Annotated in this window: 384 protein-coding genes and 2 pseudogenes (2 of these 386 running past the window's edge); 165 read left to right on the top strand and 221 right to left on the bottom strand. The window is 63.8% G+C overall.

Annotated elements, in window-relative coordinates; translation table 11 throughout:
• From K6G35_RS08525 to K6G35_RS08495, 7 genes are all read right to left on the bottom strand, one after another.
• Nucleotides 1–1,216 carry the 5' portion of a bifunctional ADP-dependent NAD(P)H-hydrate dehydratase/NAD(P)H-hydrate epimerase gene (locus K6G35_RS08525; protein WP_008651674.1) on the bottom strand. The gene continues 392 nt to the left of window position 1, outside the view, so the window shows 1,216 of its 1,608 coding nt (coding positions 1–1,216); its start codon is at nt 1,214–1,216; the stop codon falls past the left edge of the window.
• Between the two features lie 7 nt (nt 1,217–1,223).
• Nucleotides 1,224–2,513 (bottom strand): D-amino acid dehydrogenase, encoded by a 1,290-nt coding sequence (locus tag K6G35_RS08520; protein WP_008651677.1) that lies wholly within the window; start codon nt 2,511–2,513, stop codon nt 1,224–1,226.
• A gap of 34 nt (nt 2,514–2,547) precedes the next feature.
• Complete coding sequence (locus K6G35_RS08515; protein WP_008651678.1) at nt 2,548–3,858, bottom strand: TRAP transporter large permease; 1,311 nt, start codon at nt 3,856–3,858, stop codon at nt 2,548–2,550.
• The gene (locus K6G35_RS08510; protein ID WP_008651680.1) at nt 3,858–4,409 is read right to left on the bottom strand and encodes a TRAP transporter small permease subunit; all 552 of its coding nucleotides are present in this window, start codon (nt 4,407–4,409) and stop codon (nt 3,858–3,860) included. The genes K6G35_RS08515 and K6G35_RS08510 overlap by 1 nt, the downstream gene beginning before the upstream one ends.
• A gap of 144 nt (nt 4,410–4,553) precedes the next feature.
• Nucleotides 4,554–5,537 (bottom strand): TRAP transporter substrate-binding protein DctP, encoded by a 984-nt coding sequence (gene dctP / locus K6G35_RS08505; protein WP_008651683.1) that lies wholly within the window; start codon nt 5,535–5,537, stop codon nt 4,554–4,556.
• Between the two features lie 143 nt (nt 5,538–5,680).
• The gene (locus K6G35_RS08500) at nt 5,681–7,033 is read right to left on the bottom strand and encodes an amidase (RefSeq protein WP_495675555.1); all 1,353 of its coding nucleotides are present in this window, start codon (nt 7,031–7,033) and stop codon (nt 5,681–5,683) included.
• Between the two features lie 212 nt (nt 7,034–7,245).
• The gene (locus K6G35_RS08495; protein WP_495675554.1) at nt 7,246–9,144 is read right to left on the bottom strand and encodes a cellulose biosynthesis regulator YedQ; all 1,899 of its coding nucleotides are present in this window, start codon (nt 9,142–9,144) and stop codon (nt 7,246–7,248) included.
• 140 nt (nt 9,145–9,284) lie between these two features.
• Here K6G35_RS08495 and K6G35_RS08490 point away from each other — a divergent pair, with 140 nt between their 5' ends.
• The gene (locus tag K6G35_RS08490; RefSeq protein ID WP_008650259.1) at nt 9,285–9,872 is read left to right on the top strand and encodes a winged helix DNA-binding protein; all 588 of its coding nucleotides are present in this window, start codon (nt 9,285–9,287) and stop codon (nt 9,870–9,872) included.
• A 227-nt stretch (nt 9,873–10,099) separates the two neighbouring features.
• Nucleotides 10,100–14,146: a phosphoribosylformylglycinamidine synthase gene (purL, locus tag K6G35_RS08485; protein ID WP_495675553.1), complete on the top strand. Its 4,047-nt coding sequence runs from the start codon at nt 10,100–10,102 to the stop codon at nt 14,144–14,146.
• Between the two features lie 112 nt (nt 14,147–14,258).
• Here purL and K6G35_RS08480 read toward each other — a convergent pair whose 3' ends face one another.
• The 6 genes from K6G35_RS08480 to K6G35_RS08455 all read right to left on the bottom strand — a co-directional run bounded on the left by K6G35_RS08480 (nt 14,259) and on the right by K6G35_RS08455 (nt 18,601).
• Nucleotides 14,259–14,606 carry a hypothetical protein gene (locus K6G35_RS08480; protein WP_008650255.1) on the bottom strand — a complete coding sequence of 116 codons (348 nt, stop codon included), beginning with the start codon at nt 14,604–14,606 and terminating at the stop codon, nt 14,259–14,261.
• Nucleotides 14,607–14,794: 188 nt separating this feature from the next.
• Nucleotides 14,795–15,589, bottom strand: coding sequence for a peptidylprolyl isomerase (locus K6G35_RS08475; RefSeq protein ID WP_008650253.1), 795 nt, complete (start codon nt 15,587–15,589; stop codon nt 14,795–14,797).
• Nucleotides 15,590–15,593: 4 nt separating this feature from the next.
• Nucleotides 15,594–15,908: a BolA family protein gene (locus K6G35_RS08470; RefSeq protein WP_008650250.1), complete on the bottom strand. Its 315-nt coding sequence runs from the start codon at nt 15,906–15,908 to the stop codon at nt 15,594–15,596.
• 51 nt (nt 15,909–15,959) lie between these two features.
• Complete coding sequence (locus tag K6G35_RS08465; RefSeq protein ID WP_008650249.1) at nt 15,960–16,499, bottom strand: septation protein A; 540 nt, start codon at nt 16,497–16,499, stop codon at nt 15,960–15,962.
• Nucleotides 16,500–16,594: 95 nt separating this feature from the next.
• Nucleotides 16,595–17,002 (bottom strand): peptide-methionine (R)-S-oxide reductase MsrB, encoded by a 408-nt coding sequence (msrB, locus tag K6G35_RS08460; RefSeq protein WP_008650248.1) that lies wholly within the window; start codon nt 17,000–17,002, stop codon nt 16,595–16,597.
• Between the two features lie 48 nt (nt 17,003–17,050).
• Nucleotides 17,051–18,601, bottom strand: coding sequence for a protein adenylyltransferase SelO (locus tag K6G35_RS08455; protein WP_495675552.1), 1,551 nt, complete (start codon nt 18,599–18,601; stop codon nt 17,051–17,053).
• Nucleotides 18,602–19,002: 401 nt separating this feature from the next.
• Here K6G35_RS08455 and K6G35_RS08450 point away from each other — a divergent pair, with 401 nt between their 5' ends.
• From K6G35_RS08450 to K6G35_RS08415, 8 genes are all read left to right on the top strand, one after another.
• Nucleotides 19,003–20,628 (top strand): 3-(methylthio)propionyl-CoA ligase, encoded by a 1,626-nt coding sequence (locus K6G35_RS08450; RefSeq protein ID WP_495675551.1) that lies wholly within the window; start codon nt 19,003–19,005, stop codon nt 20,626–20,628.
• Between the two features lie 159 nt (nt 20,629–20,787).
• On the top strand, nt 20,788–22,038 hold the full coding sequence (locus K6G35_RS08445) for a branched-chain amino acid ABC transporter substrate-binding protein (RefSeq protein WP_008650245.1): 1,251 nt from the start codon (nt 20,788–20,790) through the stop codon (nt 22,036–22,038).
• 106 nt (nt 22,039–22,144) lie between these two features.
• Nucleotides 22,145–23,092, top strand: a complete 948-nt coding sequence (locus K6G35_RS08440; protein WP_029307826.1) for a branched-chain amino acid ABC transporter permease — start codon at nt 22,145–22,147, stop codon at nt 23,090–23,092.
• A 3-nt stretch (nt 23,093–23,095) separates the two neighbouring features.
• The gene (locus K6G35_RS08435) at nt 23,096–24,409 is read left to right on the top strand and encodes a branched-chain amino acid ABC transporter permease (protein WP_008650243.1); all 1,314 of its coding nucleotides are present in this window, start codon (nt 23,096–23,098) and stop codon (nt 24,407–24,409) included.
• Entirely contained in the window at nt 24,409–25,185 is a 777-nt protein-coding gene (locus K6G35_RS08430) for an ABC transporter ATP-binding protein (protein WP_008650242.1), read from the top strand. The genes K6G35_RS08435 and K6G35_RS08430 overlap by 1 nt, the downstream gene beginning before the upstream one ends.
• Nucleotides 25,182–25,895, top strand: a complete 714-nt coding sequence (locus tag K6G35_RS08425; protein WP_495675550.1) for an ABC transporter ATP-binding protein — start codon at nt 25,182–25,184, stop codon at nt 25,893–25,895. Before K6G35_RS08430 ends, K6G35_RS08425 begins: the two co-directional genes overlap by 4 nt.
• Nucleotides 25,896–26,243: 348 nt before the next feature.
• Nucleotides 26,244–26,702, top strand: a complete 459-nt coding sequence (locus tag K6G35_RS08420) for a hypothetical protein (RefSeq protein ID WP_040011217.1) — start codon at nt 26,244–26,246, stop codon at nt 26,700–26,702.
• Between the two features lie 23 nt (nt 26,703–26,725).
• Nucleotides 26,726–26,866, top strand: a complete 141-nt coding sequence (locus K6G35_RS08415) for a hypothetical protein (RefSeq protein WP_008650237.1) — start codon at nt 26,726–26,728, stop codon at nt 26,864–26,866.
• 81 nt (nt 26,867–26,947) lie between these two features.
• On the opposite strand, the gene K6G35_RS08410 is transcribed toward K6G35_RS08415, so the two are convergent.
• On the bottom strand, nt 26,948–28,429 hold the full coding sequence (locus tag K6G35_RS08410) for an amino acid permease (RefSeq protein ID WP_008650236.1): 1,482 nt from the start codon (nt 28,427–28,429) through the stop codon (nt 26,948–26,950).
• 466 nt (nt 28,430–28,895) lie between these two features.
• On the opposite strand from K6G35_RS08410, the gene K6G35_RS08405 reads away from it, so the two are divergent.
• From K6G35_RS08405 to K6G35_RS08355, 11 genes are all read left to right on the top strand, one after another.
• Entirely contained in the window at nt 28,896–30,977 is a 2,082-nt protein-coding gene (locus K6G35_RS08405; RefSeq protein ID WP_008650235.1) for a 3-hydroxyacyl-CoA dehydrogenase NAD-binding domain-containing protein, read from the top strand.
• A 36-nt stretch (nt 30,978–31,013) separates the two neighbouring features.
• A complete protein-coding gene (gene pncA / locus K6G35_RS08400; protein ID WP_495675549.1) occupies nt 31,014–31,679 on the top strand; it encodes a bifunctional nicotinamidase/pyrazinamidase in 666 nt (221 codons plus the stop codon).
• 80 nt (nt 31,680–31,759) lie between these two features.
• A complete protein-coding gene (locus K6G35_RS08395) occupies nt 31,760–32,938 on the top strand; it encodes an acetyl-CoA C-acyltransferase (protein WP_008650233.1) in 1,179 nt (392 codons plus the stop codon).
• A 214-nt stretch (nt 32,939–33,152) separates the two neighbouring features.
• Nucleotides 33,153–35,012, top strand: coding sequence for an acyl-CoA dehydrogenase (locus tag K6G35_RS08390; protein WP_495675548.1), 1,860 nt, complete (start codon nt 33,153–33,155; stop codon nt 35,010–35,012).
• Nucleotides 35,013–35,103: 91 nt separating this feature from the next.
• Entirely contained in the window at nt 35,104–35,886 is a 783-nt protein-coding gene (locus K6G35_RS08385; protein ID WP_008650231.1) for an SDR family oxidoreductase, read from the top strand.
• A 92-nt stretch (nt 35,887–35,978) separates the two neighbouring features.
• Nucleotides 35,979–36,410 carry a PaaI family thioesterase gene (locus tag K6G35_RS08380; protein ID WP_024569840.1) on the top strand — a complete coding sequence of 144 codons (432 nt, stop codon included), beginning with the start codon at nt 35,979–35,981 and terminating at the stop codon, nt 36,408–36,410.
• Nucleotides 36,411–36,465: 55 nt separating this feature from the next.
• On the top strand, nt 36,466–37,479 hold the full coding sequence (locus tag K6G35_RS08375) for an NADP-dependent oxidoreductase (protein WP_008650229.1): 1,014 nt from the start codon (nt 36,466–36,468) through the stop codon (nt 37,477–37,479).
• A 66-nt stretch (nt 37,480–37,545) separates the two neighbouring features.
• Nucleotides 37,546–38,379, top strand: coding sequence for a class II aldolase/adducin family protein (locus K6G35_RS08370; protein WP_008650227.1), 834 nt, complete (start codon nt 37,546–37,548; stop codon nt 38,377–38,379).
• An 18-nt stretch (nt 38,380–38,397) separates the two neighbouring features.
• On the top strand, nt 38,398–39,330 hold the full coding sequence (locus tag K6G35_RS08365; RefSeq protein ID WP_495675547.1) for a glutathione S-transferase family protein: 933 nt from the start codon (nt 38,398–38,400) through the stop codon (nt 39,328–39,330).
• Between the two features lie 55 nt (nt 39,331–39,385).
• Entirely contained in the window at nt 39,386–40,288 is a 903-nt protein-coding gene (locus tag K6G35_RS08360) for an SDR family oxidoreductase (RefSeq protein ID WP_008650224.1), read from the top strand.
• A gap of 81 nt (nt 40,289–40,369) precedes the next feature.
• Nucleotides 40,370–41,290 carry an alpha/beta fold hydrolase gene (locus K6G35_RS08355; RefSeq protein WP_495676337.1) on the top strand — a complete coding sequence of 307 codons (921 nt, stop codon included), beginning with the start codon at nt 40,370–40,372 and terminating at the stop codon, nt 41,288–41,290.
• A gap of 30 nt (nt 41,291–41,320) precedes the next feature.
• Here K6G35_RS08355 and K6G35_RS08350 read toward each other — a convergent pair whose 3' ends face one another.
• Nucleotides 41,321–41,842: an O-acetyl-ADP-ribose deacetylase gene (locus K6G35_RS08350; RefSeq protein ID WP_008650222.1), complete on the bottom strand. Its 522-nt coding sequence runs from the start codon at nt 41,840–41,842 to the stop codon at nt 41,321–41,323.
• A gap of 208 nt (nt 41,843–42,050) precedes the next feature.
• On the opposite strand from K6G35_RS08350, the gene K6G35_RS08345 reads away from it, so the two are divergent.
• The 3 genes from K6G35_RS08345 to K6G35_RS08335 all read left to right on the top strand — a co-directional run bounded on the left by K6G35_RS08345 (nt 42,051) and on the right by K6G35_RS08335 (nt 44,630).
• Nucleotides 42,051–43,016: an alpha/beta hydrolase gene (locus tag K6G35_RS08345; protein WP_414646345.1), complete on the top strand. Its 966-nt coding sequence runs from the start codon at nt 42,051–42,053 to the stop codon at nt 43,014–43,016.
• A gap of 131 nt (nt 43,017–43,147) precedes the next feature.
• On the top strand, nt 43,148–44,131 hold the full coding sequence (locus tag K6G35_RS08340; protein ID WP_008650211.1) for a tripartite tricarboxylate transporter substrate binding protein: 984 nt from the start codon (nt 43,148–43,150) through the stop codon (nt 44,129–44,131).
• A 61-nt stretch (nt 44,132–44,192) separates the two neighbouring features.
• Complete coding sequence (locus K6G35_RS08335; protein WP_008650210.1) at nt 44,193–44,630, top strand: YbgC/FadM family acyl-CoA thioesterase; 438 nt, start codon at nt 44,193–44,195, stop codon at nt 44,628–44,630.
• An 86-nt stretch (nt 44,631–44,716) separates the two neighbouring features.
• On the opposite strand, the gene denD is transcribed toward K6G35_RS08335, so the two are convergent.
• From denD to K6G35_RS08300, 7 genes are all read right to left on the bottom strand, one after another.
• The gene (gene denD, locus K6G35_RS08330; RefSeq protein ID WP_008650209.1) at nt 44,717–45,688 is read right to left on the bottom strand and encodes a D-erythronate dehydrogenase; all 972 of its coding nucleotides are present in this window, start codon (nt 45,686–45,688) and stop codon (nt 44,717–44,719) included.
• Between the two features lie 64 nt (nt 45,689–45,752).
• A complete protein-coding gene (otnI, locus tag K6G35_RS08325) occupies nt 45,753–46,535 on the bottom strand; it encodes a 2-oxo-tetronate isomerase (RefSeq protein ID WP_008650208.1) in 783 nt (260 codons plus the stop codon).
• Between the two features lie 30 nt (nt 46,536–46,565).
• Nucleotides 46,566–47,924: an MFS transporter gene (locus tag K6G35_RS08320; RefSeq protein ID WP_008650207.1), complete on the bottom strand. Its 1,359-nt coding sequence runs from the start codon at nt 47,922–47,924 to the stop codon at nt 46,566–46,568.
• Between the two features lie 177 nt (nt 47,925–48,101).
• Entirely contained in the window at nt 48,102–48,740 is a 639-nt protein-coding gene (otnC, locus tag K6G35_RS08315) for a 3-oxo-tetronate 4-phosphate decarboxylase (RefSeq protein ID WP_035882678.1), read from the bottom strand.
• Nucleotides 48,737–50,005 (bottom strand): 3-oxo-tetronate kinase, encoded by a 1,269-nt coding sequence (gene otnK, locus K6G35_RS08310; RefSeq protein WP_286880576.1) that lies wholly within the window; start codon nt 50,003–50,005, stop codon nt 48,737–48,739. Before otnK ends, otnC begins: the two co-directional genes overlap by 4 nt.
• A gap of 22 nt (nt 50,006–50,027) precedes the next feature.
• Nucleotides 50,028–51,017 (bottom strand): L-threonate dehydrogenase, encoded by a 990-nt coding sequence (gene ltnD / locus K6G35_RS08305; protein ID WP_495675546.1) that lies wholly within the window; start codon nt 51,015–51,017, stop codon nt 50,028–50,030.
• Nucleotides 50,974–51,717 (bottom strand): FadR/GntR family transcriptional regulator, encoded by a 744-nt coding sequence (locus K6G35_RS08300; protein WP_040011216.1) that lies wholly within the window; start codon nt 51,715–51,717, stop codon nt 50,974–50,976. The genes ltnD and K6G35_RS08300 overlap by 44 nt, the downstream gene beginning before the upstream one ends.
• Before the next feature lie 177 nt (nt 51,718–51,894).
• Here K6G35_RS08300 and K6G35_RS08295 point away from each other — a divergent pair, with 177 nt between their 5' ends.
• Nucleotides 51,895–52,338, top strand: a complete 444-nt coding sequence (locus K6G35_RS08295; RefSeq protein WP_008650199.1) for a GNAT family N-acetyltransferase — start codon at nt 51,895–51,897, stop codon at nt 52,336–52,338.
• Between the two features lie 23 nt (nt 52,339–52,361).
• On the opposite strand, the gene K6G35_RS08290 is transcribed toward K6G35_RS08295, so the two are convergent.
• The 3 genes from K6G35_RS08290 to ygfZ form a co-directional block, all read right to left on the bottom strand.
• Nucleotides 52,362–53,216, bottom strand: a complete 855-nt coding sequence (locus tag K6G35_RS08290) for an NRDE family protein (protein WP_017515097.1) — start codon at nt 53,214–53,216, stop codon at nt 52,362–52,364.
• 78 nt (nt 53,217–53,294) lie between these two features.
• Nucleotides 53,295–53,585 (bottom strand): DUF4936 family protein, encoded by a 291-nt coding sequence (locus K6G35_RS08285; protein ID WP_008650194.1) that lies wholly within the window; start codon nt 53,583–53,585, stop codon nt 53,295–53,297.
• A gap of 19 nt (nt 53,586–53,604) precedes the next feature.
• On the bottom strand, nt 53,605–54,615 hold the full coding sequence (gene ygfZ, locus K6G35_RS08280) for a CAF17-like 4Fe-4S cluster assembly/insertion protein YgfZ (protein ID WP_008650192.1): 1,011 nt from the start codon (nt 54,613–54,615) through the stop codon (nt 53,605–53,607).
• Between the two features lie 186 nt (nt 54,616–54,801).
• On the opposite strand from ygfZ, the gene mltG reads away from it, so the two are divergent.
• The 6 genes from mltG to K6G35_RS08250 all read left to right on the top strand — a co-directional run bounded on the left by mltG (nt 54,802) and on the right by K6G35_RS08250 (nt 59,694).
• Nucleotides 54,802–55,800: an endolytic transglycosylase MltG gene (mltG, locus tag K6G35_RS08275; RefSeq protein ID WP_495675545.1), complete on the top strand. Its 999-nt coding sequence runs from the start codon at nt 54,802–54,804 to the stop codon at nt 55,798–55,800.
• A gap of 4 nt (nt 55,801–55,804) precedes the next feature.
• Nucleotides 55,805–56,407 (top strand): dTMP kinase, encoded by a 603-nt coding sequence (gene tmk, locus K6G35_RS08270; RefSeq protein WP_035882691.1) that lies wholly within the window; start codon nt 55,805–55,807, stop codon nt 56,405–56,407.
• Nucleotides 56,408–56,493: 86 nt separating this feature from the next.
• Nucleotides 56,494–57,507: a DNA polymerase III subunit delta' gene (locus tag K6G35_RS08265; RefSeq protein ID WP_035882693.1), complete on the top strand. Its 1,014-nt coding sequence runs from the start codon at nt 56,494–56,496 to the stop codon at nt 57,505–57,507.
• A gap of 105 nt (nt 57,508–57,612) precedes the next feature.
• Nucleotides 57,613–58,023 (top strand): PilZ domain-containing protein, encoded by a 411-nt coding sequence (locus K6G35_RS08260; RefSeq protein WP_011516555.1) that lies wholly within the window; start codon nt 57,613–57,615, stop codon nt 58,021–58,023.
• A gap of 164 nt (nt 58,024–58,187) precedes the next feature.
• Entirely contained in the window at nt 58,188–58,985 is a 798-nt protein-coding gene (locus tag K6G35_RS08255) for a TatD family hydrolase (protein ID WP_495675544.1), read from the top strand.
• Nucleotides 58,978–59,694 (top strand): ankyrin repeat domain-containing protein, encoded by a 717-nt coding sequence (locus tag K6G35_RS08250; protein WP_035882698.1) that lies wholly within the window; start codon nt 58,978–58,980, stop codon nt 59,692–59,694. The genes K6G35_RS08255 and K6G35_RS08250 overlap by 8 nt, the downstream gene beginning before the upstream one ends.
• 57 nt (nt 59,695–59,751) lie before the next feature.
• On the opposite strand, the gene K6G35_RS08245 is transcribed toward K6G35_RS08250, so the two are convergent.
• A complete protein-coding gene (locus tag K6G35_RS08245; protein WP_495675543.1) occupies nt 59,752–60,789 on the bottom strand; it encodes a J domain-containing protein in 1,038 nt (345 codons plus the stop codon).
• Nucleotides 60,790–61,097: 308 nt separating this feature from the next.
• On the opposite strand from K6G35_RS08245, the gene K6G35_RS08240 reads away from it, so the two are divergent.
• Nucleotides 61,098–62,285: an HD-GYP domain-containing protein gene (locus tag K6G35_RS08240; RefSeq protein ID WP_035882727.1), complete on the top strand. Its 1,188-nt coding sequence runs from the start codon at nt 61,098–61,100 to the stop codon at nt 62,283–62,285.
• Between the two features lie 130 nt (nt 62,286–62,415).
• On the top strand, nt 62,416–63,759 hold the full coding sequence (locus K6G35_RS08235) for a mechanosensitive ion channel family protein (protein WP_035882701.1): 1,344 nt from the start codon (nt 62,416–62,418) through the stop codon (nt 63,757–63,759).
• Nucleotides 63,760–63,835: 76 nt separating this feature from the next.
• On the opposite strand, the gene purT is transcribed toward K6G35_RS08235, so the two are convergent.
• From purT to K6G35_RS08215, 4 genes are all read right to left on the bottom strand, one after another.
• Nucleotides 63,836–65,038 carry a formate-dependent phosphoribosylglycinamide formyltransferase gene (purT, locus tag K6G35_RS08230; protein WP_008651697.1) on the bottom strand — a complete coding sequence of 401 codons (1,203 nt, stop codon included), beginning with the start codon at nt 65,036–65,038 and terminating at the stop codon, nt 63,836–63,838.
• A gap of 91 nt (nt 65,039–65,129) precedes the next feature.
• A complete protein-coding gene (locus K6G35_RS08225) occupies nt 65,130–67,313 on the bottom strand; it encodes a TonB-dependent siderophore receptor (protein ID WP_495675542.1) in 2,184 nt (727 codons plus the stop codon).
• A 199-nt stretch (nt 67,314–67,512) separates the two neighbouring features.
• The gene (locus K6G35_RS08220) at nt 67,513–68,307 is read right to left on the bottom strand and encodes an IclR family transcriptional regulator (RefSeq protein WP_495675541.1); all 795 of its coding nucleotides are present in this window, start codon (nt 68,305–68,307) and stop codon (nt 67,513–67,515) included.
• A gap of 2 nt (nt 68,308–68,309) precedes the next feature.
• A complete protein-coding gene (locus tag K6G35_RS08215) occupies nt 68,310–69,092 on the bottom strand; it encodes an IclR family transcriptional regulator (protein WP_035882707.1) in 783 nt (260 codons plus the stop codon).
• A 141-nt stretch (nt 69,093–69,233) separates the two neighbouring features.
• On the opposite strand from K6G35_RS08215, the gene K6G35_RS08210 reads away from it, so the two are divergent.
• The 6 genes from K6G35_RS08210 to K6G35_RS08185 all read left to right on the top strand — a co-directional run bounded on the left by K6G35_RS08210 (nt 69,234) and on the right by K6G35_RS08185 (nt 76,815).
• Nucleotides 69,234–70,394 (top strand): acyl-CoA dehydrogenase family protein, encoded by a 1,161-nt coding sequence (locus K6G35_RS08210; protein WP_495675540.1) that lies wholly within the window; start codon nt 69,234–69,236, stop codon nt 70,392–70,394.
• 49 nt (nt 70,395–70,443) lie between these two features.
• Nucleotides 70,444–71,433 carry a Bug family tripartite tricarboxylate transporter substrate binding protein gene (locus tag K6G35_RS08205; protein WP_495675539.1) on the top strand — a complete coding sequence of 330 codons (990 nt, stop codon included), beginning with the start codon at nt 70,444–70,446 and terminating at the stop codon, nt 71,431–71,433.
• Nucleotides 71,430–72,605 (top strand): acyl-CoA dehydrogenase family protein, encoded by a 1,176-nt coding sequence (locus tag K6G35_RS08200; RefSeq protein ID WP_286880586.1) that lies wholly within the window; start codon nt 71,430–71,432, stop codon nt 72,603–72,605. Before K6G35_RS08205 ends, K6G35_RS08200 begins: the two co-directional genes overlap by 4 nt.
• A gap of 26 nt (nt 72,606–72,631) precedes the next feature.
• A complete protein-coding gene (locus K6G35_RS08195) occupies nt 72,632–73,852 on the top strand; it encodes a CaiB/BaiF CoA transferase family protein (RefSeq protein ID WP_495675538.1) in 1,221 nt (406 codons plus the stop codon).
• 151 nt (nt 73,853–74,003) lie between these two features.
• Nucleotides 74,004–75,146 (top strand): Rieske 2Fe-2S domain-containing protein, encoded by a 1,143-nt coding sequence (locus K6G35_RS08190; protein ID WP_008651707.1) that lies wholly within the window; start codon nt 74,004–74,006, stop codon nt 75,144–75,146.
• 70 nt (nt 75,147–75,216) lie between these two features.
• On the top strand, nt 75,217–76,815 hold the full coding sequence (locus K6G35_RS08185; protein ID WP_495675537.1) for a phospholipase D family protein: 1,599 nt from the start codon (nt 75,217–75,219) through the stop codon (nt 76,813–76,815).
• Between the two features lie 70 nt (nt 76,816–76,885).
• Here K6G35_RS08185 and K6G35_RS08180 read toward each other — a convergent pair whose 3' ends face one another.
• From K6G35_RS08180 to K6G35_RS08140, 9 genes are all read right to left on the bottom strand, one after another.
• Nucleotides 76,886–77,953, bottom strand: coding sequence for a 2-aminoethylphosphonate aminotransferase (locus K6G35_RS08180; RefSeq protein WP_186426522.1), 1,068 nt, complete (start codon nt 77,951–77,953; stop codon nt 76,886–76,888).
• Complete coding sequence (gene aepY / locus K6G35_RS08175) at nt 77,940–79,139, bottom strand: phosphonopyruvate decarboxylase (RefSeq protein WP_008651713.1); 1,200 nt, start codon at nt 79,137–79,139, stop codon at nt 77,940–77,942. The genes K6G35_RS08180 and aepY overlap by 14 nt, the downstream gene beginning before the upstream one ends.
• A complete protein-coding gene (gene aepX, locus K6G35_RS08170; protein WP_008651714.1) occupies nt 79,136–80,830 on the bottom strand; it encodes a phosphoenolpyruvate mutase in 1,695 nt (564 codons plus the stop codon). Before aepX ends, aepY begins: the two co-directional genes overlap by 4 nt.
• Entirely contained in the window at nt 80,827–81,582 is a 756-nt protein-coding gene (locus tag K6G35_RS08165; RefSeq protein WP_008651716.1) for a phosphocholine cytidylyltransferase family protein, read from the bottom strand. The genes aepX and K6G35_RS08165 overlap by 4 nt, the downstream gene beginning before the upstream one ends.
• Nucleotides 81,583–81,733: 151 nt before the next feature.
• On the bottom strand, nt 81,734–82,732 hold the full coding sequence (locus K6G35_RS08160) for a flippase-like domain-containing protein (protein WP_495675536.1): 999 nt from the start codon (nt 82,730–82,732) through the stop codon (nt 81,734–81,736).
• Between the two features lie 5 nt (nt 82,733–82,737).
• Nucleotides 82,738–83,541: a HalD/BesD family halogenase gene (locus K6G35_RS08155; protein ID WP_495675535.1), complete on the bottom strand. Its 804-nt coding sequence runs from the start codon at nt 83,539–83,541 to the stop codon at nt 82,738–82,740.
• Nucleotides 83,542–83,552: 11 nt separating this feature from the next.
• A complete protein-coding gene (locus K6G35_RS08150; protein ID WP_008651720.1) occupies nt 83,553–84,218 on the bottom strand; it encodes a CDP-alcohol phosphatidyltransferase family protein in 666 nt (221 codons plus the stop codon).
• Nucleotides 84,219–84,377: 159 nt separating this feature from the next.
• A complete protein-coding gene (locus K6G35_RS08145) occupies nt 84,378–85,934 on the bottom strand; it encodes a sulfatase-like hydrolase/transferase (RefSeq protein WP_035882722.1) in 1,557 nt (518 codons plus the stop codon).
• Nucleotides 85,935–85,979: 45 nt separating this feature from the next.
• Nucleotides 85,980–86,993, bottom strand: coding sequence for a Bug family tripartite tricarboxylate transporter substrate binding protein (locus K6G35_RS08140; protein WP_035882723.1), 1,014 nt, complete (start codon nt 86,991–86,993; stop codon nt 85,980–85,982).
• A gap of 105 nt (nt 86,994–87,098) precedes the next feature.
• Here K6G35_RS08140 and K6G35_RS08135 point away from each other — a divergent pair, with 105 nt between their 5' ends.
• The 3 genes from K6G35_RS08135 to K6G35_RS08125 all read left to right on the top strand — a co-directional run bounded on the left by K6G35_RS08135 (nt 87,099) and on the right by K6G35_RS08125 (nt 89,169).
• Complete coding sequence (locus K6G35_RS08135) at nt 87,099–87,650, top strand: MarR family winged helix-turn-helix transcriptional regulator (protein WP_008651723.1); 552 nt, start codon at nt 87,099–87,101, stop codon at nt 87,648–87,650.
• Nucleotides 87,651–87,830: 180 nt separating this feature from the next.
• Complete coding sequence (locus K6G35_RS08130) at nt 87,831–88,196, top strand: ArsR/SmtB family transcription factor (RefSeq protein WP_286880594.1); 366 nt, start codon at nt 87,831–87,833, stop codon at nt 88,194–88,196.
• On the top strand, nt 88,180–89,169 hold the full coding sequence (locus tag K6G35_RS08125) for an SRPBCC family protein (protein WP_495675534.1): 990 nt from the start codon (nt 88,180–88,182) through the stop codon (nt 89,167–89,169). Before K6G35_RS08130 ends, K6G35_RS08125 begins: the two co-directional genes overlap by 17 nt.
• A gap of 201 nt (nt 89,170–89,370) precedes the next feature.
• On the opposite strand, the gene K6G35_RS08120 is transcribed toward K6G35_RS08125, so the two are convergent.
• Together K6G35_RS08120 and K6G35_RS08115 are read right to left on the bottom strand one after the other, a co-directional pair.
• Nucleotides 89,371–89,688, bottom strand: a complete 318-nt coding sequence (locus K6G35_RS08120; protein WP_008651726.1) for a hypothetical protein — start codon at nt 89,686–89,688, stop codon at nt 89,371–89,373.
• Nucleotides 89,689–89,870: 182 nt separating this feature from the next.
• Nucleotides 89,871–91,748 (bottom strand): FUSC family protein, encoded by a 1,878-nt coding sequence (locus K6G35_RS08115; protein WP_008651727.1) that lies wholly within the window; start codon nt 91,746–91,748, stop codon nt 89,871–89,873.
• 128 nt (nt 91,749–91,876) lie between these two features.
• Here K6G35_RS08115 and K6G35_RS08110 point away from each other — a divergent pair, with 128 nt between their 5' ends.
• Entirely contained in the window at nt 91,877–92,767 is an 891-nt protein-coding gene (locus K6G35_RS08110; protein ID WP_008651729.1) for a LysR family transcriptional regulator, read from the top strand.
• Between the two features lie 23 nt (nt 92,768–92,790).
• Here K6G35_RS08110 and K6G35_RS08105 read toward each other — a convergent pair whose 3' ends face one another.
• The 7 genes from K6G35_RS08105 to K6G35_RS08075 all read right to left on the bottom strand — a co-directional run bounded on the left by K6G35_RS08105 (nt 92,791) and on the right by K6G35_RS08075 (nt 101,082).
• On the bottom strand, nt 92,791–93,957 hold the full coding sequence (locus tag K6G35_RS08105; protein WP_008651730.1) for an ABC transporter permease: 1,167 nt from the start codon (nt 93,955–93,957) through the stop codon (nt 92,791–92,793).
• Nucleotides 93,958–93,962: 5 nt separating this feature from the next.
• Nucleotides 93,963–95,117 (bottom strand): ABC transporter permease, encoded by a 1,155-nt coding sequence (locus K6G35_RS08100; RefSeq protein ID WP_008651732.1) that lies wholly within the window; start codon nt 95,115–95,117, stop codon nt 93,963–93,965.
• A gap of 2 nt (nt 95,118–95,119) precedes the next feature.
• On the bottom strand, nt 95,120–95,824 hold the full coding sequence (locus tag K6G35_RS08095) for an ABC transporter ATP-binding protein (protein WP_040011308.1): 705 nt from the start codon (nt 95,822–95,824) through the stop codon (nt 95,120–95,122).
• 22 nt (nt 95,825–95,846) lie between these two features.
• Nucleotides 95,847–97,055: an efflux RND transporter periplasmic adaptor subunit gene (locus tag K6G35_RS08090; protein ID WP_495676325.1), complete on the bottom strand. Its 1,209-nt coding sequence runs from the start codon at nt 97,053–97,055 to the stop codon at nt 95,847–95,849.
• 118 nt (nt 97,056–97,173) lie between these two features.
• Complete coding sequence (locus K6G35_RS08085; RefSeq protein ID WP_008651742.1) at nt 97,174–98,586, bottom strand: FAD-binding oxidoreductase; 1,413 nt, start codon at nt 98,584–98,586, stop codon at nt 97,174–97,176.
• Nucleotides 98,587–98,660: 74 nt separating this feature from the next.
• Nucleotides 98,661–99,359, bottom strand: a complete 699-nt coding sequence (locus K6G35_RS08080) for a FadR/GntR family transcriptional regulator (protein WP_495676324.1) — start codon at nt 99,357–99,359, stop codon at nt 98,661–98,663.
• Between the two features lie 94 nt (nt 99,360–99,453).
• Entirely contained in the window at nt 99,454–101,082 is a 1,629-nt protein-coding gene (locus K6G35_RS08075) for a sigma-54-dependent Fis family transcriptional regulator (RefSeq protein WP_008643956.1), read from the bottom strand.
• Between the two features lie 327 nt (nt 101,083–101,409).
• On the opposite strand from K6G35_RS08075, the gene K6G35_RS08070 reads away from it, so the two are divergent.
• Genes K6G35_RS08070 through catA form a run of 7 tightly spaced genes read left to right on the top strand, consistent with a single transcriptional unit; the run spans nt 101,410 to nt 106,921 of the window.
• The gene (locus K6G35_RS08070; protein WP_008643955.1) at nt 101,410–101,607 is read left to right on the top strand and encodes a phenol hydroxylase subunit; all 198 of its coding nucleotides are present in this window, start codon (nt 101,410–101,412) and stop codon (nt 101,605–101,607) included.
• A 43-nt stretch (nt 101,608–101,650) separates the two neighbouring features.
• Nucleotides 101,651–102,646 carry an aromatic/alkene monooxygenase hydroxylase subunit beta gene (locus K6G35_RS08065; RefSeq protein WP_008643954.1) on the top strand — a complete coding sequence of 332 codons (996 nt, stop codon included), beginning with the start codon at nt 101,651–101,653 and terminating at the stop codon, nt 102,644–102,646.
• A gap of 11 nt (nt 102,647–102,657) precedes the next feature.
• Complete coding sequence (locus tag K6G35_RS08060; RefSeq protein WP_008643953.1) at nt 102,658–102,930, top strand: MmoB/DmpM family protein; 273 nt, start codon at nt 102,658–102,660, stop codon at nt 102,928–102,930.
• Between the two features lie 28 nt (nt 102,931–102,958).
• The gene (locus K6G35_RS08055) at nt 102,959–104,506 is read left to right on the top strand and encodes an aromatic/alkene/methane monooxygenase hydroxylase/oxygenase subunit alpha (protein ID WP_495676323.1); all 1,548 of its coding nucleotides are present in this window, start codon (nt 102,959–102,961) and stop codon (nt 104,504–104,506) included.
• Between the two features lie 16 nt (nt 104,507–104,522).
• Nucleotides 104,523–104,885: a phenol hydroxylase subunit P4 gene (locus tag K6G35_RS08050; RefSeq protein WP_495676322.1), complete on the top strand. Its 363-nt coding sequence runs from the start codon at nt 104,523–104,525 to the stop codon at nt 104,883–104,885.
• 20 nt (nt 104,886–104,905) lie between these two features.
• Nucleotides 104,906–105,976 (top strand): NADH:ubiquinone reductase (Na(+)-transporting) subunit F, encoded by a 1,071-nt coding sequence (locus tag K6G35_RS08045; protein WP_495676321.1) that lies wholly within the window; start codon nt 104,906–104,908, stop codon nt 105,974–105,976.
• 27 nt (nt 105,977–106,003) lie between these two features.
• Nucleotides 106,004–106,921: a catechol 1,2-dioxygenase gene (catA, locus tag K6G35_RS08040; RefSeq protein ID WP_495676320.1), complete on the top strand. Its 918-nt coding sequence runs from the start codon at nt 106,004–106,006 to the stop codon at nt 106,919–106,921.
• Nucleotides 106,922–106,989: 68 nt separating this feature from the next.
• Here catA and K6G35_RS08035 read toward each other — a convergent pair whose 3' ends face one another.
• Nucleotides 106,990–107,586, bottom strand: a complete 597-nt coding sequence (locus K6G35_RS08035; protein WP_286880604.1) for a class I SAM-dependent methyltransferase — start codon at nt 107,584–107,586, stop codon at nt 106,990–106,992.
• Between the two features lie 2 nt (nt 107,587–107,588).
• Nucleotides 107,589–108,752, bottom strand: a complete 1,164-nt coding sequence (locus tag K6G35_RS08030; RefSeq protein ID WP_495676319.1) for an AAA family ATPase — start codon at nt 108,750–108,752, stop codon at nt 107,589–107,591.
• 161 nt (nt 108,753–108,913) lie between these two features.
• Here K6G35_RS08030 and K6G35_RS08025 point away from each other — a divergent pair, with 161 nt between their 5' ends.
• Nucleotides 108,914–109,279: a glyoxalase superfamily protein gene (locus tag K6G35_RS08025; protein ID WP_495676318.1), complete on the top strand. Its 366-nt coding sequence runs from the start codon at nt 108,914–108,916 to the stop codon at nt 109,277–109,279.
• 32 nt (nt 109,280–109,311) lie between these two features.
• Here the strand turns inward: K6G35_RS08025 and K6G35_RS08020 are convergent, their stop codons facing one another.
• Nucleotides 109,312–111,042, bottom strand: a complete 1,731-nt coding sequence (locus tag K6G35_RS08020; RefSeq protein WP_035882384.1) for a Na/Pi cotransporter family protein — start codon at nt 111,040–111,042, stop codon at nt 109,312–109,314.
• A gap of 95 nt (nt 111,043–111,137) precedes the next feature.
• Between K6G35_RS08020 and ampC the strand changes: the two genes are divergently transcribed.
• On the top strand, nt 111,138–112,310 hold the full coding sequence (gene ampC, locus K6G35_RS08015) for a class C beta-lactamase (protein WP_495676317.1): 1,173 nt from the start codon (nt 111,138–111,140) through the stop codon (nt 112,308–112,310).
• A gap of 26 nt (nt 112,311–112,336) precedes the next feature.
• Here ampC and K6G35_RS08010 read toward each other — a convergent pair whose 3' ends face one another.
• Nucleotides 112,337–113,617 carry an FAD-binding oxidoreductase gene (locus K6G35_RS08010; RefSeq protein WP_495676316.1) on the bottom strand — a complete coding sequence of 427 codons (1,281 nt, stop codon included), beginning with the start codon at nt 113,615–113,617 and terminating at the stop codon, nt 112,337–112,339.
• Nucleotides 113,618–113,845: 228 nt separating this feature from the next.
• Between K6G35_RS08010 and K6G35_RS08005 the strand changes: the two genes are divergently transcribed.
• Nucleotides 113,846–114,790 (top strand): LysR substrate-binding domain-containing protein, encoded by a 945-nt coding sequence (locus K6G35_RS08005; RefSeq protein WP_035882388.1) that lies wholly within the window; start codon nt 113,846–113,848, stop codon nt 114,788–114,790.
• On the opposite strand, the gene K6G35_RS08000 is transcribed toward K6G35_RS08005, so the two are convergent.
• A complete protein-coding gene (locus tag K6G35_RS08000) occupies nt 114,787–115,242 on the bottom strand; it encodes a VOC family protein (protein ID WP_035882389.1) in 456 nt (151 codons plus the stop codon). The genes K6G35_RS08005 and K6G35_RS08000 overlap by 4 nt on opposite strands.
• A gap of 34 nt (nt 115,243–115,276) precedes the next feature.
• Entirely contained in the window at nt 115,277–115,822 is a 546-nt protein-coding gene (locus tag K6G35_RS07995; protein ID WP_495676315.1) for a GNAT family N-acetyltransferase, read from the bottom strand.
• Between the two features lie 245 nt (nt 115,823–116,067).
• Here K6G35_RS07995 and K6G35_RS07990 point away from each other — a divergent pair, with 245 nt between their 5' ends.
• The 3 genes from K6G35_RS07990 to K6G35_RS07980 all read left to right on the top strand — a co-directional run bounded on the left by K6G35_RS07990 (nt 116,068) and on the right by K6G35_RS07980 (nt 119,143).
• Nucleotides 116,068–116,511, top strand: coding sequence for a hypothetical protein (locus K6G35_RS07990; protein ID WP_035882391.1), 444 nt, complete (start codon nt 116,068–116,070; stop codon nt 116,509–116,511).
• Between the two features lie 95 nt (nt 116,512–116,606).
• Nucleotides 116,607–118,034, top strand: coding sequence for an amidase (locus K6G35_RS07985; protein ID WP_495676314.1), 1,428 nt, complete (start codon nt 116,607–116,609; stop codon nt 118,032–118,034).
• Between the two features lie 116 nt (nt 118,035–118,150).
• Nucleotides 118,151–119,143: a Bug family tripartite tricarboxylate transporter substrate binding protein gene (locus K6G35_RS07980; protein ID WP_035882393.1), complete on the top strand. Its 993-nt coding sequence runs from the start codon at nt 118,151–118,153 to the stop codon at nt 119,141–119,143.
• Between the two features lie 141 nt (nt 119,144–119,284).
• Here the strand turns inward: K6G35_RS07980 and argC are convergent, their stop codons facing one another.
• Nucleotides 119,285–120,214: an N-acetyl-gamma-glutamyl-phosphate reductase gene (gene argC / locus K6G35_RS07975; protein WP_008643923.1), complete on the bottom strand. Its 930-nt coding sequence runs from the start codon at nt 120,212–120,214 to the stop codon at nt 119,285–119,287.
• Between the two features lie 136 nt (nt 120,215–120,350).
• On the opposite strand from argC, the gene K6G35_RS07970 reads away from it, so the two are divergent.
• Entirely contained in the window at nt 120,351–121,235 is an 885-nt protein-coding gene (locus K6G35_RS07970; RefSeq protein ID WP_011516499.1) for a LysR family transcriptional regulator, read from the top strand.
• A gap of 67 nt (nt 121,236–121,302) precedes the next feature.
• Here K6G35_RS07970 and gad read toward each other — a convergent pair whose 3' ends face one another.
• Nucleotides 121,303–122,685 carry a glutamate decarboxylase gene (gad, locus tag K6G35_RS07965; protein ID WP_008643921.1) on the bottom strand — a complete coding sequence of 461 codons (1,383 nt, stop codon included), beginning with the start codon at nt 122,683–122,685 and terminating at the stop codon, nt 121,303–121,305.
• A 375-nt stretch (nt 122,686–123,060) separates the two neighbouring features.
• On the opposite strand from gad, the gene K6G35_RS07960 reads away from it, so the two are divergent.
• Complete coding sequence (locus K6G35_RS07960) at nt 123,061–123,459, top strand: DUF1801 domain-containing protein (RefSeq protein WP_008643919.1); 399 nt, start codon at nt 123,061–123,063, stop codon at nt 123,457–123,459.
• A gap of 8 nt (nt 123,460–123,467) precedes the next feature.
• On the opposite strand, the gene K6G35_RS07955 is transcribed toward K6G35_RS07960, so the two are convergent.
• Both K6G35_RS07955 and K6G35_RS07950 read right to left on the bottom strand, forming a co-directional pair.
• Entirely contained in the window at nt 123,468–124,490 is a 1,023-nt protein-coding gene (locus K6G35_RS07955) for an alpha/beta hydrolase family protein (protein WP_008643918.1), read from the bottom strand.
• A gap of 123 nt (nt 124,491–124,613) precedes the next feature.
• Nucleotides 124,614–125,048 carry a nuclear transport factor 2 family protein gene (locus K6G35_RS07950; protein ID WP_008643917.1) on the bottom strand — a complete coding sequence of 145 codons (435 nt, stop codon included), beginning with the start codon at nt 125,046–125,048 and terminating at the stop codon, nt 124,614–124,616.
• Between the two features lie 231 nt (nt 125,049–125,279).
• On the opposite strand from K6G35_RS07950, the gene K6G35_RS07945 reads away from it, so the two are divergent.
• Nucleotides 125,280–126,872 (top strand): TerC family protein, encoded by a 1,593-nt coding sequence (locus K6G35_RS07945; RefSeq protein ID WP_008643916.1) that lies wholly within the window; start codon nt 125,280–125,282, stop codon nt 126,870–126,872.
• 45 nt (nt 126,873–126,917) lie between these two features.
• Here the strand turns inward: K6G35_RS07945 and K6G35_RS07940 are convergent, their stop codons facing one another.
• Entirely contained in the window at nt 126,918–127,460 is a 543-nt protein-coding gene (locus tag K6G35_RS07940) for a hypothetical protein (RefSeq protein ID WP_241227842.1), read from the bottom strand.
• 395 nt (nt 127,461–127,855) lie between these two features.
• Between K6G35_RS07940 and K6G35_RS07935 the strand changes: the two genes are divergently transcribed.
• Nucleotides 127,856–128,764, top strand: a complete 909-nt coding sequence (locus K6G35_RS07935; RefSeq protein WP_186426541.1) for an alpha/beta fold hydrolase — start codon at nt 127,856–127,858, stop codon at nt 128,762–128,764.
• 380 nt (nt 128,765–129,144) lie between these two features.
• Here K6G35_RS07935 and K6G35_RS07930 read toward each other — a convergent pair whose 3' ends face one another.
• From K6G35_RS07930 to K6G35_RS07915, 4 genes are all read right to left on the bottom strand, one after another.
• Nucleotides 129,145–130,890 (bottom strand): ShlB/FhaC/HecB family hemolysin secretion/activation protein, encoded by a 1,746-nt coding sequence (locus K6G35_RS07930; RefSeq protein WP_495676313.1) that lies wholly within the window; start codon nt 130,888–130,890, stop codon nt 129,145–129,147.
• 5 nt (nt 130,891–130,895) lie between these two features.
• Nucleotides 130,896–145,892, bottom strand: a complete 14,997-nt coding sequence (locus K6G35_RS07925) for a leukotoxin LktA family filamentous adhesin (RefSeq protein ID WP_495676312.1) — start codon at nt 145,890–145,892, stop codon at nt 130,896–130,898.
• 156 nt (nt 145,893–146,048) lie between these two features.
• Entirely contained in the window at nt 146,049–146,870 is an 822-nt protein-coding gene (locus K6G35_RS07920) for a SapC family protein (protein WP_051705358.1), read from the bottom strand.
• A 220-nt stretch (nt 146,871–147,090) separates the two neighbouring features.
• Complete coding sequence (locus K6G35_RS07915; RefSeq protein ID WP_035882399.1) at nt 147,091–147,759, bottom strand: response regulator; 669 nt, start codon at nt 147,757–147,759, stop codon at nt 147,091–147,093.
• A gap of 143 nt (nt 147,760–147,902) precedes the next feature.
• Between K6G35_RS07915 and K6G35_RS07910 the strand changes: the two genes are divergently transcribed.
• Nucleotides 147,903–149,729: a sensor histidine kinase gene (locus tag K6G35_RS07910; RefSeq protein ID WP_495676311.1), complete on the top strand. Its 1,827-nt coding sequence runs from the start codon at nt 147,903–147,905 to the stop codon at nt 149,727–149,729.
• Between the two features lie 309 nt (nt 149,730–150,038).
• Here K6G35_RS07910 and K6G35_RS07905 read toward each other — a convergent pair whose 3' ends face one another.
• From K6G35_RS07905 to K6G35_RS07895, 3 genes are all read right to left on the bottom strand, one after another.
• On the bottom strand, nt 150,039–151,703 hold the full coding sequence (locus K6G35_RS07905) for an ABC-F family ATP-binding cassette domain-containing protein (RefSeq protein WP_008651337.1): 1,665 nt from the start codon (nt 151,701–151,703) through the stop codon (nt 150,039–150,041).
• 274 nt (nt 151,704–151,977) lie between these two features.
• A complete protein-coding gene (locus K6G35_RS07900; protein WP_234819104.1) occupies nt 151,978–152,862 on the bottom strand; it encodes a transporter in 885 nt (294 codons plus the stop codon).
• 538 nt (nt 152,863–153,400) lie between these two features.
• The gene (locus tag K6G35_RS07895) at nt 153,401–154,312 is read right to left on the bottom strand and encodes a LysR family transcriptional regulator (RefSeq protein ID WP_495676336.1); all 912 of its coding nucleotides are present in this window, start codon (nt 154,310–154,312) and stop codon (nt 153,401–153,403) included.
• A gap of 136 nt (nt 154,313–154,448) precedes the next feature.
• Between K6G35_RS07895 and K6G35_RS07890 the strand changes: the two genes are divergently transcribed.
• The 3 genes from K6G35_RS07890 to K6G35_RS07880 all read left to right on the top strand — a co-directional run bounded on the left by K6G35_RS07890 (nt 154,449) and on the right by K6G35_RS07880 (nt 157,448).
• Nucleotides 154,449–155,660: a CaiB/BaiF CoA transferase family protein gene (locus K6G35_RS07890; protein WP_495676310.1), complete on the top strand. Its 1,212-nt coding sequence runs from the start codon at nt 154,449–154,451 to the stop codon at nt 155,658–155,660.
• 34 nt (nt 155,661–155,694) lie between these two features.
• Nucleotides 155,695–156,693: a tripartite tricarboxylate transporter substrate binding protein gene (locus tag K6G35_RS07885; protein ID WP_035882403.1), complete on the top strand. Its 999-nt coding sequence runs from the start codon at nt 155,695–155,697 to the stop codon at nt 156,691–156,693.
• Nucleotides 156,694–156,920: 227 nt separating this feature from the next.
• Complete coding sequence (locus K6G35_RS07880; RefSeq protein ID WP_008651345.1) at nt 156,921–157,448, top strand: transporter suffix domain-containing protein; 528 nt, start codon at nt 156,921–156,923, stop codon at nt 157,446–157,448.
• A gap of 380 nt (nt 157,449–157,828) precedes the next feature.
• Here the strand turns inward: K6G35_RS07880 and K6G35_RS07875 are convergent, their stop codons facing one another.
• Together K6G35_RS07875 and K6G35_RS07870 are read right to left on the bottom strand one after the other, a co-directional pair.
• Nucleotides 157,829–159,238 (bottom strand): heavy metal sensor histidine kinase, encoded by a 1,410-nt coding sequence (locus K6G35_RS07875; protein ID WP_495676309.1) that lies wholly within the window; start codon nt 159,236–159,238, stop codon nt 157,829–157,831.
• Complete coding sequence (locus K6G35_RS07870) at nt 159,238–159,912, bottom strand: heavy metal response regulator transcription factor (protein WP_008651349.1); 675 nt, start codon at nt 159,910–159,912, stop codon at nt 159,238–159,240. The genes K6G35_RS07875 and K6G35_RS07870 overlap by 1 nt, the downstream gene beginning before the upstream one ends.
• 178 nt (nt 159,913–160,090) lie before the next feature.
• Between K6G35_RS07870 and K6G35_RS07865 the strand changes: the two genes are divergently transcribed.
• From K6G35_RS07865 to K6G35_RS07855, 3 genes are read left to right on the top strand one after another with little or no spacing between them, the layout of a single operon-like run.
• Nucleotides 160,091–163,288 (top strand): efflux RND transporter permease subunit, encoded by a 3,198-nt coding sequence (locus K6G35_RS07865; RefSeq protein ID WP_495676308.1) that lies wholly within the window; start codon nt 160,091–160,093, stop codon nt 163,286–163,288.
• Nucleotides 163,285–164,481 (top strand): efflux RND transporter periplasmic adaptor subunit, encoded by a 1,197-nt coding sequence (locus K6G35_RS07860; RefSeq protein ID WP_186426547.1) that lies wholly within the window; start codon nt 163,285–163,287, stop codon nt 164,479–164,481. The genes K6G35_RS07865 and K6G35_RS07860 overlap by 4 nt, the downstream gene beginning before the upstream one ends.
• Nucleotides 164,478–165,899, top strand: coding sequence for an efflux transporter outer membrane subunit (locus tag K6G35_RS07855; protein WP_035882406.1), 1,422 nt, complete (start codon nt 164,478–164,480; stop codon nt 165,897–165,899). Before K6G35_RS07860 ends, K6G35_RS07855 begins: the two co-directional genes overlap by 4 nt.
• Before the next feature lie 59 nt (nt 165,900–165,958).
• Here K6G35_RS07855 and K6G35_RS07850 read toward each other — a convergent pair whose 3' ends face one another.
• Nucleotides 165,959–166,180, bottom strand: coding sequence for a hypothetical protein (locus tag K6G35_RS07850; RefSeq protein ID WP_008651357.1), 222 nt, complete (start codon nt 166,178–166,180; stop codon nt 165,959–165,961).
• A 193-nt stretch (nt 166,181–166,373) separates the two neighbouring features.
• Nucleotides 166,374–166,925 (bottom strand): TetR/AcrR family transcriptional regulator, encoded by a 552-nt coding sequence (locus K6G35_RS07845; RefSeq protein WP_008651358.1) that lies wholly within the window; start codon nt 166,923–166,925, stop codon nt 166,374–166,376.
• Nucleotides 166,926–167,035: 110 nt separating this feature from the next.
• Here K6G35_RS07845 and K6G35_RS07840 point away from each other — a divergent pair, with 110 nt between their 5' ends.
• The 3 genes from K6G35_RS07840 to K6G35_RS07830 all read left to right on the top strand — a co-directional run bounded on the left by K6G35_RS07840 (nt 167,036) and on the right by K6G35_RS07830 (nt 168,707).
• The gene (locus K6G35_RS07840) at nt 167,036–167,653 is read left to right on the top strand and encodes a DJ-1/PfpI family protein (RefSeq protein ID WP_495676307.1); all 618 of its coding nucleotides are present in this window, start codon (nt 167,036–167,038) and stop codon (nt 167,651–167,653) included.
• Between the two features lie 77 nt (nt 167,654–167,730).
• Entirely contained in the window at nt 167,731–168,150 is a 420-nt protein-coding gene (locus tag K6G35_RS07835; protein ID WP_187192362.1) for a lipocalin-like domain-containing protein, read from the top strand.
• A gap of 41 nt (nt 168,151–168,191) precedes the next feature.
• A complete protein-coding gene (locus K6G35_RS07830; protein ID WP_286880620.1) occupies nt 168,192–168,707 on the top strand; it encodes a DUF2867 domain-containing protein in 516 nt (171 codons plus the stop codon).
• Nucleotides 168,708–169,728: 1,021 nt separating this feature from the next.
• On the opposite strand, the gene K6G35_RS07825 is transcribed toward K6G35_RS07830, so the two are convergent.
• A complete protein-coding gene (locus K6G35_RS07825; RefSeq protein WP_495676306.1) occupies nt 169,729–171,339 on the bottom strand; it encodes an NHL repeat-containing protein in 1,611 nt (536 codons plus the stop codon).
• A 636-nt stretch (nt 171,340–171,975) separates the two neighbouring features.
• Entirely contained in the window at nt 171,976–173,505 is a 1,530-nt protein-coding gene (locus tag K6G35_RS07820) for an IS3 family transposase (RefSeq protein ID WP_058698951.1), read from the bottom strand.
• Between the two features lie 224 nt (nt 173,506–173,729).
• Here K6G35_RS07820 and K6G35_RS07815 point away from each other — a divergent pair, with 224 nt between their 5' ends.
• Nucleotides 173,730–175,595, top strand: a complete 1,866-nt coding sequence (locus K6G35_RS07815; RefSeq protein ID WP_286962681.1) for an AMP-binding protein — start codon at nt 173,730–173,732, stop codon at nt 175,593–175,595.
• 32 nt (nt 175,596–175,627) lie between these two features.
• Here K6G35_RS07815 and K6G35_RS07810 read toward each other — a convergent pair whose 3' ends face one another.
• The 3 genes from K6G35_RS07810 to K6G35_RS07800 all read right to left on the bottom strand — a co-directional run bounded on the left by K6G35_RS07810 (nt 175,628) and on the right by K6G35_RS07800 (nt 177,993).
• On the bottom strand, nt 175,628–176,485 hold the full coding sequence (locus K6G35_RS07810; RefSeq protein ID WP_008644764.1) for a helix-turn-helix domain-containing protein: 858 nt from the start codon (nt 176,483–176,485) through the stop codon (nt 175,628–175,630).
• Nucleotides 176,485–177,324 (bottom strand): class II glutamine amidotransferase, encoded by an 840-nt coding sequence (locus tag K6G35_RS07805; protein WP_008644763.1) that lies wholly within the window; start codon nt 177,322–177,324, stop codon nt 176,485–176,487. The genes K6G35_RS07810 and K6G35_RS07805 overlap by 1 nt, the downstream gene beginning before the upstream one ends.
• Before the next feature lie 237 nt (nt 177,325–177,561).
• A complete protein-coding gene (locus K6G35_RS07800) occupies nt 177,562–177,993 on the bottom strand; it encodes a universal stress protein (protein ID WP_186425398.1) in 432 nt (143 codons plus the stop codon).
• Between the two features lie 461 nt (nt 177,994–178,454).
• Between K6G35_RS07800 and K6G35_RS07795 the strand changes: the two genes are divergently transcribed.
• From K6G35_RS07795 to K6G35_RS07780, 4 genes are all read left to right on the top strand, one after another.
• The gene (locus K6G35_RS07795; protein WP_035882219.1) at nt 178,455–179,792 is read left to right on the top strand and encodes an HlyD family secretion protein; all 1,338 of its coding nucleotides are present in this window, start codon (nt 178,455–178,457) and stop codon (nt 179,790–179,792) included.
• Nucleotides 179,793–179,934: 142 nt separating this feature from the next.
• Nucleotides 179,935–181,218, top strand: a complete 1,284-nt coding sequence (locus K6G35_RS07790) for a hypothetical protein (protein WP_495676335.1) — start codon at nt 179,935–179,937, stop codon at nt 181,216–181,218.
• 14 nt (nt 181,219–181,232) lie between these two features.
• Nucleotides 181,233–183,209: a glycosyltransferase gene (locus tag K6G35_RS07785; RefSeq protein ID WP_495676305.1), complete on the top strand. Its 1,977-nt coding sequence runs from the start codon at nt 181,233–181,235 to the stop codon at nt 183,207–183,209.
• Nucleotides 183,210–183,212: 3 nt separating this feature from the next.
• Entirely contained in the window at nt 183,213–184,706 is a 1,494-nt protein-coding gene (locus K6G35_RS07780; protein WP_495676304.1) for an efflux transporter outer membrane subunit, read from the top strand.
• Here K6G35_RS07780 and K6G35_RS07775 read toward each other — a convergent pair.
• Complete coding sequence (locus K6G35_RS07775; RefSeq protein ID WP_008644753.1) at nt 184,686–185,183, bottom strand: cytochrome b; 498 nt, start codon at nt 185,181–185,183, stop codon at nt 184,686–184,688. The genes K6G35_RS07780 and K6G35_RS07775 overlap by 21 nt on opposite strands.
• A 347-nt stretch (nt 185,184–185,530) precedes the next feature.
• On the opposite strand from K6G35_RS07775, the gene K6G35_RS07770 reads away from it, so the two are divergent.
• From K6G35_RS07770 to K6G35_RS07760, 3 genes are all read left to right on the top strand, one after another.
• Complete coding sequence (locus K6G35_RS07770; protein ID WP_040010979.1) at nt 185,531–186,862, top strand: MFS transporter; 1,332 nt, start codon at nt 185,531–185,533, stop codon at nt 186,860–186,862.
• Between the two features lie 27 nt (nt 186,863–186,889).
• The gene (locus K6G35_RS07765) at nt 186,890–187,459 is read left to right on the top strand and encodes an RBBP9/YdeN family alpha/beta hydrolase (protein ID WP_008644746.1); all 570 of its coding nucleotides are present in this window, start codon (nt 186,890–186,892) and stop codon (nt 187,457–187,459) included.
• A gap of 111 nt (nt 187,460–187,570) precedes the next feature.
• The gene (locus K6G35_RS07760) at nt 187,571–188,767 is read left to right on the top strand and encodes a porin (protein ID WP_008644745.1); all 1,197 of its coding nucleotides are present in this window, start codon (nt 187,571–187,573) and stop codon (nt 188,765–188,767) included.
• A 131-nt stretch (nt 188,768–188,898) separates the two neighbouring features.
• Here K6G35_RS07760 and K6G35_RS07755 read toward each other — a convergent pair whose 3' ends face one another.
• Complete coding sequence (locus K6G35_RS07755) at nt 188,899–189,921, bottom strand: AraC family transcriptional regulator (RefSeq protein ID WP_008644744.1); 1,023 nt, start codon at nt 189,919–189,921, stop codon at nt 188,899–188,901.
• Between the two features lie 119 nt (nt 189,922–190,040).
• Here K6G35_RS07755 and K6G35_RS07750 point away from each other — a divergent pair.
• Together K6G35_RS07750 and K6G35_RS07745 are read left to right on the top strand one after the other, a co-directional pair.
• Nucleotides 190,041–190,304, top strand: a pseudogene (locus K6G35_RS07750) (3-keto-5-aminohexanoate cleavage protein); the annotation flags it as partial.
• A gap of 26 nt (nt 190,305–190,330) precedes the next feature.
• The gene (locus K6G35_RS07745; protein ID WP_008644741.1) at nt 190,331–190,531 is read left to right on the top strand and encodes a DUF1289 domain-containing protein; all 201 of its coding nucleotides are present in this window, start codon (nt 190,331–190,333) and stop codon (nt 190,529–190,531) included.
• A gap of 194 nt (nt 190,532–190,725) precedes the next feature.
• On the opposite strand, the gene K6G35_RS07740 is transcribed toward K6G35_RS07745, so the two are convergent.
• From K6G35_RS07740 to K6G35_RS07730, 3 genes are all read right to left on the bottom strand, one after another.
• A complete protein-coding gene (locus tag K6G35_RS07740) occupies nt 190,726–192,084 on the bottom strand; it encodes an MFS transporter (protein ID WP_008644739.1) in 1,359 nt (452 codons plus the stop codon).
• Between the two features lie 249 nt (nt 192,085–192,333).
• Entirely contained in the window at nt 192,334–193,164 is an 831-nt protein-coding gene (locus K6G35_RS07735; RefSeq protein WP_495676303.1) for an alpha/beta fold hydrolase, read from the bottom strand.
• A 51-nt stretch (nt 193,165–193,215) separates the two neighbouring features.
• Nucleotides 193,216–194,199 (bottom strand): Bug family tripartite tricarboxylate transporter substrate binding protein, encoded by a 984-nt coding sequence (locus K6G35_RS07730; RefSeq protein WP_008644734.1) that lies wholly within the window; start codon nt 194,197–194,199, stop codon nt 193,216–193,218.
• Between the two features lie 58 nt (nt 194,200–194,257).
• Between K6G35_RS07730 and K6G35_RS07725 the strand changes: the two are divergent.
• Nucleotides 194,258–194,431 (top strand): annotated as a pseudogene (locus K6G35_RS07725) (IS6 family transposase); the annotation flags it as partial.
• Between the two features lie 119 nt (nt 194,432–194,550).
• Here the strand turns inward: K6G35_RS07725 and K6G35_RS07720 are convergent.
• From K6G35_RS07720 to K6G35_RS07710, 3 genes are all read right to left on the bottom strand, one after another.
• Nucleotides 194,551–195,012, bottom strand: a complete 462-nt coding sequence (locus K6G35_RS07720; RefSeq protein WP_008644732.1) for a hypothetical protein — start codon at nt 195,010–195,012, stop codon at nt 194,551–194,553.
• Nucleotides 195,013–195,334: 322 nt separating this feature from the next.
• On the bottom strand, nt 195,335–195,772 hold the full coding sequence (locus K6G35_RS07715; protein ID WP_035882209.1) for a hypothetical protein: 438 nt from the start codon (nt 195,770–195,772) through the stop codon (nt 195,335–195,337).
• A 166-nt stretch (nt 195,773–195,938) separates the two neighbouring features.
• Nucleotides 195,939–196,475, bottom strand: coding sequence for a hypothetical protein (locus K6G35_RS07710; RefSeq protein WP_008644723.1), 537 nt, complete (start codon nt 196,473–196,475; stop codon nt 195,939–195,941).
• 411 nt (nt 196,476–196,886) lie between these two features.
• Between K6G35_RS07710 and K6G35_RS07705 the strand changes: the two genes are divergently transcribed.
• Both K6G35_RS07705 and K6G35_RS07700 read left to right on the top strand, forming a co-directional pair.
• A complete protein-coding gene (locus K6G35_RS07705; protein ID WP_152414962.1) occupies nt 196,887–197,072 on the top strand; it encodes a hypothetical protein in 186 nt (61 codons plus the stop codon).
• 54 nt (nt 197,073–197,126) lie between these two features.
• Nucleotides 197,127–198,344 carry a CaiB/BaiF CoA transferase family protein gene (locus tag K6G35_RS07700; RefSeq protein ID WP_008644717.1) on the top strand — a complete coding sequence of 406 codons (1,218 nt, stop codon included), beginning with the start codon at nt 197,127–197,129 and terminating at the stop codon, nt 198,342–198,344.
• A gap of 99 nt (nt 198,345–198,443) precedes the next feature.
• On the opposite strand, the gene K6G35_RS07695 is transcribed toward K6G35_RS07700, so the two are convergent.
• From K6G35_RS07695 to K6G35_RS07670, 6 genes are read right to left on the bottom strand one after another with little or no spacing between them, the layout of a single operon-like run.
• Complete coding sequence (locus tag K6G35_RS07695) at nt 198,444–199,457, bottom strand: tripartite tricarboxylate transporter substrate binding protein (protein WP_495676302.1); 1,014 nt, start codon at nt 199,455–199,457, stop codon at nt 198,444–198,446.
• 33 nt (nt 199,458–199,490) lie between these two features.
• A complete protein-coding gene (locus K6G35_RS07690; protein WP_495676301.1) occupies nt 199,491–201,374 on the bottom strand; it encodes an acyclic terpene utilization AtuA family protein in 1,884 nt (627 codons plus the stop codon).
• The gene (locus K6G35_RS07685) at nt 201,371–203,368 is read right to left on the bottom strand and encodes an acetyl/propionyl/methylcrotonyl-CoA carboxylase subunit alpha (protein WP_035882203.1); all 1,998 of its coding nucleotides are present in this window, start codon (nt 203,366–203,368) and stop codon (nt 201,371–201,373) included. The genes K6G35_RS07690 and K6G35_RS07685 overlap by 4 nt, the downstream gene beginning before the upstream one ends.
• A gap of 29 nt (nt 203,369–203,397) precedes the next feature.
• Nucleotides 203,398–204,231: an enoyl-CoA hydratase/isomerase family protein gene (locus tag K6G35_RS07680; protein WP_008644712.1), complete on the bottom strand. Its 834-nt coding sequence runs from the start codon at nt 204,229–204,231 to the stop codon at nt 203,398–203,400.
• Nucleotides 204,232–204,239: 8 nt separating this feature from the next.
• Nucleotides 204,240–205,406 (bottom strand): acyl-CoA dehydrogenase family protein, encoded by a 1,167-nt coding sequence (locus tag K6G35_RS07675; RefSeq protein WP_008644711.1) that lies wholly within the window; start codon nt 205,404–205,406, stop codon nt 204,240–204,242.
• A gap of 60 nt (nt 205,407–205,466) precedes the next feature.
• Nucleotides 205,467–207,086 carry an acyl-CoA carboxylase subunit beta gene (locus tag K6G35_RS07670; protein WP_495676300.1) on the bottom strand — a complete coding sequence of 540 codons (1,620 nt, stop codon included), beginning with the start codon at nt 207,084–207,086 and terminating at the stop codon, nt 205,467–205,469.
• Nucleotides 207,087–207,313: 227 nt separating this feature from the next.
• On the opposite strand from K6G35_RS07670, the gene K6G35_RS07665 reads away from it, so the two are divergent.
• On the top strand, nt 207,314–208,027 hold the full coding sequence (locus K6G35_RS07665) for an IclR family transcriptional regulator (RefSeq protein WP_008644709.1): 714 nt from the start codon (nt 207,314–207,316) through the stop codon (nt 208,025–208,027).
• Nucleotides 208,028–208,052: 25 nt separating this feature from the next.
• On the opposite strand, the gene K6G35_RS07660 is transcribed toward K6G35_RS07665, so the two are convergent.
• The 4 genes from K6G35_RS07660 to K6G35_RS07645 form a co-directional block, all read right to left on the bottom strand.
• Nucleotides 208,053–209,036, bottom strand: coding sequence for a tripartite tricarboxylate transporter substrate binding protein (locus tag K6G35_RS07660; RefSeq protein ID WP_495676299.1), 984 nt, complete (start codon nt 209,034–209,036; stop codon nt 208,053–208,055).
• Between the two features lie 214 nt (nt 209,037–209,250).
• Nucleotides 209,251–210,897, bottom strand: a complete 1,647-nt coding sequence (locus K6G35_RS07655) for a fatty acid--CoA ligase (protein WP_495676298.1) — start codon at nt 210,895–210,897, stop codon at nt 209,251–209,253.
• Between the two features lie 17 nt (nt 210,898–210,914).
• Nucleotides 210,915–211,763: a TauD/TfdA dioxygenase family protein gene (locus tag K6G35_RS07650; RefSeq protein WP_008644704.1), complete on the bottom strand. Its 849-nt coding sequence runs from the start codon at nt 211,761–211,763 to the stop codon at nt 210,915–210,917.
• A 10-nt stretch (nt 211,764–211,773) separates the two neighbouring features.
• Nucleotides 211,774–212,754 carry a quinone oxidoreductase family protein gene (locus K6G35_RS07645; RefSeq protein ID WP_035882198.1) on the bottom strand — a complete coding sequence of 327 codons (981 nt, stop codon included), beginning with the start codon at nt 212,752–212,754 and terminating at the stop codon, nt 211,774–211,776.
• Between the two features lie 206 nt (nt 212,755–212,960).
• Here K6G35_RS07645 and K6G35_RS07640 point away from each other — a divergent pair, with 206 nt between their 5' ends.
• Together K6G35_RS07640 and K6G35_RS07635 are read left to right on the top strand one after the other, a co-directional pair.
• A complete protein-coding gene (locus K6G35_RS07640) occupies nt 212,961–213,962 on the top strand; it encodes an AraC family transcriptional regulator (protein WP_035882197.1) in 1,002 nt (333 codons plus the stop codon).
• Nucleotides 213,963–214,021: 59 nt separating this feature from the next.
• Nucleotides 214,022–214,381, top strand: coding sequence for a hypothetical protein (locus tag K6G35_RS07635; protein WP_051705349.1), 360 nt, complete (start codon nt 214,022–214,024; stop codon nt 214,379–214,381).
• A gap of 4 nt (nt 214,382–214,385) precedes the next feature.
• Here K6G35_RS07635 and K6G35_RS07630 read toward each other — a convergent pair whose 3' ends face one another.
• From K6G35_RS07630 to K6G35_RS07605, 6 genes are read right to left on the bottom strand one after another with little or no spacing between them, the layout of a single operon-like run.
• On the bottom strand, nt 214,386–214,835 hold the full coding sequence (locus tag K6G35_RS07630) for a potassium channel family protein (protein ID WP_008644696.1): 450 nt from the start codon (nt 214,833–214,835) through the stop codon (nt 214,386–214,388).
• 17 nt (nt 214,836–214,852) lie between these two features.
• Complete coding sequence (locus K6G35_RS07625; RefSeq protein WP_495676297.1) at nt 214,853–215,917, bottom strand: DUF2955 domain-containing protein; 1,065 nt, start codon at nt 215,915–215,917, stop codon at nt 214,853–214,855.
• Nucleotides 215,907–217,043, bottom strand: a complete 1,137-nt coding sequence (locus tag K6G35_RS07620) for an HlyD family secretion protein (RefSeq protein WP_495676296.1) — start codon at nt 217,041–217,043, stop codon at nt 215,907–215,909. Before K6G35_RS07620 ends, K6G35_RS07625 begins: the two co-directional genes overlap by 11 nt.
• Nucleotides 217,040–218,599, bottom strand: a complete 1,560-nt coding sequence (locus K6G35_RS07615) for an efflux transporter outer membrane subunit (RefSeq protein WP_495676295.1) — start codon at nt 218,597–218,599, stop codon at nt 217,040–217,042. Before K6G35_RS07615 ends, K6G35_RS07620 begins: the two co-directional genes overlap by 4 nt.
• A 2-nt stretch (nt 218,600–218,601) precedes the next feature.
• Nucleotides 218,602–219,768: an AI-2E family transporter gene (locus tag K6G35_RS07610; protein ID WP_008644686.1), complete on the bottom strand. Its 1,167-nt coding sequence runs from the start codon at nt 219,766–219,768 to the stop codon at nt 218,602–218,604.
• A 49-nt stretch (nt 219,769–219,817) separates the two neighbouring features.
• Entirely contained in the window at nt 219,818–220,102 is a 285-nt protein-coding gene (locus K6G35_RS07605; protein WP_495676294.1) for a hypothetical protein, read from the bottom strand.
• 177 nt (nt 220,103–220,279) lie between these two features.
• Here K6G35_RS07605 and ppk2 point away from each other — a divergent pair, with 177 nt between their 5' ends.
• Nucleotides 220,280–221,098 carry a polyphosphate kinase 2 gene (gene ppk2 / locus K6G35_RS07600; RefSeq protein WP_008644684.1) on the top strand — a complete coding sequence of 273 codons (819 nt, stop codon included), beginning with the start codon at nt 220,280–220,282 and terminating at the stop codon, nt 221,096–221,098.
• A gap of 102 nt (nt 221,099–221,200) precedes the next feature.
• On the opposite strand, the gene K6G35_RS07595 is transcribed toward ppk2, so the two are convergent.
• The 12 genes from K6G35_RS07595 to K6G35_RS07540 form a co-directional block, all read right to left on the bottom strand.
• Nucleotides 221,201–221,587 (bottom strand): hypothetical protein, encoded by a 387-nt coding sequence (locus tag K6G35_RS07595; protein WP_008644682.1) that lies wholly within the window; start codon nt 221,585–221,587, stop codon nt 221,201–221,203.
• A 36-nt stretch (nt 221,588–221,623) separates the two neighbouring features.
• Nucleotides 221,624–222,211: a hypothetical protein gene (locus tag K6G35_RS07590; protein WP_008644680.1), complete on the bottom strand. Its 588-nt coding sequence runs from the start codon at nt 222,209–222,211 to the stop codon at nt 221,624–221,626.
• A 40-nt stretch (nt 222,212–222,251) separates the two neighbouring features.
• Nucleotides 222,252–222,725, bottom strand: a complete 474-nt coding sequence (locus tag K6G35_RS07585; protein ID WP_011516437.1) for a glycine zipper family protein — start codon at nt 222,723–222,725, stop codon at nt 222,252–222,254.
• A 4-nt stretch (nt 222,726–222,729) separates the two neighbouring features.
• Nucleotides 222,730–224,190, bottom strand: coding sequence for an efflux transporter outer membrane subunit (locus K6G35_RS07580; RefSeq protein ID WP_495676293.1), 1,461 nt, complete (start codon nt 224,188–224,190; stop codon nt 222,730–222,732).
• Entirely contained in the window at nt 224,187–227,378 is a 3,192-nt protein-coding gene (locus K6G35_RS07575; protein WP_186425384.1) for an efflux RND transporter permease subunit, read from the bottom strand. The genes K6G35_RS07580 and K6G35_RS07575 overlap by 4 nt, the downstream gene beginning before the upstream one ends.
• A complete protein-coding gene (locus K6G35_RS07570; RefSeq protein ID WP_035882190.1) occupies nt 227,375–228,613 on the bottom strand; it encodes an efflux RND transporter periplasmic adaptor subunit in 1,239 nt (412 codons plus the stop codon). The genes K6G35_RS07575 and K6G35_RS07570 overlap by 4 nt, the downstream gene beginning before the upstream one ends.
• Before the next feature lie 79 nt (nt 228,614–228,692).
• Nucleotides 228,693–228,947, bottom strand: a complete 255-nt coding sequence (locus K6G35_RS07565) for an RNA-binding protein (protein ID WP_035882188.1) — start codon at nt 228,945–228,947, stop codon at nt 228,693–228,695.
• A gap of 129 nt (nt 228,948–229,076) precedes the next feature.
• The gene (locus K6G35_RS07560) at nt 229,077–229,451 is read right to left on the bottom strand and encodes a response regulator transcription factor (RefSeq protein WP_035882186.1); all 375 of its coding nucleotides are present in this window, start codon (nt 229,449–229,451) and stop codon (nt 229,077–229,079) included.
• A gap of 122 nt (nt 229,452–229,573) precedes the next feature.
• Entirely contained in the window at nt 229,574–230,197 is a 624-nt protein-coding gene (locus K6G35_RS07555) for a response regulator transcription factor (protein WP_017513303.1), read from the bottom strand.
• On the bottom strand, nt 230,160–231,071 hold the full coding sequence (locus tag K6G35_RS07550; RefSeq protein ID WP_495676292.1) for a sensor histidine kinase: 912 nt from the start codon (nt 231,069–231,071) through the stop codon (nt 230,160–230,162). Before K6G35_RS07550 ends, K6G35_RS07555 begins: the two co-directional genes overlap by 38 nt.
• A 599-nt stretch (nt 231,072–231,670) precedes the next feature.
• Nucleotides 231,671–232,585, bottom strand: coding sequence for a DUF2950 domain-containing protein (locus K6G35_RS07545; protein WP_035882229.1), 915 nt, complete (start codon nt 232,583–232,585; stop codon nt 231,671–231,673).
• Between the two features lie 36 nt (nt 232,586–232,621).
• Nucleotides 232,622–234,079, bottom strand: coding sequence for a DUF3300 domain-containing protein (locus K6G35_RS07540; protein WP_035882185.1), 1,458 nt, complete (start codon nt 234,077–234,079; stop codon nt 232,622–232,624).
• Nucleotides 234,080–234,338: 259 nt separating this feature from the next.
• Here K6G35_RS07540 and K6G35_RS07535 point away from each other — a divergent pair, with 259 nt between their 5' ends.
• The 4 genes from K6G35_RS07535 to K6G35_RS07520 all read left to right on the top strand — a co-directional run bounded on the left by K6G35_RS07535 (nt 234,339) and on the right by K6G35_RS07520 (nt 237,919).
• Nucleotides 234,339–235,235: a hypothetical protein gene (locus tag K6G35_RS07535; protein ID WP_008650814.1), complete on the top strand. Its 897-nt coding sequence runs from the start codon at nt 234,339–234,341 to the stop codon at nt 235,233–235,235.
• Nucleotides 235,236–235,681: 446 nt separating this feature from the next.
• Entirely contained in the window at nt 235,682–236,533 is an 852-nt protein-coding gene (locus tag K6G35_RS07530) for an MCP four helix bundle domain-containing protein (protein WP_495676291.1), read from the top strand.
• Nucleotides 236,530–237,009 (top strand): hypothetical protein, encoded by a 480-nt coding sequence (locus tag K6G35_RS07525; RefSeq protein ID WP_495676290.1) that lies wholly within the window; start codon nt 236,530–236,532, stop codon nt 237,007–237,009. The genes K6G35_RS07530 and K6G35_RS07525 overlap by 4 nt, the downstream gene beginning before the upstream one ends.
• A 175-nt stretch (nt 237,010–237,184) precedes the next feature.
• Complete coding sequence (locus K6G35_RS07520; protein ID WP_035882182.1) at nt 237,185–237,919, top strand: helix-turn-helix domain-containing protein; 735 nt, start codon at nt 237,185–237,187, stop codon at nt 237,917–237,919.
• 312 nt (nt 237,920–238,231) lie between these two features.
• Here K6G35_RS07520 and flhC read toward each other — a convergent pair whose 3' ends face one another.
• The 3 genes from flhC to K6G35_RS07505 form a co-directional block, all read right to left on the bottom strand.
• Nucleotides 238,232–238,864, bottom strand: a complete 633-nt coding sequence (gene flhC, locus K6G35_RS07515) for a flagellar transcriptional regulator FlhC (protein ID WP_008650810.1) — start codon at nt 238,862–238,864, stop codon at nt 238,232–238,234.
• 15 nt (nt 238,865–238,879) lie between these two features.
• Nucleotides 238,880–239,197, bottom strand: a complete 318-nt coding sequence (flhD, locus tag K6G35_RS07510; RefSeq protein ID WP_008650808.1) for a flagellar transcriptional regulator FlhD — start codon at nt 239,195–239,197, stop codon at nt 238,880–238,882.
• A gap of 301 nt (nt 239,198–239,498) precedes the next feature.
• Nucleotides 239,499–241,175 (bottom strand): diguanylate cyclase domain-containing protein, encoded by a 1,677-nt coding sequence (locus tag K6G35_RS07505; RefSeq protein WP_234706972.1) that lies wholly within the window; start codon nt 241,173–241,175, stop codon nt 239,499–239,501.
• A 324-nt stretch (nt 241,176–241,499) separates the two neighbouring features.
• On the opposite strand from K6G35_RS07505, the gene K6G35_RS07500 reads away from it, so the two are divergent.
• From K6G35_RS07500 to K6G35_RS07480, 5 genes are all read left to right on the top strand, one after another.
• Nucleotides 241,500–241,880 carry a hypothetical protein gene (locus tag K6G35_RS07500; protein WP_152415064.1) on the top strand — a complete coding sequence of 127 codons (381 nt, stop codon included), beginning with the start codon at nt 241,500–241,502 and terminating at the stop codon, nt 241,878–241,880.
• A 229-nt stretch (nt 241,881–242,109) separates the two neighbouring features.
• Complete coding sequence (locus K6G35_RS07495) at nt 242,110–243,642, top strand: efflux transporter outer membrane subunit (RefSeq protein ID WP_052018162.1); 1,533 nt, start codon at nt 242,110–242,112, stop codon at nt 243,640–243,642.
• Nucleotides 243,643–243,654: 12 nt separating this feature from the next.
• Nucleotides 243,655–244,722: an HlyD family secretion protein gene (locus K6G35_RS07490; protein WP_008650804.1), complete on the top strand. Its 1,068-nt coding sequence runs from the start codon at nt 243,655–243,657 to the stop codon at nt 244,720–244,722.
• A 10-nt stretch (nt 244,723–244,732) separates the two neighbouring features.
• Nucleotides 244,733–247,492 (top strand): ribosome-associated ATPase/putative transporter RbbA, encoded by a 2,760-nt coding sequence (gene rbbA / locus K6G35_RS07485; protein WP_008650801.1) that lies wholly within the window; start codon nt 244,733–244,735, stop codon nt 247,490–247,492.
• A 77-nt stretch (nt 247,493–247,569) separates the two neighbouring features.
• Entirely contained in the window at nt 247,570–248,694 is a 1,125-nt protein-coding gene (locus K6G35_RS07480; protein WP_035882224.1) for an ABC transporter permease, read from the top strand.
• Between the two features lie 86 nt (nt 248,695–248,780).
• On the opposite strand, the gene K6G35_RS07475 is transcribed toward K6G35_RS07480, so the two are convergent.
• Nucleotides 248,781–250,016: an MFS transporter gene (locus tag K6G35_RS07475; RefSeq protein WP_495676289.1), complete on the bottom strand. Its 1,236-nt coding sequence runs from the start codon at nt 250,014–250,016 to the stop codon at nt 248,781–248,783.
• A 290-nt stretch (nt 250,017–250,306) separates the two neighbouring features.
• On the opposite strand from K6G35_RS07475, the gene K6G35_RS07470 reads away from it, so the two are divergent.
• On the top strand, nt 250,307–251,449 hold the full coding sequence (locus K6G35_RS07470) for a 3-deoxy-7-phosphoheptulonate synthase (RefSeq protein ID WP_495676288.1): 1,143 nt from the start codon (nt 250,307–250,309) through the stop codon (nt 251,447–251,449).
• Nucleotides 251,450–251,545: 96 nt separating this feature from the next.
• Here the strand turns inward: K6G35_RS07470 and K6G35_RS07465 are convergent, their stop codons facing one another.
• The 3 genes from K6G35_RS07465 to K6G35_RS07455 form a co-directional block, all read right to left on the bottom strand.
• The gene (locus K6G35_RS07465) at nt 251,546–252,361 is read right to left on the bottom strand and encodes a DUF2145 domain-containing protein (RefSeq protein ID WP_495676287.1); all 816 of its coding nucleotides are present in this window, start codon (nt 252,359–252,361) and stop codon (nt 251,546–251,548) included.
• A complete protein-coding gene (locus K6G35_RS07460; protein ID WP_495676286.1) occupies nt 252,358–252,858 on the bottom strand; it encodes a hypothetical protein in 501 nt (166 codons plus the stop codon). Before K6G35_RS07460 ends, K6G35_RS07465 begins: the two co-directional genes overlap by 4 nt.
• 289 nt (nt 252,859–253,147) lie before the next feature.
• Entirely contained in the window at nt 253,148–253,543 is a 396-nt protein-coding gene (locus K6G35_RS07455; RefSeq protein ID WP_495676285.1) for a hypothetical protein, read from the bottom strand.
• A gap of 485 nt (nt 253,544–254,028) precedes the next feature.
• On the opposite strand from K6G35_RS07455, the gene K6G35_RS07450 reads away from it, so the two are divergent.
• The gene (locus K6G35_RS07450) at nt 254,029–254,193 is read left to right on the top strand and encodes a hypothetical protein (RefSeq protein ID WP_495676284.1); all 165 of its coding nucleotides are present in this window, start codon (nt 254,029–254,031) and stop codon (nt 254,191–254,193) included.
• 18 nt (nt 254,194–254,211) lie between these two features.
• Here the strand turns inward: K6G35_RS07450 and K6G35_RS07445 are convergent, their stop codons facing one another.
• The 4 genes from K6G35_RS07445 to K6G35_RS07430 all read right to left on the bottom strand — a co-directional run bounded on the left by K6G35_RS07445 (nt 254,212) and on the right by K6G35_RS07430 (nt 260,053).
• Nucleotides 254,212–254,652, bottom strand: coding sequence for a universal stress protein (locus K6G35_RS07445; RefSeq protein ID WP_035882145.1), 441 nt, complete (start codon nt 254,650–254,652; stop codon nt 254,212–254,214).
• 47 nt (nt 254,653–254,699) lie between these two features.
• Nucleotides 254,700–255,131 (bottom strand): universal stress protein, encoded by a 432-nt coding sequence (locus K6G35_RS07440; protein ID WP_008650786.1) that lies wholly within the window; start codon nt 255,129–255,131, stop codon nt 254,700–254,702.
• A gap of 303 nt (nt 255,132–255,434) precedes the next feature.
• The gene (locus K6G35_RS07435; protein WP_495676283.1) at nt 255,435–256,781 is read right to left on the bottom strand and encodes a DUF3999 domain-containing protein; all 1,347 of its coding nucleotides are present in this window, start codon (nt 256,779–256,781) and stop codon (nt 255,435–255,437) included.
• Nucleotides 256,778–260,053, bottom strand: coding sequence for a DUF2339 domain-containing protein (locus K6G35_RS07430; protein WP_495676282.1), 3,276 nt, complete (start codon nt 260,051–260,053; stop codon nt 256,778–256,780). Before K6G35_RS07430 ends, K6G35_RS07435 begins: the two co-directional genes overlap by 4 nt.
• A 604-nt stretch (nt 260,054–260,657) precedes the next feature.
• Between K6G35_RS07430 and K6G35_RS07425 the strand changes: the two genes are divergently transcribed.
• Nucleotides 260,658–261,098, top strand: coding sequence for a MaoC family dehydratase (locus K6G35_RS07425; RefSeq protein ID WP_035882144.1), 441 nt, complete (start codon nt 260,658–260,660; stop codon nt 261,096–261,098).
• A 47-nt stretch (nt 261,099–261,145) separates the two neighbouring features.
• Nucleotides 261,146–262,813: a PHA/PHB synthase family protein gene (locus tag K6G35_RS07420; protein WP_495676281.1), complete on the top strand. Its 1,668-nt coding sequence runs from the start codon at nt 261,146–261,148 to the stop codon at nt 262,811–262,813.
• A gap of 57 nt (nt 262,814–262,870) precedes the next feature.
• On the opposite strand, the gene K6G35_RS07415 is transcribed toward K6G35_RS07420, so the two are convergent.
• Nucleotides 262,871–263,050, bottom strand: coding sequence for a transport permease of gamma-aminobutyrate (locus K6G35_RS07415; protein WP_286962671.1), 180 nt, complete (start codon nt 263,048–263,050; stop codon nt 262,871–262,873).
• Nucleotides 263,051–264,534: 1,484 nt separating this feature from the next.
• On the opposite strand from K6G35_RS07415, the gene K6G35_RS07410 reads away from it, so the two are divergent.
• Both K6G35_RS07410 and K6G35_RS07405 read left to right on the top strand, forming a co-directional pair.
• The gene (locus K6G35_RS07410) at nt 264,535–265,020 is read left to right on the top strand and encodes a hypothetical protein (RefSeq protein WP_008650780.1); all 486 of its coding nucleotides are present in this window, start codon (nt 264,535–264,537) and stop codon (nt 265,018–265,020) included.
• A 9-nt stretch (nt 265,021–265,029) separates the two neighbouring features.
• Nucleotides 265,030–265,266 carry a hypothetical protein gene (locus K6G35_RS07405; RefSeq protein ID WP_186425370.1) on the top strand — a complete coding sequence of 79 codons (237 nt, stop codon included), beginning with the start codon at nt 265,030–265,032 and terminating at the stop codon, nt 265,264–265,266.
• Between the two features lie 100 nt (nt 265,267–265,366).
• Here the strand turns inward: K6G35_RS07405 and K6G35_RS07400 are convergent, their stop codons facing one another.
• The 4 genes from K6G35_RS07400 to K6G35_RS07385 form a co-directional block, all read right to left on the bottom strand.
• The gene (locus tag K6G35_RS07400; protein WP_495676280.1) at nt 265,367–268,864 is read right to left on the bottom strand and encodes an ATP-binding protein; all 3,498 of its coding nucleotides are present in this window, start codon (nt 268,862–268,864) and stop codon (nt 265,367–265,369) included.
• A gap of 462 nt (nt 268,865–269,326) precedes the next feature.
• Entirely contained in the window at nt 269,327–269,983 is a 657-nt protein-coding gene (locus K6G35_RS07395) for a response regulator (RefSeq protein WP_008650776.1), read from the bottom strand.
• Nucleotides 269,984–271,259: 1,276 nt separating this feature from the next.
• Nucleotides 271,260–273,422, bottom strand: coding sequence for a M14 family zinc carboxypeptidase (locus tag K6G35_RS07390; RefSeq protein WP_495676279.1), 2,163 nt, complete (start codon nt 273,420–273,422; stop codon nt 271,260–271,262).
• Nucleotides 273,423–274,877: 1,455 nt separating this feature from the next.
• Nucleotides 274,878–275,864, bottom strand: coding sequence for a glutathione S-transferase family protein (locus K6G35_RS07385; RefSeq protein ID WP_495676278.1), 987 nt, complete (start codon nt 275,862–275,864; stop codon nt 274,878–274,880).
• A 332-nt stretch (nt 275,865–276,196) separates the two neighbouring features.
• Between K6G35_RS07385 and K6G35_RS07380 the strand changes: the two genes are divergently transcribed.
• The 4 genes from K6G35_RS07380 (at nt 276,197) to creD (ending at nt 281,031) form a co-directional block, all read left to right on the top strand.
• The gene (locus tag K6G35_RS07380) at nt 276,197–277,309 is read left to right on the top strand and encodes an NAD(P)/FAD-dependent oxidoreductase (protein ID WP_495676277.1); all 1,113 of its coding nucleotides are present in this window, start codon (nt 276,197–276,199) and stop codon (nt 277,307–277,309) included.
• 22 nt (nt 277,310–277,331) lie between these two features.
• Nucleotides 277,332–278,030 (top strand): two-component system response regulator CreB, encoded by a 699-nt coding sequence (gene creB, locus K6G35_RS07375; protein ID WP_495676276.1) that lies wholly within the window; start codon nt 277,332–277,334, stop codon nt 278,028–278,030.
• Between the two features lie 18 nt (nt 278,031–278,048).
• Nucleotides 278,049–279,494 carry a two-component system sensor histidine kinase CreC gene (gene creC, locus K6G35_RS07370; protein ID WP_495676275.1) on the top strand — a complete coding sequence of 482 codons (1,446 nt, stop codon included), beginning with the start codon at nt 278,049–278,051 and terminating at the stop codon, nt 279,492–279,494.
• A gap of 121 nt (nt 279,495–279,615) precedes the next feature.
• Nucleotides 279,616–281,031 (top strand): cell envelope integrity protein CreD, encoded by a 1,416-nt coding sequence (gene creD / locus K6G35_RS07365; protein ID WP_495676274.1) that lies wholly within the window; start codon nt 279,616–279,618, stop codon nt 281,029–281,031.
• Between the two features lie 155 nt (nt 281,032–281,186).
• Here the strand turns inward: creD and K6G35_RS07360 are convergent, their stop codons facing one another.
• A complete protein-coding gene (locus tag K6G35_RS07360) occupies nt 281,187–281,816 on the bottom strand; it encodes a ferritin-like domain-containing protein (protein ID WP_495676273.1) in 630 nt (209 codons plus the stop codon).
• A 151-nt stretch (nt 281,817–281,967) separates the two neighbouring features.
• Between K6G35_RS07360 and K6G35_RS07355 the strand changes: the two genes are divergently transcribed.
• Together K6G35_RS07355 and K6G35_RS07350 are read left to right on the top strand one after the other, a co-directional pair.
• Nucleotides 281,968–282,567, top strand: a complete 600-nt coding sequence (locus K6G35_RS07355; protein ID WP_495676272.1) for an RNA polymerase sigma factor — start codon at nt 281,968–281,970, stop codon at nt 282,565–282,567.
• A complete protein-coding gene (locus K6G35_RS07350; RefSeq protein WP_495676271.1) occupies nt 282,564–283,292 on the top strand; it encodes an anti-sigma factor in 729 nt (242 codons plus the stop codon). The genes K6G35_RS07355 and K6G35_RS07350 overlap by 4 nt, the downstream gene beginning before the upstream one ends.
• 18 nt (nt 283,293–283,310) lie before the next feature.
• On the opposite strand, the gene K6G35_RS07345 is transcribed toward K6G35_RS07350, so the two are convergent.
• On the bottom strand, nt 283,311–284,918 hold the full coding sequence (locus K6G35_RS07345; RefSeq protein ID WP_495676270.1) for a mechanosensitive ion channel family protein: 1,608 nt from the start codon (nt 284,916–284,918) through the stop codon (nt 283,311–283,313).
• Between the two features lie 204 nt (nt 284,919–285,122).
• Here K6G35_RS07345 and K6G35_RS07340 point away from each other — a divergent pair, with 204 nt between their 5' ends.
• From K6G35_RS07340 to K6G35_RS07315, 6 genes are all read left to right on the top strand, one after another.
• The gene (locus tag K6G35_RS07340) at nt 285,123–287,492 is read left to right on the top strand and encodes a DNA polymerase II (protein WP_495676269.1); all 2,370 of its coding nucleotides are present in this window, start codon (nt 285,123–285,125) and stop codon (nt 287,490–287,492) included.
• A 91-nt stretch (nt 287,493–287,583) separates the two neighbouring features.
• On the top strand, nt 287,584–289,284 hold the full coding sequence (locus K6G35_RS07335) for an MBL fold metallo-hydrolase (protein WP_495676268.1): 1,701 nt from the start codon (nt 287,584–287,586) through the stop codon (nt 289,282–289,284).
• A gap of 136 nt (nt 289,285–289,420) precedes the next feature.
• Complete coding sequence (locus tag K6G35_RS07330) at nt 289,421–289,870, top strand: hypothetical protein (RefSeq protein ID WP_035882128.1); 450 nt, start codon at nt 289,421–289,423, stop codon at nt 289,868–289,870.
• A 245-nt stretch (nt 289,871–290,115) separates the two neighbouring features.
• Nucleotides 290,116–290,271: a hypothetical protein gene (locus K6G35_RS07325; protein WP_223277318.1), complete on the top strand. Its 156-nt coding sequence runs from the start codon at nt 290,116–290,118 to the stop codon at nt 290,269–290,271.
• A 230-nt stretch (nt 290,272–290,501) separates the two neighbouring features.
• Nucleotides 290,502–291,560 (top strand): cyclase family protein, encoded by a 1,059-nt coding sequence (locus K6G35_RS07320; protein ID WP_008650752.1) that lies wholly within the window; start codon nt 290,502–290,504, stop codon nt 291,558–291,560.
• Between the two features lie 80 nt (nt 291,561–291,640).
• Nucleotides 291,641–292,879 carry an ABC transporter substrate-binding protein gene (locus K6G35_RS07315; protein WP_017512276.1) on the top strand — a complete coding sequence of 413 codons (1,239 nt, stop codon included), beginning with the start codon at nt 291,641–291,643 and terminating at the stop codon, nt 292,877–292,879.
• Nucleotides 292,880–292,979: 100 nt separating this feature from the next.
• On the opposite strand, the gene K6G35_RS07310 is transcribed toward K6G35_RS07315, so the two are convergent.
• Genes K6G35_RS07310 through K6G35_RS07295 form a run of 4 tightly spaced genes read right to left on the bottom strand, consistent with a single transcriptional unit; the run spans nt 292,980 to nt 295,054 of the window.
• Complete coding sequence (locus tag K6G35_RS07310) at nt 292,980–293,684, bottom strand: hypothetical protein (protein WP_495676267.1); 705 nt, start codon at nt 293,682–293,684, stop codon at nt 292,980–292,982.
• Between the two features lie 11 nt (nt 293,685–293,695).
• Nucleotides 293,696–294,310 carry a hypothetical protein gene (locus K6G35_RS07305; RefSeq protein WP_495676266.1) on the bottom strand — a complete coding sequence of 205 codons (615 nt, stop codon included), beginning with the start codon at nt 294,308–294,310 and terminating at the stop codon, nt 293,696–293,698.
• A complete protein-coding gene (locus K6G35_RS07300) occupies nt 294,307–294,876 on the bottom strand; it encodes a PAAR domain-containing protein (RefSeq protein ID WP_495676265.1) in 570 nt (189 codons plus the stop codon). Before K6G35_RS07300 ends, K6G35_RS07305 begins: the two co-directional genes overlap by 4 nt.
• A gap of 13 nt (nt 294,877–294,889) precedes the next feature.
• Complete coding sequence (locus K6G35_RS07295; RefSeq protein WP_155714378.1) at nt 294,890–295,054, bottom strand: hypothetical protein; 165 nt, start codon at nt 295,052–295,054, stop codon at nt 294,890–294,892.
• A 397-nt stretch (nt 295,055–295,451) separates the two neighbouring features.
• Between K6G35_RS07295 and K6G35_RS07290 the strand changes: the two genes are divergently transcribed.
• Nucleotides 295,452–296,555 carry a porin gene (locus tag K6G35_RS07290; protein ID WP_495676264.1) on the top strand — a complete coding sequence of 368 codons (1,104 nt, stop codon included), beginning with the start codon at nt 295,452–295,454 and terminating at the stop codon, nt 296,553–296,555.
• 123 nt (nt 296,556–296,678) lie between these two features.
• On the opposite strand, the gene K6G35_RS07285 is transcribed toward K6G35_RS07290, so the two are convergent.
• On the bottom strand, nt 296,679–300,182 hold the full coding sequence (locus tag K6G35_RS07285; protein WP_495676263.1) for a pyruvate carboxylase: 3,504 nt from the start codon (nt 300,180–300,182) through the stop codon (nt 296,679–296,681).
• Between the two features lie 542 nt (nt 300,183–300,724).
• Between K6G35_RS07285 and K6G35_RS07280 the strand changes: the two genes are divergently transcribed.
• Nucleotides 300,725–301,042, top strand: coding sequence for a CppA family protein (locus K6G35_RS07280; RefSeq protein ID WP_008650745.1), 318 nt, complete (start codon nt 300,725–300,727; stop codon nt 301,040–301,042).
• A 58-nt stretch (nt 301,043–301,100) separates the two neighbouring features.
• On the opposite strand, the gene K6G35_RS07275 is transcribed toward K6G35_RS07280, so the two are convergent.
• Nucleotides 301,101–302,780 carry a thiamine pyrophosphate-binding protein gene (locus K6G35_RS07275; protein ID WP_035882125.1) on the bottom strand — a complete coding sequence of 560 codons (1,680 nt, stop codon included), beginning with the start codon at nt 302,778–302,780 and terminating at the stop codon, nt 301,101–301,103.
• A 249-nt stretch (nt 302,781–303,029) separates the two neighbouring features.
• On the opposite strand from K6G35_RS07275, the gene K6G35_RS07270 reads away from it, so the two are divergent.
• From K6G35_RS07270 to K6G35_RS07250, 5 genes are read left to right on the top strand one after another with little or no spacing between them, the layout of a single operon-like run.
• The gene (locus tag K6G35_RS07270; RefSeq protein ID WP_008650742.1) at nt 303,030–304,031 is read left to right on the top strand and encodes a Bug family tripartite tricarboxylate transporter substrate binding protein; all 1,002 of its coding nucleotides are present in this window, start codon (nt 303,030–303,032) and stop codon (nt 304,029–304,031) included.
• 2 nt (nt 304,032–304,033) lie between these two features.
• Nucleotides 304,034–305,128, top strand: coding sequence for a malate/lactate/ureidoglycolate dehydrogenase (locus K6G35_RS07265; protein WP_427370932.1), 1,095 nt, complete (start codon nt 304,034–304,036; stop codon nt 305,126–305,128).
• Between the two features lie 15 nt (nt 305,129–305,143).
• Nucleotides 305,144–305,929 carry a 2-dehydro-3-deoxyglucarate aldolase gene (gene garL, locus K6G35_RS07260; RefSeq protein ID WP_011516361.1) on the top strand — a complete coding sequence of 262 codons (786 nt, stop codon included), beginning with the start codon at nt 305,144–305,146 and terminating at the stop codon, nt 305,927–305,929.
• A 23-nt stretch (nt 305,930–305,952) separates the two neighbouring features.
• A complete protein-coding gene (locus tag K6G35_RS07255) occupies nt 305,953–306,864 on the top strand; it encodes a 2-hydroxy-3-oxopropionate reductase (RefSeq protein WP_186425361.1) in 912 nt (303 codons plus the stop codon).
• Complete coding sequence (locus K6G35_RS07250) at nt 306,864–307,799, top strand: LysR family transcriptional regulator (RefSeq protein ID WP_011516359.1); 936 nt, start codon at nt 306,864–306,866, stop codon at nt 307,797–307,799. Before K6G35_RS07255 ends, K6G35_RS07250 begins: the two co-directional genes overlap by 1 nt.
• A gap of 57 nt (nt 307,800–307,856) precedes the next feature.
• On the opposite strand, the gene K6G35_RS07245 is transcribed toward K6G35_RS07250, so the two are convergent.
• The gene (locus K6G35_RS07245; RefSeq protein ID WP_286880751.1) at nt 307,857–309,071 is read right to left on the bottom strand and encodes a monovalent cation:proton antiporter-2 (CPA2) family protein; all 1,215 of its coding nucleotides are present in this window, start codon (nt 309,069–309,071) and stop codon (nt 307,857–307,859) included.
• A 272-nt stretch (nt 309,072–309,343) separates the two neighbouring features.
• Here K6G35_RS07245 and K6G35_RS07240 point away from each other — a divergent pair, with 272 nt between their 5' ends.
• Nucleotides 309,344–309,829 carry a GFA family protein gene (locus tag K6G35_RS07240; RefSeq protein WP_011516357.1) on the top strand — a complete coding sequence of 162 codons (486 nt, stop codon included), beginning with the start codon at nt 309,344–309,346 and terminating at the stop codon, nt 309,827–309,829.
• Between the two features lie 128 nt (nt 309,830–309,957).
• On the opposite strand, the gene K6G35_RS07235 is transcribed toward K6G35_RS07240, so the two are convergent.
• Nucleotides 309,958–311,022, bottom strand: a complete 1,065-nt coding sequence (locus K6G35_RS07235; RefSeq protein ID WP_035882118.1) for a porin — start codon at nt 311,020–311,022, stop codon at nt 309,958–309,960.
• A gap of 219 nt (nt 311,023–311,241) precedes the next feature.
• Between K6G35_RS07235 and K6G35_RS07230 the strand changes: the two genes are divergently transcribed.
• The gene (locus tag K6G35_RS07230; RefSeq protein WP_495676262.1) at nt 311,242–311,934 is read left to right on the top strand and encodes a response regulator; all 693 of its coding nucleotides are present in this window, start codon (nt 311,242–311,244) and stop codon (nt 311,932–311,934) included.
• The gene (locus K6G35_RS07225; RefSeq protein WP_495676261.1) at nt 311,931–313,367 is read left to right on the top strand and encodes a sensor histidine kinase; all 1,437 of its coding nucleotides are present in this window, start codon (nt 311,931–311,933) and stop codon (nt 313,365–313,367) included. Before K6G35_RS07230 ends, K6G35_RS07225 begins: the two co-directional genes overlap by 4 nt.
• Here K6G35_RS07225 and K6G35_RS07220 read toward each other — a convergent pair.
• Nucleotides 313,285–313,755 (bottom strand): MarR family winged helix-turn-helix transcriptional regulator, encoded by a 471-nt coding sequence (locus tag K6G35_RS07220; protein ID WP_008649600.1) that lies wholly within the window; start codon nt 313,753–313,755, stop codon nt 313,285–313,287. The two genes, K6G35_RS07225 and K6G35_RS07220, sit on opposite strands and share 83 nt — an antisense overlap.
• A gap of 137 nt (nt 313,756–313,892) precedes the next feature.
• Between K6G35_RS07220 and K6G35_RS07215 the strand changes: the two genes are divergently transcribed.
• Nucleotides 313,893–315,437, top strand: a complete 1,545-nt coding sequence (locus tag K6G35_RS07215; RefSeq protein ID WP_495676260.1) for a DHA2 family efflux MFS transporter permease subunit — start codon at nt 313,893–313,895, stop codon at nt 315,435–315,437.
• A 33-nt stretch (nt 315,438–315,470) separates the two neighbouring features.
• Here the strand turns inward: K6G35_RS07215 and K6G35_RS07210 are convergent, their stop codons facing one another.
• From K6G35_RS07210 to K6G35_RS07160, 11 genes are all read right to left on the bottom strand, one after another.
• On the bottom strand, nt 315,471–316,970 hold the full coding sequence (locus tag K6G35_RS07210) for an aldehyde dehydrogenase (protein ID WP_495676259.1): 1,500 nt from the start codon (nt 316,968–316,970) through the stop codon (nt 315,471–315,473).
• The gene (locus K6G35_RS07205; RefSeq protein WP_495676258.1) at nt 316,967–318,223 is read right to left on the bottom strand and encodes a Zn-dependent hydrolase; all 1,257 of its coding nucleotides are present in this window, start codon (nt 318,221–318,223) and stop codon (nt 316,967–316,969) included. The genes K6G35_RS07210 and K6G35_RS07205 overlap by 4 nt, the downstream gene beginning before the upstream one ends.
• A 13-nt stretch (nt 318,224–318,236) precedes the next feature.
• Complete coding sequence (locus tag K6G35_RS07200; RefSeq protein ID WP_035882111.1) at nt 318,237–319,310, bottom strand: histone deacetylase family protein; 1,074 nt, start codon at nt 319,308–319,310, stop codon at nt 318,237–318,239.
• Nucleotides 319,311–319,357: 47 nt separating this feature from the next.
• Nucleotides 319,358–321,061, bottom strand: a complete 1,704-nt coding sequence (locus tag K6G35_RS07195; RefSeq protein WP_495676257.1) for a thiamine pyrophosphate-binding protein — start codon at nt 321,059–321,061, stop codon at nt 319,358–319,360.
• A complete protein-coding gene (locus tag K6G35_RS07190; RefSeq protein ID WP_008649608.1) occupies nt 321,058–321,357 on the bottom strand; it encodes a cupin domain-containing protein in 300 nt (99 codons plus the stop codon). Before K6G35_RS07190 ends, K6G35_RS07195 begins: the two co-directional genes overlap by 4 nt.
• A 22-nt stretch (nt 321,358–321,379) precedes the next feature.
• Complete coding sequence (gene gabT / locus K6G35_RS07185; RefSeq protein WP_017513026.1) at nt 321,380–322,642, bottom strand: 4-aminobutyrate--2-oxoglutarate transaminase; 1,263 nt, start codon at nt 322,640–322,642, stop codon at nt 321,380–321,382.
• 42 nt (nt 322,643–322,684) lie between these two features.
• A complete protein-coding gene (locus tag K6G35_RS07180; RefSeq protein WP_017513025.1) occupies nt 322,685–324,328 on the bottom strand; it encodes an ABC transporter ATP-binding protein in 1,644 nt (547 codons plus the stop codon).
• A gap of 11 nt (nt 324,329–324,339) precedes the next feature.
• On the bottom strand, nt 324,340–325,179 hold the full coding sequence (locus K6G35_RS07175; RefSeq protein ID WP_008649614.1) for an ABC transporter permease: 840 nt from the start codon (nt 325,177–325,179) through the stop codon (nt 324,340–324,342).
• Nucleotides 325,176–326,180 (bottom strand): ABC transporter permease, encoded by a 1,005-nt coding sequence (locus K6G35_RS07170; RefSeq protein WP_495676256.1) that lies wholly within the window; start codon nt 326,178–326,180, stop codon nt 325,176–325,178. The genes K6G35_RS07175 and K6G35_RS07170 overlap by 4 nt, the downstream gene beginning before the upstream one ends.
• Nucleotides 326,181–326,247: 67 nt before the next feature.
• Nucleotides 326,248–327,846, bottom strand: coding sequence for an ABC transporter substrate-binding protein (locus K6G35_RS07165; RefSeq protein ID WP_029307966.1), 1,599 nt, complete (start codon nt 327,844–327,846; stop codon nt 326,248–326,250).
• 102 nt (nt 327,847–327,948) lie between these two features.
• Nucleotides 327,949–329,292, bottom strand: coding sequence for an ArgE/DapE family deacylase (locus K6G35_RS07160; RefSeq protein ID WP_495676255.1), 1,344 nt, complete (start codon nt 329,290–329,292; stop codon nt 327,949–327,951).
• 112 nt (nt 329,293–329,404) lie between these two features.
• On the opposite strand from K6G35_RS07160, the gene pdxR reads away from it, so the two are divergent.
• Together pdxR and K6G35_RS07150 are read left to right on the top strand one after the other, a co-directional pair.
• Nucleotides 329,405–331,000 carry a MocR-like pyridoxine biosynthesis transcription factor PdxR gene (gene pdxR, locus K6G35_RS07155; RefSeq protein WP_008649629.1) on the top strand — a complete coding sequence of 532 codons (1,596 nt, stop codon included), beginning with the start codon at nt 329,405–329,407 and terminating at the stop codon, nt 330,998–331,000.
• Nucleotides 331,001–331,111: 111 nt separating this feature from the next.
• Nucleotides 331,112–332,518 (top strand): FAD-binding oxidoreductase, encoded by a 1,407-nt coding sequence (locus K6G35_RS07150; protein WP_495676254.1) that lies wholly within the window; start codon nt 331,112–331,114, stop codon nt 332,516–332,518.
• Between the two features lie 47 nt (nt 332,519–332,565).
• Here the strand turns inward: K6G35_RS07150 and K6G35_RS07145 are convergent, their stop codons facing one another.
• Both K6G35_RS07145 and K6G35_RS07140 read right to left on the bottom strand, forming a co-directional pair.
• A complete protein-coding gene (locus K6G35_RS07145; RefSeq protein WP_495676253.1) occupies nt 332,566–333,291 on the bottom strand; it encodes an LrgB family protein in 726 nt (241 codons plus the stop codon).
• Nucleotide 333,292: 1 nt separating this feature from the next.
• Nucleotides 333,293–333,703, bottom strand: a complete 411-nt coding sequence (locus K6G35_RS07140) for a CidA/LrgA family protein (protein ID WP_008649634.1) — start codon at nt 333,701–333,703, stop codon at nt 333,293–333,295.
• Here K6G35_RS07140 and K6G35_RS07135 point away from each other — a divergent pair.
• Nucleotides 333,702–333,887 carry a hypothetical protein gene (locus tag K6G35_RS07135; protein ID WP_495676252.1) on the top strand — a complete coding sequence of 62 codons (186 nt, stop codon included), beginning with the start codon at nt 333,702–333,704 and terminating at the stop codon, nt 333,885–333,887. The two genes, K6G35_RS07140 and K6G35_RS07135, sit on opposite strands and share 2 nt — an antisense overlap.
• 4 nt (nt 333,888–333,891) lie before the next feature.
• On the opposite strand, the gene K6G35_RS07130 is transcribed toward K6G35_RS07135, so the two are convergent.
• Together K6G35_RS07130 and K6G35_RS07125 are read right to left on the bottom strand one after the other, a co-directional pair.
• Entirely contained in the window at nt 333,892–334,809 is a 918-nt protein-coding gene (locus tag K6G35_RS07130; RefSeq protein ID WP_008649637.1) for a LysR family transcriptional regulator, read from the bottom strand.
• On the bottom strand, nt 334,784–335,797 hold the full coding sequence (locus K6G35_RS07125) for a cupin domain-containing protein (RefSeq protein WP_008649638.1): 1,014 nt from the start codon (nt 335,795–335,797) through the stop codon (nt 334,784–334,786). The genes K6G35_RS07130 and K6G35_RS07125 overlap by 26 nt, the downstream gene beginning before the upstream one ends.
• Before the next feature lie 152 nt (nt 335,798–335,949).
• On the opposite strand from K6G35_RS07125, the gene K6G35_RS07120 reads away from it, so the two are divergent.
• Nucleotides 335,950–336,489 (top strand): carboxymuconolactone decarboxylase family protein, encoded by a 540-nt coding sequence (locus tag K6G35_RS07120; protein ID WP_495676251.1) that lies wholly within the window; start codon nt 335,950–335,952, stop codon nt 336,487–336,489.
• Between the two features lie 54 nt (nt 336,490–336,543).
• On the opposite strand, the gene K6G35_RS07115 is transcribed toward K6G35_RS07120, so the two are convergent.
• Complete coding sequence (locus tag K6G35_RS07115; RefSeq protein ID WP_035882099.1) at nt 336,544–337,800, bottom strand: BamA/TamA family outer membrane protein; 1,257 nt, start codon at nt 337,798–337,800, stop codon at nt 336,544–336,546.
• Between the two features lie 405 nt (nt 337,801–338,205).
• Here K6G35_RS07115 and K6G35_RS07110 point away from each other — a divergent pair, with 405 nt between their 5' ends.
• Nucleotides 338,206–338,643 (top strand): MarR family winged helix-turn-helix transcriptional regulator, encoded by a 438-nt coding sequence (locus tag K6G35_RS07110; protein ID WP_008649643.1) that lies wholly within the window; start codon nt 338,206–338,208, stop codon nt 338,641–338,643.
• Between the two features lie 109 nt (nt 338,644–338,752).
• Here K6G35_RS07110 and K6G35_RS07105 read toward each other — a convergent pair whose 3' ends face one another.
• The 8 genes from K6G35_RS07105 to K6G35_RS07070 all read right to left on the bottom strand — a co-directional run bounded on the left by K6G35_RS07105 (nt 338,753) and on the right by K6G35_RS07070 (nt 349,634).
• Nucleotides 338,753–340,585: an NAD(P)-binding protein gene (locus tag K6G35_RS07105; protein WP_495676250.1), complete on the bottom strand. Its 1,833-nt coding sequence runs from the start codon at nt 340,583–340,585 to the stop codon at nt 338,753–338,755.
• Nucleotides 340,582–341,898 (bottom strand): cytochrome c, encoded by a 1,317-nt coding sequence (locus K6G35_RS07100; RefSeq protein ID WP_495676249.1) that lies wholly within the window; start codon nt 341,896–341,898, stop codon nt 340,582–340,584. The genes K6G35_RS07105 and K6G35_RS07100 overlap by 4 nt, the downstream gene beginning before the upstream one ends.
• An 18-nt stretch (nt 341,899–341,916) precedes the next feature.
• Nucleotides 341,917–343,467, bottom strand: a complete 1,551-nt coding sequence (locus tag K6G35_RS07095) for a glycine betaine ABC transporter substrate-binding protein (protein WP_008649646.1) — start codon at nt 343,465–343,467, stop codon at nt 341,917–341,919.
• Between the two features lie 81 nt (nt 343,468–343,548).
• On the bottom strand, nt 343,549–343,896 hold the full coding sequence (locus K6G35_RS07090; protein ID WP_008649647.1) for a cupin domain-containing protein: 348 nt from the start codon (nt 343,894–343,896) through the stop codon (nt 343,549–343,551).
• Between the two features lie 10 nt (nt 343,897–343,906).
• Nucleotides 343,907–347,269: an FtsK/SpoIIIE family DNA translocase gene (locus K6G35_RS07085; protein ID WP_495676248.1), complete on the bottom strand. Its 3,363-nt coding sequence runs from the start codon at nt 347,267–347,269 to the stop codon at nt 343,907–343,909.
• Nucleotides 347,270–347,428: 159 nt separating this feature from the next.
• Nucleotides 347,429–348,013, bottom strand: coding sequence for a DUF4136 domain-containing protein (locus K6G35_RS07080; protein ID WP_008649649.1), 585 nt, complete (start codon nt 348,011–348,013; stop codon nt 347,429–347,431).
• A gap of 13 nt (nt 348,014–348,026) precedes the next feature.
• Nucleotides 348,027–348,440 carry a DoxX family protein gene (locus K6G35_RS07075; RefSeq protein WP_035882094.1) on the bottom strand — a complete coding sequence of 138 codons (414 nt, stop codon included), beginning with the start codon at nt 348,438–348,440 and terminating at the stop codon, nt 348,027–348,029.
• Nucleotides 348,441–348,632: 192 nt separating this feature from the next.
• On the bottom strand, nt 348,633–349,634 hold the full coding sequence (locus tag K6G35_RS07070; protein ID WP_035882156.1) for a LysR substrate-binding domain-containing protein: 1,002 nt from the start codon (nt 349,632–349,634) through the stop codon (nt 348,633–348,635).
• Nucleotides 349,635–349,789: 155 nt separating this feature from the next.
• On the opposite strand from K6G35_RS07070, the gene K6G35_RS07065 reads away from it, so the two are divergent.
• Together K6G35_RS07065 and egtB are read left to right on the top strand one after the other, a co-directional pair.
• Nucleotides 349,790–350,413 carry an FMN-dependent NADH-azoreductase gene (locus K6G35_RS07065; protein ID WP_008649655.1) on the top strand — a complete coding sequence of 208 codons (624 nt, stop codon included), beginning with the start codon at nt 349,790–349,792 and terminating at the stop codon, nt 350,411–350,413.
• A 207-nt stretch (nt 350,414–350,620) separates the two neighbouring features.
• The gene (egtB, locus tag K6G35_RS07060) at nt 350,621–351,910 is read left to right on the top strand and encodes an ergothioneine biosynthesis protein EgtB (RefSeq protein ID WP_495676247.1); all 1,290 of its coding nucleotides are present in this window, start codon (nt 350,621–350,623) and stop codon (nt 351,908–351,910) included.
• Between the two features lie 144 nt (nt 351,911–352,054).
• Here the strand turns inward: egtB and prpR are convergent, their stop codons facing one another.
• Nucleotides 352,055–353,956 (bottom strand): propionate catabolism operon regulatory protein PrpR, encoded by a 1,902-nt coding sequence (gene prpR, locus K6G35_RS07055; RefSeq protein WP_008649660.1) that lies wholly within the window; start codon nt 353,954–353,956, stop codon nt 352,055–352,057.
• Nucleotides 353,957–354,348: 392 nt separating this feature from the next.
• Between prpR and prpB the strand changes: the two genes are divergently transcribed.
• The 5 genes from prpB to K6G35_RS07030 all read left to right on the top strand — a co-directional run bounded on the left by prpB (nt 354,349) and on the right by K6G35_RS07030 (nt 361,777).
• Nucleotides 354,349–355,257 carry a methylisocitrate lyase gene (gene prpB / locus K6G35_RS07050; RefSeq protein WP_008649667.1) on the top strand — a complete coding sequence of 303 codons (909 nt, stop codon included), beginning with the start codon at nt 354,349–354,351 and terminating at the stop codon, nt 355,255–355,257.
• Between the two features lie 58 nt (nt 355,258–355,315).
• Nucleotides 355,316–356,473: a bifunctional 2-methylcitrate synthase/citrate synthase gene (prpC, locus tag K6G35_RS07045; RefSeq protein WP_186425344.1), complete on the top strand. Its 1,158-nt coding sequence runs from the start codon at nt 355,316–355,318 to the stop codon at nt 356,471–356,473.
• A gap of 96 nt (nt 356,474–356,569) precedes the next feature.
• The gene (acnD, locus tag K6G35_RS07040; protein ID WP_495676246.1) at nt 356,570–359,167 is read left to right on the top strand and encodes a Fe/S-dependent 2-methylisocitrate dehydratase AcnD; all 2,598 of its coding nucleotides are present in this window, start codon (nt 356,570–356,572) and stop codon (nt 359,165–359,167) included.
• A 14-nt stretch (nt 359,168–359,181) separates the two neighbouring features.
• The gene (gene prpF, locus K6G35_RS07035; protein ID WP_495676245.1) at nt 359,182–360,375 is read left to right on the top strand and encodes a 2-methylaconitate cis-trans isomerase PrpF; all 1,194 of its coding nucleotides are present in this window, start codon (nt 359,182–359,184) and stop codon (nt 360,373–360,375) included.
• 274 nt (nt 360,376–360,649) lie between these two features.
• Nucleotides 360,650–361,777 (top strand): asparaginase, encoded by a 1,128-nt coding sequence (locus K6G35_RS07030; RefSeq protein ID WP_495676244.1) that lies wholly within the window; start codon nt 360,650–360,652, stop codon nt 361,775–361,777.
• 21 nt (nt 361,778–361,798) lie between these two features.
• On the opposite strand, the gene K6G35_RS07025 is transcribed toward K6G35_RS07030, so the two are convergent.
• Nucleotides 361,799–362,239 carry a PaaI family thioesterase gene (locus K6G35_RS07025; protein ID WP_008649687.1) on the bottom strand — a complete coding sequence of 147 codons (441 nt, stop codon included), beginning with the start codon at nt 362,237–362,239 and terminating at the stop codon, nt 361,799–361,801.
• A gap of 153 nt (nt 362,240–362,392) precedes the next feature.
• Here K6G35_RS07025 and K6G35_RS07020 point away from each other — a divergent pair, with 153 nt between their 5' ends.
• Nucleotides 362,393–362,644, top strand: a complete 252-nt coding sequence (locus K6G35_RS07020) for a DUF1289 domain-containing protein (RefSeq protein WP_286880774.1) — start codon at nt 362,393–362,395, stop codon at nt 362,642–362,644.
• Between the two features lie 27 nt (nt 362,645–362,671).
• On the opposite strand, the gene K6G35_RS07015 is transcribed toward K6G35_RS07020, so the two are convergent.
• The 4 genes from K6G35_RS07015 to K6G35_RS07000 form a co-directional block, all read right to left on the bottom strand.
• Entirely contained in the window at nt 362,672–363,430 is a 759-nt protein-coding gene (locus tag K6G35_RS07015) for an MOSC domain-containing protein (protein ID WP_495676243.1), read from the bottom strand.
• The gene (locus tag K6G35_RS07010; protein ID WP_008649692.1) at nt 363,430–364,158 is read right to left on the bottom strand and encodes a glutamine amidotransferase; all 729 of its coding nucleotides are present in this window, start codon (nt 364,156–364,158) and stop codon (nt 363,430–363,432) included. Before K6G35_RS07010 ends, K6G35_RS07015 begins: the two co-directional genes overlap by 1 nt.
• Before the next feature lie 121 nt (nt 364,159–364,279).
• Complete coding sequence (locus K6G35_RS07005) at nt 364,280–366,745, bottom strand: penicillin acylase family protein (RefSeq protein WP_035882088.1); 2,466 nt, start codon at nt 366,743–366,745, stop codon at nt 364,280–364,282.
• A 91-nt stretch (nt 366,746–366,836) separates the two neighbouring features.
• Nucleotides 366,837–368,267 (bottom strand): aldehyde dehydrogenase family protein, encoded by a 1,431-nt coding sequence (locus K6G35_RS07000; RefSeq protein WP_035882087.1) that lies wholly within the window; start codon nt 368,265–368,267, stop codon nt 366,837–366,839.
• Between the two features lie 222 nt (nt 368,268–368,489).
• Here K6G35_RS07000 and K6G35_RS06995 point away from each other — a divergent pair, with 222 nt between their 5' ends.
• Nucleotides 368,490–369,173: a hypothetical protein gene (locus K6G35_RS06995; protein WP_495676242.1), complete on the top strand. Its 684-nt coding sequence runs from the start codon at nt 368,490–368,492 to the stop codon at nt 369,171–369,173.
• Nucleotides 369,174–369,247: 74 nt separating this feature from the next.
• On the opposite strand, the gene K6G35_RS06990 is transcribed toward K6G35_RS06995, so the two are convergent.
• The 6 genes from K6G35_RS06990 to K6G35_RS06965 all read right to left on the bottom strand — a co-directional run bounded on the left by K6G35_RS06990 (nt 369,248) and on the right by K6G35_RS06965 (nt 374,370).
• Complete coding sequence (locus K6G35_RS06990; RefSeq protein ID WP_008649697.1) at nt 369,248–370,870, bottom strand: ABC-F family ATPase; 1,623 nt, start codon at nt 370,868–370,870, stop codon at nt 369,248–369,250.
• 185 nt (nt 370,871–371,055) lie between these two features.
• Entirely contained in the window at nt 371,056–371,976 is a 921-nt protein-coding gene (gene ldcA, locus K6G35_RS06985; RefSeq protein ID WP_008649698.1) for a muramoyltetrapeptide carboxypeptidase, read from the bottom strand.
• Nucleotides 371,973–372,542: a tRNA adenosine(34) deaminase TadA gene (gene tadA / locus K6G35_RS06980; protein ID WP_008649700.1), complete on the bottom strand. Its 570-nt coding sequence runs from the start codon at nt 372,540–372,542 to the stop codon at nt 371,973–371,975. The genes ldcA and tadA overlap by 4 nt, the downstream gene beginning before the upstream one ends.
• A 21-nt stretch (nt 372,543–372,563) precedes the next feature.
• Nucleotides 372,564–373,040, bottom strand: coding sequence for a 6-pyruvoyl trahydropterin synthase family protein (locus K6G35_RS06975; protein WP_008649701.1), 477 nt, complete (start codon nt 373,038–373,040; stop codon nt 372,564–372,566).
• A gap of 3 nt (nt 373,041–373,043) precedes the next feature.
• Nucleotides 373,044–373,679, bottom strand: coding sequence for a 7-carboxy-7-deazaguanine synthase (gene queE / locus K6G35_RS06970; protein ID WP_008649702.1), 636 nt, complete (start codon nt 373,677–373,679; stop codon nt 373,044–373,046).
• A 178-nt stretch (nt 373,680–373,857) separates the two neighbouring features.
• Complete coding sequence (locus K6G35_RS06965) at nt 373,858–374,370, bottom strand: DUF1993 domain-containing protein (protein WP_008649704.1); 513 nt, start codon at nt 374,368–374,370, stop codon at nt 373,858–373,860.
• Nucleotides 374,371–374,763: 393 nt separating this feature from the next.
• On the opposite strand from K6G35_RS06965, the gene K6G35_RS06960 reads away from it, so the two are divergent.
• The 6 genes from K6G35_RS06960 (at nt 374,764) to K6G35_RS06935 (ending at nt 380,944) form a co-directional block, all read left to right on the top strand.
• A complete protein-coding gene (locus K6G35_RS06960) occupies nt 374,764–375,360 on the top strand; it encodes a DUF2239 family protein (protein WP_495676334.1) in 597 nt (198 codons plus the stop codon).
• Between the two features lie 120 nt (nt 375,361–375,480).
• Nucleotides 375,481–375,900: a PAS domain S-box protein gene (locus K6G35_RS06955; protein WP_035882083.1), complete on the top strand. Its 420-nt coding sequence runs from the start codon at nt 375,481–375,483 to the stop codon at nt 375,898–375,900.
• 235 nt (nt 375,901–376,135) lie between these two features.
• Nucleotides 376,136–376,921, top strand: coding sequence for a TetR/AcrR family transcriptional regulator (locus K6G35_RS06950; protein WP_495676241.1), 786 nt, complete (start codon nt 376,136–376,138; stop codon nt 376,919–376,921).
• A gap of 100 nt (nt 376,922–377,021) precedes the next feature.
• Nucleotides 377,022–377,855, top strand: coding sequence for an alpha/beta fold hydrolase (locus tag K6G35_RS06945; RefSeq protein ID WP_495676240.1), 834 nt, complete (start codon nt 377,022–377,024; stop codon nt 377,853–377,855).
• A 62-nt stretch (nt 377,856–377,917) separates the two neighbouring features.
• The gene (locus K6G35_RS06940; RefSeq protein ID WP_495676239.1) at nt 377,918–379,468 is read left to right on the top strand and encodes a flavin-containing monooxygenase; all 1,551 of its coding nucleotides are present in this window, start codon (nt 377,918–377,920) and stop codon (nt 379,466–379,468) included.
• Nucleotides 379,469–379,577: 109 nt separating this feature from the next.
• Nucleotides 379,578–380,944, top strand: a protein-coding gene (locus K6G35_RS06935; protein ID WP_495676048.1) for an IS3 family transposase whose coding sequence is annotated in 2 segments (ribosomal slippage) — nt 379,578–380,055 and nt 380,055–380,944 — 1,368 coding nt in all. Because the reading frame shifts where the segments join, the coding sequence is not laid out codon by codon here.
• Nucleotides 380,945–381,040: 96 nt separating this feature from the next.
• Here K6G35_RS06935 and guaA read toward each other — a convergent pair.
• From guaA to guaB, 3 genes are all read right to left on the bottom strand, one after another.
• Nucleotides 381,041–382,660 (bottom strand): glutamine-hydrolyzing GMP synthase, encoded by a 1,620-nt coding sequence (gene guaA, locus K6G35_RS06930; RefSeq protein ID WP_011516212.1) that lies wholly within the window; start codon nt 382,658–382,660, stop codon nt 381,041–381,043.
• On the bottom strand, nt 382,635–383,276 hold the full coding sequence (locus K6G35_RS06925; RefSeq protein ID WP_008652222.1) for a hypothetical protein: 642 nt from the start codon (nt 383,274–383,276) through the stop codon (nt 382,635–382,637). The genes guaA and K6G35_RS06925 overlap by 26 nt, the downstream gene beginning before the upstream one ends.
• 87 nt (nt 383,277–383,363) lie before the next feature.
• Nucleotides 383,364–384,827 (bottom strand): IMP dehydrogenase, encoded by a 1,464-nt coding sequence (guaB, locus tag K6G35_RS06920; protein ID WP_008652223.1) that lies wholly within the window; start codon nt 384,825–384,827, stop codon nt 383,364–383,366.
• A 125-nt stretch (nt 384,828–384,952) separates the two neighbouring features.
• Here guaB and K6G35_RS06915 point away from each other — a divergent pair, with 125 nt between their 5' ends.
• Together K6G35_RS06915 and K6G35_RS06910 are read left to right on the top strand one after the other, a co-directional pair.
• Complete coding sequence (locus K6G35_RS06915; RefSeq protein ID WP_008652224.1) at nt 384,953–385,912, top strand: DMT family transporter; 960 nt, start codon at nt 384,953–384,955, stop codon at nt 385,910–385,912.
• Nucleotides 385,913–386,006: 94 nt separating this feature from the next.
• A complete protein-coding gene (locus tag K6G35_RS06910) occupies nt 386,007–386,546 on the top strand; it encodes a DUF4124 domain-containing protein (protein WP_008652225.1) in 540 nt (179 codons plus the stop codon).
• 209 nt (nt 386,547–386,755) lie between these two features.
• Here K6G35_RS06910 and K6G35_RS06905 read toward each other — a convergent pair whose 3' ends face one another.
• Both K6G35_RS06905 and K6G35_RS06900 read right to left on the bottom strand, forming a co-directional pair.
• Nucleotides 386,756–387,121 (bottom strand): RnfH family protein, encoded by a 366-nt coding sequence (locus K6G35_RS06905; protein WP_008652067.1) that lies wholly within the window; start codon nt 387,119–387,121, stop codon nt 386,756–386,758.
• Nucleotides 387,096–387,545, bottom strand: a complete 450-nt coding sequence (locus tag K6G35_RS06900) for a type II toxin-antitoxin system RatA family toxin (RefSeq protein ID WP_008652066.1) — start codon at nt 387,543–387,545, stop codon at nt 387,096–387,098. Before K6G35_RS06900 ends, K6G35_RS06905 begins: the two co-directional genes overlap by 26 nt.
• 175 nt (nt 387,546–387,720) lie before the next feature.
• On the opposite strand from K6G35_RS06900, the gene smpB reads away from it, so the two are divergent.
• Nucleotides 387,721–388,173, top strand: coding sequence for an SsrA-binding protein SmpB (smpB, locus tag K6G35_RS06895; RefSeq protein ID WP_495676333.1), 453 nt, complete (start codon nt 387,721–387,723; stop codon nt 388,171–388,173).
• A gap of 92 nt (nt 388,174–388,265) precedes the next feature.
• Here smpB and K6G35_RS06890 read toward each other — a convergent pair whose 3' ends face one another.
• The 3 genes from K6G35_RS06890 to ppsA all read right to left on the bottom strand — a co-directional run bounded on the left by K6G35_RS06890 (nt 388,266) and on the right by ppsA (nt 392,254).
• The gene (locus K6G35_RS06890) at nt 388,266–389,204 is read right to left on the bottom strand and encodes an SPFH domain-containing protein (protein ID WP_035882034.1); all 939 of its coding nucleotides are present in this window, start codon (nt 389,202–389,204) and stop codon (nt 388,266–388,268) included.
• Nucleotides 389,205–389,253: 49 nt separating this feature from the next.
• Nucleotides 389,254–389,688 carry an NfeD family protein gene (locus K6G35_RS06885; protein WP_035882033.1) on the bottom strand — a complete coding sequence of 145 codons (435 nt, stop codon included), beginning with the start codon at nt 389,686–389,688 and terminating at the stop codon, nt 389,254–389,256.
• A 181-nt stretch (nt 389,689–389,869) separates the two neighbouring features.
• Nucleotides 389,870–392,254: a phosphoenolpyruvate synthase gene (gene ppsA, locus K6G35_RS06880; RefSeq protein WP_008652062.1), complete on the bottom strand. Its 2,385-nt coding sequence runs from the start codon at nt 392,252–392,254 to the stop codon at nt 389,870–389,872.
• 256 nt (nt 392,255–392,510) lie between these two features.
• Here ppsA and ppsR point away from each other — a divergent pair, with 256 nt between their 5' ends.
• Nucleotides 392,511–393,440 (top strand): posphoenolpyruvate synthetase regulatory kinase/phosphorylase PpsR, encoded by a 930-nt coding sequence (gene ppsR, locus K6G35_RS06875; protein WP_008652060.1) that lies wholly within the window; start codon nt 392,511–392,513, stop codon nt 393,438–393,440.
• Between the two features lie 98 nt (nt 393,441–393,538).
• Nucleotides 393,539–394,069, top strand: coding sequence for a hypothetical protein (locus K6G35_RS06870; RefSeq protein ID WP_495676238.1), 531 nt, complete (start codon nt 393,539–393,541; stop codon nt 394,067–394,069).
• A 33-nt stretch (nt 394,070–394,102) separates the two neighbouring features.
• On the opposite strand, the gene K6G35_RS06865 is transcribed toward K6G35_RS06870, so the two are convergent.
• The 16 genes from K6G35_RS06865 to rpsB all read right to left on the bottom strand — a co-directional run bounded on the left by K6G35_RS06865 (nt 394,103) and on the right by rpsB (nt 410,123).
• The gene (locus K6G35_RS06865; RefSeq protein WP_495676237.1) at nt 394,103–394,891 is read right to left on the bottom strand and encodes a TrmH family RNA methyltransferase; all 789 of its coding nucleotides are present in this window, start codon (nt 394,889–394,891) and stop codon (nt 394,103–394,105) included.
• 9 nt (nt 394,892–394,900) lie between these two features.
• The gene (gene rnhB, locus K6G35_RS06860; protein ID WP_008652057.1) at nt 394,901–395,581 is read right to left on the bottom strand and encodes a ribonuclease HII; all 681 of its coding nucleotides are present in this window, start codon (nt 395,579–395,581) and stop codon (nt 394,901–394,903) included.
• The gene (gene lpxB / locus K6G35_RS06855) at nt 395,581–396,786 is read right to left on the bottom strand and encodes a lipid-A-disaccharide synthase (protein ID WP_008652055.1); all 1,206 of its coding nucleotides are present in this window, start codon (nt 396,784–396,786) and stop codon (nt 395,581–395,583) included. The genes rnhB and lpxB overlap by 1 nt, the downstream gene beginning before the upstream one ends.
• Nucleotides 396,787–396,798: 12 nt before the next feature.
• A complete protein-coding gene (gene lpxA, locus K6G35_RS06850; protein ID WP_008652054.1) occupies nt 396,799–397,602 on the bottom strand; it encodes an acyl-ACP--UDP-N-acetylglucosamine O-acyltransferase in 804 nt (267 codons plus the stop codon).
• A gap of 39 nt (nt 397,603–397,641) precedes the next feature.
• Nucleotides 397,642–398,094: a 3-hydroxyacyl-ACP dehydratase FabZ gene (gene fabZ / locus K6G35_RS06845; protein WP_008652053.1), complete on the bottom strand. Its 453-nt coding sequence runs from the start codon at nt 398,092–398,094 to the stop codon at nt 397,642–397,644.
• On the bottom strand, nt 398,091–399,200 hold the full coding sequence (gene lpxD, locus K6G35_RS06840) for a UDP-3-O-(3-hydroxymyristoyl)glucosamine N-acyltransferase (RefSeq protein ID WP_008652052.1): 1,110 nt from the start codon (nt 399,198–399,200) through the stop codon (nt 398,091–398,093). The genes fabZ and lpxD overlap by 4 nt, the downstream gene beginning before the upstream one ends.
• 52 nt (nt 399,201–399,252) lie before the next feature.
• Nucleotides 399,253–399,786 (bottom strand): OmpH/Skp family outer membrane protein, encoded by a 534-nt coding sequence (locus K6G35_RS06835; RefSeq protein WP_008652051.1) that lies wholly within the window; start codon nt 399,784–399,786, stop codon nt 399,253–399,255.
• Between the two features lie 21 nt (nt 399,787–399,807).
• Complete coding sequence (gene bamA / locus K6G35_RS06830) at nt 399,808–402,117, bottom strand: outer membrane protein assembly factor BamA (RefSeq protein ID WP_008652050.1); 2,310 nt, start codon at nt 402,115–402,117, stop codon at nt 399,808–399,810.
• A 142-nt stretch (nt 402,118–402,259) separates the two neighbouring features.
• Nucleotides 402,260–403,651 (bottom strand): RIP metalloprotease RseP, encoded by a 1,392-nt coding sequence (rseP, locus tag K6G35_RS06825; protein ID WP_035882024.1) that lies wholly within the window; start codon nt 403,649–403,651, stop codon nt 402,260–402,262.
• A 41-nt stretch (nt 403,652–403,692) separates the two neighbouring features.
• On the bottom strand, nt 403,693–404,871 hold the full coding sequence (gene ispC / locus K6G35_RS06820) for a 1-deoxy-D-xylulose-5-phosphate reductoisomerase (RefSeq protein ID WP_035882023.1): 1,179 nt from the start codon (nt 404,869–404,871) through the stop codon (nt 403,693–403,695).
• Nucleotides 404,872–404,902: 31 nt separating this feature from the next.
• Entirely contained in the window at nt 404,903–405,724 is an 822-nt protein-coding gene (locus tag K6G35_RS06815; RefSeq protein ID WP_035882022.1) for a phosphatidate cytidylyltransferase, read from the bottom strand.
• A 42-nt stretch (nt 405,725–405,766) separates the two neighbouring features.
• Nucleotides 405,767–406,537, bottom strand: coding sequence for an undecaprenyl pyrophosphate synthase (uppS, locus tag K6G35_RS06810; RefSeq protein ID WP_008652272.1), 771 nt, complete (start codon nt 406,535–406,537; stop codon nt 405,767–405,769).
• Nucleotides 406,538–406,589: 52 nt separating this feature from the next.
• Nucleotides 406,590–407,150 (bottom strand): ribosome recycling factor, encoded by a 561-nt coding sequence (frr, locus tag K6G35_RS06805; RefSeq protein WP_008652270.1) that lies wholly within the window; start codon nt 407,148–407,150, stop codon nt 406,590–406,592.
• A gap of 108 nt (nt 407,151–407,258) precedes the next feature.
• Nucleotides 407,259–407,969, bottom strand: coding sequence for a UMP kinase (gene pyrH / locus K6G35_RS06800; protein ID WP_008652269.1), 711 nt, complete (start codon nt 407,967–407,969; stop codon nt 407,259–407,261).
• Nucleotides 407,970–408,273: 304 nt separating this feature from the next.
• Nucleotides 408,274–409,152: a translation elongation factor Ts gene (gene tsf / locus K6G35_RS06795; protein ID WP_008652267.1), complete on the bottom strand. Its 879-nt coding sequence runs from the start codon at nt 409,150–409,152 to the stop codon at nt 408,274–408,276.
• A gap of 227 nt (nt 409,153–409,379) precedes the next feature.
• Nucleotides 409,380–410,123, bottom strand: a complete 744-nt coding sequence (rpsB, locus tag K6G35_RS06790) for a 30S ribosomal protein S2 (protein WP_008652266.1) — start codon at nt 410,121–410,123, stop codon at nt 409,380–409,382.
• 348 nt (nt 410,124–410,471) lie between these two features.
• Here rpsB and map point away from each other — a divergent pair, with 348 nt between their 5' ends.
• From map to K6G35_RS06775, 3 genes are all read left to right on the top strand, one after another.
• Nucleotides 410,472–411,290: a type I methionyl aminopeptidase gene (gene map / locus K6G35_RS06785; RefSeq protein WP_008652265.1), complete on the top strand. Its 819-nt coding sequence runs from the start codon at nt 410,472–410,474 to the stop codon at nt 411,288–411,290.
• A gap of 79 nt (nt 411,291–411,369) precedes the next feature.
• Nucleotides 411,370–413,943, top strand: coding sequence for a [protein-PII] uridylyltransferase (locus tag K6G35_RS06780; RefSeq protein WP_008652264.1), 2,574 nt, complete (start codon nt 411,370–411,372; stop codon nt 413,941–413,943).
• Nucleotides 413,944–413,970: 27 nt separating this feature from the next.
• On the top strand, nt 413,971–416,019 hold the full coding sequence (locus K6G35_RS06775; RefSeq protein ID WP_495676236.1) for a pseudouridine synthase: 2,049 nt from the start codon (nt 413,971–413,973) through the stop codon (nt 416,017–416,019).
• A gap of 63 nt (nt 416,020–416,082) precedes the next feature.
• On the opposite strand, the gene K6G35_RS06770 is transcribed toward K6G35_RS06775, so the two are convergent.
• Nucleotides 416,083–416,994, bottom strand: a complete 912-nt coding sequence (locus K6G35_RS06770; RefSeq protein ID WP_495676235.1) for a helix-turn-helix transcriptional regulator — start codon at nt 416,992–416,994, stop codon at nt 416,083–416,085.
• 119 nt (nt 416,995–417,113) lie between these two features.
• Between K6G35_RS06770 and K6G35_RS06765 the strand changes: the two genes are divergently transcribed.
• Nucleotides 417,114–418,556: an MFS transporter gene (locus tag K6G35_RS06765; protein WP_008648932.1), complete on the top strand. Its 1,443-nt coding sequence runs from the start codon at nt 417,114–417,116 to the stop codon at nt 418,554–418,556.
• Here the strand turns inward: K6G35_RS06765 and def are convergent.
• The 4 genes from def to smc are packed head-to-tail and all read right to left on the bottom strand — an operon-like array spanning nt 418,544 to nt 426,132.
• Nucleotides 418,544–419,077: a peptide deformylase gene (gene def, locus K6G35_RS06760; RefSeq protein WP_008648931.1), complete on the bottom strand. Its 534-nt coding sequence runs from the start codon at nt 419,075–419,077 to the stop codon at nt 418,544–418,546. The genes K6G35_RS06765 and def overlap by 13 nt on opposite strands.
• Before the next feature lie 23 nt (nt 419,078–419,100).
• Nucleotides 419,101–421,284 (bottom strand): NAD-dependent DNA ligase LigA, encoded by a 2,184-nt coding sequence (gene ligA / locus K6G35_RS06755; protein ID WP_495676234.1) that lies wholly within the window; start codon nt 421,282–421,284, stop codon nt 419,101–419,103.
• Nucleotides 421,285–421,295: 11 nt separating this feature from the next.
• A complete protein-coding gene (locus tag K6G35_RS06750; RefSeq protein ID WP_495676233.1) occupies nt 421,296–422,615 on the bottom strand; it encodes a cell division protein ZipA C-terminal FtsZ-binding domain-containing protein in 1,320 nt (439 codons plus the stop codon).
• A gap of 1 nt (nt 422,616) precedes the next feature.
• Nucleotides 422,617–426,132, bottom strand: a complete 3,516-nt coding sequence (gene smc / locus K6G35_RS06745) for a chromosome segregation protein SMC (protein ID WP_035882015.1) — start codon at nt 426,130–426,132, stop codon at nt 422,617–422,619.
• A gap of 454 nt (nt 426,133–426,586) precedes the next feature.
• Here smc and K6G35_RS06740 point away from each other — a divergent pair, with 454 nt between their 5' ends.
• The 8 genes from K6G35_RS06740 to K6G35_RS06705 all read left to right on the top strand — a co-directional run bounded on the left by K6G35_RS06740 (nt 426,587) and on the right by K6G35_RS06705 (nt 434,276).
• Complete coding sequence (locus K6G35_RS06740; protein ID WP_286880798.1) at nt 426,587–427,426, top strand: ferritin-like domain-containing protein; 840 nt, start codon at nt 426,587–426,589, stop codon at nt 427,424–427,426.
• Between the two features lie 100 nt (nt 427,427–427,526).
• Nucleotides 427,527–428,726 (top strand): succinyldiaminopimelate transaminase, encoded by a 1,200-nt coding sequence (gene dapC / locus K6G35_RS06735; protein WP_035882151.1) that lies wholly within the window; start codon nt 427,527–427,529, stop codon nt 428,724–428,726.
• Between the two features lie 100 nt (nt 428,727–428,826).
• A complete protein-coding gene (gene dapD, locus K6G35_RS06730; protein ID WP_008649080.1) occupies nt 428,827–429,651 on the top strand; it encodes a 2,3,4,5-tetrahydropyridine-2,6-dicarboxylate N-succinyltransferase in 825 nt (274 codons plus the stop codon).
• Between the two features lie 59 nt (nt 429,652–429,710).
• Nucleotides 429,711–430,097, top strand: a complete 387-nt coding sequence (locus K6G35_RS06725; protein ID WP_029308066.1) for a hypothetical protein — start codon at nt 429,711–429,713, stop codon at nt 430,095–430,097.
• A 16-nt stretch (nt 430,098–430,113) separates the two neighbouring features.
• The gene (locus tag K6G35_RS06720) at nt 430,114–430,461 is read left to right on the top strand and encodes an arsenate reductase (RefSeq protein WP_008649082.1); all 348 of its coding nucleotides are present in this window, start codon (nt 430,114–430,116) and stop codon (nt 430,459–430,461) included.
• An 18-nt stretch (nt 430,462–430,479) separates the two neighbouring features.
• A complete protein-coding gene (gene dapE, locus K6G35_RS06715; RefSeq protein WP_495676232.1) occupies nt 430,480–431,631 on the top strand; it encodes a succinyl-diaminopimelate desuccinylase in 1,152 nt (383 codons plus the stop codon).
• A 5-nt stretch (nt 431,632–431,636) separates the two neighbouring features.
• Nucleotides 431,637–432,530: a 50S ribosomal protein L3 N(5)-glutamine methyltransferase gene (gene prmB / locus K6G35_RS06710; RefSeq protein WP_008649084.1), complete on the top strand. Its 894-nt coding sequence runs from the start codon at nt 431,637–431,639 to the stop codon at nt 432,528–432,530.
• 249 nt (nt 432,531–432,779) lie between these two features.
• Nucleotides 432,780–434,276, top strand: coding sequence for a Fic family protein (locus tag K6G35_RS06705; protein WP_035882011.1), 1,497 nt, complete (start codon nt 432,780–432,782; stop codon nt 434,274–434,276).
• A 115-nt stretch (nt 434,277–434,391) separates the two neighbouring features.
• On the opposite strand, the gene K6G35_RS06700 is transcribed toward K6G35_RS06705, so the two are convergent.
• From K6G35_RS06700 to K6G35_RS06635, 14 genes are all read right to left on the bottom strand, one after another.
• Complete coding sequence (locus K6G35_RS06700) at nt 434,392–434,655, bottom strand: RcnB family protein (protein ID WP_411431790.1); 264 nt, start codon at nt 434,653–434,655, stop codon at nt 434,392–434,394.
• Nucleotides 434,656–434,969: 314 nt separating this feature from the next.
• Nucleotides 434,970–436,235, bottom strand: coding sequence for a c-type cytochrome (locus K6G35_RS06695; RefSeq protein ID WP_495676231.1), 1,266 nt, complete (start codon nt 436,233–436,235; stop codon nt 434,970–434,972).
• The gene (locus K6G35_RS06690; protein ID WP_008649088.1) at nt 436,232–436,786 is read right to left on the bottom strand and encodes a (2Fe-2S)-binding protein; all 555 of its coding nucleotides are present in this window, start codon (nt 436,784–436,786) and stop codon (nt 436,232–436,234) included. The genes K6G35_RS06695 and K6G35_RS06690 overlap by 4 nt, the downstream gene beginning before the upstream one ends.
• Nucleotides 436,783–439,608, bottom strand: a complete 2,826-nt coding sequence (locus tag K6G35_RS06685; protein WP_495676230.1) for a xanthine dehydrogenase family protein molybdopterin-binding subunit — start codon at nt 439,606–439,608, stop codon at nt 436,783–436,785. Before K6G35_RS06685 ends, K6G35_RS06690 begins: the two co-directional genes overlap by 4 nt.
• A 332-nt stretch (nt 439,609–439,940) precedes the next feature.
• Nucleotides 439,941–441,026 carry a M14 family metallopeptidase gene (locus tag K6G35_RS06680; RefSeq protein ID WP_495676229.1) on the bottom strand — a complete coding sequence of 362 codons (1,086 nt, stop codon included), beginning with the start codon at nt 441,024–441,026 and terminating at the stop codon, nt 439,941–439,943.
• 72 nt (nt 441,027–441,098) lie between these two features.
• Complete coding sequence (locus tag K6G35_RS06675; protein WP_495676228.1) at nt 441,099–441,836, bottom strand: hypothetical protein; 738 nt, start codon at nt 441,834–441,836, stop codon at nt 441,099–441,101.
• Between the two features lie 87 nt (nt 441,837–441,923).
• Nucleotides 441,924–442,751 (bottom strand): M55 family metallopeptidase, encoded by an 828-nt coding sequence (locus tag K6G35_RS06670; protein ID WP_495676227.1) that lies wholly within the window; start codon nt 442,749–442,751, stop codon nt 441,924–441,926.
• The gene (locus K6G35_RS06665; protein ID WP_286880812.1) at nt 442,748–443,806 is read right to left on the bottom strand and encodes a DmpA family aminopeptidase; all 1,059 of its coding nucleotides are present in this window, start codon (nt 443,804–443,806) and stop codon (nt 442,748–442,750) included. The genes K6G35_RS06670 and K6G35_RS06665 overlap by 4 nt, the downstream gene beginning before the upstream one ends.
• Nucleotides 443,806–444,708, bottom strand: a complete 903-nt coding sequence (gene gsiD / locus K6G35_RS06660; RefSeq protein WP_186425325.1) for a glutathione ABC transporter permease GsiD — start codon at nt 444,706–444,708, stop codon at nt 443,806–443,808. Before gsiD ends, K6G35_RS06665 begins: the two co-directional genes overlap by 1 nt.
• 10 nt (nt 444,709–444,718) lie before the next feature.
• Nucleotides 444,719–445,639 (bottom strand): glutathione ABC transporter permease GsiC, encoded by a 921-nt coding sequence (gsiC, locus tag K6G35_RS06655; protein WP_008649095.1) that lies wholly within the window; start codon nt 445,637–445,639, stop codon nt 444,719–444,721.
• A gap of 237 nt (nt 445,640–445,876) precedes the next feature.
• A complete protein-coding gene (gene gsiB, locus K6G35_RS06650) occupies nt 445,877–447,433 on the bottom strand; it encodes a glutathione ABC transporter substrate-binding protein GsiB (protein ID WP_008649096.1) in 1,557 nt (518 codons plus the stop codon).
• A gap of 28 nt (nt 447,434–447,461) precedes the next feature.
• A complete protein-coding gene (locus K6G35_RS06645; protein ID WP_008649097.1) occupies nt 447,462–449,354 on the bottom strand; it encodes a dipeptide ABC transporter ATP-binding protein in 1,893 nt (630 codons plus the stop codon).
• A gap of 1 nt (nt 449,355) precedes the next feature.
• On the bottom strand, nt 449,356–450,324 hold the full coding sequence (locus K6G35_RS06640) for an isoaspartyl peptidase/L-asparaginase family protein (RefSeq protein ID WP_035882000.1): 969 nt from the start codon (nt 450,322–450,324) through the stop codon (nt 449,356–449,358).
• Between the two features lie 25 nt (nt 450,325–450,349).
• Complete coding sequence (locus K6G35_RS06635) at nt 450,350–451,252, bottom strand: MurR/RpiR family transcriptional regulator (protein ID WP_035881998.1); 903 nt, start codon at nt 451,250–451,252, stop codon at nt 450,350–450,352.
• 289 nt (nt 451,253–451,541) lie between these two features.
• On the opposite strand from K6G35_RS06635, the gene K6G35_RS06630 reads away from it, so the two are divergent.
• Complete coding sequence (locus tag K6G35_RS06630) at nt 451,542–453,464, top strand: ATP-binding cassette domain-containing protein (RefSeq protein ID WP_286880819.1); 1,923 nt, start codon at nt 451,542–451,544, stop codon at nt 453,462–453,464.
• Between the two features lie 97 nt (nt 453,465–453,561).
• Here K6G35_RS06630 and K6G35_RS06625 read toward each other — a convergent pair whose 3' ends face one another.
• Nucleotides 453,562–454,047, bottom strand: coding sequence for a disulfide bond formation protein B (locus K6G35_RS06625; protein ID WP_008649101.1), 486 nt, complete (start codon nt 454,045–454,047; stop codon nt 453,562–453,564).
• A gap of 306 nt (nt 454,048–454,353) precedes the next feature.
• Here K6G35_RS06625 and K6G35_RS06620 point away from each other — a divergent pair, with 306 nt between their 5' ends.
• Complete coding sequence (locus tag K6G35_RS06620) at nt 454,354–456,450, top strand: hypothetical protein (RefSeq protein ID WP_495676226.1); 2,097 nt, start codon at nt 454,354–454,356, stop codon at nt 456,448–456,450.
• Nucleotides 456,451–456,523: 73 nt separating this feature from the next.
• Here the strand turns inward: K6G35_RS06620 and radA are convergent, their stop codons facing one another.
• Nucleotides 456,524–457,891, bottom strand: coding sequence for a DNA repair protein RadA (radA, locus tag K6G35_RS06615; protein WP_008649103.1), 1,368 nt, complete (start codon nt 457,889–457,891; stop codon nt 456,524–456,526).
• A complete protein-coding gene (alr, locus tag K6G35_RS06610) occupies nt 457,892–458,998 on the bottom strand; it encodes an alanine racemase (RefSeq protein ID WP_008649104.1) in 1,107 nt (368 codons plus the stop codon).
• Between the two features lie 459 nt (nt 458,999–459,457).
• Between alr and lplT the strand changes: the two genes are divergently transcribed.
• The gene (gene lplT, locus K6G35_RS06605; RefSeq protein WP_024570878.1) at nt 459,458–460,777 is read left to right on the top strand and encodes a lysophospholipid transporter LplT; all 1,320 of its coding nucleotides are present in this window, start codon (nt 459,458–459,460) and stop codon (nt 460,775–460,777) included.
• A 50-nt stretch (nt 460,778–460,827) separates the two neighbouring features.
• Here the strand turns inward: lplT and K6G35_RS06600 are convergent, their stop codons facing one another.
• A protein-coding gene (locus K6G35_RS06600; RefSeq protein WP_495676225.1) for a DUF1853 family protein crosses the window boundary here: on the bottom strand, nt 460,828–461,373 show its final stretch. It continues 564 nt past the right edge of the window; only the last 546 of its 1,110 coding nucleotides appear in the window; its start codon lies off the right edge, out of view; its stop codon occupies nt 460,828–460,830.

Below are 461,373 nucleotides of genomic sequence, written 5' to 3'. Positions count from 1 at the left end.
CGGCCTCAAGCGGGTGGGGCGTCATCACGTGTGCCACACCGCTTTCGATAAGCTGCTGGGCCAGCGTGCCATCGGTAGCCAGCAGGTTGAGCGCATCCGCATCGAGCACCAGCGGCGCGGCTGTCGCCGCATTGGCGCAGATATCGATCAGTTGCGCCAGTTGCTTGCGCGCGGAGGCGCCCGTACCCATCCCAGGGCCGACCACGTAGGCCGACATCGCGCCGGGCGAAAGCTCCGTCACGGTGTGCAGCATCAACTCTGGATGAACCGGATCGATGGCGGGCGCCGGTTGCGCGAGGAATCCCACATGGACACGCCCGGCGCCCAGATACAGGGCGGCGCGCGCGCCAAGCAAAGGGGCCCCGGTCATCCCATGGCTGCCACCGATCACAGCCAGGCTGCCGAAGCTGCCCTTGTTATCCGCGTGCTCGCGTCGCGGCAGCGAATGGGAAAAACCCGGCGGCTGATTGACCACCGCCACGGGATGTTCGGCTGGCGGATAGTCGAGCCCGAGTGGTGCGATATCGACCTCGCCGGCGCAATCGCGGCCATCCAGTGTCAGCAGGCCCGGCTTGGCAGCCAGGAACGTCAGCGTGCGTTGTGCCCGGACCGCCGGGTTGCCGGCGCCGGTGTCGGCGAACAATCCGCTCGGGATATCGAGCGAGAACACCGGCAGGCGCGAGGTATTCAGATGGTCGATCCAACGCGCCATATTGCCGTCGGCCGCACGGTTGAGTCCGATCCCCAGCAATCCATCGACGATTGCCGCGCATCCATTCGGCCAGGGAGGAATCCCGGTATCGGCATCGTTGGGCAGCGCCAGTAGCGGCACGCCGGCGGCGCGGGCCTCGAGCCAGGCGCGGGCCGCATCGGCGGGCAGCAGGTCGGCTTCGCCGATCAGCCATGCTTCCACGAGCCGTCCGCGCTGATGCAGGCGCATGGCGGCAACCAGCGCGTCGCCGCCGTTGTTGCCAGGGCCAGCCAGGCAGAGGATGCGGCCATTCGGCACCCATGCGTGCAGCCAGTCCGCTGCCGCAGCGCCCGCGCGGGACATCAACGTGAAAGGCGGGGTCGCGGCCAGCCCGGCGTGCTCCACGCGGCGGATCGTCGTCAGGTCGTAAAGCGGCGTAACGTCCGTGCCGGCGGGATCCAGCGCGATGCGGTCCGGCGTCGCGTCGGGGTCCGGGGATGTCGAAGGCGAGACAGTCGTGCTCATATTGGTATCAGGCGGGGCCCAGCCGGTAACGTTCGGGTGTCAGCCCATCCATGTCGATGGCTGGCCCGTCGCCTTGGCCGGCGCTGGCGGCAATCTGGTCCGCGGCAATTTTGCCCGATCCGCAGCTCATCGCCCAGCCCGTCGAGCCATGGCCGAGGTTCAGAAACAGGCCCGGCACGCGGGTGGCGCCGATCAGGGGCGGGCCGTCAGGCAGCATCGGTCGCGCCCCAGCCCAAAGCGTGGCGGCGTTGTAGTGGCCGGCTACCGGAAACCAGTCGCGCGCGACCTTGATCAGGGTTTGCAGCGCGGCAGGCCGCAGATCGAGCTTGCGCGATCCAAGCTCCGCGGTGCCCGCCACGCGCAGTCGATTGCCCATGCGCGTGATGGCCACCTTGTACGATTCATCCATCAGGGCGCCTAGCGGTGCCTGTAGTTCGTCCGTCACCATGACCGTGGCCGAGTAGCCCTTGACCGGGTAGAGCGGCAGGCGCAGCCCCAGCGGGCGCAGCAGCGTCTCGCTGCCGACGCCGGCTGCAAGCAGCACGCGGTCCGCATCGAGCACTTCCCGGGCACGGCCACCGAGCGCGGCGAGTTCGACTGTCAGGCGGCCGTCCGTCCTGCGCAACCGGGCGACTTCGGTCTGGAAACGAAACTGCACCCCCGCGGCTTCCGCGTGCTGGTGCAGTCTGCGCACAAAGATCGGGCAATTGCCGGATTCATCCTCTGGAAGATGCAGGCCGCCCGCCAGTGGCGTGTCGTCGGTCAGGCCGGGTTCGATGCGCCGGCAACCGGCGGCGTCGATGAGCTGATGCGGGACGTTGTTCTCGCGCAGCAAGGCCAATGCGGGCGATGCGAGATCAAGGTCGCGCTGTGTGCGAAACAGTTGCAGGTAGCCACGTGATTGCTCGTACTCGATCTCGAGTGCCGAGCGAAGCTCGTGCAGACAGGTGCGGCTGTAGAAGGCCACACGCTGCATCCGCAGCTTGTTGGTGCGATAGCTTTCGGGGTTGCATTCGCGCAGCCAGCGCACGATCCAGCGCCACATCGCGGGATCGGCGCTTGGGCGGAACACGACCGGCGAGGCGTGCTGGAACAGTGAGCGCACGATCTTGCCGGGCATCCCGGGCGCCGCCCAGGGCGCGACGTAGCCGGGGGCGATCACGCCCGCGTTGCCAAAGCTGGCTTCCTGCGCGGGGGCGCCGCGTCGCTCCAGTACAGTGACTTCGAAGCCGGCCTGGCGCAGGTACCAGGCCGAGCAGACGCCGATTGCGCCGGCGCCGATGATGATCACGTGCATCCGCTAGCTTTGCCCCCTTCAGGATGAAGTGCCGCTATTTGAGCTCCTTCGCCATGACTACGTCAGGCAGCCATGTCACCACGCTGGGCCACACGGTGATGATGCCGATGGCCAGCACCATCATCATGAAGAACGGCAGCGACACTCTGGCGATGTAGTTGCTGTCCTTGCCGGTCATGCTCTGGAGCACGAACAGGTTGAATCCGACAGGTGGCGTGACCTCGGCGATTTCCACCAGCAACACGATGAAGATGCCAAACCATACCAGATCAAAGCCGGCGGCTTGTACCATCGGCAGGACGGTGGCCGTGGTCAGCGCGATCATCGAGATGCCGTCGAGCGCCGTGCCAAGCAGGATATAGATGATGGTCAGGACCGCGATCAGCGCCCACGGCGACAGTTGCAGCGCCGCCACCCATTCGGCCAGCGCGCGCGGAATGCCGGTGAAACTCATCGTGACCGACAGGAATGACGTCGCCCCGAGCACGAACATGATCATCGCGGTCAGCCGGGTGGCCGACATCAGGCTTTCCCAGAATGCCTTGCGCGTCAGCGAACCGCCCGCCCAGGCCAGCGCGAGCGACGCCACCACGCCATACGCGGCAGCCTCGGTAGCCGTGGAGTACCCGGCCATCATGATCCACGTGATGAACGCGATCAGGATGATGCAGGGCATGAGCTGCCGGATCGACGCTAGCCGGGCCGACCAGCCAAACGTCTCGGCCGCAGGGGTCTTCTCGGGATTCATCAGCGCCCAGACCACGATGTAGCCCGAAAACAGGATCATCAGCAACAGGCCCGGCAGGAACCCGGCGAGGAATACGCGGATGATGGAGACGTCGGCGGACACCGCATACACGACCATCGTGATCGACGGCGGGATCAGAATGCCCAACGTGCCCGCCGTCGACAGCGAGCCGAGTGTGATGCGCTCGTCGTAGCCGCGGCGGGTCAGTTCGGGCAGTGCCGACTTGGCGATCGTGGCGCAGGTAGCGGCCGACGACCCCGACACCGAACCGAAGATGCCGCAGCCGAGAATGTTGACGTGCATGAGACGGCCCGGCAGCCAGTTGAGCCACGGGGAGAGGCCATTGAACATCTGCTCGGAGAGCTTGGTGCGGAACAGGATTTCTCCCATCCACACGAACAGGGGCAGCGATGCCAGCGTGTAGGAGGCACTGGACGACCACCAGGAGTTGGCAAGGTTCACCAGCGCGTCGTGGTCGGAGAAGATCACCAGGCCAACCCACGAGGTCACGGCGATCGCCACGGGAATCCACGCGCCGATCGCCAGGAAGACGATCATCACCAGCAGCAGGATCAGGGCAACGAGAACGGTGCTCATCAGACGGTCTCCCCGAAGTCGCCAGCGGCCAGCTTGGCTTCCTGCGCGAGCTGGTAGCGCGGCTTCTGCCGGCGTACCACGCGCAGCCATTCGTCACCGACGGCCAGCAGAAAGCCGAGCGCGCCGATGACTGCAAAACTCTGCGGAATCCAGAGTGGAATCACGATCTGCCCCTGGGACACATCGCCGATATCCCAGCTTTGCCAGGCAAACGAGCCGAGCGCCCACGCCGCATAGCCGGCGAAGATCAGGCAGATGGTGAGCGAGATGACTTCCAGTAGCCAGCGGCGTTTGGTGCCGACGGCTTCCAGCAGCATCTCCACGCGCACGATGCCGCCGTGCTGAAATGTCTGACCGAGGATGAGGAAGGCGGAAGCGGCGCACAGCCACGCGACGATGTCGTCGCCGCCCTTGAGCGTGATCGAGGTCTCGCGCGAGATCGACATCGCGATCATCACGATGCAGACAGCGAGGATGCACAGCGCGCCGAGCGCGGCGCAGACGTCAAGCAGATGGTCGAGCCAACGCTTGCGGAGGATGGGGGCTTCCATGGTGATGACGGGCTACCTGTGACGCGGGAACGGCGATGGGAGGGCGCGCGCGATCAGCGGCGCGGGCCTGCTGCAATGCATGCACGAAAGCAGGCGGGCGCCACGATGGATTGTCGCGGGCCTGCTTTCGCGGATGGCGCGGATCTACTTCTTGTAGGCGTCGAGAATGGCCTTGCCATCGTCGCCGGCGCTCTTCGCCCAGTCGGCAACCATGGCTTCGCCTACCTTCTGCATGTCGGATTTGAGCTGCGGCGAAGGCGGCGCCACAGTCATGCCGTTCTTGGAGAGCGTGGCCAGATACTCGCGCGTCTTCTGTTCGGAGACCTGCCAGCCGCGCTTCTCGGCATCGGCCACGGCCTTGAGCAGAGCGTCCTGGGTGGGCTTGTCGAGCCCGTTGAAGGCCTTTTTGCTGACGACGAGCATGTTCTTGGGCAGCCACGCATCGACGGTATAGAAGTACTTCACCGACTCCCATACCTTGGTATCGACGCCCGTTGCGCCAGACGACATGAACGAGTTGACCGTGCCCGTGGCAAGCGCCTGCGCCAGGTCAGCGGCCTGGATCGTCACCGGCTGGGCGCTGACCAGCTCGGCGATCTTCGACGTTGCCGGGTTGTAGGCGCGCCATTTCAGGCCCTTCATGTCCGCCGCACTGTTCAGGGGCTTGTTCGCGTAGATGCCCTGCGGCGGCCAGGCCACCGCGTAGAGCAGTTTCATGCCCTGGCGGTCGAGTATCTTGTCAGTGACGGTTCGCGAGGCTTGCCAGAGCTTGTAGGAATCGCCATAGCTCGTGGCCAGGAAAGGCACCGCGTCGACGCCGAAGACCGGGTTTTCGTTGGCCAGCGTCGACATCAGGATTTCACCCATCTGCACCTGGCCGGTCTGCACGCCACGCTTGATCTCATTGGCCTTGAGCAGCGAGCCATTGGGATGCAGCACGATCTTGAGCTTGCCGCCGGTGGCCTTGTCGACGTCGTTGGCCATCTGCTGCAGGTTTTCCGTGTGCAGGTTGGTGGCCGGATAGCCCGTGGGCAGGTCCCACTTCGTATCCGCCCGTGCCGCCGTGGCGGTCAGCAGAATGCCTGTCACCGCCGTCGTCACCGCAACTGCCAATACCTTGACTCGCATTTCCATCTCTCCCTGATGTTGCGCGCGGGCGCCTGCCCGACTACGCGGGTTTGACTATCCTCCTGGAACTACCTGCGCCGATTCCCAGGTTGTTGGTGATCTCGGCGGTAATGCGGTAATGCGTGTCGCGGTGCGGCGGCGGCTCAGCCTCCGCGCCGTGAAGGGTGCACGAGCGATTCCAATGCAAGCGCCGTGCCCAGCAGCTGCGCATCGCGCATCGGTCCATGGGACAGCATCAGGCCGACGGGCAGTTCATCGGGCGCATGGCAGGGCAGCGACACCGAACAGCCGTCGAGAAAATTGAACGCGGACGTATTGCGCAAGAGCAGCCCATTGGTGCGGAAGAACAGGGTGTCATCTTCCACAAGCGGGGCGATCGGCGGCGCCACCATTGGCAACGTGGGGCAGACCACCGCATCGAACGGCGACATGCGAGCTTCCATGCGGGCAATCCAGTCGAGGCGGGCGCGGTGCAGCGCGATGTAGTCCGCCGCGCTCATCGCCGCGCCCCGCTCGATACGGGTTACCACGCGCCGGTCGTACAGATCGCGGTGGGTGGCGAGCAGCGCGCGATGGTGCGCGTAGGACTCGGGCGCTGAAAACCCGCCAGCGGCATTCAGGCTGGCCAGTTCGGTCAGCTCGGGCATGTCCACGTGTTCGATGCGCACGCCTGCGGCGGAAAGCCGGCCGATGGCACGGTCGAAGGCTTTCGAGACCGGTTCGTCCAGATCGTCGAGAACCAGCTGGCGCGGAATCGCCAGGCGGATCGCGGTGGCGGCCTTCATTTGCGGAATGACCGGGGCGTCGGCGATGACACTATCCACGGCGATGCAATCGGTCAGCGTGCGCGCCATCGCACATGCGGTATCGAGCGTGTAGGACAGCGGGAACGCGCCCGTCAGCGGCACGCGGCGCGACGTGGGTTTGAAGCCGACGATGCCGCATAGCGCGGCGGGAATGCGGATCGAGCCGCCCGTGTCGCTGCCGAGGCCCGCCACCGCCGTGCCAATCGCGACCGAGACCGCCGCCCCGGATGACGATCCGCCCGGAATCCGTGCAACCGAGCTGTCGCATGGGTTGACCGGCGTGCCGAAATGGGGATTGATGCCGACGCCAGAGAAGGCGAACTCGGTCATGTTGGTGCGGCCGACCAGCGCGGCGCCGGCCGCGCGGAGCCGGGCCACCACGGCGGCATCGGCCGTCGCGGGTACGGCGTCCTGGCGGGCGGCAGACGCGGCGCGCGTGACCTCGCCCGCGATGTCGTAGAGATCCTTGACGGATACCGGCAGGCCAGCCAGTGGGTGGAGCGGCTTGCCAGCGCGGTCAGCGGCATCGGCCGCGCGGGCCACCTCGCTGGCGGCATCGAACGTGGTGTGGAGATAGACGGCGTGGCCGGCGGCGCTGGCGGCCCTGGTGGCGGCTTCGGCAAGCAGGTCGGCGCGGCTGGTGGTGCCGGCGCGGACGGCGGCGTTCAGGGAGGCGATGTCAGGCAGCATGACGGTTTGCGTGGGCGAGACGAAGGTGACAGGCGCCGCGGAGCAAAATCACATTCACGCATTGCCTGTGTGAATCAAGAGGCTCAAGAATCCGACAAGGGTAGCAAGAAGCGCATCGGCGGGACATAGGGAAGGACGCTATATCCCGAGGCGCGGCAAGAAATACCGTTCGATGCCAGGATCGCATCGCCCGGGCGATCAGGCAGACGAGATCAGGCCCCCTTGACGGGCTTCTCGTTCTCCATCTCCTCCGGCTGCGGATCATCCCAGACGACCTTGTTTCGGCCGCTGGCCTTCGCGGCATAGAGGCGTTGGTCCGCCGCCATCAGCAGCGAGTCGAGGTTGCCCGGTTCGCCTGGCGCGATCTGCGCCACGCCGAAGGACGCGGTGAAACGGATGGATGCCGTGTCAGCGCTGTCGACCGGTTCGCAGACCAATGCTTGCAGGGCCAGGCGAAGCTTTTCGGCCAGGTTGGCTGCATCCGCGATACCCGTGCGTGGCAACAGGACGGCAAATTCCTCGCCGCCCAGTCGCGCCGGCAGATCGACATTCCGGACATTCGCGCGCAACGCGTCCGCCAGGGTACGCAGCACCACGTCTCCGCTGCCATGTCCCCAGCGGTCGTTGATCTTTTTGAAACGGTCGATGTCGAGCATGATCAGCGAGACCGGAACGGCGTCCCGCTTGCACCATGCGTAGGCGTCTGCGAATCGGGATGCGAACACGCGACGGTTCGCCAACCCGGTCAGGGCATCGGTCTCGGCGAGGGTCCGGAGGGCTTCGCCCCGGTCAATGTAGTGCCCGAACAATGTATGGACAACTGCCAGCGTGAAGCAAAGCAGAAGGCCCAGGGCGACAGCGCCGGCGCCAATGGTGCCGCTCAGGCGGGCGACGCTCGCCTGTAGCAGTTCCCGCGTGGAGACCTCGTCGACCATTATCAGGCCGCTGTTTCCGAGCTTGCGATAGATGAGGCGGCTGCCATGCTCGTTGCTCAGAATGCCGGCATCGCCCCTGAACGCCACCGCGAGCTTGTCCGCCGGCCATTTGTCGATGAGCACGGACGCGAGCGTTTCGCCCCGATGCACGTTTCGCATACCGGCGCCCACGAGTATGCCGTTGTGGTCCACCAGGTAGTTGTTGACGTCGTGATGGGGGGCAAGGTTGAGGGACTCGTCAAGACTGGGCCGCGGAATCTCCAGAATCAGAACGGCCTTGAATGCGTTGCCGGCGTAGACAGGAGCACTCAGGAATAGCGACGATTCGCCAGCGTCGTCCATGGACCGCGCGATGCTCCATTGCTGCTTTCGCGTCGGATTGGCCAAGGGGAGGCTATTACGAAAGTACCCGGCGGAAGCGAAGGTCCGCAGGGTCGGATCAACGTCCTGCTCGCTAATGGCCGGGTAAGCCACGATGATGCCGCTGGCGGACACATAGGCAATGCGTTCCCGGAGCCCGGGTTCGTTGTGTCCCGCACTGAACATATGGCTGAGCGCGATTGCAACCGCCATGCCCGGGATCAGCTTGGCATCGTCGCGCGAGAAGCCATCCAGCCCAGTGAGCCGCGCCGCGCTGACGCCATAGACGGGCGCCGCCTCACGTGTCCGCAGCGCCCAGACATCGTCATTGCGGTGCTCAAAGGCAGTCTGGATGTCGTGGGCGAAGAGGGCTGGCAGTTCATCCTGGATCTGCATCAGGTGCTCGGCGTAGTTCCGGATGTTCGCCAGGCGCTCCGCCTCCAGTTGAAGCAGCGCGTTGATGCTCACGGCACGAACCGCCTGCATCTGTCTGACCGACTCGATCTCCGTGTCGCGCGACAACATCATGCCCCGGAGGATGAGCAGCAATATCAGGAGAATGGCGGCGCTGAACGCAATCAGAATGAAGCGGCGAGGGCGCTTGATGAGCGCGAGCCATAACCGGCTCAGGAACCTGTCGGACGGGAGCAGTCGTCCGGTATCGGAGGCGGAGTGCATGTGATTGTTCTTCAATACGTGACCATGGCCAGTACCCGATCTGGAACGTGATGGCTCTTGCGCGACGGGAAGTCGTATCGTGCCGGATTCAGATCCGTCAGAGACTGTCCGTCGAAAAATTTTAGATCGGTTCTGCAAATCTTCGCGTCGAGGGGGTGACAGCCCGGCAGCACACGATGGCGGCGGATTTCTCATCGATTTGCCGATAAACTGTCGCGTAAATCGCCTAAATCCGGGCGCCCAATGATTCAAAATCGCATCCCAGGAGACTGCTTTTCATGGCACGCAAGCCCGTTTCGGACAGCCCCGCCACCGCTGCGCCAGTGGCGAGCCCCTCACCGGCCGCGCCACTGGCGCGCGCTGCCGGCGTCAACATTGTGTCGTCGTCGCATCTGGTTTCGGTGCGTAGCCCGGAATTGTCGGAGTTCGAGTTCGGGCTGAATACCGCTTACAACGCCTATAGCCGATGGGTGGTGCGCTGCATGGGTGCCGCTGGCGTGCGCGACCTGACGTTCCTGGACGTGCTGGTACTGCACCACGTCAATCATCGCGGACGCGCCAAGCGGCTGGCGGACATCTGCTTTGTGCTGAACGTCGAAGATACCCATCTGGTCACATACGCGCTCAAGAAGCTCGTGGGGCTGGGACTGGTGGCCGGGGAGCGGGTTGGCAAGGAGGCCACTTACGCCACCACGCAGGCTGGTACCGACGCCTGCGCCCGGTACCGCGAGATCCGCGAGCAGTGCCTGACGAGCAATTTCACGGAGGGTAGCGAGGAAAACCTGGAGATCGGCGAACTGGCACGCCTGCTGCGTGTGTTGACCGGTCTCTACGAGCAGGCGGCGCGCTCCGCCACTTCCCTTTGATAATGTGACGTATTATGCTCTATAGCACAGCTTGGCCTGCCGATAATGACGTCGGTCAGGCTGTCCTTGCCAGCTTTCTCGCGGAATGTCTGTCGGCCCCCGATTGCGCAATGCAAAAAGCGGTCGCCGACAAGGTACAATAGCGGTTTCCCGCCAGCCGGCATTCCATTCAGCAGTGTCGGCGGCCGCCTGCCCCGACCCTCCTACGCCTCCCGACCGCAACGATCATGGCGCATTTCTCGTGCTTCCCCGGCGCTTTGGCGCTTTCCGCCTTCCGTCAGCAACGCCTGCTTGCCGCTCTCCAACAGATCGACGCCGATATTGAATCGGTGCACGGCCAGTTCGTGCACTTCGTCGATTCGGACACGCCGCTGTCCGCCGAGGATCAGACCCGCATCGGCGCGATGCTGACCTACGGCGCGCCGTTCACCGCTCAGACCGAGGGCGACCGCTTCGTGGTGATCCCGCGCTTCGGCACGATCTCGCCGTGGGCCAGCAAGGCCACCGATATCGCCCACAACTGCGGCCTGACCCACGTTCACCGTATCGAGCGCGGCATCGAAATCACGGTCATCTGCAAGAAGGGGCTGCTGCGCGGCCGCAAGACGCTGGATGCCGGCACGCGCGCCGCTGTCGCCGCACATCTGTTCGACCGCATGACCGAAACGGTGATCGGCAGCCGTGAAGAGGCCGCCGCGCTGTTCCAGGAACTGCCGGCCAAGCCGCTGCAGTTCATCGACATCTCGGCGGGTCGCAGCGCGCTGGTGGACGCCAACACGGCAATGGGCCTGGCGCTGTCCGAGGACGAGATCGATTACCTGCTGGACGCCTACGGCAAGCTCGAACGCAACCCGACCGACGTCGAGTTGATGATGTTCGCGCAGGCCAACAGCGAGCACTGCCGCCACAAGATCTTCAACGCCACGTGGACCATCGACGGCGTGTCCCAGGACAAGTCGCTGTTCGCGATGATCCGCAATACGCACCAGTTGAACCCGCAGGGGTCGATCGTGGCGTACTCGGACAACTCGGCCGTCATGGAAGGCGACGTGGCCGAGCGCTGGTTCCCGCGTGGCGCGGACCAGAAGTACGGGCGCCACGAGGCGCTGACCCACACGCTGATGAAGGTGGAAACGCACAACCACCCGACCGCGATCTCGCCGTTCCCTGGCGCGTCGACCGGTGCGGGCGGTGAAATCCGCGACGAAGGCGCAACTGGACGTGGCGCCAAGCCCAAGGCCGGCCTGACCGGCTTCACGGTGTCGAACCTGATGCTGCCCGATGCCGTCGAGTCATGGGAAAACGCGCGCGACGCGGCCCAGCCGGTGTCCCACCGCAATCCGGACGACAAGCCGGTTGTGACCGGCAAGCCGGACCGCATCGCATCCCCGCTGCAGATCATGATCGACGGGCCGCTCGGCGGCGCGGCGTTCAACAACGAATTTGGCCGCGCCAACCTGGGTGGCTACTTCCGCGTCTACGAGCAGAACGTTGGCGGCACCGTGCGCGGCTATCACAAGCCGATCATGATCGCCGGCGGCATTGGCAACATCGACGGCTCGCACACGCACAAGGACCCGCTGCCGGCCGGCACGTTGCTGATCCAGCTGGGCGGCCCGGGTATGCGTATCGGCATGGGTGGCGGCGCGGCCAGTTCGATGGCGACCGGCACGAACACCGCCGATCTCGATTTCGATTCGGTGCAGCGTGGCAACCCGGAAATGGAACGCCGCGCGCAGGAAGTCATCAACGCCTGCTGGCAGCTTGGCGATGAGAACCCGATCCTGTCGATCCACGACGTTGGCGCGGGTGGCATTTCGAACGCGTTCCCCGAGCTCGTCGACGGCGCTGACCGTGGCGCGCGTTTCGACCTGCGTCAGGTGCATCTGGAAGAGTCGGGTCTGTCGCCTGCCGAGATCTGGTGCAATGAGTCCCAAGAGCGCTATGTGCTGGCGATCGCGCCGAACAGCCTGCCGCTGTTCCAGGCGATGTGCGAGCGTGAGCGTTCGCCGTTTGCCGTGGTGGGGGTCGCGACTGAGGAGAAACAGCTCCAGCTTGTCGACTCGCATGTGGACGCCGCGCTGAAGGAACACTTCCCGGTCAATATGCCGATGGACGTGCTGCTGGGCAAGCCGCCGCGCATGCATCGCGACGTGACGCGCGTGGAGCGTGAGTTCCCGCCCGTCGACGTGACCGGCATCTCGCTGGAACAAGCCGTGCGTGACGTGCTGCGCCACCCGACCGTGGCCAACAAGTCGTTCCTGATCTCGATCGGTGACCGTACCGTGGGCGGGATGAACGCCCGCGACCAGATGGTGGGCCCGTGGCAGGTGCCGGTGGCCGACGTGGCCGTGACCACGCTCGACTACAAGGGCACGGCTGGCGAGGCGATGACGATGGGCGAGCGCACGCCGCTGGCCGTGATCGACGCGCCGGCCTCGGGCCGCATGGCGATCGGCGAAGCGCTGACCAACCTGGCAGCGGCACCGGTCAAGGACCTGGGCAAGGTGAAGCTCTCGGCCAACTGGATGGCTGCCTGTGGCGTGGCTGGCGAAGACGCCAAGCTTTACGACACGGTGCACGCCGTCGGCATGGAACTGTGCCCGGCACTGGGCATCAGCATCCCGGTCGGCAAGGATTCGCTGTCGATGCGCACCAAATGGTCCGATGCCGATGGCGACAAGGAAGTCGTAGCGCCGGTATCGCTGATCATCTCCGCATTCGCGGCGGTGGACGACGTGAACCGCACGCTGACGCCGCAGCTTCGTACGGACCTGGGCGAGAGCGTGCTGATCGCGATCGATCTCGGGCGCGCCAGGAACCGCATGGGCGGCAGCATTCTGGCCCAGGTGACGCAGCAGGTGGGCGATAGCGCCCCCGACGTCGACAACGCGGAAGACCTCAAGAACTTCTTCAACGTGATCCAGCGCCTGAACCGTGAAGGCAAGCTGCTGGCCTATCACGATCGTTCGGACGGCGGTTTCATGGCTGCCGTGGCGGAGATGGCGTTCGCGGGCCACTGTGGTGTGTCGCTGAACGTCGACATGCTCACGCTCGATCCGAACGGCGAGCAGGATTACGGCGACGCCAAGAACTGGGCGCAGCAGGTCGCGGAACGTCGCAATGACCAGACGCTGCGCGCGCTGTTCTCCGAGGAACTCGGTGCCGTGGTCCAGGTGCGCCTGGAAGAGCGCGACGCTGTGTTCGCGGTGCTGCGCGAGGCAGGCCTGTCGGCATGCAGCCACGTGATCGGCAAGCCGAACACGAACGACCAGGTCGAGATCTATCGCGATGCCAAGAAGGTGTTCGGCGCCGCGCGTTCCGATCTGCAGCGTACGTGGAGCGAGGTGAGTTGGCGTATCGCGCGTCTGCGCGACAACCCCGCCTGTGCCGATAGCGAGTACGAGCGCGTGCTCGATGCCGGCGACCCGGGCATCAGCCCCGTGCTGACGTTCGACCCGGCCGAGAATATCGCCGCGCCGTTCATCGCTTCGGGCGCGCGTCCGCGCGTGGCCATCCTGCGCGAGCAGGGTGTGAACTCGCAGATCGAGATGGCGTACAGCATGGATCTTGCGGGCTTCGACACGCACGATGTCCATATGAGCGACCTGATTGCCGGCCGCGCCAGCCTGGCTGATTTCAAGGGCTTCGTGGCCTGCGGTGGCTTCAGCTACGGTGACGTGCTGGGTGCGGGCGAAGGCTGGGCCAAGACTATCCTGTTCAACGGTCAGATGGCCGAACAGTTCGCGGCGTTCTTCAATCGCCAGGACACGTTCGCGCTGGGCGTGTGCAACGGCTGCCAGATGATGAGCAACCTGGCCCCGATCATTCCGGGTGCGGGCGCCTGGCCGAAGTTCACGCGTAACCAGTCGGAACAGTACGAAGCACGCTTTGTGACCGTCGAAGTGCAGCAGTCGCCGTCGATCTTCTTTGCTGGCATGGAAGGCAGCCGCATTCCGATCGTCGTGGCGCACGGTGAAGGTTTTGCCGACTTCTCGCAGCAAGGCGACATCGCCAAGGCAAACGTGGCCCTGCGTTTCGTCGATAACCGTGGCGCAGCGACGCAGACGTATCCGCTGAACCCGAATGGTTCGCCGGAGGGCATCACGTCGGTTACGACGGTCGATGGCCGCTTTACCGTGCTGATGCCGCACCCGGAGCGGGTGTTCCGTACCGCGACGATGAGCTGGGCGCCGGACGCTTGGAAGCAGATCGCCGATGGTGGCAGCCCGTGGATGCGCATGTTCCGTAACGCACGGAAGTGGGTGGGCTAAGGCGTTATCCCACTCATGCCAAAGGCGCCCGATTGTCGGGCGCCTTTTTCTTTTGGTGCCGCCGTCTGCATTACGGGCAGACGCTCAGACGCTCAGGTGGTGAAATTCGAGTTCAAGCTACAGCCGTATTGGGCTGGTCCGCAGGCGATGGCGGTGAGGCGGATGGCGTAGGCGCGGACTCCCGCGTCTGCAGGCGGGCGCTCCAGGGCAGATACCGGGAATAGAGGAGGCGCAAGCGATCGGACCCGGGGGGGATTTTGACTTCTCCACGGATTTCCATGAAGGCGACCGTGGCCTGAAGCAGTTTCGCTTGCGCATAGCGATCACGCACGGGGAGGTGAGCAAGCAGGCTGCGCCATCGACCGCCGGTGCATTCGATATTGGGCATTCCCAGCGCGCAATAGACCATGCCACTGGAGAAGATGTGCCACATTTGCCAATAGCCGCTGGTCACGCCCATTGCTTGATATCCATGGAAGTCATGAAGCCTGCGCCGAAACGCGTGGCTCTGATCTTACCGGGGCCGGTGCCAAGTGGAAACCCGCCACCTGTATCAAGATCAAACACGTGCCGTGCAAGGCTGCCCAGAGTGCTCCAAATGAAAAAACCGGCGCATTAGCGCCGGTTTTTTAGCGGATTGGCAACAGATTACTGAATCTTCGCCTTGTCCTTGAGGGACTTCATCATCGCCTGGAACTGCTCGCGCTGCCAGCCCTGATCGCCCATCATCATCTGCTGAAGCTGCGGCTTCACTTCTTCGAACGACGGGATCTTGGCGTCGCGCGTGTCCACCAGTTCGATGATGTGCCAGCCAAACTGGGTCTTGACCGGCGTATCGGTCATCTGGCCCTTCTTCAGGTTGGTCATCGCGGCCGAGAACTCGGGCACGTAGCTGCTGCTGTTGGCCCAATCCAGGTCGCCACCGTTCGCGGCGGAACCGGTGTCCTTCGACTGGGCCTTGGCCACGTCCTCGAACTTGGCGCCGGCCTTGATCTTGGCGATCAGTGCTTTGGCGTCGGCTTCCTTCTCCACGAGGATGTGACGGACGTGGTATTCCTTGCCGTTGCCGAACTGCGCCTTGATCTTCTCGTATTGCTTGCGCAGCTCTTCATCGCTGGCACCGTGGGTGCGCACGTAGTCCTCGAATACCGCGCCGGCCAGCACGTTCAGGCGGGCCTGTTCCAGTTGCTCCTGCACGTCGTCACGCTGGGTGATGCCGCGCTTGTTGGCTTCCTGGAGCAGCAGTTCGCGGTCGATCAGCATGTTGCGCGCACGGTCGCGCAGTTCAGGAGTTTCCGGCTGGCCAGTGCTGGCGATCAGCTTGTCCACCTTGGCCGACGAAATCGGCTTGCCATTCACAACGGCAGCGTTCTGGGCGAATGCGGGCAGGCTGCCAGCAGCAAGCACAGCCGCCAGGCTGAACGAGAGGACGGAGGTCTTCATGGGGTCAGGTCTGAGAGTTGCGAGTAGCGTCGCGGGTTGCTTCGCGTGATTGATATTCTTGGTCGGTGTACGCGTTGACGGCCAACGCGTGGATTTGCGAGGGGAACAGTTCGCGCAGCGCATCATACACCATACGGTGCCGGGCTACGCGAGAGTGACCCCCGAACCGCTCGCTGACGATGAGCACGTCATAGTGCCCGCCGCCAGAGGCTGCGCCTGCATGGCCGGCATGGGCGGCGCTGTCGTCGCGCACGGTCAGGCGGGTGGGATCAAGCGCTGCCTGGAGCAGTGCTTCGATGGTGGCGGGATCAGCTGCCATCCGGATTTCCTTCTGTTCTGTTCTGAATCGATGAGTCCGCCGCGCGGTGGCTTATTCGGACGGGGTTTCCTGGATATGGCGCGACAGCCAGATGCTCTGCGCCACGATGAACACCAGCATCAGGCCCATGCTGCCGAACAGCTTGAAGTTGACCCAGGTGTCGGTCGAAAACTGGTACGCCACATACAGGTTGAGCACGCCCATTACCGCGAAAAAGCCCGCCCAGGCGACGTTGAGGCGGCCCCACATCGGTTCGGGCAGCGTCACCTGCTTTTCCATCATGGCGCGGATCAGGTTCTTGCGCCATCCGATGACCGAGCCGATCAGGGTGACCGCGAACAGCCAATAGAGCACCGTCGGCTTCCACTTGATGAAGGTTTCGTTGTGCAGCAGGATCGTGGCGCCACCGAATACGGCGATGATCGCCAGGCTGACCCATTGCATGGGCTCGGCCTTGCCGTGACGGAAGTGAACCCAGGCAATCTGGACCACCGTCGCGCCGATCGCCACGGCCGTCGCGGGATAGATGCCGAACAGCTTGAAGGCGACGAAGAAAAGGATGACCGGGAACAGGTCGAAAAGAAATTTCATGCGGATGCGATAAGGTTGGCGGGTCGGCGATCAGGCTGGCCCGCGGGCGATCCGCCGCCGGGCAGATCGGTCATGCGACCGGAGTGCGGGTGTCGTCACCCACGATCTTCCGGATCGCGATCATCGAATTTTAGCGCAGCCGAGTTGATGCAATACCGAAGTCCGGTGGGAGCGGGGCCGTCTTCGAAGACGTGGCCCAGATGGCTGCCGCATTCCTTGCAGCGGACTTCCACCCGTGTCATGCCGTGGCTGTGGTCGGTGTGCTCGGCGATCACTTCGCCGTTGATCGGGCGGAAATAGCTCGGCCAGCCGCAGCCGGCGTCGAATTTGGTGGCCGACTCGAACAGCGGCGTGCCGCAGCCCACACAATGGTAGATGCCCTGGTTCCAGTGGTCCCAGTACTGGCCGGTGAACGGGCGCTCGGTGGCGGCCTCGCGCGTGACGCGGTACTCGATGTCCGACAGCTGGGAGCGCCATTCGGCGTCGGTCTTGGTCGTGGTCATGATCGTGCTTCCTGGTAGTGCGGCATTCTTGGGGGCGTTTGGTCTGGGTTACGACGAGCAACTGACTTCAAGGCCGGAGGCCCAGTCGGGCGGCAGCTTTGCATAGGGCTCGGCTTCGGGCTGTTCGTCAAATGGCTTCGACAAAACGGCCAGCAGGCGATCCACTTCGGAGAAATCCTTGTCGCGCGCGGCGCGGATTGCCGTCTCGGCCATATGGTTGCGCAGGACGTACTTCGGATTCGTGGCCAGCATGCCGGTCGTGCGTGCCGCATCGTCCGACTGCTCGCTCTGGAGCCTCGCGCGGTACTCAGCTGCCCACGCATCCCAGGCCGCGCGATCGAGGAACAGGTCGCGTACCGGTGCGTCGTGCGAGTTATCCAGCGAAGAAACGCGCGAAAGATTGCGCCAGAACAATGTGTAGTCCACGCGATTTTCGTGAAGTACACGGAACAGATTGGTCATCAGCGTCTCGTCTTGCTCCTGTTCGCTGCGCAGGCCAAGCTTGGCGCGATAGTGACGGAAGAATGCCTCCGCGTAGCGGTCACGGAACGGGTCGAGCGCCTCACGCGCGGCTTCCACCGCGGCTGCCTTCTCGACCTCGGGGTCTACCGCGTTGGTGTCGCGCCAGAGCGGCAGCAGCGCCTGTGCCAGGCAGTGCAGGTTCCAGAAGGCGATCTGTGGTTGCTGGCTGTAGGCGTAGCGGCCCTGCTGGTCTGAGTGGTTGCAGATGTGATTGGCGTCGAATGCGTCGAGGAATCCAAATGGGCCGTAGTCGATCGTCAGGCCCAGGATCGACATGTTGTCGGTGTTCATCACCCCGTGGCAGAAGCCCACTGCTTGCCAGTGGGCGACCATGTCGGCCGTTAGCAGGGACACTTCGCGCAGCAGGGCCTGGTACGGATTCGCGGCGTCCCGGCAGGCTGGGTAGAAGTTGTCGATGACGAAATCGGCCAGTTGACGGAGCGACGCATGGTCTTCACGCGCGGCAAAGTGCTCGAAATGCCCGAAACGGATAAAGCTTGGCGCCAGCCGCGTCACCACAGCAGAGGTCTCGATGGTTTCGCGACGTACCGGCGCGTCGGAGCCGATGATCGACAACGCCCGAGTGGTCGGCACGCCCAGCGCATACATGGCCTCGGAGCACAGGTATTCGCGAATCGAGGAACGCAGGACCGCGCGGCCGTCTGCCATACGAGAGTAGGGAGTGAGTCCACCCCCCTTCAGTTGGATCTCCCACGGGCCGCCCGGCGTTTGCGCTTCGGCCAGCCGGATCGCGCGGCCATCGCCGAGCTGCCCGGCCCAGACGCCAAACTGGTGTCCGGAGTAAACGGTGGCCAGCGGGTCCGCCCAGTCCGGTACCGCGTTGCCGACGAAGCTGTCGATGAAGGCCGGGTCCTTGACCGCATCCCGCAGGTCCGTCTCGTTCCAGCCCAGCAGCGCCGCAGCGGCTGGCGCGACACTGACAAGGTAAGGCGAAGGCAGTGGCGTCGGGGTGAGCCGCGTGAAGAAGCGCTCGCCGAGCGCGGCAATGCCGGGGCGCGTGCCAAAAGGTACGTTGAAGGAGGTCGGGGGCAAGACGTCAGTGGGTTCGTTGGGCATCAGGGGCAGCCAAAAATGGCAGGGCTCCGCATCGATCAGACCGTTCAATGATGGCGCTGCCGAATGCCCAGTATGAGTGCACATGCATCAAGTGCATGGTGCTAGGGGAAAACGACATATTGAGACACATCTGGCCTCGCAGTATTGTACTTGCACCGGTTTCCCCCTGTAGCCCAAGGGTCTCCGCTGTATCGCAGACCACGCAAATAGCGATGCAAATAGCGGACATCAATCCTATGCATGACAGGGGCCGGAGCGCTGCCATCGAGCGCGGCGCTCGCGCGATCCATCACACATAAGTGTCACCGGTTTCTGTTTTCGCGGAGTATGGGAGCAATCGGCCAAAAATTAGCACGATTGTTCGTTTTTCAGACTGATCATTCAAGACTGGAGACAGTTTCATGGCTTTGATGGGACAAATGATGAGCGCACCGTTGCTCATTTCCTCCATCATCCGGCACGCTGCGCGCTACTACGGCAGCACCGAAATCGTCTCGCGACGAACCGAAGGCGACCTGCATCGCTACACCTACCGCGATTGCGAACTGCGCGCGCGCAAGCTGGCACAGGCGCTTGGCGCGCTGGGCGTGCAGCAGGGCGAACGCGTTGGCACGCTGGCCTGGAACGGCTATCGCCACCTCGAGATTTACTACGGCGTGTCCGGCATGGGCGCCGTCTGTCATACGATCAACCCGCGCCTGTTCCCGGAACAGATCGCTTACATCGTCAATCATGCCGACGACAAATACGTGTTCTTTGACAGCACGTTCCTGCCGCTGGTAGAGGGCGTGGCACCACATTGCCCGAACGTGAAGGGCTGGGTGATGATGTCCGACCGCGCCCACATGCCGGCCGAGTCGAAGGTCGACCTGATCTGCTACGAAGACCTGATCGACGCCCAGGACGGCAACTACGAGTGGCCGCAGTTCGACGAAAACCAGGCGTCCAGCCTTTGCTACACGTCCGGTACCACGGGCAACCCGAAGGGCGCGCTGTACTCGCATCGCTCGACGGTGTTGCACTCGTACGCCTCGGCACTGCCCGATGCGCTCGGATGCTCGGCGCGCGACGTGATTTTGCCGGTCGTGCCGATGTTCCACGTCAATGCCTGGGGCCTGCCGTACTCGGTGCCGCTGGTCGGCGCGAAGCTGGTGTTGCCCGGGCCGAAGCTTGACGGTGCTTCGCTGTTCGAACTGTTCGAGCAGGAGGGCGTGACCTTCTCCGCCGGCGTGCCGACGGTCTGGCTGGGCCTGCTGCAATACGTCCAGGCGAACAAGCTGCAGTTCTCGACGTTCCGCCGCACCGTGATTGGCGGATCGGCTGCGCCGCCCGCAATGATCCGCGCGCTCGAGGCGCTGGACGTGGAAGTCATCCACGCATGGGGCATGACCGAGATGTCGCCGCTGGGCACGTCTTGCAAGCTGCTGGCGCGCCATTTGGACCTGCCTGAGGAGGCGCGTCACAAGATCGTGGAGAAGCAGGGCCGCGTGATCTATGGCGTCGACATGAAGATCGTCGACGGTGACGGCAAGGAACTGCCGTGGGACGGCAAGGCCTTCGGCGACCTCTACGTGCGCGGCCCGTGGGTCATCGACCATTACTTCCGCAACGACAACAGCCCGCTCGTGGATGGCTGGTTCCCCACCGGGGACGTGGCCACGATCGACGAAGAGGGCTACATGCAGATCACGGACCGCAGCAAGGACGTGATCAAGTCTGGCGGCGAATGGATCTCGTCGATCGATGTCGAGAACGTCGCTGCCGCGCACCCGGCCGTGCACATGGCCGCCTGCATCTCCGCGTATCACCCGAAATGGGACGAGCGACCGCTGCTGGTGGTGGTCAAGCGCCCGAACATGGAGATCACGCGCGAGGAACTGCTCGGGTTCTTCGAGGGCAAGGTCGCCAAATGGTGGATTCCCGACGATGTGCTGTTCGTCAGCGAGATTCCGCTCACGGCTACCGGCAAGATGCAGAAGCTCAAGCTGCGGGAGCAGCTCAAAGACTACAAGCTGCCCACCGCCTGAGGCCGATCGAGGTCGACCGCAGCGGGATATTCATCTGATCAGGTAGCAGCAGGCATTTGCGCGGGCTCAGGGAAAGGGGTCCGCGCGCCGGTGACCGGCCACGCGAGGAGGGTGTGGCCGGCCACTCATCGCCAATGACAACAAGTGAAGGAGACAGGTATGACCAAGTTGCGTCCGCTGGTAACCGGGGTGGCGGCAGTTGTGGCACTGGGTTCCGCGCTGGTATCGGGAGTGGCTGCAGCCGATACGGTGAAGATCGCGTTTATCGATCCGCTTTCGGGTTTGATGGCCCCCGTGGGCCAGAACCAGCTCAAGAGCTGGCAGTACGTGGCCGACGTGGCCAACCAGAAGAACTGGGCGGGCGCGCACAAGTTCGAGGTGGTGGGGTTTGACAACAAGCTGTCGCCGCAGGAAAGCCTGACCATCCTCAAGCAGGCCGTGGACCAGAACATCCGCTATATCGTCCAGGGCAACGGCTCGGCCGTGGGTCTGGCGCTGGAAGATGCGGTGGCCAAGCACAACGAGCGCAATCCGGGCAAGGAAATCGTCTACCTGAACTACGCCGCGGTGGACCCGGACATGACCAACAGCAAGTGCAATTACTGGCATTTCCGGCTCGACGCGAACTCCGACATGAAGATGGAGGCGCTGACGACGTACCTGGCCAAGGACCCGAACGTCAAGAAGGTCTACCTGATCAACCAGAACTACTCGTTCGGCCACCAGGTGGCGCGCGCGGCAAAGGAATACCTGAAGCGCAAGCGTCCTGACATCCAGATCGTCGGCGAGGATCTGCACCCGCTGGCGCAGGTCAAGGACTTCGCGCCGTATGCGGCCAAGATCAAGGCGTCTGGTGCCGATACAGTGATCACCGGCAACTGGGGTAGCGACCTCGCGCTGCTGATCAAGGCGGGCAAGGATGCCGGCCTGCCGGTCAATTACTACACGTACTACGCGGCCACCACCGGGGTGCCGACGGCGATGGGTGCCTCCGGCGCCGAGCACGTCAAGTACGTCGGCTACTACAACCCGAACAATCCCACCTTCAAGGGTGGCGACATCGTCGAAGGCTTCAAGAAGAAGTACAACGACGACTTCTATGTGATGGCGGCTTACTCGGGCATTGCCTTCCTTGCCAAGGCCATGAAGGACACTGGTTCCACGGACCCGGTCAAGGTGGCCAAGGCGATGGAGGGCGCGAAGGTCGAGAGCATGAATGGGACGGTGGAAATGCGTAACACCGACCATCAGGCCCAGCAGCCGCTGGTGGTGGCCACCTGGACCAAGGTCAACGGCAAGGACATCAAGTTTGACCAGGAAAACACCGGCTATGGCTGGAAGACCAACGCGCAGCTTGACCAGTTCGTGGCCGCGCAGCCGACTTCCTGCCAGATGAAGCGGCCGAACTAAGTCGGGAAGACAAAGAGAAGGAAGGGCAGATCAGGGTTCCCGTTCGCGCGGGAACCCTGGACAATGCGGATTTTGTCGGGCCATGCTCCGGTGCCGAGGAGTTGCCGTGGAATTTTTTGTCATCTCGCTGTTGAACGGTGTCAGCTATGGGCTGTTGCTGTTCATGCTGTCATCGGGGCTGACGCTGATCTTCAGCATGATGGGTGTGCTGAACTTCGCGCATGCCAGTTTCTACATGCTGGGCGCGTACTTTGCCTACACCATTGCCACCAAGGTTGGCTTTTGGCCCGCGCTGATCTTTGCGCCGTTGCTGGTGGCTGGTGCCGGGGCACTGGTGGAGCGCTTCGGCCTGCGTACCGTTCATAAGTTCGGCCATGTCGCCGAACTGCTGTTCACCTTCGGGCTGGCCTATCTGATCGAAGAAGGGGTCAAGCTTGTCTGGGGCCTGGCCGCAGTGCCGTACCGGATTCCCGAGGTACTGGATGGCCCGCTCTTCACCGTCTTCACTTCGTCGTTCCCGAAGTACCGTGCGTTCATGATGCTCGTGTCACTGGGGATGCTGGTAGCGATCTACCTGGTGCTCACACGTACCCGCATCGGTCTGGTGATCCAGGCGGCGCTGACCCATCCCGAGATGGTCGAGGCCCTTGGTCACAACGTGCCGCGTGTCTTCATGATGGTCTTCGGCGGCGGTGCCGCGCTGGCCGGCCTGGCTGGGGTCATCGGCGGCAATGCGTTCGTGACCGAGCCGTCGATGGCGGCGGCGGTCGGGTCGATCGTATTTGTCGTGGCTGTGGTCGGTGGCATGGGGTCGCTCGTGGGGGCGTTCATCGCTTCGATCCTGATCGGGGTGCTGCAGACCTTCGCCGTGACCATCGACGCCTCGATGGCGGGGCTGCTCGGCAGCCTTGGCATGACGGTCACCGATGCCACACCGCTCAGCTCGCTCTGGAAACTCACGGTTGCCCAGGTGGCGCCGGTGCTGCCTTACGTGCTGATGGTGGTAATGCTGATCTTCCGCCCACGCGGGCTAATGGGTACCCGGGAGAGCTGAGCGATGGAGTCGACGACGATGCAACAATCTTCCGATCCGGTGGTCACGGGCCGGACCATGCGCTACCGCCCGATGAACCTGTTGCGCTGGCTGATCTGGGGCGTGACCGTGGTGCTGATGCTGGTGATGCCATTGATCTTCAGCGGCGGCTTCGCGGTGACGCTGCTGTCGCAGATGGGCATCATGATCATCTTCGCGCTCTCGTACAACATGCTGCTTGGGCAGACGGGCATGTTGTCGTTCGGGCACGCCGTATATTCCGGGCTTGGCGCGTTTATCGCGGTGCACGTGCTGAACATGATCGGCGCGGGCAAGGTCTGGCTGCCGGTGTCGATGCTGCCACTGGTGGGTGGGCTGGCCGGGGCGTTCTTCGGCGTGATCTTCGGCTACGTGACGACGAAGAAGTCGGGTACCACGTTCGCCATGATCACGATGGGGATTGGCGAGATGGTCTTTGCCAGTTCGCTGATGTTCCCGGACTTCTTCGGTGGCGAGGGCGGTATCTCGACCAACCGGGTGGTCGGCGAGCCGTTCCTCGGTATCACATATGGCCATGGCCGTCAGGTCTATTACCTGATCGCCGCATGGTGCCTGCTGTCGATGGTGGCGATGTATGCGTGGACCCATACGCCGCTGGGACGTATCGCCAACGCCGTGCGCGATAACCCCGAGCGTGTGGAGTTCATCGGCTACAACACGCAACGGGTGCGCTATCTGGTGCTGATCCTGTCCGCGTTCTTCGCCGGCATCGCAGGCGCGCTGTCAGCGATCAACTTCGAGATTGTCTCGGCGGAGAACGTCAGCGCCGTGCGCTCGGGCGGCGTGCTGCTTGCGGCGTTTATCGGCGGGGCGGGAGTGTTCTTTGGCCCGGTGATTGGCGCCATCGTGTTCACGCTGTTCGCCGTGGCTCTGTCCGATCTGACCAAGGCATGGCTGCTCTACCTTGGCCTGTTCTTCGTGATGATGGTGATGTTCGTGCCAGGCGGCATCGCCAGCCTGCTAATGATGCAGATGCCGCTGGTGGCAAAGAAGCAGTTCGGCCGGATGCTGCCGTACTACGGGCGGGCTGCAGTGGCCGGTGCGGTGCTGCTGGCAGCGCTGATCCTGACGGTCGAGATGGTGTACAAGGTGCAGGTCGATAGCGCCAATGGCACGGAAATGTCGCTGGTGGGCATCAACTTCGATGCCGGCACGTTCGCGCCATGGATTGTTGCTGCGGCGCTGTGGGCGCTGGGGTATGCGGCGTGGCGCTGGGCGGCGGGGCAGGTTCGCGCGCAGCTCGATGCGATTCAGACGCAAACCGGGGGACACGCATGATGACGCCCGCACTTGAGCTTTCCGACGTCCGCAAGCGATTCGGCCAGACCGAGATTATCCGGGGCGTCACCCTTTCCATTGGCAAAGGTGAGCGCCACGCGCTGATCGGGCCGAACGGGGCGGGCAAGTCCACCACGTTCAACCTGATCTCCGGTCGATTCGCGCCGACGTCGGGCAGCGTGAAGCTGAACGGGCAAAGCATCGCCGGACTGCGGCCGTTCGAGATCAACCGGATGGGGCTCTCGCGCAGCTTCCAGATCACGAACATCTTTCATCGGCTGTCCGTGTTCGAGAACCTGCGTTGCGCGGTGCTCTGGTCGCTCGGCTATAAGTATTCGTTCTGGCACCGCCTGTCCGAACTGCGCGACGCGCGCGAGCGGGCCGAGGAAGTGCTCGAACTGATCGGCATGGAGCATCGGCGCAATACGCAGGCCGGCTTGTTGACCTATGCGGAGCAGCGCGCGCTGGAAATCGGCATCACGATCGCCGGCGGGGCCGAGGTCATCCTGCTCGACGAGCCGACGGCTGGCATGAGCCGCTCCGAGTCTGACCATGCCGTGGAACTGATCCGGAAGGTTACCGTCGGCAAGACGCTGGTGATGGTGGAGCACGACATGAGCGTCGTGTTTGGCCTGGCCGACAGGATCTCCGTGCTGGTCTATGGCGAGGTCATCGCCACCGATACACCCGAGGCGATTCGGAGCAATCGCAAGGTCAAGGAGGCTTATCTGGGTACCACGCTGGATGAACCGGCCACCGAGGGAGCGCACGGATGAGCACGCGGATGCTGGAAGTCACCGGGTTGCACGCCTACTACGGCAAGAGCCATATCCTCCACGGCGTGGATGCGCATGTGGACCAGGGCGAAATCGTCGCACTGCTCGGCCGCAACGGTGTGGGGCGATCGACCATGGCCAAGGCGATACTCGGCATGGTGAAGGCGGAGGGCTCGGTCAAGTTCCGGGGCGAGGAAATGCTCGGGCGCCGCACGTTCGAGATCGCGCATGCGGGGATCGGCTACGTGCCGGAGAATCGCGACATCTTCCCGACGCTGACCGTGCGGCAGAACCTGACCCTCGGCGAGAAGCGTAATCCCCGCCAGGCCAAGCCACGCTGGTCCGTCGCGGACATGTATAAGATGTTCCCAAGGCTCAAGGAGCGGGAGAATACGCCGGCCGGCGTGCTGTCGGGCGGCGAACAGCAGATGCTGACGCTATGCCGCACGCTGATGGGCGACCCGGACCTGGTCCTGATCGACGAACCCACCGAGGGCCTCGCGCCAATGATCGTCACGCTGGTGGGAGATTTCCTGAAGACGCTCAAGGAGCGCGGTATCTCGGTGCTGCTGATCGAGCAGAAGCTGGCGATCGCGCTCGACATTTCACAGCGCGTCTATGTGATGGGCCACGGCCATATCGTCTTCGAGGGGACCCCCGTTGAACTGAAGGCGAATGCGCAGATACGGAAGGAGTGGCTGGAGGTGTAGGTGCTGGGCCGGGATTCAGATCCCAGGCCAGAGACATATCGGCGCCGCATCTCGATGGCCGGCCCCCGGCTGTTGTTCAATCCACTGCTGTATATTCAAAGCGCCTTTCTCACACGGGTGAGCAAGGCGCTTTGCCATGCGCGTCAGACTGCGCTGGCGTTCTCGTCCCCCCGAGCTGATCTGACGCCGCGCGATTGACCCTGCGCAATCGCAATCCACCCCGCCATCATTTTGAGACTCTGGCACTTGGCCCTCGTTGCCACGATGCCTAGGATTGCCCGTGTCGTCGACGCGCGTCGGCGTACGGGTTGCGTGCCTGGCACGCCATTCTCACACTTCAAGGTTCATATGGACGGCGTCATCGAGCTATTCGGCTGGTTTGTGTTCAACGTAGCGCTGCCGTTGGGCGCACCGTTAGCACTGCTGCCTTTGGCTCGCGTCCCGAGTTTCTTTCGCGCGCACCGCCGGGGCATCGTCTGGCACGCCATCAAAGGGGGTCAATTGCTTTGGGCCGTGATTCCGATGAGCGCCAGCGCCTGTCACCTGCTGGCCACCGCGCTCGAGGTACCCGGTGTATCGGATGCTCTTCGGCCGTACATCTGGTTCGTTATGGTGATCCACGTGGTGGTGATCGTCGCGGCATCCGTGCTTGTGCTGTTTGCCACCATGGATGCGCATCAGCGTGACGTTCTCGCGCATTCGCAAGCACAAAGGATCCCACGTTCCTGGATCTGGCTCACATGCATGAGCGGGGGTGTCCATTTTGTGGGCTACGTGGCCCTAGTCAGGCCGCACTTGCCCTTGTAGTTTCCAACTCGACAGGAGTAACTATGATTAGATTTCTCAGCAGGATGCATGAAGACAAGGTGTTCTTCACGAAGGTCATGGATCGCTTTCTCACCGTCCTGACACTGGTATCCGTAGGAACCATGGGTGGAGCGATGTATGAGCTGCTGAAGCGAAGCCAGTGAGTGATCTCGTTCCCCAGGCAAAAGCGCCCGCAATGCGGGCGCTAGCGCTTTCGGTGCCGTGACGCCAGCAAGCGTCGGCGATCAGTCCTTCTTTACCAGTTCAAACGGCATGTCTTCGTAGTCGATCATGCGCGTGCCGCGTACGATTCGGTAGCCGAGCCAGAGCGCCAGGAAGACTGGCACACCAATGTAGGTCGAGACGATCTCTTGCCAACGGCCGGGGATGTCAGTGAATGCCTGATAGTTCTGGCCGCCCACGATGACGAGACACAGGACGCCAGCGAAGATCGGGCCGAACGGATAGAGCGGAGAGCGGTAGGCGAGATCGCTGACCTTGTAGCCCTGATACAGCAGACCCTTGCGGAAACGATAGTGGCTGACGGCGATACCGAGCCACGCGAAGAAGCCGGTCATTGCCGAGGTGTTGAGCAGCCACAGGTACACGGCCTTGTCGCCGAACAGCGAACTGAAGAAGCACAGCGCGCCGATGCCCGTGGTCACCAGTAGCGCGTTGAATGGCACGCCGTTCCGGGTGAGCTTGGCCAGTGCCCTCGGGGCGCGCTGGCTGACCGCCAGGCCATAGAGAATCCGAGTCGAAACATACATGCTCGATGTCCCCGCCGAGAGCAGTGCGGTCAGCACCACGGCGTTCATCAGCGCCGCGGCGAAAGCCAGGCCGGCGTGCTGGAAGACAAGTGCAAACGGGCTGACGCCAACGTCGGTCACGTCATTGCGGAGCAAGTTCGGGTCGGTGTACGGAATCAGCACGCCAATGATCAGGATGGCGACGACGTAGAACAGCAGGATGCGCCAGAACGTCTGTCGGATCGCGCGCGGAATCGTGCGTCCGGGGTCAGCGGCTTCGCCGGCCGCCACGCCGACCGTCTCGGTTCCCTGAAATGAGAAGCCGGCGATCATCGCCACCGCGAAGAGCCCGGGGAGGCCACCGACGAATGGGGCTTCGCCGGTCGTGAAGTTGTGCCAGCCCGATTGTGGCCCACCTTTGAGGATGCCGAGGATCATCAGCACGCCCACGCACAGGAAAACGACGACGGTTACAACCTTTATCATGGCGAACCAGTACTCGGCCTCGCCGAAGCCCTTCACCGAGAACGCATTGAGCGCGAACATCAGTGCCAGAAAGCCCGCGCTCCAGTAGATGCCCGGTACCTCCGGGAACCAGTACTGCATGACCAACTGGGCTGCCGTCAGTTCGACGGCAATTGTCACAGCGAGGCTGAACCAGTAGTTCCAGCCAAGTGCGAAGCCAAAGCCCTCGTCGACGTAGAGGGCGCTGTAAGTCACGAATGACCCTGCCACGGGCATGTGCACCGCGAGCTCGCCAAGGCTGGTCATCAGGCAGTACACCATCAGGCCGATCAGGCAGTAGGCCAGCAGGGCGCCGCCGGGGCCGGACTGTGCGATGGACGCGCCCGAGGCGACAAACAATCCGGTGCCGATGGCGCCACCCAGGGCGATCATCGTCAGGTGGCGTGCCTTGAGCTTGCGGTGCAGGTCGTCGTGCTCGACGACCGGGTGTTGATGAGGGTGTGGATGGGACATCAGGGTCGCTGGATCGTCGGAGGGGCCTGGTTGGACTAGGTCTTGTGGACCGGCCGCATCACCCCGGAAAAACGAAAGGCGCGAGTCTACCGTGCCTTTTTCGATGGATTCGAGGCGTGTATCAAATAAAGTAGTGCAGGGTGTCGAATTCGTCTCGGAAGTGGCGTGGCAGGCATAGGGGAGAGATGTCTCTACGGGTTCCCCCTGAGGGATTTGGGCCGCGCGCAGGATCACCATGAACGCCGGACAAATCCGGCATGAAGGCCGCGCATAACGCGGTTTGCGCGGTCGAAAAATGAAATTGAACGACCGTGCTATTTTGTGTATGCTTGATCCGCTTTCGAGCCGGATGGCTTGTGTGGCAAGGGATTGCGGGGCATAACACCATCAACCCGCGGTCCTGGCGGTACCCCTTCATTCGAGAATTCGAATCCCGAGACAAAATCCAGACACCAAAGGAACGCGTATGACAGCGCAGTATCAGGTTCAGGACGGCGTAGCCGTCATCACACTCGACAATCCCCCCGTCAACGGCCTCGGTCATAGCACCCGCCTTGGCATCGTCGAAGGCTTGACCCGTGCGCTGGATGACGCGGCCGTCAAGGCAGTGGTCATTACCGGCGCCGGCAAGGCTTTCTCGGGCGGCGCCGACATCCGCGAATTCAACACGCCCAAGGCCACGCAGGAGCCGACGCTGCACTCGGTGATCCGCGCCCTGGAAGCCTCGACCAAGCCGATCGTGGCGGCAATTCACTCGGTCGCCATGGGTGGCGGCCTGGAACTGGCACTGGGCTGTAACTATCGCGTGGCCGCCAAGGGCGCCCAGATCGCGCTGCCGGAAGTCAAGCTCGGCCTGCTGCCGGGCGCTGGTGGCACGCAACGCCTGCCGCGCCTGATCGGCCTGGAGCACGCGCTGAACATGATCGTGTCCGGCACCGCGATTCCGTCGGAGAAGTTCGCCGGTTCGAAGCTGTTCGACGAGATCGTCGATGGCGACGTGCTGCCTGCCGCGGTCAAGTTCGCCCAGAGCGTGGCTGCCGCGCCGGGACCGTACCCGAAGGTGCGCGACCTGAAGGTGCGCCACGAGAACGCCGAAGGCTTCCTGGCCTTCGCCCGCAATACCGTGGCTGCCGTGGCCAAGAATTTCCCGGCCCCGCTGAAGTGCGTGGATGCCGTGGCGGCTTCGCTGAAGCCGTTCGAGGCTGGCCTGAAGGACGAGCGTGATGGCTTCATGTACCTCGTCGGCACGCCGGAATCGCGCGCGCTTCGTCACGCGTTCTTTGGCGAGCGCGCCGCCAGCAAGATCCCCGATGTGCCCGAAGGTACCCCGGTACGCAAGATCGAGCGCGTTGCCGTGATCGGCGCCGGCACGATGGGTGGCGGCATCACGATGAACTTCCTGAACGCCGGCATCCCCGTGACGATGCTGGAAATGAAGCAGGAAGCGCTGGAGCGCGGCGTGGCCACGATCCGCCGCAACTACGAGAACAGCGCCAAGAAGGGCAAGCTGACGCAGGAGAAGGTCGAGCAGCGCATGGGCCTGCTGACCACCACGATGTCCTATGACGACATCAAGAACGCCGACCTCGTGATCGAGGCCGTGTTCGAAGAAATGGGCGTCAAGGAAACCGTCTTCAAGAAGCTGGACGAAGTGATGAAGGACGGCGCGATCCTGGCCTCCAATACCTCCACGCTGGACGTCAACAAGATTGCCTCGTTCACGCGTCGTCCGCAAGACGTGGTCGGCATGCACTTCTTCAGCCCGGCCAACGTGATGAAGCTGCTGGAAGTGGTGCGCGGCGAGAAGACCGGCAAGGACGTGCTGGCCACCGTCATGCAGATCGGCAAGAAGATCAAGAAGACGGCCGTGGTGTCGGGCGTCTGCGACGGCTTCATCGGCAATCGCATGATCGAGCAGTACAGCCGCCAGGCCGGCTACCTGCTGGACGAAGGCGCGCTGCCCGAGCAAGTGGACAAGGCCATCGAGAAGTTCGGTTTCGCGATGGGTCCGTTCCGCATGGGCGATCTGGCTGGCAACGACATCGGCTGGGCGATCCGCAAGCGCCGCGCCGTGGACAAGCCGGACATCCAGTACTCGAAGACCGCCGACAAGCTCTGCGAGATGGGCCGCTTCGGTCAGAAGACCGGCGCAGGCTGGTACGACTACAAGGCTGGTGATCGCAAGCCGTACCCGAACAAGCAGGTCAACGACATGATCGTCGAGCACTCGAAGGAGCTCGGCATCACGCGCCGCAAGATCTCGGACGAGGAAATCGTTGAACGTCTGGTGTTTGCACTGGTGAACGAAGGCGCCAAGATCCTGGAGGAAGGCATTGCCTCGAAGGCGTCGGACATCGACATGGTCTACCTGACCGGCTACGGCTTCCCGCTGTTCCGTGGTGGCCCGATGCTGTACGCGGACCAGGTCGGCCTGTACAACGTGGCCCAGTCCATGAAGCGCTATGCCAAGGGTTACCACGGCGAAGCGTGGGTGGTGGCACCGCTGCTGCAGAAGCTGGCAGACGAGGGCAAGGGCTTCAACGGCTGATCGCGACCGCGTGAACGCAAAGGGATAACGCGAATCATGGCCTACGGCGCGCAGGATTGCCTGCTGGTGATCGATGTGCAGAACGACTTCATGCCGGGGGGCGCGCTGGCCGTGCCGCGCGGCGATGAAGTCGTGCCGGTCATCACCGGGTTGGCGCCGGCATTCGAGCACGTGGTGCTGACGCAGGACTGGCATCCCGCCGGTCATGTGTCCTTCGCCACGAGCCATGTCGGTACCGCGCCGTTCCAGACCATGATGTTGCCGTATGGCGAGCAAGTGCTGTGGCCCGATCACTGCGTGCAGGGCACGCCTGGCGCCGCGCTACATGCGGACCTGCGCATCCCGCACGCGCGGATGGTGATCCGCAAGGGTCACCACGCCAACGTGGACAGCTACAGCGCGTTCATGGAGGCGGACCGCACGACGAAGACCGGACTGGCTGGCTATCTGCGCGAGCAGGGCGTTCGCCGGGTGGTCTGCGTCGGGTTGGCAACGGATTACTGCGTGGCCTGGACCGCGCTCGACGCGCGTGCAGCGGGCTTCGAGGCGGTGGTCGTGGAAGATGCCTGCCGCGCGATCGATCTGAACGGATCGCTCGACCAGGCATGGCGAGAACTGGCTGCGGCCGGTGTTCGTCGCACGACTACCGACGCACTGCGGTCTGGTGCCGGTATGCACAATCCCTGGCTCCCTGAGTCCTGAAGCGTCACGCAACGAAAGCCGAATACACCGAATATTTCTCGCAAGTTTGCAAGAGACACCAAGATACCGAGGAGCAACACATGAACGAGGCAGTCATCGTATCCACCGCCCGCACCGGGCTGGCCAAGAGCTGGAAGGGCGCTTTCAACATGACCCACGGCGCGACCCTGGGCGGTCATGCCGTTCAGCACGCCATCGCCCGCGCGAAGATCGAAGCCGGTGAAGTGGAAGACGTGCTGATGGGTTGTGCCAACCCCGAGGGCGCCACCGGCGCCAACATCGCGCGCCAGATCGCCCTGCGCGCTGGTTGCCCGGTGACCGTGCCGGGTGCCACCGTGAACCGTTTCTGCTCGTCCGGCCTGCAGACCATCGCCATGGCCGCGCAGCGTGTGATCGCCGATGAGGGCGACATCTTCGTCGCTGGCGGCGTGGAGTCGATCTCGTGCGTTCAGCAGGACATGAACCGCCACATGATTCAGGAAAGCTGGCTGAACAAGAACAAGCCGGAAATCTACTGGAGCATGCTGCAGACCGCCGAGAACGTGGCCAAGCGCTACAACATCGGCAAGGATCGCCAGGACGAGTACGGCGTGCAGAGCCAACTGCGTGCCGCCGCTGCCCTGGAAGCCGGCAAGTTCAAGGACGAAATCGTGCCGATGACGGTGCTGGCAGGCGTGGCCGACAAGGCCACCGGCCAGCTGATGACGAAGGAAGTCACGATCGACGCCGACGAAGGTATCCGTGCCGACACCACGCTGGAAGCCGTGTCGAAGATCCGCACGGCCATGCCGGGTGGCGTGATCACCGCCGGCAATGCCTCGCAGTTCTCGGATGGCGCCTCGGCAGCCGTCGTGATGAACGCACGCGTGGCCGCCGCCAAGGGTCTGCAGCCGCTGGGCGTCTTCCGCGGTTTTGCCGTGGCGGGTTGCGAGCCTGACGAGATGGGTATCGGCCCGGTGTTCGCGGTGCCGAAGCTGCTGAAGAAGGCTGGCCTGAAGGTTGACGACATCGGTCTGTGGGAACTGAACGAAGCGTTCGCCGTGCAGGTGCTGTACTGCGCCGACAAGCTGGGCATCCCGATGGATCGCCTGAACGTCAACGGCGGCGCGATCGCCGTGGGTCACCCGTACGGTGTGTCGGGCGCGCGTCTGGTCGGCCATGCGCTGATCGAAGGCAAGCGCCGTGGCGTCAAGTACGTCGTGGTGACGATGTGCATCGGCGGCGGTCAGGGTGCCGCCGGCCTGTTCGAAGTGCTGTAAGGCATCTCGGGCACACACTGTGTTCCCCCTCTCTCATGCAATGGGAGAGGGGCGGGGGAGCGAGCTTTCCGGTTCAGGCGGCAATCTGTCGCAAGCCGCGCCGCAGCGCCTGCTCCCCCAACCCCTCTGCCGCTTGGCGGGAGAGGGGAGCTTTTCCCTCACCGCATACTGAAGGCCAAGCCGCCTTTCGTTTCAGCCCGGAGCTTCCTATTCCATGTCGCTGATTCTTTCCCGTCGTGACCTCAACTTCGTTCTGTACGAATGGCTCAAGGCCGAGGAACTGACACAGATTCCCCGATTTTCCGATCACTCGCGTGAGACGTTCGACGCCGCGCTGGATACGTGCGAGAAAATCGCCACCGATCTGTTCGCCCCGCACAACAAGAAAAGCGATGCCCAGGAGCCGCATTTCGATGGCGAGACGGTCACGATCATCCCCGAAGTCAAGACCGCGCTGAAGGCCTTCTGCGAAGCGGGCCTGATGGCCGCCGGCCAGGACTATGAGTACGGCGGCATGCAGTTGCCCGTCACGCTGGAGAAAGCCGCGTTCGCCTACTTCAAGGCCGCCAACGTTGGCACGAGTTCGTACCCGTTCCTGACGATCGGTAACTCGAACCTGCTGCTCACGCACGGCACGCCGGCACAGATCGATACGTTCGTGCGTCCCGAACTGGAAGGTCGCTTCTTTGGCACGATGTGCCTGTCGGAACCGCAGGCGGGCTCGTCGCTCTCGGACATCACCACCCGCGCCGACTACGAAGGCGAGTCGCCATTGGGCCAGCAGTATCGGCTGCGCGGCAACAAGATGTGGATCTCGGCGGGCGAGCATGAGCTCTCGGACAATATCGTCCACCTCGTGCTGGCCAAGATCCCCGGCCCGGATGGCAAGCTGATCCCCGGTGTGAAGGGCATCTCGCTGTTCATCGTGCCGAAGTACCTCGTCAACGAGGATGGCTCGCTGGGCGAGCACAACGACGTCGTGCTGGCTGGCCTGAACCACAAGATGGGCTACCGTGGCACCACCAACTGTCTGCTGAACTTCGGCGAGGGCATGAAGTACCGCCCGAATGGCAAGGCGGGTGCGATCGGTTATCTGGTCGGCGAAGCGCACAAGGGCCTGGCCTGCATGTTCCACATGATGAACGAGGCGCGCATTGGCGTCGGCCTCGGCGCGGTGGCACTTGGCTATACCGGTTACCTCCACGCGCTGGACTACGCGCGCAATCGTCCGCAGGGCCGCCCGGTGGGCCCGCAGGGCAAGGATCCGGCGAGCCCGCAGGTCAAGCTGGTCGAACATGCCGACGTCCGTCGGATGTTGCTGGCGCAAAAGAGCTACGTCGAAGGCGGTCTGGCGCTGAACCTGTACTGCGCGCGGCTGGTCGACGACGAGCACGCGGCCAAGGCGGCCGGCGAGGCCGAGCGGCAACGCGAGCTGTCGCTGCTGCTGGATATCCTCACGCCGATCGCCAAGAGCTGGCCGTCGCAGTGGTGCCTGGAAGCCAATAGCCTGGCCATCCAGGTGCATGGTGGCTACGGCTACACACGTGAGTACAACGTCGAGCAGTTCTATCGCGACAACCGCCTCAATCCGATTCACGAAGGCACGCACGGTATCCAGGGTCTGGACCTGCTGGGCCGCAAGGTGGTGATGCAGGACGGCGCCGCGTTCCAGTTGCTCGGCAAGCGCGTGCAGGACACTTGCCAGCGGGCGCAGGCCACGGGTGACAAGACGCTGGGCGAGCAGGCCCGCGCGCTTGGCGCTGCCACCGCGCGCCTGGCCGAGGTCACGCGCACGCTGTGGGCGGCCGGAGATTCGAATGTCACGCTGGCCAACGCGTCGGTATATCTGGAGGCATTCGGCCATGTAGTCATGGCGTGGATCTGGCTTGAGCAGGTGCTGGTAGCGCAGGCCGCGCTGTCGAACGCCAAGGGCGAGGATGCCGATTTCTATCGTGGCAAGCTGGCAGCGGCGGCGTTCTTCTTCAACTTCGAGTTGCCGAAGGTGTACCCGCAACTCGACCTGCTTGCATCGCTCGATCGTACGACGCTCGACATGCAGGACGCCTGGTTCTGAACGCAAGCCACTAAAAGACGATTCTGGCGTCTAGCCAGAGCCGCTTCGCTTCATTTGTGTAGCGGCGAAGAAGGATAAAACGGGAGACAACATGAGGACCATCCAGCAATTGTTCGACCTCAAGGGCCGTACAGCGCTGATTACTGGCGGATCGCGCGGCCTGGGGCTGCAGATTGCCGAAGCACTAGGTGAACAGGGCGCCCGCGTGGTGCTGTCGGCCCGCAAGGCCGATGAACTGCAGGCCGCGCAGGAACACCTGAAGTCGCGTGGCATTGCGGCGGAATGGATCGCCGCGGATGGCTCGCGCGATGCCGAAATTGCCCGGCTGGCCGACGAGGCGCTGGCGAAGCTCGGACACGTCGATATCCTCGTCAACAACGCCGGGGCCACCTGGGGCGCGCCGGCCGAGGATCATCCGGTCGAGGCCTGGGACAAGGTGATGAACCTGAACATCCGCGGCCTGTTCCTGCTGACGCAGCGGATTGGCAAGCTGTCGATGATTCCGCGTCGCAGTGGCAGGATCATCAACGTCGCGTCGATCGCGGGCCTGGCCGGGAACCCGCCGGGTTCGATGGAGACCATTGCCTACAACACGTCGAAGGGCGCCGTGGTCAACTTCACGCGCACGCTGGCGGGCGAGTGGGGCGAGCACAACATCACCGTCAACGCGCTGGCTCCGGGCTTCTTCCCGTCGAAGATGACGCAGGGGTCGCTGGACCGCATGGGCGTGGACAAAATGTGCGAAGGCGTTCCGCTGCATCGTCTGGGCGATGACGACGATCTGAAGGGCGCGGCACTGCTGTTTGCCTCGGATGCCGGCAAGCACATCACCGGCCAGATCCTGGCGGTAGATGGGGGCGTCAGCGCAGTCTGATCACGCGCGGCAGCTTCCCTTTCTAGCACGCGGGAAAGGGAAGCAGACAAAGAGCATAATTGCGCAATCTGTTTTTCACTGCCCCCAAGGATATGACGCAACGCCAACTCACCATCCCATTCCTCGCTGATCTCGGCGTGCTCTGCAATTTCATGGAGAACGGCCGCAGCGAGATCGAACTCGACCTGCAGAAGCGCCACCAGAACAGCTGGGACATGGCCCACGGTGGTGTGACCATGACCCTGCTCGACGTGGCCATGGCCATCGCCGGACGTTCGTTGGATGCCGAAGGCCGTGGCGTGGTCACGATCGAAATGAAGACGAGCTTCATGGCCCCCGGGCGCGGCAAGGTGTTCGCGCGCGGCCTGGCCGTGCATCGCACCTCGACCATGGTGTTCTGCGAGGGCGAGATTGTCGACGCGGAAGGCAAGATCGTCGCCAAGGCATCCGGGACGTTCAAGTACATCAAGCGCGTGCCACCCAAGCGGGAATCCGGCGCGGCCGATTCGGGCGCGGACGGCTGATCCCGTCGCGCCAGCGCAATACCTCTCTAACCTCAAACGAGCGAAGGAACCGATCATGTCGAAGCAAACGTACAAGCGCATCGTCCTGGCTTCGCGCCCGGAAGCAGCGGTCACCCCCGACAATTTCCGCATCGAGGAATTGCCGGTCCCCGAACTGGCCGACGGCCAGGTGCTGGTGCGCAATCATTTCCTGTCGCTCGATCCGTACATGCGCGGGCGCATGAGCGATAGCAAGTCGTATGCCGATCCGCAGCCGCTCAATGAAGTGATGATTGGCGGTACCGTCGGCGAAGTCATCGCCAGCAAGAATCCCAAGTGGAACGTCGGTGACAAGGTCATCGGCATGTTCGGCTGGCAGGAGCTTGGCGTGAGCGACGGCAGCATGATGCAGAAGGTCGACACCACGCACATTCCGCTGTCCGCCTATCTGGGTTCGGTGGGGATGCCGGGCGTGACGGCCTGGTATGGCCTGAACAAGATCATCGCGCCGAAGGCCGGCGAGACGGTTGTCGTCAGCGCGGCGTCCGGCGCGGTGGGTAGCGTGGTGGGGCAGCTTGCCAAGCTGGCCGGCTGCTACGTGGTAGGCGTGGCCGGCGGCAAGGAAAAGTGCGACTACGTGGTCAATGAGCTTGGCTTCGATGCCTGCGTGGACTACAAGGCTGCCAAGGACGCGAAGGAACTGTACGCGATGGTCAAGGCGGTCACGCCGAAGGGCATCGACGGCTACTTCGAGAACGTCGGTGGAGACATCCTCGACGTCGTGCTTGCCCGTCTGAACCCGTTCGCGCGCATCGCGGTTTGCGGTCTGATCGCTGGCTATGACGGCCAGGACATGCCGATTCGCAATCCGCGCGCGATTCTGGTGGCGCGCGCGAAGATCGAGGGCTTTATCGTGTCCGAGCATATGGAACTCTGGCCGCAGGCACTGCGGGAACTGGGTACCCACGTCGCGCAGGGCAAGATCAAGTTCCGCGAGAGCATTGCCGAAGGTCTGGCCAGCGCACCCGAGGCATTCATCGGGCTGCTCAAGGGCAAGAACTTCGGCAAGCAGCTCGTGAAGCTGGCATAAGGCCGCCTTCGACGCAGTACACCCCCGCAAATAGACAAATAGACAAAGAAAGTACAGGAGACAACCATGAATGCCCCGCAAGCCAAGGATGAGATCGGCGCCGGTCTCTCGGAAGAGGTCAAGGCCCGCTATCGCAACCTGCCGCGCCCGCCCCAGTTCGCCACGCCGGCCGAGGAGCGGCTGCATCGCAAGCAGCGGCTGGCGGCGGCATTCCGGTTGTTCTCCAAGTTCGGCTTCGACGAAGGTGTGGCCGGACATATCACCGCGCGCGACCCCGAGTTCGGCGATACCTTCTGGGTCAATCCGTTCGGCGTGCATTTCAGCCAGGTCAAGGTGTCGAACCTGATCCGCTGCGACCACCACGGTAACGTGGTGGAGGGCGACTATCCGGTCAACGCCGCCGCATTCGCGATCCACTCGCGCGTGCACCAGACCCGCTCGGATGCCGTGGCCGCCGCGCACTCGCACAGTACCTTTGGCCGTGCGTGGTCGACGCTCGGGCGCAAGCTCGATCCGCTGACTCAGGACGTCTGCGCCTTCTACAACGACCATGCGCTGTATGACGATTTCGGTGGTGTGGTGGTGGAACTCGACGAAGGTCAGCGTATTGCCAACGCGCTGGGCGACAACAAGGCAGCGATCCTCCAGAACCACGGCCTTTTGACCGTTGGCAAGACCGTCGACGAAGCCGCGTGGTGGTTCATCACGATGGAGCGGTCGTGCCAGGTGCAGTTGCTGGCGGAGGCCGCGGCTGCGCGTACCGGTGACGTGCCGAAGGCGATCAGCGACGCCGCCGCCCGTCAGGCGTACTCGATCGTGGGTACGTCGCAGGCTGGGTGGTTCCAGTTCCAGCCGCTCTACGCGCGCATCGTGAAGGAGCAGCCGGACCTGCTCGACTGATTCCAACGGGAGGCGCGGATGCCCGACATCATTCTTCATCAGTACGCCACGTCGCCTTTCTCGGAAAAGATCCGCCTGCTGCTCGGCGCGAAGGATCTGTCCTGGTGCGCAGTGGAGATTCCGCCGATCCTGCCAAAGCCAGATCTGGTCGCGCTGACCGGCGGGTACCGGCGCACACCGGTCATGCAGATCGGCGCCGACATCTATTGCGATACGGCGCTGATCTGCGAGGTACTGGACCGGATGGCGCCGATGCCGCCGCTGTATCCGTCCGACCAGGCGGCGGCGTCCCGCGTCATGGCTGCCTGGTTCGACAGCGCGTTGTTCACGGCATCGGTCACCTACACCATGCAGCCTGCTGGCGTGCAGGCCATGCTCGCGCATCTGACGCAGGACCAGTTCCAGGCGTTCGTTGCTGATCGCAAGGCCATGCGTGGCGATACCAATGCGCTACGGATGCCCCTGCCTGAAGCCGGCGCGATGCTGCACGAGACCTTCGGACGCCTGCAGGAACAGTTCGCGGCCGGCGTGCTCCATGTGGCTGGCCCGACGCTGTCAGTGGCAGATTTCTCGCTGTACCACAACATCTGGTTCATCCGCCGCGCCACGGCGCTGGCCGCGATCCTCGATGCCTATCCGCTGGTCAAGGAGTGGTATGCGCGCATGCAGGCCCACGGACACGGCAAGGTGCGCGTGATACCGGCCGAGGATGCGCTGGCCGATGCACTTCACCATGATCCGTTGGCGCATGACACGACGATCCAGCCAGACAGCGGATTCGCCGCCGGTGATGCGGTGACCGTCACGCCAACCGACTACGCGAAGGACCCGGTGGCCGGGGTGCTCATGACGCTTACCGCCGATGTGGTCACGCTCCGCAGGCAAGACCCGCGCGCGGGCGCTGTCAACGTGCACTTCCCGCGGCAGCATTACCAGGTACAAGCGGCATAGCCCATCCAGACTAGAACTACGAACACTACGAACGACAAGTAGAGGGAGACGTTTCATGAAGCAGTTCGAGAGCAAGGTGGCAGTGATTACCGGCGGTGCTTCAGGATTCGGCAAGGAATTCGCGCGAATCGGTGCGTCGCTGGGCATGAAGCTGGTACTGGCGGACGTCCAGGAGGACTCGCTGGACAGCACAGTGGCCGAATTCAAGTCACAGGGCGCCCAGGTGATCGGGTTGCGCACGGACGTGTCGAAGGCCGAGGAAGTCCAGGCGCTGGCCGATGCCGCGATGACGGCGTTCGGCGAGGTCAACCTGCTGTTCAACAACGCCGGTGTGGGCGCGGGCGGCCTGATCTGGGAAAACACGCAGAAAGACTGGGACTGGGTGCTCGGCGTGAACCTCTACGGTGTGGTCAATGGCGTGCGGATCTTCACGCCGCTGATGCTGGAGGCGGCCCGCAAGGACCCGGGGTATCAGGGGCATATCGTCAATACCGCGTCGATGGCGGGTCTGCTGAATCCGCCGGCCATGGGCGTGTACAACGTCTCCAAGCATGCGGTGGTCGCGTTGTCCGAAACGCTCTACCAGGATCTGAGCCTGGTCACTGACCAGGTGCATTGCTCGGTGCTGTGCCCGTTCTACGTGCCCACCGGCATCAGCCAGTCGCAGCGTAACCGGCCAGCCAATATGGCCAACGATCAGCCACCCACGCGCTCGCAGCTGGTGTCGCAGGCGCTGTCCGACAAGGCGGTCAGCTCGGGCAAGGTCAGCGCGGCCGACGTGGCGCAGATGACGTTCGATGCGATCCGCGAGGACGGCTTCTATATCTACTCCCACCCGCAATCGCTGGATTCCGTCCAGCGGCGCATGGAGGAGATCGTCAACCAGCGCAATCCGGGCGATCCGTTCGGTGACAAGAGCGAAGTGCGGGCGGGCCTGATCGCCGCGCTGCGCGGCTGAGCTGGCCAGGAACTTGCGAACGCGAACACGAACAGGACGAACCGGACAAACGATATGGCCGAGACCGCCAGGGAGACCATGATGACTGCACCCGCCGTGATCCACCACCGGCAGTTTGCGAACCTGCCCAACGGCACGCGCTTGCATTACGCGAGTGCGGGCGAGCAGGGCAGGCCGCTGATCCTGTTCGTGCACGGTTTTCCGGAGTTCTGGTACGAGTGGGAAAACCAGCTCGCAGAGTTCGGCCAGACGCATTTTGCGGTGGCGCCGGACCTGCGCGGGTTCAATCTGTCCAGCAAGCCGGCCGATGTGGCAGCGTACAAGCCCAAGCATCTGGTCGAGGATCTGGTGCAGTTCATCCGCGTGCTGGGCTATGAGCGATGCGTCATCGTCGCGCATGACTGGGGCGGCGCGCTCTGCTGGAACCTGGCGGCGCAGTTCCCGGAAGTGGTCGAGCGGCTCGTGATCATCAACTCGCCGCATCCCTACGTGTTCGCGCGGGCGTTGGCGAGTGACCCGGCACAGCAGCAGGCCTCGGCCTATATGAACTGGCTGCGCAAGCCAGGATCGGAACAGGCCATGGCCGCCAATGACTTCGCATTGCTGGAAAAGATGCTGACTGGCGATGCTTCCACTGTGCCGGCCTGGTTCGTGGGCGAGACTCGCGCGAAATATCACGCGGCATGGTCGCAACCGGGCGATGGCGGCTCGCATGCGCTGACGGGCGGTGTCAATTACTACCGGGCATCGCCGATGCACCCGCCCTTGCCGGGAGAACCGGCGCCCGACATTTCACGCCTCGATCCATCCGCGTACAGCGTGCGGGTGCCCACGCTGGTTATCTGGGGCGAGAGCGACCGGGCGCTGCCGAAATCGCTGGTCGACGGGCTGGAGGAATTCGTGCCGGATATGCGGCTCGAGCGCATTCCGGAGGGCACGCACTGGATCATCCACGAACAGCCGGAGCGCGTGAATCTGCTGATTCGCAGTGCGTTGCCCTAGTCCCGTAGCCTCCCGGTCTTGTCGCCGGGCTTAGCTCAAGCGCTCCCGATAGAGCCGATAGTTCTCGTCATCGAAGCAGACGAAGGTGACCTGCTCGATGGACGGGGACTTCGGCAGTGCCTCGCGCACTGCGGCAATGGCGATGTCCACGGCCCGCTCACGCGGGAAGCCATAAATGCCGGTGCTGATGTTCGGAAATGCCACCGTGCGCAGATTGTGCTCGCCCGCCAGACGGATGCTGTTGCGGTAGGCGCTCGCCAGCTGCGTCTCCTCTTCCTTGCTGCCACCATGCCAGACCGGCCCCACGGCGTGGATGACATAGGGTGCAGGCAGCAGGCCTCCGGTAGTGATCACGGCTTCCCCGGTCGGGCAGCCGCCTTGCGCATCCCGGATCGCGCGGCACGCGTCCATGATGGCCGGGCCGCCCGCGCCATGAATCGCGCCATCGACGCCACCACCGCCCAGCAGGCCGCTATTGGCCGCGTTGACGATGGCATCCACTTCCATCCGGGTAATATCGCCGTGCACGACCTGCAAGTGTTCCCCTGTCATGGTGTCTCCTGGTCTCCGGGTTGGGGCGGCCATGACATGGCGCCCATTCTCAAGCATACGCCGCGAAATGGCGTTTCGCTGTGTGGCCGATCATCGCGCAAAAGGTGTGTCTGTGCGAGGATAAACGCATGGAATCGTAATGCTGCTCTACGGAATCACTGGCATGATATGGAAATCGAACGACCGTTCAGAAATAGAACACCAGTACATGCCCGCGCAGCCGTTGGATCCTCAGGTCGCCCAGTTGCTCGACCTGATCGCGCGAGCAAAGCGGCCGGCCATCCATACGATGGACCCGGTTGACGCCAAGATCGCGTACGAGAAGAGCGCGCCGATTCTGGACCTGTCGCCCGCGCCAGTGCACGGCGTGGAGGATCTTCAGGTGACCGCGCGCGACGGCCATGCCATTCCGGTGCGGCTTTACGCACCGCGCGAGGCAAGCTGGGCCGATCCGCTGCCGCTTCTGGTGTATTTCCATGGCGGTGGCTTCACGGTGGGCAGCGTCAACTCCCATGATTCGCTGTGCCGGATGTTCTGCAATGGTGCGGAGTGCCTGGTGCTGTCGGTCGATTACCGGCTGGGCCCGGAGTGGAAATTTCCGGTGGCGGCCAACGATGCCTTCGATGTTCTGCACTGGGTGTTCGAGGAAGCCGCGCGCATTGGCGCTGACGCCACGCGCATCGCGCTGGGTGGCGACAGTGCTGGCGGAACGCTGGCGGCGGCTTGCGCAGTGGAAGCCAGGGACCACGGATTGGCGCCGGTGCTGCAGATGCTGATCTACCCGGGCACCTGCGCGCGGCAGGATACGCCATCGCACCGAGCGCTGGCCGAAGGTTATCTGCTGACCGCAGAGATGATCCAGTGGTTCTTTTCGCAGTATCTGGACGTCGACGCCAGCCGTGACGACTGGCGGTTTGCTCCGCTGGACGGGGGCGGCGAAGGTGCCGACGTGAGGGACTGCTGCCCGGCCTGGATTGCGGTGGCCGGCTACGATCCGCTCCATGACGAGGGCGTGGCCTATGCAGCGAAGCTGGAAGCAGCGGGGGTGGTGGCCAGCCTGACCGACTACCCCACCATGATTCACGATTTTTTCAAGCTCGGACGTTTTATCGGCGCGGTGGCAGGCGCCCATGCGGATGCCACGGCCGCCCTGCGAAGGACGTTCGGGATATAGGGCCCCGGCCTCGCGCCATCGGGCTCTTTCGAGTATCTGACCCGTTCATAGAAAAACGGGCGGGAAGCCCCGATTCACGATTCAAACCAAGTCGCAATCGCGCATTCTTGTAGCAGAAGGAGACTCAACACATGCAACGCCGCCAATTTATCGCTCGCGCCAGCCTGCTCGCCGCCACGGTCGCGGCCAGTTTTGCCGCCATGCCGGCACACGCCCAGGCGGACAAGTTCCCGCAACGTCCGATCCGCCTGGTCGTTGGCTATACCGCTGGCGGCTCGACGGACATCCCGTTCCGTGTGCTGGCCGAGAATGCATCGAAGATCCTGGGCCAGCCCGTGATCGTCGAGAACAAGCCCGGTGCCGGTGGCGTGCTGCCCGCGCAGATGATGCAGTCGACCCAGCCTGATGGCTACACGCTGGCCCAGGTGTCCATGCCGGTGTTCCGTCTGCCGTACACCACCAAGATCAACTGGGATCCGGTCAAGGACCTGACCTATGTGATCAACCTGGCGGGCTACTCGTTCGGCCTGGTCGTGCCGGCCGATTCGCCGATCAAGACGATGCAGGACTACATCGCCTACGCCAAGGCCAATCCGGGGAAGCTGACCTATGGCTCGCCGGGCACGATGACCACGCTGCATCTGACGATGGAAGACCTGGCCATGCGCCAGGGTGTGCAGTTCTCGCATATTCCGTACAAGGGCAACTCGGAATCGATGCAGGCGCTGCTGGGCGGCCACGTGATGTCGGTGGCGGATACCCCGGCCTGGGCCCAGTACGTGGAATCCGGCAAGCTGCGCCTGCTGTCCACCTGGGGCGAGAAGCGCTCGCCGCGCTTCCCGAACGTGCCGACGCTGAAGGAACTGGGCATGGGCATCGTCCAGGCTTCGCCGTTCGGTCTGGTCGTCCCCAAGGGCACGGACCCGGCGATCGTGAAGAAGCTGCATGACGCGTTCAAGAAGGCCATGGAGATGCCGAACTACCGCGAATCGCTGGCCAAGTTCGACATGGAGCCGAACTACATGAGCAGCAGCCAGTATCAGGCGTTTGCCGCCGATACGGTCAAGCGCGAACGCGCGATCATCGAGAAACTGGGCCTGGGCAAGGGTCAGTAAGGTACGTAGAACACGGGCGTCCCACGGGGCGCCCGTTTTTTCATCTGGAGCTTCGCCCCCCATGGCCAAAGAGGATTTTCATCTCAGCATGCCACTGCGCGTGCGCTGGGCCGAGGTCGATCCGCAATCGATCGTCTTCAATGCCCACTATCTGACTTACTGCGATATCTGTTCGACCGAGTACTGGCGCGCGATTGGCGTGCGCTATCCGGAGGACTTGCTGCGCGCCCACGGCGTGGACATCTTTGTGGTCAAGTCCACGCTGGAGTACCACGCATCGGCACGGTTTGACGAGATGCTCGATATTCGCGGCCGCATGGCGCGGCTGGGCCGGTCGAGCATGGTGTTCCGCGTGGAAATGTATCGCGGCGACGAGCACCTGATCACCGGAGAGGTGGTCTACGTCTGCGCCGATCCGCAGACGCAGAAATCGGCGCCGATCCCGGCATCGGTGCGGGAGCGGATCGAAGCGTGGGAGATTGTGAAGCCTGCTGCGTGAGGTGGGATGATGTTTGATGTGCTTGCGCTCTCCCGCGCGCGGCAGAGCGCAAGCCTGTCAATCCTGTCAACCGCGACCTCACCGGATCAGAGCTTGACCGCCGCATCCTCCGCATAAGCCCGAATCACGTCGTCAAAGCTCGCGTCGCTCTCGAATCCCAGTTCGCGCGCGCGCGCCACATCCCACGCCGCCGGCCATGTGCCGACGATCTTCTCGATGCGCTCTTCGCGTTCCCACGTCACGCGATCGGCCACCGCGTCACCGGCCACGCGCTGCAGCGCTTCCACCATCTGCGCCGCCGTGACCGACAGCCCCGGCAGATTCACCACCCGGCGATTGCCGAAGCGCGCGCCATCGAGTTCGATGCCGTTGACCAGCGCCTGGATCGCGCCGCGTGGCGAGAGCAGCCACAGCGGCGTTTCCGGTGCCACAGGGCAATTTGCCGCCACGCCTGACAATGGTTCGCGGATGATGCCGCTGGCGAACGACGACGCCGCGGCATTCGGCTTGCCGGGCCGCACGCTGATCGTCGGCAGCCGCAGCACGCGGCCATCGACAAAGCCGCGTCGGCTGTAGTCGGACAGCAGCAATTCGCCGATAGCCTTCTGCATGCCGTACGACGATTGCGGATTCAGCGCGGTGTCGTCCTGCACCACCGGAGGCAACTTGCCGCCATAGACGGCGACCGAGCTGGTGAACACCACGCGCGGTACATGCGCCAACTGGCGGCACGTTTCCAGCAGCGCGCGCGAGGCGTCAAGGTTCACGCGCATTCCCAGGTCGAAATCGGCCTCGGCCTGACCGCTGACTACCGCGGCCAGATGGAAGATTGCGCCGGTATCACGGTCGATGGCTTGCGCCAGCACGGCGGGATCGGACAGGTCGCCCGTCACCACACGCACGCGGGCATCGTCGATCTGCGGCGCCACCACGTCGAGCAGTGTGAGCCGGTCGATCGTGACGGCCTTGCCATCCAGGTTCAGCGTGCCGCGTTTGAGCAGCAGACGGGCCAGTTGCAGGCCCAGGAAGCCGGCGCCGCCGGTAATCAGTACGTTCATGGTTGCGGAGTGTTCGTCATTGGCGTGGTCGGTACGGAGCGGAAACGGCCGTGACAGGCCCGAATCAGCGCTTCAGCCAGGGCTTGATCCAGCCCAGACCTTCCGAAGTGCCGCCACGCGGGCGGTATTCGCAGCCGATCCAGCCCGTGTATCCGAGCCGGTCGATGACGTCGAAGAGGTACGGGTAGTTCAGTTCGCCGATATCGGGTTCGTGGCGTTCGGGCACGCCGGCGATCTGGATATGGCCAATCCCCGCGAAGTCGCGTTCGAGCTTCTTCGCGATATCGCCCTCGACGATCTGGCAGTGATAGCAGTCGAACTGGACCTTGAGATTGGCCGCGCCCACCTGGTGGCAGATGGTCTGGCCATCGTCCTGACGGTTCAGGAAATAGCCCGGCATGTCGCGGGTGTTGATCGGCTCGATCAGCACCGTGATGCCGTGCGACGCGGCCGAGGCAGCGGCATAGGCCAGGTTCTCGAGATAGACGGCGCGGCAGCGGGCGTGGTCGGCGTCGGCCGGCACGATGCCTGCCATCACGTGCACGCGGTCGTTGCCGAGCACGGCAGCGTATTCGAGGGCCTTCGCGAACGCCGTGCGGAACTCGGTCTCGCGGGCGGGCAGGGCGGCGATGCCACGCTCGCCGGCGCCCCAGTCACCGGGCGGCGCGTTGAACAGGGCCTGGATCAGGCCGTGGTCGTCGAGCCGCTTGCGGATCTCGGCGGCCGGATGGTCGTACGGGAACAGGTATTCCACGGCCTGGAACCCGTCCTTTGCCGCAGCGGCAAAGCGGTCCAGAAAGTCGTGCTCCGTGTACATCATCGAAAGGTTCGCGGCGAAGCGCGGCATGTCAGGTCTCCTTGAACTTCAGATTCGATATCAGCGGTTGACGAGCTTCGCCGGGGTCAGCCAGACCAGCAGGGCGCCCACGACCAGGATCGCCGACAGCACGTACATCGGCAATTGCGTGCTTTGCGTCATGTCCTTGAGCGCGCCGACCATATACGGCGATACGAAGCCTGCCAGATTGCCCACAGAGTTCACCACGGCGATACCCGAGGCGGCGGCGATGCCGCTCAGGAACGCGGTCGGCAGCGACCAGAACAGCGGGGCGCATGTCAGCACGCCGGCGGCGGCCAGCGACAGCGCTGCAATGGCCACGGTCGTATTGTGGGTGAACGACGCCGCAATCGCAAAGCCCGTGGCGCCCATCAGTACCGGCACGATCAGGTGCCAGCGGCGCTCACGGCGCGCGTCGGCGCTGTGGCCCAGGATGTTCATGACGACGATGGCGCAGAGGAACGGGATGGCCGACAGCAGGCCGATGTTGAAGTTGCCTGTCACGCCGCTGGCCTTGACCAGCGTCGGCATCCAGAACGTCAGCGCGTACTGGCCGGTCACGAAGCAGAAGTAGATCAGGCACATCCACCACACACGGCTGTCGCTGAACACGGCGCCCAGCGAATGCAAGTTGCGCTGGCCGCCTGTGGCGGCAGCGGCCGACGCGGCGCGCTCGTCGTCCTCGATGTTGCGCTTGAGCACGTGCTTTTCATCGGGGCTGAGCCACGGGGCGCGGTCGATGCCATCGCGCAGCACGAAAATCGTCGCGATGCCGATCGCGAAGGCTGGCAGGGCCTCGATGAAGAACATCCATTGCCAGCCGGTCCAGCCATGGGTGTTGTGGAACGCATCCATGATCCAGCCGGACAGCGGGTTGCCGAACATGCCGGCCACTGGAATGCCCGACATGAACAGCGCGATCATCTTGGCGCGGCGGTGCGACGGATACCAGTACGTCAGGTACAGGATCACGCCCGGATAGAAGCCCGCTTCGGCCAAGCCCAGCAGGAAGCGCATGACGTAGAACTGCGTTGGCGTCTGCACGAACACGAACGCGGCAGAGATGATGCCCCAGGTGATCATGATCCGCGCGATCCAGATGCGCGCGCCGATGCGGTGCATCAGCAGGTTGCTGGGCACCTCGAACAGGAAGTAGCCGATGAAGAACAGGCCGGCGCCAAGGCCGAACACGGTTTCCGAGAACTGCAGGTCCTGCGCCATCTGCAACTTGGCAAAGCCGACGTTGACGCGGTCGAGATACGCGATCACGTAGCAGAGCATCAGGAACGGCATGATGCGCCAGAACACCTTGTTGTAGGCGCGTTTTTCGATGGTGCCGTCGGCGTCCAGCCGGGCGTCGGCAACAGGGGTCCCCACCGCGGGGTTGGAAGCGGTCATTGGAAGTCTCCACGTGTATGGAAAGTGCAGCCGGTTTGCCCCCACTCCCGTATGGCGGGAGAGGGGTTGGGAGAGGGCAGGGGCTTTGTTTTGCGGAGTTGCCCTGGGGATGCGCTGTCCCTCTCCCCGGCCCCTCTCCCACTGTGCGGGAGAGGGGGGAAACAGGTTAGTCGTGTGTCACCACCTCACCTTGAACGCATCGCGCAGTTCCGTCAGCGCGGCCTCGTCCAGCGGGGCAGGTTTTTCGCCGCGCATCATCCAGAGCTTCGCCGTTTCTTCGAGTTCTTCGAGCGCATAGGCCGCGCGTGACACACTGTCTTCCCACACCACTGGCCCCAGCCGTGCCAGCAGGACACCGCGCACCTCATTGGCCAGTCGGGCCACGCGCGCGGCGACGGCAGGGTCGCCAGGGCGGTGATACGGAATCAGGGGGATATGGCCAACCTTCATCACGTAGTACGGCGTGATCGGGGGCAGCACGTCGTCCGGATGCCAGACACCGGCCAGCGTCAGCGCCACCAGATGCGTGGAATGCGTATGCACCACGCCGTGCGCGTTCGGGTTGTTGTCGTAGACGCAACGATGCAGCGTCAACGTCTTCGACGGCTTGTCGCCCGACACCCAGCCGCCATCGGGCGACACCTTGGCGACCCTGGCCGGATCGAGCGTGCCCAGGCAGGCGTCAGTGGGCGTGATCAGCCAGCCATCGTCGAGCCGGGCGCTGATATTGCCTGCCGTGCCCACCGTGTAGCCACGCTGATACAGGCTGGCGCCGACGCGGCAGATCTCTTCGCGCAGTGCGCTTTCGTTGCTCATTGCGGTGCCCCCAGTGCTTGCAACGCTTCGTCGAAGAAGTTCTCGCCGCCGAAGTTGCCGGATTTCAGTGCCAGTCCCAGCGGCGCATCGTCCAGCGTGACCGTAGCCGGCACGCCTGGCGCGATCTGCGAACCGATGCGCAGCGACTGCACGCCCAGCGCCTGCACCACCGCACCGGAGGTTTCGCCGCCGGCCACCACGAAGCGCCGCGTGCCGCGTGCCTTGAGGCTGGCGGCGATGCTCGCCAGCGCGTGCTCGACCAACTCGCCCGCGCGTGCGACGCCGAGTTCGGCCTGCACGGCCTTGACTTCATCGGGTTGGGCGGTGGCATAGATCAGCACCGGTTCGCCGTGATTGCCCGCGAAGGCCAGTGCGTCATCCACGACCGTGTCTCCACGCGCCAGACGCAGCGGATCGATCCGCAGGGCGGGGCGCTTCTGCGCGATCCAGTGCGCCACCTGACCGTTCGTGGCACGCGACGCGCTGCCCGCCAGCACCACACCATGACCATGCACGGGCGGGACTTCCGCGGCGTCGGTGCGCGCAGGCAGCAGTCCGGCGCGACGGAAGTTCTCGGGCAGGCCCAGCGCGATGCCGGAGCCGCCCGTGATCAGCGGCAGCGCGGCGCAGCCTTCGCCCAGCGCGAACAGGTCGGCATCGGAAATGGCATCGGCGATCACCAGCTTCACGCCCTCGCCACGCAGCGCGTCAATGCGCGCGCGCACGGCGTTCGCGCCCTGGGCGACGGTGTCGTAGCGCAACAGACCGACCTTGGCCTGGCTCTGACCCTGCAACACCCGCACGAGGTTGGCGTCGGTCATCGGCGTAAGCGGATGGTGCTCCATGCCCGATTCGTTGAGCAGGGCGTCCGCCACGAACAGATGGCCGCGGAAAATCGTGCGGCCGTTTTCCGGAAAGGCCGGGCAGGCAATCGTGAAGTCGCTGCCCAGCGCGTCGAGCAGGGCTTCGGCCACGGGGCCGATATTGCCGGCGTCGGTGGAGTCGAACGTCGAGCAGTACTTGAACACGAACTGCCGGCAGCCTTGTTCGCGCAGCCAGCGCAGTGCGTCGAGCGATTGCGCCACCGCGTTGCTGGCCGGGATCGTGCGCGATTTCAGTGCCACGACGATGGCATCGGCTTCCACGGCGGATGCCGGCACGCCGATCGTCTGCACGGTCCGCATGCCATTGCGGACGAGCGTGTTGGCCAGATCCGTGGCGCCGGTGAAATCGTCGGCAATACAGCCGAGCAGAGGACGATTCATCGTCTGACTCCTTTGCCTTGGGTTACCTGGCCTTCGGGCCGGGCAGGTCGATGCCCGGGAAGATCTTGATCACGGCCGAATCGTCTTCACCGCCATGCCCGGCGGTGGACGCCATCATGAACATCTGGTGCGCGGCGGCCGAGAGCGGCAGCGGGAATTTGCTGGTGCGCGCGGTATCGAGCACCATGCCCAGGTCCTTGACGAAGATGTCGACAGCGGACAGCGGGGTGTAGTCGCCCGTCAGGATGTGTGGCACGCGGTTCTCAAACATCCACGAGTTACCGGCGCTATGCGTGATCACGTCGTAGAGCGCGTCGGGGTTCACGCCTTCGCGCAGGCCCAGGGCCATGGCTTCGGCTGCTGCGGCGATATGCACGCCCGCCAACAACTGGTTGATGATCTTGACCTTCGATCCCGCGCCATGTGCGTCGCCCAGGCGATAGACCTTGCCGGCCATCGCGGCTAGCACGTCCTCGGCCATGGCGTAGGCTTCGGCGGGACCGGAGGTCATCATCGTCATCTCACCGCTGGCCGCGCGCGCCGCGCCACCCGACACGGGGGCGTCGAGCATCAGCAGGCCACGCTCGCCCAGGCGCTTGCCGAGCGCTTCGGCAAATCCGGGCGGCACGGTGGCGCTGGCAATGACGAGCTTGCCTGCGGCCATTTTCGACACGGCGCCTTGTTCGCCGAACAGCACCGTTTCCGTCTGCGCGGCGTTGACGACGAGCGTGATCACCACGTCGCAACGCTCGCCGAGTTCGGCCGGGCTCCCGCAGGGCGTGCCACCGGCTTCCGCGAAGCGGCGCAGCACCTCGTCACGCAAATCAAAGGCATGAACGTTGAAGCCGGCGCGCAGCAGCGACTGCGCCACGCCGTAGCCCATCGCGCCCAAGCCGATGACGCCAATATTCCTGGACATGGATAACTCCTGAATGCGTGTTTGGTGCGTTTTGGTGCGTATTGCTGCGTTAGTGCGACGGGCCAGCCGGCTGGTGGCCAGCGGCGGAGTCATCCTCGCCCAACTGGGAGAGCCGGCGCGCCGCGTTGTACATGTGGTTCTGGGCCGCGTTGCGCGCGGCATCGGGGTCGCCGGCGCGGATGGCGGCGACGATGGCCTGGTGCTCCTCCCGTACCTGGCGCGAAAAATCCTCGCGCCGCGCTTCGTTGGTTCGCGTGACGCGGGTGGCGGTTTCCAGGTACTGGCTCAGGAATGCCAGTGTCTTGAGGAAATACGGATTGCCGGTGGCTTCGGCGATGGCGCGATGAAAGCCGACGTCGGCATCGACGCCATCGCCGCCAGCGGCCACTTCGGCGTCGATACGTGCCAGCGCGGCGTCGATATTGGCCATGGTCGCATCGGTACGGCGCCGGGCGGCCTGCGCGGCCACTTCGGCTTCGATCGAGCGTCGCAGTTCGACGATCTGCAGCACCGATTCGAGCGTGTCCACGTCGGTGTAGTCGATGCGCAGCGGTCGGATGCCGGCCTGCTCGGTCACGAACACGCCGCTGCCCTGGCGCGATTCCACGAGGCCTTCGTACTTGAGTCGCGCGATGGCCTCGCGGATCACGGTACGGCTCACGCCGAACTCCTCGGACAGCACAGCCTCGGTGGGCAGCTTGGCGCCGCGCGGAAACATGCCGTCCTCGATCTTCTCGAGCAGTTGTTCGGCAACGCTGTCGGTCAGCGCGCGGGCAGGAATCTTTTGGAACATCGTCATCACGTCATCGGGTAGTCAGGTCATCATACAAATTTCACGGAAGGATGGCAGGAGGGTAATCCCTATGGTGGTGCGCCGCATGGCCGGTAATCGCACGGCGTAGCTCGGCGCCTTGATGCCACCGGGCGTATCATTGCGCCTCATTTCAGGCTCTTCGAACCGCTCCTCACCATGTCCGCATCCACGCCAACAGCCGCCCCCGTACTGGTCTGCCTCTGGGAAGAAGCCCGCGAGCGCGCCCGAGCAATCCGCTACGCCGTCTTCGTCGAGGAGCAGGGTGTGCCGGTAGAACTGGAGTGGGATGAGATGGATGCGCCGAGCTGGCACGCGCTGGCATTCGCCGTGGATGGCGTGCCGGTGGCCACGGGCCGCCTGCTGCCGGATGGCCACATTGGCCGCATGGCGGTACTCAAGTCCGCGCGCGGCACCGGCGTGGGCGCGAAGGTGCTCGATGCGCTGATGGCCAAGGCCACCGAACTAGGCTATCCCGAACTGATCCTCAACGCCCAGACCCATGCAGCGCCGTTCTACGCGAGGGTAGGTTTCGAGCAGGTGGGTGACGAGTTCGAGGAAGCCGGCATCCCGCACATCGAGATGCGCAAGCGGATCCGCTGATCTGCTGATCCGCCTGAAGACAGTCAGCGCGGCGCGGGTACTGTGCCGGTGTCGCGTGCCAGATTGAGTCGTCCGCGATAGGAGACCTCACCGGTCTGGCCATCGGCATCGAAGCTGCGCTCGACGAAGTCGAAGCGGCCGTCGTGCATCACGCGCAGCACGGTGCTGGCACGCGTGCCGTAGTTCGGCGAACGGATAAATGCCGACGACAGCAGCTTTTCCCATTCGGGTGCGACGCCCGTGCTCGGCAGTTCCCAGTCGGGCGCCTGCCGATCCTCCGCAAGCAACTGCAGGTACGACTCCACGTTCGATCCGATCTGGCCGCGATCGGCTGCCAGGACTTCGCACATCGCGCCCACGCGGCTGCGCACCTTGGGCCAGGGCGTGTCGAGCAGCGCATTTGACAAGCCATACAGGCCCGGCTTGAGCCGCTGTGGCACGCGGGACTTCGAACGGTTGCTGTACCACCAGAGGTCATGCAGATCGCTGGCCAGCAGGTTGAAGCCGTTGTAGGCGCCGTGGGCTCCGGCCAGGTCGTGCAGATAGTCGGCCGGCGGTTGATCGCCGCGCAGGAAATGCGCCACCAGCTCGCCGCGTGAGCGGGCATCGGTACGTTTTTCCGAGGGCGCGCGATAGTTTGTCAGGGCGGCGAACCTTGCGCCGACCGGGGTGTCCTGCCCGTGCTGGGCACCGGCAATACCCATCCATGTGCCGGCGTCACCGATGACCTCAGCGAGGTCACGGCCGCCCAGCACTCCGGGGGCATCCCGCCACCAGTCCGCGGGCGCGGCGGGGCGGGCATAGAATTCGTCGCGGTTGGCGGCAACCACCAGGGGGTAGTCCGGGTGAGATTGCCAGGCAACCAGAATGAGACACATATTCCTTCCTTTACAGCTCGTTCGGCATCGCGCGAATCTCGTAAGGCGTGTGATTCGTGCGGTGGCGCGGGCGCGAAATCAGAGCACGTCGAGATCGACGAACCGCTCGCTCATCCGCTCGCCGCTGATCCACTGCGTCAGCCCGCTTTGCCGCCAGAGCCCATCGAGCGCGGCGTCGAATGCGGGAGGGACGTCGGCGTAACTCTCCATCCATGTCTGCAGACCGGCGCGAGTTTCCGGCCTGCGCATCAGCGTACCACCAACCCCGGTCGCCTCGGCGACCGTTTCCATCCAGCGATGCCAGTGCGGCAGAGCCTCTGCGGCCCGGTCGTCCGGCACCTTGAAGTAGACGTAGAGATGATCGCTCATGACGATGCTCCCGTGGCGGTCATCCGGCCGCTTCCGCCTCGTTTGGCAGTGGCACTTCGTACGGCAGCGCACCCGTGGACACGGCCGGTCCGCTTGCGGCGCCCAGATGCAGCGCGCCACTGGCGGCGTCGATCTTCAACTCGGCCAGTCCTTCCCAACCACCTTGGGGCGCCGGCGCGGCGTTGACCAGCATACCGCATGGCTGCTCCGGATCCTCGGGGCGGAAAATCTCCGCCGCCGCAGCCGGGACATCGCCCGTGCCACGCACGCGCCACATGCGGCGCTTGAGCGTGCCGCGATACTGGCTACGCGCGACGACCTCCTGGCCCGGATAGCAGCCCTTGCGGAAATTCACGCCGCCAATCAGTTCGAAGTTGATCATCTGCGGCACGAACTGCTCCTGCGTGGCCGCGGCGATGCGGGGGATGCCCGAGGCGACATCGAGCCAGTCCCAGAACGCGGGCGAGGCGACGGCCAGCGTAGCGCCGAGCGATTGCTGAAGGGCTTCGATGCGCGCGGCCGGAGCGACGATCTGCCAGCGCGGCTCGCCGTCAGCATCGGCCAGGCGAATGACGGTCACGTCGCCGTCGGATACCGTGGCCAGCGGTGCTTGGGGAGCAGGCAGGCCAGCCTGTTGTAGCGCGGCTTCCGCGCCAGCCCCGGCGATGCCAAGGATGCCGTGCGTGGCGGACAGGTCCGACAGCTTCGCCTTGGCCCGCAGCACGAACATGGTCAGGCGCTTCTGGATTGGCGGCTGGATGTCGGCGGAGAGTTGCAGCACGATGCCATCGGCGTCGCGCCACATCAGGAAGCTGGCTATCAGCCGGCCCTTGGGCGAGCAGTAGCCGGCCAGGCGGGCTGTGCTCGCAGTCAGGTCTTCAACAGCGTTGGTAAGCTGGCTGTGCAGGAAAGTGGCGGCATCGTCGCCAGCCACGCGGATCAGGCCAAGCCCGGCTGGCGCGGAGACGATACCAGCGGCGCGCAGGGATTTCAGGCTTTGGTCGAGGGACGGAAATTCGGTGGAGGACATGCAGACGGTCCTGAATGGCGTATGAATTAGGGGCGGCGCCGTGCGCGGCGCGTTCTCGTAACTTGCGGTGACACATCGGCCACAAGGCTCCCGGTATTATATGGGCCTGTCGCCATTCCGGCCGGCCGCTGCCATGATCCCGACCCGCCGGCGGGGACATCGCGCCCGGTCTTTGCTTGCTACTACATGAAACGTCTGTTCCTGCGCCTGGTCGGGGTTCTGGTGGTCTTCGCCATGGCCGCCGCCGGTGGCTTTGCCTGGTGGGCTCACCAGCCGCTCGGCCTGACCACATCCCCCATCGAAGTCGTCATCAAGCCGAATTCCGGCGTTCTCAGCGTGGGTCGGCAGATCCAGCGCGGTGGCGTGGGCATGGACCCGCGCCTGTTCCAGATACTGGTCCGCATCACCGGCCACGGCCCGGACCTCAAGGCCGGGGGCTACCAGTTCGAGACTGGCGCCACGCCGCTGGACGTGATCGGCAAACTGGCCCGGGGCGAGGTCACGCACTACGTTGTGACCGTCATCGAGGGTTGGGAATTCCGCAAGATGCGCGCGGTCGTGGATGCCAACCCCGCGCTGAAGCACGATACGCAGGGCATGTCCGACACCGATTTGATGCACGCGATCGGCGCGACCGAAGCCGCGCCGGAAGGGCTGTTCTTTCCCGATACCTATCTGTTCGCGCGCGGCAGCAGCGATATCGAGCTCTACAAGCACGCCTATCGCGCCATGCAGCGGCGCCTGAACGAGGCCTGGAACGCACGCGCGCCCGACCTGCCGTACAAGACGCCGTACGAGGCGCTGGTGATGGCATCCATCATCGAGAAGGAGACGGGGCAGGCGGGGGAGCGCCCGATGATCGCGGCCGTGTTCGTCAACCGTCTGCGCAAGAACATGATGCTGCAGACCGATCCGACTGTGATCTACGGCCTGGGTGAGCAATTCGACGGCAACCTGCGCAAGAGGGATCTGCTGACGGACACCCCGTACAATACGTACACCCGTACCGGTCTGCCGCCGACGCCGATTGCCTTGCCGAGTCTGGCGTCGCTGGCCGCGGCCACGACGCCGGCGCCATCGGACGCCTTGTATTTCGTGGCACGCGGCGACGGCAGCAGCCATTTCTCCAATTCACTACCCGAACACAATCGCGCGGTCGACAAGTACCAGCGCGGCAAACCATAAGGTCATGCGCGGAAAATTCATCACCTTCGAGGGCATCGATGGCGCGGGCAAGAGCACCCATATCGAGTGGGTGGCCGAGCGCCTGCGCGTGCGCGCAAATGTCGTCACTACCCGGGAGCCGGGCGGCACGCCGCTGGGCGAAGACCTGCGCCAGTTGCTGCTGCACCGGAAGATGCATCTCGAAACCGAGGCGCTGCTGATGTTCGCGGCGCGCCGCGAGCACATCGCCGAAGTCATCGAGCCCGCGCTGGCGCGCGGCGACTGGGTCATCTCGGATCGTTTTACCGATGCCACGTTTGCCTATCAGGGCGGTGGGCGTGGGCTGGCGCTCGATCGACTTGCCGCGCTCGAGCAATGGGTGCAGGGCGGTCTTCAGCCCGACCTGACGCTGCTGTTCGACGTTCCGCTGGAAACCGCGAGCGCGCGTCTGGCCGGGGCCCGTGAGCCCGACAAGTTCGAGGCCGAGTCCCGCGCCTTCTTCGAACGGACCCGCACTGAATATCTGCGCCGCGCGGCGGAAGCGCCACAACGCTTTCGGGTCATCGACGCAACGCGCTCGATCGACGAGATTCGTGTGACGCTCGAGGAAATCCTCGCAACGCTTTGATTTCTAGTAGCTATATTCGTATTGTGATGTCGATACCGATGACTCCGACAATACATGAGATGGCTGCGCTAACCGATTGAACCTGAATGCTTTATCCCTGGCAACGAGATGACTGGCATCGGCTGACCGCGCTACGCGACCGGCTGCCGCACGCGCTGCTGCTTCACGGCCAGCAAGGCATCGGCAAGCGCGATCTGGCGTTGCACTTCGCGCAGGGCCTGCTTTGCGAAAGCGCGCTGCCCGATGGCCAGCCCTGCAATACCTGCAGCGCCTGCCACTGGTTTGGTCAGGGCAACCATCCCGATTTCACGGTGGTTCGGCCCGAGGCACTGGAAGCTGGCGCCGGAGAGGCCGAAGGCGATGGCGAGAGCAGCAGCAAGAAGAAGGCGCCGAGCAAGATCATCCGCATGGAGCAGGTGCGGGCGCTGATCGAGGCGGTGGGCGTTGGCACGCACCGCGCGGGTTTGCGCGTGGTGGTGGTCTATCCGCTCGACGCGTTGCAGACCGAAGGCGCCAACGCGCTGCTCAAGACGCTCGAGGAGCCGCCGCCATCCACGGTGTTCCTGCTGGTCACGGACCGTATCGACCGTGTGTTGCCAACGATCCTGTCCCGTTGCCGCCAGTTCTCGATGACGCGGCCGACCAGTGCGGATGCGCTCGACTGGCTGCGCGGGCAGGGGGTGGCCGATGTGGAGGCGCAGCTGGCACTGGCCGGAGGTGCGCCGCTGACCGCGCTGCACGCGGCCGAGGCCGAGGAACAGCCCTTGCAGCGCTGGCTGGTCGGCCAACTCGGTAGCGCGGCTGCGCTCGATGCCCTGGCCGCTGCGGAGCAGTTGCAGAAGTTGCCGATTCCCGCCGTGCTCGGCATCCTGCAACGCTGGACGTACGATCTGCTGGCGCTCTGCCTGGGCACGGGTGCCGTGCGTTACTTTCCGAAGGAGCAGACGGCACTGACCCGCTGCGCCAGCGCAACCGACGCGCATCGGCTGCAGGCGTTCGCCGCTCGGCTGGTCGGACATCGCCGCAACGAGAACCATCCGTTGGCCGCGCGCCTCGTGATGGAGTCGGTGTTGCTCGATTACCGACAATTGTTCCGTTAGCGTGCGTCTCGCGGTAGGAATCGTGCCGCACACGTGGTACAAGTCGAACAAAGCAAATTTCAAATAGCCCGCACAAAGCGGGCAATGCTGCAATAAGGGGTCAAGATGAACACACCAGCCATAGCGGCGCCGACACGACCAGCGGTCGGTCCCGCCACGATTCCTAATCCCGCGACGACCGGCCGCCCGAACGTGTTGTCACTGTCGATCAAGGACCAGGCAGGGCTGTATGCGGCCTATATGCCGTTCCTGGCGCGAGGCGGGATCTTCGTGCCGTCGAACCGGCCGTTCAGGCTTGGGGAGCAGGTATTTCTGGTGCTGTCGCTGCTGGATCGCCCGCAGAAGTACCAGGTGCAAGGTACTGTCGCGTGGATCACGCCGGTCGGCACGCCGATGAAGACGCCAGGCGTGGGGGTACATCTCCCGGACGACGATATTGGCCGTTCGCTGAAGCGCGCGGTGGAAGAGATTCTTGGCAAGACGATTGAATCCGGGCGACCGACCCAGACCCTGTAGTGCATCTGAAGTTGCTGTGTTGCGCGAAATATTAGTTGCAACTTGTTGTTATTTATGAATGTTTTTGGTTTTGCCGCGGGTATCGTCATTCGATGCCGGGCCGGTGACCATGGCGTCGAGCGAGACCTGATGTTCGCCCGGCGTCGGCTCGATTGAGATATCCCATGTTTGTAGATTCCCACTGCCATATCGATTTTCCCGAGCTGGCCGAAAGGCTGCCGCAGTTGCTCGAGAACATGCGGACCAATCAGGTGTCGCACGCCCTCTGCATCTCCGTGACGCTCGAGGACTTTCCGCGCGTGCTGGCGCTGGCCGAACAGCATCCGAACCTGTATGCCTCGGTCGGTGTGCATCCCGACTACCAAGAAGGTGCCGAAGAGCCGACACTCGAGCGGCTGGTCACGCTGTCGGCGCATCCGCGCGTGGTTGGTACTGGTGAGACCGGGCTGGACTACTACCGTCTCAACGGCCGCAGCATCGCGGACATGGAGTGGCAGCGCGAGCGGTTCCGCACCCATATTCGCGCGGCCCGCCAGACTGGCAAGCCGCTGATCATCCATACGCGATCCTCGGCGGACGACACTCTGCGGCTGATGCGCGAGGAAAACGCGGGTGAGGTTGGCGGCGTCATGCACTGCTTCACGGAGACGTGGGACATCGCCCGGCAGGCGCTGGACGAAGGTTTCCATATCTCGTTCTCGGGTATCGTCACGTTCAAGAGCGCGGCCGACCTGCAAGAAACCGCGAAGAAGGTCCCGCTCGACCGCATGCTGATCGAAACCGATTCGCCTTATCTTGCCCCCGTGCCATACCGCGGCAAGACGAACGAGCCGGCCTGGGTGCGTCACGTGGGCGAGTTCATCGCCAAGCTGCGCGATGTTCCCGTGGAGACGATCGCAGAACAAACTACGGATAATTTTTTCCGCTTATTCAAGCACATAGACAGGAATGCTCATGCTTGACTTTAAGATCAGACGTGGGGTCGCCGCAATGGCCCTGATCTGCGCGGCTTGCGCGAGCGTGGCCGCTCCGGCCGACGATATGCGCAAGGCCGTCGAGTTCGATGACGCCAACACCGTGCAGAAGCTGCTGGCGCGTGGCGTGGATCCGAATCTGGTCGACAACCGGGGTGACCCGATGCTGGTGGTGGCGCTGCGCGAGAAATCGACCAAAGCGGCAACGGCGCTGATCAAGGCCAAGAACATCGACTTCGACAAGACCAATCCGGCGGGTGAGACCCCGCTGATGATGGCCAGCCTGCAGGGCGAACTGGACATGGTCAAGCTGATGGTCGACGGCATGGAGGCCGAGGTCAACAAGAAGGGCTGGGCGCCGCTGCACTACGCGGCCACGAATGGGCACAACGATGTCGTCAAGTATCTGGTCGACCATGCGGCCTACATCGATGCGGAAAGCCCGAATGGCACCACGCCGCTGATGATGGCCGCGCGCGGCGGGCATATCGATACCGTCAAGCTGCTGCTCGACGAAGGCGCGGACATGCGCCTGAAGAACCAGCAGAACATGACCGTGATCGACTTTGCCGAGCAGTACAACCAGAAAGAGATCGCCGACGGTCTCAAGTCGCGCTGGCAGAAGCTGTATGGCGCGGTGCCGCCGCCGGCACCGAAGCCGAAGCCCTGGACGCCGCCTGCCAGTCAGGCGAAGTAGTCAGGCTGTCAGGTAAGCAGTCGTTTCCAAACGCCGCTCATCCGGGCGGCGTTTGTATTATGGGAATTCGCGCTCGGTGATCGTGACCGACCGCGATTTCCCGGCTGCCGCATACAGCGTCAACACGTTGCGCCCGGCGCTGGTGCTGCCCGCCTCCCGCGTTTCCTCGAACACGAAGCGCTCCGACCGGTAGATCTCCCCGGTGTCCAGGCTCTGGTAGCGCACGTCATAGCTGCCCTGCGTGATCGCGTCCATCGTGAACGAAGACCCGACAGGAATGAATGTCGTCCGTACCGGCACCGGGGAGCCGCCGTTGACGGCCACGAGCTTGAGCAGCACGTCGGACGGACCGCGCGAGTTGTCGACGGTCAGCGTCGACAGGCCGCTTGTATTCAGCACCGGATATCCGGGCAGGTAGCCCGAATTGGTTGGCCAGGGCAGGCCACGCGGAGTCAGGCTCGGACGCAAATATTGGGCCTCGCGCGGCAGGTCAGCCGGGACGGGGGTGACGATTGACGCCGCCGCGGCCGGCTGGACGAGCGCCGCGCCTGGCTTGTCGACGGCCGGCTGAGTTGGCGTGGCCCAGTCTCCCAGCAGCACGACAATCGCGGCCCCGATGCCCGCATAGAGCAGGAGCGACCATTTCCTGGCCAGCGGCTCGCCCGGGCGCTGGCCATCCTGTCGGGGTTTGCGTCTTTTTCTCTTGAAGGCGGAGTCGGCGGCGGACTGTCCGGGTGCGGCAACTCCGGTGGCCCGTGCCGATGCCTGCGCAGACTGCGCCGGACGCGCGGAGCGCCCCTGTGGCCGTGGGGCCTGCGCGGCGGCGCGGGCTGCTGCCGCCTGTTGGGCCTGGCGCTGCCTGCGTTCGGCCTCCTGCTTTTCCTGCGATGCGATCCACTGGTCGTGCTCGGCACGCTTGGCCGGGTCGCTCAGCACGTCGTACGCGGCGTTCAGCAGCCGCATGATGCGATTGGCCTGTTCGCTATCGGCGTGCCTGTCCGGGTGGTACTTTTGGCTGAGCGATTTATATGCGGCCCGAATGACTTCGGCGGGCGCATCGCGGGAGACCTTGAGGTTGTCGTAATGGGTATGCATCAGACGAAGAAGGACGCAATAACGGTGTTCGACGACAAATAACGGCAGGGCGCCGCGATTCTCAAGTATTCACGCAAATTGGCGGGCAGGTATGCGGGCTAGCCAACAAATACAGACATGTCCGCGATGATCCGTTCCGCATTGTCGCTGTTCTTTGGCGTGGCCACCAGATGGATGCCGCCGATCGCCGGGCTAAAGTTCCGCCGCAATCTGCCGATATAGGCGGCAAATGACGAGGGCCTGACAAGAGCCCAAAGTTCCGGGATGGCGGGGCATCTGCTCCGCCGCAGTTCATGGGGGGCAAGGACATGCTGAGAAGAATCAAGGCGGAACAGCTTCAAGTGGGCATGTTTGTGTCCAGGCTGGGCGGGCCATGGATCAACCATCCATTCTGGCGCTCGCGCTTTCTGGTCAGTAGCGACGAACAGATCGAGCAGATACTGGCGGCCAATGTGCAGGACGTCTGGATCGACATCCTGAAGGGGCGAAACCTGCCGATGCAGGGCGCGCCGGAAGTTGCCGATTCGGAGGCGGATGCACAGCCTGAATCGGATTTCGAGGACGAGCTCGAACACGCCCGCGAGCTGATCAAGTCGGGTCGGGCGGTGATCGGGTCGATTTTCAACGACGTGCGGATGGGGCACGCGCTCGAGACCAACGGCGCGCTGCTGCTGGTGGATTCGGCCTCGACATCGCTTTCGCGCCATTCGCAGGCGCTGCTGGCCATGGCGCGACTCAAGGCCAAGGACGACTACACGTACCTGCATTCGTACTCGGTCTGTGCGCTGATGATCGCCGTGGGCCGCACGCTGAAACTGCCAGACGGCGAGGTGCGCGAGCTTGGCCTGGCCGGGCTGGTCCACGATATTGGCAAATTGACGCTGCCCGAGTCACTGCTGATGAAGGCGGGGGATCTGTCGCCGGCCGAGTACGAGCAGATGCGGCGGCACCCGTCGGCCGGGTACCGCATCCTGAACGAAGCGCGGCTGTATACGAACATCCCGCTCGACGTGTGCGTGCATCACCATGAGCGGGTGGATGGCAAGGGCTATCCCTTCGGTCTGTTCGAGAATGAGATCAGCGTGCACGCCAAGATCGCCGCAATCTGCGATACCTACGACTCGCTGACGTCGCCGAGACCCAACCACCTGGCCTGGTCGCCGGCGCGCGCGATGGAATACATCGCGGTGCGCGTCGACACGCTGTTCGATCGCCGCGTGTTCAAGGCGTTTACACGGACGGTCGGCATCTACCCGCTGGGCACCGTGCTGCGGCTGCGCTCGGGACGGCTGGCGGTGGTCTGCGGGCAGAACGCGAACGAACCGCTTCGGCCGCGCGTGATGACGTTCTACTCGGTGTCACAGTCGGCGCCGTTGCCGCAGGAGGTTCTCGACCTGACGCAGAGCGAGGATTCCGTCATTGCCTTCGAGGATGCCCGGCAGTGGGGCTTCACGGACGAGCAACTGATGGCGATGTACGCGCCACACGTGAAATAGACAGAAAACGCGTGCGCTGAACGCGGCGGACGCGGCGGACGTCGAACGCCAAATGTCGGCGGGGTGGGCAGAAATAGTAGACTTGGCGCTTGTCAGCCCGTATTTATCAGCCCGTACCGCTTCACCACACATGACTTTCGACGCCCTGCTTGAACTGTTCGAGCAACGCATCCCGGCCCACCCGTGGGCTCAGATCACCTTGTACGTCCTGGCGCTGGTCCTGCTGGCCGGCATCGCGCAATGGCTCGTGGCGCGCGTGGTCGGCCGGGTGGTCTATCGCGTATTGAGTCTTTCCGGCCACGGCAACTGGGCCGGGGCGCTGCTGCGCCACCGGACCTATCGCCGGCTGGGCTACGCGGTGTTCCTGGCCGTGGTCACGGTCGGCATCAGCCAGGTGCCGAACCTGGGCAAGTTCTCGGCGGCCATCGAGCGGCTGGCTCATGCGGGCACCTGGATCAGCGTGTTCCTGATGCTGTCTGGCGTACTCGATGCGTGGCAGACCGTGTTTTCCGGCAGCCGCAGCGCGCAGACGCATTCGATCAAGGGCTACATCCAGGTGGCCCAGCTCGCGCTGTGGCTGGTCTGCGGTGTGCTGGTGCTGTCGATCCTGATCGACCGCTCGCCGCTCTGGATGCTGTCCGGCATCGGCGCGCTGTCTGCGGTGCTGCTGCTCGTGTTCAAGGACACGCTGCTGTCGCTGGTGGCCAGCACGCAGCTCACCTCGAACGATATGCTGCGCATCGGCGACTGGATCGAAATGCCCCAGTCCAATGCCGATGGCTTTGTCATGGACGTGGCGCTGCATACGGTCAAGGTCAAGAATTGGGACAACACCGTGACCACGGTGCCGACCTACAAGCTGTTCTCAGAGAGCTACCGCAACTACCGGCACATGTTCGAGTCTGGCGCGCGCCGCATCAAGCGGACGCTCCGGATCGATGCCACCAGCGTGCGGTTCCTGGACGAGGAGGAGGTCAGGGCGCTGATGCGGTTCAAGCTGCTGCATGACTATCTGGAGGTCAAGCAGGAGGAGGTCGATCGGGCCAACCGCGAAATCCTGCGCGCCGACACAGACCCGGTCAATCGCCGTCGGCTGACCAACCTGGGCACGTTCCGCGCCTATGGCATCGCCTTCCTGCGCGCGCATCCGGAAATTCATCACGATCTGCTGCTGAACCTGCGGATGATGGAAGCCGACTCGCAGGGCATTCCGATCGAGGTTTACTGCTTCACCACGCTTACGAACTGGACGGACTACGAACGTATCCAGGGCGATATCTTCGACCACCTGTTCGCGATTCTGCCGGAGCTGGGTTTGCGGGTGTATCAGGCGCCGTCAGGCGCGGACCTGAGCGGGCTGCGCAGCGGTGTGACGATGGCCGACCAGCACGCCGCACTGGCCGTGGCCGCCGCGGACTCGGGGATGCGCCAGCCGCCATCGGCCCCGACGGATCGGGCCGACAGGGTGGCGTAGGGGGGATTTCCCCCTGTCCCTTCTCCCTTTTCCCTTCCCCCGCCGCCGGGAGAGAGGAGTCAACCAGGCGCAGTGCTTACGCCTTCCGCGGCTTGACCTTGCCCGCCGCTTCCTTGGCGCGCTCGCGTGCCGTATCCACGTCTTCGGCGTAGGCCAGCGCCACGCCCATGCGGCGCTTCGTGAACGACTCCGGCTTGCCGAACAGGCGCAGTTCCGTCTGCGGCACGCGCAGCGCCTCGTCCACGCCATCGAAAACAATGCCTTCGGCTTCAACGCCGCCGTAGATCACGGCGCTCGCGCCGGGCGCGCGCAGCGCGGTGCTGACGGGCAGGCCGAGGATGGCGCGGGCGTGGAGTTCGAACTCGTTCTGCCACTGTGTGATCATCGTCACCATGCCGGTGTCGTGTGGACGCGGGCTGACTTCGCTGAACCAGACCTGCTCGCCCTTGACGAACAGTTCCACGCCGAACAGGCCCTGGCCGCCCAGGTCGGCGGTCACGGCACGCGCGATATGCTGCGAAGTTTCCAGTGCCTTCGGGTGCATCGGGTGCGGTTGCCAGCTTTCCACGTAGTCACCGGCGACCTGCACGTGGCCGATCGGCTCGCAGAAATGCGTTTCCACTTCGCCGCTGGCACCCACGGCGCGCACGGTCAGCAGCGTGATCTCGTAGTCGAAGTCGATAAAGCCTTCCACGATCACGCGGCCATGGCTGACACGGCCGCCGGCCATGGCGTAGTCCCACGCGGCCTTGACGTCCGCGGGACCGTCGATCTTGCTCTGGCCCTTGCCGGAGCTGCTCATCACGGGCTTGACCACGCACGGGTAGCCGATGCCGCCGTCAATCGCGGCTTGCAGTTCCTCGAGCGAATCGCAGAACTTGTACGGGCTGGTGGGCAGGCCCAGGGTCTCGGCGGCCAGGCGGCGGATGCCTTCACGGTCCATCGTCAGGCGGGCGGCGCGAGCCGTAGGGATCACGCGAACCACGCCGGCCGCTTCCAGGGCTTCGAGCATTGGCGTGGCGATGGCTTCGATCTCAGGCACCACCAGATTCGGCCGCTCGGCTTCGATCAGTGCCTTAAGCTGTTCGCCGTCGCTCATCGTGATCGTGCGCGCATGGTGGGCCACCTGCTGGCCCGGCGCGTTCTCGTAGCGGTCGACGGCGATCGTCTCCACGCCCAGGCGCTGCAGCGCGATCAGCACTTCCTTGCCCAGCTCGCCTGAGCCTAGCAGCATGACTTTGGTGGCGGACGGGGAGAGGGGCGTTCCAAGGGTGGTCATGGGGCGGCTCGATCAGGTCAGAAAAACCGGGATTGTATACGCGGGCGATGCCCGGCGCGACATCCCGGTTCCCTGACGTCGCGTATGCCCCTCAGTACGAGATCTTCGCGCTGAGGCTGATCGCGCGCGGATCACCCGGCTGGATGTACTCCGCGTACTGGAAGCCCCAGTAGCGCTTGTTGGTCAGGTTGGTCAGCGCTGCCCGCAGCGTCAGTTCCTTGCCCGCCACGCGCGTGCTGTAGGTCGCGCCAAGGTTGAAGATCGTGTAACCACCCAGCGTGAGGTCGCCTGCTGGGCGCAGCTTGGTCGTGCCCGTGTACTTGCCGTCGATGCCCACCTTCAGGCCCGGCACGTACGGAATGCGATACGCCAGCCGGCCGGTCAGGATGAAGCTGGGCGCGCCCGCCACGCGGTTGCCGTTGTAGGTCTGGCCCTTGTCGTAGTAGCTGTCCAGATACATGGCGCTGCCGCCCACTTCCCATTGGGAGCCGATGCGCGCGGCGCCAGCCAGCTCCGCGCCCTGGTAGATCGACAGGCCATCCTGCACCAGCACGTTCTGCGAGTTGGTGTACTCGGCACCGCGCTCGATGCGGAACAGCGCCGCCGTGCCGGTCCAGATGCCCTGATCCGTCTTCGCGCCGATTTCGTATTGCTTGCTCTTGACCGGATTCAGTTGCGCGCCCGCGTTCGCGAACGTCGTGCCGACCGTGGTGCCGCCGTCGAACGCTTCCACGTAGCTGGCGTACAGCGTGGTGCTCGGCATCGGCTTGAACATCAGCGCGACGGTCGGCGTCAGCAGGCCGGACTTGTCATAGTGGGTGGTGCGCGTGCCGTCGGTCCCGTAGCTGTTCTGCTCGTAGTTGGTGAAGCGCAGCCCGCCCAGCACCGACCAGCGCTCGGTCAACTGGATCGTATCGCTCATGAACAGCGCCTTTTGCGTGATGTCGCTGGCACGGTACTTGTTGAACGCAACCTGGCTGTAGTAAATGCCGGTGTACGGCTGCGACAGGTTGCCTGGGTCCAGGCTCAGTGACACCGGGTTGCTGCTGTAGCGGTTGATCTGGTTTTGCCACGTCACGCCGCCGACGAACTGGTGCGAGAACGGGCCGGTACGAAACCGGCCTTCGACCATGGTCGTCCACTGGTTGAACTGGTGTCCCTCGGCGCCGTCGTAGCGCAGGTCGGTGTAGTTGCCGCTGCCATCGATCAGGCTCAGGCTCGACTCGTTGCGGCTGCGCGACTGCTTGCTGAAACTGTAGATCGTGCTGACTGTCCAGTCGGCGTTGAGGTTGTAACGCAGGCCCGTGGAGTAGAACTGCAGATTGGAGTAGAAGTGCTGGTCCGGGCCTGCGAACAGGCCACCCCGGCCGCTGACCACGCCTGGCAACTGGCTTCCGGGGGCAAGGCTGTACGTGGTGAAGGTGGGCGTCTGGCCGAAGGTGCTGCGGTCCTGGTAGATGCCGTCGAAGGTCCAGGTCAGGTCTCGCGTGATGCGGGCGTCCAGGCCCAGCGATACGGCGTTGCGGTTCAGCCCGACGGCGTTCGACGGCTTGCCTTCCTCGTGCGTCAGGTTCAGTCGGTAGCCGAACATGTTGTCCGGGCCGGCCCGGCCACCGACGTCGACATGCTCGCTCCACAGGTGGGACGAGCGATAGCCCAGTTCCGCGCTGGCCGTGAAGACGTCGGTCGGCTTCTTCGTGATGTAGTTGACCGTGCCGCCCGGGTTGCCGAAGCCGTACATGAAGCCCGACGCGCCCTTGAGCAGTTCCACCTGTTCGAGCTGTTCGTAGGGCAGCGTGATGCCGTAGCTCACGAACGGCATGCCGTTGATCTTGAAGCCGTTCTGCCAGTCGAGCTGCAGCCCGCGCACGGTCAGGTAGGACGACCATGCATTGTTCGCGTTGCTGTTGTCGGAGACCGATGCATCGGTGAAGAACACGTCGCCGAGCTTGGTGACCTGGCGTTCGGCCAGGTCGTCGCCGGTGATGACCGTGGTAGAAAACGGTGTGTCGAGTTGTTTCCGGGAACCGAGCGCACCACTGGTCATGGGCTTGTCCAGATGCGGTCCGACGTCGATTTCCTGTGCCGCGCTCACCGTCACGGTCGGCAGCGCCTGTTCCGGGGCGGTGAGTGTGGTCTGGGCGGTCTGGGCGAACGCGCCAAGCGGCAGGCCCGCGATGACGGCCACGCGGGCGATAAAGACTGTGGCGCGCAGGCGCGACGGGACAGGCTGCCGGTGGGCGGGGCGGGCGGCCGGAAACTGGCGGGATGACATTGGAGCTGGCTCGTTCGGTTTTTGTTGATAGTGTAAATACGAACAATTCGTATTTACACTATGGGAGGCCGAATCATGCCCAGTGATCCATTGAGTCGTCAAGCAAGCCCTTGTTACCGAAGCGGCATTTATCGCTTTGGCCGCTCTAGCTGCCTTGTCTGTCGCGTTTTCGCATTCCGGCAAGGTACCGGAACGGGGTTCAGCGTAGCCCCAACTGCACTTCGAGGTTGTGAGCCAGCGTCACCAGCCGGGGGCCGACGAACTGCTCGACCGCATGGAATCTGCCCGGCTGCGCCCGGATGCCGCTGTTGATCACGAACCACTGCGAGTCAACGGGCTTGCACAGAGGCACGGCGAAGCCGAACACGTCATGGCGCCACTCGGCGCGGTTCGTGCAGTAGCCCAGCCGCTCCAGGTCCTTGCGTGCCTGGGACAGTCCCGGCGCTCCCCGTGCGAAGGCCTCGGGGTCCTGTAGACGCAGGCGGTTCAGCACCGGGTCGCGCAGGTCGGCTGGCGCGCGGCAAAGCCAGGCCTTGCCGATGGCCGTCGTCAGCATCGGCAGCGCGGCACCGATATCGGGCGGCACTACGAGGTTGTCCGTCGAACGCGCGGTCTCGACGTAGATCATCTGCGTCCGGTCGCGGATGCCGAGCGAGACCGCGCCGCCCATCTCGTCGGCCAGCGCCTTCATCAACGGCCGTGCAATCTGGCGAATCGGCATGCTGGCCAGCAGTGGGTAGCCCGGCGCTAGCACGGGTGCGCCCAGCCGGTATTTGCCGAGGGCGGTGTCATGGCGCAGATAGCCGAGCGCGCTGAGCGTGTGCGTGAGCCGGGCCACGGTCGATTTCGACAGCCCGGTGCGCTGCACGAAGTCCTTGTTGCCCAGCAGCGATTCGCCTGCCCGATAGGCCAGCAGGATGTCCAGCCCGTTGGCCAGCGTGGTGGCGAACTGGCGGTCGCGGGCGTCGTCCGGAGGGATGTCGGTGGCGCCCATCGTCACTCCCAGGCCACCAGTGTTTCCACCTGCGCCACCAGCTTCAGCAGGCGCGGCCCCATCTCGCGTTCGAGCTTCCGGGGCGTCATGCGCACCGCGGGCACGCCGCAGTTGAAGACCAGAATCTCGCCGTCGATGGGAGTACGCATCGGCACGGCCACGGCGTGAACGTCGCGCTGCCAGTCGCCACGTGACCGGGTAAAGCCGAGCGTCGCCAGTTCCTCGATGGCCGTATCCACGGCACCCCCCAGCCGGTGGTAGTCGTCCGGCTCGGCCTCTCGCAGCGCGTCGAGCAGGCGGTGGCGCACGTCTTCCGGCGCTCGTGCCAGCCATGCCCGGCCCATCGCCGTGGCCAGCATCGGCAGGGATGCGCCGATGTCTGGACGAAACGCGATCGCGTCGTGACCCCGGCTGGTTTCGACGTAGACCATGCGCAGCCGGTCGCGCAGCCCCAACGATACGGAGCCGCCAACCTGATCGGCCAGCGCTTTCATAAGCGGCCGGGCCAGCTGCCGCACGCGCAGGCTGGCCAGCAGTGGATAGCCAAGCGAGAGGGCGGTCGAGCCCAGCCGATAGCGGCGCAAATGGGTGTCGTAGAGCAGCAGTCCGCGTGCCGCCAGCGTGTAGGTCAGCCGGCTGATGGTCGCTTTCGACAGACCGGTGCGCTCGGCCAGTTCCTTGTTGCCGAGCACGGTCTCGCCTACGCGAAAACACTGCAGCAACGCCAGGCCGTGGGCCAGCGTGGTGGCAAAGGCGGGATCGGGGTGATGGGGGCGCGTTGGCATCTGGCGTTTGGTTTGGCGTTCATCTTACCGAAGCAATGTGCCGATTGCGCAATGGTTGTTCAAGATAGCGAAACAACGGTGCCGGCATTCGGGAGGCGCGCGTACGCTCCTCGACATCAAAAATCATGGTGGAGCGAGACGATGATCCGGGACCCCGAAGCTTTCGATGCCTTTCTGCAGACCCTGCGGCGCTTTGTGCGCGAGAAGCTGGTGCCACGCGAGGCCGAGGTGGCCGAACGTGACGAGGTGGCGCAGGATCTGGTCGACGCCATGGCTGCGCAGGGCATGTTCGGCTACTCGATTCCCGAGCAATACGGCGGCGCCGGCATGACCACCGAGGAACTGGTGCTGGCGGCGATGGAGTTGTCGCAGTGCTCGGTGGCGTTTCGGGCGCGGGTCGGCACCAATACCGGCATCGGCTCAGAAGCGCTGGTGGCTGATGGCACGGCCGCCCAGAAACAGCACTATCTGCCGCTGCTGGCCAGCGGGCAGATCACCGGATCGTTTGCGCTGACCGAGCCCGAGGCCGGCTCCGACGCCACCGCGCTGCAGACCACGGCCGTGCACGATGGCGACGCCTACATCCTCAACGGCACCAAGTGCTTCATTACCAATGCGCCGATCGCTGGCCTGTTCACGGTCATGGCGCGTACCGATCCCGCCAATCTGGGCGCAGGCGGTATCTCGGCCTTTATCGTGCCGCGCGAGACACCGGGGCTGAGCACGGGCCGGCCGTACCAGAAGATGGGCCAGGCCGGATCGCCGGTGTCCGAGGTGCATTTCGACAACTGCCGCGTGCCGGCGGCCAACCTGATCGGCGGCGAGGAAGGCAAGGGCTTCCGCACCGCGATGAAGGTGCTCAACAAGCAGCGTATCCATCTGGCCGCGCTGTGCACCGGGCCCGCGATCCGGATGCTCGACGACGCGGTGCGCTTCGTTACCGAACGCAAGCAGTTCGGGCAGGTGCTGGCCGATTTCCAGCTGGTGCAGGCCATGATCGCCGATTGCCAGACCGATATCCACGCGGCGCGGGCGCTGATTCTGGAAACGGCACGCAAGCGAGATCTGGGTGAGGACGTGACGATGCAGGCGTCGATCTGCAAGTACTTTGCGTCCGAGATGTGCGGCCGCGTGGCCGACCGCTGCGTGCAGTTGTTTGGTGGCTACGGCTACATCGCCGATTACGGCATCGAGCGCTTCTATCGCGATGTGCGCCTGTTCCGCCTGTACGAAGGCACCAGCCAGATTCACCAGCTCAACATCGCCAAGCGGACCTTTGCCCAGGCCGGCGGCCAGCGCTGAGCGGGCTATCCAGAACCCAGACCCCAGACCCAGATCCACGGAGAGAATCATGATCAAGCCCCTGATCGCGGCGGCCGGCATGTCGTTCGGCATGTCTTTCGGCCTGCTTGTCGGCATGGCCCCTGCGCACGCCGAGGCCCCTTATCCGAACAAGGTCATCAGGCTGGTGGTGCCGTTCGCGCCGGGCGGGTCCACTGATATCGTCGCCCGGCTGATTTCCGAACCGCTGCGCGACGAACTGGGCCAGACGGTAATCGTCGACAACCGGCCGGGCGCGGGTGGCAATATCGGCGGCGACATCGTTGCCAAGGCGGCGCCGGACGGCTACACGCTGCTGCTGGCCGCCGCCGGGCCGACCGTCATCAATCCGAGCCTCTACCCGAAGATGTCCTACGATCCGGTGCGCGATCTGGCCCCGGTAACGATGATCGAGCGCGAGCACAACGTGATGGCGGTCAATGCGTCGCTGCCAGTCAAGAATGTGCAGGAGTTCATTGCCTACGCCAAATCGCACCCGAACCAGCTTTCGTTCGGATCGCCGGGCAACGGCAGCCCCGCGCAACTGGCCGGGGAACTGTTGAACCAGACCGCGGGCATCAAGCTCCAGCACGTGCCATACAAGGGTAGCGGCCCGGCCGTGGCAGACCTGATCGCCGGCCATATCACACTGCTGATCGACAACATGCCGGCGCTCTGGCCGCACGTTCAGTCGGGCAAGCTGCGCGCGCTGGCCGTGACCAGCGAGAAGCGCGCTACGGCGGCGCCGGGCTTGCCGACGGCACAGGAAGCCGGGCTCAAGGGCTATGTGGTGACGGCGTGGAAGGGCCTGATGGTGCCTGCGCATACCCCGCGTCCGGTCGTCGACAAGCTCAACCAGGCGATAGTGAAGATCCTGGCGCGGCCCGAACTGCGCAAGAAGCTGGTGGAACTGGGCGCGGAGCCGGTGGGCGATACGCCCGAGCAGTTCGGTCAACAGATTCGTGCCGATGCGGCGTGGTGGGCCGCGCTGGTCAAGTCCACTGGTACCACCCTGGAATGATGGCCATGGGAACCAATATTGCAGAACTGCGCGGCAAGGTGCGGCAATTCGTCGAACGGCACGCGATCCCGAGCGAAGACCCTGCACTGGCGCACGACGTGCAGCGCCTTGACGTCGTGGTCCGGCGGCTGCAGGGTCTGGCACGGGAGGCAGGCATCTACGCCCCTCATCTGCCGCCCGGGCACGGCGGGCTCGGGCTCGACTGGCAGGCGCGTGCCGAGATCCTGGAGGAAGCCGGCCGCAGCTTCCTTGGCGCTCCGGCGCTGAACTGCGCGCCGCCCGACCAGCCGAACATGATCAACCTGATGCGCCACGGCAACGCCGCGCAGCAGGCGCGCTATCTGCAGCCGCTGGTGCAGGGGCAGATCCGCTCGTGTTTCGCCATGACCGAACCGGCGCCCGGCGCGGGCTCCGATCCGTCGATGCTACGCACCACCGCCACGCGTCAGGATGGCAAATGGGTCATCAACGGCCACAAGTGGTTCATCAGCGGGGCCGTGGATGCGGCATTCGCAATCGTGCTGGCGCGCACCGATGAGGCGGCCGGTACTGGCGCCACGATGTTCATCGTCGATACCGACAACCCCGGCTACCGCCTCGTGCGGAACATCGCGGGGATGGACGGCTATCAGGTAGGTGGCCACGGCGAGATCGTATTCGAGCAGTGCGTGGTCGATGACGACGCGGTGCTTGGCCAGGTCGGGCAGGGCTTTGCCTATGCCCAGGCGCGGCTGGAGCCCGCCCGGCTGTCGCACTGCATGCGTTTCATCGGCCGCGCGTCGCGTGCGATGGAGATCGCCCAGCAGTACGCCGCGCAGCGCGAGTCGTTCGGGCAACGGCTGGCCGATCTGCAGCAGGTGCAGGCGATGGTGGCCGATTCGCATATCGACCTGCACGCCAGCCGGCTGATGGTGCGCGATTGCGCGCGCAAGATGGACGCCGGGGAATCGGTCAAGCACGACTCCGCGATGACCAAGATCTTCGTGTCCGAAGCGGTCTGGCGCGTGGCTGACCGCGCGGTGCAGATCATGGGCGCGCTCGGTATTTCCGATGACACCCCGGTCTCGATGATCCAGCGCGAACTACGCCCGTTCCGGATCTACGACGGCGCGTCCGAACTGCATCGTGCCACGCTGGCACGTCGCATCTTCCAGCACGGGCTGCGCCCGTGAATCCGCAGTCAACCGCAAGCAATCGCATGAATCCCGAAGCAGATCAACCCGGTGGCCCGCTGGCCGGGGTACGCATCCTCGACATGGCCACGGTCATCGCCGCGCCGTTCTCCAGCACGCTGTGCGCGGATATGGGCGCCGACGTCGTCAAGCTCGAACTGCCCGACGGCAGCGACCCGCTGCGCGGGCTGGCTCCGGTCAAGGGTGATCTGGCGCTGTACTGGAAGGTGACCAATCGCGGCAAGCGCGGCATCACGCTGGACGTACGCAAGCCGGCCGGGCGCGCATTGTTCCTGCGGATGCTGCCGGACTTCGACGTGCTTGTGGAGAACTTCCGGACCGGTACGCTTGATCGCTGGGGGCTCGATATCGACACGCTGCGGCGGGCCAATCCGCGTTTAGTGGTGCTGCGCCTGACCGGCTTCGGACAGACCGGCCCGTACGCGCAGCGCGCCGGGTTTGCGCGCATTTTCGAGGCGATGAGCGGTTTCACGAACCTGACCGGCGAGACGGGCGGGGCGCCGTTGCATATGAACTACCCGATGGGCGACATGGTGGCGGGCCTGTTCGGCGCGTTCGCGATTGCCAGCGCCATCGCCGAACGTCGCCGGCCTGGCAACGAGGCCATGCCGGGCCAGGAAATCGACCTGGCCGCCACCGAGGCGCTGTTCCGGTTGCTGGAGCCGCTGGCGGTCGAGTACGAGCAGCTTGGGCAGGTCCGCCAGCGCGCGGGCAATCGCGCCACGTATACCGCGCCGTCGAACATGTATGCCACTGCCGATGGCCAGTGGGTATCGCTGGTGGCATCGTCGGGTCCGATCTTCCGGCGCCTGTGTCTGGCGATCGGGCGGCCGGGCATGGCCGACGACCCGCGTTTCGCCACCAACCCGTCGCGGGTGCGCCATCTGGACGCGCTCGATGAAGTCGTCGCCGGGTGGTTCGGCAGCCATGCCTATGCGGATGTGGCAAGCACCCTCGAGGCGCACGAAATTCCGTTCAGCAAGATTTTCTCGATCGCCGATATCGTCGACGATCCGCACTTTCAAGAACGGCAGGCCATCGTCAGGCTGCCGGATCCGGACCTGGGGTCGATCCCGGCACCCTGCGTGGTGCCGAGGTTCGCCGGACATACCCCACCGCCGGCCAGGAGCGGGCCGGGGGTCGGCGAGCACAATGCGGAAGTCTACGGCGCGCTGGGACTGACGGCCGCCGACCTGACCGGGCTGCGCGAGGGCGGGGTGATCTAGGCGGGCGGCGGCATGGTTGTTGCGTTGCGGCACCTGGGCGGCTGGTCAGAGAAATGCCGACAGACTGGTGGTGTCGCAATCAGGTAGACTCGGCGAGTCCGATACCCGAATCCCGGTGGCTCGGGTTCCAGGACGCAAGGAGATGCCACGCATGTACGCAGCAGAGTCCGCGCTTGACCACCGTACCGCCGATCCCGCGCCTTCAGGCGCGCCGGCCGCCGCGCCAGCGGAAACCCGGACGGAGGCCGCCACACGGGACCTTCGCCGCGTGCCGATTCACCCCGATCACTGGTATCCACTGGCCTGGTCCCGCGAGGTCAAGGCCGGCCAGGCGCATGGCGTCCAGTTCGCTGGCGACCCGATCGTGCTCGTGCGCACCGCAACCGGAAAGATTTTCGCGCTGGAGGATCGCTGTGCTCATCGGCAGGTGCCGCTCCACGCGGGTGTGGTGGATGGCGAGTCGATTCGTTGCTGCTATCACGGCTGGACATACGATTGTTCGGGGCGCTGCATCGACGTGCCTTACCTGGGCAAGGAGCGCCTGCCGAACGGCGTGCGTGCCTATCCGTGCGAAGAGCGCGCGGGCCTGATTTTTGTCTTCCCGGGCAATCCGGCGCTGGCCGGACAACAGCCGCTGCCGGAATTCGCCTCGGTGGCGGACAAGCACTACAAGACACGACGCTTCGGCCGCGAGGTCAAGTGTCACTATTCCTTCATGCACGAGAACCTGATGGACATGAACCATCAGTTCCTGCATCGGCGGCAGATGGGCATGATGCGCGCGCGGTCGCTAGGCCGCCGCCGTGGCGCCGACTTCGTGGAGGTGGACTACACCTTCTCGCGCGAAGGCGGCAAGCAGCCAATGGGCGAGGCGCTCGTCTTCAGCAAGGAAGGCGGCGAAGGCAACAAGGACGTGATGACCGTCCGCACCGGCTACCCGTACCAGACGCTGAAAATCCGCTCAGGCAGCGGGACGCTCGTGATGGATCTCTGGATCGCCTATGTGCCGCTGGACGCGGCGCAACGCACCAACCGCACGTTCGGGATGCTGTCGATCCGCCGCCCCGGCATTCCTTTCGCGCTGGACCTGGCCTGGCCGCTACTGGTCTGGTTCACCGAGCGGATCTTCAAGGAAGACCGCTGGATCGTCGAGCGCGAGCAGGAAGCCCATGACCGCCAGGGTGAGGACTGGAATCACGAGGTATTCCCGGTCATCCGCGATCTGCGCGACCTGCTGCGCGAGTGCGGCGGCCGCACGGTCATTCCGATCCAGCGGCTGGAGACCCAGGCTTGAGGCGGTCGACAGGCAAGGTACGCGTAACGCGGCGCGACATATTCACAACTTTTACGGGTGAGAGGGGCGAATGGGAGACACGCGTCGATTGGCGGGTCTGTTTGGTCGTTTCCTGGTCGTCATGATCGCGGCGTTCCTGACCGCCTGCGCGGGCTTGCCGCAGCGGCCGGAACTGCAGCCCGAAGTGGCGCTGCGCGATACCAGCGATACGGTGATAGCCAGAGAACTGGCGCCACAACTGGCCGCCCATCCGGGCGAGTCCGTGTTCTATCCGCTGGCCGCAGGCACGGATGCGTTCGCCATGCGTATCGCACTGGCTCGCGTGGCGCAGCGCTCGCTCGATATCCAGTACTACATCTACGAAACGGACGATACCGGCCTGACGCTGCTGGCCGCCATCATGGCCGCGGCAGACCGTGGCGTGCGGGTGCGGCTGCTGCTCGATGACATCCATCTGGCCGGGCAGGACAAGATGCTGCAGGTGATCGACGCGCATCCGAACATCGAGGTGCGGGTGTTTAATCCGTTCGCCAGCCGAAATGTGCGCTTGCTCGAGTACGTCACCGCTTTCAGCCGGATCAATCGGCGGATGCACAACAAGTCGATGACTGCCGACAACCAGCTCACCATCGTCGGCGGGCGCAACGTCGGCGACGAGTACTACGGCGCGGCGCAAACCGATTTCAGCGACCTGGATCTTCTGGCGGCCGGGCCGGTGGTGCCAGAGGTGTCGGCCGTGTTCGACGATTACTGGAACAACGAAGCCGCTTACCCGATCTCGACCCTGGAAAAGCCGCTCACGGGCAAGGAAGCCGCCGAGCAGCAGGAGAAGCTGCGCAACGCCGTCGACGATCGCGCCATCGCCGTGAGTGCGACGCCGTATGGCAAATCCGTGCTGGAGTCCGGGGTCGTGCACGCGATTCACCAGGGCACGCTACCGTCGTTCTGGGGCCGAGCGACGGTTATCGCCGACAAGGCGGCCAAGATCCAGTTGCCGCCCGACGACGATTCCACGCACGCCATCCCGCAGCTAGGCAAGATTCTCGACAGCGCCAAGCATGACCTGACGCTGATATCCCCGTACTTCGTGCCGCCCGACGACGCCATGGACTGGCTGACCGGGATGCAGAAGCGGGGTGTCCAGGTGCGCATCCTGACCAATTCGTATGGTGCGACGGACGTGACGGCGGTGCACGCGGGCTATGCGCCGAGGCGCGAGGCCTTGCTGAGGGCTGGGGTGATCCTGTACGAACTGAAGCCATCGGCCTACGCCGAACTGGCCAAGGAAAGAAAGTCCCATCGCAGCGGCCCGGGCGGTAGCAGCCGCGCCAGCCTGCACGCCAAGACCTACATGGTGGATCGACACCAGCTGTTTATCGGATCCCTGAACCTGGATCCGCGTTCGGCACGGCTCAATACCGAGATGGGTATCGTGGTCGACAGCGCGCCGCTATGCGAGATGTTTGGGAAAGTGATCGACGCCGCGTTGCTCGACGTCGCCTACCAGGTCGTGCTCGAGACTGATCCCGCGACCGGCAAGGAGCAGATGGTGTGGGTGACCCAGGAGGACGGCGTCCTGCGCACGTATCGCAGCGAGCCCGACATGAACGCCTGGGACCATTTCAAGCAGGGCGTGTTGCGGATGCTGCCGGTGGAATCGCAGTTGTAGCGAATGACTCTGCGTGTTGTTCTCCCCCCTCCCGCATGGCGTGAGAAGGGGGAGAAGAACCGCCTCGGGCTCAGCGCTGCACCAGCGCCTTGAAACCCTCGATCAGCCTGTCGATATCGGCTGCCGTGATCGCGCCCATCGTCGAGATGCGGAACAGTTGCGAAGACAGGCCGCCCTGGCCGGCGTAGATCACGAATCCACGGGCCTTCAGGCCGTCGTGAAGCTGCTCGTACGTGACGCCGTTGGGCAAGCGGTAGGCGCGCAGCACCACCGACGACTGCTCGGCGGGCCAGAGTGCCTCGATGCCCAGCGCGGCCAGACCGGCGCGCGCCTGTTCGGCCAGCGCCGCATAGCGCTGGTGACGACCTTTCCAGCCGCCTTCTTCCTGATGCTCGCGCAGCGCTTCCACCAGCGCGTAGTACGCATGGACGGACGGCGTGAACGGCGTGTTGCGCTGGTCCTGCAGCTTTGCCAGGCGAACGAGATCCAGGTAGTACGTACGGGTTGCCGCATGGGTCAGCGCGGCGCGGCGCGCAATCACAAAGGCCGCGCCCGGCACGCCGTGCAGGCACTTGTTCGCCGTGGAGCATACCGCGTCGATATTGCCGCTGAAGTCGATCGCTTCCGCACCGAAGCTGCTCACCGTGTCCACCAGCAGACGCACGCCACGTGCCTGGCACAGGCGGTCGATCGCCGACAGGTCATTCAGGCGACCCGTAGTGGTTTCGTGATGGATCACGGCCACGTGGGTGATGGCGGGATCTTCGGCCAGCGCCGCGTCGATGCGGCCCAGGTCGGGCGCATCCATCCATTCGTGCTTCACCAGCGCATGCGCGATCTGGTACTGCGCGGCGATCTGCGCGATGCGCTCGCCGTACACGCCGTTCTGCACGATCAGCAGCTTACCGTTGGCAGGCACCATCGCCGCGATCATGCTTTCCAGCGCAGCCGTGCCGGAGCCGGTCATCAGTACCGCCGTCCATGCCGCTGGGTCGAGCCCGTAGATGTCGAGCAGCCGATCGCGCGCTTCGTCCTGCAGGTCGAAAAACTCGCTTTCGCGATGGCACAGGTCGGTTTGCAGCAGGCTCCGGCGCACGCGTTCCGAAAGCGTGACGGGGCCCGGGTTAAGCAGCAGCATGCTTCTCTCCGGCATGGCCCTGGTCGGCGCCGATCTGGCGGCCAAGGCGCGTCTTGACTTCCACCGGCGTCACCGACGGACGCGGCAGCCCGTCAGGCGTGCCGGCGCGGGTCTGCAGGCAGACGAAATTCGGGCCAGATGTCGCCGTGGCGGCGCTGGCCAGCACGCGGTCGAGCAAGTCGAGATTGTCGCCCTCGATCGCCGAGGCATAGCCGCACGCCGCGGCAACACCTGCGAACGAGACGTTGTGCGACACCGTGGCCTGGCCGCCGGTCGAATCGTGTGCGTTGTTGTCCAGCAGCACGTGCGTCAGATTGGCCGGGCCATACGCGCCAAGCGTGGCGAACACGCCCATGCGCATCAGCGCCGCGCCGTCACCGTCGACGGCCACGACCTTCAGGTCCGGACGCGCCATGGCCAGCCCCAGCGCGAACGGCGTCAGGCAGCCCATCGAGCCAACCATGTAAAGCTGGTTGGGACGATCGTCTAGCGCGTACAGTTCACGACCGCAGAAGCCGGTGGAGGCGAGCACAACGGTGGAATCCACCGGCGTGTGGGCGATCACGCGTTGCAGCGCCTCCTGGCGGCTTGGCAGCGGCGTGGCGCCGGAACGCGACACTTGCGGCGTTGCCTTCGCGCGCGCCACGGGTGGCGTCTGCGCCTTGAGCGGGTAGGGCGCCACGCTGCCCTTCTGCATGATCAGCGCGTACGGACGGCCGGTGGCATCCATATGGGCGATGGCGCGGTCCAGCGCCGGGCCGACGGCATCGGGCTCGGTCGGGAACAGCTCCCACGGGATCTCCATCGTGTCGAGCATGGCAGGCGTGACCGGGCCCATCAGCGCGTGCTGGGGCTCGTCCGACGCGCCGCCGGGTTGCCCGCGCCACGTGACGATCAGCAACTGCGGCAGGCGGAACGTCCACGTCAGCGATGTGAGCGGGCTCACGGCGTTGCCGAGGCCCGAGTTCTGCATCATCGTGATGCCGCGCACGCCATTGCGCGCGCCCTGCGTCACGCCAGCGATAAAGGCCACGGCATCGCCTTCATTGGCGGCCGACACGTAATGCAGGGAAGGGTCCTGCACCACATAATTGATGAACGGCGTCAGGTACGAGCACGGTACGCCCGCGTACCACTCGAAACCGCGCTCGCGCGCGGCTTCCACGAACTGGACGGCCTCGATCATCGGGCAGTCTCTCCGTCGTTGTTGCCCAGCGCGTACGGCGTCTGCGTGTGCGCGAAGTCTCCGGCCCGGCGGAAGTCCTCCAGGTCGTTCACGCCGCGCCAGTGGCCGTGTACGTAACGCACCTCGACCTTCTCGCCGGCTTCGACCAGCGCGTTGATCAGATCGGGCATGTCGAGCGAGTCGAAGTCGGGCCGTTGGCGCAGCTCGGCCAGCAGCTTCTGCAGGCGCGCGCGGCCTTCGCCCCGCACGTTGAGCAGACCGATCCAGCGGCCATGCGGCTGTCCGTCGGTAGCGGCCGGCGTGTCGGAGATCTTGCGCAGCAGTACCTTCTGGCCGAACAGGTCGCGGTCGTCGGCGGTTGAGCACCATGCGAAATCGCGCACGCTCTGGTTCGACGGGGCGGACTCCGACGAGTCGACCACCACGCTGAATGGCGCATCGGTTTCCAGCAGGTCGCGCAGGATGTAGCTGCGGAACATCAGGTCGCCATAGGCGACAACGGTGTCGGTCTCGAGCGAATCGGCGGCGCACGCCAGCGAAGCGAGCTCGCCGGTGGCGGCATGGCGCTCGTTGCGCACCAGCTTGATGCCGGCCGCGTCGATCGCCTCGGCCTTGTAGCCGCCCACCACGGTGATGTCGTTGATGCCCTGGTTCTTGAAGCCGTCGACCAGCCAGCGCAGCAGCGGCTTGCCGGCTACCGGCAGCATGATCTTGGGCTTGTCTTCGGTCAGGGCCTCCAGGCCCTTGCCGCGTCCGGCCGCAAGCACCACGGCGGAGCTGGGCGCCTGGCCACCGGTCAGGTAGATCTTCTCGGCGGCCGAGTATTCGTCGGCATCCTGCAGGCGGAAGATCTCGTTGACGGTGGCGATGCGGTCTTCCACATTGACCAGCGTCTGGTTGTCGTGGATTTCGCGGGCCACGGCCTGCATCGACGATGCTGCCACGCGGATCAGGTGGTTGGCCCAGATCACGAGGCTGATGCCGGCCTTGCGGAACACGTCGGTCGGCGTGCTGTAGTACTTGGTGGGAACGATCACCAGCGGCGCGCGCCCGGCCCATTCGCGCGCGAAGGTCACGATCTCGTCGGCCTTCGACAGCTTGCTGTGGATCAGGATGGCGTCGGCGCCGGCCTGACGGTACGCCTCGGCGCGGCGCAGGGCTTCTTCCATGCCCCAGCCGGCGATCAGCGCTTCGACACGCGCGACGATCGAGAAGTCGTCGTCGGCCTGCGAATCCTTGCCGGCCTTGATCTTGCCGCAGAACTCGTCGATATCGGCCAGCGGCTGCTGCTCGCCGCCGATGAAGCTGTTGGTCTTCGGGAAGATCTTGTCTTCGATGCAGACCCCGGCGATGCCGCGCTGCTCGAGCTTGCGCACCAGTCGGCGCACGTTGTTGAAGTTGCCGTAGCCGGTGTCGCCATCCAGCAGGATCGGCAGGTCGCTGGCATCGGCCATGAATTCGAGGTTGTCGACCACCTGGGTCCAGCTTGCCTCGTTGTTGTCGCGCACGCCGAACTGGGCGGAGATGGCCAGGCCCGAGGCCCAGATGCCCTTGAAGCCGGCCTCGCGCACGATGCGCGCGGACAGGCCGTTATGGGCTTCCATGATGAATTCGAGTTCGTTCGAGCGCAGCATCTGGCGCAGGCGGGCGCTGCGCGAAGTGGCGAGGAGGTTCGGGTCGTGGGCGTTCATTGGGCGATTCCTACGGGCTGCAGTTGGGGCAGGACTTCTTCGGCGGCACGGGCCACATCGCCCGGGAAATCGATCTCGATCCAGGGCGCGCCGGTGACGTCGGCGGTATCGAATGTGTGGGAGCGTTCCAGCAGCAGGTCGCGCACCGCTTCTTCGTGCGGCATGTTGGCGCGGCCGCCATCGACGTAGCCCTTGACGATCTCGGCCAGACGTTGGGCGCAGTCCTGCTTGAAACGGAAAAAGCCGACCGATTCGCCGATCGTGTCATACGAGAGATCGGCCATGAGCTGCTTGCGCAGTTCCACGGGCACGCCATCCTTCAGACACAGCTTGACGGGCTCGTCGCCGGCCTCGAAATCGCGGTCGATCAGCAGACGGTTGACGGTCTCGCCGGCCACGAGCTTGCTCATGATGCGCTCGTCATAGAGCACGTCGGCGTCCATCAGCAGCACGTCGCCACCGCGCGTCATGGCATCCGCCACGGTGTGCACGGTCAGCACGCTGCCCAGGTCGTAGCGGGGATTGATCACGACTTCGGCCGAGCGGTTCAGGCGGGCCAGTTCGGCCTGCACCTGTTCCGGCTCGAAGCCGAGCGCGAGCACGACTTCGGTCACGCCGGCGGCGTCGAGCATACGCAGATGACGCTCGAGCAGCGTGACGCCGTCAAAACGCAACAGGCACTTCGGGAATTGCTTGCCCGGCTGTTGCTGAAGTCGCAGGCCAAGGCCCGCGGCAAGAATGATTGCTCGCATTGACTTGTTCTCACATGCAAAGAAACTGCTGGGGGCTTAAAAGCCGTTTCAAAAAAATTCTGGCGTCGTTGCGGGGCCCTGCCGTACGACTTGTACTGTCTGCTGCCCCCCGCCTAGCCAGAACCGCTTCGCTTCATTTTGAAACAGCTTCTTAGTCGGTGCCTTGGAGCGCCGCCCTGGCGCGGCGGCGCTGGAACTTGCGTTCGCTGAAATGCAGATAAACCAACCCCGGGATGCCAAGCACCAGCTCGCGCACGCGCTTGGCCAGGGACAGCGCCAGCGCGGCATCGGGCGGCAGGCCCACCAGCGGCGCCAGCAGCAGATAGCCACCTTCCTGTGCGCCGAGCGAGCCGGGGATGGCAAATGCCGCGCCCCGGATTGCCTGGCCCACGCTTTCCAGCAGCAGGGCTTCATGCCAGCCCACTGGGTGTCCCAGGAAGTACAGGATCAGCCAGACCTCGCCGGTACCGACGATCCAGCCCGCCAGGTTCAGCAGGAAACTGACTGCGACCTTGCGACGGTCGCGATACATCTCGCGGATCGCCTGATCCACGGCGTCGGCGCGCAGGGCCAGGCCATCCCAGTTCTGCTTGCCGAAGACCTTGGCCGCCATGCGCAGCACGCGGCCGAACATGCCGCGCCGCTGCAGCACACAGAACACCAGCACGCAGACGGCAAGGACGACGGTGACGACGATGATCGGGGTGCGCTGGTCCGACAGGTTGCCCTGCGCGCCGAACAGCAGAATGCCGAGCAAGGCGAAGACCATCTGGGAAAGTGCCTGGGTGGTGGTGCTGACGGTGATGGCGGCCGCCGCGTCGCGCATCCGCGCACCGCGATGGGACAGGTAGCGCACCATCAGTACCGGCCCGCCGATCTGGCCCGCCGGCAGCAGGCTGTTGACCGACTCGCCGGTCCAGCGGGCGCGCAGCGCGCTGCAGAACGTACCGTGACGGGTCTTGCGGTCCAGCAGCACGGCGATGGCGCCGGCATCGAGCAACAGGGGAAGCAGATGGAACGCGGCCACCACGGCCAGGCCCCACCCAGCAGACATCAACGTGGTCGTGACCGCGTCAAAGCCTTGCCAGGCAAGCAGACCGACGAAGAGTGCCGCGCCGATCGAGAACAGGAGGAATGCTGCACGACTCACGCGAATTACTTTCCACTGGAGTTCGCGCCGCCAAGCAGACGCCGGAAGACCTGCCGGAAGCCGAAGTACGCCACGGCGTCCTTCATGTTCGAGATGAAGCGCAGCCACGGGCGCATGCCGGGATCGGTCACGTATTCAAACGTCAGCGAGACGCGGGTTTCATTCGGGCCGGCCGGCGTGACGCGGTGGCGCAGCTTGTCGCCGTCGAACAGCACGATGCCGCCCGGCGGAATCTGCACCGCGCCGGGCTCGTCGGGAATCTCCGGGGTGCGCGTATGCAGTTCGTACTCGAGCAGGCACGACGAATCGTCCAGCACGCCGATCAGCAGCGTGTAGCGGCGACCGTCGTAATAGGAGGTGTCGTAGTGCCAGCCGATATGGTCGCCCTGGCGCGTGTAGTAATAGAGCGCGTAGGCGTGCGGATCGGTGTCGGGGCAGACCTGGAGCTTGTCGCCGGTAACCTTTTCGAGCCAGCCGATCAGGGCCTTCGAACGATACAGGTCGGCGATGAACGGCGCCTGCTCGTCGATGGTGTGGCGGCTGACGCTGCCGCCCTGCTTGTGGCCGGGCAGGTAGTTGCGATTCAGGCCGGGCTGCATGGCGCGGGTCAGCGCCACGAGCTGGGCGCATTCGTCCGGCGCGAGAAACTTGTCCAGGTACAGGAACGCGCCCTGGCGTTCGAAGTCGGCGCGCAGGGCAGGGGTGTCGAGTTGCTCGATCGCACGCGCGACGGCGGCGTCGGGCTGGCTGGTGGCCGGTCTGGCTGGCGGCGGGGCGAGGGCGATGTCGCTTGAGGCGTGCTCACTCATGGGCGTGCTCGTTATTCCGTGGTTGTCGCGACTGGCTGGGGGCGCCGCATGACTCGCCAGTAATCGATGATGACAAGGACGGCAAACAGTGGAGCGCCAATCGAGGCCGCGGTCAGGAACGGTTCAATGCCGTCCGCGAGTGTGACCAGAGGCAGCAGGTACAGCACATCCTCGGTCTCGAAACCGCCGGCCGATGCCTGCTTCGTTCCACTTTTGCCAACCCGCGATTCTATACGCATCCGCAGGAAGAAGATCAGCGCCACCGCAAGGCCTGCCACGGTACCGCGCCAGACCGAACCGAGCCCATCGCCCGCGCCCTGCGCGGCCACTGCCATGCCGAAGCTGACGAACAGCAGCACGGTGATCAGTGCATCGCTCGCCAGATCGTAAAAGTGTCCGATCTTGCTCGATTTGCCACTAATTCTGGCTAATTCGCCATCGGTATGGTCAACAAAATTCGAGATCACGACCAGCAGCGCGCCGAAGTTGGTCCAGCCGTAGCTGCCCTGGGCGATGCAGGCGATACCAGCCAGGCCGATGATCAGCCGCAGCGTGGTCAGGTGATTCGGGGTAACGCGGGTGTCTTTAAGCGGCCGCACCAGATGGCGGGCAAGGCGCGCGTCCCAGGTGGACGGCAGCGGTGGTTCATCCGGGAATTTATGGGTCTTCTGGTTCATCCGTCAACAATCAGATGGGGCGGGGGCGCCACAATTTGGCGCGCGAGGATGCGCAACACTACGCCTGCCACGCGCGAATGACAAGTTTGCCAGAATACGCCGATTTACAAGCCGATGCACGGCGCGGGGTCATTTCCTGACCTGCGCCGTGTGGCCGATTCACCATACGCCGAAGAACACGCCAGCCTGTTTGTAGACGTTGGTCTTGGCCGCCACTTCCTCGTTGGTGACGGTCACGCGGGGCTTCAGCGTGCAAAACCAGTCGAGCAGGTTGCCGCGCATCTGCGCCCGGACCGATTCGTGCCCGGGGTCCTCGCCGAGGTCGTGAATTTCGTTCGGATCGTTCAGCAGATCGAACAATTGGGGGCGGAATCCCTGCCAGTGGACGTACTTCCAGCGCGTATCGCGCACCATCCAGCCGCGGCACTCGCCGGGATGCCGGCCCAGCGCCACGCGCGCGCCGCGATAGCCGTAGTCGAGTTCGGAAACCACGAAGCCACGCCAGACATCGGTGCGGGCGCGCGTGAGGTCCAGCAGCGATCGGCCTTCCACGCGGTGATCGAAGGCCGGCATGCCAAGGCTGTCGAGCACGGTCGGCACCACGTCCACGGCGGACACCATGCGGGCGTCGGCCGTGCCCCGGGTGGCATCGGCCTGGGCTGACGGGTCGTAGACGATCAGCGGGACGTTCTGCACGGTGTCGTAGAACTGCTCCTTCTCTCCCAACCAGTGATCGCCGAGGAAATCCCCGTGATCGGCGGTGAAGACGATCAGCGTGTCCTGCCAGCGGCCGGTGCGTTCGAGCAGTTCCCATAGCTGCCCAAGGCGGTCGTCAATCTGCTGGATCAGACCCTGGTAGGCCGGCCGAACCGTATCCGACACCTCCTTGCGCATGAAGTTGGCGCATTCCTCCTGGGTCCGGTATGCGTCGAGCACCGGATGAGGATGCTCGAGTTCGACATCGTCCCGGTTGAGCGGGAGGCAGTCGTCGAGCGAGTAGGCGGCGTGGTAAGGGGCCGGGGCGATGTATGGCCAATGCGGCTTGACTAGCGACAGGTGCAGCACCCAGGGGTCATCGCCCCGCGCGCCGATGTAGTCCATCGCGCGATCGACGGTATAGGCCGTTTCTGAATGGGGCTCGGCCACGCGGGCGGGCAACCCGGCGTTGCGCATGTGCCAGCCCGATACCACCTCGCCATCCGGCTTCTGGGCGCTGATGACGTAGTCGGTCCACGGATCGGCGCTGTCGTAGCCTTGCGCGCGCAGCCAGTCCGCGTAGGGACTGCGTGGTTCGGCGTGGTGGCCGTCGTGCCGGTCCACTTCGACGAAGTGCCCGCTGCGCAGCAGCGTCTCCAGCTCCGCGCCGCCGTCCAGATGCAGGCGCTTCAGGTTGGCGCTGTCTGGCATCACGTGGGTCTTTCCCGCCAGGGCCAGCGCCAGACCGCCATCCTTCAGGTACTCGCCCAGTGTGATTTCGCCGATCGAAAGCGGCACGCGGTTCCAGGTGGCCCCGTGGCTGCTGACGTAGCGCCCGGTATAGAAGCTCATGCGGCTGGGGCCGCAGACACCGGACGTGACAAAGGCGTTGTCGAAACGCACGCCGCGCGCGGCCAGTGCGTCGATATTGCGTGTGCGCAGCGTGGGATGACCGTAGCAGCCGAGGTGGTCGCGGCGTAGCTGGTCGCACATGATGAACAGGACGTTACGGACTGACATGTTTGTGGCTCTGATACGGATTGGGTTCGCCGTCGCCGGTCGTCTTCAGTCGCCGACGTAGCCCGATGCCTTGACCACCGGACCCCAGCGACTGGCGTCGCCGGCCAGCACGGCAGCGAAGGCGTCGACGCTGCCGCTCTGCGGTTCGAGCCCGAGCTTGAGGAATTTCTGCTGCAGGTCGGGCGACGCAATGGCGTGCGCGACGGCGGCGTTGAGCCGGTCGATCGCGGCGCGCGAGGTGCCCGCCGGAGCGATGAAGCCGTAGCGGCCCACGCCTTCGATGTCCTTGTAGCCGAGCTCGGTAAACGTCGGCACGTCGGGCAGGGCGGCCGAACGCCGCGTGCCCGAGGTGGCCAGTACGTGGATCTTGCCGGCGCGATGCATTTCGGTCAGATCGGCCAGCGTATCCACCGATGCTGGCACCTGACCGCCGATCAGCGCGGTCATCAGCGGTGCGGAACCGTTGAACGGCACGTGCAGCATCGACACGCCGACCTGCTTGCCGATCATCAGCCCGAAGAAGTGCGGAATGCTGCCAAGCGCGGGCGAAGCGTAGGCCGCATGGGTCGAATCGGCCGAACTGGTCTTGAGCCAGGCCACATAGTCCTTGAGGGACTTGGCCGGCGTGCCCGGTCCGGTTGCCAGCGCAAGCTGGAAATTGGCCACCTGCGCCACCGGCGTGAAATCGCGCGCGATGTCGTAGTTGAGCTTGCGGTAGACGAGCGGCGCGATGGTCATCACCGCCGAGTTGGCCAGTACGATGGTGTTGCCGTCGCCGGCCTGCGATTTCGCATAGTCCATGACCAGCCGGCCACCCGCGCCGGGCTTGTTCTCGATGACCACGGTCTGCTTTAGCTCCTCGCGCAGCTTGTCGCCGACCAGCCGTGCCGCCAGATCGGCCGTGCCGCCCGCCGGGTATCCCACCAGGATGCGGATCGGTTTGTCGCTTTGGGCATGGGCGGCGGGCAGGGTCAAGGCGCAAACGGCAGTCACGGCGCCGATCGTCGCGCACAGGCGGCGCAGCAGGGCTGGCAGATGCAGGGGCTGGGACAGGCTCACTTGTGTCTCCTCAGGGGAAGTGGTGATTGTTCTCGGTATGCCCCGAAAGCTAGCATCGAGGGTATTAGTTAACAAAATCAACTATCTCGGAACTCTCGACAATTCATGGCGCAGGAAACTTCGGGCACCTTGCAGGCGCCGGGCCGGCTGGTCGACTTCATCAATTACCGTCTCTATCACCTGAGCCGCGTGGCGATGGCCGCGAGCGGCTTGCATCTGCGGGCCGGGGCGGGCGTCAGTCGGCGCGAGTGGCGGATGCTGGCATTCCTCGGTGAACAGCCTGGCACCCGGCTGACCGAACTGGCAGCCAGCGCGGGGCTCGACAAGGTGCTGGCCAGCCGCGCGGTGCATGGTCTGATTGACAAGGGATTGGTGCGCCGGGATTCGCGCGAGGGCGACCGGCGCGCGGCAGCCTTCACGCTGACCGAAGCGGGTGAGTCGGTGTACGCGGCGGCCTTCGCGAGGGCGCGCGATTTCAATCGGGAATTGGCGGGCTGCCTGAACGAGGATGAAGCAGAGATGTTCTCGCACTGCCTGGACAAACTCCATGCGAAGGCCATGACGATGCTGCTGGCGGCAAAACCCCTGGCGGACAGGTCCGATGCCGCCGATGCGCCGGCGTTCGAAGATCCGCTGAGCGTGTGGCGGAAGCGCTAAGGCCAGGGCAAGACGGTAATCAACTGGGCCGGACAAATGGGCCGGACAAACGGCCCGGATAAATGGGGCCGGACGTGTTCAGTTGGTCAGTCATCAAGGCGGGATACGGCGCCCCGCCTTTTTTGCCGCTCAATCACTAAAGTCCTTGCTTAACTATCGCGGCTCACTATACTAAAGCTCATGCTTAACTATCCCGATTCCCAAGTCGCCCTGGACGCCACATTCCAGGCCCTGGCCGATACCACGCGGCGGACCATGCTCGCGCAGCTTGCGCGTGGACCGCTTTCGGTGACGGAACTGGCACGGCCCCTGGCGATGTCGCTGCCGGCGGTGATGCAGCACCTGTCCGTGCTGGAGCAGGCCGGTCTGGTCCGGACCGAGAAGGTCGGGCGAGTACGCACCTGCACCATGGCGCCGAAAGCGCTCAGTGAGGCAGAGCAGTGGATCAACGCGCGTCGCGCTGAATGGGAAGGGCATTTCGACCGGTTGGGCGAGTACCTCGAAACCATGAAAAAGGAGGCAGCATCCGATGGCAACGGCAACTGAAACATCCAAGGCGACTGCGAAGACCCAGGCATCTGCCGTGGCGGATCGCGAATCGCTGACCGTCTCGCGGGCGTTCAACGCGCCGCGCGACCTCGTCTTCCAGGCGTGGAGCGCCGCCGAACACCTGAAGCACTGGTTCTGTCCGCAGGGCTTCACGATTCCCGAGTGTGAAGTCGAATTCCGGCCGGGCGGCAAGTTCGATCTCTGGATGCGCTCGCTCGATGGCAATTATTCGCACTGGATTCGCGGCCACTACGTCGAGATCATTCCCCATTCGCGTCTGGTGCTGGACATGACCGTGGTAACCGAAGCGGGCGTGCCGCTGTTCAACGCCAATACCTCGGTCACGTTCGAGACCGTGTGCGGAGGCACGGAGATGTCGGTGACCCAGCGCTACACGGCGCTGGACCCGTCAGCCGGCAATTTCACGCGCGGCGCGGAGGAAGGCTGGGCGCAGACGCTGGACCGGCTGGAAAAGGAGGTGGCGCGGATCGTGGTGGCCACGCCGGCACGGTCGGTGGCGCATGGCGTTTTCACGATCGAGCGCACCTACGACGCAAGTCCCGAGCTGGTATTCCGCGCGCTGAGCGATCCCGTCGCCAAGGCCCAGTGGTTCAACGGTGGCCCGGGCTATACCGAGGTCAAGCGCACGATGGACGTGCGGCCCGGTGGCCGCGAGCATCTGCAGGGGCGCTGGGAGAACGGCCTGGTGTCCACGTTCGACGCGGTGTACTTCGACGTGATCCCCAACGAGCGGCTGGTCTACAGCTACGAGATGCATATGGGTGAACGCAAGATCTCGGTCTCGCTGGCCACCTTCGAACTGAAGCGGGCGGGGCAGGGTACTCGGCTCGTCATGACCGAGCAGGGTGCGTTTCTCGATGGCTATGACGATGCAGGATCGCGCGAGCATGGCTCCGGACTGCTGCTCGATGCGATCGGGGAATGGCTGAAGGCGATGACGAAGCGCTGAGGCTTCGAGAGGAGAGGTTCCGGCGTCGAACGAGGAGGCGCGACGCCGGAAAAGACTGACCACAAGAACTACGTACTGCTACTGCTACTGCTACTGCTACTGCTACTGCTACTGCTACTGCTACTGCTACTGCTACTGCTACTGCTACTGCGTGCTTCTGCTTCTTCTACTGCTCTGCTTCTACTTCTTGCTGCTTCAACTTCAGGCGCTGTGCGCCGGCGGGGCGGATACGCCGGTGCGGTCCAGTCCGGCCAGATTCATGCCGGCCGAGCCATGGGCGCCATCGGTATAGGGGTCGCGTTCACGGATGCCGTGCGCGCCGTCGGTGTACGGGTCGCGCTGACGGATGCCGTGGGCGCCATCGGTGTACGGGTCACGCTTGCCGATGTGCATTTCATAGCCATAACGGTCGGCGGGTACGCCTCGGTCTTGCAGGCCTTGCGGGGGTTGTGCCACGGCCAGCGCGCTGGCGCCGAGAAGAGTCGTTGTGATGGTCGTGGCAATCAGGGCTTTCAACATTTTCTTGTGCTGGTGAACTTCAACTGAAGGTGGACGACGCGTCGGGCAGGATGGATGGGGGTGTTGTCGAGACGCGCCGTCCGGTACGCCTTGTGAGCGGTGCCGTACTTGGGGGGAGGTGCAGCACGGGATGAAGTGTAGTGAGTCAGAAGTATTCCGGTGATGATTTAAAAATCTCTGAATCAGTCGTTTTTTTCATACGTATGCATCGTGAGGCGAAGCACCACGAGCGCGCTCAGTACAGCCGCCATCTGCTGGTTATCGCCACGCGCCGCCATGACTTGTCCGATCGACGTATCGAGCCACTGCCGCAGTGGCATCGGCACGGGTACCACATGCCCGGCGCGAGCGCGCGCCCGGAAGTGGCGTGCCACGATGCTCAACACCCGTCTGATGGGTTTGCGCGCCGCTGGCGGCAATGACGGCAGCGCGCGCTGCAGCGCCAGCGTGCAGTAGCCGATCTGCAACTCCGTAAACCCATCGGATGCCAGCCGCCCCCGGCTGGCGCCCAGGCGTGGCATCAACTGGCCCAGCCGGTCGAGCATCCGGGCGCCAAGCTGCGTATGGATGTCCGCAGCGCGCCACGTGGCGGCGTGCGCCAGGTCCTGCCAGCTCGCGCGCAGCAGCCGGTGCGCGGCCACATGGGCGCCAAAGGGCCGCGCCAGCATCGCCCAGACCGGCGCAAACAGCATGGCCGCCGCATTGGCCAGGCTTGTATTGAAGATGCCGAGGAAATTGGTGTCGTAGATGCTCTGCACGTTGGCGAACGAGGCCGTATTCACCGATAGCAGCATCGCGATCAGATTGAACCCTGGCCGCTGGATCAACATGCCAATGCCAAGGTAGGGCACGGACAACATCCCCACCAGGGTCTCGAACGTCTGCGCGTGCGGAATCACCATGAACAGATAGAACGATGCAATCAGCAGGCACGCGGCGCTCCAGCGCAGGAACATGCGCGCCACCGGACGGGGCTCGTCGATGGTCGCGAAAAAGCAGCTTGCGATCGATGCCACGGCCACGGGGCCGCCGCCATCCTCCCAGCCTGAAAAGATCCAGAGCAGCCCGACGCAGAACACCGCCAGTCCGGCCGACACCGCGCCGAACAGCAACATGGCGTGGTCGTGATACGCGGCCGCCTCGTCCGCGGCCTGCTCGGCGCCTGCCGGTTCCTCGGGAGGCAGGTCGGGCGGGTGGTCGCTGATGCCGTGCTGCAGCCTCTCACAGGTCCGCATCAGTCGGTTGAACTGCGCCTGCAGATGGGTGGCGGTACGGGTCAGCGCTTCGCGCTCGCTGCCTTCGGGCGCCGTGCGCAGCGCATGCAGCACGCTCTCCAGCGCCGACAGGATCGGCATCAACCCCGACATGCGCGCACGCAGTGCGCGGGCATGGTGCAGCGTCTGCTGGCTGTCGGTATCGAACGAAAGCTGCGCGATCAGTTGGTCGAGCGCCAGCATATCGGCGGCCAGGCGGTGACGGCTGGCATCGGCACGGGGGCTGGCATTGACGATATCGTTGGCCCATGCGGCCGCGTCGTGCAGCCAGATGCGGATGCGGTCTCGCAGCGCTGGCGCCACTTTCGCGGGAAAGACGATCGACCCGACCAGCCCCGCGCAGACGATCCCGATCACGATCTCCTCGATCCGGGCCACCGCGATGTCGAAGATGTCGCCCGGGTGCATCACCGCCGGCAGCGCGACGATCGGCAGCGTGTAGGCGGCCAGCAGGAACACGTAGCTGCGCGGTGACCGTTGCAGCAGCGACAGGTAGACCAGCACCATGATCCAGAGGGAGATCGCGCCCATCAGCACGATCGGCATATTGACCAGTTGCGGCACCGTCGCCACGGCCGCAGTGGCGCCCAGCACGGTACCGGCCACGCGATAGGCGGCCTTCGAGCGCGTGGCGCCCGTCAGCGGATGGGAGACAAAATAGACCGTGGCCATGGCCCAGTAGGGGCGCGGCAGGCCGAAATACAGTGCGATGTAGAGCGCCAGCATCGCGGCAGCGAATGCCTTCAGCGAAAACAGCCACTGTCGGGCATTCGGCCAGCTAGCCATGATTTGTGTGGGGCCGGTGCGACCGGACCTCGGTGGGGGCGTAGGAGCGGAAGTGTAACGGCCCTGCGAACATTCCAAACATGATTTAAAATTCCGGTTTGTAGTCGGAATTTTCATGGGAACGGATCATGCCGATCGACATTCGTGCGCTGCGTTACTTCGTGGAGACCGCGCGCCTGAGAAGCTTCACGCAGGCCGCATCTTCGCTCTTCGTCACGCAATCGACCATCAGCAAGATGGTCAAGCAGCTCGAGGACGAAGTGGGGCAGCCACTGCTGATTCGCGAGGGCAAGACCGTGCGGCTGACCGACGTCGGCAAGGTGGTCTACGACCGTGGCCAGGAAGCGCTCGGCGTGGTGCATCGGCTGACGCTCGAGGTGGCGGACCTTTCGTCACTTGGGCGCGGTCAGTTGACGGTAGGCGTACCGCCAATGGTCAATCTGTTCTTTTCCCCGGCCGTCAGCGCGTTTCGACGACGATATCCCAATCTGCAACTGAATCTCTCCGAGCATGGCGGGCAGATCGTGGAGCAGCAGGTGGCGCATGGCGAACTCGAAGTCGGGGCCACGGTGCTGCCCGGAGACAGCGGGCTCAATCTGGAGACGCGCCAGTTCGCCAAGTACCCGATCTGGGCGGTGGGCCCGCATCGCGCGGCCTGGGCAAGTGGCCGCACGGTCACGTTGGCGGCGCTGCGCGACGAACCGCTGGTCATGCTGACCGACGAGTTCTCGCTGACCCGGATGCTGCGGCAGGCATTCGCCGATGCACGCTTCGAGCCCCATGTGGTGGCGCAGAGTGGGCACTGGGACTTCCTGGCATCCATGGCTGCGGCGGGGCTCGGCACGACCTTTCTGCCTGAACCGTTGCTCTCGCGCCTGGAGTCCCGTGACAAGCTTGCCGTCGCCCGGCTGACCGAGCCGACCGTGGACTGGGCACTGGCCCATATCTGGTCCCCGGGGCGCTACCTGTCGCACGCCGCGCGGGCGTGGCTGGAGGTTTGCGAGGAGGTGATGGGGTAAGGGAGAGAAGGCAGCGGGTCCGCTCAACGCGCCCGCAGCGCATCCACGATATTCAGCCGCGACGCCCTGAGCGCCGGCAGGAAGCCGCCGATCAGGCCCATCGTCATCGAGAACAGCAGTGTCTTGATCACGATCCCGGGTGTCAGCACGAAGCGGAACGACAGATCGGCGAAGGTCTGGAAGTTCGTGGTCGAGAACGACGCGAATTGCATCAGCGAGGCGCAGAGCAGACCGGCGACCCCACCAACCAGACCGAGCAGCACGGCCTCGATCAGAAAGGCCGCGAGCACGTTGATGCGCTGGAAGCCCAACGCGCGCAGGGTGCCGATCTCGCCGACGCGGTTGGCCACCGACGCATACATCGTGATCATCGCGCCGATCATCGCGGCGACCGAGAAGATCGTGGTCAGCGTCATCCCCAGGATGTTGATGAACGCCGACAGCGCCTTCGACTGATCGCTGTAGAACTGCTGCTCGCGCTTGGCTTCATTGGCCAGACGCGGGTCGACGTCGATATCGGCGCGAAAACGGTCGAACGCGTCCGAGTCGGCTAACCGGACCGCCATAGATGAATAGCTCGTGCGCCGGAACGACTGCATCAGCTGGTCCACGTCGCCCCAGATCTCCGAATCGAACCCGCTGCCGCCGGCGTCGAAGTGGCCAACCACGGTCCAGTCCCGCTGGGCAAATCGCAGATGGTCGCCGATGCTGACGTTGTCATACCCCTTGGCGATGCTGCTTCCGACAATGATTTCCGACGAACCCGGCTTGAACATGCGTCCCCGGGTCAGCCTGACCTGCGGCCGCATCTCCACCCCCAGCGGGGTAATGCCGCGAATCACCACATTGGAAGGCGTGGTGTAGCCGGTCTTGGTCAGCGAGATCAGCACCACGGCCTCGCGTGACGACATCGGCCTGCCTTCCGGGGTCAACGCCACGGCCGAGTGCATTTCCATGGCCGCCGCCTGATCGCGCGATATCGCGCTCTGGATCTCGGTTTCGGCGCCCTTGCGGATCAGCACGACGTTGTCACGTTCGCCAGTCGTCACCAGCGTCCGCTTGAGGCCGGCGTCGAGCATCAGCATGGTCGCGAATACGAACACGACCAGCGCCAGCCCGCCTGCGGTCAGCGTGGTGGTCAGGCGCCGTGCCCAGACGTTGCGTGCGATGTAGTGGAGCGGGATGACCATCCGAATTACCCGATGGCCCGCAGGCCCTCGACGATGCGCACGCGCGCCGCCTGCACCGCCGGGACGATGGCGGCCGCGAGGCCGACCACCAGTGCGCACGCGGCCTGCATGGCCATGGTGTCGTGTGACACGGTGAAGACCGGAAATACGCCGCCCACGGCCTGCTTGAAGAATCGCGCCGCTGGTGGCGTCAGCAGCATCCCCAGCCCGCCGCCAAAAGCGCTGATGATCAGCGACTCGCCAAATACCAGCATCGACAGAAAGCCGGGCCCAAAGCCGAGTGCCTTCAGAGTGGCGTACTCGGTGATCCGTTCGCGCGCGCTCATCGCCATGGCATTGGCCATCACCGCCATGACGATCACGATCACCACGTAGGACACCACCCGGATCGCGGCGATGATCTGGTTCGACATCGCCACAAAGCCAAGCTGGAAGGCCTGCTCGGTTTCGGTCAACGTCTCCGCCAGGGAGTTCTTGAATACGTTGTCCACGGCGCGCGAGATGGCCGCCGCGTTGTCCGGATTGTCGACGCCAATCACGTAAACACCGACCTGGTCAGCCTGGCGGGCGGTCTTCTTGCGTACGGTCTCGTTCAGGTAGTCCCAGTGGAACACCATCTGGCGCGTGATTGTGCTTTCGTCGCGGCCTTCCATGATGCCGCGCACGACGAAGTCCCAGGTGCCGGGGTAGATCGTGCCCTTGATCGGAATGACGTCGCCGATCTTGAAGCCGTACTGGTCGGCCAACTGCCGGCCGATCAGCGCGCCCCGGCGGTCGCGCTCGTAATCGGCGCGTTGGGTAGGCGGCACGATGAATTCGGGGTAGAGATCGAGGTAGTTGTCGGAAACGGCGAACTGCGCGAAGAAGTTTTTCGGGTCGCGATAGACCCCGCCAAACCAGTTGGACCGCGCCACCATGGTCACGCCGTCCACGCCCTTGATGCGGTTCTCGTAGCTCAGCGGCAGGGTGAAGGTCAGCGAGATCGCATTGCGCGTCACCAGCCGGGCATTCGATGCGGCCGAAGCGCCCGCGTACCACGCATCGACCACGGTTTGCAGCAGCCCGTACGCCAGTACGGCGATCACCAGGCCGAGCACGGTCAGCGCCGTGCGCAGCTTGTGGCGCATGGCATTGCGGGCGATCAGCTTGGCCAGGTACATGATCAGCGCGCTGCCGTGGCGGCGGCGTTGTTGGTCAGCTCGCCTTTTTCCAGATGGACGAGCGATTTGGCTGCCTCGGCGGCATGGGCATCGTGCGTGACCATGATGATGGTTTTGCCGACGTCGGCATTGAGCCGCTGGAGCATCGTCAGGATCTCGGTGGCCGAGGTGCGGTCGAGGTCGCCGGTGGGTTCGTCCGCGACGATCAGCGTCGGGTCGGTGATCAGCGCCCGCGCGATGGCCACGCGTTGCTGCTGGCCGCCTGAGAGCTCGGAGGGGTAGTGATCCATCCGGTCGGCCAGATTGACCATGCGGAGCACCAGTTCCACACGCTCGCGCCGTTCGGCGCGCGACAGCCGGGTCAGCATCAGCGGCAGTTCCACGTTCTCGAACGCTGTCAGCACTGGCATCAGGTTATAGAACTGGAAGATGAAGCCGACATGGGCCGCCCGCCAGTCGGCCAGCGCGGACTCGGGCAGGTCGGAGATATCGACGCCGCCCACGATCAGCTCGCCGCTGTCGGGCCGGTCGATGCCGGCAATCAGGTTCAGCAGCGTGCTCTTGCCGGAACCGGACGGTCCCATCAGCGCGATAAAGTCGCCCTCGGCAATATCGAGCGAGATATCGGACAGCACCGGCACGGTCTGGGCGCCGCGCTGATACGACTTGGCCAGATGGCGGATCGAAACGAGGGGAGCGGCGGACATGATGGCGGTCACTTCCTTCCGGTCACTTCTTCGCCACGGAGACCTTGCTGCCGTCGCCCAGTTTCTCGGACGGCGCCAGCACCACCACATCGCCCGGCTTCACGCCCTGAACGGCCAGCAGTTCGCCGATCTTGCCGCCGCGCGTCACGGGCACCTGTTTTGCCCTGCCGTCCTGCACCAGGAACACCACGGGCTTGCCGTCGCGCTCGACCACAGCCGACGGCTGGATGGCCGTCAGAGGCTTGTTTTCGGCGGGTGCCACCGGTTTGGAGAGGAAGGCGATCTTGGCGCTCATGTCCGGCAGCACGCGCGGGTCGCGATCGACGAAGCGGATCTTGACCAGCACGGTCGCCTTGGACCGATCAACGGTCGGGACAATGCGCGACACGCGGCCCTCCTGGCGCAGGTTCGGCAGGGCATCGAGCAGAACCTCGCAGGGCTGCTCGACCGTGATCTTCGCGATATTGGATTCCGCTACGTCCGCTTCCACTTCAAGCGTCGACATGTCGGCGATGGTCACGATCGCCCCCTTGGTGTCGGCGGCCGCCGAGAACGGGGTAATGTTGTCGCCGACGTTGGCGTGCTTGATCAGCACCACGCCGTCGAACGGCGCGCGAACCACGGTCTGCTCCACCGCCACTTCAGCGGCGCGGGCATTGGCCTTGGCCGAGGTGATCGACGCCTCCGAATTGCTGATCGACGCGCGCGCCTTGTTGTAGCGCGCCAGATCGGAATCGTATTGCTGTTGGGAAATCGCAGCCGGGGCAAGCAGTTCCTTCGAGCGGCGCAGATTGACATCGGCGTCACGCAGTTCGGCCTGCTGCAATGCCAGATTGGCTTCGGCTACCTGGACCTGGGCGCGCGCCTGCGCGGCCGACGCCTCGACGTCGCGGCTTTCGATCCGCGCGATGATCTCGTCCTTCTTGACGCGGGAGCCTTCCAGCACGCCAAGCCACTCCAGCCGGCCCTGCGCCTTCGACGCCACCGCCGCCTTGCGCTGCGGCACCACGTAGCCGGTAGCGTTGAGCAGCGTGAAGTTTTGCGACGGATATGCCGAAGTGACCGTCGCCGTTTCCACGGTCTGGGGCCCGGCCAGCTTCAGGCCGATGCCGGCCAGCACGAGGATCACCACTGCAATGATCGCGTAGCGCAGCCAGGGACGGCGGCGGCGCTGGGCGGGCGCCATGGCGCTACGATCGATTTTCAGCTTGCTCAGGTCTGGATCAGCCAATTTGAAATGCGTCGCGAAAACGGACGAATGCCGAGAAAGGCCCCCAGTATAGCGAGTGGCAGTGGCCGGCAGGCGGCGCGTTACAAGGGTCGCAAAATGGCCGGTAGCCGGCCCGAATTTAGAGCAGCTTGCCCGGATTCATGATCCCGCTCGGATCGAACACCTGCTTGATGGCACGCATCAGGCGCAGTTCGAGCGGGTCCTTGAGCGCCAGGAACGACTCGCGCTTGAGCTGGCCGATGCCATGCTCGGCGCTGATGCTGCCATCGTAGCGGGCCACTTCTTCCAGCACGTCCTCGCTGACGGCCTTGCCCTCATTGAGCGCCCATTTCGGATCGGCGCCAAGCGGACGGGACAGGTTGTAGTGCAGGTTGCCATCGCCGAAGTGGCCGAAGATAAAGGGCCGGACGCCCGGGTGACGCGCGGCCAGACGGGTTTCCATCGATGCCATGAAGTCCGGAATGGCTTCGATCGGCAGGGACACGTCGTGCTTCAGGTGCAGCCCGTCGGCACGCTGGGCCTCGGAGATTTCCTCACGCAGACGCCACAGGCTCTGCAACTGCGCCAGTGAGGCCGAGACGGCGGCATCCAGGCACAGGCCCTGTTCGAGCGCATCGCCGATGACCGATTCGAGCAGGGCGTTAAGCACGTCCTCGGACGCCGTGTCCGCGATCTCGACCAGCACGTAGGCCGGATAGCGTTCTGCAAACGGGGCATGAATGCCTTCGACATGGGTCAGAACCAGATCCAGGCAGGCGCCGGTAAAGAACTCGTAGGCCTGCAGCCGTGCGCCGCAGCGCGCGAACAGCAGCGAGAACAGTTCCAGCGCTTGCTTGGGCGATTCCACCGCGGCCAGCACCACGGCGCGGGAATCGGCGCGCGGCAGCAGGCGCAGCGCGGCGGCGGTGATGATGCCGAGCGTGCCTTCCGAGCCGATCAGCAACTGCTTGAGGTCGTATCCGGTGTTGTCCTTGCGCAGCGTGCGCAGGCCGTGAAAGATCTCGCCGTTCGGCAGCACGGCTTCCACGCCGAGCACCAGTTCGCGCGTCATGCCATAGCGCACCACGTTGACGCCGCCAGCGTTGGTGGCCAGGTTGCCACCGATCTGGCAGGAGTCCTCGGCGGCCAGCGACAGCGGGAACAGGCGGTCGGCTTCCTCGGCGGCACGGCGCAGGTTGCCGAGAATGCAGCCAGCTTCGACCACCATTGTGTTGGCGATCGTGTCGATCGAGCGGATCTTGTCCATGCGATCGAGGCTGAGCACGACGTTGGTCTGGTTGCCGTCCGGAGCGGCGCCGCCACACAGGCCGGTATTGCCACCGCGCGGCACCACGGGCACACCAGCCTGCTGGCACAGCGCCAGCGCCTGCGCCACCTGTTCGGTTGTGCGCGGACGGATTACCGCCTGCGCCTGGCCCTTGTAGAGGCCACGCCAGTCGGAGAGCCAGGGTGCCACATCGTCGGGCGCGGTGGTCACCACGTCGGGGCCCAAGGTTTCGGTCAGGCGTTGCGCGAAGTTCGTATCGGACATGATCTGCGGTCGGGAAAAGGCGGAGATAAGTAGAAGTTAAGCGGTAGAAGTTAAGCGGGCATCGGGCGAAATCGTCAGCGGGGCTGGCGCATGGGCAGGCCAAGCCGGGCGGCGGCGTTGCGCAGATGCGCAGCGGCATGCAGGCGGGCCTGCGCGGCATCGCGGGCGCGAATCGCATCGAAGATCGCCACGTGCTCGGCATGGACCTGCGCGGGCAGGCCCGGCTGCCGGCTGGAATTCAGGCGCGCGGTGCGCACCGCCTGATGCAGTTGAAGTGTCATGTACTGCAGTAGCTGCAGGTAGTACTTGTTGTGCGTGGCCGTGGCGATGGCGATATGGAACTGGATATCGGGTTCCACGCCGTGATCGGCATCATCAAGCTGGGCCGCCAGCGCCTCGAGTAGGGCGCCCATGCGGGCAATGTCCTGCTCCGTCCGGTGCAACGCGGCCATGGCGGCAGCGGCGCTTTCCAGATCAAGGCGCAGCTCGAAGATATCGGCCAGATCGGTGCTATCGGCGCCGCCGCTCAGACGGAAACCGCTGTCACTGACGCGGGAACGCACAGTGCTGCCCAGACCCTGGCGGCTTTCGATCATCCCAAGCGACCGTAGATGCTCGGTCACCTCGCGGATCACGGCAGCGCTGACACCATAACGCTCGGCCAGTTGCTTGCCGGTCGGCAGCCGGGCGCCAACGGGAAACGTGCCTTCGGCAATCTCGCCACGCAATTGCTGGATGACGCGCTCGGTCAGGGTGATGGGTCGGGTCTGCATGGGACGACACCTTACCCTTTTCTGGTTATATGAAAACCTAGTGGAACTACTTAATAACTCAGGTGCCGAGCGGGCTGGACCAACTGTTCCAACCCTACTTCTTCAATCGATACGCCAACTGCGGTCGCGTGATCCCCAGCATCCGCGCCGCCGACGAGAGGTTGCCGCGCGTCGTCGTCATCGCCAGTTGCATCAGCTTGGCTTCGATTTGCGGCAGGGACACCTGCTGGTTGAGCAGCTTTTCGATCAGCGCGTCGGCATCCTGGCTGGGCTCCTCGCTGCCGACCGCCTGCTGGCTGGCAAACAGATGGGCGACGTCGATCATCCCGGTGGCAGGTGCCAGCAAGACGCCACGCTCGATCATGTTTTCGAGTTCGCGGATATTGCCGGGCCACGGGTATTGCACCAGCGCATCGCGCGCCCGCGTGGTCAGGCCGCGCACCTGCTTCTGATACAGCGCGTTGAAGCGCTGGATGAATGACTGGGCGAGTTCGGGGATGTCTTCCCTGCGCTCGCGCAGGGCGGGGATCGAGATCGGATAGGTGCTGATCCGGTAGAACAGGTCAGCACGAAACTGGCCGTGCTTGATCGCCTGCGCCAGATTGACGTTGGTGGCGGCGATCAGGCGGACGTTGACCTTGCGCGCCTCCACGCCACCGAGCCGTTCCACTTCGTTGTTCTGCAGCACGCGCAGCAGCTTGACCTGCGCGGCAGGCGGCAGGTCGCCGATTTCGTCGAGGAACAGGGTGCCGCCATGCGCGCGTTCAAAGCGACCGGGGCGCGACTGCTGGGCGCCCGTGTAGGCGCCTTTTTCCACGCCGAACAGCTCGGATTCGATCAACTCGTGCGGGATCGCCGCGCAGTTGACCGCGACGAACGGCTGCTCGCCGCGCGGGCCGTGATCGTGCAGCCAGCGCGCGAACATTTCCTTGCCCGCACCGGTCTCGCCCGTCAGCAGCACGGTGATATGGCTGTCTGCCGCGGCGGAAAGCAGGTTGAAGGCTTCACGGAACGCCGGGGACTGGCCGATCAGGTTGCCCTGGTTCGCGCCACACAGCGTTTCGCGCAGTGTGCTGACTTCCTGCTGCAGGGTGAGCAGGTCGCTGATGACGGAGTCGGGTTCGAAGTACTTCAGGTACTCGGGGTCGTTCCACGTCTCGGCCGGCTTGCCGACGATGCGGCAGAGGCTGTCGCCGCGCCGCTCGCATTCGGTTTCCTTGTAGATGACCAGCCGGTCCATGAACGTGCTGCTGTAGCCCGATGCGTAGCCAAGCTGCACCCAGCAGCCAGATTCCTCGCGGGGCAGGGACTCCATCACGGGCGCCTCGCCCTCCCATGAGTCCTGCCAGAGAAACTCGCCATAGAAGTGGCCGGTGTCGCGGTCGATCTCCAGGCGAACCGGGTCCACGCGCGTGACGCCTTCGAGCATGTGAAGCTGCGGCCCCCAAAGGAAGGCATCGTTGGGCGAACTGGCCAGTTCTTCACTGCGCTCGCGCTTGACCATCTCGGCATCGCGCATGCCTTGCGCGTAGCCCATGCGGATTAGCAGCCCCTTGCCGCGCTCCACGCCGAGCGTATCGAGGATTTCCTTGCGCAGGTAGCTCAGCGCCTCGGTGTGCATCAGCACCATGCGCGACTGGCCAAGGCGGATTTGCGCGGCCTTGGCGTCGATGGTCAGTAGCGAAGCCAGTTCGAACGGCGGCTGCGCGGGGGGTGTTGTCATCCTCGTCACTCCAGATTCCGGCGGGCTTTCGAGCCTCGTTTTTGCGTAGCCTAGCACGGCATCCGGCGTTGCCGGAGCCCGGAAATCCCGCATCGGGAGCGTGTGCTGCAGCGCAGCGCGAGACGATTTGATCATTTGATCAAATCCGCCTGAATCACCTCATCAAATCATCAAGCGGGTTGGCAGGCCCGAATGCGGCCGATCGGCCGCGAGCCCTTGCGCCACAACGGTCTGCATCGCCTGGCACGCCATTCGCTATAGCTCTCCCACCTGAAATCACGAGACAACGCACACGCCCCGCGATGTGCGGCGCACCAGGAGCGAGACATGCCACACCCCCAACAGGCACTTCAAGGTCACTGGCATCACCATGCCCCGCGCTACGTGCGCGTGACCGGGCGCAGCGAGCGCTGGGTGGAGTTCGAGTTCTCGATCGGCGATCCACAGATCTACGTGGAACTGGTCATGCCGCCCGAGCAGTTCCAGTCGTTCTGCGCCGAGCAGCGGGCCGAACTGCTGCAGTGATACCCAAAAATGCCCCCACTCGACATCCGAGGAGACAACCACCATGCAAATCGATATCCGGACTGACGCCAGCGTCACCCCGATCCGGCAGACCTTCGCGCATATCGCGCGCCGGCTCGGCGCCGACAAGCCAGCCACGCGCTATCAGGAGGCGATGTACGACCTGCAGCCGGTCACGAGCTTCCACTACCGGCCGCTATGGCAGCCGCAGTACGAGCTGTACGACGCCCGGCGCACCCGCGTGGTGATGCAGGACTGGTATGCGCTGAAGGACCCGCGCCAGTACTTCTACGGCGGCTACGTCAATGCGCGCGCCCGTCAGCAGGAGACGATGGAGAAGAACCTTGAGTTCGTGGATAAGCGCGGGCTGCTGAGCCGGTTGCCCGACGATGTGCGCGAGCTGCTCACGCTGGGCGTGGTGCCGCTGCGCCACGTCGAATGGGCGGCCAACATGAACAACGCGTCGATTACCGCCTACGGTTTCGGATCGGCCATCACGCAGGCCGCGATGTATCACACGATGGACCGCCTGGGTATCGCGCAGTACCTGACCCGTATCGGGCTGCTGATCGGCGACAAGGCCGCCGTGGACCAGGCCCGCGCCGCCTGGATGGAAGACATGGCCTGGCAGCCGCTGCGGCACGCGGCGGAGGACCTGCTGGTGCGCGATGACTGGTTCGAGCAGCACGTGGCGCAGAACCTGGTGTTCGATGGCCTGATCTATCCGCTGGTCTACCAGCAGTTCGACGCCCGCATGTCCGCAACCGGGCCCGCGTTTTCGCTCGTGACCGATTTCATGTCCGCCTGGTACGCCGAGACCACGCGCTGGGTCGATGCCACCGTGAAAACGGCCGCACAGGAAAGCCGGGAGAACGCGGCGGTCATCGCTGGGTATGCCTTCGGCTGGCTCGATCGCTTCACGCACGCGCTGCGCCCGCTGGCGCACCGGCTGTTCGGCGAGGATGCCGAGTCCGAACTGGCCAATGCCGTCGAAGCGCTGGGCAAGCGCCTGAGCGGTCTGGGCCTGGCACGTCAATGACGGAGACAACCATGAGCGACGCCATCGTATTCATCGCCCTCCAGACCAACGACGACATGCGCCCGGTGATCGAGGCGATCGAGGCCGACAACCCGCACGCCACCGTCAACCACTACCCGGCGATGGTCAAGATCGACGCGCCGGGGCGGCTGGAGATCCGCCGCGCCAGCGTGGAGGAGCGCATCGGCCGCCCCTGGGACGTGCAGGAGCTGCAGCTTGGCCTGATCTCCCTTGCCGGAAACATCGACGAAACCGAAGACCAGTTCGTACTGGCGTGGCGCTGAGCCAGAACCCCAAGACAGGAGACAAACCATGACAACCGCCACTGCCATCGCCTCCGCCGCCCGCGCGGCGACCCGTCCGAAGCTCTCGCTCAAGGAGAAGTACGCGGTACTGACCCGCGACCTCGGTTGGGAGACCACGTACCAGCCAATGGACAAGGTGTTTCCGCACGACAAGTTCGAAGGCATCGTGATCCATGACTGGGACGGCTGGGAAGACCCGTTCCGCCTAACGATGGATGCGTACTGGAAGTTCCAGTCCGAGAAGGAGCGCAAGCTCTACGCGATCATCGACGCGTTCCAGCAGAACAATGGCCAGCTCAACGTGACCGACGCACGCTACGTCAACGCGCTGAAGCTGTTCCTGACCGGGGTGTCGCCGCTGGAGTACGCGGCGCACCGTGGCTTCGCCATGGCGGGCCGCAATCTGCGCGGCGTGGGCGCGCGCGTGGCGTGCCAGATGCAATCGATCGACGAGCTGCGCCACTGCCAGACCCAGATCCACACGATCAGCCACTACAACAAGTTCTTCAACGGTTTTTCCGACTGGCGCCATCTGCACGACCGGCTCTGGTACCTGTCCGTGCCGAAGTCGTATTTCGAGGATGCGATGACCGCCGGGCCGTTCGAGTTCATCACGGCGATCTCGTTCTCGTTCGAATACGTGCTGACCAACCTGCTGTTCATGCCGTTCATGTCCGGTGCCGCCTACAACGGGGACATGGCCACGGTGACGTTCGGCTTCTCGGCGCAGTCCGACGAGTCGCGCCACATGACGCTGGGCCTGGAAGTGGTCAAGTTCATGCTCGAACAGGACCCCGCCAACCGGCCGATCATCCAGAAGTGGATCGACAAGTGGTTCTGGCGCGGCTACCGGCTGCTGACGCTGGTGGCGATGATGATGGACTACATGTGCCCCAAGCGCGTGATGAGCTGGAAAGAGGCGTGGGAGATCTACTTCGAGCAGAACGGTGGGGCGCTGTTTGCCGATCTGGCGCGCTATGGCATCCGGATGCCCAAGTATCACGAGCAGGCCGCCAAGGAAAAGGATCACCTGTCGCACATCGCATGGTCGATCTTCTACAACTTCAACCACGCCGCGGCCATCCACACGTGGGTGCCCGAGCCGCACGAAATGGACTGGCTGGCGCAGAAGTATCCCGACAGCTTCGACACGCATTACCGGCCGCGCTTCGACTACTGGAAGCAGCAACAGGAGGCCGGCCAGCGCTGGACCAACCCGGGCCTGCCGATGTTGTGCCAGGTGTGCCAGATCCCGATGGCCTTCACCGAACCCGACGACCCGACACAGATTTGCTATCGCCATGCGGAGCACAACGGCGAGCACTACCACTTCTGCTCGGATGGCTGCCGCGACATATTCCAGGGCGAGCCCGAGAAGTACGTGCAGGCATGGCTGCCAGTGCATCAGATCTTCCAGGGCAACTGCGGCGGACCAACGCTGCCCGAGGTGCTCGACTGGTACCACCTGAAGCCCGAGGATCGCGGCGACTACGCCGATTCGCCCGACCGCGCGAACTGGGAGCGCTGGACCGGGCAAGGCAACAACCGTTCGTGAACAAGGAGACCAGATCATGCCAGTCATCGCATTGGAACCGGGCTACACCGGCGAGGTCCGCGACCGGATCGAAAACTTCCACGGCAACCAGCTTGTGTACTTTGGATGGGACCAGCACCGGCTGTTCTGCAGCCCGTTCACGCTGCCGTTGCCGCCCGACATGCCGTTCGGCGCGTTGGTCTCCGACGTCATCGCGCCGCTGCTGGGCGCCCACCCGGAAGGCGCCCGGATCGACTGGGCGCAGGTGCAGTGGTTGCGCGGCGATACGCCATTCACGCCGGATGCGGCCGCAAGCCTGGTCGACAACGGGCTTGGCCACAAGTCGCTGCTGCGCCTGCGTACCCCCGGCCTGCCGGGCATCGCCGGCTCGGCCAACTGAACTTGCTGCAGGAGGTTGCCATGACCTATCAGCTCACCATCGAACCGCTCGGCCAGACCATCGACATCGCCGAAGGACAGACCGTGCTTGACGCCTGCCTGCGCGCCGGCGTGTGGCTGCCCCATGCCTGCGGGCATGGTCTGTGCGGGACCTGCAAGGTGCAGACGGTGGACGGCGAGATCGAACACGGCGAAGCATCGCCGTTCGCGCTGATGGACTTCGAGCGGGAGGAGGCCAAGTGCCTGGCCTGCTGCGCCACGCCGATGTCCGACCTGACGATCGAGGCCGACATCGATCCCGAGCCCGACGCGCAGTTCCTGCCGCTGATGGACTTCACCGCCGAAGTCACGCGCATCGAAGCGTTGACGCCCACCATCAAGGGCGTGTTCCTGCGGGTAGAGGGTGTGGAAGGGGGCGATGCGCTGCGCTTCCAGCCGGGCCAGTACGTCAACGTATGGATCGGCAAGGAAGCCACGCCGCGCGCGTTCTCGATCGCGTCGGCGCCATCGGCGGACGAGATCGAACTGAATATCCGGCTGGTGCCGGGCGGTAGCGCCACGACCTACGTGCACGAGCAACTTGCCGTGGGCGAGCGTCTGCAGCTATCGGGGCCGCTCGGGCGCTTCTTCGTGCGCAGGAGCGATCCGCGCCCGCTGGTGTTCATGGCGGGAGGGTCGGGATTGTCGAGCCCGCGTTCGATGATCCTCGACCTGCTGGAGTCCGGCGACCAGCGCCAGATCGTGCTCGTGCATGGCGCACGGACCGCTGACGAACTGTATTACCGCGAGGCCTTCGAAGCGCTGGCCACCCGGCACGACAACTTCATCTATGTGCCCGTGCTGTCGGCCGAGGCGCAAGGCAGTGCATGGGCCGGCGAGCGCGGTTACGTGCACGAGGCCGCCGGGAGTCATTTCGGCTACGACTTCCGTGGCTGGAGGGCCTATCTGTGCGGGCCACCGCCGATGATCGAGTCGTGCATCGCCGCGCTGATGCAGGGGCGCTTGTTCGAGAAAGACATCTTCACCGAGAAGTTCCTGTCGGCGGCAGACGCCAGCCAGGCCACCCGCAGTCCGCTGTTCCGCTCACTCTGAAGCATTCCCACCACAAAGGAGACAACCATGGACACGATCCAGATCGACACCGTACTGAACCGCATCGAGGAAGCCACCGGCCAGCACGCCAATCCGCGCATCGCGGCCATCGTGCATCGGATGGTGCGCGACCTGTTCCACATGATCGAGGACCTGGATATCCAGCCCGAGGAATTCTGGTCCGGCCTCAATTTTCTGGCAGAAGCCGGTCGCTCGGGCGAGCTGGGCCTGATCGCGCCGGGGCTCGGGTTCGATCACTTTCTGGACCTGCGCATGGACGAGGCCGAAAGCCAGGCAGGCATTGCCGGTGGCACGCCCCGCACGATCGAAGGCCCGCTCTACGTGGCAGGCGCGCCGGTGGCGCAGGGCGAGGCGCGCCTGGACGACGGTACGGGCGAGGGCGAAGTGCTGGTGATGGAAGGACAGGTCAAGGACGGCGCGGGGCAGCCGCTGGCCAATGCCGTGGTCGAGGTCTGGCACGCCAATGCACTCGGCAACTACTCGTACTTCGACCCGACGCAGAGCGCGTTCAATCTGCGTCGCAGTATCGTGACCGATGGCGAGGGCCGCTACCGCTTCCGCAGCATCATGCCGGTGGGCTACAGCGTGCCGCCGAATGGGGCAACGGACCGTCTGCTCAAGCAGCTCGACCGCCACGGCACCCGCCCGGCGCATATCCATTTCTTCGTCTCGGCACCGGGCCATCGCAAGCTGACCACGCAGATCAACATCGATGGCGATCCGTACCTGTGGGATGACTTCGCTTTTGCCACGCGCGAAGGGTTGGTACCGCCGATCACGCGCGTGAGCGATGCGGCGGCAATGGCCGCGCTTGGCGTGGACAAGCCGTTTGCGTCGATCCGCTTCGACTTCACGCTTCACGCGGACCAGGCAGATGCTCCGCAGGCCGAGGTCGCGCGACAGCGGGCATCGGTGGAGGCCTGAGCGTCGTTGTCTGGAGAGGGTCGGCCTGGATACCCGGGTTTCGGGGCGGCCCTCGCCGCGCTCTGGCTTTAGCGTTGCAGGACCAGATTGGTCCAATGCACGTCGGTGCGATCCATCAGGCCGCTGCGCTGGCTGCAATGCGCGCTGCGCAGGCCATATGGCTCCGCCAGTGCGATGGTCTCGGCGGCCGATACGTCGAACATGCGCCGGCCGGCCGGCACCGGGCCGTGTCGCAGGGACAGGAACACCAGGCCGTGGCCGGCCAGCAGCGCGTCGACGGCACCCATTGCCTGGGCGCGTTCGTCGGCATCGAGGTGCATCCACACGGCGGTCAGCATGATCACGTCAAAGCGCGTCGGCCGTTCGCGCAGCCTGGCCAGCGCGGGCAGGGCGTCGTCGAGCCAGTCGATATCCACATCCGCGTGCAGCTTGCGGCCAGCCTCGCGTAGTTCTGCGGTCGGTTCCACCGCCACGACGTGATGGCCGCGCCGTGCCAGGGCGGCGGCATCGCGCCCGGTGCCCGCGCCGACATCGACAATCCGGGCCGGCGGCGCCGGCAACAGGTGGAGCACGTCGCGATGGACATCCTCGAACGTGATGCTTTCGTACTGGACGACGAGGGTGCTGGCCTGCTCGCCATAGCCGGCCGTGCTTGTCTTGGGCATGGTCAGAGTTTTCCTTCAAGCGACTTCCGTTCGCGCCACATCTCCTGCACGAACGGGTCGGTGATGCCGTACAGGCCGTGCCCTTTGCGCATGATCAGGTTGCTTGCCATCAGTTCGTTGACCACCGGCTGTGCTTCCTCGACCTTCACTTCCCGGCCTATGGCCAAGGAGTACGCCGCGGCCGCGTCGGCCGAGAACAAACCCCGTGCGTCGCCTTGCGTGGTGGCAATGCGGTCGAAGATCGCGGTTGCCAGGCCGCCAAGTTGTTCGAGCTTCATCAGTTCCACGTCGGCAGCCGCCGAACGCAGCGTGTTGGCGATGGTCGGCAGGTGCTCGTCGGGGTTGCTGTCCGCTGGCAGGTGGAAATGCAATTGCCGCAACGCCCGGATCATCTCCTCGGGCCGATGGCCAAGCGCCTGGAACGCCTTGATGGCGACATCGCGCGAGGGCAGGGCCGTAAAGCCCTCGGAGGACAGGCGCGCCAGCAGATAGTCGATATATTCCTGGTCGAGCACCGGGTAGGCGACGGACGTGGCGCCGGCGAAAGCCTGGTTGCGCCGCGCGGTCAGTTCGCCCACCAGCGCGCGATGCGAGCCGGTTCCCACGAACAGGAAATGCCCTGTGGTGTCGGGGCGGGGATTGATGGCATCCCGTGCGGCCTTGAGCGCCAGCAGCATTTGATTGCCTTCGTCCGAGGTGATGGCGTGCTGCACTTCGTCGACGATCAGCACGACATCGGCGCCGGCCTGATCGACGACTTCTTTCAGCGCCTGGGCCAGCGTCGCGCCGCCAGCCTCGCCGAGGGTGTCGAGCTTGAAGCTGAACTTGAAGCCGAAGGCGGCGATGTCGGCACTGGCCAGACGCTTGAGCTTGCGAAGGATCGTGGAAGACGGGGACTCCAGCTCGGTCAGTGTTTTCTTGACGGCTTCCAGGATCAGCCGGGCGGGGCTGCGCTGCGTGTCGCTCCACAGGTCCACATAGATCACGATCACGCCAAGGTCTTCGAGCGCGGGAATCAGGTCGTTGATTAAAAACGTGGTCTTGCCCGTGCGGCGCAGGCCGGAAAGGAACAGGCCCGAGCGCAGGCCCTCGTCCAGTACCCCGGGTTGCAGGAGTTGCCTGGCCATCTGTTTGGCGAGTTCCGGCCGTTGGTAGATGTTGCTCATCGGGCGCGTGATGTGAATTAGCGTGAATTATTCAGATGGAATAATTATACGTATTTCATAAACTACAGTAAAAGTCGGCAGGCCGGCGTGCAAAAGCGATGGAAAGTGGCATGATTGCCACTTTCTCTGCTACGCCAATGTATCGGCATGGAGCGCCTCCCATGGTACTTTCGCCAGCCATTCCCATTCTCCGGATCTTCTCGGTCGAGAAAGCCAGGGAGTTCTACCTCGACTTCCTTGGCTTCCAGGTCGACTGGGAGCACCGCTTCGAGCCGGATCTTCCGCTTTACATGCAGGTCAGGCGCTCCGGGCTGACCCTGCACCTCAGCGAGCATCATGGTGATGCAACGCCTGGGTCCGCTGTATTCATTCCGGTAGAGGACATCGACGCGCTCCAGCGCGAACTGATCGCCAAACAGTATGGATACGCCCGGCCCGGCGTGGAGGTAGTGGGCTGGGGCCGCGAAATGCAGGTGGCCGACCCGTTCGGCAACCGCCTGCGGTTCTGCGAGTTCACCAAGGATTAAGACCGGGATCAGGTCACGGATCAGGCCAGGGACTAGGCCACAGCCGCGCCGACGGCAGCCGGCTCGGGAGGTGTGTCGGACATTTTCACTTCGTTCAGTGTCCCGCTCGCCTTGGCGATGGCCCGCGACAGCCGTGCCACTTCATTGAGCTGTTCGATCATGTCGTTGGCAAGCCGGAAGTTGATCGCGTCCACGGCGCTCCGCAACGGCAGGGCGCTCATGATGGCCTGCCGCGCGACGCCGGCCTGCGCTTCGATTTCCGGCTTGGCATTGACGATGCGCGTGGCGACTTCGGTGTCCGGATGCGCGATCGTCTCCACCGCCAGCGCCAGGTATTCGGACACCATCGCCGCAAAGCCTGCCGACTCCGGGTTACGTAGCGATGCCGCATCCGCGCCATGCGAAAGCCGTCGTTGGCTCAGCGCCAGCATGCTGGTGGTGGCAACCTCGCGAATGGCGTCGAGGCACGTGGCGATCCGCGCCAGATCCACAAGCTGATGGCCTTCATCATCGTTGTGAACCGCGTCCGACAGGTGTCCGATATAGGTCAGGATGGCCGTGCTCAGCGAATCGGCAGCTTTGTCCTGGTCAGTCAGCGTGACAAGCTCCTGCGAATCGCCTTCCACGACCAGCGCGGCGCTGTGTTCGACCAGTTCCTGGACCTGCTTGCCCAGCGATACCAGTTCAAGCTGCACACGGGGGATGGCCAGCGCCGGCATCCCGGCCAGCGTGTCGTCCAGGAATCGCGGCAGGCCAGGGTCTTGCCAGCCTTCACGCGCCGGTGGCGCCAGCCGTTGGGCGAGCTTGCCGATGGGTCCGGTGAACCAGATCAGCACGGCGGTGCTTAACACGCTAAATACGGTATGGGCGTTGGCGGCCTGTCGCGGGGTTTCGGCGGCCAGGCGGGCGGCGCCGGTCAACTCCGGCGAGGACGGAGAGATTTCGCGGATGAAGTCCGCGAACTGCGGGATGATAAAGACGAGGAACAGCACGCCGAGCACGTTGAACAGCAGATGGACGATGCCCACCTGGGCCGCCTCGGCCGATTTGCCGATCGACGCGAGCAGCGCCGTGCCGCAAGTGCCCACGTTGGCGCCCAGGATCAGCGCAATGCCCGATTCGAGCGGAATCAGGCCCTGGCTACCCAGCGCGATGACGATGGCCAGCGTGGCCGCCGAGCTTTGCACGACGGCCGTGAAGACCGCGCCGATCAGAATGCCGATCCACGGATTGCGCATTTCCTGCATCGCCGTGATGAACGGCTGGAAATTACGCAGCGGGCGCGTGGCATCGCCCATGAATTCGATACCGAGGAACAGCAGGCCGAGCCCGAGTACCACGCCGCCAAGCTGCTGCAGCAGCTCGCGCTTGGCGAAGCCTTGCAGCAGGAAGCCGCCAGCCAGCATGAATGGCGTGATCGCCGAAATGTTGAAAGCGATGATCTGCGCGGTCAGCGTCGAGCCAATATTGGCACCCATGATCACCGGGATCGATTGCTGAAGCGTCATCAGCCCGGCGGAGACAAAGCCCACCAGCAGTACCGTGGTGATCGTAGAGGAGTTCAGCAGGGCTGTGATGCCCGCGCCGGCCAGCACGCCGCGAAAGCGGTTGGCGGTCAGGGTGCCCAGCAGCGATTGCAGCCGCGCGCCGGCAATCGCCTTGAGACCACGGGTCATCAGATCCAGACCGAACAGGAACAGGGCCAGGCCGCCGACGAGCAGGCCAGTGATCTCGATCAGATTCAGATTCAAACCATTGAGCATGGGCAGCTTTGGGCAATGGGTCGACGCAAGCCAGCGACCGTGCCATTGTACGAGTTTCCGATACCATTTCACGCCATTGTTTTTTTGCCTTCACCATGAAAATTTTCGCGTTCTCCCGCCTTCGAACCGTTACCGCCGCCTTGGCGCTTTGCACGGCCAGCGCCCATGCCGCGGGTGACGGCGTGCCCGTCGCGGAGGATCGTCTGGCACGGCTGGTGGCAGATACCGTCCGACCCGTCATGGCGCAGTACGAGGTACCCGGCATGGCCGTGGCTGTAACAGTCCGCGGCAAGTCCCAGGTCTTCAACTTCGGCCTGGCATCGAAGGCAGACGCCACCCCGGTCACCGAACACACGCTGTTCGAGATCGGGTCGGTCAGCAAGACGTTTACGGCGACGCTGGCTTCGTACGCGGCGCAGCGTGGCGCCATATCGTTCTCGGACAAGGCTAGCCAGTACCTGCCCGGACTGGCGGGTAGCAGCCTCGATGCGATCAGCCTGCTGGAACTCGGGACGTACACGGCAGGCGGGCTGCCGTTGCAGTTCCCCGATGCGGTGACCACCTCCGCCCAGATGCTGGCCTACTTCAAGGATTGGAAGCCGACGTACGCGGCTGGCACGCATCGGCAGTACTCGAACCCGAGCATCGGCCTGTTCGGCTATCTGGCCGCGCGGAGCCTGGGCGAGCCGTTCGATAACCTGATGGAGCACCGCATCTTTCCGGGCCTGGGCCTGAAGCACTCATTCATCCGGGTGCCGCAGTCCCGCATGGGCGACTATGCCTATGGCTACAAGGACGGCAAGCCGATCCGGGTGAACCCCGGCATGTTCGACTCGGAAGCCTATGGCGTGAAGACCACGGCGGCTGACATGATCCGGTTCGTCGAAGCCAATATGGATGGCGCGCGCTTGGAGCAGACGTTGCAGCGGGCGGTTACCGGTACGCACACCGGCTACTTCCGCGTTGGCCCCATGACCCAGGGCCTGGGCTGGGAAATGTACGCCTGGCCAACCTCGCTTGAGGATCTGCTGACGGGCAACGCCGCCGGGATGCTGGAGCCGAAGGAAGTCGCACGGCTGGCGCCGCCGCAGCCGCCCAGGGCCGACGTGCTGATTAATAAGACTGGCTCCACCAACGGCTTCGGCGCCTATGTGGTGTTCGTCCCGGCTCGTCAGATCGGCGTGGTAATGCTGGCGAACAGCAATCTGCCGATCCCGGAGCGCGTGCGGGCGGCGTACCAGATCCTGAAGGCGCTGGACGCGCAGTAGGCCCCGGCACCGGCATCGGGTCGGGATCAAGCCGGGTCGATGTTCTGATTCAGCCTGAAGACGTTGTCAGGATCGTATTGGCGCTTCACGGCAACCAGCCGCGGATGGTTGACGCCATACGCGGCGCGGGTGCGTTGGGCGCCTTCCGCGCCGAGGTTGTTGGCGTACACCCCGCCCGTCGAGTACGGTTGGACCGCTTCCCACAGGTCGCGCGCCCATTCCCGGTGTTTGTCGTCGTCGGCCGGGTCATCCCAGATGGCCAGCGGGAAGCAGTCGAAGTCCGCCGACCGGTTTCCGTATGCGGTGGCCTCGTCAGGTAAGCGGGCGATGGCGCCGCCGACCTGCTGGAACACCACCAGGCAGCCCGGCGAGGGCGCTAGGGCATAGGCAGCGAGGAGAGCGTCGACCGCCTCCGCGCGAATCTGGCGGAGGAACTGGGCCTTCCAGTAATACCGCCGGCCGCGCGGGAACAGCGCATCGCTGGCCGACTGCATTTGTAAATACGGAATGAAGTCGAGTTGGGCGTCGACCGGATTGCCGAACTCGACCAGCGGGCGCAGCGCTGCCTGCCTTGCCTCTTCGGTGCCATCTCGCCCGACATGGCACGCCGAGATGCTGAGACACCGCTCGCCCGAAGGCTGGGTCACAAGCGCGGCGTCGGCCGCAACGTCATCCGGGGCGGCGCGGGCGAAAGCGTCGTAGTGCAGCATCGCCTCCCGAGCCTGATCCCACGGGTAGGCCACGGCGCATACTGGCAATCTGGCGGGAATCGGATGCAGACGGAAATGGAACGCCGTGACGACGCCGAAATTGCCCCCGCCGCCGCGTATCGCCCAGAACAGGTCCGGGTGCTCGGTCGTGCTGGCGTGCAGCCGTTCCCCGTCGGCGGTGACGATTTCCACGGCCTCCAGGTTGTCGCAACTCAGCCCGTACTTGCGGCCCAGCTTGCCGAACCCGCCCCCCAGCGTCAGCCCGGCGATACCCGTATCGCTATTGACCCCCATCGTCGTGGCCAGGCCATGCCGCAGCGTTGCCTGGTCGAACTCACCGAGATTGAGCCCTGCCTCCGCGCGGGCGCGGCGGCGTGCGACATCCACGTCGATGCGCTTCATACGCGACAGATCAATGACGATGCCGTTGTCACACGTGGAAAGTCCGGCGAGATTGTGCCCCCCGCTGCGGACCGCGATGGTCAGGCCGGTGGCCCGGGCGAACCGTATGGCCCCCGCCACGTCGGTGGCGTCGGTGCAGTAGACGACCAACGCGGGGTGTTTGTCGATCGCGCCATTCCAGACTTTGCGCGCCACGTCGTAGTCAGGATCCCCGCGCTGGACGAGTTGGCCACGCAACGTCTGCCGGAACGCCTCGAACCCTGGATTGCCGCCGTCCCCGGATGCCTCTTGCCGATCTGATCGCATCACGCCCCCCCCCAAGTTGGTCACGCCCCCCCGAGACCATGGTGGTGCGCGCGGCTGCCGGGTGCAAAGGCAAAGATCTCAGCTTGTAGATGAGAAAAGCTCACCTAGACTGGACCCATGCAAAAACTGCCGCCCCTGCGCGCATTGCAGGCATTCGAGGCGGTTGCGCGTCACCGCAGCTTCAAGGCCGCAGCGGCGGAGCTGAACGTGACGCCGACCGCCATCAGCCATCAGATCCGGATGCTCGAGCAGATCTGCGGCAAGGCGTTGCTCCAGCGACGCCCGCGTCCGCTCCGGCTGACCGTGGCGGGGGAGGGGCTCTATCCGGCGCTGCGCAGCGGTTTCGCGCTGTTTGCCGAGGCCGTGGCGACCGTTGGGCAGCCCGGTGCGGCACGCCCGCTGCGCGTGACCAGTCCGAACGCTTTCGCGAGCCGCTGGCTGGTTCCGCGCCTTCCGGCCTGGCAGGGGCTGCATCCCGAGTGGCCGCTGGAGATCATCGGCACGGACCGCGTCCTGGACCTGGCTGCGGGCGAGGCTGACGTCGCCATTCGCTACGCGCGTTGCGCGCCCAAGGGGCTGGTCAGCACGGAGTTCGCGCGCGATACCTTCTTCGCCGTGGCCAGCCCGGTGCTGCTGGCGAGGGCGGGGCGGGAAGGGCAGGCGACATTCGATATCGGCGATCTCACGCATATCCCCCTGATCCACTACGAGTGGAGCAGCGGCGACCCGCACGCCCCGACCTGGACGCAGTGGTTCGCGGCTGCGGGTCTCGCCGCAGGCGACTCGTCGGCTCGGCGTGCCCGCCATGACCTGAGTTTTCGCGAGGAACTGCACGCCATCGACGCGGTAGTGGCCGGCCAGGGCGTGGCGCTATGCAGCAACGTGGTGGTGGACGGCCTGCTGCGCAGCGGGGCGTTGCGCAAGGCGCACGCGCTGGGGTTGCCCGGCTTCGGCTTCTACGTGGCCCATGCCGCCGGCCATCCGGATCTGGCAGTAGTGGAATGCTTTGCAGGCTGGCTGCTGTCGACGGCCGGGACGCCGGTGGGTGAACATCCGGCCTAGTTGGGTGGCATCCCGGGCGGCATCCCGGGCGGCATCTCGGGTGGCATCAGGTCCGGGTTCCAGGCGACCTCCCACATATAGCCGTCGGGGTCCTGGAAGTAGCCGGCATAGCCACCCCAGAAGGTATCGACCGGGGGTTTGAGGATGATGGCCCCGGCGCGGCGTGCCTGCTCGATGACGGCGTCGACTTCAGCCCGGGAGCGGACATTGTGACCCAGCGAGATCGACGGGATGCCCAGGGGCGTATCGGTTGCGGCATCCTTGGCCAGGAATTCGCGCGGATAGAGCGCCAGCCGCAGTCCTGACTCCAGATCGAAGAAGACCACGGCGCCATGCTCGAACTCGGTGCCGACGATGCCCTGGGTCGGCCAGCCCAGACCGTCGCGATAGAACGCCAGCGACCGTTCGAGACTGCCGACACCCAGCGTGAGAAGCGTGAGGCGAGGATGCATGGTCGGATGGTTGGATGGTTGGCTGGTTGGTGCTTCAGGGCGCGGGGGATGCGGTGAGATCCAGGGAGACCACGCGCAAGGTGGCGTCGTCGGGGCACATCGTGTCCGTGAAACCCAGCCGATGCGCCAGGCCGCGCATCGCGGTATTGGATGCCAGCACGTAGCCAATCATCGTGTGGTATCCGGCAGCCCGCGCCGTCGCGATCAGGATCCCCATAAGATGGCGCGCCAGGCCAAGACCATGCCAGCCGTCGACGATCGTCACCGCGAATTCGCAGAATCCGGAGTGCGGGTCGATCGTAAAACGGGCGCCGCCAATCAGATCACCCTTGTCCTCCGTCCCCGCCATGGCGACCAGCGCGCATTCGCGGACCGGCGTAGGGTGAACAGCCGTTTCCAGCAACGCGTCCGGCAGATCGTGCATGGACGCCATGAACCGCGTATACCGCGAATCATCGGAGAGGCGATGGAAGGCCGTCAGGATGCCGCCTTTGTCCTGCGGACGGATCGCTCGAATCAGCGCCTGCTTTCCGTTTCGGAGGGTTACGCAGGTTGGCAGCGTTGGGGCCGTGGCTTGCATAGGGTGATGGCTCGGTTCCATTTGGGCTGATTCATGGTAGGCAAGCGGCGTCGGGAATCCAAATCCGGCGGGCCGGCTACAAACATCGACTGGCGTGGAATAAAGTGGTTCTGGGGGTGGTTTACATCATGCGGGGAGCCGTGCTGTCGATGACGTCCCGCCGAGGTCTCGCAGGCAAACCGATGTGCCGCGGGATGCGCAACCGCGTGTCGTGACGTCGGGACACTGAAGTCGGGGTGAGGATCATGGGCAAGAGATTGGCGGCCGTGGCAGCGGCAATCGCCGGACTCGGCCTGGGCGGTGGCGTTGGTGGCGCATGGGCGCAGGACATGTCGACGATGTGCCAGCAGGTGGTTGGGCAGGCCGAGATCGGCGGCGTGATGCAGACCATTGCGGGGGTGGCTTGCCTGCAGCCCGATGGCACGTGGCAGATGGTGGATAGCGGCGATGTGGGCTATGGCGGCGGGGACTATTACTACGACCCGTGGTACTGGACGCCGTATGTGGGGTTTGCCGGCGTGATTTTCATCGACCACCATCATCGTCCGCACGTCATGCACCATGTGTTCTTTCCCAGTCGCGGCGTGATCGTGCGGGGCGGTCACTTCGTGCACGGTGGAGCGCCTGGCGGGTTCCATGGTGGCGCGCCGGGCGGCGGCTTCCATGGCGGGGGTGCCATGCATCACTGAGCCGCGCCAGCGGGGTTACCCGGCTTCTCCAGCCGCATCGCTCATGGCAGACTGTGGAAGTTGCTGCAGTTCTTGACGTTGCCTTACACGAAACAATGAGCGAGTCCCTCTGCTTTCTGTCGGCCACCGAGTTGGCCGACGCCATCCGGCACAAACGTGTCTCCCCGGTAGACATCACCTCGGCAGTCCTGGCGCGCGCGGAGCGCCTTCAACCTGAACTGAACTGCTTTATCACGCTCGACGCCGAGCGGGCGATGGAATCGGCCCGCCAGGCAGAACGAATGGTCATGGCTGGCGAGCCACTCGGCTTGCTCCACGGCGTGCCGTTCACGGTCAAGGACATCGTCAACACGCAAGGCGTGCGCACGACTTTCGGCGCGGCGCCGTTGCGGGACAACGTGCCGCAGCAGGACGCCGTCGCGGTGGCCCGCCTGCGCGAACAGGGCGCCATCCTGATCGGCAAGACCACCACGCCGGAGTTTGGCTCCAAGTGCCTGACCGATTCGCCGCTGTTCGGGCGCACACGTAACGCGTGGAGCGCGCAACGGACCAGTGGCGGCTCCAGCGGCGGTGCGGCCGTGGCGGTGGCCAGCGGCATCGCGCCACTGGCTGTCGCCACCGACGGCGGTGGGTCCACGCGGATTCCGGCTGCCTGTAACGGTGTGGTCGGCATCAAGCAAAGCAACGGTGTGATTCCACATAGCCAGGCGCAGGACCTGTACGGCAACCAGACCTATGTCACCCCTACCACGCGCACCGTGGCCGATACCGGCCTGATGATGGCGGCGATGGCGGGCGAGCACGCCTGCGATCCGTGGTCGATCGGCATGCCGAAGGCCGACTATGTCGATGCCGCGCGCGCCCAGGGCGATCTGCGTGGCAAGCGCATCCTCTATTGCCTGGCGCCGCCGGGCCGCCCAGTGGCCGCGGATGTGGCACGCGCGTTCGAGCAGGGGCTGGCAGCGCTAGCCGGGCTCGGCGCGGAGCTAGAGCCGTTCGATGGCGACGGCTTCAACGATATCGAGCCGCTTTGGCGCGCGATCAACCACACCGTCTGGCGCACGCGCTTTGTCGAAATCGTCGAGCGTCATCGCGACGAACTAAGCGCAACGTTCGTACGTCAAGTGGAGTCGGCCGCGCAAGTCAGTGGCGTGGCGTACCAGCAGGCGATGTTCGACCGTTCGCGGCTGTTCCAGCGCGTGCAGGCGTTGCTCGAGCGCGCCGACCTGCTGGCGATGCCGACCATCATGCGCACCGCGCTGCCGATCGACCAGGATCTGTTTGGCACGATCGAGATCGACGGACACGTACACGAGAACGTGCGCGCGAACTGGTTTCCGTGGACGATGCCGTTCAACATGACCGGCCATCCCGCGATCAGCCTGCCGTGCGGCTTTGGCAGCGACGATCTGCCGATCGGGCTGCAACTGGTTGGACGGTTCCGCCGCGACGCGGAACTTCTGCGTTCCGCCGCGTTGTTCGAATCGGCCCACGGCTTCCTGGACCGGTGGCCGTCGCTGTGACACCACGTGATGCCGCGTGATGCCGATACCGATCTCAATATCGAGATCGACGCCGACATCACCACCCTTTGCTTGCGCCTTCCCAGGCTTCCCGCTTTCACCACAGGACATTCCTCATGACCGTCAAGTTTCATCCCGGCCGCCTGACTTGGCTGCTTGGCACCGCGTTCAGCGGGCTCATGATCGTTGCCGCGCCGGCATCCGCTGCGGACGATGTGCCGATGCACATCATCGTTGGCTACGCGCCGGGCGGTGCCGCCGACAGTCTGGCCCGGATCTACGCCGAGCAACTGCGTCAGGACGGGCAAGGCACAGTGATCGTGGAGAACCGTCCGGGCGCATCTGCCCGGCTGGCGCTCGACTACGTCAAGCGGTCGAAGCCCGATGGCAAGACGATCTTCATCGGCCCGTCGCCGCTGTTCACGATCTTCCCGCTTACGTACAAGAAGCTCAGCTACGACGCCGACAAGGACCTCGTGCCCGTGGCAGTGCTAACCGACGTGCCGACCGCCGTGGCCGCCGGCGTGCAGCAGCCGTACAAGAACATGAAGGAATTCTTGGACTGGGCGAAGCAGCATCCATCCAAGGCCAGTCTCGGCCTGGCTACGATCGGCAGCGCGGGCCACCTTGGCACGGTGGCGCTGGGCAAGGCATCGGGCGTGGCCATCACGCCCACGCCATACCGTGGCGCATCGCCAATGCTGGTGGACGTGATCAGCGGCAACGTGTCGATCGGCTGGGATGCGGTGGCCAGCATGATGTCGCTGTACAAGGGCGGCAAGATCCAGCTTCTTGGCGTGAGTGGCACGCGACGTGCCAAGGCGTTGCCGGAAGTGCCGACGATGAAGGAGCAGGGCATCAACCAGTACGAATTCGCGACCAGCTGGTACGGCGCCTTCGTGCCCGCCGGCACGCCCGCCGCAGAGCAGGCGAAGCTCGAAAAGGCGTTCCTCCACGCATCGACCAATGCGTCGAGCGCGGCCAAACTGGAGACGCTGGGACTTGAGGTGAACGCCCAATCCGGCGAGGCGGCGCGCAAGCGCATCCAGACAGAACGCGCGGCATGGAAGCCGATCGTCGAGTCGACCGGGTTCGTGGCCGAGGATTGATGCCGGCCACTGCCAGGGGGCGATGAACGCTGGGGCGATTCATTGCCTGCTTGTGTCCCGCGCATGACGGCCACGAACAGATCCGCGCAACCATGCGCTGGCATCTGGACGTGGCCGTCTGTCATTTCAGCCCAATGGCAACTATCGCGACGCGAGCATCAGGTTCAGGTTTTGAATCGCAGCGCCGGATGCGCCCTTGCCGAGGTTGTCGAAAACGGCTGACAGGAGAACGTGCCCGTGCTCCGTGCCAGGAAATACGCTCAGGCGCATGTCGTTCGTGCCATTCAGCAATTGCGGGTCCAGGTGCTTCACGGCGGACGATTCTGACAGTGGCAAGACCTGCACGTGGTCTGCCCCGGCATAGTGCCGCGCGAGGCAGGCGTGTAGCGTGGCGCCATCCACGCCGGGTGCCAGCAGCCGCAACGCCAGCGGCACAGTCAGCACGATGCCCTGGCGGAACGCGCCGTATGCGGGGACGAAAATAGGAGACTGCGCGAGCCCGGCGTGCTGCTGGATCTCCGGCGTGTGCTTGTGCGCGAGTTCCAAGCCATATACTTGGTAGGAAGGCGCGCTGGCGGCTCCCGGTCCCTCGTATTCCTCCACGCCGGCGCGTCCCCGTCCGGAGTAGCCGGATACCGCATGAATGCTGATGGGGTAATCGCCCGGGATGAGCCCAGCCTGCACCAACGGACGCAGCAGGCCAATCGCACCGGTCGGATAGCAGCCGGGATTGGTGACCCGGCGCGCGTTCGCAATGTTCTCAGCCTGACCCGGCGCCATCTCAGGAAACCCGTAAGTCCAGTCCGGCTGTGTACGGTGCGCGGAGCTTGCGTCGATGACGCGAACCGCAGGATTGACAATCGTGGCCACAGCCTCGCGCGCGGCGGCATCCGGCAAGCAGAGGATGGCAATGTCGCAGGCGTTGATGGCTTCCGCGCGACGCTGCAGATCCTTGCGCTCCGTGGCAGCAAGCGTGATCAGTCTGATATCGGTCCGGTTACGCAGCCGTTCGTGGATGAGCAACCCGGTGGTGCCTTGGTCGCCGTCGATGAAAACAATGGGAGAGCTCATGGGTGAAATACTCCGCTGACTTTGGGTTGGAGGCAGTAGAACGAAGAGCGAGCCCCTATATTCCGTGTATAGCTACAATAGAGAAAGTTGAATTTCATAACACAGACATTCAATTTTTCTGAATCAGGACGCCGACATGCGAGAGATCAGCCTGGACCGCTTGCGCACTCTGGTTGCCATTGCAGACCGCGGCTCGTTTGCCGATGCGGCGCGAGCGTTGCATCTGGCGCCGCCAACGGTCAGCCTCCATATCGCCGAACTCGAAGCCCGCATTGGCGCTCCACTCCTGTCGCGCAAGCGCGGACAAGTCAGGCCGTCGGCAATAGGGGAGGTGCTGGTGGAGCGCGCACGCCGGCTGCTGGCCGATGCGGAGCGGGCGCTGGACGATATTCAACGCCAGGTGCAGGGGCTGGAAGGGCGGGTGCGGCTCGGTGCGTCGACGGGGGCGATCGCGCACCTGTTGCCGCAAGCGCTCGAAGGGCTGCGCCAGCACCATCCCGCGATCGACATACAGGTGGCGGTGCTGACTTCACATGAAACGTTGTCCCGACTGGCGGATGGGACGCTGGACGTTGGGCTGGTTGCACTGCCGCAGCCGCCGGTAGCCGGGCTCGTGATCAAGCCTTGGCGCCGCGACCCCGTGATGGCTTTCTTGCCGGCGCATTGGGAGTGCCCAGCACGCGTCACGCCTGAATGGCTCGCCGCCCAACCTCTCATTCTCAATGACGCGACCACGCGACTTTCACGTCTGACTACGGAGTGGTTCGCGACTGCGGGGTATCATCCCGCGCCCCGCATTCAGCTCAACTACAACGACGCGATCAAGAGTCTGGTGGCGGCCGGCTACGGCGCCTCGCTACTACCCCTTGAGGAGACGGCGCCATCGCCCGACAAGCGCATCGTCATGCGTCCGCTGCGCCCGGCGTTGTGGCGTCGGCTCGGTATTGCACATCGTGCGGGGTACGTGGAGCGTTCCACGCAGCATGTGCTTGATATGTTGCGGGATCTGCGCTTGGCGTAGACGTTGCCAAAAAAGAAAAAGCCGGCCGGGGGCATTGCGTGCCCTCGGCCGGCCAGTCATCCACCCATCAGCACTTCAACGATGTCGATTGCGCTTCGGCATGTTTGTGCAATGCAGGAGGCTTGGCATTGCCACCGTTGGCCTCGAGGAACTTGCAGGCGTTGATGATATCGGTGGCCAGCAGTTGCGCCACGTTGTGGTTCACATGCGGACGCACCACCACGCGCAGGCTCGTGACCGATTCGGCGTTGGGCGGCATCGTGTACGCGGACAGCACCCAGCCTTTCTCGCGGACCTTGTTGGAGACATCGAACTCGTTGAAGTTCTTGTACTTCTTGTTCAGCGTCACTGCCACCACCGGAATGCGCTGCGTGGTGTTCATGATCTCGAAGTACCCGCTGTCGACGAGCTGCTGGCGCAGGAAGATCGCGTTGTCCAGTGTGTGCTGCATCACGCGTTTGTAGCCGTCGAACCCAAGCCGCAGGAACTGGTAGTACTGCACGGCCACCTGGAATGCGTTGCGGCTGAAGTTGAGGGTGGCCGTGGGCATTTCGCCGCCCAGGTAGTTCACGTAGAACACCAGTTCCTCGTTGAAGATCTTGCGTTCGCGGAACACCACCCAGCCGAGGCCCGGAGGCGTCAGCCCGTACTTGTGGCCCGAGGCGTTGATCGACTGCACGCGCGGCAGGCGGAAGTCCCACTTGTAGTCGGGGTAGAGGAACGGGTTGACGAAGCCGCCGGAGGCGCCGTCGATATGCATGGGGACCGAGATGCCCGTGCGCTTCTCGTAGTCATCGAGCCAGTCATGAATGCCCTGGATGTCGTCATCCTCGCCCGTGAAGGTCTGCCCGGCGATGGCTACGACGCAGATCGTGTTCTCGTCGACGTACTTGTCCAGGTCTTCGGCGGTCAGGCAGTAGTTGCCCGGCTTCAGCGGCACGATGCGCGGCTCGACATCGAAGTAGCGCAGGAACTTCTTCCACACGATCTGCACGTTGCCGCCCGTCACCATGTTCGGGCGGGTGGCATCCTTGCCTTCGGCCTGGCGGCGCTGGCGCCAGTTCCACTTGTGCGCCAGGCCCCCGAGCATGCAGGCCTCGGATGAGCCTACCGTGCAGGTGCCGTACGGCTCCACGCCCTTCGGGCCGTTCCACAACTCATGCAGCCAGCGCACCATGCGGCCTTCCATGGCGAAGAGCCGCGGATACATGTCGTGGTCGATATAGTTCTTGAAGATATTGCGCGCGGCAACTTCCCGGGCTTCCGGTTCCGCGAACGTGGTGACGAACGACGACATGTTGAGCATGGGGTTGGTGTCGGTCCATTCGTCACTGATCACGATCGCGGCCGCTGCATTCGCCGAGATGCCTTCACGCGGGAAGACGTTTTCAGGCACCTCGTAGTTGAACTGGTCGTACGGTGTGACCTTGTGCTCTTGCATGTCGCTCATGGATACCCCTCGTAACGTTGACATGGCGAGAACCGGCGACCCGATACCCGGTCACGGCGCGAAGGCACCGAACAGGAAGACGAACGGGTGCGGAAAGCGCGGGAGGGAAGGGCAGGCGCCGGCTGCGGCGCCGCGTTCCGTGGACGTACCCCGGGCACGCGGCTCGACACGAGTATAGAAGCGAAGCCCCTCAGAAATCATTGTGCTTTAGGCCAATACGGACGCACAAAATCACTCTCGCGTGATGAGGCCCGCGGTGATGGGAAAGCTATACTCGACTCCGCTGTCAGTCAGGTACCCGGTGTGCGTAATTCGACTGCCTGACATGCCCGAATCTGCCGTAGTACCGAGGTGTGTTTTCGAGGAGAAACTGGGATGACAAAGAGCGAACCGCGAGAGAGCGATTCGGCTTCCCGATTGATCGACGGGAGGATCCAGGAGCTGGGTGACTGGCGCGGCGCGATGTTGGCGCGGCTACGCGCGGTGGTGAAGGCCGCCGATCCCGAAGTGATCGAGGAATGGAAATGGCGGGGCGTGCCGGTGTGGTCGCACGCCGGCATTCTCTGCACGGGCGAGACCTACAAGAGCGTCGTGAAAATGACCTTTGCCAAGGGGGCGTCGCTGGAAGACCCGGCGGGGCTTTTCAATGCCAGTCTCGAAGGCAACACGCGGCGTGCGATCGACTTTCATGAAGGCGAGGAGATCGACGAGCCTTCGCTGAAAGCGCTTATCCAGGCTGCCGTTGCGCTCAACCAGTCGAAATCCCGCAAGTAGTCACTGCGTTATGGCAGCAGGTGTCGCCCGAAGAACGCGACGATCTTGCGATGGACTTCAGCAACCTCGGCGCGATCGAAGCCGGGGGGATCGTTGAGCAGTTCGCCCAGGAGTCCGGTCAGACCCGGCGGGTGCGGCGACAGCAATGCGCCGTGTCCGCCCGTGGGCATGTCGGCGACATGCTCGCAGGTCTGGCAGACCGCCAGTACCCGGTCCGCGTGGAAGCGCGGAATCAGCCAGCGGTCCTGTTCGGCCGTGACCAGGCCAAGGGGTACGGCTGGCCGGACCAGTGAATCCATGTCGAAGTCCGCGGCGGCGGGCACGCCGGCCACCACTGCCGCGATGCGTGGATCGAAGGTGGCGCGTGGGGTGTCGTCGTCAAAACGGTGGTGAATCACGCGCAGGGCCACCCATTCCTTCACGCCGTCCAGTGGGCCGCCCGTCAGTCTTGTGGTCAACCCGACGCAGGTCTGGAAATCCTCTGCGATATGGGCATCGCAATGCTGCATGAACCGTGCCGGTGACCAGCGTCCTCCCGCCAGGCTTAGCGCGGTATGGCCGCCTGCGGATATCCCGAACATGCCGACCTTGTCCAGCCGAAGCATCGACGCGAATCGCGCGTCTCGGCCCATCGCGTCGATGGCGCGCGATACTTCTGCGGGCCGGATGGTCCAGCTGTCGGGGCCGGGGTCGCTGCTATCCAGATAGTTGTCCGCCTTGTGCAGCGGCATGGCAACGATGTATCCCGCGTCGACCAGGTTTCGCGCGAGGTCGGCATGGACCCACGGCGCGCCACCCGAACCGTGCGAGATCACAATCAGCCTGCCGTTGCCCGCCACCGGGTGGCCTTCCACCGCGACATCGAGCAGGAATCGCCCACGCTTTACCGGGTGGCTCGCATCGTTCGATGGGTAATAGACGGTCACCGGGCCGTCATCCCCGCTGGCCGGCAATTCGGTCAGCCCCATCGAGGCACGGGCAATCCCGCACAGCAATGCCAGCAGCAGGCCGGCCCAGCGAAACCTATGCATGCGAATCCTCGTCGTTGGCGGGAGGCGCGATCCCGGTGCCGGAAGAATAGCCGCTGGCGTGGCTGGCGTCTTGCCGAAACTGAGGCCACAGGGCCCCTCGCCTCGGCAATCGCCAGCGGCCTGTCAGTCTTGTCCGGCCAGTACGTGCTTCTGGCTAGCCAGCTTGGCGCCCATGGCTGCGCCGAGCGCCTGCAGTCCCGACATCGGGCGCACCATCACTTCGAATTCCTCGATCTTGCCCGCCTGGTCGAAGCGCAGCATGTCAATGCCCTTGAGCGCCTTGCCGTCGACCTCGGCGCTGAATTCGAGCACCACACCCAGCCCGTCCGCCGTGGCGAACGTGCGGTGATAGGTGAAGTTCTTGAATACCGTGTTGACGGTTTTCAGGACCAGCTTGATCGCAGCACGGCCCGGGTAAGGTGTATGCGCGACCGGCGAGCGAAACACAATGCTGTCGGACAGCAGGGGATCGAGTTCCTCCATGGCGTTGCGTGCCAGAAGGTCATGCCAGGTTGCCAGCGTCTTTGCGGCTGCCGGGGAAAGTCCTGCTGCGGTCATGTCGTGTCTCCTCATGGTGGCGCCGTCTCCGGTTGGATACGGTCGTGTACTATGCAACTGGTTGCATAGTACACGACGGCGCAGTGTGGTGCCATGTCCGGTTTCGATGCTTCCATCGGTTATCGAGGGACGGTCAAGTCGCCCGAAAGTCGATGCAGGCTCACGGCTGCCTTGCTGTGGCGGCCCGTCGATTCCGGCTACAGTGCACGTTTCCCCACGTGAAATCCCGCCATGGAATGGTTGACTGACCCCTCGATCTGGATCGGACTGGTCACGCTGGTCGTGCTCGAGATCGTCCTCGGCATCGACAACCTCATCTTCGTGGCGATTCTCGCGGACAAGTTGCCGCCGAGCCAGCGCGACAAGGCGCGGGTGGTTGGCCTGTCGCTGGCGATGTTCATGCGGCTCGGCTTGCTGTCGGTGATGTCGTGGCTCATCACGCTCACCCGGCCGCTGTTCTCCATTGGGCCGCTTTCGATGTCGGCCCGGGACCTGATCCTGGCGGTGGGCGGCTTCTTCCTGTTGCTCAAGGCCACGCTCGAACTTCATGAGCGGCTGGAGGGCATGCCACATATGGAGGGGGGCAAGACCGAGTACGCCGGCTTCTGGGTGGTAGTGACCCAGATCGTGATTCTCGACGCGGTGTTCTCGCTGGACGCGGTGATCACTGCGGTGGGGGTGGCCGACCATCTCGGCGTGATGATGGCCGCCGTCGTGATCGCGGTCGGCGTCATGCTGATTGCCTCCAAGCCGCTGACCCGATTCGTGAACGCGCACCCGACGGTGGTGGTGCTGTGTCTCAGCTTCCTGCTGATGATCGGCATGAGCCTGGTGGCGGAAGGGCTCGGCTTCCATATTCCGAAGGGCTACCTCTATTCGGCGATCGGATTCTCGGTGCTGATCGAGGCATTCAACCAGGTCGCGCAGCGCAACTTTCTACGTCATATGGCGCGGGTGCCGATGCGGCAGAGAACAGCCGATGCCGTATTGCGCCTGCTGGGCGACCGGCGCGCCAATGCGTCGGAGGCGCCAGAAGGCGGGGCCGTGAAGCGGGATGAACCGCTACCGTTCGCGCCGGAAGAGCGCAGCATGGTGAGTGGCGTGATGACACTGGCCGAACGATCCGTCCACTCCCTTATGACGCCGCGCGCCGATATCTCATATTTGAACGTGAACGCCGACGCCGGTACGCTGCGCAAGCAGATTCTTGATGACCCGCACAGCTTCTTGCCGGTATGCCGTGGCGAACTGGACAACGTGATTGGCGTCGTGCGCGGCAAGGATGCGCTCGGAGACCTGTTCGACAAGGGCGCCATCGACGAGGCTAAGAGCCTGCGTGAGCCAATCGTGGTCCACGAGTCGATCAATATCCTGCGTTTGATCGATACCCTGAAGGACTCGCATTCGCGCGGCCGCCTGGTGCTGGTGGCGGACGAGTATGGCGCGATCGTTGGTCTGGTGACACCGATCGACATCCTCGAAGCCATTGCGGGCGAGTTTCCCGACGAGGACGAGACCACCACGATCACAAAGATCGACGAAGGGCACTGGCTCATGGATGGCGCAGCGGATCTGCATGGTGTGGCGCAGGCGCTCGGCCTCGACCCCGCCTGGGTGAGTTCGGCGAAAGGCGCCGCTTCGCTTGGGGGCTTGCTGCTCGAGCACTTCGGCATGGTGCCGAAACCACGGATGACGCTCGATCTGGAGGGCTATCGCTTCACGGTCACGGCGGTGAGCGATCGCCGGATCGAGCGCGTCGACGTTCAGGCCCCGGGAAGGGCTACCGCCGATGCCGAGGGCACCCCGATTGACTCGGGTGCCTGAGCGCACCTGTCGGATACCGCCGCAGGCACGGTTGGCGCCCTGAGTTCAGCGTTGCCCCGCTGCTTTCGGTGGCGCGCAGCAGCGCGCGGCATCAATGACGCGATGCCTGCAGGCAGGCAGCCCCGGCGGGTTCTTGCAAAGCAGCGCGTTAGCCGGAAGCGCATAGATGAACTGTTTGTCGATCATGCAAAGCTCGGCCGCCGCGATATCGTTCAGCAGCATTGTGTCGATGGGCTCGATAACCGTGGAGTAGCCGCACGCCGCCATGGCACGCTTGACGCCTTCAGTATCGGTGCCGGGGCGGCTCCAGTACGTATATGCGGGTGGGCGGGGCGGGCGGCGCTTGAGCAGCGCGGGGTCGAAGTCGGGGTCGGTACCGAAGGTCTTGCCACGCGGCACATTGGCGCAGGCCGGCAGATCTGGATTGTCCGTGCAGACGATGCGCCTGTCTTGATAGACGAACCCATTGTCGATCATGCAGAGCTGCGCGCGCGCATGGTCGTCGCTAGTCATCGTGGTGCCGTCGACATAGCCTGCGTGAACGAATCCGCAGCCGAGCATGGCGCTGCGCACGCCTGCCTCGTTCACCCCCGGCTTGGACCAAAGGGTATACAGGGGTGGCGACGGTTGGAACGGCCGGGTTGTGCAGGCCATCAGGGATAGCAGGGCGGTTGCCAGTGCGGCAGATCGAAGTAGATGCATCTGACAGGAATTGGCGTTGTTCTTTTGGCGTCGTTGACGTGTCGGCGTATTCGGGTCGTCATGGTATCAGCAGTGCTCGGCGGATCTCCAGGGAGCAGGGCGTCAGCAGGCGGGCGTGAAGCCGATCGGTTCAGGCATCGACAGCCAATATGCGGCGCGGCAGCGCCTTGCGTTGTGCGCGACTTGCACTACGCTTCAGGGGGCTCGCGCGAAGCGCAGCCATTCAGGCGATCCAATAACGTGACTTTCCAACACCGGCCACTCCCGCCCCGGAGAACAACATGCGAAGACTCCTTGCCGCCGTCGTGTTCATGCTTGCCATGGTCCAGCCGTTGCAAGCACAGGTGAAGCCATTTCCGCCAGGTTTCCGGCACCAGAATATCCAGACCGAGGGCGCGACGCTGTATGTGCGGGTGGGTGGCAGCGGGCCTGCGGTGGTCCTGCTGCACGGTTTTGGCGATACCGGGGACATGTGGGCGCCACTGGCCGCCGAACTGGCACGCACCCATACGGTGGTGGTGCCGGATCTGCGCGGAATGGGGCTGTCGTCGCATCCTGACGGCGGCTACGACAAGCGCACGCAGGCTGGGGACATCCGGTCGGTGCTGGCGCAACTGAACATCGACCAGGCAGACGTGGTCGGCCACGACATCGGCACGATGGTCGCCTTTGCCTATGCGGCGCGCTATCCGGACAAGACGAAAAGGCTGATCGTCATGGACGCGCCGGTGCCGGGAATCCCGCCGTGGGAACAGATTGTCCGGATGCCAGCGCTGTGGCATTTTTCCTTCGGCGGCCCGGATGCGGAGCGGCTGGTAAAGGGCCGGGAACGCATCTACCTGGACAGGTTCTGGAACGAGTTCGCCGGAGATCCTTCGAAGATCGACGAAGCCACACGGGTTCACTATGCCCGGCTCTACGCCAAGCCGGGCGCGATGCATTCAGCGTTCGCGCAATTCCTCTCGATTCCGCAAGACGCCGAGGATAACCAGAAATCGCTGGCGACCAAGCTGACCATGCCGGTGCTGGCGATTGGTGGCGCGAAGTCTTTTGGCCAGAACGAAGCGATCGTCATGCGCAATGCCGCGACCAACGTGAAAGAACTGGTTATTCCGAATGCCGGGCATTGGCTGATGGAAGAACAACCACAGGCTACAGTCGGCGCGATCGTCGATTTCCTCGCGCAATAGCTTGGAGGGCCCCGGCTTCCTGACGGTCTGACGCCTGCATGCTATGTCTACCCTGCATTCAAAAAAAGTAGCGCGGGCTAGATTGAAATGGCGGTACGGGCGTGTCTTTTTCTGGGCTTCCCGTCGGGTGGTGGTGCCGGCCTGATGCAGCCGAATTGCAATAGAGGTGGGGCAGGTGAACGGCGGCGCGCTCCGCGTTCGAGTCAGGCGGCGGCAACGGCAGCTACCGACCGCGGATTCAACCGAGTAAATCGAACGACCCATCCCGGCCGTTCTCAGTCGACTGCTCCGCCGCCAGGCCCGGTGGTCTGCAACCTCGATACCTTCGAGTTCTGGTTCAACATCGTCACGCATTAACCGTCCGAACATCCAGGTCGTCGTCAGAAGCCCGCGACGACCTGGAAGTGCACGCGCTGGTGTCGTTGCAGGTCGGCGCGGTCATTGAAGCCGTAGCCGTAGGCCAGCCGTGCCGTCAGATACTTGCCGTAGTTCAGATCGAAGCCAAGGCCGGCGCTTGTCAGGCTGGTGAGGCCGCCGTCGGTGCCCGGCGGCGCGTATGCCTTCACCGCGCCATGATCGACGAACACGAACGCGCTGAGGCCCAGCGAGCGGCTGTCCGGCGCGGTGCTGCCATACAGCCGGCGGTGCAGTTCGGCCGTCAGCGTGTAACCGTTGTAGCCGCCCAGCGCGGCGCTGTCATAGCCGCGCACCGATCCGTCGCCGCCGATGAAGAACTGCTCGCTGCTGGGCAGCAACTGGTCGCGCGTCCATTGGAAACTGCCGCCCACCTGCAGCGAGAGTGCCGCCCCGAGGTCGTGCCAGTGGCGGGCATAGCCACGCACCAGCCGGAAATTCTGCCAGTCGGTGCTGGCATTGCGGCCTTCGCCGGTGGCAAAGCTCAGTTGCGCAAAGGTGAAGTTGCCGTCTGCGCCGGCGCGCATGTCGACGCCCACGGCGGTGGTGTTGGTCTGGTTGTGCGATAGCTCGATCGGATCAATGCGGCTGTCCGAATCCTGCCGCTTGTGCGAGACGGTCAGGTCGAGCTGCACCGCCTGCACGAACAGCAGCGGCTGGCGCAGGCCGAACAGGTTGGTGCGCGAGGTGCCCTCGATGCCCAGCGATGCGAACGGGCCATTCCTGATCTTGGTCTCGTCGTGGAAGTAGCCGTACGAAAGGCGCGTGCCCCAGGGCGTTACCGGTACGCTGTAGTTCACGGAGCCACCGCGATAGCCCTCGGCGGCTGCGCCACTCAGCGTGAGTTCGTCGCGCCATCCGAGCAGGCTGCGGTTGGTGTAGATGGCGCCGAAGCGCGTTTCACCGGTGTAGCGGCTGCCGCCGTTATCCGTGTAGGCGCGCACGCTCTGCCGCTCGGGCTCGGCGGCGACCAGCACGATGTCCGTGGCACCGGTGTCCTGACCTGGCTCCAGTTGGGCGCGCAACTGCATTTCATTGGTGCGATTGAAGCGCTGCAGGTCGGCCTCCAGCGTGGGCAGGTCCACCAACGCGCCGGGGGCCTGACCCGCGCGCCAGCGGATATAGCGGTCGGCGGTCGACGCATTGCCTTCAATGCGCACCGTGCCCACGCGGCCTTCTACCAGGCGGATGTGCACCACGCCCGTGGTGACCTCCTGCGGGGGGATCACCGCCATCGCCGTGGCGATGTTGCGCGCCTGATATTGCGCGTTGACGGCGGCCACCAGTTCGCGGAGTTCGGCCAGCGATACCTCACGACCCTCGTACGGGGCGGCCAGTTCGCGCAGCAGCGATTCGGGCAGGATGGCCGACGGCGTGAACACGATCTGCCTGACCTGGAAGCGGATACTGGCGTCCTGGGCCGACACATCGGGCGCCGGCTTCTGGTCGATCAGCTTGTCTGGCGCCGGTACATCGGGCTCGGAGCGTCGGCGAATGCGCTGCTCGTTCTCGATGGCCTGCCGCTGGATCACGGCCGGGTCGGCAGCCGGTGGTATGGCCACGGGTGGCACCTGTGCATTGGCCTGTTGCGAGGGCAGCCCACCGAGTGCGGCGGCCAGCGTCACCGACGCCAGCCTGAAGGTCGGCGCGATGGGGCGCGACAGGGTCCTGTTGAACATGCTTGAAAGGTAAGGGATGCGGGACGTGGGCATGCGCGTCATTCGGCCAGGCATTTGGTGTCATCGGGGGGGCAGGGCGCCAGCAGCATGCGGTCGATCGTCCAGCTTCCGGGTGCCGACACCGGGGCGCCGGGCGATGCCGCGCGGGAGGTCCACGATGCCGAGGACAGGTCGCCCAGGCCAACCGGGATGCCGGTCATGGCGATCAGTTGCCCCGGCTGGGCCGCCGCCGGGCGCGGGCTGCCGTCCGGGTCGGGTCGCGGCACTGCATTGGCGCGCGCGGACATGTCCGCGCCCACGTCGCGCAGGCTGACGTTCTCGCCGGCCGGGGTGCGGGTGCGGAAGGCTGGCTCCCGCAGCACCACGAAGGCATCGGTCGTCACGAGGTTGCCGTTCATATTGAGTGCGAAGCGGGTAGACGGCGCGTACAGTTGTACGTCGTATGGCCGTGGCTGCATGCTGCGGTTGTCCATCAGCACGCGCATGGCCTCGTTGCTGAAGACGAACTGGTCCAGCACACGCCCCCTCGCAACATCGAGTGCGCCGCCACGCATGGTCAACTGACCGCCAGCCGTCCACAGTCTGCCGAAATTGGCACCTGCAGCGCTGTCGATCGTCAGGTCGACCCGATCGGCGAGGGCGCCGCTGCCGGTGTCCACCGCAGTGGCGGCAAGGCCGTTTGTGCCGGTGGCTACCAATGTCAGCGGCGCGGCGGGGTCCGTGGCACGCACGTTGGCGACGATGGTGCGGCCGCCGAACGCGGCACGCTGTTGGGCCCGGGCCTCGTCGACGCGCAGCTGGTTGCCTGCCGACAGCGTCATGGTGTTGGCCTGGATGGCATTGGCGCGCAGGTCGTGCCCGGCGGCGGCCAGTACATCGGACGTGGCGGACAGCCTGCCGACGTTCAGATCGCCACCTGCGGCGAGCTGCGCGCTACCCGCCGTGATCTGCGTGGCCGCCAGCGTACCGGCCGCCTGCAGGACGAGGGCGTCGGCCGATGCGTCACCGATCTGCAGGCTTGCGCCGCTTGCGACGCGAGCAGGGCCGCTGCTCGCCAACTGGCCGATCACCACATCGCCGCCGATGTCGGCGGACAACGCGCTGGCCTGCAGGTTGGCGGCGGTCAGCGCGCCGCCAATACGCATCCCGGCGTTGCCCGCGACCGTCAACTGGTGTAGCGCGGCGTTGCCGGCCACTCTCAGATCGGCGGAGCCGCTGGCGAGACGCCCGCCCGCAAGCGATCCGGCGATGTCGAGCGCGGCATGGCCGGCGGCCGTGACCGACATCGCGTCCAGATTGCCCCGTGAGGCGAGGGCGAGGTTGCCGCCGCTGCGCGCATCGAGTGACGACGTGACGATCTCCAGCGCGTCGCTCGCGCCGATGCTGCCGTCCGCCGCCAGCACGATGCCGGCGCCCGGTGCGCGCGCCGCCAGGTTGATGCCGTCGCCATTGGCGTCGGTGATGCTGCCGCCAGCGGTAAGGCGGATCGCATCCGCCGTGTCGGCGCCGGCTGTCAGCTGGCCGAGGGCCATGTCGCGATTGGTGACCGCCTCGATACGCCCGGCCGCTTCAGCCGTGGCGCCGTCCGCCATCGTCAGGGATTCGCCTTGCAGGAACAGGCCGCCGGCCGCGCGGACGTTGCCGCTCGCCGCAAAGACCAGCCCGCGCGCGCTGCCCAGCGCCACGTCTGTGCCGACGACCGTGCCATACAGCGTCAGGCTGCCGCCCGCCGCCGCGATGCCGACATCGCCGCCTGCGACGATGTCGCCCAGCGCCAGCGCGCGCTGGTCGCTACCGAGGAAGATGCCTTGCAACGCGGTTGCCGTCACCTGGCCGTCGGCGAGCACGGTGAGCGCGAGCGGGTTGACGCTGCTGCCAATCGCACCGGCCGCCTGCAACGCCACTGATCCTGCCTGGATGGCCTGCAACCGGTCCGGTCCTCGCGCGTCGACGATGTTGCCCGCACGGGCCGACAGCGACACCGCGCCGGGCGAGTAGATTTCCGCCACGTTCAGATCGCCGGCAAGCTGCGCAACGTGTACACCGAGTGCGCCACGCGCGGTCAGCGTGCCGCCGTTGGCAATCTGCGTGGTCAGCGGATTGGCGGCGGTGCCCACGCCGCCGTCGCCGGCTTCCAGAACCATGCTGCCGCCTTCGAGGTTCGGACGCGCCGGATCGGTCGCCACGCTATAGATACCGCCCGCGCCCTTGACGCGGATCGTGTCGCCGGCTTTCACCGCGTCGATATTGAGGTCGGTCTCGGACCCAAGGTAGACGTGCGTGGCCGCCGTGATCGAGATGGCACCGGTGCTGGCCACGTCGACGTCGTCGCGCTGGATGATGCGCAACTGCCCGTTGGGCAGCACGGCCACGTCATCGGCCTCGGCCGTGGCCAGCGCCTCGCGCTGCGCCTGGGTCAGCGTGGAGCCAGCCGTGGAGGCATCGATCAGGACTTCGCCTTTCAGCGCGCCGACGCCGCCATTGCGTGCCACCAGCGAGACATTGCGGGCCTCGATATTGGGCTGCTCGATCTGCGTTTCGGTATCGGTGGTGGTCTTGTTGTAGACCGCGCGGCTGATGCCGTACTTGAGTTCGTTGGCCGTCCACGTGCCGCCGGTGGTCACCGACGCCTTGTCCTCGGCGGTGACGTAGCCGGCGTAGGTAAAGCCCGCCTGGTACTGCTGCGTCAGGTCGCTGACCGTGCCGTCGGTAGTGGTCAGATGGCTGAAGCGGGCGTGCAGCGCCTGTAGTTCGGGCGAGGCAGTGGCCGGATCGTAGGCGTCGGCCACCAGCATCGGGTTGCCGTCCGGTCCCACCACCTGACGCAGGTTGCGCAAGTTCCAGTAGGTCTGGTACTCGCGGTCGCGCAGGCCCACCAGGCTGCGCAGCGCCTGGTCAGTGCTGGCCTGGGCGCCGGCGCCGAGCAACTGCATGTCGGTCCACAGCGATTCGAGCTGCGCCAGCGTGCGGGTATCGCGCGTGCTGTTGTCGTTGGCGTCGATGAAGCTGCCGTTGTCGAGCACAATGCTGACGTCGCGCCCGTGCGACACCACGCGGTTCAAGCGCAGGTCGCCGTCGCGCTGGCTCAGGAAGATGTCGTTATTGGCCTCCGCATCGAGCTTGCCGTTGACGCCGTCGGTCTGGATCTCCAGCGCCCGTGCCGCTGTGCCCAGCGTGCCGCCGTGTGCAATCAGGTTCAGCGAGGTACCGCGAATGTCGGGCAGACCGCCAGCAGCGGCCCGGCCTGCCACGATCGACGCGTCGGCTTCGAGCGTGACGGTGCCAGCCCCCGTGCCGATACGGCCGATCACCATGTCGCCGCTGCGCTCGCGCACCGACACGTCACCCATGACGGTGCTCGCGTTCAGCAAGCCGCCGTCCCGCACGTCCACCGAGATGGCATTGCCGTTGTTGCCAATGCCGGTGGCGGCCGACAGGTTCACGTCCTGGCCCACCACGACGGTACGGTCCGCGGCGTTGATGCTGCCGGCGGTGGACGTGATCGAGGCCGTGCCGTTGCCGGCGTTGACCGTGCTGCCGATGACGACGTTGCCCTTGCCGGTCACGTTGACGCTGCCGGTGTCATGGCCGACGAACGAGATGCCGATGGCGTAGTCGGCCTTGACCGAGTGCTTGTGGAAGTCCTGTTTCTCGTACTGGTAGACGAAGATCTCGCTGTCGCACCAGTAGATGCCGCAGCCATATTTGCCGGTGTCGTAGGTCGACACATGCGTGGTGTCCTTGACCGTGCGGGTCTGGAACTCGTAGAGATAAGCGTCGCTCTCGTGCGCAAGATCGCGGGTGACGAAGCCGGTACGGTCATAGATCTGCTTGCCGCTCTCCAGTGCATACCAGCCCGTGCGCCAGGAATCGCTGGGGTCGTCGCTGGCGCAGCCGTCGCCGCCGGCGCCGTAGCAGCCCTTGGTGGTGTAGTTGACCAGCTCGCGCTGGAACGTCTGCTTCTGACCCGAAGTCCAGCCGTACCGCAGGCCGGACAGAGGCGTGTAGGTGGTGGTGCGACCTTCGCCCAGGTTCGTCGTGGCGAACACAGCGCCGTCGCGCACGGTCTCCTGGGTGATCTGGTTGCCGATGCGTCGGTAGATCGTTGAGGAGAGCGGCTGGCCATCGAACAGCATTGCCGACGTGTCGGTGATCTTGATCGTGCCCTCGATGTTGCTGCCGACGTCGAGCGTGTTCAGGCGCACCGTGTAGTTGGTGTCGTTCTGCACGTTGATGCGGCCGTAGCCATCCATCACACGCAGTTCGCCGCCGCCGGTGTTCAGGATCTGGCCGGTCAGTTCCATGTAGCCGCCCTGCACGCGGACGTTGTCCAGCACGATCTCCTGCGAGACCACGTCGTAGACCGCGTGGATCAGGCTGTCCGTGCCGGTCATCCGCACGCCCGAAAGCTCATAGCGGGTCTTGATGTCGCCCGGCTTGACCCCGGCCTTCAGTTGCTGCGCATAGTCGGCGGCCGCCTTGGCGATCTGCGCCGCGATGCTGGTGCCGCCAGCGCGCTCCGCGTCGAGCACAATCGACCAGTCCGGCAGGCCCGCCTGCACCAGCCCGTTGATATTGAGCACGCGCGCGTTCAGGAACACGTTGTTGCCGGCAATGATGCCGACGCCGCTGGCCAGCGGAATGGAACCCGGGGTGGCGGTCTCGATCGCGCCATTCGGGTTGGACCAGTTGGCGGGGTCGGTGCCATAGCGCAGCGAGTAGGCGCGGTACTTCGCTTCGAGCGCCTGCGCCACGGCGTCCCATGTGGCCGACGGATCGCCCGCCACATGGAAATAGCCGTCCGTCGGGGACATCACGAAGTCGCGGCCCGCCGTGATGCTGACGGTCTGGCCCAGGATACGGCTGCCCGCCATCGTGCCGTTGCCCTGCTGGCCGTTCTTGACCAGCACACTGCCTTCCTTGCTCTCGATGGTGATGTTGCCGCCGAGGTTCAGCACGTCGCCGGTGATCAGCAGGTCTGGCGACTGGGCATTCGGATCTCCGGTGTTCAGCGCCTGGTAGCGCTGCGTCACGCTGATGGCCGGCTTGCCGCTGGCCGTGCCGGTAACCAGCGTGCCGCTGCCCGCGCTTTCCTGGCCCCGGTTCCGCTGGGTGATGTCGGCGAGCGTGGTGACCGATGCGTTGTTGAAGGTCACATGACCGCCCTGGTCCTCGGGGATCTCCAGCTTGGAGACCTGGAGGTAGCGGTTGCTCGACGAGTCGATGTTGATCAGCGCATCGCCGGGCGCATTGACTTTGCCGGTTGCCGCCACGGTCAGCACGTCGGCCTTGACATTGACGTCGCCGCCGCTGGCGTAGACCGGATCCACAGCAATCACCTTGACGGTCTTGGACGAGACGCCGCCAAACGCCGCCAGCTCCTGCTGCAGGCGTGAAATCTCGGCGTCGATCTGCGCCACGAAGGCGTCGCCGGCTGCCGCGTACTGCTGGCGCGCCCGCGTGTAGGCATTGATCTCCGACTGCAAGTTCGCCACGAGGTCCATGGTGGTCTCGCGGAAGGTGATGCCTTCCGACTGCTCGAGCACCTTCAGCGAGCCATCGGCGTTGTCTTCCACGCGCAGGATCTGCTTGTTCTGGATGCCGGCCTGCACGTTGCCGGCAATGTTCACCCGGTTTGCGACATCGGTTTTGCTGGAGCCGCCTTCGATGTCCAGCGAGATGTCGCCTCCGCCGAACAGGTTCGAGAAGAAGCTGCCCACTGCGGCCGCCGCCTCGCGCCACAGGTCCTTGCCCACGCCCTTGCCGTCGGCCAGCAGGTTGCCGCGCTCGGCATAGAGGTTGACGTCCTTGACGCTGCGCACGACGGCGGCGTTGGCCACGTCTACGCGGCCCTGGATGTCGATCGCTGCGTCGGCGTTCGGGTCGGTCTGCACCGGCACGATCGACTTGTTGAACAGGTCGGTACGGGCCACGGCGCGTATGGCGTTGGTATTGCCGTCCGCATCGGAACCCACCAGCAGGTTGACGTTGCCGTCGGCGCGAATCGTCGCACCGCCGGCAATATTGACGGCCAGCGTGCCGGTGACGGTGGCGGCCGAATTGCCCTGCGCCGCGCTGGATAGGCCGTAGGTCTTGGCATTGGCGCTGGTCTCGATGTCGCTGGCCACGCGCGCCGCGAAGCTGGCGTCGCCCACGGTGTCGAGGTTGGCGCCCTGAGCGACGACGACAGCCGTGTCGAAGTGGTCATGGACCAGCGATTCGGCGCGTGCAATATCGAGCACGCCGCCCGAGTCCAGGCGGGTCTTGTCGCGCGCCTGGACGTCGCTGTACGCGGTGAAGCGCGTGCGTCCCGGGTCGTCGCGGTCGCCCGTGATGCGCACCGAGGCGTTCTGGCCAATGAGCGTCCGGGTGACGGTATTGATGTCGCTTTCGCTGATCACGGCCGAGCCGTTCAGGAAGCCGCCCGAGCCCGCCTCGGCATTGTATTCGCCGCCGTCGAGCCACGGCTTGCGCACGAGGTTCGCCGCCGTGGCTTCGATGCCGTGGCTGACCAGGTTGGCGCCGTCGCTGATGGCTGCGGTCACGCTGGCGTCGACGTCATGGCGCGTCAGGGCGCCGCTGGCGCCCACCAGCGCGGCGTTGACTGAATCCACCTCGCCATTGAAGCGTGCGGTGTGGAGGGCATCGACGACGATCTTGCCGTCACCGCCCGAGCCGGTCGCCAGCAGCGCCTGGCTGCTGGTGCCACCGCCCAGTGCTGCGGTCGTGCGCGACTGGTTGCGCGTATCGGCCACAGCTGCCGCACCTGAGATCAGCCCACCGCTGCCCGACATGGCCTGCGCGGTGGTCTCGTCAGTGCCAATGGCCTGCACGGTCAGCGTCGCGCCGGCCTGGCCGGTCACCCCGTTTTCGATGGTCGCCGTGGTGTCGGTATTGGCATCGGCCTGCGCGATGTTGGCGCCAACGGCCAGCACCCCACCCACGGTAACGCCGTTGGCATTGGCGTGCGTGCCGGTGTCGGAACTGGCGCTGACAAGGGTGGCGTTGTTCACCAGCAGGACCGTGTTGCCGCCGATCGTCGCGTGGCTGGCGGTCTTGGTCAGGGCATCGGCGTCGGTGGCATTGGCACCCACGAGTCCTGCGCCACCCGTGGCGCGCGCGAAGGCGTCGGCGTTCTGACTGCCTGCAGTGCGCATCGTGGCGGCGCGTACGTCTACGCCATCGGCGACGATACTGCTGCCCATGATCGCGGCGTTCGCGGTGGTGGCGGCGGTCGCCTTGGCCACCGAGGCGCCGATGGCCGCGTATACCGCGCCGTTGTAGCCTTCCGCACGGGCCTGCGTCTGGGGTGCGGCCGTCGCGACCACGCTTGCCGTGCCGCCGGCCTGCACCGTGGCATTGGCGATGCTGGCGGTGACGATGCCGTCGTCGGTGGCCGTGGCACCGGAGCCCGTGGCGGCGCCGGCGCCGCCAGACCCCGCGCGCGCCAGGCTGCCCACACGGCCGCTGCGTTGTGCGCCGAGCATGATGTCGCCTTGCGCGGCCACGTTGGCGCGCAGGCCGCTGTCATCGCCGATGGCGGCGATGGTCTGGCCGGACTTCTCGGCCGTTGCCACGGCGGCGCCTGCCGCCACCAGGCCAACCTGATAGCCCTGGGCTTCGGCGTTGGCATCGGTCGCGTCGTCAGCCGTCACGGCGACGTCGTTGCCAGCTTGTGCGGTGGCGCCACCGGAAACCCGCGCCGATACCTGGTTAGCAATGTCGACCGTGGCAACCGCCGCGCCGAGCGCAACCACGCCGCCTGAACCTTGGTACGCCAGCACCTGCGCGGCCGGCGCGTTTGCGTCGAGCGCGCGGGTGCCTGCGTGCAGGCGGATGGCACCGCCGGCCGTCAGCGTGGAAGCGCCGTCGACCAGCGCATCGACGTTGTGGCGAATCTGCATGACGCCCACCGCCGCGCCGACACCGGCGAAGCCGCCAGCGGCAGCACCAACCAGGATGTCGTTGCGGTCGCTTTCACTGGCGTCCAGGCGCACGTCGCCACCGGCTACAACGGTCGAGCCCGAGATCACGGCCGCCGTGCGCGCGTCGAGGTTTGCAGCGTTGATGCCAGATTTCACGGAGACCCCGGCGCGCTGGTTGAGCGCCGTCCGGGTGCTGTTGTCGAGGGCATTGCCGAATCCGCTGGCGCCGACCTTGTCCTGCTGGCCGAGCGCCTCGACCTTGCTCAGCGTGCCGTTGCCGTCGTGATCGAGCTCCTGCGCGGCGTCGCCGCTCAGGCCCTGGCCGACCAGCGTGACGGCCACCGAACCGGCCAAGCCCGCTCCGGTAAAGCCCACGCCGGCCGATACCGCCTGCGCCGACAGGTCTCGTTCGGCCCGCGCCTGGAGCGTCACGTCGCCCTGGGTCTTCACATCGCTATGGTCGATCCAGGCAGTGACCGTGTTGTCCACGCGTGTGACCACCGCTGCCGCGCCTACGCCCGCACCGCCGCTCAGCCCGGCGCCACCGGCGAGATTGTCGACGGTCGTGCGGTCGGTGGCGCTGACCGTGAGTGAGCCGGCGCCTGCGATGGCCTGCTGCGGAGCCGCGCCAACCAGCGTGGCGATCGCCGTACCGTTGGGGTCGTACAGCACGCCATCGCGCAGTTCGCCTTCAAACGGGGCGAGGGCGCCACTGGCATCGCGCAACGTACCGGTGACCAGGGTGGCCTTGCGGCCTTTCGCGTCGGTTTCGGTCCAGACCTGCGCATCGGACAGCGTCGCGCCGTTCGTGCCTTGCAGCGTGCCGCCCATGGCCTGGCCGCCGGCATCCGTGCCCACCAGCCGGTTGTTGTCGATGGTGGCGGACTGGATGGTGCCGGTCAGCGTCACGTCGTTGCCGATCGTCGAGCCGGCGATGCGGCTGTTGGCCACCCAGGCCTGCGTCGCGCCCTCCGTCAGCACGACGGCGGCCGAGCCCGCCCCGGCACCGAAGCCGCCGCCCGCGCCGGAGACACTCCAGTTGTCGATCTCGGTGCGGCTGTCCGCCGTGACCGATACACCCCGCGTGGCGCGGATCGCGGCGCCATCGATCGTCGCGACGGTCTGGCTCTGGTCCAGCCCCACGCCGAAGCTGCCAGACATTGCTACGCCGCCGCCCGACAGCGCACCGGCACCCAGCGCCATGCGGCTGAGGTGGTCGGCATCGACCGCGAGGGCACCTGCCTCGGTCGTGCCGCCGCTGAGCGCGGCCTGGGTTGTGCTGGTGAATTTGGCCAGCGAACCGGTGCCAGCCACGCCCGCGAGGCCGGCCGCGCCGCCGGCCGCGACCGACGCCGCGCTCTGGCTCGACTGCGCGACGATGCTGGCCGTGCCGCGCGCCCGCACGTTGCTGTCCACGATCTGCGCGCGCGTGGTGCCGTCGAACACATGGGTGTCCGCCGCAGCGGCCACGCCAACCGCGCCGCCGCCCAGCGCGCCGACAAAGCTGTTCGCATAGGCGTGGTCGGCCGCGCGCACGTCCAGCCCCTGCGCCAGACCCGCGCCGTTTAGCAGGTTGACGCTGGCGTCGCGCACCTCGGCCACGGTCTGGCCGCCCATCACATCGACCTGCGTCGTCACGCCCACGCCGGCATAGGTGCCACCGCCCACCGTCGCGGCCAGGCTTTCTACTGAATGCGTGGCTGTGGCGTTGACCGCCACACCGGACACGGACAGCGTTTCACGCATGCCGGCCAGGTCGCTGCGTGCGTAGTGGCCGAGGTCGGTGCCATCGGCCAGGTCGGCCAGACCGTCGAGTCCGCCGCTCTGGACGTTCAGTTTTGCGGCCGGGTCGAGCGCCAGCGCATCGACCTGCGTGCCGTTCCCGACGATGCCCGCGTACGTGGCGGCGTCCATCACATTGACGACGGCGGCTGCGCCGACGCCGGTCACACCGAAGCCGATGCCCACGCCGCCGGCGGCAACCGTCACGCGGTCGTCGCGGCGGGCCAGCACGCCAACGTTCTGCCAGGCGCGCACTGTGGCGCCGTTGTCGATCACCGCCGACGTGCTGCCGCCAAGCAGGCTGGTGGCGAACGAACCGGCCACGGCCACCGAGCCGCTGCCGGCGCCGCTGGCTGCGAGCGTGTCGATGGTCGCATCGGCGGTGCCCGCCACCGTGACGTTGCCGGCCTCGACGTTGCCGCCGTGAATGCCGGCCGACGTCACGCTGTCGATCTGGTTGACCGTGGCGGCGGCGCCGAATGCGGCACTGCCGCTGCCGGCGGCCGAGCCGGACAGCGAACGGATCAGCGCGCTGTCGGTGGCGAGCACGGACAACTGCTGGGTATCGCCCACGGCCGTGGCATTGACCAGTTGCGCCGTCGTGGTGTTGGCGATGGTTGCCGTGGCGGCGGAACCATTGATAGCGAAACTGGGCGCGCCGCCCGCCGAGGCAGCAAGCGTGTCGATCCGGGACGTGTTGTCGGCCCGGATCGTGTTCGCGCCGCCGATGTACAGGGCGGCGTCGGTCACGCTGGCCTCGACCGTATTGCCGATCTCGTTGACGCTGACGGCCGCGCCCACCGCGCCCGTCCCCAGGCTGGCGTTGATCTGTCCGGCCGCCGCGCTGATGTGCGAGGCATCGCTGGCCGCCACGTGCAGGGCGCCGGCGGTGATCGTGGCCTGGTCTCCACCGATGCGTGCGGTGATGGTATTGTCGATGTCGTTGATCACCACGGAGCCGCCGCCGGAGAACTGTCCGGTGCCCACGCCAACGCCGGCCGCATAGCCAAAGATGGTGGCGCCGCTGTGCGCCACAACGTCCACGCTGGCGTCGGCCGTGACGGTCGACTGGTCGATCTCGGCCATGAAGCGGTTGCCGATCGTGTTGAACAGCATCGACGCCCCGACGTTGTTGCCGCCTGCCTGGACGTTGCCGGCCACGGCGACGATGCTGGCGCCATCGGTGTCGGTATTGCCCGCGCCGGCGCCGGAGTAGTCGTAACCCGATGCGCCGCCAGCGCCGTCGTGCTGGTCGATGACGGCGTCCAGCCCATTGATGCGGGCCGTATCGGCGGCCCGTACCGCTACATTGCTCGCGTCGATTCGCGAGCCGTTGCGAATGCTGGCCTGCACAACGTTGCCGATGTCGTTGAAGACGAACGCGCCGCCCAGCGTGACGTTGTTGCCCGAGCCGGTGGCCGCGACCATGGCGCCGCCGGCGCCGATCAGGCTCGCGGTCAGCGCCTGCACCTGCACGTCGCCGGCGCCGGTGATCGCCGTGTTGTCCACGATGGCCGTCGCCGTATTGCCGATATCGCTGTACGTGACGGCGGCGCCCACGCCGCCCCGGCCACCGCCGAGCAGGGCACCCCCCCCGGTGCCAAGCGTTGTGCGGTCGTAGGCCAGCACGTCGACGTCGGTGCGGTGGGCCTGGCCCGTGATCGTGCTGTCATCCACTGTGGCCCGCACGGCATTGCGCGCGGTGCTGACCGAGACCGATCCGGCCGCCGAGGCCGCTTTGCTCTGGTCGGCCGAGGCATTGACGGCCAGCCCCAGTGCCACGGAGAGCTGCTCGCCGCCCGACAGCGCCATCACGTCAACTCGTGTGGCATCGGTCACGCGCGCGTTGTGCAGCGTGGCTTCGGTGGTATTGGCCAGGTCGTTCAGCGCCAGCGCACCGGCAATGGCCGCGCTGCCCCGGCTGCTCTGCGCGTTGGCGCGGGTCAGGGCGGCCGCGCCGCTAAAGGCGCCGATGTCCGTGTTGTTGACCGCCGTGACCGCCAGGCTGCCATCTTCCAGCGTAATGTTCGCGTTGCTGACGGCGGCGCTGGTATTCATCGCCACAAGGTTGATGGCCGAGGAGCCCGATACTCCGAGCCCGAACTTCGGCGCGGTCTGCGGCGCCTGGGCGTCGCCGAGCAAGGTGTATTTCAGCGCGGTGCCCAGCGTGGAGAGCTTGCCGCCGAGCTTGTCGAAGAAGCCCTGGTCGGCAGGGTCCTTCTTGGGCTTCGGTTCCTTGGGCTTTTCGGGGGCCGCCTGCGTGGTGATGGCGCCCGCCACGGCAATGCTCTCCACGCGACCGTCGGTGCGTGCGCCGACATCGACGTTCGATGCCAGGAGGTTGACCGCGTCGGCGCCGGCCTGGTTGCTGCCGATGCGGGCCTGGGTGTCGGTCGCGACCTCGATCAGTGCATTGCCGAGCCCCACGCTGGCGCTTTCGGACTTGTTGATGCCGCCGGACACGGCCCAGATCACGGTGTCGTCCTGAGCGGCCACGCGCAACTGGTTGGCCGTCACCTGCGCGCCGGCATCGATGACCGCCATCGTCTCATGGGCGGTGTTGGCGTACGCGAACGTGCCGTTCAGGCCGAAGCCGCCGCCGCGGCCGGCGCTGGGTGCCAGCACGAACAAGCGCTCCGTGGCGTCCGCCGTGACGGCCACGTCGACGCGCGAGCCGGCCGTGCCATCGGCGTTGACAACGTTCCCGCCGATTACCGCGCCGCGCCCGACGCGGGCCTCCACGCTGTTGTCGAAGTTGATCTGGTTGTAGGCGCCACCGACCGACGCGGCATCGCCGCTGCCGCCGCTGCCGTTGCCGGTCAGACCGAGGTTGCCCGCCGAGAAAGCGCCTTCGGTCTCCATCGTCGCCTTGACGTGGACGGCCGCATCGAAGTCGGCGCGGGTGCCGTTGGCGAGGTCCACGCCCCAGGTGCCGTTGGTGGACGGCCTGACGGTGACCGACGCGCCATCGCCCACCGTGGCGCGGCTGCGGTTGGTGAAGTCGAGGTAGCTGACCGCACCGCCCACGCCGAGGTCGCCATCGTGTGCGCTCGTGGAGGCGTTGGCGTAACCCGTGAGCTGGTCGGAGAACCCCAGCGTTGCCGTGGCCTTGGCGATCAGCGCGTCGAGGTTGTCGAACTTGCCCCAGGTGAACGCGTAGGGTAGCGAGACGTCCGACAGGAGCCCGAACTGGCCGGCCGTGATCGTTGCACCGTCGCCCACGCGGGCGTTGGCGTCGTGACGGTAGAAGCCCAGCGTCACCGCACCGCTGACCGAGGCTTCAGTGGTGCTGTTCTGGTTGCCGCTGGAGGTGTCCTGATCTGCCGAGCTGGCGCTCATGGCGTGGATCTGCGCATCGCGCACGGTGGCGGCCACCACCACATTGCCGGTGGCGTCGATGTGCACGCCATTTGCCACCTCGGCTGTGGCGCCGCTGGAGAAGTCGGTGTACGAGAGCGCACCGGACAGCTTGAACGGCGACCCATCGGAGTCGGCACGGTCATCGGCCTTGGGCGTGCCATTCTTGCTGTTCAGCAAGTACTTCTGGACCATCTCGGCGCCGCGGGTGCCGATGCCGTAGACGCGTTGCAGCAGGTGGATGCCGCCCACCGTGGACGAGGCATTGGTGCGGTTCTTCAGCGTGTCGTCGTGCGCGGCGAGCGTGACGTCGCGCGCGCCGACCAGGCCGGTGCCGAGTCGTACCGTGGCCGCCGTCTGCCCGTCGAAGATTGCGGCCGCGCCGCCGGCCACACCGTCGTCGTTCGCGGTCTGGCTCATCGAGGTGTTGAAGCTGTTGGTATTGCTGGCGGCCAGACGCACATCGCCGGTGACGTTGACACTCGCGCCGGCGGCAACGTCCACGCTGGCGTTGGCGCGCGCACTGGTCAGCGCCACGCCCACGGCGACGTTGTCCTCGGTGGAGATCGAGGTGACCGAGACATCGAGCGTGGCCTTGTTGACGGCCTCGGCCACCAGCGTCTTCGCGCGCAAGGCGGCGCCAGCCTGCACCGATACCGAGGCCGCCGAATCGACATCGGCCTTCAGGAAATCGACGCTGAACGGCACCAGCATGTTCCACAGCGACATCTGGCTGAAAGTGGTCTCGGCGGTGGAATCTGCCTTCATCGCCAGCGTGCCGCTCGCCTGGATATTGGCGCCGGCACCGATACTGACGCTGGCGCGGCTGCGGGTCTGCATGGCGCCCAGCGTGACGTCACCAACAAGGTCCGCCAGCCCGAGCGAGCCACTGGTGGCGATGGGCACATCGGCCAGCGAGACGATGCTCTTGTTGTAGATGGCCTGGCTACGGGCGTCGATCGAGATATCGCCGCCGGTCAGCGTGGCGTCCGCGATGTTGACGGAAGCCTCGGACGTCACGGTCGAGACGAGATCGGTGCCGGCCGTGTTCGCGGACTCCGCCAGCAGCTTGATGCTGCCGTCCTTGACGGCGTCGCCGGTGCCGCCCCCGCTGCGGGTGTTCAGCACGGCGCCGCCATGCACGTCGAGCCGGCCGCCCGAGGTGACGTCGATCTGCCCACCGTTGTCCGGCGTGGCCGCCGCGTCGAGCCGGCCGCTGATGTCGACGTCACCGGTGGCCGCAAGGAAGATGCGCCCCTGTACCGCTACCACCTGGCCTGCCTGTGTGATGCCAGTGGTGTTCACCATCTGGTCGAACTCCGCCTGCGGCACGCCGGCACGTAACTGGGCGGTGTTGCCGACGACGATCTTGCCACTGCGCAGGTCGATACTATCGGCAGCGTTCAGGCGGCCCCGCACTTCGATCAGGCTGTGCGGCTCGATCGGCTGCCGGCCCTGCATCAGCAGGTCGATGGCAATGCCATTCGGCTGATCCTTGCCGAGGAAGAAGCTGTCCATGAAGCCGCGCGACGGCGCCGACAGGTGCAGCGAGCCGGCGTTCATCACGCCCGAACTGGAGATCAGGAAGCCGTCGGGGTTGGCGAAGAACACGTTGCCGCCTATCCGCCCGTCCTTGAGCGCGTTGACGGTGCCGTCGATCTGGCTGCGTCCGCCGCCGATCAGGTTGATCAGCGCGCTGGTGCCAGTTGGCAGGTTCAGGTTGACCGTGTGACCGTTGCCCACGTTGAACGCGGAAAAGTCGTTGAAGGCGGCGGACCCGACCACGCTGGTGGTGTCCACGCGCGTCACGGAGGCACCCGGGGTGACCGTCGTACTGGTCCTGCCCGAGGCGACGACCTGTGCCGCCGCCTCGCCGAGCACGCCAGCCGTCCCAATCAGGGTGGCGATGGCAATGGACAGTTTGCGCGCGACAATGCGTTCGCGGCGCAGCCGCGTGGCGTGGTCCTTCATGGCGATTTCCCCCGGCGCCCGCGCGGCATGGCACGGTGCGACAACCCGTTGATGTGTTGAACTGAAAATCAGGGCCAGCCGGCGATGGCCGGCCAGCTACCGCGCGCCCGCGAGGCTGGCCCCGGGGCGCGTCAAGATGTCATGTCAGCGACGAAGTCAGGCTTCGATGGCGTCGGTGTCTGCGTTGGCGTTGGCGTTGGTGGCGGCAACGGCTTCCGGAGCCGGGTCGCCACTGGCGGACGTCGCCGGCATGCGTTCCCGCAGCCGTAGGGCGAGCTGTGGCAGAAGGTCGAGTGAGAGCCGATGGGCCATCACCGCTTTCATCGTGCCGTCCATGAGCCAGCGCTGCAGCACGTCGGCGGGCAGGGCGGCGAGCCGCGCTTCGTCGACCGCCAGCAGGCCGGACAGCGAGAAGCGGCCGGCCTCGCCCACGTCAGCCACGGCGTGTACCTCGGTCAGCAGGTCGTGCGCGGCCAGTTCGGCGGCGAAGGCCACGGTATGTTCGAACGTACGCTGGAACGCTTCGAGGAAGTCGATGCTGCCACGCAACGCCGGCAGTGGCTCGTTGTCGTCGCCGAACAGCGGCGTGCCCAGATCACTGTCCACGTCGTCGACGAAGCCGGGGTAGGCGCGGTCGATGCACACATTCCATTGCCCGCCGTCTTCGGCCAGCACGAACGGATACCGGCGCACGAAGGCCGGCACATACGCGGCATCCCAGCGTCCGTCCGCATCGACGAACAGGTTCTCGTCGCTGCGCACGCCCAGCAGCACCACCGGCACAGGCTTGCCGGTGGCGTCGCCCGCAAAGAGGATCGGGTAGACGCGGCTGGCGATGCCGAACTCGGCCAGCGTCAGCACGGTGGAATTGGTCTGCCGTGCGAAACCGTACGCGTTCTCCACCGGCTGCATCCGCAGATGGCGGTGGCGGTAGCGGTTCAGCATCTCGGGCTGCCGATAGAAGAGCAGTTGTGCCATGGATGTCCCTTCAACCCTTGGAGGCACGACTGGCGCCGCGCGTCCGAATATTTATTGTGTTTGTGTGGTGCTTCGCCGCGCAACTTGGGAGGCAAGCGGGCGAAATATACCGGGCAGGGCAGGCGGGGAAAATACGGCACCCGTCGTATTTCGGGGGGGTGGCGCGGTGAAAACTGGCGTGGCGGAACGGGCGGAGGGCTGTTGGCGGAGGGGATCGGAGCTATACGGTCCGCAAACCCACCCGGACCGCATGGGCCACCAGTTCTGCCGTGTTGTGCAGCGACAGCTTGCGCATCAGGTTCTCGCGATGCTTGCGGACGGTGAGCGGGCTGATGCCCAGTTCGGCCGCGATCTCGCTGGCCGTGGCGCCACGCGCGATCAGCGCCAGGATCTGGCATTCGCGGCGGGTCAGCACGTCGTCGGCATCTGGCACCGTCGCGGCGGCGTGCCCGCGCGGGCGCTGGTCAACATGCGCGCCGTGGCCGATTCCCGCGCCGATATAGGGCTGGCCCAGGCGTAGCGCCTCGATGGCGGGCAGCAGTTCGCTGACATCGCTGCGCTTGACGAGGAAGCCGTGCGCGCCCGCCGCCATGGCGACGGACATCGCCTCCGCATCGCCATCGCCGGTCAGCACCAACACGCGCATCGCAGGGAAGCGGGTCCGCGCCTCGCCCAGGAACTGCCGCACGTCAAGCGCCGGCATATGCAGGTCCAGCACCAGCAGGTCCACCGGCTGCGTGGCCAGCAGCGTGCGCAGCGCGGCGCCATCCACGGCGGTGCCCACCACCGTCACGCCGTCCACCACCGACAGCAGCAGCTTCAATCCTTCGAGCACGATGGCGTGATCGTCGGCGAGCGCAATGCGGGTGGGCGAGGGCAAAGCGGTCATGGGGTTGGGGCGTGGAGGATTGCGGATGTCGCGGACATTGGCGCGGCCTGAAAAAAGGGCGCTTTGTCTGTTCGCTGGCAAACGGATAATATCAGGCGCCGACTTCACTTACTCCCGCTTTTTTCCCGCCAACTGCCACCCCGATGACGCAAGAAGAACTGCCTGGCGCAACGGGCGCCGATCCGACTGACGTCGAAATGGTGCGTCTGCTATACCGGCAGTCGAACGCGGTGCTGGCGGCAAACTTCGTCATCCCGCTGCCCGTGATCGCGATCCTGCGAGACAGCGTGCCGATGGCCGTCCTGCTGATCTGGACCGGTGCGATCTACGTGCTGACCGCGCTAAGGATCGTGCATTCGATCCATTTCTTCCGCCAGCGGGGCGCGATCGTGCCGGCCCGTTGGGCGCGCAGCTTCATGGTGATGTCGTGGCTGTCTGCACTGTTGTGGGGCCTGGTGGGATCCTCGTGGCTGCTGCCAGAACAGCCGGCGCTGGTGGCGTTTGCCTGTGTCGTGCTGGCCGGCATGTCCGGCGGGGCCGTGCCATCGCTATCGGCACATCGGCCCACGGCCATCGGCACCATCGTGGCCATGCTGGCACCGTTCGCGCTGTACTGCCTCGCTCACGACGGCACGGTCTACAGGATCTACCTGCTGTTCACGCTGTGCCTGCTGGCGGTGAACCTGTACTACAGCCGCAACACGCACCGCACGCTGCGCGAGAGCGTGCGGCTGCGCTTCGAGAACCTGGCCCTGATCGGTGAACTCAAGCATGAGCGCGACCGCGCCACCGAAGCCGATCTGGCGAAGACGCGCTTCCTGGCCGCCGCAAGCCACGACCTGCGGCAACCGGTTTACGCGCTGGGCCTGCTGACCGCCACGCTCGCCGGCCTGGCGCGCCGCAAGGATGTGCCCGCCGCGCAGGCTGCCCACATCGCCGGGCGGCTCGACGGTACGCTCGACAAGATCGGCACCATGCTTGACGGTCTGCTCGACGCGTCGCGGCTCGATGCCGGGCTGATGCCGGTGCGTCGCCAGCCGCTGTGGCTCGGCACCTGGCTGGTCGATATGGGCGATGAGTACGCGCAGTTGGCCCGGGAGCAGGGCGGCCAGCTGCGGGTGCATGGCGCCGATGTCTGGATCGACACAGACCCCGCGCTGCTGCATCGCATCATCGACAACCTGCTGTCGAATGCGTTGCGCTATGCGCCGGGCGCACGTGTGCTGGTGGGTTGCCGGCGTCGGACGGGCGCGGTGGAAATCCAGGTCATCGACCAGGGGCCGGGCATTCCCGAGGCGGAGCAGGCGCGCATTTTCGACGAGTTCACGCAGTTGCCCGATGCGCGCCGTCCCGACGGGCAAGGCCTGGGGCTGGGACTGGCGATCGTGCGCCGGCTGGCCGCGCTGCTGGGTCATCGGGTGACGCTTCGGTCCATTCCGGGCCGGGGCACCGTGTTCGCCGTCACCGTGCCGCTGGCGGCCATGCCGACGCAGCGGCCGGGCGTGGTGGCGGGCGACGACGTCTTCGCCATGTCTGCCGACGCCCAGGCCCAGGCAATCGGCATCGTGCTGATTGATGACGACGCAGGCATTCGCTCGGCACTGGGTGGACTGCTGGCGCTGTGGGGCCATCCGGTCTACGCCGGGGCCACCGTCGACGACGTGCTGGCCGCCCACGCGGCGGCGGCCGCCGATACGCAGGCGCCGATCGGGCTGATCCTCGCCGACTATCGACTGGGTAACGGCGTGACCGGCATCGACGCGGTGGCCGCGTTGCGCCAGACGCTGGGTACCGACACGCCAGCGGTACTGGTGACCGGCGATACGGCACCCGATCGCCTGCGCGCCCTGCACGCCAGCGGCTTGCGCGTGCTGCACAAGCCCATCGCGGCCGAGCGCCTGCGCGAACTGATCGCGGAAGTGGGCGGCACGGGCGACAGGCAACCGTCGACCGAATGCGCGCTCGTCTGAGCGTGTCGCCAGCCGGTTCGACCGGCGGAGCGCCTGTGCCTTGCTTCTGTCCCTTCTGTGCATGGCCGGTCTCGGCTCTCGGCACGGTCGCGCGGAGGACATTTTGGCGGCAGTGGCAACTTCCACGCCCACTGCCGTCGCCCAATCACTGCGCCCCGCAGAAGTTCCCTATTGGATTCGAACAGCGAACCCCCGGGATTGATTTCGACGCCGGAGTTCGAATCAGTCACGTTGCGCTCAACGGTGCCCTTCACGCTGAAACCTGTGAAGGGCACGTGTTCGCATTGACCCGCTTCAGGCGATGTGCCTCTACGCTGCGGCAGCCTGCTCGCGCAAGCGACGGGCTTCGTCGCGCAAAAACTGCTGGTAATCATCCAGATCGCCGTCGAAGGGCTCGACGCCGCCCTTGGTGACCAGCCAGAACTCGTCACAAACGGCGCGCAGCAGAGCGCGGTCGTGACTGACCAGCATCACGGTGCCTTCGAATTCGTTGAGCGCCATGCCTAGCGCTTCGCGTGTGGACAAGTCGAGGTGGTTGGTCGGTTCGTCGAGCAGCAGCAGGTTCGGGCGCTGCCATACGATCATGCACAGCACGAGCCGCGCCTTTTCGCCGCCGCTCATCGTGCTGACCGCCTGATGGACCATGTCGCCACTGAAGTTGAAGGTGCCAAGGAAGGTGCGAAGCGATTGTTCGGTTCCACTCTGGCCGGGCGCGCGCATGTGAGCCGGTGTGTCCTTTGCAAGGCGGATCATGTGTTCCATCGGCGTGTCGAGCGGGCGCAGCACGTCGAGTTCCTGCTGGGCGAAGTAGCCGATATTCAGGCCTTTGCCTTCGCTGATTTCGCCGCCGATCGGCGCCAGCGCATGTGCCACCGTCTTCACCAGCGTGGACTTGCCCTGGCCGTTGGCACCGAGAATGCCGATGCGCTGCCCAGCCAGCACGGAACGGTTGATGCCTCGTACGATGACCGTGGGCGGCGTGCCCGGCAGTGCGCCGGCTGGCGCCGGGTAGCCGAAGCTCGTGTCCAGCATCGACAGCAGCGGGTTCGGGACGTTGAGCGGCTCCTTGAACTCGAAGTTGAACTCTGCGTCGGCAAGCACTGGCGCGATCTTCTCCATGCGTTCGAGCGCCTTGACACGGCTCTGCGCCTGCTTCGCCTTCGAGGCCTTGGCCTTGAAGCGGTCGATGAACTTCTGCAGGTGGGCGATCTTGTCCGCCTGCTTGGCCATCGCGGCCTGCTGCAATACGAGCTGTTCTGCTCGCATGTCTTCAAATTTGCTGTAGTTGCCGCCATAGCGCACGAGTTGGGCGTTGTCGACGTGCACCGTCACCTGCGTCACCGCATCGAGAAACTCGCGGTCGTGGCTGATCACTACGAGGGTTCCTTGATAGCGCTTGAGCCAGGCTTCCAGCCAGACCAGCGCGTCGAGGTCAAGGTGATTCGTTGGCTCGTCGAGCAGCAGCAGGTCGGACGGGCACATGAGCGCGCGCGCCAGTTGCAGTCGCATGCGCCAGCCGCCGGAGAAACTGTTGACCGGCTGACTAAGCTGCGCAGCACTGAAGCCAAGGCCCAGGATCAGCGCTTGGGCGCGGGCAGGCGCATCGTGCGCACCGGCGTCGTGCAGGGCCATGTAGGCGTGCGCCATGCGCATGCCGTCGTCGCTGGCCTCGGCGGCGGCTACTTCGGTCTGCGCAGCCAACAGCGCGGTGTCGCCCTCGACTACGAAGTCGGTCGCGCTTTGCTCGGTCTCCGGCATCTCCTGCGCGACCTGGCCCATCTTCCATGCGGCGGGAATCGAGAACTCGCCGCTGTCTTCATGCAGCGTGCCGTTGAGAAGGCCGAAGAAGGACGATTTGCCGGCGCCATTGCGGCCGACAAGACCGATCTTTTCGCCGGGGTTGAAAGTGACGGATGCGCGGTCAAGTACGACATTGACGCCACGACGCAGCGTGACATTACGGACGGAAATCATAGGGAGCTACTTCGGAGAGGATAGGCATGATAGCCGACCGGGCGTGCAGGGCTGTCGCTTTTCTGGCCGCGCTGGGCGTTCCGGCGGCGGGGCAAGCGCACATTGCGGTAAATTCTCGCAAGCAGAATTCCCATGTTCGAGAAGGGCAAACGCTACCGCACATCAGACGCTCAACGACCTAAAGGCAATGGCTGAGTCTGGCCGGTCTCGGTCGGATGCTCACCGCGAAGCTGTCGCCGTCTCTGACAGACCTGCTTCTCGGCCGTTTGATGCTTCAGTGGTTGATCCACTGGTATTGGAGCGTCAGCGTGATTGCCGTGTAGTCACCGGCCGCCCGGGTGATGAGGCCCTTCGATGCCGCCAGCTTGGCCGACCAACCAGGCACGATCGGGACTGACAGCGTCACGCCATAGCGTGAGTTCTGTTGACGATCTGCATTGGGGATGCCATTTACCGACGTGCGGCCGCCGCTATAGAAGCCGGCGTCTGCCGCGACCCACAGCGCGGGCCGGAACTGATAGCCGGCATGCCACTGCAACACGCCGAGCGGCGACTGTTCGCGCCGCTTGTCGCCCAGATAAGCGTTGTTGTCGCCGAACAGCCAGACCCCGGCAGACAACTCGGTAAACCAGTTGCCGAACGGTTGAGACAGGCCGATTTCCGGCTTGAAGGCCCAGCGGTGGGTCCCAACGTTGACCAGCCGGGAGGCATCGTACTGGCCGGTAGGTGCGACAACTGTGAGGCTCGCCCCGAGCATGGTGTCCGGCGCCCGTTTCATGAACTCGGCCGGCGTCAGAGCAGGGCCGCCAAGGAGATTGATGGCCAAGCGCACGCGGGCATCGCCGATCCCCGCCCGGTGGACCGCGTTCGGCGCGTCGAGCACGTTGCCACTGACGTCGCCACTCGCGAAGGGTGCAAGCAGGCCGATGGAGGCAGTCCGCCCGGCCACGTCAAACACGTGCACATAGCCGGCCCCGAAGATGTTGATTCTGGAGCGTACATCGGTGATGGGCAGCGACGGGTCAGTCAGCACATCCCCCGAGAGCCGGGTATAGGTAGCGGCGAGGAAGTTTGTCCCGACAGGTGCGGCAGAATAGCTGCGTGGCTCGAGCTCTTGCGCATGGGCCGGCATTGTGCAGCACCACAGGGCGAGCCACATCCACAAGGTGACCAGGGTGCGTCCAGGGCAGACCATGCCGACGGCCTCACGGATCAAAGTGCAATGAGACTAGCATGGGGCGCGTTGGATCGGCGAAGCACATGCTTCGTGCGATCCTCATGCGCACAAGGGCCATCGAATGCCCAGCCTGCATGGATACGTTCAATTGGCCCGTCTGATGCTACCGGCCGTATTCGCCCCTTCGCAGCCTTGCAATCGTGGGGAGCGAACGGCCGCATGTTGGGGAATTGCGGTCATCGCACCGCCGGCATGCTGGCGGTGGGTCCGACTTCCTGCTATGGCACTGCCAATTCCGAGGTCTCGTCGATGCTCGGCCAGGGGGGGCGGTGTCATCGTGGTCAGAGAGGAGCAGGCACTGTGGCCCGGCCTGGCGAGTGAGTCAGCAACGATATCTGCCGCCCAATCAACCCACTCGGGCCTTCGACTGCTTGATCACCGCGGACCACTCGCGCGTTTCCGTCTCCGCGAGGGCAGGCAGTTGTGCCGTGCTCAACGTAGTGGGTTCCGCACCTCGCACTCATGTGCGCAATTCGGCTCGTCGGCTTGCAGTCTTGTCGCGCAGGAAGGCGACCAGCGTCGTGAACGCACGCGTCTGGTAGCGGGCCGGCATGTACAGCAGGTACATGGTGGTGCGCAGGAATGCCAGGTCCTGCGGAGGCAGGGGCAACTGCAGCAAGGTGCCGGCCGCCAGGTCGCGGTCCACCATGTAGCGGGGCACCAGGCCAACGCCCAGGCCCTGAAGGATGGCGTCGCGCAGGAAGAAGAAATTGGCCGACATCAGGCGGGGGCGGATATGCGGTGTCCCACCGGCCGCGCCCGCCCGGCCCGCCGCGTGAAGTTTCTGGCCGGTCAGTTCGGACGTGATCAGCGGCAGGTCTCGAAACTCGTCGAGCGTGCGCGGCATGCCGTATTGGCTCACCAACTCCGGCGTGACGCAGGCCACGTACTCGACATCGCCCAGGCTATGGGCCACGACATTGGCGGGCGTTTCCGCCATGACACGGATGGAGAAGTCCACCGCGCCCTTGATTAGGTCCTCGATGTCGTTATCGAAAATCACATTGAGCGTGATGGCCGGGTACATCGTCATGAATTCGATAAACCAGGCCGACATGGTGTGCTGGCCGAATCCGCTTGGCACGCTGAGCCGCACCGTGCCGCTCAGGCGCTTGCCCAGGCTCTGCACCGACTCCTGGGCCGCCATCAGCTCGTGGCGGATGGCGCGGCCATGTTCGTAGAGCTGCCACCCCAGTTCCGTGGGTTCGAGTTGCCGGGTGCTGCGCCTCAGTAGTTCGGCGCCCAACTGCCGCTCGAAATGGTTGAGCCGCTTGCTCACGTTGGCGCGGCTCATGCCGAGCTGGCTTGCCGCTCGGCTCAGGTTTCCGGCGTCGATGATTTCGACCAGCAATGTCAGCGCGTTCAGGTCCATTGTCAACCTTGAGTATTCATATATGTTGAAAATCGGTTGCAATTGTCAAGCATTCGGAACATATGGACAATCACCGCTGGTAAAGAAAACCGGACCTCCCTGCAGGCAAAGATCCGGACGCGGGGAGACGCAATCAATGAAGCAAGAAAACATGGCATCGCTGCCGCTGGCCGGCGTGCGGGTGCTGGACCTGTCGCGTGTGCTGGCAGGGCCGATGTGCGCGATGGCGCTGGCCGACCTGGGCGCGGACGTCATCAAGGTGGAACATCCCGCCCGTGGCGACGACACCCGAGACTGGGGCGTGCGCATCGGCACGCGCAATACCTCCTATTTCAATAGCGCGAACCGCAACAAGCGGTCCGTGACGCTCGATCTGCAAAGCGAAGCCGGTCTGGCGCTGGCACGCCAACTGGCCGCGCAGTGCGACGTGGTCATCCAGAATTTCAAGGTGGGCGGCGCGGAGAAGCTCGGCCTGGGCTACGAACAGCTCAGCGAGATCAATCCGCGCCTGGTCTACTGCTCGATTTCCGGCTATGCGCGCTTTACGCCGGAAGCCGAACGTCCGGGCTACGACCTCGTCGTGCAGGGCGAGTCCGGCGTGATGGCTACCAACGGCGAGGCCGGGCAGGGGCCGCTGAAGTTCGGCGTGGCAGCGGTCGACATGTTCACGGGCATGTATTCGGCCCAGGCGATCCTGGCTGCGCTGTTTGCGCGCCAGTCCACCGGCCGTGGCCGCCACGTGCAAATGGCGCTCTACGACTGCGGCGTGATGATCACGTCCTACTACGGCATGGAAGCCTTGCTCAAGGCCGGCGATCCGCCCAAGTTCGGCAATGCACATCCGTCCATCGTGCCGTACGGCGTGTTCGAGGCCGCCGATGGCCCGCTGGTGATCACGGTCGGCAACAACGGACAGTTCCAGCGCTTCTGCCGCGAGGTCGTCGACTGCCCCGAATGGGCTGATGACGAACGCTTTGCCACCAACACGGCGCGCTCGGCCCATCGCGACGTGCTGCTCGCGGAGGTACGGGAGCGGCTGCAGCGCTTTACGCGTGCCGAACTGCTGCAACGCCTGACGGCCGCGCAGATTCCGTGCGGCGAGGTGCTGGGCATGCTGGATGCCCTGCAATCGGAACGCACCGCGCAGGCTGGCCTGCTGCATCGCTTCGAGGATAGCGAGGCCGGTGCCCAGGCGGTGCTCGCCCCGCCATATGCGCTCGATGGGCAGCGCCTGCCCGTGCGCATGCCGCCGCCGCACATGGGACAGCACACACACGAAGTGTTCAAGGAATTGCTGAAGCTCGACGACAGCGCCATCGCGGATCTGCAATCCAGAGGCGTGATCTGACACCCCGAATTTTCGATCGACAGGAGACAAGACAATGACCAAGCTGCTACTGACCCGCCGCCAGGCACTGAAGGCCGGCGCCGCCGCGTCGATGGCCGCCGTGATGCCTTCGGTGCTGGCCAAGACCGGCTGGCCTGACAAGTTCATCAAGATGGTGGTCGCATTCCCTGCCGGCGGCCCCACCGATACCGCCGCGCGCATCGTGGCGCAGAAGCTGTCGGTACGGCTCGGCCAACAGGTCATTATCGAAAACAAGCCCGGCGCATCGGGCTCGATCGGCACCGCCAGCTTTATCCGCAGCCCCGCCGACGGCTACAACCTGTCCATGTTCGGCATGCCGGCCTTGCTGGCGCCGCTGATGTACAAGACCAATGCCTATGACGTGAAGAAGGACTTTTTGTCCGTGGCCACGGTCTACGTACTGCCGATGGCCATCGTCATCAACCCGGCCGTGGTGCCCCATGTCGAAACGCTGCCCGACCTGATCCGCTTCGCCAAGGCCAGCAAGACGCCGTTGAGCTACACCAGTTCCGGCACCGGCAGCTTCGGCCATCTGGCCATGGAGCAGTTGAAGGACCTCGGCGGCTTCGATGTGCTGCACGTGCCTTACCGGGGTAGCGCGCCCGCCGTGGCAGACCTGCTCGGCGGCCAGGTGGGCATCATGTTCGCCGACGTCGTGGCGGCCCTGCCTCATATCCGCGCCGGCAAGCTCAAGGCCATCGCGCTGAGTTCGCCCAACGCCCGCGTGCTGTTGCCTGGCGTGAAGACCGTGTCGGAGCAAGGCTTCCCGGGCTTTGACTTCGACTCCTGGGGCGGCCTGATCGCGCCACTGGACACGCCGCAAGCCATCGTCGACCGGATTGCCAGCGAAACGCGCGACATCGTCGGCAAGGACAAGGAGTTGCAGCAGAAGCTGGTCAGCGCAGGGGCGATTGCATCGTTCCAGGACGGCAAGCAGATGCAGGCGCGCCTCAACAAGGACTACGACCGCTGGAGCGCCATCGTCAAGGCCAAGGGCATCAGTGCAAGCTGACGCGCGCAGGCGGTGGTGGTTCGCCTCTTTGAACGGTTCCACCAAACCGTTGCATTGACCGGTTGAATCCGCAGCATGAACGGCCATCCGCCGACGCAGCCGAGCCGCCCAACCCTCCTGGCAGTCCGTCGGCTACACTGAGTTTCGTCCGAGTTCGGCGTTATTCATGACCTCGGGGGAAGCATCTCGATTGTCTGATGGCGGACTCCTTATCCAGGGTGATGCGCATGACGATTCCCGACACACCGGCTGAAGCCCACGCTCCGGGCACTTGGCGCTTCCGCGCCGGCATTGGTGTCTTCGTGCTCGCGTACGCGGTTTGGGGCCTCGTCCCAATCGCAGCCTTTGCGGGCGTATCCGCCACCGGTATCGCGACGCTGACGGGCGGGATCGTGGTCGTCAATAAGATCATGCTGCTGGCTAGCATCGCAGTGATGGGCAAGCCGGGATTCGAGCGGCTGAAGGCTCTGCTGTTGCGCCGCCTCAGCGGCCCCGGCGACACCGTGGGGCCGACACGTCACGCCATCGGCCTCGTGATGTTCTGCCTGCCACTGGCCTCGGCCATGTTCGAACCCTACGTGGATGCGATCTGGCCCGGGCTGCGGCCAAAGATGTGGGAGGCACAGTTGGTCGGCGACCTGATGCTGGTCGCAAGCTTCTTCGTGCTCGGTGGCGATTTCTGGAACAAGTTTCGGGCGCTGTTCACCCGTACTGCGAGAGCGATGGATGATGGCGGGTCGGGGTCTCGCGCGTGACCAGAAATGGTCCATTTCCTAACTCGCCAGTCGAGAAACTGAAAGCAACCAGGCGCAAGACACTAAGCTTCGATACACCGACTGAACGATTCCATCAAGCTGTTGCATCGACCGGTTGAATCTGCAGCCGGTCTCGGCCCTTCGGCCATCAAAGAAGAACGCTTGGATATCCTCGGCCATTGTTCTCGCCTCATCAAGCGCGTCTTTCTGCTCTGACCTCAACGAATCACTGCCTTGAGCGACTTGCTATCGATTGTTCTTTGAAATGGGAGCGTGGAGTCATCGATTCAGTCGCCAGATACAGCGGTCTGCCCAGGCAAGCAGGTAGTCGGCCGCCTCCAGTGCGATAGCTGATTTGGGAGTTAGCGAAGAGTTGCCCGTCAGCTATGCGGGATTGTCCTATTGTCAGGAAACTCCAGTTCAAAGGACGTAGTGGCATTCACCACGGAGCGAACAGAAACCGCTCCGTGGTGAAGATCCATGATGGTCTTGACAATTGCAAGCCCAATTCCCGATGACTCACCAGAGTTGGCGCGCGCGGGGTCTGCGCGAAAAAAGCGGTCGAAGAGCAGGGAAAGGTGCTCCGGGGCAATGCCCGGTCCGACGTTCTCCACCTTAACTTGAGCGACACCTCCAGTGTGTCGACCGTGAACGGTTACTCTGGTGCCCTCATTGGCATAGCGGATTGCATTTGACAGCAAGTTACTTAACGCGCGTCGGAATAGCGTTGGGTCTGCGAAAACCTTCCCTTGCGCATTGACTTGGATAGTTATTTGCCGTGCTTCCGCCAACGATTCGAAGTAGTCTGCCTGCCGATGCAGTTCTTCGCGAAGGTCGAGCTCCGTAGCGCGAATGGCAACCCGTGAATTGTCGGCTCTTGCCAGGAAGAGCATGTTCTCAATCATCCGAGAAAGGCGCTCATACTCCTCAACATTCGAGACCAGCAGCGATTGATACTCTTCAATAGATCTGTCGCTGCTCAGTGCAACCTGGGTCTGGCCGAGCAGGTTGGTAATTGGCGTACGGAAGTCGTGGGCTAGGTCCGCTGAAAACTGCGAAAGCCGATCGTACCGTTCACGGAGACGGTCAATCATTCTCTGCAGGGCGCGCGCCAAATCATCAAGTTCTGCAGGCAGCCTGGATGGATCAACGGGTAGCGCTCCGCTTGTGAAGGTCACTGAGGCCGTGCCGGCTGCGATACTTCGCAATGGCGCCATGCCAGCCTGAAGCGCTGCGTATCCCAGTCCGCCTGCGCCAAGTGTACCCAGAAGGACTGCGATAAATAGTTTCCAGCGATAGTCCCGTAGGAGGGAAACACGACTGCTAGCGACCTGAAACAGTTCTACCACTACTGGCGACATCTCACCGCTGACGTTGGCCTTGATAGTGGTCATGCGTACCGGCATGTCACTCGGTGTGCTCCAGGCCTGAATCGGCCCGGCCGCATCCCGCTCTTTGGCGTAAGCGCCGCTAGCAAGCGGCTTTATCCCATAGTTTGCACCGGCCGTCGCCAACTGCACGCCGCGCGCATCTAATATGCGGATGCCGAACTCCTCGTTTCCTTTCACCACGCCAAGTACCTCCTCCCATCGGTTTTCAATGGGGGAGCTTCGAAGCTCAGCCAGTTCCTGTTGGGCTCGCGCGGCTTTGCGGAGAAGTTCAGCGTCGTCGCGATCGATGATCTGGCTTGCGAGGGACCCGTACAGATAGATTCCCACGCCGGAAAACGTTAGTCCGGCAATCAGGGCAAATGCAAGTGCGAGCCGAGCGGTAAGCGACCTTTTACGCATCAAGACTGTCGGTTCTCAAGGACGTAGCCGATGCCGCGAACGCTATGGATAAGTTTGGGAGCGTAGGTGTCATCCATCTTCGCTCGAAGGCGTCGAATCGCCACGTCCACGACGTTCGTGTCGCTGTCGAAGTTCATATCCCAAACGTGTGAGGCGATTTGCGTGCGACTAAGAACTTCGCCGTGTCGTCGCGCGAGGAAGTGGAGCAATGCGAACTCCCTGGGCGACAAGTCGATGCGTATTCCTCCTCGGGAGACTCGGTGACGCAAAAGGTCGATTTCCAAGTCCTCGATTTCGATGCGCTCAGCTTCGCGCGCGGGCCCGCGCCGCAGCAGCGTCCGGGCACGCGCCAGCAATTCGACGAAAGCAAAGGGTTTTGCGAGGTAGTCATCGCCGCCAAGCTCGAGCCCTTTCACTCTGTCCTCGACTTCATCGCGTGCGGTCAGGAAGAGCACGGGCGTATCTTTGTGTTCCCGGAGTTCCTTGAGCACTTCCCATCCGTTCATGCCGGGCAGCATGACATCAAGAATGACCAGATCGTAGTCCCCGTCGATGGCGTGGTGCAGGCCATCCCGTCCAGTCGACGCAAGATCGACGACGAAAGATGACTCGGTGAGGCCCTTCCGGAGGTACTCGCCAGTCTTAGGTTCATCTTCGATTACCAAGATCTTCATGTTCTCATCCTCAGCTGCACGGGGCCGCAGCTCAAACGATGCAGCCGATGATAACGGCGCAGGTTCGCCTATTGGATGACAAGACTGTAATCGTTTCGTCCCCGTTTGAAAGGGTGTTGCGTACATAGAATCGCCGCTAATTCTGGATGATCGGCGCCGACAGCGCCCGGAGTGAACCATGTGGATTGTGCGGCTTGCGCTACGTCGGCCATATACGTTTGTCGTCTTGGCAATACTTTTGCTTTTGGGCGGGCCGTTGGCCATTCTGCGCACGCCGACAGACATTTTTCCTTCTATTGACATCCCAGTTGTTAGCATCGTGTGGAGCTACAACGGCCTTTCTGCGCAAGATATGTCGCAGCGGATCGTGACAGGATATGAGCGCTCCCTTACCAACAGCGTGGATGACATCGAGCATATCGAGTCCCAAACGCTGCCGGGCGTAAGCGTTATCAAGGTGTTCTTTCACCCAGGGGCAGACATAAATCGCGCTATAGCCCAGACGACGTCCGGTGCGCAATCGCTTCTGAAGACGATGCCACCAGGGACGACTGCTCCACTGGTGCTGAGTTACAACGCCTCGACCGTCCCAATCCTCCGGCTAGCGCTAGGCAGCGACACGCTTCCCGAGCAAGAACTCTACGATCTGGGTAACAGCTTTATCCGCACTCAGCTTGCAACCGTGCAAGGGGCATCGATTCCACTGCCATACGGTGGCAAGGTCCGCCAGGTGGCTGTCGACCTCAATACGGAAGCACTGCAGGCGCGAGGTCTGTCGCCTCTCGATGTGGTCAATGCGATCAACGCCCAGAATCTCACCTTGCCGGGCGGAACGGCAAAGATTGGCGCGCTTGAGTATCGGGTGGACCTGAATGGCAGCACCCAAACCATCGCGGCACTCAATGACTTGCCAATTCGCAGTGGGCCGGACGGCACGGTCTACGTGCGTGACGTCGCTCAGGTACGCGACGGCTACGCTCCTCAATTGAATGTCGTTCGGCGTGACGGAAAGCGTTCTGCGCTCCTGGAGATCGAGAAGAGCGGGAACGCTTCGACGCTCTCCATCATCTCGCAGATCAAGGCACTGCTTCCAGACGTGACCGCCGGATTGCCAAAATCTCTGGTGGTGCAACCCATCTCCGATCAGTCAATCTTCGTGACATCTGCTATTGACGGCGTGTTGCATGAAGCATTGATAGCCGCGTGCCTGACTGCGGCGATGATTCTGCTATTCCTTGGAAGCTGGCGGGCCACTCTCATTATTGCTGTCACCATTCCGCTGTCGGTCTTGGCTGCCTTGATGGCTTTGTCGGCATTGGGCCAAACATTGAACATCATGACATTGGGCGGCTTGGCTCTTGCAGTCGGTGTGCTAGTCGACGATGCAACGGTAGCGATCGAGAATATTACGCACCACCGGGAAATGGGCAAGCCGCTGGAAGACGCGATCCTGGACGGGTCCGCGCAAATTGCATTGCCGACGCTCGTATCTACCCTCTGCATTTGCATCGTGTTCTTGCCGATGTTCATGCTGAGCGGAGTCGCTCGTTACCTGTTCGTTCCGCTCGCAGAGGCGGTGGTGTTTGCGATGATGGCGTCATACTTCCTCTCGCGCACCTTGATCCCCACGTTGGCCCACTATCTCTTCAGCCGGGAGCGTAGCGGGCATCATGCGGAAGGCCGCTTTGCCAGCTGGTTCTCTAGCGTGCATTCGAAATTCGAGCAAGGTTTTGAGCGTGTCCGCCAGTCCTACGCAAATGTTCTGGCGCTTGCATTGGGATCCCCGCGGCGCGCTATGGCACTTTTCGCAATGCTCTGCGTGTGCTCAATGACTTTGGTGCCATTTCTGGGCCAGGACTTCTTCCCGGCAGTCGATAGTGGGGAGATTCGTCTTCATATGCGAGCGCGCACAGGTACGCGGATTGAAGAGACTGCGCGCCTGGTTGATCAAGTTGAGGCGAAGATCCGCACAACGGTGGGTCCCACTCACGTTGCGAGTATCGTGGACAACATCGGCCTTCCCGTCAGCGGCATCAACTTGACTTATGACTCCGCGCTGCCCATCGGAACGGGCGATGCCGAGATTCTGATCTCGTTGAATCCCTCTGCTGGAAAGTCATCGGCGCTCATCGAGAAGCTCGATGCCGAACTACCGGTGGCATTCCCAGGCGTGAGCTTTTCATTCTTGCCCGGCGATATGGTCAGCCAAATCCTGAACTTTGGCCTCCCTGCGCCGATTGACGTGCAGGTCGTGGGTAATGATGCTGCGGGAAATCGCACTGTCGCAAATGACTTGTTGCGGAAGCTGTCGGCCGTGCGCGGCCTTAGCGACCTACATCTGCAGCAACCGGATGATCAGCCTGCATTGACGGTAAACGTAGACCGCACTCGTGCGTTGCAGGCAGGGATGCAGCAACGAGACATAGCACAGAACCTTCTTATCGCGTTGTCGGGGAGCAGCCAGACGTCTCCGAACTTCTGGCTGAACCCCAAGAATGGGGTGAGCTACCCGTTGCTGATTTCGGTTCCGCAGTACGCAATGGACTCCCTCCAGACACTGTCGAATATCCCGCTCGGGATTGGTGCAGAGATGCTGAGACAGGGCGGTGCGGCGCAGCTCGGCCAGTTTGGCGCAGTCAGTCGAAGCAGCCAGCCGGGTGTGATTTCCCACTACAACGTACAACCGGTACTCGATTTGTTTGGCTCTGTGCGCGGCCGTGACCTGGGAGCAGTGTCTGCAGACGTGCAGCGTGTTGTCGACAGCGTCCGTCCAAGCCTGCCGGCTGGCTCTCGCATTGTGGTACGCGGTCAGGTCCAAACAATGCACGCTTCGTTTGCTGGACTGCTTACGGGACTGGCTGCGGCCATTGCGCTGGTCTACCTGCTGATGGTCGTGAACTTCCAGTCGTGGCTGGACCCGCTTGCCATTGTCGGCGCGTTGCCGGTCGCGCTGTCCGGGATGGCATGGATGCTATTTGCCACCTACACAACGATTAGCGTGCCTGCGCTGACGGGGGCAATCATGTGCGTTGGCATTGCGACGGCTAACAGCATTCTCGTTGTTAGCCGTGCCCGGGAGCTATTGAATGAAGGGAAGGGAGCCGTGGAGGCAGCGTATGAGGCAGGGTTCGGACGATTCCGGCCCGTCGTGATGACGGCCCTTGCGATGCTGTTCGGCATGGTTCCCATGGCATTGGGAGCGGGAAGCGCGGGCGCGCAAAACGCACCGCTGGGCCGCGTCGTTATTGGCGGTCTGGCTTTTGGAACCGTCGCGACCCTCGTGCTCGTCCCCACATTCTTCGCAGTCTTGCATGGCTGGCTCGAAAAGCGAGCCAACTCGCACCAAAACACAATGAAAGTACAGAGTCCGGTATGACCCAAATCGAACGAAAGAACAATAGTCGCGTGCCGTTGCCCCGCAGGCAGATCAAGATAATAGTCGCGATGGGGATAGTGGCAGCGGCGGCGCTGATTGTGGGAATCGTCCCTCGCGTGCATGGTGAGGCTGCTCTGCACAAGCGCAGTGTCGACGCACAAACTCCGGTTGTCAGCATTGTTTCCCCGAAGCCGGCGGCATCCTCGCAGGAGATCACGCTGCCTGCCGACGTGCGCGCCTATCAGGACGCGGCCATCCACGCGCGGGTGAATGGCTACCTTCGAAAGTGGTATGTGGATATCGGCACCGAGGTAAAGGCCGGTCAACTGCTGGCCGAGATCGACGCTCCGGAAGTTGCGGACCAACTTCGGCAGGCACGCGCAGACGAAGAGACCGCCTCTGCCAACTACGCACTCGCTAAGACTACAGCCGACAGGTGGAAGGATCTTCAGTCCACTAACTCGGTAGCGCAGCAGGAAACCGACCAGAAGGTCGCTGACATGCAGGCCAAAGCGGCATTGCTAGCTTCGGCACGTTCGAATACCGCGCGCGTCGCGCAACTGGCTTCGTACACGCAGATTCGGGCTCCGTTTGATGGTGTGATCACAGCGCGGAACGTAGACGCCGGCGCGCTTATTGATGCGGGGAGTGCGCCTAACCAGGGGCGCGAACTGTTTCACATCTCGGCTGGCAGCCGTCTTCGGGTCTATGTTCAGGTCCCGCAGTCGGTGAGCGCGGCAGTTGCACCTGGCACCAAGGCTTGGTTGACGCTACCGCAATCGCCAGACCACCATTTCCCGGCCGCGATTACGCGGACGGCGGGCGCAATGGACCCGGTGACCCGTAGTCTCCGAGTCGAGCTCGACGTGGACAGTCAAGGTGGAAAGATCCTGCCAGGTGCCTACGCCGAGGCCCATATCGTGCCGGAAGCGGATCGGGCGGGATTGGATCTACCCGCGAGTACGCTTATGTTTCCCGCCAGCGGAGCATCGGTGGCAATCGTCGACCAAAACGGGAAGGTCGCGATTCAGAAGATCCAGTTGGGACGTGACTTTGGTTCGCACGTAGAGGTCTTGGGCGGGCTGGCTGCGAATGCCCAGGTTATCGTGAACCCGGGGGATGGGCTCGTCGGCGGCGCGCGTGTGAGAGTGTCTTCGCCGCAGATGGTCGCGTCGCAAGGAGCGAAATCGTGAAGAGGCTGGCCGTAAGTGCGGTTTGTGTATGGCTAGCGGGATGCTCTTTCGCACCGATTTACCACGTTCCGGAGATCGATCTTCCCGCGAAGTATGCAGAAGCGAGCGATCCAGTCCTGAGTCGGATTCCCGCTGAGTGGTGGACGTCTTACCATGACGGCGACCTTGATGCGTTAATTCGACGCATCGACGTGACAAACCAAACGCTCAAGAAATCGATGGCTGTGCTGCAGGATTCCCGGGCCCAGGCCGATGCTGCACGCGCAGCGTATTTTCCGACAGCCGGCGCGAATGCTAGCGCTACCAGTAGTCATGTGTCGGCAAACGTAGTTGGCCGGTCGCTGGCCGGTAAGACAACGCCGGACCGGCTTATTGGATTCAGTGCGACCTGGGAACCTGACCTATTTGGGCGAATCGGCAATACTGTCGATGCGGCAGCGTCTCGGGTGCAAGCAAGCGCGGACGATGTCGCCGCAGTTCGGCTGACCTTGCAGGCGGAAGTCGCCACGGATTACTTTGCGATCCGCTCGCTTGACCGCGAGGCATCGCTGTTACGGCAGACTGTGGACGCCTATTCTTCGGTGCTCGCGATGGTCACCAACAGATATCAGGGCGGAATTGCGGCTGAGAGCGACGTTGCGCAGGCACAAGCACAGCGCGACAGTACTAAAGCTCAATTGGCTGACCTAACCCTTGCGCGAACCCAACTGCAACATGCGCTCGCAACACTGGTGGGCGAGCCTGCCAGCACGTTTTCGATCGCACCACATGACGCCTATGGAACGCAACTTCCTGAAATACCTGCAGCAGTTCCCAGCGAGTTATTAAAGCGACGTCCGGACATAGCCGCGGTAGAGCGTCGTGTTTCGGCGGCCAATTCCCAAATCGGCGTTGCCAAGGCCGCGTTCTTTCCGAGTCTCATGCTCAATCTAAGCGGGGGTGTCGAGAGCTCAGGCTTGGCCGGACTCCTTACGGCCCCCGGTCGGTTCTGGGCGGTGGGGCCTGCCCTGGCTGCGACAATCTTCGACGGAGGGAAGCGCCAAGCCGGCGTGGACAGTGCCCAGGCGCAATTCGATGCTGCTGCAGCCGACTACCGGCAGACCGTGCTAAGTGCGGTGCAAGATGTGGAGGACAGCTACGCGGCCACGAGACTCCTGAAGGACGCTGCATCGAGTCAGGAGGCCGCCGTCCAGGCGTCACAACGCGCGCTCGCGCAGGCGACGGATCGCTACAAGAAAGGAGCGGCGGCATACCTCGACGTTAATGTGGTGGAGGCAACGACGCTCACTAACGAACGCACTCTCGAGAGTATTCATCGACGTCAGCTGGTCTCTAGCGTCGCGCTCTTTCGCTCGCTTGGGGGAGGCTGGCAGGCTAAGGATGGGGCCGATGCTCAGAGGCCCGTTGGCGAACCTTAGCGGTCCGTCGATTCCATCAAGCCGTTGCATCGACCGGTTGAATCCGCGGTCGGTAGCCGCTACTTCATCGCTCGTTCCAGGCCGAGCCGGTTGATGTGCTGTGCTTGCACCTCGGCCGCGATCGCCAGCGCGTGCCCCAGGCGCTTGTTGTCCGCGATCGCGCGCTGGTCTGACTCCGGGAATCGGTCATAGGTCGTGTAGGGCAGGGGAGCACCGCCCACCCACAATTCGACATGGACTTCGGGATGCTCGGCCACCTTGACCTCCTGCAGGACCACCACTTTGGCGTACTGCGTGCGGCGTCAGGTTCTGCGAGACCTTGCGCCATTCGCGCCAGCTGAAGATCCGCGCCAGATCCTCGTCGCCGCGCGACGAGATAACCAGAATCGTGCGCCTAGACCCCAACTGACCTGTATGTCAATCACAATGTCTGACGACAATGGATGGATCTGCCGTTAAGCCGGCAGCGTGGTCTCAGGCGCGCGGTGGAAGTGTGTCTTTGAAGAGGGTGAACGCATCCTGCATGAGCTTATTGAAGCGACTGGCGTCACGTCGCAGCCCTGCCTGCTGACCACCGATTAAGCACAGGTGAGCCGCCTGGCCGATTAGTTCTGCATGGCTAGGCGAGCGAACCCATCGACGGCACATTCTGACCGCGAAAGCCAGTCGCGTTGCGTCAACGCGTTGCTGAAACTCGGCCACCAACGGATCGTGCAGCGCCCACGCTCGGATGGCAACTTCCCGGCCCGGCTGTTTCTCAGCGGCAATGCTCAAATAGCGCATCAAGGTTTCGCGGGCGGTGCGTCCCTGCGCTGCATAGGCAAGCATCCGCTCTGTGTAGTCCTCTTCCCACTTGGCCAGCAACGTACGCACGAAGTCTTCGCGATTGCGAAAGTGGTGATAGAACGAACCACGGGTTACGTTCAACCGACGAGCCAGGATTTCGGCCGAGACGCCGGCGTGTCCTTCTTGGTCCAGGGACTCAAGGCCAGCCGAGACCCAGTGGTCGCGAGTCAGTTTGCTCATATGTCTGCGCCATACAGGCTGTGTATGGTGCGATCTGGGTTGATACGCTGCGAACATTAGCATAGACCGCCGCTGCATTTTGCACAGCAGCGCTTCGCCGGGAGTTCACCTTGAAAGAAATCGCACTGGTCACGTTCGACCAATTCACCGATATCGACCTCTTCCTAATGTGGGACATCTTGGGCCGCAACACCAAGGACTGGAACGTGCGCATCCTGGCGTCTAGTTCTATCGTGCGATCGGCGAACGGACTGTCGATTTCGGCACATGGCTCTCTCTCTGAGGCCAATCACGCCGATACAGTGTTGTTTACCAGCGGCAAGCAGGGCATACCTGCAGCGCTTGCTCATCCGGATTTCCTACCATCCTTCCAACTCGATCCCACACGACAGTTCATTGGCTCCATCTGTGCAGGCGCCTTCATCCTTGAACGACTTGGACTGCTTCCTGGTGGTCGCGCGACAACGCACCCGGATGCGCGCGGAGGCTTTCAAGCTCTAGGGCTCGATTTAGTGGACCAGCCCCTGGTATGCCAGGGAAGCGTCGCGACGGCTGGAGGCTGCCTTGCTGCGCTCTATCTGGTGGGGTGGCTGGTGGAATCCCTGTTCGATATCGAGAAGCGACGCGCCACACTGCTGCCGGTGCTGCCGGCTGGACAGCAGGAACTTTACGAAGCACTGATTGGGCTCAGTATCCGGCAAGGCGTTGGCCAGATGGCCCAGAGGTGAATTGCGCCTGATGGCGTGAAGCCAATCGCCCGTGTCTGACTTTTAGGTTGGCGAAACCAAGGAGAGATGAGATGGCCATGTCTGACATCGAAGCCCGCCCGTTATTCGGGTGGTGGAAGATTCTATCTTTTCAGGTCGAGCTGGAGGATACAGGTGAGCGCGCGGACACATACGGTGTCGACCCACTCGGCCATATCGTCATCGAGCGCGACAGGATGATGTCGATACTCACATCCAGAGAGCGCCTGAGTAACGATCCGGCGGCCCTTTTCGAGACAATGATTGCTTATTCTGGTTTGTGTCGTGTCGAGGATGAGGACAGACTCATCATCAAGGTCGACACGGCTTGGCATCCAGCCTGGATTGGCACCGAGCAGGTTCGGTTCTTCAAAGTAGATCGCGGCGTCCTGGCAATGACAACTGCGTGGCAGATCCATCCATCGTTCCCGGGGCGATTGGCTCGCGGTGTGCTGATGGCACAGAGAAACAATGTTTAGCGCAGGCTCGCGCTAAACCCAAACCATGAAGAGATTGGTTGATGATCGATGCCCATAAAGCCTATGCGATACCCATGCCACCCGACAGCGTCCTGGCGCCGCTTTATAGGGGCGCGGACCTGCTGGATGCGTATGCGGTCCAGTTGCCGGCGGGGGCCAGCGACGATCTCGAAGTGTTGGCGCGCGCTGGATTCGAGCGGCAGGCGTGGTGGATTCGTGCGCTGACGCGGGTACGGGACACGATAATGGCGACAGTAGGCGTCAAATCGTCTCGTGCGGTCGGTATTGCTGCGGCGGCGCAAGGGCCGGTGATCGGTTTCTTTCCACTGCGGTCGAAGAGTGCGGGGGAACTGGTGATGGGCGAGGACGATCGTCATCTCGACTTCCGGCTCGCGATCCAGCTGCGCGTGGGTGCGGCAGGCGGCAGGGAGCTCGTCCTGGTGACCGTAGTGCATTGCCATAACTTGCTGGGACGGACATATCTCGCGGCAATCACACCGTTCCACCGTGTCATCGCGCGGGCTAGTCTGGAACAGGCCGCAAGCCGTGCTGTCTGAACTGGTCGGCGCTTGCCGACGATCCGGCACCAACAAGGTTAATGGACTACGCTGCATGTCAGTGGGAAAGACTCAATGTGTGGCGATGGGTTGAACTGAACCGTCCCCCCTTGAGTGTGCGAAGCCAAACTGGAATTGGAACCGCTGCCGCTTCACGTGCAGCGGCGGGTTGTGCGGCCGCGGCGGTTCGCCCAGCAGCTTCCGTGAACGGCCGGCCTGGTGACGGTCGTCGCGCAGCGCCCGCACCTGGGTCGCGATGTCCAGCACGTTGCCCAGCCGCCTGTTCTACACGATTGCGCCTTGATTGATCGCCGAGAGCCGGTGGTAGGTGGTGTAGGGCAGGGGGCGCCATCGGCCCACAACTCGACGTGTCCGTCCGGGTAGTCGGCCACCTCAATTTGGCGGTGAATCAGGCGCCGGTGTTCGGGCCGGTCCTCTAGCAGGTACTTCACCTTGTCGTACTGCAGCGTGAGACTCGCCGAAACCTTGCGCCACACGCGCCAGTTGAAGATCTGCTCCAGGTCCTCGTCGCTGCGCAGCGGCCGGTGGCATCGAAGTCACTGCGCTGCTCCTTGGCAAAGCGCGTTGAGGTCCGCAGTGAATAGCGGGCCGCGAATGCGCGACGCCAGGCCGGGAGGCAACTGCCGGTGACCGAGTTGCCCCCATTTGCGAGAAACAAGACCCTACGGGCGGTCCTGCCGGTAGCGCTGCGCCAGTCGCTCAACCTTGCGCCGGTAAGGTTGAGCGAGCCTGAGGGGCGCCAACGGGCGGCCAACCGCTTGCCGGTACTTGGGGGAGGACATGGCGGTGGGCTGAAGCGCATTGGATCGCGCGGTCCGTGCGCGAACCCGCTTCCCAAGGGGTGGGGCGCGCGCGCAATGTGGAGCAAGAGGGGGAGATTCATTCCTATGGCGGGAGGGCCGTCCGCGAAGGCGCCTTGCAATGGCAAGGCAGGCAGTCGCGAGACGATCTTCCCGCATGCCCCTGGTTGTTGCCGGGGCGTGCGTATGCGGACGATGGATTACGGCGCCGGGACCGTGAACATGCGGATCAGGGCGTTATTGGTGTCCGCCACGAAGATGTTCCCGCGGACATCAACCGCCACGCCGAAGGGCTGAGCCAGCAAGGCCGGAACCTTATAGGCCCAATCGTAGAAGGAGGGCTGAACAAGTGTTGTGACGACGCCGGCAGGCGTCACCTTGCGAACCGCGTTGCTGCCGGCATCTACCGCATAGACGTTCCCTGCAGCATCCGTTGCGATGCGAAGCAGGCTGGTGAACGAGGCAGCCGCACCCGTGCCGTCGGCGGAGCCGCGTGTTGTGGAGCCAGCCAGCGTTGTGACAACGTTCGCGGGCGAGATCTTGCGAATCCTGGCGTTGCCCAGATCGGACACGTAGATGTTGCCGGCAGCGTCCACCGCAATACCCGCGGGGCGATTGAATGCGGCAGCCTGGGCCGGACCGTCGGCAAAGCCTGCGGTGCCGGTGCCCGCCAGCGTGGTGACGACGCCGGTGGGTGTAACCATGCGGACCAGGTGATTGTAGGTATCGGCAACAAAGACGTTGCCGGCAACGTCCACGACGATGTCGGACGGATAGTAGAAGGATGCGGCGCTTCCCGTCCCGTCGGCGGAGCCGCTCGATCCCGAGCCTGCCAGCGTCGAGACGACGCCTGCGGAGGTGATCTTGCGAATCAGGTGATTGTAGGTATCGGCCACGTAGACATTGCCGGCGCCGTCGACGGCAACGCCTGAAGGCAGATTGAACGACGCTGCTGTGCCGGTGCCATCTGTCGAACCGGCAACTCCCGATCCGGCCAGCGTCGTGACCGCACCATAGGGCGATATCTTGCGGATGCGATGGTTGCCGTAGTCGGCCACATACACGTTGCCGGTACCATCGACCGCGACGTCAATCGGATGAAAGAACGCGGCGGCTGCGCCGCCAGCCGTGGAGCCCGCGAACGTCCAGCCTTCCAAGCAGAGCACGCTCGCCGTCACGGTGCTGGTGGTGACGGTGCCGCCGCCGTTGTCGACCGAGCAGGAGTTCCAGTGAGGCTGTGCTTTCACCGTCACGGCATAGTTCGCGCCGCTTGCCACCGGTGTCTTGAAGTTGAACGTGCCATCGGCGGCCACCGGCATGTCGTCGGCGCCGTTGTTTTGCAGGACCAGACCGCTGCCGCTCAGGCCGTTCAGGTCCAGCCCTTTCACCGTAGCCCCCATCGGATAGCTGCTGATCGAGCAGAGCACGGTGACGCTGCTGACTGCAGCACTCCCCATGGTGGCACTGCCGTTGTTAACCGTACAGGTCTGAGGCGGTGCGCTCGGCTGGGTTTTCACGGTCACCGCGTAAGCCGCTCCGCTGGCCACCGGCGTTGCGAATGCGAACGCGCCATTGGCCGCCACGGCGATATCGTCGCCCCCGTTGTTCTGCAGGACCAGGCCGGTGCCAGTCAGGCCGTTGGCCGTGCCACCCACCGCATACGTTGCAGGGGATGGCGTGGTGGCTGTGGTTGCAGGCTGGGAAGCATTGCCAGAGTCGCCGCGGTTGCAACCGGCAAGGCCGGCGCTCGCGAGGAAGACGACCACGGCACAAAGGACACTGGCGGGCCGGTGAGAAATAATCGGGAACATGAGATTCCGGGGTTAGGGCGGCCCGGAGAACTCCGGGCGCTGTCTCTGGTCGGAGCGGCCTGAGCGTGGCCGTTCCTGCTCCGCCGGTCGCGCACAGGCGTTCCTGCGACCGGTTACGTCCAGCGGATTCTACGAATCGGAAAGATTCAGGTACATACGACGAATGCCGTATTCTTGGGGCGGCGGAGACGTAGACTGTACTAAATGTGTCACCGTTGCGACAGTAAATCTGTCAACTCGCCGGGGGATTTCGGTCAGTTCTGCGCCAGCCCTTGCTGGACAAGCGTTCTCAGGTTGGGACTTAGATTTGTCACAAGCAGCTCCTGCCGGTGGGCCAGGTTCCTGCCGGGCTCCGGCCAGCATCAGAGACCGGTCATGAGGCGTCGTCCAATCGCTACTTTGCTAGGCCGTTCAGATGTCCGTTGTAATACCGCAGAGCGGCCGTTCGGCGGCCACGCTCTTCAGAGCGCGTCAGATACACTACTTGAAGTAGCGTCAACACCTATCTGGCATCGATAGCCTGAATTCGCACGCGCTCTTGCTCCATGCAAGCCCGAAAGTCACGATCAAATCAGGCTGTGAGGTACGACATTTCAATCTAGCCCAGGGGGGGTGCGGATGAATTCTTGGACTGAGTTAAGTTGCGATTCCAAGGTGGCGCCGGTATTCGACCGGACTCATGCCGCGCAGCGACAATTTGATGCGCCGCTCGTTGTACCACTGGATGTAAGAGTTTAGCTCGTGCATGAATCCTTCTACCGTCGTGCCAGCCCAGTTGCGACAGTAGTACATCTCATTTTTCAGGCGACCGAAGAAGCCTTCGCAGGCTGCGTTGTCAGGTGAGCAGCCCTTTCGCGACATGGAACGGATGAGACCAGCCGCCTTGATGCGCTGCAGCCATCCCGGCCAACGATAGTGCGAGCCCCTATCACTGTGTACTACGGGGCTGTCGCCATCGGTGAGCGTGGTGATGGCGCCGTCGAGCATGCTATTGACCAATTGTGCGTCAGGCCTCGTGCCGATAGACCAACTTACAACCTTGCCGTCAAAGCAATCGATCATGGGCGATAGATACACCTTGCCAGCTGGAAGCTGGAATTCGGTGATGTCTGTCAGCCATTTTTGATTTGGCGCCTGCGAATGGAAATCCCTAGCAATCAGGTTCTCGGGGGCAGCGCCAATCTCCCCGCTGTAGGAACTGTACCGACGACGAGGCCGACGGACAGTAAGCTGCTCCTCCGCCATCAATTTGCGCACGACCTTTTCGGAGATCCGAATATCTCGCTGACGCAGCATCGCGTGGATACGACGGTACCCATAGCAGCGATGGTTGCTGTCAAAGATCTCGACCATGGCCTTACGTACATCGCCGTACTTATCGCGCAGCCTCAAGCCTGTCTTGTGATAGAAGTAGCTACTGCGCGCAAGCCCGACGACGCGAAGAAGCTCAGGCAACGGATACGTAGCTTTCAAGGCATCAACCACCTGTGTCTTCTCCCTGTTTGTCAGGGTCAGGGAGTTGATGCCTTGGTCTTTTTTTATTAGATCGCCCGCCTGCGCCAGGATGTCGCGCTCAAGTTGCAGCTGGCGTACCTGCTGTTCGAGCTGCGCGATTCTTTCCAGCAACGCTGCATGCTCGTCTTCAGGCGAGGCCAATTTACGTTTGCGCATAGATCGATATGCCTCGTCTCCGAGCAGTTGATCTTTCCACTTGTACAGCATCGGTCGGCTTACTCCAACCTTTTTCGCTACTTCCTCCGCTGAGCCCCGGCGGGCGCAAAGGTCAGTGACTGCCTGACGTCTCTGCTCGGACGCAAACGGCGCACTGGTGTTTGTGCTCGTGACCATGCGACGCGAGCCAGGGCGCAGCTCCTCAATCCAGCGGGCCAGCATTTCGGTGCTGGGATACCCGAGGGCTCTGCGGGTACCAACTAGAGAGCAGCCATGACCGAAGTAGTGATCCACCGCCACGCTTTTTTGCTCCAGCGTGTATCGATGCCTTGGACGGCGGTGCTCGGGCAGGTCCCCCAGTGCCTGGTAAAGGTTGACCCACCGCTTCAGGTTCTTACCCGACGGATAGCCCAGCTCACGAACGACCGTTGCCGTCTTTCCTCCATACTTTAAATACAGCTTGACCGCCCTGATGCGATCCTCGTACGAATACATGAACTACCTCCAAGTAGTCCAAGAATTCATCCGCACCCCCAGGTACGACATTACAACTTAGTCCTTACATGAACCATGTCAATAATCTGTCTTATGTTAAATGCTATAGGCGCCTGAAATCACGCTCACGATCGGTCGTCCATAGCTGAAATCTTCAAGACGCCGCCGCTCTGGTCTGTCAGCATCCTGTTGCATAAAGTACAGCAACGATAGCGACCTACAGCATGGAGACGCCAATGGAATTCAGCATACCTCCCGTATCGAGCCTTACGGAAATTGAAGCGCTGGAGCGCTCCAGCGTCGCGGTTCAGGCATGGAACGCGGCGATCGGTGGCACGGTTTACGGCGCGATTCGCGCTAGCGCCCAGCGGCATGGCGATGCGCCGGCGCTGACCTACATCGATTCGGCGGATGGGCCGGCCCGGACAGTGAGCTATCGGGAGCTTTTGGACAACATTACGGCGGCAGCGCGGTTCTTTTCGGAACTGGCTGGCCCGGGCTGTGGCGTGGCCTATATCCTGCCGTCCTTCGTCGAAACGCACTATGTGCTCTGGGGCGCCGAAGCTTGCGGTTTCGCGGTGCCGCTCAACCCCTTCCTTCAGCCTGACGAGATCGTCGATCTTGTCCGTAATTCGGCTGCCGATGTTCTCGTGTTTCCGAAGGGCGAGATCCCTGGCATTGCGGAGCGCGTCGCGGCGATCCGGGCGAATCTTCCGGATGTTCATCTTGTGGCAGTCGGGCCGGGCTCTGCTCCAGACTTTGCCATCGATTTCAATGCGGTCCTGGCGGACAGTGTCGCGCATGGCGGCGCAACGTGGGAGCCCTCGGGCGACAGCGACGCGGTTGTCGCGTATTTCCACACCGGAGGGACGACCGGGCTGCCCAAGCTTGTCGCGCATACCAGCAAGAATCAACTTGCCGCCGCGCTGGGGGCTGCAAGCCTGCTTGGCATACGCAAGGATGACCGGGTGACCAACGGCATGCCACTGTTCCATGTTGGCGGGACGATCGTGAGTACCTTGTCGGTCCTGCTGTCGGGTGGTCATATCATCATGCTCTCGGCCCAAGGATTCCGGAATCCCGCCATGGTAATGGGGATCTGGAAGATCATTGAGCGGTTCGGCATCACGATTTTCGGCGCTGTGCCGACGGCTCTCGGCGCCCTGCTCAACGTCCCGGTCGATGCCAATATTTCATCGATTCGATACGGCCTGACTGGGGCGGCATCGTGTCCATTCAGCGTGACAAAGCGCTTTGCCGAGGTAGTTGGCGTCGAACTTCACGAGCTGCTTGGCATGACGGAAACTGGTGGTGCGACGGCGGCGGATGCGGCAGGCCAGCGCCCGACAGTGGGTTCCGTGGGCTATCGGCTCCCGTTCACGAGGCTGCGTGTGCGACGCCAGGACGCCGAGCAAGGTCTGGGGGACGATTGCGACCCGCATGAGGTTGGTGTCCTGTTTGTCGAGGGGCCGCATGTTTCGCGCGGCTATCGCGATCCGAGCCAGAATGCCGGAGTCTTTATCGAGGGTGGGCTGAACACCGGAGACCTCGCCTACTTCGACGATGCGGGCAAGCTTTTCATCGCCGGACGCGCAAAGGACCTCATCATCCGCAGCGGCCACAACATCGATCCGGGAATGATCGAACAGGCGATGATGACGCACCCTACCGTCGCCCTCGCAGCGGCCGTTTCTCTGCCGGACAAGTACGCGGGCGAATTGCCGGTCGTATTTGTCGTGGCAAAGCCTGGCGTCGACATCAATCTCGAAGAACTCGATGCCTTTGTCAAAGAGCGGATTGCGGAGCGGCCGGCCTGGCCGAAAGCGATCCACGTGCTGGACCAGTTGCCCACTACGGCCGTCGGCAAGCTGTTCAAGCCTGCCTTGCGGGTCAAGGCCGCCGAGCTACTGCTGCGACCGGCGCTGGAGACAATTGCGTCCAGCGCGCTGAGAGCGGTCGAAGTGAGCGCGGGCGGAAAGCGCGGTCTGCATGTCGATGTGCGACTAGTGGCGCCAGATGCCGAGATCGAACAAGCCGTGAAGGTCCATCTGGAGGGCTATACATTCACCTGGGCGCTGCATCGCGAGTGATTCCTGGTATTCCCCCGCCCTGCTGCCCCACCTCAGGCACGGTGTGCTTCGGCCGGCCGATGGATATGGCTCAGGCTTTTTACCGTGATCGGTGAGAAACCCAGGTAGCTGACGAAGGTTCGTGTCATGTGCGCGGCGTCCGAGAAGCCGCAATCCTGCGCCAGCGTGCTCAGGCTGCCAGGAGATTGCAGCCTGGCGCATGCGTGTCGGTACTTCCGCCAGAGGGTATAGGTCCGAAGCGGTACGCCGACCTCCTCCACGAAAAGATGGGACAGGCGGCTCACCGAAAGGTCCATCGCTGTGGCCAGCTTGCTCGCGAGATGCGGCTCAGTCCATAGCGATTCGAATTCCGCGAGCAGGTCCTCGCGGCGCGAAGCCGATTTCTCCCGCAAATGGGGGGAGAAATCCGGTGCCGAAGACAACAGTGCTTCGATGAGCCGGTCGTCCGGCTGGCGAGGCACGGTGCCAAGCAGTTCTTCGCGCAGTGGATCGCGGCAGGCCCGCAGCGGTCCGTCTGGAAGCGCAAGGAACTCCTTGTCTCCCAATGCCTTGCGTGTCGACAGGAAAAGCGGATGCCCAGGATCGAGACTGAGGCTCAGAAGCTGGCAGTTCAAGGCCTGGATGGCGCGCGGCGCAAGCTCTCGCACGATGAAAGCCCGCGCTTTGGGCGCCGGCACATCGTTGATTGAAATGGAGAATGGCGTGTCATCCAGCGAGAGCAGCACGCTGATTGCCGGGCGCCTCACAGCCCCGGACACAAGATCCTGCGTCGTGATCGCGATACTGCGCTCGAACATTGTGATCCGAGCGCTTGGACAGTACGGCGCGGCGGCCGTGTTTCCTGTTCGATCCAAGCCTGAGAATCCATGCTTCATGCCATGGCGATCCATCAAGGCTCCGAATACGTCGGGATGAACGGGTAGTAATCGACCGTCCCCTGTCTGGCTTGCATGAACGTGGCTTCCGGGATTTCCGCCCAGGCGCCAGGCAGATCCACCAGAGGCTCGGACAGGATCAGCACGGCGTCGTCGCCCACTGCGGCAATACGTGGATTCTCCGGATATAGCTCACGTAGGTGTCGAAACGAATTGCTATGGAACAGCGAGCGCGAGTCCCCTTCGCTGGAATACCGCACCGCCACGATCTGATCGCCGTCGGTCGCGCAAATGGTCATGTTCACGGGAAACTCGACGCCATGGCGCCGCCCCACATGTTCCACCAGTCCCACCGTCCTTTCCATTGCTTCGCGTGGGTCCTGCTCCAGCCCGAAAGTCAGCGCCAGATAGAACATGACCTCCGAGTCCGTGGAGCCTTCGATCCAGCGAAACAGTTCGGGCGCGATCGAAAGCATCAGTTCGCGCCGGACCTCCGGGTACTGGCGGATCAGCCCGTTGTGGGCAAATAGCCATTTACCGTAGCGGAACGGATGACAGTTGGTTTCCTGGGCCGGGGTGTCGGTTGCCGCGCGGATGTGCGCGACGAACTTCGCAGCCCGGATGGCGCGCGCCGCCTCGCGCAGGTTGATGTCGTTCCAGGCCGGGTGGATGCAACGGTACCGGAACGGTTCCTCGGAATGCTTGGCATACCACCCCATGCCGAAGCCGTCGCCGTTGGTCGTGGTGTGGCCCAGCCGCGAATGCAGGCTTTGATCGATCAACGAGTGCTGGGCCCGGAACAGCACCGTTTCCAGTTGGATGGGATTGCCTGAGTAAGCCAGCCAGCGGCACATGATGCGTCTCCTTGCAGTCTCATCAGGATAGGCGACGCGCGCCAATCTGTAACAGGCACTATCAAAATGCTTCTGGCGTCGTTGGGCGGCCTTGGTCCGTCCACTCGTACTGTCTGCGTCACCCTGGCCAGAAAGAGCCGCCTCGCCTCATTCCGATAGCGCCACCAGGCCCATGCAGGCCCATGCAGGCCCATGCAGGCCCATGCAGGCACATCTGGCAGGATGGGAGGAACCGCCCTAGCCTTCCTGGTCGGTCGGATTGACGATAAGCGCAGGCACCGTGGACTGCGTCGCGATCTTCGATACCACAGAGCCGATGATCGAGGACCGGAGCGCGCCAATGCCCTTGGCGCCCACAATGATCAGGTCCACGGCGTTCTCGGTGGAGAACCGAAGGATCTCCTCCGATGCGTTGCCGCGCAGCCAGTGCTCGTGCAATTCGCTCACTCGCCCTTCCAGCAGACCTCTGGCCGATTCGAACACCACACGTGCTTCTTCACGATTCTCGGTTTCAAAGTCAACGGCGCTGAATCCGGTGCGTCCGAGTATCGGCGACACGTGCACCACATGCACGATCAGGGGCTGGGCCAGGCATGTCGTCGATGCGAGCCATGTTGCCGCATGTCGGCTGTAGGTGGACCCATCCATCGCCAGTACGATCGCTGTCATTCAAAGCTCCTTATCGTTCTCGAGTGTCGCAGCGCAAGTGTAATGCCAAGCGCTGAACTTGCCGCGTTGTAAGCGACTTGAAATGCAGGCCTTACACATTCTTACAGCACGCAGGGCTCAACTTGTCTAACTTTGAAACGCTCCTGCGCTGCATCGCATCAATCAAGTGATGTTGTGTCCTGAGTTTCTCTGGCGCTTGCGCCTCACTCTATCTACACGTGCCCACAATCATATCGGCAATCTGGGCGCGTGAATTCATCGGGTCGGCAGTATCGATCCAGAAGCCTGTTCCGGCGGCGTTGTGACGGCCCGGGGCAACGGCGCATAACAAACAATCTGGGGGACGAAGCACTGCGCACTGCGCGGGTGGGGATTCGCTCGCGTGGCGGCAGCTTGTTGCCTGTTGCTGACCGCGATAGCTCTGGCTATCTCGGGTGGCCCACCTTTTATCCGGAGGCGGCATGGATAAGAAAGTTGACCAGAAGGACTCGGTACCCGCACGGGTCAAACCGTCTCAACACCCATCGCACCACGACTCGCTGATGCAACGGCGCGCGGGCGTGCCAGGCCTGCCGCTGTGGCGGGTGGTGCCTCGGTTGGCCAGCTATGGGATGGTCGTGTTCATCATCTGGGTGGTCCTGTCGGTGATGTTCCCGTACATCTTCACGCGATCGTCCGAGCGCGCGATCGTAAATAGTCCTGTCACCCTCGTAACCACGCCGGTGGAAGGTGTGGTTACCAAGCAAGTCGTGACGGTAGGCGGCAGCTTCAATGCGGGAGATCCACTGATGGCGTTGCAGAACCCGAATATGGACCGCGCGCTGCTGGTGGAACTGACCGGGAAGCAACTCGATAACCAGAAGCGCCTGGAGGCCGCGAAGGTGAAGCTCGAGGCGGACCAGACGCGCATGGCGTCGACGGGTGGCGATATCAAGCGCTACGCGGCCTCGGCGGATCGCGAGCACGCCTCGCGCGTGCGTGGCATCGAGGCCCGGCTGGCGGTAGCGAAGCAGCAGATCGACGCGCAGGAGGACGTGGTCAATCGCAATCAGGCTATGCAATGGGCGGGCGCGGTCAGCCAGGCCTATACCGATGCGTCCCGGAACCAGCTGACCGTGCTGGCCGGTTCGCGCGATGCCATCCAGGCGGAACTCGACAGCGCGCGCAACAGCAGCGAAGCAGCGCGCAGCAAGGTGTTCAGTTCGAGCGCGGACGGCGCGCTGGGCGCGCTGTCGCAGAAGCAGGATGAGCTGAAGGCCGAGATCACGCAGACGCAGGCCGAGATCACGCAACTGGAACAGTACGGCGCCGAGGTCGACAAGCTCGTGACGGCGGAACAGCAACGCCTCGAACGGGTCTCCAACCTCGATATCAAGGCGTACGCGAGTGGCATCGTCGAGGATGTGCTGACGCCACCGGGCACACGGGTTGCCGCCGGCGCCACGCTGATGCGCACCACCAACTGCAGCCAGCCCAACGTCGTGGCCGTGTTCCCGCGCAGCCTCAGCAAAGATCTGCTGCCAGGCGCGAAGCTGACCGTGCTGGTCGATGGTGTTCCCACGCCGCAGCCGGGCACCGTTGCAGAGATCATGCCGCGTGCCCCGGAAGGCGATCAGGCGCGCTACTTCGTTCCCTTCCCGCCAATCGAGAAAAACGAGATTTACCTGATCGCGAAGCTCAACAAGCCGCTCCCTGATCTGCGCAACCGCGGCAGTGGCAGTGGCAGTACCGATCGGTGCGCGCTTGGCCATTGGGCCAAGGTCAGCCTCGATCGCCCGTGGTTCACCCGCCTGATCTGACCAGAGCCGATCCGGTTTGATCGAGCAGGCGCGAAGCCACTCACTCAACGCCCGCAGGAAGGAGACAACCGTGCAGCGTCATACGTCAAAGGGGTTGGCAGCCGGGGGCATCCGGCTGGCTACTTGCCTCGCCACATCATGCATCTTGGCCACATCGCCCACCTTTGCGGCATCGTCAGCCGACGCCCGCTCGCAACTGCGCGATAGCGGTTGCCAGACGCTGGCGCAGCGCGTGGCGGCCATTCCGGGCTCAGGCCCGATATGGCTGGCCAGCTACGAGCCGGCGCCCGGTGGCGAGCCGTTGCCGGCGCCGCTGCGTCAATCGGCTTTCGTCTATGACAACGCGCTGGCCGGTATCGCACTGATCGCCTGCGGCCAGCGCGATGCGGCACGGCGAATCGCCGATGGCGTGCTGGCGGGGATGAGCCGCGACCGCCACTACCATGACGGCCGCCTGCGCAATGCCTACCGGGCGGGTGCGATACCTAACGGGCCTGTGCCATTGCCAGGCTGGTGGGACGACGCCAGCAAGCGCTGGTTCGAGGACCGCTACCAGGTGGGCACCGCCACCGGCAATGTCGTCTGGGCCGCCCTGCTTCTGCTGGCTACATATGAGGCCACGCGCGCGCCCGCCTATCTCGACGGCGCCAAGGCGCTGATGGGATGGGTCGACAAGGACACTTTCAACGCGGACCGTCCCGCCGCGTACATCGGCGGGTACTTCGGACACGAGCCGAATCCCGAGCGCCAGGGGTGGAAGTCCACCGAGCACAACGTCGATGCCTATGCCGCGTTCCGCTGGCTGGCCAGATACAGCAATGATCCGCGCTGGAACACGGGCGCGGAGCGGGCGCGGCACTTCGTCGAGAGCATGTGGCAGTCGCGCGAGGGGCGTTTCGCGATCGGCACCCGCGATGACGGCCGGACGCTGAACGGTGGGCCCTCGGCGCTCGATGCATCGCTGTGGCCGTTGATTGCCATCCCGGATGCCGCCGGCACCTGGCAGCGCTCGCTGGACTGGGCACGCACCCGGCATGCCGTCAATGGCGGATTCGGCTTCAAGGCCGATCCCGATGGCGTCTGGACGGAAGGCACCGGCCAGGCCGCGCTGGTGCTGCTGGCCACCAACCATGCCGATGTCGCGGGTCCGCTCTGGCCGCTGTTGTTGTCGCAGCGCGCGCCGGACGGAATGCTCTTCGCCACGCCCGAGAAACGGATTCAAACGGGGCTGTCGATCGGCCCCGATTCGAAGACCGAGGACTTTTACTACTTCCACCTGCCCCACCTTGGCGCCACGGCCTGGGCCGTACTGGCCGCCACGGGCTGGAATCCGTTCCAGCCGGGAGGATGCCGGGCGAACTGCGCAGCCACGACGGCGTCCGTCGGTGGCCCGGGCAATGGGCCCGCCAACGCACCCAACGAGTGACGATAGGAGTAACGATGTTTGCCGAGTATCTCGATGGCCGTATGCTCATGCAGATCAATGCCGGCGCATTCCTGATCGCCCTGCTCTGCCTGCGCGGCGACCGGCAACGCACCCTGGATCGCTGGCTTTTCGGCGCCGCGGCCGGCGTGCTGCTGCTGGTCTATTACGTATGGCGGTTCACCGACACCTTGCCGGAATGGCGCATGGACTTCCCGAGCGTGTGGGCGCATGCGTTCTTCGGCTTCGAGAGCCTGACCATCGCGTACACGCTGATCTCGATCGTCATCATGACCCGCACGTCCGATCACAGCGCCGAGGCTGACGCCGGCGAGGCCGCGTTGCGACGCGGGCGGGAAGCGCCGCCGGTGGACATTTTTATCGCCACGTACAACGAAGGCCTCGACGTGCTCGAGAAGACCATCGTTGCCGCGCTGGACATCGACTATCCGAACTTCCGCGTCTGGGTGCTCGATGACACCCGTCGCGACTGGCTGCGCGAGTTTTGCGATCAGGTCGGGGTACGCTACGTGACCCGGCCAGATAACTCCCACGCCAAGGCCGGTAACCTGAACAACGGCCTGCGGCACAGCGCGGAACTCGATGGCGGCGCGCCATTCATCATGGTGCTCGACGCCGATTTCGCACCCAACCGGAACATCCTCCTACGCATCGTCGGGCTGTTCGACGATCCACAGGTCGGCGTGGTGCAGACGCCCCAGTTCTACTACAACGCCGACCCGATCCAATACAATCTTCGCTCCACGGAGTGCTGGGTGGACGAGCAGCGCGCATTCTTCGATGTCATGCAGCCGTCGAAGGACGCCTGGGGTACCGCGTTCTGCATCGGCACATCGTTTGTCGTACGCCGCGAGGCGCTGGACCGGATCGGTGGCTTCCCGATCGGCACCGTGACGGAAGATATTCACCTGACCTACAAGCTGATGCCGCATGGCTATATCACGCGCTGGCTCAATGAGCGCCTGAGCGTGGGCCTGTCGGCGGAGGGCCTGCCTGAATACATCAGCCAGCGCAGTCGCTGGGGACTGGGCACGATCCAGGTGGCGCTCACCGCCGACGGGCCGCTGCGCGGACCCGGCTATACGTTGCGCGAACGCCTGCACTATGTGCACGGGCTGCTGCACTGGTTGAGCCGCCCGTTCACGCTGATGCTGCTGGCCGGGCCGCTGCTGTACTGGTATTTCAATGTGCCGACGCTGTACGGCGAGCCAATGCAGTTCCTCGCGTTCGGCGTGCCGGCGCTACTGCTCTACTGGGCCTACAGCATCTGGATCACAGGCGCGCGGGCGATGCCGATCTTTACCGAGGTCACGCAGATCGTGGCAGCCATGGCGGTTTCCGCAACACTGGTCAGTGCCATCTTCAAGCCGTTCGGCAGGCCGTTCAAGGTCACGAACAAGGGGCTGGACCGGTCAAAGCTGGTCGTCCACGGCAAGTTCGCCGCGTTCTATGGCGCGCTGTTCGTTCTGGCCGCCATGGGCCTTGGGCGCGCCGTGGCCGCCGACGGCACGGCCAGCGGTGTGGTCTTCAACATCGGTTGGACCGTGATCTCGATGATCCTGTACCTGGCCTCGTTGCTGGTCTGTTTCGAACTGCCCCGGCCGCGCAAGGAAGAGCGCTTTCCACACCGCGAGCGTGCCCGCCTTTGCATTTACGGCAGCGACGGCTTGCCACGTGAATTCGATGGCGTCACGCAGGACATGTCGTGCAACGGCATCGGCCTGATCAGCGATGCCGCTGGTCGGGTGGAAGCTGGCGCCACGGGAGCGGTCTGGCTCTCCGAACTGGGCTGGGTGACCTGCCGCGTGGCGCGCACGCAGGGCCATCTGTTAGGCATCGAACTGTTTCCGGACATGGCGGGACGCCATCGGCTGATCCGGATGCTGTTCGGCGAACCGGCTCACAACATCGCGCACCGCGGCCGCCCGCGTGTGGCCATCGTGCAATTGCTGCGTCGCGCATTTACCGGATGAACCATGAAAAGAAAGCCAACCTCCCTGATTCGCCCGCCGCGCTGGACCCCTGCCCTCCTCGTGCCGCTGGCGCTTGCTGCCTGCTCGCTGGAACCCACCTACCAGCGCCCGGAGTCGCCGGTACCGCAGGCCTACCCGACTGGCCCTGCCTATGAAAGCGCCAACACGGGGCCCACGGGCCAGGCGCAGCCGGAACAGGCCACGCCCGCCGCGAGCCTTGGCTGGGAGGACTTCTTTACCGACCCACGCTTGCGCACGCTGATCGGGCTGGCGTTGGCGAACAACCGTGACCTGCGTATCGCGACGCTTTCGATCGATCAGGCGCGCGCGCAGTACCGGATCCAGCGTGCCGCGCAGTTTCCAGCGATCAACGCCAATGCAGGCTTTGCCAGTACCCGGCTGAACAACGATCTGCGCGCGCCCGGACAAGACGCCGTGATCAATTCATGGACCGCGGGCGTAGGCTTCAGTGCATTCGAGCTCGATGTGTTCGGGCGGGTGCGCAGCCTCAAGCACGAGGCGCTGGAGCAATATCTGGCGATCGAAGAGGTGCGGCGCAGCGCGCAGATCAGTCTGGTGGCGGAAGTGGCCAGCGCTTACCTGACATGGCAGGCCGACCAGGAACTGCTCAGGCTGTCGAAAGAAACGCTCAAGGTCCAGCAGGATGCCGCACTGATGATCAGCCGCAGCAAGAGCGCCGGCGGCATGGCGGAGATCGAGATGCATCGCGGGCAGACCCAGGTGCAGACCGCGCAGGTGGATGTGGAGCAGTTCACGCGACAGGTGGCGCAGGACGAGAATGCGCTGGCGCTGTTGATCGGCGGCCAGCTACCGGCGGATCTGCCGCCCCCGCAACCGTTTGCGAATAGTTCGTATGTGGCAGAGTTGCCCGCCGGGGTGCCATCGACACTGATGGAGCAACGGCCGGACATCATGGCGGCCGAGCACCAGCTCAAGGGGGCCAATGCCAACATTGGCGCGGCGCGGGCGGCCTTCTTCCCGCAGATTTCGCTGACGGCCACCGTGGGCGTGGCCAGCACGGCGCTCGCCTCGCTGTTCACGGGCGGCATGGCCTGGGCGTTCGCGCCGCAGATCACCCTGCCGATCTTTAACGCCGGGGCCAACCAGGCACGACTCGATATCGCCACGGTGCAGAAGGACATCAACGTGGCGGCTTACGAGAAAACGATTCAGGGTGCGTTCCGGGAAGTTGCCGACGGCCTGGCCGCGCGCGGCACCTACGACCGGCAGACCGTGGCGCAGGAAGCGCTGACAAAGGAAGTTTCCGAAACCAAGCGGCTGGCGGAAATCCGCTTCAAGAACGGGGTGGATGACTACTTCCCCGTGTTCGATGCGCAGCGGCAACTCTACGACGCGCAGAAGAAGATGGTGACGATCGAACTGGCCAGACTCACCAGCCGCGCAGGCCTTTACAAGGCGCTGGGCGGCGGGTGGTCGCAGCAGACGGTGGCCAGCCTAGATCATCCGGCGAAGTAGCCGGTCCTTCAGGACAAACTGGTGCCACAAGGCGGCTGCGGCGTGCAGGCCGACGAAGATGTACACGAACGTGGCGCCAGTTTCGTGAATTTCCTTCGCGAGCTTTGAGTACGGCTCGTTGATCGCAAGCGGCAGCGCCAGCTGGAGGCCGTAGACCGGAATGGTCTTGCCCTTCCACGCCACCGCCAACATGCCGAGTACCGGCATGGCCAGCATCAGCACATACAGCACGACATGCATGGCGCTTGCCGCGCGGTCCATCCATCGTGGGTCCCCGGCCGGCGGCGGAGGAACCGGTTGGCTCACTCGCACCAGCAGACGCAACAGCATCAACACCAATATCGTGATGCCCGCGGACTCATGAATCGCCATCATCGCGGCCCGCTCGGTGCTGCCCTTCGGGAACACGTCGCGAAATTCCACCGCCGCAACCGCGACCACGGCGCCCAGGAACACCAGCCAGTGCAACGCGCGCATGGCCAATGAGTATTTGGGCTGGAAGGTCAGGGAGAGGGTATGTGGGGATGTCAAATGCATTTTTGTCCTCTTTTGCTCCAACATAACAATTCTGCGCGTCATGTCTGTCCGGAATCAATCCTCAATACCGCTCCCAGCTTGTGACAGGTCAACGGCAAAGCGTTGACTTCTGCAATGAAGCAAGCGTCACAGCACATCTTCCGTGCATCCTCTCGTTTTCCCCGACTGTCCCAAGATGCAAAAACGTTGTCCCGAATGATCAAACCGTGGGCTGCCAATCCTAGATACTTCGCCGGTCACGACCCGATGCTGTCATCACGATGTCACGGGTCATATAGGAGGCAGACATGCACGGATACCGTTCCACCCTTGCGCCAATGGCAGGCGCGCCTGCCAAGGCCAGGCTGTCGCGATACTACCCGTGGCTGGTCTTCGCACTGAGCTTTGGGTTGCTCCTCTCGGACTACATGTCCCGGCAGGTCTTGAATGCGCTGTTCCCGATGCTCAAGCTCGAGTGGGGACTTAGCGACACCGAATTGGGCGCCCTGGGCGGCGTCGTTGCGTTGATGGTGGGGGTGCTGACCTTCCCGCTGTCGATCCTGGCGGACCGTTGGGGCCGCGTGCGCAGCCTGACGCTGATGGCGGCGCTTTGGAGCCTGGCCACGCTCGGTTGCGCGCTGGCCAACTCCTTCGGCGAGATGTTCATCGCACGGCTTTGCGTTGGTATTGGCGAGGCCGCCTACGGCAGCGTCGGCATCGCCGTGGTGGTCTCGGTATTCCCCCGGCACCTGCGTGCCAGCCTCAGCGCGGCCTTCATCGCCGGTGGCGCTTTCGGCTCGGTGTTGGGCATGGGGCTGGGCGGTGTGATTTCCGCCCACTTCGGATGGCGCGTTGCTTTCGCCGGCATGGCGATCTTCGGCCTGATCCTGGTGGCCCTGTACCGCCTGCTGATTACGGAAAAGGGCCTGCTGGCCCGCCGCCAGGAACTTGGCGAGGACGTCTCCGCCAGCCAGAAGCAGGCCAAGCTGGAGCTTCGCCCGCTGGTCTCCGCGCTGTTCTCCACCCGCTCGATTCTCTGCGCCTATGTGGGCAGCGCGCTGCAATTGTTCGTCATGGCTTCGATGCTGGCCTGGCTGCCGAGCTACTTCGGCCGCTACTACGGCATGAGCGGCGCACAAGCCGGCCTGACTGCCGCCGCTTTCGTGCTGATTGGTGGCGCCGGCATGATCATGTGCGGGGCCTTTACCGACTGGATTTCCCGCCATATCCCGACCCGCAAGTGGATCGTGGCCATCGCCTACAGCGTGCTGTGCTGCGTGCTGCTGGGCGCAGCCTTCCAGTTGCCGCCGGGCACGGCCCAGCTCGTGCTGATCGGCGCCGGGATGCTGCTGGCAGGCGGCACGGCCGGCCCCGCCAGCGCCGCGGTGGCCAACCTGACCTCGCCGGCGATTCATGGCTCCGCGTTTGCCACGCTCACGCTGGTCAACAACCTGCTTGGGCTCGCGCCGGGTCCGTTCTTCACCGGCCTGATCGCCGATCACATCGGTCTGCGCGGCGCGCTGCAGTTCCTGCCGCTGGTTGGCTTGCTGGCCGCCGTCTGCTTCGTTATCGGGCGTCGCACCTACAGCGCGGACGTACACCGCCTGGAGCGTATGCGTGCCGCCGCCGGCAATAGCTGACCCCAACACCACTTACCGATTTTCGCAATGGACTTTCTGGCTGACACCACCGTACTGTTCGTTCCCGGCTTGCGCGACCACGTGCCCGAGCATTGGCAGACACTGCTTCAGGCGCAGATTCCCAACTCCCGATCGGTACAGCCGCTCGAGCATGACAAGCTGAGCCGCGCGGCACGTGTGGCCGCGCTGGACGAAGCCCTGGCCGAGATCGATGGCCCCGTGGTCCTCGTCGCGCATAGCGCCGGCGTGATGATCACCGTCCACTGGGCGGCCCAGCATCACCGCAAGATCCGCGCCGCGCTGCTCGCCGCGCCGGCCGACCTCGAGAACCCGATGCCCGCCGGCTACCCCACACACGCCACGCTCGACGAGCACGGCTGGCTGCCGATTCCGCGTCGCCCCCTGCCCTTCCCCAGCATCGTTGGCGCCAGCCGCAACGATCCGCTGGCGCGCTTCGATCGCGTGGAGCAGATGGCACGCGACTGGGGCAGCGAACTGGTTGATCTCGGCGAGGTCGGCCATCTGAATCCCGCCGCGGGCTACGGCGAATGGCCGTACGCGATGACGCTCGTGGAGCGCCTGATGCGTCGCGCCTGACCGTGCCCGAGGCGTACCGTTTTTTGTTTTGTCCAGTGAAGTAACCGCAGTAACCATTTCCGACGGGAACCCCCCAAATAGCAATCGAGAAAAAAGAGAGGAGATTGACCTATGAAGCTCAAGGGCATGGCCTTGGCCGCACTGCTCGCCTGTACCGGCAGCGCTTACGCGCAGTCTGCCGTTACGCTCTACGGCGTGCTCGACACCAGCCTGGAATTCGCTAACCATGTGGCGCCGTACTCGGCTGCGGGCTTTACCGCGAACCCGGGTGCCGGCAACAACGTGTTCCGCGTGAACTCCGGCGGCCTGTCTGGTTCGCGTTGGGGTCTTCGTGGCACCGAGGATCTCGGCGGCGGCCTGAAGAGCATCTTCGTGCTGGAAAGCGGCATTTCCGTCGATAACGGCACGATGCAGCAGAGCAACCGTCTGTTCGGTCGTCAGGCCTTCGTCGGTATTTCGCACAACACCTACGGTCAGATCACGCTGGGTCGCCAGTACACCTCGCTGTTCGTGGCGATGGCCAACTTCATGCCGACGGCGTATGCCACGCAGTATGAACCGGCGGCATTCATGGCCGGCAACAACTTCCGTGAAGACAACACCATTGCCTACACGGGCGTGTTCGGTCCGGTGACCGCGTTGGCCCACTTCTCGTTCGGTGCTGGTGTGCCGAACCTGGCGATCCAGGGTGGTGCAAGCGCCTTCGGTGGCAACGGTGAAGTCCCGGGCGCATTCCGCCGCGACAGCGCCTTCGGCGGCGCATTCACGTACTCGGCTGGCCCGTTCGGCGCAGCGATTGCCTATGACCAGTGGAACCCGTCGGTCAACAACGCCGCCGGCGTCTACCAGGGCACCACTGCCACGCTGAAGAAGGCTTCGGTGGCCGGCAGCTACGCCATCGGCCAGGTCGCCAAGATCATGGCTGGCTACCGTTGGGGCAAGGTCGATAACAACGGTACCGGCGCCCAGCTTCAGCGCGACGACTACTACTGGATCGGCGCGAACTACCAGGTGACGCCTGCTGTGGGCCTGACGCTGGAGTATGACTACGACAACCTCAAGCGCGACTACTTCAACAACACCCACGCGCCGAATCCGTGGCAGATCGCCTTCGTGGCGGACTACAGCTTCTCGAAGCGCACCGACGTGTACCTGAGCGCCGCATACGCCAAGAATGCCGGCTTGACGCTGGACGCCGCGAACACGAACCAGCTGGCCACGACCGGCGCCACCGGCAACAGCTACATTCTCGGCACCGGCCAGAGCAGCATGGTGGGTGTGAGCCTGGGCCTTCGCCACAAGTTCTGACGCGATACCGTTTGGTTGTACTGGCGTGAGTCGGCCAGGCGAGTTTTACCCGTTCCCCTCGCCTGGTCCGATTCGAAATTCGCCCTTGGCCGCACGGGCCTCCGTCCGTGTGGCCGCTTTTTGCTGGGCGATCAGTTTTCCTCGACCTGTTCGCCCATTCGCGTTGTGCGCCACTTCGAAACGCTGCAGCCGAACTGGTTGCCAAACCAGCGCGAGAACGCGCTCAGCGACGAAAAGCCGAGCAGCGTTGCAACTTCGGACAGCGGGCGTGAGCGGTTCTCGATGTAGCTCGTGGCCAGCCCTGCGCGTGCCTCGTTCAGGATCTGCGAATAAGTGGTGCCATCCTGCGCCAGTCGGCGGTGGATGGTGCGCCGGTCCACGCCAAGGTGCTGAGCCACCCGGTCGATCGAACACATGCCGCTTGGCAGCAATGCGTAGACGAGCTTGCGCACCTTGTCCGCCATGGTGGTATTCGATTGCGCCAGCAGCGTGCCCAGGTAGCGTTTGACCTGCTGCGCCATCACCGGGTCATAGGACGGCAGCGGCGCTTCCAGATCGGAGGCCACGCAGACGATTCCGTCGAAATCCTGATTGAACAGCGCGGGCATCCCGAACACGCGCAGGTATGTGGTCTGGCTTTCGGGCGGCGCGTGCGAAAAGCAGATGCTGCGCGGGCGCCACGCGGGCCCGAGAAACATGCTGAGCATCCGGAACATCACCCCGGCGGCCAGTTGAGTGGCCTGCCGCATCGAGCCTGCGGGTTGGTCGCTGAGGATCTGCAGGCGGATCACCACCAGGCCATCCATCTCCTCCACGCGCATTGCCAGGGACTCGTTCTGCAGGCCCATGTAGCGCACCATCGACTCCAGCGCGCGGCGCAGCGTGGGTTCTTCGCGGACCACGAAGGCAAGTGGCCCCAGGTTCGAGAACTGCCTCAGTTCCGCTAGTCGCAGCCCGAAATCCTCCGCGTGCCCGTCGCGCGCCGACGCTTCGAGCAAACGCGCCACCGATGCTGCGGGGATGCGGATATCCGGGTCCAGCAGCACATCCCGGTTGATCTTCGCGGCGCGCAGCATCTGGTGCGGATCGAGCCCTACGGCGCGCGCAACTTCCATGTAATTGGTCAGGCTGGCACTGCGAAGAAAGTAGGACATCGTGTTTTCCCTGAGTGTCCCGAAATGTAAATCGTGTGTCCCTGGTCGTCAAATATTTCAATGCCATTCGCCGATACTTCCGCCACCGAAACACGCATTCGAACAACAGGAGACACAGCATGCAGTTCCTCGATGACTCCCTGCACCCTGAGAACATGGACAAGGTTGTTATCACGGTGGCGCCGTATGGCCCCGAGTGGATGCCGGAAGACTTCCCGGAAGACATCCCGGTGACGATGGAGGAACAGATCCAGAAGGCCGTCGACTGCTACAACGCTGGCGCCACGGTGCTGAACTTGCACGTGCGCGGACTCGACGGCAAGGGCTCCAAGCGCCTGTCGAAGTTCAACGAACGGATCGCCGGTGTCCGCGCCGCCGTGCCGCTGCGCAAGGCCGCCTGAGACGTACCATGCCCGCCGCGAATCCCTGTATCAACATCTGTCGCATGGACCTGGCAGGCAAGTACTGCCAGGGTTGCCGTAGAACCACGGTCGAGATCGGTCTTTGGGAGAGCATGACCGAAGTCCAGCGCATCGAGGTGCTGGCCGACCTTCCCCTGCGCGCTCTGGGCAGGGGTGCATCACAGCAGCCGACATCGGGTCGATCCTGACCCGCGCCGCACTCGCTGCGGCGCACGTTTCACTGTTTCTCGCCGGACCTGCCATACGTTCGACATCTGTTCGACACTTTCCAGTCAGCCCAAAGCAGGCAGGTCCGGTCTTTTTCCCTTCCCTCTTTTCTCGTCTTTCCTCTTCTTTCCTCTTCTCGATTGTCGTTCGGTCCCCCGGTCGGATTACCCGTCCGTCATACCGCGTGCGTGACATGCGCGACATCCGCGTCGTCATACTCCCGAGAAATATCCTTGTTCGTATAGTCGCGCAGCTTCACGGCCGCGAACACGCTGAGCGCTGCGCACACCAGCACATACACCGCAATGGCATACCCGGTGTGATAGTGGGCGAACAGCGCCGTGGCAATCAGTGGGGCCGGGCCGCCCGCGATCACGGAGGCTAGCTGATAGCCCATCGAGGCGCCGCTATAGCGCAGGCGTCCTGTAAACGTCTCCGCGATCAATGCCGCCTGAGGGCCATACATCATCGCGTGCGGGACAAGCGACAGCACGATGGCGATGAACACCCACATCGGGTTGCGAGTGTCGACCATCGCGAAATACAGGAAGCCGAACACGCCGACTGCGATCGCGCCCGCGATGTACATGCGGCGCCGGCCCAGCACGTCGGACAGATGTCCAAAGTACGGAATGGTGAAGAACTCGAGCACCGATGCCGCGAGCACAGCCAGCAGGAGCAGATCCCGCGACATGCCCAGCGTCATCACGCCATAGGTGAACACGAAGGCCGTGAAGATGTAGAACGGCGCCTGTTCGGCCATGCGGACCAGGGCGGACAACAGGATGTCCTTCGGCTGGCGCCGGATGACTTCCAGCATCGGCGTTTTCTCGATCCGATGCTCGGCCAGCAACCGCGCGAAGACCGGTGTCTCCAGAATGTTCAGCCGGATGTAGAGCCCGATGCCGACCAGCACGATGCTCAGGAGGAACGGCACGCGCCAGCCCCAGGTCGCGAACTGATCGCCGGCCAGCCAGCTCATGCCCAATACCGCCAGGTTGGCCAGGAACAGTCCCGCTGGCACCCCGAACTGCGGCCATGACGCGACCAGGCCGCGGTGCGAGTTGGAGCGTGCCCATTCCATCGACATCAACACCGATCCGCCCCACTCCCCACCCACACCAATCCCCTGGATGAAGCGCAGGACCGTCAGCGCCACGGCGCCCCAGATCCCGATTTGCGCATAGGACGGCACGAAGGCCACTGCGAACGTTGCCAGCCCCATCAGCAGCAAGGTGGCCACCAGTGTGGCCTTGCGGCCGATGCGGTCACCGTAGTGCCCGAAGATGGCCGCGCCGATCGGGCGCGCGACAAAGCCGACCGCGTAGATCAAGAACGCCTGCAGCGTGCCAACGAGTGGATCGGATTCCGGAAAGTACAGCTTGGCGAACACCAGGCCGGTTACCGTGCTGTAGAGAAAAAAGTCGTACCACTCGATCGTGGTACCCACGGTGCTTGCGATAACGGCGCGACGCAACTGCCGCCGTGCCTCTGCTTCGGGTAGGGGCGCTGCCCCCGGCTGCATGGGATCCATGACGTGTCCCCTGTCTGCATATACCGGTATAGACAGTAACGAATCTGTTACGGTTCCGACGGGTGAGGCAGCCGCCTCGCAGGGGGTGATGGTGTCGCGCTTCAGTCTCGAATGCGATACGTGAGCGGCGTCAAGAACGTATTGGCGGAAGCCCTGCCTCTGGCAGTGATGTATTGCTAGTGAGTGTTGCGCGACACATCATGCTGGTTCGATCGACTCGCCCTCGGCGCTCGCTAAACGCGTGTGGCGCTACCAACTGTTGCTTCTGACGGCCGCAAAAAAAGCATCGAGTTCCAGATTGAAGCGCATGGGTTCTTCAAGATTCACCGTATGGCCGGTCCTGGGATAGATCGACACACCTGCGTTTCGCATCCTGCGAGCCAGGAAAAAGCTTGGCTCGACACAGGGCGTGTCAACGTCGCCCGCGATGACAAGCGCAGGTACGGCGATGCTGGCAATCTCCCGCTCCAGGCTGTACAGAGAAGGTCGGCGACCCTGTACGCCCATCAATGTGTACGCGGTGCCCTCTGGGGAATGCTCGGCCAACCGATCCCTGAACTCTTGCCAGCCTCTGGGGTCCTTGTGAAGGAATGGTTGGCGGTACGGTCCTGATCTGTAGGATTCGACGAACGACTGGAATCCTCCATCCAGAATCGCTTGGCCCATGGCTTGATACCGCTCCTGATTGCCAGAAAAGCTTGCGGGGTCCGAACCTGATCCGCAGCCGACAATCGTGAGGGACGCCGCACGCTCCGGATAGGTCAATCCAACTTGCAGCGTTGTGAAGCTTCCCATGGACAGGCCGACAAAGTGCGCTCGCTCGATTTCCAGTGCATCGAGCAATCCTACGGCGTCGGCTGCCGCTATCTCCTGCGAGTAGCAGGAGGGGCCGGCCGGGATCGCCGACGGCGGATAGCCTCTCGCGCTGTACACCACACATCGGTAGCTTCTGGAGAAGTGTCGCAATTGGGGTTCCCAACTGCGATGACTTCCTGCCATCTCGTGGATAAACAGGATCGGCTCACCGCGACCTGCTTCTTCATAATAGAGCTCGACGTCACCAACCAACCTATTGGGCATATCTCACCTTAAGAGCGTGCTCGATAGCGATATCTTCTCGTGACTGCCTTGTTAATCATCCAGTTTCTTCATATTGGTCTTGGTGACAATATCGCGCCACATGTCGAATTCTCGTTTCTGGATGTCGTTGAACTCGGCCGGCGACGTCGCGCTGGGCAGGACGCCTAACCGATCGAAAGCATCCTTGATTTCATTTGTTTTCAGGGCGGCGTTCAACGCCGCATTCAGCTTGAAAACGATGGGGTCTGGCGTATTGCGAGGGGTCAGGATCCCATACCAGGTGGGGGTGTTCAGGTCGGCAAGGCCGAGTTCGCCGTATGTCGGTACGTCCGGTAACGGGCTCAGCCGCTGCTTGGCTTGAACCGCGAGAGCGCACAGCTTTCCGCTTTGAATGTGCGGCATTGCCGTGCTGACATTGTCGAAAACGGCGGCGATTTGCCCTCCGTAGAGATCATTCATTGCCGGACCCAGTCCGCGATAAGGGACATGTAGCATGTGAAGCCCGGTGACGGCGAGGAAGCGCTCACCGGAGAGATGCGACAGAGAGCCTTGTCCTGCCGATCCGTAGGTGTATTTTCTCGGGGAGGTCCTGAGCAAGGACAGGAAGGTGGACATCTTGCAATCCGGGACCAAGCCCTTGCTGGCGACCAACACACCCGGCGCAATCACGATCTGCCCCACGGACTTGAAATCCTTCAAGGGGTCATATTCAAGCTTGGCATAGACGTTCGGCGCCACGCCTTGAGTGCTCGCCGTCGCCATGCCAATGGTATAGCCGTCCGGCCTTGCCCTTTTCAGCATGCCGATGCCCGTGCGTCCACCGGCTCCACTCTTGTTGTCGATCACCACCGATTGCCGCAATTGGTCCTGCATGCCCTTCGCGATGACCCGGGCGATGACGTCTGTCGGACCGCCCGCGGCGAAAGGGACGATCAGCGTGATCGGTGCGGATGGGTAGTTTTCCGCTCCTACGGCTCCCGCAGCAGCCAGCGCTATTACGATTAGCGCGTGCTTGATTTTGATCATTTCCAGCATGATGACTCCCGCCCTGAATCAACGGCTTGCGAAAGTTGAAGCTTTTTTCCTTGAAGGCGGCTTTCGTGATCCGAAATGTGCGCGGGCGCTTCTCTCGTGTTTCGGACTGATCCGCCAGCGCCTAGAGTTCAAGCGCCATCTGCTGCGCGCTTCGCTCTACCGCAAACACCTTGCCGCGCGCCTCTCGGCCTGGTGCGGATTCACTGGAACCACTCAGATCTCGTCTACCGCTTCCTGGGCAGACGGCTCATCAGAAGTTGGTTGGTCCCGATTTCGCTACGTGACAATGCCCGCAGGCAGCATGGTGACCAGGGACCGGGGCCCCCGGGCAACTCCAGGGGCCCAATGGAATCAGGGCTTTAGCGGCACCAGACGCACCACGTACAAGCCAGCGGCTGGCACATCCGCTGTGATGCTTGCATTGGTGCCGTTAACGGTGCTGACGTCGTTTCGCGCAACGGTATAGGTAACGCCATTCGCGGTGCTCTGCACGGTTTCGAGAATCGGATTCGCGTACATCGTCGAAGGCAGCGTGAATGCCACCTTGAGCTGCGGATTCAGGAGATGTGCGTAGTCCCCATTGGTTTTAACCTCATAGGCATAGTCGGCCTTGACGCCCGTTGGCAGCGGATTGGGAGTGCCGAGGCAGATCGTGACGTCCTTAAGGCCCGTCTGCGGCGTCTTGACTGTTAGCGTAGCGATATTGTCGTCGGTGACGAGCGACAGGTTCGCATTGGGCACCGAGTTGGCGCCGAGGCTGATCTTCCTGTAGTTATCCGGGCAGGAGAAGGCTGTCGGCTGAGGGTTGGTCACGGGCGTCGAAGCCTCAGGAGTTGTACTGCCATCCCCGTCACCACCACCGCATGCTGCCAAAAACGTCGCACTCGAAACCAGACCTGCAATCTGCACTAACTTTCTCATCCTCCCTTCTCCTTTTGATTATTTATTTCTAGCACTAGATTTCGAAATTTACCTGTGATATTCGCTGGAAAATTGATCTTGGACGAAGTTAATCCTTTGTGAGCCGGCGAGCCACATCCCTATGGATCGCCGGTTTTTCGATAGAAATAAGTTGTAGATTTTCATGGAAACTTACGAAGTGAAAATGGCGCAGATGCATCAAAATTGCCTTGCATCAAGCAAATGGCGTGTTTTGTCTCGGCCTGTCGTGCGGCGGTTGGTTGCCGACTCGCCGCGACCGCTCCCGGCAGCCTGTGTGGTTCAGTGGGGTCACCCTGCGCAGATGGTGCGGCGCTTGACGAGCAACAACCGACGGATCGGATGCCGTGGACTTTGTTGCCGAAGCGTCCGGGATCGGAAGATCCTGCGGCTTGGGCAGTTCCCCATCCCTTGATGCAAGTAGCAGCCCGGCCCAGATGCATCCCAGGGCGACAAGCGCCAGCATAGCCGGCCACCCGTTCGCTTCGCGCACCGGCACTTCATCCCGCTTGGCCGTGCGCCACTCCCACACCGCGTAGCAGCCGAGCAGGAACACACCGAATCCCGCCCACCAGGGTGCGAAATGCATGGCAAGATCCCACTCCGCACCAACCATATGATGGTTGGGCTTCATCGGTTGCGCACCAGTTCGCGTAGCGTCTGGCGATTCCGCAGGGCGGCTGTCATGGCACCGGCCGGTATTCTGAACTGTCTGGCAAGCTTGTTGGCCACGTATCCCTGGCCAAGCCCTCGGTGCATGTGTTGTAGCGGCCGCCCTGCCAAGGTGGCGGTAGAGGTTGTCATCCCACGATCTCCGCGCCAGCCGGCGGCGTCTGCTTGCCCTGACCTGCGCCCGTTGCGGTCGGACTGGCGTCGGATAGCTCGTCCATCAAGAATTTCAGCAGCACCGTGCGCACGATGCTCGCAAGTGCCGCGCTTGATAGCTGTCCCGTGTAGTGGCGCAGTGCCATGACCTCCTGCCGGCACGCCTGAATATCCTCCAACGTCAGCGCTTCACCGCGGTCGACCTTGTCGACAAACCGGTGAACCGCTTGCGTGGACGGACAGTCCGCCGCCCTCATGCGGGCAATGTCAAAGGCTTCGGCGAATCCCCGGATGCTGTCCACCAAGTGATATTGCATGTCGCGGCCTGCGGCGTGGTACATCAGTTCGCCTTCCTCGGACAACTCCAGCGCCACACCGGTCTCGATCTGGTCCAGCACACTCTCAAGCGGCCCAAAGGCCGCATCCAGCCTCCATGGCTGTAACCGAACAGCGCCCTGCGGGCCTGCTGCGCGCGACCGATATGCCTTGCGTGGTTTCTTCGTCTTGCCCATCGTTCATCAACCGCTTCAATTCCCCAACGTCATCCTGCCGGTCCTTCCATCCCTTATCCGCCGAAGACTTCTCCATACTCATAAATTGGAATATCTCAGGGGTAGGAAGAGGACAGACCTCCTGGCAATGAGCGGCAAGCGTGGCAGCAATTCAATCCTCGCGGGTCTTGCCAGAAATGTGTGGACACCATGTATTCGACGCGACCGCTACCGCAAAAATTAACTTGATGACCGGCTTTATGCACGACTGTTCTCAGTAGAGCGGACAGGTCCTTGCCGTAAAGCACCCAACTCGCTGGTATCGAGTGTCTGTCAGCCACACTGATACACCACGTATTACGTCACAACGGCATCGGAGGACGCCATAGAACGATTTCGAAAGTCCTCACAATCCTGCTGGATGTCCAGACCATGTCGCGCAAGCTCAAGGACCTTCAGAGCTATGGCTACCTGATCGACGATTCGGCTCTGTGTGCGCTATCGCCCATACCGGTCTTGCCGTATCAACCGATCCGGGGGCTCAACGCTCGATCCGGAGCGGCTGGCGTCGCGAACGTATTGGCGGAAACCCTGCCTTTGGCATTGACGAATTGCTAGTGAATGCTGCGCGCCACATCATGCTGATTCGATCGACTCGCCTTTCGTCATCGCATGAGCGCAATCCTGCAGGGCATCAAGGTACTGGACCTGACCCGTGTCGTGGCCGGGCCGTGGGCTACCCAGAATCTGGCGGACATGGGTGCCACCGTCTACAAGATCGAGAAACCCGGTGATGGCGATGACACGCGTCGAATGGGTCCATTCCTGACCGACGGCGATGGCAACGTGACAAACGATTCCGCGTTCTTCCTCTGCTGCAACCGCGGCAAGCAATCGGTCACCGTCGACATTTCGCAGCCGGAAGGCGCCGAACTGGTACGCCAACTGGCAGCGCAGTGCGATGTCGTCGTGGAGAACTACAAGGCGGGCAGCCTGAAGAAGTACGGACTCGACTACGAGAGCATCCGTGCGCTGCGTCCCGACATCATCTATTGCTCCGTGACCGGCTTTGGTCCGGACGGCCCTTACGCGCCCCGCCCGGCCTACGACTTCATCCTGCAAGGCATGGCGGGGCTGATGAGCACCTGCGGGCAGCCCGACGGCACCCCTGGCGCGGCGCCGATGCGAACCGCGATTCCACTGACGGATATCCTCACCGGGCTGTACGCATCGGTGGCGCTGATGGGGGCGCTCTATCACCGTCAGGCTACCGGTGAGGGGCAATTCATCGATGCCGCGATGATCGATGCCGCAGTGGCTGCAAACGGCCATCTCGCGCTGGGCTATCACATGACGGGGAAGGTGCCGCAGCGCGCCGGCAACTCCAATCCGGTGGCATCGCCGTCGGAGGTGTTTGCCTGCCTTGACGGCCACGTTATCGTCGCCGCCGGTAACAACGGCCAGTTCGCGGCGCTGTGTCGCGTGATCGGGTGTGCGTCGTTGATCGAAGATCCGCGATTCCTGCAGAACATGGACCGCGTGCGAAATCGCCCCGTTCTGCGCGAAGCATTAGGCGAACGTCTGCTGAACTGGCGTCTTGGCGATCTGATCCAGGCCCTGGAAGGCGCAGGCGTGCCATGTGGCCCGATCAACGGCATCGACGACGTTTTCGATGATCCGCAAGTCCGGCACCGCGAACTGCTGGTACGCCTGCCGCACGGCAGTGGTGTCGAGGCGCCGACCCTGCGCAGCCCACTGCGCTTCTCTGCCACGCCGGTCACGATGACCGCGCCACCGCAACTTGGCCAGCACACCGAAGCGGCGCTGCGGCGCGAATTGGGGATGTCGGCAGCGGACGTGGAGGCCTTCCGGGAAAGAGGCGTGATCTGACGCAACGGACCATGGAATGGACGCGGGCTGCGCAAGGCAGCCCGCTTTTCATTGTGGTCGGGATATGCCGGCGCTACCGGCATATCGCATCAGTCCGCATCAGTCGAGTTTTATCCCCGCCTTTTGCACCACGCCGGCCCATCGCCCCGCTTCTTCCTTGATAAACGCCTGGAACTGATCCGCCTTGCCGCCGACCGGGTCGATGCCATAGTCGATCAGCTTGGCCTGGACGTCCGGTGCGTGCACCACGGCGTCGAGTTCGGCGGACAGTCTGTCAACGATGGCGGTTGGCGTCTTTGCTGGTGCCAACACGCCGATCCAGCTCGAGGGCATGATGTTCGGATAGCCGGCTTCAGCCATGGTGGGCACATCGGGTGCGGCCGGCCAGCGGCGCGGATTGGTGATGGCCAGCGCGCGAACCTTGCCTGCCTTCGCCAGCGGAATCATGGTCTGCACAGAGTCGAAGATCACGGCCACCTGCCCCGAGATAAGGTCTGGCAGCGCAGGCGAGATGCCCTTGTATGGCACGTGCGTCATCGTCATGCCCGTGCTCTGTGAAAACAGCTCGCCAGCCAGATGCGCGCCTGACCCACTGCCGCTCGAGGCAAAAGTCATCTGGTCCGGATGCGCCTTGCCCCACGACACCAGTTCCTTTACTGACTTCGGCGGCAACTGCGCACTCGAAACCATCAGTAGCGGAATACGCCCAATCTCGCTGACACCAGTCAGGTCCCGGATCGGGTCGTAGCTCATCTTCTGGTACAGGCTCGGGTTGATCGCGTGTGCGGCCACCACAACCAGCAGCGAATAGCCGTCCGGCGCGGATTTAGCAACGTTGTCCGAACCGATCATGCCGTTGGCGCCCGGGCGGTTCTCCACGACGACCGGCTGTCCGATACGTTCGGCCAGTTTCTGCATGACGAGGCGGGTTACCGCGTCTGACACGCCACCCGGCGGGTATGGCACCACCACGCGTACCGGCCGCGACGGCCAATTCTGCGTGCCGGCACTCTGCGCCATGGCGGGCACCACGAGCATCCATCCACTGGCGAGTATTGCCGCCTGCACGAGCCGCCGCCTTGCGGCACGGCGGGAGTTCTTCTGCGCTGTCATCACCACTGTCTCCTCCTGGTCTTGTCGCTGTTGTCACATAGCGGCGCCAGCCGCCTTGTTCATGCCGCGTCGTCCGACTTCCTCTGCCCAGGCAATGGGCACCGAGAGCGGAAAATCGAGCAGCATCTGCGCGAAGCTCTTGCCCAATGGGTCGGATCGCAGGCTCGCCACGCCGCCACCGGCAAGCGCGTCATGCATCAGGAAATTCAGCGCATTCAGCCCGGGTACCTCGAAACACTCCACCTCACCCGCCACAAGATGCGCGAAGTACTGACCGACGGCCTTCGGCGTCAGTTGCTGGCGCAGCAACGCCAGATACTCGGGCTTGCGTGCAATCACGCCGATGTTCTCGTCATCGCCCTTGTCACCACTGCGCGCGCACGCCAGCGCCACCAAAGGGCATGTCACGCGTGGGCCGTCAGCGATTGGGGCGGTGGTTAGCGCCACAGGCGCAGCGGCCTGTGGTGCAGCCTGTGGTGCGCCCATTTCGGCGGCGATGCTCAGGGCCACGCGGCGGTTGTCGAGTTCGACCGTCATTGGCACCGCATCCTTCGGCACCAGAAACGAGAAGACCTTGACCACCGGCTGGATATCTACGCGTCCCGAGAACGACGAACGGGTGCCGGCCGCCATCGACGTGCCGGCGGAAGCGCATTCGCGCTGCAGGATGGCCAACGCCTTTGCCCGAGCGTGCCGGGCGCCGATGCGCAATACCACTTCGCGCGTGGGCATCTCCCGTGCATGGGGACCGTAGTGCGATTCGCAACCAAGCAGTTCGACGATGGTCGCACTGTAGTCGCCGAACCCCTGCTCGGCCATCATGCGGCGCGTGCGTGCAAGCAGCGCTTCGGCGGTACGGCGGGCCTTGGCCGGCGCGTCGATGCCGCGAATCGCCATCATCGGACTGATCTGGTAGCCATCCTGCCAGGTGGCATTGGCCTTGTAGTGCGTGCCCGGCGGACGGCCGCGCGCGCCTTGCACGCGAACATGCCCTTCGTCGATGACCTCGACATGCACCTGACGGAAATCGCAGGTCACGTCTGGCATCAGGTAGTTGGCTGGATCACCGACTTCGTACAGGATCTGTTCGGATACGGCCAGCGGATCGATCAGGCCACCGGTGTCGTCGGGCTTCGACAGCACGAAGCTGCCATCCTCCGCGCAATCGATGACGGGGTAGCCAATGCGGTCCCAGTCGGCCACACGTTCCCAGTCGGTGAACAGCCCACCTGTGGCCTGCGCGCCGCACTCGATAACGTGCCCCGCAAGCGTGCCAGCCGCCAGCCTGTTCCAGTCGTCCCAGCCCCAATCGAACTCATGCGCCAGGGCGCCCACCACCACCGCGCTATCCACGCAACGGCCGGCGATCACGATATCGGCGCCCATTTCGAGCGCTCTCGCGATGCCCTGCGCGCCGGTGTACACGTTTGCGGACCATGGCTCGGTGGTTGGCACGGCGCTACCGTCCAGTTGTGTCAATCCCGCGTCGCACCAGCCTGGGAATGCGGTACCCACATCGTCCCCAGTGACCACGGCAATCTTCGGCGACAGACCCTGTTGCGCGGCAACCTTCAGCAACGCGTCGCGACAGCCCTGCGGATTCAGCCCACCAGCATTGGCGATGACGCGCACGCCACGCTCGAGGATGGCGGCCAGATGGGGCGCGATCGCGGCGTGAACAAAGTCGGTGGCGTAACCCAGGGACGGATCCTTGGCGCGGGCACGGGCCAGAATCGACATCGTGGTTTCGGCCAGGTAGTCATACACCAGGTACTGAAGTCCGGGCACCGTCAGTAACTGGGGCGTGGCGGTGGCCGAGTCGCCCCAGAAACCGCTGGCGCCACCGATGCGGACCGTGCGGGGCAGGCTCCGGCTGGTTTCCGTACCCCGGCGGCCGGTGGCGGAGGCGCGTTTCATGCCTTGCCCTCCCCTGCGTCCTCAGCCTCCACGCGCACCAGCAGGGTGCCAGCGCTGGCCTGTCCGCCAGCACGTGCCGACAACTCAGAGACGACGCCGGCGAACGGGGCGACGAGCGTGTGTTCCATTTTCATCGCTTCCAGTACAACCAGCGACTGGCCCGCCTCCACACGATCACCTTCCGCGACGTTCACCGCCACGATCCGGGCGGTCAGCGGCGCGGTGAGCGCGCCCGATGACTCGCCTTCCGTACTTCGACGGCGTGGGTCGTGTCGGATGAAGCGCCAGGCCCGACCGTCGGCAAACAGATGTATCGCCTGATCGTCGTCAGCATGGAGAACAGGCCGAGCCATACCGTCGCACTCGATCCATGCGGCCCCATCGGCGGCATGGTCGCGGAGCATCCGCACATGGACTGGCTGCGCGCTCGGCTCTCCGCGCGCGCTGACGGTAACGCGCCAGCCTTCTTCTGTCGCCTGCACTGTCGAGTCCCACGGCCTCCCTTCTGCGTGCAGTCTCACCGACGTTGTCATGCGCGATAGCGCGGCAGGCTCGTTCCGCGACAACTGGCCAGATGCCGCCAGTGCGGCAATGGCTACCACATGACGAGATGGTTCGGCGGGTTGCAGCGACGCCTGCATATGAGCCTCGACGAAGCCTGTGTGCACGTCATTGCCCGCGAACGCCGCGCTGGCAAGGCACGACGCCAGGAACGGCTGGTTCGACGGCACGCCGAGCAGCACGCAGTCCTGCACCGCACGCAACAGCTTCTGGCGCGCTTCCTCGCGCGTGCGCCCATGGGCCACGAGCTTGGCGATCATCGAGTCATAGTGCGTGGGGATGGTGCCCCCGGTGTCCAGCGCATGGTCGACGCGCACGTCGTGGCCCGCATCCGGGGCGCGCCACCGCAACACCGGGCCGCCCTGCGGAAGAAATCCCGCAGGCACGTCCTCGGCCGTCAGGCGCACTTCGATCGCGTGACCGTCGAACGTCACCTGGTCTTGCGTCGCTGGTAGTGTCTCGCCCGCGGCAACGTGCAGTTGCCATGCCACGAGGTCGAACCCGGTGATGGCCTCAGTCACGGCGTGTTCCACCTGCAACCGGGTGTTCATCTCCATGAAGTAGAAATTGGCGCCGGCATCGAGCAGAAACTCCATCGTGCCGGCTCCCACGTAGCCGATGGCCCGCGCGGCCCGCACGGCCGCCTCGCCCATCCTGGCGCGTAGCGCGGGCGATACCGCCGGCGATGGGGCTTCCTCGATCACCTTCTGGTGGCGGCGCTGCACCGAGCAATCGCGCTCTCCAAGGTGGATCACATTGCCATGCACGTCGGCAAAGACCTGAATCTCGACGTGGCGTGGTTGGATGACCGCGCGTTCCAGGATCAGTTCGTCATTGCCGAACGCCGTCGCGGCTTCCGACCGCGCACTGGCGAGCGCCGCGGGCAACGCAACGGCATCGGGCACCAATCGCATGCCACGCCCGCCGCCGCCTGCCGCAGCCTTGACCATCAGCGGGAAGCCGATGCGCCCGGCTTCTGCCAGCAAAGTCTTGTCGTCCTGCGCCTCGCCTTGATAGCCCGGCACGCACGGCATGTCCGCGGCCAGCATCAGGCGCTTGGCTTCGGCCTTGTTGCCCATGGCACGGATGGCGCTGGCCGGCGGACCGACGAAGACCAGGCCGGCTTCGGTCACGGCGTCGGCGAACTCGGCGTTCTCGGCCAGGAATCCATAGCCCGGATGGACGGCGTCGGCACCAGCGGTTCGCGCGGCAGCGATGATGGCCGCAATATTGAGGTAGGACTCACGCGGTGCGGCAGCACCGATACACACGGCCCGATCCGCGCTGGCCACGTGTGGGCTGTGGCGATCGGCCTCGGAGTAGACGGCAACGGTGCCAAGCCCAAGTCGGCGGGCCGTCCGCATGATGCGGATGGCGATCTCGCCCCGGTTGGCCACGAGCACGGTATGGAAGGGTCGGCAGGAAGCTGACATGAAATGCTCTCTGGAAAGTTTCTTTGCGTTCAGGCGTCTGTCGATTGCGCGGCGCAGACGATGCTGGCATCGAATCGCGTGACCCAGCGCGCATCGCGCTTTTCGCGGAAGGCCGCGATGCCTTCTGCGCCCTCGGTGCGCATGCACTGGGCAAACTGATGTGATGCGTCATCGAGCAGGCTGTCGACCGGCGTCGGGCCGCATCTGGCGACCAATGCCTTGAACTGGCGGTTGGCGTGTGGCCCGCAGCGGCCAATGCGGGTCAGCCACTCGGCGATCAGTTCGTCCAGTCCGGCGGCGTCTTCGGCCAACTGGTCTACGAGCCCGATCGCCTCTGCCGCCACGCCGTCCAGACGCTCGCCGGTCAGGCCTAGCCGGCGCGTCAGCGCGGCGCCGAGTCGATCAACGACGAATGGTGCGATCTGCGCGGGAATGATGCCCAGCGAGGTTTCCGACAAGGCGAACCGCGCCGCGCGCGTTGCGAGCACAACGTCTGCGGCACATGCCAGACCCATGCCGCCGCCCATTGCCGGCCCGTCCACGGCCGCGATCACGGGTATCGGAAGTGCCGCCAGCCGTGTCATGAAATGACCGAACTGGCGGTTGCGCGCGGCAACCGGGTCTTCGTGGCCAACATCGGCGTCAAGCCGCGCCTGGAAATTGCCGACGTTGCCCCCAGCGCTGAAGGTTCCACCCGCACCGCGCAGCACCAGCGCGCGGATGCCGACGTCGGCTTCAGCCTGCGCCACGATGTCCGTCAACACGGCGACCACTTCCGGAGCGAGCGCATTGCGCGTGGCCGGGATGTTGAGCGTGGCGAACAACACGCCCTCCACGCAACGTACGATGACTGGGTTGGTCATGGCTCGTCTCAGCGGTCGTGGCGGGACATCAGCCCCATCTGCTTGGCAATTACCTGCAGCATCACCTCGTCGGCGCCACCACCGATCGATCCGAGCCGGAAATCCCGATAGGCGCGATTGGCGTGGTTGTCCCACGTGTAACCCATGCCGCCCTGGAACTGGATGCACCAGTCGGCAATCTCGCGCGACAGGCGCCCCGCTTTCAGCTTGGCCATCGACGCCAGCTCCACCACATCCTCGCCCTGGATATAGGCTCGCGTTGCCACGTGAACCAGCGCGCGCAGCGATTCGAGTTCGGTCTTCAGTTCGGCGAGCTTGAACTGGATGTACTGGTTGTCGAGCAGCGGCTTGCCGAACGCTACGCGCTGGCGGAGGTAGTCGGCGGTCTCCTCGATCAGCGCGCTGCACGCCAGCCGGCGGGCTGCACCGTTCAGGCGCTCCTCCTGAAACTGCTTCATCTGATAGATGAAGCCCATGCCCTCCTCGCCAATACGGTTGCGCACCGGCACGCGTACGTCATCGAAGAAGATCTGGGCGGTGTCCGAGCACCACATGCCCATCTTGCGGATCTTCTGCACTTCCACGCCACGCACGAGTCTGCCGTTTTCCCTCAACGGCACGATGATCAGCGATTTGTTCTTGTGGACCGGCCCGTCCGACGTGTTGCAAAGCAGGCAGATCCAGTCGGCCTGCGTGCCGTTGGTGATCCACATCTTGGAACCGCTGATCACGTAATCGTCGCCGTCGCGACGTGCGCGTGTTTTCAGCGACGCGACGTCGGAGCCCGCTCCGACTTCCGACACGCCGATGGAGACAACCATCTCGCCGGCGATGGCCGGTGCCAGGAACTCGCGCTTGAGCGCATCGGAGCCGAATGCCGCCAGCGCAGGCGTGGCCATGTCGGTTTGCACGCCGATACCCATCCCGACACCTTGTGCGCGTGCATGGCCCAGGGCTTCGGCGGCAGCGACGGCGTACGAGAAATCCAGACCCAGCCCACCGTACTCCACAGGCTTGGTGATACCAAGAAATCCAAGCTCGCCCATCTTCCGGAATAGCGCGTGGGCGGGAAACGTCTCCGCTGCTTCCCATTCGTCGACGAACGGGTCGATCTCGGCCGCGACGAACCGGCGAATACTGTCCATGATGCTGCGGTGGTCCTGGGTATAAAGCATCTGTGTCTCCGGGGTACCTTGTTTGTTCAGATCTGATGAGGCGCGAAGGCGTCGGAAGCGTCAGAAACGCGCAACGCCGAACTGCATCGCGCGGGGCGTACGGGCGGCGGCTTCTCGCGCGGTGGCCAGCACAAAGGCCAGCATCGCGCGTGTGTCGCGTGGGTCGATCACACCATCGTCCAGCAGCAACCCGCTGGTGACGAACGCGCTGCCCTGGCGTTCGAAGTTGGCGACGATCTCGGCGGTCTGCGTGGCCAGCGCCGCCTCGTCCACTGGCACGCCCTTGCGCGCGGCCTGCTGACGGGCCACGATTTCGAGTGTCATCGCAGCCTGCTCTCCCCCCATGACGGCCGTGCGCGCGTTGGGCCACGAGAAGCAGAAGCGCGGATGGAAGCCACGGCCGCACATGCCGAAGTTGCCGGCGCCGAAGCTCGCGCCGCAGTACAGCGTGACATGTGGGACGGTGGAGTTGGAGAGCGCCTGAATCATCTTCGAGCCGTGCTTGATCATGCCGGCCTCCTCCGATGCCTTGCCGACGATGAAGCCCGTGGTGTTCTGCAGAAACACGATCGGTGTGCCGGACTGGTTGCAGGCCTGAATAAACTGCGCGGCCTTGGTGGCGCCAGCCGGATCGATCGGGCCATTGTTGGCGATAAAACCAACGGCATGGCCTTCGATGCGGGCATGACCGCAGACTGTGCCTGGTCCGTAGTCGGGCTTGAACGGCAGCCAGGCGGAGTCATCCACCAGCCTGGCGATAACCTCGCGCATATCGACCGGACGCTTGTGATCCAGGGTCATGACACCTTCGAGCTCGACGGCGGGGAGCTTCGGCGCCCGTGCCGGCCGTGGCGGCGTCTGATCCACGCGGGGCCAGTCGAGGCTGGCGACGATGTCCCGTGCCGTGGCAATGGCGTGCTCGTCGTCCTCGGCCAGATACTCGGCCAGACCGCTGACGGTGGCGTGTAGATCCGCGCCCCCCAGTTCTTCGTCAGTGGCAATCTCGCCTGTTGCGGCTTTGAGCAGCGGCGGGCCGGCCAGGAAGGCGCGGGCGCGCTTGCGGACCATCACGACGTAATCGGACAGGCCCGGCATGTACGCCCCGCCGGCCGTGGACGAGCCGTGGACCACCGTAATGACCGGTAGCCCGGCTGCCGAGAGCCGCGCCAGGTTGTAGAAGATCGTGCCGCCTCGCACGAATTTGTCGACCCTGTACTTGCGCAGGTTCGCGCCGGCCGACTCCACGAGATGGATCAGCGGCAACCGGTTCTCCAGCGCGATGTCCTGGCAGCGCATCAGCTTCAGGTTGCCGGCCTCGGTCATGGCGCCCGCATCGATGCCTGAATCCGTGGCCAGCACCATGCAGCGCACGCCGCAGACAAAGCCGATTCCGGCAACCAGCGAGCCACCGGGAATCGACGTATCGGGATTCGGATCGTCCAGCCCATATCCCGCAAGCGTGGCCAGCGGCAGGAATGGCGCACCGGGATCGAGCAGACAGGCGACCCGCTCGCGCGGCAGCAGCGCCCCGCGTTTCTGAAAGCTCGAGCGAGCACGCGACGACGCGTCGACGGCTCGCTGTTCCAGCGCGCGCAGCCGGTCTGTCAGCGCCTGCATGCCAGCACGCTGCGTGGCAAAGGTATCCGAGGTGGAATCAATCCGGGTATCGATGGGGATCATGGTGGGAGACCGGCTGGCGTCCTGTGGCGTCCGATAGCGCGTGTTGGCTTGACGGGTTGTATGAAGTGAATCCATTGCAATCCACCCTTCGCCGCCGGACAACCACAACGGGCGTCGTTGTGCATAATGTGCACAACTTAGGTATTAACCCTGCAACCTACTCTCGTCCTGCCGGTTTCCTTATGCCCTCGAGCGCCAAAGCGGATGCCCCCCTCCCCCAACCCGGCGTGCAAAGCCTGACACGCGCCTTTGCGCTGCTGCACCTGTTGGGCACACATCACGACCCGGGATTGACCCTGCCCGAGCTTGCCACGCTGGCGAGTATCGATCGCACTACCGCGCATCGCATGATCCGTTTCCTTGAGGCGGCGGGATACGCCGAGCGCGAACCGGCCGGCAAGCGCTATCACCTGGGCAGCGCGGCCATGGCGTTGGGCCTGCGGGCAATGAACCGGCCGCCTCCCGATAGCCGCATCGTCACGCGGATGAAGGCGGTGGCGCGTCTGACTGGCGATGCGGTGTTCCTGATTGGGCGCCTGGGCGACCACGGACATTGCCTGCACACCGAGGAAGGCGCGCATCGCATCAAGACCTTTGATCTGTTGACTGGCACGTCGCGGCTGCTGGGTCAGGGCACGGCGAGCATGGCGCTGATGGCAAGGCTGGATAACGACGAAATCCGGAAGCACTACAACCGGCATCGGGCGGAGTACGAGCAAGGTGGATTGAGCCTGCTGGCACTGTTGCGTGGCGTGGACCGCAGTCGCAAACTCGGTTATGTGCTGGCCGGCGCCGGCGGGGTGGCCGGCGTGGGCTACCTGTTGCCACTGGCGTTGGAAGGCGACCTGGCAGTCAGCGTCGTGTCCGCCGCGTCACGGATGCCCGTGTCGCGGCGTCACGAAATCGGCGCGTTATTGCAGGCGACATTCGGCGCGGATTGAGCCCCGAAGCCGCTAATGGTGCCGCTTACTGGTTCTTCATCGCCTCGGCCAGTCGCGCGATGATCTCGCCCTCGCTCTTGAATGCCTTCTGCGCATAGGCGGCGTACTGCTCGGGACTCATGTAGTTGCTGACCATGCCGTACTGGCGGGTCACGTTCAGGAACTTCGGGTCCTTGAGCGCATTGCGGAAGGCCTCGTCAAGCCGCTTCACCACTGCGGGCTTCATGTTTGCCGGGCCGACGATGCCGAAGGGCGAGTTCGACCACACTGGATAGCCGATCTCCTTCAGCGTCGGCGCATTGGGGAAGTCCGCGGCGCGTTTCTCCGACAGCGTCGCCAGCACGCGCATTTGCCCACCTTGCACGTAGGGCAGCAGCGTGTTCGACAGCACCGCCACATCGGACGAACCGCTCAGCAGCGCGGTGATCGCCTCGGCGTCGCCCTTGTACGGGACGTGGGTCCAGTTCGATTGCGACACCCGCGCCAGTTCGGAAATGGTCAAGTGCTGGCTGCCGTAGATACCGGTGGTGCCATAGCTGATGCCCTTCTTGTTGGCCTTGGCATCGGCGATCAGCTCCTGCATGGTCTGCCACTTCGCGTCCTTCTTCACGGCTACCGCGAAGTTGTAGTCTGCGATCATGGAGATGTATGTCAGGTCCTTAAGCGGGTCATAGCGCATCTTCTGCACATGCGGCAGGCGGAAGATCACCACGGGCGCCATGCTGAGCGTGTAGCCGTCCGGTTCGGTGGTCGCCATCTGCGTGGCACCGAGCGTGCCACTGACACCGGGCTTGTTTTCCACCACGATCGACTGACCCAGTTCACGGCCGGCCGCGTCGGCAAGCGCGCGTGCCACCTGATCGGTGACGCCGCCCGCGCCGTAAGGCACGATGAGCCGGATCGGACTGGTTGGGAACTCGTCGGCGGCCAGCGCCGGCGTGCCAAGGGAAGCCGTCAGCGCCAGGCCGGTGGTGGCCAGCGCGACACGGAAGAAGCGACGTCGTTGCATGAAGGTGTCTCCTGAGTTGTCTGCCGGATCTGTCATGTCCGGTCTGCGAGGTTGTCCGCACAGTATGACAATGCCGTCACGGAGGGGACCATCAGGAATTGGAGAATACCGGTCGCATATCCACCGATTTCATCGTCTACATGCACGGGTTGCATGTCGCCAAATAAAAAAACGCCCCGCAGTGCGGGGCGCTCCCTAACTCCATACCCTACCCTCAGGCTGCTTTGTTTCCCCGTAGCAGCTTCTTGTCAATCTTGCCAACGCTGGTCTTCGGAATCTCGGCCACGAAGGCGATCCGATCGGCTTCAGGTACCGCGAACTTGCTCAGACGCTGGGCCGAGACATGGTTCATCAACTCCGCGCGGATGTCGTCGGCGCCCACGTCCGAATCCGGTTGCCGCACCACAAAGGCCATCGGCCGCTCGCCCCAACGCGCGTCAGGCACGCCAATCACGGCGCACTCCCGCACGCCCGGCACGCGCGTGACCAGATTCTCGATCTCGATCGAGGAGACCCACTCGCCACCGGTCTTGATCACGTCCTTGAGGCGGTCCACGATCTGCACGAAGCCGTTCTCGTGCACGACCGCGACGTCCTGCGTGTGCAGGTATCCATCGGCCCAGAGTTCTTCCGACGCACTCGGCTTGCGGAAGTAACTGCGGGTCAGGTATGGCGCGCGCAGCACGATCTCGCCCTGGCTTTGGCCATCGCGTGGCAGTTCCCGCATGTCCGTCCCCACGATGCGGAAGTCTGCCAGCGGCACCGGCCGGCCCGTCGAGCAGCGCAGGCGGACCTCTTCCTCGCGGCTGGCCGGCTGGTATCCCGGCGGCAACTGCGCCAGCGCGACGATCGGGCCGGTTTCGGACATGCCGTAGCCGGCGAAGATGTCGATACCTCGCTCCAGCGCGGCCTCGCACAAGGACGGTGGCAGCGCCGAACCGCCGATGATGATCTTCCAGCCGCTCAGGTCCTGCCCGCCTGCCTCTGCGGCGTGCAGCAGCATCTGCAGGATCGTCGGCACGCAGTGCGAGAACGACACCTTCTCCTCGGCACGCAGCTTCAGCAGCATTTCGGGCGCGTAGCGGCCCGGCAGCGCCGTGCGCAGGCCCAGCGTGATCGCAACATACGGGATGCCCCACGCCATCACATGGAACATCGGCGTGATCGGCATGTACACATCCTCGCGATGCATGCGCTGGCCTTCGCGCGGCGAGCACAGGCTGGCCGTCGCGGTCAGCGTATGCAGCACGATGTCGCGATGGCTGTAGCACACACCCTTGGGGTCGCCGGTGGTGCCTGTCGTATAGAACGTGGCGGCCTTCGTGCGCTCGTCGAACTCCGGAAACTCGAAGTCCGGCGAGGCGGCGCCGACCAGTGCTTCGTACTCGCCGGCGAACGGGATAGCCGTGTCGGGCACGGTCTGTCCGTCCGCCATCAGCACGAAGCGTGGCTTGCACGTGAGCTTGTCCCGGATCTGGTCGATCACGGGCACGAAGTCCGGATGCACCAGCACGACGTCTGCGCCCGCGTCATTCAGCGTGTACAGGATCTGCTGCGGCGACAGGCGAACGTTGACCGTGAAGAGCGTGGCGCCCATCATCGGCACGCCGAAATAGCACTCCAGGTAGCGGTGGCTGTCCCAGTCCATCACGGCCACTGTGGAGCCGTGATGTACACCGAGGGCCGAAAGCGAATTGGCCAGCTTTCCCACGCGCTCGCGGAATTCGCGATAGGTGTAGCGCAGTTCTCCGCGGTAGCTGATCTCCTGGTCGCCATACAGACTCATGGCGTTGATCAGGAGCTGCTTGACCAGCAGAGGGTATGCGTAGGCCGAACGCGCGGAAACGATCAGGTTCTCCATATTGACTCCGGTACTGCTCAGAACGGCACGCTGCCGATAATGCCCGCGCGCTCCATCTTGCGATAGCAAGGCGGATAGTCCATCACGGCGTAATGCTGTGTGGCGGTGTTGTCCCAGATCGCCACGCTATTGGGCTGCCAGCGCCAGCGCACCTGGTACTCAGGGATATAGGCCTGCGAGATCAGGTAGCGCAGCAGGTCCGCCGCGCCCGGGTTGCCATCCTGACCGAAGCGCACGCGCGCTGGAGTGTGGTAGTTCGTGAAGTGCGTGGTGAAGCCGTTCACATAGAGGATCTTCTCGCCGGTGTCCGGATGGGTGCGGACCACGGGGTGCTCGGCATCGGGATAGCGCTCCTTGAGCGCCAGCCGCTTCTCGATCGGCATCACGGCACCGAAGCTGGCTTCGATGCTGTGGCGCGCGCGCAGGTCGGCGATCTGGGACTTGATATGGTCGGGCAGGTTCTCGTACGCGAGGGCCATGTTCGCCCACATCGTGTCGCCGCCCACGGGCGGGCATTCCACGCAACGCAGCACGGCGCCGAACTGCGGGGCCTCGCGCCAGGTGGTGTCGGAGTGCCACGCGTTCTCGTAGCGGTCGTTCGGCTGGTCCGGCGACTTGTAGATGCGGACCAGGCCCGGATGCTCCGGATCGCTGCCCGCCACTGGGTGATCCTCGAGTTCGCCGAAGCGGCGCGCGAACGCAACGTGCTCGGCGCGGCTGAAGGTCTGGTCGCGCAGGAACACCACGCGGTGTTTCAGAAGCAGCGCGCGAATTTCGGCGAACAGATCGTCGCTCTTGATCGCGTCAGCCAAGTTGACGCCAACCAGTTCGGCACCGATGGCACAGGTCAGTGGTTTGACTTGCATGGCAGGCTCCTCAGACGACGAAAATCGACGAACCGGTGGTCTTGCGCGATTCCAGGTCGCGGTGAGCCTGCACGGCGTCTTCCAGTGCGTAGCGCTGGTTGATCTCGATACGGATGCGGCCGGCACCCACGTGGTCGAACAGTTCCCCAGCCAGTTCCGCCTTCTCGCCCGGATCAGCGATATAGTCGGCCAAGGCCGGACGCGTCACATAGACCGAGCCCTTCATGGCCAGCAGTACGGGATCGAACGGCGGGATCGGGCCCGATGCGGTGCCCACGCAGACCAGCAGCCCACGGCGCTTCAGCGAATCGAGCGAGGCCATGAACGTGCTCTTGCCGACGCTGTCGAACACCACCGTGGCGCCCCCGCCATCGGTCAGTTCACGCACGCGCTTGGCCACATCCTCGTGGCTGTAGTTGATGATGTGATCGCAACCATGCGCGCGTGCCACCTCGGCCTTGGCCTCGGAAGACACGGTGCCAATCACGTTCAGGCCCTGCAGCTTGGCCCACTGGGACACGATCAGGCCGACGCCGCCTGCCGCGGCGTGCAGCAGAATCGTATCGCCGCGCTTGAACGCGTAGATGCGGCGCATCAGGTAGGCGGAGGTCAGGCCGCGCATCGTCATTGCCGCGGCGGTTTCGAAGCCGATGTTCTCCGGCAGGCGGATCAGCGGCGCGGCCGGCACCAGACGCTCGGTGCTGTAGGCGCCCAGCGTGTTCAGGAAGCCGGTGTATGTCACGCGATCGCCGACGGCGACGTTGGTCACGTCCGGACCGATGGCCTGCACCACGCCGGAGGCTTCCACGCCCATGCCCGCGGGAAGCGGTACCGGATAGGTGCCGTTGCGGAAGTACGTATCGGCGTAGTTCAGGCCAACCGCCACGTGGCGAATGCGCACCTGCCCCGGGCCCGGATCACCCACTTCCATGTCTTCGCAACGAAGGACCTCGGGTCCGCCGGTCTCATACATGCGCACGACTTTTGCCATCGCATCGTCTCCTGTTGTGTGTTGCCGCACGACGTGTGCCGCCATGTCAGCCAATCTAGATGCGCCGACTGCTTGCCGCTTTGCAATCGCTGCATCCAGCTTTGCATTTCATGCCAACACGGCCTATCATCCACGCCGAGTACGACGCGGCATGGTCCAGGGCACTCCGGGCACGTGACGCGCGAAGAACAAGATGGGAGACAAGCTTGAGAACACTGGTGCGCGCTGCGGCACTGACCAATTTCTTCGAGGTGGCGGCGGCGGAAGGCCTGAACCCACAGCCCTTGCTCCGCCAGGCCGGACTGACACGCGCGCTGCTGACCGATCCCGAGCAGCGCGTTCCGGTGGACGCGTGCGCGGTATTGCTGGAGGCCGCGGCGGACGCATCGTCCTGCCTCACCTTCGGGCTGCGCATGGCGGAGTCCCGGCAGTTGTCGGATTTCGGCCTGATGAGCCTGCTGATCAGCCAGCAGCCCACGCTGCGTGACGCGCTCGACACCATCATTCGTTACCGTCATCTGGTCAACGAGTCCGTGGCAATCATGGTGGAGTCGGCCGGCAAGGTGGTCATGATCCGGCAGGAGGTAGTGCTCGGCGCGCCTTCCCGACAAGCCACCGAACTGGCCCTGGGCGTGGTGTTTCGCTTGTGCCGCGCCCTGCTCGGCGCGCATTGGCATCCACTCAGCGTCAACTTTACCCATGCCGCGCCGCCCGACCTGCAGGTGCACCGCCGGTTGTTCGGATGCCCACTGGAGTTCGGCAGCGAGTTCAGCGGCATTGTCTGCCTGGCGGCAGACCTCGACGCGCCGAATCCGACAGGCGACCCGGCCATGGCTCGCCACGCGCAGCGACTGGTGGATACCCTGCCCCGTGTGAACGAGGCGTCGATCGGGCGCGAAGTGCGCAATGCGGTGTACCTGATGCTGCCAATGGGCCGCGCCAGTTGCGAGGCCGTGGCCCAGGGGCTGGGCCTGAGCTTGCGGACCATGCAGCGGCAACTCGACGAAGCCGGCGAATCGTTCACCGACATCCTGAGCGAGGTACGCCGCGATCTGGCGCAGCGGTACGTCAGCAACCCGGACTACTCCCTGTTACGCGTTTCGGAATTGCTCGGCTATGGTTCAGCCAGTTCCTTCACACGCTGGTTTTCCACCCAGTTCGGTGAAGCCCCCTTGGCTTGGCGCCGGCGCCACAGTGTCAACCGGTGACTTGCACAGCACCATCGAATTCGCCTAGTCTGAGCGTGCGTCGCCACATCGGAGCTCCCATGGAAATGCCTAATGCAGTGCTGCTGACCGTTGCCCTCACCCTTGGCGTGCCTGCCGTTGCGCTGGCTCAGTCCACATCGCCCGCCCAGGGCAATGCCGCAGCGGCCATCTCCGATGCCGTACAGGAGGGGGCGAACCCCTATCGTCCGCCTTCGGCGAGCAGCGTCAGCCCCGAGGAAGCCCGCCGGGCGAAATGCGAGGAACTCAAGAACCAGTTCGCCGCTGGCGCGCATGGGCCCAACAGCTACACCTCTCCGGGCATGGCCACGCAGAATGCGCAGGGTCGCGCAGTGCCCAAGATCGAGCGGGACAAGTCGCGAGATGCGCTGGAAGAGACCTATCGCGCGAACTGCACGTAAGGGCTCAGGGCTTCGCCTGATCCATCAGCCTGGCCATGTTGCTTTTGATGACATCGAGCACGGCAGCCGTCATCAGTGACGTCGACATGCCGAACATCAGAATGCCGTTGGCTGCCTCGATTGGCCCCAGCATGCGCCAGCGCTCGGACATGACGATATCGCCATAGCCGAGCGTGGCGAAGTTGACGCTGGAGTGATACAGCGCTGGCACGAAGCTCTGAAACTCGCCCAGCATCAGGAACAGCACGGCCCAGATCGCGATCTGCACGATGTTGCAGGCCAGCGTCAGCAGCATCACCGCCATCAGCAGTGCGATCTCCATCCATAGCGCCTCGCGCCCTTCCCAGCGTTTGCGATAGCGCGCATAGCGACGCAGGCAGATCGCCACCACCACGCCTTGCAGGATCAGGCACAACAGCATCACGGGTGCGGCGACCAGCAGGTGTATGCGCATGGGGCCTCCTCAGGTACTCAGATCGTTGTCGATGCCGTGGACACGGTTCGTTGCCGCCGATGGTCGAGCCATCTCAGCATGAATACGCCATAGAGCGACACCCCGATGAACAGTCCCATGCGGACGGCGAACGCCTGGTAGACATCCTTGCCTGCCGCGCTGTCTTCGACCGACTGCCCAAGCAGGATGATCATCGTCACCAGGCTGTTGAGCCAGAATCCCGGGGTGGCGCGTGTCGGCCGGATCGCGAAGAGCCGGCGGGCAACCACCAGCGCGAACAGGATCGTCCAGAGAAAGAACATCCACAGATTGACGGACAGGCCAAGCGCGAACCAGAACAGGATCGCCAGCAGCCCGCCGAGCAGCGTGGACCCAAGTAGTTCGGTCGCGGCGCTACGCGCCGTCGTGCAGCTTTGCCGGCCCAGGCTGACAGCCTTCATGACGATAGGCAGGTATCCGGCCGGATCGGCCATGGCCAGCAGGAATGCCGGCATGACGACCAGCGTCGCGCGCCACGCCATCCAGTCCGCATCGCTGACAACCGGCGCGGGTGGCTTGGCCGCGGGCGTGGCCGTGCCGGGTTCTGGAATCAGCCAATGGCAGACCGCCAGCATCACCACACCGAGCAGCAGCCCGCGGGCCAGCGCGCCAATCACGCTGAGGGCGAGTCCCATGTCAGCGGTGCCGGCCACCGAGATCAGCGCAATGCCTGCCACAAGGAACGTCGACACGAGCCCGTTGCCGCCGCGCAGGCCGTAACGGAAGGCCAGGAACAGACCGAGCGCGGTCATCAGCACCCCACTCAGCGGCGCGTGCCGCAGGAACGGGATCAGCAGCAGTCCGGTTCCGGTGGTCGCGATGACAAGCAGCGCCAGCGCCAGCCCCGCCTTGGCGGGCAGCGGGCGCCCTACCGTGGCGAACAGGAACACGGCCAGCACGGGCGCAACCATCGGAATCGCCCATTGAAAACCGAAGCTCGTCGCCAGGCAGAGCGCGGTGCCGACAGCCAGGCGCAACGCGCGGCGGGACCGCGCCGCGGTTGCGGCAGCGGCGGCGGCCGATGCGCCCGCGTCAGTAGACATAGGACAGCCAGCTCATCAGGCGGATGTACAAGCGGCCCAATGGATTGAGCGGGTTGCCTGACGTCGGGAACGCCATCACTTCGGCCTGGCCGCCCACGCGCACGCCGCGCATCGAAGAGAGTTGTCCCGGATCGATGTCGACGATCACCGGGAAGCGCTGCGCGGGCCGCAGCCAGTCACGGCTGTTCTGCACCGTTGGCAGGCTGCCTGGCGGTGGGCTCTGGCCGGTGCTCACGCCGTAGCCAATGCTGCGCACCTTGCCTTCGAGCACCTTGCCTGGCAGCGCGTCGAGCACGATGGCCACGGGCGTGCCCGGCTCTACGTGGCCCAGGTTGTTTTCGGTGAGGTCGGCGGAAATCCAGATGTCATGGATCGCGATCAGCGTCATGACCGGGCTGCCGGCGCCGGCAAAACGGCCGACTTCCGTTTGCAGGTCGGTGACCAGCCCGCCGGTACGCGCCCGGATCTTGGCGTTTGACAGATCGAGCTCCGCCTTTTCGACCGCAGCGGCGGCGCTGCGCAGCTTGGCGTTGTTCTCTTCGCTTCCGCCCTGCTGCTCCTTTGCCCGTTCAACCTCGGCGCGGGCCGCGCCGACCTGGCTGACGGCCTGCGTGTGCGTGGCGCGCGCCACCTCCAGCCGCCGCACGGAAACCGTGCCGGGGTCTTCCCGATACAGACGCTCAAGCCGCTCGCTGTCCTGTCGCGCCTTGAGCTCGTTGGCCTGCGCCGCTCGCAGCGATTCGCGCGCGGAATCGATACCCGCTGTGTTCGCGCCGATCTGCCGGCGCGTGGATTCGAAATCGGCGCGGGCGCGGTCCAGTGCAATCCGGTACTGCTGTGGATCGACCTCGAACAGCACCGTGCCGGCCTCCACGCTCTGATTGTTGTGAACCGGCACCTGGGTGACACGCCCAGAGACTTCTGAAGCCACTGGAATCACGAACGCCTGCACGCGCGCCTGCTGGGTATAGGGCGTGAAGCGGTCGGCCAGCAGATACCAGACCAGACTGAGCACGATCGCGATGACAACCCACCGCACCCCTTTTCCCGACGCGTCTCCGGATGCCGCCGGGCCTGGCGAGGCAGGCGGCGTGGCTGGCGCATTCGCATCACTGGCGTCACTCATTGGCGTTGGCTCCCGGTGGCTTTGGCCGTGGTGTTATTGGATGCCGGCGGCGTGCGCGGTGGCTCGTCCAGCAGGTCTCCCCAATCGGTACGCTGCCGCATCTGGTCGCGGGTGGCTGGGTCGACCAACGGCTGCTCGCTGTACCAGCCACCGCCAAGGGCCTTGTAAAGGTCGATCAGATAGCCAACGGCGTTGCTGCGATTGACCAGATAGGCATCCTGCTGGGCGAACAACGCCCGCTGGGCATCGAGCACGCGCTGGAAGTCGGAGTACCCCTCCTTGAACAGGGTGTTGGCCAGCGTCAGCGAGCGTTCCGCCGAATACGCGGCCTCACGCAGGATTTCTTCGCGTTCGAGTGCCTTGAGCAGGCCGCTTGCCGCATCGTCGGCCTCGCGCGCCGCCACGCGCACGTCGTTCTGGTAGGTGAGGATCAGTTGCTGGAGCCGGGCATCCTGCACGCGCACGTTGTTGTGGATCCGGCCATAGTCGAAGATGTTCCAGCGAAGGCTGGGGCCGCCCACCAGCAGCAGGCCGTTCTGCGTCCCGGGCAGCGAAGTCGCGGACCAGCCGATGCTGCCGACGAGCGTCACCGATGGATACAGGTCCGCCTTCGCCACGCCGATCTGGGCCGACTGCGCCGCGATCTGGAACTCGGCGGCGCGAATATCCGGGCGGCGCAGCAACAGATTGGCGGGCACGTCTTGCAGAATCGCCCGATCGATCCGGGGCAACACGCCCTCCTTGCCCGATGCCTCGCCCAACTCGGGAATCGGGCCGGGTGGCCTCCCCAGCAGGATCGCCACGGCGTTGCGCGATAGCGCAATCTGCCGCTCCAGTTCGGGGATGCTACTCAATGTGCCGAAGTACTGCGTCTTGGCCTGTTGCAGGTCCAGTTCATCGCTTTCGCCGGCCTTGAACAGTCGCTCGGTGATTTCGTAGCTGCGCTTCTGCAGTCGGCCGTTCTCCCGCGCAATCCGCACGCGGGCCTCCGCGGTGCGCAATGCGTAATAGGTCTGCGCGAGTTGTGCGTGAAGCAGTACCAGTACGTTCTCGTGATTGGCCTGGGCCGCGAAGTACGCGGCATCGGCGGACTCGATCGCGCGGGCGAATTTCCCCCAGAAGTCGAGCTCCCAGCCGACATCGACACCTGCGCTGTACTCCCAGACGCGAGCGGTTTGGGCGGTTGGCCCGGATTGGCGGCTGTGAACATACATGGCGTCCGCGCCCGCCTGCTGCATCTGGGGATACCGGCCAGCCAGCGCCATGCCGAGTTGCGCGCGGGCTTCCATGACCCGCAGGCCGGCAATCCGAACCCCGGCGTCATTGGCATCGGCCTCGGTGATCAGGCGTTCGAGCACGGGGTCGTTGAAGACCTGCCACCATTGGCGCATATCCGGCTGGGCACCTGCCTCGCTGGCCTGCCCGATCGCCTCGCTGGTCCATTTGCCGCTCCACGTCTCGTGCTGCGGCTGGAAATCCGGGCCAACGCGCGCGCAGCCGGCGAGCATCGTCGCGGCCAGCATCCAGCAACGGAACACGCGGCCCCGGGGCAACATCGCTATCCGGCAGCCGGACCGCTTTCGGTACGTCCCGACGCCTGGCCACTCCCCACGGCCTCACCACTCGCCACGGCCTCGCCGCCCTCGATGGCTTGCTGCTGGGTGTCTTCCACCCACTGCCAGAACAACTGGTATCCGACCGCGAGCACCACGGGGCCGACAAAGAGCCCGATTACGCCTCCGCTGACCATGCCGCCAAGCGCGCCGATCAGCACCACCGGCATCGGCACATCCACGCCACGGCCCAGCAGCATCGGCTTGAGCACGTTATCCGCCAGGCCGGCAATGAACACGTAGACGGCAAAGACGATGTTCATGCCGCTGACGCCCTCGGTCGCGATCACGAAGATGATCACGGGGATGGTGATCAGCGTGGCCGGCAACTGCATGATGCCGAGCAGCAGCACCGCCAGCGCCAGCAGCCCTGCCCCCGGCACACCCTTCATAACGAAGGCGACACCGATCAGCAGCATCTGGATGAATGCAATACCCACCACGCCCTGCGCGACCGCGCGCACGGTGGCCGTGCACAGCACGGTAAGGCGGGGGCCGCGCTCCGGCCCGGAGATGCGGGAGGCAATCTGAATCGCGCTGCGCGTGCCGAGCTCGCCGTAGGCCATGAAGATGCCCGCGATCATGAGCGCCGCCACGAAGATCAGCAGCCCGACGCCCACGCCACGCGCTGTGCCGAGCAGCGCCAGGGCCACCACCTTGATCTGTGGCGCAAGCTTTTCAGCCAGCGAGGCGAAGTCGGTGGAGGCAAGGTGCCAGAAGCCGTAGAGTTGCTTGCCCACAAACGGCCAGGCGGCCACCGATTCGGACGGTGGCGGAATCCGGATGTTGCCGCTGCGCGCGATCTCCAATGCGTGTTCGACCGAGTCGATCAATGCAATCCCGAGCAGGCACGAGGGCACGAGAATGATGCAGATGACCAGGAAAACGATCAGGGTGGCCGTGCGGCCCTCTCCATCGAAGATCTTGCCGCGCAGGTAGGTCTGCAGCGGATAGAGCGTGATCGCCAGGATCACTGACCACGCCATCAGGCTGATGAACGGCTTGAAGATCTCGAAGCAGGATATCGCCAGCAACAAGATCAGGCCGAAGCGGATATAAACGTCGATCAGCGTACGAGAGATCGTAGGGATCGAAAGACGTGTTTGCAGCATCGGCGGCCTCCTTGTGAACCTCGGGCGCGCGCCTCGGCCGCGCCACCTCTCACACGAGCCGGCTCTGGCGCCTGCGCCTCCAGCCAAGGGCAAGCAGGACAGCGCCGACGAACATGATCACGAAGCAGCCGATCAACCAGTCCCTCGCGAGAACCGTGAAGCGATAGTGCTGCGGCGCTTCTGACAGCTTGAACAAGTGAATCTCGAGACCATGCAGGGCGAAACTGAACAAGTTGACATTCTCTGGCAGCCCGCCCACCGGATCGCACAGGAATACCCCGGCGAGAGCCAGCCAGAAACCGATGATGATCAGCCAGTATCCAGTCTTGTACATGGTCGAGTACGCTCCCAATGAAAGAGTCAGCCAAGCCCGTGCGCAAAGCAATTGGTCCTTGGGCCAAGCCATGCTTGAGCCAAGCATTGGACCAAAGTCCCTTGCCAAGGCCATGCCCGTATCCGAGATTGATACTTGAGGCAATGGGGCCTGCTGCAAGCGCCGGGAGAAACACTTATGGTAAAGGACTCGCGCCGTACTGACGAGGATTCCGCAGCGCAGCAGGACCTTGACTCGAAGACGTACGAGAAGTCGCTGCGCTCGCTGCACGTTGAACTGGTGCACCTGCAGGACTGGGTCAAGGCTACTGGTGCCAAGGTATGCGTCATCTTCGAAGGGCGTGACGGCGCTGGCAAAGGCGGCGTCATCAAGGCCATCACCGAGCGGGTCAGCCCCCGCGTCTTTCGCGTGATTGCCCTGCCCGCCCCCACCGATCGCGAAAAGAGCCAGATGTACGTGCAACGGTACATCCCGCATCTGCCCGCAGCCGGCGAGATCGTGATCTTCGACCGTAGCTGGTACAACCGCGCCGGCGTCGAACGCGTGATGAAGTTCTGCGACGAGGAACAGGTGGAGTTGTTCCTGCGCGCGGTGCCGCTGGTGGAGCGCGCTATCGTCGGCTCGAACATCCAGCTCATCAAGTACTGGCTCGAAGTCAGCCCCGAAGAACAGACGCGCCGCCTGGAGCAGCGCATTCTGGACGGCCGCAAGACGTGGAAGTTGACGGACATGGACCTGAAGTCATACAGCCGCTGGTATGACTACTCGCGCGCGCGGGACGCGATGTTCGAGGCCTCGGATACCGACTTCGCGCCGTGGAATGTCGTGCGATCGGACTGCAAGCGGCGCGCCCGGCTCAACATCATCAGCCATCTGCTTGCGTCGATTCCCTACGAGCCCATCCCGCGCAAGAAGGTCACGCTGCCGGACCGGCAGAAGCGCGGCTCCTACAAGCAGCCCGACTACCCCTATCGGTATATCCCGGAGAAGTTCTGAGTTCCGGACGCAAACTGCAACCGTCAGGGGCCGCGTCATCGCGGCCCCTGACGGTTGTGGCATCGGATCTTCAATCCCTCAGTCGTTCAGTCGTTCAGTCGTTCAATCCTTCAATAGCGCCTTTTTCCAGTTGCCATCGGCCTCCTGGCAGTACCACCCTTCCCAGCGTTCCGACCTGCCATTCTGGCGCAGTTCGCTGCGGATCTTGCGGCAGCGCTTGGCGTTCTCGGTGCGCGTGGTCACGGGCGTGAATGTGCCCTCCGTGGCCTTGGACCGCCCCTCGGCAGGCAGACTGAACGGCACGGTGGCGCCATCGTCGGACTCCGACAGCGTCTTGTTGAAGACGCCGCGCAAGGTCGCCATCTGCTGCTTGGCGAGCGTGCCAACGATCGTGCCGCTCAGGTAGTTGTCAAAGTACGCGTGGGCGGGCAGCGCGCTGGCAATCAGCACGGCCGCCCCCAGACAACGCAATGCTGCAATGTGCTTCATGACGACAGTTCCGTTCGGGTGCCCGGCATTCGGTGGTTACTTGCCTGCACCGGGGGTTACCGAAACCGCGACAGCCTCGGTGTAGACAGCCTGCACGCGGTCCCCCTTCTTGATGTTCTTCAACTGGTCCGGGTCCTCGACAACAAGGTCGACGACATGGCCCTTCGGTCCCTTGACCGAGACAGTCTTTGTGTCCTTGTTGACCGCGACAACCTGGGCGACCACCGTCACCTCACGGCCAACCGTGCCGCCAGGCTTGGCGCCGGCCTCGGCGCGTTGCTCGATCGGCTTCTCGTTCATGGAGAGCGGTCCGCTGCCCTTCTTGAGGCTAACGGTCAGTGCCTCGTTGTACTGTACGGTGACCTTGTCGCCGACCCGTAGCTGATCAAAGTTGCGAGCCTCGTCGCCAACGGTCATGTCGGTGACCTTGCCGCCCGCGCCTTTCAGCGTGATTTTGCGATTTGCCGCGTCGATGGCTGTGATCGTCGCAACGGCAGTTGCGGAGCCGGAGGCCGTGACCGAGCCGTCGGCGCGTGTGACATCAGTCTTGACGTCGGTCTGCGCCCAGCCAATGGCCGGCACCGAAAGCAGGATCGCGACGGGAATCAGTACTTTCTTGAGCATATGCACTCCTTTTGGCAAAGCGCTCCGGGACCTACTTCACTCACTTGATCGAATAACCACGGCCTTCCATGCACGCGGAATAAGCACGGTAGTACGTGGACATGGCGCCCTGGGTGTTGGCCTGGGCGTTCGCTTGCGCGTTGCGCTGGTTCTGCCGGGCGCGCGAGCCACCGACCATCGTGCCGGCTGCGGCGCCAACGGCGGCACCCTTGCCGGCATCGCCGGTGATCGCGCCGATTACCGCACCGCCGGCGGCGCCACGCGCGGCACCGCCAACACGCTCACCACCGCCGACTGCCGGGCCACTGGGAGGCGGCGGCGCCGAGGACACGGCCGCCGGGTCTATGCCCGTATTCGATTTGGCCCAGGAATAGCAATAACCGTCGTCCTGTTGCTGCTGGGCGGCGCTCTGTCCCTTGGCGGGATACGCAATCGGCTTGGACTGAGCCATCGCGCCAAGGGCGATGCCCGCCGTGGCCAGCAACAAGACCGGCCTGATGATCGACCTCGACATGAAATCACTCCTTGTTACGGGTTTCCGGTTGACTCAGGCTTGCCTGAGGCGCCTGTGCTGCTTCCGACTCCACGGGCCAGCCACCACCCAACGCCTTGTAGAGCTGGACAAGCTGGCCAAACTCCGAACCAATGAGGGTGGACTGGTCAAGTTGCGCGGCGAACAGCGCGCGCTCGGAATCCAGCACTTCAAGATAGCTCGTATAGCCGCCTTCGTAGCGATCTCGTGCCAGCGAAGCGTAACGGCCCAGCGCATCGACCTGGTCGGTCTTGGCATTGAGCTGATCGCGCGTACGCTGCACGCTGACCAGCGCATCCGCCACTTCCCGGAACGCTGTCTGGATGGATTGCTGGTAGGCCTGCAGCGACTGCGTCTGAATCGCCTCCGCCTGCTTGACGTCGCCGGCGATCGCGCCACCGGTGAAGATCGGCATACTGATGAGCCCGGCAAACGACCAGGCCCGTGCCGGACCGGTCCACAGCCCCGACAGTGCCGTGCTGGCAGCTCCGAACGCGCCGGTCAGCGAAATCGTCGGGAAGTACTCGGCACGCGCGGCGCCGATACGGGCATTGGCCGCCACGAGATTCTGCTCGGCCAGGAGTACGTCCGGCCGCTGCTCCAGTAACGTCGACGGCAGGCCGACCGGCACGCCCGGCAAGGTCAACTCGGAGATCGACTTGCCGCGCGGAATTTCACGCGGGTTCTCGCCCAGCAGACCGGCCAGCAGGTCCTCCTGCAGCGCGACTTGCTGGCGGAACTGCTCGACCGAGGTCAGTGCCGATGCGTATTCTGACCGCGCTTGCGCGAACTCGACCTCGGAGACCACACCGCCCTGGAAGCGCTCCCGGAACAACTCAAGCGCGCCCCGACGGCTTTCCAGGGTGTCTTGCGAGATACGCAGGCGGTTATCGAGATCCCGCAGCGTGATATAGGCACTGGCAGTCGCGGCGACAACCGAGATTTCCGTGCTCCGACGCGCCAGTTCGCTGGCCTGCCAGTCAGCCTTGGCCGCCTCGGTCAGGCGGCGTATCCGGCCAAACAGGTCGATTTCCCAGGATGCGGTGGCGGCGACGTGCGTCTGGTTGAACGGGTTGTTGATCGGCAGCGCCGTGCCATTGGTGGTGCTGATACGCTGGCGCCCACCGCCAGCCTCGATCCCCACCTGAGGGAACAGGCCAGACCGGGTGGTCATGACACGGCCGTAGTACTCCTCGACCCGTGCCGCGGCAATCAGCAAGTCCTTGTTGTTGGCCCGCGCTGTGGCAATCAGCCCGTCCAGCACCGGATCGTTCATCTGCGACCACCAATACGTGGCCGGTGTCTGCGGCACGTTGATACCTTCGTCCGCGAAGCGGTAGGCCTGCGGAACATCGACAGGCGGACGAACGTAGTCCGGCCCGACCGCGCACCCGGCGGCGGCCAGCGTGGCGAGAAGCATCAATCGGGACACCGTGCGGCGCTTCATGACGTGCCTCCCGGAGTAGCCTCGGTGTCACTCGCCGGCCCCGCCCCTGGCCCGGTCCCGGTCCCTGAAGCCGGCTGCTTGCCCTTCCTCTTCTCGCTGCGCTGCTCCAGGCCCCAGAAGAACATCGGGATGAAGAAGATGGCGATAACGGTCGCGCCAAGCATCCCGCCAATCACGCCGGTACCGAGCGACTGACGGCTGGCGGCGGATGCCCCGCTGGCGATGGCCAGCGGCACGCAACCCAGGATGAAGGCCAGCGAGGTCATGATGATCGGGCGCAGACGCATCTTGGCCGCCTTGACCGCGGCATCGAACGGGCTCAGCCCTTCCTTCTCTTGCATTTCCACGGCGAACTCGAAGATCAGGATGGCATTCTTGGCCGCCAGCGCGATCAGCACGGTCAAACCGATCTGGAAATACACGTCGTTTTCCATACCTCGCAGCAAGATGCCCATCAGCGCGCCAAACAACGCGAATGGCACCGCCAGCAGCACGCCCAGCGGCAACGACCATTTTTCGTACTGGGCGGCCAGGATCAGGAACACCATCAGCAATGCGAAGGCGAAGACCAGCGCGGCAGTGGACCCTGCCTTCTTCTCTTCGTACGCCTGTCCGCTCCACGCAAAGCTGTAGCCTTCACCAAGGACTTCGTGGGCTACCTCTTCCATTGCTGCCAGCGCCTGCCCGGAGCTGTACCCCGGTGCGGCGTCGCCAGTAATCTTCGCTGCGGGGAAGTTGTTGAACCGCGTGACCAGATCCGCGCCAGAGACCCAGCGCGAATTCGTCACGGCCTTGATCGGGACCATGTCTCCCTTGGCATTGCGTACGTAGACGTTGTCGAGGTCGTCGGGCCGCGAGCGGTACTTGGGCTCCGCCTGCAGGATCACCTGGAACAGACGGCTGTTCTTCGGGAACTGGCTGACGTAGAGCGAGCCGAACATTGTCTGCAAGGCCGAGTAGACCGACTCCACCGCCACGCCCTGGGTTTCCGCGCGCTCACGGTCGAGGTCCACCAGTAACTGCCTGGAGCGCGTGTTGATCGTGCTGTTCACGCCGCGCAATTCGGGTCGCTGATGGGCCTTGGCGATAAACGCCCTGACGCGTTCCTCGAGTTGCGGATAGGTGCCATCCCCGGTGCTTTGCAGCCAGAACTCGAAGCCGCCGGTCGTACCCAGGCCCGGGATCGATGGCGGATTGACCGGCACCACGACGCCCTCGCGGTAGGTGGAGAACTCCTTGTTGGCCTTCGCGATCAGGTCCGCCGCGCTTTCACCCTTGCCGCGCTCGCTAAAGCCCTTCAGTGTGACAAACAGCGTGCCGGCATTGGACTTGTTCTGCGAGTCGATCAGGCTGTAGCCGTCCGGTACCGCCACCGCCTTGACGCCCGGCTGCTTGGCGAACCAGTCCGCGGCGCGCGAGGACAGCGCGGACGTGCGGTCCAGGCTGGCCGCATCGGGCATGATCACCGCGCCCAGCAGATAACCCTGGTCTTCCACCGGCAGGAACGACGACGGGATGCGCATGAACATCAGCACGCTGACTGCGATCAGCGCGGCCACGATTGCCAGCGATATCACCGAACGCCGGATGATGAGCTGGATCGACCTGCCGTACCCTTCCACGAGCCGATCGAAACTGCGGTTGAACCAGCGGAAGAAGCGATTCTTTTCGTGGGAGCCCGGTTTAAGCAGGATGGCCGCCAGTGCCGGCGACAAGGTCAGCGCGACGACACCGGACAGCAGCACCGACACCGCCAGCGTAATGGCGAACTGCTTGTACAACTGGCCCGTGATGCCGGACAGGAACGCCACCGGGATGAACACGGCCAGCAGCACCAGCACGATCGCGATCACCGGGCCGCCCACCTCGTCCATGGCGTGCTTGGCCGCCTCCTTGGGCGGCATCTTGAACTCGACCATGTTCCGTTCGACGTTCTCGATCACGACGATGGCGTCGTCCACCACAATGCCGATGGCCAGCACCATCCCGAATAACGTCAGCATGTTGACCGAGAAGCCGAACGCCGACATGGCCATGAACGTGCCGATGATCGACACCGGCACGGCCAGAATCGGCACCAGCGTGGCGCGGAAGCTCTGCAGGAACAGGAACACGACCAGGATCACCAGGATCACCGCATCGCGCAACGTATGCACCACCTCGTTGATCGACTCATGCACGAACTCGGTGGTATCCAGCGCGACTTCATACTCCATGCCCGGCGGGAAGCTCTTCTTCACTTCCTCCAGCGTCTTGCGGACCTGCTCGGCCACGGCCAGGGCGTTGGCGCCTGGCTGCTGATAGACCGCCAGCAGCGTGGCGGTCTTGCCCTTGTAGCGGCTGCGCAACGAATAATCTTTCGAGCCCAGTTCGGCACGGCCGACGTCCTTGAGACGCACCAGCGCCGCGTCACCCGAGGCGGCGCGCAGGATGATGTTCTCGAACTCGGCCGGCTCGGTCATCCGCCCCTTCGTCGTCACCGGGAAGGTCAGTGTGACCGGCCCGTCGGTGGGTGACTGTCCTATTCGGCCAGCGGAGAACTGCTCGTTCTGGTTGGCCACCGCGTTCTTGATGTCCTCGACGGTGATGCCTAGCTGGGCCATCCGGTCCGGCTTCAGCCAGATGCGCATGGCGTAGTCGGGTGTGCCGAAGATCGACGCCTGGTTAGCACCTGGAATGCGCTTGAGCGCATCGAGAATGTAGATGTTGGTGAAGTTATCGACGAAGGTCTGCGGATAGCTGTTATCCGGCGAATAGACCGCGATCACCATCATGAAGGCAGACGAACGCTTCTGCACGCTCACGCCCTGTTTGGTCACCGCGTCAGGCAACGTCGGCAGCGCCAGGTTCACGCGGTTCTGCACGTCCACCTGTGCCAGTGACGGGTCCGTGCCGATCTCGAAGTACACGGTCAGCGTCATGTTGCCGGTGGACGAACTGGTGGACGACATGTACAGCATGTTGTCCGCGCCGTTGACCTGCTGCTCGATCGGGGCCGCGACGTTCTGTGCCACCACGTCCGAGCTGGCGCCCGGATAGGTCGTGGTGACGGTGATGGTCGGCGGTGTGATGTCCGGGAACTGCGCGATCGGCAGGTTGACCATGGCAACCAGACCGCCAACGACGATGATGATCGACAGGACCGATGCGAAGATCGGACGGTCGATGAAGAAGTGTGAAAGCTTCATGACGTCGCCCCCTTCTCAGGGGCGGCGGTTGGGGCCGAGGCTGGCGTGGGCGCGGCGCCCGGGGGGCCAGGCGGCCGTTCGGTGGACACGGGCTGCGGAGGCGCGGCCACGGGTTTGAGGGGCGCTCCGGGGGCGAGGCGCACCGTGCCGTCGACCACCACGGTATCGCCTTCGCGCAGGCCGGAACGGATGATCCAGTTGCCCTGCGCCCATTCTCCGACATCCACCACTCTGGATTCAGCCTTGTTGTCCTTGCCGACGGTCCAGACAAACTGTCCACGCTGCCCTTGCACCACAGCCGCCTGTGGCACCGTGATCGCGCGCGTGCGCTCCGCGCCAAGCACGCGGACGCGCACGAATTGCCCCGGACGCAACGCGCCTTCGGTATTCGGGAATTCCGCGCGCAGCAGATAGGTGCCGGTCTCGGAGCTGAAGGATGCATCGGCAAACGTGATGTGACCACGCTTGCCATAGGTCGCGCCATCGGCCAGCACGATCTCCACCTCCATCGAGCCACGCGGCGGCATCTTCAACTGTCCGGATGCCTGCTGGGACTGGTACTGCAGGACCTCGTTCTCTGACAAACTGAAGTTGACCCAGATCGGATCGAGCTTGGCGACGTAAGTCAGCAAGCTGTTGCTCGCGTCGATATACGAACCGACCTGCTTCTTGGCGTAGCTGGATAACCCGGAGACTGGCGCGGTGATCGTCGTGTAGTCCAGATTCAGACGGGCGTTTGTCACGTTGGCCTTGGCCTGCTCCACCGCGGCCGCGGCGCCCTGCTCCTGCCCAACGGAATCGTCGAGATCCTTCTGGCTCAACGCATTCTTGGCGGCCAGCGGGCGAACGCGGGCAAGGTTCTGGCGCGCGGTGGTCAGGCGTGCCTGTTGCTGCGCCAGTTCGGCCATGGCCGCGTCCAGCGCGGCCTTGAATGGCTTCTGGTCCATGCGGAACAGCACCTGCCCCGCCTTGACCATCGTGCCTTCGGTATAGAGCCGTTGCTCCAGGAAACCGTTGACCCGCGCCCGGATTTCAACCTGCTGCGAGCTCTCGGTCTGCCCGACGAACTCGAACACGACCGGCACGTCGTGGAGGTCGACCTTGACGACCCCAACTTCGGTCACCGGCGGCGCGGCGGGCCCCTTCGCCTCCTGCTTTCCGCATCCCGCGACTGCCAGTGCGGTGAGGAACATGAACGCATACTGCCTGCCCTTGGACTCCAGCCCACTCGCCATTGCTTGCTCCTCCGCTACGCGCCCGCCTGCTTGCTGGCGCGTCCTCGCCGTCTGCGTGGTTGATGTTTTGCCTGCGTGGTCAGTTGAAGCGTTCTCTCAACACCAGCGCGTTGATCCGGTGGCCATTCCAGAACACGTCATGGATGCGCGGGACGAAATGCTGCAACGCGATTTCGTCCACGGCATGGAATGTCAGTGTGACCGCCGGGCGCGTACCGTCTCCTTCCTGGAGTTCGTATTCGTCGTACGCCGGAAACCCGTAACGACCGAGGAACTCTTTCACCTGCTCCTCGGTGGTATCCGGGTTGAGGTTGGAAATCATCAGAAGTGCCATGTTCGATCCTTGTCACGGCGCCAATGCCACGCGCGGCGGACGCATGTCGGCCCCGTATTGTTGAGAGTGTGCCGCTTTGAGTCTAAATCGCAATTGGACCAAGGACCAAATTCCGTCACGTCAGATAACTCAAGGCGTCATCACACCCCGCACCAACTCGATGAGCTGGTGCGTATTGAAAGGTTTGCGCAGGTATCCGATCGCGCCGGCGGAGAGCGCCTTGTTGCGAGCCTCGGGCACGTCGTGGGCGGTAATGAAAATGATCGGCAAGGACAATCCGCCGAGACGGCGCTGCACCTCAAGACCGTCGAGGTAGGGCATGCTGACGTCGAGGATCACGCACGCAGGCCGATAAGCCGGCTGCGACAGGATCTGGTCCAGGAATGCCGTGCCGCTTGTGAATGTATCGACAGCGATGCCGGCGGCGCGCAGCAAACGCGAGATGGCGCGCGCAACGGACTCGTCATCGTCGATAACCACCGCAAATTGTCCTGAAGACCCCATATCCGCGCCAGGTTAACGTCGACCGCGTAGGCCGCGGGGAAGAAGTTGCCTTCCCCAAGGCTACGAGACACCGGCGTCCGGCGATATTGGACGATGGTCCAAACGGGGGAGCCAGCGCGGGGTCAGGTGCGCGCGACGATCCCCATACCCATCTTGTCGGCGATGCGAACCAGGGCCGGAAGCGAATCCACTTCGAGCTTTTGCATCACGTGCGCGCGATGCACCTTGATGGTCTTTTCCACGGTCCCGAGTTCGCTGGCCACCTGCTTGTTGCGCAGGCCAGACACGATCCAGCCCAGGACTTCACGCTCTCTGGGCGTCAGCCGCTCGATCTTCTGCCGCAGCACGCGGAGTTCGGCCTTGCGCGCGAACTGTTCCCGCGCGCGTTCACACGCCCGTTCGACCGCGGCCAGAAGCAGCCCGTCCTGCACCGGCTTTTCGAGAAAATCTATCGCGCCCGCCTGCATGGCCTGTACCGCCTTGGACACGTCGGCATGTCCGGTGAGGATGACGACGGGAACCCGCTGGCTCAGCGTCTGCTGCAAGGCGATGCCGTCCATGTCTGGCATCTGCAGGTCGACCACGGCGCAGATCGGCGAATTCTCCAGTTCGACGTTATCCAGAAAGCGTTTCGCGGAATCGAAGCAACTGGTGTGATACCGATGGGCGCCAAGGACGCGTGCCAGGGCACGTCGCACACTGTCGTCGTCATCGACGATACATACCGTTGGCTGCATTGCGTTCATTGTTCTTTCCTCCGTGATGGAGCGGATGGATGCCGCGCGGTGGCAGTGGCAATACCGACCCGCGCAGGTCCTGCGCGGCGTCTTCCGTGCGCAGCGACAGTTCAAAAGTCATACCCGTGCTGCTGTTGCGGATCGCCGACAGGCGTCCGCCATTGCGCTCCACCAGGGCGCGGCTGAAAGACAGCCCCAACCCCATGCCCTTGTGCTTCGACGAATAGAACGGCTGGAAGATACGCTCGAGCTGCCCCGGTTCGACGCCGCAGCCGTTGTCGCGCACCGAAACGACGACCATTCCATTGCGTTCCTGCGCCAGGATCGACGCTGAGCGTTCACCGTGCGGGCGCACGGATTCCACCGCATCGAGGGCGTTGCTCAGCAGATTGAGCAGCACCAGCTGGATTTCCATCGGGTCGCCAACGGCGCGGGGAAGCGAATCGGCAACTTCTCGCGACACCAGAACGCTACGTGCCCGCGCATTGGCATCGACGAGGGCAATCGCCTGATCGACGACTTCGCCGACATTGAAGTGGATCGCCGACGGGGCCTCGCCCAGGATCAATGCCCTTACCCGCCTGACGATCTCGCTCGCGCGAGACGCATCGGCGACGATATCGTCGAGGATCTCGCGTACCTCCGCGGGGTCGCATGGCCCCGATGCCAGATACTCCCTGGCCGCCTGAGCATTGCTGGTGATAGCCGTCAGTGGCTGGTTCAATTCATGCGCGATGGAACCGGCTAGTTCGTTCATGCCGGGCGCGGGCGACAGATGGGCGATCTCCCTTGCATGATTGCTGGATTGCACGGATTCCGTTGGCCCGCCGGAATGCGACCTGCGACGCCCGAAGCCGGGAACGATCGCGGCGGCGAACGCCACGCCGCTGGAGACGCCTACCAACAGGAAGGACAGCCATCGCATTGCTGTTGTCCTTCAGCGGTGGAGTGAATGAGGCTTGCTGCGTTGCCGCAAATGACGGCCACTGCGGGCATTGGCCCGTGCGCGGACATGAGAGAGTTTCGCCACTGCAACCAGGGACGCCAGACCCGACAGCACGACAGGCAGGACAACAAATGACATGACATCCCTCCAAGATGCTGGGGATGTCCCGGGAACGGAATAACGGCGTGTCGCCGCGCGCGAACATAGCAAGCCCGCGCGGCTATCCAGCTCGATACGGCATCCCTGAGCGCTTACCCCAAGCGACTACGACTAAATCCGACTCAACGTCCGGCGCCAGTTCCAGAGGAACCGGCCAGGAATCCGTGCTGGTGGCCCCAGCAGATGTGGGCCACTTCGTTTTCATTGGTTTCTAACTTTGCGTCCTGTCAAAATTAACTCGGGCCTTTAGGGAAAGCAATCGCAACTTCGCGGCGCAAAAAAAAAAGAAGCTCGCATTACTGCGAGCTTTATCTCACTAGTCAGATATCGTGAAGTCCGAAGCGTAGTCTGCGGTACTTCCGCCTGCTAATTTCCCGCTAGGGTGCAGTGGCGGATACCTTGCTCCATCCCGGCACCGGATCGAAGGACTGGATGCCATCGGCGCGCGCACTCGTGTTCTTGCCCAGATCCCGTTCGTAGACCTGCCCTTCGTGATTGACGATGAAGCTCTTGATGCCGGTTTCGCCGTACTTGACGGGCCACGCCAGTACCGCGAACCCGCCGAACAAGCGGCCATTCACGAGGTAGTTGTACTGTCCGCCCGGTGCCGCAGGCCCCTGCGACGTGAGCAACTTGAACCGGTAGCCGTTATAGCCCTCTGCACTGGCATTGCGGCCCACGGCGCGCAGGAAGGCTGACCCCAGCGGGCTCTCGGGCTCGCCGGCCGACGTCGGCCAATACAGGCCGTCACGCTTGCCAGGCGAACTGACCAGATGCGCGGCGTAGACCAGCATTCCGTCGCCCGAATGATCGGTGCTCGCATATTCGCGCTGCGCATCGTAGACCGCCAGCATGGTCTGGATCGTCGACAACTCGTTACGGCCGATCCGGCGCAAGCGGATTTCAGTCAGACCGGCTTGCGTATCGAACTGCCACTGTCCGTTGCGCTTGACCAGCGGAATGGGCATCGTCCAGCCATCATTGCCGACGGCGATGCGGGCCGTGTTGTCGTCCTGCTTCTGGATCGAGTGCGACTGGCTCCAGGCGGACAGGAACTTGTAGCGAATCTCGGCCCCCAGTGGCGGGATCAGCCGACGTGCCTGATTCCCGAAAATGGCGTCGATGGCGGTGTCGTTGCTCGTGGTGACCGCATCGCCAAACGCGTTCATCGCGGCCTCGGGAGTGGCGAACGACTTCTGCGCATGCGCAGCCGGCACCAGGCCGAGCATCAGCACGAGCGGCACCGCGGTGGCCGTGATGGCCATTCGCAAGATACGGGTCAAAGCGAGCATGAATGTCCCCTTCTGCATACGCCGGTGTGTCGCATATCAACGCCTTCCGCCGCCGCCACGGCCACCACCGCCACCGCCGCGTCCGCCGCCGCCGCTGAATCCACCACCGCCGCGTCCTCCCCCTCCGCTAAAGCCACCGCCGCCGCCACCACCACCACGCTGACCACCGCTGAAGCCTGCCTGGCTGGAACTGGCCCGGCCACGATCCAGGTCACGCTGGGCCGTGTTGCCACCGCCCACGCCCTGGAAGGCATTGTCGCGTCCGCCGCCACCGTAGCTGTTTCGATTGCCGCCGCCAGCGCTTCGGTCGGCAACGCCGGCACTCCGGTCGCCGACGCCCGCGCCACGGTTCCCGCCTCCGGCGCTCCGATCACCAACGCCTGCACGATCCGAGCCGCCCATGCGGTCGCCCGTGCTGGCGCGGTTACCGCCACGATCGCCGCCCCTGTCACCACCGCGATCGCCCGCACGATCCCCTGCGCGGTCGCCTTGCCGATTTCCGGCACGGTCACCTGCCCTGTCTCCTGCGCCTTCGCGGCCACGGAAGTCGTTGCGCCTGTCGGCGCCGCCAACGTTGTTGCCGAACTTTTCCCGCGTGGCGTTATCGCGATACGCCACGCCCTTGCGATGGCTGGAATCGTGCTGCCAGCGGTTGCCGTTCTGGACCTTGGTTCGGTCGAAGTTGCGGTCGATGTTCGCCGCCTTGTTGACGTTGATATTGACGTCGCCACCGCCCCAGTTGCAATTGGAGAAGATCGCGCCAGCGGCGGCCAGTCCAACGCCCCAGGCGAAGCCGGTCATCAGCGCGCCGCCCGGATAGTAATAAGGTGACGGCGGCCAGTAATACGGCGGGTAGGACGGATAGCTCCACCCGCCATAGACGACGGTGGGGTTGTACGACGGTACGTAGATCACCTCCGGATTGGCCGGCTCGATCCGCACGATGGTCTGGGTGGTGCCTCCCCCACCAGTCGCGCCGCCGCTGGCCTGCGCTGGCGGTTCGACGATGACCTTCTGCTGCTCGTTGGATTTCAGGTTGCCGGACTGCTGGGCCTTGGCGCGCAGCCGTTGTACCGCCGCCATCACGTCCTTCTCTTGCGCCAGGAACGCGTCGCCGAGCTTCTGGGTCCAGTCGAGCTTGTCGCTCATTGGCTCCAGCACCTGCGGAAACGCGACCAGCGATTTCACGCTGACGTCCCACGGCTGACTCTCGACCGCCTTGATGGCGGCATCCCCTTTGACGTTGGGGTTGGCCTTAACCCATCTTGCTGCCTGTACCACCTCGAGCGGATAGGTCGACGCCATCAGCGCCTGCGCCAGCACGGAGTCAGGATAAAGCGCGATCGGTGCGACCAGCGCTTCGAGCTCCTCGGGCTTGAATGACGCCGGGCCGGCGCTATTCTCCTGCGCCCAGGCGCTACCGATGCTTGCTAGGAAGCAAGCTATGATCCATGCTCCGATCCAGTTGAGTCGTCGCACGCTGCAACGCGTCATGGCAGCCTCCTGACACCACATCGGTTTCGCCCGCACCGATGCCAATATGGTGATCTTATAGATGCCCCGTTTGCTACCCGCAATGGAACCTTGGTCCAATACGCGAGCGAACGGACCAACGGTACGCTTCCGCCAGGAACAAGGTTTGCAGGACATCTCGGACGAACGCATGGACCGTGTCACGAAACGGAAACATCGACCGGGTACGTTCAGCGCCCTCGCGTGCAGTGGGGCGCTGCTTCTGGTAATGGCGACCGCCATGCCGGCCGCGCACGCCCAGGCGCAAATTTTCGGACCCGGTGTGCAACGGCAGGCCAACGCCGTGCTGTCGCTGATGAGCTATTCGGTCGTGCCGGATCTGGCATCGAGTTCGCTGTCGATCAAAAGTGCCCAGACGGACAACCCCGGCATCGTCATGTCGCAGCTTGGCGGTGGCTTCACGATGAGCAAGACGTTTCCGCTCTATCTCGAAGGCTCGATCGCGTACAGCCGCTACGATCCGACCTTTGTATCGACGGACGGTGCGGAATCGCGCCTGCTTCCCACGCGCTGGAACACTTTTGCCGGAACGGTCGGTATTGGCTGGGATTTTCCGCTAACTGACGACAAGGAACTGGTGATCCGCCCGATCCTCAACGCTTCGCTGGGCAATGTGTCGAGTGACCTCAAGCTTGCCACGGCGGTTGTCCAGCACGTGACGGACCGCGACATCAACTTTCTCAACGGTGGCACGTTGAATGCCTACGGCCTGGGTGGCGCGCTGATGCTGGACTGGGAACACTACCGGCCAGAGCACGACATTGATATCGAGCTCCGCTACACCAGTATCCATTTGCAGAGCTTCGGCGGTTCCGCGCCATCGGTGCAAGGATCCGTTACCTCGCAAACTGCGAATCTCTATGCGCGCTGGCGCGCCCCGACCGGTCTGATCGCACTCGATCGCCCGCTCAGATACGTGCTCGAACTCTCCCATTCTCATTACTTTGGCGCGCAGGCGGGAGTATTGGGATTCAATTACCTGACAACGCTGGGAGCGGGACTGGAACTGGATACCACCGCGCACGAGGTGTATGTGACACGTGTGCGGGCCGTCGTCCGATATGTGTTTGGCAATAATGTTTCTGGTGTTTCCCTCGGACTGGCGGCGAGCTTCTGAGGCGGATATCGCAAAACCGATCGGCTGAGAGTTGTTGCGATCGACTTCCTCCGTCTTGCACCAATATGGTTATTATCGATCCATTTTGGTGCAGAAAACAAATCCCATAACTGACATCGGACTTCGGTCTTGCGCTGAATGCCCGCGCTCGCACGCGCCGTGATGTATTCAGATATTTCTCGTTAGCGCCTTCAAAAACCGGCGGCGGCATACCATACCAAGTTTACGTCTGCCCTATGGCTGTGCGCTTTTCGGCCAGTTTCATGCCATTAATGTGCGCTATTTGATGCACGGCGCGCCCAAATGTTGATCATAGTCAATAATCTACAACCATCATCTATCCCATTTATATAGGATTGAGTGTGAAATAAATTCAAATGCATTTTGATCTGAACAAGTATCAGTGTCTCAAGAGGGTTGGCCGCAATCCGTAAGGCTTTAATGAAGTGGCCATCCTGGACCCCGTTGGCGTTTCTGGTCCTATTTCGCATCATGGCGTGTGGTTATATTTCCATACAAATGCAAGCGAAAGAATGTTCGTTTTTCAGAAAATGAAGAATATGCTTATCAGCATCAAATCCAGGCTTATAGCGGGGTTCGCATTGTTTGCATTACTGCTGACCGGCGTTGGCGCATTTGGCTATTATGGACTGTCCACGCTTGGTGAGCGCATCGAGGCACTCTACGCGTCCAATACCACACCACTTATTCGCGTGGCTTCGGTCAGGGCGCATTCCTTGCGTATACGTATGAATCTCTGGCGTGCGCAGGTCGAAGCTTCACCGCAAGCCACTGCACAGGCCGAGAAGGACATTGCCGCGTCGCGCGCCGCCATCGAGGATGCCTGGGCGCGCTACTACCCGAACGGCATCACCTCCCCCCGCGAACGGGAGCTTGCCACGCAGATCAATGCTTCTCTGCAGGAACTGCTCCCGGAGAACGACAAGGTGCTGACCCTGCTTCGCGCGGAAAACTATGCTGCGGCCAAGGAATACCAGGACGCCAACGTCGCCGCGCAAGCTGACCGGCTGAACGAGTTGATCGACAAGGCCATATCCGACAACGCCGCGCAGGCGGAAGCGGCCGTGAAAGAAAGCTCGGGCATGACAAAGACGATCCTGTTGATGGCCGCTTTGCTGATCGCCGCCGGCATCCTGTTGTCGCTGGTAATCGCTACCTTGCTGACGCGTGGGGTGACAAAGCCGCTCGACAAGGCATTGCATATTGCCACCGATGTTTCCAAAGGAAAGCTTGGCCAGCCGTCGTCGTCGATACCCAGGACGAGATTCGCCGCGTGATTGACGCCCTGAAGTTGATGGATGAAAAGCTCTCTGCCACCGTGGAGGAAGGAGCGCGCCAGGCTGGCGAGGTCGGCGCATCCATGCAGGAAGTCATCCGCGTGATCAACAAGATGTCGGACATTATTGGAGAGATCGTCGTCACATCCGATGAGCGAATCCGTGGGGTTGAACAAATACACGTCGCCAACAGCCAGATTGACGCAGCCACGCAGCAGAACGCCGCGTTGGCAGAAGACGCTGCGGCCGCCTCCCAGTCTCTTCAGGAACAGGCGCGGCGAATGAAGGAGGACATGATGTTCTTCCGTCTCGCGAACGATACCAGCGCCATCACCGTGCCTCGCGCCTCCGTGCCAAAAGCCGCTGCGCCCGTCGTCAAGAGGGTTGCGAAAACCAATGTGATGAACCCATCCAGCCAGTTTGCGCTGGCCGCTCTGGAAGGCAAGTCAGGTCACGGCGACTGGCAAACCTTCTGAGCTCACGCACGAGGGAGTTCCCTCTGCGGGTCCAAAGCAATAAAGCCGGGGGTGGCGTCAAGCACACGCCACCACCCAGGTGTCCGCCACCGCCTCTCGCCTTCCGGGTAGCCATCGCTGCCAACGGTCAGCAAGTTACGGAAACTGCGCCCCTCTCGCATCGCCTCACTTGAAAATGCCTCGCTGCTCTGCATGTACCTTCGCCAGCTTTTGCCTCCCGGGTGGATTGAATCGCCGCGACATCGATCGCCTGGACTCCGTCGTACATGGCCGAATCAGCCTGCATAAGGGCGAATCGCTTTATCGGCTGGGTGATCCCGTGAAAGCCATCTATGCAATCCGTGTCGGCACATTGAAGAGCCAGGTTTCCACCCAGGATGGACGCGTACAGATCGTTGGGTTTCATCTTCCCGGCGAACTGGTCGGCCTCGACAGCCTGGTGTCCCCGCAATATATGTCTCACGCGGTGGCCCTCGAGGACGCCCGGCTCTGCCGCATCAATCTGACAGCGTTGCGCGATCTTGCTGTCGCGCTGCCCGGGCTGTACAACAACATCCTGCGGCTCATGGCAAACGAAGTCCGTCACGACCATGGCATGTTGAGAACGCTTGGGGTGCTCAATGCCGAGGAAAGGCTGATCGCGTTCCTTCTCAGTCTTTCCGCGCGGCTGTCCGCCAGGGGATTTGCGGCAAGCGAGTTCCAACTGCGGATGACCCGGGAGGAAATCGGCAGCTATCTGGGCCTGAAGCTAGAGACGATCAGCCGCCTGTTCTCCAGGCTTTCGGAGACGGGACTGATCACCGTCCGACACCGCAGCGTGAAGCTCAACGATCTCAACGGGCTACGCCTGATATATGAAGGCTCGTCAGGCGCTCTGGCATCGTTCCAGAATGGTTGTCTTGCTGACTGAAGTGGTGTCAGGTATTAATTTCAGCGCGATTAATTTTGGCATTTCACACGCGCATAAATTTGCGTCTATGCAATATTTTAGCGTTCATTTCAATTTTTTTATTGAAAATAATCATATAATTGAAAATGTAGTCAAGTTTACTCCCCATTGGACTTGGCTATATCCGCGTTTATGCCCTCCTCTGGATGGCATTTTTTCCCATTGAGGAAGATTGCGTGCAGGCGGATTACTTGGATCTGAATATGAAGAATCGCAGCCCCCTCGTTGATAGAGAAAGCTGCCAATACCGATACTGCCGGGGGGAAGCAGAACTCAGGGCTTCAGATTGCCCATCCGACGGAAGGATGCGTCCTCCGAGCGATTCATCGCCGCGGGTTCGATGGATATCGTTTGCTGCAAGCCTTCTGGCACGACGATGGGCATAGCCAGCTTCTTCCCCTTGGCTGCGCGTGGGGGCGGCGCGCATAATCCACAGACGAAGTTGGTCTGCAGGTCATACTTGTGCCTGACGAACGAACCACCACAGCATTTGCAGGTGGAACTGACCAACGTGCCAGAGTCCAGGAACCTGAGCATGGTCCAGGCTCGCGTAAAGCTCAGGGTGAATTCCTCGCCTATCAGCGAGATGTGCTCCGCGTACAGGCGATAGGCAGACACAATGCAGCGGATGCGCGATTGCTTACCCCGAGCCATCAGAAACCTGTAGGCGGACAGGAACAGCGATGCATGCACATTCGGTCGCCATGTAAGGAACCACTCTGGCGAGGACGGCAATTGCCCTTTCGGCGGCGAGACACCTCGCAACTCCTTGTAGAGCCGGGTAAGACGGTCACGCGATATCGCGACTTCGGACTCCAAAACCTGCAACCGCGCGCCGAGTTCAACCAGTTCCACCGCCAACCGGAACTCCTCTACTTCTCTAAGGACACTCTTCCGAGTCGTCATGTTCTGCCTGCATCGTCAGTTGATCGAGTCCACGGGGTGCGCCGAGAGCAGAATAGCCATGTGCATTTGCTGGAGATCGTGTTGCGGCGACCCATTTGCCAGCGTTGATAGCAGTGAATGGTTATCGAATCTGAAGGCGCAAAGAAGTATGTTGGTTCGCGCCAGCTTGACCAACTGCGTGGGGCTCAACCCTCCAATGATCTCGGCCACTTCCTGACTGACACCTAGCCGGAACATGGCTTCTGCGTCATGCTCAAGAATCATGCGCTGCGCGAGCAAGAGATAAGAAAGATTGAAATCTGAAATGCTGATGACCCTGTCGTCGACTTCCATTTTTAAATTTATTACTACGTTGTTGATGTGCCAATACTAGCCCACCAAAAGACTCCGCTTCGGAATATTGACGGCGAAATTTGTGAATAGTCAAAATGCGATAAATACCTTCATCACAGGACATCGTCATTGTATTTATCGGGATATTTTTCGATATAAATAGATGTAAATTTTGATGAAAATCAAGATACATGTCCTTGTGGAGTTAAATTGACGATCAGACTTCCGTAAATAATGGCCGCCTCACGTGCTCCTCCTTGTCGGTGGGTATTACCGCACGGCAATGGAGCCAGCGTTCCTGTTACAGCGTGGCCTCCGGACTTCCGATTGACGAGGCAAAACAGAACGCATCTTTTCCATTGCGCTTGGCCTGGTACATAGCGACATCCGCCTTTCTCAGCAGTTCTGCGGGTGTCAATGCATCCGTCGGGTACACGCTGATGCCAATGCTGGACGTCACGAAAACCTGGTGTTCGCCGATCTGCCGCGCGGACCGGATCATCCGGAGAAGGCTCCGCGCCAGCGTTGGGAGATGGTCCTGGTCTCCGATGCCTTCCAAAACGATGGCAAACTCATCGCCACCAATCCGTGCAACCGTGTCGGAATCGCGCACCGCGTTCTGGAGATCCCGCCCAATCAGGATGAGCAACTCATCGCCGACGCCATGCCCCAGCGTATCGTTGACGGCCTTGAATCCGTCCAGATCGAGGAACATGAGTGCAACCGGCTGTGGCATGCGCCTGGCACGGGCAAGCGCCTGGCTGAGGCGCTCGTCGAGCAGAAGCCGGTTTGGCAGGCCTGTCAGCATGTCGTGGGTGGCAAGATAGCCAAGCCGCTCTACAGTCTGTTGCCGATGCGTAATGTCAGTGCAGATAGCAGCAAAATGCGTGTACTCGTGGTTTGCCCCGCAAATGCCCGCAATCGACAACGACTCCAGGTACACGCCACCATCCTTGCGCCGATTCCACAGCTCGCCTTTCCACTGGCCCGCCTCTCTCAGCGCTTTCCAGAGTCCGCGATAAAACTCCTTCGTCTGTCGTCCGGAATTGAACATGCGAGGGTTGTTGCCGACCAGTTCGGCCTGGCTGTATCCCGTGAGGCGGCAAAATGCGGGGTTCACCTTTTCTATCGTCCCTTCCGCATTCGTAATCATGACCCCATCCAGGGTCATCTCGATGGCCTGGTCCGCCAGCCAGAGGTGATAGCGCGACTCCTCCATGGCGTCGTCACGCTGGCGAACCAGGTGCGTGAAGATAGCGATCGAAATCGTCGCGCCAGTCGCCAGCAGCACAAATGCGAAGGCGGTGGTGATGACCACGCTCAGCATGGTGGCACTTTCCTGCCGAAGCGCGGCCGCCATGGCGACGTTCAGATCGACCTCGCTCGCGATCAGCGTATCCAGCTGATTCAGCGCCTCGACGTTCTGCTCCAGCCAGTCGCGCGTGTCATCGTGTTCGCCGAAGGAAATCCGCTCCAGCGAAGACCGGACGATTCCGCTGAACAAGGTCAGCCGATGCCCGATCTCGGTGGCGAGCACGTCCTCGTGCTGATTGTCTGGCGCATCCGCGCAATACCGGGCCCAAGCGTTGTCGATGGCCCTCAGATTCACATGTATGGCCGCGATGGCCTGGCGTTCCTCTTCGCGGCCGCGCAAGGCAACAAGCCGCCAGAGCAAGCGGCGGATGTCGGTCGCACGTGTCCTGATTTCTGCTAGCTCTTTGATCGGCGCGGTGTTGTGCTCGTAGATTGCCTTCACGTATCCGTCAAACCTCAGCATGACGAACGCGCTTCCGCCGATCAGTGCTGTCAGGGCGACGACCCCGGCAGCTATGGCTTTGATACCTCGACGCCTTAGCGGTTGGGCATATGATTCCATTCCCAATGACGAATGTGGCCAGCAGGCCTTGGGTGTTTCCACAAAGCCAGCGACGAATTGCAACAAGAACGTTGAAGTGTCGGCAGGATACTGGGACTTCACTGCCTCCCCAATCTTCCATGTTGATTCGCATCAAGGCGAAGCCGGAATATGTATTGCAGGAGCTCGCGCAACATGGACGACGTCGGCGACACGCTGCCTTCGACGTCTCCGGCTAGCAACAACTTGCCGCGAATTGCCCACGGTCAATATCGCAGACCCATATCTGGATCCGCAGGCCGTTATTAGCAACCGAAGCACGGCAGCCCATCGGTTAGACACCAGACACCTCGAGTGTGGCCGTGCGTGGCGCGACGGCAGCGTAGGCTGCTATCGCGAGAGAGAGGCCTATCCGCACTTTCGCCTCCATGCAGGCGAACCTAATCCATGAAGATCAATATGAGTCGAAATCCACAGTCCGCCGCATTCGGCGTAGCAACTCAGGCAAGATCCGAACTGACACCTCCCTGCACCACCTCCGAGAACCCAGGATCAGGCGGCACGCCCGCTGATCCGCTCGGTGCCATGATGAGCGATATCGGCGTACTGGGCGATGCGTCGCTACATTTCGGAGCCAGGCTGCTGGTTATTCGAGAGTTGCTCAGAGCCTTGTGCAGCCATCTGCCGACCGCGCTGCGGGCCGGAATCACCAACGAACTGCGAGCCGGTACGGAGCGAATCCTCGCGCACGCCGACGAACGGCCCCTGCCGGACGCCTTCTACCACGCACTTCTGGACGAGATGAACCACTACCTCGAGTGCCTGTGAGGGATTGAAAGCCGACTGCCATATGCCTGAATTCGGAATCCGGCGCAACCATAGTGAGGAATTTATTTAATTCGCCAAATAAAAGATTCATGTCGTGAATCAAAGTCCCCACGCAGAGCTGCGATATTCTGGGGGGAAACCCTGACGGGGCACTCCACGTGCCCCGTGCCCCCGGATTTTTTCACGGCGCGCCATGCGCGGTGATGCCTGCATGGAATGGCTACCACGCATGTCACTTGCCTTTGCCAGAGAGTTACTCATCAAGCGTCATATCTCACGTCGCGGGCCAGCCGCGGCACTGATAGTCGTCCCGATGCTGCTTGGCGGCTGCATCTCGATGGATCCGACCTACGAACGCCCTGCTGCACCAGTGCGGACCGCATGGTCGCCAGATGCCACGGCGCCGGCCGTCACGCCAGCCGCCACGATAGGCTGGCGCGAGTTCTACGCGGACCCCGAGCTTCAGGCACTGATCGGACAAGCGCTCGACAACAACCGGGACTTGCGCATTGGCGCAGCGCGTGTCGCGCAATCGTTTGCTGCCTACGGCATTCAGCGGGCGGAGCAATACCCGTGGATCGGCGCATCCGCCGATGGAACCCGGGCTCGGGTACCCGGTGATCTGAATCTGACTGGTCGACCTCTAATAAGCAGTCAATATCAAGTTGGCGTTGGACTCAGCACGTGGGAGATCGATTTCTGGGGGCGTATTCGCAGTCTCAAGGACGCCGCCTTGCAGAACTATCTGGCGTCCGATGCTGCGCAACGGGCTGTCACACTGTCGATCATCACACAGGTGGCGCAGACGTATCTGGCCATTCGCGAGCTCGACGAACGGATCGCTCTGGCAAAGCAGACAACGGACACCCGGGCCGAATCGCTGCGTATCTTCACGCGCCGGGAACAAGTCGGTTCCGCATCCAAGCTGGAACTGACCGAAGTCATTACCCTTTATCAGCAGGCCCGGGCACTGGTCACCCAACTCGAGCAGGACCGCGCTACACAGTCTCACGCGCTGGAGGTTCTGGTCGGCGCGCCGGCCGATGTCAAGCCGGCCATCGGCCTGGTCAACGACGCCGAGTTGATGCGTCAGATCGACGCTGGCCTGCCATCCGAGCAACTGGAGAACCGGCCCGACATCGTTTCGGCCGAGCACCAGTTGATGGCCGAGAACGCAAACATCGGCGCTGCACGGGCGGCATTCTTCCCGCGAGTGACGCTGACCGGTTTCGCCGGCACGGCCAGCGCGGACCTGGATGGTCTGTTCCGTGGAGGCAGTGGCGTATGGTCCTTCGCACCAAGTATTTCCATTCCGATCTTCCAGGGCGGACAGTTGCGTAGCAACCTCGACCTCGCGAAAGCGCGGCGCGTGGAGGCGGTAGCCCAATACGAAAAGACCATCCAGAATGCTTTCCGCGATGTGGCCGATGCCCTGAGCGCGCAGCGCTGGCTGGCCGAACAGGTCGATATTCTGCAACTCACACAGGCGGCCCAGGCCGAACGCCGACGACTGGCGAAGCTGCGCTACGACAATGGTGCCGCAACCTTCCTCGAAGTCCTCGATGCCGAGCGTGATCTGCTTGTCATCGAGCAACAGGCCGTCCAATCGCGCCGCGCCCTGCTTGCCAGCCGCGTCAGCCTGTATGCCGCACTGGGCGGTGGCACAGCCGTCGCCTCGCCGTCGGAGGTGGCCGCTCCGGAAGTTGCGCCCGCCAGTGCAGCGCCTGACGCCAAGCCCTCCACACCTTCTACTGCTCGTTAACCAAGTCGGCCCATGAAGCTTCCTACCAACAAGCTCGTTCCCGCCCTGGTCGTGCTCGCTGTCGTCGCCGGCGGCTGGTACGCGTGGGATCGCCTGCGTGACAACGGCCCCGGCGAAGGTTTCGCGCGCGGTAACGGCCGCATCGAGGCCACCGAGGTCGATGTGGCGACCAAGCTCGCTGGCCGCGTCAGCGACATCCTCGTCTTTGAAGGCGATTTCGTGACGGCCGGCCAGCCACTGGCCCAGATGCAGATCACCACGCTCGAGGCCCAGCACGATGAAGCCGTGGCCCAGCATCAACAGGCCATCAACGCAGCCGCGGCGGCTGTGGCGCAGGCCGCGGCGCGCAAGAGCGACAAGGCCACGTCGGAAGCGTTGGTCGGCCAGCGCGAGGCCGAGCTCGACGCGGCGCTCCGCCGGCGCGCACGCTCCGAAACCTTGTCCAAGGAAGGCGCCTCGTCGATCCAGGAACTGGACGATGACCGGGCGCGCGCGCGCAGCGCCCAGGCGGCCGTTACCGCAGCTCGCGCCCAGGTGGCCGCTGCCCAGTCTGCCATCGAGGCTGCCCAGGCACAGGTAGTTGGCGCGCAGTCGACGGTCGCCGCCACGCAGGCCACTATCGCCCGCATCCGAGCCGATATCGACGACAGCGAACTGAAGGCACCGCGCGACGGCCGGATCCAGTACCGCGTGGCGCAGCCGGGCGAGGTGCTCGGCGCTGGCGGCAAGGTACTGAACCTCGTTGACCTGTCGGATGTGTACATGACCTTCTTCCTGCCCGAAGCACAGGCCGGTCGGCTTGCCATCGGCCAGGACGCCCGAATCATTCTGGACGCCGCGCCGGAGTATGTGATTCCGGCCAAGATCTCCTTTGTCTCGAGCACTGCGCAGTTCACGCCAAAGACCGTCGAAACGGAAAGCGAGCGTCAGAAGCTGATGTTCCGGGTTCGCGCCAAGATCGACCCGGATCTGCTGCGCAAGCATCTGAAGGTGGTCAAGACGGGGCTGCCGGGCGTGGCATGGGTCAAGCTCGATGCCAAGGCAGAGTGGCCCGCGTCGCTGACCACCAAACTACCTTGAAGACCGCGTAATGAACGTCTCGACGGGTACGCACGAGCACGTTGCCGAAGTCGCGCACGTCACGCTGCGCTATGGCAAGACGGTTGCTCTCGACGACATTTCGCTGGAGTTTCCCGCGGGCCGCATGATCGGCGTGATCGGTCCCGATGGTGTTGGCAAGTCGAGCCTCCTGTCGCTGGTGGCCGGTGCGCGGGCCGTGCAGGAAGGCACGGTCACCGCGCTCGGCGGTGACATGTCGCGCAAGGACCATCGCGACGCCGTCTGCCCGCGCATCGCCTATATGCCGCAGGGGCTGGGCAAGAACCTCTACCCGACATTGTCGGTCGAGGAAAACCTGCAGTTCTTTGCCAGACTGTTCGGCCACGGTGCGGCCGAGCGGCGTCATCGCATCGACGACCTCACGCGCAGCACCGGTCTGCAGCCGTTCCTGGATCGCCCGGCCGGCAAACTCTCCGGCGGCATGAAGCAGAAACTTGGCCTTTGCTGCGCGCTGATCCACGACCCCGACCTGCTGATTCTGGACGAGCCGACCACCGGCGTGGATCCCCTCGCACGCGCACAGTTCTGGGATCTGATCGCCCGCATTCGCCAGGATCGTCCGGGCATGAGCGTGATCGTCGCCACCGCCTACATGGATGAAGCCCAGCGCTTCGACTGGCTGGTGGCAATGGACAGCGGCAAGATCCTCGATACCGGGACGCCGGCAGAACTGCTGGCCCGCACCGGCGCCGCCGATCTCGAAGGCGCGTTTATCGGGCTGCTGCCCGAGGAGAAGAAGCGTGGCTACGAGCCCGTGGTGATCGCGCCGTTGGCCGTGGACGAAAACACCCCGATCGCCATCGAAGCGAAAGACCTGACCATGCGCTTCGGCGATTTCGTCGCCGTGGACCACGTGCAGTTCAAGATCCGGCGGGGCGAGATCTTCGGATTCCTCGGCTCCAATGGCTGCGGCAAGTCCACGACGATGAAGATGCTGACCGGTCTGCTGCCCGCCAGCGACGGACGCGCGTGGCTGTTCGGCCAAGAGGTGGATCCGCGCGATATCGACACCCGCCGCCGCGTGGGCTACATGTCGCAGGCGTTCTCGCTTTACACCGAACTGACGGTGCGCCAGAACCTGGTGCTTCATGCCCAGCTCTTTCACGTGCCGAGGGAGGACATCGAAGTCCGCGTAGAGGAAATGGCCCAGCGCTTCGGGCTGCAGGACGTGATGGAGAGCCTGCCGGACGGCTTGCCGCTCGGTATGCGCCAGCGGCTTTCGCTGGCCGTGGCAATGGTGCATAAGCCCGAGTTGCTGATCCTCGACGAGCCGACCTCCGGCGTCGATCCCGTGGCGCGTGACAACTTCTGGCGGCTGTTGGTTGCGCTGTCCCGCGAGGATCACGTTACGATCTTCATCTCCACGCACTTCATGAACGAGGCGGCCCGCTGCGACCGCATCTCGCTGATGCACGCGGGCAAGGTGCTGGTCAGCGACCCGCCGGAGAAGATCGTCAGCGATTGCGGCGCGGGTACGCTGGAAGCCGCCTTTATCGACTACCTCGTGGCAGCCGGTGGCGGCACGCAGGCGGCCGCGGAAGACACGGAGGCCCCTGCGTCCCCGGTAGAGGCCCAGGCGGAGACAGAAGCAAGGAGCAAGCATCAGCCATTCTCGCTCGGTCGCATGTACAGCTACCTGTGGCGCGAGTCGCTGGAGCTTCAACGCGACCCGGTGCGCCTGACCCTGGCCATGCTGGGCTCCGTGATCCTGATGCTTGTAATGGGCTTCGGCATCAGCATGGACGTTGAGGATTTGACCTATGCGGTCCTCGACCGCGACCAGACCACATTGAGCGAGAACTACGCGCTCAATATCGCCGGCTCGCGCTACTTCGTCCAGAAGCCGCCACTTGAGAGCTATGCCGACATGGACGCGCGCCTGCGCAGCGGCAAGCTGGCCCTGGCTATCGAAATCCCGCCCGGCTTCGCGCGCGATGTGGCGCGTGGCAAGCAAGTCCAGATCGGCGCCTGGATCGACGGCGCCATGCCGACGCGGGCCGAAACCGTTCAGGGCTATGTCCAGGGTATGCACCAAGCCTGGCTGGCGGATCAGGCGCTACGGCGTTACGGTGTGCGGGCCACATCGAATGTCTCGATCGAAACCCGTTTCCGCTATAACCCAGACGTCAAGAGCCTGCCCGCGATGGTGCCGGCTGTGATTCCGCTGCTACTGATGATGATGCCGGCGATGCTGACCGCCCTGTCGGTCGTGCGCGAGAAGGAACTCGGCTCCATCCTGAATCTGTACGTCACCCCCGTCACGCGAACCGAGTTCCTGCTGGGCAAGCAGATGCCATATGTCGCTCTTGGGATGCTGAACTTCTTCCTGATGTCGTTCCTGGCGGTCACCCTGTTTGGGGTACCAGTGAAAGGCAACTTCCTGGCGCTGGTGCTGGCGGCCCTGATCTTCAACGTCGTGTCCACGGGCGTTGGCCTGTTCGCGTCCACGTTCACCCGAAGCCAGATCGCCGCCCTCTTCTTCACGATGATCGGCACGATGATCCCGACCATACAGTTCTCGGGTCTCCTGACGCCGGTATCGTCGATGGAGGGTGCGGGCAAGGTGATCGGTGGCATCTATCCCGCCACGCACATGCTCATCATCAGCCGTGGCGTGTTCAACAAGGCGCTTGGCTTCTCCGATCTTTACGCTTCGTACTGGCCGATGCTGATCGCCATCCCCGTCATTCTCGGGTTGACGGTGGCACTGCTAGCCAAGCAGGACAAATGATGGACGCCGCGCCCAACGCCTCCACCCCAGCAGCCCCAGCGACCCCACCCGCTCGCACCGATGCGCGACGCGGCACGCTGCGCCATCTGGCGAATATCTACCGGCTCGGCGTCAAGGAGCTCTGGAGCCTGGCGCGTGACCCGATCATGCTGGTGCTGATCATCTACACGTTCACGGCCTCGGTGTACACAGCCGCCACGGCCCAGCCAGATACACTGCACATGGCGCCGATCGCCATCGTTGACGAGGACCATTCGCCGCTGTCGCAACAGATCGCTTCCGCCTTCTTCCCGCCGCAGTTCACCATGCCGCAGATGATCACGTCGTCGGAGGTCAACGCAGGTATGGATGCGGGCAACTACACGTTCGCGCTCAATATCCCGCCGAATTTCCAGCGGGATGTCCTGGGCGGACGCTTCGCCGAGATTCAGCTCAACGTCGACGCCACGCGCATGAGCCAGGCATTTACTGGCAGCGGTTACATCCAGCAGATCGTCTCGGGCGAAATCCAGACGTTCGTGGACCGGTACCGCTCCACCACCCGGCTTCCCGTGGAACTGGCGCTGCGTGTGCGGTTCAACCCAACGCTGACACTGGCATGGTTCGGCGCGCTGAACCAGATCATCAACAACATCACCATGTTGTCGATCATCCTGACCGGCGCCGCGCTGATCCGCGAGCGTGAGCACGGCACGATCGAACACCTGCTGGTCATGCCCGTCACGCCGTCGGAAATCATGCTCAGCAAGGTCTGGTCTATGGGGCTGGTGGTGCTGGTCGCCGCCGCCATGTCACTGATGTTGATCGTGCGTGGCGCCCTGCATGTGCCGATCGCCGGGTCGGAGACGCTCTTCCTGTGTGGCGCCGCGCTGCTCCTGTTCGCCACCACCTCGATGGGCATCTTCATGGCCACGCTGGCACGCTCGATGCCGCAGTTCGGCATGCTGCTCGTGCTCGTGCTGATGCCGCTGCAGATGTTGTCCGGCGGAAATACGCCACGCGAAAGCATGCCGGAGGTTGTCCAGTACATCATGCTGGCGGCGCCCACCACCCACTTCGTGGAACTCAGCCAGGCGATCCTGTTCCGTGGCGCGGGCCTCGAGGTCGTGTGGGTGCAGTTCGTGGCGCTGTTCGTCATCGGGGCGGCGTTCTTCGTGATCTCGTTGCGGCGCTTCCGCAAGACGATCAGCCAGATGGCGTAACGGCGCGAGCCGTCCGATGGACGGCTTTCCATCTGCCACCGACCTCGGGCTCGACCCCGCCGAGGGACGGGTAACGCCGATAGCCCCTACTCCGCCGCGGGCACCAGCCGTGGCGCCCTCGGTGTGGAAGCAAAAGCGAACGCAACCTGGATCAGCCCGAGGGTCAAGCCAAGCGACGCACCGACCTTCCACGCCAGCGAGTAACTCTGCATCTGGTCGTAGAGCCAGCCACCACCGAAGGCGCCAATGAAACTCCCGATCTGATGGCTGAAGAACGCCACGCCGGCGATCATTGCCTGCCAGCGCAGACCAAACGTCTGGGCAATCCACCCCTGCACCAGCGGCGACACCCCGAGCCACAGAAAGCCCATGATCGCGGAGAACATCATCGTGGTTTCTGGTGTCGGCAGTGCGTGGAAGAACCAGATGAAGCCGATGGATCGGCAGATGTAGATGCCACCCAGCAATAGCAGCTTGTTGACCCTGCCGCCGGCCCATCCAAAGAACAGGCTTCCCAGAATATTGAATCCGCCGATCAGGCCGAGCGCCTTGGCGGACAACATCGGATCCATGCCGCAGACTTCCAGATATGCGGGAAGGTGCGTGGTCAGGAAGACCAGTTGCATGCCGCATACCGTATAGGCGAGCGCCATGACGACGAACGGAGGGTGTCGCAGCGCGGTCATCAGGGCCTGGCGGCCGCTCTGTTCCGGCTGCGCCCGCGCCGCCGGCGCTTCCCGCACCTTGTCCGCGCGGCCCGCAAACCATGCGGCGGGCAACATCACGACCGCCAGCACTGCAAAGGCTGCCACGCCCATGCGCCAGCCCCATTCGCCGGTGATGCCCTGGCCCAGGGGCGCCGCGATCATCGCACCGATCGATCCCGAAGCAGACACCAGGCCCAGAATCATGCTTCGCACGTTCTGACTGACCGCGCTCGACGCCGCGGCCATGGCCAAGGCTGTGCCCGTAGTGGCCATGGCCATGCCAATCAGCACACCAGCACCAATCACCACGGCCCACAAGCCATTAGCCGTGGCCAGCAACACCAGTCCGATGAGATACAGCAACGATCCCCCCATCATCAGCGGACGAAAACCGGTCCGGACCGCCAGCGCGCCGGCGAATGGCTGCAGCAAGCCCCAGGTGAGGTTTTGCACCGCTACCGCGATGGTGAAGTCGCCCACCGTTATCCCGATGTCCCGCGTCAGCGGCGGCACGAAGATTCCGAGACTCTGACGCAGTCCCATGGCAAGGGACAGCATGACTGACGCGCCGATGAGAATCGGCAAGACGGGGCGCAGCGAGGATCGAGAGGACATATCGTGGTTCTATTTTGTGTCCTGCCTTGGTGAAGACAGGTTCGCCCATTCTCCATTAATTGCGCCGTCAAGGAAATGCTCCCGAACACCAGTGCTGGCCTGCCCTGCAGAAACCGGACGGGTCAAATGTCTGCCTCGTTCCTTTCACGCCTTTCATGCCTTCCGCTCATTTAAAATCTCTCCCGATCTAGCCTGCGGTATCACAATGACAGGTTTGCCGGGTTCCGCTACAAAGCCTGGTTAGCGTCAGCCGCCGCACAATATTTCCCAGTTTCCCCCAGGAGTCAGCCATGAATGATCCACAAAAGTCCCCGCCCACCGTTGCCGAAGGCTGGCAGGCGCCGCCGGACCGCACCAGTGTGACGGACGATGCGCGCGTGGAGGACATCATCCCGCTGCCCCCACCCGAGCACTTGATCCGTTTCTTCCCCATCCGTGGCACCCCCGTTGAGTCGCTGGTCACCCAGACGCGCCAACGCATCTCCCGCATTCTGCATGGCAGCGATGACCGACTGCTCGTGATCATGGGCCCCTGCTCGATCCACGACCCGCAGGCCGCGCTCGACTACGCGCGGCGTCTGGCGGCCGAGCGCGAGCGCTACGTGGACTCGCTGGAAATCGTGATGCGTGTGTATTTCGAGAAGCCCCGCACCACGGTCGGCTGGAAGGGCCTGATCAACGACCCCTACCTGGACGAGAGCTATCGCATCGACGAAGGCCTGCGCATCGCGCGCAGCCTGCTGGTGGATATCAACCGTCTCGGGTTGCCGGCGGCCGGCGAGTTCCTGGACGTCATTTCGCCCCAGTACATCGGCGATCTGATCTGCTGGGGCGCGATTGGCGCCCGCACGACCGAAAGCCAGGTACACCGGGAACTGGCTTCGGGTGTGTCCGCGCCCATTGGCTTCAAGAATGGCACCGATGGAAACATCAAGATCGCGATCGATGCAATCCAGGCCGCATCGCGCCCGCACCACTTCCTTGGTGTGCACAAGAACGGCCAGGTCGCGACGGTCCATACCAAGGGCAATCCGGACTGCCACGTCATTCTTCGCGGCGGCAAGGCGCCCAACTACGATGCGGAGGCTGTCGCCGCAGCCTGCAAGGAACTGGAAGCGGCGCGGCTGCGCAATTCGTTGATGGTGGATTGCAGCCATGCCAACAGCAACAAGCAGCACCAACGCCAGATCGACGTCGCGCGCGACGTGGCGCAGCAGATCAGCGGCGGGAGCCAGTCGATCTTCGGCCTGATGGTTGAGAGCCATCTGGTACCCGGGGCGCAGAAGTTCACCCCAGGAGAACACAACCCGTCGGGTCTGACTTATGGTCAGAGCATCACGGACGCCTGCATCGGGTGGGAGGACTCCGTGACGGTGCTGGAACTGCTGAGCGAGGCGGTGAATGTGCGGCGCGGGGTGAACAGGAAGCCTTAACCGGACATCCAGACGGGAGATGACCGGTCGGGGCTTGCCAATGTCCACCTGACAATCGGCAAGCCTCGAGCGGAAATCTCTGTCAGCGATTAATGTCTAGCGCCGACCCGGAATCTCGAAGATATCCCAACCCTTTCGCTGGGTCTTGAGGAAGGCCTCGATCGATTCCACGGTCACGGTACGGATCCTGCCCGCAAACCGCAGGGAATCAGGGTGATCATCGAATGCCACGTTGGCCTTGAACATCCGTCCACCGAGTCGGGTCAGCGTGCCAATCTCCATTTCGGACGGCTTGTAGCCCGCCATCTCCAGCCACGCTTGTGCTTGCCCACGGTCACGGATCGTGGCATCGCGCGCGCTTGCAGCGGCAACGGTTTCGATGACCCAGCCGTTTGAATTCTGGTAGCGCGTCGAGAACGGATATGCCACGAGGCTGTAAAGCTCGTCATGGACGGTGCGGAGAGCCTGTCCATCCGACAGACGCGAAAGTAGCGCCTTCGCCGTGTCTTCGGGCGGCACCATGACCAGAGTGTCGAACAGGAACAGATCGTCCAGATAGAAGTTCCCGACACCTTCATACCAAAGGTCCGACTGGTTCGTTCCACAGGTATTCAGCAGATGGGCGATTCGCCACGGTGACCCGGGCGTGCTTCGATAGACGATGCCCACATGGCTGTATTTGAGTCCGTACTTGCTGAGGTCCTGCCCGACCCGCCCCAGCAGCGCGACCTGCACGCCCCTACGGTCCAGTTCAGCGGTCACCCGCTGAGCGGTTGCCATTGCCGTTTGCAGTACCGCCGGCGTGAGCGGGCTGTCATTGCACGGCTGGCCGGCAAAAGCTTCCGGCGAACCGGCCAGGCACAGCGCGACAATCGCGTTGGCGGCAAAGGCTCCGACACGTCTCGCTTTCATCTTGCCGCCCCTTGCTGAACAACGGGGCTCGTGCCCGGCACGCGCGAATGGTGCAATAGCGCCTCACCTGCCGCATTGGGCAGGAAGGCCAGGACCTTCCCCGATGCGACCAGCACGGTGCCAGTCGACTGCGCGACCACGTTTACCGTGGTGCCAACGGAGAGTCCAACCGCCTCCACCGCGCCACGCGTCACCTTCAAAGACGCCTTGCCAGCCTGCCTGGAGCCCTCCAGCAGCACATCGAATGCGTCCTTTCCTGCCTCGGTGATGCCCGTGACAACGAGGACACTCCCCACCCCAGCGATCGAGACCAGTGCCGCTGCCGGATCGCTGCCTTCGGCACTCGCGGCGACACTGGCAGCCGGGCTGGCAATGATCGACAGCGTGCCAACGGAGATCTGCTCGGAGGGTGATTGATGGTTGACCGATTGAGCCAGGGAGATTGCAGGAAGACTGGCTGCGGCCAGAAGACAAATAAACGATCGGAGTGGCGTCATCAGGGAAACACGAGGAGAAGAAGCGAGGATGCGAAATTGCGATCAAGGGCCCTCCAGATGGAGTCCCGGCACAGGGTCGCTGTAGTAGCTGCCGTGCTTCGCCAGACTGTAGGGGGTCGAGATGACTTCGGGGTTCAGAGGCAACACAAGCTGGCCGGAGAAATTTCTGGAAAGCCTTCACGGATGGGTCGCAGGGCGGTTGCACCACCGCATTGCGTCACCAGCAGTCGTCCGTCACAACCCCATGAGACAGGAGGACAGGAGGACAGGCGAGACACGCCCTCAGCGCTTACGCATCGCCCTGCCCGTACACAGTCGTCATGTGACTATCCAGCGATGCCAGCAGCACCGCATCCTTCATGTTCCCCAATGACGACGCGCCCATATAGCCGCGCATCTCGCTAGCGCAGGCAATGGCGGCTTCCACTTCGCGCATCGCCAGGATTTCCGCCGTCATGCTTGCCGCCATGACGTACAGCGCTTCGGGATCTGGTGCGTTCGTGTCGCGCTGCCTCTGTTGGGCGAAGATGTCGCCGAACGACTCGAGCAGCTCGGCGCATTTGAAACTGCCTCCCATCGTCGTGCTGTAGTACCAAAACTGCTCATCTTCGTCGACCTCCAGCTCGCCGCCGTCCCGGATATGTTGCAACATGCTTTCGAGCGGCGCGAAGAGCTTGTCGAGCACCCACGGCTGCAAGCGTCCGGGGAGATGGGCCTCTGCCTGACGTGGACGATACGGCTTGCGGGGGCGGCTACTTTTTCCCATTTTCGTGCGGGGACGCCAGACGAATGACGACAAGCAGGATGACGCCGAGGATTGCGAGTGCTCGCCCCGTCAGCATGACAAACTGCTGGAATTCGACCGCTGTCATGCGCGCCTCCCAGTGATCTCCGGGAGCGCAGACCCCGGTGCGGGAGGCGATACCAACGTCAACGGCAAGGCATTCGGTTGCGCGCCGGCATTTGCTTCCAACAGCAGTGCTAACGCGGCCTTGCGCAGCAGACTGTCTGTCGGAAGAATCTCGGTTAGCGTCTTGAGTTGGCGAATAGCATCGGTCGCTTCGCTGCCAAGGCGCGAAGGTGGGGCTTGATGCATAGATACTTGGGACTGCACGACTGTTCCTGAAGAAAGCCCGTATACCAAAAGCAAGTGCAATTGGATGGGAACAGATGTTTCCCAAGCTCTGGCGGGAACGGTCACAACTGGCCGGCAAAGCGAACGTCTGCCTGACCTATCCGGGGCATGCAGTGCTGCCCGATGTCGATGCTGCCTACAGCAGCAGCAGCAGCGGCAACGGCAACGGCATCAGCGCAACATGGGCAATGAGCGGCTAGTCAGCACGCCCCGAACGTTCAATCCTCGAAATCACTGCGCACCACCAGCACAGGGATCCTGGATTGCGTCAGTACGCCCTCCGAAACGCTACCAAGCACCATTCGCTTGATGCCGCGTCGGCCATGCGTTCCCATTACGATCAGATCGGCGTCCCAGTCATTGGCTTCGCTGGTGATCGTGTCGGCAATCTGCCCTGCTGCCGATCCGGCCTCTTCAAGCAGTTCGGTGGAATAGTGCAAGCCGTTGGCTTCCATCTTCGAGCGAACATGTTCCAGTATCCGCTTGCCGATTGCCGCGGTTGCCGCCTCGGCGGGCGTCAAGGTGCTGCCAAGCGCCTGTGTGACAACAAATAATGCCTTGACCTCCGCGCTCATGGCTTTTGCGACGGTCACGGCCTGCGCAAGGGCAAGCTCGGCGGCATCACTATCATCAACAGCCAACAGGATTTTCTTGTACACGATGACCTCCTCCTCTTCTGTTTGTGGAATCGTCTGGCGAACTGCGCTTATCGGAACACGAGAACGGGGATCGTGCTATGGGAGAGCACGTCCTGCGTGACGCTGCCAAGCAGCAGCTTTCCCAACCCCTTTCGACCGTGAGACGCCATGAAAATGACATCGCACTGCAATTCATTGGCTTTCTCGATAATCCCAAGATGTGGTGCCGAGGCGGAGGACGTTTTTCCGATACACGGTACTCCCGCCAATGCGGCTGCGGCTTCAATCCGGGAGAGTTCCTCCCGGGCCGCACTTTCAAGCCTGCTCGCGACACTTTCGGTATCGACCGCCGCGCTCATCGAAATGGACAAGCGAGGCTCTTCCTTGCAAATGTATGGCGTCAGACGGGCCCTGGTGCTACGGGCAAATTCAATGGCCGCCGATACAGCCTTGCGCGATTGGTCGGAACCGTCAACGGGCAGCAGGATGTGTTTGAACATAGAGGTCTTGGGTTGAGGGCGAATCGGTTTGCAAACGGCTGACCGATTGCCGAACTGGCGGCATTCCCCTGCCTTCAGGCACGGGATACCGGCACGGCATGCGGGGAGCGTTTCTCGATTCGTAAACTGAATCGATTTAGTTACAGTATCCCCGTACCGCCCTGGACTTCTTGACTGGAGTCAACGTCCCGATACCGGCCCTCTCCAGTACATCGCGGCACGGGTCCGTTTTGGAAAGGAAGCCCTGTCATGCCCGCGCGCGCCAAGAATGACTTCCATGATGCGAAGGGGCGAATGAACCTTTCAGGACTTGCCTTCTCCTTGGTGGCCACCACTACCCGCCTTGTCCGATTTGCCCGCCTGACGTAGCAGGAACCAGGCCATCACCCCCAGCACCATCACGGCCACCACCAATGCAGTCCACAGCACCGCCTTGCGCCATACCTCGCGTCGAGGTACCTGTGCCGATGCCAGCCCCACCGGCGATGCCTGCATTGTGCCCAGCCTTGCCTGGCCGATAGCGGGTGTCGTACCTGCCAGCAGGTCGGCCTTGGACAGGCGCGCCGTGCCTTCGGTGGCCTCGCCCACCACCACCTGGAAAGGCGGCGCGCCACGCGCCACGAAAGTCAGTTCGGCGGGCTGCCAGCCCACGAACAACAGGGGGCGCCCATCACCAAGCCCGCCTGACCGAGGATCCACGCTCAGACGCCAGTATCGATCGTCATTGCGAGGCACCGTTACTGATTCGTTCGCCTGCTCTCCGTTTGGTCCGGACAAACGAAACAGGCGCAGATCCGACACATGCTCCCACCGGGCCTGCGCATCTCGCCGCGACCAAAGCGTAGCCTGTGCGACGGTGTTGACCTGCGGCAGTCCCACGCGCACCTGTTCCACCGGGAAGCGGCCGGCAAGATCGAATGCGTAATCACCTGCCTGGTCCGGCGCGCCAGGCACACCCTGGCTCCATTGGAGTGGCGCGCGAAGCGCTGGTTGGGCGGTCACCGTCTCCACCTGCACGCCCTTTACCTCTGGTGCAGCGCCTTGCCATTGCAGCCGCAGGTAGCGGGTTCGCCTTGGCTCAAGGACAATACGTTCCTGCAAGAGCCGGCTGTCCCCACGGCTCACACGCAGAATGCGGGCCGTGCCTGCCGGCTGCCACGATTGCAGATCGTCGCTCGCCTGTACCGTTACCGTCCCTTCGAAATCGCTGTCCCCCAAACCGAGCTGGACTGCGGCGGCGGGTTCTGTCAGGCGACTCAGGTCGAGCAACCAGTCGGCCGTTGTCTTCGCACCCGGCGCCTGACCGGCTGCATGCAAGGTGCCGTCGGCACCGATCACGACACCGAGCTCACCTTCGGCACGATTGGACGCGGCGGCCGGCGCGGGATACCACGGCACATCGTGCAACGTGCGCACCGGAACGGCTTCGGCCCGAGGCACAGTTAACGCGTAGGGCAACGGCTCACCCGCGCCGTTGAGTACCCGCAGATCGGCCAGTGCGCTGCGTGCGTACATGTAGACACGCGCGTCGAGCGTCAATGTGAGGTACGGCGCCGCGGTGGACGTCTCCACCACGAATCGCTCCGCATGTGCCTGCGGAACCAGCAGCAGGCACACGCAGAGCCAGCGGAATTCAACGCGGCGGATCACATGCCCTCCTTTGCCGCAGGCGGCATGGGTGAGAGATAGCCAATCAGGAGCAGCAATCCTCCGACCGCAATGAAAGAGACGATGCGGGCCACACCCGAGAGGAAAGACAGGTCGACCAGGAACATCTTCACCACTGTCACTGCCAGTAATCCACCACCGACCAGCCAGAGCGACCGCACCGCGCCCCGGGTCGCCACCAGCATGGCTAACAGCGCCAGGACGGTCCAGAACACGGACAGTGACGCTTGCACCAGCGTCGAGCCCGCCAGGTCATGCAGGGTATAGGGGACGCCTTGCCAATGGTGGAGCGTGCGAAGCAGTACCGCATTCAGCCAGATCAGCACGATCCCCGCGCCCACTGCCCCTGCCGCGCGTGTATGCAGGCCCACTGGCAAACCAGCCACCGGCGCGCGCAACCACCAGAGCACTGCCGCGCCAAAGGTCAGGAACATGATCAGATCAAGCGGATTGAGCAGCGGGATGCGTCCCAGCAAGGTGCCCGGCTGCGTCAGGTTCGCGTAGAGCGACCACAGCAGCATGACCAGGACCAGCGGTGCGCTGGCAAACGCCGCGACGCGCACCACGGCAGGTTCGCGCACGCGCCAGAGCGCGGCAAGCACTATGGCGCCCCAACCTGCCAGGAACACCAGTTGCAGGTTCAACGACTCCAGAATCTCTGGCACGGCGTAACGCACGCCGAAGTGATGATGCAGGGTGCGTAGCAGCACGGCGTTCAGCCACAGGAATACTGTTCCGAGCGCCGCGTACTCCAACCCTCGCGGCTGCGAGGCAAGCTCAAGCGCCAGCACACGCCTGCGCCACAGCAACAGCGCGACGATAATGAGCATCTGCCCGACATCCAGCGGATTCAGGAATGGCACAAATGGCAGCGGGTCCGCCGCGCCGTCGCTGACGAGGCTTGCGAGCGACCAGATCCATAGTAGCGCGGCTAGCGGCAACGCAGCCCACAGCAGGTAGGCCCGGGCAAAACGGCGCACCGGCCAGTTCAGTCGCAATCCGGCACCGGCGAGCACCGCCAGCAAGCAGCCATGACCATATGCCCAGGCAGCCCAGCTCCAGGCGCCCTCCGGCACGAACGCGCGCAACCGCCAGTAGCCTTCATCCGAGAGCACCACGCATAGCGTCAGGAATAGCAGCGTATGCAGAGGCGCAAGCCGGGTGTCGGCGTGGGCTGCTTCCTGGCGTTTGAGCAGCCACCAACTGGCCGCGAACGCCAGGGGCCACGCCAGCAGACCGCTGCCGCCCAGCGGCGGACCAGTCCAGACGGCGCAGCTCGCGATGCCCAGCAAGCCAAGCACCGGCGTCAACCCCAGTGCAGGAAAGTCCGCCAACGGCCAGGCCGCGGCGCGGCTACCAAGATGCGCCAGCCATGCCGACAGCACGGCGAACAGCAGCCAGCCACGCAGCAGGTCCTGAACGGACCAGCCCTGCTCGACGTGCCAATGCCATATCTCGAAAACGCCGCCGCCGAGCCACCACCACACGCCCCACAGGGCCATCATCAGACCCCACTCCTGAACAAACGGCACCCAGGTACGAACCTGCTCGCGCGCGAGCAGGCACCAGGCGCTGAAGAAACCCGCCAACGCCAGTAGCATCGTGCCGATATAGCGGGCATTGAATACCGGCCACGCGCCCGGTTCGGTGTCGCCAAGCGCCCCTGCCAGGAATGCAAAGCCAGCGGCGAACTGCAGCAGCAAGCCACACCACAGTGAAAGGCGGCGCTGCTGGCGCATGGCAATCCACACGACCCCCGCACCTTCCAGCGCCCACACCGCACTCGTGGTCCGTCCGTCGAAACCAAGCGGAATCGCGAGCGTTGCGAAGATGACGCCCAAGGCAAGCAGTGCATCGAACAGCAGACTCAGCCGTTGGCGGTGCCGCAGCAATCCGGCCGCCAGCGCGAAGTAGAACGCCGCCATCGCCACTGCACTCCATGCCATGCCGAAAGGCGTGCCACGCATCAGCGCAGCCTGCAGGCCCGCCACTGCCAGCGGCGTCCCGAATATCAGCGTGCCATCCACGTATCCGGTGAGCTGGACGGAGCGACGCAGCGCATACAGCAAGGCAATCCCGGTGTACAGCAGGAAAAAGAGGATGAGGAAAGGCTCTGTGGTGGAAAGCAGCGCCGGTTTGTAGCGGAGCACGCCCCACAGCGTCGCGATACCGAACGTGAAGACGAAGCCGAGCAGATTCAGCACACGCCAAGCGCGGAACCAGGCAATCACGAATATTCCGGCATTGAGGAGCGCGTAGTAGCTGAACAGCATGACGTGGCTGCCGCCGCCCGTGGAAATGAGCAGGGGCGCGAGAAAGCCGCCTGCGCTTCCCGTCACCGCCAGCACCGAGGCATTCTGCAGAATCGCCAGCCCCGCCGCGAGACCACAGACCAGTACCATCAGCGCGAAAGCCGCGCTGGCCGGCAGAAGGTCATAGAGCCGGGCTGCGGCAAAAACCGTGAGATAGAGCACACCAACACCCGCGCCCTGCACCGCCAGCGCGTATCCCGGTCGCCGGGTGCGCAAGCGCCAGCCCAGTGCGAGCAGCCCAACCGCACCCAGGCACACGCCCGCGAGCCGGAACTCGACGGGCAGAATGCTGTTGTCTGCCGCGTACTTGAGCAGGAATGCGACGCCGAAAAAAAGAATCAGGATGCCAACGCGCGCCACGCTGTTGCCACCCAGCAGCCAGTCGAGCGCGGCGCGGAAAAGACGTTTGGCAAAATCAATATCCGATGCCACGACGGAGGGCATATCGCTGGACGATGCCGCCCGGGGAGAGGCCGCCCATACAGGCACGATCTCTGGCACGTCCTGGTCGCCGACAACCTGAGTGCGCGACGTTGGGGTTGGTGCCGAGGCCGCTGCCACGGGAATAGGAGCGGCGGAAACCGCCGTGGCGGCGACGGCGCTCTGGCTCGCCGGGACTGGGATCACCGGTGGTCGCTCTGGTGCCTCTGACCGCACTGTCTCTGAATAATCGGAAGTCTTCGCGTCGATGGCGCCCTCCGCATACCCCGATCCGGCCGCGCCAAGCGCTCGCTTCAACTCCGCTACCTCGCGCTCCAAGGCGAAAACCCGCTGCGCCAACGAGGGTGTCTCGCGTTCGCGCGCGGGCAACGCGTCCTGCTGGGCTTTTTCCCGCATTACCCAACCCAGCGCCGCCCCAACGGCGGCGCCGAGGACAGCGCCTTCACCGGCCCCAACCGAGGCCCCCACGATCAGGCCGATCAAGCCGAGTATCCAGAGCATTAATAGTCACCAGAGAGAGGTGCCGCGATTTTAGTGGCTTGCAGGGACGCCGGGGTGACATCTCGGTAATGTTACAAATACACTGATCAACGTGTATTCCCCACGCGTTTGGCATTCAGACTAGAAACGTCTGAAATCGGGTGGGCAACCCGGTAGCCGCGGGTAACGCGCCATCCATTTGCATCGCTACGCTTGGCTCGCGTGGCACGAAATGTCAACGCCCTGGCTGTTCATGCAAAGTCGATCGCCAGTTGCCCACCTATGCTGGGGCTCTTGAATCCATGTTCGGTTCATGCTTGAGCGCCCCCGTCAGCAACCCCGTCCACGACACACGCCGGGACATTCCGCATGTGAATGCCCCCGGATCGCCGATCGAAGTGCAGACCCTGCTTCGCAGGGGATGAAGAACCGATCGTCCGTTAGTCCCCGGCACAGCCTGCACACGCGCTCCATGCACTGAAGATGGGGCACGCACCCATTGAGGCGCGGGATCCGGCTACACCTCGACCACCCGTTGAACGATACGCGGCGCCGCGCGCGTCGGCGCGCGGGTATCGCCTGGATCTGGCGCCCGAACAGCTTTCAACACTATCAAGGAGACCTCGTGAACACCCTGAATGGCTATGACTACGAAGACCTGCAGCTTGGCATGACCGCAAGCTACGCCAAGACCATCACTGAAACCGATATCGAGTTGTTCGCGACGGCTTCCGGCGACAACAACGCCATCCATCTTGACGACGACTTCGCGAAGACCACGCCGTTTGGCGGGCGCATCGCCCACGGGATGCTGACGGCCAGCGTGATCTCGGCAGCGTTGGCCAGTCGCCTGCCCGGCCCGGGATCGATCTACCTGAGCCAGAACCTGCGCTTCAGGGCCCCGGTGAAGCCTGGTGAAACCGTGCACGTGACAGTCACGGTCACGGATCTTCAACCGGAGAAACGGCGTGTCGCGCTCAGCACGGTCTGCATGGTCCAGGACAAAGTCGTGGTCGACGGTGACGCCCTGATCATGCCAACGTCAGCAAAACGACGCGAGCAATGAGCCGCGCAACCGTCCGACATAACACGCCATTCGTCATGAGAACGCCAATGCCTGTGCCGACACCGCTTGCCAATCCGCTGCTGAACGGCTTTCCCTCGCCGCTGACGTCGCTCGCGGAGCTATTCGCCTACCCACGCTACCTGCCCAGCAGCATCGACATGCCCCGCCTGATGCAGTCCGGCTTCCGGCACCTTGAAGGTCAGTTTTCGATACTGGCCTCGGCATTCGGTCAGGCCGGAGCAGACCAAAAGCCGGACCGCCGGTTCGCGGTGAAGGACTGGGACGAGAACCCGTGGTACCGGATGCTCAAGGAAGGTTATCTCCTCAATGCCAAGACGCTTGCCGAACTGGCCGAGTCGATCCATCTGAACGACGACGACAAGAGCAAACTGTCCTTCTTCCTGGGGCAACTCGTCGATGCCATGAGCCCGTCCAACTTCCTGGCCACCAACCCGGAAGCCATCCGGCTGGCATTGGAGACCAACGGTGAGAGCCTCCTGAACGGCTTCGCAAACTATGTCGAGGACATGCGCCAGCGGCGCATCGCCATCACCGACGAGTCGGCGTTCGAGGTGGGCCGTGACGTCGCCACATCCGAAGGCGCCGTGGTGTTCGAATGCGATGTGATGCAGCTGATCCAGTACAAGCCGCTGACGTCGAAGGTGATGTCGCGCCCGCTGGTGATCGTGCCGCCCTGCATCAACAAGTACTACATCCTCGATCTCCAGCCGGAGAACTCCTTCGTCCGTTTCGCCTGCGAACAGGGTTACACAGTCTTTGTCACTTCGTGGCGCAATCCGCAGGAAGACATGCGCGGTACCACTTGGGACGACTATGTGGAAGGTGTCATCAAGGCGCTCGAGGTCAGCCGTGCCATCGGTGGCGCAAGCCAGGTGAACGCGCTGGGCTGGTGCGTCGGCGGCACGCTGCTGACCTCGGCCCTGGCAGTCCAGGAAGCACGCGGCGAAGACATGGTGGCCAGCATGACACTGCTGACGACCATGCTGGACTTCACCGACCCAGGCGACCTAGGTTTCTTCCTCGACGAAGCCACCGTGGTGGCGCGCGAGCAGACCATTGGCAATGGTGGCATTTACTCTGGCAAGGAACTGGCCTTCGTCTTCCAGACCCTGCGCCCCAACGACCTGATCTGGCCGTACGTCGTCACCAACTACCTGAAGGGAAAATCGCCGGCAGCCTTCGACCTGCTCTATTGGAACGCCGATGCGACCAACCTGCCCGGCCCCATGTACGCGTGGTACCTGCGCAATATGTACCTGGAGAACCGGCTTTGCAGACGCGACGAGTTGTCGATGTGCGGGCATTCGATCGACCTGGGCAAGATCAAGGTGCCGAGCTACGTCCTGGCCACCAAGGAGGATCACATCGTCCCCTGGCAGTCGGCCTATCGCAGTACGCAACTGCTCGGTGGCGATAGCGAGTTTGTGCTGGGCGAAAGTGGCCACATCGCCGGTGTCATCAATCCGGCCTCCAAGCAGAAGCGCGGCTACTGGAGCGCCGGCGCACAGGGAGATCATGCAGAGGACTGGCTCGCTTCCGCACAGTCCACGCCGGGAAGCTGGTGGACGCACTGGAGCGCCTGGCTCAAGCGTCACGGCGGCAAGCAAAAGGCGGCGCCGGCGAAGCTCGGCGACAGCCGGTTCCAGCCGATCGAACCCGCGCCGGGCCGGTACGTGAAGGTCAGGGCCGAGTAAGTCTCAACCGCCATAGCGCGCAACACTCGCGGCGCAGCCTGACGACCCGGACTCCGCTCACGGTACGCGCCGTAGCCGCGACACGCTCGCGGCTACGGGCACGATAACCGCGAGCCCAGCTATTGCCGTGACCTCCATGCGGTGATCGGGGCGAAGGAATATAGCCACTAGCACGCCGACGATGATCAGGATGCCTGCCCATGTGAGCCACGGGTAAAGCCACATGTGCAGAGGCATCTTCTGAGTCTCCGCATCGACCTTGGCACCCACCTGCAGTTGGGTAGCGGCAATGGCCAGTTACACCAGCGGAGCATGTGTTCCTATTCCATCTTTATCAAACTATTCCCATACGTTTTCGATCATTGCTTTATCGCAATGGATTGTGCAGGGGCATCAATCCCTTTGACGTAGACGGGACTAAGGCACCGGCGCGGCCGCGTCCTTCGACAACCCAAGCGGCGCGGCAGTGAGCGCCAGCCGCAACGTCTACGTGGTGGAATGGTGGAACCAAAGTACCCGCAAGATCATGCTGGTACATTAAAGGAAGCTCCCAGTCCTTACCGGGCATCGATCAACGTATGCTTACGGATTGCCTTGCCCAGTGCAGTCCTGATTTACACGACGGGCGCTGACTCTCCACCGCTTACTGCTCGTGGTTCCGATGATGCGATCGATGCTTTCAAATATGCTGCGTTTCCGATCAATGATCGATGACCGCTTCGTTGTGGGGCACTTATGAGCGGGCTCCATGCCGCCTGGCGCAACCAGACTGATGACGCGCACACCCCACGAGCCCGTGCCATCGGGTTAAGCGACCCATGCCGATGCCAACGTGCAGTGTTGCTGGGAGACCGTCCGACTGTCGTCGTCATTCATCAAGGGTCGTCTCGCCTCAACGCCGATTTGGATGTCGTTGGCCACTCCTGATGCAGTGACAGCGCCATAGACCGATGGCTGCGACGGCGGCAGTCGTGCTCATTGGATGAGCACGGTCAATTGACTGTTGGCGTCTGAACCACGTACGTTCGCCACGTGTGTGGACGTCGCTGGCTGGATTCGGAGGGCACGTGGGAGGGAACACTCACAATTTTCCGGCGCAAGACGATGAGACCGGCGCGAACAAAAAAAACGGGCCGACGGGTGACGGCCCGGAAAGGGGGTCCACGAGTTTGAACCTTCCACACGTGCGTACGCAGCTTAGCGCATGGGGCTGGCAGAGCGGTATAGGCGCGCGCCTAAATGGCGCTTGTGTAACGATTCCCTGCGCTGCGGCATTGGGGAACGCGGCGGTTACCAGCGTCATTAACAATGTAGTGCTCTTGCGGAAACGAGTGCTTCGGCGTTTGCATGCACTTTCGTCATTGCGTAGACATAGACCGGCTCAGGATAGGAAGTTGGCGGGATTGGGAAAGCGCGTAATGTCGACACCGATCTCAGCCACGGGGACTCGCGGGAGTGCCCTTGCCTGAGGCGATGGTCATGAGCATGGTCCGGCCCGCTGCCGCCGCTAACAGGACACTGCCGAGCACGAGGTTGGCGTCCTTGCGCACGTTCTGGGTACGCAGGCGATTCTGAATGATCTCGCGGACGAGTCAGCGTGACTCCAATGTCACGCGTTCGCAACGCGGCTCAAGCAGTTTAGGCCGCGTCCTACTAGACCTTCGCGTCCGCTAATTTGACAATGCCCTGCATCCTATGCCGACGCGACAAAGGGAACGCGCATGTTCCAGACCAAGGCCATTGAAATCGAGTTGGGCACGGTTCCCGCCGCAGAATCGTGCGCGCAGGTTGACCATAAGGACTACAGCGAGCGTTCGAGACGCGAATGTGCTGTGTACATCCGACTGTTGCGACGAGTTTTCAACGAACCCAACCCTGGTCTGCTGACATTCGTGCGTCGCAGCTTTCCGCATGGGCTCGGGCGGTACAACAGCGTGGTGGCCGTCATGACAACTGAAGGTGCCATGCTGTTCGACCAGCAATTGGTACCGCACGAGTGGGACCACATCGCCCGTGCCGAACTGACGTGGCTCCGGCTGCGACAGAAGTGGTGCGAGACAGTGCATGCCCGTCCATCTGCAAAGGCATTGGTACCGGACATCTTTCTCCACCACGCGATCCCCAACTTCCCCAACCATCCTGCGGCAATATGGTGGGCAATGGGCTACATGCCCATTCCTGCGAACTATGCAACCGCCGTTCAATGAGCCTCGACTATGAAAAGCTTGCAATCCATGCCGACTATCGTGGTCCATTTGGACGGTGGCCGTGTGCGGCATTTCGAAAGCGATGACCCCGTGATCGTAATCGTGGTCGACCACGATGCTGAGGGCACCGATGCACACGAAGTGAAAACGCTGCCAAAAGGCGGCGCGGCGACAGTCCGTCAGCAGTTGGTCGTTGACGTGGCGCGCGAGACGGCTGAGGCGTGGCGCTGGCTGGCCCGAGGCTGAGACGCAATGCCAGGTGCTCTCCCATCTGGAGCCCCTCCGGCTGGGCGGTCTCCCGCAACCTACTGAGAGACCGGTACATTCAACCAGATCAACGACTAGTTCATTGCCGCCCAGAAGACGGCAGACCAGGTTGACACGGATCCCTAGCCGAGTTCAGCAAGTCGAGCAGAAAATCATACATATCCAGCAGTGACGCACCAACCTGCTGCACTTCCGAGCGCGGCGCCGCTTCGTACAGAACATCCAGTCGACGAACAAGCTGGACCAGGTAAGGTTGATTCAGCATCGTCAGGGCTGAAGCGGCCCGATGACACCAGAGGTGCAGGCCTGTGGGTGAAAGCTCCGCCAGATGCTTGCGAAGTGCCTCACGATCTTCCTTGAGAGCCTGCTGAAAGATCTGCCGTGCTTCCTGTCTTGCCAGTATGTCGCCTAGGTGCGAACTCAACTCAGCGGCGTTGATTCGCTCAGGACGAAAGCCGTCTGATCCGGGTGCTTCATGACCGGAGATCACTACGGGATCCTGCGCTCCAGCTGCGGGGGCTAGACCTAGAGGCTTTCCTTGCAACGCTGCCTCGATCGCATGATGTAACGATGCCGGAGTCGCCGGCTTTAGCAGGAACCCGTTCATACCAACGTTGATGCAATGGAGATGCTCCTCTTGATCGATCGTGGCGGTCACGCCAACTACGGGAATTCCGCGTACAGGAAGTCGCTCGCTCGCGCGAATCGATCGCGTCAGTTCGAATCCATCCATGACCGGCATATGGCAATCGGTCAGCACCAGATCGTAGGTGTCTGCATGGACTGCGGTCAGCGCTTCCTGTCCATTGGCGCATGTTGTGCAGCGATAGCCAAGCAGACTCAACTGCCGCTGTATAACCTCCCGATTAATGGGATGATCCTCGACAAGCAAGACCCTGGGCCCGCCAACTGCGGGCGTGGAATACTGGCTGGCCGACGGGACATGCCCGAGCACCGCTTCCAGTGCCCCGAGAAATGCTGTCCAGCGTAATGGATTGGTGCCAAGCAATACACCACGTTCATCCTGACGATAACCCAGCGGGAGAAATTCGTCGGTCAAATAGATCGTGATCCTGTTGTCTGGTTTTTCTGGTCCACAGTAATCGGTGAGCAGCACCCCATCCCTGGGAAGTACGTCACCTGCATCGATGTGCAGCATCCCGGCGGCGGCACCGAGCGCTATCAGTGCCTCTCGCATTTCAGCATCTCTGACCAAAACCGATAGCGGTCGACCTTTTAGGTGCGGGATGTCAAAGTCCTTGGAGACGACCTCGCAGGGTATCCGCAGCACCACAGTTGTACCGACGCCTTTCTCGCTCTCAAGCGTAACCTCGCCGTCCATCAGGTCAACCAGTCTTCGGACGATTGACAGGCCGAGTCCAGTGCCACCAATCCTTCGCGTGGCACTCTCCTTGCTCTGAACGAATGGTTCGTACAGTCGGCTGAGATCCTCCTTGGCAATGCCAATACCGCTGTCCTCCACTTCCACGACCACATTCGGTGGTCCACCGCTTGCAGGCTCCACGGTTACGCGCAACGTAACGCGACCCCGCTCAGTGAACTTGACGGCATTGCCCAGCAGATTGAACAGGATCTGGCGCAGGCGGATACTGTCAGCCTGAACGATGGCAGGTAACTCTGCACCCACTATTTGTCTCAAGCTCAAGTTCTTCTGGGCGGCTTGGGGTAGAAGCAGGCTCAGCACGCCATCGAACAGATTCCGAAGGTCCACCGGCGTATGCAGGATGATCATCCGGTCGGCTTCCAGTTTGGCGTAGTCCAGAATATCGTCGAGGATCTGCGCGAGTGCGTGCCCGGATTCGCCTGCCAGTGCCAGCATACGCTGCTGCTCTAGCGTCAGCGACATATTCTGCAACAGGTCAAGCAATCCAAGAATGCCGTTCATCGGCGTGCGGATCTCATGGCTCATCATCGCCAGGAAGCGGTCCTTGGCGATGGATGCTGCCTCCGCCGCGTTCTTCGCTTTTGCCAGCACTTCGGATTGTTCGCGGTCTTCCGTACGGTCAGCATAGTAGCCATGCCACAGGACGCTGCCATCGGCCTCTAGCTGCGGCATCGCCTGGACCCGAATCCAGCGTGTCTGGCCACGGACGAGAAAACGCAAATCCTGTGTCATGAGTTGAACCTTCGCCTTGGCATTGGCTGCCGCGGCCAATGCCTTGCGGAGGTCCTCCGGATTGACGATATCCAGCATCAGGTCGCTATCACCGACCAGCGAATCGGCGGAGCGATCCAGCAACTGCTGAGTGTTGCCGCTTACCCATGTGTACGCGCAAACGCCATCGCGTTCGCGCATCTGGAACACCGTGGCAGGCAAATGACGAGTCACGTCGACCAGCATGGCTTCGGCGGCTCGGGCTTTAGACTCCGCGTTGCGAATATCCGTGACGTCGACGGCCGCTGAGATGATGCCGGCGATGTCCTCACCAGCACCGATGATAGGTTTCGTCCAACACAGAAAATGGCGCCGCATCCCATCACAATCTTGGAAATCCACGGCAAACTGCTGCAATTGCCTAGTTTCCAGCGCTCGCTGCGAGCCAGCTTCCAGCGCTTCGGACACGCGTGCCGATTCCAACCTCTGTAAGTCGCTGGGCAACGCACCGATCATCTGCTCCCGTGTCATCCCGGCGATAGCCTGATAGACAGCATTGACTTCGACGTAGTACCCCTTCCCATCCTTGACAGCAATGGGGATGGGTAAGGCGTCCATCAGCGTACGCTGGAAAGCCAGCTGCGCTTGAAGCCGCTGCTGGGCAAGTCGCCTCGCGCTTGCCTCGCGCCGCAGTTGATACTGCCAGCGCAACAGGACACCGACAAAGACGACCACGGCAACCAGGTATGGAGCAATGCGCTTGAGTATCTGCTGCCATGATGGCTCCAGTGGGTAGCCGGCCGCAAAGTAACGGTTCACGATCGCCAGCCGTTCGTCTTCCGGCATATGATCTATGGCGCGGTTAATAAGCGGCACCAGTCTCGAACCGAGCGCAGGGGAGACGGCAAAGCCCATCTCCACCCCTCGCCTGCTGGAGCCGATGATGCGCAAAGCACCTGCGAAATGACGTTCTAACTCCACTTCAACGGTGACCAGATCGGCCACGTAAGCGTCGGCTTTCCCATCAGCAACGGCTTTCATCCCTGCATGCACCGAACTTACGGTCGACAAGCGCAGACCTGGCACTGCCTCCTGGAGCAAGCCCGCAATACCGCTTCCCTCGTTGATTGTCACACGCTTACCTCGGAGGTCTCCGGCGCCATCAATACCCGCGGCCGATAGACGCCCCGCGATGACCAGCGGAAATGTCGCGTAGGGTTGAGTGGCAAGCAATCCTGTCTGCATTGCATTTTCGCCTACTGCAACAGCAATGAGATCCGCCTCACCTTCCCGAACAGTCTCCAAGGCATGAGAAAAGGATGCGGTAGCCTCGTTCTGGAACCGCACGCCAAGCGTGCGATTCAGATAGGACAGATAGCCGGCCACCATGTCGTTGAGCCGCTTGTTCGCCTTTAGATAGCCGCACGGCGACGATCCGCTATGGAATGCTACCTTCAGCACAGGCAGAGACTGCAGGTACTCTCGCTCATCGGAAGTCAGAACGAGTTCCCCTGGGTGTGGTGTCGTAGTGGAGGTGGTCGGCGCCGAGACTGTCTCCGCTACTGGACGCCGCATGTCTGACGGCATTACCGACGCGGTCGTGACTGACGCGGATTCGGTCGGCGTGCCATGCAAAGCCAGTACTGGCAGGAGCAATTGCGCCCACGCCCGCAGGCGAAGCTGTCTGAGCCACCGCCCCGCTCGTCTAGGCACAGATATTGGGGTGCAGATCAAAGCCTCTCGCAGCAATGAGGATGTTTCGGGAAACTGTTGCCCTACTCGTACAGCGGTCTTGCAGACCTCAAGCGTGAATCTGCTGGGGATTTTCATAGTTGCGCAGGCGTGATAATCCATTGGCGTCTCGCCACGCCTGTACACGTCTCGTCGTTCCGTAAAGATGTCACGATGGCGCTAGTTAGCGCATCACTCTAGCCAGCCACGCCGCGCCAGATAATGAGAAAGGGCAAGGTCATTGCGCAAGCCGAGTTTGGCCATGGCCGAACATTTCTGAACACTCACTGTCTTCGGGCTACGACGTAGGTGCTTGCCAATCTCTCTCACACTCATTCCCTGGGCAATGAGCCGCATCACTTCACGCTCGCGCACGCTTAGGAGTTCGAATGCTCCGCCATCCTGCGTGGCAGTTAGGGGGGAAAAATTGACGCCTTGGGCCGCGGTACGCTTAAGGACATTTTGGCAGGCGCGCAACAACGTCTCGGTCCCTTCTGTCTTGGGGACGAAGGCATTGGCGCCGGCCAAGAGAATGTCATTGATGACAGGAGCCGACGTCACCATCGAATAAACAAGGATGCCGATATCGCTTCGTAGACGCCGCAAGCGGTCAACGAGATGCAAACCATCTCCGGGATGTCCGAAGACGTAGTCTGTAATGACCAACTGCACATCTGGGTTGAGAATGGCGGCGCAAGTTTCGTCTGCCGTCGACACCATCGCATCAACGGTAAACCCGTGTGAATTAAGGAAATGGCTCAATGCAATGAGTACGATGGGATGATCGTCTGCGATGACGATTCTACAATTTTTTGAGGGCGCGAAATCCGATCCTACTGCACGGATCATGGCGTCCCTGGATGATCTGTCGAAGCCTCGAAGGCGCTATTGGGGAGTGAACCCAAACGGCCCTGGCTGATGTCTGATTCAGCGTGTGTGAGCTGCATGATAGTGCCACGTGGATTCGATTGCGACGATGAAACATCGAGAATTGATTCGACAACGCAAACGATGTTCGGGCATGAAAAAGGATGAATCAATAGGCCTTGGATTATTTTATAATCTATCTTTTATTTCTGAAAATCATCCCTTCAGGGTGAAGCAGCGCGACCCGTGCGTCATTATGTCGGGACCATCGACATAAGAACCTAATACATTGCATACGGAAGTGTGCAGAATCCGGCGCAGCCAACTTACGCGTGGGCGGTTAGCCTAATCACACAAAGAAAGTTCGTCAATCCGGATAAACGAGGGTAGAACTGAAGCAGCGAAGCGCAGTGCGCTGGCGCCATCTGGCCCCTTTGGTTTATGGAGGGTCTGCACAAGTCCACGTTCGCAGGTCCTCAGTCGTTAATGCGCGGAGCCACCGCAAATGGCGAACAAGATGAAAAGGCCAGCCCTGGACTGAACCACTCAACCAAACGCACTCGTCAGCACGACCCCATAATGAGCCCTATTAGGCACTTTTCGCACTGAATCACCAGCAGCGCGCTATTGTGAATGTTCCAAGCCAATTAATTATTTGTCGATAGGCCATCGCCTAATCAATCGATGCAGGCGATGGCCTATCCAACAGCACGAACAAATCCGAAGAGAGCCTGAAGACATTCCGGCTGCATCCTTCAAAGCTCGCCTTTATCCATTTCAACGGTCCTGATCTCGGTCATCGGCATATGCTCCAGGATAGTCCTCCCCGATGACGCAGCCGCCACGGGATCTCAACGCTCCCCCAAGTCCCTGAAAATTTATACTGGTGGCCTAAGAACTCCGCCTCCGAGTCACGAATTACCTGAACCAGCCAGCCTCCTCAGTTTCCTTAGCGCCTCACAACTTCAATATTGAAAAAATCCTATGAAATTGTCAGTGACGCATTGGGCATCGAGTAGTATCTAAAAGCTCTCGCTTTCATTGATTTCGCGAACAACCATCCCTGCCCATGCTGCACGCCGGGATGAATCCGTCAGCAGTTGCTGTAGTGGCGGTAAATGAAGCTGGAATCGGATGCCAAGACGCAAGAAGAGTAATGCAGTGACGTGCTCAGCGACCGGAATTTGAAAAGGCCCCAGCCGCACGGGGAAGGCTCGTCTCTTGCGTCGCGAGTGTTTCAGCCGCCGTTTAGTCTCTGTTACGCTGGCGGAAGTCGGTCGTCATTAGATGAAGATGCGAAGCGTCGCTTCATGCGTTGGACGGATTCTAGTTGACGGCGGACACGACATTCCTTTTCCCGCCTGTTCGTGCGCCCGCCCAGGCCCAGCAGACCGAGCAATGCGAACAACGCTGCAATGCCAGGATCCACCGCACCACCACCACCACTGCCCGCACCACTACTACTACCACTACCACCGCTACTACCACCGTTGACCGACGGTTTTGCTGTTACATCAATGAATACGGCCGAAGGCGGCCCTTCGTAGCTGACGGCTTCCGTCGCACCGTTCTGAGTGATGCTACCTGCATTGACGCCGCGAACATATATTAGATGGCGTCCCGGCGCGAGTTTGCTCGTGTCGATCTCGCCTGCTACCGACAAGGTTCGCGTCGTATCGAACGCGCCTGACGTTGCAGTCAGCGTAATCGGTTGCGCACCAACATCCCATGGCAGCTTGTCGACGAAGGCGTGTGCCGCCTTTATGTTCAGTTCATACGGCAGCGGTGGCGGCGCGACATGACTCTGTCCCGCCTTGCTGTACTTGTAACGGCTGTCGTCGATAAGCGCAGTGATTTTGACCTTCATTCCTTGTTCAACAGAGGCTGCGCCCACCTTGACGTCCGCCGTGTCTGGACCGAACGGTAGCTTGTATGGCGCCTTCAGGATCCGCGAGGCATATAGCATCGCATTGAAGTTTTGGGGATAGGTGGTTTTCTCGAACTTGTCGCACGGTTCATAAAACGAGGTGCCAAGCTCGATGGTGTACGACGGCGCGCCGAGCAGACCATAGAAGGTGTCAGTAGTCGTGCCCTCCACGTTGTAACTCAGCACTTGCTGCGGGGAATATGTGTTGTACCACGCCAGGCGCTGTGCCAGTACTGCCATGCTTTTGTTGTTCGGCGTGTGTGTGGTGTTGTTGTTTTCCGGCCGAGTGATGCCCCACGGCCACAGAATTGCGCGGCTGAAGCTATGTAGGTCGAAGTACAGGCCGGAATAATCATCCGGCGCTGGCGCACTCCAGTCTTTTACCGGGCGCGCATCGGGTAGCACGCCGCCGAGATAGCGGCCATTCTTCAACTCGCCAGCGATGTACTTGATGATGGCCTGCGTTTCTGGCTCCGATGCGGCAGCGGCGCCGCGGAACGTCTCACCGCATGCTCTTCCGTCCGAGCCCCCGGAGCCTTTGGCCGACCAGCCGAACGGAAAGTTGCGGTTCAGATCGACACCGGAGCTTTGCGCATGCGCGGCACAAAATGCCGTGTCGAAGTTCACGTTCTTGCGCCAGCCGGCCCCAGAGCTTGGCGCAGCCTGCTCCGCCATCTTGCGCCCGGCGGGATTCGCATGCAGGATGAAATGGAACTGGTTGTTGTCCACCAGCCAGGTGGCTTGCGGATCCTTGCCGTAGTTGGCGAGTAGCCATTCGGCATAACGCAGCAGCAATTCCGCCGGCTGATACTCGCGCGCGTGGATCGAGCCGGTGGCCGCCATGCGCGGCGTCTTGTCGTTCTGCTTTGCGAGGTTGCCGACGACAAGGACTTTCAGGTCATTGCCTGCCTCGCCGGGAAACGCATCCAGATTATATTCCCGCAACACCGCGGCTGGCAGGTACTTCACAAGCAGGTTGCGGAACGACATCGTTTGTTGCTGCACCCAGGTCTTGCCCACGCTCTTGAACTGAACAAGATTTGGGTACGTTCTTGCGAGAGCTTCCCCTGTGGCGAAGGATTGCTCCACGGTGCGATAACAAGCGTGCTTGCCGTTGGTGATGCTCGATGGAGTCAGCGTGTCAAACGACTTCTGCGTATTGGATGCGGCGGCCTCCGCAGCCTTGTAGCGACTCGCCATGAATTCGCGAATGCGAGCGGTCTCGCCTTCATCGACCTGAACAACCAAGCCCGCCTGTTTCAGTTGCTCCACCATGTCACCATCGACTTCAGCGAAGATGACGCGCTGATCCGCATCGAGCCGGAAATGATCGAACAGATCACTGACCTTGCGAATATCCTCATCCGAAGCGTACGGAATCATGATCGAGTACAGGTCGTGTGTCGTGTCTGCGTGCGCTACGCCGGATAGGCCGCCGACAAGGGCAATGGCGAGGGTAAGTGCCGCGAGATGCGGCCCGGTAAAGGGTTTCATAGCGTCTCCTCATTATTTGTGATGACAAACATAGCGCCGTGACATCATGGTTGATTGCCAGCGTATATCGCCATTGATGTGAATCTATTTACTGTTTCATTTGCATCAACTCCTAAAATTCATATCAACTAAAGACTCTCTGGCTATCGTAAAAAACCTCGCTTCTTCAATCGATAACCGGCGATAAAATTATCCGCCGAATATGTGGTTTGGCTATAAAAACAAATGTCACATCGAATAGATGACAATGTTTCGAATGGAGTGATCGTAGCCAATCTACTATTTTCTTCTATAGGCCATTGCCTAAATTTCTAATAATCTCAGTAGATATGGCTTAGTTGAGCGGGTTCTGTCGCTATAAAAAGCGGCGAGCCTAAGCCAGGCGGGCGGAGCGGCTATTGCTAGTGGCGTGCGCCCTCGCCCAGTCGTCGGAAGCAGGCCACTCCGCCCCTGGATGTCAAAGTGGCGCGATTCACATCGTGGCAGTCTCGGCAGCTCACTTGTGGATAGCAAGATTGCGTTGCATTGCAGCCCCACGAGATCCGGCGCGTAGCGTCGCGATATCAGCTATATGGAAAAAATGCGGTTACACGCGGAGGGGAACAGCTCTCAATCGCAAAATAGGCGTAGGGCACGATCAGGCCGGCGCCATGCGCCCAAAATCTGTGTGAGTTCGCGTTGCGCAAACCTTCCTTGACATGGCTGCCAAGGTCCTCATCGCGTTGGCAATGAGGACTGGGAGTACTGCATTTCACAGTCCGGAAACCGGACGTCGCTGCATCGACTTACTCCGCTTTGCTGCATCTGCTCCATGAGTTAGCGCTCAGAGCGAATGCTGTAGAGCACCTGCAGCAGCATGGCCCGCTGCAACTCTCCCCGGCGCCCCCACCAGTACCGCCTCGTACATCTGCGCGAGCAACCAGCCCATCTTCGTCACCCGTAACACCGGAGTTACAAGAATCTAATGAGTTGCTTCGAATACCGTACGCAACGCCAACGGTCATCCATTGTGCTCTGCTGGACGGACATGGCGGGAGACAGGAGTCCGTTGTAACAACGTAGCTACCAGGATCGCCACCGCCACTATCACAGGCGGCAAGGAAAAGGGTACCGGCCAAGGGCGGCCATACGACTTCGGCGTTTCCGCAGGCGTGTAGGAGACCACTCTTTCTGCCGAAGAACCAACACCGATTGGCTGAGAGGCGCCCAGATCCTGCGCCAGCTTTGTCGGCTTTTGGTTTGTCGCTTAGCGACATCATTGCGATAAGTTTTCTTATCGCAATAGCAACACGATAAACGAAACTCACAGAAAACCAATTGCGGGAGACCAGCATGCCGCCCCCCCTTACCAATGTCGGTCGTCGAATCTGAGCCATCAGAAATGAGCTTGCGCATGCGCAAAGTTCCCGCGCACACTGCCGTATGCCCGAACAAGCGCCGGCCAAAAGCAAACGGTCAGTCCTGCCCCAACCGCTCTCGCCCATGCGGCGAGGACAAATCAAGCATTGGACCCATCGGCACGATCCCCGTGGGGTTCAGCATCCGATGGCTCTCATAGTAGTGGCCCTTGATGTGCAGAAAATCGACCGTGTCCGCAATGCCTGGCCGTTGGTAGAAATCCCGCAAATAGGCTGACAAGGCCGGATAGTCGACGATTCGGCGCAGGTTGCACTTGAAGTGCCCTACGTACACGGCGTCGAAACGGATCAGTGTGGTGAAGAGCCGGATATCGGCTTCGGTAAAGCGGTTTCCGACCAACCAGCGCTGCTGGGAAAGATGTGCCTCCAGCCAGTCCAGCGTATCGAACAACGACCGCACGCTTTCCTCGTAGGCCGCCTGAGAGGTGGCGAAACCTGCCTTGTACACACCGTTGTTGACGGTGTCGTAGATCCGCGCGTTGACGGCATCGATCTGCGCGCGCAGATCAAGCGGGTAGTAATCCCCTTGCCTCGCCCCAAGCCCGTCGAATGCGCTGTTCATCATACGGATGATCTCCGATGATTCATTGCTGACAATCGTGGCCTGCTGCCTGTCCCACAGCACAGGCACGGTCACCCGGCCGGTGTACTGCGGGCTGGCCAATGTGTAGACCTGATGCAGCACGCGCGCGCCACTGACGGAGTCTGGTATCACCCCGGGGCCGTCGGCAAAGGTCCAGCCCTCCTCGCGCATCAGCCAGTGCACGACCGAAAGACTGATTATGTCCTCCAGCCCCTTGAGTTGGCGCATGATCAGTGTCCGATGTGCCCAAGGGCAAGCCAGACTGACATAGAGGTGGTAGCGGCCCGGCTCGGCGCGGAATCCACCTATACCAGTGGGCCCGGCCGCGCCATCGCATGTGACCCAGTTGCGGAAAGCCGCATCCTTACGCACGAAACGCCCACCGGTGGAGGTAGTGTCATACCACCTGTCTTGCCATTCACCATTCACCAGGAGTCCCATTGATCGCCCCTTGCCGTTTTACCGCCGCACCTTGCTTTGCCTGACGCATCGCGTTGAGATTGCATTGTGCTCCACATGACGACCTGCCATGTCTTGCGTATGCCGATCAGGGCTGCAGTCATCTGGGTGCGGGACGAGGCCGGCCAGCCGCCCCAACTACTTCATTTGAACGCGACAGAGTCAGATATCGGCCTGCCAAGCCTCATTGACCGAATCGCTCTTACAAATGCGTGCCAAGTGCCCGGCACCCTCCCCCCTTCACCTTCACCTCATCCTGCCTTCACCCACGCGCTAAATACTCCCTGCCATCCAATCACCAAGAAGGAACCGAGATGGCGACGCGAACCCAGGATTTTGACCATGACGTGGTAGTCGTCGGCGCAAGCTTTGCAGGCGCCGCCTGCGCGCTGGCTGCGGCACGTGCGGGATTGCGCGTGGTGGTGCTCGAGCGGAAGACCGACCCCGGGAGCAAGCTTCACACCACTGGCATCCTGGTCAAGGAGGCGGTCGAGCAGACATGGCTCGGCCGCGCTCCTGCCGATTGCGTGCGACGCATCGAGAAGGTTCGCCTCTATTCGCCGGCGTTGCGCAGCCTCGCGTTGGCGGCGCCCGGCTACTACTTTCTCACCACCGATACACCGAATCTGATGCGCTGGCTGGCCTCGGAACTGGTGGATCACGGGGTCGACCTGCGTCTCGACACCTCTTTCAGTCAAGCGGCACGATCCGGTGCCGGATGGTCCGTGCCGGGCGTCGGCCGCACGCGGTACCTGGTAGGTGCCGACGGCGCGAGGTCAAGGGTGGCCCAGATCGCCGGACTCGGGCAAGGTCACGCCTTTCTCTACGGCGTCGAATACGAGTTTGCCGGCCTGCAACTCTCCGATCCAGATGCCCTGCATTGCTTCGCCAGCAAGCACTTCGCGCCTGGGTATATCGGTTGGGTGGCCCAAAATCCCACCGGTGTGCAAGCTGGCCTGGCGCTGCGCCATGCGCCACGGCGTCGGGCGGCGCCGGATATCGACGGTTTTCTTCGGCGTGTCCGGCACCTGCTCGGTGTGCCGGAGGACGCGGCGCCGACCACTACCCGTGCCGGCCTGATACCCTGTGGCGGGCCGGTATACCCGTTGGCCCGGGATGGCGTACTGCTGACGGGCGATGCGGCTGGTATCGTGTCGCCGGTGACGGCCGGCGGCATTCACGCGGCGTGGCGGCATGGCGAAGCCGTCGGGCGGGCCATCGCGGCGCACCTTCAGACCGGCGCCGCAACGCCAGAGCAAGTGGCCGAACAGAGCGCGCCGCGTTTTCGGACCAAGCGGGTGCTACGTTGGGCGTTCGACCATTTCCAGTCGGATTGGGCGTTCGATGTCCTGTTGCATTCGGCGCCTTTGCGATGGGCCGCGGAACGCATCTATTTCCATAAACGCGGCGTCGCGGCAAAGATTTGAACCTGATAGCGAGACTTGTGTGATGAAACAGCCAGCCGTACTTGTGGTGGAAGATGAATCAGCCATTGCGGACACGATTCTGTACGCCCTACGCACGGAAGGTATGCAGGTCGAGACTTGCACGCTGGGGAGTGAAGCATTGGATCGCGTGCGATCACGACGCCCCGATCTCGTTATCCTCGACGTTGGGCTGCCCGATATCAGCGGCTTCGAGGTCTGCCGCTCGATGCGGACGTTTTCGGACGTTCCCGTCATCTTCCTGACGGCCCGGCACGAGGAGATCGATCGCATCGTCGGGCTCGAAATTGGCGCGGATGACTACGTGGTAAAGCCATTCTCGCCACGTGAGCTTGCCGCTCGCGTGCGCGTGATTCTCCGTCGCGCCAAGGGCGCCAGCGACTCACCCCAACCATCGCCAATGGCCCGGGAGGACGCCGATTTCGTCCATGACACCGACGGCGCCCGCCTGGCCTATCGTGGCCGATGGCTGGACCTCACCCGCTACGAATACCGCCTGCTGGCGCTTCTGGTGCAACACCCGGCGCGTATCTTCGCCCGCTCACAGCTCATGGATCTGGTCTGGCACGATTCGCTCGATACGGTCGATCGTACCGTCGACACGCACGTCAAGACGCTCCGAGCCAAGCTCCGCGAGATCGACCCCGCTGGCGACCCGATCCGGACCCATCGCGGCATGGGCTATTCACTCGAATCACGATAAGGAAGATAAGGGCATTCCATGCATATCGGCCTGCGCATCTTCTTTGGCTTCTTCCTTATCGTCGGGCTGGCAGCGTTCCTGACCTTGCGCGTGTTTGTCCAGGAAGTGAAACCTGGCGTGCGTCAGGCCATGGAGGATACCCTCGTGGACACCGCCAACGTCCTCGCCGTGTTGGCCACCGACGATTTCAAGAGCGGTCATCTCGCCGACGGCAATTTCGCGAATCGTCTGGCGCGGCTGCATGAGCAGCCCGTCGAAGCCAGCGTGTGGGGGATGCACAAGGGTGCCGTCGGTTACCGCATCTACATCACCGATGATCGTGGCATCGTCCGCTTCGACTCGTCCGGCGCGGCGGTCGGGCAAGACTACTCCCGGTGGAACGATGTCTACCTGACCCTGCAGGGCAAGTATGGCGCTCGCAGCACGCCCTCCGACCCCAACGATGACAGCAGCACGGTCATGTATGTGGCGGCCCCGATCCGCGATGGCGAACGAATCATCGGCGTGCTGACCGTGGCCAAGCCGAACCAGACCGTGGCACCGTTCATCGCGCGCAGTCAGCGCACTATCCTGATGTACGGGCTGTTGCTGATCGGCGGCGCTGCGGTGATTGGACTGGTGTGCACGCTCTGGCTCGTGTATGGGCTGCGCAAGCTGCAGCGCTATGCTCGGGCCGTCGCGGCCGGCGAGCGCGCCGAGATGCCCTTGCGCGGCGCCAGCGAACTCGCGGAACTCGGCCGAGCGGTGGAAACCATGCGCGTGCGACTGGAAGACAAGCAGTACGTTGAGCACTATATCCACACGCTGACGCACGAAATGAAGAGCCCGCTCGCGGCCATCGGCGGCGCGGCGGAACTGCTTCAGGAGGACATGCCGACGGCAGACCGCCAACGCTTTCTCGGCAATATCCGCAGTCAGGCGCAGCGGCTCGATTTGTTGATCCGCAAGCTTCTGGCACTCGCCGAAGTCGAACAACGCCAGCGTCTGGAGAAGCGCGAACCCGTGCGGCTGGCGCAGGAGATCGAGCATATTCTTGCGTCACTGGAGCCACGGGCGCGCCAACGCGGCGTAAGCCTGCATTGGCAGCCACCGGCGCAGGGACAATCCTTCGACGTCTCCGGCGACGTGTTCCTGCTGCGGCAGGCAATCGTCAACCTGATCGAGAATGCCCTGGATTTCGCGCCGTCGGGGACCGACGTCGACGTGGTGCTGGAGCCCGGACCCCATCAGGATCGGATCACGCTCAGGATCGAGGACCGAGGGCCCGGCATCCCCGAGTACGCGCTTTCGCGGCTGTTCGAGCGCTTCTATTCCCTGCCCCGCCCCGGTGGCGGCGAGCGCAGCACCGGGCTTGGCCTATGTCTGGTTCGCGAAGTAGCCCTGCTGCACCATGGCAGCGCTACCGTTACCAACAGAGAGGGCGGTGGCGCCAGCGCCGTGATGGTCCTGCCCATCTCCGCATGACGCGCAACACATGACGTAACGCGAAAGACGGAGCGCAGCCTTCACAACGGCTTCACGCCAACCACACGCCCTCCTCACCCGCGATCGCTAGTCTTGCTGCATCTTCACTCGCAAGACAGTCATGAAAAACTTTCGCTCGTATCCCTACAAGATTCTGGTCGCGGCGGGCCTGATCCTGGTGCTGTGGGCCGCCCTGCAGATGGTCTTCAATCTAGTGGAGGAGCGCAGCCAGCTCCAGGAGTCCGCCGAGCAAAGCATCTGGCGTAGTTATGCCGGCCCGCAAACCTTGAATGGCCCGATCATCGTCCTGCCTTACAAGGAAGTCCTCGTGGAATCCGAAGCAAAGGATGCCAAGGGCCGCAAGACACAGACGCAGTACCGGGAGGTCACGCGACAACTGCTGGTCTTCCCGAAGTCCCTCCAGGTTCAAACCGAGATCAAGCCCAGCGAACGGTACCGAGGCATCCACAAGGCGATTGTTTATGAGGCGGCGAGCCAGTGGACGGGCACCTTCGCCTTGCCTGACCTGAAGGCGGCCACTGCATTCGAGAAATCCGCCGGGCATGTCCGCTTCGAACTGGGCGAGCCGTTCGTGGCACTGGGCGTGTCCGACATGCGTGGCCTTGCTGCGGCGCCGGTCATGCAACTCGCCGGAAAGTCGCTGGAAATGGAGCAAGGCGCGCAACTCAATGGGTTGGGCCAGGGGCTCCATGCGGACCTCGACCTCCGCGGTGCGGCCGGCAAGCCCGCCGACGCGCGCGTCGTGCCGTTCTCGCTCACGCTTTCCTTGCTTGGAAGCCGTTCCATCGCGTTCGCGCCGGTAGCGGACATGAATACGTTCAGTATGCGATCCGCATGGCCGCACCCCAGTTTCGATGGCGACTTCCTGCCACGCCAGCGCACGGTGGACGCCAGTGGCTTTCGCGCCGAATGGTCGGTCAACGCGCTTAACACCCACGTACGAGAACGCATTCTGTCCATGGAGAATGGCGAGCGTACGCAACCAGCCGTGACGGCCCCGGCGAACGCGGCGGAGTCCATCTCCGTCACGCTGATCGATCCGGTCAACGGCTATGTACGCGTCGAGCGTGCCATCAAGTATGGGCTGTTGTTCGTGCTACTGACCTTCGCCGGCTTCTATGTATTCGAGCAGATCAAGGGACTGCGGATTCATCCGATTCAGTACCTGCTCGTTGGACTGGCGCTGACCCTGTTCTTCCTCATGCTCGTCAGCCTTTCCGAGCACGTGACATTCCTGCTGGCCTATCTGGCCGCGAGTGCCGCCTGCATCGGACTGCTCGCCTTTTACCTGACGTTCGTCCTTCACAGCTGGCGCCGAGGCGCGAGTTTCGCGGCATTGATTGCGGCGCTGTATGGCGCGCTGTACGGCATTCTGGTTTCCGAGGACAACGCGCTATTGCTGGGTTCGACCCTGCTCTTCCTGGTGCTGGCCAGCATTATGACGGTGACACGTCGCGTGGATTGGTATAACGGGGATATGCAATCCATCTCGGAGAAAGACGGGGGCGAAGGATAAAAGTAATAACAGGCGCGTGGCTCAGTAGTGCCCAGGCCGCCTGTACCCAATCAGGAGGTGCATCGCGCTATTCCCCGCGACGGTTCCTCCGCCCCTTCAAGTGAGATGGCTCGCCCAGCCTGTGGCAGGTCGGGCCACTCACTCCCGCTCCCTCGTCAACCCACGAACGCCCCCGGCACCGGGTCCTCGCCCAGCACGCTCAGCAGAACCGCCCAGTGCATGGCCTCATCGCCAAGGATGCTGCCGGCGGCTTTGGCAAGTTCCCGGTTATGGAAGCTCGGCAGTACGCCCAGGTAGGCAGCAGTAGCCCCCTTCTCCAGCCCGGCGGCGAACCGCAGGACATCGGCCTGGGTTTTCAGATCCGCAGCCGGGAAGTTGTATTCGCTGGCCTTCCGGGTCTTGACCGGCGTGCCGCCCAGCTTCATCACCGTGTTGGCCAGCACATCCGCATGGGCCTTGTGGTGCGTCTGGAACTTGACAGCGGTGTCGAGCACCGGCTTCTGCAGCAGCCCGCTTTCGGCGCCGACCTGGTAAGCAGCGATCGCCTGGTATTCCAGACCAAGTGCCGTGTTGAGGATATTGATGTCGTCCTTTGTGCTGGTGGAATGCGTTTGCCCCCAGGCGGGCATGGCCTCGCCAAGCGACATCACGGCCAGCGACCCGAGTGCGAATGCACCCGGTGCCTTGAGCCAGCCGCGGCGGACCAGATCGGGAGCAAGGTCGGCGTCGCCGGCGTCGCAGGTGGCGCCGGCGAACGGCAAAGACAGGTCAGGCTTGGTTTTCATGGGAACCCTCCTTGATTTGGGCGATGAGCGCTAGCGGGCGAAGCACATTGCCCGTGCGTTATCGGCTTATACGCAGCCATCCACCCGGCGGATGCACCGCTGACGCCCCGCTGCCTATAATCCGGCCAACCCCATCCGCCTGGAGTGCCGCGTGGCCCTGTCGCCGGAACCTCCTTCTTCGTTGCCCGATACGTCCACGGGGCTTGATGTATTGCTCGGCCGGGTGGCGTTGGGGGATCGGCTGGCACTTCGCGCGCTTTACGATCAGGTCGTGCCGAAACTGTTCGGCCTCGCGCTGCGTATCACTGGCAGGCGTGACTGGGCGGAGGACGTGGTGCAGGAGAGTTTTGTCAGCATCTGGCACCACGCCGCCGATTACCGACCGCAAGTGGCCGCCCCGATGACGTGGATGACGACGATTGTGCGCAACCGGGCGCTCGACTGCCTGCGCCGGGCGCATGCGGCGCGGCTGGCATCGGCCGCTTCCCTGGAAGACACCCCGGAAGCCGATCTCGCAGACGAACACGATGGCCCGGCCGAACTGGCGCAGGCCAGCGAACAAGCTCGCGCGCTGAACCGTTGCCTGCAGCGCCTGGACGGCCCGCAGCGCGAGGCGGTGGTGCTGGCCTACCTGCTGGACCTCAGCCATGCCGAACTGGCCGCGCGGCTGCGCGTGCCGCTGGGCACCATCAAATCGTGGATCCGCCGTGGTCTGGAGAAGCTGCGCGCCTGCCTGGAGGCCACGCCATGAATCTTGCGCGCCACCCTGACCTGCTCGACCGCATGGCCGCCCAGTACGCATTGGGCGTGCTGCGCGGCGGCGCGCGCCGCCGCATGGAGCAAATGGCGCGCCAGGAACCCGCCGTGCGCTTGGCGATTGCCCATTGGCAGGCCCGACTGGCTGGGGTGGCCGAACTGCAAGCGCGGGCCGTTCCCGTAGAAGCCGTCTGGTGCGGCATCGAGCGACGGCTAGGCTGGAAGGCCGATCCCGCCGAGGCACAGCCGACACGCACGACTGGCTGGCGTCACATGTGGCAGGCCGCGAGCTTCTGGCGTGGCGCCACGGCGGCGATGACGGTCATCGCGCTGATCGCCGTTATTGCCACCATAGGCCTCGGGCCGGAGCGACGGCCCAGTCCCTCCACAGTGGTTGCCTTGCTGCAGTCGCAACAATCCCGGGCGGCCATGCTGGTCAGTTGGGATCCAACTGGCCCTGCCCTGGTGGTTCGCAGGCTCGACGACCTGACGCTGACAAACCAGCAAGTCCTCCAGCTTTGGGCGCTCCCCGTGGATGGCAAGCCTCACTCGCTGGGCGTGATTGGCCGCGCGCGCCAGGTTCGCCTGCCGCTGGCCACGCTGCCCGCCAACGTGCCGACCCTGGCGGTCAGCATCGAGCCACTCGGCGGATCCACCAATCCGGATGGACCAAGCGGGCCAGTCGTGTTCCATGGCGCCTTGCTGAAATCCCCGCGCTGACGGCCTGAGGGACTACGGTTAAGTCTTCTCCGCGCCTGGCGCCGCGTACTGATTGTCTGGCGATACCACCACGGGCGCGGGGGGCTGGTCCATGTAGTGCGGCGACATGATCTGTACCCCGTTGCGATTGAACTCGTCCTGGATCGCCGCGTGCAGGATCGATAGGAGTTCGAAGCGCCGCCGTGGGTCGTCAATCGAGCAAAACAGTTCGTATTCGACGTAGAAGTCCTGCAAACCACGCTGAAGCACGTAAGGGGGCGGATTGTTGCCGAGCCCCGGCACGGTGGCGGCCGCGCGGATCAACATGCCGTGGATCTGGCGCCAAGGCGCGTCATAGCCAATGGTGACCGACGTGGAGACCAGCGCGCCCATATTCGCTTCCGAACCACCCCGGCGAGAGTAATTGTGGATCGCGCTGCCGACCACCACCGCGTTCGGCAGCGTCACTTCCTCGCGCCGCACGTTGACGATCTTGACCGACAGCGAATCCAGTGACGTCACGGTGCCGATCGTGCCGCCGATATCGACCATGTCGCCGCGCCGGAGCGCGCGCGAATACACCAGCACCATGCCGCTCATGATCTGGTTGACGATATTCGCCGATCCCAGCGTCACCATGAACCCGAACAGTACCGACAGGCCCTTGAATACATCGCTCTGCGAGCCCGGAATGTACGGATACGCAAACGTCAGCCCCAGCGCCCAGACCACGGTCGACGCGATGCGCCGCGTTGCGCCGGCGGTCTCCGGGTGCATGCCGGGCACCGTGACCTGGCCTCGCTGCACCGCAATAAAGATCGCGACCACCAGCTTGTGCACGGCGCGTGTGATAAGCAGGATGACCGCCACGGTCACCAACCCCGGGACGGCGTCTAGCATCGACGTGCCGACATGCCCCAGCAGGCCAAGCAGGAACGCCCCCATGCGCTGGCCCAGCGGTCGGGTCAGCGGGAACTGTTCGAGCGCGAAATCGAGCCACAGGAAGATGAGTAGCGCGATCAGCGCCGCGCCGACGATCTGCGCGATGCTGTTGGCAAGCTGCAGCAGTGCGCCGGACCAGTCGAAACGACCCGACGTCCGCGTGCGCAAGCGTGACTCCAGCGCGCGGCGGAGCATCAGATCAAGCCGACGGCGGCCGCGCGCGATGGACCACAACAGGCCTAGCAGGAGCAGCAGCGCAGCCAGCGAGTAGCCTGTGCCGCGCAGGATGGTGGGCCAGTGCAACTGGTCGCGGCGGGCATCGAGCGCAGTCTGGAGTTGCGCGGCGGCCGTGGCAGCCACGGACTCCACGGTCTGCCCTGGCTGTTCGGGGTCCAGATCGCCATCGACGACCGAGAACAGGATGCGGTTACCGACCTGCACTGCCACGCCCGAAACGTTGCCCAGTCGGCCCGACAATTGGGTCACGGGTTCGCCAAGCTCGCGCCGGTCAAGCTTGTCGAACCGTTCCTGCGCGCGGGCGACCCGCACCGCGGGGGGCGTGCCTCCAAGTTCCGCACGGAGCGTCACCACCGGCAGGTTCATCAGCACCAGATCGGCGGGCGGCGCCGCAGGTGACGTGGGCGCCTCGGCAGCCCACGTGGCGAAAGGCATGGTCAGCCACCACAGCAGCGCGATCCATGACACGGCGGCGGACCTGCCGCGGCTGCTTCGCTTCGCTCCCCGTGGTATCAGTGAATCCATCATCTCCATGCATCCGCCTAGCCGTTCACAATCGCCGATATCACCCACGTTTGACGCCTCAGGCAAGTGAAATCATTCGTGTTGTGATTTAAGTTCGGTCCGTCCGCTAGAATTCCCGCCAGATACAGGCCCCCGAAGGTTTCGAAGTTGGCACTACAGCAGGGTTTTCTCCTGACCCGTCACTGGCGCGACACGCCCGCAGGCACGGAAGTCGAGTTCTGGCTCGCCACCGATGAGGGCCCGCGTCGACTGCGCCTGCCCCGGCAGCCATCCACGGCGTTCATACCGGCCGCGCAACGCGAGACGGCCGAGGCGCTGCTGCGTGGCGAGCGCGATGTCGAGTTCCGCCCGCTGAACTTGCAGGATTTCCAGCGACGCCCGGTGATAGGGATCTACTGCGACCAGCACCGCCAGCTCATGCGGATTGAAAAGGCGCTCCGCGACGCAGGCGTCAGCGTCTACGAGGCCGACGTCCGCCCGCCCGAGCGCTATCTGATGGAGCGGTTCATTACCGCCCCGGTCTGGTTCGACGGCCAGCCCGGGGCGGATGGCGTGCTGCGCGATGCCCAGATGAAGCCGGCGGCCGACTACCGGCCCAAGCTGCGCCTGGTCTCGCTCGACATCGAAACCAATGCCTTCGGCGAACTCTATTCCATCGCGCTGGAGGGCTGTGGTGAGCGGCAGGTCTACATGCTGGGCCCCACCCCCGCGCAGCCAGCGGCGGATATCGATTTCGCGCTGGAATACCGCGCAACCCGTCCTCTGCTGCTGGAGGCGCTCAATGACTGGCTGGCTCGCCACGATCCCGACGCCATCATCGGCTGGAATCTGGTGCAGTTCGACCTGCGTGTGCTGCGTGAGCACGCGCGCCAGTACCAGATTCCGTTGCGCCTGGGTCGTGGCGGCGCGGAACTGGAGTGGCGCGAGCACAACCAGCAGCAGCACTACTTCGCGGCAGCGGCGGGCCGGCTGATCATCGACGGCATCGAGGCCCTTCGCTCGGCCACCTGGAACTTCCCGTCGTTCAGTCTCGAATCCGTGGCCCGGACGCTGCTGGGCGAAGGCAAGGCGATCGACAACCCGTACGACCGCATGGATGCGATCGACCGGATGTTCGCCGAGGACAAGCCGGCCTTGGCCCGCTACAACCTCCGAGACTGCGAGCTGGTCACACGCATTTTCGAGAGAACGGAACTGCTCTCCTTCCTGCTGGAACGCGCGACGGTGACCGGCCTGCCGGCGGACCGCAGCGGCGGTTCGGTCGCGGCTTTCACGCATCTCTACATGCCGCTGATGCATCGGCAAGGCTACGTCGCGCCGAATCTTGGCGAGAAGGCGCCGGAAGCCAGCCCTGGCGGCTTTGTCATGGACTCCCGCCCCGGACTCTATGAATCGGTGCTCGTGCTCGACTACAAGAGCCTGTATCCGTCGATCATCCGCACGTTCCTGATCGACCCGATCGGGCTGGTCGAGGGTCTGGCCCACCCAGACGACGCCGACTCGGTGCCCGGCTTCCGGGGCGCGCGGTTTTCACGCACGAAGCACTGCTTGCCGGCCGTCGTCGCGCGCGTGTGGCAAGGCCGCGAAGCCGCCAAGCGAGACAAGAACAAGCCGCTCTCGCAGGCGCTCAAGATCATCATGAATGCGTTCTACGGCGTGCTGGGCTCCAGCGGCTGCCGCTTCTTCGACCCACGACTGGCGTCGTCGATCACGATGCGCGGCCACGAGATCATGCGCCAGACGCGCGCGCTTATCGAGGCCCGGGGCTACGAGGTGATCTACGGCGACACCGACTCCACGTTCGTGTGGCTGCGTCGCGCGCGGTCCGAGGCCGACGCCGCGCAGATCGGCCGCAGCCTGGTGGCCTATGTGAACGACTGGTGGCGAGATCATCTGTGGCAGACCTACAGCCTGGAGTCAGCGCTCGAGCTGCAGTTCGAGACCCATTTCCGGCGCTTCCTGATGCCGACCATCCGTGGCGCCGATCTCGGCAGCAAGAAGCGCTACGCGGGCCAGGTGATGCGCGCCGACGGCACGGCCGAGATGGTGTTCAAGGGCCTGGAAACCGTGCGCACCGACTGGTCACCGCTGGCGCAGCAGTTCCAGCAGACGCTCTACGCGAAGATCTTCAACCGCGAGCCCTATCGGGACTATGTGCGCGACACCGTGCGCCGCACGCTAGCCGGCGAACTCGACGAGCAGTTGATCTACCGTAAGCGCCTGCGCCGCCAGCTCGACGAATACCAGCGCAACGTGCCACCGCACGTACGGGCGGCACGCATCGCCGACGAGTACAACGTACTGCACGGCAGGCCGCGCCAGTACCAGCGCGGCGGCTGGATCAGCTACGTGATGACGGTGGCCGGCCCCGAGCCACTGGAAACACGCGCATCGCCAATCGACTATGAGCACTACGTCACACGACAGTTGCAGCCGATAGCCGATGCGATCCTGCCGTTCCTGGACGACGATTTCGAGACGTTGCTCACCGGGCAAATGACGCTGTTTCCCCAGTAACTTCCCTAGTTGCACGGTTCCGGGCACACCCGCTGAGGTATGCTTGGCGACCTAGAACAAGAATCCGCAGAGACTTCCCGCGCAGTCCATCATGTCCACCACCCTCCCCGATCCCACCTCCCCGGCTGCACGTTCCAAGGCCATGCGCGCCGCCGCCAGCATGCTCGTACTGCGTGACGGAACACGCGGCATGGAGGTGCTGATGATGCGCCGCCCGCAGCGCGACGACGATCGCAGCGCCGGCGCCTTCGTGTTTCCCGGCGGCACGCTCGACCCGCAGGACGCCACGTTGCACAGCCTGTGCAGCGGACTCGAGGACTCAGCGGCCAGCGCGCGGCTCAGTGTCGCGGCGAACGGGCTCGACTACTACCTATGCGCGGTGCGAGAAGCGTTCGAGGAAGCCAACCTGCTGTTCGCCTACGACACGCGCGGGCAGTTGGTGCAACTCGACAGCCTGGCGGAAAGCGTGCGTCGCCAACTGCGCGAGGCGGCCGGCTACGGTGGCAAGGGGCTGGCGCACGTTTGCGAGATGCTTGGGTTGCGGCTGGCCGTCGACCGACTGGCGTACAGCGCCTACTGGCTCACGCCACCCGGACTGCCCAAGCGCTTCGACACGCGCTTCTTCATGGCCATGCTGCCCTCGGGCCAGACCGCTCTCCACGATGGTGTGGAAGCCGTGGAGCACCGCTGGCTGCGTCCGGCCGAGGCGATCGACCCGGCCAGCAATTTCACGCTGGTCAATGCCACGCGCAGGATCCTGCAGTCGATCGCGCATTTCCAGAACGCACAGACTTGCTTCGATTTCGCGCAGCAGCAGCGCAACATCCCCCTGGTCATGCCACGTCTGGCGAGCGGACCCAAGGGCCAGCGCCCGGTGATGCCGGAAGAGGCACCGTATGCGGAAATCTCCCGCATCGACCCCGATGGCGCCGGGCACGGCCGCTATGCGCTGGAGCCGGGCCATGCCGTAAAACTGTCCGATCGCGTCTGGCGCGTGACGGCCAATAACGGCAGCGTCATGACCGGGCCGGGCACCAATACGTACTTCGTGGCCGGTGCGGACAACACCTGGGCCGTGATCGACCCGGGTCCCGACGATCCCGCCCACTTCGACGCCGTCATGGCCGCCGCGCCAGGCCCCGTCAAATGGATCTTCGCCACGCACACGCATATGGACCATTCGCCGGGCGCCGTGCGACTGCGGGCCGCCACGGGCGCGCCGGTCATCGGGCTGGTCACGGCCGCGACCGACCGGCAGGACCCGACCTTCGCGCCCGACCATATGCCGCGTCACGGCGACCGTATCGCCCTCGGGCCCCAGACGACGCTGCGCGTCGTCCACACTCCAGGCCATGCGTCGAACCATCTCTGCTATCTGCTCGAGGAAGAGAAGACGCTGTTCACGGGCGACCACGTGATGCAGGGCTCGACCGTCGTGATCAACCCGCCCGATGGCGATATGCGCGCATACCTGGGGTCACTGCGGGCGCTGCTCGACGAGGACATCGAGTGGATTGCGCCCGGTCATGGCTTTCTGATGGGCCGGCCGCATGACGCGATCCGCCTGCTGATCCGGCATCGCCAGCAACGTGAAGCCAAGGTCATGAACGCGCTGCGCGCGCTGGCCCCGACGGATCTCGCCACGCTGCTGGCCAGCGTCTACGACGACGTGCCTCCGGGCAAGCATCCGATCGCCCAACGCTCGCTGCTGGCACATCTGCGCAAGCTGGAGGCCGACGGGTTGGCACGCGAGGTGGACGGTAACTGGCACCTGTTGCCGGCCGGGCTGTAACGGCCGGGCAGGCATCTTGCTGCGGCGCCGCAAAACGGCCGCCATCGCTTGAAATATCTGGATACCACGCCGGTCTTGGCGGTACGCCGGCGCGCTGCCTACATTGATGGCATTGAGATGCATCGGAGGCGCCATCATGTCCAGACTCATTGCCGTGATGCTGCTGACGCTGACCGCTACAGGCGCGGGCGCCGCGACTGCCGTCACCAAGTGTGAAAGCAGCCAGGACACGCTCTATACGGCAACGCCCTCATGCCCCGCCGGCTACACCAACACGACCCGGACCATGCGCGGCAGCGTGGTCACCGTCCCCCGCGCCACCCCCAAGGCGCGACAGGCGGAGCTGGCCTACCTGCAACATCAGGCGCAGATTTCGCAGCAGATCCAGGCTTGGGACGAACGTGACGCCGAGCAGGACTGGCGACTGATGAATGCGTTCTGGAACCAGTGCCGCGTTCTCGATTACCAGATCCGAGGCACGGAATGGGCCATGGAGAACACCGAATACTGGAGCCGGGCAGACCGCTACCGTGAGGCGGTGAACGCCGCCCGTGCGACGCAGTTCCAGATGGGATGTTTCCTCTGACTTCGGATGGGTCGCGGGACGGTAACCTCGCCGCCCCGCCGTGGAGGTTCCGGACCCGGGCGCACTGTATATTTCGCCGATATTAAATGCGCTTAGATCGGCATACAGAAAATTTCAGGCGGATTCCGGCCAGATTCAGGTCTTCTCTCACATACAATCCGTTCCCATCCGGCCCGCCACGTTTACATGATCAAATCATGTTCCGAACGCTGGCACTGCGGTCGCAACCGCTTCCTGTGAAGATCATGCTTACTCTCACTGCGATAGTTGCGTATATGCTGGCCTGCATCGTTGCATTGGCCTTCGGTGCCCGCTGGGTACTCAAGAATGACCCGCTGCTCAAGCAGCAACAACTACTCGACTCCGCTGCTGGCGCTCGCGCGGAAGATCACCCCACCTGACGCGCCACAGACGCTGCAAGCACCGTCACCTTGTCGAAACGCCGGTCCACGAGACCGGCGTTTTGCTTTCCGGTCCTCCCGGATCCGGCCTTGCGCGGCCATGCCTCCTTATGGTTTTGATGCGACGCAAAATGATCTTGCGTCGCCTTTTCGTCTATAAACGCGCAACATGGCGAGACCCTGCCGGTTATCAAGGCGAAGCATCAATCCAACAAGAGGAGACACGAAGCATGCGTTGGAAGCAGCGTCCAGAAGGCTCCAACTGGGGCGAATTCGGGCCCGATGATCAACTTGGCCGCGTCAATCTGATCGGGCCCGAGCAGGTGATCAGAGGGGCGAAAGAGATACAGGCAGGCATCAGTTTCTGCCTCTCGCTACCGCTCGATTACCCTGGTGGCAACAAGCTCAATCCGCGACGCCACCCGCCTCAGTTGCGCCCGACATTCCGCGACGACATCCCCTATCTGAACTTCCCGCTGGCCAAGGTGGACCCTGCCGCCACCGATGTCATCAGCGACGATCAGGTATTGCTGTGTCTGCAGTATTCGACGCAGTGGGACTCATTGGCCCACGTTGGCGCGCTGTTCGACGCCGACGGCGACGGCCGTCCGGAGCGGGTCTACTACAACGGCTACCGAGCCAATGCCGATGTCGTTGGACCCGTGGACTACGCCGAGGATGACCACTTCGAAGCCCACGATTGCGGCCACGGCCACGGCAGCCATGCCGATGCGCTCGGCATCGAGAACTTCGCCGTCAAGGGCATGCAAGGCCGAGGCGTGCTGGTCGATCTGGCCGACGTCTACGGCACCGGGTACCGCAATGTGGGCTACGAAGACCTGATGCGGGCGATGGAGACACACCAGGTGGAAGTGGAACGCGGCGACATGCTGCTGCTGCGCACCGGCTTTGCCGAGGTGGTGCTGTCGATGCAACGCGAGCCCGACGAGAATGTGCTGCACCACAGCTGCTGCGCCCTGGATGGGCGCGACGACCGCCTGCTCAACTGGATCACCGATGCCGGCATCGCCGCGCTGATCGCGGATAACTATGCCGTCGAACGCTATCCGGCACGCCCGGCGCCGGCCGACGCGAAAACCCACCCGCTGCTGCCGCTGCATCATCACTGCCTGTTCAAATTGGGATTGCCGCTCGGCGAACTCTGGTATCTGCGCGAACTGGCCGACTGGCTGCGCGCTCATCGTCGCACCCGCTTCATGCTGACCGCGCCACCGCTCAGGCTGCCGGGCGCTGTGGGATCGCCGACGACGCCGATCGCGACGGTCTGACTTGCTCCGCTCTCCCACGCGTGGGAGAGCGGAAAACCAGAAGAACCCGAAAGGACACCCGAACACAAAGGAGGAGACACATGAAAACAAAAGCACAAAAGCTCGCTGCCGCGGTACTGGTCACGGCGGCATTCACCAGCGTGGCCGCGCACGTCCACGCGCAACCCAAGCCCGGTATCTCCGACGATGTCGTCAAGATCGGGCTACTGCTCGACATGAGCGGCCTGTACTCGGACGTCACCGGGCGCGGTAGTGCCGCCGCCGCGCAGATGGCGATCGACGACTTCGGCGGCAAGGTACTTGGCAAGAAGATAGAACTGGTGGTGGTCGATCACCAGAACAAGGCCGATATCGCCGCCAACAAGGCGCGCGAATGGTTCGATCAGGATCACGTGGACGCGATCCTCGACGTGGCCGCATCGGCGCCCGCGCTGGCCGTGCTTGACGTCGCCAAGCAGAAGAACAAGATCGTGGTGTTCTCGGGCCCCGGCACGGAGCGCATCACGAATGACCTGTGCACGCCCGTGTCTGTCCACTACGCGTATGACACCTACGCGCTGGCCAACACCACCGCGCGCGCCATGGTCGAGCGTGGCGGCAAAACATGGTTCTTCCTGACAGCTGACTATGCCTTCGGCCATACCCTGCAGCAATCGGCCACCGCCGTGGTCAATGAGGCCGGCGGCCGCGTGCTGGGCGCCGCACGGCATCCGCTCAACACGAGCGACTTCGCCTCGTATCTGCTGCAGGCCCAGGCCAGCAAGGCACAGGTGGTGGGACTGGCCAACGCCGGTGGCGACACCGTCAACGCGATCAAGGCCGCATCCGAGTTCGGCCTGACACGTAACGGCAATCAGAAGCTGGCCGGGCTGCTCCTTTACATCAACGACATCCACGCCATCGGCCTGAAGACTGCGCAGGGGCTGGTGCTGACCGAGGCGTTCTACTGGGACATGAACGACGCCACGCGCGCGTGGTCACGCCGGTATTTCGAGAAGGTCAAGAAGATGCCGAACATGAGCCAGGCCGGCGTCTACTCATCGGTCTCGCACTACCTGAAGGCTGTACAGGCAACCGGTACCGACGAGACCGCGGCGGTCATGAAGCAGATGAAAGCCACGCCGATCAACGACTTCTTCGCAAAGAACGGACGCATCCGCGAGGACGGCCGTATGGTGCACGACATGTACCTGTTCGAAGTGAAGAAGCCCGAGGAATCGAAGTATCCGTGGGACTACTACAAGCTACTGGCCACGGTGCCTGGAGACCAGGCGTTCATTCCGCCTTCGAAGTCGCAATGCCCGTTGCTGAAGAAGTAACGGACATCGTTAGATGTCATGCGTGGCGTCGACGCGCCGCGCATGACGCTTCGACCCGACCCTGTATAGCAATTCGCCGATAGGCCTGATCGAGCCAGCCCTACTCCTGAACGGAAAACTGAAACGGTATCTCCGGCAGCGCAAATCGGAGCCGGATCTCGTTCAAAGTCGGGACGAAGCGCCGGTCCAAGAACGTGAAGTACGACATCAGCAGGCCCACGCGTGCCTTTTGCATCTCGTCATATAGGTAGCTGTTCTTTGGAAATGCCAGTTTCCCATCATTCAACATCCTCACGGCCTGACACGACGAAAGCAAGCTTGGCAGATGCAGGAACGTCGGCTTGCGAGCTAACGGGTCTATCAAGAGGGAGATCTGCGTGTATCGACTTCCCGCTTCGCCTGATGCGTTGGCATGTCCTTCCACGCAAAGAAGAGGCGGATGGGTGTGTGTACGCATCGCAACGAATATCTTGGCAGATTCCGGAGGAATCTCCGACACATGCTCTCCTGGAAACGCTTTGGCGGTCACAAAACGATAGCCTTTGCCGTTAACTACCATTCGATCTTTCCAGAGTTCGATACTTAGCGTTCTCCGATCTACTCTAGCCTGCAGCTTCGTGAAAATACCTGGCTTACCTGGGTAGGAATAGACCACACCGGCGTTTTGCTCGATAGGGTCAACGTCAACGGAGATCGGGTTATCAAACACTGCCCCCGATTGGGAAGAATAAAACGCATCATAGCTGTCGTAAGACTGTGCAGCGTAAACGCTGCTTGGTGGAGTGGCAAAGGCCACCACCAGCATCGTCGCAATTCTCATCGGTACGCTTTCGCTCCCGTCGCTTTCACGTAGTCTGGATTCAGGGTCCAAAAAATCGTGCTGCCATGGGCAGCCGTGGAAACCCATACCGAGTCGTAGCGGCCTCGTTCGGCCCCATCAACAATTTTCCCAGTTCTTTTGTTCACGACTCGCCATCGCTTGACGAACAAGCGTTTGTTTTCCGGCACGCCGAAAATGTTGTGGGACGGGTCGCCCCACTTGAATCCTATCTGCGCCTTCGGATGGGTCGCGAACTCAGTCTTGAAATCGAGACCATCCCACCAAAACGCGCCATTCGACGGATCCCGACCTTCGTTTGCCAACGCTTTCCGAGCCCATTCAACAGCAACTTTTATCCCGGCGTCCGCATCAAGCTTGTCGTCGTGAGTGGACATCAATTTGTTGAAACGCTGGTTTGAGCCGTTCCATGCAAAAGCATAGTTTGGGTCCACGACACGCAACTCGGATGCCGTCTTCCCTCGCCACGCGCGGCACCTATTGGCAACGGAGAACGCTATTCCACCGATTTCGTCCGAGTCGTTGGCTGTGGATGCTTCTCCGTAGGCGATTGCGGCGAGCAAACGTAGATCCCTATTGATCGCGTCGCTCATCGTGCATCCCCCGCATGCCATGCCACGAAAGTGAGATTCGGAAGATCCTTCACCGGAAAGGACCGAGTTTTTCCGTCTGTCAGCGGAGTCCTGTCGACGAGCGTCCCGCTGTCGCTCGAAAGCTTGTAGGTCATCCCTTCGACAGGATTACCGGTTCTCGCGTCGACAATTTCGTAATAGCACTCAAGATTCTCGTCGGTATTCGCTATTGCTTCTGCCGAGCCCCAGTTGGGGTGACGAGGAGAAGCGACGAGCGCAGCCGCCTCTTCGGCCGTAAACGACATTGACATGCCTCGCTTGGCGTAGAAAACCGGAGGCGGGTTGCAATGACAAACATTGATGTCGCCACTCAGCGCCCACTGCTTTCCATTGGATGCTGTGCCGGGCCAGCGCGGTCCTTTTGGCGCGATGAAGCCGTCTTGCTTACAAGCAGTGCAGTAGGTTCTCATATAAAGCGTGGCGACATTCACCCGAGGCGGCGGGTTCGAACAAGTCACGTCCACAAGGCCTTCGGCAATCACTGCGCTCCCGGCGCGATCGCCGCGAGCAAGGAAATAGCGGATCATGTGGGCCCTCTCATCAACCATTGACGGACGAGCGCTTGCCGACCGTGAAGACGCGAGACGACACCATACTGAGCCGCTTGCGTCCACCTGCGATGGTGTCACCGTTGTCCAGTTCACTGCCATCACGATACGTCACCGCGTCGCCAACGCGCGCTACGGTCAGACCTGCAATCGTCAAGCCACTCGTAGCTTTGGTGACTCGTCCGCCGCGATCGGTAAGCGCGTCAATGGTCGCGAAAAGGTGTGGCACCCCCGTCGCGCAATCAGATTGGACATCCGTTCTCTCTTCAACACACGGCATGGCAAAAGCTCCTGACAATGATCGAATGAGGGCGCAAGAAGCGCTTTTAATGGAAGGCTCGCAACGAGTCCATAGGAGAAAATCGAAACTGCCAGTCAGCTACTAGTTTCGAAACCCAACCGGACTACGCGCCCGGCATTGTTCACAGCCACGAACAAACTGTCACCAATTCCACTCTTCTTTGCTTCGCCTCCTCTCGTTACATTCCTGACGCCGCACCGCGCCCGAGCCCGCAAGGAGGCGTGCGTGCGTCTGATAACAAGGATCACGAAGCATGAAGACCCGTATAACCTGCCTGGCCGCTCTGGCCATTCTGCCTACCTTGCCCGTCACGGCCCACGCCGACGGCAGCATTACGCTCTATGGCGTAGTCGATGCCGGCGTGGAATACCTGACCCACGCACCGAACTCCGCCGGCGGTAGCAACAGCGTTGTCCGCCTGTCGGCCGGCAACCTGTCGACCTCGCGTTGGGGCCTGCGTGGCAGCGAAGATCTTGGCGGTGGCCTGAAAGCCATCTTCACGCTGGAGAACGGATTCGACCTGGACACCGGCAACGCCAACCAGGCCGGCCGGCTGTTCGGCCGCCAGGCATTCGTGGGCCTGCAGAACCAGTACGGATCGCTGACGCTGGGTCGTCATCAGACCGTGCTGTATGACTTCTCGCTCACGTATGACCCGATGGCCATCGCCACGCGCTATTCGGTGCTGATGCACGACAAGTGGATGTCGGGGCGCGCCGACAACTCGCTGAAGCTGACCGGCAAGCTTGGCGCGGTCTACTACGGGCTGTTCTACAGCACCGGCTACGACAGCAAGGCCGGCGGCGAGATTCCGGGCGACTACAAGGCTGGCCGCAACTGGTCGGCCGCGGCCGGCTACGATGCGGGGCCGCTGTCGGCGCGCGTGGTCTACGACGAAGTGCGCGGCAGCACCGTTGCTACCGATGACAACCGCGAGCGCCGCGCCAGCATCGGCGCCAGCTACAACTTCGGCCGTGGCCGGGCTTTTGCCGGCTATCGCTGGTACTACGGCGATTTCGCCACCAGTTCGCTGCGCACCAACCTGTACTGGCTTGGCGCGAGCTATCAGGTGACGCCTGCGGTCACCGTGACCGGCGCTGCCTACTACACCGACGTGCGCAACAGCAGCGGCGATCCGTACAGCTTCGTGCTTTCGGGTACCTATGCACTCTCGAAGCGTACGGACCTCTACGCCATTGCCGCCTACGCTCAGAACAGCAACGGATCGGCCATGGGACTCTCCGGCTTCGGCCCGTCGCTGAACGCCAACGCCACCACGCTGACGGCCGCCACCGAGCAGGTCGGTGCGGGCCAGAACCAGTTCGGCGCGATCATCGGCATCCGCCATCGCTTCTGATCGGCAAGCGCATACCAGACACGCTCCACGACGGAGGTTTCCTTCGTCATTGCGGGCCCGCCTTGGCGGGCCTTTTTTGCGTCTGGCCGAACGCCCTTCCCTCTAACGCCCCCCTTCGACCGTTTAACCCTTCAACTCGATCAGCAGATCCTTCGCTGCCACGCGGTCGCCCGGCTTGACGTGCACGGCAGCGATCTCGCCGTCGCGATCGGCCGCGATATGGGTCTCCATCTTCATCGCCTCCAGCGCGAGCAGCGTCGTGCCGGCTACCACGCGCTGCCCGGGCTGCACCGCCACAGTCACGATCGAGCCCGGCATCGGCGCGGCGATGTGCAACGGGTTCTCGGGATCGGCAACCTGGCGGCCCTGTCGGGCCGTGGCGACGCTGACGGTACTACGCTGCTCGATCAGGGCCGTGCGCGACTGGCCGTTCAGCTCGAACTGGACCTTGATCACGCCCTCTTCGGCATCGGGGTGGGTGCCTTGCAGCGAGACAAGGAGCGTCTTGCCCGCCGCAATGTCGACGGCCACTTCTTCCTGGGGCTGCAGGCCGTACAGATAGGCCGGAGTCGGCAGTACCGATGTATCGCTATAGGCACGCACATGCGCGTGGTACTCGACCGTCTGCTTCGGATACATCAGGTACGACGCCAGTTGCATGTCATCGAGCGGCTGCTCGCAGGCGGCCTCACCCTGTGCGCGGACGGCATCGAGATCGACGGCCGGGATCAGGTCGCCCGGACGGTACGGCGCGGGCGGCTCACCTCGGAGAACCTTGCGCGAAAGCTCGGCGGGGAAGCCATCCGGCGGGAAGCCCAGTTCGCCCTTGAACAGCGACACGACAGATTCGGGGAATGCCACATCCTTGTTCGGATCGCACACATCCGCTGCCGTCATATCGTTGGCCACCATCATCAGCGCCAGATCGCCAACCACCTTCGACGTCGGCGTCACCTTCACGATGTCACCGAACATCCGGTTGACGTCGGCGTAGGCGCGCGACACCTCGGTCCAGCGATGCTCGATACCAAGCGAGCGAGCCTGCTCGCGCAGGTTCGTGTACTGGCCGCCAGGCATCTCGTGGCGATAGACGTCGGCAGTACCAGCGCGAATTTCGGACTCGAACGGCGCGTAGTAGCGGCGCACGCCTTCCCAATACATCGACGCCTCGTGGAGGCGGTCCAGGCTGAGCCCGGGATCGCGCTCGCTGCCCGCCAGCGCGGCGACGATACTCGACAGGTTCGGTTGCGACGTGAGCCCGCTCATCGCGTCCAGCGCGCCGTCGACGGCATCGCAACCCGCCTCGATCGCGGCCAGTGCCGATGCCGCGGAAATGCCACTGGTATCGTGCGTGTGGAAATGCACGGGCAGCCCGGTCTCTTCCTTCAGCGCCTTGACCAGCGCCGCCGCGGCCTGGGGACGGCAGATACCCGCCATGTCCTTGATGCCAAGCACGTGCACGCCAGCGCGTTGCAGTTCGCGGGCAATGCCCACGTAGTACTTCAGGTCGTACTTGGGCCGAGAGCCGTCGAACAGATCGCCCGTATAGCAAATCGCGCCTTCGCACAGCGCGCCGGTTTCGCCCACGGCATCGATCGCCACGCGCATGTTGCGCACCCAGTTCAACGAATCGAACACGCGGAAGACGTCCACGCCGGCACTGGCGGCCTGCTTGACGAAGAAACGCACCACGTTGTCCGCGTAGTTCGTGTAACCGACGGCATTCGAGCCGCGCAGCAGCATCTGGAACAGGATGTTGGGCACACGCTCGCGCAGCTGCGCCAGGCGCTGCCACGGGTCTTCCTTCAGGAAGCGCAAGGCCACGTCGAACGTGGCGCCGCCCCAGCACTCCATCGAAAACAGTTGCGACAGCTCGCTGGCGTAGAACGGCGCGATCGGCAGCATGTCTGCCGTGCGCATACGCGTGGCGAACAACGACTGGTGCGCATCGCGCATGGTGGTGTCGGTCAGCAGCACCTGCTTCTGATCCAGCATCCAGCTTGCGAATTTCTCCGCGCCCAGCTCGCGCAGTCGATCGCGCGTGCCGAGCGGAAGCGGTCTGGTGGTGTCGATAGCCGGCAGGACAGGCCTCGGAAGCGGCAACTGCGGCACCGCGCGGCCCGTCATTTCCTGATGACCGTTGATGCTGACGTCGCCCAGATAGCTCAGCAGCTTGGTGGCGGTATCACGCCGTTTGGTGAAGGCCAGCAGTTCCGGCGTCAGGTCGATAAAGCGCGTGGTGACGTCACCGCTCCCGAACGCGGGATGGTTGATGACGTTCTCCAGAAACTGCAGGTTGGAGGACACCCCGCGAATGCGGAACTCGCGCAGGGCGCGATCCATGCGGCGGATCGACTCGGCGGCCGTCGGCGCCCAGGTGGTGACCTTGACCAGCAGCGAATCGTAGTACGGCGTAATCACCGCGCCGCCATAGGCGGTGCCGGCATCCAGGCGCACCCCGAAGCCGGCCGCGCTGCGATACGCGGTGAGTCGGCCATAGTCCGGCAGGAAGCCATTCTCGGGGTCCTCGGACGTGATCCGGCATTGCAGCGCGTGACCATTGAGCGGAATCTGGGCCTGCGGGGGCACGCCCGCCGCGCGCGTGGTGATATCGCCGTTCTCGTCGAGCGTGTCTTCGGTCATGCCGATCCGGCCGCCTTCCGTGACGCGGATCTGTGCCTTGACGATGTCGATCCCCGTGATCATTTCGGTGACCGTGTGTTCCACCTGGATACGTGGATTGACCTCGATGAAGTAGAACTTGTTCGTGTCCGCATCCATCAGGAATTCCACCGTGCCTGCGTGCGAATAGCCGACCGCGCCCATCAGGCGCAGCGCCGCGTCGCACAGTGACGCGCGACCGGCAGCGTCCATGTATGGCGCAGGCGCGCGTTCGATAACCTTCTGGTTGCGCCGCTGCACCGTGCAGTCACGCTCGTGCAGATGCACGAGATTGCCGTGCGTGTCGCCCAGGATCTGCACCTCGACGTGGCGCGCATTGCGTACCAGCTTCTCCAGGTACACCTCGTCGTTGCCAAACGCGGCCAGCGCCTCGCGACGGGCTGCCGCCAAAGAAGGCTCCAGGTCCTGTTCGCTCTCCAGCACCCGCATGCCACGGCCGCCACCCCCCCAGCTTGCCTTGAGCATCAACGGATAACCAATGCCGGCCGCCAGGCGCTTGCACTCGGCCAGATCGAGCGGCAGCGGATCGGTCGCCGGCATGACGGGCACACCCGCCGCAATGGCCGCATTACGCGCCGCCACCTTGTTGCCGAGCATCCGCATGACTTCAGGCGATGGCCCGATCCAGCGAATGCCGGCGTCGATGACCGCCTGGGCGAAGTCCGGGTTCTCGGACAGAAAACCATACCCCGGGTGAATCGCATCGACCTTGGCCTGCCGCGCGATCCGCAGAACGTCTTCGATATCGAGGTAAGCCGCCAGCGGCTTCTTGCCTTCGCCAACCAGATAGCTCTCATCGGCCTTGAAGCGATGAAGCGCGAGCCGGTCCTCCTTCGAGTAAATGGCGACTGTGCGGATGCTCATCTCGGCGGCGGCCCGCATCACGCGAATCGCGATCTCGGAACGGTTGGCAATCAACAACGACTTGATCGGGGCGAAGTCCATGGGGCATGCAACCTAAGCGAACAGGCCACGCGTGGGGACACGCGATGGCCAGAAGTCAGAAGACGGCGGTGGGCAGGTCCTGCCCACGCCGGAGAAGTCGGAGATCAGCCCGTCGGCACTGCATGGTGAGCGGGATTGACGATCAACTTGCGCGCACATTCACATGTGCGTCTGCGGGGGGTGAAAACGCAAAAAGCGGGCCACAAGGTAACGCTGCGCCTATCTCGTTGATTTGTCAGGGAATATCAATCACAGCGGTTTGATGCGATGGTTTCAGGAATGAAATTCATAAGTTCAATCATGAAACCCGCCATTTCTGAGCGACACCGATTGATCCCCAGCTTCATTGCACCCGATTGCCGGGCCTAATGAGCACCATCAGCCGCTATCTCCCCTATTTGGGACGCAGGGGGCGCGAAGACTGATGCCGGCCACCCCAGGGTCATGATCCCTCCATTGCCTCCCTTGAAATTTCCCGAGTACTGTATATATTTACAGTAACTGTATGGATGAACAGTCCTAGGAATCCTCGGAGGTATCAGATGGAACACCTGATCCGTGTGCAAAACGAATACGACCGACAGGTACTGGTGTGGCTGCGAGGCCGGATTGGCGATGCCGCCCTGATGTCTGCCGCCCGGCGTGTCGCGGCGGATGGGAAGAAGCCCTATCTTTCCACCATCTGCCGGCTGCTCAATATCCGGGCGCCATCGCGCCGGAGCTTCGCCGAGGAAGCGCGCAAGACCCATCGCGCCGTGGGCGAACGCTATCTGGCGCAGATTCGCCAGATCCTGAACCAGCCGGCTGCCCAAATGAAAACGGCCGGACACGAAGTCCGGCCGCAGGCAACGCTCTTCTAGGATCAGTCGGAGCAACCCAACCTTTCCGACCCTTCCGGCCTTTTTGGTCGATCCGATCTCAGGTCGGCATTTCGGTCACCCGCATGGCGGGCGTGATCTGAAGCGGGTCGGTCAGCAGTTCCAGCACGGCCGGCTTGCCGGCATTGCGGGCACGCTCGAAGGCCGCCGCGAAATCCTCGGTTTTCTCCACGCGCTCGGCCCAGGCGCCACAGGCACGCGCCATGCCAACGAAATCCGGGTTGACGATCGTCGTGCCGCTCTGACGGCCCGGGTAGCGGCGCTCCTGGTGCATCCGGATCGTGCCGTACATGCGGTTGTTGACCACCACCACGATCAGGTTGACGCCATGCGCCGCAGCGGTGGCGATCTCCTGCGGGTACATCAGGAAGCAGCCGTCACCGGCCAGACAGACCACGGTCTTCTCCGGATGACGCAGCTTGGCCGCGATCGCCGCCGGCAGGCCATAGCCCATTGCGCCACAGGTCGGCGCCAGTTCGGTACGGGGGCGCTTGTAGGCGTAGAAGCGGTGCAGCCAGACGGCATAGTTGCCTGCGCCGTTGGTCACGACCGAATCCTCGGGCAGCACGCTGCTCAGATGCGAAATCGCGGCGGACATATTCACGCCGCTCAATTCTGAATGCGGCTTCGGCGGTGTGACAAAGGCCTCGTGATCCGCGCGCGCGCCCGCGGTCCACGACTTCCACGGTACCTGCGCCGGCGGCTGCAGCGATGCGAGCATCGCCGCGCCGGGTTCCACCCCGGCATGGATCGGCAGCGCGGCCTGGTAGACGCGGCCCAGTTCGAAGCTGTCGGCATGGATATGCACGAGCTTCTGCTTCGGCCGCGGCACCTCGAGCATCGTGTAGCCATCGGTGGCGATGTCCCCGAGGCGCGTGCCGAATGCGACGATCAGGTCGGCGGTTTCCACGCGCTCGGCAAGCTTCGGGTTGACGCCCAGGCTCAGGTGCCCAACGTAATGCGGATCGCGATTGTCGAGCACGTCCTGGCGGCGGAAGGCGCAGGCCACCGGCAAATCCCATGCGTGCACGAAGGCCGCGAAGTCGCGCACAGTGGCTTCCGTCCAGTTGGCGCCACCGGCGATCACGAGCGGACGCTCCGCCGCGCGCAGGGCCGAGGCCAGCGCCTGGGCATCTTCGGCACGCGGGGCCGCTGCCACCGCGCGATACGGCGCCGCGTCGACGCACTCCACCATGTTGTCGAGCACGTCCTCCGGCAATGCCAGCACCACCGGGCCGGGACGGCCCGACGTAGCTACCTGGAAGGCACGGGCCACCATCTCCGGAATCCGCGCGGGATCGTCGATCTCGGCCGCCCATTTGGCCATCGAGCCGAAGACCGCAGCGTAGTCCACTTCCTGGAACGCTTCCCGCCCCTTGTGCTCGCGCGCGATCTGGCCAACGAACAGGATCATCGGCGTGGAATCCTGCGCGGCGATATGCACGCCGCAGCTTGCGTGCGTGGCGCCCGGCCCGCGCGTCACGAAGCAGATGCCGGGACGCCCGGTCAGCTTGCCGTCGGCCTCTGCCATGTTGGCGGCCGCCCCTTCGTGCTTGGTGACGATCAGGTCGATCGTCGGCTGGTCATGCAGCGCGTCCAGAACATCCAGAAAGCTCTCCCCCGGCACGCAGAAAATGCGCTCGGTGCCGTGGATGCGAAGTTGATCGACGAGGACACGTCCGCCAGTGCGGGCGACAGGAGAAGAAGCGTTAGCGGTCATATCGAAAGCCTGCGATGGAATGTCTGCGATTGTTCCGTTTGACGCGCGCCCTCGCGCGGTCTATCGTGCATTTCTGTTATGCGAATTCTGCAAGTCAGCGTGGCACTCGCGCGTGTAGATTTGCTGGCGAGGCGCGGAACAAGACGCCCGGATCTGCCCACAGAACCGACAGGCAGAACAAGAAGAAAACACAGCGAATATCGTACCGCAACGCCGTACCCACCCGTTCGCGTAACAGGAGACAACGCAATGTTTTTCACCCATCGTCGGATGCGGCCCATGCTGGCCGTGCTTTGTGCCGGATGCATGACCATCGCCACGCAGGCCGGCGCGCAGTCTGCCGATCACTGGCCCAGCAAGCCCATCACCTACGTGGTGCCATTCGCGGCGGGTGGCACTACTGATCTGCTGGGCCGCCTGATCGGGCAGCGCCTGTCACAGACGCTGGGCCAGTCGATCGTGGTGGAAAACCGCGCTGGCGCGGGCGGCAACATCGGTTCGGACTACGTGGCCAAGGCCGCCCCCGATGGCTATACCCTGCTCGGCGGCACGATCAGCTCCCACGCGATCAATATCAGCCTGTATCCGAAGATGCCGTATGACCCGGTCAAGAACTTCCAGCCTGTGGCACTGATCGGCACCCTGCCGAACGTGCTGGTGGTCAATGCCAACAGCCCATGGAAGAGCGTGCAGGACGTGATCGCCGCCGCCAAGGCCAAGCCGGGCTCGGTCAACTTCGGATCGTCGGGCAACGGCACGTCGCAGCATCTGGCAGCCGAGCTGTTCGCCAATATGGCCGGGTTGCGCATGACGCATGTGCCCTACAAGGGCAGCAGCCAGGCTGTGCAGGCGCTGCTGGGCAACCAGGTGGACATCGTGTTCGAGAACAGCGTGGCGGCGATGCCGATGATCCAGGCCGGCAAGTTCCGTGCACTGGCGACGACGGGTGCGAAACGCGCGCCGGAACTGCCCGATGTGCCGACCATGGCCGAGTCCGCCCCCGGCCTGTCCGGCTATGAAATCGTGTCATGGCAAGCGATCTTCGCGCCGGCTGGCACACCGATGCCGATCATCAACAAGCTCTCCGGCGAGATCGGCAAGATCATTCGCCAGCCCGATGTGCGCAGCAAGCTGGCCGGAATGGGCATCGAACCCTCGGGCGCCGGCCCCACCGAACTGGGCAACTTCCAGAAAAGCGAAGTTGCCAAATGGGCAAACCTGATCAAGGTGGCCAATATTCACCTGGAGTAAGCATGAGTGAACACCGTATTCCGACCGCCGGCCTGCATCAGTGGGTGGTCGATCTTTGGCTGGCGGCAGGCTCCGATGCCCGCGAGGCCCGGCTGACCGCCGATCACCTCGTGGGCGCCAACCTGTCGGGCCACGACTCTCACGGCGTGGGGATGATCCCGAAGTACGTGATGTCGTGGCAAGGCGATCAGCTCCAGCTCAACCAGAAGGTCAGCGTGGTGCACGAATCGGGCGGCATCCTGAGCCTGGACGGCAATCGCGGCATGGGCCAGGCGGTGACCGAACAGGCCATGGGGATGGGCATCGAGCGCGCCCGCGAGCATGGTGTCTGCGTGCTTGGCCTGCGCCGCTCGCACCATCTGGGCCGGGTCGGCCACTGGGCCGAGCAGGCCACGGCAGCCGGCATGATCTCGATCCATTTCGTCAACGTCCTCTCCAAGCCGATCGTCGCGCCACACGGCGGCTACGACGCGCGCTTCGGCACCAATCCGTTCACGATCGGCGTGCCGCTACCCGCGCAGCCGCCTCTGGTGCTCGACTTCGCCACCAGCGCCATCGCGCTTGGCAAGGTACGCGTGGCCCACAACAAGGGCGTGCCGGTGCCGCCGGGCTCCTTGATGGACCCGAACGGCCACCCCACCGACGACCCCTCGGTCATGTTCCCGGGCGCCGGCGGCCCGCAGGGCGCGCTGCGCACGTTCGGCGAGCACAAGGGCTACGTGCTGGCCGTGATGTGCGAACTGCTCGGCGCGGCGGTGACCGGTGGCCATACGATCCGTCCGGAGACGCTCACGCACGAACATGCGGTGTGGAACAACATGCTGGCGATCATCTTCGATCCGGCACGACTGGGCAGCAGCACCACCTTCGGCCACGAGGTCGAGGCGTTTGTCGAATGGGTCAAGGCGTCACGGCTACAGCCGGGCAATGACCAGATCCGCCTGCCCGGCGACACGGAACGCGAATGGCGCCGCGCCCGCGCCGATTTCATCCCCGTGGACAGCAGCACGCTGGCCCAGCTGGACGATGCCGCCGCTCGCGTGCTGCAGGCGCGTGGCAAGTCGCCGGGGCCGGTCTCCGCGCTGGCGACCGATTGAACCAGGAGCAACCGCATGACCCAACATCTGCCGCAGATCACCCCCTTGCCAAACCGTTTCCGGGCCGACGTGCTCGCGCGAAAGCGCCTGATTGGCCTGTGGAGCTCGCTGGGCCAGCCCGTGACCACCGAGATCATCGGTCTGGCCGGATTTGACTGGCTGCTGCTCGACGGAGAACACTCGCCCAATGACGTGCTGACGTTCATGCCGCAGCTCATGGCGCTCAAGGACAGCACCAGCGCGCCGGTGGTTCGCCCGCCGTGGAACGACCCAGTGATGCTCAAGCGGCTGCTCGATATCGGCTTCTACAATTTCCTGATTCCGTTCGTGGAATCGGCGGAAGAAGCCCGTCGTGCCGTGCGCGCCACGCGCTACCCGCCTGACGGCATCCGTGGCGTCTCCGGCGCGCAGCGCCAGAACCGCTATGGCACGTTGCCGGACTTCTTCAAGACCATCAACGACAATATCTGCGTGCTGGTACAGATCGAAAGCCGCAAGGGCGTGGAAGCGGCCGACGAAATCTGCGCGGAACCCGGCGTTGACGGCATCTTCATCGGCCCCAACGACCTGGCCGCGGCCTACGGGCATCTGGGCAACCCGAACCATCCTGAGGTGCAGGCAGCCGTGCGGCAGATCTATGAAGCAGCCAACCGCGCCGGCAAGGCCATTGGCACGCTGACGCCCGTGGAAGCCGACGCCAAGCGCTACCTGGACATGGGCGCGCATTTTGTTGCGGTGGGTATCGACAACGCACTGCTGCGCGACGCGGCACGCGCGTTGCGCGAGCGCTTTACCGTGTGAACCCCCTTCAACCGGATATCGACATGAGCAAGATCGGATTTATCGGACTCGGCGTAATGGGCAAGCCCATGGCGCTGCATCTGCAAACGGGCGGCCACGCCGTCCATGCTCATACGCGCAGCGGTGTGCCGCAGGCGTTGCTGGATGCGGGCGTCCAGTCGTGCGCCAGTGCGGCCGATGTGGCGCGGCAGGCCGACGTCATCTTCCTGATGCTGCCGGACACCCCCGACGTCGCCCGCGTGCTGTTCGGCGAACAGGGCGTGGCCGAGGGCCTGTCCCCGGGCAAGATCGTGGTGGACATGAGCTCGATCTCGCCAATCGAGACCCGCGAGTTCGCGGCGCGTATCGAGAAGCTCGGCTGCGACTACGTCGACGCGCCGGTTTCCGGCGGCGAGGTTGGCGCAAAGGCCGCCACATTGTCGATCATGGCCGGTGGCAAGCAGGATGTCTTCGACAAGGTGCTGCCGCTGCTGCAACTGATGGGCAAGAACATCACGCTGGTCGGCAATGCCGGCGACGGACAGGTGGCCAAGGTGGCGAATCAGGTCATCGTCGCGCTGACGATCGAAGCTGTCAGCGAGGCGCTGGTGCTGGCCGCCAAGGCCGGCGCCGATCCGGCACGCGTTCGGCAGGCGCTGATGGGCGGCTTTGCGAGTTCGCGCATTCTGGAAGTGCACGGTGAGCGCATGATCAAGCGCACCTTCGAACCGGGATTCCGCATCGAGCTGCATCAGAAGGACCTGAACCTGGCGCTGTCCACGGCCAAGGCGCTTGGTCTGGGCCTGCCTAACACCGCGTCGTGCCAGCAACTGTTCAACGTATGCGTGGCGCAGGGCGGCGCGGGCTGGGATCACTCGGGGCTGGTCAAGGCGATCGAGCACATGTCGTCGTTCGCGATCGGTGACAAGCCGAGCAGCGCTCCGACCAAAGGCTGATGTCGGCGCTGAATTCCGACGATCTCGCGTGCTTTATCTGCGTGGCCAACACGCAGAGCATTTCGCGCGCGGCGCTGGAACTGGGCGCGGACCAGTCGACCGTGAGCCGGCAGATCGCGCGGCTCGAGGCGTCGCTGGACACCCGCCTGTTCCATCGCAGCGGCCGCGGCGTGGTGCTGACCGAAGCGGGCAATACGCTGCTGGGCTACGCGCGGCAGGTGGCCGCCACGCTGACCGAGGCGCGCGCCGCCGTGCGCGCCTCGACCGCCCAGGGTCCGGCACAGCTCGTGATCGCAGCTCAGCCAACCATCGCCAACACCGCCTTCGCGGCCATCGGCACCGCACTGAAGACACGCTTTCCGGCAACAAAGCTGCGTTTCGTGGAAGGGCTGGCCAGCCCGATCCTGGCGTGGCTGGCCGCCGGAGAGATCGACGTCGCCCTGCTCTACCTGCCTGAGCAGCAAGGCGCGCTCAAGGTCGACATCCTGCTCGAAGAAGACCTGACACTGGTCACGCCCACGTCGTGGAGCCATCTCGGGCCGACGTTCCAGGCCCGCCGCCTGGGCGAAGTGCCGATGATCCTGCCCAGCACCGGGCACGGCCTGCGCGTGCTGGCCGAATCGCTGGCCGCACGGGTCGGCACCACGCTGAACATGGCGCTGGAATGCGATGCGTCGAACACGGTGTCGATGCGGCTTGTCGAAGACGGTTGTGGCGCGACGCTGTTGCCATTCGCCGCAGTGGCGGACCGCGTCGCGCAAGGCCGCCTGCATTCCGCGCGGCTGGTCGATCCGGTGGTCACCCGCCAAGTAGCGCTGGCCACGGCACGGAACCGGCCACCTGTGCCGGAACTCTGGGACATCATGCAGACGGTGCGGCTTTCGGTCCGGAATATCGTGATGTCGGGGGCCTGGCCGGGGGCGCGGCTGATCTGAGCCAGATCTGAGCGTCGTCGTACCGTCATCGTGCGGAAATCCCGCGTTCAGCCAGTGTCAATGCAGATCGGCATCTGGCGCGTCGGCATGGCGATTGGCGGCCGGCAGCGGACGCTCCACCTCCCTCGCGACTTCCTTCTTGCGCAACGCCATCAGCAGCAGCGGCGTAGCGGCCATGGATAGCGCCACCACGGCGGTCACGATGGACGCCTGCTCGCCATTCAACAGGCGTGCTGCCTCGGCCACGGCCATCACGACGAACGCGAACTCACCACCCTGTGAGAGAAGCACCGCAAAGTAGACGCGGTCCCCACGCGGCAACTGAATCTGCCTTGCGAGGAAAAGCAGGCCTGATATCTTGGCGACCAGCAGCACCAGGAGCAGTACGGCAACCAGGAACGGCTTGCTTGCCAGGACATCGAACTTGATCGACATGCCCACGGCCATAAAGAAAAGGCCGAGCAATACGCCCTTGATGGGGCTGATGTCCGCCTCGATTTCCTCGCGGCAGTCGGAGCCCGCCAGCAACACCCCCGCCACGAACGCGCCCAGGGACATCGACAGATGCACGCTTTGCATCAGCAACGCGATGCCGATCACCCAGAGCAACGCGAATACGGTCACCATGTCCCGCGTGCCGCTGCGCCGGATGATCGGCAACAGATACCGCAGCAGAAGGGTTCCGCCAAACACCACGGCAGCCAGCATGCCCAGCGCCTCGAGCGCGACAATCCACCCCGCGATCGTGTTGGTAGTGGCCGGTGCGGGGGAAAGCAGCGGCAACAGCGCAATCATCGGGATGGCGGCCATGTCCTGGAACAGCAGGATGCCAAAGCTCGCCCGGCCAATCGGCGCCTGCATCAGCCCGCGCTGCTCCAGAATCGCGATCACCATCGCCGTCGACGACAGGGACAGCGCGAAGCCGGCGGCAACCCCGACGCGCCAGTTCACCCCGAAGGCGATGAAAGCGAGAGCCAGCAGTACCGCGCAAAGCAGGACCTGGGCACCGCCGTGGCCAAAAATCGATCGCCGCAGGTTCCAGAGTTTTCGAACGTCCATCTCGATGCCGATGATGAACATCATCAGCATGATGCCGAGTTCGGCGATATGCAGCACGGCATTGACATCCGTGACGAACCCGAGCGCGGAGGGACCGATGAGCATCCCGGCGACCAGATAGCCGAGGACGGAACCGAACCCGAGCCTGATGGAGAGTGGCACCACCACGAGGGCCGATGCGAGGAATAGCACTGCCTGGAGTAACAATTCCATGGTTGCCGTCTTCCGTGTCAGGTCAATCGGCCAGGTCTGATCATTTCAGTGGGAGAAATAGTCGCCCGGTCGGCGCACCACTGGAGCCGCGTCGTTGCATTCGCTTCGTGGCGATGAACGCCCCATCATATTCACGCCGGCATCCACTGACAATGCCTCTCTGGATAGAGGGCGAGCCTTGAACGTGACCCGAAGGGCGGTCGTTCCGCCTTGAATCCCCGCATCGCCTCACCCACACTGGATCGCATCGACACCCTATCCCCGGAGGCTACATGCATCTCGAAGGCTCATGCCAGTGCGGCGCCGTGCGGTTCAGCCTGGAATCGGATTCGCCCTACCCGTTTATGCATTGCCATTGTTCGATCTGCCGCAAGACCGGCGGTGGTGGCGGATACGGGATCAATCTCGGGGGCGATGCCAGCACGCTGCGCGTGCGCGGCAAGACGCATGTGGGACGGTTTCACGCGGTAATACGCGAGCCCGGCAAGCGACCGGTGCGATCGAAGGCGTTCCGGCATTTCTGCGTGAAATGCGGCAGCCCGCTATGGCTGTGGGATCCGCGCTGGCCGGAACTGGTGCACCCGAACGCGAGCGCCATCGACACACCGCTGCCGAAGCCCCCCGAAGTCATCGAGGCAGCGCTCGATTACGCAGCCCCCTGGGTCGACGTGCCACGCGGCAAGGGACACCGGCACGCCCGCACATGGCCGGCCGAGTCTCTGCGGGAATGGCACGAACGGCATGGCCTGCTGGGCTGAAAAGGAATTCGGCTGGGCCGCAAACGCAAAGAAAACGCAAAAAAACGCAAAAACCGGCGGCGCGAGCCCCTCGCACCGCCGGGCGACCGTCCACCACGACGGTCGAAAACAACGGTCAGAAAGCGAGATCAGAAGCGGTGCTGCAGACCCGCCGTCACGCCGACCTGGTTATTGGCATAGCCAATATTGTCACGCGAGACACTCACGTTCTGACCATTGCGCGCCTTGGCATAGCCGGCGGACAGATAGGCCATGGTGCGTTTGGAAAGATTGTACTGGGCACGCAGCGAGAACAGGATCGGATCTGCGTCGGTGTCGCCCTTGATGTTCTGCTTGTAGATCGCGCCGTACAGCGTGAAGGCCGGCGTGAAGTCGTACGCGGCGCCCAGCCAGTACATGTCGCTGAGCTGCTTGGCGGCCGACGTCGTGAACGTCTTGCGGTAGTTCCGGTAGCCCGCGTAGACGGACAGCGAACCGAAGTCGTAGCTGGCGCCGGCGTGGATGCCCTGGATGTAGTCGACGCTGTCAGCCGGCGTGGTGCTGGTGCCCGCGCCGTTCTGGCGATCCCAGGTCAGGGCCGCGGCAAACTTGCCGGCTTCATAGCCCACGCCCAGGTCGTACTTGGACGAGCTCTTGAAGCTGCCAGGCACTTCGCCCATGGCCATCGTGCCGCCCACCTTGACCGGACCGAACTTGCCGTCGTAACGCAGCACGTTGGTCGAGCGGGAGAACATGCCGTCCTTGCGACCGCCCGTGGCGGTGGCCGACGTGGCCCACGAATAGTTCGGCGCGTAACCCATCGGGTCGAACGGGAGCATGAAGTCATAGGTCGTGGTGAAATCACGGCCCATGCGGATGCTGCCCAGCGTCTTGTCCTGCAGGCCCACCCAGGCGCGACGATCGAACAGCGTGTTGTCCGTGTCGAGCTTGCCGGTGTCGACGGCAATGCCGGATTCCAGCGTGAAGATTGCCTTCAGCCCGCCGCCAAGGTCTTCAGTGCCGCGCAGACCCCAACGCGACGTGTTCTTGCCGCCCGACGTCATCTTGACCACCGAGCTGCCGGTTGGCCCTGCGTGGCTCACGTACTCGATACCCGAGTCGACCAGACCGTACAGGGTCACGCTCGACTGAGCTGCTGCGCCACCCGATGCCACGCAACCCAACGTAGCCAGGGCCAATGCCTTCCGTTTCATACAAGTCTCCTTTTGTCTGCTTGTAGTTGTGGAACGGCACGGATGGTATTTGGGCCTCACTTTCAGTTCGCTTTCGATTCGTGGGTATCTGAGGCGTGGGTTATGCACCACGATCGGGATTTCCCTAACTAGGCATACCGGACCCAATACAGGTATCACTCGTCGCGCGACACTGGTTCGCCCGAGACAAGACTTAGACCTGCCCGCTGTATCCCTCCCATGCGTATCCTGCTTGCCGAAGACAATCTCAAACTGGCCGAATCACTGGTGGATTCCCTGAGCCAGAGTGGCTTTGCCGTCGACTGCATGCATGACGGCGCCAGCGCCGACCATCTGCTGACCACGCAGGACTACGCCCTAGCCATCCTCGACATCGGCATGCCCCGCCTGGACGGGCTGGAAGTGCTGCGTCGGCTGCGTCAGCGGCGCAACCCGGTACCTGTGCTGATCCTGACCGCGCATGGCTCGGTGGAAGACCGCGTGCGCGGGCTGGACCTGGGTGCCGACGACTACCTGGCCAAGCCGTTCGCGCTGAACGAACTGGAAGCCCGGGCGCGCGCGCTGATTCGCCGCAGCCACGGCCATGACCGCACCGCGCTCGAATGCGGCCCGTTGCGCTATGACAGCGTGAGCCGCGCCTTCACGCTGCACGGTGAACTGCTGCAACTCACTGGACGTGAACGCGCCGTCCTGGAAGTGCTGCTGATGCGCGATGGCCGCGCCGTTAACAAGGCCGCGCTGTCGGAGAAGATCTTCGGCATTGATGAGTCGGTCAATGCCGACGCCATCGAAATCTACGTCTACCGCCTGCGCAAGAAGCTGGAAGGCAGCGGCGTAAGCATCGTCACGCTGCGCGGGCTCGGTTATCTACTGGAATCACGCGACACCGCCACGACGGACACGCGCCAATGAAGACGGGCAGCCTGAGGCTGCAGATCACGCTCTGGCTGCTGATACCGCTGCTGGGGCTGCTGGCGTTCGACGCGTGGCTGACCGATCGGCGCGCGATGTCCGCGGCCCACCAGGCATTCGACCGCACGCTGGCCGCATCGCTCAAGTCCATGCGCGAAGGGATTTCGCTGCGCGACGGACGCGTCGAAGTGGAAATCCCCAATCTGGCCCTGGAAGTCTTCGACGCCGAGGATGGCTCGCGCGTCTACTACCAGATCCGCGACGAGCATGGCACCACGATCACCGGCTATGAAGGGCTGCCGATGCCGGAAGGACCGGTGAATTCGCTCTATCGCACCCAGTTCTACGACGCCGTGTACCTTGGCGTGCCCGTCCGCATGGCAGCCATGCCACTGCCGCTGCACGACGTCCGCTCGGCCCGCACGCAATTGGTCTGGGTGTTGCTGGCCGAATCGACCGAGCCGCGCGAGCAGCTTGCCAGCGACATCCTGATCGGCTCGCTGCTGCAGGAACTGATGCTGATCAGCCTGGCGCTGGGCATCGTCTGGCTTGGCGTGCGGCGGGGCCTGCTGCCGCTGCAGCGGCTGTCCGACGCCATGTCCGCACGCGGCCCCGACGATCTGGAGCCGTTGGAAGACACCGCGCTGCCGGTCGAAATGAAGCCACTGGTGGCTGCGGTGAACCAGTACGTGGCCCGGCTGCACCGCATGATCGAAGGCCGCAAGCGTTTCTTTGCCGATGCCGCGCACCAGCTCAAGACGCCGCTGGCCATCATTCAGGCCGAATCGGAACTCGCACTGCGCGAGAAGGACCTGCCGAGCGTGCGCGCGCACGTCGAGCGGCTGCATGGATCCGTGCAGCAGGCCGCCAAGGAGGTCGCCCAGTTGCTGTCGCTGTCGCGGCTCGAACCAGACAGCGGCTACGCGCCCACGCTGCGGCGCCTGCGATTGGATGCGCTGGCGCAGAACGTGGCGCTTGAATGGGCGCCGCTGGCCCGGCGCGCGCGGGTGGATCTGGGTTTCGAGGGTCGCGGCCCAGCCGACATCGACGGCCAGACCGAACTGCTGCAGGAACTGCTTGGGAATCTGATCGACAACGCTATCCGCTATGCGGGCGCCGGCGCGATGGTCACGGTGCGCGTTGACGGGCAACGGCTGGCCGTGGAGGACAACGGTCCCGGGGTACCCGCGTTCGAGCGCGAGTCGATCTTCAAGCGCTTCTATCGTGGAGAGTCGAGCGCCAGCCGCGATGGCAGCGGCCTGGGGCTGTCGATCGTGCGGGAGATCGCCCGCATTCATGGCGCCGCCGTCGCGCTGGAAAGCACGCCGGGCGGCGGCCTGACCGTGATGGTTACTTTCCCTGCGCCTGCGCTTGCGTCTGGGCCAGGGCCGGCTTCGACAGATTTGACCGGGCGCGCTGCAGAAAGCCGATGAATTGCTCCGCCTCTTCGGCGTTGAAGCCGTTGAGCGCCTCCGATGTCACCACATCCCCCACCTCGCGCGCGGCGTGCAGTGCCTGCTCCGCCTTTTCCGTCACGCTGACCATGCGCTCGCGGCGGTCCGCCGGATTGGGCCGGCGAACGATCCAGCCACCCTCCTCCATGCGGTCCAGCAATCGCCCGGCCGAAATCGGCGCCACTTCCATCAGGTCCGCCAGGCAGGCCTGATTGATTTCCCCATAGTGCGTCAGACACGCAAGCGCACGGTACTGCGCACGCGTCAGGTCTAGCGCCGCGCGGGACAACTCGTCAAATCGCCTGCCGGTCAGCCGGCCAACGTCCGCCACGAGAAAGCCGAAGCGCCTTTCAAGATTTGTTTCCATCGCGCGATTATAGGGAGTCGGGGCGCTCGATCCGCTTTTCTGGCCGTCCGTGACTCGCGTGATCGCCCAAAAACGCCAGTCCATGACTATAATAAGCACGCTTATTAATCTGCACCAGCCCTTCCAGCCTTCCCCCAATGTCCTCCGTGGTTTCCGCCTCGGCACAGCCAGCCGCCACCCCGCTCAACCGGCCGATGATCACCCTTTCGATCATGCTGGCCACGCTGATCCAGACGCTCGACAGCACCATTGCCAACGTGGCCCTGCCGCACATGCAGGGTACGCTTTCGGCCTCGCAGGACGAAATCACATGGGTGCTGACGTCCTACATCGTCGCCGCAGCCATCGCCACGCCGCTGACCGGCTGGCTGTCCGACCAGCTCGGCGTCAAACGGCTGCTGGCAATCTCCATCGGCGGATTTACCGTGGCTTCGGCGCTGTGCGGGATGGCGGACTCCCTCACCCAGATCGTCGCTGCGCGGCTGCTGCAAGGGGTTTTTGGCGCGGCGCTGGTGCCGCTGTCCCAGTCGATCCTGCTCGATATCAATCCACCCTCGCGCCAGGGGCAGGCCATGGCCGTGTGGGGCATGGGCGTGATGGTCGGGCCGATTCTCGGGCCCACGCTGGGCGGCTGGCTGACCGACAGCTACAACTGGCGCTGGGTGTTCTTCATCAACGTGCCGATCGGCCTGTTCGCGTTGTTCGGCGTGCTGGCCTCGCTACCGAACCGCACCCCGGCGCGCAGCATGAGATTCGACGCGTTCGGCTTCGCCACGCTGAGTCTCGCTATCGGGGCGTTGCAGGCCATGCTGGACCGCGGCGAACAACTTGACTGGTTCGGCTCGCTCGAAATCCGCATTGAGGCGCTGATCTGCGTGATCGCCTTCGCCTACTTCCTGATCCATACGGCCACAGCCGGCGAAAAGTCGTTCTTCCGTTCCGCGCTGCTCAAGGACCGAAATTTCGTCACCGGGGCCTGTTTCATCTTCGTGATCGGCGCGGTCATGTATGCCACCCGCGCGCTGCTGCCGCCGATGCTGCAGAACCTGATGGGCTATCCGGTGGCCACCACCGGGCTGGTTACCGCGCCGAGCGGGCTGGGCACGATGATCGCGATGATGCTGGCAGGCCGCCTGCTGCGGCGCGTGGATGCGCGGCTGCTCCTGCTCTCCGGCTTCCTGATCTCCGCCTTCGCACTGTGGCAGATGATGGGCTACACCGTGGTGCTGTCGATGTCGGATATCGTCGTACCGGGCATCATCCAGGGCTTCGGCCTGGGGCTCGTGTTCGTGCCGCTGTCGGCGCTGACGTTCTCCACACTGGAGCCGTCCCTGCGCGCCGATGGCACCGCCACATACAGCCTGATGCGCAATATCGGCAGCAGCATCGGCATCTCGCTGATCCAGACCATGATGACCCGCAACGCGCAGGTGGCGCACAGCGACCTGGTTACGCATATCAACCCGTACAACCCCGCGCTGCAGTCGATGCTCACGCATGGCTCGCGGATCGACATCGCGGTGCTGAACCAGACCATCAACCAGCAGGCGGCGATGATCGCCTATCTGAACGACTTCAAGGCGATGTTCATCGCCACGCTGGTGGTGGTGCCGCTGATCCTGATGATCCGCCCCGGCGCGAAGCACGCAGACGACGGCCTGGCGCACGCGGCGATGGATTGATGAGGTCGCCGGTGCGCCGACAGGCCGCAGCAACTACTCGAGCCGGATCCAGGTCGTCTTCAGGTCCTGGTACTTCTCCAGCGCGTGCAACGACTTGTCGCGGCCGAACCCCGACTGCTTGACGCCGCCGAACGGCACCGTGATATCGCCGTCCATGTAGCAGTTGACCCAGACCAGCCCGCTACGCAGACGGCGCGACACGCGATGCGCGCGTGACAGATCCGACGTCCACAGCCCCGCCCCTAGCCCGTACGCCGAGTCGTTGGCCATGGTCACGGCTTCGGCCTCGGTGTCGAACACGGTCACGGCCAGCACCGGGCCGAAGATCTCCTCCTTGACGATCGACAGCGACTGCGTCGGGCACTCGAAGATCGTCGGCTGGACGAACCAGCCCCCGGATTCGGCGCGCGCGGCCTGACCGCCCGCACGCAGCCTTGCGCCCTCCCTCTGGCCGGCTTCCACATACGACATCACGCGGTCGAACTGCCGCCCGTCGACGATCGCGCCCATCGCGGAACGCGGGTCGAGCGGATCCCCCGGCTGCATGGCCGCCGCATGCGCCTCCAGCTTCGCCATGAACGTGTCGTAGATGCCGCGCTGCACGTAGAGCCGCGAGCCCGCGATGCAAATCTCCCCCTGGTTGTTGAAGATACCGATGGCGGCAGCCAGCGCGGCGCGGTCGAGGTCCGGGCAGTCGTCGAACACGATATGCGGGGACTTGCCGCCGCATTCGAGCCAGACGCGCTTGAGATTCGACTGGCCGCTATATTCCATAAACCGCTTGCCGGTAGCCGTGGAGCCCGTGAACGCCAGGCAGTCGACATCGGGATGGCGGCCCAAAGCCTGCCCTGCCTCAGCGCCCAACCCGGGCACCACGTTGAAGACGCCGGGCGGCACGCCAGCCTCTTCCGCCAGCGCGGCCAGGCGGATCGCGGTCAGCGGCGATTGCTCGGCCGGCTTCAGCACCACGCTGTTGCCCGCGGCCAGCGCCGGCGCCACCTTCCAGCTCGCCATCAGCAGCGGATAGTTCCACGGCACCACGGCCGCCACCACGCCAAGCGGCTCGCGCGTGATCGTGGCCAGCACCCCCGCATCGGTCGGCGCGATCTCGTCATAGACCTTGTCGATCGCCTCGGCATACCACGCATAGGTGCGAGCCGCTTCGGGGATGTCATAGAGCATGGTGTCGCCGATCGGCTTGCCCATGTCCAGCGTCTCCAGCAGCGCCAGCTCTTCCCGGTGCGTCTCGATCAGGGCCGCCAGACGCAATAGCACGGCCTTGCGCTCGCGCCGGGGCATCGCCGACCAGACCCCGGCCTCGAACGCGCGCCGGGCCGCAGCCACGGCACGGTCGACGTCCGCTGCGCCGCAGGCCGCCACACGCGCCAGTTGTTCGCCGGTGGCCGGGTTGATGCAGTCGAACGTCGCGCCATCGGCCGCGCCGGTCCACTGGCCGTCGATGTAGGCGTTCGCCGGAATCATCAATGCCCGCGCCCGGCTCCGCCAGTATTCGAGATCCTTGAGTTCGCTCATTGGTCACGCCCCTTGCCCGCCTGCGCCACCATGGCGCCAAGCAGTACGTTTGCGCCAGCCTCCAGATGCTCGGGCCTGGCGTCTTCCACCTCGTTGTGGCTGATGCCGTCCTTGCACGGCACGAAGATCATCGCGGTCGGCGCCACGCCGGCGATATACACCGCGTCGTGACCCGCGCCCGTCACGATGTCCTGATGGCTGAAGCCGCGTGCCTGCGCCTCTGCCCGGACGTGTCCAACCAGCTCCGGCGCGAACGGCGTGGGCGCGAAGTACTGCACGTCCTCGATCTTCACATCGAGCGCCGTGCCCGTGGTCTTGCCTTCGGCCAGCGCCGCGCAGGCCGCGCGGAAACGCGCATCCATCACCTTGAGTTGCTCCGCGTCCTGGTGACGCAGGTCCACCGTGAACGTCACCGCACCGGGAATCACGTTGCGCGAGGCGGGATGAACGTTGACCACGCCCACCGTGCCGCGCCCATGCGGCGCGAAATCGTTGGCGATGCGAATCACCTCCTGCATCACGTGCGTGGCGCCGTACAGCGCATCGCGCCGCAGCGGCATCGGCGTGGGGCCTGCGTGAGCCTCCATGCCGGTCACGGTCACGTCATACCAGCGCAGCCCCAGCGAGCCTGTGACCACGCCGATCACATTGTCGGCAGCCTCCAGGATCGGACCCTGCTCGATGTGGGCCTCGAAGTACGCGCCCACGGGACGCCCGCCAACCGGCAGCTTGCCGGCATAGCCGATCGCCTCCAGTTCGTCCGCCACGCGCTTGCCCGCCGTATCCGTGGCGTTCAGGGCCACTTCCAGCGGGAACACGCCAGCGAACACGCCCGAGCCCATCATCACGGGCACGAAACGCGTGCCTTCCTCGTTGGTCCAGATGGCAAGCTCAAGCGGCGCCTCCGTCTGCACGCCGTGGTCGTTAAGCGTGCGCATCACCTCCAGGCCCGCCAGCACGCCAAAGCATCCGTCGAACTTGCCGCCGGTGGGCTGCGTGTCGATGTGGCTACCGGTCATGACAGGCGGCAGGTCATTGTTGCGGCCCGCGCGGCGGCCAAAGATGTTGCCTACCTGGTCAACGGTCACCGTCAGGCCGGCGTCGCGCATCCAGCCTGTCACGAGATCGCGCCCCTGTCCGTCCAGCGCGGTCAGTGCCAGCCGCGCGTTGCCACCCTTTGGCGTCGCCCCGATGGCGGCCAGATCCATCAGTGACTGCCAGAGCCGCTTGCCGTCGATGTTCAAAGTCGTCATGTGTACTCCTGATTCATGCCATCGCAGGCACGAAGCCCGCGAGAAATGCTTCCAGCGCGATGCCGATCGCATCCACTTCGTAACCGCCCTCCTGCACCACCACCGTCGGCACGCCCAGCGCGTGGATACGCTCGCCCACGCCCCGATAGGCTTCCAGTCCCACCTGCAGCACGCTGATCGGGTCGTGCTTGTACGTGTCGAAGCCGAGCGCCAGCACCAGCGCCTGCGGACGGTAGTCGCGCAGCGCATCGAGCGCGCTGTCCAGCGCCGACAGGAATCCAGCATCGCCGGTGCCGTGTGGCAGCGGGAAATTGAGGTTGTAGCCGTAGCCCGCGCCATGACCGCGTTCGGTGGCGTAGCCCGTGTAGAACGGGTAGTAGCTGCCGGGGTCCGCGTGCAGCGAAATCGTCATCACGTCGGAACGCTGGTAGAAGATCTGCTGCGTGCCGTCGCCATGATGGGCGTCCACGTCGAGCACGGCGACCTTGTCGAAGCGCTCCAGCAGTGTCTGCGCGGCGATCGCCGAGTTGTTGACGTAGCAGAACCCGCCTGCGCGGTCGGCGTGGGCGTGGTGGCCGGACGGCCGGCACAGCGCATAGGCCATGCCATTGCCGTCGTGCGGCGCGCACACATGCCGCGCCGCCGCCACCGCACTATGCGCGGAGCGCAGGATCGACTGCCAGCTATGGGGCCCGAGCGGACAGCTCAGGTCGCCGAGGTAGTAGCCCGCTTCGGCAATCACACTGCCCGATGGGCACGGGCCACGCCGCGTCTTGTCGATCTTGCCGCTGTGATACGGCGAAAGGTTCGGCAGCACCTCGATGCCCGGTTCGAGCGTTGGCGTTGCCAGCGCCATCCAGCGCTCGAACGCGCTGGCGAGGAAATCGAGGTAAGCCGGGCTATGCACCGTTTCCAGCGGCGCGCGGCCGTAGTCGGGCGGTGCGACGAGTTCGATGCCACGGGCGTCGAGCGCCCGCTGGAGCACGGCGGCGCGGGCCGGTACGTCGGTCGGCTCGCACAGCCGGCCTGCGCGCATGAACTGCCGAGGCTGGTGCAGCAACTGGTCATCCGAAAAAAAGGCGCGCATGGTGGGAATTACGGGTGGTTCCGTCGGTTGTCGTGGTGTTGCGTCGCTCAGGCGGATTGCCGCGCCAGCGCTGCGGCACGAATGCCGGAGAGCGTGACGCCGGGCGCGATGCCATCGGGTTCGTAGCGCAGCTCGATCAGCGCGGGGAGTTGCTCGCGATTGGCGAACTCCAGCGCCCGGGCAAAAGCGGGCGCGAAGTCCTCATCACGATCCACCACTTCGCCGTGGCCGTGATACGCCCTGACCAGCTGGCTGAACTCGGGATTGTCGAAGCCGAGCGCAATCGTCCGGCCCGGGAACTCGCGTTCCTGATGCGCGCGGATCGTGCCCCACATGCCGTTGTTGAAAACCAGGATCACGATGCCCAGCCGATACTGCATGGCCACGCCGAGTTCCTGCAGGTTCATCTGGAAGCAGCCATCGCCCGCGTAGCAGACCACGGTACGCGACGGATTCTCGAGCTTGGCCGAGATTGCGGCCGGCAAGCCGTAACCCATCGCCCCTACCGTCGGCGCCAGGCTCGTGCCCACGCCATGGAAGCGGTGATAGGCGTGCGCGAACAACGCATAGTTGCCCGCGCCGACAGTGATGCAGGCATCGTCCGGCACGTGGTCGCGCACGTGGCAGGCCACCCGGTTCAGGTTCAACGTGCCGGGCGCGTCCTTGGGCTCCTGCTCCGCAAGGAAGTTGGCATTGGCCGCCGTCACCGCTGTCATCGCCTCGCGAGATACCGTCTGCGCCGGAGATAGCTGCGCCACGGCCGCCGCGAACGACACCACATCGGCGGCAATCGGCAACGTCGGGCGGAATACCCGGCCGAGTTCGTCCGGATCGGGATACACGTGCACCAGCTTCTGCCGTGGCTGCGGGCTTTCCACCAGCGTGTAGCCTTCCGTGGTGGCCTCGCCCATGCGCGTGCCCACGGCGATCACCAGATCCGCTTCGTGAATCCGCTGGCGCAGCGCATCGCCCATCCCCCAGCCGACGTGGCCGGCGAAGTTCGGATGTCCGTTGTCGAAGCATTCCAGACGTCGCCATGCCACCCCCACGGGCAGGCCGAAGCGTTCGGCAAAGCCTTCGATCTGCCGCATGGCCGTGGGCGTCCAGCCCGAGCCCCCGACCAGCAGGAACGGCCGCTTCGCGCCCGCCAGCAAGGTGGAGAGCTTGTCGAGCGCCACCGGCGTCGGGGCGCCGTGGACGCGCTCATAACGCGGCATGTCGGCGACCGTGGCGCGGCCCCAGAGCGTGTCCTCGGGCAACGCCAGCACCACCGGACCGGGACGCCCGCTGGTTGCCACCGCGTAGGCTCGCGCCACGAACTCGGGGATCCGGTCGGTGCGATCGATCTGGGCCACCCACTTGGCCATCTGACCGAACATGCGGCGGTAGTCGATCTCCTGGAATGCCTCGCGCTCGTAGAAGTCGTTTCCAACCTGACCGACGAACAGGATCATCGGTGTGGAGTCCTGAAACGCCGTATGCACCGCGATGCTCGCATTGGTCGCACCCGGGCCGCGTGTGACAAAGCAGACGCCGGGCTCGCCGGTCAGCTTGCCGTAGGCCTCCGCCATGTATCCGGCGCCGCTCTCCTGCCGGCAGACGATCGGCGTGATCGCATCCTGATGGTCGTAGAGCGCGTCGATGCACGGCAGATAGCTCTCGCCCGGCACCAGGAACACGCGCTTCGTGCCCTGGATGCGCAGTTGTTCGACCAGAATCTGGCCGCCATTCCGTTCGCGTGGCGCGCTCATGCCTGGTCTCCGCGCTTGATTTCGATTTCGACGAACACGCATTCACCGTCATGGGCGTTGATCACGTTGTGCTCGACGCCGGCTGCCCGGTAATAGGCGCGCCCGGCCACGAGCTGGCTCGTGACCTCGCCCTCCGGCGTCTGCAGCAGCAGCGGCCCGGTGGTCATCGGCACCACCACATAGTCATAGCCATGGCGGTGATGCCCGGTTTCGGCGCCCTTGGCGAAGCGCCATTCGGTCACGGCCACACGTTCGTTGTCGACCTGGACGGTCGGTACTGCCTGGGGTCGGGTCATGTCAGTGGCTCCGTTCGGCGGGTCAGCGGGTCAGTACGTCTGCCAGGATGTCGAGGCCCTCGTTCATCACGGCGTCCTGGATGGTCAGCGGGAACAGGAAGCGAATCACGTTGCCGTACACGCCGCACGACAGCAGCAACAGGCCCTTCTCCAGCGCGCGGTTCTGCACTTCGCGGGTGAACTCCGCATCCGGGCTGCCATCGGCGCGACGGAACTCCACGGCCACCATTGCGCCGATGCCACGGACTTCGGCGATTTGCGGCACGCGCGGCTTGAGGCTGTTCAGGCGGGCCGTCAGTCGTTCGCCAAGCGCCGCGCCTCGCGCGATCAGGTTCTCGGACTCGAGCACGTCGAGCACGGCCAGCGCGGACGCCACGGCCAGCGGATTGCCGGCGTAGGTTCCGCCGAGGCCGCCCGGCGCGGGTGCATCCATGATTTCGGCACGGCCACACACGGCGGAAAGCGGCATCCCGCCGGCCAGGCTCTTGGCCATCGTGGTCAGGTCCGGCGCGACGTCGTAGTGCTCCATCGCGAACAGCTTGCCCGTGCGGCCGAAACCGGTCTGAACCTCATCGGCCACCAGCAGGATGCCGTGTTCGTCGCACACGGCGCGCAGCATCCGCACGAACTCCGGCGGCGCCACGTTGAAACCGCCCTCGCCCTGCACCGGTTCGAAGATGATGGCTGCCACGCGGCGCGGGTCGATATCGGCCTTGAACAGGTGTTCGAGCGCGCGGCGCGAATCCTCCACCGTCACGCCATGCAACGCAGACGGGTAAGGCGCGTGGAAGACCTCGCCGGGGAACGGCCCGAAGCCGGTCTTGTACGGGGCCACCTTGCCAGTCAGCGCCATGCCCATCATCGTGCGGCCATGGAACCCACCAGAGAACGCGATAACACCGGGCCGGCCGGTGGCGGCGCGCGCGATCTTGACGGCGTTCTCTACGGCTTCCGCGCCGGTCGTGAAGAAGGCGGTCTTGCGAGCCGAGCGCCCCGGCGCGCGCTGGTTGATCTTCTCGGCCAGCTCCACATAGCTGGCGTACGGCACGATCTGGTACGCCGTATGGGTGAAGCGATTCAGTTGCGCCTGCAGCGCGGCCACCAGCCGCGGGTGGCGATGGCCCGTATTGAGCACGGCGATGCCGGCAGCGAAGTCGATATAGCGCTTGCCCTCGACATCCCAGATTTCGCTGTTCTCGGCGCGGTCGGCGTAGAAATTGCACATCACACCTACCCCACGCGGGGTAGCGGCATCCTTGCGACGGACCAGTTCGGCGTTCTTCATTGATTGGCTCCAGTGAATTCGTGGTGCTGTGTGCGGCAGACCTCAGGCCGCGACGCGAATCAGCGTCGGGTCCCAGGTCTTGCCCGGAATGGCGTCGATCAGGCGACGGGTGTAGTCATGCTGCGGATCATCAAAAATCTGCGAGGGCGGGCCTGCTTCGACGACCCGGCCCCGGTGCATGACGATGACCTGATGGCAGATCTGCGCGGCCACGCGCAGGTCGTGCGTGATGAAGATCAGCGCGATATCGAGCCGCTTCTGCAGGTCTGCCAGCAGTTGCAGCACCTGCGCCTGCACGGAGACATCGAGCGCCGAGACCGATTCGTCGGCCACCAGCAGCTTCGGCTCCAGCGCCAGGGCCCGGGCGATGCCGATGCGCTGACGCTGGCCGCCCGAGAACTGGTTTGGATAGCGGTCGAACGCGGAGGCTTCCAGTCCAACCAGTTGCAGCAGTTCGCGCGCCCGCGCCTGGGCATCGGCCAGTGGCACGCCTGTGGCGACAGGGCCATCGGTGATGATGCGGCCAACCGTATGGCGCGGATTGAGCGACGCAAACGGGTCCTGAAAGATCATCTGCACGTCGCGCCGCATCGGGCGGAACTGGCGCTCTGAGAGGCGCGCAATGTCCTGGCCGTCGAACAGCATCTGGCCACCGTCAACGCCGGTCAGGCGCAGCAGGCATTTGCCGATGGTCGACTTGCCCGAGCCCGATTCGCCCACGATACCGAGCGTCTCGCCGCGTTTGACGCTGAACGACACGTCATCCACGGCGTGCGTCACACGCTTCTTCGAGAACAGCCCACCACCGGAAACGTAGGTCTTGCGCAGGTTTCGCACGTCGAGCACGGTGCGGTCGTCCGCATGGCCGCCATCGCGCGCGCGGCCATGTGGCACGGCGCTGATCAGCCGCCGGGTATAGGGATGCTGCGGGTGATTGAGCACCTGCTGCGCCGTGCCGATCTCGACCAGCACGCCCTTCTCCATCACAGCCACGCGGTCGGCAATCTCGGCCACGACGCCGAAGTCGTGGGTAACGAACATCACGCCCATGCCTTTCTCGGCCTGGATGCGCCGGATCAGGGCCAGAATCTGCGCCTGCGTGGTCACGTCCAGCGCCGTGGTGGGCTCGTCCGCGATCAGCAACGTCGGCTCCAGTGCCAGCGCCATCGCAATCACCACGCGCTGACGCTGCCCGCCAGACAGCCGGAACGGATAGCTGTGCACCAGCGTGGCTGGATCGGGCAACCCGACGAACTCGAGCAGTTCCAGCACGCGCCGCTGGCAGGCTTCACCCGGATAGGCGCGGTGCACACGCATGACTTCGGCGATCTGGTCACCGACGGTCATCACGGGATTCAGTGCGGACAACGGCTCCTGGAACACCATTGCCATGTCCTTGCCACGCATGCCGAGCAGCGTGGTTTCGTCCAGCTTCAGCAGGTCCCGCCCCTGGAACAGAATCTCGCCGCGCTCAGGCTTCAGGTAGCTCGGCAGCAGGCCCATGATCGCGTTGGCGCTCATCGATTTTCCCGAGCCGGATTCCCCTACGATGCAGAGGATTTCGCCCGCGTGCAGGTCATACGAGATGTCCTTGACCGCGTGCGCGCGGTCGCCGCCGGCCGGTAGCGCGATGGAAAGATCGCGGATCGACAACAGCGGTTGTCGGGAGGAATTGGTCTGCGTCATCGTAGCGCTCCTTACTCGCCGCGGCGGCGCAGTTGCGGGTTCAGGGCATCGTTTAGCCCCTCCCCGATCAGGTTGATCGCCAGCACCGTCAGCAGGATTGCCACGCCGGGCCAGACGCTCATCCACCAGGCTTCGCGGATCATGGTGCGCGCGGCGCCGATCATGAAGCCCCAGCTCATCATGTTGCGGTCACCAAGCCCCAGGAACGACAGCGCCGACTCGGTCAGGATGGCGGTGGCCACCATGAACGACGCCGAAACGATAATCGGCGACATCGCATTGGGCAGGATCTGCGTCAGGATGATGCGCAGCGGACGCTGGCCGATCACAATCGCGGCCTGCACGAACTCACGCTGCTTCAGCGAAAGGAACTCGCCACGCACCAGACGCGCTACTGGCGGCCACGACACGACCGAAATCGCGCCAACGATCGAGTAGATCGACGGATTGAAGATGGCCACGATCACCACTGCCATGGCCAACTGGGGAATGGTCTGGAAGAACTCGGTCACCCGCATCAGCGCGTCGTCGATCCGGCCACCGCAGTACCCCGCCACGGACCCCACGAGCACGCCGACGACCAGCGCCACCGCCGTGGAGATCACCCCGACCAGCAGCGACACGCGCGCGCCATACAGCAGCCCAGCGGTGATGTCCCGGCCCAGCATATCCGTGCCGAATGGATAGGCCATGTCCGCGAACGGCTTCATCAGCGGTTCCGCCACCATCATCCAGGGCGACTCTTCGTAAAGCATCGGCGCGACGAAGGACACCACAACCACCGCCAGCAGCACGATCAGGCCGATCATGGCGCCGTAGTTGCGGCAATAGCGCTTGAAGAACGATTTCATGCCGTGGCCTCCTTGCCGCCGATGGCGATGCGGGGGTCGATGAAGCGGTAGATCACATCGGTCACCAGGTTGAAGAACACCACCAGCGCCGAGGTCACGAAGAAGATGCCGAGCAGCAACTGGTAGTCGCGTTGCAGCAGCGCATCGAACATCAGCCGGCCAATACCAGGCCACGAGAACACGGTTTCGGTCAGCACCGCGCCACCGGCCATCTGACCGAGTTGGATGCCAGCGAACGTGATCACGGGCAGCAGCGCGTTACGCAGCACATGCACGCGGATCACACGGCGGGCCGGCACACCCTTGGCGCGCGCCGTCTTGACGAAGTCCATGCCCATGACCTCGAGCATCGAAGCCCGCGTCAGTCGCACATAGACAGCCATGAAGAAGCAGCCCAGCGAAATCGTCGGCAGCACCAGATGGAGCGCGATATCCTGCACGCGGGCCAGTCCCGTGTATCCGGCCCCGACGCTCTCCATGCCGAAAGCAGGCAACCAGCCGAGCACTACGGAGAACAGGATGATGGCCATCAGCGAGAGCCAGAACAGCGGCGTGGCGTACAGCAGCAACGCGCCGGACATCACTGCGCTGTCGATCCAGCGCCGGCGGTTTTCGTAGCGCGTCCGCGCCGCAATCACGCCCAGCAGCACCCCCACCACAATCGAGAACAGGAATGCCCCGCTCATCAGCAAGAAGGTGGCTGGCAGACGATCAAGGATCAGGTCCAGCACCGGCAGGTGGTTGCGATACGAGTAGCCGAGGTCGAGCTTCGCCACGCCCTTGAGATAGATGCCCAGTTGCGTCAGCACAGGCTGGTCCAGCCCGAACAGCTCGCGCAACTGCGTCACATAGGTGGCATCGCCAGCGCCAGCTTCGCCAGCCATCACCGTGGCCGGATCGCCGGGCGCCATGCGGATCAGGAAGAAGTTGATGACGACCACGCCGATCACCACCACCAGTGCCTTGATCAGCCGGGATAGAAAGAAAGACAGAAAATTCACGATAACCTCCGCGTGCACATCCCCGCCGCTCCCCGGCGACTTGTCACCGGGGAGCCTGGCGGCGCGATCAGTTCTTCTCGATCGAGACGTTGTCGAACGACTCGTTCAGGCCAATGGCCGTGGTCACGAGGTTCTTGATGTTCTTGCGATACAACGTCGGGAACTCGATCTCGAACAGGTTGGCATTGGCCACCTCGCTCACAAGGATCTGCTGCAGTTCGCTGTAGAGCTTCTGGCGTTCCACCGGGTCCATGGTGTTGCCGCCCTTGGCCCACAGATCGTCAGCCTTCGGGTTGCTGTAGCCCTGAACGTTCGCGAACGGCGTGCCCTTGACCATGTTGCGCGTCACGTACAGACGTTCCACGCCGAGTGCCGGATCCCCGTACTGGTACGTGTAGGTCACGGTCATGTCGTAGTCCCAGTTGCTGACCCGCGACGACCACGTACCGGCGTCGGCAGACTCGATGCTGACCTTGAAGCCGATCTGCTCCAGCATCTGCTTGATGTACTCGTCCAGACGGTCCCAGTTGGCGCCGTACGACGTGGAGAGGATCTTCACCGGATACTTGCTGACGTCCACACCCGATGCCTTGAGCTCCTCGCGCGCCTTCTTGATGCTGAAGTCGAAGTTGGGCATGTTCTTGTCGAAGAACAGCGTGCTGGACGAGAACGGGCTCACGGCCGGCTTGCCCATGCCGAAGAAGATGTTGTCGACAATCAGCTTGCGGTTCAGCGCGTGCATCACGGCGCGGCGCACGTTCACGTTATTAAACGGCGGCTTGCGCTCGTTGAGCAGCAGACTCGTCATCGGCGCGAACATTTCCCAGCCCTTGGTCGTGTACTCGACGTTGGGCAGCGCGCGCAGGCGCTTGACGTCGACGTTGTCAACGTCGCCACCGCGCAGCACCTGCACGTCACCCTTCTCGAACGCCACCGCGCGCGATGCCGAGTCCGGGATCACGTAGAACACCAGCTCGTCCAGGTACGGCTTGCCCTTCTTCCAGTAGTTCGGGTTCTTGGCCAGCTTGATATAGGCGCCCTTCTTCCACTCCTTGAGCATGAACGGGCCGGTGCCCACCGGCTTCTGGTTGGCCGGGTTGTTGCGGTAGTCGGTGCCGTCGTAGATGTGCTTCGGCATCATCGGCATGGTGCCGGTTTCGAACATCGAGATAAACGGCGGGAACGGCTCCTTGAGCTTGATCTCGACGGTACTGTCGTTGACTGCGCGGATCGACGCCATGTACTTGTTGATCACGGCGCGCGTGCGCACGTGTACCTCGCGCAGCATCTTGTCGATCGAGAACACCACGTCGGCAGAGGTGAAAGGTTTGCCGTCGTGCCACTTCACGCCCTGCTGGAGTTCAAACGTGTAGGTCAGGCCATCAGGCGAGATCTGCCACGACTTCGCCAGTTCGGGGCGCGGTTTCAGGTCGGGACCATAGGTCAGCAGACCTTGATAGATCTTGCCGGCGATGTACTGCGTGGGTGCCTGCGAGTTCAGCGCGCTGACCAGGATCGGCGGCTCGGGTTGCACGATGCCGGACAGCGTGCCGCCCGTGGTCTGGGCAAGCGCGGTGCCAGCCATGAGGCTGGCGGCGGCAACAAAGGCCATCGACATCAGGCTCCCCCTGATGCGCGACTGGACGCTGGCAGTGATGCGTTTCATCGGTCGTTTCCTTTTCTTGGGACAAGCGAGGGCAACGGGCAACGCCCCACCACGTGGTGGCGCATTTGCCCAGGCGGTACAGCAACGAGGGAAAACCGGTTTCTAGGTCTGGTCGGCGGCCGGCTCTACACCGCACCAGTCGTGCATGAACTGTGCGAACGTGGTGGCCACGCGCACCATGCTTTCGATCGACACCGATTCGTCGATGCCGTGGATGTTGCGAGCTTCGGGGCCGTAGCAGGTAACAGGCGTATCGAGCGTGATGCGGAAGTGCCGGGCGTCGGTGGTAGCCGTGGTGGCCTGGCGCTTGAGCACATTGCCGTGGGCCTTGCGGTGCGCCTCGGCCAGCGCCAGCATCGGCGCGTTATCGAGATCGAATTCGCAGCCGGGCGCGTGAAAGCCTTCGTAGCGAATGTTCAGGTCAAGCGTGCTACCCAGACGCGCCAGCGAATCACGAACGCGCTGGGCAACGATGGCCTTGGCATCGTTGACATCCATCTGCGGATAAAAGCCGATGCGGATACCAAGCGTGCAGGTACATGGCACGGATGAGTTCCATTCGCCGCCGTGGATCTGGCCCAGGTTGAAGTTGATCGGATGCGCGTGGTCGCGATAGGCGGCGGGCCGGTTCTCCGGCAGGTTCCATTCGGCTTCGAGACAACGCAGGTCCTCCATCACCGCGATGCCAGCCTCCACGGGATTGACGCCGGTGGTCATGTACGCGGCGTGGGCGGGGCGGCCCGTCAATTCCACATACATCCAGAACACACCCATCTGCGCGCTCATCAGGGCTTCGCCCAGCGGCTCGGGGATCAACACCGTGTCGAACGAAGCGAGCTTGCCCGCGCCCACCGCGCTACGCAGCGAAGCCACCGTGGCCAGCGCGCCGTTGCCGGTGCTCTCTTCTTCCAGCACGCCGTTGAATCCGACGTTGCCGGCAGGCTGCACACCCAGTTCCTTCAGTGCCTTGAACGCGGCCAGCGCGCAGACGATGCCCGCCTTCATGTCACCTGCGCCGCGCCCGTAGAGCCAGCCATCCTCGACATACGACTTGAACGGCGACTCGCGCCACATCGAATCGGGGCCGGTTGGCACCACGTCGAGGTGACCATTGAACAGTACCGAGCGGCCACCGCGTTCGCGCGGACGATGTGTAGCCAGCAGGTTGTAGCGCCCACCATCGGGACAGCACGGCGTGGAGAACAACGGCATGTCCTTCAGCTGCGCCGTGTTCAGGACGATGCGTTCCGACTCCAGTCCAAGCTCGCGCAGCGCACCGTCCATGAAGTCCACCGCGGGCTGCTCCGCACCCGACGGGCTCTCAGCCGCCACGAAGTCACTCAGGGTTTTCACCATGTACGGCGTGAGTGCGCGCACGGCATCGGCAATCGCCTGCGTGGTGAGCGTTGTCGATTCAGGAGACGCAACGGTGGCTGCATTCGGCATGGGGGCTCCGCGATGGGGACATCGAAAAAAAACAGCATCAGCACGGATGGAAAATTATCCGATGGTTGGTACCATCGGTAGGTCCATATCCTGTTTTTTGCCCGGAGCCACTTTGAAAGAGACCATTCTTTCCGACCTGCTGCTTCAGCGACTTGAGCGCCCCGCTGGTGCAGTCACCGGCAAATCGGGCGAGCATATGAACCGACAGCTCTACGCCATCATCCGTCAGGAGATCCTTGCAGGTGCTGTGCCAGCGGGCAGCAAGCTGCCGGCGTCGCGCCTGCTGGCCAAGGAAATCGGCGTCTCGCGCAACACCGTCCTGTATGCGTACGAGCAGTTATTGGCCGAAGGCTATGTAACCGCATCCACCGGAAGTGGCACCTTCGTGTCGCATACGGTTCCCGACCATCGTGCATTGCACAACGGGAGTGCGACGAATGGCACCATCACTGTGCCCGCAGTGCAGCAACACCCAAACCGATTCGCGCTGTCGCGACGGGGGCAGCATCTGGTGTCCCACGCCAGCGCGTCGGATCGCCAATGGGGCGCGTTCGTCGCGGGCGTGCCTGATGTCTCGCTGTTTCCGCACGCGGTCTGGGCGCGCCTGCTGAACAAGCACTGGCGCAATCCAAGTCCGCAGTTGCTGACGTACGCGCATCACGGCGGCTACCTGCCGCTGAAGAAGCTACTGGCCGAACACCTGCGTCTAGTGCGTTCCGTGCGCTGCGAGCCGGACCAGATCATCCTGACCACCGGCATTCACCAGGCCGTGGACCTGACCACCCGGCTGCTGGCCGACCCCGGCGACAAGGCATGGATGGAGGATCCCGGCTACTGGGGCACACGCAGCCTGCTGGCAAGCGCGGGCGTGGAGCCAATCCCGGTACCGGTCGACGACGAAGGGATCGCGCCAAGCCCCGCGACGCTACAGAATCCGCCACGCTTCATCTTCGTCACGCCTTCGCACCAGTATCCGCTTGGCATGATGATGAGCCTCTCGCGCCGGCGCATGTTGCTCGAATACGCGCGGCAGCGCGGTGCATGGATCATCGAGGACGACTACGACAGCGAGTTCCGTTTCGAAGGCAGGCCGGTGGCGTCGTTGCAGGGGCTCGACGACAACGATCGCGTGATCTACATGGGCACGTTCTCGAAAACGCTCTTCCCGGGCATACGCATGGGCTTCATGGTGTTACCCAAGCCGCTGGCACCCCACTTCGCCACTGGGCTTTCCGAGCTCTATCGCGAAGGCCAGCTCGTGCAGCAGGCGGTGCTGGCGGACTTCATCGAGGAAGGCCACTACGCCACCCATATCCGCCGGATGCGCCAGCGGTACGCGCAGCGCCAGGCGCTATTACGCGAAGCCATCGCCGACCGATTCGGCGCCGACTGGCCCACATCCACGCATGAGGCCGGCCTGCACATGGTGATGCATCTGCCGCGTGGCGCCGATGATCTCGGCATCAGCATGGCCGCGCGCACGCAGGGGCTGTCGGCCCGGCCGCTATCGCGCTACTACAGCGAGGGGGCGGCGACGCAACAGGGGCTGCTGCTCGGCTACGCGTGCGTGCCCGAAGCCGAGATCGGTCCGGCCTTTCGCAAACTGGCCGAAGTCATCGAGCCGGCGCTGGAACATCTGGCACGCACCCAGGAGCCGCCAAAGCCGATTGCCGCGAGGATCAACGCAGAGGCGTGGAGCGGCGCTTGATTCCTGGTGCCATCACGAAGGCGACGAATGGCACTTTACGTTGACGTGATGGATTCCTACGATCAGGTTTTGTCGCGCGGCATACGCTGACCCTTTCCATTCTGCTACTCGATGTCCAATACACCCGCCCTCCTCTCCGAACTCGCCGCGATCCTCGACCCTGCCGGCCTGCAAACCGGCGACGCCATCGACACACGCTTCCGCAAGGACTGGTACGCGCCGCTGGGTAACCCGCCTCTGGCCGTCGTGCGGCCGCGTACGACGGCGGACGTCGCGGCCATCCTTGCCGCATGCCACAGGCATGGCCAGCCAGTTGTTCCCCAGGGAGGCCTGACTGGCCTGGCGTCTGCCGCGACGCCCAGGCAAGGCGAGATCGTGCTATCGCTCGAACGGATGCGTGGCGTCGAAGAGATCGACGAGCAAGCTGGCACGATGACGATCTGGGCGGGCACCACGCTGCAGGCGGCACAGGAAGCCGCTCGCGCGGCCGGATGGTTGCTGGCGGTGGATCTCGGCGCACGCGGCAGCTGCCAGATCGGCGGCAATATCGCCACCAATGCGGGCGGCAATCGCGTGATCCGCTACGGCATGATGCGCGACCAGGTACTCGGGCTTGAAGTCGTGCTGGCCGATGGCACCGTGCTGACATCACTGAACAAGATGCTCAAGAACAACGCTGGCTACGACCTGCGCCAGGTTTTCGTGGGCAGCGAAGGCACGCTCGGCGTGATCACGCGCGCGGTCCTGCGGCTCGCACCGCTGCCGTCAGCCACGCAAACGGCGCTCTGCGCGCTGAACAGTTTCGACGATGTGGTGCGTCTGCTGCGCCATGCGCAGCGCGCGCTTTCCGGCCGTGTCTCTGCCTTCGAAGCGATGTGGGCCGACTACTACACGCTAGTCACCACGCGCGTTCCGGGCGTACGCGCACCGCTTGCGGCAGGGCATCCGTTCTATGTGCTGCTCGACCTGCAAGGCAGCGACGCCGATGCCGATGCCGCCGCGTTCGAACGGATGCTGGAAGGTGCGATGGAAGACGGCCTGATTGTCGATGCTGCGGTGGCCGCGAGTGGTAAGGAAGCAGAGAGTTTTTGGAAGTTGCGCGATGCGGTGGCCGAGTTTCCACAAATGTGGGCACCCAACGCGGCCTTCGACGTCAGCCTGCCGATTGGCAGCATCGGGCGGTTCGCCGACGCACTGCGTAGCGCCATCCTGGAACGATGGCCGAGCGCCGAACTGGTGAACTTCGGACACGTCGGCGACAGCAATCTGCACTTCAGCGTGCACCTGCCTGGGGTGGACGCGGCGGCGTTCCCGGAAACCGAGATCGACGCGGTAGCCTATGCCATCGTTCGCGAGTTCGCCGGGAGCGTGTCGGCGGAGCATGGCATCGGCATCCACAAGAAGCCCTACCTCGGCAACTCGCGCACACCTGCGGAGCTCGCGCTGATGCGCACGATCAAGGCAGCTCTCGACCCGAAGGGCACCCTGAACCCCGGGCGGGTATTCGATCCGGCCTGAGATGGACTACGGGTCGACTGTCGCCGTCAACCTGAAACCAGGGAGCCTCAGCCCACCAACGCCGTGACCCAGCCCGTCAAGGTTGGGCCGGCGATGACCATTAGCACCCCGGCCAGCACCATCGTCAGGCTGGCGACCACACCCTCTTCGGCGTGACGCTGCCGGGCGCGCGCGGTGCCGAAACCATGCGCGGCCGTGCCAAGCGATGCACCCTGCGCCACGGGCGAGCGCAGGCGCAGCAGGCCAAGCACCGTGTCCCCGACGATCATGCCGGCGAGCCCGGTCATTACGGTGAATAGCGACACCAGTTCGGCGGACCCGCCCGTATGGGCGACGACGGCCACAGCGAATGGCGTGGATGCGGAGCGCGCCATCAGGCTGCTCGACACCTCGCTGCTGAAATGAAATGCATCGGCCAGCAGCCGCGCGCTGAGTATCGCCACCAGCATCCCGGCGATCACGCCAAGCGCCAGCGCGATCCAGTGACGGCGCACGATCTCGCGTTGCTCATAGATCGGCACGGCGAACGCGATCGTGGCCGGTCCGAGCAGCCAGACCATCCACCGGGTATCGGCAACGTACTCGGCGTAGGGAATGCCGGTGATCAGCAGCAGCGCAATGGTCAGCGCCGGCACGACGATTGCCGGCGACAGCCAGATCCGTGGCAGGCGCTGGTACAACGGCTTGACAGCGAAGTACAGCGCGACGGTCCATGCCAGGCAGAGAAACGACGCCACGGGCGGGGCCAGATGCAAGCCGGAGAGCGCAGGCATCTCACTGTTCTCCGTTCGAGCGCGCCCGCACCAGCCGCGCCTCCAGCCGGCAGCCGGCATGGACTGCCAGCGCCGTGGCAGCCATAACGAGCACCGTGCCTGCCGTCACGGCGATGACCAGCTGGACGCCCTCGCGCCGGAACAGCGGCATATAGTTGATCACGGCCACCACGCACGGGATGAAAAACAGCACCAGCTCGCCAAGCATCCAGTTGGCCCCATCCTTGACCCAGCCGACCTGAAGGCGGCCGGACAGCAACAGGACCAGCACGGCCAGCAGCCCCAGCACACCTGGCGACATCGACCACCCGAACGCCCGGGTGAGCGAATCGGCGGCAAACCAGACGGCGAGGAGCCCGCCAACCTGCGTGAGCGTGCGCAGGTGGCGCGAGCCGGCAGGTATGGCGGACATGGCGGTACTGGCGGAACTGGCAGAAGACGCGGACGTGGAGGCGGGGGCGGACATGGCGGTGGGCAGCAAACCTGACATGCGCCAATTGTTCGCCGAGATCGTGCACAACGACAGGCCGCAAATCCGCATCGGTTGTGCAAAGATGCACAACCTCGCCCTCGCCCTCACCCTTTCACTACAGTGACCGATCAGCCCGTACCGTCGAGGAACAGCCCGGTATTCGCCTCGACTTCCTCGGCGATAAAGTTGGCCACGGCACGCACATGCGCCGATTTCCAGTGGTCTTCGTGAACGTGCATGTGGAAGGTGCGCGTCACGGCCACGGCATCGGGCAGCACCGGCACCAGCGCGGGGAAATCCGCCGCCACGTAAGCCGGGATGATGCAGAGGCAATGTCCGGAGAGCGTGGCGTGAACCTGGGTCAGCAGGTTCGTGCAGCGCACACGCGCCGGAAGCTCGACGCCGACCGCGCCGGAAAAGCTCAGTTCGGGCGAGAACAGCAATTCCTCCACGTAGCCGACGAAGGGATGCTGCGCGAGGTCTGCCTTGGTACGAATCTGCGCAGCGCGCTTCAGGTACGACTTCGTCCCGTAGACGAACATGCGGTAGTCGGTCAGTCGTCGCGACGCCACACGCAGATGCTCCGCACCCGACAGGCCAATGGCGATATCGGCTTCGCGGCGGGTCAGGCTGAAAATCCGGGCCGCGGCGAAAATTTCCACCTCGAGCCTGGGGTGCCGTTCGGTCAGCGCATGGATACGCGGCGCCAGGAACATGCTGCCGAAGCCGTCGGGCGCGCCGATCCGCACGATGCCGGCGATCTCCTGCTCGCCAGCCGCCGCGGCCTTCGAGGCAAGTAGCGCGCCTTCGATCGTCTCGGCGGTGGCCAGTAGCCGCTCGCCCGCATCGGTCAGCGCATAGCCCGTATGGCTCTTGTGAAACAGGCGCGTATTGAGCGTCCGCTCAAGTGCGTGGATATGGCGTGCCACCGTCGTGTGCTCTGTTCCGAGTTGCTCGGCAGCCGCGGAGAGCGTGCCCGACCGGGCAACGGCCAGGAAGTACCGGTAGTCATCCCAGTTGTCATTGGGTCTGGTCGCGGATGGCATTCGTCAATCCAGTTGGAGTCAAATCAGTAATGGGATCTCGGGCACCATGGCGCAGCGCGCGATGCTGCCGCCGGTATGCGCCCGGCCCGATGCCAAACTGCTGCGTGAAAACGCGGCCGAACGCCGCCTGCGACGCATATCCGCACTGCTCGGCCACGGCCGCCGCCGACAGATCATCCTGGCGCAGCAGCCGCGCGGCGCGTTCCATGCGCAGCGTCGTCACCAATTCCAGCGGCGTCATGCCCAGTTGCGAGAAGCGACGGGCCAGCGTGGCGCGCGACACGTTGCAAACCTGAGCGAGACTATCGAGAGTCCACGGCTGCTCGGGCGCCCGGACCACGGCGTCGACGGCGCGTGCCATCCGAGGGTCAGCCATCAAGGCAATGACGCCCTGCGAAACACCCCCTTGGGCGATCAGCGTGCGCAGCAGCACGGTAAACAGCGCGGTCGAGAGGTCGGCGATGATCGCAGCGCTACCCGGGCCGGGGCGCTCCGCTTCCACATGCATCATGCCGATCAGGCCGCGCAGCCAGGCCAGATCGTCCGCGCCGCCCTCGCCTTCACCATCGCCGTTGCCTCTTGTGCCGACGCACAGCATCTCCGGCAACGCGCTCAGCAGAACCTTGGACGCGCTGCCAAGCACGAACGTGCCGCACAGGATGTCGAGCGGCGCCGCCGCGCCCGGTACCGACACTTCCGTCACCACCCCGTTGAACTGCCGCGACTCCGCCGCCCTGCGCCGGCCGCCCTGCATGCCATGCAACGTATGGGCGGCGCCATGCGGAAACAGCAGCACATCGCCCATGCCAACCTGCAGCGTCTCCTTGCCCACCTGCACGCTGGCCTGTCCATCCAGGATCACGTGGTATGGCACGTGACCGGGTGGCGCCTGTTCATTGTGGGCCGACCACGCACCCGCCACGCGGCAATGAAGGTCCACCGTGCCGGCTGGTGCCAGCAGGCGCACGAGTTCGCTAAGGCTGTCCATGGAGCACGCCCCGATGTGAGACGATCGAGCAAAAAGATGAGCCGATTCTAATCCATGCGAATCGCACTCGCACCTACCATGGAGTCCATGGAAGCGTTGCCACATACCGGCGCCTCCGAACCCCGATACCCGTGACACGAAGGAGAAAGATCATGACCACCCGCCTGCATACCATCGCCGTCCAGGACGCCACCGGCCAGACCGCCGAACTTTTTGGCGCGCTCCGCGGGGCGATCGGCAAGGTGCCGAACGCCTACGCGACGATCGGCAGCAACGCGCCGGCTGTGCTCGCGCAGGCGCTGCAGACGAATGCGGCGCTCAAGAAGGGCAACCTGTCGGCGCGTGAACTGGAAGCCATCAACCTCTCCGTGAGCGAGCACAGCGGTTGTGACTACTGCCTGGCCGCACATACGCTGACGGGCAAGATGGCCGGTTATACCGGCGATCAAATGCGCCAGCTTCGTCGGGGCAGCTACCCAGAGGACGCAAAAATTGACGCGCTAACCCGCTTCGCGGTGGAACTGGTGAGCACGCGCGGCACGGTACCGGCTGCAAGCCTGGACGCGATACGCGCCGCCGGCTACAGCGATGGGCAGATCGTCGAGGCCATTCAGGCCATCAGCGCGATCCTGTTCACCAACATGATCAATCGCGTCAACGACACGACCCTGGACTTCCCGGTCGTAGCATAAGGAAACGGGCCCGTATGGGCCCGTTTCAGCATCGATGGCGTCACGTTTGCCCAGCTAGTGCCACGCGCTGCCCACCTGGATATAGAACGCATTCTGGTCGCGGCTGTGCGCCACGTCGATACCCATCGACAGGCCCAGCTTGCGGGCGATCATGTAGCGGAAACCGCCACCGACGCTGACCACGGTAGACGCATCGGAGAAATCGTTCCACCGCCCGTACGCCTTGCCCGCGCCCGAGAACGCCAGCAGCGACCAGCGCGGCGTGACGTCCCAGCGCAGTTCGACTTCGGTCATTACGGCGTTGCGGTCCTGATAGCGCCCCTTCTGCACACCGCGCAGGTCCACATAGGGCTGCGCGTAGAACGGCACATCACCCGTGGAGAAACGCGTATCGCCACGCAGGCCGAGAATCAGCGTGCGAGCCACCGGAATCCACGTGAAGCCACGCGCGTTGTACATGTCGAACGTCTGTGTGCTGCCGAAGCCGGCTCGCGCGAACTGCGCTTCCAGCTCGGCGTAGGTGCCCTTGTTCGGATAGAAAATGTTGTCGCGCGAGTCGTAGTCGATGACGATACCGCCCTTGCCGATACGCTGGTCGCGCTCGAAGCTGCCCAGTTCCTGCGCCGAGTTGCCGAACTTGAACGTCGCGGACGTATCGGCATATACGTAGCGCGGGCCGATAAACCAGTGCGTGTCGCCCACGCGGATCAGCACCTGCTGCACCAGCGCGAAGCCGCTCAGCTCATAGGATCGCGGCTGGTTCGAGACACCGAAGTACTCGAGATTGGCGTCCACCTTGCCGATACCGCCCAGATAACGGATGCGATCACCATCCCAGGTGTGGAAATGCCCGAAGCCGGCCGCCCACGTGCCGTTATCGGTATAGGCACCGCCCAGCACCGTGATATTCGGCGGCGCCGGCCCCTTGCCACTGGCCCGGGCCTCGGCGGCCGCATCCGCCATGGATTCGGAGAAGAACAGCAGTCCGAGCCCGAAGCCGTAACCCACCGCCGGTTCGGTGATGATCGTCGGCACCGGCAGCGCGCCCTTGTGATTGAGCAGGAAGTCGCTCATATCGAGCTTGCCGTCCTCCGGATCGAAGAACGTCAGTTTCTTCTTTGCCGGAGGCTGCATCTGGTCCGCCGGCTTGGCGGATTCGGACGGTTTTGTGGATTCCGCCTGCGGTTGTGATTGCGTTTGCGTCTGAGACTGAGATTGGCCCTGATCTTCGGGCTGAGCCTGTCCATAAACCGGCGATCCGGCGGCAGCAGCCAGCAGCGCCAATGCAGATATCAGAATCGCGCGCGTCATTTTCCAGATGTCATATTGAAACCGGCAACGACGGTCCTCTGCGGGACACCGCCCCCTTACTCAGTTTGCCGGGGTCGAATAGAGTGACACTTCGATCCCTTTTTCTGATTTATCCGCGACTGTACCGGAGCAACACCCGCGACGCGGCGCTATGCGTGATGAACTTTCTCGTCCGCAGAATTTAGATTTTTTTCCCCGCGCACCTTTTCGAATACCCCAATTGGGGCATTTCCAATGACCGGACATCCGCGCCAGACGGCGGTTTTGGGAAATCGCACTCAATTTCATTTCTTCTACATCGACTCACAACAAAACTAAATTCCCATTCTGTCGCGAATTCGCCAGACTTCTTTTCGGCAAGTGTCTGCATCACAAGTCTCTCGATCATCGAAAAAGGACACGATAGTGAAACACTACACACCCGAGAACTTCCATCTCACCCAGAGCATTGGTTTCCACCTGAACAAGGCGCGCAACAGCCTGCTTCTGGAAATGGATTCCGCATTACGTCCCCTGGACATCAATGGGCAACAGATGGGCATCCTGCTGGCGCTGACCCGCGGCATGGCGGGTACGCCGTTTGAGATCAGCAAGCTGCTCGGCATCGACAGCGGCCTGATGACGCGCATGCTCGACCGGCTCGAGGAAAAAGGCCTGCTGGAGCGCAGTCGCAGCATCGACGACCGTCGCGTGGTGAATCTGACCCTGACCTCCAAGGGCAGACTGGTTTCGGCAGAGATCCCGTCGATCGCACCGGAAGTGCTGAATGAGCGACTGAAGGCATTCACCCCCGAAGAGTTCGACGAATTCCGGCGCCTGCTGCAGAAGTTTGTTATGGGTTGACCACATCTGGCGAGTTGCGCGCACGACCGGCCAGGTCGTGCGCCGGCTGCGCCTCGCGTCAGCGCATGACGGACGCAGGCCGTCGCGCTGACCCGCCCCCCTCACTCACTCAGGCCTTGGGATTGAGAGACCCCACCGCCCGCATCGATTGCTCGATCGCTGCTGTCACCGACGGGCTCCCGGCCGTATCGGCCCCCGCAATGCGGATGTTCCCTACACCCCGCCCTGCCTGCTCCAGCGCAACTTGCAGGTTTGCATCGTCGGGCGCGAGCCCCGATGGCATGTAGCTGTATCCGTGCGCCCAGCGATTGACGGTAATGCCCTGGATGTCCCGGGCTGACTTGAATCCGCCCGCCGCCAGCATACGGTCGAGCTGGGTGCGGATATCGCGCTCGAGCGCCTCGAACGGCGTGCCAAGCAGAAAGGCACGACCGGCGCGGAACCGCTCGCGGGCCGACATGCCGCTATCGGGCACGGTCGGCACATAGAGCATGTGGAGCACGACCGGGTCATCCTTGCCGCCCGGCGCGGATTCGAGCCAGAGGTCCGAGTAGGCCATGGTCGGCGCATGGATCCGCCACGTCTTCAGCGCATCGAACGCGCGCCAGTTGTCGAGCGCCACCTTGGTGTAGACAAGCGGCGCCTTCACGCACGAGCGCAGCGCGGCCTTGGCTGGCGCCGGCAAGGAAGGCAGGATGAACGGCACCATCATGTCGTAGCCGGCCACGACGACGTGCGCGGCTTCCACGCGTTGCAGGTTGCCCTGCCACCCGTAGGTCACGCGCGTGATCCGCACGTCGGGTTCGATCGCGATGGCGGTGCTATTCAAACGGATACGCACCGGATTCCCTTCCCGGTCGAGCTTGCCGTAGTCGAAACGCGCGCCGACGATTTCCTGCCCCTGCGCCGCCGCCACGCCTGGCACCAGCTTGCTCGCCAACGCTCGCGCCAGCGTGGCGTTGCCGTCCGGGAACCAGAGCCGCGAGGCCGGTGACTTGCCCAGCCTCGGGTCGATCGCCGGGGCGGCCATGCCGGCGCCGGCCGGCAAACCGATCGCGATGGCCTGCGCCACCGTGATGCCGTCGGCATCGAGCGCGTAGGCGTCCTGGCTGCGGCTGCGCAGGAACCGCAGCCCCGGTAGCCCTAGCCCGGCCTTCTCGCGCAGAAACACCGCATAGCGCGTGGATTGCGCGTAACGGGCTCGCGCCTCGCCAGCCATGCCTGACAGATAGTCAGTCTCACCTTGCGCCAGACGCTGAAGCGCCTTCCGGTCGGCTGGCGGCAATGGCGCGGCGTTCAGGAAGGCGCCCAAATCGTCCAGTGCTGGACGCGTCCCGGCGTTGCGCGCGTCGACCAGCGCCGCGAACGGATCGCCAGCCAGCCATTGATCGCGCCCAAAATGTTCGGCATCGAAGAACACGGCACGCCCGAGGCCTCGCCGCGCATAGTCGTCCCCGGGGCGCGCCTGGATCGTCGGCGCCAGGTCGAGCCCCGCCAGCAACGCCCGCACGGCCGCGTTGTCGCTGGCCGACGGCGGCATCTCGGCACTGCCGCCGTAGGTAACCAGCGTGCGGCCACGCACCGTGAACTCGTTCCGCTTGGCGTGGCCGCCGAAGTCATCGTGGTTGTCGAGGATCAGGATGCGCGCGTTGCCACCGAAGCGCTGCTGGTAGAACCACGCCGCAGCCAGCCCACCGATGCCGCCACCTACCACCACCAGGTCATAAGATTCGCGCGCCAGCACGCCCGGATACTTCGCACCCTCCCGCGCCAGGCTATGCGCAAGCGTAAACGTACCGGGGTGGTTGCCACGCAGGCCGGTCAGCGCGGGAGGATAGGCAGGGCCCTGCGCCTCCGCAGCACGCAGCAGGCTGGCCGGTGCGAGCCCGGCGGCAATCGTCAGCGCCGTACCATTCAGGAAGTCTCTGCGAGTAATGGTCATCGTGCGTTCGTCGCCTGCTTTCCTGTTGCCTTGCGGCGTTCCGCCACGGTTTGCGCCGTCACGGGCGCGGCGCGATTCCCCCAGCTGCTGCGGATGAAGGTCAGCAAATGTGCCAGTTCCTGGTCTTCCATGGTCCAGCCATAGCCGGGCATGTGGTAGTCCGTGGGAGCGGTGTTGACCCGCGCCGTGACGGCGCCATTGAGCAGCAGGTTCACCAGCGATGCGGGATTCGGGTCCACCACCGTCGGGTTGCCGGCCAGTGGCGGAAATACCCGCGCGTAGCCCTTGCCGCTGGCGTTGTGGCACGGCATGCAGTAGGTCGCGTACTGGCGTGCCCCAGCGGTATCGAACCGCCCCTGCTCGAGTTGCGTGGCAACGGTCGCGTCATAACGGAACGGCTCCGTCTCCCGGCGCGCGCCCGGGATCGACTTGAGATAGGTCGCCACGGCGTCGAGATCGCCGGGGGTCATGTACTGGGTTGACGAGGCAATGACCGTCGACATCGGTCCGAACGACGTGGCATGGGCGTTGCGCCCCGTGTGCAGGTATTCGACGATCTCCGCCAGCGACCAGGCGCCAAGCCCGGTCAGCATGTCGCCGGTCAGGTTCGTGGCCGACCACCCCTCGACCGTTGCGCCGGACAGAAAGTCGCGGCTGCGTGTATCGGTCCCTTTCTCGCCGAACAGCGTGCCACGCGGGGTATGACAGGCGCCGCAGTGCGCCACGGCCTGGACGAGATAAGCGCCGCGATTCCATGCCGCGCCCCGATCGGCGCTGGCCGGTATCGGCCCTTCCTCCAGATGGAGCAAGTTCCACGGCACCATGAGCCACCGCATGCTGTATGGCCAGCGCATCTGCGCATCACGATTGGTCTGCGCTACCGGCTTGACCTCGGCGCGCAGCCAAGCATACACGGCGGCCACGTCGTCCCGCGTCATACGCGCGTACGACGGATACGGCATGGCGGGATACAGGCGCCGACCGTCACGGGCCACGCCGCGCCGCACGGCACGGTCAAAGTCGTCGAGCGAATAGCGGCCCAGGCCGGTACTGGCCTCAGGCGTGATATTGGTGGAGTAGACGGTGCCGGCGCCCGTCTGCAGTGGCAACCCGCCGGCCATCGGCGCCCCACCCTCGGCGGTGTGACAGGCAACGCAATTGGCGACGCGCGCCAGGTAGCGGCCGCGCTCTACCTGCGCCTGGGAAGCAGCGGGCGGCGCCGCCCATGCGGTGCTCACCGACAGCCACGTCATCCATGCCAGCCATCCGATTGCGAATCCACGCATCGCGGTACCGTTCTTGTTGTGATGCACCTCGGGGACACCGCATTGTTACCCAAATTTCGCCATGCGTGCGCGCTTTCGATCCCGCAAGTATTCGGCCAGACCAAAGCCACCCTGCACCACCAATGCCAGCACCGCGGCCGGGATCGCGCCGCCGAGAAGCTGGGTGGCGTCGTTCAGCGCCAGTCCGGTCACGATCCGCTCGCCGTACCCGCCCGCGCCGACAAATGCTGCGATGGTCGCCGTGCCTACGCTGATGATGGCCGCGGTCTTGATACCGGCCAGCAGCACCGGCAGGGACAGCGGCAACTCCACGTACCAGAGCACTTGCAACGGCCGCATCCCCAGTGCCAGGGCAGCATCGCGCATCCCCGCCGGCACTTCCTGCAAGCCGGTGCACGCGTTGCGCACGATCGGCAGCAAGGCATAGAGGAACAGCGCGACCAGTGCCGGCCAGATGCCGATACGGCCCAGCGCCGGTATCAGCATCGCCAGCAGCGCCAATGACGGGATGGTCTGCAGCATACCGACCAGGGCCAGCAGCACCTGACCGAACCGGCGCCGGCGCGCAGCCACCACACCCAGCGGCACGCCGACCAGCGTGGCGGCTCCCACCGAGCCGCCGACCAGCGCCAGATGCCGGGCCGTCAGGCGCCCGGTCTCCGCGTTCGTCAACATCGCCGCCAGGTTGTCGCGCTGATCCGATCTCGCCACACCGTTCACCGATACCCCTGGATGCCCGGACAGGAAATTCCGGGCCACAGCAGAGAACGTCTTCCCATCGACTTCCGCTGCCGCATTCATGGCGATCATGTCCTGCGTTCCGATGGTGCCGGCCAGACGCCGCAGTGCCTGCCACGCCGCCGCATGACGCGCCGGCACGTCGAGCCGGTAGACGATCACCGCCTCGTAGCGCGGGAACACGCGCTGGTTGTCCTCGAGCACGCGCAGGTGGTACTTGCTGATCTTGGCATCAGTCGAATAGATGTCGGTCGCGTCGATCTGCCCGTGCGCCAATGCCTCGTAGGCGAGGCCATGATCGATCCCCGATGGTCGCTGAGGCAGTCCATACGCGCGCTTGAGCGCGGGCCAGCCATCGGCACGGCCAAGAAACTCATGCGACAGGGCGATCCGCAGATCCGGCTGCCCCGCAAGGTCGCCAAGCGCGCGCAGGCTGACTGGCTGGGCATCGGAGACCGCGATCGCATAGGTATTGTCGAAGCCGAGCGCGATGGCCGCGCCCAATCCCATCGGCGCCAGCGCGGCGTTGATCTGCTCCAGCGTGGCGGTACCCGGCAGTCTCAGAATCTCGCTGGCAAGCGTGCCGGTGTAGTCCGGGTATAGGTCGATGCTGCCGGCCTGGAGCGCCTGGAACACGATGGCGGTGTTGCCCAGCCCTGGCAGATATCGCACCGGGCCGTGCGGCTCGGCAACCTGCCTCAGGATCTCGCCCAGGATGTAGGACTCGGTAAATCGCTTGGAGCCGATGCGCAGCGTGTCGGCACCGGCAGCCGGGCCACAGGCCATGACCAGCAGCACGAACAGCGCGCCAAGGATGCGGCATTGCCGGAGGGCGAACCGCGTGAATGAATGAGACAAGCCGAAGCCTCCGCTCGGTGATGTCCCCCCATCATAAGGGCATCCGGCAAGCGCCGCGGCAGATCAGATGTGTCAGGCGGATCAGGTGGCCGTTGGGGAGACGTGGATCGCCAGCCAGATGGTCGGCTGTGCCGCGTCGGTCCTTGCCACGCGGTGGCGGCAGTGGGCCGGCAAATGAAGCCAGTCGCCGGCGCCCAACGTGTGCGTCGTGCCGTCGTCGACTTCCACGGCGGCACTGCCGCTGATCACGAGCACCCACTCGTCGTCGGTGCTGTCGTACCAGAAGTCGGGCGCGCTGGCCTGGCCGTTCGAGACAATGCGCTCGATGCGCACCCGACCCGCCGCCTGCCATGCCATCAGATCTGCAAAGATCTCCGCCGATGCGTGAACTGGTACGTCTCGCAGTAGATTGCCGGTGGTCGCCGTCATCGTCAGTTCCTTAGTCGGACGGCCCCGGCGCCAGCACTTCGCGCGTGCCGTTGCGGCCCATCGGGGATACCAGCCCCGCCGCTTCCATCTGTTCGATAAGGCGCGCGGCACGGTTGTAGCCGATGCGTAGTTGCCGCTGCACGGCGGAAATCGACGCGCGCCGCGATGTCAGCACGAACTGGGCGGCCTCATCGTAGAGCGGGTCGGACTCGCCGTCGCTGCCGTTGTCGCCGAACAGATCCGCGGCGCCTTCGGGCGCGTCGCCTGCCAGGATGGCCTCGTCGTAGTCGGGCTCGCCGAACTGCTTCCAGTGTTCGACCACGCGATGCACTTCCTCGTCGGCCACGAATGCGCCGTGCACACGCTGAGGATAGCCTGTGCCCGGCGGCAGGAACAGCATGTCGCCTTGCCCCAGCAGACTCTCGGCGCCCATCTGGTCCAGGATCGTGCGCGAGTCGATCTTCGAAGACACCTGGAACGCCACGCGGGTCGGGATATTGGCCTTGATCAGGCCCGTGATCACGTCCACCGACGGCCGCTGCGTGGCCAGGATCAGGTGGATGCCGGCCGCGCGCGCCTTCTGCGCCAGCCGGGCGATCAGTTCCTCAATCTTCTTGCCGGCCACCATCATCAGATCGGCCAGCTCGTCGATCACCACCACGATCAGCGGCAGCGTGGACAGCGGCTCGGGCGCATCCGGCGTCAGCGAGAACGGGTTCGGCACCTTCTCCCCGGCGGCTTCCGCCACGCGAATCTTCTGGTTGTAGCCCGCCAGATTGCGCACACCGAGCGCCGACATCAGCCGGTAGCGCTTTTCCATTTCACCGACGCACCAGTTGAGCGCGTGCGCGGCCTGCTTCATGTCCGTGACCACGGGTGCCAGCAGGTGCGGAATGCCCTCGTAGACCGACAACTCGAGCATCTTCGGGTCGATCATGATCAGACGCACGTCTTCCGGCGTGGCCTTGTACAGCATCGACAGGATCATGGCGTTGACGGCCACCGACTTGCCCGAGCCGGTCGTGCCGGCCACCAGCAGGTGCGGCGCGCGCGCCAGATCGGTCACCACCGGGTTGCCGGTGATGTCCTTGCCCATGGCCAGCACGAGCTTCGACGCGTGCGCCTGGAACGCTCCGCCATTGACGATTTCGGACAGGCGGATCATCTGCCGCTTCGCGTTCGGCAGTTCCAGACCCATGCAGGTCTTGCCTGGAATCGTCTCGACCACGCGGATCGATGTCACGCCCAGCGCGCGGGCCAGATCCTTCATCAGGCCCACCACCTGCGCGCCGCGCACGCCCATTGCCGGGTCGACTTCGAATCGTGTGATGACCGGACCCGCGCTGGCCCCGACCACGGACACCGGCACCTTGAACTCGGCCAGGCGCTGGGCGATCAGTTCGCCGGTCTGCTCCAGCCGCTCCTCGGACACCTGCTCGGCGTTCTCGTCAGCCGCTTCCAGCAGGCTGGCGCCCGGCAGACGGTAATCGACGATTCGCGGCGCTGGCGGGGGTGACGGAAGTGAGGGCGGCACGGGCGCGGCCAGCACCGGGGCAACCGTCACTGGCGCCTGGGCGCCAAGTGCCACCGTCCGCCCGACTACGGCCTGCAGGACGATGCGTGGCTTGGGTGTTGGCTGGACGAAGGTGTTGGCATCCACCACGGCGGACGGGTCGTCGGTCTGGCTGCCGTCGGTCTGGCTGTCGTCGCCTTGATCTTCGCCCTCCCCTGCTTCCTCGGCTTTCGCCTGCAAATCGATTCGGGATTCGTCAGATTCGGGGTTGCCGGCATCGGCCACCGGGCTGCTGGCTTCGTCGCTGGCCGGGACGGCCTCGGCGAGGATTGCTTCGGTGGACTCTTGTTCTGCGGTTTCGGTTGCGGCTTCGGTTGCGGCTTCGGTTGCGGTTGCGGCTGGCTCCTCGTCGATGGCGTCCGCTTGGACGACCTCCGCCTCGGCCATTGAAGCTGCCACGGCCAACTGGATCGCCATATCGTCGGCATCGCCCTGCTCTGCTGGCACGTCCGGGATGTCAGCCAATACCGGCTCCGCGATGCGTGCCGGCAGCGCCTCGGCTACCATCGGCGCGGCTTCGGGCACTGCCTCTGCCACCGGCGAAGGCTCCACTGCCACCGATGGCTGCACGTGCCGGCCAGCCAACGCCTGCAACTCGGCCAACAAGGCCAGCGCCTCCTCGCGAATCGCGTCCATCGTCACTGACGACTCCGGCGTTTCGCCGGGCGCCTCGGATTCGTCGTTGACTGCGGACGTTTCCAAAGCGGCGGACGCGCCCTGACCTTCGACGGCAAGGTCATCCGCGAGAGCCGCAACGGCTACCGCCTGTTCGACAGCCTCCGCCGTGGCAGCCGGGGCGACGGTAGCCGCCGACGCGGCCACCGAGGTCGCAACCGCCGGCTCGGGCAGCGTGGTAACTGCCGAGCGCAGGCCGAGCTGCGGATTACGGAACGGGCTGCTGACAACCGTCGCGCGCGGTGCTGCCGGCTTCGGCGCAACCGTGGCTTCCGCCTTCGCCTGGACCGGTGCGGCTGCGGCGGGACGGACGGCCGTCGGCACAGGGTTGGCCGCGCGAGGCGTGGGTGGCGTCGTGGAAGACTTCTGCGCGGTAGACGGAGCAGGCTTGGGCACCACCGGCGCCACCGGCTTCACCGCCCCTGGCGCCTCGGCATGATGCAGCCAGATCTCGCCCGGTTGTGGCGGCGACTCACGCGTGCGGGGCGGCGGTTGCCACGCGGGCTGACGGCGGGCGGAAACCGCCTCGATACCTTTCTGGCGCGGCTGCGTGGGCTGCCAGCCGCCGGCCGACTGCGCCGGCAGCGACGTGGTCTCCCAGCGTTCGACTGAATCACGCGGCGAAGCCTGCGGCGCGGTGCTATCGCTACGGAGTTCGCCGCGCGGTTCGCTGCGCGTGTCGTGACGGAAATCTGTTGTACGGGTGCTGGCTCGCGATTCGAATCGGGAATCGGCGCGCGACTTCGTCCGGGTGTCGCCACGGTCCTCGTCACTTTCCACGCGCGGCTTGCGCAGCAGGAACAGGCTGCGCCATGTCTCGCCGAATACCATGGGCGCGGTCAGGCCCAGCACCGCCAGCATCATCAGCAGCGCGCCAGTCCAGCCGAGCACTCCGGATGCCACGCCGGCCAGCGCGTGCCCGACGGCACCGCCCGCGGTCTCGCCTTCGCCGCCAGTCAGCGATTCAAGCGTGGCGCTGGCACCCAGCACGAGTACCGTGCCAAGCAGCACGCGCAGCGAGCCACGACCAAGCAGCCGCCGCTCGCCGGCCAGCACACGCCCCACTGTTTGCCATACGAGCGGCAACAGCCACAAGGTCGACAATCCGAACCAGCCCAGACCCATGATCAATTTGACACGTTCAAAACTACGGGCAGCGATTGTAGCGGGTCTGGCTCTGGTGCCATGCGCGAATTTGTGACGCGATGTCGCGGAAAGCGCCGATTCTGGTGAAAAAAGATGGTGACGCAGGGATGAAGGTGCGCGGCGACGGGTAGCGACGCGTTACTGCGCCGCGCGGAACGGGTACTTGAGGAAAATCTGCGTCACGACCTTGTCGATAGCCTGCTGGCGGGTCTGCGGGTCCACGTCGCTCGCGTCGCCCTGCGCCACGCCCTCCCAGACGAGCTGGTTCCTCTGCGCATCGACGATATCGATATTCAGCGTGCCTTCGGTGTAGGTGTAGGTATCGCTGTAGAACCCGTAACCGGGCCATGGCGCATAGAGACCGCCGCGATACGCGTAGTAGCCGGCGTATCCGGGCGGCGGCATCGGGGCCGGGTTGCTGACGACTTTCTCGCGCAACTGCGCGTTAAAGTTGACCAGCAAGTCGGGCAGATGAGCCGCATATCGATAGCCGCGCGCGGACATCTCCCGGTCGACCGCCGTCTTCAGGTATTGCGTAGTCAGGCTCTCATACCCGCTGTGGTCCGTGCCGGGATGCGCCACGAATCCAAACGTCCGGTACTTCGAGAAGTCGTTCGCATGGTTGTAGTCGGCACGAATATCAGGGCCAGTCGCGCAGCCTGCCAGCGACACCAGCACCACCATCCAGGGCGCGGCACGACGAAATCGACCAAGACTCAGCATCGCGGTGCCTCCGTCAGTTCCACCTGCCATCAATACCGCCGAAGCTCAGACGTCCGGCACCGAGCAGGGCCACCGCGAGCGCGCCCGCCAGATACATCCCCTGCAATTCCAGCGCCCAGCCACCGGTTGGCGCCATCTCCATGAGCTGCTTGGTGTGGACGAGCCCAAACGCGAAGAGCATGTTGATGACGACGATCAACGCCGCCGCCCGGGTCCACAGGCCGACGATCAGGAGGATGGGGGCCAGCACCTCGCCCACGTAGACCAGATAGGACAGCTCCACCGGAAGGCCGGCGTCGGTGACCACCTTCACTACGAAACCCGGGCCAGCCATGATCTTCGAGATACCGTGCAACAGAATCAGCACCCCCAGCACGATACGAAGTACGGCTTTGCCAAGATCCTGCGATCCTTGCGAGTGACTCATTTCGACGGCTCCTTGCATTGGACGATGCGGTATCACATGGAACGCATGTGACCTGTACTCCCTACATTAGGTCGTGCTGGCGTGAAGGTAAAGGCGCAGCACCGTACAGGTTGCCCGCTGTCGGGGCTGTCGGAACTGTCGGGACTGTCGGGGCTGTCGGAACTGTCGGGACTGTCGGGACTGTCGGGACTGTCAGGACGCCTCCAGCTCCTTCGCCTTGCCGCCGGCGCGCTGCGCGGGCTCGGTCGGTGGCGCCACGTGCATTCCCAGGCTGACGTTCGGAATCATCCCCATCTTGCGCGCGCATTCGGGCAACACTTCGCCCAGATAATCGAGAAAGCGGCGAAGTGCGGGCGTCACCCCCTGCCGCGACGGAAAGACCGCGTGCAGCACCCCCATCGGCAAGTCCCATTGCGGCAGCAGTACTTCAAGCTCCCCGCGCTCGACTTCATCGCGACAGTACATGCTCGGCAGCAGCGCCACGCCGACACCGGCAATTGCCGCTTCCCGCAGCAGCGCGAACTCATCGGAGATGAGCTTAGGGTCGTAGCTCACATGGACCTGCTCACCAGTCTTGCTGACGAGCGGCCACACATGCTTGCCATCGTGAGGCTTCTGATTGACGCCGGGCATCCCCTCCAGCGCCTGGGGCGTGCGCGGCCGGCCAATGCTGTCGAGCAGTGCCGGGCTGGCCACCAGCCGCAACTCGCTCTTGCCGAAGGTGCGCACGGCCAGGCTTGAATCCTCCAGCACGTTTCGCACGCGCAGGGCGAGGTCGAATCCCTCCGCAATCACGTCGACACGACGGTTGGTGGCTTCGACTTCAAGCTGGATGCCGGGGTTGGCCCGCATGAAATGACCGATCGAGGGTGCCAGCAGCACCTGTGCGATACCGACCGGGCAACTGATTCGGAGAAAGCCTCCCGGTTGGTCGCGAGCATGTTCGATCACTTCGCGGGCGGCCTCCGCCGCATCGAGCATTTCGCGGCAGCGGGCATAGTAGGCCTCGCCAAGCGGCGTCACGCGCACTTGTCGGGTGGTCCGGCGGAGCAATTGCACACCCAACTCCTTCTCGAGCTGTGCAATCCGGCGGGAAAGTCGCGATTTCGGCACGCCGGTGGCCCGGCTTGCCGCTGAAAAGCTGCCGTGCTGCACCACCTGGGCAAACAGCGACAAATCGTTGAGATCCTGCATGGCGGGCTCCTTCAAGGCGGGCAACGGCACGTAGGCGGCGAGGCGCATGCCGTTGCAGCGATAGAACAATCATTTGCATTTTGCCTCACTACCGGCACCAATGGGGAACCTCTATCTTTCAGCCATCCAAACCGAATTCCCAAGTGGAGCCAGACATGAACATCCTGCAAATCGATTCGAGCGTACTGGGCGACAACTCCGTATCGCGTTCCCTGACCGCCAGCATCGTGGCCGACCTCGTTGCCAAGAACCCCGGCGCCAAGGTGACCGTACGCGATCTGGACAAGGAAGCCCCCGCCCACCTCGGCAACCACCTGCTGCCGGTGCTGGGTGGCCCGAAGGACGGCCTGAACGCCGTGCAGCAAGCCGAACTCGAGCGCACCGAAACGTTCCTGGCCGAATTCATGGCTGCCGATGTGCTGGTGATTGGCGTGCCGCAGTACAACTTCAGCATCCCGAGCCAGCTCAAGGCCTGGATCGACCGTATCGCGCAAGCCGGCCGCACCTTCCGCTACACCGCCAACGGCCCTGAAGGCCTGGCAGTCGGCAAGCGCGTGATCGTGGTGTCGTCGCGAGGCGGCGTGCGTCAGGACGCCAACACGCTGGACCTGCACGAAGTCACCATTGATGCAGTGCTGCGCTTCCTCGGTATCACCGACATCAGCATCGTCCGCGCTCACGGTCTGGCCATGGGCCCCGACGCGCGCGAAGCCGGTCTCACGACTGCCCGCTCGCAGATCGCCGCGCTCAACGACGCCGCGCTGCGCGCCGCTGCCTGAGCCTGACAGTCTCTCCCTCTCCGTGTAGTTCCCGGCGCCCTCCCCGGTGCCGGCGATCCTTAAGACAGGTGCCTCCCCCAGGCACCTGTTTTTTTGTGGGCCTCGCAAACGCCCACCTACGTCAAACTCCGATGGCCTTGCCGCTCGCCCCGACATGCGGATGGGTCTATGATTGTTCGACATTTGCCGCGCCTTCCAGGAGTCTGCATGACCTCAGCCCTGCTGCCTGCCGCCGCCAGTCATCCACCGCAAGAACCCGCCCTGCTCAGCCAGTACCGTCATGTGCGCAGCGCTACGGAAGCGATGGTGGCGGACCTGTCAGATGCTGACGCAACCGTGCAATCCATGGACGACGCCAGCCCAGCGAAGTGGCATCTTGCCCATACCACCTGGTTCTTCGAAGAGTTCGTGCTAGCCGCCCGGCTGCCCGATTACGAGCCGGTCGATCCGCAGTATCGCTATCTGTTCAATTCGTACTATGAAGCGGTCGGCGCGCGCCACCCGCGCCCACGCCGCGGCCTGCTGACTCGCCCGTCGCTCGATGAGGTACTGGCGTATCGCGAAGCCGTCGATGAAGCGATGGAATCGCTACTGATGCGGGCCCAGACCGACGACGAAGCGGCGTTGATCACGCTTGGCCTGCATCACGAGCAGCAGCATCAGGAACTCCTGCTGACCGATATCCTGCACCTGTTTGCGCAGAATCCGCTGCGCCCGGCCTATGCGCCGACGCTGCCGTCCCCGGTTATCGCTGACCCCCGCCCCGCTCCGGAGTGGATCGCCTTTCCAGGCGGCGTGGTGACGATCGGCCACAGTGGGGACGGTTTCGCATTCGATTGCGAAGGCCCGCGCCACCAGGTACTGCTGCAGCCATATCTGCTGTGCTCGCACCCGGTCAGCAACCACCAGTGGTTTGAATTCATCGAGGATGGCGGCTACCAGTCGACCGGCCTGTGGCTCTCCGACGGATGGCGCTGGGTCTGCGACAACCAGATCGGAGCCCCCCTGTATTGGGAAGAGCGCGACGGCACGTGGTGGCAGATGACGTTGCGTGGGATGCAGCCCGTCGATCCGGACAGCCCGGTCACGCACGTGAGTTTCTTCGAGGCCGACGCATTCGCGCGCTGGGCGGAGCGCCGCCTGCCGACCGAAGCTGAATGGGAGCACGCGGCGCACAATCTGCCCGCCACCGGCAATTTCGCGGAAGGCCGTGCGCTACGTCCCCTGCCCGATCGTCAGAACACGGCTGGCTCCCTGCGCCAGATGTTCGGCGACGTGTGGGAGTGGACGGGCAGTGCCTTCCTGCCCTATCCCGGCTTCCGGCCACGCGAGGGGGCCGTGGGCGAGTACAACGGCAAGTTCATGAGCAGCCAGATGGTGCTGCGCGGCGGTTCCTGCGTCACCGCCGAATCCCATATCCGCGCAAGCTACCGCAACTTCTTCTATCCCCACCAGCGCTGGCAGTTCACTGGGGTGCGACTTGCGGACGATGTCTGACACGTAAGCCAGTCCCTTTCGGTCTTTCTTGTCGTCTTTTTATCGGTTTTTCAAGACCTTGGACGTTTAGCCCAAATTATTGGTGGCGAATAATTCTGGCCGTTAATTGCGAAATAACGGACTTCATGAAGGATCGGATGTCGGTCACTCCTCGCGCAACCGTCGCCAAAGGGTCGTCGGACTGATACCTAGCTGGGCACAGGCCGCTGCGCGGTTTCCGCCGCAATCGGCCAGCACACGGCGGATATGCTCGGCCTGGCTTGCCTTGGCCACCCCTGCCAGCGATTGCGCGGGTACGCCGTCGGACATCTCGATGGCCGTCCCGTAATCGCCGGAAAACAGTTCCGGCACCGCCGCCTGCAACTCCCGCTGCAACGCCACAGGCGTCAGGTTCGCGCCGGCCACCAGCACTGCAATCCGCTCGGTCACGTTTTCGAGTTCGCGAATATTTCCCGGCCACACGTAGCGCGCCAGCCGTGCCCGCACGATCGCGGGCAGCGGCTCCCCATCCGACATGCCGAGCCGTTCCTGCGCGCGCCGGTACAGCAGTTCCGCCAGCACGGGCAGGTCTCCCGCGCGGTCACGCAAAGGCGGCATCTCGATGCGGAGGATGTTCAGGCGGTAGTAGAGATCCTGGCGGAATGCCCCATCGCGCACGAGCGCGGCCAGGTCGCGGTGCGTGGCGGCGATCACGCGCACATTGACCGGCACGGCCTCGATCGCGCCGATCGGCAGCACCTGTTTCTCCTGCAGCACCCGCAGCAGGCGTGTTTGCAGCGCCGGCGGCATATCGCCGATCTCGTCGAGGAACAGCGTGCCGTTGTGCGCCGACTCGAACAGGCCAGCCTTGCCGCCACGCCGGGCGCCCGTGAACGCCCCCTCCTCGTAGCCAAACAGCTCGGATTCGAGCAGTGTCTCGGGGAAGGCCGCGCAGTTGACCGCCACGAAGGGAAAGGCGCGGCGCGGACTCGCGTCGTGCATCCCCTGCGCCAGCACTTCCTTGCCGGTACCGCTTTCGCCGCTGACCAGCACGGTCGAATCGACCATCGCATAGCGCCGCGCCAGCGCGCGCAGATCGCTCATCGCCGGCGAATCGCCCGCCAGGTCGTCCAGGCTGTAACGCACGCCAGCCGCCCGGGCGCGTGTGCGCGAGCGCAGGTTGCGGTCCGCGCGGTGAATCGCGTTGGCGTCCTGGATCGTCAGCACGGCACCGGTCGTGCCGGCCTCGCTCATGATCGGAATCCGGTTGACGACCACCATCTTGTCGCCCAGCCGATGGATTGCTTCGAGCTCGCGCGCGCCGCTCTGCATCACGCCGTCGAGGGACAGTCCGGGCGCCAGCGTGGATAGCTTGCGACCCACCGCAACCCCGGCAGGCGTGCCGAGGAATCGCTCCATCGCCGGATTGAACGCCTGCACCCGCCCCTCGCCATCGACCGCAGCCACGCCTTCGTTCAGGTGGGCAAGAATCGTGTTCACGTATTCGCGTCGCGTGGATTCGATACGACGCAACCGCGCGGCCTCGATCGCATCCTCCAGCGCCAGCCGCACGGCATTGCCCGAGTAGAGAAACACGCCGACGAGCCCGTACTTGTCGGCCATGTCTGTCACCAGGCCCGGCCCGACCACTACGCGCACGCCCTCTTCCTTGAGCGCCCGCACGCGCGCCGTCGCATCGTCTTCGGTCAGATAGGTGTAGCGCGGGATATCGAGCGAGAAGGCCCGCACGAACTCGTCGACCTCGGCGTAGGTGGACGCATGCGTCACCAGCGCCACCTTCGGCGAAATACGCCGGGCGGTGGCCAACGCGCTCATGACGTCGAAGCCGGTCACCTTGACCAGCACCACCGGCACATCGACGTGCTGGCGCAGGTAGGCGCCGTTCGATCCGCCCGCCACCACCACGTCGACGCGGTTCTCCCGTGCCTCCCGGTTGATGGCGCTGGCTGCGGCTTCGAAGGCCCGGCCAACGATCCGGAATTCCGCCCGGCCCGCGTAGGCCGGAATCAGTTCGGCAAAGGCGCGCGAGAGACGGCTGATGCCCATGGCCCAGATCCTCGGGCGGGCGCCAGGGGCGACGGGGCCAGCGGGGTTGAGGGAAATCGGCTGAGGAACAGTAGGGTGCGACGGTGTCATGGAACAGCTTCCAACGCGGGCGTATAGTCGATCTGGATTCTGCACCGGCCAGCCCGGCATTTCAACTTTGAAATGCGTGAATTTCAAAGCCGAACACTGGAATGCCATCGGCGCCACTTTCCGGCATGGGCCGCGCACTGCACCCACATGGGATAAACCACTGATCGATAAGGAAAAATCGTCGAAAATCGGGCCCGACCGACACCTGCCGCAAGCATCACTTGGCAGCTGGCACACCCCTTGCGCCATAGGGCCGCCCTGTCCCGACAGGTTTCAGCATTCACGAATAACGGATTCACGCCATGACCTTTACCGCCAACGAACTCGCCCGCTCCGCCGGCGCACGCTTCCGCCAGGCCCTGATCGATGAAAGCCCCCTGCAGATCCCGGGCACCATCAATGCCAATCACGCGCTGCTGGCCAAGCGGGCCGGTTATCGCGCGATCTACCTGTCGGGCGGCGGCGTGGCCGCTGGCTCGCTGGGTCTGCCTGACCTGGGCATCTCGAACCTGGACGACGTGCTGACCGACATCCGCCGCATCACCGACGTGTGCGACACACCGCTGCTGGTCGACGTCGACACCGGCTTCGGCGCCTCGGCATTCAACGTGGCCCGCACCACGCGCTCGCTGATCAAGTTCGGCGCAGCCGCCATGCATATCGAAGACCAGGTCGGCGCCAAGCGCTGCGGCCACCGTCCGAACAAGGAAATCGTCACCAAGGGCGAAATGGTCGACCGCATCCGTGCCGCCGTCGATGCCCGCACCGACGAGAACTTCGTCATCATGGCCCGCACCGACGCCCTGGCCGTCGAAGGCCTCGACAGCGCGATCGAACGCGCCGTGGCCTGCGTAGAAGCCGGCGCCGACGCCATCTTCCCCGAGGCGATGACCGACATGGACATGTACCGCAAGTTCGTCGATGCCGTGAAGGTGCCCGTGCTGGCCAACCTGACCGAATTCGGCGCCACGCCGTACTACACGCTGGACGAACTGCGCAACGCCGGCGTTGCCATGGCGCTCTACCCGCTGTCGGCGTTCCGCGCCATGAACAAGGCGGCCGAGAATGTCTTCCAGGCGATCCGCCGCGAGGGCACGCAGAAGAACGTGGTCGACACGATGCAGACGCGCGCCGAACTGTACGACCGCATCGGCTACCATGACTTCGAGCAGAAGCTCGACGCGCTCTTCGCACAAGGCAAGGGCCGCTGATCCAGCACCCACCGCCATGACCGCACGTAAACACACCAAGCTTAACCAGGAGACCCAAATGTCCGAAGCCCAACCGCTGGCCACCCCGAAGCCCAAGAAGTCCGTTGCCCTGTCAGGTATCGCCGCCGGCAATACCGCACTGTGCACCGTGGGACGCAGCGGCAATGACCTGCACTATCGTGGCTACGACATCCTCGACATCGCCGACACCTGCGAATTCGAGGAAATCGCTCACCTTCTGGTCCACGGCAAGCTGCCGACCAAGTCCGAACTGGCCGCCTACAAGGCCAAGCTGAAGGCACTGCGCGGCCTGCCCGCCAACGTGAAGGCCGCCCTGGAATGGGTGCCGGCCAGCGCCCACCCGATGGACGTGATGCGCACTGGCGTATCGGTGCTGGGCACCGTGCTGCCGGAAAAGGACGACCACAACACCCCGGGCGCGCGTGATATCGCCGACCGCCTGATGGCCAGCCTGGGCTCGATGCTGCTGTACTGGTACCACTACAGCCACAACGGCCGCCGCATCGAAGTGGAAACCGATGACGACTCGATCGCCGCCCACTTCCTGCACCTGCTGCACGGCGAAGCCCCGTCGAAGCTGTGGGAACGCGCGATGCAGACCTCGCTGATCCTGTACGCAGAGCACGAGTTCAACGCCTCGACGTTCGCCTGCCGCGTGGTGGCTGGCACGGGCTCCGACATGTACTCGGCCATCTGCGGCGGCATCGGCGCGCTGCGTGGTCCGAAGCACGGCGGCGCCAACGAAGTGGCCTTCGAGATCCAGAAGCGCTACGACACGCCGGACGAGGCAGAAGCCGACATCCGTCGCCGCGTGGAGAACAAGGAAGTGGTGATCGGTTTCGGTCACCCCGTGTACACGATCTCCGACCCGCGTAACGTAGTGATCAAGGAAGTCGCGCGCAAGCTGTCGAAGGACGCCGGTTCGATGAAGATGTTCAACATCGCCGAGCGCCTGGAAACGGTGATGGCCGACGCCAAGAAGATGTTCCCGAACCTGGACTGGTTCAGCGCGGTGAGCTACCACATGATGGGGGTGCCGACCGCGATGTTCACGCCGCTGTTCGTGATCGCCCGTACCTCGGGCTGGGCCGCACACGTGATCGAGCAACGGGTCGACAACAAGATCATCCGCCCGACCGCCAACTACACCGGCCCGGAAAACCTGAAGTTCGTGCCGATCGAAAAACGCGCCTGATCCGATACCCAGGCACGCAAGATCCGCAAGAAAAACGTGCCGCCGTCCGCGCCCCAGGGCGCGCCGGCCGGCGCGAAACAGTCCTCACACGACGCCATGAACACTGCATTCCGCAAGCCGCTACCCGGCACCAAGCTCGACTACTTCGATGCGCGTGCCGCGGTCGAAGCCATCTCCCCGGGCGCTTATGACAAGCTGCCCTACACGTCGCGCGTGCTGGCCGAGAACCTCGTGCGCCGCTGCGACCCCGCCACGCTGACCGCATCGCTCAAGCAACTGATCGAGCGCAAGCGTGAGCTCGATTTCCCGTGGTTCCCGGCCCGCGTGGTCTGCCACGACATCCTGGGCCAGACCGCGCTGGTGGACCTGGCCGGCCTGCGCGACGCCATCGCCGATCAGGGCGGCGACCCCGCCAAGGTCAATCCGGTGGTGCCGGTGCAACTGATCGTCGACCACTCGCTGGCCGTTGAATGCGGTGGTTTCGACCCCGATGCGTTCACGAAGAACCGCGCCATCGAGGATCGCCGTAACGAAGACCGCTTCGATTTCATCAACTGGACCAAGAAGGCGTTCCGCAACGTCGACGTGATCCCGCCGGGCAACGGCATCATGCACCAGATCAATCTGGAGAAGATGTCGCCCGTGATCCACGCCGACCACGGCGTGGCCTACCCCGACACCTGCGTCGGCACCGACAGCCACACGCCGCACGTCGACGCGCTCGGCGTGATCGCGATTGGCGTGGGCGGCCTGGAAGCCGAAAACGTGATGCTCGGCCGCGCCTCGTGGATGCGCCTGCCGGACATCGTCGGCGTGGAACTGACCGGCCGTCGCCAGCCTGGCATCACCGCCACCGACATCGTGCTGGCCCTGACCGAATTCCTGCGCAAGGAAAAAGTGGTTGGCGCGTATCTGGAATTCCGTGGCGAAGGCGCTTCGTCGCTGACGCTCGGCGACCGCGCGACGATTTCGAACATGGCCCCCGAGTACGGCGCCACCGCCGCCATGTTCTTCATCGACAACCAGACCACCGAATATCTGCGACTGACCGGCCGTGACGAGGCACAGGTCCAGCTCGTGGAAACCTACGCCAAGACCGCTGGCCTGTGGGCCGACGCGCTGACGAAGGCCGAGTATGAGCGCGTGCTCCATTTCGATCTGTCCACGGTCGTGCGCAATATGGCCGGCCCGTCGAACCCGCACAAGCGCCTGCCGACCTCCGACCTGGCTGCCCGCGGCATCGCCGGCAAGTGGGAAGAAGTGCCGGGCCAGATGCCCGACGGCGCCGTGATCATCGCCGCCATCACCAGCTGCACGAACACCAGCAACCCGCGCAACGTGATTGCCGCCGCCCTGCTGGCGCGCAACGCCAACGCACGCGGCCTGACGCGCAAGCCCTGGGTCAAATCGTCGCTGGCGCCGGGATCGAAGGCCGTGGAGCTTTATCTGGAAGAAGCCAACCTGCTGCCCGATCTGGAAAAGCTCGGCTTCGGCATCGTGGCGTTCGCCTGCACGACCTGCAACGGCATGTCCGGCGCGCTCGATCCGAAGATCCAGCAGGAAATCATCGACCGTGACCTCTACTCCACGGCCGTGCTCTCCGGCAACCGCAACTTCGACGGCCGCATCCACCCGTACGCGAAACAGGCGTTCCTGGCATCGCCGCCGCTGGTGGTGGCCTACGCCATCGCCGGCACGATCCGCTTCGACATCGAACGCGACGTGCTGGGCACCGATGCCGACGGCAAGCCGGTGTACCTGAAGGACATCTGGCCGACGGACGAAGAGATCGACGCGATCGTCAAGCAGAGCGTGAAGCCCGAGCAGTTCCGCAAGGTCTACGAGCCGATGTTCGCGCTGCAGGCGGAAAACGACACGTCGATCAGCCCGCTCTACGACTGGCGCCCGCAAAGCACGTACATCCGCCGTCCGCCGTACTGGGAAGGCGCGCTGGCCGGCGAGCGCACGCTGCGCGGCATGCGTCCGCTGGCGGTGCTCGGTGACAACATCACCACCGATCACCTCTCGCCGTCGAACGCGATCCTGCTGAACAGCGCGGCCGGCGAGTACCTGGCCAAGATGGGCCTGCCGGAAGAAGACTTCAACTCGTACGCGACGCACCGCGGCGACCACCTGACCGCGCAACGCGCCACATTCGCCAACCCGACGCTGATCAACGAGATGGCCGTGGTCGAAGGTGCGGTCAAGAAGGGTTCGCTGACGCGCATCGAGCCGGAAGGCAAGGTCGTGCGGATGTGGGAAGCGATCGAGACGTACATGAACCGCAAGCAGCCGCTGATCGTGGTGGCCGGGGCCGACTATGGCCAGGGCTCGTCACGTGACTGGGCCGCCAAGGGCGTGCGTCTGGCCGGCGTGGAAGCCATCGTCGCCGAAGGCTTCGAGCGCATTCACCGCACCAACCTGATCGGCATGGGCGTGCTGCCCGTGGAGTTCAAGGCCGGTGAGAACCGCGCCACGTACGGCATCGACGGCACGGAATCCTTCGACATCATCGGCGCACGCAAGCCGCGCGCGGAACTGACGCTGGTCATCCACCGCAACAACGGCGAACGTGTGGAAGTGCCGGTGCTGTGCCGCCTGGACAGCGACGAGGAAGTTTCGATCTACGAAGCAGGCGGCGTGCTGCAACGCTTTGCGCAGGACTTCCTCGAGTCCTCGCGCGCGGCGGCATGACGGGAGACTGACGAATGGCACATGTACCCCAAATCAGGATTCCCGCCACCTACATGCGTGGCGGCACCAGCAAAGGCGTGTTCTTCCGCGTGCAGGACCTGCCAGAGGCCGCGCAGGTCCCTGGCAAGGCGCGTGACGCGCTGCTGATGCGCGTGATCGGCAGCCCCGATCCGTACGGCAAGCAGATCGACGGCATGGGCGCGGCCACCTCGAGCACCAGCAAGACCGTGCTGATCTCGAAGAGCACCCGCCCAGACCACGACGTCGACTATTTGTTCGGCCAGGTGTCGATCGACCAGCCGTTCGTCGACTGGAGCGGCAACTGCGGCAACCTGTCGGCGGCGGTCGGTCCGTACGCGGTCAGCAACGGCTTCATCGACGCGGCGCGCATTCCCGAGAATGGCACCGTGACGATCCGGATCTGGCAAGCGAACATCGGCAAGACCATCATCTCGCACGTGCCGATCACCAACGGCGCGGTGCAGGAAACGGGCGACTTCGAACTCGACGGCGTCACGTTCCCCGCGGCCGAAGTCCAGCTCGAGTTCATGGACCCGGCCGCCGAGGAAGGCGATGACGGTGGCGGCGCGATGTTCCCGACCGGTAACCTCGTCGATGACCTCGAAGTGCCGGGCGTCGGCACGCTCAAGGCCACGATGATCAATGCCGGCATTCCGACGATCTTCGTCAATGCGGAGGCCATCGGCTACACCGGCACGGAACTGCAGGAAGCCATCAACGGCGACCCGAAGGCGCTGGCGATGTTCGAGACGATCCGTGCCTATGGCGCCAAGCGCATGGGCCTGATCCGCGACATCGACGAAGCCGCGCGTCGCCAGCACACGCCGAAGGTGGCGTTCGTGGCAAAGCCGGCGACGTACACGGCATCGAGCGGCAAGACCGTCAATGCCGGCGACGTGGACCTGCTGGTGCGTGCGCTGTCGATGGGCAAGCTGCACCACGCGATGATGGGCACCGCTGCGGTGGCCATCGGCACGGCGGCTGCAGTACCGGGCACGCTGGTGAACCTGGCGGCCGGCGGCGGCGAACGCGAGGCAGTGCGGTTCGGCCACCCATCCGGCACGCTGCGCGTGGGCGCGCAGGCCATCCAGTCCGATGGCGAATGGACCGTGACGAAGGCCATCATGAGCCGCAGCGCACGCGTGCTGATGGAAGGCTGGGTTCGCATTCCGGGCGACGCGTTCTAAGCGCGTACAGACGGAAGCTCCTCGCTGCTTGAACGAAGCGGCATCCTCTCTCACAGAGGATGCCGCTTTGTCTTTTCAGGCATACGTATGCGGCTGTGACCCTGCTTGTGCAGTTGTCGACGCAACTCTGGGGCCTCGGTATAGTGCTCGCTCCATTCCCGGAAACGACCGCTGGAAAACCCTGCGGCGCCTGACGAATGGAATCCATGAATCGAAAACCTGCGGCTCTCGCGCTTCCACAAGACGCGCGCCGTTCGCCGATATGAGGAGAATCATGCAACGCACTGCCCGTCTCAAACCCCTGGCCGCCCTGCTGCTTTCGGCCAGCCTGCTCACTGGCGTGGCCCACGCCCAGCTCAGCCCCGCGCCGGCCGCCAGCGCCAATGCGCCGGCAGGTACCACCGCCGAAGCACGCAAAGCCAACATCGTCATCATCGGCACCGGCGGCACCATCGCCGGCGCGGGTGCTGCCGCCACCAATACCGCGGCCTATCAGTCCGCCGTGGTGCCAGTCGACAAGATCATCGCTTCCGTGCCGGAGATCTCGAAGATCGCCAACGTCAAGGGTGAACAGGTCTTCCAGATCGGCTCCGAAAGCTTCAACAACGAGCGCCTGATCAAGCTGGCCAAGCGCGTCTCCGAGCTGCTCAAGCAGCCCGACGTCGACGGCATCGTGATCACGCACGGCACTGACACGATCGAGGAAACCGCATACTTCCTGAACCTGACGCTCAAGAGCGACAAGCCCGTGGTGGTGGTTGGCTCGATGCGCCCGGGCACCGCGCTGGGCGCCGATGGCGCGCTGAACCTGTACGACGCCGTGCTGGTAGCGTCGAACCCCGCCTCGAAGGGCAAGGGCACGCTGGTGGTGCTCAATGATGAGATCCAGACCGGCCGTGACGTGACAAAGACCAACACGTTCAAGGTCGAGACGTTCCGCTCGCCGTTCGGACCGCTCGGCTACGTGGTGGAAGGCCGCACGCTGTACTTCCGCCTGCCGGCCCGTCCTCACACGACGCAGACGGAGTTCGACATCGACAAGATCGACAAGCTGCCTGAAGTGGCCGTGGTCTACGCGTACGGCAACATGAACCCTGCTGCGGTCGATGCCGCGGTGAAGAGCGGCGCCAAGGCCATCATCTTCGACGCCACCGGCAATGGCAGCGTCGGCGACTACATGGTCGAACCGCTCAAGGCCGCCCGCGCCAAGGGCGTGTTCATCGTGCGTGCCTCGCGCACGGGCAGCGGCGTCGTGATCCGTAACGGCGAACAGCCCGACGACAAGTACGACTGGATCGTCACCGACGACCAGATCGCGCAGAAGGCTCGCATCCTGATGGCGCTGGCACTGACCAAGACCAACGACCCGAAGGCACTGCAAGAGATCTTCTGGAAGTACTGATCCTGGTGAACCTGGTGTGAACTAGATCAGGGCCGTGCTCATCAATGCCTTGGCAACGAGCACGGCCTCGGCATCGCCCTCCGCATAGACCGAGACCTCGGTCGCCACCTGCCGTTTGCCACGGCGAATCACCTCGGCCACGGCCCGCAGTGGGGCTGCCCGCGCCGGCGCCAGATACTGGATCGACAGCGAACCCGTCGCCCCGGTCTTGACGACATCCAGATCGACTTTCGAAAACGCCGCAGCCGCGCCGGCCACATCGATCAGCGTTGCAATGACGCCTCCATGGACAATATCGCCAACCGTGATGTTCTTCATGCTGAATGGCAGCAGCATCTCCACGCGCTCGGCAGCAAGCGCATCGAGCCGGATACCCAGCGCTTGCGCCACCGGCGAGGCAATCAGCACCGATTCGATCATTGCGGCATTGCGCGGGTCGACAGCGTTGGCGGACTCGGACATCGGCAATCTCCCGGTAATCAGTTGCGGTGGAAACATGACCCATCAAGCGTAGACGGGTGACCAGCCAACCACAATGACCTCGGGGGTAATTCCGGATCGGACAGACGTTTATAATGTGCGGCCAGTCGTTCCTGTCGCCGTCACTCCGTCTTTATGCCCGTCAACCCGTCCGCGTCACTTGCCCCGTCCGCCACCGTCGATACCGATGGTCAGGCGCAGTTGAGCGATCGTCCGGACAGCCCCTGCATCGGCATCTGTTCGACCTTGTTCGACGAGATCTGCCAGGGCTGCGGTCGCACGGCGGCCGAGGTCAGCAACTGGGTGTTCTATTCCGACGAGGAAAAGCAGGTGATCTGGGAGCGGATCACCCGCGAAGGCACGGCGCGTCGATTCCAGCCGGATTGACCGGCAGATACGCCGCGCTGGCTGACCCTAGCCTCCGGCCAGCCGCTTCTCCATATCCTCCACGAGATGGCTCGCCACGCGCTGGCGGGCCAGCCGCTTCTCCATATCCTCCACGAGATGGCTCGCCACGCGCTGGCGGGCCAGCTTGCGCCAGCTTTCCGCCAGCGGCGCCAGATCGGCCATCTCGGCCAGTGCCCTGTAGTTGAGGCGATCCACGTAGAGCACGTGCAGCAACCGTTGCAGGGACCATTGCGGGTAAGGGCGCGCTACGAGCACCATCCTGTCGCCGGCGGACACTTCGCCCTCCTCGATCACCCGGTAGTACCAGCCCGTGCGTCCGCCTTCCTGCACCGAGCGCGACATGGCCGCATAGCCGAACCGATGATTGAGCTTCCAGCACGGCTGCCGGGCCTGCGAGACTTCCACCAGCGCCGTGCCGACACGGAAGCGGTCACCAATACAGACTTCCGCCTCCGTCAGACCGTGCGTGCTGAAGTTCTCGCCGAAGGCACCGGGGCCATCCAGCACGTCGACGTTACCGCCATGGGCCGCCAGCGTGTCGTGCCAGACCGGATAGTGGTCGCGCGGATAGTGGTGCAGCGCCTTCTCCGGACCGCCGTGATGCTTCGGATCGCCCTGCTCGTCGATATCGAAGCCGAGCTTCGTGATGCGAACCGGCCCGCTGACCACTGTCTTTTCGATCCCGCTCGGTACCCCTTTGGGGCCGAACGGCTTTACCCTGCCCGCCAATACGGCGGTAATCGGGATGTTGATCACCGCATCCATCAAACCCCGGCCTCTTCCATCCACCGTGCAAACATCCGCTCACCGGCATTGGCAACGACGGCGCCGATTTCACCGGTACGGCGACGAATCGTGCGCGGATCAATGCCGGCGCGCCCCAGTTCGACCGTATGCCCGATCAGCCAGGTTTCGATATCGCCCGGCTTGACCTCGGGGTGGAACTGCAACGCCAGCACATGCGAGCCGATGGCATAGGCCTGGTGCGGCGTGGCAGCCGTGGAGGCAAGTAGTTCGGCGCCGGCGGGCAGGTCGAAGGTATCACCGTGCCAGTGCAGCACCTGCCAGTCGGCCTCGGCCAGCGCGGCCAGCGGCGACCGCCGACCGGCTTCCGTGGGCGTGATCGGCGCCCAGCCAATTTCCCGCGTGCCCGGATACACGCGCGCACCGGCCGCGGCTGCAATCAGTTGCGCACCCAGGCACGCACCGATCATTGGCCGCCGCGCATGAAGACGCTCGCGAATGACGGCGATCTCGGCTTCGAGCCACGGATAGGCTTCGGTCTCATAGACCCCGATCGGGCCGCCGAGCACCACGAGCAGATCGGCGGGATCATCCTGCACCAGTGCAAGGTCATCCACGCCGGCCTGATACATGCGGATTTCGTGACCACGCGCACGGGCTGCATCGGCAATCACGCCGGCGTGCTCGAATCCCACATGCTGGATCACGTCGGTGCGGCGCGGGCTGCGAGGTGCATGGGTATCGCTCATCGAATGACTCCTGCAAGGAAAGGTCTCGTCATGGTACTGCCCGCTTACCGGGAATGATTTCCATTGACACAATCTTTGACAACATCGGGCGGGTCAGTTGCCGTCGATCAGTTGCCGTCGATCAGTTGCCATCAGTCAGCGGCCGCAGTACCAACGTGTCAAAGCTGTCCCCGCCCGGATTGCGCCGGTGGGCGCCAATCGTGATGAATTGCACGGCGGCCCACTCCTCGGTCCAGTCGCGGTAGTGCGGCGACAGCGCATTGCCAGACTGCCCGGTCGACGTCATGAAACGCGACTCCGACAGATCGTCCAGATCGTAGATGGCGCGCAGACTGGCCGCGTGCGTGCTCTCGAATGGTGCGTGCTCGTCGCGGAGGTTGTGGCGGCCCACATCCACCGTATACGTATCGCCACCAGTAGGCACGCGCACGTTGAACAGGCTGGACAGGTACGGCACCTTGCCGAACGGCTTGTGCTCGGAACGCGCGGTGTGCGCCTTGCCCCAACGCCACTTGGCCGTGTCATCGCCATAGCGACGATCCAGATCGGCAATCGCCCGCTGCCATGCCAGCCCGATCGTGTCCGCACAGCTCTCGTGGGCGGGCGTGCGCGAGTTGTCGCACCAGAAGGCACCCAGGCCCTTCGGGTCGCGCATCGCATTGAGCATCGGCAACTGGACGTTGCGTTGCTCCCAGAGCCGGTTGAATTGCGATTCGCCGACCTTGTCCTCGAACAGCAGGCGCGACAGTTCGCGTAGCCATGCGGTCACCACCAGCGGCTCCGCGCGGTCGGCCGACATCGTGCCGTCCCATTTGCGCAGCGCGTCGAGCAGCGCGCGCTCGCGCGGCGGGCGTGTGGCGTCCGTCGCCACTGGGGCAGCCAGCAGCAATGGCAGCGCATCGCGCACGGCCAGCGAGACCACGTCCTTCTGAATCGCGGCGAAGGTGTCCTTCGTATGGTGCGGCTCGGCCTCCAGCAGCGTGCGGATGCGCTGGTAGCGATACGGTACCGTCCATTCGCTCGTAATGAAGTACGGGTAGTCGTCTCCCACGATCTTCTGGTTCGCCGTGACGATCATGCCCTCGGGCGGATTGAAGCGGCGCGGCAACTGCTCGAACGGGATGAAACCCTGCCAGTCGTAACGCGCATCCCAGCCCGGCGCTGGCGCGAGCCCCATCAGGTCATTGTCGGGGCGGCGCAGCGGCACGCGCCCCGGGGCGATATATCCGATATTGCCGTCGACATCGGCGTAGACGATGTTCTGCTGCGGCGAATGGAAGTCACGCAACGCCGCCACGAACGACTTCCAGTCCGAGGCGTGGCTCATGTTCAGGCTGGCCACGAACGTGCGATCGTCGGCACGCAGCGCCGCCCACTGGAACGCCACCACGTACTGCGCGCCCAGCGGCTTGGCGGCCGCGCTGATCGGCTCCGCCACATCGGACATGACCGGTCCGTGCCGCGTGCCGCGCACCGTCAGCGTGACATCCGACGCCCCCTTGACCTGGATGGTCTCGGTTCGCGTGCTGAACTCCGCCCAGCCCTCTGGCGTTTGATAGCGGTTGGGATTGGCCGGGTCGACCCGCTCCAGATACAGGTCCTGGACATCGGGCGCGGTATTGGTGAAGCCCCAGGCAATGCGCTTGTTGTGACCCAGCACCACCAGCGGCGCGCCGGGCAGCGTGGCGCCGGTCAGATCCAGGCCAGGGGCCTGCAGATGCGCGAAATACCAGAGCGCGGGCGCCTGGAGCCCCAGATGCGGGTCATTGGCCAGCAGCGGCTTGCCACTGCGCGTATGGGCGCCGGAGACAACCCAGTTGTTCGAGCCCATCCCCTCCACGTAGCCAGACGGCGCCTGCTGGACAACTTGCGCCATGGCCGTGGCCACCGGGGCAAGCTTGCGATAGAAGCTGGCGTAGTCCATCGTCCGCAACGGCTTCTCGCCCGGATACGGCGCCAGGATTTCTGCAATGCGAGAGGCAGGCAACTGCTGGGACAGCCCCATGCGCAGGACTTCCTGCGTCCAGTTACCCCCGAGATCCCACGCCATCATGGTCTGCCAGCCAATCGTATCCACCGGCTCCCAGCGCTCGGGGCGGGTGCCAACGATCAGGAATTCCGGCGGCAGCGCCGACTTGCGCGTGTCGATGAACGCATTGACACCATCGGCATAGGCCTGCAGCACCGCGCGGGCCTCTGGCGGTGTCTGTGCGAGGATCGCCTCTGCATTGCGCCGCACGCCCAGTGTGCGCAGGAAGCGGTCGGTCTCGAGCGCGCTGGGACCCAGGATTTCGGCAAGACGGCCCGCGACGATGCGCTTGTTCATCTGCATCTGCCAGAGGCGGTCCTGCGCGTGGACGTAGCCAAGCGCGTAGTACGCATCGAGTGAGTTGGCCGCCTGGATATGTGGCACGGCATTGCGGTCTCGCACCACTACCACGCGGTCTCGCAGGCCGGCCAGTCGCAAGGTGCCGGCCACGTCGGGCTGCGACGCCTGCCTGTACCAGACATAGCCGCCGATCGACCCGGTTGCCGCCAACAGCACGATGCCCAGCAATCCCCAACCCAGCCGTTTCAACCAGCGCATCCAACTCCCCCCGATAGGAAAGACCGCAAAGACAGAAATAAAAAATGCCCGGACATGCCGGGCATTGATGATACGACGAACTCGTCCTCGGTCAGGCGGGCTTCTTGAGTTGCAGCGACTTGTACTCGAGGAATTCCTCCAACCCGAACTTGCCACCTTCACGCCCGTTGCCGGACTGCTTGAAGCCACCGAACGGCGCGTTCATGTTGAACGGGCCGCCATTTATGTCCACCTGGCCGGTACGGATACGGCGTGCCACGCGGATCGCGCGCGACTCGTCACCCGACCAGACACCGCCGCCCAGGCCGTAGATGCTGTCGTTGGCGATGCGGATGGCCTCGTCTTCGGTGTCATAGCAGATAACGGACAGCACCGGCCCGAAGATCTCCTCCTGCGCCACGGTGGCCTTCGGATCGACGTTGCCAAGGACGGTCGGCTTGACGAAGAAGCCACGGTCCAGACCAGCCGGCGTATCGGGCCCTCCCGCCACCAGTTCCGCGCCCTCGTCCAGACCGCGACGGATATATCCGGTGACGCGCTCCTTCTGCACCGCCGAGATCAGCGGTCCCAGCTTCGTCGTGTCGGCCAGCGGATCGCCAACGGTGAAGCCTTCCACCACCTTCGCGGCGATGGCCTTGACTTCCTCGTAGCGGCTGCGCGGCACAAGCATGCGCGTGTGCGCCGAGCAGGTCTGCCCCGAGTTCAGGTAGCAGGCGCCGATGGTGCCCTTGACGGCCGTCGGCAGGTCCGCATCGTCGAGGATCACCGACGCCGACTTGCCGCCGAGTTCGAGCGCCACGCGCTTGACGGATTGCGCGGCCAGTTCCGAGACGCGCTTGCCGGCACGGGTCGAACCCGTGAACGACACCATGTCGACATCGGGATGGCTCGCCAGCACCTCGCCGACCACGGGGCCATAGCCGGTCACCAGGTTGAACACGCCCGGCGGCAGCCCCGCGGCCTCGATCACTTCAGCCAGCACGAAGGCGTTGAGCGGCGCCACTTCGGACGGCTTGAGCACGACGGTGCAGCCCGCTGCCAATGCCGGCGCCACCTTCAGCGTGATCTGGTTGAGCGGATAGTTCCAGGGCGTGATGGCCGCGACCACGCCGACCGGCTCGCGCACGACCAGCGAATTGCCCACCTGCTCCTCGAACGCGAACTGGTCGAGCAGCGCCGCGGCCTGGCCCCAGTTGTAGACGGGGCCGCCCACCTGGATGGCGCGGGCCAGCTTGATCGGCATGCCGACTTCGCCCGCGATCATCTGCGCAAGCTCCTCGCTACGCGCCTTCAGGCCTTCGGCAATCTTGCGGATGTAATCAGCGCGCACGGACGGCGGCGTGGCCGACCAGGCATCGAATGCCGCGCGCGCGGCAGCGATGGCGTTCTCGGCGTCACGCGCGTCCCCTTCGGGGATCTTGCCCATGACGTCTTCGGTGGCGGAATGAATGACATCGATGAACCCCGTGCCGTGGGGGGTCACCCAGCTGCCATTGATGAAAAGTTTGTCTCGTTGTTGCATGGCCACAGTTCTCGTTAGGTGAATCGGCGGTTGCAATATTTTTTGTTACTTTCGTGGTGCACCACATTGTAGAGCGGTTTGCGGTTTCGAATTTCCTGTGCCGCAAGCTCCAACTGACATCGAGACGGCGATTATCGGCCACATACCAGACTTTGGGAGGGTATGCGTCCGGCGGCCGGTACATAACAAAACAAGACAGAACAAAACAACAAGGAGCGGGGCATGGTCGATCCGATCTTTCGCAAGACGGAGGCAGGACAGGAAGAAATTCGCACGCGCGAACGAAAACTGGATCAGAAACTGCGTGCGCTACTGCTGATCGTGAACGGGGAGCGCGCCAAGTCGGAGCTAGTGGCGCAAGTCGGCGCCCTGGGCGTGGCCGGGGAAGCATTGGACACGCTGCTGGCACTCGGGCTGATCGAGCCAATACCGGCTCCCACGGGCGCGAAGCCTGCCTTGTCGACCGCGACGGCCACGGTTCGCCCAGCTACCGGCCAGGCGCAACCCGCTCCGCAGCGGGCCCCGGCCGAGACCAATCTGTTCGCGGCCTATTCATCGTTCAACACGTCCGATGGCAAGGGCATCGACGACGTCCTGGCGGACACCACGATCGCCCCGGGCGCCCTGCCCGCGGCAAAGCCATCGGCGCAGCCAGCCACGCCGGCACCCGATGGCTACCAGCGCCTTTATCACTTCTATACGGATGTGATCGGTAATCACCTCGGCCTGCGCGGCTATATGCTGCAAGTCAAGGTGGAGAAGGCGGCGACGCTGGTGGAGCTGGCCGCCCTGCGTGACATGCTGGGGGCTGCGCTGCAGAAGGCGAAGGGAGAGATCACGGCGCGCGCGATCATCGATCAGCTGGATCAGCTGCTGGCGGAGATGGGATTGGCGCCGGTGCGGTAGCACGGGCCATGAAGCTCCCCTGCTCCGCGTTGCGGGACAGGGGAGAAAGACGCCGGATTACCGGCTTACCGACTTTACGCCTCGATGCCCTGCGATTGCAGGTACTCGTCGTACGTGCCGAGGTAATCGGTGATCCGCCCGTCGGTGCGCACTTCGATCACTCGCGTGGCCAGAGCACTGATCAGTTCACGGTCATGCGACACGAAGACCAGCGTGCCCGTGAACTTGTCCAGCGCGACCTGGAGCGATTCGATCGACTCCATGTCCATGTGGTTGGTCGGCTCGTCCATCGCCAGCACGTTATGGCGGCCCAGCATCAGCTTGCCCCAGATCATGCGACCCTTCTCGCCACCGGATAGCACCTTGACGGACTTCTTGATATCGTCGGCCGAGAACAGCAGACGGCCCAGCGTGCCGCGCAACGACTGGTCGTCGTCGCCGGCCTGGGTCCACTGGCTCATCCAGTCCATCACGTTCAGGTCGTTCGGAAATTCCTCGTACGTGTCCTGCGGCATGTAGCCCACGTTGGCGTTCTCGGCCCACTTGACCGTGCCGCGGTCCACTTCCACGCCGCGCTGCACGCCGGTTTGCACCACGTTGTTCAGCAGGGAACGCAGCAGCGTGGTTTTGCCCGCGCCGTTCTCACCGATGATGGCCACACGCTCGCCAGCCTGGATCGCCATCGACAGATTGTTGATGATCTTGCGGTCGTAGGTCTTGGTGATGTCCTCTGCTTCGACAGCCAGGTTGTGCAGCTTCTTCTCGAACTCGAAGCGCACGAACGGGTTCTGGCGCGACGACGGCTTGATGTCCTCGACCTTGATCTTGTCGATCTGCTTCAGGCGCGACGTGGCCTGGCGAGCCTTCGACTTGTTGGCCGAGAAGCGGCGCACGAAGTCCTGCAGTTCGGTGATGCGATCCTTGGCACGCGCGTTGGCGGCCACCTGGCGCTCGCGGGCCTGCATCGACGCCTGCATGTAGTCGTCGTAGTTGCCCGGGTAGACCTTCAGCGTGCCGTAGTCCATGTCCGCCATATGCGTGCACACGGAGTTCAGGAAGTGACGATCGTGGGAAATGATGATCATGGTGGAGTTGCGCTCGTTGAGCACGTCTTCCAGCCAGCGGATCGTGTTGATGTCCAGGTTGTTGGTCGGTTCGTCGAGCAACAGCACATCCGGATTCGAGAACAGCGCCTGCGCCAGCAGCACGCGCAGCTTCCAGCCCGGGGCGATCTCGCTCATCGGGCCCTGGTGCTGATCGGTCGGGATACCCACGCCCAGCAGCAGTTCGCCAGCGCGTGCCTCGGCCGTGTAGCCGTCGAACTCGGCGTACTTGGCCTCGAGTTCGGCAGCGTGCATGTAGTCTTCGTCGGTGGCTTCCGGGTTCGCGTAGATCGCGTCCCGCTCGCTCGCCGCGCCCCACATTTCGGTATGGCCCATCATCACCACGTCGAGCACGCGGTTGTCTTCATACGCGAACTGGTCCTGGCGCAGCTTGCCCAGACGGATGCCCGGCTCCAGCATGACCGTGCCCGACGACTGCTCCAGATCGCTGCCGAGAATCTTCATGAAGGTGGACTTGCCGCAGCCGTTCGCGCCGATCAGGCCGTAGCGGTTACCCTCGCCGAACTTGACCGAGATATTCTCGAACAACGGCTTGGGGCCGAACTGCATGGTGATGTTTGCGGTAGAAAGCACGTCTGAACCTTGTCTGGAATGTCGGTGTGCCGCGTGGGCACCCTGAGATGACTGCTCGCGGCAGGCATTGGCGCCCGGCGCAGCGAAATGAGGAAATAACCAGATATTTTACCACTCGTGGGGGTATCTGGTAAGTCGCGGGCGGCATGTCGCCGCCCTGGGCGCCCTCCGGCTACAGCCCCGCCTTACAACGTCGGATAACCCGACAGCGACAGCACGAATCCGTCGGCACGTGCCGTCAGCCGCGCATTTCCGCCCACCGGCAAAGTCAGCTTGCGCGGGCAGTGGCCGAACGGCAGGCCCGTGAGCACCGGAATACGCAACTGTTCGCGCACAAAGTCGAATACGGCATCCATGTTGTAGCCGTTGTCGTAGTCGGTGGTGCGGTAATTCGAGAAATCGCCCAGCACGATGGCCTGTTGCCGGGCCAGCACCCCTGCGTGCAGCAACTGGAGCAACATCCGCTCCACGCGGTAGGGCGGCTCGTTGATGTCTTCCAGGAACAGAATGCCACCGTCGATGTTCGGCATGTACGGCGTGCCCAGCAGCGTGCACAGCATGGCCAGATTGCCGCCCCAGAGCGTGCCTTCCACGGTTGCCGGCGCGGCCATCTGGGGCGCTTCGACCTCGATGTCGTGGACCGGGGCGCGCAGGATGCCCTCGAAATGCCGCCACATGAACGAATCGACGTGCTCCTCGCCGAAATCCGCGAGCAGCATCGGCCCTGCGAACGACACCCCGCCAGCCTTGGCCAGATAGGCCAGCTGGAACGCGGTGAAATCGCTGTGACCGACGATCGGCGTGCCGCTTGCGCTGGCCTGCTCCGCGATGCGCCCGAACTCGATGCGATCGAGCAGTCGGCCCAGGCCGTACCCGCCGCGCACCGCCAGCGTCAGCTCCCCCGCGGGACCTGTGCCGATGGCATGGAGATCGGCCAACCGCTCCGCATCCGTACCGCCGAATCGCAGATAGCGGCGCGCAAGCACATCGGGATTGTTGACGTGGTAGCCATGGTGCTTGAGCCAGGCACAGCCGCGGGCGGCAATGGCAACGTCGTGAGGGTAGCCGGATGAGGCGATGAGGCGGACTTCGGTGGGCTGGCTCATGTTTCGGAATTCGGGTCTGAAGCCTGAATTTTCCCCGAATCTGCGTCCACTGGCGAGACCTGCAAGGCTCTTGCCGCTTTCTGCGCCCTGCGGCGCGCCCCGAAAAAGTCGCGCAGCAACTGGCCACACTCATCGGCCATCACGCCTCGCGTGAGTGTGGTCTGGTGATTGAGCGTGGCCTGCGCGAACAGATCGACCACGCTGCCGGCCGCCCCCGTCTTGGGATCGGTCGCGCCAAATACTACGTGTCGCAGCCGCGCATGGAGAATCGCCCCGCTGCACATTGGGCACGGTTCGAGCGTCACGTAGATCTCGCACTCGGGCATCCGGTAGTTGCCCAGCACCTTGGCCGCCGCGCGCAGCGCCTGCATCTCCGCGTGGGCGGACGGATCGACCGAACGGATCGGCAGATTGTGGCCGCGCGCGATGATCTTGTCTTCCCACACCACCACGGCGCCCACCGGCACCTCGCCGGCCGCTTCGGCCAGCCGTGCCTCGTCGAGCGCGGCGGCCATGTAGAAGCGGTCGCGCTCCGCGGGGTCGGCAAATACGGGGACGTCTGCCATGAAGCGCCTGTCAGTCCCGCGTCAGTCCTGCGCGGGCAGGCTGAGCGGCGCGCTGACCTCGGCCCAGCAGTTCGGCGTCTCGAACAGCACCAGGCGGGTCAGTTGCAGATGATGATCGAAGCAGTCCTTGAAGACCGGCGCCAGGATGTCGAACGCCACCTGCGCAAGGTTTTCAACGGTCGGAATGCTGTCGATCACCACGGTTTTGTGGTTGTCCATCGACTGCAGGAAATTCAGCAGCGCGGTATCGCCACGATAGATCAGGAACGCGTGATCCCACTTCGACACCAGATGCTCGTTGGCGAGCGTCTTGATATCGCCGAAATCCAGGATCATGCCGTCATCGGGCGCGCCCTCCTGGTGCAGGACTTCGCCGGACAGCGTCAGGTCCAGACGATAGCGGTGGCCATGGATGTTGCGGCACTGTCCGCCATGGCTTGGGATGCGGTGCCCGGCGTCGAATTCGAGCCGGCGCGTAATCGAAACTTGTTTGCTCATGTGTCAGCGAATGCCCAGCAGCTTGTGGGTCTGCAGCGACAGGCGCCAGCGCGGGTGGCGCTGGCAGAACTCCACTGCCGCAGCAGTATTCTGCCGGGCCAGCGGGCCATCCATGGCCTGCACCATGAAATACTGGAAATCCAGTTGCTCGTATGCCGCGAAATCCTGGCCATCCTGCGGAATCACGACCTTGAGTTCGTCGCCCTTCTTCACCACGAGTTCCGAGCCCATCTTCGGGCTCACGCAAACCCAGTCGATACCCTCAGGCACCTCGATCGTGCCGTTGGTTTCGATGGCGATCTCGAAGCCGCGCGCGTGCAGGGCGCCGATCAGCGGCGCGTCGAGCTGCAGCAGCGGCTCACCGCCAGTGCAGACCACGAGCGGTTTGCCGCCTGCACCCTGCGGCCATTCGGCCGCCACCACTGCCGCCAGTTCATCGGCGGTCTTGTACTTGCCACCCAGCGTGCCATCGGTCCCGACGAAATCGGTATCGCAGAACTGGCATACCGCCCGCGCGCGGTCTTCCTCACGACCGGTCCACAGGTTGCAACCCGAGAAACGGCAGAACACCGCGGCGCGACCGGCGTTAGCGCCTTCGCCCTGCAGCGTGTAGAAGATTTCCTTGACGGCGTAAGTCATGCGGTTGGTTTTGGGTCTTGGGGGTGTCCGGAATCGCCCGCCTGCCTAAAAAATAAGCAAAATGCGATGGGTGGGCAACCGGTGATTGTAGCAAGAACTTAGGGTTCTTGCTGAGAACCCGAAATCATGACGACCTTGGCGCCGGCCGCCGCGAGCAGCAGACGCCACCCATCATCGCTCACCGCGGCGGCGCGCCCAGGAAATCCATCTTGCCGATCTGTACCCCCTTGTGACGCAGGATGTCGTAAGCCGTCGTGACATGGAAATAGAAATTCGGGAGCGCGAAACCAAGCAGGTAGTTCTTCCCGTCGAACGTAATCGGACCATGGCGCAGCTTGAGCTCCACCGTCCGCGTCTCGCTGCCTTCGAACTGCTCCGGCCGAATCGTCTTCAGATAGCCAATGGTCTTGGCGATGCGCTCCTGAAGCTCCGGGAAAGTCGCCTCGGTATCCGGAAATGAGGGAGTCTCAAGCCCCGCCAGCCGTGCCGCGCAGCCCTTGGCCGCGTCGCTCGCGCGCTGGATCTGAGCCGGCAACGGGTCCATATCCGCGATCAACCGCGTCTGGATCAGCTCCGCGGCGTCCATTCCCTGCGCCTTCGCATGGGCCGCGCCCTTTTCCAGGATCGCGGACAGGTTGGTCAGCGCGCGGATGAATACGGGTACCGATACGTCGTACATCGAGAGGGCCATGTGGGCTCCTTGGCTGTGAATACGGAACGTGCGTTGCTATTGTCCAGGCGGGGCCTGCCGGCACCCGCTGGCGAGAGCATAGACCGGAATCCCGCCGACTGCCCGGTCAGGCTTCAGCCCCGGCGGAAATCAGGCCTTCAATGGTCCGGGCACGGACCTGCGGGTCGCGAATGCGTGCGATGCCTTCGTGACCTGACATGTGAGCCTGAGCCTCTGCTGAGATAAGGAGCCGGCGATCGTGCTCGAACGCATTGCGCCAGGTTCCAGGCTTCACCATAAAATGCTATGTAAGGCACTTATCGCGTGGCTACGCTATTTTTATCCGGATAATATTGCGCGTTTAATTTTATCCGGATAATATTTGTGAATCGCCTAGCTACCCATACGATGATGATGACGACCTCCCCCTCCTACACCAGCTTCAACGGACACCAACGTATCGCCACAGGCCCCTTGCTGGCGAACGCCCTGGCCGTCAAACATGCGCTCTCACAGGGTACGACCGGCCCCGTGTTGATCTTCGACGATACGACCGGCCGCACCGTGGATGTGGATACCAGGGGAACGGAACAAGAGATCGCCAGCCGATTGCAGCTGGCGACGCCACACAACAAAGATCCTGAAGCCGGGTTGGGAGCGCCGGAGGCCTCCGAGCCCAAAGGCCGCGGTCGACCGAAGCTTGGCGTGGTGGCGCGTGAGGTCACGCTGCTGCCCCGGCACTGGGAATGGCTAGCCGGCCAGCCTGGTGGCGCCTCCGTGGCGCTCAGGAAGCTGGTCGAGGAAGCGCGCCGCGCAGGCAGCGAGAAAGACCGGATGCGACAGGCCCACGAGCGCGCCTATCACTTCATGCTGGCCATTGGCGGCGATCTGCCCGGCTTTGAAGAAGCTACGCGTGCGCTGTTTAGCAATGATGCATCGCGGCTCCGCGAACTGATCGGCGGATGGCCGGCTGACGTGCGCGATCACGCGCTACATCTGGCGGACTATTGATAGTCCAAAGAGAAAACGCAGGCATCTGCGATTTGCAGCGGAGAATATCAACTGGCAACCGGGCCGCATCAGACGGCCCGATGCCGGGCGAGCGCCCCCACCCCACAAGGCGATGAAATCATGACAATTTCAACGAACACGGCAGCGCAAATCCTCGAGCAACTCGCCGACGCACTCATCTTTGCCGATACGGACGGCCGAATCACGGGCTGGAATCATGCCGCGGCAGAACTCTTTGGATATGGCTCGGACGAGGCGCTGGGCCAAAGTCTCGACCTGATCATCCCCGAGCGCCTGCGGGCCGCACACTGGAAGGGATTTCAGGCCGCCATCGACACCGGCAAGACCCGGCTCTCCGGCAAGCCGACGCTGACCAAGGCGATCCACAAGGACGGACGCAAACTCTTCGTGGAAATGACGTTCGCGCTGGTCAGCGATGCGACTGGCAAAGTCATCGGCTCAGTCGCCGTTGCACGGGATGTCACGGACAAGGTCGAGCAGGAACGCGCCCAGAGCGCTGCGGGGCCAGCGTCAAGATAGCCCCCCTTCCGGGACGATCACCAGCAGACAAAACCCACAGTCACTTGCGGGTTTTGTCTTTCCGCCGCTGACGACAGCTACCCGTCAGGTTTGGCCAACACGCCAAATGTGTTCGGCAGAGGCCCAACAGCATGGCAGACCGGAAATTGCAGCCGGCCTTCAGTTCCGGCTTGCACAATAGGCCACAGGGACTATAAATAGAACCATAAATCGAATTCTATTTGGGAGACACAGCATGCTCGATGTTCCCATCGGCAGCGCCGAGGCATCGCCTGAGCGATCAGATCGACCTGATCGCCAGACAGAGGCGGCACCCCCAAAGAACCGCAGACTCGCCCTGCAAGCCCGCAGCCAGGCAACAGAGAAAGCGCTGCTGGATGCTGGCCTGGCCCACTTCGAAGCGCACGGATTCGAGGGCTTGTCGATGCAGGCGGTGGCTGAATACGCTGGCACATCGATTGGCGCCTTGTACTTCCGCTTCGGAGACCGCGAAGGCTTCATTCAGGCCGTGCTGGAACGCGGCTTCGACCAGATCCGCCAGGATACCGACGACTTGCTGGCCAAGGTCACGACCGAGCATGCATCACCGCACGAGGTCATCAATGCCTTCGTGGACCTGGCCGTACGCGTACAGAAGAAGAGTCATGGCGTATTCCGTGCCGTACTGCAGCGTGCGCTGGTCGACCCCAAAGCCTGGGAGCCCGTGGGTCGCCTGGGAAACGACGCCACGCGCCGGCTGGTGTCCGCACTGAGCCGGTTTCCGGAGGTGGTAGCCATCCCTGACTGGGAAGCGCGCCTGATGTTCGGCGTGTACGCAGCGCGCAGCGCGCATTTCAACGCGATGTACAACAGCCAGGCACCCTTACCCAAGGGCCATACCGCCATGGTTCACACGCTGTACGAGCTTGTCGTGAGCTATCTGGGCCTGCCCCCAATCGGGCGCGTCGGCCAGGGCACTAATGACCAGGGCGGCCGCCCCAGGAAGCTAGCCACCTCATCGCGTACCCGCCATACGCCGTAGACACCCGTGCAGGCGCTAACGGCCAGCGAATCGAGCGTTGGCCGCTAGCAAACTGACGCAGTCTGGTTGGTCTCTTTCTTCTCCTCACTCAAGGACTCCTATGCAACGTCTGAATGTGGACGCGCCCGGCATTCCCAGAACCAGTGTGCTGGACGCGGGCCAGGGCAGCCCCACAATTCTGATTCACGGCACGTCCTCAAGCGCCGAAATGGGTTGGGCGCAGTTGCTACCCAGGCTGGCAGCCAAACGGCGCTGCCTCGCGTTCGACATGGTCGGCGCAGGCCAGACCGAAGACCCGGGCGGCCCCATCGCCCTGACCACGCTGGTCCAGCAAGTCCGCGCCGTCGCCGACCTAGCTGGAGACGGCAAGCCACTGGATCTTGTCGGCTATTCGCTGGGTGCCGTGGTCGCAGCGGTCGCGGCCGCTGCAATGCCCGACCGTGTGCGCCGACTGATCTTGCTGGGTGGCTGGGTGCAAAGCAGCAGAAGCATGTGCGTGCTTTTTGACCTCTGGGCGGAGCTGTCACGAACCGACAAGCACCAGCTTGCGAGACTGCTGCTGGTCAACGGCGTATCGGATGCCTTCTTTCAAGCCAACTCCATTGAGGCAATCCAGACCGCACTGGACCGCATCGCCAACCTGCTTTCTGCCGGAGGCGATCGCCAGGCGGAGCTCGATGCCACGATCGACATTCGCGCCGAGCTACCCAAAATCAGAGCCCAGACCCTGGTGATCGGCATGCAGCAAGATCGCCTGGTGCCGCCCGCGCATTGCCGCGATCTGGCTGCAGGCATTGCAGGCGCGCGTTACGAGCAGATCGACTGCGGCCACCTCGTCACGCTGGAACAGCCCGGTGCCCTGCTCGATCTGGTTGAAAGTCATCTTGATAGTCCGACAGGACATTGCCACGAAGAACGACACGGTGGCGCATGACGTCATCGGCGTTCTTCGCGTGAGTGGCCAGAGCCACATACGATATCTCAGGAGACAACCCCATGAATGCCAACATCTTTTCCGGGCGCCAGCCTGCCCGACCCGCAGCCACGGAGCACACAGAGCACACAGAGCATTTCGACGTGATCATCGTCGGTGCGGGCATCTCGGGTGTAGGCTCGGCCTATCACATGCGGACACAGTGCCCCGGCAAGCGTTTCGTCGTGCTCGAAAGCAAGGACAGCTTCGGGGGCACCTGGCATACCCACCGCTATCCCGGCGTGCGTTCGGATAGTGACCTCTACACCTTCGGCTACCGCTTCAAGCCATGGATGGGGAAACCCATTGCGACCGCGGAAGAGATCCTCAGCTACATGGGCGAAGTGATCGAAGAAAACGACCTCGCTCGGCACATCCGCTATCGCCATCGCATCGACGCGGCCTCCTGGTCTTCCGCCGAAGGACTTTGGACCCTTGATGCCACACGGCTGGAATCGGGAGAGCACGTACGATTCACCACCAATTTCCTGTGGATGTGCCAGGGATACTATCGCCACGATCAGGGCTACCTGCCCGAGTGGACGGGCATGGACAATTTCAAAGGCCCGTTGATTCACGCGCAGACCTGGCCCGAGGAACTGGACGTCCAGGGCAAGCGTGTGGTTGTCGTCGGCTCGGGCGCTACCGCTGCCACCGTCGTGCCGGGATTGGCCCGCCTGGGTGCCAAGGTCACCATGCTGCAACGCTCGCCCACATACTTCATCTCGGGCCGCAACGCCAACGATCTCGCAAACGAGCTACGCCGGCTCGAGATCGACCCGATGTGGATCCACGCCATCATCCGGAAGAAAGTCCTGATGGATGGCGCCATCTTCGCCCGCCGCTCACGTGAAGAACCAGAGGAGGTGCGCAAGGAACTGCTTGCGGGGGTTCGCGCGCAGCTTGGCGAGGACTTCGAACTCGAACCGCATTTTTCGCCACGCTACCGGCCTTGGCAGCAGCGGGTGGCGTTCATTCCGGATGGCGACATGTTCGCGGAAATTCGCGAGGGCAACGCCAGCGTGGTCACTGACGAGATCGACCGGTTCGTCGAAGACGGCGTCGTACTCAAGTCCAACGAGAAGCTGGACGCCGACATCGTTGTGGCCGCTACGGGCTTTCAGCTCAGTGTGCTGGGCGACATTCCGTTTAGCGTCGACGGCCAGCCGCTGGATTTCTCGAAGACCGTGACCTATCGCGGCATGATGTTCACTGGCGTGCCAAACATGGTCTGGGTATTCGGCTACTTCCGCGCCAGCTGGACGCTACGGGTTGACATGGTCGCCGACTTCGTCTGCCGCCTGCTGAAGCACATGGATGCCACGGGAGCAAAGCAAGTCACCCCACAACTCCGTGAAAACGAGAAAGACATGCCTCTATCCGAGTGGATAGACGCCGACAACTTCAACCCCGGCTATCTCATGCGCGACATTCATCTCATGCCCAGGAGCGGCAACACGCGCGAGTGGCAACACACGCAAGACTACTGGGGAGAGAAGGATGAGTTTCCCGAGATTGACCTAACGGATGGGGTGTTCCGTTACGACGCAAACCGTCCATCAGGCAATACCTGAGCCAAGCCGTGGTCGACAGCACGGTGCCGGATGAATGGCACAAAAAAGCCCGCAGTTATGAACTGCACCCCAAGAGTTGGACACCGATCCAACCCTTGGGGTGTTTTTCATGGTGAGACACGACGAGCAACTGAAGCTCAAGGTAGTGAAGCGATATTTAGCCGGAGGTATCGGTTATAGGGCGCTGGCGCAGGAGTATGGAGTGGCGCGTACGCTAGCCCGGCAGTGGGTTGCTCAGTATGAACTCCACGGTCAACGCGGCTTACGGCGCAAGGGGCACAGTAAGTACAGCGCAGAATTCAAGCTCGCGGCGCTTGAGCGCATGCGGCGAGACAACCTGTCGCAATCTCAGGTGGGAGCGATATTGGGGATTCGTGATCCGGGGGCCATCGGCCGCTGGGAACGCCAGTATCATGAGGGTGGTCTGTCTGCACTATTGCCCCGTCCCAAGGGACGCCCCCGGAAGATGCCGAAAACTCTGCCACCCGAACCCCTCCCACCGGAATCCGAGCCGGATCAGCGCACCCGTGAGCAGTTGCTCAAGGAGAACGAATACCTGCGCGCGGAGGTGGCGTACCTAAAAAAACTCGATGCCTTGATTCGAGTGGAGCAGCGTCAGGCACCGCGCGCAAAGCGCAAGTAGTACTCGAATTGAGGCAGCATCATCCATTGGCCATCCTGCTTAATGTGGCAGGACTGGCGCGCAGCACCTTTTACTACCAGCAGAAAGTCCTGCTGGCCGGGGATCGTTACGCTGAACTCAAGCAGCGCATCCGCTCGATCTACGAGCACCACCGGGGCCGATATGGCTATCGGCGCATTACCGCGGTGATCCGGCAGGCTGGCGAGATAGTCAATCACAAGTTGATCCGGCGCCTGATGCTGCAGTTGGGCTTGAAGTCGCTGGTACGACCGAAGAAATACCGCTCTTACCGGGGAATGCTGGGACGGGTGGCGCCGAACTTGCTCAACCGGCAGTTCGCTGCGCAACGGCCCAACGAGAAATGGGTGACGGACGTGACCGAGTTCAACGTGAAGGGGCAGAAGCTGTACCTATCGCCGGTCATGGATCTGTACAACGGCGAGATCATCGCCTGGCAAAGCTCCACACTGCCCACCTTCGATCTGGTCAGCGGCATGCTGAAGAAAGCGATCTCACACCTTAAACGTAGTGAGCGGCCCTTGCTGCATTCGGATCAGGGCTGGCAGTATCAGATGCCAGCCTATCGACGCCTGCTGGGCAAGAAGGTCCGACAGAGCATGTCACGCAAGGGCAATTGCCTTGATAATGCCGCGATGGAAAGCTTCTTTGGAACGCTCAAGTCGGAGTTTTTCTACCTGAACGAATTCGACAGCGTGCAGCAGTTGCAGGCTGGCATCCGGCAATACATCCACTACTACAACCACGAGCGTATCCGACTGAAACTAAAGGGGCTGAGTCCCGTGCAATACAGGACTCAGCCCTTGCAAGCCTAGTCTTCTTGAACCGTCCAACTTATGGGGTTCAGTTCAGTTACGCGGGCTTTTTTGTTCTCTGGTGCGACTCGGCTCTGGCCAGTGCCAGAGGCCGAATCACTCCCACTCGATTGTCGCCGGCGGCTTGCCCGAGACGTCGTACACCACCCGGTTCAGGCCGCGAACCTCGTTGATGATGCGGTTCGAGCAGCGGCCCAGCAGCGAGTACGGCAGGTGCGCCCAGTGGGCGGTCATGAAGTCGGTGGTCTGCACCGCGCGCAGCGCTACGACATAGTCGTACGTACGGCCATCGCCCATCACGCCCACGGACTTCACCGGCAGGAACACGGCAAATGCCTGGCTGGTCAGGTCGTACCAGCTCTTGCCCACCTGATTCGCTTCGCACAGACCGGCAGCGGCGTCCTGCTCCGTCGCGATCGTCTTGCGGAGTTCCTCGATGAAGATTGCATCAGCGCGACGCAGCAGGTCGGCATAGTCGCGCTTGACCTCGCCGAGAATCCGCACACCCAGACCCGGACCCGGGAACGGGTGACGGTAGACCATCTCGGGCGGCAGGCCCAATGCCACGCCCAGTTCGCGCACTTCGTCCTTGAACAGGTCGCGCAGCGGCTCCAACAGCTTCAGGCCCAGCGTTTCCGGCAGGCCACCCACGTTGTGGTGGCTCTTGATCGTCGTCGCCTTCTTGGTCTTGGTACCGCCCGACTCCACCACGTCCGGGTAGATCGTGCCCTGCGCCAGCCACTTGGCATTGCTCAGCTTCTTCGCTTCGGCCTGGAAGACTTCCACGAACTCGCGGCCAATGATCTTGCGCTTCTGCTCGGGGTCGGTCACGCCGGTCAGATGGCCCAGGAACTGCTCGGAGGCATCGATATGGACAACCTTCGCATGAAGGCGGCCTGCGAACATGTCCATCACCATCTTGCCTTCGTCCAGGCGCAGCAGGCCGTGATCGACGAACACGCAGGTGAGCTGGTCGCCAATGGCGCGATGGATCAGCGCGGCGGCCACCGACGAATCGACGCCACCGGACAGGCCGAGGATCACCTCTTCATCGCCCACCTGTTCGCGGATCTTCTCGACGGCTTCGGCGATGTGGTCACGCATGACCCAGTCGGCCTTCGTGGCGCAGATCTCCAGCACGAAGCGCTCGATCATCTCGCGGCCCTTCGACGTATGCGTGACTTCCGGGTGGAACTGCACGCCGTAGTAACCGCGCGCCTCGTCGGCCATGCCGGCGATCGGGCAGCTCGGCGTGGAGGCCATCAGCTTGAAGCCGGCCGGCAGTGCCGTGACCTTGTCGCCGTGGCTCATCCAGACCTTCAGCATGCCGTGGCCTTCGTCCGTGGCGAAGTCCTCGATGCCCTTGAGCAGGTTCGTGTGACCATGGGCGCGCACTTCCGCGTAACCAAACTCGCGCGAATCGCTCCACTCCACCTTGCCGCCCAGTTGCACGGCCATCGTCTGCATGCCGTAGCAGATGCCGAGCACCGGCACGCCCAGGTCCCACACGGCCTGCGGCGCGCGCAGCTGGTGGTCCTCGTAGGTGCTGGCGTGGCTGCCGGACAGGATGACGCCCTTCGGCGCGAACTCGCGCACAAACTCGTCGGTGACGTCGTTCGGATGGATTTCGCAGTAGACGTGCGCTTCGCGAACGCGGCGGGCAATGAGCTGTGTGACTTGCGAGCCGAAGTCAAGAATGAGGATTTTGTCGTGCATGATTGGCAGTTGGCAGTGCTTCCGGATCGGGTTCGGGCATCACCTCGGTGCCCGGACCATAGCCAGGCGGTGGCGTGATACCCGGCTCGCGCCGGTATTCGGGAGATGCGGGGGATCCATTCGGGCGCGCCGTGCGGGGCACGCCGGGTTCGTTGTTCGGGGAGTCGCCATTGGCCGCGCCAGGTTCGCGCTCGGCCGTAGCCAGTTCGGCCTGTTGCCGCTCACGCAGCCGCACCTTCTTGGCCGCGGGGATCTGCACGATGGCAAAAAAGATCAGTACGGCTGCGAGCGTTAGCAACCAGACCTTGCCCACGCCTTGTACCGGAATGTCGAGAAACAGCGTCCATACGGTCACCAGCAGCGCGCTAACCAGATTCACATAGCCTGTGGTCCGCGCCACGGCAACGGTCAACTGGCCGTTGATGGTGGCCTGGAACAGCAACCAGGACAGGCCGATCGTCGCCACGCCAAGCAACTGCCCGAAGAGGGCCGGCTGGGGCTGCGGCAATTGCAGCGCGGCATACAGCGTGGTGAACGGTGACGCCAGCAGCAGGATGCCAAGCAGCAAGTCCAGCAAGGCGTCGAAGAACAGCACGGCTCGCAGCAATACCTTCATGAGCGCTCCTTTTTTGCAGCGCGGCCGCGCGGCCCCGTCAGCATCGACGAAACCAGCGCGGCCGTGGTGGGAGGCACCAGATCGAAATCAATCGATATGGTAGTTCGGCGCTTCCTTGGTGATCTGCACATCGTGGACATGCGACTCGCGCATCCCCGCGGCGGTGATCTGCACGAACTCGGCGGTTTCGTGCCATTGGGCGATCGAGCTTGCGCCACAGTAGCCCATCGACGCGCGAATGCCACCGGTCAACTGGTGGATGATCGCCTGCACCGAGCCCTTGTAAGGTACGCGGCCTTCGATGCCTTCAGGCACGAGCTTGTCGACGTTGGCCGTGTTGTCTTCCTGGAAGTAGCGGTCAGCGGCACCGTCCTTCATCGCGCCGACCGAACCCATGCCACGGTAGCTCTTGAACGAACGACCCTGATACAGGAACACTTCACCCGGCGCTTCCTCGGTACCCGAGAACATGCCACCCATCATCACGGTGTGGGCGCCAGCGGCCAGTGCCTTGGCAACGTCACCCGAATAGCGCACGCCGCCATCGGCGATCAGCGGCACGTCCGTGCCCTTGAGCGCTTCGGCCACGTTCGACACGGCGGTGATCTGCGGCACGCCTACGCCAGCAACGATACGCGTCGTGCAGATCGAGCCCGGGCCGATACCGACCTTGACGCCATCTGCGCCATGTTCGACGAGTGCCAGCGCTGCCGCGCCAGTGGCGATGTTGCCACCCACGACCTGCACTTGCGGGAAGTTCTGCTTGACCCAGCGCACGCGGTCCAGCACGCCCTGGCTATGGCCGTGCGCGGTATCGACCACGATCACGTCCACACCGGCCTTGACCAGCAACTCCACACGCTCGTCGTTGTCCGGACCCACGCCCACTGCCGCGCCTACGCGCAGTTGGCCGTGTGCATCCTTATTGGCCAGCGGGTTTTCCACGGCCTTCTGGATATCCTTCACGGTAATCAGGCCGCGCAGTTCGAACGCGCCGTTGATTACGAGCACACGCTCCAGACGATGGCGGTTCATCAGGCGCTTGGCTTCTTCCAGCGGAGCGCCTTCGGCGACGGTTACGAGCTTTTCTCGCGGCGTCATCTTCGCGCGCACCGGGGCGTCGAGTTCTTCCTCGAAGCGCAAGTCGCGGTTGGTGATGATGCCGACTACGGTCTTGCCTTCCAGCACCGGGAAGCCCGAAATGCCATGCTGCTGCGACAAGGCGATCACATCGCGCACCTTCATTTCCGGAGAAATGGTGATCGGATCACGCAGCACGCCCGATTCGTAGCGCTTCACACGCTGCACTTCGCGCGCCTGGTCGGCTGGCTTCAGGTTTTTGTGGACGATGCCAATACCACCGGCCTGTGCCATGGAAATGGCAAGGCGAGCTTCCGTCACGGTATCCATGGCGGCGGAAACCAGCGGAATGTTCAAATCGATGGAACGGGTCAGGCGGGTGCGGAGGGAAACATCCCGGGGCAGGACGGCCGAATAGGCCGGGACGAGCAGCACATCATCGAATGTGAGTGCTTTCTGGACAAGACGCATAGCGAATCCTCTAGGCGCAAAAGCAGATTATACAGGAATGCAGGATTTGCTGATGCGTTATCGCATGGCGTTTGCTAATCTCGGCCTCCTTTTTAGACGCCCCTTCGGGGCCAAGCGGGAAGACCATGGGAATCGGGGTGTTGTGCGGACTGTTGGCGGGAGCATTCTGGGGCATGGTGTTCATCGCGCCCAAGCTGCTGCCGGTGTTCTCCCCCTGGGAACTCGCGATCGGCCGGTACCTCGCCTACGGTCTGGTGGCCTGCGTCGCGGCGCTGCCCCTGATGGGCCGCATCGCCCGCAAACTGACCCGCGCCGACTGCGTCGCCCTGCTGCGCCAGGCATTCACCGGCAACCTGCTCTATTACGTGCTGCTGGCCTTCGGCGTGCAGTTGGCGGGCGTCGGACCGACCTCGCTGATCATCGGCATCCTGCCGATTTCGGTCACGCTGATGGGCCGGCGCGACCATGGCGCCGTGCAACTGCGCCGGCTGGTGCTGCCACTGCTCGTGGTGGCAGCCGGGATCGCCTGCATCAACATTGATCTTTTCGCCGGGGGCGGCAGCGCGCACGGCGCCACAATCGGCGCAGCGGCGCGCCCCGTCTGGCAGAAAATCGCCGGTGTGATCTGCGCGGCCGGCGCTCTGGTCTGCTGGACGCTTTATGCCGTCGACAATGCTCGCTACCTTCAGCGCAACCCGCACTACAGCGGCAACGAATGGTCCGCGCTCTACGGCTTGTCGACCGGGCTGGTATCGGCGGTTCTCGCCGCAATCGGCTGGGCGATGTTTGGCGACACCCTGACCGCCCCCGACAGCGGCCGCGACTGGCAGTTGTTCTGGATGGTCAATGCGGCCGTGGCGCTCGGAGCGTCGCTAATTGGCAACAACCTCTGGAACATTTCAAGCCGTCGTTTGCCACTGACGCTGTCCGGTCAGATGATCGTTTTCGAGACGCTCTTCGCGCTGGCATACGGGTTTGTATTCGATCATCGCTGGCCGCGGCCCCTCGAGATGGCCGCGATCATGCTGTTGATGGCAGGCGTGGCGTGGTCCGTGCGCTTGCACGCGACCGACAAGTCTCAGTAGACTAACGAGCCATGACGCACGGGTCACATCACTGTCAACCCTACTGGCGTCTGATGCCCATCTGCAACCCGCTCGACCTGTTGACGCCTTCGCCATGAACCGATCGTCCGTGCTGTACCTGCTGATTGCTGCAAGCCTTGCCGTCCCCGGCACCGCATTCTCCCAATGGCAATGGAAGGACACCAACGGTCGCACGGTCTACAGCGACACGCCGCCACCGCCGTCCGTGCCGGACCGCGCCATCATCATGGCGCCGGGCCGCGCGCCGGGCATGTATCACGCAGTGGAAGCCGATGCCCCGCCCAAAGGCGACGCACCGGCAAAGGCCGACGCTCCGCGTATGCAACCCACCAGCGTCAAGGCAGGCGGCGCCAAGCCGAAGGACGCGGACACCGAGTTCCAGGAGCGACGTGACGCGCGCTTGAAGGCGGATCTCGAAGCCGCCACCAAGGAGCGAGAGCAACTGGCCAGGCAACAGAATTGCCAGGAATTGCGCAACTACGCGGCGGGGCTGAATCAAGGGATGCGCGCCGCGAAGGCGGGTCCCGATGGCGTGCCGGTGCGTCTAAACGACGACGAGCGTGCCGCGGAGATTGCGCGCACCAACGACGCGCTGCAGCAGTGCAATAGCTGACAGGGCGCAAAGCGACCCGCACGCCACTCATCCGCCACTCATCCGCCACTCATCCGCCACTCATCCGCCACTCATCCGCCACTTAACAAGCCACTTAGAGGCGCTATCAAAATGAAGCGAAGCGGTTCTGGCTAGGCGCGCGGCCGCAGACAGTACAAGTGGTACGGCAAGGCCGCGCAACGACGCCAGAATCATTTTGATAGTGCCTCTTAGGCGCCCTGCCCGCCTCCACGCAGCCATTTCTGGCCCTCGCGCGTGCCGGACGCTCGCGTCCTCTGAACCCGCTTGCGCCGCGCGGTCTTCGGGTCGGCAGTCAGCACACGATACACTTCCACGCGATCGCCCTGCCTTACCGGGGTATCCAGCGTCTTGAGCTTGCCGTAGACACCAACGCGCAGCGTGCTCGGATCAACCTCGGAACAGGCTTGCGTCAGGCCACTGGCCTCGATCGCACCGATGATCGTCGTCCCCGCGGGAACATCCAACTCCTTCAGGAACACGGTATCCGGCCGCGCGTAGCAAACGGACAGGCGCACCAGACCGCCCACCTCAGCCGTTGTTGGCGTTGTCGGCATAAACCACCTCGGCGCGTTTGACGAAGGCATCAACAAAGGTATTGGCGATCACGCTGAATACCGGCCCGATGATCTTCTCCAGAAAGACGCTGGAGAACTCGTAATGCAGGTGAAATTCGATCTTGCACGCATCCTCACGCAGCGGCGTGAAGCGCCAGGAGCCATTGAAGACCTTGAAAGGCCCGTCGGCGAACGTCATATCAATGCGGGACGGACGTTCCTGAGCATTACGCGTGTGGAAGAACTGCTTGATCCCTTTGAAATGAATATGGATCTTGGCATCGAGCAGCGTATCGGTCTGCTCGAACACCTCCACGCCGCCACACCACGGCAGAAACTTGGGATAGTCCTCCACGCGGGTGACCAGATCGTACATCTGTTCGGCCGAGTGGCCGAGCAGGACGGATTTATGGACGTCTGCCATGTATTCGGATTACAGGGCACCGGCGGGCTGGGCCGGGGCCGGGGCGTTTGCTAAAATCGCAATTTTAGCCGACAGCCGCGCGTACGGCACGTCCGGCGCCGCCGCACCCACCCCGGCTGACTTACGCTGTCGCCCAAGACCGGCGCGACAAATACCTTCAGGAACCACTTCCCGCATGACGATCGCTGACAACAAGAAGGCCTTTTTCGACTACTTCATCGAAGAGCGCTATGAGGCCGGGATCGTGCTCGAAGGCTGGGAGGTCAAGGCGATTCGCGCCGGGCGCGTGCAGATCAAGGAAGGCTACGTCGTGGTGCGCGACGCAGAGATGTTCCTGATCGGCGCCCATATCAGCCAGCTGCAAAGCGCCTCCACCCACATCAACCCGGACCCTGTGCGCACGCGCAAGCTGCTGCTGAAGGCCGACGAGATCAAAAAGCTGATCGGCAAGGTCGAGCAGCGCGGCTATACGTTGGTGCCGCTGAATCTGCACTACACGCGCGGCCGCGTCAAATGCGAGATCGGGCTGGCCAAGGGCAAGAAGCAGTTTGACAAGCGCGAAACAGAAAAGAACCGCGACTGGGATCGCGAGAAGGCTCGCATCATGAAGGGTGGCGTGAAGGAATGATGGCAGCGCCAGATAAGCCATAGACAAAAACGGAGGCATGAGCCTCCGTTTTTGTTTCTGCCGACCTACTACCTATTGGTCCCATGCGGCACTCAGACGGCCTTCTCCGTCTTCTGGCCCTTCACAATCTGCAGCGCGGACGCGATCATCGAACTCATCTCGCCAAGGTTGCCCGGCACGATCAATGTGTTGCCCTGCTTGGCCAGGTTGCCAAACGCCGCCACATACTCCTCCGCGACCTTGAGGCTGACTGCCTCGGAACCGCCCTCGCCCCGGATCGCGTGACCGATCTTCTCGATCGCCTGCGCATTTGCCTCGGCCACGGCCAGAATCGCGGACGCCTCACCTTGGGCCTTATTGATAGCCGCCTGCCTTTCACCCTCTGACTTCTGAATCGCCGCCTCGCGCGCGCCAGACGCCAGATTGATCTGCTCCTGCCGCTTGCCTTCCGATGCTGCAATCAGCGCGCGCTTTTCGCGCTCGGCAGTGATCTGCGCCTGCATGGCATGGAGAATTTCCTTGGGCGGCGTAAGATCCTTGATCTCGTAGCGCAACACCTTCACACCCCAGTTTGCCGCGGCCTCATCCAGCGCATTGACCACGCTGTGGTTGATGAACTCGCGCTCCTCGAAGGTTTTATCGAGTTCCAGCTTGCCGATCACCGAGCGCAGCGTGGTCTGTGACAGTTGCGTAATGGCCACCACGAAATTGCTCGAGCCATAGGACGCCTTCATCGGGTCGGTCACCTGGAAGTACAGCACACCATCGACCTGCAATTGCGTGTTGTCCTTCGTAATGCAAACCTGGCTCGGCACATCGAGCGGGATTTCCTTGAGGATGTGCTTGTAGGCCACTCGATCGATGAAAGGCACGACGACGGTGAGGCCTGGTGTCAGCGTGGCGTGATAGCGCCCCAGACGCTCCAGTACCCACGCGTGCTGCTGCGGCACGATCTTGACCGACTTCGCAATCAGCACGATGGCGGCAATGAGCAGGATCAGCGGAAACAAACCTAGCTGATAGGCAAGCATATATACGACTCCCTTCGAAAGGATTGACGACTGGGTAATGCGGAAGAAGTCAGGCCGTGTAGTGACGCGCCACGATCAACGTGGCTCCACGCACTTCGACAATGCGATAGCGGCCCGGTTTCGGCTCGGCGCCCGGTGCCAGCTCCACGGTCCAATCCGCGCCGCGGTAGGGCACGCGCGCGCGACGGGAATCGTCCCAGGCGGGCACTTCGAGTTCCTGACCGATATCGAGATTGACGTCCGGATTGGATGCGGCGTCGCGGCGCCTCAGCTTGCCAAAGCGCGTGCGGCGTAACAACAGGATGCCAATGATCGCAACCAGCGCGGCGGCGACGGTCTGTATTGGCTCATCAGCACCCAGCAGCGCAGCCACACCGCCTGCGGCAACCCCGAGGGCGATCATCAGCAAATAGAAGGTCCCCGTCGCCAGCTCCGCAATCACCAGCACGACCGCAACGGCAAACCAAAGGTAGTACGACGTCATCCCGCTCCTTTCCCGGAGGAAACAAGACACCCCACCCGCAAAAACAAAAACCCCCGCCAAACGCCTACGGCGTCTGCGGGGGCAGATGGAACACCTGCCGCAGGGCCGGTGTCACGCGGCACGCTGGCCGAAGGCCAAGTGCCGTCTATACGTGATCTTCTCTATTGTGACGCGAAATGCCTCACGAAGCCAGTTGCTGCCAGGTTTCGACCACAGAATCAGGATTCAGCGAGATCGACTTGATACCTTCGTTGGCCAGCCAGACCGCGAAGTCCGGATGATCCGAGGGGCCCTGACCGCAGATGCCAACGTACTTGTTCAGGCGCAGCGCCGTCGAAATGGCGCGCTGCAGCATGAAGCGCACTGCCGGATCACGCTCGTCGAAGTCCTTCGCAAGCAGTTCCATGCCAGAGTCACGATCGAGACCCAGCGTCAGCTGCGTCAGGTCGTTCGAGCCGATCGAGAAACCGTCGAAGAACTGCAGGAACTCCTCGGCCAGGATCGCGTTGGATGGAACTTCGCACATCATGATGATGCGTAGACCGTTCTCACCGCGCTTCAGGCCGTGCTTGGCCAGCAGTTCGATCACGCGCTCGGCCTGGCCCAGCGTACGCACGAACGGCACCATGATCTCGACGTTGGTCAGACCCATCTCGTCGCGCACGCGCTTCATGGCCTTGCATTCCATCTCGAACGCTTCGGCGAAGTCCTCGGAGATGTAGCGCGAAGCACCACGGAAGCCCAGCATCGGGTTCTCTTCGTCCGGCTCGTAGCGCGAACCGCCGATCAGCTTCTTGTACTCATTCGACTTGAAGTCCGACAGGCGCACGATCACGGGCTTCGGATAGAACGCGGCACCGATTGTCGCAATGCCTTCCGCCAGTTTGTCGACATAGAACGCACGCGGGCTGGCGTGGCCACGCGCTACCGATTCCACTGCCTTCTTCAGGTCGGCATCGACTTGCGGATAGTCGAGGATCGCCTTCGGGTGAACACCAATGTTGTTGTTGATGATGAACTCGAGGCGGGCCAGGCCGACGCCGTGGTTCGGAATCTGCGCGAAGTCGAACGCAAGCTGGGGATTGCCAACGTTCATCATGATCTTGGTCGCGATCTCGGGCATCTCGCCACGCTGGACCTCGGTCACTTCGGTTTCGAGCAGGCCATCGTAAATCCGGCCCTCGTCACCCTCGGCGCAAGACACCGTCACCAGCGTGCCATCCTTCAGCAAGTCGGTCGCATCGCCGCAACCCACAACAGCGGGCACGCCCAGTTCACGCGCGATGATCGCAGCGTGGCAGGTACGGCCACCACGGTTGGTCACGATTGCCGCAGCGCGCTTCATCACCGGCTCCCAGTTCGGGTCGGTCATGTCGGCCACCAGTACGTCACCAGGTTGCACGCGCTCCATCTCAGACGGATCGTTGATCACGCGCACCGGACCCGTACCGATCTTCTGGCCGATCGCACGACCGCTGGTCAGCACCGGCGCCGTGCCCTTGAGCTTGAAGCGCTGCTCGGCCTTGCCGGCCGACTGGCTCTTCACGGTCTCCGGGCGGGCCTGCAGGATGTAGATCTTGCCATCCTTGCCGTCCTTGCCCCACTCGATGTCCATCGGACGGCCGTAGTGCTTCTCGATGATCATTGCGTAACGCGCGAGTTCGGCCACGTCGTCATCGGTGATCGAATAGCGATTGCGCAGCTCGGGCGGCACGTCCACGGTCTTCACGCGGCCAGCTTCGCCCGGCTTCGTGAATTCCATCTTGATCAGCTTCGAACCGATCGAACGGCGGATGATCGGGTACTTGCCGGCTTGCAGCATCGGCTTGAAGACGTAGAACTCGTCCGGGTTCACTGCGCCCTGCACAACCGTTTCGCCCAGGCCGTAGCTTGACGTGATGAAGACCACATCGGGGAAGCCCGATTCGGTGTCGATCGTGAACATCACGCCCGAGGAGGCCAGATCCGAACGCACCATGCGCTGGACGCCGGCGGAGAGCGCCACCACGTCATGCGCAAAGCCCTTGTGCACACGGTACGAGATAGCACGGTCGTTGTAGAGCGAGGCGAACACGTGCTTGATCTTGTCCAGCACGTCGTCGATGCCACTGACGTTGAGGTAAGACTCCTGCTGACCGGCGAACGATGCATCGGGCAAATCCTCGGCCGTGGCCGAGGAACGCACTGCGAACGATGCCTCGGCACCTTCGCGAGCCGACACGCGTGCGTAATGCTCGCGGATCTCCGCCTCCAGACGCGGCTGGAACGGCGCCGCGGCTACCCAGCCACGAATCTCGGCGCCGGCTTCCGCCAGGGCCTTGACGTCGTCGACGTTGAGCGTCTTCAGACGTTCGGAGATGCGGCTGGTCAGGTTGTTGTGCGCAAGAAAGTCGCGGAATGCGAGCGCGGTCGTGGCGAAACCGCCCGGAACGCGAACGCCGGCACCGGCGAGCTGGGAGATCATTTCCCCCAACGACGAGTTCTTGCCGCCGACAACTTCCACGTCCTGCATCCGTAGCTGCTCGAACGGCAGCACGTAGGCGCCGGTATCTACCTGGTTGGTCATAAAAGCCTCAAAACAAAGTAAGAAATCTTTTGCACCGACCGGCATATTGTTGGCGTTCTGTTCCCGGCGGATCGCTTGGCTGAGCAATTCCGTGTGCTATCGGCGGCACTGATGCTGCAGTGCACATTGTCGACAATCCAGCCTCAAATCGTTGCCTGGCCGGCATTGGCGGAATTGCTTAGCCAAAAGATCGCCGCTATTCTACCGTGCCGCATCGCACTTTCGCGTAGCCGCGGCTTCAAATAATTGTTCAGACATGTCCCTGCCCGAAACGCCTGAAGGCACACAACCGCTGGCGCAGCCCACGGCCGCCTCTGGCGCGACCGACGCCACCGCTCAGTCCGCTGAGGTCCCCGCCACGAATCGCCCTGCCGTGCGCACGGTCTTTATCGTGTCGGATGGCACCGGCATCACAGCCGAAACATTCAGCCATTCGATCCTGGCCCAGTTCGAGATGCGGTTCCGCAAAGTGCGTATGCCGTTTGTCGATACGCCCGAAAAGGCACATGTGGCCGTCGGCAAGATCAACGAGGCGTTCTATAACGAGGGCGTTCCGCCGATCGTGTTCACCACGCTGGTCAACGCCGAATCCAACAAGGCGATTCGCCGGGCCAAGGCGATGATCCTCGACATGTTCCAGACCTTCATCGAGCCACTCGAGAAGGAACTGGGCCTGAAATCCACCCATGCCATCGGCCGTTTCCACCAAAATGCGGACACCGAGGCTTATAAGAACCGTATCGAGGCGATCAACTTCTCGCTGGCGCACGACGACGGCCAGTCGCACAAGAACCTCGAAGACGCCGATGTGATCCTGGTTGGCGTGTCGCGCAGCGGCAAGACGCCGACCAGCCTGTATCTTGCGATGCAGTACGGCCTCAAGGCGGCGAACTATCCGCTGATTCCTGACGATTTCGAGCGAGGCCGCCTGCCCTCGGCGCTGTATGCATACAAGCAGAAGATCTTCGGCCTCTCCATCGATCCGCAACGTCTGACGGAAATCCGCAACGAGCGGCGTCCGGGCAGCAAGTACGCAGCCGTGGAGAACTGCCGCTACGAAGTCAATGAGGCGGAGTCGATGATGCGCCGTGAAGGCATCAAGTGGCTGTCGTCGACACACAAGTCGATCGAAGAGATTGCCACGACGATCCTCCAGGAAATCAAGGTCGATCGGGACAACTATTAATAGCGGTGGCGTTTTCAGAATCGCGCCCTATCGGCGCTGCACCGATAAGGGCACGATGAAGGCTGTTCCAACATGCCTGCATCGGATAGATGTTCTTCATGACAGCAGATCGTCAGCCCCTCCCGCCAAACCGGGCTGCAGGCCGGAAAGCGCCCAACGAACTGGCGTATTCGGGCTCTTCTCACGCCCTGAAGGCTGCGGGCCTGGTCTTCAGCGGCGTCGCACTGTCGTTGGCCGGAATCTTCGCCATCATCGAGTATTCGTCCAGCCATTCGCGGGCACTGATCGCTGCGGACATCAAGACCGTTTCAGCCGAAGTCAGGGCAATCAATACTCGGCTGGACTCCCATCAGGCTGCCACGGAGCAGCGATTCAATCGGGTCGAGCAGCGCCTCGACAAATTCGACGAGCAGTTCAAGCGGATTGACGATCGTTTCGAGAGCCTCGAGTCGAGGTTTGACTTGAAGCTCGAGCACCTCGAGACAAGATTCGATTCGAAACTGGAGCGCCTCGAAACCAGGCTCGACCAGAAACTCGACACCGTAGCGGATCTGCTACGTCAGTTGGTGTCCCAGAATGCAGATCAGCCCGCCGGCACCGGACAACCAGCTGCCTGGCGAGCCAGATAACTCAGCCCACCGCCAAGACACTTGGCGTCCGTGCTAACCGCCGCTAGCGCGGCGTTGCCGGACGGCTTCAAACAGGCAGACTGCCGTTGCGGCGGCCACATTCAGCGACTCCAATCCTCCAGGCTGCGGAATGCCAACCGTACGGGAAACATGCGCCATCCACTCGGGGCTGACTCCTCCCCCTTCATTGCCAATCACCCAGCCAACCGGCTGACGCAGATCTGTATCGAACACCGCGGCATCCGCATGGGATGACGTCGCCAGTAACGGCACTGCCAGCCGGCTCTCAAGCATTTCAAGCGTGCAATGCTCGACGATATTCAAGTGGAAGTTCGCGCCCATACCGGCACGCAACGTCTTGACCGACCACGCGAATGCGCAACCTTTGGTCAGGAACGCATGTGGAATGCCAGCGGCCGCAGCGCTTCGAAGAATCGAGCCTACGTTGCCCGCATCCTGCAGACCATCCAGAATGATGCAATCGGTCTCGATGCTCGCCGGGAGGTGGCCGGCCGGCGTATCGATCACCAGCATCAGGTCGACACCGTTGACCACACTGCTGATCTGCTCGAACAACGCATCAGCCAATACAACCAGCTTGTCCGAGTCGATCTTCTCGAGCAGCGCGCGCACCTCAGCGTGGTCATAATGGCGCTCGCTCACCACGCAGCTCGCGGGCTGCCCAAGCGCAGCCACATAGGCCTGCGCGAGATGGATGCCATCGAGCACGGACTGCCCCGCCTTGCGGCGCTGGTGCGTGGACCCCGTCAGGGCCTTCAACTGTTTGAACAGCGCGTTGTCGCGCGAAGTGACATGCTTCAAAGGTCTGCCTCAGAAAGGCGGCGCTTCGGACGACATGGTGCGCACCATGCCACGCTCAAGCACCTTGCGCACCGGCGCAAACGAACGCCGATGATGCGGCGTCGCGCCGAATTGTTCGAGCGCGGTGAAATGCTGTGGCGTCGGGTAGCCAAAGTGAGAGTCGAACCCGTACTCAGGGTACTCCTGGTGCAGCTTCAACAGTTCACGATCGCGCGCCACCTTCGCCAGGATCGAAGCCGCGGAAATTGCCCGTACCTTGGCATCACCCTTGACGATAGCCTCGACCGGGAACGCCACCTGCGGACAACGATTACCATCGACCTGCACGAGATCGGGGATGACACCGCTCGCGGCCAACCCCTGCACCGCCCGTTGCATCGCGAGCATCGATGCGTGAAGGATATTGATCGAATCGATCTCCTCAACCGACGCGGATGCGATATGCCATCCCAGCGCGTGTTCGCAGATGCGATCGAACAGTGCCTCGCGCTTTTCCGCACTGAGGATCTTCGAATCGGCCAAACCGCGGATTTGCCGCGCGGGATTCAACACCACAGCCGCAGCGTAAACGGGACCCGCCAAAGGGCCACGCCCAGCCTCATCGACCCCACACAAGCGCTGCACCACGGCAACGGTTTGAGTCAGTTCCAGGCCCAACTGGCTAGAAGCCGCAGCTTTCGTTCGCGCCATCAGACCACTCCACGGCTGCGCATCAGATCGACGACCACGCCGGCAGCCAGCTTCGCCGTGTCGCGCTTCAGGGTTTCGTGCATCGTCGTGAAATGCTGCCGCAGGAAGGCGATATTGCCCTCGTCATTGAGTTGCAGCAGCGTCTCGCGTGCCAACGCCTCCGGCGTCGCATCGTCCTGTAGCAGTTCGGGAACAACAAAGCGTCCCGACAGGATATTAGGCAGCCCGACATACGGCAGATAACCCTGCCGTTTCATGATCTGCGCCGTCAGCCAGGGCACCTTGTACGAGATCACCATGGGTTTCTTGTACAGCGCGGCCTCGAGCGTTGCCGTGCCACTTGCAAGCAGCACAACATCGGCGGACTCCATCGCAAGATGCGATTGGCCGTCAACTACGGTCAGGTCGATATCCGGATACTGCGCGTGCAAGCCAGCAACAATCTCCCGCAGCGGTGCGCTGGCAACAGGCAGCACGAAAGCGAGGTTGCCGTCCATGCGGTGCATACGGTCCATCGCGGCGAAGAACGTCGCGCCGAGGTTGCGCACCTCTGATTGTCGACTGCCAGGCAACACCGCCACGATTCGTTTGCCTTCCGGCAAATCCAGCTTCGCCCTCGCACCCGCAACATCGGGCACCATCGGGATTACGTCAGCTAGCGGATGGCCGACGTAGGTTGCCGGAATGCCCGCCTTCGCATAGATCTCGGGCTCGAACGGGAACAGGCAGAGGATATGGTCCACGGCCCGCGCTATCGTGCGGATGCGGCCTCCACGCCAGGCCCAGATCGACGGGCTGACAAAATGGACAACCGGAATGCCCGCGCGGCGCAGCGGCACTTCCAGACCGAAGTTGAAATCGGGAGCGTCGACGCCGATAAAGCATAGCGGCGGTCGCGCCAGCAATTGCTCGCGAATCTCACGCCGCGTGGCCAGAATTTCGCGTAGCGAGCCCAGTACCTCGACATAGCCATTGACCGATAGCGTTTCCATCGGCCAATGCGAGACAAATCCCTGCGCCATCATGCGATGGCCACCGATACCGGCGTAATCCACCGATTCGCCAAGCCTCGCACGCAGGCCTTCCAGCAGCAGCGAAGCAAGCAAGTCGCCAGATGCCTCACCGGCAACCATGGCGATACTACCTCGCTTGTTCCCATTAGCACCCGCATCGGCGGGAAGCACGGCCTGCACGGTGTCGACCATGTCGCGCCGGAATCAGCGAACGATACCGCGCTGGGTCGCGGCCAGGAACTCCACGAACGCCTGCAGCGGCACAGCGGTAGTGGCGTCTACCTGACCGAGCATCGCCGTGATTTCCGCCCGCGCATCGTCGAAACTCAGATCAGACTTGTACAACAACTTGTACGCCTGACGCAGCGCCGCGATCTGCCCGGCATCGAATCCGCGACGACGCAGACCTTCGACGTTGATGCCGTGCGGGGTCGCCTTGTTGCCATTCTTGTCGCTGGCCGCGATAACGAAGGGCGGCACGTCCTGCACCAATGCCGAAGCACCGCCAAGCATCGCATGAGCACCGATGCGGACGTACTGGTGCACGCCGCTCATGCCGCCCAGAATTGCCCAGTCCCCGACTTCCACGTGGCCGGCGATCTGCGCGTTACTGGAGAACACCGTGTGGTTGCCCACAGAGCAGTCGTGTGCGATGTGCACGTAGGCCATGATCCAGTTGTCGTTACCGAGACTGGTCACGCCGCGATCCTGCACGGTGCCCGTATGGATCGTCGTGAATTCGCGAATCGTGTTGCGATCGCCGATCACGAGCTGTGTCGGCTCGTTGGCGTACTTCATATCCTGCGGCACACCGCCCACGGAGGCATACGGACCAATGCGGTTACCTGCGCCGATCGTGGTGTGGCCTTCGACCGTGGTATGGGAACCGATCCGCGTGCCGCTACCGATCCGCACATTCGGGCCGACGATCGAAAACGGGCCGACGGTAACATCGTCAGCCAGTTCCGCCTTCGGATCGACTAGTGCGGTAGGATGGATTTGCGTCATACGTGCTGTCCTGTGGTCTGTTCTGCTTGGGGTCCGTGCTCAGCCTTCGGCTTGCTTCACGGTGCACATCAGTTCGGCCTCGCAGGCCACCTCACCGTCCACGGTCGCGCTGGCCTTGAACTTCCAGATACCGCGGATGTAGCGCTCCACGGTCACGTTCAGGTGAAGCTGATCGCCCGGATACACCACGCGCTTGAAGCGCGCGCCGTCGATCCCGACGAAGTAATACAACGCACCTTCCTTGCGTTCCATATCGGCGCCAAACGTCAGAAGACCTGCGGACTGAGCCAGCGCCTCGAGGATCATGACGCCCGGCATCACGGGTTGGTCCGGGAAGTGGCCCATGAAGTACGGTTCGTTGATCGTCACGTTCTTCAGCGTCTTGATCCGCTTCTGCGGTTCGAACTCGAGCACACGGTCGACCAGCAGGATCGGATACCGATGCGGCAGCAGCTTCAGGATCTTGCGGATATCGATTTCGGATGCGGTCATGATGATTTCTCTTCGTCTTGTTTGTTCTGTGCGGGGGCGTTGTTTTCACCGCGCAGCCTGCGTTCCAGTTGCACGACACGTTCGCGCAGCTTTGACAAGCCACGTACGATTGCCGCGTTTCGCTCCCATTCGCCATGCGACGTGAACGGGAACACGCTCGTGTAATGCCCACCGGGTTTAGTAATCGATTTGGTAATCGACGTACCGCCGGACACTGTGGTCCGGTCAGCGATATTCAAATGGCCAGAAAAGTTGGCCGCGCCGCCGATCACGCAGAACCGGCCAATCTTCGTGCTGCCCGAAACCGCAGCCGTTCCCGCGATAACGGTGTGCGCCCCCACGTGCACGTTATGCGCGATCTGCACCTGGTTGTCGATCTTGCAACCGTCCTCGATCACCGTGTCAGCCATCGCGCCACGATCCACGGCCGTATTGGCGCCAATCTCCACGTCGTTGCCGAGCACCGCGCGCCCCACCTGGGGAATCTTGACGTACTCGACACCTGTCGGCCCGATATCCGGCGCAAAACCAAAGCCATCTGCGCCGATCACCGCCCCGCTATGCAGGATGTTGCGCGCGCCAATCACGCAACGATGATATACAGAAACATTGGCGTAGATGAGCGTATCTTCGCCGATCTCCGCGCTTGCGCCGATAAAGGCATTTGCGAGGATCCGAACACGCTCGCCGAGCCGGGCACCGGACTCGATCACCACGTTGGGGCCGATAAAACACGATGCCGGGACCACCGCATCGGGCGCCACGCTGGCACGGGGATCGATCCCAGTCCGTGAATCGGCATTAGCGGCGCGGTCGAAGCGCTGCGCAACACGGGCAAAGCAGACGTAGGGATTGCGTGCCACCAGCCAATTGCGCCGTTCGGCTTGCCCTTCCGCACGAATGCGCTCAAGGTCTGCCGGTGACACGATGACGGCGCCTGCGGCCGAGGCGAGCGCCTGTGGCAAATACAGCGGATTGGAGAGGAAAGACAGGTCGCCGGGACCAGCCTGGTCTAGCGGCGCCAGGCCGACTACGGCCAGGTCGGGATCACCCACAACCTGCGCGCCGTTCTCGGTGGCGAGCTGACCCAGTGTGGGTGTCTTCATGGCAGTACTTCCTTGAGAATCGAAACGGCAGACGACGCTTTGGCGTCGTCGCTTACTTGCCCGTGCTGCCGGCGTTCAGCGCCTTCATCACGTCATCGGTGATGTCGATGCGCGGATTCACGTAGACGGCTTCCTGAACGATCAGATCATACTTGCGCTGCTCGGCGATTTGACGAATCACGCGGTTGGCACGCTCCAGCACCTGTGCCAGTTCCTCGTTACGGCGCTGGTTCAGATCCTCGCGGAACTCACGCTGCTTGCGCTGGAATTCGCGATCGAGATCGGCCACTTCGCGCTGACGGCGCTGGCGGTCCGCGTCCGCAAGCACGGCCGTGTCCTTGTCGAGCTTGTCAGCCATGGCCTTGATCTTCTGGGCCATATCCTGCAGTTCACGGTCACGCTTGGAGAATTCCTGCTCGAGCTTGACCTGCGCAGCCTTCGCCGGCTGCGAATCGCGCAGGATACGTTCCGAGTTGACCGCAGCAATGCGCGCCTCCTGAGCCATCGCCGGGGCCGCCGCGCACAAGGCCGCAGCGGCCAGCGCGGCCGCGCTCAGGGATTTCACCAGTGGAGTGTAAATTTTCATCAAACAAATCCTCTGTGGGGATCAGAACGCAGTACCGATCTGGAACTGGAAGCGTTGAACCTTGTCAGTTTCATCCTTCTTCAGCGGGAAGCCCATGCTAACCTTCAGCGGGCCGATCGGCGAAAGCCACGACATACCGAAACCAGTCGAGTATTTCAGATCGCTGAACGAAAGCGGTGCCCCTTCCTGGTAAACGTTACCGAAGTCGAAGAACGTGAACAGTCGCAGCGTGCGGTCAACACCCGAGCCCGGGAGCGGGAACACGAATTCCACGTTGCCGATCATCTTCGATGCGCCACCCACCGGGTTGCCGTTCTGGTCCTTCGGACCGAGCGTGCTGGTCTGGTAGCCGCGCACCGAGCCGATACCGCCGGCGTAGAAGTACTTGAACACCGGGAACGGCGTATTGCCATAACCGTGACCATAGGCCACTTCGCCGTTGAAGGCCAGCGTGAAGGACTTCGACAGCGGGTAGAAATACTGTTGCTGCAGGCTTGCGCGATAGTACTGCGTGTCGCCACCCGGAACACCCACTTCCAGGTTGGCCTGCGTGTACGGACCCTTGGTCGGAATCAGCGCGCTGTCGCGGCGATCGCGTGCCCAACCGATCGTGAACGGGAAGTTGTTGATCGGATCACCGCTGGCCTTGCCGATCTTCTGCAGCCAGGCCGTGTACTGGTTCGGCGTGTTGGGCGAGGTGTAGACCTGGGTCCGCTCGTAGCCGATGCCGAAGAACACCGTGTCGTTCTCCGAGAACGGCACGCCGAACTTGAAGCCACCGCCAGCCGAGACGATCTTGTAGTCCTGATCACCGGTGTAGTACAACGGGCGCGACGTACGGTAGTAGATGTCTGTCGATCGGCTAATGCCGTCGACCGTAAAGTACGGATCGTATTGCGTCAGCGCAATCGTACGGAACGACTTGGCCGTGTTCACATCCAGGCCCAGGCTGGTACCGGAACCGAACACGTTGTCCTGGCGCAGACCTGCCTGCAGCACGAGCTTGTCGGTCGACGAGAAGCCCAGACCCAGACTGATCTGGCCGGTCGGCTTCTCCGTCACGTTCACGTTCACGTCGACCTGGTCGGGCGCGCCCGGCACGTCTTCGGTGGTGATATTGGTGTCAGTGAAGTAGCCCGTCCGGTTGATACGCGCCTGCGACTGCTGGAGCTTTTCGCTATCGAACCACGACGACTCCATCTGGCGCATCTCGCGACGCACCACTTCGTCACGCGTCTTGCTGTTACCCACCACATTCACGCGGCGCACGTAGACGCGGCGGCCCGGGTCGACCATCAGGGTCAGCGCCACTTCGCGCTTTTCCTTGTCCACCTGCGGCTGCGGGTTGATCGTCGTAAAGGCGTAGCCATACGTGCCGAGCAGGTCCGTAATGGCCTTGGTGCTGGCCGTCAGCTTTTCGGACGAGAAGATGTCGCCCTTCTTCAGCTGCAGCAGTTTCTCCATCTCTTCCTGCTTGCCGAGCGTTTCGCCGGCCAGGCGGATGTCGGACACCTTGTATTGGTCCCCTTCGCTGATATTCAGCGTCAGGTAAATGTCCTTCTTGTCCGGCGTGATCGACACCTGCGTCGACTCGATCTGGAATTCGAGGTAGCCGCGGTTGAGATAGTACGAACGCAGCGCTTCCAGGTCAGCCGTCAGCTTCTGCTTCGAATAGAGGTCGTTCTTGGTGTACCAGGAGAGCCAGTTCGGCGTGGAAAGCTGCATTTCATCGCGCAGCGTGCTTTCCTTGAATGCCTTGTTGCCGACGATATTGATCTGGCGGATCTTGGCGACAGGGCCCTCGTCAACGTTGAACACCACCGACACGCGATTGCGGTCAACTGGCGTCACGGTGGTCTGCACCTCGGCGGCATAGTAGCCACGAGCCACGTACTGGCGCTTGAGCTCCTGCTCTGCCTTGTCGATCAGCGCCTTGTCGTAATAACGGGCCTCGGCCACGCCAACGGCGCGAAGCGAGCGGCGCAGCGTGTCCTTGTCGAATTCCTTGATGCCGACGAACTCCAGTTGCGAGATCGCCGGACGCTCCTCGACCTGGACGACCAGCACGCCGTCTTCGGCGCGGATCTGCACGTCCTTGAAAAAACCGGTGTTATAGAGCGCGCGAATCGCATCCGCACCCTTGTCGTCGGTAAACGTTTCGCCAACGCGAACCGGCAGGTAGCCGAAGACCGTGCCCGGCTCGACGCGCTGCAGGCCCTCCACACGGATATCCTTGACTACGAACGGATCGGCGGCAAAGCCCGCCGGGCTCCAAGCCGCAATAATGGCACTCGTCAGTAGACCCAGCGAGATGCGCTTATTTCTGATCAAAGTCGATCCCCTCTTCCTCATCGATTTCATGCAGGGCATTGGCTCCAAGCCTGGCAATGCTGGCACGGCTGCCCGATCCCGACGAGGTTCTTCCCCTGGGATACGATCGCCCCCTGCCAACTTGGGCTCTGGCTACGCGAAATTAGCCGCGCGCCAGAAACAGTCGGCTGACGTCATTGAACAAAGCGAGTGAGGTCAGGAGCAAGATGCACGCGATGCCTACCTTCTGCAGCATCGCTTGCCAATGGTCTGGAACAGGCCTGCCAGTCAAAAATTCCACGCAATAATACAGCAAATGCCCACCATCCAGAACCGGAATAGGTAACAAATTCAGTACACCGAGGCTGACACTTACCAATGCCAGAAAGCTGATAAATGGCTGCCAGCCCATGTTCGCAGCACGCCCCGCATAGTCAGCCACGGTCAGCGGCCCGCTCAAATTCTGCAGGGACGCCTGCCCCACCAGCATTTTGCCGAGTAGTTTCAACGACAGCGCACTGGTATTCCAAACCTGGTCCGCAGCCCGCGCCACTGCCTGCACCAGCGGGTACCGGACGATCTCCGTCTGGACGGCCTGGTTGAGCGCGGCGCCCAACTTGCCGACCTGAGACCCGCCACGGGCCTCGCCTTCGGGCGCTGGCGCGGCGTCGAGTTTCGCCTTGACGTCCATCCGTTCCCCGGCCCGCTCGATACCTAGCGTGACCTCCTGCCCGGGACGGGCACGGACACCACGAATTAGCGCGCTGGCCTGTGTGAGGGGCTGCCCATCCCATGCCACTACCCTGTCGCCAGCCTTGAGCCCGGCACGCTGCGCCGCGGAATCAGGGACGATCTCGGTAATGGTCACCGGGCCGCCCTTGAGGGCCAGACCCAGAACGGCCAGCGGATCCTGCTCCGGATTTCCGCCAGTATTCGGAAGGCGCGCCAAGGTAACATCGCGCTCCGCCCCATCGGTGCCACGCACCCGCAGTACCGCCCGCGCATCCCCGAAGCCCTGCGAAAACACGGCCATGCGCAGATCATTCCAGGAGCGTACGGCTTCCGTATGGTCGCTTGCGGTCAGCGACAGCACGCGATCCCCGTCCCGCACGCCAGCCTGCGCGGCCAGCGTCCCAGCGGCCGGCGCGGCCACCACTGGCACCGGCTCGCGCATCCCACCCGCGAACAGCACCACGTACAGCACGACGGCCAGCAAAAAATTCGCCAGCGGCCCGGCGGCCACGATGACAAAGCGCTTGCCTACCGGCTGGCGATTGAACGCACGGGGCAATTCCGCGGGATCGATCGGCGGATCGGTCTCCGGGTCACGCTCGCGCTCATCCAGCATCTTGACGTAGCCGCCCAGCGGAATTGCCGCCAGCGTCCACTCAGTCTTGTCACGGCCCTTGCCGACCCAACGCGCCAACGGGCGGCCAAAGCCGATCGAGAAGCGCAGCACCTTGACGCCGCAAGCGCGGGCGGCAAGGTAGTGCCCCATCTCGTGCACGAAAATCAGAATACAGAGGGCGACGACGAACGCAACTACGGTTTGCATGGCAAATCACCCTTTTCAGATTTTGCCCACGGCGGACTGGTTCAACGGCCAGCCAGGCTTCCCAACTGCGCCTGCGCGCCGCGACGCGCCGCTGAATCGGCAGCCAGTACGCCCTCGAGCGTATCAGCCGATCCTTCCGCCGACTGCTCCAGCACGGTTGCGACCACGCGAGCGATATCGGTGAAGCGGATCTTGCCGTTCAGGAACGCTTCCACGGCCACCTCGTTAGCTGCATTTAGCACCGCGGGCGCCACGCCGCCGGCACGCAATGCATCAAAGGCTAGCCCAAGGCATGGGAAGCGCTCAAGGTTCGGAGTCTCAAAATGCAGGCCACCGGCAACCGTGAGATCGAGCGGCGTTACACCGGAGTCGATCCGCTCCGGATAGGCCATGCCGTAGGCGATGGGTGTCCGCATGTCGGGGTTGCCCAGTTGCGCCAGCACGGAGCCGTCCGCGTAGGCCACCATCGAGTGGACAATGCTTTGCGGATGGATCAGCACCTCGATCTTCTCGGCCGGCGCGCCAAACAGCCAGTGCGCCTCGATGACCTCGAGACCCTTGTTCATCATCGTCGCAGAATCGACCGAGATCTTCCGCCCCATCACCCACTTCGGATGCGCGCAGGCCTGGTCGGGCGTGATGTCGTGCAGCGTGGACGGATCACGCGTGCGGAACGGGCCACCCGAAGCGGTAAGCAGCACCTTCGATACCCCGGCGCCATAGCGCGGATCACTGGTCGGCAGGCACTGGAAGATGGCGTTGTGTTCGCTGTCGATGGGCAGCAGCGTGGCGCCATGCTCACGCACGGCATCCATGAAGATGCCGCCGGACATCACGAGCGATTCCTTGTTGGCCAGCAGCACACGCTTGCCGGCCCGAGCAGCCGCCAGCGAGGATCGCAGGCCTGCCGCACCGACGATGGCGGCCATCACTGCATCCGTGCCAGCGTCCTCGGCGATGGATTCAAGCGCGGCCTCGCCATAGCTCACCTCGGTGGGAACACCGGCGGCACGCAGCTTGGCTTCAAGTTCGCTTGCTGCCTCGGCCGACCCTACCACGGCCCGCGCGGGACGAAACTCCACGCAGGCGGCCGCCAGCTTGTCGACCTGCCGATGCGCGCTGAGTGCGTGCACAGTGTAGCGATCCGGATGGCGCCGAACCACGTCAAGTGTGCTCTCGCCGATGGAACCCGTAGCGCCGAGGATGGTGATGCGTTGCATAGAAGCTGGAATGCGAAATCAGATTATTTGTTCAGATCCACGCCAGCAGCAGAGCCGCCAGCGGGAACACCGGGATCAACGCATCGATCCGGTCCAGGATCCCGCCATGGCCTGGCAGCAGACGGCTGCTGTCCTTCATGCCGACCTGGCGCTTGAGCAGCGACTCGAACAAGTCGCCGACAATACTGGCCGCGACCAGCAGTGTGGTCAGAATAACCACGAGGCGCAGCCCGCCCTTGTCGGCAACCAACGAGTACCACGTTGGGGCGAACATGTGCGTCGCGGCCAGCGAGAGCGCCACGATCATCGCCAGCAGCCAGCCGCCAATGGCGCCTTCCCAGGACTTGCCCGGACTGATCGTGGGTGCCAGCTTGCGCTTGCCGATGGCCTTGCCAACGAAGTATGCGCCGATATCGGCGGCCCAGACCAGCACGGCAGCCGTCAGCAGCACGCCAATGCCCGCTGCCCGAAGCACCATGACGGCGTGACCAAAGGCCGGCAACATGATCAGCCCCAGAACGACGCCAAGCGCCGTGAACGCCGGGGTGGCAGTTCGCACGCCGCGCGCCATCAGCACCAGCGCCACACCCCAGGCAATCAGGGACGCCTCCAGCAGCCACGTCACCGCGTCACGCTGCGGCGCATCATGCCATCCGATCAGGACCAACAGGCAAGCTACGGCGTACACATAGGGCCAGGCCCCGCGCAACCCGATCAGGCGACCAAACTCCCAGCCACCCAGCAGCACGATGACGGCGACCAACCCCGCCAGTGCCGCCGGCGGCGCCAGGAACAGGATCGGCAGGATCAACAGCAACAGGCATACGGCGGTGATGACGCGGGTAAGGAGCATGTGCGCTGTGGGTTCCCGTGAGTTTGTTGGGGGTTCGATGCGTCAGGCTGTGCCGGACAGGCCTGGCGCCACCAGCTGCGCGCTGGTCCGTCCGAAGCGCCGCTCGCGCTGACGGTACGAGGCAAAGGCCTTGTCCAGCTCGGCAGCATCGAAATCCGGCCAGAACGTTTCGGTGAAATACAACTCCGTGTAGGCAAGCTGCCAGAGCAGGAAGTTGCTGATGCGCTGCTCTCCGCCGGTGCGGATGAACAGGTCCGGCTCGGGCGCGTAGGCCATGGCCAGATGCGGTGCCAGAACAGACTCGTCGATCGCGTCCGAATCGAGCAGCGGCGAACGCGCCAGCATCTTGCGCATCGCCTGGAGCAGGTCCCAGCGGCCGCCATAGTTGGCGGCGATCGTCACGGTCAGACCCGTATTGCCTGCCGTACGCGCCTCGGCATCCTTGATCGCCTGCTGGATGCGCGGGCTGAACCGGCTGAGATCACCGACCACGCGCAGGCGAATATTGTTGGCGTGCATCCTGACCACTTCGCGACGCAAGGCGGTCATGAACAAACGCATCAGGAAGGACACCTCGTCGGCAGGCCTGCGCCAGTTTTCGGAACTGAATGCAAACAGCGTCAGGTACTGCACGCCACGCGCGGCGCACGCCTGCACGATCTCGCGCACCGCGTCCAGGCCACGGTTGTGGCCGGCCACGCGGGGCAGATGACGCTGCGTCGCCCAGCGACCGTTGCCATCCATGATGATGGCAACGTGCCGAGGCACATAAGTGGTATCGGGAACGCCTAGCGTCGAACTGATGTGCTGCATGGATTCGCGGACGATATCCGGCAACCCTGGCGGCTCGGCCGCCAGGACGGCCTTACACCGTCATGATCTCCTTCTCTTTCTCGGCAACGAGCTTGTCGATTTCGGCCACGAACTTGTCCGTGAGCTTCTGCACTTCGTCCTGACCGCGACGCTCGTCGTCCTCGGAAATAGCCTTGTCCTTGACCAGCTTCTTGAACTGCTCGTTGGCGTCGCGGCGCAGGTTGCGCACGGCCACCTTGGCGCCTTCGGCTTCGCCCTTGACCACCTTGGTCAGCTCCTTGCGGCGCTCTTCGGTCAGCGGGGGCATCGGCACGCGGATCACGTCGCCCATCGTGGCCGGGTTCAGGCCCAGATCGCCGTCGCGGATCGCCTTTTCCACAGCCTGGACCATCTTCTTTTCCCAGGGCTGCACGGAGATCGTGCGGGCGTCGGCAAGGCTGACTGCAGCCACCTGGCTGATCGGCACCATCGAGCCGTAGTAATCCACCTGAACATGGTCAAGCAGGCCGGTATGCGCGCGGCCGGTACGAACTTTCGCCAGATCGGCCCTGAAAGCTTCGATCGACTTCTGCATCTTCTGCTCGACGCTCTTCTTAGTGTCGGCGACGGTCATGATTACCTCCGAAAAACGGCCAGACATGATCCCGCCCAGCGGGATCGAAAATGAAACATTCTACTCTGAGGAAGGACCGAATCCGCATCCAGATGCGGTCCCCGCCTCTTAAACGTGCACCAGCGTGCCCTCGTCCTCGCCCAGGATCACGCGCTTCAGTGCGCCCGGCTTGACGATCGAAAACACCTTGATTGGCAGCTTCTGATCACGGCACAGCGCGAACGCGGTGGCGTCCATGACCTGCAGGTTGCGGGAAATGGCTTCGTCGAACGAGATGGTCGTATAGCGCGTGGCGCTTGGATCTTTCTTGGGATCGGCGGTATACACGCCGTCCACCTTGGTGGCCTTGAGCACGATTTCGGCACCGATTTCAGAGCCACGCAGCGCCGCGGCCGTATCGGTCGTGAAGAACGGGTTGCCGGTGCCGGCGGCGAAGATCACCACCTTGCCCTCTTCGAGCTGGCGAATCGCGCGCGGGCGGATATACGGCTCGACGACCTGGTCCATGCGCAGCGCGGACTGCACACGGCCTTCGATGCTGGCGTGGCGCATCGCGTCCTGCAAGGCCAGCGCATTCATCATCGTGGCCAGCATGCCCATGTAATCTGCCGTGGCGCGGTCCATGCCGGCAGCACCGCCAGCAACACCGCGGAAGATATTACCGCCGCCGATGACCACCGCGACCTGGACACCCAGCTTCACGATTTCGGCAATGTCATTGACCATGCCCTCGATGGTGGCACGGTTGATACCGAAGGCATCGTCGCCCATCAGGGCTTCACCGGACAATTTCAGAAGGACGCGCTTATAGGCAGGCATGTTCACCTCGGGCTGGTTCTTGATCGCTCGTTTGAACGGAGGGTGGGCGCGGGCGGCACGAAGCATCTGCGCACCGGCCGCGCAAAAATACGGATCGCTTGACTGAGACAAGCCGGTTTTCGCTGTCATCTGCCCGCAACATCCGTCAAAAGACGCGCGAAATGCCGGTGACTGCGAAAACTGGCTGGTGCGGCGCCACTGAAGGCCGCACTTGTGCAGAGGGGCACCTTGCGGCGCCCCTCTGCATTATACGGTGGCCAGGTGGTCACCCCTCAAGGGGGAAACCCGCCCAGCCACCAGGACATCAGGCCTTCTGGGCGGCGGCCACCTGGGCAGCCACTTCAGCAGCAAAATCGTCCTGCTTCTTCTCGATGCCTTCGCCAACCACGTACAGCGTGAAACCCTTCACGGTCGTGTTGACGCCCTTCAGCATCTGTTCCACGGTCTGCTTGTCGTTCTTCACGAACGACTGGTTCAGCAGCGAAACTTCCTTCAGGTACTTCTGGACCGAACCTTCCACCATCTTGGCGACGATCTCGGCCGGCTTGCCCGATTCGGCAGCCTTTTGTTCGGCGATGCTGCGCTCCTTGGCGATCAGCTCGGCGGGCACCTGGTCAGCCGACAGCGACACCGGCTTCATGGCGGCCACGTGCATGGCGACGTCCTTGGCGGCGGTTTCGTCGCCATCGAACTCGACCATCACGCCAATACGGGTGCCGTGCAGGTACGAAACCAGCTTGCCACCGTTGGTGTAACGCTGGAAGCGGCGGATCGTCATGTTCTCGCCGATCTTGCCGATCAGCGCCGAGCGCACGGCGTCGACGGTCGAACCGTCCATTTCCAGCGCCGACAGAGCAGCCACATCGGCCGGGTTCTGCTTGGCGACCAGCTCGGCAACCTTGGCACCGAAGCCCAGGAAGTCGTCGTTCTTCGACACGAAGTCGGTTTCGCAGTTCAGTTCGACCAGCGCACCCGTGGTACCGTCGATGTACGAAACCACGATGCCTTCTGCGGTCACGCGCGAAGCAGCCTTGCTGGCCTTGTTGCCCAGCTTGACGCGCAGCAGTTCTTCAGCCTTGCCCAGATCGCCGTCGGCTTCCGTCAGGGCCTTCTTGCATTCCATCATCGGCGCGTCGGTCTTCGCGCGCAGTTCTGCAACCATGCTTGCGGTAATTGCCGCCATTTGTCACTCCTTGATTGGTTCGGGCCGACTGCCCAGCACGTCGCGCGTGGCAGCCGGCCGGGATCAGATCCACTTCAGTCCGGCTTCACCCGCGGCGAATGGTATCCGCGGCGGATGACAACAAATTCTGTTTGCAAAAAGGGGGCGCCAGCTGTGCCCCCTTTTTTAGTTGCCGCAAGGCAGGCGTCAGTGGCCGGTGTGCCCCGGCCTCAGACGCCAGCGGGCAATCAGCCTTCCTGGACTTCGACGAATTCGTCGTCGCCGCGTGCGGCTTCCACGACTTCCTGAACCGCGTTCGCGCGGCCTTCCAGGATCGCGTCGGCCACGCCGCGCACGTACAGGGCCACGGCCTTGCTCGAGTCGTCGTTACCCGGGATCACGTAGTCGATGCCTTCCGGCGAGTGGTTCGTGTCGACCACACCGATCACGGGGATGCCCAGCTTGTTGGCTTCGGTCACGGCGATCTTGTGGTAGCCGACGTCCACCACGAAAATGGCGTCAGGAATACCGCCCATGTCCTTGATGCCGCCGATGGACTTTTCCAGCTTTTCCATCTCGCGCTCGAACATCAGCGCTTCCTTCTTGCTCATGGTTTCCAGCGCGCCGGCTTCCTTGGCGGCTTCCATGTCCTTCAGGCGCTTGATCGAGATCTTGACGGTCTTGAAGTTCGTCAGCATGCCGCCGAGCCAGCGGGCGTCGACGTAGGGCATGCCAGCGCGACCAGCTTCTTCAGCCAGGATTTCGCGCGATTGACGCTTGGTACCCACGAAAAGCACGGTGCCGCGGTTTGCTGCCAGTTGGCGCACGTACTTCAGCGCGTCCTGGAACATCGGCAGGGTCTTTTCGAGGTTGATAATGTGGATCTTGTTGCGATGACCGAAGATGAAGGGGGCCATCTTCGGGTTCCAGAAGCGGGTCTGGTGGCCAAAGTGGCAACCGGCTTCCAGCATTTCGCGCATAGTCACGGACATGAGAGGTGCTCCAATAGGGTTTGGTCTGAAGTCCGCCCCGACATTCCTGAAAAGGAACACCCCGGATGGGCGGACCAGCGATTTACAAAAAAAGTGATTTCCGACCCACCTGAGCTACCGCAACGCTTGTCGAGCAGCCCGGAGCAAGTCAGCCCGCGATTGTAGCAACAAAGTCGGGGTCGGCTCAACCCCCTTGGAAATCGACCAAGAGCAGGCCGCCCCGCCGCCGTCAATCGGACAATTCCCCGTGTTCCCCCTGCTTTCCCGTCACGATGGTGCGATAATCCCGTCTTGCGAATCGTTTCCGGCGCAGCCTGTGGCTGAGCCGTCACTTACAGGCAAAGCAGCATGAGCATCCATATCAACACCGCCGAAGACATCGCCCAAATGCGCGTGGCTTGCCGCCTTGCCTCCGAGGTCCTCGACTACATCACCCCGCACGTGAAGCCCGGCGTCAGCACCGGCGAACTCGACCGCCTCTGCCACGCGTATATGCGCGACGTGCAGGGCACCGTGCCGGCGCCGCTGAACTATGCGCCCCCCGGTTACCCGCCCTTCCCTGGCGCCATCTGCACGTCGGTCAACGACGTGATCTGCCACGGCATTCCGGGCGACCGCGTGCTGAAGACCGGCGACGTGGTGAATCTCGACATCACCGTGATCACCAAGGAAGGCTACTACGGCGACACGAGCCGCATGTTCGTGGTCGGCGAGGCGTCGATCCTGGCCAAGCGCCTGTCCCAGATCACTTACGAATGCATGTGGAAGGGCATCCAGCAGGTGCGTAACGGCGCGCGCCTCGGCGACATCGGCCATGCCATCCAGACCCATGCCGAGGCCGCCGGCTATAGCGTGGTACGCGAATATTGCGGCCACGGCATCGGCAAGGTCTTCCACTCGGACCCGCAGATCCTGCATTACGGCCGTCCAGCCACTGGGATGGAGATCAAGACCGGCATGATCTTCACGATCGAGCCGATGATCAACGCAGGCAAGCGCGATATCCGCACGATGCCTGACCAGTGGACCGTCAAGACGCGCGACCGCAGCCTGTCGGCCCAATGGGAGCACACCGTGCTCGTGACCGAAACCGGCTACGAAGTGCTGACGCTTTCCGAAGGCTCGCCGTTGCCGCCAGCATTCATCACGGAAACCGTGGCGGCCTGACGCCGCAACGTTCGCCAGGGCGCCAACCACGGCGCCCTTTCTTCTTGCAGCCGTGCCCACGACCTCCATCGACCCGCCCATGGACACCACGCCGGAACTGCTGCTCTGCCAGCGCATTCGCGACAAGCTCAAGGCCGACAAGCAGGCGCTGTTCGCCGAATTCGACGCGAACAACCAGGTCAACCCACTCGTCACCAAGCTGCGCCGCGCCGTCGACGTCGCGCTGACTGACGCCTGGACTGGCCTGGAACTGCCCGGCGACGCCGCCCTGGTGGCGGTCGGCGGCTATGGGCGCGGCGAGCTGTTCCCCTACTCCGACGTCGATGTGCTGCTACTTCTGCCCGGCGATCCCGACGCGGAAACGGCAGCGAAGCTCGAGCGCTTTATCGGCCTATGCTGGGACCTGGGCCTCGAGATCGGCTCGTCGGTGCGCACGGTCGACGACTGCATCCGCGAATCGGCGGCCGACATCACGATCCGCACATCGCTGCTTGAGGCACGTCTGCTGATCGGCAACAAGGCGCTGTTCAAGTCCTTGCAGACGCGCTATCAGGCCGATATGGATGCGGCCGACTTTTTCCAGGCCAAGCTGCTGGAAATGCGTCAGCGACATGCCAAGTACCAGGACACGCCGTACGCTCTGGAACCGAACTGCAAGGAAAGCCCGGGCGGCTTGCGCGACCTGCAAGTCATCCTGTGGATGACCGAGGCCGCCAGGCTCGGCGACAGCTGGAAGCAACTGTTCGAGCGCGGCCTGCTGACCGAGCGCGAAGCGCAGGAACTCACCCGCAACGAGCGCCTGCTGCGCACGATCCGCGCTCGCCTGCACCTGCTGGCCGGCCGCCGCCAGGACGTGCTCGTGTTCGACTTGCAGACGGCGCTGGCCGAGGCATTCGGCTATCGGCAGACCACGAACAAGCGCGCCAGCGAACAGCTAATGCGCCGCTACTACTGGGCAGCCAAAGCGGTCACGCAGCTCAACAGCGTGCTGCTGCTGAACATCGAGGCGATGTTGTTCCCGAGCGAGTCGATGGTCACGCGCGAGATCAACGATCGTTTCGTCGAACGCCAGGGAATGCTGGAGATCACGAGCGACGATCTCTACGAGCGCAATCCGCACGCGATCCTGGAGACGTTCCTGCTCTATGAGCGCACGCCCGGCGTGAAAGGCCTTTCGCCGCGCACGCTGCGCGGGCTCTACAACGCGCGCACGGTCATGGACGCCAGCTGGCGCAACGATCCGGTGAACCGTCGCCTGTTCCTGGCCATCGTCCAGGAACCGCAGGGGATCACCCATGCGCTGCGCCTGATGAACCAGACCAGCGTGCTGGGCCGCTACCTGATCAATTTCCGACGCATCGTCGGCCAGATGCAGCACGACCTGTTCCACGTCTATACCGTGGACCAGCACATCCTGATGGTCGTGCGTAATATGCGCCGCTTCGCGATCGTCGAGCATACGCACGAGTTTCCGTTCTGCAGCCAGTTGATGGCTGGCTTCGACCGCCCTTGGGTGCTGTGGGTGGCGGCACTGTTTCATGACATCGCCAAGGGCCGTGGCGGCGATCATTCGAAGCTCGGCACCGTCGATGCCCGCCGCTTCTGCAAGCAGCACGGCATCTCGCGTGAAGACACGGACCTGATCGCGTGGCTGGTCGAGCATCACCTGACGATGAGCCACGTCGCCCAGAAACAGGACCTGACCGACCCCGACGTGGTCAAGGCATTCGCCCAGGTAGTGGGCAACGGGCGCTATCTGACCGCGCTGTACCTGCTGACCGTGGCCGATATCCGTGGCACCAGCCCGAAGGTCTGGAATGCCTGGAAGGGCAAGCTGCTCGAGGACCTGTACCGCATCACGCTGCGCGTGCTCGGCGGCGCGCGGCTCGACACACATTCGCTCTGGGCACAGAAGCGCGACGACACGATCGCCCAACTGCGACTGAAAGCATTCGATCCCGAACTGGCCAAGCCACTGTGGGACAAGCTCGACATGTCGTTCTTCATGCGGCAGGACGCTCGCGACATCGCCTGGCTCACGCGCAGTCTGTTCAACAAGGTGAACAGCCCCAACCCCGTGGTCAAAGCGCGCATTTCGCCGGCGGGCGAAGGTCTCCAGGTAGCGGTCTACGTCAAGGATCAGCCCGATCTGTTCGCACGTATCTGCGGCTACTTCGAGCGCAAGGCCTTTTCGATTCAGGACGCCAAGATCGAGACCACGCGCGACGGTTACGCGCTGGATACGTTCCAGATCACGGACCCTGGTCTTGCCGGTGACTACCGCGACATCCTGACGCTCGTCGAGCACGAACTCGGTGAGCGCGTGCGGCTGGAGTGCCCGCTCCCCGACCCTGCACAAGGACGCCTGTCGCGCCAGTCGCGCAGTTTCCCCATCAAGCCGCGCGTGGACCTGCGTCCCGACGAGCGCGGCCAGTATTACCTGCTGTCGGTATCCGCCAACGACCGCACCGGCCTGCTGTACGCGATCGCGCGCGTGCTGGCCAAACATCGCGTGTCCGTGCATTCGGCACGCATCAATACGCTCGGTGAACGCGTGGAAGACGTGTTCCTGGTCGACGGCTCGCGACTGGCCGCCGACAACCGATTGCAGATTCAGCTTGAACAGGACCTGCTCGACGCGCTGGCCATCTGAGGCCGGCACGCCGGTAGTTGAAACGATATGACCGATAGCAATACGCCCGGCCGCAAGACGCTGGGCATCAAGACCACCTCCTCCGGCACAACGCGCAAGGCGAGCCGCCCCGTGCGCGTGTCTGACCTGAACCGCAAGCGTGTCCAGGAAGTGGTCACGGGGATCAAACAGGCCAAGAACCGCGCCTCCGACAAGGACAAGCGCAAGGCTGGGCCGGCCGATGGCGCGCCGCGCAATGAGCGTCAGGATCGACCGGCGCGACCGGCACGTCCTCGCCCCGCCGAAGGCGAGCGGGCACCTCGCCGTTTTGCCGAAGGAGAACGGGCACCACGCCGGTTCAGCGATGAGGAGCGCCCGCAGCGCGAGCGCCGGTACGGCGATGACAACCGCCCCGCGCAGCCGCGCCGCTATGGCGATGACAATCGCGCCGAGCGTCCGCGTCGGTTCAGCGATGAGAATCGCGCCGCGCCCCCCCGTCGCTTTGGCGACGAGGAACGCCCCCAGCGTGAACGCCGCTATGGGGACGACAACCGCCCCGCGCAGCCGCGCCGCTATGGTGACGACAATCGCGCCGAGCGTCCGCGTCGGTTCAGCGATGAGAATCGCGCCGCGCCGCCCCGTCGCTTTGGCGACGAGGAACGTCCGCAACGCGAGCGGCGCTACGGCGATGACAACCGCCCCGCGCAACCGCGCCGGTATGGCGACGACAATCGCGCCGAGCGTCCGCGCCGGTTCAGCGACGAGAATCGCGCCGCGCCCCCCCGTCGCTTTGGTGACGAGGAACGCCCGCAGCGTGAACGCCGCGCTGGAGACGACAATCGCCCCGCGCAACCGCGCCGTTATGGCGACGACAATCGCGCCGAGCGTCCCCGTCGGTTCAGCGACGAGAATCGCGCCGCGCCGCCCCGTCGCTTCGGCGACGAGGAACGCCCCCAGCGTGAACGCCGCTATGGGGATGACAACCGCCCCGCGCAACCGCGCCGCTATGGCGACGACAATCGCGCCGAACGTCCCCGCCGCTATGGCGACGACAATCGCGCCGAACGTCCCCGCCGCTATGGCGACGACAATCGCGCCGAACGTCCCCGCCGCTACGGCGATGACGAACGCACGCAGCGCACCGAGCGTCCGCACCGCAGCGACGAAGCTCGCGCGCCGCGCCGGCCGCACCAGGACGACAACGCACCGCGTCGTGGTGACGCCCCGGCACGCCGCTTCAGCGACTCCGCCGACCGCGCCCGTGGTGAGCGCACCGAACGCCCGGCACCGCGCGCCGAAGTGCGTCAGCCGGTCTCCGAGCATGAAGACGGCCTCGTCCGCCTCTCCAAGCGCATGTCCGAACTGGGCCTGTGCTCGCGCCGCGAGGCCGATGAATGGATTCCGCGTGGCTGGGTGCTCGTCGACGGCAAACCAGTGACCGAACTCGGCACGCGCATTCGTCCCGAAGCGGAGATCGAAATCCTGCAGGCCGCGCGCTCGGAACAAGGCGAACGCGTGACGGTGCTGCTGAACAAGCCGGTCGGCTATGTCTCCGGCCAGGCCGAAGACGGCTATGAGCCGGCGGCCGTGCTGTTCGCGCCCGAGAACCAATGGGAACTGGACCCCACGCGCAAGCGCTTCGCCCCGTGGCAACGCAAGAATCTCGCACCGGCGGGCCGGCTCGACATCGACTCGACCGGGCTGCTCGTGCTGACTCAGGATGGCCGCGTTGCACGCGCACTGATCGGCGACGACTCGAATGTCGAGAAGGAATATCTGGTGCGTGTGGAGTGGGAGTCGCCGCAAGGTCTGGTCGAACGCAATATCAGCGCCGTGTTCCCCGATGACATGCTGGAGCGCCTGCGCCATGGTCTGTCGCTGGACGGCGTGGCGCTCAAGCCCGCCAAGGTCAGCTGGCAGAACGAGGAGCAACTGCGCTTCGTGCTGCGTGAAGGCCGCAAGCGTCAGATTCGCCGGATGTGCGAGCAGGTCGGCCTGAAGGTGGTTGGCCTCAAGCGCGTGCGCATGGGCCGTGTGGTGCTCGGCGACTTGCCGCCGGGCCAGTGGCGCTTCCTGGGGGCCTTCGAGAAGTTCTGATCGGCGGCGCCTGCCGGCTATTCCTCTCTCCCGTCAGCGGGGGGAGGAATAGCCATCCATCACTCAAACGCCTGCGCGCTTCCCGGTCACCGGTTGCAGCTTGTGCAGCGCCTCCTCGGCCGACTCATCAGCCGGCACATAGACCAGCAGCCGCGCGCCGTTACGCGGCGCGGTCCACCAGTTGGTCTGTGTCAGGCTAAAAGCCCCCGTTTCCGGATGGGTGAACTGCTTGACGTGATTCTGGATACCGCGCACCTGATAGCGCTGCCACAGATCCCGGAATAGCGCCGACACCGCCATATAGCGCTCGAGTTGCGCTTCCCAGACAGGATCGTGCACGTGCTCGGCCATCGCGGCCCGGTAAAGCGCCACCATGTTCGCAACCATGCCATGCCAGTCAACCACGATCGCGCGCCAGGCCGGATGTGTCAGCGCCAGATAGATACAGTTGCGATCCTCGACCGGCAGGCCCGGCAGATCGACGCCAAGCAGCCGGCAATAGGCGTCGTTATGCGCGACGATGTCGAATCGCGCGTTCTGCACCAGGGCGGGAATCGGATCGAGCTGATCGAGAACCCGTTGCGTCGTGGCGGACACCGTTTCGCAGACCGACGTCCCCGCGAGTGGCGCCGGACGTTGCATGCCAGCCAGTGTGAACAGATGCTCGGTCTCCGAGGGCGAACACTGCAGCGCTGCGGCAACCGCATTGAGCACCTTCGGCGATACCCGGATCGGACGGCCCTGCTCCAGCTTCGTGTACCACGTGATGCCGATGTCAGCCATCGCGGCCACTTCCTCGCGCCGCAAGCCGGGCGTGCGCCGCCGGCCCATGCGCGACAGGCCCAGCCGCGCCGGATCCAGGCTCTCGCGCCGGGCGCGCAGGAATGCGCCTAGTTCCACCTCCCTGCCGGTGCCCTCGATCTCCTCGTAGCCATCCACATCGAGCAGGACACCCGGTTCCTGGCGAGCATTCATGATCAGTCACTCCGTTTGCCTAGGCTGACACAATTTATACCAGTCTAACTGGACTCTTGTACCAGTCTGATCGACCCACCATACTCCGGTCCTCAAGCGTTGTCGAGGCCAGATCCGCCATGCAAACATCCCCCGCCCCCACCCTCGGTCGAGCCGGACTTTACGTCCTGCTGGCCGGCCAGCTACTGCCACAGATCGACTTTTCGATCGTCAATGTGGCGCTACACCCTATCGAGCACTCCCTGGGAGCGACGCCGTCCGAACTGGAACTGATGGTGGCCGTCTACGGCGTGGCATTCGCCGTCTTCCTGGCCATGGGCGGGCGGCTCGGCGACAACTACGGTCGCCGTCGCATCTTCAACGTCGGTGTGCTGCTCTTCGGCGTCGCGTCGCTACTGTGCGGCGTGGCGGATTCGATGCTGTCGCTGCTGATCGCGCGGACGCTGCAAGGCGCGGCGGCGGCGCTGCTCGTGCCGCAGATTCTGGCGACGATTCACGTCGGCCTGCGTGGACACGCCCACTCCCGTGCCCTGGCGCTGTTCGCGTCGATTGGTGGCATCGCGTTCATCATCGGGCAGGTTCTGGGCGGCTTGCTGGTCGACGCCGACATCGGCGGCCTGGGGTGGCGCAACGCGTTCCTGATCAACCTGCCGATCTGCCTGGCCATCCTGGTTCTTTCGCCGCGCGTGATCCCCGAGACCCGGCGTGAGAACGCCACTGGCATCGACGCCCCGGGCACCGTGCTGCTGGCTGCCGTGATCCTGGCGATTCTGCTTCCGATCGCGTTGGGACCCATGTTTCGCTGGTCGTGGCCCGTGCTGGCCGTTCTGGCCGCCACGGCGCCGTTGATGCTGCTGCTCTGGCACATCGAACTGCGCCAGGAACGCCGCGGCGTGCATCCGCTACTGCCACCATCGTTGCTGCGACTGCCCAGCGTGCGCTTCGGCTTTATCGTCGCCGTACTCTTCTATGCGTGCTGGAGCGGCCTGATGTTCGTGCTGGCGCTAACGCTGCAGGGTGGCGTGGGTATGACGCCCACGATGGCGGGCAACACGTTCATTCCGCTTGGGCTGGCCTTCATTGCGGGATCGCTGGCGAGCCCACGCGTGGTGAACGGCTGGGGCCGCACGCGTGTGCTGATAGTCGGATGCGTGACACAGATGGCCGGCGTTGTGGTGCTCGCCTACGTGCTGCGGCACGCCTGGCCCCACCCGGACATCCTGACGCTCGCCCCGCCAAGCTTGCTGATCGGCTTCGGCAATGCGCTGGTGGTCGGGTGCTTCTACCGGATTGGCCTGGCGGACATTCCCACCGACCAGGCCGGCGCGGGCAGCGCCGCGCTGGCCACGGTTCAGCAGGCCTCGCTTGGACTCGGCTCGGCCCTGCTCGGCACGGTATTCGCGCAGCGACTGCATCACGCCGCGACTTATCTCGATGCGGCGCTGGCCAGCCTCGCCGCCGAGTTGTGCCTGATGACGATCCTGGTTGCCGCTGCGCTGGTCTATCACAACCGGCATGGACAGCCGGCAATCACCGCGTGCGCTTCGCCTCAGTCGTCGTAATTGGGTGGTAGTTCGGGGAACAGGATCTCGGTAAAACCGAAGCGCGTGAAGTCCTTGATCCGCATTGGATACAGCACGCCGATCAGGTGATCGCACTCGTGCTGCACCACGCGCGCATGGAAGTCCTCGGCCACGCGCTCGATCCTGTTGCCCATCATGTCGAAGCCCGTGTACTTCAGCCGCGTGTAGCGCGGCACCACGCCGCGCAGGCCCGGCACCGAGAGGCACCCTTCCCATCCATCTTCCATCTCGTCGGACAGCGGCTCCAGGGACGGATTGATCAGTACGGTCTTCGGCACGGTCGGTGCGTCGGGATAGCGCGGGTTGCGATCGAAACCGAAAATCACCACCTGCAGGTCCACGCCGATCTGGGGCGCGGCAAGGCCGGCGCCATTGGCATGTTCCATCGTGTCGAACATGTCGTCGATCAGCAGGCGCAGTTCAGGCGTGTTGAACTGCGTCACGGGGCGCGCCTGTTGCAGCAGGCGTGCGTCGCCCATCTTCAGAATGTCCCGGATCATTGCGCGTTCTCCCTCTCTCCGTATCAGGCTGCGCCGGCCTCGGCCAGCAACTTCAACATCCCTTCCTCGTCCAGCACCGCCACGCCCAGTGTCTGCGCCTTCTCGAGCTTGCTGCCCGCCTCGGCCCCGGCCACCACGTAGTCGGTCTTCTTCGACACCGAACCCGCCACCTTGGCGCCAGCGGCTTCCAGCTTCTCCTTGGCGTCCTCGCGGGACATCGTCGGCAGCGTGCCGGTCAGCACGAACGTCTTGCCAGCCAGCGGCAGCGGCGCACGCGCGGTCGGCTCTGTCTCCGCCCAGTGCACCCCCGCCGCCCGCAACTGTTCGATAACCTCGACATTGTGCGGTTCGGCAAGGAAGTTGGCGATCGACTGCGCCACCACGGGGCCCACGTCGTTGACTTCGAGCAAGGCGGCCTCGTCCGCGGCCAGCAGGTTGTCCAGCTTGCCGAAGTGCTTGGCCAGATCCTTGGCCGTCGCTTCTCCTACATGACGGATACCGAGCGCGAAGATAAAGCGGTTCATCGTGGTCTCGCGCGACTGCTCGATCGCCACCACCAGATTCGATGCCGACTTGTCGGCCATCCGGTCCAGCGCCGCGAGCTTTGCCACGCCGAGCTTGTAGAGATCGGCAGGCGTGCGCACGATGCCCAGGTCGACCAGTTGCTCCACCACCTTGTCGCCCAGCCCTTCGATATCCATTGCCCGACGCTGCGCGAAATGCAGCAGCGCCTGCTTGCGTTGCGCGGCGCAGATCAGCCCGCCCGTGCAGCGTGCAATCGCCTCGCCTTCGAGTCTTTCCACGTGCGATCCGCAGACCGGGCATTCAGTCGGCATCACAAACGCACGGGCGTCCGCCGGGCGGCGCTCCAGCACCACGGCAACCACCTCCGGAATCACGTCACCCGCGCGGCGCACGATCACCGTGTCGCCGATATGCACGTCCTTGCGCCGGATCTCGTCTTCGTTGTGGAGCGTGGCATTGGTCACGGTGACCCCGCCGACGAACACTGGCGCCAGTCGCGCCACCGGCGTGATCGCGCCGGTGCGGCCGACCTGGACCTCGATGTCCTCGACCGTAGTGGTCATCTCCTGCGCAGGAAACTTGTGCGCCAGCGCGAAACGCGGGGCGCGCGAGACAAAACCGAGCTGTTCCTGTTCGGCAATCGCGTTGACCTTGTAAACCACGCCGTCGATGTCGTACGGCAACTGGTCACGACGCTCGCCAACCTCGCGATGGAATGACAGCAGGCCCTGAGCGCCCCGGACCACACGCCGCTCGTCGCAAACAGGCAAACCGAGCTTGGCAAAGCCGTCAAGCATTGCACTATGCGTGACCGGACGGTCGACGCCTTCCATCTCGCCCACGCCATAGGCAAAGAACGAAAGCGGGCGCTTCGCCGTAATACGCGGATCAAGCTGGCGAAGGCTGCCCGCCGCCGCGTTACGCGGATTGACGAATGTCTTCTCGCCCGATTCGGCCTGGCGCGCGTTGAGCTTGTCGAAATCGGCGCGATACATGAACACCTCGCCGCGCACCTCCAGCACAGACGGGGCATTGCCGCGCAGCTTGAGCGGAATCGCCTTGATCGTGCGCACGTTCGCGGTCACGTCTTCGCCCGTCTCGCCGTCGCCGCGCGTGGCGGCCTGCACGAGCGTTCCGTTCTCGTAGCGCAACGACATCGCGAGCCCGTCGAACTTCAGCTCACAGGCGTACTCGACGGCATTCCCCGCGGTGCTTGCGGCTGCCTCGGCGGCATCTGCCGCGCTGAACAGATCGTCAACCGGCGCGGCGGGTGTCGCGGGTGTCGCGGGTGTCGCGGGTGTCGCGGGTGCTGCGGGTGTGGCACGGCCGAGGCCCTGCGCGCAGCGCCGGTCGAAATTGATGACGTCCTCGTCCTCGAAGCCATTATTGAGCGACAGCATCGGCACGCGGTGGCGCACCGAATCGAACGCCGACAACGGCGCACCGCCCACGCGCTGCGTGGGGGAATCGGGTGTCAGCAGTTCGGGATGTTCGGCTTCCAGCGCCTGCAACTCGATGAACAGCGCATCGTAGTCGGCATCGGGAATCGTCGGCGCGTCGAGCACGTAATACTGGTAGCTGTAGCGCTCCAGTTCTTCGCGCAACCATTGCGCGCGCTCGGCGGGGGAAGCGCCGGACGGCGCGGAGGCTGAAGCCTGCGCGCCTTGTTTCTTGGCGGTCATGACTGGCTCCGTTACTGGCTGAACAAGCGCACGGCAACAGGTGATCCGGCGGGCATTCCGCGCGATTCCAGCTTCTCGTATAACTTCTCGAGTTGGCCGAAGATCGCCACGAACGACGCCTCGGTCAGCGGCCGCATATTGTCGTCGACCAGTTGCGCGCCCATGCGCTGGGCCAGGCTGTACCCGTATTCGCACACGGTCTTGAACGGCTTGGCCGCCTGCGATGCCTGCGGCACGTCGAGCAGCAGCGTGATCTGTCGGCCGGCGCTCAACGTCAGGTCGTCGCGCAGGAAGTTGGTATCGCCGAATTGCAGCGTGAACAGCGGCCGTTGCAGGCCGTCGGCGCCCGGTTCATAGCGGATGAAGCGTGTGCCGTCGCGCGACAGCACCAGCCCGTCCTGCGTCGCCACCGTCTGGACATAGGCGGCCGACCACGGCGCGCCATCGGAGATCACGTTCACGCCGAGCTGCACGTCCGCGCCCGCCGCAAACGCGTCGAGTTCGCGCGCATTCCCGACGGTCTCGGTCATGTCCGGCAGGTCCGCCGATGCATCGAGCGATTCGGACAGGGCTTCCACCGCGTTGACGAATTCGGAGAATTCAAGCGCGTTGAGCGGACCACTGCGATTCGCCAGTTGCACGGCCACCTGGATGTCTTCGTACTGGTGACCTGCGGTCACGGCTTCCCACGCGTTGGATTCGACGCGCAGGCCCTCGATATGCACCTGCTTGGTACCGGCGCGACGCAGACGGCCCGTCAGCGGCAAAATACGATCGCCCGACGCTTTGCGTTCCAGATGCATCGGCACGATGCAGTCGATCAACGGGTCAATCACCGCAGGCGTGGGCTGACCATTGAGGGTCTCGGCCTCGGCAGGCTGCGCGCGGGCAGGCGCCTCTTGGGCTTCCGCCTGTTCGTCGGCCTCGGCCGGTGTCACGTCTTTGGCGGCATGCGCCGCCGCTGGCGAGGCGGCTACAGCGACCTCGTCCGCCACCGCCTCGTCGGCATCCGCGGTGCTGGCTGCCGCGCGGGCTGCCGCCGCCACCGTCGCCACGTCCTCGTCCTCGTCGTGTTCGGCGGGACGCTGCCCGCCCCCACCAAGCGTCGGCTCACGGCGCGAGACTTGCTCCGGCGGCGTGGCCTCCTTGAGCTTGGCCGCCGTCTCGGGATGGGTGGTCTTGCCCACCACCGGCTCCCGCATCGGCTGAACGTCGTCCTCGGGCATCAGCGGCCGCACGCGGCGCGCCTTGTAGATCTGCCAGCGGTTATAGGCCACCAGCAGCAGGAGCAATACGACACCAGCGATGATCAATGCGTTCTGCAGTTCCATCTTAAGCGACCTCCGCCATCGATACGGCTGCATCCATGTCCACCGCCACGATCCGCGATACACCCTGCTCCTGCATTGTCACGCCGATCAACTGGTGGGCCATCTCCATCGCAATCTTGTTGTGGGAAATAAATACGAACTGGGTCTTGTCGGACATCCGCGCAACCATGTTGGCATAGCGCTCGGTGTTGGCATCGTCCAACGGCGCATCCACCTCATCGAGCAAGCAGAACGGAGCGGGGTTGAGCTGGAACATTGCGAACACCAGCGCGATCGCGGTCAGCGCCTTCTCGCCGCCGGACAGCAGGTGAATCGTCGAGTTCTTCTTGCCCGGCGGTTGGGCCATCACCTGCACGCCGGCGTCGAGGATCTCCTCTCCGGTCATGATCAGACGTGCCTGGCCGCCACCGAACAGCGAGGGGAACAGTTCGCCGAAGTGGTGATTGACCTGGTCGAAAGTGCCTTGCAGCAGTGCCCGCGTTTCCTGGTCGATCTTGGCGATCGCGTCCTCCAGGGTGTTGATAGCGTCGGTCAGGTCGGCGGTCTGCGCATCGAGGAAGGTCTTTCGCTCGCGTGCCGCGGTCAGTTCATCAAGCGCGGCCATGTTGACCGGGCCCAGCGCGTTGATGGCGTTGTTCAGGCGCGTGACCTCGCCCTGCAGGTAGGACGGCTTCAGGTCGCCAGTCAGCTTCTCGGCCAGCGCGGCTTCATCGACTTCCGCCGTGGCCAGTTGCTCCGTGAACTGATCCTGGTTCAGGCGCGCGGCCTGCTCCTTGAGCTGGCATTCGGTGATGCGGTCGCGCAGCGGCTGCAGGCTGCGTTCGGCGGCCAGGCGCTGTTCATCGAACTGGCGAAGCTGGGCCGAGAGCGCGTCGAGTTCAATACGCGCGGCGGACAGCTTCTGCTCCTTCTCGGCGCGCACTTCCAGCGCTTCCTGCAGGCCGGTGTTGGCGGTCTGCTCGTTGATCGTTTCGAGTTCGGCGCGCGCATTTTCAAGCGACTCGGCGATGCGCTCGCTCTGATCGCCTGCCATCTGGATATTGCGGCGCAGTTCGTCGATACGGCCGGCGAGATTGCGTTCGGCGAACAGCGCTTCCTGCGCGGCGCGTTCGAGATCGCGCAACTGCTGGCGTGCCCCGCTCAGCTTCGCATCCATGCCCTCGAAGGCCATCTGCTGGTCTTCGTGCGAGGCCTGCATATCAGCCAGTTGAGCGTCGTGCTGCTCGAAGCTGGCTTCCGATTCGGCGCGAATCGCGCGTTGCTCGTCGATCTGCGCGTCGATCTCGGCCAGTTCCTCGCGAATCTGATTGCTACGCGCCGAGAACCGCTCCATCGCCTGCGAGAGCTTGAGCACGTCCATCTGCAGCGTGTGCACCCGGCGCGTGGCCTGCTCGGCACGAGACCGCGTGTCGATCAGCACCGCGCTGGCGTGCGTATACGCCGACTCGGCACGCACCGACTGCGTCCTGGCTTCGTCCGACAACAGCATCTGGGCACGGGCCTGCTTCTGCAGATTCTCGATCTCCTGCTCGCGAGCCAGCATCCCGGCCTGTTCCGAGTCGGCAGCATAGATCTGAATCGCATTGCGGCCGACCAGATGGCCTTCGGCCACCACGAACTGCGCGCCCTCGGGCAGCGTGCCGCGCGCGGCCAGCGCCTGCGTCATGTCGGTCGCGGTATAGATATCGGCCAGCCAGTCCTGCATCACGGCACGAATGCCGGGCTCGGTGATCTGCAGCAGCGACATCAGCGGACGCAGCCCGGCCGGGGCCTCTACGGGACGCGCGGCAGGCGGCGGCGAGTAGAACGCCAGCTTGGCGGGCGGCGCGTCCGAGAGGAATGCCTTGACCCAGTCGAGGTTCGACACTTCCAGCGCGGCCAGCTTCTCGCGCAACACCGATTCGAGCGCGTTTTCCCAGCCCGGCTCGATATGCACCTTCTTCCAGAGACGCGGAAGCTCGGCTAGCCCATGACGCTCCAGCCACGGCTGAACCTTGCCGTCGGTCTGCACGTTCTCCTGCAACTGTCGCAGCGCGGACAGACGGGCTTCCAGCGAAGCGATCGCCGCAGCCTCGCTCTGCACGCGCTCCTGCGCCGCACGGCGTTCGCCGTCCAGGCGGGGAACCGCCTCCTCGCTGTCCATCAGCACGGCCTGCGCTTCCTCGAGCAGCGCTTCCTGCTCGGTCAGATCCATGCGCAGTTCTTCCAGACGGACTTCGTCCGGACGATCCAGGCCCTTTTCCTCGCCCTGCAGTCGCTCCTTGCGCTGCTCGAGTTGCTGGAGCATCTGGTTGGCGTTGCGCTGATGCGCGGCTTCGAGCTTCAGTGCCTGCTCGGCCTGCATGATGCCGGCGCGCTGCTCGTTGAGCATCTGCTGGGCATCGCGCCATTGGCCTTCCAGCGTCGGCAGTTCGTCGCTCTTCTGCGCGACGGTTTCCTGCGACTCGATCGTGCGTGCCTCGGCCAGCGCCAGGTTTTCCTCGGCCTGCGCCAGTTCGTCATTCGCCTGATCGGACTTGCCCTGCCATTGCTCGCGTTGAGTGGTCAGCGCGGCGATCTGAGCCTGCAAACGGTTGCGCGATTCAACGACGTAGCGGATCTCGGCCTCGAGCTTGCTGACCTCGGTGTTGGCTTCATACAGCGAGCCCTGGGCCGCGTGCATGCCGTCCGAGGCCGCATAGTGCGCCGCGCGCATCGTTTCCAGTTCGGCCTCGACATGGCGCAATTGCGCGGTCTGGGCTTCCAGGTCGATCTGTGCCTGGTCGATCGCGCGTGCGTGGCGCTCCTGTTCTGCCTGGGCCTCGCGCTTGCGCAAGAGCCACAACAGATGCTGCTTCTCTTCGCCTTCCGCCTGCAGTTGGCGGAAACGCTGCGCCACTTCGGCCTGGCCCTCGAGCTTATCGAGGTTATTGCCGAGTTCGCGCAGGATGTCTTCCACGCGGGTCAGGTTTTCGCGCGTGTCGCCCAGCCGGTTCTCGGTCTCGCGGCGGCGTTCCTTGTACTTGGAAACACCGGCGGCTTCTTCCAGGAAGATCCGCATGTCATCGGGCTTGGCCTCGATGATCCGCGAGATCATGCCCTGCCCGATGATGGCGTAGGCGCGCGGACCCAGGCCGGTACCCAGGAAGATGTCCTGGATGTCCTTGCGGCGCACCGGCTGGTTGTTGATGTAATAGGAGGACGTGCCGTCACGCGTCAGCACGCGCTTGACCGCGACTTCGGCGTACTGGCTCCACTGTCCGGCCGCGCGGCCTTCGGCGTTGTCGAACACCAGCTCGACACTGGCGCGACCGGCCGGCTTGCGCGCCGTGGAACCGTTGAAAATCACGTCCTGCATCGACTCGCCACGCAGCTCCGAGGCGCGTGATTCGCCGAGCACCCAGCGTACCGCGTCGATGATGTTGGATTTGCCGCAGCCGTTGGGACCTACGATGCCGACCAGTTGGCCGGGCACTTGAAAATTGGTGGGATCGACGAAGGACTTGAAGCCCGCCAGCTTGATCGAGGACAGTCGCACGGTTGTCGTGTGGTTTGGGCGATACGCAATTGGATAAGCCGGGCCATACGGAGCCCGCCGCCCAGACGTGACGCCTGCGCCGCATCCTGCCCCCGGTGCCCGATAGATTGGCGCTAATCATACCATCGCCATTCTCTCGGCCGGCCGCTTTATCTACCGTTGCGCGGGTCGTAACGCCGCTATCCCCCGGCGCCGAAAACCTATAGATATCCGTCAGTTGCCAGCGTTGCTGCAAGGATTTTCTAGGCGCACGCCGTTGTTTGGCAAATACGCGCCGCAGTCAAAGTCTGGCCGATCCGCCAGGAAACTTCTTAGGGTTAGTGCTAGTCTCTCACTATGCCGGCGTGATCCCGGAGTCCCCTCCGGCCTCATCGCCCTCCGGGCCGTTCTCCGCACTCGACGTGACAGCGGCCAGCCTGAAGCGCCAAGCAGCAGTCTGGATGGAGGATTGAGCATGACCGCAACGCACCCGGCCACGGCGCCGGGGGACCTGCCCTGGTCAATATCGGAGATCGACTTTTCGTCGATCGATGTCGCCAAGGTACGCAACAACCGCACGCTGTTCTATCTGCTCGCCGCCGCCTCGTTCATCGAAAGCGGATCCGACACCTACGCGGGCAACCTCGCCAAGTACTACGCCGATGTACCCGAAGCCGCCCGGTGGCTCGCCGAACACTGGGAGTGCGAGGAACTCCAGCACGGGCAGGCGCTACGCCGCTACGTGGAGCATGTCTGGCCCGAATTCGACTGGGAACGTGGATACCGGCGCTTCTTCGACGAATACAGCGTGACCTGCTCGATCGACAATTTCGAGCACTCGCTGGCCCTGGAAATGGCCGCCCGCTGCGTGGTGGAAACCGGCACCGCCACCTACTACCGCGCACTGGAACAGGCCAGCGACGAACCGGTGCTGCGCGATCTGACCCGCCGCATCGCCAATGACGAAGTGCGCCACTACAAGCACTTCTATCGCTACTTCAACGCGCTGCACGAGCACGAGCGGCTCGGCCGCACCAAGGTACTTGGCGCGCTGGCCCGGCGGCTGCTGGAAATCAAGAACGAGGACGCCGAGATCGCGCTGCGCAACGTCCTGCGGATCGAACATGAACGCGAAGACGTGCCCGAGGGCGATGTCAGGGCGCTGAATTCCCGCTGCAGCGCCGTTATCCGGCGTCATCTGCCGCTGGAAATGACGGTCAGGATGCTGTTGCGCCCACTGCACCTCAACGCCCGGGTGGAGCGGTTTCTGCGCCGGCCGATCGTGGCTGTGGTGTCGCGGGTGATGCTGTACTGATCTCCGGCGCCAGCCGGGGCGGATTTGCCCGATTCACGCGCGCGGCGATGGGCGGCATTCCTTTATAATGCTGCGTTTCAACCGCCCCGCCGCTGCCACCGTGAATCCGCGCCTCGACCTGCTCCAAACCTATCCTTTCGAGAAACTGCGCGCGCTGGTGGCCGATGTGAAACCGGCCGCCGTCCCGGCAATCAGTTTCGGCATCGGCGAACCCAAGCACCCCACCCCGGCCTTCATCAAGGAAGCGATGACCGCGTCGCTCGGCGGCCTGGCCAACTACCCGAGCACCGCCGGCAGCGACGCGCTGCGCGCGTGCATCGCGGGCTGGCTCGAACGCCGCTACAACCTGCCGAAGGTCGATGCCGCCACCGAGGTATTGCCCGTCACCGGTTCGCGCGAGGCACTGTTCGCGTTCGCCCAGACCGTGATCGACAGCAGCAAGCCCAACCCGCTGGTGCTGTGCCCGAACCCGTTCTACCAGATCTATGAAGGCGCGGCCCTGCTGGCCGGCGCCCGTCCGGTGTTCGCCAACAGCGATCCGGCGCGCAACTTCGCGCCGGCGTTCGACCAGATCGGCGCCGATGTCTGGCCGCACGTGCAACTGCTGTACGTCTGCTCGCCGGGTAACCCGACCGGCGCGGTGCTGTCGCTCGAAGACTGGAAGCAGCTTTTCGAATTGTCCGACCGCTATGGCTTCGTGATTGCCTCCGACGAGTGCTACTCGGAGATCTACTTCGACGAAGCAAAGCCGCCGCTCGGCGCGCTCGAAGCGGCCCACAAGCTTGGCCGGGGCCTGGAACGGCTGGTGATGTTCTCGAGCCTGTCAAAGCGATCGAACGTGCCGGGCCTGCGCTCGGGCTTCGTCGCTGGCGATCCCGAGATCCTGAAGAAATTCCTGCTCTACCGCACCTACCACGGCGCCGCGATGAACCCGGCCGTGCAGGCCGCCAGCGCCGCGGCGTGGGGCGACGAGGCGCACGTGCGCGAGAACCGCGCGGCCTATGTGCGCAAGTTCGCCGAGGTCACGCCGATGCTGGCAGGGGTGCTCGACGTGGCGCTGCCCGATGCGGCGTTCTACCTGTGGGCCGATGTCTCGCGCACTGGCCTGTCGGACACCGAGTTCGCCGTGCGGCTGCTGGCCGAACAGAACCTGACGGTACTGCCCGGCAGCTATCTGGCTCGCGACGCCCACGGCATGAATCCCGGCGCGAACCGGGTCCGCATGGCGCTGGTGGCCACCCCGGACGAATGCCTCGAAGGCGCGCGCCGGATTGTCGAATTCTGCAAGTCGCTGGGCTGACCGGCGCGAACGCTTCACCCTGAATCACCGAATGTCCTGAAGCCGGAACGAGGATTTCCGGCATCACTCCCGATACATATTCACCACTGAGAACACAACCATGACGCAAGCACTGCAAGCCCTGATCGACCAGGCCTGGGAAGACCGCACCAGCCTGTCGCCGAAGTCCGCGCCGAACGACATCCGCGAAGCGGTGGCCAACGTGATCTCGCAACTCGATTCGGGCGCACTGCGCGTGGCCGAGAAGCAAGGCAAGGACTGGGTCGTCAACCAGTGGATCAAGAAGGCTGTGCTGCTGTCGTTCCGTCTGGAAGACAACGCGCCGATGAGCGCTGGCGGCTTTGCCCAGTTCTACGACAAGGTGCCGACCAAGTTCGCCAACTGGACTGGCGACGACTTCGCGAAGGCCGGCTTCCGCGTGGTGCCGCCCGCCGTGGCCCGCCGCGGTTCGTACATCGCCAGGAACGCCGTGCTGATGCCGTCGTACGTCAACATTGGCGCCTACGTGGATGAAGGCACCATGGTCGACACGTGGGCCACCGTCGGCTCGTGCGCGCAGATCGGCAAGAACGTGCACCTGTCGGGCGGCGTCGGCATCGGCGGCGTGCTCGAGCCGCTGCAGGCCAACCCGGTCATCATCGAGGACAACTGCTTCATCGGCGCCCGTTCGGAAGTCGTGGAAGGCGTGATCATCGAGGAAAACTCGGTGATCTCGATGGGCGTGTACCTGGGCCAGTCGACCAAGATCTACGACCGTGAAACGGGCGAAATCCACTACGGTCGCGTGCCTGCCGGTTCGGTCGTCGTGGCCGGCAACCTGCCGTCGAAGGATGGCAAGTACAGCCTGTACTGCGCCGTGATCGTCAAGAAGGTGGACGCGCAAACCCGCGCCAAGACCAGCCTGAACGACCTGCTGCGCGACTGAATCGCGCCTTGACAGCAATGCCGCCGCCGGGCACGCCCCGGCGGCGCGAAGCCCAGCCGATGCCATCCCTCCGCAAGCGACTCATGGCCCTCGACCCCGCCACCGTCAGTACCGTCCTCTCCCTCCTGCCGACCATCCTCGAACAGGCCAACAAGACCATCGAGAAGCTCAAGAAAGGCAAGAAGAAGGACGAGGAAGGCGCGCAACCCGGCGCGGCCGACACACGCGACCCGGCCGCTCGCATCGCGGAGCTGGAAACCACCGCCATGCAGCAGGCCGAGGCCGTCAAGCTGCTGGCCGAGCAGCACGCCATCACGATCGAGGCATTGCGCCGCGAAGCCGCGCGCCTTGACCGGCGCCTGCGCCTGATGACCGCCGTGGCCATGGCCGGCGTGGCACTTGGCCTGGGTGGACTGGTCATCGCGCTCAACCTGCTGTTCCGCTGAACCCGAACCTGACACCATGACTACCCTGCTCTACGGCATTCCCAACTGCGACACCGTCAAGCGTGCCCGTACCTGGCTGGAGTCGAACGGCGTCGACTACACGTTCCACGATTTCAAGAAGCAAGGCGTCGACGAGAAGATGTTGCGCGCCTGGCTCAAGCACGTGCCCCTGACCACGTTGCTGAACAAGAAGGGCACCACGTACCGCGCGCTGTCCGATGCGGACAAGACGCGCGCCGAGTCCGAAGCCGGCGCCATCGCGCTGATGCAGACCAGCCCGTCGCTGATCAAGCGTCCCGTGCTGGACCGCGACGGCAAGGTCAGCGTCGGTTTTTCCGCTGACGGCTACGCCGCCCTGTTTTAACGATTCATCCCCCGCCCCATGAACCCGACCCTTGCCCTGACCGAAGACCTGATCCGCCGCCGCTCGGTCACCCCCGCCGACGAAGGTTGCCAGGCCGTGCTCGAGACCCGACTCAAGGCCCTTGGCTTTACCTGCGAGAACATCGTCAGCGGCCCTGACGATTTCCGCGTCACCAACCTGTGGGCGGTCAAGCGCGGCACCCAGGGCACCGCAGGCAAGCTGCTGGCCTTTGCCGGCCATACCGACGTAGTGCCGACCGGCCCGCTCGACCAATGGTCTTCGGACCCGTTCGAGCCCTCCCATCGCGATGGCAAGCTCTACGGCCGGGGCGCGGCCGACATGAAGACGTCGATTGCCGGCTTCGTGGTGGCAGTAGAAGAATTCGTGGCGAAACACCCCGAGCACAAGGGATCGATCGCCTTCCTGATCACAAGCGACGAGGAAGGCCCCGCGCATGACGGCACCGTGAAGGTGGTGGAAGCGCTGAAGGCGCGCGGCGAACGTCTCGACTATTGCGTGGTAGGCGAACCGACCTCGGTCGACACGCTCGGCGACATGGTCAAGAACGGCCGCCGTGGCTCGCTGTCCGGCAAGCTCACGGTCAAGGGTGTGCAGGGCCACATCGCCTACCCGCACCTGGCGCGCAACCCGATCCACCTTGCGGCGCCGGCAATGACCGCGCTGGTGACCGAGGTATGGGACGCGGGCAACGAGTATTTCCCGCCCACCACGTGGCAGATGTCGAATATCCATGGCGGCACCGGCGCGACCAACGTGATCCCGGGCCACGTGACGATCGATTTCAACTTCCGCTTCTCGACGGCCAGCACGCCTGACAGCCTGAAGTCGCGCGTGCACGCGATCCTCGACCAGCACGGGCTCGACTACACGCTCGACTGGACGCTGGGCGGCGAGCCGTTCCTGACGCCGCGCGGCGACCTGTCCGAAGCACTGGGTGCAGCCATCGCGGCCGAGACCGGCGTGAAGACGGAACTCTCGACCACCGGCGGCACCTCCGACGGCCGTTTCATCGCGAAGATCTGCCCGCAGGTCATCGAATTCGGCCCGCCAAACGCCAGCATCCACAAGATCGACGAACACGTGGAAGTCCGCTTCGTCGAACCGCTCAAGAACGTTTACCGTGGCGTGCTGGAACGCCTGATTGCCTGATCCCCATGGCCACCACCTCTTCCCTGAAAACCGTCCGCGACATGCTGCGCCTGGCGGTTTCGCGCTTTACCGCCGCGAAGCTCTCGTTCGGCCATGGCAGCGCCAACGCCTATGACGAAGCCGCCTACCTGGTGCTGCATACGCTGAACCTGCCGCTGGACACCCTCGACCCGTTCCTCGACGCCCGGCTGCTGCCAGAGGAGATCGACGCCGTGCACAAGGTGATCGATCGCCGCGTAAACGAACGTGTTCCGGCCGCCTACATCACGCACGAAGCGTTCATGCACGGGCTGCGTTTCTACGTGGATTCCCGCGTGATCGTGCCGCGCAGCTTCATCGGCGAGCTGCTGCAGGATGGGCTGGAACCGTGGGTCGGTGATACCGGGCAGATTGGCCCGGTACTGGAACTGTGCACCGGTTCCGGCTGCCTGCCGATCATCGCCGCGCACGTCTGGCCGCACGCGCGAATCGACGCGGTGGACATTTCGTCCGACGCCCTGGCCGTGGCCCGCCGCAATGTGGCGGACTACAAGATGGAAGACCGCATCACGCTCTACGAAGGCGACCTCTACGCGCCGTTGCCGTCGACCGCAACGTACGACGTGATCCTGACCAACCCGCCGTACGTCAACGAGCAGTCGATGCGCGACCTGCCGCCCGAATACATGGCGGAGCCGCGCATTGCGCTGGCCGGCGGCGACGACGGCATGGACGTTGTGCGCCGGATCATCGCCGGCGCGAAGAAACGCCTGAATCCGGGCGGTGCGCTGGTGGTGGAAATCGGCAACGAGCGCGAGAACGTCGAAGCGGCCTTCCCCGATCTCGACATCGTCTGGCTTTCGGTCAGCGCCGGCGACGACCAGGTGTTCCTTGTCACTTATGAGGCACTGCCGGGTTAAGTAGAAAGGGGGATTTCGTCACACACGCCTAAAATTTGGTGTGGTGCTTCAAGGCGAAATATAAAAAAGGTTCGTATTGCGCGAATTTGGTGTGCAAGGTGGCAGCTAGGCCGGGGTCTGGTCTCGCCCCCATTTTGCGCACTTCCTAATAAAAAGTAGACGAAAGTAGCGAGAAATATAAAAATTCATCGCTCACCTAAAAAAAGGTTGCGCCCCTAACATCACTTTGATGGATCGACGGTGCAGAACATGCGTCTGGTTGGATATGCCTGGTTGCGCGAACGGCTGGATCTTCCCGTCGTCCCTGTCACTCGTGAAGCACGTGCGGGGGCAACTACGCGCATTCTTGAGACTGCCGATGCCGTGCTGTTTCCACGCAAAGTCGCACCGGCAGAGGGCGCCTCTGATCTGACCCATCTGCTGTTCGCGCTCAAGCACGAAGGCATCAACCTGGCCATCCTGGCCGGGGCGCTCCCTCCGATCGGCGCAGCCGAACTCCAGCTCGAACTCGACCGCCACCCCACCAGCCGATACATCCGTGTGGCTGCGCTTCTCTGGGAGCATTTCACGGGCGCCACATTGGCACCACGGCACTCGGACAAAGTGCCGTACGTCAGCGTGTTCGACCCCGAACGGTATTACACGGCGGAGCCCGGCCAACTATATCCACGCTGGCGCGTGCGCTTCAACGGGCTGGGTTCACTTGATCAGTGCGTGGCCGTGCGCCGTACCGAATCGATCCAGTCGATTCTGGACATGGACGTGTTCGCGCGTATGGACGCCTTTATTGCCAACGTCGGCAAAGACATCCTGGACCGAGCGCTCAACTGGGCGTATCTCAGCGAAACGGAAAGCTCATTCGAGATCGAGCGCGAACACCCCACTCAGGACAAGACCGAGCGATTTGTCCAGTTGCTGCGTCACGCGCACGAACGCCGGCCGCTGGATGAACGCTACCTGGTGGAGCTGCAGAACGACATCATTACCAACCCGTTCGATCAGGCCATGCAATACCGGACCGAGCAGAACTGGCTGCGCCGGGGCGGCCACGGCGCGGCTTCGGTCACCTACGTTCCGCCCAACCCCGACGACGTACCAGCGCTGATGCAGGGACTGGAAACCTTCGCCAACGATCCTCCCCGCAATCTCGATCCGCTGATTGTGGCGAGCATCGTCTCGTTCTGGTTCGTCTTCATCCATCCGTTCATGGATGGCAACGGCCGCTTGTCCCGTTTCCTGATCCACCACGCGCTGTGCCGGTCCGGCAAAATGGCGCATGGTTTCCTGCTGCCAGTCTCGGTGGCCATCAAGCGTCACGAATCGGACTACCTGGCGGCGCTGGAGAGCTTCTCGAAGCCGGCTCGCGCGCTTTGGCGCGTATGGGCGCTGGGGGAGCATGAATTCGATTGCCAGACCGATGCCGGCTCGATGCCCTATCGATATTGGGATGCCACGCCCTGCGTGGAATTCGGCGCGCGCATGGTCAAGGAAGCCCTCGAACACGATCTCCAGGCCGAAACACAATTCCTGCAAGGCTACGACGAAGTGGTCAGGCGCGTCGAGGCAGAGTTCGACATTCGCAACCACGACCTCGCCACACTCATATCGAGTTGCTTCCGGGAGAAGGGGCGCGTGTCCAATCGCTGGAAAAAACAGCTCGGCATCCGCGTGCAACCCGAAGCCTTCGACGCGATCGAGGCAGCGGTGCAGGACGTGTTCTTCCCGGGCACGGCGTCCGAGGCTTGAGCCCGTCCCCGGCAGTCATCCCCAAACGCAAGATTCCAGGCAAAAAAAAGCGCCGTGATCACTCACGGCGCGTTTCACATCTCAAGCTCGGATAAGCAGCGGCCGCAACGGCCAATCAGCCTCCGGGCCCAACCGAGTACACCGTCCCATTGGACGACACCTGGTAATAGTCAGCACCGATACCCACCCAGTGGTAGCCCTTCTTCGGCGCTGGGAGGTTGTATTCCTTGTACTTGTCGATGACGTACTGCCGGTCACGGAACTCGGCTGGCAACTTGTCACCCTTGCTCCACTTCTGAGGCGTATACGGCGATGCCGCACCCATCGGCATCGTGCCCGATGACGATGGCGATGACGACATCGAGCCAGAAGACTTCATGGAACCAGAGTGCTGAGCAAGAGCAAAAGGCGCCGCCAGCATACCGGCGGCTGCCACGGCGATGGGTATTAACATCCTCGTTTTCATCGTGATCTCCACAGATGGAACACAAGAACTGCTCCAGAGTCGGGCAATCCTCTTGAAGCTTAGTAACAACTGTGGGGAAAACGGTAGTTCTGCCGTACTTTAGGTGCCGCAAATACCACTTTACGGTCATGAAATACGCGAATTCTCCCCGCTCTCCCACATGGTGAAAGAGCGGGCGATCCGCCAACCTCGATGATGCGCGGCGACAGTTCAGATGCCGTGCGACATCAGTGACTCGGCGTCTCGCGCAGCGCCTTGACCGAGTCAGCCGTCACATCGGCCGGCTGGCCGCCGTAGCTGGCCCGCAGGTAGTTGGCGAGCGCCGCCAGCTCGGCATCGTTCATGCGCGTGGCGAATCCCGGCATATCCTGCATGCTCTCCAGCCCGGGGAAGTCCTGCCGCTCGATGCCGTCGAGCATCGACACGATCAGGTTGCGCGGGTCCGCATTACGCACCGTCGAATTGCCAAGCATCGCCACCGCGACGTGAGGCTTGCCTTCGCCTTCGCGTCCGTGGCACCCCGCACAGACAGCCAGATAGTGCTGGCGGCCCGTGGCCATGGCACCCGCGTCGGCATTGGCCGGCTTCAGCGGATGCGGTGCCGGCGGCTTGTCGCCGAGCAGGTACGTGGCCATCGCGCCGACATCAGCGGCATTCAGGTAACGGCTGCTCAGATGCACCACGGGGAACATCTCGCCGTAGGCTGAGCCTTGGGGCGCGATGCCGGTGGAGAAGAACGTCTGCAGGTCCGCCGCAGTCCATCCGCGCGCCGCCAGCCCGGCCGGCGAGATATCGGGAGCCCCCACCCGCGCCAACGCCGAACCCGTCAGCGGACGACCACCATCCATCTGTCCGAACTTGCCGCGTGGCGTGTGGCACTCTGCGCAGTGACCGAGCGCGTTGGTCAGGTAGCGGCCGCGTATCCACGCCGGCGACTCGCCCTTCGATGCATCGGGCAACGCATCCTTGCGGAACAGCAGGTTCCAGCCTGCCATGGCGAAACGCTGGTTGTACGGGAAGCCCAGTTCTGGCTCGCGATTCTGCACCGCTATCGGCTTGAGCTGCATCAGGTAGGCGTACATCGCATCGGTATCGGTACGCGACAGACCCCGGTACGAGGTGTACGGCATCGCCGGATACAGATGCTTGTCGGGCGCCACGCCATCATGAAGCGCCTTGTAGAAATCGTCGGCGCTCCATTTGCCGATGCCATGGTCCTTGTCCGGCGTGATATTGGTGCCGTAGAACTTGCCGAACGGCGAAGCCAGTTCCACGCCGCCCGCGAATGGCGCCCCGTTCGGCGCGGTGTGGCAGGCCGCGCAATCGGCCGCGCGCACGAGGTAGCGGCCACGCTCGATCTGCTGGGCCGGGGTCAGCTTCGTGGCCGGCGCCAGGTCGGCAGCCTGCGGCACATCGGAACTGCCCGACCCGCATCCGGCAAGCAGTAGCGCCGAGCCTGCGGCCAGCGCGGAAATCCATCGGATTGTCGTCATTGCGCGCCCTTCCCCTTCACCAGCCCCGGCGTGCTGGTGACCACGTCCTTGATGGCCTCGTAGTACCGCACATAGCCCGTGCAGCGGCAGATGTGCTCGTCCATGGACGACATGATGGTCTGCTCGACCTTGTCCGCCGCTACCGGCTCACGCTTGAGTTTCTCCACCAGCACGGTCGCGCCATTGACGAACCCGGGCGTGCAGTAGCCGCACTGGAAGCTGAAGTGCTTGAGGAAAGCCTGCTGCACTGGCGTCATCTCGACGACTTCGCCCTTGTCATTGCGCTTGCCATGGCCTTCCACGGTGCGGACGCGCTTGCCCTGGAAGAAATGCGCGCCCGTGATGCAGGTGCGAATGGTTTCGCTCGTGCCGTCCGGGTGGTCGAGAATCGCCACGCAGGCGTGGCAGACGCCCTGTCCGCACCCCAGCCGCGAGCCGGTCAGGTTCACGTACTCGTGCAGGAAATCGATCATCATCAGGCCGACGGGCACCTCGAGCGGGCCGACGTCCTTGCCGTTGATGTTCATCGACAATGCTTGCGTGGCGATCATGCCAGTACCTCCTGAATCTTTTCGGCCGTGACCGGCAAATCGGTGAAGCGGTGCCCAATGGCGTGGGCGATACCGTTGACGATGGCACCCACCACCGGAATCATCACCACCTCGGCAATACCCTTGGGCGGGTCGGTGTCGGAAATGGGCGGCAGCACGGTTCCGGTCTGCGTCCATACGGCCACATCGCTGGCACGCGGCAGGTGATAGCGGTTGAAATTCCACGTGCCGTTGCCGGGGCCATCCTCGTAGAGCGGCAGGAACTCGTGCAGCGCGTGGCCGATGCCCATCGCGATGCCGCCCTGCAACTGACCCGACACCAATTCGGGCGACAGTTGCGAGCCGCACTCCATGATCGAATGGTGCGTCAGCAGGCTGACCTTGCCGCTGGCCTCGTGCACCGACAGCTCGACCAGCGTGCCAACCGCGCTGTAGTACGTCACGGACGCATTGTTGCGCTGGACCGGCGCGATATAGACCTTGCGTCGGTCGAGCACGTCATAGCCATTGGTCGTGCGCTTGCCGTTGGCTTCGCCCGCACCCATGCGTACCGACAAACCATCCACCGGAATCCGCACGGCCTGGCCGTTGACGACGAAATCGGCTTCGGTCCACTGCCAGCGATTGAACACGTGCACCGTGGCGCCGGTGACCAGCCCCAGTTCGTGCGCCTTCTTGACGAGCTGTTCGTATGGCAGCGCCTGCAGACCGCCGGCGCTGAGTTTGCCATCGACCCACCGGGCATCCTCCACACGCACCACCAGCGATGCCGCCTGGCCGCCGCCGATGCCCTGGCTCCAGATCGCCATCGCCGCCGGCCACAGGCCATGCATGAAGACCACGCGGGCCGCTTCGCGCGTGCTGTGCGTGAAGTAGTAGGCCGAGTTCGTCGCGCTGGATGGCGACGCGTAGCCCGGAGACCAGCGCGGATTCTGCGAGAGCTTGTCCTGATCCGCCTGGCTCATCAGGTAGGGATCGCCACTGGTCGTGACGGGCAGGTCCGGCCACTCGGTAATCGACGTCCGCACGTCCGTGGCCGCGCGGCTCAGCCAGCGCGACACCGCGGAGGCCTGCGACGTCGACATGCCGGTGCCGATTTCCGCGCCTGAGTGATACAGCGCGATACGGCCTTCGGCATCGATCTCGACGCGCGCGAACGATGTCTCCGCGCCCGTGCCGAAGTCCTTCTGCACACAGGCAAAGCCCACGCCATAGCGATGGCCCGGATGCGCGGCCTCGTACTCGGCCTTCTTCTTCGCGCGATTGGTCCACAGCGGATGCTTGCGCGAGGCTTCCAGCACTTCATCCACGCGAATAGCCCCGGCGGGAATCGCGCCCTGCGTGTTCTTCATGCCGGAGCGCAGCGCGTTCTTCAGCCGGAACTCGATCGGGTCGAGCTTCAGCTGCTCGGCGAACTCGTCAATCATCATCTCGGTCGCCGCCATGCTTTGCAGCGTGCCATATCCGCGCGCCGAGCCAGCGTCGATCGCACGGGAGGCGATGGCCACCGTGGCGAGATCGTTCTTCGGGAAGTAATAGATCGACTGCGCAGCCGTCGCGCCGACCATGGCCACGGACGGCGAGAAGTTCATACGGCCACCACCGTTGGCCTCGAAGTCGCCCTGGAACGACTGGAGCAGTCCGGTTTCCTTGTCCACCGCGATGCGGTAGTGCATCTTGAACGCGTGGCGCTTGAGCGCGGTCTGGAACTGCTCGTAGCGGTCGTTGGCCAGCCGCACGGGCTTGCTGCCGGCATAGAGCGCCGTTACCAGACCGTAGAACGGGAAGTTGTAGTGATCCTTCGAGCCGTAGCCCACCGTGTAGGTCGGATGCAGGATCACCTGCTTCACCGGAAACGCGGACTTGCAGCGCGCCAGCATTTCCGCGGTCGATTCGCCCACCTCCGACGGCGCCTGCGTTGGCACCACCATGTGCAGCGTCTGGTTGTCGCGGTCGTACCAGCAGTTGGCGTTATCGGCCTCGAGCGCTGCGGTATCGATCGACTGCGTGTTGTACTCGCGATCCAGCACGAGCCAGTTGGCCGGTGGACTTGCCAGTTCGTCGCGGATCGACTTCGCATGGGCCATGCCCTGCTCGCCCACCTGCCCGTGGTCCTTGCCGTCCGGCCAAACGGGCTGGTGCTTGCGCATCGCGCTGGGGAACACCGGCGCGAACTTCAGGCTCGAGAACACATCGTCGTCGAACGGCGTGGCGCCGCCCACGCGCACGAAACGGAACGTGCCCCAGGGATCGCGCTCAAGCGCGCCAGTCTGCGCGCCATAACGCACGACCTCGTCGCGATACTTGAGCTTGTCCTTGGCAAAGCGGAAGCGCGCGAAGTCGTGATAAATCAGGATGGCCACCGCGTGGCCAAGATACGCCGGGGTCTTGCCCACCGGCAGCAGCATGTCGTCACCGTAGAACTTCGGGAACGTCACACCGTCGCGCTCCAGGTCGGCGGCCGTCACCACAACGTCGGGCTTCAGGTCATCGCCGAGCAGGCTCAGGTCGATGCCGTCGAAGGTACGGTCCGCACGGGTCGTGCGCACGATGAAGGCATGCGATTGCTGCGCGGGCCAGTGTGGCATATCGCGTGCGCGGATATCGCGTGCGAAGACTTTTTCGCCGTTGACCTTGGCGATGCCATCCACACGGAAGCGTGGCGCGCCGGTGGCGGGATCGGTTTGCACCGGCGTCAGGTGCTTCTCTTCGAACAACGCGGCCAGAGCCGCCTTGTCCGCGAGGGGCACGATGCAAACCGATACCCCGGCCACGACGCTCGTCTTCAGGAACGTGCGGCGCGATGGATTGAAACTGGGCATGGAGATTCTCTCGAGGAGTGCGACGGGCGAACGCTGCCAGCCGGTCCATTCGACCGGCGCGGATCATGAACCACGCGGGAGATGCCGACGCGCTCTCGCTTGCGTCCGGCTGAGGATGTGGGGCTGGGCAACGACGCCTGTTCTTCTTACTGTGCTGTCATGGCGCGCGGCATCGACCAAGCGATGCCGGCACGCCCGGGCGATTGTCTCGCCATCCCTCCCCGCGTCTCAACCGGGCACGGTCAATAACGACTATCAGCGCTTCCGTATGGTCGTTGAAAGGTAGTCGAAAGATGAGTCGATTACGAACCGCCGCATCTCGGCATAAGCCGCTACACGCCGATTCCCTTGCGCACCGCGTCGGTCACCTGAGCCACCACGCCATCGCGCCATTCGTCCGAATCGCCATAGAAGGCACGCCACACAGCCTGCTTGATCAGTGCGCGCTGATTCTCGTCCGCTTCAGGATGCACATGCAGCCAATGGTCGCCACGCAACGCATCGAGCACATCAGGCAGCGGCAGCGTGCCGAACTCCAGGGCGATGCCCGCGTAGTCGATCGTCGGCAGCGTCTGCGGCACGGCCGCCCACGCGAGCCCGGTCAGGTTGGCCGATGTCGACGAGCCGTCGTAGATCGACGTCACGCTGCCGCCCCAGATGGCCCGCGTCTTGTTCAACTGGCGCGCCTCGTCGGGCCCCATGTAGATCGGTTCGCCATAGCCCCACGGTCCCAGCCCCGTGTGCACATCGACCCATCGCAAAGTGGTCCGCCCGGCGCCAAAGCGGGCCAGGATGCGCCGTAACGTGTAGTTGCTCCACGTTGCCTGCTGACCGCCGAAGAACATGCCATCCGGGTCCTGATACTGTCCGGCGCTGATCGCCGCCTGGAACCAACCCATGCCCCGCTCCGTCACCCGCTTCATCAGCGCGGTGTGTTCGTCGCACGACGGCGGCCACTGGCTCGGCAGCAGCATCGGGGCAATCTCGGCATAGGCCGGATTGGCCGGCAGTGGCCGTTCGAAGTCCGCGAAATTGCGGTTCAGGTCAACGTTGTCCTCGTTGACGCGGCGCAGGTGGGAAAAGCCGTAGGGATTGACCGCGTGGATGAACATCAGCGCACAGCCGGCGCGGTGGCAGTCCGTATGCAGCCCCGTGTCGGCAAGCATCGCCACCTGTGTGCCCGATCCGCAGAAGCCTTCGGCGCCGTGGGTGCCGGACGTCACCAGCAGCACGCGCGACGCATCGGCGGCCCCGACCCAGGCGACGTCCATCGCCAGGGCCTCGCCCTGGTTGCCTGTTTCGGTGGGATGGGGGAACTCGGTCAGCGTCGCACCACATGCGCGGGCGGCCGCCAGGAATTTCTGGCGGGCTTCGGCATAGCTGCGTGCGAAGTAGCGCGCAGTCTGACTGGCAGGCATGGCGGGAATGGCCTGGGCCGAGTGGGGATGCCCTCAATGTAACGCCAATCCGGCGTTTTTATCCAGCGGACGTCAGAACAGCTCCGTCGGACCGCCCTCTGACGGCCAGGCGCTGCGGAATGCGTGCGGGTGCATCACGATGCCGGCGGCAGCAATCTGCGCGGCAGACAGCACCAGATGTCTGGCCAGCCAGTCATGCAGGCTGCGCAGGAAACGTATCTGATCCACGCGGTTTGCCCCTGCGATCAGCCACTCTAGCTTGACGTGCGCCGTATAGACATCGAGCAGGTTCGTGCTTTTGAGCTTGGGCGGCGTGGCCTGGCTGCGCTCGATCGCCAGCACGCGTTGCACCTGCGCGTTCGTGAGCGTGCCGCCGGTGGCGATCCGCTGATAAAGCTCATCGAGCGCGGGAAACAGGACTGTCGGCTGCACGCGCGGCACGGCAGCCACTTTCTCCATGCGCAGTACCACATAGCGCGTGGCCGCATTGCGGCACGCCAGCTCCTGTTCGGCCGCCGAGGGCTTGCGCCTCACCGGCGCGGGCAGATCGGCGTCGATCCGCTTCACCGCATCGCGCTCGGTATAGTCCGGGATCTGATCCAGCGCCTCGGGCACGGCCAGCACCTCGCGCGCGCATTCCGGGCCGAATGGGTACTCGTGGCCATCCGGCCCGCGCAAGATATAGGCGTGACCTTCGGGAAAACCGTGGTGGCGGCCACCTTTCGCGTTGCGCGCATGGCATCGCGTGCTGGCCGGATCGACGAAGTCCTTGCGAACGGGCGTCCAGCTCCCGTGCGTCGGATGGGTCATTGGAAGTCAGGCGAAATCGGGAACGGGCGCTATTGTCCCACTGTTTTCGCTCCGTTCTCCCGCGTTGCGGGAAAAGGGGGAAAACAACTACTTCAGCATGAACGACATCGCCGAGCAGCAGTTCAGCATTCGCACCGCAGCCTGCACGGTCGGCGCCGTGAATGTCAGCGTGACACCGTCCACCCGTTCGAACTCGGGCCATTGGCAGAACAGGTCGGCGTGGGCGGTGGTCGTCGTCTGCAGGCGGCAACTCACCGGCCCGGGCAGTTCGAAGCAACGTGCCTCGGCGTGGACGATCGCATCGCGCGTCACGGACTCGGCGGCCACTGCGATCGCTTCACGAGCGGCAGCGAGCGACAACGAGGTGCCGCTGCCCTGCCCGCCCGCGGCCTTGGTCTGCACGTAGCGCACCCATGGCATCAGCGGCTGCGTTTCCGCGATGAAGACGTCATCGCCGCTGGCCAGCATGACCGGCACGCCGAACTCGCCGGCCAATGCGGCGTAGATGCCCGCCTCGCCCAGCTCCAGCCCGTTGAGCCAGACGCGCGCGAATGCGCCGCTGTTGATCGTATGGGCCAGCACGCCACGGCTCTGCGCCCGGCCGTGATAGCCGATCATGAACACGCCGTCGCAATCCTGCTCGACGCCAGCCATCATGCTCAGATAGCGCGGCTTGCCCAGCACCAGTTGCGCGCGCGGGTCGATCTGATCCGGCAGCAGGTTGCGGAAGCCCCCGTGCGAATCGTTGACCAACACCTCGGTGGCGCCGCCCGCGAATGCGCCCTGCACGGCGGCGTTGGCTTCGGCCGTCATCCAGGCACGCGCGCGCTCGTACTCTCCATTCCCCGCGCGGGTCTGCTCGGCGTGGAATACGCCCGCCACGCCTTCGATGTCGGTGGAAACCAGAATCTTCATGCCATCAGTTCCTGCAACAGGTCTCGTAGTGCCCGACGGGTGTGCCCATCGCGGCCATGAACGGTTTCGCCATGCCAGAGCGCATTGACGATGGCCTGCTCCACGCTGTCAGCCGCGGCGCGGAACAGCGGGTCGAGCCGTGTTTCATGCACCATCTGCACGGCCGGCATCGGCACGTCGGCCAGATGCGGCACGGTGTACGCCGTCGAGAACGCCAGCGCGATATCGCCAGAGCCATGGCCGAATACGGAGCCGGTTCGCGCCAGCCCCGCGCCGGCGCGCAGCGAAAGCCGGCCTAGCTGCCGCGCGTCGAGCGGTGCGTCGGTGGCCACGATCATGATGATCGATCCCTTCTCCGGGACGATCTCCTGCCTCAGTTGGGCGGCCAGCGCCGCGCCCAGCGGCCTGCCGCCATAGATCAGGGAATCCGGCGTGCCAAAGTTCGACAACACCAGCGCGCCAACCGTGTAGCCGCCCGCAACACGCGATGCAGTGCCGATACCACCCTTGACGCCGAACGACGACATGCCCCGCCCCGCGCCCACCGCGCCTTGTGCGACATCCACGCTCGCGGCCGCCAGGGCGCTGTCGTAGTGGATCCCCTGGACCGCCATCGCCTGGATATCGTTCAGGTAGCCATCATTGCACTCGAACACGAGCGGATTGACGGTGGGCCAGGCGCGGCCGATCTCGGGGTTCTCGGTAATGGCCGCGCGGATCTGCGCCTGTGCCAGTGCGCCGACCGAGAAGGTGTTGGTCAGCGCAATCGGCGTTTCCAGCACGCCGAGTTCGTCGACCTGCACCAGGCCGATGCTCTTGCCGAATCCGTTCAGCACGGCGGCGGCGGCAGGCACCTTCTCGCGGTAGACATTGCCCGCATGCGGGCGAATCACCGTCACCCCGGTCTGGCAGGCCCCGTCGGCCAGCGTGCAGTGGCCGACGGTCACGCCAGCCACGTCGGTGATCGCATTGCGAGGGCCCGGCGGCAACGTGCCAATCACGGGGAGATCCATCATCGTGCTCGACTTGTGTTCAATGCGTGCTGAAGGTGCCATCAGCGCCGGTCGATCTTCGGATCGAGCGCATCGCGCAGGCCATCGCCCAGCAGGTTGAACGCCAGCACGGTCAGGAAGATCGCCAGGCTCGGGAAAATCGCCACATGGGGCGCGGTCACCATGTCAGCGCGCGCCTCGTTCAGCATCGCGCCCCACTCGGGCGTGGGCGGTTGCGCGCCAAGGCCCAGGAATGACAGGCCAGCCGCCGTGATAATCGACGTGCCGATCCGCATCGAGAAGTACACCACGATCGACGACACGGTACCGGGCAGGATATGCCGCATCAGGATCGTCCAGTCGGATGCGCCAATACTACGTGCCGCTTCCACGTACGTGAGCCGCTTGAGCATCAGCGTGTTGCCCCGCACAAGGCGCGCGAAGGCTGGAATGCTGAACACCGCCACTGCGAAGATCACATTGACCATGCCATTGCCCAGGATCGCGACGATGGCGATCGCAAGCAGGATGCCCGGGAACGCGAACAGCACATCGCAGATGCGCGTGACGATACGGTCCCACCAGCCCTCGTAGTAACCGGCCAGCAGGCCCAGCACCGTGCCGATGACCGCGCCGATGATCACCGAGAAGAAGCCGGCCGCCAGCGAAATGCGCGTGCCGGCCAGGATGCGGCTGAAGATGTCGCGCCCGAGCGAGTCAACGCCCATCCAGTGCGCGGCCGACGGGCCTGCGTTGAGCGCGTCGTAGTCGAAGAAGTTCTCGGGATCGTACGGGACGATGTGCGGCGCCAGAATCGCGACCACCACCAGCAGCAGCACGAACGCGCCGGCGGCCAGCGCGAGATGCTGCTTGCGGAACTTGCGCCAGAACTCGGTCCAGGGCGTGCGGACGGCCTCCGGGACGTTGGCGGCCTCGGGAGCGGCGGGCGTGGAAATATCGGACATGCCAGCCTCCTTATTTGTAGCGGATGGTGGGGTTGATCACGGTGTACAGGACGTCCACCACCAGGTTGATCAGGATGAATTCGAGCGAGAACAAGAGCACCTCGGCCTGGATCACCGGGTAGTCGCGCATCTCCACGGCATCCACCAGCAGGCGGCCGAGGCCGGGCCAGTTGAACACCTTCTCGACGAGGATCGAGCCACCCAGCAGAAAGCCGAACTGCAGGCCCATCATCGTCACGACGGGAATCATTGCGTTGCGCAGCGTATGCTTGATCACGACCACGGTCTCGCGCACGCCCTTGGCGCGCGCGGTACGGACGAAGTCCTCCTGCAGTACCTCGATGAACGATGCGCGCGTGAATCGCGCCATCACGGCGGCTACGGCTGCGCCGAGCGTCAGCGACGGCAGGATGTAGTGCTTCCAGCTATCGGCGCCGATCGACGGCAGCCAGCCGAGCTGCACCGAGAACACTTCCATCAGCAGCATCCCCAGCGCGAAGGCCGGGAACGAGATACCCGACACCGCCAGCGTCATGCCCAGGCGGTCCGGCCACTGATTCCGCCACACGGCCGAGCAGATGCCGATGGTCATGCCGAAGATAACGGCCCACACCATCGACGCGATCGTCAGGTACAACGTGGGCAGGAAGCGGTCGCCGATTTCTTCCGAAACGGGCCGCTTGGTGCGCAGCGAGGTACCGAAGTCCCCCCGCAGGGCGTTCGAGAAGTAACGCACGAACTGCTCCGGCATCGGGCGATCGAGCCCGAGGTCCTTGCGCACCAGTTCCACGGTGTCCGCGTCGGCCTCCGGGCCCGCGGCCAGCCGCGCCGGATCGCCGGGCAGCAGATGGACGAACAGGAATACCAGCACCGCCACGATCAGCATGGTGGGTATCACGCCCAGAAGTCGTTTGAGGAAGTAATTCAGCATCTCGCAACGGAAAATTGAGGACCGCCGGCCGCCCGCCCTCAACCCCGCGTATCCGGGCAGGCAGCCACACGGCTTACTGCATACAGCTTGTGCTTGTTTTTGGTACTGCGGCACTGCGATACCACGACTTGCAACCACTCTTACTGCGTTACTGCGTTACTGCGTTACTGCGTTACTGCGGCACTCCCCCTCCCCCATGAATGGGAGAGGGGCAAACACCGAAGACATGCCAACCGCTTACTGCTTGATATCGATCTCGTCGAAATTGAACGAGCCGTCGGGCATCACGTAGGCACCGGTCAGGCGCTTCGAACGCGCGTACAGCACCTTCTCGGTCACCAGGAAGGCCCACGGCGCGTCCTTCCAGATGCGTTCCTGAGCATCCTTGTAGAGCTTGGCCTTCTCGGCGCGATCGGTCGTGCGCAGCGCGTTGGCGATATCGGCATCGACCTGGTCGTTCTTGTAGTAGGCCGTGTTCAGCAGCTTCGGCGGCATCGCTTCCGAAGCCAGCAGCGGACGCAGCGCCCAGTCCGACTCACCGGTCGACGACGACCAGCCCACGTAGTACATCCGCACGCCGGCGTCCTCGGGCTTGGCCACCGACTCCACGCGTTCCACGCGCTGGCCGGCTTCCAGTGCCAGTACCTGCGCCTTGATGCCCACCTGTTGCAGCTGCTGCTGCACGAACTGGATCACCTTCTGCGCGGTGGTGTGGTTATAGGCCGACCACAGCGTCGTTTCGAAGCCGTTCGGGTAGCCGGCTTCCTTGAGCAGTTCGCGCGCCTTGGCCGGGTTGTACGGCCATGGGCCCAGCTTCTCGGCGTAGTCCACGCCCGGAGGCACCACGCCGGCCGACGGTACGGCGTAGCCGGCGAACGCCACCTTGGCCAGCGCCTCCTTGTTGATCGCGTAGTTGATCGCCTGACGCACCTTGGGGTCGTTGAACGGCTTGACCATCGTGTTCAGCGACAGGTAGCGCTGGATGATCGACGGCCCGTCGATCAGGTCCACCTTCGGGCTGGCCTTGAGCACCGCGGCCTGCTCGAACGGAATGCTGAACGCGAAGTCGGCTTCGCCGGTCTGCATCACGGCCGAGCGCGTGTTGTTGTCGACCACAGGCTTCCAGGTGATCGTGTCGATCTTCGGATAGCCGGTCTTCCAGTAGCCCGCGAACTTCTTGCCCTTCAGGTAATCGGTCTGCTTCCATTCCACGAACTCGAACGGACCGGTGCCCACGGGGTGGAAGGCAATCTCCTTGCCGTACTTCTTCAGCGCGGTCGGGCTGATCATCACCGCCGACGGGTGGGCCAGCACGTTGATGAACGGCGAGAACGGTTCCTTGAGCGTGATTCGCACCGTGTTCGGGTCCACCACGTCGGTCTTGGCCACACGGTTGAACAGCGTGTAGCGCTTGAGCTTGTTGGCCGGATCGGTCACGCGGTCCAGATTGGCCTTGACGGCGGTCGCGTCGAACGTGGTGCCGTCGTGGAACTTCACGCCCTTCTTGAGCTTGATCGTGTAGACCAGGCCATCCTTGCTGACGTCGTAGCTCTCGGCCAGCACGTTGACCAGCTTCATGTCCTTGTCGAAGCCGAACAGGCCTTGGTAGAACGACTTCACCGCCGCCTGCGACAGCGTGTCGTTCGCGTCGTACGGGTCCAGCGTGGTGAAGGTGGAGTACACGGCCATCACCGCGTCCTTGGCGGCAAATGCCGGCGCGGCGGCCATCATGCCCATGGCGCCCACTGCGGTGGCGCCGGCCATCAGGCGGAACGAAACCTTGCGGTCAGACATCTTCACTTCTCCTTGAGGAAAACGAACTTCAGTAGGCGCCGCCGACGGCGTGCCGGGCTACGTAATGTCCGTGCGCGCCACTGCCGGCCACGGCAACCAGCGGCTGGACCACTGGCTCGTCACCGACCGCGCGGATCGGGCTGGGGATCTCGTCGGAAAGCGGCTCGCGCTTCATGTGGCGCCGGGCCGGATCGGCGATTGGCACCGCCGACATCAGCTTCTTCGTATACGGGTGCTGCGGGTTCTCGAAGATGGCGCGACGCGGGCCGATCTCGACGATCTGGCCCAGATACATCACGGCCACGCGGTGGCTTACGCGCTCCACCACGGCCATATCGTGCGAGATGAACAGGAAGGCCACGCCCAGCTCGCGCTGAAGGCCGAGCATCAGGTTGACGATCTGCGCCTGGATCGACACGTCGAGCGCCGACACCGACTCGTCGGCCACGACCACCTTCGGGTTCAGCGCCAGGGCGCGCGCGATGCAGATCCGCTGGCGCTGGCCACCCGAGAACTCGTGCGGATAGCGCGATGCGTGCGCGGCGGTCAGGCCCACCTTTTCGAGCAGCCAGGCAACTCGCGCCTCGGCTTCCTTGCCGCTGGCCACCTTGTGCACCAGCAGCGGCTCCATGATCGAGTAGCCGACCGGCACACGCGGGTCCAGCGACGCAAACGGGTCCTGGAAGATGAACTGGATATTGCGGCGCAGCGCCTGAAGCGCCGGCCCCTGCATCTGACTGATGTTCTGGCCTGCGAACTCGATCGTGCCGCTCTGCGAATCGACCAGCCGCAACAGCGAACGTCCCGTGGTCGACTTGCCGCAGCCCGATTCGCCAACCAGCGCCAGCGTCTCGCCCGGGTAGAGATCGAAGCTGACTTGCTCCACCGCGTGAACGCGGCGCGTGACCTTGCCGAACAGGCCGCCTGGCACATCGAAGCGCGTCACCAGGTCGCGTACGCGCAGGATCGGCTTGGCGCCTGCCGGGATGGTGTCCTGCGGCGCTTCCTCGACCACCTTGTCGGTATCGCTCATCTGCACCAGCGGGAAACGGGCCGGCAGATCGGTGCCCGCCATCGCGCCGAGCTTCGGCACGGCAGACAGCAGCGCGCGCGTGTACGGATGGGCGGGCGCATGGAACACCTGATCTGACGTGCCCTCCTCCACCTTTTCACCGCGATACATCACCAGCACGCGATCGGCCACCTCGGCCACCACGCCCATGTCGTGCGTGATGAAGACCACGCCCATGTTCATTTCCGCCTGGAGATTGCGGATGAGTTGCAGGATCTCAGCCTGGATCGTCACGTCGAGCGCGGTAGTCGGCTCGTCCGCAATCAGCAACCCCGGCTTGCAGGACAGCGCCATCGCGATCATCACGCGCTGCCGCATGCCGCCCGAGAGCTGATGCGGGAAGCGGTCGAGCACGCGCCGCGCCTCCGGAATGCGCACCAGTTCCAGCATACGCAGCGCCTCGGCACGGGCTGCGGCCTTGTTCTTGCCCTGATGCAGGCGAATCGACTCCGCGATCTGCTCGCCGACCGGAAACACTGGGTTCAGCGAGGTCATCGGCTCCTGGAAGATCATCGCCACGTCCGCGCCGCGCACCTTGCGCAACGTCGATTCGCCGGCATTGACCAGATCGAGCACCTCGCCATTGCGCCGGCGCAGCGCCATGGCGCCATTGGCGATCTTGCCGCCGCCGTGCTCCACGAGGCGCATCAGCGCCAGCGACGTCACCGACTTGCCCGAGCCCGACTCGCCAACCACGGCCAGCGTTTCGCCACGGTCGACATGGAACGACAGGTTGCGCACAGCCTCGACGGTACGCTCCGACGTGGCGAAGCGCACGGTGAGGTTGTCGACGGCCACCACGCGTTCGGGCGGCAGCACGATGCCTTGTTTCGAAACGGTCTTCGCCATATCAGCCGTAGATCCAGACAGTGGCCGGCTCGCCAACGCGCGCCACGCCTCGGTACATGCCTTCCGTGTTGAACGGCAGCGTGACGTTGCCCGCACGGTCCACCGCGATCAGGCCACCACGGCCGCCAATCGCAGGAAGCTTTTCCATCACCACGCGGCGCGCCGATTCCTCGAGCGACAACCCCGCGTAGCGCATCTGCGCCGAGACGTCGAACGCGGCCACGGTGCGGATGAACATCTCGCCCGTGCCCGTGGCCGAGACTGCCGCGACGTCGTCCGCGTAGCAGCCGGCCCCAACGATCGGGGTATCGCCCACGCGGCCCACCTGCTTGTTGGTGACGCCGCCGGTCGACGTGGCCGCGGCGAGGTTGCCGGCGGCATCGCAGGCCACCGCGCCAACCGTGCCGAACTTGTTGTCGGGATCGATCGGATCGGCAGCCCCCGCCCGGGCGGCCAGTGCAGCCGCGTCGTGGTCGAGCAGCGCCATGCCTGTGCTGGCCTGCGCACGCACCCATTGATCGTGGCGGGCCTGCGTGAAGTAGTACTCGGGCCCGACCAGTTCCAGCCCCTGCGCTTCGGCGAACGCCTCGGCGCCTTCGGCAGCGAACAGCACGTGCTCGCTGCGTTCCAGCACGGCGCGCGCGGCCAGCACCGGGTTGCGCAGGCGCTTGACGCAGGCCACGGCGCCGGCGCCCAGCGTCTGGCCATCCATGATTGCCGCGTCGAGTTCGAACGTGCCGGCATGGGTCAGCACGGCACCCCGGCCGGCGTTGAACAGCGGACAGTCTTCGAGCAGGCGCACCGCTTCGGTGACCGCGTCGAGCGCGGTGCCGCCGTCGGCCAGCACGCACTGGCCAGCGAGCAGTACCTGCTCGAGCGCGGCGGTGTACTCGCGTTCGCGCTCGGCATTCATCGCGGCACGGGTGATCGTGCCCGCGCCACCGTGGATGGCGATAACAGCTTGAGACATGGGGTCCTTCTACTTCGGTCGGGGATCAGTCGGAAGATTTCGCGGCAATCCGGCCACCACGCGCGTCGGGCGCGCCGTGTAGCCAGGGCAGCAGGAATTCGGTCATTTCGGCAGCCGCTTTGACCGACCGCGCGGACCGGTGCGCCACGGCGCCGCACAGCGCCTCGATCAGCGCCAGAACCGTCGCATCGGAATTGGCGGAGAACCGGTATCCAGTATTGGCGTAGAGCGTGTAGTCAGCCAGCGGTGCCAGCGGTGATGCCGGGCCATCGGTCAGCGCCATCAATCGGCCGCCGTGCTCCTTGACGCGCTGGGCCAGCATGACCGTGTCAGTCACGTAGCGCGGAAACGCGATGGCGATGACCAGATCCTGCGGTTGCAGCTTGAACAGTTGCCGTCCCGCATGGGATGCGCCACCGGCGTTGGACACCGACGTGACCATGCGGCAATGCATCTCCAGACCGTGCTGCAGCAGCCCGGCCAGGAATCCGCTGGCGCCAAAGCCCATCACGTAGACACGCTCCGCCTCCAGGATCGCCGACACCGCACGCTCGCAGGCTTCGGGGTCCAGCGCGCGGCGCGTGGCTTCCAGATTACGGATACCCTCCTCGAGCGAAGCCGCGAACACCTCCGCCGCCGTGGTGGGGCGCGCCAGTTCGTCGCGCAATCGCTCCACCGGTGCCAGCGTGGCCTCGAAGCCGCGTACGAGTTCGGTGCGGAACTGCGGATAGCCTTCGAATCCCAGCGCGCGCGCAAAACGGTTGGCCGTGGCCACCGATACGTCCACGGCCGTGGCGAACTCGTCGATCCGCATCGTGGCGGCGCGGAACGGGTTCTCCAGCACGTACTGCGCCATGCGCTGGTGCGCGGGCGTCAACGTTGGCAAGGCGCGTGCAATACGCTCGGAAATTGGCTGGCCGTCTGGCATCTCGGGACTACAGGATCTATTCAAAACCGCGCGAATCAGCGCGAAACAATGATTGGCGCACCAGGACCGGCATCGCGCTTTGATGAAAAAGCACTTTCCCGGTGCAGCCATCTATGTAAATAAATTTACACGCAATTGCCATACCAGGAGAGTGAAAAGTGGCCGATTAGGGGTAATCCCTCAGAACAAGCGGCCGAACATGGCCAGCAGCGACAGCCTTTGGATGACGGCGCGATACAATGCCCGCCTGCCGAAAAACCGTTTCCAGCTTTAGCCTCCCGTCTCCTCCGTGATCCGAATCGACCAGCTTGTCCTCCAGCGCGGCACCAAGGTGCTGTTCGACCACACCAGCGTGACGCTCAACCCGGGCGAGCGCGTCGGCCTTGTCGGCGCCAACGGCAGTGGCAAGTCCACGCTGTTTTCCATGCTGCGCGGCGAACTGCACGCCGATGGCGGCGACGTCTTCCTGCCCGCCCAGTGGCGCATTGCTCATGTGGCGCAGGAGACGCCCGCGGTGGCCCGCTCCGCCGTGGACTATGTGGTCGATGGCGATACCCGCCTGCGCGAGATCGAGGCCCGGATTGCCGCCGCCCAGGCCAGCGGCGATGGCTCGGCCGAAGGCGAAGCCCATGCAGCCTATGCCGACGCCGACGGCTACACCGCCGCCGCGCGCGCCGAGGCGCTGTTGCTGGGCCTGGGCTTCACGCTGCCGCAGGTGTCGCAGCCCGTGGCATCGTTCTCGGGCGGCTGGCGGATGCGCCTGAACCTGGCGCAGGCGCTGATGTGCCCGTCGGACCTGCTGCTGCTTGACGAACCGACCAACCACCTGGACCTCGACGCCATCGTCTGGCTCGAAGACTGGCTTGCGCGCTACCCAGGCACGCTGGTGATGATCTCGCACGATCGCGAATTCCTCGACGCGATCTGCAACGTCACGGTGCATATCGAGAACCAGCAACTGAAGCGTTACGGCGGCAACTACACGCAGTTCGAAACGATGCGGCTGCAGCAGATGGCGCAGCAGCAGTCGGCCTACGCGCGCCAGCAGAAGGAAATCGCGCACCTGGAGTCGTTCATCAACCGCTTCAAGGCCAAGGCCACCAAGGCACGCCAGGCGCAAAGCCGGGTGAAGGCACTGGAGAAGATGGAGCGGCTGGCGCCGGTGCACGTGGCAGCCGGCTTCGCTTTCGAGTTCCGGGAGCCCGATTCGGCGCCGAACCCGATGATGGTGCTGGAAGGTGTCGACTGCGGCTATGCCGAGGCCGACCCACCTGTCACGATCCTGCACAACCTTGCGCTGTCGATCCAGAACGGCCAGCGCATCGGCCTGCTGGGCGCGAACGGCCAGGGCAAGTCGACGCTGGTGAAGACGCTGGCCGGCACGCAGGCGCCGCTGAACGGCACCGTCCGGCTGGGCAAGGGACTCGTGATCGGCTACTTCGCCCAGCACCAGCTGGAAACGCTGCGCGACCACGATTCGCCGCTCCAGCATCTGGCGCGGCTGGCGCCGGACGTGCGCGAGCAAGAGCTGCGCGACTTCCTGGGCAGCTTCAATTTCCGCGGTGACATGGCGACGTCGCCGATCGAACCGTTCTCGGGTGGCGAGAAGGCCCGGCTGGCGCTGTCCCTGATCGTCTGGCAAAAGCCGAATTTGCTGCTGCTGGACGAACCGACCAACCACCTGGACCTCGACACCCGCGAAGCGCTGACGATGGCGCTGGCCCAGTTCGAAGGCACGCTGATCCTGGTCTCGCACGACCGACATCTGCTGCGCGCCACCTCGGATCAGTTCATGCTCGTGGCCGAGGGCACGATCCGCCCGTTCGATGGCGACCTGGACGACTACCGCGACTGGCTGCTGCAACAGGCGGCCGCCAAGCGCAACGCGGCCACGGCCGCGCACGCCGCCGAAGCCGCGCCCGTGGTCAACCGGAAGGACCAGCGCCGCGCAGAAGCCGACGAGCGCCAGCGCCTGTCGGTACTGCGCAAGCCACTGACGAAGGAACTGGAAAAAGTAGAAAAGCGGATGTCGGTGCTACAGGCCGACAAGACCACGATCGACGCGTTCATGTCTGACGCGTCGAGCTACGACGACGCCAACAAGACGAAGCTGAAGGACATGCTCAAGCGCCAGGGCGAAGTCACCGGCGAACTCGAGCAACTGGAGGAACGCTGGCTCGAACTGCAGGAGCAGATCGAGCAGATCGCCTGAGGCAACTCAATCGACCTGAAGCTTGCGCCCCTCTCACGCACGCGGGAAAGGGGCTCAAGAAGGACAAGAAGGCCAAGAGAGCCAAGAATCACGCCGCTCAGCGGAAATGCTTCTCGCGACGAATCAGCCCGACGGCAAGCGTCAGCGTCAGAATCAGCAGCCAGATCAGCGACCAGGCCGGAATTGAAAGGCCCAGGATGGGCGGCGTGGGTGCCGTGCACAGGCCATCCGAATAGAACACCTGCGGCAGCAGCTTGGCCGTGGGCAGCGAGTTAACCCAGTTCTCCAGCGGGTCGATGCCGCAGGACGCTTTCGGGTTCATCAGCAACGCCACCTGGTAGCCCGCCACGGCAATGCCGCCCACGCCAGAAAGCATCCCCAGGCCCTGCCAGAGCGTGCGCGTGTTCTGCGCGATGACCGCCAGCAACGAAAAGATACCGATACCAATGAACGCGAAGCGCTGCATGATGCAGAGCGGGCACGGTTGCAGGTTCTCCGCGTACTGCATATACAGCGCGGCACCGACCATCGCAAAGGAGACGATGGCGATCAGCAGGAAATAGGTTCGGGAATTGGCTTGCATGGGCATTGGGTGCGAAATTTATTCGACGCGATTATTACCCATTTTCATCGATATCTTCATTGCGCCCCGGCAACCGGCCTCGCCGGCAGCTGTGGCGGATTGCCGCATCGACCCGATTCGGCATTGACCAAGTGCCCGCGCATGGTCCGCCGTCAAGCGTGGCCGGCCTTTGTGTCGCACTCGCCACACCCCACCAAAGTGGGGAACAGCATCATCGCCACGTGAATATCCTCTCGGATCGGCGAACGCAAGAAATCCAATAAGACAGCCGGACTCGCCATCCGGCACTCAGGGAAATCAAATCAAATGGGGATTCAAGAGACGTTGCACGGGCGTGGCTCGCGCATCTGGACACCCGTGCTCGGCATCATGACGGTTGCGGTGATAGCGGCATGTGGTGGTGGCGGCGATAGCGGCAGCACTGGTGGCAGCAATGGCGGCGGCAGCCAGCCCGCGGCAACGGTGCAAGGTACTGCGGCATCCGGTGCGTTCATGGGCGGCGCGCAGGTCACCATGTTCGATGCCGATGGCAAGACCGTCGGCACCCGCGTCGCCGACGCAAACGGACGGTACAGCTTCGACGTATCCGGCTTCCGCGCGCCGTTTGCCCTGTTGGCAACCGGCACGGCCGGTGGCGAGACCGTGACCTATGTGTCCGTGCTGCCGACCAAACCCGCGAGCGGCTCCACGGTCACGGCCAACGTGACGCCGCTGACTACCGCGCTTGCGGCATTGCTGGCTGGCGGCAATCCGTCCGACCTGACCAGCGCCAGCGCGCTCAACAGCAAGGTCAGCAGCGCCGGCGTGCAGCAAGCCACGGCCGCCCTGCGTGCCGTGCTGGCCAATGTCGCAACCAGCGCCGGGCTGAACGCCAGCAGCTTCGACCCGATTTCCACCCCGCTCACCACCGAGGGCCAGGGCGCCGACGCGGTCATCGACCTCATCCACGTGACCCTGACCACCAACGGCGTCAAGCTGGCATCCCGGGGGGCACAACTTACGGGCGGTTCCATTCCGGAAGCCGTGCTCGACGCCGGCGCATTGACCAACCCGCCCGCCGCACTGCCTACGCCGACAGCCTCCACCAATGCCCGTACGTTCGAAGCAATCCGCGCGAACCTGCAAGCCTGCTTCGCCGCGGCGCCGGCCGCTCGTGCCAGCGCCACCGCGCTGCTCACGGCGTGCGCGCCGGCATTCGCCAGCGACTATCTCAACAACAGCTATTCGGCAGCCGTCGATTTCTCCGCCCTGTTCTCGTCGACTGACATGAATGGCGCCGTCTTCCAGGCTCCGATCGTGTTGTTCAACGGCAAGGCCGATAGCGGCGAGGCCACGGCATTCGTGCGTTTCCCGTTCGTGCGTGCCGACGGCAGTACGTCGCAGTTCACCCGCCGCGTGACCAACCGCGCCGGCACGTGGACGATGACCGGCAACCAGCGCCAGTACGAAGCTGCCGTCACGCGCCGCATCAGCAAGGTGATCGAGCGCAATCCGGCTGCGGGCATCGCTTCGCGCTATGAAACCAGTCTGCGCGTATTGCTGAATCCGCAGACCGGCCTCGGATACAAGGCGCAGCTCGTGCGCGTCACGGGCCCCGGCCTGCCCAGCGCGGGTGTCGTACTGGCCCGTTCGCGCGTATGCGGCTCAAGCGCCAACCTCGTGATCCAGAACCTGAACGGCTCGCTGAGGTACGCCGCCGACGACCCCACGGCGGCCAACGAGGTCATCAACAGTTCAGGGCAGTCCAGCAGTACCGTGGTACTGGCCGCGACGCCGCTGAAAGCTGGGGATGCGCTGACCTGGTCGTCGCTGAGTTCGGGCGCCAACACCTATGCGTCGGCGCCGCTGTCCGACAGCGACATCGCCGCGATCCCGACCTTCGCCAGCTACACGTTCGACGTCTGGTATCTGAACAACGATCTGTCCTACAAGACCACACTGCCGGCCTCGCCGGACGATTCGTTCACCGTGACGTCGTCGGGTGGCGTGCTGATGCCGTCTGTCATCGCGCGCCAGACCTGGAACGAGATCGCGGAAGGCAGTCTCGATTTCGTGACGACGTCCGGCGGCAAGACCGGCGTCCAGACCACGGTCGATGTGAACTGGACACAGAACGCCGAGCCCGTGGACCGCGCCCTCGCCTTCGGCCGCCAGTTCGCCGCCGCGGTTGCGCCGGCGCCCGCAGCGGGCGATCGCACGTTCATCCAGACCAACGTGCCGTCGTACCTGCAGCGCTCAGTCACGGTCAGCACCGCCAAACAAGGCTCCAGCGCGTTCGGTAGCTGCAACGGCGCCACGTTCCCGGCCTTCGCTTTGGCCGGAGACCAGCGCACCATCGAGATCCGCTCGACCACGGGTGACGATACCCAGAAGTTCGTGCGGGTGGTGGGCACCTACCGCTGATCCGGCAGCTCGGGCGCCAGAGACGGCGCCCATGAAAAAGCCCCGCTTCGGCGGGGCTTTTTTTCCTTCCACGTCAGTCCAGATGCCTGACCCGGTCGATGGCCTGTTCCAGCCGGTCCACCGCGATGACCTCCAGTCCGTCGATCCGCTGCTTGGGCGCGTTGGCTTTCGGAATCACCGCCATCGTGAAGCCAAGCTTGGCGGCTTCCTTGAGCCGCTCCTGTCCGCGCGGGCTCGGGCGGATTTCTCCCGCCAGGCCCACCTCGCCGAACACCACCAGGCCGCGAGGCAGCGGCTTATTGCGCATCGACGAATGAATCGACAGCAGCACGGCCAGGTCGGCGGCCGGCTCGGTGATCTTGACCCCACCCACCGCGTTCAGGAAGACGTCCTGGTCGAAACACGCGATACCCGCGTGACGATGCAGCACGGCCAGCAACATGGCCAGCCGGTTCTGCTCGAGGCCCACGGCCAGCCGGCGCGGATTCGGCACGTTGGCGGTGTCGACCAGCGCCTGCACTTCGACCAGCAATGGCCGCGTGCCCTCCTGAGTCACCAGCACGCAGGAACCGGCCACCTGCTCCTCATGCTGGGAGAGGAACAGCGCCGACGGATTGCTGATGCCGCGCAGGCCGCGCTCGGTCATTGCGAATACACCGAGTTCGTTGACCGCGCCGAAGCGGTTCTTGAACGCCCGGATCAAGCGGTGCGAGGAATGGGTGTCCCCCTCGAAGTACAGCACCGTATCCACGATGTGTTCGAGCACGCGCGGGCCGGCCAGGCTGCCTTCCTTGGTCACGTGGCCGACCAGGATGATCGTGATGCCGGTACTCTTGGCGATCCGCGTCAGTTGCGCCGCGCATTCGCGTACCTGAGCCACGGAGCCCGGCGCGGACGTCAGCGCCTCCGAGTAAACCGTCTGGATCGAGTCGATCACGGCCACCTCGGGCTTGTCGGCCTCGAGCGTCGCCTGGATCTTCTCCAACTGAATCTCGGGCAGCAGGCCAAGCGTGGCGGCCTCCACACCCAGGCGATGGGCGCGCAGCGCGATCTGGGCGGCGGATTCCTCGCCGCTCACATAGAGCACGCGCCGGCTGGCCGACAGGTTGGCCAGCGTCTGCAGCAGCAGGGTCGATTTACCGATGCCGGGGTCCCCGCCGATCAGCACCACCCCACCCGCCACCAGGCCGCCGCCAAGCACGCGGTCGAATTCGTCGATGCCGGTCGAGAAGCGTGGCACATCGGCCGCCTCGATCTCCGACAGCTTGCGCACTACGGCGGACGTCGCCAGCGGCTGGAAGCGGCGTGCCGCGGACGAACCCGAATCCGCCACCGTTTCCACCAGCGTGTTCCAGGCGTTGCACTGTGGGCACTGGCCCGCCCAGCGCGGCGTGGTGCCGCCGCACTCAGTGCATGTGTATACCGTCTTGGTCTTGGCCATTTATACGGCGTCGGCGGTAGTCAACGTGGCAACGGAAGTCGGCACGCGCGGCGCCAGCGCGCACATCAGTTCATAGCCAACCGTGCCGCTGGCGGCGGCCACGTCGTCGATCGGCAGACCATGGCCCCAGAGCGTGACCGGCGTGCCTACCTTTGCCTTCGGGCAGGGGGTCAGGTCGACGCAGATCATGTCCATGGACACCCGCCCCACCAATTGCGTGCGCACGCCGTCGACCAGCACCGGCGCGCGGCGCTCGCCCCAGCCCATCGCATGGCGCGGGTAGCCGTCGGCGTAGCCGCACGCCACCACCCCGACCCGCATCGCGCGGTCCGCAGTAAACATGGAGCCATAGCCGACCGTATCGCCTGGTTGCAGATCCTGTATGCCGATCAGCTCGCTATGGAGAGACATCGCCGGTTGCAGGCCGGTCTCGGCGATATCGGACGACACCCCGGTGGGCGATCCGCCGTAGAGGATGACGCCGGGGCGCACCCAGTTGCGATGCGCCTGCGGATGCCAGAGCACGGCGGCCGAGTTGGCCATGCTGACCTCCCCCGGCAGGTTGGCCGTGGCGGCTTCGAAGGCTTCCACCTGATGCGCAATGCCGCGCTTGCTGTCGGCATCGGAAAAGTGCGTCATGTGGACAATGCTGCCGATGCAGGACATGGTCCGGGCCCGTTCCCAGGCGGCGCGGTACTGCGCCGGACGGAAGCCGAGGCGGTTCATGCCGGTATTCAGCTTGAGCTGGATCGCCAGCGGCCCCTTGGGGCGGGCCAGCTCAAGCATCCGCAACTGCTCCTCGCAGTGCACGGCGGTGGTCAGGCGGTATTGCTCGAGCAGCGGCACATCCTGCGCCTGGAAGATGCCTTCGAGCAGCAGGATCGGGCCCTGCCACCCAAGGTCGCGCAACAGCACGGCTTCCGAGAGATCGAGCAGGCCAAACCCGTCGGCGGCCTTGAGACCGGCAAAGACTCGGCGGATGCCGTGGCCGTAGGCGTTGGCCTTGACGACAGCCCAGATGCGGGATGCCGGCGCTTGGCGACGCACCACCTCAAGATTGTTGGCCAGCGCGGGCTGGTGGATGACGGCTTGAATGGGTCTTGGCATGGAATAGACAACTTGGGCCGGCTGCCGGATGGGTCTTGCACCAATTCAGGGAAGACCCGGTCAGCAACCTGCGGGATTCGTGCGTTGATGGGGACACCGGACGGTGGTGGATGGTCGGCAGAAACGCCGGCCTGCGGCTCTCGCATCGCGCAGTCGATATTTGAACACAACCGGACGAAAATTCCGGGAATCCAAGCGGCGACATGCTGTCCAATGCGCGTTTCCCTGTGTGCTGAAATGTCGCGGTTTCGTGATATAAAGCCGGACGCTCCGGCAATGTTTTAAAAGAGAAGCAATATGTCAATGACGGTCAGGCAGGCGGCAAAGCACGCGAATGTTGCGCAACCGCCCCACTTTGACAAAGCTGGAGCGACAGGTTCCCTGCAAGCCGCGGCGCTGCCGGCTGGCGGGCATTTGTCCGCCCAGGCGGGCTTCCGCGATGGAGACAAAGTCGAAGGTATGAAGAAGGGTTTCTACACGATCATGGCCGCGCAGTTTTTTTCGTCGCTGGCCGACAATGCGCTGCTCATTGCTGCCATTGCCCTTCTCACCGAATTGCATTCCCCGCAGTGGATGACCCCGCTGCTCAAGCTGTTCTTCGTGCTGTCCTATGTGGTGCTGGCTGCCTTTGTGGGCGCCTTCGCGGACTCGATGCCCAAGGGCAAGGTCATGGCGATCACCAACACGATCAAGATAGTCGGCTGCGCCATCATGATGTTCGGGCTGCACCCGCTGCTGGCCTACGGGATCGTCGGGTTCGGGGCTGCGGCCTATTCGCCGGCCAAGTACGGCATCCTGACCGAACTGCTGCCCCCCGAGAAACTGGTCATGGCGAACGGGTGGATCGAAGGCCTCACCGTGGGCTCGATCATCCTGGGCACCGTGGTGGGCGGCGCGCTGATCTCGGTTCACGTCTCCACCATCCTGCTGCACTTCGACATGCCGTACATCGACACCGGCATCAATACGCCGGCCGAAGCGGCGATGGTGGTGATCATGTTCTTCTACGTGATCGCGTCGATCTTCAACCTGTTCATTCCGGACACCGGCGCCCGCTATCCCCAGCAGGAAAAGAACCCGGTCAAGCTGATCGCAGAGTTCGGCGACTGCTTTATCGCGCTCTGGCGCGACAAGCTCGGCCAGATCTCGCTGGCGGTCACCACCCTGTTCTGGGGCGTGGGCGCCACGCTGCAGTTCATCGTGCTCAAGTGGGCGGAAAAGTCACTCGGCCTGAACCTGTCGCAAGGCGCGCTACTGCAAGCCGTGGTGGCCGTGGGCGTGGCCGTGGGCGCGATCATGGCGGCAGCAAGGATTCCGCTGCGCAAGTCGCTGTCCGTGCTGCCGTTCGGCGTGGCCATGGGCGTAACGGTGATGATCATGGCGTTCTACACCAAGGACACCATTCCGGATGTGACGCTGGACCTGTTCGGCCTGCACATGCCGCTGTACATGGCCATCGCCTACGTCTTCCTGATGATCGTCGGCGCGATGTCCGGCTATTTCGTGGTGCCGATGAACGCACTGCTCCAGCACCGCGGCCACGTGCTGCTTTCGGCGGGTCACTCGATCGCGGTGCAGAACTTCAATGAGAATGTGTCGGTGCTGCTGATGCTGTGCCTGTACGCGCTGCTGATCAAATTGAATGTACCGATCGGGTTCGTGATCGTGGCGCTGGGCCTGTTCATCTGCGCGACCATGCTGCTGGTCATGCGCCTGCACAAGCACAATGTGAAGATCTACAACTCGCTGGCGATGATCGGCGAGGACAAGCACCACTGACCCAGGCGGGGCCCGCAGCCCTGCTGGCGGGGACCACCGCCCCGCCCCGGTCAATCCCTGCGCGCCCGTTCGATGGCGCGCGCTTCCCAGCCGCGCGGCACGACGAAGCCGCGCGAACGCTCCACCCAGATGCCGGGCTGATCGGTCCCGGCGGGCTCCATTTCACAAACCATGACAGGCGCATCGCGCCGCCAGCCGTGGTCCGGATGCGCGTCGCCAAATCGTTCCGCCAGCACCGCATGAAGCACTTCCGCTGATTCGGTTTCGGCCTCCGGCACACGCGCGCCAGACAACCAGTCGGCACGCTGCAGCCGGCACCAGCGCGCCGCGCCACTCCCCTGACCTGCCCGCTCCGACGCACGGTCCATCCAGACATCCAGCGTGGACCACCAGCCACGCTGGTGGTCGGGGGCGATACCCAGCACATCCAGCCCCGGCGGCGTCACCCCGTCCCGATAGAATAGCCAGCCCAGCAGGTAGACCTCACTCCGGTCGATCGCATGGCCGAGCGCGGCCTTCGCCTCTGCGGTGCGGCCCAGCGGCAATTGCCGGCGCACGATATGGTCAAGCTTGTCGCCCAGCCGATCCACGAGATT

The sequence above is a fragment of the Cupriavidus sp. HY129 genome, assembly GCF_059492215.1.
The sequence above is the reverse complement of the archived record's forward strand: the minus strand, read 5'-3'. Positions and strand labels throughout refer to the sequence as shown.

Excerpts from the sequence above, each read along its gene's own strand:
- K6G35_RS07650 (WP_008644704.1), bottom strand. The coding sequence starts at position 211,763 with ATGCAAGTCAAACCACTGACCTGTGCCATCGGTGCCGAACTGGTTGGC.
- purT (WP_008651697.1), bottom strand. The coding sequence starts at position 65,038 with ATGACCACCCTTGGAACGCCCCTCTCCCCGTCCGCCACCAAAGTCATG.
- K6G35_RS06750 (WP_495676233.1), bottom strand. The coding sequence starts at position 422,615 with ATGGAACTGCAGAACGCATTGATCATCGCTGGTGTCGTATTGCTCCTG.
- K6G35_RS07305 (WP_495676266.1), bottom strand. The coding sequence starts at position 294,310 with ATGAGCGACGCGATCAATAGGGATCTACGTTTGCTCGCCGCAATCGCC.
- K6G35_RS08410 (WP_008650236.1), bottom strand. The coding sequence starts at position 28,429 with ATGTCCCATCCACACCCTCATCAACACCCGGTCGTCGAGCACGACGAC.
- K6G35_RS08065 (WP_008643954.1), top strand. The coding sequence starts at position 101,651 with ATGCAAATCGATATCCGGACTGACGCCAGCGTCACCCCGATCCGGCAG.
- alr (WP_008649104.1), bottom strand. The coding sequence starts at position 458,998 with ATGCCAAGACCCATTCAAGCCGTCATCCACCAGCCCGCGCTGGCCAAC.
- gsiD (WP_186425325.1), bottom strand. The coding sequence starts at position 444,708 with ATGTCCGATATTTCCACGCCCGCCGCTCCCGAGGCCGCCAACGTCCCG.
- K6G35_RS07875 (WP_495676309.1), bottom strand. The coding sequence starts at position 159,238 with ATGCGTAAAAGGTCGCTTACCGCTCGGCTCGCACTTGCATTTGCCCTG.
- K6G35_RS08220 (WP_495675541.1), bottom strand. The coding sequence starts at position 68,307 with ATGGGCGCCACCGACATCCCTCCGGACGACGCCCGCGACCGCCAGTTC.
- K6G35_RS07835 (WP_187192362.1), top strand. The coding sequence starts at position 167,731 with ATGTCTGACATCGAAGCCCGCCCGTTATTCGGGTGGTGGAAGATTCTA.
- K6G35_RS08150 (WP_008651720.1), bottom strand. The coding sequence starts at position 84,218 with ATGAACCAGAAGACCCATAAATTCCCGGATGAACCACCGCTGCCGTCC.
- K6G35_RS07350 (WP_495676271.1), top strand. The coding sequence starts at position 282,564 with ATGAATCTTGCGCGCCACCCTGACCTGCTCGACCGCATGGCCGCCCAG.
- K6G35_RS07925 (WP_495676312.1), bottom strand. The coding sequence starts at position 145,892 with ATGAAGGACCACGCCACGCGGCTGCGCCGCGAACGCATTGTCGCGCGC.
- K6G35_RS07730 (WP_008644734.1), bottom strand. The coding sequence starts at position 194,199 with ATGCTGGAAATGATCAAAATCAAGCACGCGCTAATCGTAATAGCGCTG.
- K6G35_RS08445 (WP_008650245.1), top strand. The coding sequence starts at position 20,788 with ATGACCAAGTTGCGTCCGCTGGTAACCGGGGTGGCGGCAGTTGTGGCA.
- K6G35_RS07175 (WP_008649614.1), bottom strand. The coding sequence starts at position 325,179 with ATGAAATCGTTCTTCAAGCGCTATTGCCGCAACTACGGCGCCATGATC.
- K6G35_RS06670 (WP_495676227.1), bottom strand. The coding sequence starts at position 442,751 with ATGAAGATTCTGGTTTCCACCGACATCGAAGGCGTGGCGGGCGTATTC.
- uppS (WP_008652272.1), bottom strand. The coding sequence starts at position 406,537 with ATGCAGCACATCAGTTCGACGCTAGGCGTTCCCGATACCACTTATGTG.
- K6G35_RS06975 (WP_008649701.1), bottom strand. The coding sequence starts at position 373,040 with ATGAGCAAACAAGTTTCGATTACGCGCCGGCTCGAATTCGACGCCGGG.
- K6G35_RS07270 (WP_008650742.1), top strand. The coding sequence starts at position 303,030 with ATGTTTTTCACCCATCGTCGGATGCGGCCCATGCTGGCCGTGCTTTGT.
- K6G35_RS06740 (WP_286880798.1), top strand. The coding sequence starts at position 426,587 with ATGACCGCAACGCACCCGGCCACGGCGCCGGGGGACCTGCCCTGGTCA.
- K6G35_RS07165 (WP_029307966.1), bottom strand. The coding sequence starts at position 327,846 with ATGAAACGCATCACTGCCAGCGTCCAGTCGCGCATCAGGGGGAGCCTG.
- K6G35_RS07085 (WP_495676248.1), bottom strand. The coding sequence starts at position 347,269 with ATGGGTCTGGGCTGGTTCGGATTGTCGACCTTGTGGCTGTTGCCGCTC.
- K6G35_RS08085 (WP_008651742.1), bottom strand. The coding sequence starts at position 98,586 with ATGTCCGATACGAACTTCGCGCAACGCCTGACCGAAACCTTGGGCCCC.
- lpxA (WP_008652054.1), bottom strand. The coding sequence starts at position 397,602 with ATGACGCAAATCCATCCTACCGCACTAGTCGATCCGAAGGCGGAACTG.
- K6G35_RS07080 (WP_008649649.1), bottom strand. The coding sequence starts at position 348,013 with ATGCTGAGTCTTGGTCGATTTCGTCGTGCCGCGCCCTGGATGGTGGTG.
- K6G35_RS07610 (WP_008644686.1), bottom strand. The coding sequence starts at position 219,768 with ATGCTGCAAACACGTCTTTCGATCCCTACGATCTCTCGTACGCTGATC.
- K6G35_RS07540 (WP_035882185.1), bottom strand. The coding sequence starts at position 234,079 with ATGACGCGTTGCAGCGTGCGACGACTCAACTGGATCGGAGCATGGATC.
- K6G35_RS08125 (WP_495675534.1), top strand. The coding sequence starts at position 88,180 with ATGGCAACGGCAACTGAAACATCCAAGGCGACTGCGAAGACCCAGGCA.
- K6G35_RS07275 (WP_035882125.1), bottom strand. The coding sequence starts at position 302,780 with ATGACCGCTAACGCTTCTTCTCCTGTCGCCCGCACTGGCGGACGTGTC.
- K6G35_RS07465 (WP_495676287.1), bottom strand. The coding sequence starts at position 252,361 with ATGAAAGCGAGACGTGTCGGAGCCTTTGCCGCCAACGCGATTGTCGCG.
- K6G35_RS07555 (WP_017513303.1), bottom strand. The coding sequence starts at position 230,197 with ATGAACGCAATGCAGCCAACGGTATGTATCGTCGATGACGACGACAGT.
- K6G35_RS07190 (WP_008649608.1), bottom strand. The coding sequence starts at position 321,357 with ATGACCCGACCCCAGGCAGTACCGACCGTCCAGGTCGACAACGAACGT.
- ppsA (WP_008652062.1), bottom strand. The coding sequence starts at position 392,254 with ATGACCAACCAGGTAGATACCGGCGCCTACGTGCTGCCGTTCGAGCAG.
- prpB (WP_008649667.1), top strand. The coding sequence starts at position 354,349 with ATGACCTTTACCGCCAACGAACTCGCCCGCTCCGCCGGCGCACGCTTC.
- K6G35_RS06625 (WP_008649101.1), bottom strand. The coding sequence starts at position 454,047 with ATGCAAGCCAATTCCCGAACCTATTTCCTGCTGATCGCCATCGTCTCC.
- K6G35_RS08050 (WP_495676322.1), top strand. The coding sequence starts at position 104,523 with ATGCCAGTCATCGCATTGGAACCGGGCTACACCGGCGAGGTCCGCGAC.
- radA (WP_008649103.1), bottom strand. The coding sequence starts at position 457,891 with ATGGCCAAGACCAAGACGGTATACACATGCACTGAGTGCGGCGGCACC.
- otnI (WP_008650208.1), bottom strand. The coding sequence starts at position 46,535 with ATGCCGCGCTTCGCCGCGAACCTTTCGATGATGTACACGGAGCACGAC.
- K6G35_RS07745 (WP_008644741.1), top strand. The coding sequence starts at position 190,331 with ATGCCCGCCGCGAATCCCTGTATCAACATCTGTCGCATGGACCTGGCA.
- K6G35_RS08450 (WP_495675551.1), top strand. The coding sequence starts at position 19,003 with ATGGCTTTGATGGGACAAATGATGAGCGCACCGTTGCTCATTTCCTCC.
- K6G35_RS08185 (WP_495675537.1), top strand. The coding sequence starts at position 75,217 with ATGGGAGACACGCGTCGATTGGCGGGTCTGTTTGGTCGTTTCCTGGTC.
- creD (WP_495676274.1), top strand. The coding sequence starts at position 279,616 with ATGAAAAACTTTCGCTCGTATCCCTACAAGATTCTGGTCGCGGCGGGC.
- K6G35_RS08500 (WP_495675555.1), bottom strand. The coding sequence starts at position 7,033 with ATGCTGCCTGACATCGCCTCCCTGAACGCCGCCGTCCGCGCCGGCACC.
- K6G35_RS07545 (WP_035882229.1), bottom strand. The coding sequence starts at position 232,585 with ATGCTCGCTTTGACCCGTATCTTGCGAATGGCCATCACGGCCACCGCG.
- K6G35_RS07845 (WP_008651358.1), bottom strand. The coding sequence starts at position 166,925 with ATGAGCAAACTGACTCGCGACCACTGGGTCTCGGCTGGCCTTGAGTCC.
- K6G35_RS07230 (WP_495676262.1), top strand. The coding sequence starts at position 311,242 with ATGCGTATCCTGCTTGCCGAAGACAATCTCAAACTGGCCGAATCACTG.
- K6G35_RS06915 (WP_008652224.1), top strand. The coding sequence starts at position 384,953 with ATGGGAATCGGGGTGTTGTGCGGACTGTTGGCGGGAGCATTCTGGGGC.
- K6G35_RS08205 (WP_495675539.1), top strand. The coding sequence starts at position 70,444 with ATGATCAAGCCCCTGATCGCGGCGGCCGGCATGTCGTTCGGCATGTCT.
- K6G35_RS07680 (WP_008644712.1), bottom strand. The coding sequence starts at position 204,231 with ATGACCAACCCAGTCATCGTACGTTGCGTGGAGGGCGTGTTGTTCGCC.
- K6G35_RS07390 (WP_495676279.1), bottom strand. The coding sequence starts at position 273,422 with ATGAAACCCTTTACCGGGCCGCATCTCGCGGCACTTACCCTCGCCATT.
- K6G35_RS07405 (WP_186425370.1), top strand. The coding sequence starts at position 265,030 with ATGAAAAGCTTGCAATCCATGCCGACTATCGTGGTCCATTTGGACGGT.
- K6G35_RS07700 (WP_008644717.1), top strand. The coding sequence starts at position 197,127 with ATGAGCGCAATCCTGCAGGGCATCAAGGTACTGGACCTGACCCGTGTC.
- K6G35_RS06900 (WP_008652066.1), bottom strand. The coding sequence starts at position 387,545 with ATGGCAGACGTCCATAAATCCGTCCTGCTCGGCCACTCGGCCGAACAG.
- K6G35_RS08180 (WP_186426522.1), bottom strand. The coding sequence starts at position 77,953 with ATGCTGCTGCTTAACCCGGGCCCCGTCACGCTTTCGGAACGCGTGCGC.
- K6G35_RS07560 (WP_035882186.1), bottom strand. The coding sequence starts at position 229,451 with ATGGGGTCTTCAGGACAATTTGCGGTGGTTATCGACGATGACGAGTCC.
- K6G35_RS07990 (WP_035882391.1), top strand. The coding sequence starts at position 116,068 with ATGGGCAAGAGATTGGCGGCCGTGGCAGCGGCAATCGCCGGACTCGGC.
- K6G35_RS07320 (WP_008650752.1), top strand. The coding sequence starts at position 290,502 with ATGCGTTGGAAGCAGCGTCCAGAAGGCTCCAACTGGGGCGAATTCGGG.
- lplT (WP_024570878.1), top strand. The coding sequence starts at position 459,458 with ATGAAGAAGGGTTTCTACACGATCATGGCCGCGCAGTTTTTTTCGTCG.
- K6G35_RS08165 (WP_008651716.1), bottom strand. The coding sequence starts at position 81,582 with ATGCGAGCAATCATTCTTGCCGCGGGCCTTGGCCTGCGACTTCAGCAA.
- K6G35_RS07010 (WP_008649692.1), bottom strand. The coding sequence starts at position 364,158 with ATGAGCGATACCCATGCACCTCGCAGCCCGCGCCGCACCGACGTGATC.
- otnC (WP_035882678.1), bottom strand. The coding sequence starts at position 48,740 with ATGAGCAACGAAAGCGCACTGCGCGAAGAGATCTGCCGCGTCGGCGCC.
- K6G35_RS07250 (WP_011516359.1), top strand. The coding sequence starts at position 306,864 with ATGTCGGCGCTGAATTCCGACGATCTCGCGTGCTTTATCTGCGTGGCC.
- K6G35_RS08075 (WP_008643956.1), bottom strand. The coding sequence starts at position 101,082 with ATGACAACACCCCCCGCGCAGCCGCCGTTCGAACTGGCTTCGCTACTG.
- K6G35_RS07770 (WP_040010979.1), top strand. The coding sequence starts at position 185,531 with ATGCACGGATACCGTTCCACCCTTGCGCCAATGGCAGGCGCGCCTGCC.
- K6G35_RS07890 (WP_495676310.1), top strand. The coding sequence starts at position 154,449 with ATGAAGCAAGAAAACATGGCATCGCTGCCGCTGGCCGGCGTGCGGGTG.
- K6G35_RS06910 (WP_008652225.1), top strand. The coding sequence starts at position 386,007 with ATGAACCGATCGTCCGTGCTGTACCTGCTGATTGCTGCAAGCCTTGCC.
- K6G35_RS07950 (WP_008643917.1), bottom strand. The coding sequence starts at position 125,048 with ATGACCGCAGCAGGACTTTCCCCGGCAGCCGCAAAGACGCTGGCAACC.
- K6G35_RS07410 (WP_008650780.1), top strand. The coding sequence starts at position 264,535 with ATGTTCCAGACCAAGGCCATTGAAATCGAGTTGGGCACGGTTCCCGCC.
- K6G35_RS07335 (WP_495676268.1), top strand. The coding sequence starts at position 287,584 with ATGTCCACCACCCTCCCCGATCCCACCTCCCCGGCTGCACGTTCCAAG.
- K6G35_RS07820 (WP_058698951.1), bottom strand. The coding sequence starts at position 173,505 with ATGTATTCGTACGAGGATCGCATCAGGGCGGTCAAGCTGTATTTAAAG.
- K6G35_RS08105 (WP_008651730.1), bottom strand. The coding sequence starts at position 93,957 with ATGGTCATCCCGCTCCACTACATCGCACGCAACGTCTGGGCACGGCGC.
- K6G35_RS07580 (WP_495676293.1), bottom strand. The coding sequence starts at position 224,190 with ATGAAGCGCCGCACGGTGTCCCGATTGATGCTTCTCGCCACGCTGGCC.
- K6G35_RS08215 (WP_035882707.1), bottom strand. The coding sequence starts at position 69,092 with ATGCCAACGCGCCCCCATCACCCCGATCCCGCCTTTGCCACCACGCTG.
- K6G35_RS07120 (WP_495676251.1), top strand. The coding sequence starts at position 335,950 with ATGACCACCCGCCTGCATACCATCGCCGTCCAGGACGCCACCGGCCAG.
- K6G35_RS07460 (WP_495676286.1), bottom strand. The coding sequence starts at position 252,858 with ATGACGCCACTCCGATCGTTTATTTGTCTTCTGGCCGCAGCCAGTCTT.
- K6G35_RS06940 (WP_495676239.1), top strand. The coding sequence starts at position 377,918 with ATGAATGCCAACATCTTTTCCGGGCGCCAGCCTGCCCGACCCGCAGCC.
- K6G35_RS08005 (WP_035882388.1), top strand. The coding sequence starts at position 113,846 with ATGCAAAAACTGCCGCCCCTGCGCGCATTGCAGGCATTCGAGGCGGTT.
- K6G35_RS08060 (WP_008643953.1), top strand. The coding sequence starts at position 102,658 with ATGAGCGACGCCATCGTATTCATCGCCCTCCAGACCAACGACGACATG.
- K6G35_RS06695 (WP_495676231.1), bottom strand. The coding sequence starts at position 436,235 with ATGACGACAATCCGATGGATTTCCGCGCTGGCCGCAGGCTCGGCGCTA.
- K6G35_RS08245 (WP_495675543.1), bottom strand. The coding sequence starts at position 60,789 with ATGCATACCCATTACGACAACCTCAAGGTCTCCCGCGATGCGCCCGCC.
- smpB (WP_495676333.1), top strand. The coding sequence starts at position 387,721 with ATGACGATCGCTGACAACAAGAAGGCCTTTTTCGACTACTTCATCGAA.
- K6G35_RS06620 (WP_495676226.1), top strand. The coding sequence starts at position 454,354 with ATGGGGATTCAAGAGACGTTGCACGGGCGTGGCTCGCGCATCTGGACA.
- K6G35_RS07315 (WP_017512276.1), top strand. The coding sequence starts at position 291,641 with ATGAAAACAAAAGCACAAAAGCTCGCTGCCGCGGTACTGGTCACGGCG.
- K6G35_RS08110 (WP_008651729.1), top strand. The coding sequence starts at position 91,877 with ATGCCGATCGACATTCGTGCGCTGCGTTACTTCGTGGAGACCGCGCGC.
- flhD (WP_008650808.1), bottom strand. The coding sequence starts at position 239,197 with ATGGAAGTCGACGACAGGGTCATCAGCATTTCAGATTTCAATCTTTCT.
- K6G35_RS07635 (WP_051705349.1), top strand. The coding sequence starts at position 214,022 with ATGGAAATGCCTAATGCAGTGCTGCTGACCGTTGCCCTCACCCTTGGC.
- K6G35_RS07880 (WP_008651345.1), top strand. The coding sequence starts at position 156,921 with ATGACGATTCCCGACACACCGGCTGAAGCCCACGCTCCGGGCACTTGG.
- K6G35_RS06890 (WP_035882034.1), bottom strand. The coding sequence starts at position 389,204 with ATGCTTGCCTATCAGCTAGGTTTGTTTCCGCTGATCCTGCTCATTGCC.
- argC (WP_008643923.1), bottom strand. The coding sequence starts at position 120,214 with ATGAGCTCTCCCATTGTTTTCATCGACGGCGACCAAGGCACCACCGGG.
- queE (WP_008649702.1), bottom strand. The coding sequence starts at position 373,679 with ATGACTTACGCCGTCAAGGAAATCTTCTACACGCTGCAGGGCGAAGGC.
- K6G35_RS06870 (WP_495676238.1), top strand. The coding sequence starts at position 393,539 with ATGACAGCAGATCGTCAGCCCCTCCCGCCAAACCGGGCTGCAGGCCGG.
- dctP (WP_008651683.1), bottom strand. The coding sequence starts at position 5,537 with ATGCGAGTCAAGGTATTGGCAGTTGCGGTGACGACGGCGGTGACAGGC.
- K6G35_RS07310 (WP_495676267.1), bottom strand. The coding sequence starts at position 293,684 with ATGCTGGTGGTGGCCTTTGCCACTCCACCAAGCAGCGTTTACGCTGCA.
- dapD (WP_008649080.1), top strand. The coding sequence starts at position 428,827 with ATGACGCAAGCACTGCAAGCCCTGATCGACCAGGCCTGGGAAGACCGC.
- K6G35_RS07670 (WP_495676300.1), bottom strand. The coding sequence starts at position 207,086 with ATGATCCCCATCGATACCCGGATTGATTCCACCTCGGATACCTTTGCC.
- aepX (WP_008651714.1), bottom strand. The coding sequence starts at position 80,830 with ATGAACGCCCACGACCCGAACCTCCTCGCCACTTCGCGCAGCGCCCGC.
- K6G35_RS08300 (WP_040011216.1), bottom strand. The coding sequence starts at position 51,717 with ATGTTCCAAAAGATTCCTGCCCGCGCGCTGACCGACAGCGTTGCCGAA.
- map (WP_008652265.1), top strand. The coding sequence starts at position 410,472 with ATGAGCATCCATATCAACACCGCCGAAGACATCGCCCAAATGCGCGTG.
- K6G35_RS07490 (WP_008650804.1), top strand. The coding sequence starts at position 243,655 with ATGAAGCTTCCTACCAACAAGCTCGTTCCCGCCCTGGTCGTGCTCGCT.
- K6G35_RS08425 (WP_495675550.1), top strand. The coding sequence starts at position 25,182 with ATGAGCACGCGGATGCTGGAAGTCACCGGGTTGCACGCCTACTACGGC.
- K6G35_RS07255 (WP_186425361.1), top strand. The coding sequence starts at position 305,953 with ATGAGCAAGATCGGATTTATCGGACTCGGCGTAATGGGCAAGCCCATG.
- K6G35_RS07795 (WP_035882219.1), top strand. The coding sequence starts at position 178,455 with ATGGATAAGAAAGTTGACCAGAAGGACTCGGTACCCGCACGGGTCAAA.
- K6G35_RS07815 (WP_286962681.1), top strand. The coding sequence starts at position 173,730 with ATGGAGACGCCAATGGAATTCAGCATACCTCCCGTATCGAGCCTTACG.
- K6G35_RS06685 (WP_495676230.1), bottom strand. The coding sequence starts at position 439,608 with ATGCCCAGTTTCAATCCATCGCGCCGCACGTTCCTGAAGACGAGCGTC.
- K6G35_RS08430 (WP_008650242.1), top strand. The coding sequence starts at position 24,409 with ATGACGCCCGCACTTGAGCTTTCCGACGTCCGCAAGCGATTCGGCCAG.
- K6G35_RS08405 (WP_008650235.1), top strand. The coding sequence starts at position 28,896 with ATGACAGCGCAGTATCAGGTTCAGGACGGCGTAGCCGTCATCACACTC.
- creC (WP_495676275.1), top strand. The coding sequence starts at position 278,049 with ATGCATATCGGCCTGCGCATCTTCTTTGGCTTCTTCCTTATCGTCGGG.
- K6G35_RS06635 (WP_035881998.1), bottom strand. The coding sequence starts at position 451,252 with ATGCCAGACGGCCAGCCAATTTCCGAGCGTATTGCACGCGCCTTGCCA.
- K6G35_RS07605 (WP_495676294.1), bottom strand. The coding sequence starts at position 220,102 with ATGTACAAGACTGGATACTGGCTGATCATCATCGGTTTCTGGCTGGCT.
- ppk2 (WP_008644684.1), top strand. The coding sequence starts at position 220,280 with ATGGTAAAGGACTCGCGCCGTACTGACGAGGATTCCGCAGCGCAGCAG.
- K6G35_RS06665 (WP_286880812.1), bottom strand. The coding sequence starts at position 443,806 with ATGGCACCTTCAGCACGCATTGAACACAAGTCGAGCACGATGATGGAT.
- K6G35_RS07695 (WP_495676302.1), bottom strand. The coding sequence starts at position 199,457 with ATGACAGCGCAGAAGAACTCCCGCCGTGCCGCAAGGCGGCGGCTCGTG.
- K6G35_RS07860 (WP_186426547.1), top strand. The coding sequence starts at position 163,285 with ATGACCCAAATCGAACGAAAGAACAATAGTCGCGTGCCGTTGCCCCGC.
- purL (WP_495675553.1), top strand. The coding sequence starts at position 10,100 with ATGGCGCATTTCTCGTGCTTCCCCGGCGCTTTGGCGCTTTCCGCCTTC.
- K6G35_RS07705 (WP_152414962.1), top strand. The coding sequence starts at position 196,887 with ATGTCGCGCAAGCTCAAGGACCTTCAGAGCTATGGCTACCTGATCGAC.
- flhC (WP_008650810.1), bottom strand. The coding sequence starts at position 238,864 with ATGACGACTCGGAAGAGTGTCCTTAGAGAAGTAGAGGAGTTCCGGTTG.
- K6G35_RS07380 (WP_495676277.1), top strand. The coding sequence starts at position 276,197 with ATGGCGACGCGAACCCAGGATTTTGACCATGACGTGGTAGTCGTCGGC.
- K6G35_RS08235 (WP_035882701.1), top strand. The coding sequence starts at position 62,416 with ATGACTTTCGACGCCCTGCTTGAACTGTTCGAGCAACGCATCCCGGCC.
- K6G35_RS07930 (WP_495676313.1), bottom strand. The coding sequence starts at position 130,890 with ATGCCCACGTCCCGCATCCCTTACCTTTCAAGCATGTTCAACAGGACC.
- K6G35_RS08365 (WP_495675547.1), top strand. The coding sequence starts at position 38,398 with ATGCCCGACATCATTCTTCATCAGTACGCCACGTCGCCTTTCTCGGAA.
- K6G35_RS07105 (WP_495676250.1), bottom strand. The coding sequence starts at position 340,585 with ATGACCATTACTCGCAGAGACTTCCTGAATGGTACGGCGCTGACGATT.
- K6G35_RS06945 (WP_495676240.1), top strand. The coding sequence starts at position 377,022 with ATGCAACGTCTGAATGTGGACGCGCCCGGCATTCCCAGAACCAGTGTG.
- fabZ (WP_008652053.1), bottom strand. The coding sequence starts at position 398,094 with ATGACCGCATCCGAAATCGATATCCGCAAGATCCTGAAGCTGCTGCCG.
- K6G35_RS08340 (WP_008650211.1), top strand. The coding sequence starts at position 43,148 with ATGCAACGCCGCCAATTTATCGCTCGCGCCAGCCTGCTCGCCGCCACG.
- K6G35_RS07070 (WP_035882156.1), bottom strand. The coding sequence starts at position 349,634 with ATGCAGGATCTCAACGATTTGTCGCTGTTTGCCCAGGTGGTGCAGCAC.
- K6G35_RS08380 (WP_024569840.1), top strand. The coding sequence starts at position 35,979 with ATGACGCAACGCCAACTCACCATCCCATTCCTCGCTGATCTCGGCGTG.
- K6G35_RS06835 (WP_008652051.1), bottom strand. The coding sequence starts at position 399,786 with ATGAAAATTTACACTCCACTGGTGAAATCCCTGAGCGCGGCCGCGCTG.
- K6G35_RS07005 (WP_035882088.1), bottom strand. The coding sequence starts at position 366,745 with ATGCGCTGGTTGAAACGGCTGGGTTGGGGATTGCTGGGCATCGTGCTG.
- K6G35_RS07130 (WP_008649637.1), bottom strand. The coding sequence starts at position 334,809 with ATGCCATCCGCGACCAGACCCAATGACAACTGGGATGACTACCGGTAC.
- K6G35_RS08375 (WP_008650229.1), top strand. The coding sequence starts at position 36,466 with ATGTCGAAGCAAACGTACAAGCGCATCGTCCTGGCTTCGCGCCCGGAA.
- K6G35_RS08345 (WP_414646345.1), top strand. The coding sequence starts at position 42,051 with ATGCCCGCGCAGCCGTTGGATCCTCAGGTCGCCCAGTTGCTCGACCTG.
- K6G35_RS07215 (WP_495676260.1), top strand. The coding sequence starts at position 313,893 with ATGTCCTCCGTGGTTTCCGCCTCGGCACAGCCAGCCGCCACCCCGCTC.
- K6G35_RS07565 (WP_035882188.1), bottom strand. The coding sequence starts at position 228,947 with ATGGCACTTCTGATGATTTCCAACCTCAACCCGGATACCACCGAGGAG.
- K6G35_RS07590 (WP_008644680.1), bottom strand. The coding sequence starts at position 222,211 with ATGCTCAAGAAAGTACTGATTCCCGTCGCGATCCTGCTTTCGGTGCCG.
- K6G35_RS07655 (WP_495676298.1), bottom strand. The coding sequence starts at position 210,897 with ATGGAGAACCTGATCGTTTCCGCGCGTTCGGCCTACGCATACCCTCTG.
- denD (WP_008650209.1), bottom strand. The coding sequence starts at position 45,688 with ATGAACGTACTGATTACCGGCGGCGCCGGCTTCCTGGGCCTGCAACTG.
- pncA (WP_495675549.1), top strand. The coding sequence starts at position 31,014 with ATGGCCTACGGCGCGCAGGATTGCCTGCTGGTGATCGATGTGCAGAAC.
- egtB (WP_495676247.1), top strand. The coding sequence starts at position 350,621 with ATGACCTCAGCCCTGCTGCCTGCCGCCGCCAGTCATCCACCGCAAGAA.
- tmk (WP_035882691.1), top strand. The coding sequence starts at position 55,805 with ATGCGCGGAAAATTCATCACCTTCGAGGGCATCGATGGCGCGGGCAAG.
- K6G35_RS07735 (WP_495676303.1), bottom strand. The coding sequence starts at position 193,164 with ATGCCCAATAGGTTGGTTGGTGACGTCGAGCTCTATTATGAAGAAGCA.
- ltnD (WP_495675546.1), bottom strand. The coding sequence starts at position 51,017 with ATGACTCCGCCGCTGGCCACCAGCCGGCTGGCCCGTCGCACTAACGCA.
- K6G35_RS07615 (WP_495676295.1), bottom strand. The coding sequence starts at position 218,599 with ATGTTGCCCCGGGGCCGCGTGTTCCGTTGCTGGATGCTGGCCGCGACG.
- aepY (WP_008651713.1), bottom strand. The coding sequence starts at position 79,139 with ATGATCGAGGCCGTCCAGTTCGTGGAAGCCGCGCGCGAGCGCGGTTTC.
- K6G35_RS08100 (WP_008651732.1), bottom strand. The coding sequence starts at position 95,117 with ATGTACCTGGCCAAGCTGATCGCCCGCAATGCCATGCGCCACAAGCTG.
- K6G35_RS08025 (WP_495676318.1), top strand. The coding sequence starts at position 108,914 with ATGGTACTTTCGCCAGCCATTCCCATTCTCCGGATCTTCTCGGTCGAG.
- K6G35_RS08195 (WP_495675538.1), top strand. The coding sequence starts at position 72,632 with ATGAATCCCGAAGCAGATCAACCCGGTGGCCCGCTGGCCGGGGTACGC.
- K6G35_RS07415 (WP_286962671.1), bottom strand. The coding sequence starts at position 263,050 with ATGCCTCTGCACATGTGGCTTTACCCGTGGCTCACATGGGCAGGCATC.
- rpsB (WP_008652266.1), bottom strand. The coding sequence starts at position 410,123 with ATGTCCGTGACTATGCGCGAAATGCTGGAAGCCGGTTGCCACTTTGGC.
- K6G35_RS08000 (WP_035882389.1), bottom strand. The coding sequence starts at position 115,242 with ATGCATCCTCGCCTCACGCTTCTCACGCTGGGTGTCGGCAGTCTCGAA.
- K6G35_RS08115 (WP_008651727.1), bottom strand. The coding sequence starts at position 91,748 with ATGGCTAGCTGGCCGAATGCCCGACAGTGGCTGTTTTCGCTGAAGGCA.
- mltG (WP_495675545.1), top strand. The coding sequence starts at position 54,802 with ATGAAACGTCTGTTCCTGCGCCTGGTCGGGGTTCTGGTGGTCTTCGCC.
- K6G35_RS08470 (WP_008650250.1), bottom strand. The coding sequence starts at position 15,908 with ATGGCAGCTGATCCCGCCACCATCGAAGCACTGCTCCAGGCAGCGCTT.
- K6G35_RS07800 (WP_186425398.1), bottom strand. The coding sequence starts at position 177,993 with ATGACAGCGATCGTACTGGCGATGGATGGGTCCACCTACAGCCGACAT.
- K6G35_RS06955 (WP_035882083.1), top strand. The coding sequence starts at position 375,481 with ATGACAATTTCAACGAACACGGCAGCGCAAATCCTCGAGCAACTCGCC.
- K6G35_RS08480 (WP_008650255.1), bottom strand. The coding sequence starts at position 14,606 with ATGGGCGTGACCAGCGGCTATTGGCAAATGTGGCACATCTTCTCCAGT.
- K6G35_RS08255 (WP_495675544.1), top strand. The coding sequence starts at position 58,188 with ATGTTTGTAGATTCCCACTGCCATATCGATTTTCCCGAGCTGGCCGAA.
- K6G35_RS07325 (WP_223277318.1), top strand. The coding sequence starts at position 290,116 with ATGCTTACTCTCACTGCGATAGTTGCGTATATGCTGGCCTGCATCGTT.
- K6G35_RS07420 (WP_495676281.1), top strand. The coding sequence starts at position 261,146 with ATGCCTGTGCCGACACCGCTTGCCAATCCGCTGCTGAACGGCTTTCCC.
- K6G35_RS08210 (WP_495675540.1), top strand. The coding sequence starts at position 69,234 with ATGATCCGGGACCCCGAAGCTTTCGATGCCTTTCTGCAGACCCTGCGG.
- K6G35_RS07620 (WP_495676296.1), bottom strand. The coding sequence starts at position 217,043 with ATGAGTGACGCCAGTGATGCGAATGCGCCAGCCACGCCGCCTGCCTCG.
- K6G35_RS07785 (WP_495676305.1), top strand. The coding sequence starts at position 181,233 with ATGTTTGCCGAGTATCTCGATGGCCGTATGCTCATGCAGATCAATGCC.
- K6G35_RS06815 (WP_035882022.1), bottom strand. The coding sequence starts at position 405,724 with ATGCTCCTTACCCGCGTCATCACCGCCGTATGCCTGTTGCTGTTGATC.
- K6G35_RS07715 (WP_035882209.1), bottom strand. The coding sequence starts at position 195,772 with ATGAAGCCCAACCATCATATGGTTGGTGCGGAGTGGGATCTTGCCATG.
- def (WP_008648931.1), bottom strand. The coding sequence starts at position 419,077 with ATGATCCGGGACATTCTGAAGATGGGCGACGCACGCCTGCTGCAACAG.
- K6G35_RS08035 (WP_286880604.1), bottom strand. The coding sequence starts at position 107,586 with ATGCCCAAGACAAGCACGGCCGGCTATGGCGAGCAGGCCAGCACCCTC.
- K6G35_RS07910 (WP_495676311.1), top strand. The coding sequence starts at position 147,903 with ATGACGCAAGAAGAACTGCCTGGCGCAACGGGCGCCGATCCGACTGAC.
- K6G35_RS08335 (WP_008650210.1), top strand. The coding sequence starts at position 44,193 with ATGGCCAAAGAGGATTTTCATCTCAGCATGCCACTGCGCGTGCGCTGG.
- K6G35_RS07265 (WP_427370932.1), top strand. The coding sequence starts at position 304,034 with ATGAGTGAACACCGTATTCCGACCGCCGGCCTGCATCAGTGGGTGGTC.
- gsiB (WP_008649096.1), bottom strand. The coding sequence starts at position 447,433 with ATGTCTGACCGCAAGGTTTCGTTCCGCCTGATGGCCGGCGCCACCGCA.
- K6G35_RS07685 (WP_035882203.1), bottom strand. The coding sequence starts at position 203,368 with ATGTCAGCTTCCTGCCGACCCTTCCATACCGTGCTCGTGGCCAACCGG.
- K6G35_RS08355 (WP_495676337.1), top strand. The coding sequence starts at position 40,370 with ATGACTGCACCCGCCGTGATCCACCACCGGCAGTTTGCGAACCTGCCC.
- K6G35_RS07970 (WP_011516499.1), top strand. The coding sequence starts at position 120,351 with ATGCGAGAGATCAGCCTGGACCGCTTGCGCACTCTGGTTGCCATTGCA.
- K6G35_RS06960 (WP_495676334.1), top strand. The coding sequence starts at position 374,764 with ATGACGACCTCCCCCTCCTACACCAGCTTCAACGGACACCAACGTATC.
- K6G35_RS08490 (WP_008650259.1), top strand. The coding sequence starts at position 9,285 with ATGGCACGCAAGCCCGTTTCGGACAGCCCCGCCACCGCTGCGCCAGTG.
- K6G35_RS07290 (WP_495676264.1), top strand. The coding sequence starts at position 295,452 with ATGAAGACCCGTATAACCTGCCTGGCCGCTCTGGCCATTCTGCCTACC.
- K6G35_RS08455 (WP_495675552.1), bottom strand. The coding sequence starts at position 18,601 with ATGCCCAACGAACCCACTGACGTCTTGCCCCCGACCTCCTTCAACGTA.
- K6G35_RS07805 (WP_008644763.1), bottom strand. The coding sequence starts at position 177,324 with ATGTGCCGCTGGCTGGCTTACTCAGGCAATCCCATCCAACTGGAAACG.
- K6G35_RS06680 (WP_495676229.1), bottom strand. The coding sequence starts at position 441,026 with ATGCCTGCCAGTCAGACTGCGCGCTACTTCGCACGCAGCTATGCCGAA.
- K6G35_RS07020 (WP_286880774.1), top strand. The coding sequence starts at position 362,393 with ATGCCCGTCAACCCGTCCGCGTCACTTGCCCCGTCCGCCACCGTCGAT.
- K6G35_RS08265 (WP_035882693.1), top strand. The coding sequence starts at position 56,494 with ATGCTTTATCCCTGGCAACGAGATGACTGGCATCGGCTGACCGCGCTA.
- K6G35_RS07780 (WP_495676304.1), top strand. The coding sequence starts at position 183,213 with ATGAAAAGAAAGCCAACCTCCCTGATTCGCCCGCCGCGCTGGACCCCT.
- K6G35_RS08080 (WP_495676324.1), bottom strand. The coding sequence starts at position 99,359 with ATGCAGACCCGACCCATCACCCTGACCGAGCGCGTCATCCAGCAATTG.
- K6G35_RS06720 (WP_008649082.1), top strand. The coding sequence starts at position 430,114 with ATGACTACCCTGCTCTACGGCATTCCCAACTGCGACACCGTCAAGCGT.
- K6G35_RS07760 (WP_008644745.1), top strand. The coding sequence starts at position 187,571 with ATGAAGCTCAAGGGCATGGCCTTGGCCGCACTGCTCGCCTGTACCGGC.
- tadA (WP_008649700.1), bottom strand. The coding sequence starts at position 372,542 with ATGGCAGACGTCCCCGTATTTGCCGACCCCGCGGAGCGCGACCGCTTC.
- gsiC (WP_008649095.1), bottom strand. The coding sequence starts at position 445,639 with ATGCTGAATTACTTCCTCAAACGACTTCTGGGCGTGATACCCACCATG.
- ldcA (WP_008649698.1), bottom strand. The coding sequence starts at position 371,976 with ATGAGCCAGCCCACCGAAGTCCGCCTCATCGCCTCATCCGGCTACCCT.
- prpC (WP_186425344.1), top strand. The coding sequence starts at position 355,316 with ATGTCCGAAGCCCAACCGCTGGCCACCCCGAAGCCCAAGAAGTCCGTT.
- K6G35_RS07360 (WP_495676273.1), bottom strand. The coding sequence starts at position 281,816 with ATGAAAACCAAGCCTGACCTGTCTTTGCCGTTCGCCGGCGCCACCTGC.
- ampC (WP_495676317.1), top strand. The coding sequence starts at position 111,138 with ATGAAAATTTTCGCGTTCTCCCGCCTTCGAACCGTTACCGCCGCCTTG.
- K6G35_RS06780 (WP_008652264.1), top strand. The coding sequence starts at position 411,370 with ATGGACACCACGCCGGAACTGCTGCTCTGCCAGCGCATTCGCGACAAG.
- K6G35_RS08385 (WP_008650231.1), top strand. The coding sequence starts at position 35,104 with ATGAGGACCATCCAGCAATTGTTCGACCTCAAGGGCCGTACAGCGCTG.
- guaB (WP_008652223.1), bottom strand. The coding sequence starts at position 384,827 with ATGCGTCTTGTCCAGAAAGCACTCACATTCGATGATGTGCTGCTCGTC.
- K6G35_RS08240 (WP_035882727.1), top strand. The coding sequence starts at position 61,098 with ATGCTGAGAAGAATCAAGGCGGAACAGCTTCAAGTGGGCATGTTTGTG.
- K6G35_RS07015 (WP_495676243.1), bottom strand. The coding sequence starts at position 363,430 with ATGGATGCGGTGATCAACATCCCGATTACCGCCGTATTGGCGGGCAGG.
- K6G35_RS07025 (WP_008649687.1), bottom strand. The coding sequence starts at position 362,239 with ATGTCCGAGTCCGCCAACGCTGTCGACCCGCGCAATGCCGCAATGATC.
- K6G35_RS07495 (WP_052018162.1), top strand. The coding sequence starts at position 242,110 with ATGTCACTTGCCTTTGCCAGAGAGTTACTCATCAAGCGTCATATCTCA.
- K6G35_RS06645 (WP_008649097.1), bottom strand. The coding sequence starts at position 449,354 with ATGGCGAAGACCGTTTCGAAACAAGGCATCGTGCTGCCGCCCGAACGC.
- K6G35_RS07220 (WP_008649600.1), bottom strand. The coding sequence starts at position 313,755 with ATGGAAACAAATCTTGAAAGGCGCTTCGGCTTTCTCGTGGCGGACGTT.
- guaA (WP_011516212.1), bottom strand. The coding sequence starts at position 382,660 with ATGCACGACAAAATCCTCATTCTTGACTTCGGCTCGCAAGTCACACAG.
- K6G35_RS08250 (WP_035882698.1), top strand. The coding sequence starts at position 58,978 with ATGCTTGACTTTAAGATCAGACGTGGGGTCGCCGCAATGGCCCTGATC.
- K6G35_RS07235 (WP_035882118.1), bottom strand. The coding sequence starts at position 311,022 with ATGAAACGGAAGGCATTGGCCCTGGCTACGTTGGGTTGCGTGGCATCG.
- K6G35_RS07660 (WP_495676299.1), bottom strand. The coding sequence starts at position 209,036 with ATGCAACGACGTCGCTTCTTCCGTGTCGCGCTGGCCACCACCGGCCTG.
- K6G35_RS06905 (WP_008652067.1), bottom strand. The coding sequence starts at position 387,121 with ATGCCGACAACGCCAACAACGGCTGAGGTGGGCGGTCTGGTGCGCCTG.
- K6G35_RS07285 (WP_495676263.1), bottom strand. The coding sequence starts at position 300,182 with ATGGACTTCGCCCCGATCAAGTCGTTGTTGATTGCCAACCGTTCCGAG.
- K6G35_RS07690 (WP_495676301.1), bottom strand. The coding sequence starts at position 201,374 with ATGAAACGCGCCTCCGCCACCGGCCGCCGGGGTACGGAAACCAGCCGG.
- K6G35_RS07595 (WP_008644682.1), bottom strand. The coding sequence starts at position 221,587 with ATGAAGCACATTGCAGCATTGCGTTGTCTGGGGGCGGCCGTGCTGATT.
- K6G35_RS07000 (WP_035882087.1), bottom strand. The coding sequence starts at position 368,267 with ATGCAACAACGAGACAAACTTTTCATCAATGGCAGCTGGGTGACCCCC.
- K6G35_RS07740 (WP_008644739.1), bottom strand. The coding sequence starts at position 192,084 with ATGGATCCCATGCAGCCGGGGGCAGCGCCCCTACCCGAAGCAGAGGCA.
- K6G35_RS06640 (WP_035882000.1), bottom strand. The coding sequence starts at position 450,324 with ATGTCTCAAGCTGTTATCGCCATCCACGGTGGCGCGGGCACGATCACC.
- K6G35_RS07535 (WP_008650814.1), top strand. The coding sequence starts at position 234,339 with ATGCCGGCCGCGCACGCCCAGGCGCAAATTTTCGGACCCGGTGTGCAA.
- K6G35_RS07385 (WP_495676278.1), bottom strand. The coding sequence starts at position 275,864 with ATGGGACTCCTGGTGAATGGTGAATGGCAAGACAGGTGGTATGACACT.
- K6G35_RS07330 (WP_035882128.1), top strand. The coding sequence starts at position 289,421 with ATGTCCAGACTCATTGCCGTGATGCTGCTGACGCTGACCGCTACAGGC.
- ispC (WP_035882023.1), bottom strand. The coding sequence starts at position 404,871 with ATGCAACGCATCACCATCCTCGGCGCTACGGGTTCCATCGGCGAGAGC.
- K6G35_RS07675 (WP_008644711.1), bottom strand. The coding sequence starts at position 205,406 with ATGCTTTATACCCAGGACCACCGCAGCATCATGGACAGTATTCGCCGG.
- otnK (WP_286880576.1), bottom strand. The coding sequence starts at position 50,005 with ATGAATCGTCCTCTGCTCGGCTGTATTGCCGACGATTTCACCGGCGCC.
- K6G35_RS08285 (WP_008650194.1), bottom strand. The coding sequence starts at position 53,585 with ATGAGCGATCATCTCTACGTCTACTTCAAGGTGCCGGACGACCGGGCC.
- K6G35_RS07765 (WP_008644746.1), top strand. The coding sequence starts at position 186,890 with ATGGACTTTCTGGCTGACACCACCGTACTGTTCGTTCCCGGCTTGCGC.
- K6G35_RS08350 (WP_008650222.1), bottom strand. The coding sequence starts at position 41,842 with ATGACAGGGGAACACTTGCAGGTCGTGCACGGCGATATTACCCGGATG.
- K6G35_RS06995 (WP_495676242.1), top strand. The coding sequence starts at position 368,490 with ATGGTCGATCCGATCTTTCGCAAGACGGAGGCAGGACAGGAAGAAATT.
- K6G35_RS08155 (WP_495675535.1), bottom strand. The coding sequence starts at position 83,541 with ATGAGTGAGCACGCCTCAAGCGACATCGCCCTCGCCCCGCCGCCAGCC.
- K6G35_RS08225 (WP_495675542.1), bottom strand. The coding sequence starts at position 67,313 with ATGTCATCCCGCCAGTTTCCGGCCGCCCGCCCCGCCCACCGGCAGCCT.
- creB (WP_495676276.1), top strand. The coding sequence starts at position 277,332 with ATGAAACAGCCAGCCGTACTTGTGGTGGAAGATGAATCAGCCATTGCG.
- K6G35_RS06725 (WP_029308066.1), top strand. The coding sequence starts at position 429,711 with ATGCCATCCCTCCGCAAGCGACTCATGGCCCTCGACCCCGCCACCGTC.
- K6G35_RS08395 (WP_008650233.1), top strand. The coding sequence starts at position 31,760 with ATGAACGAGGCAGTCATCGTATCCACCGCCCGCACCGGGCTGGCCAAG.
- lpxB (WP_008652055.1), bottom strand. The coding sequence starts at position 396,786 with ATGGTCGACACCGTGCAGGCCGTGCTTCCCGCCGATGCGGGTGCTAAT.
- prmB (WP_008649084.1), top strand. The coding sequence starts at position 431,637 with ATGGCCACCACCTCTTCCCTGAAAACCGTCCGCGACATGCTGCGCCTG.
- K6G35_RS08055 (WP_495676323.1), top strand. The coding sequence starts at position 102,959 with ATGACAACCGCCACTGCCATCGCCTCCGCCGCCCGCGCGGCGACCCGT.
- K6G35_RS07960 (WP_008643919.1), top strand. The coding sequence starts at position 123,061 with ATGACAAAGAGCGAACCGCGAGAGAGCGATTCGGCTTCCCGATTGATC.
- K6G35_RS07575 (WP_186425384.1), bottom strand. The coding sequence starts at position 227,378 with ATGAAGCTTTCACACTTCTTCATCGACCGTCCGATCTTCGCATCGGTC.
- acnD (WP_495676246.1), top strand. The coding sequence starts at position 356,570 with ATGAACACTGCATTCCGCAAGCCGCTACCCGGCACCAAGCTCGACTAC.
- K6G35_RS07430 (WP_495676282.1), bottom strand. The coding sequence starts at position 260,053 with ATGCTCTGGATACTCGGCTTGATCGGCCTGATCGTGGGGGCCTCGGTT.
- K6G35_RS08515 (WP_008651678.1), bottom strand. The coding sequence starts at position 3,858 with ATGAGCACCGTTCTCGTTGCCCTGATCCTGCTGCTGGTGATGATCGTC.
- K6G35_RS07125 (WP_008649638.1), bottom strand. The coding sequence starts at position 335,797 with ATGGACAGCCTTAGCGAACTCGTGCGCCTGCTGGCACCAGCCGGCACG.
- pyrH (WP_008652269.1), bottom strand. The coding sequence starts at position 407,969 with ATGCCTGCCTATAAGCGCGTCCTTCTGAAATTGTCCGGTGAAGCCCTG.
- K6G35_RS07645 (WP_035882198.1), bottom strand. The coding sequence starts at position 212,754 with ATGGCAAAAGTCGTGCGCATGTATGAGACCGGCGGACCCGAGGTCCTT.
- K6G35_RS07830 (WP_286880620.1), top strand. The coding sequence starts at position 168,192 with ATGATCGATGCCCATAAAGCCTATGCGATACCCATGCCACCCGACAGC.
- K6G35_RS08465 (WP_008650249.1), bottom strand. The coding sequence starts at position 16,499 with ATGAAATTTCTTTTCGACCTGTTCCCGGTCATCCTTTTCTTCGTCGCC.
- K6G35_RS07030 (WP_495676244.1), top strand. The coding sequence starts at position 360,650 with ATGCAACGCACTGCCCGTCTCAAACCCCTGGCCGCCCTGCTGCTTTCG.
- K6G35_RS06965 (WP_008649704.1), bottom strand. The coding sequence starts at position 374,370 with ATGGCCCTCTCGATGTACGACGTATCGGTACCCGTATTCATCCGCGCG.
- K6G35_RS07450 (WP_495676284.1), top strand. The coding sequence starts at position 254,029 with ATGTTTCCCAAGCTCTGGCGGGAACGGTCACAACTGGCCGGCAAAGCG.
- K6G35_RS08360 (WP_008650224.1), top strand. The coding sequence starts at position 39,386 with ATGAAGCAGTTCGAGAGCAAGGTGGCAGTGATTACCGGCGGTGCTTCA.
- K6G35_RS06690 (WP_008649088.1), bottom strand. The coding sequence starts at position 436,786 with ATGATCGCCACGCAAGCATTGTCGATGAACATCAACGGCAAGGACGTC.
- K6G35_RS07200 (WP_035882111.1), bottom strand. The coding sequence starts at position 319,310 with ATGCGCGCCTTTTTTTCGGATGACCAGTTGCTGCACCAGCCTCGGCAG.
- K6G35_RS07065 (WP_008649655.1), top strand. The coding sequence starts at position 349,790 with ATGAACATCCTGCAAATCGATTCGAGCGTACTGGGCGACAACTCCGTA.
- K6G35_RS07210 (WP_495676259.1), bottom strand. The coding sequence starts at position 316,970 with ATGAGCGAACTCAAGGATCTCGAATACTGGCGGAGCCGGGCGCGGGCA.
- K6G35_RS07870 (WP_008651349.1), bottom strand. The coding sequence starts at position 159,912 with ATGAAGATCTTGGTAATCGAAGATGAACCTAAGACTGGCGAGTACCTC.
- K6G35_RS07135 (WP_495676252.1), top strand. The coding sequence starts at position 333,702 with ATGGCGGTACTGGCGGAACTGGCAGAAGACGCGGACGTGGAGGCGGGG.
- K6G35_RS07570 (WP_035882190.1), bottom strand. The coding sequence starts at position 228,613 with ATGGCGAGTGGGCTGGAGTCCAAGGGCAGGCAGTATGCGTTCATGTTC.
- K6G35_RS07630 (WP_008644696.1), bottom strand. The coding sequence starts at position 214,835 with ATGCGCATACACCTGCTGGTCGCCGCACCCGTGATGCTGTTGTGCCTG.
- ygfZ (WP_008650192.1), bottom strand. The coding sequence starts at position 54,615 with ATGTCCTCCACCGAATTTCCGTCCCTCGACCAAAGCCTGAAATCCCTG.
- prpR (WP_008649660.1), bottom strand. The coding sequence starts at position 353,956 with ATGGGCATCAGCCGTCTCTCGCGCGCCTTTGCCGAACTGATTCCGGCC.
- K6G35_RS08200 (WP_286880586.1), top strand. The coding sequence starts at position 71,430 with ATGATGGCCATGGGAACCAATATTGCAGAACTGCGCGGCAAGGTGCGG.
- K6G35_RS06700 (WP_411431790.1), bottom strand. The coding sequence starts at position 434,655 with ATGAAGTCTTCTGGCTCGATGTCGTCATCGCCATCGTCATCGGGCACG.
- rseP (WP_035882024.1), bottom strand. The coding sequence starts at position 403,651 with ATGCAAACCGTAGTTGCGTTCGTCGTCGCCCTCTGTATTCTGATTTTC.
- K6G35_RS07225 (WP_495676261.1), top strand. The coding sequence starts at position 311,931 with ATGAAGACGGGCAGCCTGAGGCTGCAGATCACGCTCTGGCTGCTGATA.
- K6G35_RS07115 (WP_035882099.1), bottom strand. The coding sequence starts at position 337,800 with ATGACGCGCGCGATTCTGATATCTGCATTGGCGCTGCTGGCTGCTGCC.
- K6G35_RS07920 (WP_051705358.1), bottom strand. The coding sequence starts at position 146,870 with ATGGCACAACTGCTCTTCTATCGGCAGCCCGAGATGCTGAACCGCTAC.
- K6G35_RS07440 (WP_008650786.1), bottom strand. The coding sequence starts at position 255,131 with ATGTTCAAACACATCCTGCTGCCCGTTGACGGTTCCGACCAATCGCGC.
- rbbA (WP_008650801.1), top strand. The coding sequence starts at position 244,733 with ATGAACGTCTCGACGGGTACGCACGAGCACGTTGCCGAAGTCGCGCAC.
- K6G35_RS08435 (WP_008650243.1), top strand. The coding sequence starts at position 23,096 with ATGGAGTCGACGACGATGCAACAATCTTCCGATCCGGTGGTCACGGGC.
- K6G35_RS08415 (WP_008650237.1), top strand. The coding sequence starts at position 26,726 with ATGATTAGATTTCTCAGCAGGATGCATGAAGACAAGGTGTTCTTCACG.
- K6G35_RS07245 (WP_286880751.1), bottom strand. The coding sequence starts at position 309,071 with ATGGAATTGTTACTCCAGGCAGTGCTATTCCTCGCATCGGCCCTCGTG.
- K6G35_RS08260 (WP_011516555.1), top strand. The coding sequence starts at position 57,613 with ATGAACACACCAGCCATAGCGGCGCCGACACGACCAGCGGTCGGTCCC.
- K6G35_RS06925 (WP_008652222.1), bottom strand. The coding sequence starts at position 383,276 with ATGAAGGTATTGCTGCGAGCCGTGCTGTTCTTCGACGCCTTGCTGGAC.
- K6G35_RS07180 (WP_017513025.1), bottom strand. The coding sequence starts at position 324,328 with ATGACGCAGACCAATTCCTCCCGACAACCGCTGTTGTCGATCCGCGAT.
- K6G35_RS06950 (WP_495676241.1), top strand. The coding sequence starts at position 376,136 with ATGCTCGATGTTCCCATCGGCAGCGCCGAGGCATCGCCTGAGCGATCA.
- K6G35_RS07825 (WP_495676306.1), bottom strand. The coding sequence starts at position 171,339 with ATGTTCCCGATTATTTCTCACCGGCCCGCCAGTGTCCTTTGTGCCGTG.
- K6G35_RS07915 (WP_035882399.1), bottom strand. The coding sequence starts at position 147,759 with ATGACCGCTTTGCCCTCGCCCACCCGCATTGCGCTCGCCGACGATCAC.
- K6G35_RS07755 (WP_008644744.1), bottom strand. The coding sequence starts at position 189,921 with ATGTCCTACTTTCTTCGCAGTGCCAGCCTGACCAATTACATGGAAGTT.
- K6G35_RS07900 (WP_234819104.1), bottom strand. The coding sequence starts at position 152,862 with ATGTGGCTCGCCCTGTGGTGCTGCACAATGCCGGCCCATGCGCAAGAG.
- gad (WP_008643921.1), bottom strand. The coding sequence starts at position 122,685 with ATGAGCGACATGCAAGAGCACAAGGTCACACCGTACGACCAGTTCAAC.
- lpxD (WP_008652052.1), bottom strand. The coding sequence starts at position 399,200 with ATGAAGACACCCACACTGGGTCAGCTCGCCACCGAGAACGGCGCGCAG.
- K6G35_RS07935 (WP_186426541.1), top strand. The coding sequence starts at position 127,856 with ATGCGAAGACTCCTTGCCGCCGTCGTGTTCATGCTTGCCATGGTCCAG.
- K6G35_RS07500 (WP_152415064.1), top strand. The coding sequence starts at position 241,500 with ATGAAGATCAATATGAGTCGAAATCCACAGTCCGCCGCATTCGGCGTA.
- K6G35_RS07885 (WP_035882403.1), top strand. The coding sequence starts at position 155,695 with ATGACCAAGCTGCTACTGACCCGCCGCCAGGCACTGAAGGCCGGCGCC.
- K6G35_RS07140 (WP_008649634.1), bottom strand. The coding sequence starts at position 333,703 with ATGTCCGCCATACCTGCCGGCTCGCGCCACCTGCGCACGCTCACGCAG.
- K6G35_RS08045 (WP_495676321.1), top strand. The coding sequence starts at position 104,906 with ATGACCTATCAGCTCACCATCGAACCGCTCGGCCAGACCATCGACATC.
- K6G35_RS08120 (WP_008651726.1), bottom strand. The coding sequence starts at position 89,688 with ATGTTGAAAGCCCTGATTGCCACGACCATCACAACGACTCTTCTCGGC.
- K6G35_RS07710 (WP_008644723.1), bottom strand. The coding sequence starts at position 196,475 with ATGGGCAAGACGAAGAAACCACGCAAGGCATATCGGTCGCGCGCAGCA.
- ligA (WP_495676234.1), bottom strand. The coding sequence starts at position 421,284 with ATGACCGCCAAGAAACAAGGCGCGCAGGCTTCAGCCTCCGCGCCGTCC.
- K6G35_RS07470 (WP_495676288.1), top strand. The coding sequence starts at position 250,307 with ATGAATGATCCACAAAAGTCCCCGCCCACCGTTGCCGAAGGCTGGCAG.
- K6G35_RS08320 (WP_008650207.1), bottom strand. The coding sequence starts at position 47,924 with ATGACCGCTTCCAACCCCGCGGTGGGGACCCCTGTTGCCGACGCCCGG.
- K6G35_RS07240 (WP_011516357.1), top strand. The coding sequence starts at position 309,344 with ATGCATCTCGAAGGCTCATGCCAGTGCGGCGCCGTGCGGTTCAGCCTG.
- K6G35_RS06675 (WP_495676228.1), bottom strand. The coding sequence starts at position 441,836 with ATGACCCATCCGACGCACGGGAGCTGGACGCCCGTTCGCAAGGACTTC.
- K6G35_RS07195 (WP_495676257.1), bottom strand. The coding sequence starts at position 321,061 with ATGAGCGCGCCACGCGAACGGAATGGCGGCCAGATTCTGGTCGAACAA.
- K6G35_RS07945 (WP_008643916.1), top strand. The coding sequence starts at position 125,280 with ATGGAATGGTTGACTGACCCCTCGATCTGGATCGGACTGGTCACGCTG.
- K6G35_RS07475 (WP_495676289.1), bottom strand. The coding sequence starts at position 250,016 with ATGTCCTCTCGATCCTCGCTGCGCCCCGTCTTGCCGATTCTCATCGGC.
- K6G35_RS07905 (WP_008651337.1), bottom strand. The coding sequence starts at position 151,703 with ATGATTTCCGTCCGTAATGTCACGCTGCGTCGTGGCGTCAATGTCGTA.
- K6G35_RS07280 (WP_008650745.1), top strand. The coding sequence starts at position 300,725 with ATGGAACACCTGATCCGTGTGCAAAACGAATACGACCGACAGGTACTG.
- K6G35_RS07775 (WP_008644753.1), bottom strand. The coding sequence starts at position 185,183 with ATGCGCGCGTTGCACTGGCTGGTGTTCCTGGGCGCCGTGGTCGCGGTT.
- K6G35_RS06770 (WP_495676235.1), bottom strand. The coding sequence starts at position 416,994 with ATGAATGCTCGCCAGGAACCGGGTGTCCTGCTCGATGTGGATGGCTAC.
- rnhB (WP_008652057.1), bottom strand. The coding sequence starts at position 395,581 with ATGGCGCGAACGAAAGCTGCGGCTTCTAGCCAGTTGGGCCTGGAACTG.
- K6G35_RS07985 (WP_495676314.1), top strand. The coding sequence starts at position 116,607 with ATGAGCGAGTCCCTCTGCTTTCTGTCGGCCACCGAGTTGGCCGACGCC.
- K6G35_RS08290 (WP_017515097.1), bottom strand. The coding sequence starts at position 53,216 with ATGTGTCTCATTCTGGTTGCCTGGCAATCTCACCCGGACTACCCCCTG.
- K6G35_RS06765 (WP_008648932.1), top strand. The coding sequence starts at position 417,114 with ATGCAAACATCCCCCGCCCCCACCCTCGGTCGAGCCGGACTTTACGTC.
- K6G35_RS08030 (WP_495676319.1), bottom strand. The coding sequence starts at position 108,752 with ATGAGCAACATCTACCAACGGCCGGAACTCGCCAAACAGATGGCCAGG.
- K6G35_RS08095 (WP_040011308.1), bottom strand. The coding sequence starts at position 95,824 with ATGTCCGCCGCTCCCCTCGTTTCGATCCGCCATCTGGCCAAGTCGTAT.
- K6G35_RS08145 (WP_035882722.1), bottom strand. The coding sequence starts at position 85,934 with ATGTCAGTCCGTAACGTCCTGTTCATCATGTGCGACCAGCTACGCCGC.
- K6G35_RS08130 (WP_286880594.1), top strand. The coding sequence starts at position 87,831 with ATGCTTAACTATCCCGATTCCCAAGTCGCCCTGGACGCCACATTCCAG.
- ppsR (WP_008652060.1), top strand. The coding sequence starts at position 392,511 with ATGTCCCTGCCCGAAACGCCTGAAGGCACACAACCGCTGGCGCAGCCC.
- K6G35_RS07075 (WP_035882094.1), bottom strand. The coding sequence starts at position 348,440 with ATGAGTCACTCGCAAGGATCGCAGGATCTTGGCAAAGCCGTACTTCGT.
- K6G35_RS06775 (WP_495676236.1), top strand. The coding sequence starts at position 413,971 with ATGACCGATAGCAATACGCCCGGCCGCAAGACGCTGGGCATCAAGACC.
- K6G35_RS08420 (WP_040011217.1), top strand. The coding sequence starts at position 26,244 with ATGGACGGCGTCATCGAGCTATTCGGCTGGTTTGTGTTCAACGTAGCG.
- K6G35_RS08510 (WP_008651680.1), bottom strand. The coding sequence starts at position 4,409 with ATGGAAGCCCCCATCCTCCGCAAGCGTTGGCTCGACCATCTGCTTGAC.
- msrB (WP_008650248.1), bottom strand. The coding sequence starts at position 17,002 with ATGACCACGACCAAGACCGACGCCGAATGGCGCTCCCAGCTGTCGGAC.
- K6G35_RS08475 (WP_008650253.1), bottom strand. The coding sequence starts at position 15,589 with ATGAAGACCTCCGTCCTCTCGTTCAGCCTGGCGGCTGTGCTTGCTGCT.
- K6G35_RS07995 (WP_495676315.1), bottom strand. The coding sequence starts at position 115,822 with ATGCAAGCCACGGCCCCAACGCTGCCAACCTGCGTAACCCTCCGAAAC.
- K6G35_RS07895 (WP_495676336.1), bottom strand. The coding sequence starts at position 154,312 with ATGGACCTGAACGCGCTGACATTGCTGGTCGAAATCATCGACGCCGGA.
- K6G35_RS07090 (WP_008649647.1), bottom strand. The coding sequence starts at position 343,896 with ATGACGGCGACCACCGGCAATCTACTGCGAGACGTACCAGTTCACGCA.
- K6G35_RS07205 (WP_495676258.1), bottom strand. The coding sequence starts at position 318,223 with ATGACGACTTTGAACATCGACGGCAAGCGGCTCTGGCAGTCACTGATG.
- K6G35_RS08135 (WP_008651723.1), top strand. The coding sequence starts at position 87,099 with ATGGCGCAGGAAACTTCGGGCACCTTGCAGGCGCCGGGCCGGCTGGTC.
- K6G35_RS08070 (WP_008643955.1), top strand. The coding sequence starts at position 101,410 with ATGCCACACCCCCAACAGGCACTTCAAGGTCACTGGCATCACCATGCC.
- K6G35_RS07160 (WP_495676255.1), bottom strand. The coding sequence starts at position 329,292 with ATGCCGAATGCAGCCACCGTTGCGTCTCCTGAATCGACAACGCTCACC.
- K6G35_RS06705 (WP_035882011.1), top strand. The coding sequence starts at position 432,780 with ATGCGTCTGGTTGGATATGCCTGGTTGCGCGAACGGCTGGATCTTCCC.
- catA (WP_495676320.1), top strand. The coding sequence starts at position 106,004 with ATGGACACGATCCAGATCGACACCGTACTGAACCGCATCGAGGAAGCC.
- garL (WP_011516361.1), top strand. The coding sequence starts at position 305,144 with ATGACCCAACATCTGCCGCAGATCACCCCCTTGCCAAACCGTTTCCGG.
- K6G35_RS07520 (WP_035882182.1), top strand. The coding sequence starts at position 237,185 with ATGCCTCGCTGCTCTGCATGTACCTTCGCCAGCTTTTGCCTCCCGGGT.
- K6G35_RS08390 (WP_495675548.1), top strand. The coding sequence starts at position 33,153 with ATGTCGCTGATTCTTTCCCGTCGTGACCTCAACTTCGTTCTGTACGAA.
- K6G35_RS08370 (WP_008650227.1), top strand. The coding sequence starts at position 37,546 with ATGAATGCCCCGCAAGCCAAGGATGAGATCGGCGCCGGTCTCTCGGAA.
- K6G35_RS07980 (WP_035882393.1), top strand. The coding sequence starts at position 118,151 with ATGACCGTCAAGTTTCATCCCGGCCGCCTGACTTGGCTGCTTGGCACC.
- prpF (WP_495676245.1), top strand. The coding sequence starts at position 359,182 with ATGGCACATGTACCCCAAATCAGGATTCCCGCCACCTACATGCGTGGC.
- K6G35_RS07150 (WP_495676254.1), top strand. The coding sequence starts at position 331,112 with ATGTCCAATACACCCGCCCTCCTCTCCGAACTCGCCGCGATCCTCGAC.
- K6G35_RS08520 (WP_008651677.1), bottom strand. The coding sequence starts at position 2,513 with ATGCACGTGATCATCATCGGCGCCGGCGCAATCGGCGTCTGCTCGGCC.
- K6G35_RS07145 (WP_495676253.1), bottom strand. The coding sequence starts at position 333,291 with ATGCCTGCGCTCTCCGGCTTGCATCTGGCCCCGCCCGTGGCGTCGTTT.
- dapE (WP_495676232.1), top strand. The coding sequence starts at position 430,480 with ATGAACCCGACCCTTGCCCTGACCGAAGACCTGATCCGCCGCCGCTCG.
- K6G35_RS07395 (WP_008650776.1), bottom strand. The coding sequence starts at position 269,983 with ATGATCCGTGCAGTAGGATCGGATTTCGCGCCCTCAAAAAATTGTAGA.
- K6G35_RS07585 (WP_011516437.1), bottom strand. The coding sequence starts at position 222,725 with ATGTCGAGGTCGATCATCAGGCCGGTCTTGTTGCTGGCCACGGCGGGC.
- K6G35_RS07810 (WP_008644764.1), bottom strand. The coding sequence starts at position 176,485 with ATGGATCGCCATGGCATGAAGCATGGATTCTCAGGCTTGGATCGAACA.
- gabT (WP_017513026.1), bottom strand. The coding sequence starts at position 322,642 with ATGAAGAACGCCGAACTGGTCCGTCGCAAGGATGCCGCTACCCCGCGT.
- tsf (WP_008652267.1), bottom strand. The coding sequence starts at position 409,152 with ATGGCGGCAATTACCGCAAGCATGGTTGCAGAACTGCGCGCGAAGACC.
- K6G35_RS06885 (WP_035882033.1), bottom strand. The coding sequence starts at position 389,688 with ATGACGTCGTACTACCTTTGGTTTGCCGTTGCGGTCGTGCTGGTGATT.
- K6G35_RS07865 (WP_495676308.1), top strand. The coding sequence starts at position 160,091 with ATGTGGATTGTGCGGCTTGCGCTACGTCGGCCATATACGTTTGTCGTC.
- K6G35_RS08295 (WP_008650199.1), top strand. The coding sequence starts at position 51,895 with ATGTCCGCATCCACGCCAACAGCCGCCCCCGTACTGGTCTGCCTCTGG.
- K6G35_RS07955 (WP_008643918.1), bottom strand. The coding sequence starts at position 124,490 with ATGCATAGGTTTCGCTGGGCCGGCCTGCTGCTGGCATTGCTGTGCGGG.
- K6G35_RS08020 (WP_035882384.1), bottom strand. The coding sequence starts at position 111,042 with ATGCTCAATGGTTTGAATCTGAATCTGATCGAGATCACTGGCCTGCTC.
- K6G35_RS07300 (WP_495676265.1), bottom strand. The coding sequence starts at position 294,876 with ATGATCCGCTATTTCCTTGCTCGCGGCGATCGCGCCGGGAGCGCAGTG.
- frr (WP_008652270.1), bottom strand. The coding sequence starts at position 407,150 with ATGACCGTCGCCGACACTAAGAAGAGCGTCGAGCAGAAGATGCAGAAG.
- K6G35_RS07625 (WP_495676297.1), bottom strand. The coding sequence starts at position 215,917 with ATGTCTACTGACGCGGGCGCATCGGCCGCCGCCGCTGCCGCAACCGCG.
- K6G35_RS08190 (WP_008651707.1), top strand. The coding sequence starts at position 74,004 with ATGTACGCAGCAGAGTCCGCGCTTGACCACCGTACCGCCGATCCCGCG.